General features: G+C 43.8%; 344 protein-coding genes and 1 riboswitch (1 of these 345 only partly in view). Of the genes, 288 read left to right on the forward strand and 56 right to left on the reverse strand.

From position 1 onward, the window contains the following. Positions 1–1,425 carry the 3' portion of a thiol reductant ABC exporter subunit CydC gene (gene cydC / locus A5883_RS14085; protein ID WP_086338872.1) on the forward strand. Its footprint begins 333 nt before the window's first position, so 1,425 of the gene's 1,758 nt are visible here — the last part of the coding sequence; the start codon falls outside the window, past its left edge; its stop codon occupies positions 1,423–1,425. A 55-nt stretch (positions 1,426–1,480) separates the two neighbouring features. Here the strand turns inward: cydC and A5883_RS14090 are convergent, their stop codons facing one another. After that, complete coding sequence (locus A5883_RS14090; protein WP_005226544.1) at positions 1,481–2,461, reverse strand: polyprenyl synthetase family protein; 981 nt, start codon at positions 2,459–2,461, stop codon at positions 1,481–1,483. A 93-nt stretch (positions 2,462–2,554) separates the two neighbouring features. On the opposite strand from A5883_RS14090, the gene A5883_RS14095 reads away from it, so the two are divergent. From A5883_RS14095 to A5883_RS14105, 3 genes are all read left to right on the forward strand, one after another. Then, a complete protein-coding gene (locus A5883_RS14095) occupies positions 2,555–3,457 on the forward strand; it encodes a prenyltransferase (protein ID WP_005226546.1) in 903 nt (300 codons plus the stop codon). A 31-nt stretch (positions 3,458–3,488) separates the two neighbouring features. Continuing rightward, complete coding sequence (locus A5883_RS14100; protein WP_015508719.1) at positions 3,489–4,697, forward strand: NAD(P)/FAD-dependent oxidoreductase; 1,209 nt, start codon at positions 3,489–3,491, stop codon at positions 4,695–4,697. Between the two features lie 136 nt (positions 4,698–4,833). Continuing rightward, positions 4,834–5,775, forward strand: coding sequence for an FAD:protein FMN transferase (locus A5883_RS14105; protein ID WP_086338873.1), 942 nt, complete (start codon positions 4,834–4,836; stop codon positions 5,773–5,775). 62 nt (positions 5,776–5,837) lie between these two features. Here A5883_RS14105 and A5883_RS14110 read toward each other — a convergent pair whose 3' ends face one another. Continuing rightward, positions 5,838–6,752 (reverse strand): LysR family transcriptional regulator, encoded by a 915-nt coding sequence (locus A5883_RS14110; protein ID WP_086338874.1) that lies wholly within the window; start codon positions 6,750–6,752, stop codon positions 5,838–5,840. Positions 6,753–7,015: 263 nt separating this feature from the next. Between A5883_RS14110 and A5883_RS14115 the strand changes: the two genes are divergently transcribed. From A5883_RS14115 to A5883_RS14150, 7 genes are all read left to right on the forward strand, one after another. Then, positions 7,016–7,621, forward strand: a complete 606-nt coding sequence (locus tag A5883_RS14115) for an NADPH-dependent FMN reductase (protein WP_086338875.1) — start codon at positions 7,016–7,018, stop codon at positions 7,619–7,621. An 18-nt stretch (positions 7,622–7,639) separates the two neighbouring features. Next, positions 7,640–10,066, forward strand: a complete 2,427-nt coding sequence (locus tag A5883_RS14120) for a flavocytochrome c (protein WP_086338876.1) — start codon at positions 7,640–7,642, stop codon at positions 10,064–10,066. Between the two features lie 90 nt (positions 10,067–10,156). After that, positions 10,157–11,386 (forward strand): L-lactate MFS transporter, encoded by a 1,230-nt coding sequence (locus tag A5883_RS14125; protein ID WP_005226552.1) that lies wholly within the window; start codon positions 10,157–10,159, stop codon positions 11,384–11,386. A gap of 221 nt (positions 11,387–11,607) precedes the next feature. Further along, positions 11,608–13,710 (forward strand): SH3 domain-containing protein, encoded by a 2,103-nt coding sequence (locus A5883_RS14130; RefSeq protein WP_086338877.1) that lies wholly within the window; start codon positions 11,608–11,610, stop codon positions 13,708–13,710. Positions 13,711–13,951: 241 nt separating this feature from the next. Beyond that, positions 13,952–14,455: a general stress protein gene (locus A5883_RS14135; RefSeq protein ID WP_086338878.1), complete on the forward strand. Its 504-nt coding sequence runs from the start codon at positions 13,952–13,954 to the stop codon at positions 14,453–14,455. A 268-nt stretch (positions 14,456–14,723) separates the two neighbouring features. After that, positions 14,724–15,290, forward strand: coding sequence for a hypothetical protein (locus tag A5883_RS14145; protein ID WP_086338879.1), 567 nt, complete (start codon positions 14,724–14,726; stop codon positions 15,288–15,290). Positions 15,291–15,580: 290 nt separating this feature from the next. Then, on the forward strand, positions 15,581–15,994 hold the full coding sequence (locus tag A5883_RS14150) for a phosphate-starvation-inducible PsiE family protein (RefSeq protein WP_010748527.1): 414 nt from the start codon (positions 15,581–15,583) through the stop codon (positions 15,992–15,994). Positions 15,995–16,027: 33 nt separating this feature from the next. On the opposite strand, the gene A5883_RS14155 is transcribed toward A5883_RS14150, so the two are convergent. From A5883_RS14155 to A5883_RS14165, 3 genes are read right to left on the reverse strand one after another with little or no spacing between them, the layout of a single operon-like run. Continuing rightward, positions 16,028–17,899 (reverse strand): fructose-bisphosphatase class III, encoded by a 1,872-nt coding sequence (locus A5883_RS14155; protein WP_016608987.1) that lies wholly within the window; start codon positions 17,897–17,899, stop codon positions 16,028–16,030. Then, entirely contained in the window at positions 17,889–18,707 is an 819-nt protein-coding gene (locus A5883_RS14160) for a pyruvate, water dikinase regulatory protein (RefSeq protein ID WP_005226564.1), read from the reverse strand. The genes A5883_RS14155 and A5883_RS14160 overlap by 11 nt, the downstream gene beginning before the upstream one ends. Before the next feature lie 12 nt (positions 18,708–18,719). Continuing rightward, a complete protein-coding gene (locus tag A5883_RS14165) occupies positions 18,720–19,355 on the reverse strand; it encodes a helix-turn-helix transcriptional regulator (RefSeq protein WP_005232817.1) in 636 nt (211 codons plus the stop codon). A gap of 190 nt (positions 19,356–19,545) precedes the next feature. Here A5883_RS14165 and ppdK point away from each other — a divergent pair, with 190 nt between their 5' ends. Next, positions 19,546–22,179, forward strand: a complete 2,634-nt coding sequence (gene ppdK, locus A5883_RS14170) for a pyruvate, phosphate dikinase (protein ID WP_015508725.1) — start codon at positions 19,546–19,548, stop codon at positions 22,177–22,179. Positions 22,180–22,261: 82 nt separating this feature from the next. On the opposite strand, the gene A5883_RS14175 is transcribed toward ppdK, so the two are convergent. Next, a complete protein-coding gene (locus tag A5883_RS14175) occupies positions 22,262–22,654 on the reverse strand; it encodes a YbaN family protein (RefSeq protein ID WP_086338880.1) in 393 nt (130 codons plus the stop codon). Between the two features lie 172 nt (positions 22,655–22,826). Here A5883_RS14175 and A5883_RS14180 point away from each other — a divergent pair, with 172 nt between their 5' ends. The 3 genes from A5883_RS14180 to A5883_RS14190 all read left to right on the forward strand — a co-directional run bounded on the left by A5883_RS14180 (position 22,827) and on the right by A5883_RS14190 (position 26,449). Further along, complete coding sequence (locus tag A5883_RS14180) at positions 22,827–23,636, forward strand: aldo/keto reductase family protein (protein ID WP_005226570.1); 810 nt, start codon at positions 22,827–22,829, stop codon at positions 23,634–23,636. Between the two features lie 285 nt (positions 23,637–23,921). Continuing rightward, positions 23,922–25,967 (forward strand): methyl-accepting chemotaxis protein, encoded by a 2,046-nt coding sequence (locus tag A5883_RS14185; RefSeq protein WP_005226571.1) that lies wholly within the window; start codon positions 23,922–23,924, stop codon positions 25,965–25,967. 272 nt (positions 25,968–26,239) lie between these two features. Then, complete coding sequence (locus A5883_RS14190) at positions 26,240–26,449, forward strand: hypothetical protein (RefSeq protein WP_086338881.1); 210 nt, start codon at positions 26,240–26,242, stop codon at positions 26,447–26,449. Positions 26,450–26,482: 33 nt separating this feature from the next. Here the strand turns inward: A5883_RS14190 and A5883_RS14195 are convergent, their stop codons facing one another. Further along, positions 26,483–27,253 carry an OmpA/MotB family protein gene (locus A5883_RS14195; RefSeq protein ID WP_086338882.1) on the reverse strand — a complete coding sequence of 257 codons (771 nt, stop codon included), beginning with the start codon at positions 27,251–27,253 and terminating at the stop codon, positions 26,483–26,485. 13 nt (positions 27,254–27,266) lie between these two features. Continuing rightward, positions 27,267–28,031: a flagellar motor stator protein MotA gene (gene motA, locus A5883_RS14200; protein WP_005232810.1), complete on the reverse strand. Its 765-nt coding sequence runs from the start codon at positions 28,029–28,031 to the stop codon at positions 27,267–27,269. Positions 28,032–28,651: 620 nt separating this feature from the next. Between motA and flgB the strand changes: the two genes are divergently transcribed. From flgB to A5883_RS14455, 50 genes are all read left to right on the forward strand, one after another. Next, positions 28,652–29,011 (forward strand): flagellar basal body rod protein FlgB, encoded by a 360-nt coding sequence (flgB, locus tag A5883_RS14210; protein WP_017144455.1) that lies wholly within the window; start codon positions 28,652–28,654, stop codon positions 29,009–29,011. Positions 29,012–29,032: 21 nt separating this feature from the next. Then, positions 29,033–29,449 (forward strand): flagellar basal body rod protein FlgC, encoded by a 417-nt coding sequence (flgC, locus tag A5883_RS14215; protein ID WP_003129038.1) that lies wholly within the window; start codon positions 29,033–29,035, stop codon positions 29,447–29,449. 7 nt (positions 29,450–29,456) lie between these two features. Further along, the gene (fliE, locus tag A5883_RS14220; protein WP_016608997.1) at positions 29,457–29,780 is read left to right on the forward strand and encodes a flagellar hook-basal body complex protein FliE; all 324 of its coding nucleotides are present in this window, start codon (positions 29,457–29,459) and stop codon (positions 29,778–29,780) included. Between the two features lie 27 nt (positions 29,781–29,807). Further along, positions 29,808–31,430: a flagellar basal-body MS-ring/collar protein FliF gene (gene fliF / locus A5883_RS14225; protein WP_176324010.1), complete on the forward strand. Its 1,623-nt coding sequence runs from the start codon at positions 29,808–29,810 to the stop codon at positions 31,428–31,430. 10 nt (positions 31,431–31,440) lie between these two features. Then, positions 31,441–32,445 carry a flagellar motor switch protein FliG gene (gene fliG, locus A5883_RS14230; protein WP_005226586.1) on the forward strand — a complete coding sequence of 335 codons (1,005 nt, stop codon included), beginning with the start codon at positions 31,441–31,443 and terminating at the stop codon, positions 32,443–32,445. Next, positions 32,429–33,187 carry a hypothetical protein gene (locus A5883_RS14235; protein WP_086338884.1) on the forward strand — a complete coding sequence of 253 codons (759 nt, stop codon included), beginning with the start codon at positions 32,429–32,431 and terminating at the stop codon, positions 33,185–33,187. Before fliG ends, A5883_RS14235 begins: the two co-directional genes overlap by 17 nt. After that, positions 33,184–34,536 (forward strand): flagellar protein export ATPase FliI, encoded by a 1,353-nt coding sequence (fliI, locus tag A5883_RS14240; protein ID WP_081116155.1) that lies wholly within the window; start codon positions 33,184–33,186, stop codon positions 34,534–34,536. Before A5883_RS14235 ends, fliI begins: the two co-directional genes overlap by 4 nt. Before the next feature lie 22 nt (positions 34,537–34,558). After that, positions 34,559–34,978: a flagellar export protein FliJ gene (gene fliJ, locus A5883_RS14245; RefSeq protein ID WP_005226592.1), complete on the forward strand. Its 420-nt coding sequence runs from the start codon at positions 34,559–34,561 to the stop codon at positions 34,976–34,978. Between the two features lie 65 nt (positions 34,979–35,043). After that, entirely contained in the window at positions 35,044–36,417 is a 1,374-nt protein-coding gene (locus tag A5883_RS14250; protein WP_086338885.1) for a flagellar hook-length control protein FliK, read from the forward strand. A 12-nt stretch (positions 36,418–36,429) separates the two neighbouring features. Then, on the forward strand, positions 36,430–36,861 hold the full coding sequence (locus A5883_RS14255; protein ID WP_003129052.1) for a flagellar hook capping FlgD N-terminal domain-containing protein: 432 nt from the start codon (positions 36,430–36,432) through the stop codon (positions 36,859–36,861). After that, complete coding sequence (locus A5883_RS14260; RefSeq protein WP_015508733.1) at positions 36,858–37,220, forward strand: flagellar protein; 363 nt, start codon at positions 36,858–36,860, stop codon at positions 37,218–37,220. Before A5883_RS14255 ends, A5883_RS14260 begins: the two co-directional genes overlap by 4 nt. A 78-nt stretch (positions 37,221–37,298) precedes the next feature. After that, positions 37,299–38,195 (forward strand): flagellar hook-basal body complex protein, encoded by an 897-nt coding sequence (locus tag A5883_RS14265; protein ID WP_010748537.1) that lies wholly within the window; start codon positions 37,299–37,301, stop codon positions 38,193–38,195. Positions 38,196–38,230: 35 nt separating this feature from the next. Beyond that, positions 38,231–38,428 carry a flagellar FlbD family protein gene (locus tag A5883_RS14270; protein ID WP_005226609.1) on the forward strand — a complete coding sequence of 66 codons (198 nt, stop codon included), beginning with the start codon at positions 38,231–38,233 and terminating at the stop codon, positions 38,426–38,428. A gap of 11 nt (positions 38,429–38,439) precedes the next feature. Then, positions 38,440–38,943 carry a flagellar basal body-associated FliL family protein gene (locus tag A5883_RS14275; protein ID WP_005472968.1) on the forward strand — a complete coding sequence of 168 codons (504 nt, stop codon included), beginning with the start codon at positions 38,440–38,442 and terminating at the stop codon, positions 38,941–38,943. 14 nt (positions 38,944–38,957) lie between these two features. Then, positions 38,958–39,323, forward strand: a complete 366-nt coding sequence (locus A5883_RS14280) for a flagellar biosynthetic protein FliO (protein ID WP_015508734.1) — start codon at positions 38,958–38,960, stop codon at positions 39,321–39,323. Further along, positions 39,320–40,084 (forward strand): flagellar type III secretion system pore protein FliP, encoded by a 765-nt coding sequence (fliP, locus tag A5883_RS14285; RefSeq protein ID WP_005232783.1) that lies wholly within the window; start codon positions 39,320–39,322, stop codon positions 40,082–40,084. The genes A5883_RS14280 and fliP overlap by 4 nt, the downstream gene beginning before the upstream one ends. 25 nt (positions 40,085–40,109) lie before the next feature. Further along, complete coding sequence (fliQ, locus tag A5883_RS14290) at positions 40,110–40,373, forward strand: flagellar biosynthesis protein FliQ (protein WP_005226613.1); 264 nt, start codon at positions 40,110–40,112, stop codon at positions 40,371–40,373. A gap of 12 nt (positions 40,374–40,385) precedes the next feature. Next, positions 40,386–41,135 (forward strand): flagellar biosynthetic protein FliR, encoded by a 750-nt coding sequence (gene fliR, locus A5883_RS14295; RefSeq protein WP_005232781.1) that lies wholly within the window; start codon positions 40,386–40,388, stop codon positions 41,133–41,135. Between the two features lie 30 nt (positions 41,136–41,165). After that, on the forward strand, positions 41,166–42,233 hold the full coding sequence (locus A5883_RS14300) for an EscU/YscU/HrcU family type III secretion system export apparatus switch protein (protein WP_016609019.1): 1,068 nt from the start codon (positions 41,166–41,168) through the stop codon (positions 42,231–42,233). A gap of 19 nt (positions 42,234–42,252) precedes the next feature. After that, complete coding sequence (gene flhA / locus A5883_RS14305) at positions 42,253–44,328, forward strand: flagellar biosynthesis protein FlhA (RefSeq protein ID WP_005232779.1); 2,076 nt, start codon at positions 42,253–42,255, stop codon at positions 44,326–44,328. 30 nt (positions 44,329–44,358) lie between these two features. After that, a complete protein-coding gene (locus A5883_RS14310) occupies positions 44,359–45,066 on the forward strand; it encodes a sigma-70 family RNA polymerase sigma factor (protein WP_005226623.1) in 708 nt (235 codons plus the stop codon). After that, positions 45,063–45,764: a flagellar hook-basal body protein gene (locus tag A5883_RS14315; RefSeq protein WP_086338886.1), complete on the forward strand. Its 702-nt coding sequence runs from the start codon at positions 45,063–45,065 to the stop codon at positions 45,762–45,764. Before A5883_RS14310 ends, A5883_RS14315 begins: the two co-directional genes overlap by 4 nt. A gap of 10 nt (positions 45,765–45,774) precedes the next feature. Next, positions 45,775–46,557, forward strand: coding sequence for a flagellar hook-basal body protein (locus A5883_RS14320; protein WP_086338887.1), 783 nt, complete (start codon positions 45,775–45,777; stop codon positions 46,555–46,557). Between the two features lie 12 nt (positions 46,558–46,569). Beyond that, positions 46,570–47,280 carry a cell division ATP-binding protein FtsE gene (locus A5883_RS14325; RefSeq protein WP_005226626.1) on the forward strand — a complete coding sequence of 237 codons (711 nt, stop codon included), beginning with the start codon at positions 46,570–46,572 and terminating at the stop codon, positions 47,278–47,280. Between the two features lie 154 nt (positions 47,281–47,434). After that, positions 47,435–48,730, forward strand: coding sequence for a methyl-accepting chemotaxis protein (locus tag A5883_RS14330; protein ID WP_005226627.1), 1,296 nt, complete (start codon positions 47,435–47,437; stop codon positions 48,728–48,730). Between the two features lie 18 nt (positions 48,731–48,748). Further along, complete coding sequence (locus A5883_RS14335) at positions 48,749–49,252, forward strand: chemotaxis protein CheW (RefSeq protein WP_010748543.1); 504 nt, start codon at positions 48,749–48,751, stop codon at positions 49,250–49,252. After that, complete coding sequence (locus A5883_RS14340; protein ID WP_005226629.1) at positions 49,224–49,733, forward strand: chemotaxis protein CheD; 510 nt, start codon at positions 49,224–49,226, stop codon at positions 49,731–49,733. Before A5883_RS14335 ends, A5883_RS14340 begins: the two co-directional genes overlap by 29 nt. Positions 49,734–49,748: 15 nt before the next feature. Beyond that, the gene (locus tag A5883_RS14345) at positions 49,749–50,759 is read left to right on the forward strand and encodes a protein-glutamate methylesterase/protein-glutamine glutaminase (RefSeq protein WP_086338888.1); all 1,011 of its coding nucleotides are present in this window, start codon (positions 49,749–49,751) and stop codon (positions 50,757–50,759) included. A 5-nt stretch (positions 50,760–50,764) separates the two neighbouring features. After that, the gene (locus tag A5883_RS14350; RefSeq protein WP_005226631.1) at positions 50,765–51,538 is read left to right on the forward strand and encodes a CheR family methyltransferase; all 774 of its coding nucleotides are present in this window, start codon (positions 50,765–50,767) and stop codon (positions 51,536–51,538) included. A gap of 21 nt (positions 51,539–51,559) precedes the next feature. Beyond that, positions 51,560–53,611, forward strand: a complete 2,052-nt coding sequence (locus A5883_RS14355; RefSeq protein WP_086338889.1) for a chemotaxis protein CheA — start codon at positions 51,560–51,562, stop codon at positions 53,609–53,611. After that, positions 53,608–54,195 carry a chemotaxis protein CheC gene (locus tag A5883_RS14360; protein WP_074934305.1) on the forward strand — a complete coding sequence of 196 codons (588 nt, stop codon included), beginning with the start codon at positions 53,608–53,610 and terminating at the stop codon, positions 54,193–54,195. The genes A5883_RS14355 and A5883_RS14360 overlap by 4 nt, the downstream gene beginning before the upstream one ends. Before the next feature lie 14 nt (positions 54,196–54,209). Further along, positions 54,210–54,572: a response regulator gene (locus tag A5883_RS14365; RefSeq protein WP_003129084.1), complete on the forward strand. Its 363-nt coding sequence runs from the start codon at positions 54,210–54,212 to the stop codon at positions 54,570–54,572. 19 nt (positions 54,573–54,591) lie between these two features. Continuing rightward, positions 54,592–54,981: a chemotaxis protein CheW gene (locus A5883_RS14370; protein WP_005226635.1), complete on the forward strand. Its 390-nt coding sequence runs from the start codon at positions 54,592–54,594 to the stop codon at positions 54,979–54,981. A 17-nt stretch (positions 54,982–54,998) separates the two neighbouring features. After that, the gene (gene fliM / locus A5883_RS14375) at positions 54,999–56,009 is read left to right on the forward strand and encodes a flagellar motor switch protein FliM (protein WP_005232756.1); all 1,011 of its coding nucleotides are present in this window, start codon (positions 54,999–55,001) and stop codon (positions 56,007–56,009) included. Beyond that, positions 56,006–57,064: a flagellar motor switch phosphatase FliY gene (gene fliY, locus A5883_RS14380; RefSeq protein ID WP_005226637.1), complete on the forward strand. Its 1,059-nt coding sequence runs from the start codon at positions 56,006–56,008 to the stop codon at positions 57,062–57,064. The genes fliM and fliY overlap by 4 nt, the downstream gene beginning before the upstream one ends. Before the next feature lie 95 nt (positions 57,065–57,159). Next, positions 57,160–57,435, forward strand: a complete 276-nt coding sequence (gene flgM / locus A5883_RS14385) for a flagellar biosynthesis anti-sigma factor FlgM (RefSeq protein WP_005226638.1) — start codon at positions 57,160–57,162, stop codon at positions 57,433–57,435. Next, a complete protein-coding gene (locus A5883_RS14390; RefSeq protein WP_086338890.1) occupies positions 57,436–57,792 on the forward strand; it encodes a hypothetical protein in 357 nt (118 codons plus the stop codon). 11 nt (positions 57,793–57,803) lie between these two features. Further along, a complete protein-coding gene (gene flgK, locus A5883_RS14395) occupies positions 57,804–59,327 on the forward strand; it encodes a flagellar hook-associated protein FlgK (RefSeq protein WP_086338891.1) in 1,524 nt (507 codons plus the stop codon). Positions 59,328–59,330: 3 nt separating this feature from the next. Beyond that, complete coding sequence (gene flgL, locus A5883_RS14400) at positions 59,331–60,251, forward strand: flagellar hook-associated protein FlgL (protein WP_005226641.1); 921 nt, start codon at positions 59,331–59,333, stop codon at positions 60,249–60,251. Between the two features lie 136 nt (positions 60,252–60,387). Beyond that, positions 60,388–61,470 carry a flagellin N-terminal helical domain-containing protein gene (locus A5883_RS14405; RefSeq protein ID WP_005226642.1) on the forward strand — a complete coding sequence of 361 codons (1,083 nt, stop codon included), beginning with the start codon at positions 60,388–60,390 and terminating at the stop codon, positions 61,468–61,470. A 102-nt stretch (positions 61,471–61,572) separates the two neighbouring features. Beyond that, a complete protein-coding gene (locus A5883_RS14410; protein ID WP_005226643.1) occupies positions 61,573–61,986 on the forward strand; it encodes a flagellar protein FlaG in 414 nt (137 codons plus the stop codon). A gap of 4 nt (positions 61,987–61,990) precedes the next feature. Then, on the forward strand, positions 61,991–63,412 hold the full coding sequence (fliD, locus tag A5883_RS14415; protein WP_005226644.1) for a flagellar filament capping protein FliD: 1,422 nt from the start codon (positions 61,991–61,993) through the stop codon (positions 63,410–63,412). Between the two features lie 74 nt (positions 63,413–63,486). Beyond that, entirely contained in the window at positions 63,487–63,816 is a 330-nt protein-coding gene (locus tag A5883_RS14420) for a hypothetical protein (protein ID WP_005232745.1), read from the forward strand. 13 nt (positions 63,817–63,829) lie between these two features. Then, the gene (gene fliS, locus A5883_RS14425; RefSeq protein WP_034859136.1) at positions 63,830–64,198 is read left to right on the forward strand and encodes a flagellar export chaperone FliS; all 369 of its coding nucleotides are present in this window, start codon (positions 63,830–63,832) and stop codon (positions 64,196–64,198) included. Between the two features lie 165 nt (positions 64,199–64,363). Continuing rightward, positions 64,364–66,115, forward strand: coding sequence for a hypothetical protein (locus A5883_RS14430; RefSeq protein ID WP_086338892.1), 1,752 nt, complete (start codon positions 64,364–64,366; stop codon positions 66,113–66,115). 166 nt (positions 66,116–66,281) lie between these two features. Next, positions 66,282–66,722: a MarR family winged helix-turn-helix transcriptional regulator gene (locus A5883_RS14435; RefSeq protein ID WP_086338893.1), complete on the forward strand. Its 441-nt coding sequence runs from the start codon at positions 66,282–66,284 to the stop codon at positions 66,720–66,722. Beyond that, positions 66,719–68,461: an ABC transporter ATP-binding protein gene (locus A5883_RS14440; RefSeq protein ID WP_005226665.1), complete on the forward strand. Its 1,743-nt coding sequence runs from the start codon at positions 66,719–66,721 to the stop codon at positions 68,459–68,461. Before A5883_RS14435 ends, A5883_RS14440 begins: the two co-directional genes overlap by 4 nt. Next, on the forward strand, positions 68,427–70,193 hold the full coding sequence (locus A5883_RS14445) for an ABC transporter ATP-binding protein (protein WP_086338894.1): 1,767 nt from the start codon (positions 68,427–68,429) through the stop codon (positions 70,191–70,193). Before A5883_RS14440 ends, A5883_RS14445 begins: the two co-directional genes overlap by 35 nt. Before the next feature lie 167 nt (positions 70,194–70,360). After that, positions 70,361–71,794, forward strand: coding sequence for a glycoside hydrolase family 1 protein (locus A5883_RS14450; protein ID WP_086338895.1), 1,434 nt, complete (start codon positions 70,361–70,363; stop codon positions 71,792–71,794). 265 nt (positions 71,795–72,059) lie between these two features. Then, positions 72,060–74,522, forward strand: coding sequence for a heavy metal translocating P-type ATPase (locus tag A5883_RS14455; RefSeq protein ID WP_005226668.1), 2,463 nt, complete (start codon positions 72,060–72,062; stop codon positions 74,520–74,522). Between the two features lie 73 nt (positions 74,523–74,595). Here A5883_RS14455 and A5883_RS14460 read toward each other — a convergent pair whose 3' ends face one another. Beyond that, positions 74,596–75,312 (reverse strand): GntR family transcriptional regulator, encoded by a 717-nt coding sequence (locus A5883_RS14460; RefSeq protein WP_005226669.1) that lies wholly within the window; start codon positions 75,310–75,312, stop codon positions 74,596–74,598. A 108-nt stretch (positions 75,313–75,420) separates the two neighbouring features. Continuing rightward, on the reverse strand, positions 75,421–76,692 hold the full coding sequence (gene celB / locus A5883_RS14465; RefSeq protein WP_005226670.1) for a PTS cellobiose transporter subunit IIC: 1,272 nt from the start codon (positions 76,690–76,692) through the stop codon (positions 75,421–75,423). A gap of 159 nt (positions 76,693–76,851) precedes the next feature. Between celB and A5883_RS14470 the strand changes: the two genes are divergently transcribed. From A5883_RS14470 to A5883_RS14485, 3 genes are all read left to right on the forward strand, one after another. Next, complete coding sequence (locus A5883_RS14470) at positions 76,852–78,240, forward strand: glycoside hydrolase family 1 protein (protein WP_420870395.1); 1,389 nt, start codon at positions 76,852–76,854, stop codon at positions 78,238–78,240. Between the two features lie 247 nt (positions 78,241–78,487). Then, positions 78,488–79,768 (forward strand): PTS sugar transporter subunit IIC, encoded by a 1,281-nt coding sequence (locus A5883_RS14480; protein ID WP_086338897.1) that lies wholly within the window; start codon positions 78,488–78,490, stop codon positions 79,766–79,768. Between the two features lie 191 nt (positions 79,769–79,959). After that, on the forward strand, positions 79,960–80,700 hold the full coding sequence (locus tag A5883_RS14485; protein WP_008376546.1) for a GntR family transcriptional regulator: 741 nt from the start codon (positions 79,960–79,962) through the stop codon (positions 80,698–80,700). 74 nt (positions 80,701–80,774) lie between these two features. On the opposite strand, the gene uvrC is transcribed toward A5883_RS14485, so the two are convergent. Together uvrC and A5883_RS14495 are read right to left on the reverse strand one after the other, a co-directional pair. Continuing rightward, positions 80,775–82,565 (reverse strand): excinuclease ABC subunit UvrC, encoded by a 1,791-nt coding sequence (uvrC, locus tag A5883_RS14490; protein ID WP_086338898.1) that lies wholly within the window; start codon positions 82,563–82,565, stop codon positions 80,775–80,777. A gap of 231 nt (positions 82,566–82,796) precedes the next feature. After that, positions 82,797–83,648 (reverse strand): LysR family transcriptional regulator, encoded by an 852-nt coding sequence (locus A5883_RS14495; RefSeq protein WP_086338899.1) that lies wholly within the window; start codon positions 83,646–83,648, stop codon positions 82,797–82,799. Positions 83,649–83,713: 65 nt separating this feature from the next. Between A5883_RS14495 and A5883_RS14500 the strand changes: the two genes are divergently transcribed. Further along, on the forward strand, positions 83,714–84,736 hold the full coding sequence (locus A5883_RS14500; RefSeq protein ID WP_086338900.1) for a YeiH family protein: 1,023 nt from the start codon (positions 83,714–83,716) through the stop codon (positions 84,734–84,736). 165 nt (positions 84,737–84,901) lie between these two features. Here the strand turns inward: A5883_RS14500 and A5883_RS14505 are convergent, their stop codons facing one another. Next, positions 84,902–85,669 carry a DeoR/GlpR family DNA-binding transcription regulator gene (locus A5883_RS14505; protein WP_010748560.1) on the reverse strand — a complete coding sequence of 256 codons (768 nt, stop codon included), beginning with the start codon at positions 85,667–85,669 and terminating at the stop codon, positions 84,902–84,904. 329 nt (positions 85,670–85,998) lie between these two features. Between A5883_RS14505 and ulaG the strand changes: the two genes are divergently transcribed. From ulaG to araD, 7 genes are read left to right on the forward strand one after another with little or no spacing between them, the layout of a single operon-like run. Next, a complete protein-coding gene (ulaG, locus tag A5883_RS14510) occupies positions 85,999–87,063 on the forward strand; it encodes an L-ascorbate 6-phosphate lactonase (protein WP_086338901.1) in 1,065 nt (354 codons plus the stop codon). Positions 87,064–87,110: 47 nt separating this feature from the next. Continuing rightward, entirely contained in the window at positions 87,111–87,584 is a 474-nt protein-coding gene (locus tag A5883_RS14515; protein WP_086339154.1) for a PTS sugar transporter subunit IIA, read from the forward strand. Then, positions 87,585–89,051, forward strand: coding sequence for a PTS ascorbate transporter subunit IIC (locus tag A5883_RS14520; RefSeq protein ID WP_016609056.1), 1,467 nt, complete (start codon positions 87,585–87,587; stop codon positions 89,049–89,051). Between the two features lie 23 nt (positions 89,052–89,074). Further along, positions 89,075–89,368, forward strand: coding sequence for a PTS sugar transporter subunit IIB (locus tag A5883_RS14525; protein WP_008376531.1), 294 nt, complete (start codon positions 89,075–89,077; stop codon positions 89,366–89,368). A gap of 56 nt (positions 89,369–89,424) precedes the next feature. Then, positions 89,425–90,063 carry a 3-keto-L-gulonate-6-phosphate decarboxylase UlaD gene (locus A5883_RS14530; protein WP_010748564.1) on the forward strand — a complete coding sequence of 213 codons (639 nt, stop codon included), beginning with the start codon at positions 89,425–89,427 and terminating at the stop codon, positions 90,061–90,063. Between the two features lie 6 nt (positions 90,064–90,069). After that, positions 90,070–90,969 carry an L-ribulose-5-phosphate 3-epimerase gene (locus A5883_RS14535; protein WP_010748565.1) on the forward strand — a complete coding sequence of 300 codons (900 nt, stop codon included), beginning with the start codon at positions 90,070–90,072 and terminating at the stop codon, positions 90,967–90,969. Beyond that, complete coding sequence (gene araD, locus A5883_RS14540; RefSeq protein WP_086339155.1) at positions 90,941–91,627, forward strand: L-ribulose-5-phosphate 4-epimerase AraD; 687 nt, start codon at positions 90,941–90,943, stop codon at positions 91,625–91,627. Before A5883_RS14535 ends, araD begins: the two co-directional genes overlap by 29 nt. Before the next feature lie 43 nt (positions 91,628–91,670). On the opposite strand, the gene A5883_RS14545 is transcribed toward araD, so the two are convergent. From A5883_RS14545 to A5883_RS14570, 6 genes are all read right to left on the reverse strand, one after another. Continuing rightward, the gene (locus tag A5883_RS14545) at positions 91,671–92,174 is read right to left on the reverse strand and encodes a GNAT family N-acetyltransferase (protein ID WP_034859148.1); all 504 of its coding nucleotides are present in this window, start codon (positions 92,172–92,174) and stop codon (positions 91,671–91,673) included. A gap of 206 nt (positions 92,175–92,380) precedes the next feature. Continuing rightward, complete coding sequence (locus A5883_RS14550) at positions 92,381–93,820, reverse strand: 6-phospho-beta-glucosidase (RefSeq protein WP_086338902.1); 1,440 nt, start codon at positions 93,818–93,820, stop codon at positions 92,381–92,383. Positions 93,821–93,852: 32 nt separating this feature from the next. Then, positions 93,853–95,163 carry a PTS sugar transporter subunit IIC gene (locus tag A5883_RS14555; RefSeq protein ID WP_008376519.1) on the reverse strand — a complete coding sequence of 437 codons (1,311 nt, stop codon included), beginning with the start codon at positions 95,161–95,163 and terminating at the stop codon, positions 93,853–93,855. 159 nt (positions 95,164–95,322) lie between these two features. Further along, positions 95,323–96,081 (reverse strand): MurR/RpiR family transcriptional regulator, encoded by a 759-nt coding sequence (locus tag A5883_RS14560; protein ID WP_086338903.1) that lies wholly within the window; start codon positions 96,079–96,081, stop codon positions 95,323–95,325. A 57-nt stretch (positions 96,082–96,138) separates the two neighbouring features. Continuing rightward, positions 96,139–97,065, reverse strand: a complete 927-nt coding sequence (locus A5883_RS14565; RefSeq protein WP_086338904.1) for an ROK family protein — start codon at positions 97,063–97,065, stop codon at positions 96,139–96,141. A gap of 75 nt (positions 97,066–97,140) precedes the next feature. Beyond that, the gene (locus tag A5883_RS14570; RefSeq protein ID WP_086338905.1) at positions 97,141–97,692 is read right to left on the reverse strand and encodes a GNAT family N-acetyltransferase; all 552 of its coding nucleotides are present in this window, start codon (positions 97,690–97,692) and stop codon (positions 97,141–97,143) included. A gap of 320 nt (positions 97,693–98,012) precedes the next feature. On the opposite strand from A5883_RS14570, the gene A5883_RS14575 reads away from it, so the two are divergent. From A5883_RS14575 to A5883_RS14590, 4 genes are all read left to right on the forward strand, one after another. Next, positions 98,013–98,381 carry a YxeA family protein gene (locus A5883_RS14575; RefSeq protein WP_086338906.1) on the forward strand — a complete coding sequence of 123 codons (369 nt, stop codon included), beginning with the start codon at positions 98,013–98,015 and terminating at the stop codon, positions 98,379–98,381. Positions 98,382–98,676: 295 nt separating this feature from the next. Beyond that, a complete protein-coding gene (locus A5883_RS14580) occupies positions 98,677–100,023 on the forward strand; it encodes an amino acid permease (protein ID WP_086338907.1) in 1,347 nt (448 codons plus the stop codon). A gap of 107 nt (positions 100,024–100,130) precedes the next feature. Beyond that, on the forward strand, positions 100,131–100,559 hold the full coding sequence (locus A5883_RS14585; protein ID WP_005226702.1) for a DUF1761 domain-containing protein: 429 nt from the start codon (positions 100,131–100,133) through the stop codon (positions 100,557–100,559). A 240-nt stretch (positions 100,560–100,799) separates the two neighbouring features. Continuing rightward, positions 100,800–101,300, forward strand: coding sequence for a hypothetical protein (locus A5883_RS14590; protein ID WP_086338908.1), 501 nt, complete (start codon positions 100,800–100,802; stop codon positions 101,298–101,300). Positions 101,301–101,407: 107 nt separating this feature from the next. On the opposite strand, the gene A5883_RS14595 is transcribed toward A5883_RS14590, so the two are convergent. After that, positions 101,408–102,544, reverse strand: a complete 1,137-nt coding sequence (locus A5883_RS14595; protein WP_086338909.1) for a serine protease — start codon at positions 102,542–102,544, stop codon at positions 101,408–101,410. Between the two features lie 426 nt (positions 102,545–102,970). Here A5883_RS14595 and A5883_RS14600 point away from each other — a divergent pair, with 426 nt between their 5' ends. The 3 genes from A5883_RS14600 to A5883_RS14610 are packed head-to-tail and all read left to right on the forward strand — an operon-like array spanning position 102,971 to position 106,484. Further along, positions 102,971–104,275: a hypothetical protein gene (locus tag A5883_RS14600; RefSeq protein WP_086338910.1), complete on the forward strand. Its 1,305-nt coding sequence runs from the start codon at positions 102,971–102,973 to the stop codon at positions 104,273–104,275. A 45-nt stretch (positions 104,276–104,320) separates the two neighbouring features. Beyond that, positions 104,321–105,706, forward strand: coding sequence for a hypothetical protein (locus tag A5883_RS14605; RefSeq protein WP_086338911.1), 1,386 nt, complete (start codon positions 104,321–104,323; stop codon positions 105,704–105,706). 4 nt (positions 105,707–105,710) lie between these two features. Then, positions 105,711–106,484, forward strand: a complete 774-nt coding sequence (locus A5883_RS14610; RefSeq protein ID WP_086338912.1) for a hypothetical protein — start codon at positions 105,711–105,713, stop codon at positions 106,482–106,484. A gap of 97 nt (positions 106,485–106,581) precedes the next feature. On the opposite strand, the gene A5883_RS14615 is transcribed toward A5883_RS14610, so the two are convergent. Further along, positions 106,582–107,511 carry a methyl-accepting chemotaxis protein gene (locus tag A5883_RS14615; RefSeq protein WP_086338913.1) on the reverse strand — a complete coding sequence of 310 codons (930 nt, stop codon included), beginning with the start codon at positions 107,509–107,511 and terminating at the stop codon, positions 106,582–106,584. 218 nt (positions 107,512–107,729) lie between these two features. Between A5883_RS14615 and A5883_RS14620 the strand changes: the two genes are divergently transcribed. From A5883_RS14620 to budA, 3 genes are all read left to right on the forward strand, one after another. After that, positions 107,730–108,689 (forward strand): alpha/beta hydrolase, encoded by a 960-nt coding sequence (locus tag A5883_RS14620; RefSeq protein ID WP_015508776.1) that lies wholly within the window; start codon positions 107,730–107,732, stop codon positions 108,687–108,689. A 254-nt stretch (positions 108,690–108,943) separates the two neighbouring features. After that, a complete protein-coding gene (alsS, locus tag A5883_RS14625) occupies positions 108,944–110,596 on the forward strand; it encodes an acetolactate synthase AlsS (RefSeq protein WP_086338914.1) in 1,653 nt (550 codons plus the stop codon). Positions 110,597–110,614: 18 nt separating this feature from the next. Further along, positions 110,615–111,331, forward strand: coding sequence for an acetolactate decarboxylase (gene budA / locus A5883_RS14630; RefSeq protein WP_010748584.1), 717 nt, complete (start codon positions 110,615–110,617; stop codon positions 111,329–111,331). A 127-nt stretch (positions 111,332–111,458) separates the two neighbouring features. Here the strand turns inward: budA and A5883_RS14635 are convergent, their stop codons facing one another. Beyond that, positions 111,459–112,952, reverse strand: a complete 1,494-nt coding sequence (locus A5883_RS14635; RefSeq protein ID WP_086338915.1) for a helix-turn-helix domain-containing protein — start codon at positions 112,950–112,952, stop codon at positions 111,459–111,461. Between the two features lie 594 nt (positions 112,953–113,546). Between A5883_RS14635 and A5883_RS14645 the strand changes: the two genes are divergently transcribed. The 3 genes from A5883_RS14645 to A5883_RS14655 all read left to right on the forward strand — a co-directional run bounded on the left by A5883_RS14645 (position 113,547) and on the right by A5883_RS14655 (position 117,741). Continuing rightward, positions 113,547–115,067, forward strand: coding sequence for a peptidoglycan DD-metalloendopeptidase family protein (locus A5883_RS14645; protein WP_086338916.1), 1,521 nt, complete (start codon positions 113,547–113,549; stop codon positions 115,065–115,067). A gap of 497 nt (positions 115,068–115,564) precedes the next feature. Further along, positions 115,565–115,969 carry a hypothetical protein gene (locus A5883_RS14650; RefSeq protein WP_005226727.1) on the forward strand — a complete coding sequence of 135 codons (405 nt, stop codon included), beginning with the start codon at positions 115,565–115,567 and terminating at the stop codon, positions 115,967–115,969. A gap of 278 nt (positions 115,970–116,247) precedes the next feature. After that, entirely contained in the window at positions 116,248–117,741 is a 1,494-nt protein-coding gene (locus A5883_RS14655) for a helix-turn-helix domain-containing protein (RefSeq protein ID WP_176324011.1), read from the forward strand. 232 nt (positions 117,742–117,973) lie between these two features. Here the strand turns inward: A5883_RS14655 and A5883_RS14660 are convergent, their stop codons facing one another. Next, positions 117,974–118,351 carry a DUF7006 family protein gene (locus tag A5883_RS14660; RefSeq protein ID WP_086338917.1) on the reverse strand — a complete coding sequence of 126 codons (378 nt, stop codon included), beginning with the start codon at positions 118,349–118,351 and terminating at the stop codon, positions 117,974–117,976. 555 nt (positions 118,352–118,906) lie between these two features. Between A5883_RS14660 and A5883_RS14670 the strand changes: the two genes are divergently transcribed. From A5883_RS14670 to A5883_RS14810, 28 genes are all read left to right on the forward strand, one after another. Further along, positions 118,907–120,394 (forward strand): phytoene desaturase family protein, encoded by a 1,488-nt coding sequence (locus A5883_RS14670; protein WP_086338919.1) that lies wholly within the window; start codon positions 118,907–118,909, stop codon positions 120,392–120,394. Between the two features lie 11 nt (positions 120,395–120,405). After that, a complete protein-coding gene (locus A5883_RS14675) occupies positions 120,406–121,512 on the forward strand; it encodes a glycosyltransferase (protein WP_086338920.1) in 1,107 nt (368 codons plus the stop codon). 12 nt (positions 121,513–121,524) lie between these two features. Beyond that, positions 121,525–122,019, forward strand: a complete 495-nt coding sequence (locus A5883_RS14680; RefSeq protein ID WP_223597674.1) for a glycosyl-4,4'-diaponeurosporenoate acyltransferase — start codon at positions 121,525–121,527, stop codon at positions 122,017–122,019. A gap of 145 nt (positions 122,020–122,164) precedes the next feature. Beyond that, entirely contained in the window at positions 122,165–123,412 is a 1,248-nt protein-coding gene (locus A5883_RS14685; RefSeq protein ID WP_254907875.1) for a PDDEXK-like family protein, read from the forward strand. A 221-nt stretch (positions 123,413–123,633) separates the two neighbouring features. After that, positions 123,634–124,698, forward strand: a complete 1,065-nt coding sequence (locus tag A5883_RS14695; RefSeq protein ID WP_086339157.1) for a bifunctional transcriptional activator/DNA repair enzyme AdaA — start codon at positions 123,634–123,636, stop codon at positions 124,696–124,698. Positions 124,699–124,996: 298 nt separating this feature from the next. Then, positions 124,997–125,425, forward strand: a complete 429-nt coding sequence (locus A5883_RS14700) for a MarR family winged helix-turn-helix transcriptional regulator (RefSeq protein WP_086338922.1) — start codon at positions 124,997–124,999, stop codon at positions 125,423–125,425. Positions 125,426–125,435: 10 nt separating this feature from the next. Continuing rightward, on the forward strand, positions 125,436–126,398 hold the full coding sequence (locus A5883_RS14705) for a ring-cleaving dioxygenase (protein ID WP_074536639.1): 963 nt from the start codon (positions 125,436–125,438) through the stop codon (positions 126,396–126,398). A 13-nt stretch (positions 126,399–126,411) separates the two neighbouring features. Then, entirely contained in the window at positions 126,412–127,305 is an 894-nt protein-coding gene (locus A5883_RS14710; protein ID WP_086338923.1) for a VOC family protein, read from the forward strand. A gap of 17 nt (positions 127,306–127,322) precedes the next feature. Next, positions 127,323–127,931, forward strand: coding sequence for a flavin reductase family protein (locus A5883_RS14715; RefSeq protein WP_086338924.1), 609 nt, complete (start codon positions 127,323–127,325; stop codon positions 127,929–127,931). Positions 127,932–127,944: 13 nt separating this feature from the next. After that, positions 127,945–128,541, forward strand: a complete 597-nt coding sequence (locus A5883_RS14720; RefSeq protein ID WP_086338925.1) for an alpha/beta hydrolase — start codon at positions 127,945–127,947, stop codon at positions 128,539–128,541. A 252-nt stretch (positions 128,542–128,793) separates the two neighbouring features. Further along, the gene (locus A5883_RS14725) at positions 128,794–129,258 is read left to right on the forward strand and encodes a PTS sugar transporter subunit IIA (RefSeq protein ID WP_176324012.1); all 465 of its coding nucleotides are present in this window, start codon (positions 128,794–128,796) and stop codon (positions 129,256–129,258) included. A 13-nt stretch (positions 129,259–129,271) separates the two neighbouring features. Continuing rightward, on the forward strand, positions 129,272–130,105 hold the full coding sequence (rhaD, locus tag A5883_RS14730; protein WP_086339158.1) for a rhamnulose-1-phosphate aldolase: 834 nt from the start codon (positions 129,272–129,274) through the stop codon (positions 130,103–130,105). Positions 130,106–130,121: 16 nt separating this feature from the next. Further along, the gene (locus A5883_RS14735) at positions 130,122–130,421 is read left to right on the forward strand and encodes a PTS sugar transporter subunit IIB (RefSeq protein WP_086338927.1); all 300 of its coding nucleotides are present in this window, start codon (positions 130,122–130,124) and stop codon (positions 130,419–130,421) included. A 32-nt stretch (positions 130,422–130,453) separates the two neighbouring features. Then, entirely contained in the window at positions 130,454–131,875 is a 1,422-nt protein-coding gene (locus tag A5883_RS14740; protein WP_081117715.1) for a PTS galactitol transporter subunit IIC, read from the forward strand. Further along, the gene (locus A5883_RS14745) at positions 131,875–132,921 is read left to right on the forward strand and encodes a 2-hydroxyacid dehydrogenase (protein WP_086338928.1); all 1,047 of its coding nucleotides are present in this window, start codon (positions 131,875–131,877) and stop codon (positions 132,919–132,921) included. The genes A5883_RS14740 and A5883_RS14745 overlap by 1 nt, the downstream gene beginning before the upstream one ends. A gap of 143 nt (positions 132,922–133,064) precedes the next feature. After that, positions 133,065–135,155 carry a BglG family transcription antiterminator gene (locus tag A5883_RS14750; protein WP_176324013.1) on the forward strand — a complete coding sequence of 697 codons (2,091 nt, stop codon included), beginning with the start codon at positions 133,065–133,067 and terminating at the stop codon, positions 135,153–135,155. A gap of 495 nt (positions 135,156–135,650) precedes the next feature. Next, a complete protein-coding gene (locus tag A5883_RS14755) occupies positions 135,651–136,082 on the forward strand; it encodes a PTS sugar transporter subunit IIA (RefSeq protein ID WP_060791613.1) in 432 nt (143 codons plus the stop codon). 2 nt (positions 136,083–136,084) lie between these two features. After that, complete coding sequence (gene yajC / locus A5883_RS14760) at positions 136,085–136,360, forward strand: preprotein translocase subunit YajC (RefSeq protein WP_008376459.1); 276 nt, start codon at positions 136,085–136,087, stop codon at positions 136,358–136,360. A 19-nt stretch (positions 136,361–136,379) separates the two neighbouring features. Then, on the forward strand, positions 136,380–136,862 hold the full coding sequence (agaV, locus tag A5883_RS14765; protein ID WP_086338930.1) for a PTS N-acetylgalactosamine transporter subunit IIB: 483 nt from the start codon (positions 136,380–136,382) through the stop codon (positions 136,860–136,862). A 26-nt stretch (positions 136,863–136,888) separates the two neighbouring features. Continuing rightward, the gene (locus A5883_RS14770; RefSeq protein WP_005226770.1) at positions 136,889–137,695 is read left to right on the forward strand and encodes a PTS mannose/fructose/sorbose/N-acetylgalactosamine transporter subunit IIC; all 807 of its coding nucleotides are present in this window, start codon (positions 136,889–136,891) and stop codon (positions 137,693–137,695) included. Beyond that, complete coding sequence (locus A5883_RS14775) at positions 137,685–138,713, forward strand: PTS system mannose/fructose/sorbose family transporter subunit IID (RefSeq protein WP_005226771.1); 1,029 nt, start codon at positions 137,685–137,687, stop codon at positions 138,711–138,713. Before A5883_RS14770 ends, A5883_RS14775 begins: the two co-directional genes overlap by 11 nt. A 214-nt stretch (positions 138,714–138,927) precedes the next feature. Further along, entirely contained in the window at positions 138,928–139,662 is a 735-nt protein-coding gene (locus A5883_RS14780) for a GntR family transcriptional regulator (protein ID WP_005226773.1), read from the forward strand. Positions 139,663–139,841: 179 nt separating this feature from the next. Then, on the forward strand, positions 139,842–141,017 hold the full coding sequence (locus tag A5883_RS14785; protein WP_086338931.1) for an SIS domain-containing protein: 1,176 nt from the start codon (positions 139,842–139,844) through the stop codon (positions 141,015–141,017). A gap of 179 nt (positions 141,018–141,196) precedes the next feature. Beyond that, the gene (gene lacD / locus A5883_RS14790; RefSeq protein ID WP_254907876.1) at positions 141,197–142,192 is read left to right on the forward strand and encodes a tagatose-bisphosphate aldolase; all 996 of its coding nucleotides are present in this window, start codon (positions 141,197–141,199) and stop codon (positions 142,190–142,192) included. A gap of 414 nt (positions 142,193–142,606) precedes the next feature. Then, positions 142,607–144,373 (forward strand): DUF2264 domain-containing protein, encoded by a 1,767-nt coding sequence (locus A5883_RS14795; RefSeq protein ID WP_086338933.1) that lies wholly within the window; start codon positions 142,607–142,609, stop codon positions 144,371–144,373. Continuing rightward, on the forward strand, positions 144,348–145,175 hold the full coding sequence (locus tag A5883_RS14800) for a DUF7402 domain-containing protein (protein ID WP_086338934.1): 828 nt from the start codon (positions 144,348–144,350) through the stop codon (positions 145,173–145,175). The genes A5883_RS14795 and A5883_RS14800 overlap by 26 nt, the downstream gene beginning before the upstream one ends. 149 nt (positions 145,176–145,324) lie before the next feature. Continuing rightward, complete coding sequence (locus A5883_RS14805) at positions 145,325–146,488, forward strand: glycoside hydrolase family 88 protein (RefSeq protein WP_086338935.1); 1,164 nt, start codon at positions 145,325–145,327, stop codon at positions 146,486–146,488. Positions 146,489–146,501: 13 nt separating this feature from the next. Beyond that, on the forward strand, positions 146,502–148,277 hold the full coding sequence (locus A5883_RS14810; protein ID WP_086338936.1) for a glycoside hydrolase family 35 protein: 1,776 nt from the start codon (positions 146,502–146,504) through the stop codon (positions 148,275–148,277). A 24-nt stretch (positions 148,278–148,301) separates the two neighbouring features. Here A5883_RS14810 and A5883_RS14815 read toward each other — a convergent pair whose 3' ends face one another. Continuing rightward, positions 148,302–149,009, reverse strand: a complete 708-nt coding sequence (locus tag A5883_RS14815; protein ID WP_086338937.1) for a GntR family transcriptional regulator — start codon at positions 149,007–149,009, stop codon at positions 148,302–148,304. 190 nt (positions 149,010–149,199) lie between these two features. On the opposite strand from A5883_RS14815, the gene A5883_RS14820 reads away from it, so the two are divergent. The 4 genes from A5883_RS14820 to A5883_RS14835 all read left to right on the forward strand — a co-directional run bounded on the left by A5883_RS14820 (position 149,200) and on the right by A5883_RS14835 (position 155,105). Next, positions 149,200–150,162 carry a PTS mannose/fructose/sorbose transporter subunit IIAB gene (locus A5883_RS14820; RefSeq protein ID WP_176324014.1) on the forward strand — a complete coding sequence of 321 codons (963 nt, stop codon included), beginning with the start codon at positions 149,200–149,202 and terminating at the stop codon, positions 150,160–150,162. Between the two features lie 140 nt (positions 150,163–150,302). Next, complete coding sequence (locus tag A5883_RS14825) at positions 150,303–151,091, forward strand: PTS mannose/fructose/sorbose/N-acetylgalactosamine transporter subunit IIC (RefSeq protein WP_005226797.1); 789 nt, start codon at positions 150,303–150,305, stop codon at positions 151,089–151,091. Next, positions 151,075–151,884 (forward strand): PTS system mannose/fructose/sorbose family transporter subunit IID, encoded by an 810-nt coding sequence (locus tag A5883_RS14830; protein WP_005226799.1) that lies wholly within the window; start codon positions 151,075–151,077, stop codon positions 151,882–151,884. Before A5883_RS14825 ends, A5883_RS14830 begins: the two co-directional genes overlap by 17 nt. 203 nt (positions 151,885–152,087) lie before the next feature. After that, positions 152,088–155,105, forward strand: a complete 3,018-nt coding sequence (locus A5883_RS14835; RefSeq protein WP_086338939.1) for a polysaccharide lyase 8 family protein — start codon at positions 152,088–152,090, stop codon at positions 155,103–155,105. Positions 155,106–155,700: 595 nt separating this feature from the next. Here A5883_RS14835 and guaA read toward each other — a convergent pair. Beyond that, complete coding sequence (guaA, locus tag A5883_RS14845) at positions 155,701–157,266, reverse strand: glutamine-hydrolyzing GMP synthase (protein ID WP_008376418.1); 1,566 nt, start codon at positions 157,264–157,266, stop codon at positions 155,701–155,703. Between the two features lie 80 nt (positions 157,267–157,346). Further along, positions 157,347–158,270 carry a type I pantothenate kinase gene (coaA, locus tag A5883_RS14850; RefSeq protein ID WP_005226828.1) on the reverse strand — a complete coding sequence of 308 codons (924 nt, stop codon included), beginning with the start codon at positions 158,268–158,270 and terminating at the stop codon, positions 157,347–157,349. Between the two features lie 336 nt (positions 158,271–158,606). Between coaA and A5883_RS14860 the strand changes: the two genes are divergently transcribed. From A5883_RS14860 to A5883_RS14920, 13 genes are all read left to right on the forward strand, one after another. Further along, positions 158,607–159,212 (forward strand): class I SAM-dependent methyltransferase, encoded by a 606-nt coding sequence (locus tag A5883_RS14860; protein ID WP_005226831.1) that lies wholly within the window; start codon positions 158,607–158,609, stop codon positions 159,210–159,212. Between the two features lie 250 nt (positions 159,213–159,462). Beyond that, positions 159,463–160,482 carry a LacI family DNA-binding transcriptional regulator gene (locus A5883_RS14865; protein WP_005226832.1) on the forward strand — a complete coding sequence of 340 codons (1,020 nt, stop codon included), beginning with the start codon at positions 159,463–159,465 and terminating at the stop codon, positions 160,480–160,482. Between the two features lie 123 nt (positions 160,483–160,605). Next, on the forward strand, positions 160,606–161,907 hold the full coding sequence (locus A5883_RS14870; RefSeq protein ID WP_005226834.1) for a pyrimidine-nucleoside phosphorylase: 1,302 nt from the start codon (positions 160,606–160,608) through the stop codon (positions 161,905–161,907). Between the two features lie 13 nt (positions 161,908–161,920). Beyond that, entirely contained in the window at positions 161,921–162,583 is a 663-nt protein-coding gene (deoC, locus tag A5883_RS14875) for a deoxyribose-phosphate aldolase (protein WP_086338940.1), read from the forward strand. A gap of 54 nt (positions 162,584–162,637) precedes the next feature. Next, a complete protein-coding gene (locus tag A5883_RS14880) occupies positions 162,638–163,036 on the forward strand; it encodes a cytidine deaminase (protein WP_005226837.1) in 399 nt (132 codons plus the stop codon). Between the two features lie 63 nt (positions 163,037–163,099). After that, positions 163,100–164,218: a BMP family lipoprotein gene (locus tag A5883_RS14885; RefSeq protein ID WP_015508805.1), complete on the forward strand. Its 1,119-nt coding sequence runs from the start codon at positions 163,100–163,102 to the stop codon at positions 164,216–164,218. 206 nt (positions 164,219–164,424) lie between these two features. After that, complete coding sequence (locus A5883_RS14890; protein WP_369907731.1) at positions 164,425–165,966, forward strand: ABC transporter ATP-binding protein; 1,542 nt, start codon at positions 164,425–164,427, stop codon at positions 165,964–165,966. Continuing rightward, positions 165,959–167,110 carry an ABC transporter permease gene (locus tag A5883_RS14895; RefSeq protein WP_005226844.1) on the forward strand — a complete coding sequence of 384 codons (1,152 nt, stop codon included), beginning with the start codon at positions 165,959–165,961 and terminating at the stop codon, positions 167,108–167,110. Before A5883_RS14890 ends, A5883_RS14895 begins: the two co-directional genes overlap by 8 nt. Continuing rightward, positions 167,110–168,063, forward strand: coding sequence for an ABC transporter permease (locus A5883_RS14900; RefSeq protein ID WP_005232556.1), 954 nt, complete (start codon positions 167,110–167,112; stop codon positions 168,061–168,063). Before A5883_RS14895 ends, A5883_RS14900 begins: the two co-directional genes overlap by 1 nt. Before the next feature lie 193 nt (positions 168,064–168,256). Continuing rightward, on the forward strand, positions 168,257–169,423 hold the full coding sequence (gene deoB, locus A5883_RS14905) for a phosphopentomutase (protein WP_015508806.1): 1,167 nt from the start codon (positions 168,257–168,259) through the stop codon (positions 169,421–169,423). Positions 169,424–169,433: 10 nt separating this feature from the next. Next, positions 169,434–170,252 carry a purine-nucleoside phosphorylase gene (locus A5883_RS14910; RefSeq protein ID WP_086338941.1) on the forward strand — a complete coding sequence of 273 codons (819 nt, stop codon included), beginning with the start codon at positions 169,434–169,436 and terminating at the stop codon, positions 170,250–170,252. Between the two features lie 25 nt (positions 170,253–170,277). Next, positions 170,278–170,982 (forward strand): purine-nucleoside phosphorylase, encoded by a 705-nt coding sequence (gene deoD, locus A5883_RS14915; RefSeq protein ID WP_005226852.1) that lies wholly within the window; start codon positions 170,278–170,280, stop codon positions 170,980–170,982. A 198-nt stretch (positions 170,983–171,180) separates the two neighbouring features. Further along, complete coding sequence (locus tag A5883_RS14920) at positions 171,181–172,368, forward strand: iron-containing alcohol dehydrogenase (protein WP_010748609.1); 1,188 nt, start codon at positions 171,181–171,183, stop codon at positions 172,366–172,368. A gap of 52 nt (positions 172,369–172,420) precedes the next feature. On the opposite strand, the gene A5883_RS14925 is transcribed toward A5883_RS14920, so the two are convergent. The 4 genes from A5883_RS14925 to rpiA all read right to left on the reverse strand — a co-directional run bounded on the left by A5883_RS14925 (position 172,421) and on the right by rpiA (position 175,457). Further along, the gene (locus A5883_RS14925) at positions 172,421–173,068 is read right to left on the reverse strand and encodes an SGNH/GDSL hydrolase family protein (protein WP_086338942.1); all 648 of its coding nucleotides are present in this window, start codon (positions 173,066–173,068) and stop codon (positions 172,421–172,423) included. A gap of 101 nt (positions 173,069–173,169) precedes the next feature. Continuing rightward, positions 173,170–173,856 carry a 2,3-diphosphoglycerate-dependent phosphoglycerate mutase gene (gene gpmA, locus A5883_RS14930; protein ID WP_005226871.1) on the reverse strand — a complete coding sequence of 229 codons (687 nt, stop codon included), beginning with the start codon at positions 173,854–173,856 and terminating at the stop codon, positions 173,170–173,172. A gap of 194 nt (positions 173,857–174,050) precedes the next feature. Continuing rightward, positions 174,051–174,632 (reverse strand): recombinase family protein, encoded by a 582-nt coding sequence (locus A5883_RS14935; RefSeq protein ID WP_005226873.1) that lies wholly within the window; start codon positions 174,630–174,632, stop codon positions 174,051–174,053. Between the two features lie 150 nt (positions 174,633–174,782). Beyond that, a complete protein-coding gene (rpiA, locus tag A5883_RS14940; protein ID WP_005226875.1) occupies positions 174,783–175,457 on the reverse strand; it encodes a ribose-5-phosphate isomerase RpiA in 675 nt (224 codons plus the stop codon). A gap of 304 nt (positions 175,458–175,761) precedes the next feature. On the opposite strand from rpiA, the gene rpsL reads away from it, so the two are divergent. The 4 genes from rpsL to tuf all read left to right on the forward strand — a co-directional run bounded on the left by rpsL (position 175,762) and on the right by tuf (position 180,217). Then, entirely contained in the window at positions 175,762–176,175 is a 414-nt protein-coding gene (rpsL, locus tag A5883_RS14945; protein WP_003127956.1) for a 30S ribosomal protein S12, read from the forward strand. Between the two features lie 70 nt (positions 176,176–176,245). Next, entirely contained in the window at positions 176,246–176,716 is a 471-nt protein-coding gene (gene rpsG, locus A5883_RS14950; RefSeq protein ID WP_003127957.1) for a 30S ribosomal protein S7, read from the forward strand. A gap of 80 nt (positions 176,717–176,796) precedes the next feature. After that, positions 176,797–178,881 (forward strand): elongation factor G, encoded by a 2,085-nt coding sequence (fusA, locus tag A5883_RS14955; RefSeq protein WP_005226900.1) that lies wholly within the window; start codon positions 176,797–176,799, stop codon positions 178,879–178,881. Between the two features lie 148 nt (positions 178,882–179,029). Continuing rightward, a complete protein-coding gene (gene tuf, locus A5883_RS14960) occupies positions 179,030–180,217 on the forward strand; it encodes an elongation factor Tu (RefSeq protein WP_005226902.1) in 1,188 nt (395 codons plus the stop codon). Positions 180,218–180,345: 128 nt separating this feature from the next. Here tuf and A5883_RS14965 read toward each other — a convergent pair whose 3' ends face one another. Further along, a complete protein-coding gene (locus tag A5883_RS14965; RefSeq protein ID WP_086338943.1) occupies positions 180,346–181,071 on the reverse strand; it encodes a nitroreductase family protein in 726 nt (241 codons plus the stop codon). After that, the gene (locus tag A5883_RS14970; protein WP_086338944.1) at positions 181,055–182,500 is read right to left on the reverse strand and encodes an aminotransferase-like domain-containing protein; all 1,446 of its coding nucleotides are present in this window, start codon (positions 182,498–182,500) and stop codon (positions 181,055–181,057) included. Before A5883_RS14970 ends, A5883_RS14965 begins: the two co-directional genes overlap by 17 nt. Positions 182,501–182,607: 107 nt before the next feature. Between A5883_RS14970 and thiD the strand changes: the two genes are divergently transcribed. The 34 genes from thiD to truA all read left to right on the forward strand — a co-directional run bounded on the left by thiD (position 182,608) and on the right by truA (position 201,447). Further along, the gene (gene thiD / locus A5883_RS14975; protein WP_086338945.1) at positions 182,608–183,438 is read left to right on the forward strand and encodes a bifunctional hydroxymethylpyrimidine kinase/phosphomethylpyrimidine kinase; all 831 of its coding nucleotides are present in this window, start codon (positions 182,608–182,610) and stop codon (positions 183,436–183,438) included. Between the two features lie 341 nt (positions 183,439–183,779). Further along, the gene (rpsJ, locus tag A5883_RS14980) at positions 183,780–184,088 is read left to right on the forward strand and encodes a 30S ribosomal protein S10 (protein WP_003127966.1); all 309 of its coding nucleotides are present in this window, start codon (positions 183,780–183,782) and stop codon (positions 184,086–184,088) included. A 22-nt stretch (positions 184,089–184,110) separates the two neighbouring features. After that, positions 184,111–184,740 (forward strand): 50S ribosomal protein L3, encoded by a 630-nt coding sequence (gene rplC, locus A5883_RS14985; RefSeq protein ID WP_003127967.1) that lies wholly within the window; start codon positions 184,111–184,113, stop codon positions 184,738–184,740. Positions 184,741–184,769: 29 nt separating this feature from the next. Then, entirely contained in the window at positions 184,770–185,393 is a 624-nt protein-coding gene (gene rplD, locus A5883_RS14990) for a 50S ribosomal protein L4 (RefSeq protein ID WP_005226910.1), read from the forward strand. Next, the gene (locus A5883_RS14995) at positions 185,393–185,686 is read left to right on the forward strand and encodes a 50S ribosomal protein L23 (protein WP_005226911.1); all 294 of its coding nucleotides are present in this window, start codon (positions 185,393–185,395) and stop codon (positions 185,684–185,686) included. The genes rplD and A5883_RS14995 overlap by 1 nt, the downstream gene beginning before the upstream one ends. A gap of 39 nt (positions 185,687–185,725) precedes the next feature. Next, positions 185,726–186,559, forward strand: coding sequence for a 50S ribosomal protein L2 (gene rplB, locus A5883_RS15000; protein ID WP_005226912.1), 834 nt, complete (start codon positions 185,726–185,728; stop codon positions 186,557–186,559). 42 nt (positions 186,560–186,601) lie between these two features. Further along, a complete protein-coding gene (rpsS, locus tag A5883_RS15005) occupies positions 186,602–186,880 on the forward strand; it encodes a 30S ribosomal protein S19 (RefSeq protein ID WP_005226914.1) in 279 nt (92 codons plus the stop codon). A gap of 23 nt (positions 186,881–186,903) precedes the next feature. Next, positions 186,904–187,251, forward strand: a complete 348-nt coding sequence (gene rplV / locus A5883_RS15010) for a 50S ribosomal protein L22 (protein WP_003127973.1) — start codon at positions 186,904–186,906, stop codon at positions 187,249–187,251. Positions 187,252–187,264: 13 nt separating this feature from the next. Further along, positions 187,265–187,921 (forward strand): 30S ribosomal protein S3, encoded by a 657-nt coding sequence (rpsC, locus tag A5883_RS15015; RefSeq protein ID WP_005226916.1) that lies wholly within the window; start codon positions 187,265–187,267, stop codon positions 187,919–187,921. Between the two features lie 2 nt (positions 187,922–187,923). Continuing rightward, positions 187,924–188,358 (forward strand): 50S ribosomal protein L16, encoded by a 435-nt coding sequence (gene rplP / locus A5883_RS15020; protein WP_005226918.1) that lies wholly within the window; start codon positions 187,924–187,926, stop codon positions 188,356–188,358. Continuing rightward, positions 188,348–188,536: a 50S ribosomal protein L29 gene (rpmC, locus tag A5883_RS15025; RefSeq protein WP_002288664.1), complete on the forward strand. Its 189-nt coding sequence runs from the start codon at positions 188,348–188,350 to the stop codon at positions 188,534–188,536. The genes rplP and rpmC overlap by 11 nt, the downstream gene beginning before the upstream one ends. Before the next feature lie 24 nt (positions 188,537–188,560). Continuing rightward, positions 188,561–188,827, forward strand: a complete 267-nt coding sequence (rpsQ, locus tag A5883_RS15030) for a 30S ribosomal protein S17 (protein WP_003128005.1) — start codon at positions 188,561–188,563, stop codon at positions 188,825–188,827. Between the two features lie 60 nt (positions 188,828–188,887). Then, positions 188,888–189,256: a 50S ribosomal protein L14 gene (rplN, locus tag A5883_RS15035; protein ID WP_003128006.1), complete on the forward strand. Its 369-nt coding sequence runs from the start codon at positions 188,888–188,890 to the stop codon at positions 189,254–189,256. Positions 189,257–189,291: 35 nt separating this feature from the next. Then, complete coding sequence (gene rplX / locus A5883_RS15040) at positions 189,292–189,603, forward strand: 50S ribosomal protein L24 (protein WP_003128007.1); 312 nt, start codon at positions 189,292–189,294, stop codon at positions 189,601–189,603. 27 nt (positions 189,604–189,630) lie between these two features. Further along, positions 189,631–190,170 (forward strand): 50S ribosomal protein L5, encoded by a 540-nt coding sequence (gene rplE, locus A5883_RS15045; RefSeq protein ID WP_005227088.1) that lies wholly within the window; start codon positions 189,631–189,633, stop codon positions 190,168–190,170. Positions 190,171–190,188: 18 nt separating this feature from the next. Beyond that, the gene (locus tag A5883_RS15050) at positions 190,189–190,374 is read left to right on the forward strand and encodes a type Z 30S ribosomal protein S14 (RefSeq protein ID WP_003128010.1); all 186 of its coding nucleotides are present in this window, start codon (positions 190,189–190,191) and stop codon (positions 190,372–190,374) included. Between the two features lie 32 nt (positions 190,375–190,406). Next, positions 190,407–190,805: a 30S ribosomal protein S8 gene (gene rpsH, locus A5883_RS15055; protein WP_005227093.1), complete on the forward strand. Its 399-nt coding sequence runs from the start codon at positions 190,407–190,409 to the stop codon at positions 190,803–190,805. A gap of 31 nt (positions 190,806–190,836) precedes the next feature. Continuing rightward, complete coding sequence (gene rplF, locus A5883_RS15060; RefSeq protein WP_005227095.1) at positions 190,837–191,373, forward strand: 50S ribosomal protein L6; 537 nt, start codon at positions 190,837–190,839, stop codon at positions 191,371–191,373. A 57-nt stretch (positions 191,374–191,430) separates the two neighbouring features. Beyond that, positions 191,431–191,787 (forward strand): 50S ribosomal protein L18, encoded by a 357-nt coding sequence (gene rplR / locus A5883_RS15065; RefSeq protein WP_005227097.1) that lies wholly within the window; start codon positions 191,431–191,433, stop codon positions 191,785–191,787. 20 nt (positions 191,788–191,807) lie between these two features. Beyond that, on the forward strand, positions 191,808–192,308 hold the full coding sequence (rpsE, locus tag A5883_RS15070; protein ID WP_003128014.1) for a 30S ribosomal protein S5: 501 nt from the start codon (positions 191,808–191,810) through the stop codon (positions 192,306–192,308). A 13-nt stretch (positions 192,309–192,321) separates the two neighbouring features. Then, the gene (rpmD, locus tag A5883_RS15075; protein WP_003128015.1) at positions 192,322–192,501 is read left to right on the forward strand and encodes a 50S ribosomal protein L30; all 180 of its coding nucleotides are present in this window, start codon (positions 192,322–192,324) and stop codon (positions 192,499–192,501) included. Positions 192,502–192,541: 40 nt separating this feature from the next. Then, positions 192,542–192,982 carry a 50S ribosomal protein L15 gene (rplO, locus tag A5883_RS15080; protein ID WP_003128016.1) on the forward strand — a complete coding sequence of 147 codons (441 nt, stop codon included), beginning with the start codon at positions 192,542–192,544 and terminating at the stop codon, positions 192,980–192,982. Continuing rightward, positions 192,982–194,277, forward strand: a complete 1,296-nt coding sequence (gene secY, locus A5883_RS15085; protein WP_005227099.1) for a preprotein translocase subunit SecY — start codon at positions 192,982–192,984, stop codon at positions 194,275–194,277. The genes rplO and secY overlap by 1 nt, the downstream gene beginning before the upstream one ends. A gap of 60 nt (positions 194,278–194,337) precedes the next feature. Then, complete coding sequence (locus A5883_RS15090) at positions 194,338–194,982, forward strand: adenylate kinase (protein WP_005227100.1); 645 nt, start codon at positions 194,338–194,340, stop codon at positions 194,980–194,982. Positions 194,983–195,170: 188 nt separating this feature from the next. After that, complete coding sequence (gene infA, locus A5883_RS15095; protein WP_002288695.1) at positions 195,171–195,389, forward strand: translation initiation factor IF-1; 219 nt, start codon at positions 195,171–195,173, stop codon at positions 195,387–195,389. Positions 195,390–195,421: 32 nt separating this feature from the next. Beyond that, on the forward strand, positions 195,422–195,538 hold the full coding sequence (gene rpmJ / locus A5883_RS15100; RefSeq protein ID WP_002288710.1) for a 50S ribosomal protein L36: 117 nt from the start codon (positions 195,422–195,424) through the stop codon (positions 195,536–195,538). A 17-nt stretch (positions 195,539–195,555) separates the two neighbouring features. Then, on the forward strand, positions 195,556–195,921 hold the full coding sequence (gene rpsM, locus A5883_RS15105) for a 30S ribosomal protein S13 (RefSeq protein ID WP_005227102.1): 366 nt from the start codon (positions 195,556–195,558) through the stop codon (positions 195,919–195,921). Positions 195,922–195,948: 27 nt separating this feature from the next. Then, positions 195,949–196,338, forward strand: coding sequence for a 30S ribosomal protein S11 (gene rpsK, locus A5883_RS15110; RefSeq protein ID WP_005227104.1), 390 nt, complete (start codon positions 195,949–195,951; stop codon positions 196,336–196,338). Positions 196,339–196,417: 79 nt separating this feature from the next. Beyond that, positions 196,418–197,356, forward strand: a complete 939-nt coding sequence (locus A5883_RS15115) for a DNA-directed RNA polymerase subunit alpha (protein ID WP_008376367.1) — start codon at positions 196,418–196,420, stop codon at positions 197,354–197,356. A gap of 70 nt (positions 197,357–197,426) precedes the next feature. Then, positions 197,427–197,807: a 50S ribosomal protein L17 gene (gene rplQ / locus A5883_RS15120; protein WP_003128038.1), complete on the forward strand. Its 381-nt coding sequence runs from the start codon at positions 197,427–197,429 to the stop codon at positions 197,805–197,807. A gap of 271 nt (positions 197,808–198,078) precedes the next feature. After that, entirely contained in the window at positions 198,079–198,915 is an 837-nt protein-coding gene (locus A5883_RS15125; protein WP_005227109.1) for an energy-coupling factor ABC transporter ATP-binding protein, read from the forward strand. Beyond that, complete coding sequence (locus A5883_RS15130) at positions 198,891–199,751, forward strand: energy-coupling factor ABC transporter ATP-binding protein (protein ID WP_086338946.1); 861 nt, start codon at positions 198,891–198,893, stop codon at positions 199,749–199,751. Before A5883_RS15125 ends, A5883_RS15130 begins: the two co-directional genes overlap by 25 nt. After that, positions 199,748–200,545, forward strand: coding sequence for an energy-coupling factor transporter transmembrane component T family protein (locus A5883_RS15135; RefSeq protein WP_005227113.1), 798 nt, complete (start codon positions 199,748–199,750; stop codon positions 200,543–200,545). The genes A5883_RS15130 and A5883_RS15135 overlap by 4 nt, the downstream gene beginning before the upstream one ends. A gap of 155 nt (positions 200,546–200,700) precedes the next feature. Continuing rightward, entirely contained in the window at positions 200,701–201,447 is a 747-nt protein-coding gene (gene truA / locus A5883_RS15140; protein ID WP_086338947.1) for a tRNA pseudouridine(38-40) synthase TruA, read from the forward strand. Positions 201,448–201,504: 57 nt separating this feature from the next. Here the strand turns inward: truA and A5883_RS15145 are convergent, their stop codons facing one another. Continuing rightward, the gene (locus tag A5883_RS15145; protein WP_005227117.1) at positions 201,505–202,818 is read right to left on the reverse strand and encodes an MFS transporter; all 1,314 of its coding nucleotides are present in this window, start codon (positions 202,816–202,818) and stop codon (positions 201,505–201,507) included. A gap of 299 nt (positions 202,819–203,117) precedes the next feature. On the opposite strand from A5883_RS15145, the gene A5883_RS15150 reads away from it, so the two are divergent. Continuing rightward, a complete protein-coding gene (locus tag A5883_RS15150; RefSeq protein WP_086338948.1) occupies positions 203,118–204,104 on the forward strand; it encodes an Rgg/GadR/MutR family transcriptional regulator in 987 nt (328 codons plus the stop codon). A 208-nt stretch (positions 204,105–204,312) separates the two neighbouring features. On the opposite strand, the gene A5883_RS15155 is transcribed toward A5883_RS15150, so the two are convergent. Together A5883_RS15155 and rpmB are read right to left on the reverse strand one after the other, a co-directional pair. Continuing rightward, positions 204,313–206,961: a YfhO family protein gene (locus tag A5883_RS15155; RefSeq protein ID WP_086338949.1), complete on the reverse strand. Its 2,649-nt coding sequence runs from the start codon at positions 206,959–206,961 to the stop codon at positions 204,313–204,315. Positions 206,962–207,123: 162 nt separating this feature from the next. Continuing rightward, positions 207,124–207,312, reverse strand: a complete 189-nt coding sequence (rpmB, locus tag A5883_RS15165; protein WP_003128045.1) for a 50S ribosomal protein L28 — start codon at positions 207,310–207,312, stop codon at positions 207,124–207,126. 266 nt (positions 207,313–207,578) lie between these two features. Between rpmB and A5883_RS15175 the strand changes: the two genes are divergently transcribed. The 14 genes from A5883_RS15175 (at position 207,579) to ftsY (ending at position 225,825) form a co-directional block, all read left to right on the forward strand. Then, on the forward strand, positions 207,579–207,941 hold the full coding sequence (locus A5883_RS15175) for an Asp23/Gls24 family envelope stress response protein (protein ID WP_005227125.1): 363 nt from the start codon (positions 207,579–207,581) through the stop codon (positions 207,939–207,941). A 46-nt stretch (positions 207,942–207,987) separates the two neighbouring features. Then, complete coding sequence (locus A5883_RS15180; RefSeq protein WP_005227126.1) at positions 207,988–209,670, forward strand: DAK2 domain-containing protein; 1,683 nt, start codon at positions 207,988–207,990, stop codon at positions 209,668–209,670. Positions 209,671–209,781: 111 nt separating this feature from the next. Then, positions 209,782–211,812, forward strand: coding sequence for an ATP-dependent DNA helicase RecG (recG, locus tag A5883_RS15185; protein ID WP_086338950.1), 2,031 nt, complete (start codon positions 209,782–209,784; stop codon positions 211,810–211,812). 45 nt (positions 211,813–211,857) lie between these two features. Next, positions 211,858–212,877, forward strand: coding sequence for a phosphate acyltransferase PlsX (gene plsX, locus A5883_RS15190; RefSeq protein WP_016609182.1), 1,020 nt, complete (start codon positions 211,858–211,860; stop codon positions 212,875–212,877). 110 nt (positions 212,878–212,987) lie between these two features. Next, positions 212,988–213,230 carry an acyl carrier protein gene (gene acpP, locus A5883_RS15195; RefSeq protein WP_005227129.1) on the forward strand — a complete coding sequence of 81 codons (243 nt, stop codon included), beginning with the start codon at positions 212,988–212,990 and terminating at the stop codon, positions 213,228–213,230. Positions 213,231–213,554: 324 nt separating this feature from the next. After that, a complete protein-coding gene (locus A5883_RS15200; protein ID WP_005227130.1) occupies positions 213,555–214,562 on the forward strand; it encodes an ABC transporter ATP-binding protein in 1,008 nt (335 codons plus the stop codon). After that, complete coding sequence (locus A5883_RS15205; RefSeq protein WP_005227131.1) at positions 214,563–215,507, forward strand: ABC transporter ATP-binding protein; 945 nt, start codon at positions 214,563–214,565, stop codon at positions 215,505–215,507. Then, positions 215,507–216,463, forward strand: coding sequence for an oligopeptide ABC transporter permease (gene opp4B / locus A5883_RS15210; RefSeq protein ID WP_005227132.1), 957 nt, complete (start codon positions 215,507–215,509; stop codon positions 216,461–216,463). The genes A5883_RS15205 and opp4B overlap by 1 nt, the downstream gene beginning before the upstream one ends. A 63-nt stretch (positions 216,464–216,526) precedes the next feature. Beyond that, entirely contained in the window at positions 216,527–217,396 is an 870-nt protein-coding gene (locus A5883_RS15215) for an ABC transporter permease (protein ID WP_153883525.1), read from the forward strand. Between the two features lie 16 nt (positions 217,397–217,412). Continuing rightward, positions 217,413–219,200: an oligopeptide ABC transporter substrate-binding protein gene (locus A5883_RS15220; RefSeq protein WP_086338951.1), complete on the forward strand. Its 1,788-nt coding sequence runs from the start codon at positions 217,413–217,415 to the stop codon at positions 219,198–219,200. A 213-nt stretch (positions 219,201–219,413) separates the two neighbouring features. Next, positions 219,414–220,106 carry a ribonuclease III gene (gene rnc, locus A5883_RS15230; protein ID WP_005227136.1) on the forward strand — a complete coding sequence of 231 codons (693 nt, stop codon included), beginning with the start codon at positions 219,414–219,416 and terminating at the stop codon, positions 220,104–220,106. Positions 220,107–220,121: 15 nt separating this feature from the next. Next, complete coding sequence (gene smc, locus A5883_RS15235) at positions 220,122–223,700, forward strand: chromosome segregation protein SMC (protein ID WP_086338952.1); 3,579 nt, start codon at positions 220,122–220,124, stop codon at positions 223,698–223,700. Between the two features lie 12 nt (positions 223,701–223,712). Further along, positions 223,713–224,531: a Cof-type HAD-IIB family hydrolase gene (locus A5883_RS15240; protein ID WP_005227138.1), complete on the forward strand. Its 819-nt coding sequence runs from the start codon at positions 223,713–223,715 to the stop codon at positions 224,529–224,531. A gap of 1 nt (position 224,532) precedes the next feature. Further along, the gene (gene ftsY / locus A5883_RS15245) at positions 224,533–225,825 is read left to right on the forward strand and encodes a signal recognition particle-docking protein FtsY (protein WP_074934437.1); all 1,293 of its coding nucleotides are present in this window, start codon (positions 224,533–224,535) and stop codon (positions 225,823–225,825) included. A gap of 282 nt (positions 225,826–226,107) precedes the next feature. Here the strand turns inward: ftsY and A5883_RS15250 are convergent, their stop codons facing one another. Further along, the gene (locus A5883_RS15250) at positions 226,108–226,476 is read right to left on the reverse strand and encodes a BlaI/MecI/CopY family transcriptional regulator (protein WP_005227140.1); all 369 of its coding nucleotides are present in this window, start codon (positions 226,474–226,476) and stop codon (positions 226,108–226,110) included. 246 nt (positions 226,477–226,722) lie between these two features. Between A5883_RS15250 and gshAB the strand changes: the two genes are divergently transcribed. Then, positions 226,723–228,987, forward strand: a complete 2,265-nt coding sequence (gene gshAB / locus A5883_RS15260) for a bifunctional glutamate--cysteine ligase GshA/glutathione synthetase GshB (protein WP_086338953.1) — start codon at positions 226,723–226,725, stop codon at positions 228,985–228,987. Between the two features lie 906 nt (positions 228,988–229,893). Continuing rightward, positions 229,894–231,537 carry a LysM peptidoglycan-binding domain-containing protein gene (locus A5883_RS15265; RefSeq protein ID WP_086338954.1) on the forward strand — a complete coding sequence of 548 codons (1,644 nt, stop codon included), beginning with the start codon at positions 229,894–229,896 and terminating at the stop codon, positions 231,535–231,537. Positions 231,538–231,757: 220 nt separating this feature from the next. Here A5883_RS15265 and A5883_RS15270 read toward each other — a convergent pair whose 3' ends face one another. Next, positions 231,758–232,177, reverse strand: coding sequence for a hypothetical protein (locus tag A5883_RS15270; RefSeq protein WP_086338955.1), 420 nt, complete (start codon positions 232,175–232,177; stop codon positions 231,758–231,760). Between the two features lie 14 nt (positions 232,178–232,191). Further along, a complete protein-coding gene (locus tag A5883_RS15275; protein WP_010748630.1) occupies positions 232,192–232,644 on the reverse strand; it encodes a YueI family protein in 453 nt (150 codons plus the stop codon). Positions 232,645–232,751: 107 nt separating this feature from the next. On the opposite strand from A5883_RS15275, the gene A5883_RS15280 reads away from it, so the two are divergent. From A5883_RS15280 to A5883_RS15305, 6 genes are all read left to right on the forward strand, one after another. Further along, positions 232,752–233,321 (forward strand): GNAT family N-acetyltransferase, encoded by a 570-nt coding sequence (locus tag A5883_RS15280; RefSeq protein ID WP_086338956.1) that lies wholly within the window; start codon positions 232,752–232,754, stop codon positions 233,319–233,321. 15 nt (positions 233,322–233,336) lie between these two features. Then, positions 233,337–233,714 (forward strand): iron-sulfur cluster biosynthesis family protein, encoded by a 378-nt coding sequence (locus tag A5883_RS15285; RefSeq protein ID WP_074535383.1) that lies wholly within the window; start codon positions 233,337–233,339, stop codon positions 233,712–233,714. Position 233,715: 1 nt separating this feature from the next. Then, positions 233,716–234,609 carry a metallophosphoesterase gene (locus A5883_RS15290; RefSeq protein WP_074535382.1) on the forward strand — a complete coding sequence of 298 codons (894 nt, stop codon included), beginning with the start codon at positions 233,716–233,718 and terminating at the stop codon, positions 234,607–234,609. Positions 234,610–234,694: 85 nt separating this feature from the next. Then, positions 234,695–234,916, forward strand: a complete 222-nt coding sequence (locus A5883_RS15295) for a DUF2829 domain-containing protein (protein WP_005227147.1) — start codon at positions 234,695–234,697, stop codon at positions 234,914–234,916. Continuing rightward, the gene (locus A5883_RS15300) at positions 234,913–235,662 is read left to right on the forward strand and encodes a 3-oxoacyl-ACP reductase (RefSeq protein ID WP_086338957.1); all 750 of its coding nucleotides are present in this window, start codon (positions 234,913–234,915) and stop codon (positions 235,660–235,662) included. Before A5883_RS15295 ends, A5883_RS15300 begins: the two co-directional genes overlap by 4 nt. Positions 235,663–235,692: 30 nt before the next feature. Then, positions 235,693–236,259: a nucleotidyltransferase family protein gene (locus A5883_RS15305; RefSeq protein WP_086338958.1), complete on the forward strand. Its 567-nt coding sequence runs from the start codon at positions 235,693–235,695 to the stop codon at positions 236,257–236,259. A 91-nt stretch (positions 236,260–236,350) separates the two neighbouring features. On the opposite strand, the gene A5883_RS15310 is transcribed toward A5883_RS15305, so the two are convergent. From A5883_RS15310 to acnA, 4 genes are all read right to left on the reverse strand, one after another. Then, complete coding sequence (locus tag A5883_RS15310) at positions 236,351–236,890, reverse strand: biotin transporter BioY (protein ID WP_086338959.1); 540 nt, start codon at positions 236,888–236,890, stop codon at positions 236,351–236,353. Between the two features lie 105 nt (positions 236,891–236,995). Continuing rightward, a complete protein-coding gene (locus A5883_RS15315) occupies positions 236,996–237,850 on the reverse strand; it encodes a helix-turn-helix domain-containing protein (RefSeq protein WP_086338960.1) in 855 nt (284 codons plus the stop codon). A 104-nt stretch (positions 237,851–237,954) separates the two neighbouring features. Continuing rightward, positions 237,955–239,205: an NADP-dependent isocitrate dehydrogenase gene (gene icd, locus A5883_RS15320; RefSeq protein ID WP_086338961.1), complete on the reverse strand. Its 1,251-nt coding sequence runs from the start codon at positions 239,203–239,205 to the stop codon at positions 237,955–237,957. Continuing rightward, positions 239,198–241,894, reverse strand: coding sequence for an aconitate hydratase AcnA (gene acnA, locus A5883_RS15325; protein ID WP_086338962.1), 2,697 nt, complete (start codon positions 241,892–241,894; stop codon positions 239,198–239,200). The genes icd and acnA overlap by 8 nt, the downstream gene beginning before the upstream one ends. A 235-nt stretch (positions 241,895–242,129) precedes the next feature. Between acnA and A5883_RS15330 the strand changes: the two genes are divergently transcribed. The 10 genes from A5883_RS15330 (at position 242,130) to spx (ending at position 254,366) form a co-directional block, all read left to right on the forward strand. Further along, entirely contained in the window at positions 242,130–243,491 is a 1,362-nt protein-coding gene (locus A5883_RS15330) for a citrate/2-methylcitrate synthase (RefSeq protein ID WP_010748638.1), read from the forward strand. Positions 243,492–243,806: 315 nt separating this feature from the next. Beyond that, the gene (locus A5883_RS15335) at positions 243,807–244,766 is read left to right on the forward strand and encodes an ABC transporter permease (protein WP_086338963.1); all 960 of its coding nucleotides are present in this window, start codon (positions 243,807–243,809) and stop codon (positions 244,764–244,766) included. Positions 244,767–244,775: 9 nt separating this feature from the next. Beyond that, complete coding sequence (locus A5883_RS15340; RefSeq protein ID WP_016609205.1) at positions 244,776–245,663, forward strand: carbohydrate ABC transporter permease; 888 nt, start codon at positions 244,776–244,778, stop codon at positions 245,661–245,663. 11 nt (positions 245,664–245,674) lie between these two features. Continuing rightward, the gene (locus A5883_RS15345; RefSeq protein ID WP_086338964.1) at positions 245,675–247,240 is read left to right on the forward strand and encodes an extracellular solute-binding protein; all 1,566 of its coding nucleotides are present in this window, start codon (positions 245,675–245,677) and stop codon (positions 247,238–247,240) included. 62 nt (positions 247,241–247,302) lie between these two features. Next, positions 247,303–247,950: a DUF624 domain-containing protein gene (locus A5883_RS15350; RefSeq protein WP_086338965.1), complete on the forward strand. Its 648-nt coding sequence runs from the start codon at positions 247,303–247,305 to the stop codon at positions 247,948–247,950. A gap of 219 nt (positions 247,951–248,169) precedes the next feature. Then, positions 248,170–249,183: a LacI family DNA-binding transcriptional regulator gene (locus A5883_RS15355; protein WP_016609209.1), complete on the forward strand. Its 1,014-nt coding sequence runs from the start codon at positions 248,170–248,172 to the stop codon at positions 249,181–249,183. A gap of 13 nt (positions 249,184–249,196) precedes the next feature. After that, complete coding sequence (locus A5883_RS15360; RefSeq protein WP_086338966.1) at positions 249,197–251,491, forward strand: glycoside hydrolase family 65 protein; 2,295 nt, start codon at positions 249,197–249,199, stop codon at positions 251,489–251,491. Positions 251,492–251,714: 223 nt separating this feature from the next. Then, entirely contained in the window at positions 251,715–253,178 is a 1,464-nt protein-coding gene (locus A5883_RS15365) for a peptidoglycan DD-metalloendopeptidase family protein (RefSeq protein ID WP_254907877.1), read from the forward strand. 286 nt (positions 253,179–253,464) lie between these two features. Then, positions 253,465–253,866, forward strand: coding sequence for an Asp23/Gls24 family envelope stress response protein (locus tag A5883_RS15370; protein ID WP_005227156.1), 402 nt, complete (start codon positions 253,465–253,467; stop codon positions 253,864–253,866). 50 nt (positions 253,867–253,916) lie between these two features. Then, on the forward strand, positions 253,917–254,366 hold the full coding sequence (gene spx, locus A5883_RS15375) for a transcriptional regulator Spx (protein WP_086338968.1): 450 nt from the start codon (positions 253,917–253,919) through the stop codon (positions 254,364–254,366). Positions 254,367–254,513: 147 nt separating this feature from the next. On the opposite strand, the gene rpsD is transcribed toward spx, so the two are convergent. Beyond that, positions 254,514–255,125 (reverse strand): 30S ribosomal protein S4, encoded by a 612-nt coding sequence (gene rpsD, locus A5883_RS15380; protein ID WP_005227158.1) that lies wholly within the window; start codon positions 255,123–255,125, stop codon positions 254,514–254,516. A gap of 367 nt (positions 255,126–255,492) precedes the next feature. Between rpsD and A5883_RS15390 the strand changes: the two genes are divergently transcribed. The 23 genes from A5883_RS15390 to A5883_RS15500 all read left to right on the forward strand — a co-directional run bounded on the left by A5883_RS15390 (position 255,493) and on the right by A5883_RS15500 (position 281,880). Then, the gene (locus A5883_RS15390; protein ID WP_086338970.1) at positions 255,493–256,290 is read left to right on the forward strand and encodes a formate/nitrite transporter family protein; all 798 of its coding nucleotides are present in this window, start codon (positions 255,493–255,495) and stop codon (positions 256,288–256,290) included. A 217-nt stretch (positions 256,291–256,507) separates the two neighbouring features. After that, positions 256,508–257,284 (forward strand): Cof-type HAD-IIB family hydrolase, encoded by a 777-nt coding sequence (locus tag A5883_RS15395; protein ID WP_005227160.1) that lies wholly within the window; start codon positions 256,508–256,510, stop codon positions 257,282–257,284. 118 nt (positions 257,285–257,402) lie between these two features. After that, a complete protein-coding gene (locus A5883_RS15400; RefSeq protein WP_008376307.1) occupies positions 257,403–257,825 on the forward strand; it encodes a methylglyoxal synthase in 423 nt (140 codons plus the stop codon). Between the two features lie 37 nt (positions 257,826–257,862). Beyond that, positions 257,863–259,098, forward strand: a complete 1,236-nt coding sequence (gene pepT, locus A5883_RS15405; RefSeq protein ID WP_005227162.1) for a peptidase T — start codon at positions 257,863–257,865, stop codon at positions 259,096–259,098. Positions 259,099–259,248: 150 nt separating this feature from the next. Beyond that, positions 259,249–260,046, forward strand: coding sequence for a TIGR00282 family metallophosphoesterase (locus A5883_RS15410; protein WP_010748642.1), 798 nt, complete (start codon positions 259,249–259,251; stop codon positions 260,044–260,046). Positions 260,047–260,053: 7 nt separating this feature from the next. Continuing rightward, positions 260,054–260,443, forward strand: coding sequence for a YlbF family regulator (locus tag A5883_RS15415; protein WP_086338971.1), 390 nt, complete (start codon positions 260,054–260,056; stop codon positions 260,441–260,443). Continuing rightward, positions 260,427–262,979: a DNA mismatch repair protein MutS gene (gene mutS / locus A5883_RS15420; RefSeq protein ID WP_086338972.1), complete on the forward strand. Its 2,553-nt coding sequence runs from the start codon at positions 260,427–260,429 to the stop codon at positions 262,977–262,979. Before A5883_RS15415 ends, mutS begins: the two co-directional genes overlap by 17 nt. A 15-nt stretch (positions 262,980–262,994) precedes the next feature. Further along, a complete protein-coding gene (mutL, locus tag A5883_RS15425) occupies positions 262,995–265,103 on the forward strand; it encodes a DNA mismatch repair endonuclease MutL (RefSeq protein WP_086338973.1) in 2,109 nt (702 codons plus the stop codon). Beyond that, positions 265,100–265,660 (forward strand): Maf family protein, encoded by a 561-nt coding sequence (locus A5883_RS15430; RefSeq protein WP_086338974.1) that lies wholly within the window; start codon positions 265,100–265,102, stop codon positions 265,658–265,660. The genes mutL and A5883_RS15430 overlap by 4 nt, the downstream gene beginning before the upstream one ends. A 2-nt stretch (positions 265,661–265,662) precedes the next feature. Beyond that, a complete protein-coding gene (locus A5883_RS15435) occupies positions 265,663–266,061 on the forward strand; it encodes a GFA family protein (RefSeq protein ID WP_086338975.1) in 399 nt (132 codons plus the stop codon). Between the two features lie 88 nt (positions 266,062–266,149). Then, positions 266,150–266,581, forward strand: coding sequence for a peptide-methionine (R)-S-oxide reductase MsrB (gene msrB / locus A5883_RS15440; RefSeq protein ID WP_008376288.1), 432 nt, complete (start codon positions 266,150–266,152; stop codon positions 266,579–266,581). A 181-nt stretch (positions 266,582–266,762) separates the two neighbouring features. After that, a complete protein-coding gene (gene ruvA / locus A5883_RS15445; RefSeq protein WP_086338976.1) occupies positions 266,763–267,353 on the forward strand; it encodes a Holliday junction branch migration protein RuvA in 591 nt (196 codons plus the stop codon). A gap of 14 nt (positions 267,354–267,367) precedes the next feature. After that, a complete protein-coding gene (ruvB, locus tag A5883_RS15450; RefSeq protein ID WP_005227171.1) occupies positions 267,368–268,369 on the forward strand; it encodes a Holliday junction branch migration DNA helicase RuvB in 1,002 nt (333 codons plus the stop codon). A gap of 352 nt (positions 268,370–268,721) precedes the next feature. Further along, positions 268,722–269,633 (forward strand): ABC transporter permease, encoded by a 912-nt coding sequence (locus A5883_RS15455; RefSeq protein WP_005232388.1) that lies wholly within the window; start codon positions 268,722–268,724, stop codon positions 269,631–269,633. An 11-nt stretch (positions 269,634–269,644) separates the two neighbouring features. Further along, positions 269,645–270,526, forward strand: coding sequence for a carbohydrate ABC transporter permease (locus A5883_RS15460; protein ID WP_005227173.1), 882 nt, complete (start codon positions 269,645–269,647; stop codon positions 270,524–270,526). A 14-nt stretch (positions 270,527–270,540) separates the two neighbouring features. Next, positions 270,541–272,142, forward strand: coding sequence for a sugar ABC transporter substrate-binding protein (locus tag A5883_RS15465; protein ID WP_005227174.1), 1,602 nt, complete (start codon positions 270,541–270,543; stop codon positions 272,140–272,142). 298 nt (positions 272,143–272,440) lie between these two features. Continuing rightward, positions 272,441–273,043, forward strand: coding sequence for a DUF624 domain-containing protein (locus A5883_RS15470; protein WP_086338977.1), 603 nt, complete (start codon positions 272,441–272,443; stop codon positions 273,041–273,043). After that, positions 273,036–273,956 carry an acetylxylan esterase gene (locus tag A5883_RS15475; protein ID WP_016609538.1) on the forward strand — a complete coding sequence of 307 codons (921 nt, stop codon included), beginning with the start codon at positions 273,036–273,038 and terminating at the stop codon, positions 273,954–273,956. Before A5883_RS15470 ends, A5883_RS15475 begins: the two co-directional genes overlap by 8 nt. Next, the gene (locus tag A5883_RS15480) at positions 273,947–274,726 is read left to right on the forward strand and encodes an endonuclease/exonuclease/phosphatase family protein (RefSeq protein WP_081357390.1); all 780 of its coding nucleotides are present in this window, start codon (positions 273,947–273,949) and stop codon (positions 274,724–274,726) included. The genes A5883_RS15475 and A5883_RS15480 overlap by 10 nt, the downstream gene beginning before the upstream one ends. Positions 274,727–274,732: 6 nt before the next feature. Next, positions 274,733–276,883 (forward strand): glycoside hydrolase family 3 N-terminal domain-containing protein, encoded by a 2,151-nt coding sequence (locus A5883_RS15485; protein ID WP_086338978.1) that lies wholly within the window; start codon positions 274,733–274,735, stop codon positions 276,881–276,883. 15 nt (positions 276,884–276,898) lie between these two features. Next, the gene (locus A5883_RS15490; RefSeq protein WP_086338979.1) at positions 276,899–280,192 is read left to right on the forward strand and encodes a GH36-type glycosyl hydrolase domain-containing protein; all 3,294 of its coding nucleotides are present in this window, start codon (positions 276,899–276,901) and stop codon (positions 280,190–280,192) included. A 13-nt stretch (positions 280,193–280,205) separates the two neighbouring features. Then, on the forward strand, positions 280,206–281,165 hold the full coding sequence (locus A5883_RS15495; protein ID WP_015508838.1) for a LacI family DNA-binding transcriptional regulator: 960 nt from the start codon (positions 280,206–280,208) through the stop codon (positions 281,163–281,165). A 457-nt stretch (positions 281,166–281,622) separates the two neighbouring features. Then, a complete protein-coding gene (locus A5883_RS15500) occupies positions 281,623–281,880 on the forward strand; it encodes a hypothetical protein (protein WP_008376271.1) in 258 nt (85 codons plus the stop codon). A 24-nt stretch (positions 281,881–281,904) separates the two neighbouring features. Here the strand turns inward: A5883_RS15500 and A5883_RS15505 are convergent, their stop codons facing one another. Then, complete coding sequence (locus tag A5883_RS15505) at positions 281,905–282,798, reverse strand: hypothetical protein (RefSeq protein WP_086338980.1); 894 nt, start codon at positions 282,796–282,798, stop codon at positions 281,905–281,907. A gap of 464 nt (positions 282,799–283,262) precedes the next feature. Between A5883_RS15505 and A5883_RS15510 the strand changes: the two genes are divergently transcribed. From A5883_RS15510 to A5883_RS15580, 13 genes are all read left to right on the forward strand, one after another. Next, a complete protein-coding gene (locus tag A5883_RS15510) occupies positions 283,263–283,652 on the forward strand; it encodes a hypothetical protein (protein ID WP_086338981.1) in 390 nt (129 codons plus the stop codon). Between the two features lie 1,026 nt (positions 283,653–284,678). Continuing rightward, positions 284,679–289,559 (forward strand): hypothetical protein, encoded by a 4,881-nt coding sequence (locus tag A5883_RS15520; protein ID WP_254907878.1) that lies wholly within the window; start codon positions 284,679–284,681, stop codon positions 289,557–289,559. A gap of 14 nt (positions 289,560–289,573) precedes the next feature. Continuing rightward, on the forward strand, positions 289,574–289,942 hold the full coding sequence (locus A5883_RS15525; protein ID WP_010748658.1) for an LPXTG cell wall anchor domain-containing protein: 369 nt from the start codon (positions 289,574–289,576) through the stop codon (positions 289,940–289,942). Continuing rightward, a complete protein-coding gene (locus A5883_RS15530) occupies positions 289,875–290,588 on the forward strand; it encodes a WxL domain-containing protein (RefSeq protein ID WP_016609549.1) in 714 nt (237 codons plus the stop codon). Before A5883_RS15525 ends, A5883_RS15530 begins: the two co-directional genes overlap by 68 nt. A gap of 45 nt (positions 290,589–290,633) precedes the next feature. Continuing rightward, complete coding sequence (locus A5883_RS15535) at positions 290,634–291,434, forward strand: WxL domain-containing protein (RefSeq protein WP_086338983.1); 801 nt, start codon at positions 290,634–290,636, stop codon at positions 291,432–291,434. Positions 291,435–291,445: 11 nt separating this feature from the next. After that, a complete protein-coding gene (locus A5883_RS15540) occupies positions 291,446–292,186 on the forward strand; it encodes a WxL domain-containing protein (RefSeq protein ID WP_086338984.1) in 741 nt (246 codons plus the stop codon). 67 nt (positions 292,187–292,253) lie between these two features. After that, positions 292,254–293,336 (forward strand): DUF916 and DUF3324 domain-containing protein, encoded by a 1,083-nt coding sequence (locus tag A5883_RS15545; RefSeq protein ID WP_016609552.1) that lies wholly within the window; start codon positions 292,254–292,256, stop codon positions 293,334–293,336. After that, positions 293,326–294,126 carry a class A sortase gene (locus tag A5883_RS15550; RefSeq protein ID WP_086339160.1) on the forward strand — a complete coding sequence of 267 codons (801 nt, stop codon included), beginning with the start codon at positions 293,326–293,328 and terminating at the stop codon, positions 294,124–294,126. The genes A5883_RS15545 and A5883_RS15550 overlap by 11 nt, the downstream gene beginning before the upstream one ends. Positions 294,127–294,170: 44 nt before the next feature. After that, positions 294,171–294,662 (forward strand): hypothetical protein, encoded by a 492-nt coding sequence (locus A5883_RS15555; RefSeq protein ID WP_015508844.1) that lies wholly within the window; start codon positions 294,171–294,173, stop codon positions 294,660–294,662. Then, positions 294,640–296,100 carry a helix-turn-helix domain-containing protein gene (locus A5883_RS15560; protein ID WP_010748665.1) on the forward strand — a complete coding sequence of 487 codons (1,461 nt, stop codon included), beginning with the start codon at positions 294,640–294,642 and terminating at the stop codon, positions 296,098–296,100. The genes A5883_RS15555 and A5883_RS15560 overlap by 23 nt, the downstream gene beginning before the upstream one ends. Positions 296,101–296,308: 208 nt before the next feature. Further along, positions 296,309–296,878, forward strand: a complete 570-nt coding sequence (locus A5883_RS15570; protein ID WP_005227190.1) for a TetR/AcrR family transcriptional regulator — start codon at positions 296,309–296,311, stop codon at positions 296,876–296,878. A gap of 3 nt (positions 296,879–296,881) precedes the next feature. Further along, positions 296,882–297,340: a low molecular weight protein-tyrosine-phosphatase gene (locus tag A5883_RS15575; protein ID WP_074535364.1), complete on the forward strand. Its 459-nt coding sequence runs from the start codon at positions 296,882–296,884 to the stop codon at positions 297,338–297,340. A gap of 108 nt (positions 297,341–297,448) precedes the next feature. After that, positions 297,449–297,802: a hypothetical protein gene (locus A5883_RS15580; RefSeq protein WP_005227192.1), complete on the forward strand. Its 354-nt coding sequence runs from the start codon at positions 297,449–297,451 to the stop codon at positions 297,800–297,802. Between the two features lie 63 nt (positions 297,803–297,865). Here A5883_RS15580 and A5883_RS15585 read toward each other — a convergent pair whose 3' ends face one another. The 6 genes from A5883_RS15585 to A5883_RS15615 form a co-directional block, all read right to left on the reverse strand. After that, the gene (locus A5883_RS15585) at positions 297,866–298,225 is read right to left on the reverse strand and encodes an iron chaperone (protein ID WP_034868967.1); all 360 of its coding nucleotides are present in this window, start codon (positions 298,223–298,225) and stop codon (positions 297,866–297,868) included. A gap of 360 nt (positions 298,226–298,585) precedes the next feature. Further along, on the reverse strand, positions 298,586–300,091 hold the full coding sequence (locus A5883_RS15590; RefSeq protein WP_005227194.1) for a helix-turn-helix domain-containing protein: 1,506 nt from the start codon (positions 300,089–300,091) through the stop codon (positions 298,586–298,588). Between the two features lie 118 nt (positions 300,092–300,209). Continuing rightward, positions 300,210–301,562, reverse strand: a complete 1,353-nt coding sequence (gene brnQ, locus A5883_RS15595; protein ID WP_086338985.1) for a branched-chain amino acid transport system II carrier protein — start codon at positions 301,560–301,562, stop codon at positions 300,210–300,212. 204 nt (positions 301,563–301,766) lie between these two features. Continuing rightward, a complete protein-coding gene (locus tag A5883_RS15600; RefSeq protein WP_005227196.1) occupies positions 301,767–302,501 on the reverse strand; it encodes an amino acid ABC transporter ATP-binding protein in 735 nt (244 codons plus the stop codon). Between the two features lie 11 nt (positions 302,502–302,512). After that, positions 302,513–304,102: an ABC transporter permease subunit gene (locus A5883_RS15605; protein WP_086338986.1), complete on the reverse strand. Its 1,590-nt coding sequence runs from the start codon at positions 304,100–304,102 to the stop codon at positions 302,513–302,515. Between the two features lie 115 nt (positions 304,103–304,217). Continuing rightward, positions 304,218–304,391: riboswitch (Lysine riboswitch) on the reverse strand. Between the two features lie 147 nt (positions 304,392–304,538). Next, complete coding sequence (locus A5883_RS15615; protein ID WP_005227198.1) at positions 304,539–304,841, reverse strand: hypothetical protein; 303 nt, start codon at positions 304,839–304,841, stop codon at positions 304,539–304,541. Between the two features lie 317 nt (positions 304,842–305,158). Between A5883_RS15615 and A5883_RS15620 the strand changes: the two genes are divergently transcribed. Together A5883_RS15620 and A5883_RS15625 are read left to right on the forward strand one after the other, a co-directional pair. After that, the gene (locus A5883_RS15620) at positions 305,159–306,076 is read left to right on the forward strand and encodes an ABC transporter ATP-binding protein (protein WP_010748672.1); all 918 of its coding nucleotides are present in this window, start codon (positions 305,159–305,161) and stop codon (positions 306,074–306,076) included. A gap of 1 nt (position 306,077) precedes the next feature. Further along, a complete protein-coding gene (locus A5883_RS15625) occupies positions 306,078–306,839 on the forward strand; it encodes an ABC transporter permease (RefSeq protein WP_010748673.1) in 762 nt (253 codons plus the stop codon). 75 nt (positions 306,840–306,914) lie between these two features. Here A5883_RS15625 and A5883_RS15630 read toward each other — a convergent pair whose 3' ends face one another. Together A5883_RS15630 and A5883_RS15635 are read right to left on the reverse strand one after the other, a co-directional pair. Beyond that, positions 306,915–307,820, reverse strand: coding sequence for a sensor histidine kinase (locus tag A5883_RS15630; protein ID WP_005227201.1), 906 nt, complete (start codon positions 307,818–307,820; stop codon positions 306,915–306,917). Positions 307,821–307,834: 14 nt separating this feature from the next. Beyond that, on the reverse strand, positions 307,835–308,503 hold the full coding sequence (locus A5883_RS15635) for a response regulator transcription factor (protein WP_086338988.1): 669 nt from the start codon (positions 308,501–308,503) through the stop codon (positions 307,835–307,837). 157 nt (positions 308,504–308,660) lie between these two features. Between A5883_RS15635 and A5883_RS15640 the strand changes: the two genes are divergently transcribed. The 8 genes from A5883_RS15640 (at position 308,661) to A5883_RS15675 (ending at position 314,791) form a co-directional block, all read left to right on the forward strand. Then, positions 308,661–309,353 carry an NAD-dependent protein deacylase gene (locus A5883_RS15640; RefSeq protein WP_086338989.1) on the forward strand — a complete coding sequence of 231 codons (693 nt, stop codon included), beginning with the start codon at positions 308,661–308,663 and terminating at the stop codon, positions 309,351–309,353. Positions 309,354–309,366: 13 nt separating this feature from the next. Beyond that, positions 309,367–310,215, forward strand: a complete 849-nt coding sequence (locus tag A5883_RS15645) for a chorismate mutase (protein ID WP_005227205.1) — start codon at positions 309,367–309,369, stop codon at positions 310,213–310,215. Further along, the gene (locus A5883_RS15650; RefSeq protein WP_005227206.1) at positions 310,212–310,736 is read left to right on the forward strand and encodes a transcription repressor NadR; all 525 of its coding nucleotides are present in this window, start codon (positions 310,212–310,214) and stop codon (positions 310,734–310,736) included. Before A5883_RS15645 ends, A5883_RS15650 begins: the two co-directional genes overlap by 4 nt. A gap of 502 nt (positions 310,737–311,238) precedes the next feature. Then, on the forward strand, positions 311,239–312,453 hold the full coding sequence (locus A5883_RS15655) for a replication initiator protein A (protein WP_086338990.1): 1,215 nt from the start codon (positions 311,239–311,241) through the stop codon (positions 312,451–312,453). Beyond that, complete coding sequence (locus tag A5883_RS15660) at positions 312,450–312,935, forward strand: hypothetical protein (protein ID WP_086338991.1); 486 nt, start codon at positions 312,450–312,452, stop codon at positions 312,933–312,935. The genes A5883_RS15655 and A5883_RS15660 overlap by 4 nt, the downstream gene beginning before the upstream one ends. Continuing rightward, positions 312,911–313,294, forward strand: coding sequence for a hypothetical protein (locus A5883_RS15665; protein WP_086338992.1), 384 nt, complete (start codon positions 312,911–312,913; stop codon positions 313,292–313,294). The genes A5883_RS15660 and A5883_RS15665 overlap by 25 nt, the downstream gene beginning before the upstream one ends. A 664-nt stretch (positions 313,295–313,958) precedes the next feature. Beyond that, complete coding sequence (locus A5883_RS15670; RefSeq protein WP_254907879.1) at positions 313,959–314,201, forward strand: hypothetical protein; 243 nt, start codon at positions 313,959–313,961, stop codon at positions 314,199–314,201. A 20-nt stretch (positions 314,202–314,221) separates the two neighbouring features. Then, on the forward strand, positions 314,222–314,791 hold the full coding sequence (locus A5883_RS15675; protein ID WP_086338994.1) for a hypothetical protein: 570 nt from the start codon (positions 314,222–314,224) through the stop codon (positions 314,789–314,791). A 140-nt stretch (positions 314,792–314,931) separates the two neighbouring features. On the opposite strand, the gene A5883_RS15680 is transcribed toward A5883_RS15675, so the two are convergent. Further along, positions 314,932–315,126, reverse strand: a complete 195-nt coding sequence (locus tag A5883_RS15680) for a hypothetical protein (RefSeq protein ID WP_086337807.1) — start codon at positions 315,124–315,126, stop codon at positions 314,932–314,934. A gap of 120 nt (positions 315,127–315,246) precedes the next feature. Between A5883_RS15680 and A5883_RS15685 the strand changes: the two genes are divergently transcribed. The 13 genes from A5883_RS15685 to A5883_RS15745 all read left to right on the forward strand — a co-directional run bounded on the left by A5883_RS15685 (position 315,247) and on the right by A5883_RS15745 (position 320,903). Beyond that, positions 315,247–315,630: a hypothetical protein gene (locus tag A5883_RS15685; protein ID WP_086338995.1), complete on the forward strand. Its 384-nt coding sequence runs from the start codon at positions 315,247–315,249 to the stop codon at positions 315,628–315,630. A gap of 153 nt (positions 315,631–315,783) precedes the next feature. Next, entirely contained in the window at positions 315,784–315,966 is a 183-nt protein-coding gene (locus tag A5883_RS19565; RefSeq protein WP_254907880.1) for a hypothetical protein, read from the forward strand. 46 nt (positions 315,967–316,012) lie between these two features. Next, positions 316,013–316,315: a hypothetical protein gene (locus A5883_RS15695; RefSeq protein ID WP_086338996.1), complete on the forward strand. Its 303-nt coding sequence runs from the start codon at positions 316,013–316,015 to the stop codon at positions 316,313–316,315. Between the two features lie 42 nt (positions 316,316–316,357). Further along, positions 316,358–316,564 carry a hypothetical protein gene (locus tag A5883_RS15700; RefSeq protein ID WP_086338997.1) on the forward strand — a complete coding sequence of 69 codons (207 nt, stop codon included), beginning with the start codon at positions 316,358–316,360 and terminating at the stop codon, positions 316,562–316,564. Continuing rightward, a complete protein-coding gene (locus A5883_RS15705) occupies positions 316,561–316,992 on the forward strand; it encodes a DUF7694 domain-containing protein (protein ID WP_254907808.1) in 432 nt (143 codons plus the stop codon). The genes A5883_RS15700 and A5883_RS15705 overlap by 4 nt, the downstream gene beginning before the upstream one ends. After that, entirely contained in the window at positions 316,993–317,568 is a 576-nt protein-coding gene (locus tag A5883_RS15710; protein WP_086338998.1) for a hypothetical protein, read from the forward strand. Further along, a complete protein-coding gene (locus A5883_RS15715) occupies positions 317,561–317,797 on the forward strand; it encodes a hypothetical protein (protein ID WP_441316246.1) in 237 nt (78 codons plus the stop codon). The genes A5883_RS15710 and A5883_RS15715 overlap by 8 nt, the downstream gene beginning before the upstream one ends. Before the next feature lie 5 nt (positions 317,798–317,802). Further along, positions 317,803–317,994, forward strand: a complete 192-nt coding sequence (locus tag A5883_RS15720) for a hypothetical protein (RefSeq protein ID WP_086337810.1) — start codon at positions 317,803–317,805, stop codon at positions 317,992–317,994. A gap of 4 nt (positions 317,995–317,998) precedes the next feature. Beyond that, entirely contained in the window at positions 317,999–318,163 is a 165-nt protein-coding gene (locus A5883_RS19275; protein ID WP_176324015.1) for a hypothetical protein, read from the forward strand. Between the two features lie 300 nt (positions 318,164–318,463). Next, positions 318,464–318,679, forward strand: a complete 216-nt coding sequence (locus A5883_RS15725) for a hypothetical protein (protein WP_086338999.1) — start codon at positions 318,464–318,466, stop codon at positions 318,677–318,679. Beyond that, positions 318,676–319,065, forward strand: a complete 390-nt coding sequence (locus A5883_RS15730; protein ID WP_141108425.1) for a hypothetical protein — start codon at positions 318,676–318,678, stop codon at positions 319,063–319,065. Before A5883_RS15725 ends, A5883_RS15730 begins: the two co-directional genes overlap by 4 nt. Before the next feature lie 110 nt (positions 319,066–319,175). After that, on the forward strand, positions 319,176–319,394 hold the full coding sequence (locus tag A5883_RS15735) for a hypothetical protein (protein ID WP_086339001.1): 219 nt from the start codon (positions 319,176–319,178) through the stop codon (positions 319,392–319,394). 534 nt (positions 319,395–319,928) lie between these two features. After that, positions 319,929–320,903 carry a hypothetical protein gene (locus A5883_RS15745; RefSeq protein ID WP_086339003.1) on the forward strand — a complete coding sequence of 325 codons (975 nt, stop codon included), beginning with the start codon at positions 319,929–319,931 and terminating at the stop codon, positions 320,901–320,903. 651 nt (positions 320,904–321,554) lie between these two features. Here A5883_RS15745 and A5883_RS15755 read toward each other — a convergent pair. After that, complete coding sequence (locus A5883_RS15755) at positions 321,555–321,986, reverse strand: hypothetical protein (protein WP_086339005.1); 432 nt, start codon at positions 321,984–321,986, stop codon at positions 321,555–321,557. A gap of 261 nt (positions 321,987–322,247) precedes the next feature. Here A5883_RS15755 and A5883_RS15760 point away from each other — a divergent pair, with 261 nt between their 5' ends. The 5 genes from A5883_RS15760 to A5883_RS15780 all read left to right on the forward strand — a co-directional run bounded on the left by A5883_RS15760 (position 322,248) and on the right by A5883_RS15780 (position 329,871). Next, complete coding sequence (locus tag A5883_RS15760; protein ID WP_086339006.1) at positions 322,248–322,439, forward strand: hypothetical protein; 192 nt, start codon at positions 322,248–322,250, stop codon at positions 322,437–322,439. Positions 322,440–322,508: 69 nt separating this feature from the next. Then, positions 322,509–323,474 carry a LysM peptidoglycan-binding domain-containing protein gene (locus A5883_RS15765; RefSeq protein WP_086339007.1) on the forward strand — a complete coding sequence of 322 codons (966 nt, stop codon included), beginning with the start codon at positions 322,509–322,511 and terminating at the stop codon, positions 323,472–323,474. Positions 323,475–323,661: 187 nt separating this feature from the next. Next, positions 323,662–328,917 (forward strand): VaFE repeat-containing surface-anchored protein, encoded by a 5,256-nt coding sequence (locus A5883_RS19280; protein WP_086339008.1) that lies wholly within the window; start codon positions 323,662–323,664, stop codon positions 328,915–328,917. A gap of 202 nt (positions 328,918–329,119) precedes the next feature. After that, a complete protein-coding gene (locus A5883_RS15775) occupies positions 329,120–329,428 on the forward strand; it encodes a hypothetical protein (protein ID WP_086339009.1) in 309 nt (102 codons plus the stop codon). Positions 329,429–329,592: 164 nt separating this feature from the next. Continuing rightward, complete coding sequence (locus tag A5883_RS15780) at positions 329,593–329,871, forward strand: hypothetical protein (protein WP_086339010.1); 279 nt, start codon at positions 329,593–329,595, stop codon at positions 329,869–329,871. A gap of 997 nt (positions 329,872–330,868) precedes the next feature. Here A5883_RS15780 and A5883_RS15790 read toward each other — a convergent pair. Continuing rightward, positions 330,869–332,080, reverse strand: coding sequence for an IS110 family transposase (locus A5883_RS15790; protein WP_176324016.1), 1,212 nt, complete (start codon positions 332,078–332,080; stop codon positions 330,869–330,871). Positions 332,081–332,380: 300 nt separating this feature from the next. On the opposite strand from A5883_RS15790, the gene A5883_RS15795 reads away from it, so the two are divergent. The 19 genes from A5883_RS15795 (at position 332,381) to A5883_RS15885 (ending at position 350,473) form a co-directional block, all read left to right on the forward strand. After that, on the forward strand, positions 332,381–332,647 hold the full coding sequence (locus A5883_RS15795; protein ID WP_086339012.1) for a hypothetical protein: 267 nt from the start codon (positions 332,381–332,383) through the stop codon (positions 332,645–332,647). Beyond that, positions 332,644–333,567: a hypothetical protein gene (locus A5883_RS15800; protein WP_086339013.1), complete on the forward strand. Its 924-nt coding sequence runs from the start codon at positions 332,644–332,646 to the stop codon at positions 333,565–333,567. Before A5883_RS15795 ends, A5883_RS15800 begins: the two co-directional genes overlap by 4 nt. A 65-nt stretch (positions 333,568–333,632) precedes the next feature. Further along, positions 333,633–334,556, forward strand: a complete 924-nt coding sequence (locus A5883_RS15805; RefSeq protein WP_086339014.1) for an LPXTG cell wall anchor domain-containing protein — start codon at positions 333,633–333,635, stop codon at positions 334,554–334,556. Between the two features lie 5 nt (positions 334,557–334,561). Next, positions 334,562–336,223, forward strand: coding sequence for an NlpC/P60 family protein (locus A5883_RS15810; RefSeq protein WP_086339015.1), 1,662 nt, complete (start codon positions 334,562–334,564; stop codon positions 336,221–336,223). A gap of 5 nt (positions 336,224–336,228) precedes the next feature. After that, the gene (locus A5883_RS15815; RefSeq protein WP_086339016.1) at positions 336,229–336,831 is read left to right on the forward strand and encodes a hypothetical protein; all 603 of its coding nucleotides are present in this window, start codon (positions 336,229–336,231) and stop codon (positions 336,829–336,831) included. Further along, positions 336,821–337,222, forward strand: a complete 402-nt coding sequence (locus A5883_RS15820; RefSeq protein ID WP_086339017.1) for a thioredoxin domain-containing protein — start codon at positions 336,821–336,823, stop codon at positions 337,220–337,222. Before A5883_RS15815 ends, A5883_RS15820 begins: the two co-directional genes overlap by 11 nt. A 5-nt stretch (positions 337,223–337,227) precedes the next feature. Beyond that, positions 337,228–337,542 carry a hypothetical protein gene (locus A5883_RS15825; RefSeq protein ID WP_086339018.1) on the forward strand — a complete coding sequence of 105 codons (315 nt, stop codon included), beginning with the start codon at positions 337,228–337,230 and terminating at the stop codon, positions 337,540–337,542. Continuing rightward, positions 337,535–338,554 carry a conjugal transfer protein gene (locus A5883_RS15830; protein WP_086339019.1) on the forward strand — a complete coding sequence of 340 codons (1,020 nt, stop codon included), beginning with the start codon at positions 337,535–337,537 and terminating at the stop codon, positions 338,552–338,554. The genes A5883_RS15825 and A5883_RS15830 overlap by 8 nt, the downstream gene beginning before the upstream one ends. A gap of 4 nt (positions 338,555–338,558) precedes the next feature. Then, positions 338,559–338,873 carry a hypothetical protein gene (locus A5883_RS15835; RefSeq protein WP_086339020.1) on the forward strand — a complete coding sequence of 105 codons (315 nt, stop codon included), beginning with the start codon at positions 338,559–338,561 and terminating at the stop codon, positions 338,871–338,873. Next, complete coding sequence (locus A5883_RS15840; RefSeq protein ID WP_086339021.1) at positions 338,819–339,217, forward strand: TcpE family conjugal transfer membrane protein; 399 nt, start codon at positions 338,819–338,821, stop codon at positions 339,215–339,217. Before A5883_RS15835 ends, A5883_RS15840 begins: the two co-directional genes overlap by 55 nt. A 204-nt stretch (positions 339,218–339,421) precedes the next feature. Continuing rightward, complete coding sequence (locus tag A5883_RS15845) at positions 339,422–341,902, forward strand: ATP-binding protein (RefSeq protein WP_441316252.1); 2,481 nt, start codon at positions 339,422–339,424, stop codon at positions 341,900–341,902. Between the two features lie 16 nt (positions 341,903–341,918). Then, a complete protein-coding gene (locus A5883_RS15850) occupies positions 341,919–342,269 on the forward strand; it encodes a hypothetical protein (RefSeq protein WP_086339023.1) in 351 nt (116 codons plus the stop codon). A 343-nt stretch (positions 342,270–342,612) separates the two neighbouring features. Further along, positions 342,613–342,801: a hypothetical protein gene (locus tag A5883_RS15855; RefSeq protein WP_086339024.1), complete on the forward strand. Its 189-nt coding sequence runs from the start codon at positions 342,613–342,615 to the stop codon at positions 342,799–342,801. A 44-nt stretch (positions 342,802–342,845) separates the two neighbouring features. Beyond that, complete coding sequence (locus tag A5883_RS15860; protein ID WP_086339025.1) at positions 342,846–345,212, forward strand: CD3337/EF1877 family mobilome membrane protein; 2,367 nt, start codon at positions 342,846–342,848, stop codon at positions 345,210–345,212. Then, positions 345,199–347,439 carry a TraM recognition domain-containing protein gene (locus A5883_RS15865; protein ID WP_086339026.1) on the forward strand — a complete coding sequence of 747 codons (2,241 nt, stop codon included), beginning with the start codon at positions 345,199–345,201 and terminating at the stop codon, positions 347,437–347,439. Before A5883_RS15860 ends, A5883_RS15865 begins: the two co-directional genes overlap by 14 nt. Positions 347,440–347,499: 60 nt before the next feature. After that, complete coding sequence (locus A5883_RS15870) at positions 347,500–348,282, forward strand: replication-relaxation family protein (protein ID WP_086339027.1); 783 nt, start codon at positions 347,500–347,502, stop codon at positions 348,280–348,282. Positions 348,283–348,379: 97 nt separating this feature from the next. Then, the gene (locus A5883_RS15875) at positions 348,380–348,733 is read left to right on the forward strand and encodes a single-stranded DNA-binding protein (RefSeq protein ID WP_086339028.1); all 354 of its coding nucleotides are present in this window, start codon (positions 348,380–348,382) and stop codon (positions 348,731–348,733) included. A gap of 113 nt (positions 348,734–348,846) precedes the next feature. Further along, the gene (locus A5883_RS15880) at positions 348,847–349,470 is read left to right on the forward strand and encodes a recombinase family protein (RefSeq protein ID WP_086339029.1); all 624 of its coding nucleotides are present in this window, start codon (positions 348,847–348,849) and stop codon (positions 349,468–349,470) included. A 22-nt stretch (positions 349,471–349,492) separates the two neighbouring features. After that, a complete protein-coding gene (locus A5883_RS15885) occupies positions 349,493–350,473 on the forward strand; it encodes a DUF2325 domain-containing protein (protein WP_086339030.1) in 981 nt (326 codons plus the stop codon). Between the two features lie 425 nt (positions 350,474–350,898). Here the strand turns inward: A5883_RS15885 and A5883_RS15890 are convergent. Further along, on the reverse strand, positions 350,899–351,930 hold a 1,032-nt coding region (locus tag A5883_RS15890), incomplete at its 5' end, for an IS110 family transposase (protein WP_086339031.1).

A 351,930-nucleotide genomic window follows, 5' to 3' on the forward strand; every position in this document is an offset into this window, starting at 1 on the left:
GATGCGATCTTCTTTAAGCAAGCGCATCGCACAGGGGATATCTTGGGCTTATTGGCAGAAGATATCAACCATATTCAAAACCTGTATTTGCGGACGATCTTTCCTACCGTGATCGCTTGGATCTTGTATGCGTTCTTGATCATTGGACTCGGCTATTTTTCTTGGTGGTTTGCTTTGGTGATGCTGCTGCTATTAGGGATCATCGTCTTTGTCTTGCCGCTTTGGTCGGTGATCATCAACGGCGCGCGGCAAGAAAAGCAAAAACACATGAAAAACAACTTGTATACGACACTGACGGATAATGTATTAGGGGTTTCTGATTGGGTCTTCTCTCAAAGAGGCAGCGAGTACGTGGCTGCCCATAAGGAACTGGAAACGCAGTTGCGGGCGGTGGATGAACAGATGCTGTCCTTTGATCGCCGGCGTGATTTTCTTTTACAAAGCATCTTTGGAGTGATCGCTGTCGCATTGCTGCTTTGGACCAGCATTCGCTTTCCAGGTAACCACGGAGGAGCAGCCAACTGGATCGCTGCCTTTGTCCTGTGTGTCTTTCCTTTAGTTGATGCATTTGCGCCATTACCGTCTGCTGCTCAAGAAACCAATCGCTACAAAGACTCCATCGATCGCTTCAATGCATTGCCAGAAGAAAATCGCCAAGTCTCCATGGAGCAACCGTCAGTACCTGAAGTGACGGGCCTCGTGTCGATCACAGTCAAGGACTTGCATTTTCAGTATCCTGAAGGCAAAGAAGTGCTTCATGGGTTGGATCTAACGATTCCTGCGCATCAAAAACTAGCGATCCTTGGTCGCAGCGGTTCTGGGAAAAGTACATTTGCCTCCTTGTTGCGAGGCGATCTGCAACCGACGCAAGGGTCGATCACCTTAAACGACGTGCCTGTGACGGTATTGAGTGAGTCGATCAGTGACTTGATCGGTGTCATCAATCAAAGTCCCTATCTTTTCCATACGACCGTCTTGAATAATATTCGGCTAGGCAATGAGTCGGCTTCGGAAGAAGAAGTCTGGCGCGTACTGGAGCAAGTCGGGTTGAAAGAAATGGTGGCAGCTTTGCCTAACGGCTTGGCGACGATGGTGGATGAAGCCGGCTTGCGTTTTTCTGGTGGAGAACGCCATCGTTTGGCATTGGCGCGGATCTTGCTAAAAGATACTCCGATCATCTTATTGGATGAGCCAACCGTCGGCTTAGACCCGATCACGGAGCAAGGCGTGCTCGAAACCTTTTTCCAAGTGCTGGAGAACAAAACGATCATTTGGATCACCCACCACTTGCAAGGAATTTCGATGATGGACCGTGTGCTCTTTATTGAAGATGGTCAGTTGACCATGAGCGGAACACCTGCCGAATTGGCAGCAGAAAACAAACATTTTCAACACTTATTGGCCATTGACCAAGGACGACGATAAAAAAAGAGCGTCCATCAATCAGTGATGGACGCTTTTCTTCTCATTGCTCTATGGCTCAGTAATTGCGCTGCAAGAGCAGTTCAGTTAATGAACGAATTTTGGCTTTGCTAGGTGCTTCGGGCAGCAGATCGATGTCGTCTAAGGCTTTTTGCGTGTAGGTGACCGCGAAAGCGCGCGCTTTTTCAACACCGCCGTAACGGACGACAAGATCCGCAACTTCTTGGGCTTCTGCCAAGGAGAGTGCTGCTTTTTTATTCAAATAAGGAGCGAATGCTGCAGGTGCCTGTTCTTTGGCAAATAGCAGCGGTAAGGTATAGACTCCTTGTGCCAAATCTTCTAGAATCGGTTTTTTCAAAGTGCCGCTATCAGAGGTGTAGTCGAGAATATCGTCGAATACTTGAAAGGCGATCCCGATGTTGCGACCGATCTCACCCGCCCGCTCTTGGTTTTCTGTGTCGAGGCCGCCAAAATGAGCGCCTTCGAGACAAGCGAGCCAAAACAGTTCAGCGGTTTTGCCGTTGATGCTTTGCAGATAGTCGTCAATCGATTCATGGATGTTGTAGCGAGTGTGCATTTGATCAAGTTCACCTAAAAGGAGTCGTTTCATGGCTTGTGCGTTGGTTTTTAAAAACGGGGAGCCATTCATACTTTCGATCAAAAGCTCAAAAAATTGGGTGAACAAAAGATCACCCGTGTAGACCGCGATATCCTTGCCGTATTTGGCTTGAACAGTGACTTGACTGCGCCGCAGCGGCGAATCGTCAATGATGTCGTCGTGGATCAAAGTGGCCATGTGTAAAATTTCTAGAGAAGCAGCAATTTTTGTTAATTGGTCGGTTTTTTTATAATGGGGATCGCCTAAGTCAGCAAACAAAAAAAAGAGCGCTGGCCGCAGCATTTTTCCACCTGAATAAGTAAAGTCGATCAAAACATCTTGTATCTCTTTGTTACGAACAGTAACGTGTTCTTCAATGATGGAACATACGGTTTTCAATCGTTGTTCGATCGTCGGATAATCGATCCAAAAGTCAAACATAGTATAACCCTTTCTAACAGTCATTCAGCCCTTATTCTAGCGTAAAGGGGCGTGATTGACTAGTTTAATGCACTCACTAAAGGAGGTGAAGTTGTGACGCTACCTGTATTTTTAGAACTTGTCGAATTTAAAGCAAAAACCGCCAGTATTTTGCCATTTTTCATTGGTGTCTGCTACAGCTGGTACAATTATCAAACGATTCATCTTGGCTATGTCCTATTGTATTTCATTGCCATGCTGATCTTCAATATGGCGGTGGATATTTTAGATAACTACAACGATTACCATCATGCCACAGAAGGGCATGATTACAAAGAAAAGACCAATATCATTGGTCGGGAACAGTTGTCTGTCAAATTGGTTTTTTGGTTGATGGTCTCCATGATCATCGTTTCCGCCGCCATGGGAATCGCCTTGGCAATGGTGGTTGGTTGGCCGCTCTTTTGGATGGGACTGTATTGTTACCTAGTCGGGATCTTTTATTCCTCTGGTCCACGGCCGCTTTCTAGTTTGCCTTTAGGCGAGTTCTTTTCTGGCTTTACGATGGGCTTTATGATCTCATTGATCTGTGTCTACCTTAATGCCTATCAAACCTTTGAATGGAACATTGCCACGATTGGCAGTATTTTCTTGATCTCATTACCCAACACATTATGGATCGCCAACTTGATGCTGGCAAACAACATTTGTGATCTGGAAGAGGATGAAAAAAATGAGCGCTATACGCTGGTGCATTACCTTGGTAAAGCCCGTGCGTTGAAATTATTTATCACGATGAACGTCTTGGCGTTTGTTGCGATCATTGCCTCAGTTGCCCTCAACATTGCGCCTTGGTCACTGGTTCTGACCTTTTTCGCGGCGCCCTTTGTCTGGCAACAGACAAAACGATTTATGCAAAAACAAATCAAAAGAGAGACCTTCATTTGTGCCGTTCGGATCCTTGCGGTCGGAGCATGCGTACAAGTGCTGAGTTTTGCGATTGGTTTGATTTTATAATTTTTACAGCAAAGAAAGGAAGTAAGGAAACATGAAGGAAGTTGTCATTTTAGGAGCAGGGTATGCTGGATTGCGAGCATTGCACGTACTGCAAGGAGCAAAAGAAGCGTTTCACATCACATTGATCGACAAAAACGATTATCATTATGAGGCAACCGATCTTCATGAAGTTGCGGCCGGTACGCAACCAAGAGACCGCATTTGCTATCCCATCAATGATGTCGTTCGTCCCCAAAAGACGAGCTTTGTTCAAAAGGAAGTGGCGTCGATCGATCGTAACCAGCAAGTGATCGTTTTTAAAGATCAATCCACGTGCACGTATGATTATTTGATCGTGGCATTAGGCTTTGAATCAGAATCATTTGGGATCCCTGGTGTCGAGGAGCATGCGTTGGAAATGGTGGATGTCGACTCCGCAGAAAACATCTATCATCATTTGTTGAAACAAATGAAGGCATACAAAGAAACACAAAATCCTGACTACCTAAAAATCGTTGTCTGCGGTGCTGGTTTCACTGGAATCGAATTGCTAGGTTCATTGGTGGAAAACCGTAAAACCTTCGCGAAAGCAGCAGGTGTCAAACCAGAAGACATCAAACTGTACTGTGTCGAAGCAGTGACTCGTTTATTACCGATGTTTGATGAAAAACTATCGGATTACGGGATCAAAAATCTCGTTAAATGGGGCGTAAACTTCCTGACTGGTAAACCCATCAAAGCAATCAAACCAGGTGTCGTTGTCTATCAAAATGATGCCGATACAGGAGCAACAGCAGAATTATCAGCCAAAACCATCGTTTGGACCACAGGCGTCAGCGGCAGCCATGTGATGGCTGAATCAGACTTTTCTGCTCGTCGTGGTCGCGTGATGGTCAATCAAGACCTAACAGACCCTGATCATAGTAACGTCTATGTTGTCGGTGATGTTTCAGCAGTCATGGACCCAGCGACCAATCGCCCGTATCCAACAACGGCTCAAATCGCTTTGAAGATGGGGCAGCATGCGGGTAAAAACATCTTACGTCAAATGAACGGGGAAAAACCAGCAGATTTCCACTTTGAATCATTAGGTTCAGTGGCATCGATCGGCAATACCCATGCCTTTGGCTTAGTAGGGAAAATGGGCATCAAAGGCTATCCCGCTTCCGTGGTGAAAAAAGCCATTATGGATCGTTCCTTGTACCAAACCGGTGGGGTCAAAGAAGTATTGGCGAAAGGCCGCTTCGACTTTTATCATTGAGCAATAGAAACAGCAGACTGCGAGGGTGACCTCGCAGTTTTTTTTCAAAAAAAGCAGCAGTGGTATCCCCCAGACTACTTTTTTCTCCCAGAAACTGCTATGATAGCCAAAAGAACAGAACAAAGGAGCAAGGACAATGCCAGAAGGCCAACGAGTGTTACAGGGAATGGGAACGGTGATCACGATTTGGGTGCAGCATGAAACCCCAGAAGTGATCTTAGAGGAAGCAGCCCAAAGAGCTGCGGCCTTTGAACAGCGTTTTAGTGCCAATGACCCGACGTCTGAGTTGATGCAGATCAATCAGCAGGCAGGACAAGGAGCGATCGCTGCCACACAGGAATTGTTTGAATTGATCGCACTAGGGAAAGCCCATAGCGTACCCAAAGATAGCTACTTAAATATTGCCATCGGTCCTTTGGTGCAGGAATGGCGGATCGGGTTCCAAGATGCTCATCTACCAACGCCTGAGAAAATCGCGGAGCTGCTGCCAAAGACTGATCCTGCCAAGATCATTTTGGATGAAACGCTGCAGACCGTCGGGTTAGCTGCTGGCATGAAGCTTGATCTAGGGGCTGTGGCAAAAGGATATTTTGCTGATTTGTTGATGACCTATTTCAAACAGGTTGGTGTCACAGCCGCTTTGATCGATCTTGGAGGCAATGTGGTGACTTACGGCGATGCCCCGAGCCATCAAGATGGCTATTGGCGGATCGGGATCCAAAACCCTTTCCTACCAAGAGGGAATTTTGTCGCAGCGTTGAAGGTTCGTAATCAATCAGTCGTTACATCAGGGATCTATGAACGAACCTATCAGGTAGCGGGCAAGACCTATCATCATATTTTTGATCGAGATACGGGCTATCCGTTAGAGTCAGCCATTGCCAGTGTCACGATTCTCTCCGACCAATCGGTTGATGGAGAGATTTGGACGACCCGCTTGTTCGGCAAAGAGCCACAAGCCATCTTGCAGGAGCTGGCGCCGTTAGAAGGAATCACTGGGTTAGTCATTACCAAACATGGAGAGTTGATCTATCCGCAAGAATTAGCCCGTTTGATCGAAACGCCAACAGCAGAATGAAAACAAGCAGCGATCACCTAGGAATATAGGTGGTGGCTGCTTGTTTTTTTGTAAAAAGAAAGCTAGACGTGTTGCAAAAAGGTCTCGATCAAGTCGGCTTCGCTGTTTGACAATGCCCGTTCGGCTTGATGGGCAATAAAATAGGTGAGGGACAAGAGTTCCTCTGGCATCGGATAAAGATTAAAAGGGGTCGCAGTCGCTGCTTGCAGCACGCTTTCGGGTACGATCGCAATCCCGAGGTTGTTTTCTGCCAATGCTGCTGCTGTATAAATATTGCTGCTTTCTATGAGAACGGTCGCCTCTACTTTGTATTTTTGCAGCAATTGATCGATTTGACGCCGAATCGCCGAGCCGCTGGCAGTCAAAATCAACGGACTTTGCAGCAAGTCTTTGACTGCCAATGAATCAGGTGCTAAATACCGCTTCTCTGGTTGATACAGGGGAGAACAAGGCGGAATGATCGCTAGATACCGTTCTTGATTGGTACTGTGGACTGTTAGATTCGGTGCGATCGTCTCAGGATTTTGTCCGATAAAAAAGTCCAGCTGCCCATTCAACAGTCGTTTTTCATTGTGCTTCGGCAGGTCTTCCCGTAAGAAAAAGTGCACGCTGGGATAGTGTTCATAATATGCAGGCAAAAAGAGTGGCAGCAGATAGGAACCAAGGCTGGGCAAGATGCCTAAGCGCAAAGAACGCTTCTCGGTCGCGGTATACCAAGACAGCCGACTTTTCAATTTGGCAGACTCTGTTTCCAAGGTTTCCAGATATTGATAATAGATTTTACCAGCTTCCGTCAGTTGGAAATGACCCGGCTGCCGATTGATGATGGGGGTCCCTAGCTCTTGTTCGGCACGTTTCACGGTTTGTGTCAAGTAAGGCTGTGAGATGTAGAGGTCTTTGGCGGCTTTGGTATAGTTGCTATGCTTTAACAAGGTATCGAGGTATTGCAGCATCAGATGGGAATCTTTAAGTGCCATTGCGTGGTCCTCCTAGTCATTTTTTTCATTATAACAAATTTGTTATCGATAGATAGTTAAATAAATATTTCACAAATAAAGAATTCAGTCGTACACTAAATGGGTACTTGGGGAAGATTTTTTTGTTTAGGAAGAAGCCTTTCATCTCAGTAGGTCTTAAAAACCAACTTGAGAAACGATTGAAAAAAGAAATCAAAGCCAATGGTCAAAAACTTTTTATTTATTGTTAAATGTTAAATTATTCACAATTAGGAGAGATGATAATGAAATTGATTGGAATCGTAGGAACCAACTCGAAGCGTTCGACCAACCGTCGCTTACTGCAATTTATTCAAAGCCATTTTAGTGACCAAGCGGAGATCGAACTTTGCGAAATCAGTGATCTGCCAGCATTTAATGAACCAGAAGATCGGACGGCACCAGCGGCAGTTCAAGCCTTGTCAGAGAAGATCGAAGCAGCAGATGGGGTGATCATCAGTACACCAGAATACGATCACTCGATCCCAGCGGTGCTAAAAAGCATGATTGAATGGCTTTCTTATACGACGCGGCCTTTGATCGATAAACCAGTGATGATCACGGGTGCTTCTCTTGGTGCATTAGGTTCATCGAGAGCCCAAGCCCATTTGCGTCAGATCTTAGATGCACCAGAAGTAAAAGCTCGAATCATGCCGAGTGCGGAATTTTTATTAGGGCACTCCATGCAAGCCTTCGATGAACAAGGAAACTTGCTCGATAGCGAAAAAGTTGCCGAACTAGAAGATTGTTTCAATGAATTTGTCTTGTTTGTCGAAATCACGAACCGTCTGGTCAGTGAATATTCAACGGCTAAAGAACGAGCAAAGAAATTTTCGTGGGAACAAGCATAAGAAAGAGAGGAACCAGTCATGAAATTTGTCGGCCTAATCGGAACGAACGCCAAAAAATCCACCAATCGCCAATTAGTGGCGTTTATGCAGCGAGAATTTGCTGCCCTAGCAGAAATTGAACTACTGGAAATCAAGGATGTTCCAATGTTCAATGAAACACAAGATCAAACCAATAGTGAAGTGATCCAACGGTTAAATAGCAAGATTTTAGCAGCCGATGGGGTGATCATTGCGACACCAGAGCATAACCATTCGATTCCTTCCGCATTGAAAAGCGTCTTGGAATGGCTCTCCTTCAATCTCCATCCCTTTGATGGCAAACCAGTGATGATCGTCGGTGCATCCTACGATGTACAAGGCTCTTCGCGAGCACAGCTTCATTTGCGCCAAATCCTTGATGCACCGGGTGTCAATGCGACAGTCATGCCAGGAAATGAGTTCTTGTTGGGACGTGCGCATCAAGCCTTTGATGAACAAGGCAATTTAAAAGATCAACGAACGGTCGATTTTTTGGAAAGCTGTTTCCGCAAGTTTGTTCGGTTTACGGAAGTCGCTAATTTGTTGAACGTACCAGAAGAAGTCGTTTATGAGCCTGGCGAATACACCGTCACAGCACCAGGACATAACGGGGATCTACCAATGGTCGTCAAATTGAGTGAAGAACGGATCGAAGCTATCGATATCGATACTTCTGGTGAATCCGAAGGGATCGCTGATGTCGTTTTCGTACGGATTCCTCAAGAGATCATTGAAGGGCAAACCTTAAATGTCGATGCGATCTCTGGTGCTTCGGTTACTAGTAACGGTGTCGTTGATGGCGTAGCAAAAGCCGTGAAAATGGCTGGTGCGAACCCAGATGTCTTGCGCAAACGTCCAAAAGCCGCCAGTGCTTTGCAAACAGAAGATGAAACGTATACCACCGATGTCGTTGTAGTAGGTGGCGGCGGCGCGGGTCTGAGTGCGGCTGCCAGTGTGCTGCAAGCCAATAAAGATGTGATCTTAGTAGAAAAATTCCCAGCGATCGGTGGCAATACTGTACGTACTGGCGGACCGATGAATGCCGCGGATCCAAAATGGCAAAACGGCTTTTCCGCATTGCCTGGCGAACGCAGTGCTTTAGAAGAAGTGCTGACGATCGATGAGCAAGAGATCGATGCAGAATACTTACCAGACTTCAAAGCTTTGAAGGCACAAATCACTGCGTATCTTTCAGAAACGACGCCAGAAAAAGAATACTTGTTTGATTCTGCTTTGTGGCATCGAATTCAAACCTATTTAGGCGGAAAACGCAAAGATTTGAATGGTCAACCGATCTATGGGAAATACGAGCTAGTGAAGATCTTGACGGATCAAGCATTGGACTCAGTGAAATGGCTAGAAGAAATCGGCGTAGAATTTGATATGAACAATGTCGATATGCCAGTAGGAGCGAAATGGCGCCGAGGACATAAACCAGTCAAAAACGAAGGGTATGCCTTTGTCTCTGCTTTGCATCAATTCGTGAAAGAACATGGGGGAACGATCTTAACCGATACGCCTGTCAAAGAATTATTGATCGAAGATGGCAAGGTTACTGGAATCATCGGGGAAGGCCGTAACGGTCAAAAAGTCACGATCCATGCCAAAGCAGTGATTTTAGCTTCTGGTGGGTTCGGAGCGAATACGAAAATGTTGAAACAATACAATACCTATTGGACAGAGATCGAAGACGATATCAAAACGTCAAATTCCCCAGCGATCACTGGTGACGGGATCAAACTAGGGGAAAGTGCTGGCGCGGACCTTGTTGGCATGGGCTTTTCGCAAATGATGCCCGTATCTGATCCAAACACAGGGGCTTTGTTCAGTGGCCTGCAAGTGCCACCTGCTAACTTTGTGATGGTCAATCAAAAGGGTGAACGCTTTGTCAATGAATACGAAAGCCGCGATGTATTGACCCAAGCGGCGATCGATAATGGCGGATTGTTCTATTTGATCGCGGATGAAGAGATCAAGAAAACCGCTTATAACACGAGCCAAGAAAAAATCGATAAGCAAGTAGCTGCTGGTACGCTGTTCCGCAGTGAGACCTTAGCTGGCCTGGCAGAGCAGATCAATGTTGATCCAGCCGTCTTAGAGGCGACCGTTGCGAAATACAACAGCTATGTGGATGCTGGGAAGGACCCAGAGTTTGGCAAAGATGTCTTCGACTTGAAAGTGGAAAAAGCACCTTTCTATGCCACACCAAGAAAACCAGCGGTTCACCACACGATGGGGGGATTGAAGATCGATCCGCAAACCCATGTGTTGACGAAGGAAGATCAAATCATTGAAGGGCTGTATGCAGCGGGGGAAGTTGCTGGGGGGATCCATGCTGGCAATCGCTTAGGCGGCAACTCGTTGACAGATATCTTTACTTTTGGCCGAATTGCTGGAAAGACAGCAGTCGCAGAACATCTCGAATAAAAAGCCTTGCGCGTTGTGTCTCGTCACGCGCGCTAGCTTTTGAAAAAACATGTGAATAAAGTAACATGCTTAAAGCAAAGGAGAGAAAAAATGGAAACAAAAATCAATCGTTGGCTGATTCTGATCGCTTCGACCGCGGTATTGCTGTGTACGGGCGCTGTTTACGCCTTTAGTGTTTTTGCAGGACCTCTTAGTCAATTAAAAGGCTGGTCCATGGAAGAGATCATGTTAGCCTTTACCATCAATGCCGCAGTTGGCCCGATTACCATGATTTTGGGTGGTTTGCTGACAGACCGAGGAGCCGCTAGATGGGTCATCGCTGGTGGAGGCGTGTTGTTCGGAGCGGGCTTCTTCCTGACGGGATTGGTCAACTCACCCGCCATGCTGTACCTGACCTATGGAGTCTTTGCTGGTTTAGGGCAAGGCTTTGCCTATTCGGCTTGTTTAAGCAATACGATTCGGCTATTCCCAGATAAACGGGGACTGGCGTCGGGCTTGATCACAGCAGGTATGGGTGGGGCAGCGATTATTGCCGCACCGATTGCAAATCGTTTGATCGAATCACAAGATGTACTAGCAGCGTTTCGGATTTTAGGGATCGCCTATATCGTGATCGTCTTAGTGGCTAGTCTGTTTATTCGCAAGGCACCAGAAGATTATCGCCCAGCAGGTTGGCAACCAGCGGCGCAAGGAAAAAATGGCCCACAAATCAATCTGAATTGGTTGGACATGCTAAAGACCCCAACCTTCTACTTGATTATCGTTATGTTAGGGGCAGGGGCTTTCTCAGGTTTGATGATTGCTTCTAACGCATCGGTGATCGGGCAAAGTATGTTCGGTTTGACGGCAGCCGCCGCTGCCTTTTATGTCAGCTTGTACTCATTGAGCAACTGTTTTGGTCGTGTCCTTTGGGGCACCGTTTCTGATAAAATTGGTCGGACGAATACGTTGATGATCATCTATGGCGTGGTGGCATTGTCCTTATTCCTATTGACACTTGGTCAGACAACCGTGATCTTCACTGTCGGGATCATCGGTTTAGGACTGTGCTTCGGGGGCGTGATGGGGGTTTTCCCATCGATCGTTATGGAAAATTACGGACCGATCAATCAAGGAGTCAACTATGGAATCGTCTTTATTGGTTATTCTACGGCGGCATTCTTTGGGCCTAGAGTGGCAGCAGCAATCGCTGAAAGCAACCAAGGAGATTATACAAAAGCCTTTTATACGGCAATTTTCTTGGCGGTTTTTGGGCTCGTTCTCAACATTGGCTATGCGATGCTGAAAAAAGCCAAAAAGCCTGCACCTGTTATTAAATAACAATTCACCCAAAGCAGTCTTTTTGATAAAGGCTGCTTTTTTGGTGCCAAAACCACTCTTTTTTCTTTTTTTAAAACAGAGGATTGGCGGATGAAGCAAAAGAGAAAACTGTTTCATAGCAAGAAATTATCTCGTTGATTTCACTGTTTTTTCATCTTAACCCCCCATTTTTTAATAAATCGTGTTACAATAAAAAAAGGCTAATACGACGGAGGGATTAAATGACAATTCGTAAAGAACGACGCCGCTTAGAAAAGCGCTTGAAGCGCACACAATATACCCAAAAAAGTATTACGATGGCTACTACTTTAGTAGCGGGATCAACGTTTATCCCGACCTTAGGGCATGCGGCTGAAACGGCAACGACAGAAACTAGCAATGACCTCAAGGTCGTTGAACAAACAACAAACACTACACCAGAAACCGACAGCACACCGGTTGAGGAAACGACAGCATCGACGACAGCACCTGTTGTGACCGAAGAAACTTCGGAAACGACGGAGGAGTCAGGGACTAAAGCAGTCACTGAGGGATCAGAAACAGCGACGACAGAAAGCACAACAGTTGCTAGTGATGAAGTCTTAGAAGCAGATGAAGTACCATCAGCCCTTTCGGATTTGACCAGTCGGGCATTATTTTCACGGGCAACGATCGATCCGGCTGCCTTTATCAGTCAGATTTGCGGCTATGCAACGGAAGTAGCGGCAGCAAACGATCTGTATGCCTCTGTCATGATGGCACAAGCGATTTTGGAATCTGGCTGGGGCGCATCAACTTTGACGACCACGGCCAACAATATGTTTGGGATCAAAGGTAGCTATAATGGCCAATACGTGACAATGGATACGTATGAAGATGATGGTTCAGGCAATTATTATTTGATCAGCGCCAAGTTTCGGAAATACCCATCATTAAAAGAGTCTTTTGAAGACAATGCGTATGTGTTGCGCAACACGAGTTTTTCTAGCGGCAACTACTATTACAGCGGTGCGTGGAAAAGCAATACGACCTCTTACACGCAAGCGACCGCTTGGCTGCAAGGGCGGTATGCAACCGATACTTCTTATGCCAGCAAATTAAACAATTTGATCAGTACGTATAATTTAACGCAATATGACACTGGCAGCTCAAATGCAGGCGGCGGCAATAGCAATGAAACGATCGTCAGTGATGAAACAGCGATCAATCAGCAAATGAAAACCACGTCATCCATGAATATTCGTTCGGATGCCTCAACCAGTGCCTCTATTACTGGTTCGTTAGCAGCCAATACGACGTTTACGGCAACGGCGACCAAAACGGGCACCAGCGTCAACGGCAACACCACGTGGTATAAAATTTCTGGCAAAGGCTGGGTCAGCGGTGCATATTTGACGAAGGTTTCGACCGATTCTTCAAATAACAATAGCGGATCAGGCAACACCGGTTCTGACAATAGCAATTCTGGCACGACGATCAACAAAAAAATGAAGACGACGGAAGCGATGAATATTCGTTCCAGCGCTTCTACTAGCGGATCAGTGGTAGGATCACTTAGCAAAGGCACGACCTTTACAGCCACTTCTATGAAAACCGGCACATCAGTCAACGGCAACAAAAATTGGTACTATGTCTCTGGCAAAGGTTGGGTCAGCGGTGCCTACCTTACTGAAGTGACCAACAATAATGCTTCTGAAGCAGAAAAAGAAGACAACAGTTCAAGCATCAATCAAAAAATGAAGACGACGGCCGCATTGAATGTCCGCTCGGATGCTTCTACCAGCAGCCGTGTCGTGACGACGCTTGGTCAAGGGGTGACCGTTACCGTGACAGCGAAAAAGAACGGCACTTCAGTGGAAGGCAATAAAACGTGGTACTACGTTTCTGGCAAAGGTTGGGTCAGTGGTGCCTACTTGGCAACAACCAGCAGCTCTTCCAATAACAGCGGTTCAACGACGACAAATCAGAAAATGAAAACCACCGAGATTTTAAATGTTCGTTCCGATGCTTCTACCAGCAGCAGTATTACTGGTTCTTTAAGTAAAGGGGCAACCGTCACGGTTACCGCAACAAAAACCGGGACGACCGTCAATGGCACGAACAAATGGTATTATGTTTCTGGCAAAGGCTGGGTCAGCGGTGCCTACTTGACAGCTGCTAGCAGTGGGTCTTCTAATACGAATACCAGCAGTAGTTCAACGAAGACGCACACGGTGAAATCAGGTGACAGCCTATGGTCACTGGCACAAAAATACAATACCAGCATCAGCCAAATCGCATCATGGAACAAGATCAACAGCAGCTATACGATCTATGTCGGGCAAAAGTTGATCGTTTCCAAATAATAAGCAAAAGCAACCGCGTGTATGCCATTGGCTTACGCGGTTTTTTATGCTGGATCAAGCGTTCACTAAGCTGCTAGCGGTTTATCAAGAAACTACTTGTTTTTCGTAAGCGCAATCAAACTATTTGGTCAATCAGGGAACCCTGCGTTAGAATGAAAGAAGCAATAGAAATTGCTAGTTTTAAAAGAATTGCTTCAGAACCAGAACAATCGAAGCGTACACAAAATAAGGAGGATTTCACATGCACAACAGAAACCTAACGATTATTGGCAGTTACGACACTCGAACAGAAGTATTACCGGTTATTGAGCAATTGACAAACGAAGGCTATGGCAAAGACGATATCGTGCTGTATGCGAATCAAACAGTCATCGATCAATTTGGGTTAGAATCCATCGATGATGTGGAAGTGGAGCATGCTGCTAGTGAAGACGAAAATCGTTCGCTTTGGGAAAAAATCAAAGATGCGTTTTCTTTTGGCGATTCAGATCACAGAGACGATGAACATGATCCATTATACGGCTACCGAGATGACATCGAACGAGACAAACTCGTTGTCGGCGTCTACGATTATCAGCCGATGGACAAAATAACGGATCGTGATGCAGATACTGAGCCAATCATCGATCAACCGTTACCAGGTGAAACAGCGATGCCCGATGAGTCCGTTCATCCAACACCGCGCATGGGAGACAGTGATATTGAAGCACCGATCCATGACCCGAATCATCTGCGAAACTTATAAGTAAAAGAATTTCTTAAGTAAAGGAACTATTAAAGCCAGAGGAACGAGCATCCGTCGCACCTGCCAACCCTTAGTGAAGGGATGGGCCCGCAGGTGATCGACCGTCGCCCTCGGGCTTTTTTTGTTGCGCAACGGGCATTCATGTCTTTGTCATCTTTGAAAATAAAACTTAATTTGTTGACGATTGCTTTTTTTTGTATAATATAAGAATGAGATAGATCATTGACGGAAGGTCCAACCATATTTTTGGGAAAGGATGGGGAGTGCGATGAAATTCAAGTTCAATATGCAGTCGGCATTAGTCAGTTGTTTTGTTGCGGTTTTTTTGAGTGTGGCGATCAATCAAGATGCCAATGCCTTTGTTGCCGCGCCCTTTGTTCGAGATTCTTCCAGTAGTTCCTCCGAGCCACCTTACCAGACCGCAAGCAGCAGTATCGAAGAAACCTCTGATTCCAGTCAGATTTTTTATGAAGCCAGTGTTAGTTCGTATACACCGTCTTCAACGACTAGTCGCTCGATCGAAGCGTCGACAAATGAAGGCACGTCTGTTTCTGTAAGCGAAGTAGAGACAGAGCCTAGCGTCAGTACTTCTGCAAGTAGCGAAAGCAGTTCGAGTACCGCGTCGAGTGGCGGCTCAACGACCACCAGCGATACCTCCAGCAGTAGCGCTAGCAGCAGTTCTTCAAGCTCTTCGTCTACGAGTTCGACCAGTACTACAACAAGCAGCTCCAGCAGTGAAACGACTGAACCGTCTTCGGAAACCTCCAATAGCGATGACGAAGCTGCGGAAGATACGAGTGAAAACGTTGATCTAACAGTCGAAGGGGTCAACTGATCCCAGTTTATAAGGAAAACCAGTCCAATCCAAAGGCACCATTTCAGCTAGGCTTTATGCCTAGCTTTTTTATTTGCTTGTGTGAAGGAGTCACGCCCGGCCATTGCCATAAACAGGCTTTTTCGTGGCTGCGTCCCCATAAAGCAGCTATCCCTTTTGACTAGTGAAAAAAGCGACTACCCTCAGTCCTGCGTGTTTATTTCCTTCCTTCCTAAAAAAAGCTGCACTTGCAAGCATATCGTAAAGTGATTTTGAACAGTTTCGCTATAATAAGTGCGAGGAGGGGTGTTATGGGAAAGTATTTTAAGCACTTCGAAAAAATGATTAGTGTGATTGTTGATATTATGTTAGGACTGTTGGTTCTGTTGGTTTTGGTGGTGATGGCGGAAGCGATCTACAAAATCGTTGTCCATGTGATCCCGCTGCATGAAGTCAGTGATCTTTCCTTATTGATCGAAGAGATCGCGACATTGTTTATTTTACTGGAAATTATTTTGATGTTATTGCGTTACGTAAAAGAAGGTCACCATATTCCGGTGCGTTACTTGATTTTGATCAGTATTACAGCAATTTTAAGAGAGCTGCTTTTGGCACAAGGAAAAGGGTTAGAAACGCTCTTTTTGGCCTTAGCGATCTTGGTCTTGATCATTGTGCTGCAGGCGTTGGAAAAACTCAAAGCCTTTCATAGTTCTAAAGGACTGTAAAAAAAATCATCCGATTGGTTGACGAATGACTCGTCAAGGGATCGGATGATTTTTTAATTCTTCAAAAAGCACGCGGCTTTCTTGCTGCAGCCGCTTGCCGATATCTGTTTGCCCTACCGTTGTTCTTTCCGTTTGCCGCACGACGATTTTTTTCTGAGTGACGATGTCACGTCGCTGCTGGATGGCTTGCTGGCGATCTGTAAAGGGTTGATGGGCTGCTAAGGTCATGCCGAAGGAATTTGACAACAGCGTGTAACCGGCAATGCCTGTGACGGATTGATAGGAGCGAGAGAGTCCCCCATCGATCACCAATAAACGACCATTTGCCTTGATGGGCGTCTCGCCTTTACGCACTTTCACAGGGGTATGGCCATTGATGATGTGACCTGTCGGCGGCAGACCGAAGGCAGCTAGGACACGGCAGCAGAAGTCTTCGTTTTCCCTTAAAGAATAATAGGCATTTTTTTGTTCCGTATGGGTGTTGCGATCTGCTATAAAGTAGCGCTCAAAGGTTTTCATGGCTTTTTTGCCGAAGAGGGAAGAGCCTTCGCCGCACCAAAGATACCAGATCATATCGGTGGCAAGGTCTGTTTGCTTTTCTGGTTGGGCAAAGCTTTCCTGCAAACATTGCTGAAAAAAGTCCATCAACGCTTTGCCTGCTAAGGGCTGCTGCTGGAAAGTAAAGGCCAGGAAATCGCCGTTTTCCTGACAAGGCAGGCAGCCGTGATACAGCAGGTTGTCGTTGAAGCGCTGGTACAATGTGCCATGCTCAACTAAAAAGCGCATATGCGCAGCTAAGCGGGGCGAGCGTTGAAATTGGCTCAGCAAATCTTGCAGTACCTCATGTTCTTCTGCTGTCAAACGGTAAGGATCATCGGGAGCTACTAGTTGAAAACAGCCGTTGATCAAAGGATAGGTCTGGTCTAGCTGGATTTGTTGCCGATCTTGAGACAAGCGATGCAACAAGCAGCGCTCTGCCATCGCAAATGCTGGTCGCCGCTGGATCACGGCTGCTTCGACTTTGAATTGGATGATGGCAAACGCCTGTTGCAAAAGCATGGCTGCTTTTTTTTGCTGGCTTGATAAAGGGTCCACTGTTTTTTGCGGATAAAAGCCTTCATTTTCTGTGTAATATTTTTGGCTAAAAGCCAGTGCTTTTGATAGATCGATGCCATAACCATCTTGTAATAATGCCAGATTGCCGTAGCGAGCAGCGATGCGGATCGTATTGGCCAAACAGGGCAGCGAGCCGCAAAAGCTGCCGATCCACAAAATATCATGGTTGCCTAGCTGAATATCCAGTGAGGGCAAAGTCATCAAGCGATCGACGATTTTGTCTGGCGCTGGTCCGCGATCATAAATATCGCCTAAGACGTGGAGATGATCCACTACGAAGCGCTGAATCAAGTACGCCAGTTCTTGGCAAAAAAGCGGGGCTGCCTCTAATTCAATGATCTTATCAAAAATCGCCCGATAGTAAGCTTCTTTATTGAAGTCAGCATCATATTGGTACAACAGTTCTTCTAAGATATAAGCAAAAGAAGACGGCAGTGCTTTGCGTACCTTGGAGCGTGTGTATTTACTGGAAGTAAAGCGGGCAACTTTCACTAGCTGTGCCATCTTTAAGCGCCAATCGGCAGGGGTCCATGCCTGTTCTTGTAATAGCTCCTCTGGATAATAAATGACAAAACAAAGTTCGGTCTGTTCTTCTTTCGTCAAGACGCCAGTAAACAAAATCTCGACTTTTTCTCGGATACTGCCAGAACCATTCCGCAAAATATGGTCAAAGGCATCGTATTCACCATGCAGATCGCTGACAAAGTGCTCGGTGGCTTTCGGCAGCTGCTGGATGGCTTCCAAGTTGATGATCTCGGTCAGGTTTGCCAAGGCGTCTTTATTGAACATGGGCCTGTTCTTTGGCTTGTTCTTCAATCAGCATCGCGCTTTCTTCAATGGAGCGTTTGCTGACATCGATCACCGGAATGTTCAGCTTTTTGAACCATTCATTCGCGTAAGCTAATTCTGCTTCGATTCGTTCACAATTGGTGTAATGGGTCTCTTCTTTTAAGCCCAATGAATGCATTCGGGATCGCCGAATCTCGGTCAGAGATTCTGGATTCGTGGTCAAACCGACCATTTTTCGCGGGTCGACTTGGTGCACTTCGGCTGGCAAAGCAACTTCAGGAATCAAAGGCAGATTTGCCACTTTGTAGCCGCGGTTTGCCATGTATAAACTCAATGGTGTCTTCGAGGTTCGCGAAACCCCTAAGAGGACAAAGTCAGCATCGAGAAATCCCCGTGGGTCTTTGCCGTCGTCGTATTTCACCGCAAATTCCATCGCTGCCACCCGGCTGAAATATGCTTGGTTCAAGCGATGCAAGGCACCAGGCTCTTGGACGGCTTCTACACCGAATGTTTTTTCCAGCATCGTGGTCAAGGGCGACATAAAGTCGACATACTGCAAACCAGTCCGCTTGGCAAAGGCATCAACAAAGGCGACTAACTCTTTATTGACTAAGGTGGTAACGACGATCGATTTGTCTAGCAAGGCATCTTTGAGGATCTCGCCTAAGCTCTCTTCATCATTAGTAAAGGGAAAGAGCTGGATGTCTGAAAGGTCGATCGTGGGAAACTGCGCGGAAACGGCTGCGATCAGCTTTTGTGCCGTTTCGCCTACGGAATCTGAAATCAAATATATTCGAACGTTCTTCATTGTTTTTGCCCCCTAAAAGTGTGTGTTGTCACTGTCATTGCCTGCTTGAATAAAGTAATTCATCAGCCGTGTCTTCGTGATTTTGCCGATGACTTTTTTTGGTTCCTGCGGATCGACCACAGGCAAGGTATCGACTTCATGTCGCCCTAACAACGTACCAGCCGTCAAAATCGTTTCTTCGGGTGTGATGGTCACGATGTTTGGCATGCGAGTCATGATCATCGCTACAGGTGTTTTTTCTGGTGCGGCATTGCTGATCGCAAAGCGCAGTAGGTCTTTGCGGGAGAGGACCCCAATCAGCTCGTCTTGGTCATTTTTGACATAGAGGGAACCGACATCGTACATAAACAAAGTCGTGACCGCTTCATAAACGGAGACCGTTTGTGAGATCAGCAACGGCGGGATCATGACTTCTGCAACTTTGGTATGATAGAGTTTTTCGAAAAGCAAAGGCTCAACGGTTTGTCCTGTATAGAAATAGCCGACTTTCGGTCGGGCGTCTAATAAACCGGTCATGGTCAAAATCGATAAGTCATTCCGCAAGGTTGCGCGGCTCAAGCCCAACTGCTTCGCAATGGTCTCCCCACTGATCGGCTGATGCTCTTTGACGATCTCAATGATTTTCATTTGTCTTTGGCTTAATTCCAATGTGTCACCTTCTTTCTTTTATGTGCTATGCTATTGATTATATGATTTTCCGAATAAAAAGGCAATCCTTCTCTTTTAAAAAGGATAAATCCCTGAAAAGTTTTCTTTTTTCAGCTTGACGATTAAATGTGTCATACTATATACTGCTAATTAATCGAAATAGTATATAACATTTAAAAGGAGGAACATGATGGAAAAAGCAGTCGTATGGTTTTCAGAAGGCACAAAAGAGCAAAAAGCACTATTAGGCGGGAAAGGGGCAAATCTGGCGGAGATGACCAATTTGGGTTTGCCTGTTCCCCAGGGATTTATCGTCCCTGCGACTATTTGCCTGACCTATTTAGAAGAACAGGTTCTTCCTGAGGCGATCATCAAGCAAGTCAAAGCTGCCATCGAAGAATTGGCAGTCCGCAGGAACAAAACATTTGGCGGACTGCAGTCGCCATTGTTGGTTTCTGTCCGCAGTGGGGCTAAGTTTTCCATGCCAGGGATGATGGATACGATCTTAAACCTTGGGTTGAATGATGAAACCGTCCAAGGCTTGGCTCAGCAGACGGGGGACCCCGTTTTTGCTTATGATTGTTACCGCCGCTTGATCCAGATGTATGGGGATGTGGTGAAAGGTGTAGCAAAAGAGCACTTTGAAGCCTACTTGACAGATTATAAGAAACAGCAGAATTATGCGTCAGACCAAATGATGACCGGCAATGATTGGCAAATGATCTGCCGCGTGTTTCAAAGTATTTATATGGAACATACTCAAGAAGCGTTTCCGCAAGACCCGTTTCAGCAATTGTTGGCAGCCATCACGGCGGTTTTTCGCTCATGGAACAACCCACGGGCAAAGACCTACCGATCTCTCCATCGCATCCCTGACGATCTAGGGACTGCCGTAACGATTCAAGAAATGGTTTTTGGTAACAGCGGGATAAATAGCGGGACGGGTGTCGCCTTCACCCGCAATCCAGCAACCGGGGAACCGGGACTTTTCGGCGAATTTTTAGTGTGTGCCCAAGGGGAAGATGTGGTTGCAGGGATTCGTACACCGCAACCGATCCAAGCGTTGGCACAGCAGCATCCCATGATCTATCAGGAATTAAAGCAACTGGCTGAGCGTTTGGAGGATCACTATCAAGACATGCAAGACATTGAGTTTACCATCGATGACGGCCAGCTGTTTGTCTTGCAAACGAGAAACGGCAAACGAACCGCCGCTGCCGCAGCGCAAATCGCAACGGATATGGTCGCAGAAGGTCGGATCACTATCAGGCAAGCACTAGATCGCATCACACCAGAAATGATCGATCAATTGCTGCACCCGTTATTTGCCCCCGAAGCCTTACAGCAAGCCAAAGCCTTTGCGCAGGGCTTGCCGGCTAGTCCAGGAGCAGCTTCAGGACATGTCTATTTCACTGCAGAGGCGGCGGAAAAAGCCAGCCGCGCAGGAGAAAAAGTCCTGCTGCTGCGGCAGGAAACCTCACCTGAAGATATTGAAGGCATGGTGGTGAGTGAAGCGATCATTACCGCTCGTGGGGGGATGACTTCGCATGCGGCGGTGGTCGCCCGTGGTCTGGGGGTCTGCTGTGTGGTAGGGTGCGAGGCATTAAGTGTCGATGTATTTTTGAAGCAGGCTCGCTGCGGCGAGCTGCTGATTGAAGAAGGTGACGTGCTTTCGGTAGACGGCAGCACTGGCAAACTGTATCAAGGGCAGCTGCCTATGACCAGTGTCCAGGAGCGTGTCTTGCTGGATCAGCTTTTGACGTGGGCACAAGCCCAGGCAGATCTAAAGGTTTACGCAAATGCGGAAACGAAAAATGACATTGAGGCTGCGCTGGCCTTTGGGGCAGCGGGCATCGGTCTGGCACGGACGGAGCATATGTTTTTTGGGGAAGAGCGTTTGTGGAAAATGCGGGAAGTCATTTTGGCGGAAACGAAGGCGGAACGATTGAAGGCGTTGGCTGAGATCAAGGCTTATCAAAAAGCCGATTTCCAAGAAATGCTGCAGGCCGCGCAAGGAAAGAAGTGCACGATTCGTTTATTAGATCCACCACTTCATGAATTTTTGCCCCATGAGCATGAACGCCTTGAAATGGCTCGCCGTAGTCAAAAATCATTGGCAGTGATCGAGCGGCGAATTGACGAGCTGCAAGAGGTCAATCCCATGATGGGGCATCGCGGCAGCCGTTTAGGACTGAGCTATCCAGAAATTTATGAAATGCAAACAGCGGCGATTTGTGAAGCGGCTGTGGAATTGCGGCAGCAAGGAGTCGAGGTAGAGGCGGCGATCTTATTGCCCCTGATCAGTTTGCCCGCAGAGCTGCAGGTGTTGAAAGCGACGTTGACACAGGTGATCGCTCAAGCAGAAGCAACCCTGCAGCAACCATTGCACATCGAGATCGGCATGATGATCGAGACACCTAGAGCGTGCTTGATCGCTGGGGAGTGTGCTGAAGATGCTGCGTTCTTTAGTTTTGGTACCAATGACTTGACCCAAATGACGTTTGGCTTTTCGCGGGATGATGCAGGCAGCTTTATTCAAGCCTATTTGCAGTCGGGGATCTTACAAGAAGATCCTTACCAGCACTTAGATCAGGCGGGTGTTGGCACCTTGATGCGCCAAGCGATCACTGGCGTAAGAGATCGTCAGCCAGAGCACTCGATCGGTGTTTGTGGCGAAGTCGGCAGCGATCCCTATTCCATTGCATTTTTGCGAGAGATCGGCATCGACTATGTTTCTTGCTCCCCATACCGAATCCCTGCTGCCTGGTTAGCGATCGCCCAATCCGCCCCCATCATCGAAGAGGCGTCAGTGGGCTCCCGCTAAAATAGGAGAAAAAAATACACCGCAGTCCACTAGCAAGGCTCGCCTGCTTGGTGGATTACGGTGTGTTCGTGCAGCGTCGTTCTTACAGGGGCTGATCCGTTTTTTGAATCGCGGGTTTGCGTCCTTTTAAATACCAAGTGATCCCAATAACATGGGCGAGGTAGATGGCAGCGAGGACGAAACGTACCAGCAGATTAGGGATCAATAGTGCAGGAATTGCAAAGACTACCACCATCATGGCAAACATCCGAACCATTCCCTTGGAGCTCAGCTGTTTTTGTACGAGTGGTTTTTCAATGTATTTTTGATAATTTTCTGATTGAACCAAGCGTTGATAATAGGTATCGGAACTCCGCAGCCAGAAATAAGCCGTCAGCAAGTAAAAGACCGTTGTGGGTAAGAAAGGTAAAAAGATTCCTAAAGTACCTAGACCGAATGTCAGTGATCCACAAAGAAAAAATAGTGTTTTTTTCAAAAGTAACCCTCCTTATTTGGGTGTTTCGTGTCTTACCCTCAGTATAACGGAGGAGGGGCAGCTTGAACATGCGTTTTGTGTTTTTCCCCGTCTTTTAGCGGCAATAAGAGTTTTTCTTCCCCATACTCCTGCTTTTTTGATAGACTAGAAACAACACAAAGGGGGAAGCAGCATGGAAACGATTGAATTGAATACCGGCATTCAGATTCCAGTGATCGGCAGTGGGACGAATACATTTGGGAAAGAAAACCGAGAATACCAAGGTGCGATCAATGATGATACGACAGAGCTGTTGACTGCCATCAAGCTTGGGTATCGGCATTTTGATACGGCGATTTCTTACCGCAACGAAGCCGTGGTAGGCAAAGCCATCAAGGAAAGCGGGATCGACCGCAGCGAATTTTTCCTGACTTCTAAGATTCCTGGCAAACCAGAGCATACGCAAGATGCAGCTGCCGTGAAAGCGTCTGTCGAAGCGAGTTTAGCAGCCTTGCAGACGGAATCGATCGATCTTTATTTGATCCATCATCCGTGGGACAACTTGGCAGAGATCGCCGCTGTCTGGGCGGTTCTTGAGGCTTATGTCGATAAAGGAGTCTTAAAAGCGATCGGGGTGTCCAATTTCCAAGAAGAAGAACTTAGCTATTTATTGGCAAACAGTCGGATCAAACCAGCGGTCAATCAAATCGAATCGCATCCAGGCAAGTGGAACGATGCGATCATCGCCTATTCCTTAGCCAATCAGGTAGTTCCAGAAGCCTGGGGGCCACTTTCACGGATTTCAGAAGCGGCTCGGGAAACCTTGACCCAAATCGGTGAAGCGTATCAAAAAACCTGGAGCCAAGTGGTCTTGCGTTACCAAATCGAGCGTGGGGTGATCGTGATTCCGAAATCCCATTCAGAAAAACATCAAGCCGAAAATTTAGCGCTCTTTGATTTCGCTTTGACTGCGGAAGAAAAAGCCGTCATCAAAGAATTATAGGCAATAAAAAGCAGTCCCATTAAAGGGGCCCCTACAGCCAGTGCGGAAACTTCCGTGCTGGCTATTTTTATGCAGTCGCAACGCTCCTTCATGACTGAGGAGCTTTTCTATTCGTTAGATCAGCAACCGTAAGCCTTAGCAAAAAAGAAAATGCGCTTGCAGCCGTTTCTGCCAATGAACCCTCTTAATCATTCAAAGAAATAACCGATTATCCTTACTAAGGGTCGTCTACGGACGAGTCTTCATTGGATCGTGTGAAATTGGAAATGAAGGAGTGGCACAGTTGTGAAAAAAAGAAAAAAGACGATAGGAATTTATGTGATGATCACCTTGATGCTGGTTGCGGGGATCCCGATCATTGTCATGCTGACAAGTTCCTATTTAACCACCAAGAACTTATTGATTGAACGAAATGATTTGAACAAAGAAAGTGCCGTCAATTTGATCTTGGCGGAAGAAAAGAGTTTGCGCCGATCGACGGAAAGCAAATTGAAATCAATGGCTGAACTGCCAGCGATGAAAACAGAATTCAGCATGGGACGCATCCGTTCAGATCTTTCTTTAGCGATTGCTGGAAGCAACAGCTTCTTAGCGGTGACTTTTGGAACAGAAGATGATGAATATGTAACCTTCAATCCCTTACCAGATGATTATAAGCCTACGATTCGGCCATGGTACAAAGGGGCCGTAAAAGCCGAAGGAGAAGTGTATTGGACAGCACCTTATTTAGATACAGTGTCGAATCAATTTGTGACGTCGGCTTCGATCAGGGTCAAAAATTCCCATAATCAAGTGGGGGTTTTAAGCGTCGATGTTTCCTATGAAAGCATTCAAAACATCTTGTCTTCCTTTACCGTAGGGCGGACTGGGAATGTCACCTTAGTTTCAGAATCTGGGGTCATCGTGACCTCAAAAAATACCAAACAAATCGGTAAGAATATCAAAGAAGAAGAAGTGTTCCAAAAAATCAAAGAAGCTAAAAACCCGACAGGCATGGTTGGCTTAGGCGACTCGAATAAAGTCAACGATGTGTTGTATGACAAGTCTGCTGATTCCAATGTTTGGGCGTACTCCGAAGTCAAAGCTAGTGATCTAGACAAAGAGTTAGGAGCGTTAGTCCGCACCACCATTATCGTTACGATCTTGATGCTGCTCTTTGTAGGACTGGTTTCTTATGCCGCGATCAAAGTAGTCGCAGCGATCATCGATTGCTTCAATCGTTACTTTAGAAAAGTCGGTGAAGGCAAACTAGAGAAGATGAGCAAAACCAAAAGAGCCAAAGGCGAAAAATGGACATGGGATCAATTGGCACGCCGAGTTGTATATCCAGACAAAGCAGGCAATGAGATCCAGCAAATGGCGGACAATTACAATGTGATGATCGAAGGCACGGGTGCATTGATCCAAAAAGTACAAAAAGAAAGCAACAGTGTCGCAGGAATGTCGGATTCTTTATTAGAATTGTCAAAACAAACCAATATTGCGACAGAAGAAGTCTCTCAAACCATTACGGGTATTGCTGAAGTGACCGGTGCGCAAGCCCAAGAAACAGAATACAGCGTGTCCCAAATGCAAAATCTGTCGCAGGTCGTGAAAGAATTACGAGAAAATGTTGGCGGCATGAGCAGCAAGTCACAAGAATCTACGAAGATCAATCAAGAAAACTTAACGATCATGGATCAAGTCGATGACAGCTGGCGACAAGAGTTGGCACAGATGGAGCGTTTGATGTCGAACATGACGGGAATGAATGATAGTATCCAAAACATCAACTCGATCATTGGGGTCATCAACGATATTTCTTACCAAACCAACTTGCTAGCCTTGAATGCATCGATCGAAGCCGCAAGTGCAGGTGAGTCGGGCAAAGGCTTTGCCGTCGTGGCTGCTGAGATCCGTAAATTGGCGGAACAAAGCAAGGCTTCTACCAAAGAGATCGAAGCGATCATTGAAGAAATTCGTGAGCAGTCTAGTCAAATGGTCAAACAAACGTCGGCGTCTGTCAAAGGCGGCGTTCGCCAAACCAACTTGATCAAAGAAGCGATCTCGTCTTCAAAAGAAGTTTTCCAACGCAGCAGCTATATGATCGAAGGCATCCATCATATTGAAGCAGCCAGTGCCCGTATCGAAAACATTCAAAACAGTGTACTGGAAAACTTAGAAAACATTTCCGCATCAACGGAAGAAAATGCCGCTGGTACACAAGAAGTTTCCGCAAATGCAGAAGAAGTCTTGGCAACCATGGATGAATTTACCAACCATGTGGCCGATCTCAGAGACATTGCAGAAGAGTTGAAGCGATTGACCAATCGGTTTGAAGTGGAAAAATAAATGATTGACTAGCGAAAGCTGATCATCCCCCCATTCCCAATAAATTCGTTGGTAATGGGGGTTTTTTGATGTGTATGGTTAAATCAGAATTGTCCAACTGCAAAAAAAGAAGGTCAGTTAGGAAACCGTAGGGTGAGGCATGAAGCATCTGTTATAATGAGAAGAAGCAACCAATGGCTGTCGACTTTTGCCAAGCAGCAACATCAGACAGGTGAACTGTGATTGCTCATTAAGAAAGCGTACACTTTAAGTTGAGAAAAGGAGGGGTACGGTTGCTGAAGATTTTTGGAAAAGAATACCAATTGATTCATCTCGCCTCTTGGCTGATGCTAGTTATGGGTATCATCATTTTAGGCTTAAAAGGGTTGCTTTTTATGGTTTTTGAGATTCCTTTTATTGACCGTTCCACATTGGTGGGCATTGTCATCATTTGTTACGGTTACTACAATTTATTTATAGATAAAAAAAACGATCGCCTTTGAAAGGGGATCGTTTTTTTAATTGGAATAGGTTATTTATTGAGCAGCTGCCGTTTCAGTCCGCTGAATGATCATCTCCACGCGGCGGTTTTCCGAGCGGCCTTGGGGGGTGTTGTTATCGGCCTTCGGTTCGGTATCGGCAAAGGCTTGGATGGCAGCATTTTTTTCTAAAACAGCGCCTTTGCTGATGAAGTACTCCATAACGGTAATGGCCCGAGCGGAACTAAGATCCCAGTTAGATTGGTAGCGGCCATTGCCTTTTTCAGGTACGTTATCGGTATGCCCAGCGATCACGATTTTGTTGGCTTTTAATTTTTTCAGTGAGTCCGATAGCAGATCCAGTGACTGACGAGTGGTGTCCGTGATCTCGGCGCTGCCAGGGGCAAACAAGATACTGCTGGCAAGCGTGATATGCAAGCCATCGGATTCCAAGCGGACTTCTGTCTGCTCTTTTAAGCCAGAAGCTGCCAGCTCTTGTGACAGCTGGTCGCTGATTTTTTCTAGTTGCTGATTTTCCAGTTGGGTCCGAACCGCTGCTTCTTGCGCTTGTGCTTCGGCAGAAGTGGCGGCTTTTTTTCGCGGCGTGGTCTCGCCCATATCGATCACTGACCCAATCACAGATGAATTGCTGTGGTGGCTGGAAAGGATGGTGCCAAATTCGCTTTTGATTTCTTGGAACTTCTCATCATCGACTTTCGCCATGGCAAACATGACGATGAACAAAGCCAGCAGCAAGGTCAACATATCCGAGTAAGGCAAAAGCCACGCTTCGTCTACATGTTCTTCATGTTTCTTTTTTCGCTTCATGTCGCTTCACCCTTTATAATTGTTCTTGCCGTTTTTTCGGATCGATCAAGCTGTATAATTTTTTCTCAATGCTTTTCGGCGATTGCCCGGCTTGGATCGCTAAGACCCCTTCCACGATGATCGACATCATTTGGACCTCTTGCTCCGATTTCAAGGTCAGGCGTGAGCTAAAGGGAATGAACAGGACATAGCCGAAGAAAATACCATAAAGGGTCGCCACGAAGGCCGCCGAGATCATGTGCCCCAGTGCCTCTACATCCTCTAAATTACCTAGCGCCCCAATCAGCCCGATCACGGCTCCTAACACCCCTAAGGTCGGGGAACTCGTGCCGGCGGTTTTAAAAATAGCCGAGCCGATGCGATGCCGTTCTTCGATCCCATAGATCTCATTCTCCATGATTTCTTGGATCTGTTCGGCAGCGATGCCATCAACCACCATTTCCAAGCCCTTTTTTAAAAAAGGATCTTCTAAGTTTTGGATGGCACCTTCAAGAGATAACAAGCCATCGCGCCGGGCTTGGTTGGCTAATTCAACGATGGTATTGATGGTTGTTTTTAAGTCGTATTCTTTATTTTTCAGCAGAACGCCGAAGATCTTCGGGATTTTTTTGATATCACTGCTGGGAAATGAATTGATAACGGCTGCGATCACACCAACGAAAATGATGATCGCGGCTGCCGGATTGATCAAAACGGCCACATTGGCACCTTTTACAATCATCCCAACCACCACAGATATCAATCCTAAAATAATACCGATCAGCAAGAAAAAATCCATTTGTTGCGTCCTCCTAAATTCTATTTCCAGGTTTTAAACCCTCATTTATTTTATCGGTGAATTAAAATCATTCTTAATAGCAAAAAAAAATAATCCTAAAAATAACTAAAATAAATTTTCAGCTTTTTCTTTTTTTGTTGTTTTTTGGGCAAGTGGCGGCAAATTTTTGAAATGGTACAGCTTGCAATTTTTGTGAATATTTATAGATGGTACCGTTTTTTTTCGTGAAGCGTTTCTCAGGGTTTGTCATGTCATTCAGCACAAATGAAAATGTTTTAATCAATTTTTCGAATAATGCTTGTTTTTTTATCAAAAATCATCTTTTGATCAAAAAGCATAGATATGCTTGTAAAACGCTTTATATCGATCGTTTACTTTTTATAACTGGGGACGAAATTGCGATGAAACAGTGTTTAACAAATAACATAACATGGTTGTAACTTAAATGTCATATCCGTAAAGTTGCAAAAATCAAATTGTAAAATAAAAATAATTCTACTATAATGACATCACGTCTTCTTGTTTTTTTAATCTATAACAAAAAAATAAATAAATATATTTGTTTCTGTTCCATCGCTGAAAAAAACGTTTGGTACAGAAGGTGGAAGGAGCAATTATTGTTGGATACCTATGATTTATTAAAAACAGCCATGAACGTTTCTGCCCAACGCGCAGAATTGATTTCGTCTAATATCGCCAATGTCAACACGGATGGGTACAAAGCAAAACGCATCGTGTTTGAAAGCGAATTAAAGCAGGCACTCGCTTCATCAGGGACGGACGCTGCAACCGAAGCGTCAGTTTCTCAAGTAAAACCGAAAATCACTGAAAATGCAACTACCAGCATCAAAGACAACGGCAATAACGTGGATCTTGAAGTGGAGATGTTGGATCAAGCAGCCAATGGGTTATATTACAGTGCATTAACCGCACAAGTCAACGGTCGCTTGCAAATGATGAACCTTGTATTGAGTAATTGATAGAAAGCGCAGGAAAAACAAATGGGTATGTTTAATGGACTAACGATCAACGCCAGCGGCCTAGCATTGGAACGGTTAAAACTAGATACGATCTCCAGCAATATCGCAAATGTAAATACGAATCAAACACAAACAACCGCGGCTTATCAAAAAAAGAGTATTCTTTTTTCAGAAAATTTAAAAAATAGTCGCGAAGGAACACCGGCTACATACGGTGTCAAAGTGACGGGGATCGCTGCCGATGAAACGGAAAAACTGACCTATGATCCTACGAATCCCGCTGCCAACGATGAGGGATATGTCGGTCAATCAAATGTGGATATTGCCGATGAAATGGTGGCAATGTTGCAAGCGGTTCGAACGTACGAAGCCAATGTTTCTGCTTCAGAAATGAATAAAACGATCTTGAAAAAAGCATTAGAAATATCAAAGGGGTAACGAGAAAATGGATGGACTTTTAACGACAGGATTAACGGACTACCAAAACGTTTTGCGGACACTAGGCACGGGGGCTGCTTCAAACGAGACCAGTGTTGCAGGCGCCGAGGAAAATCAGTTTTCTTCTTACTTGACCCATGCGGTCGATCAGTTGAATCAAAAAACGGCGGTCATGGATCAAGATACTGTAAATTTGATTACCGGCGATGAAAGCGATCTAGGGAATGTGATGATTCGCATGACGGAGGCGCAATTGGCGCTACAAACAGCCGTTCAAGTACGAAACAAGTGTTTAGAAGCTTACAATGACGTGAAAAATATGCAGTTTTAGCAGTGGGTGAGGGAATAAGGATAAATGATGGATAAAGTGAAAGAATGGACAGAACAACTCAAAGACCGTTGGCAAATGCAAAGCTCTTTAAAGAAAATGATCGTTGTTCTTTCCGTTATCAGCGTTCTCGGAATCACAGCAGCTGTGTATTATTTAAATACGCGAATTGAATACGGTATCTTGTTTACGGATCTAAGCGATGCCGATGCGGGAACGATCAGCAAGGATTTGGAGGAACAGCAGATCGCCTACAAATTAGCCGACAATGGGACGACTATTTTGATCGATAAAGACCAAGTCGATGAATACCGCATCAATCTTGCCGTGGACAATAAATTACCAAATACCAGTACAGGCTTTGAATTATTTGATGATGCCAACATGATGACAACCGACGAAGACCGCAAGATCATGTATCAGCGGGCAGTAACGGGCGAACTGCAACGAGCGATCGAGTCGATCGATGCGGTCAAATCCGCCAAAGTTTTACTCGTAATGCCAGAAGAAAGTGTCTTTTCTTCTGAGGAAAGTGCGCCAACTGCTTCTATCGTGTTGACCTTGAAAAATCAGCAGATTTCAGACGAGTCCGTGCAAGGGATCGTTACCTTGACTTCAGGGGCAGTGGAAAAGCTGAAGCCAGAAAATGTAAAAGTCGTTGATAGTGCGGGCAATACCTTGACGAGAACCGAAGATGAAGCCAGTCAATTAAGTGGCCTGAACAATAAATACATTGCCATCAAAGATTCCTACGAAAAAACGCTAGAAGAAAAAGTAGCGAAGCTGTTGACACCGATCTATGGCGCAGACAAATTCCAAGTGTCGATCAATTTAGACTTGAATTTTGACTCGATCGAGCGGAAGAAAGTCACTTATGATGACCCAGAGATCAAGAGTGAGACAGTGCAGGCTGCTGGTTCGCAAGGCACCGTCCAAGAAGCCCAAACAGGGACGGTGGATGACAATGTCTCCAATGTGACGGGTACGGATGGAGAGGGAAACAATTCCTATAGCCGTTCGGTGGAAAACGAATTGGATACCGAGACCACCACGACCATTACGGCCCCTGGCATGATCGAACGAATGACCAGCTCGATCGTGATCAATGCGAACCTTTCTCAAGCGGATCAAGCAGAATTGCAGCAGTTGATTGCTAGTGCCGTCGGCTATGACAATGACCGTGGTGATCAAATCGCGATCCAAGGATTTGACTTTGCCCAAGCAGAGGTTGATCCAGCCGTTGATCCGCAAGGGAATGAACCGATTGCAGCTGCCAAAGGTTATCTCAAGTATGCCATCATCGGCGGCATCGTGTTGACCTTGTTCTTAGTGATTTTAATGATCGTTGGCGTGATCCGACGTCGTCGTAAAGAAGACGAGCTGGAAGTCGATGTGACGGAGGAAATGGTCACTTTTGCACAACCGTCAGCAGTTAGCACTGGTACAAGTCCGTCAGTTGCACAAGAAGTCGTTTTTGGCGGTGTCGGCAATCGGTCTGCTGAAACGAAACCAGCGGTGCCAGAAGCATCCACACAAGAAGCCGCAGCAGAACATTCAGGAGAACCAACATTGGATCAAACGGCTAGAAATTATGCCGAAAGCAATCCTGAAGTAGCGGCGGAATTGATCAAAGCTTGGATGAAAGAAAAATAAGGGGGCAGCCATGGATACAATAGACGGGGTAAAAAAAGCAGCGATTCTTCTGATCTCTCTAGGATCAGATACCTCTGCAAAGATCATGAAGCTGCTGCCAGAATCATTTATACAAAAGGTGAGCTATGAGATCGCCAATATCGACTTTGTCAGTCCCGAAGAGCGGGATCAAGTGTTGGAGGAATTTTCTCATACCGCAACGGCTCGCAAATATGTCTTAGACGGCGGGATCGATTATGCCAAAAATTTGCTGAACCAAGCATTAGGCCCTCAAAAAGCCAAAGAAGTCATTGACGTATTGACTCAGATTCAGCTGCGGGAACGGCCCTTTAATATCGCTCGCAAAGCCGATGTTCAACAGTTGACCAATCTGTTGATCGGTGAACATCCGCAAACGGTAGCGTTGATTTTGTGCTACATGCAGCCGGACAAAGCGGCCAGCGTCTTGTCGCAGTTTCCCGATCATTTGCAAGTGGAGATCGCTGAACGGATCGGGACGATCTCCAGTACGTCGCCTTTGGTGATCGAACGGATCGAAAAAGTGATCGAGAACAAATTCTCGAATTACATTGAGAACGATACGGAAAATGTCGGTGGTGTGCATACTCTGGTTGAGATCTTGAACTCAGTCAGCCGCAGCACCGAAAAGAACATTTTGAACGACTTAGAAAAGCGGCAACCAGAACTCTCCAACGAAGTGAAATCCAGCTTGTTTACTTTCGAGGATATCGTGACCCTCGATCGCTTGGATGTTCAAAAAGTCTTACGAGATGTTCAAAACGATGTCTTAGTCTTAGCGCTTAAAGGCACGACCGATGACATCAAGAACTTTATTTTCTCCAACCTCTCATCACGGGCGGTGGAAAATCTGCAAGAAGAAATTCAATTTATGGGTCCTACCCGCTTATCTGCTGTAGAAGAAGCCCAACAAAGTGTGGTGGCTGTGATTCGACGGCTAGATGAAACCGGTGAGATCTACATCGGAAGGGGCGACCAAGATGCAGTGGTCAAATAGCAGTTTATTGAAGCAGCAGGCGGTCAAAACGACCGAAGCTGCGCGCAGTATTTTGACGGATACGACCATCAAAGCGCCGATTGAGAAACCAAGCTTAGACCCAGAACTGCAAGCGGCTAGACGTGCACGCCAGTTGGAGCAGGAACGGCATCTGCAGCAAATGGAAGCCTTGAAGCAGCAGATTTTGACCGATGCACAAGAACAAGCGGCGCAAATTCTAGCAGAAGCGAGAACGGAAGGCTTTCAAGCAGGACAAGCAGACGGCTTTCAACAAGGCTATCAAGAAGGACTCAATGCCAGCAAAGAAGCCGCGCAAGCATTGATGGCCCAAGCCCAAGCCAATGTCGCTGAAGCCGTTTCTGAGATCAACACCTTTCGCTCAGAGAAAAAGCAAGAAATGATCGCTTACGGCACGGCAATCGCTGAAGCCTTGATCAATCAACGTTTTACAGACGAGCAAGCAGGCTTCCTGCCTTTTGTGGAGTCTGTGCTATGGCAATTTGAACAACCCGATCAATTTGTGACTGTTCGCAGCCAAGAGCAGCATCTTGCAGGGTTGCGAGAATTGTTGGAAACCAAAAAGCAGACGATCAGCGGGTTTCGCTATTTACTCATGGCAGATGACAGCTTGGCGGAACACGATTTTTGTATCGAATCTGAAAATGCCTTGGTGGTTTTTGAACTGAGGAAAGAAATCGCTCGCTTTTTGAGCCAATTTCTAGAAAGCAGTGTGAAGGAATGACGTTTGAATTACCAATCACAGCGCTGCGCAAAACGGCGCAAGCACAGCCGTTTTTTACCACCTACGGCAAAGTCAGCGAAGTTGTAGGTCTGCTGATCAAAGTCGAAGGGCTGGCGGTTTTCATAGGGGAAATCTGTGAAGTCGCATTGCAAAACAAGACACATACAGCCTTAGCCGAAGTCGTAGGCTTTGTGAAAAAAACCGTGCTCCTGATGCCCCTTGATCAGCTAGAAGGCGTCGGACCGGGCTGTTTGGTGCGGCCAACTGGCAAATCATTGACGGTAAAAATCGATGATACGTTGCTAGGGCACACCTTAGATGGACTAGGGCGACCGTTAGATATGGCGCTGGAGCTGGAAAGTGCGCCAGAATATCCAGTTAGTCAAGATTCTCCTGACCCCTTTCGCCGTCAAAAAATCGCTGAGATAATGCCGACAGGTGTCCGGGCGATCGATGGTCTTTTGACCGTCGGCCTTGGCCAACGGATCGGCATTTTTGCCGGCAGCGGGGTCGGTAAGAGTACTTTATTGGGGATGTTGGCTCGTTATTGCGAAGCCGATGTCATCGTGATCGGCTTGATCGGCGAGCGGGGACGAGAAGTCAAAGAATTTATTGAAAATGATCTAGGCCCAGAAGGTTACCGCAAGTCGGTCGTTGTCTGTGCTACCTCCGATATGCCGCCTCTCGTACGATTAAAAGGGGCTCATGTGGCAACAGCGATCGCTGAGTATTACCGCGATCAAGGGAAGAAAGTCGTATTGATGATGGATTCGGTGACCCGTTTTGCGATGGCACAGCGGGAGATCGGTCTATCGACAGGCGAGCCGCCGACGACCAAAGGTTATACCCCTTCTGTGTTTACAGCTTTACCGAAGTTGTTAGAACGCAGTGGGATGTCGGACAAAGGCTCGATCACGGCCTTTTATACTGTCTTGGTAGAAGGGGATGACATGAATGAACCGATCGCTGATGCGGTGCGGGGAATTCTTGATGGACATATTCTGTTGTCCCGAAAAATCGCCGCTCAAAATCATTATCCTGCCATCGATATTCAAAACAGCCTCAGCCGCTTGATGAAGACCCTTGTTTCTGAGGAACAGCATAAACATGCGGGGGAACTAAAAGAAAACATGGCCGTTTATGCAGAGGCCAAGGATTTGATCGATATCGGTGCCTACAAAAGCGGCAGCAATGCGTTGACCGACCAAGCGATCGCGTTGCATCACCCCATCCTACGGTTTTTACAGCAAAAAGTGGATGAGCGGATCCCATTTGAACAAACGATTTTTGAACTGGCGCATTTGTTCAGTGAAGAAGCGCTGATCGAGCGCCAGCGTTCGACCATGTAAAACAGATCATAAAGGAGCAGCTATGCAAGCATTTCACTTTTCCTTAGAAAAAGTATTGGATCACCGAAAAACCATTGAGCAAGAAGCCAAACGCGCTTACGCCCAAAAACAACAATTGTTGATTCAGCAAGAACAGCACCTGAATACGCTGACACAGGAAAAAGCCCAGCTTTTTGATGTCAATGAGATGACCATTGGGCGGATGCAAGTGCAGCAACGCTATTTGCTTGCGTTGAATGCCACCATCGATGAGGTTCAGAACAAAATGTTTCACGTGAAGCAAGAATTGGCAGAGTCTTTATCGGTGGTGGTAGAAGCGCAGCAGGAACGCAAGATCGTGGAAAAGCTGCGAGAAAAACAATTCGCTGAATACACCTATGAACAGCAATTGGAAGAGCAAAAACAATTGGATGAGTTCGGCAATCGCGCCTTATTTTCTTAAAGCACTAATGGTTTTAGTGATGAGACGACCTTGGTTTCAAAGCATCAGCTGAGAGGAGGTGAACAATGAAAGAGATCACAACAAGTGCCGCAACTGCTGTACCTGCCGGTAGCAAATCAAAAAAGACGGAGGCGTCACCAGAAGTCTTCAGTTTGCTGATGCAACAGCTGACGGAACAGAGCGCAAGCAACCTGTCAGCATCCTTCGAACCATCAGGTATGTCGGAGCAAACCGCCGCCGCACCAGAAATGGGGGTTGCCAGCAGTATGGAACATCTGCCGCAGGAGCCAGAAATCACTCCAGCAGTCGAACAACCCGCAACGACACAAGCGCCAGGAATGAGCCAGATCAGCCAGGCACCTTTTGCAGGCTTGGTTCAAGAAACGCCACAGGCATCAATGGCAACGACGGAGCAGAACCAAACGAGCGCCACAGCAGCTTCTCCCGACAGTGTTTCAGCAGCTTTTCCAGCACCAATAGACGTAGCCACCACAGTCATCAACCCCTCCGAGCCTGCGCTTGAAGGTCTAGCTTTGATGACAAATGACAGAAGTGAAGCCGCAGCAACAACGCTTGAAACACCTTTGCCAGAAGACTTAGTAGGCGAGGAGCAGACCACGGCAAAAGGAATCGCTCCTTTCAAGGAAATCAAGGAAGTCGATTCAGTAACACAAGCCGCGATTGCGCAAACGACAGAAGCACAGCTGAAACAGTCCACCGAAGGGACCGCGCAATTGGGCCAAACGGGACCATTAAATCAAGTGTCGCCAGTGACCAAACAAGCGACGGATACGACTAGCACCTTGCAACGCACGAATGAAACAGTCGCCAAAAAAGCGGAAGCTGTTTCTGCACAAGCCATTGCTTCTTCAGCAGCAACCGACAATGAAATAGCGGCACCAGCACTGCAGCTGCTTGATGTTTCTCCCCTTTTGACCAAGCAAGGACCAACGCCAACAAAAGCGAATATGGAACAAGCGGTCCTGCCCTTAGCAAAAGCGACTGCCCAACTCGTCCAAACGAGCAGCACGGCAAGCGAGAAAAAAATCACGCTGCAATTCGTTCCCGAAAAATTAGGCACGATCCAGCTTTCCCTAGAAACGAATGCCCAAGGCAGCCGCTTAGAACTGACCGTTCAGCAGCCGCAAGCCAAAGAATTATTGCTGTCCATCAAGCATGAGCTAGAGCAAGTTTTGCAAAAGCAAGAGCAGCCGATCCTAGCGATCAAAGAACCTACGTTAGCTTCTGTCCAGCAGGCTAGTCCGCTGGCAAATCAATCCTTTGCCGGCAGTATGATGGCAAGTGACAGTCAGTTAAGCCAACAGCGGTTTTTACAGGCTCAAAAAGGACAAAGCAAAAAGCCGTTTCATCAAAGCAATACGGCTGAAGAAGAGCCGCAATTAGCACCGATCGATCATGCGATCAGTATTTTAGTGTAAAGGAGGAGACCTATGGCAGATGAAATTACAGCAGCTGCGGCCGGTATTGCCAATACATCGGCATTAACGCAAACAAAAAAATCTTCAGATATCTCCATGGATGATTTTTTGAAGATCTTAGCCGCATCTATGAGCAACCCATCGATGGGAGGCAGCGATTCTTCTGGTGGTGGTAGCACCGACTATATCTCGCAACTGGTTCAATTTACGACCTTAGAGAGCTTGAATGAATTGAGCGAAACATTGACGACCTCGGTGATTTTACAGCAACAGCAGCAAGCTTTTAGCTTGATCAATAAACAAGTCACTCTGATGGACGGCACAGAAACATTGTCAGGAACCATCGAAAAAGTCCGCTTTGCCAATGGCTACGCCACGATCGTCGTAAATGGCAAAGAATACAGTATGAGTGCGATCCAAGAGATTGGCGGCGAAGCAAAATGAGTTTGACGATTCAACAGGGGCTGCAAAAAGTTGCCGGGGAGCCTTATCAACATCCCCGCAAAGGCGTGGACAAACAAGCCTTTTCTGCAATGCTTGAACAAAAACAAAGCGACATCAAAGTCTCGCATCATGCGCAAAAGCGTTTGACCGCAAGAGAATTGACCTTACAAGACGATGATTATCAATCCCTTTCAACGGCGCTTAGTGAGCTCGCGGAAAAAGGCAGCAAAGAATCACTGCTTGTTTACAAAGATATGGGCTTGATCGCCGATGTCCATTCACGAACCATCATTACGGCGATGGGGATGAATGAGCTTCACACCGTCACCAATATTGACAGCGCCACATTTATCAAATAGCAGCTGGACTGAAAAGGGGCTGCAAGTATTTTCTGAATGACAGAGGAAAATACGCCAACCATAAGGAGGAAAACAAGCATGTTACGATCATTATATTCAGGTGTTAGTGGAATGAAAAATCTTCAAACGAAAATGGACGTGGTTTCCAATAATATCGCCAACGTCAATACGGTTGGATTCAAATCAAGTCGAGTACTTTTCCAAGACATGATGAGCCAAACGATGTCTAACGCAACTGCGCCAGGCAACGGCTTAGGCGGGATCAACGCAACGCAGATCGGTTTAGGGGTTCAGACGGGCTCCATCGATACTATCAATACAGTCGGTGCCCCGCAATCGACAGGTCGCAGCATGGATTTTTATATCAGCGGACAGGGCTACTTTATGGTACAAGGACCAGGAGCAAATGGCGAAACCTATTACACACGAGATGGCGCATTCGTGCGCGACAGCAACGGAACCTTGACCAATAGTGATGGGATGCAAGTCTTAGGTCGTTCAGTCAATGGCGGTCAACCAGTTGTCTATGATGACAACTTTGATGAAAACACGGCATTGAGCGGACAAGATGCGGTATCTCCCTTGTCGATCCCAAGCACACTGACCGTCAATGGGGAAACCTTGACCTATAACTCCATGGCGATCGATGCCAATGGCTTAGTGTTGGCAAAATACGGCAATCAAACCTTTGTGATGGGAAAAGTCGGTGTCGCAACCTTCAATAACCCAGAAGGCTTAGAAAAAGTCGGCGGCAACAACTATATCCAAACCAGCAACTCAGGGAATCCGATCGTTGCAGGACCTGGCAACAATGGCGCAGGAACGCTGCAAGCAGGTGCATTGGAAATGTCCAATGTCGATCTTTCGACAGAATTTACCGAAATGATCATTGCGAGCCGTGCCTATCAAGCAAATTCAAGAAGTATTACGACTTCTGATGAAATGCTGCAAGAATTATTGAATCTAAAACGTTAAGAACGTGACGCTTCATCATTGAGAGGAGTTTGACCATGATTCTAGTGACAGCATTGAATGGCAAGCCATTCTATTTAAATCCAACATTGATTTATCGGATCGAAGAAATGCCGGATACATTGATCACACTGACAGACGGCAAAACATTAGTGGTGACGGAAGCTGCGCAAGAAGTTGCGCAGCGGGTGATCGAGTATCATACGGTGATCCATTCGAACCAAGTGAAAACGTAAGGGTGGGAAAGATGGCAAAAGAAGAAAAAGCACCAAAAGCAGAAAAAGAGAAAAAAGGCTTGAGTATGGTTGTTTTACTGCCGATCCTCTTGATCGTGGTAGTCGGCGGCAGTATCGGCGGGACCTTAGTGACGAATCACTTTTTGACGGGGGAAAAAACAGCAGCTGCTGAAACAGCAAAAGACAGCAGCAAAATCTCCTCAGACGAAGCGATCGTGGCATTGGATGAATTTTTAGTCAATCTGGCCAAAGAAGACAACCAAGAGCAGCAATACATGAAGGTCAATTTATCGATTTTAGTGGCGGATGAGGAAAAAAGCGCGGAAGCCACGAAAAATGTGGCCGTCATTCGTGACAGCGTCGTAAATTTATTGCGCCAACAAAAGGCCAGCGGTATTTTGAGCTCCGCCGAAAGTGTACCGAATTTAAAAAAAGCATTGAAAGAAACAATTAATCAGGAATACGGATCAGAAATCGCCAAGGATGTTTATGTGACGGATTTAGTGATCCAATAGAAAGAGGCATGTTGATGGAAACATTTTTATCGCTGGTCAAAATGATTGGGTTTTTGCTGCTTATTCTTTATTTGATCAACATCAGTTTGAAATATTTGAATCGTTACACGAACCAGCACAATCACCAGCTGCGTATTTTGCAAAAAATCGCCGTCAGCAAGTCGTCTTCGATCGGGATCGTCCAAATCATGGACAAATGTTATGTCATGAGCTTTTCTGAACAGCAAAACCAAATCATCAAAGAGTTGACGCCAGAAGAAACGGCCACTTTTTTACAGCAAAGCCTAGAAAGCACCCAAGTGCAAGCTGGTAAAGACTTTTCTGAATGGCTCAACAAAGCCAAGGCGGAAATTGCTGGAAAACGAGGCAAGCAAAAATGAAGATCAAAGGCAGAGATATCAAGATCATGGCTGCGGTCCTTTTCAGCAGTCTGATGCTTCCGCAGACGGCATTTGCGCTAGACACGGAAGACGTCAGTTCCACCATCAACAATTTATTGTCGAATGGGAATGGCTCAAGTGATACGATCAATACTTTCTTGTTGCTGACGCTGCTTTCCCTTTTACCAGTCTTGCTGATCATGATGACTTCTTTTACTCGTATCATCATGGTTTTATCCTTTGTGCGCAGTTCGTTAGGTACACAGCAAAACCCGCCCAATCAAGTGTTGATCGGGTTGGCCTTATTCTTGACATTTTTTATTATGAAACCTGTGTATACCGACGTCTACCAGCAAGCGATTGAACCGTTTGATCGACAAGAGATCAGCCAAGCCGAAGCCTTTGACCGCTCAGAAAAACGGATCAAGGCCTTTATGATGGTACAGACACGGGAAAAAGACATTGCCTTGTTTGCGGAAGCTGATGGGGAGACCGAAAAGTATCATTCTTCTGACGATGTTCCTCTGACCGTTATGGTACCGGCGTTTATTATCAGTGAGTTACGAACGGCTTTCAGTATCGGCTTTTTGATTTTTATCCCCTTTTTGATCATTGATCTGGTCGTCTCCAGTATCTTGATGTCGATGGGGATGATGATGCTGTCGCCGATCATGATCTCACTGCCCTTCAAGATCTTACTATTTGTTTTAGTGGATGGCTGGTATCTGATCGTGGAGTCGCTGATCAAGAGCTTTCAATAGCCGCTAAGAAAGGAGCCAAGAGGAAATGACAGTAGAAATGGTACTTGATGTGCTAAGGGAAGCCTTTCTTCGAATTTTAGCGATATCTGGCCCTGCCTTATTAGTCGGCATGCTCGTTGGATTGGTGATCAGTATTTTTCAAGCCACTACCCAAATCCAAGAACAAACGTTGAGCTTTGTGCCGAAACTATTAGCGATTTTTTTGACCTTGATCTTGGCGGGGAATTTTATGCTGAATCTCTTGTTGAATTTTACCAAAATGATCTTCAAGATGATTGCGGCAATGTAAGGAGGAAACCTGATGGCGCCGATTCAAGCGACGGTGTTGATTTTTTGTCGAATATTGGCGTTTGTCGTCCTTTGTCCGATCTTCTCACAGCAAAATTTTCCGTCACTGGCAAAAATCGTGATCGGCATGGCGTTGACGGTCCTATGTCTGCCGACGGCACCTGCGATTCCCGAGCTTTCCCTCTTTATGCTGACGGTTTTCGTCATCAAGGAAGTACTGTTTGGGATGGCGATGGGCTATTTGAGTCAGCTGGTCTTTACTGGTGTGGAAATTGCGGGTCAACTGATCGACTTTCAAGTAGGCTTTTCGATGGCGCAAGCCTATGATCCGACGTTGCAAATCGCCTCTTCCCAGTATGGCAAAACGTACTATTGGCTGACGATCGCTGTGTTTTTTGGACTTGATCTGCATCATCGACTGATCACAGCATTGCTGTTGTCTTTTCGGATCGTGCCCTTAGGCTCTGTGGTGATCCAAGGAACGACGGTTGAAGGCATCGTCAAACTTTTCAGCCAAATGATGGTGATGGCAGTCAATCTTGCGGCACCAATGATCATTGCGCTGCTGTTGGTGGACCTGGTGCTAGGTGTGATTTCTCGGTCGATTCCCCAGATCAATATTTTGATGATGAGTCTTTCGATGAAAACCGCCATCAGTTTTGTGGTGTTTCTCTTGCTACTACCCAATGTTCTTTCGTACTTAGGCAAACACTTGCCAGATACGGTCCGCTATTTGCAGGAGTTTATCGAGTCCTTTCAATAAAGTAACAGGTAGCCAGCAGGAGGTGAGAAGATGGCAGAAAAAGATGGCAAAACCGAACTACCTAGTGCCAAGCGGCTGCGGGATGCCCGCAAACGCGGGGAGGTCCCTAAGACCCAGGAATTAGCAGCAGCTGTTTCGCTATTGGTCTTCTCGTTTTTGATCCTGTCTTTATGGCAGTTTTTCGCAGCTTCTTTTTTGCCTTATTTTTCCCGAAGTTTGGCGCAGCTGGCTGATTATCAAACCAGTTTGGCGGATCTGCCGAAACTGGGGGTGCAGAGTATCTTGCTGCTGCTTTTGTTGTGTGCGCCCGTCTTTCTGGTCGCGCTCGGAGTCGGGCTTATCACGAATTATGCCCAAGTTGGTCTGTTGTTTTCTGGCAAGGCCGTCAAACCAGACTTTAAAAAGCTGAACCCCATCAGCGGGATCAAGCAGCAATTCAGTTTGCGCTCGTTGATGAATTTAGGCAAAACATTGGCGAAATTCGGCGTGATCGTCTACTTGTGCTACCAACAATTTTTAGCCGCCGTCCCTGTTTTACTGGGTTTGAGTGAAGTGGGGTTGGAAAAAACGATCCTGTTCATGCTGCTGCGGGCCAAAGAATTGTTTTTACAGATCTCGATTTTCTTGATCGTTTTGGCCGTAGTCGACTACGGCTACCAACGCTATAGCCATCGTAAGAACTTGATGATGAGCAAGCAGGAAGTCAAAGAAGAGTTCAAGCAAATGGAAGGTGATCCGCAAGTCAAAGCACAGCGCAAAGCGAAGTACCGTGCGATGACCCAAAATGCCATCGCCAACGTCAAAGAAGCGACGGTTTTGATCACCAATCCGACCCATTTCGCCATTGCGATTCGTTACGATGCCAGTAGTGAAGGGGTGCCGCGGGTCCTGGCCAAAGGGGCAGATCAGCTGGCGCAGCGGATGAAAGCAGAAGCACTGAAAGAAAATATTCCACAGATCGAAAACCGTGAAGTGGCACGAGCCCTTTATCGCCAAGTAGAACCCGGGGATCTGATCCCGGTTGAGATGTATGAAGCCATTGCCGAAATCATCGCTTTGGTCTATCAGTTAGAAGAAAGCCAACGCGGCAAGATTTAAGGAAACAGGAGGAACAAAAATGAATGAGGCTGCCTCAAAACCGAAAAAAGGCATTGGTCTGGCGGATATCTTAATCTCGGTGATCGTCCTAGCTATTATTGGTTTGATTATTATTCCATTACCGAGTGCACTATTAGATATTCTGATCATTATCAATTTGACGATCGCGATCAACATTTTACTGATCACCCTGTTTACCAAATCAGTGTTGGAATTCACTACGTTTCCAACCTTGCTGCTGATCACAACGATGTTTCGTTTAGGTTTGAACCTATCTTCCACGCGGTTGATCTTGACCCAAGGAAATGGCGGACACGTGATCGATGCCTTCGCCAATGTCGTTGCCGGCAGCAATTACATCGTGGGGATCATTTTGTTCGTGATCATCATGGTGGTTCAGCTAGTCGTCGTGACCAATGGTGCAGGGCGTGTCTCAGAAGTGACTGCTCGCTTCACATTAGATGCGATGCCCGGCAAGCAAATGGCGATCGATTCCGACCTAAATGCCGGTTTGATCACGGAAGCGGATGCCCGCAAACGACGAAAAGATCTGCAGCGAGAAGCTGATTTCTTTGGTTCGATGGATGGTGCCAGCAAGTTTGTCAAAGGGGATGCGATCGCAGGGATCTTGATCACTGTCATCAATTTAGTCGGCGGGGCGATCATTTTCTCCATGGGGGGACAAATGACCGTCATGGAAGCCTTCGCCCAATTCGGGAAACTGGCAATCGGGGATGGCTTGGTCAGCTCGATTCCCTCTTTATTGATTTCGATTGCTTCTGGGGTGATCGTGACTCGTTCTGATAACGATAGTTCCTTTGGTTTAGATATTGCGGCAGATGTGATGCGTAATCCCCAACTGTTTCGGATCGTGGGGGCGATTCTCTTCGTCTTAGCCTTAGTTCCTGGGTTTCCTTTTGTTCCTTTTGTGTTGATTGGCTTAGGCCTTTTCGCAGCCAGCTTTCTGGTGACGCAAAAAGAAGAAAAGCAGCGAGTGGAACAAAAACAATGGGAACAAAAATTGGCACTGGAACGCAAAAAAGAAGCACAGGAAGAAGACGATTCCGTGGCTTCCTTCCAAGTGGAACCAATCTCAGTGGAAATCGGGTATGGTCTGATCCCTATCGTGGATAGTTCGATCGACAACAGCTTGATGAACCGCATCGTGGCGATCCGTAAACAGAGTGCTAGAGAATTAGGGATCTTAGTCAGTCCCGTTCGTATTCGCGACAATCTCTATTTGGATGCCAACGATTACGTGATCAAGATCCGCGGCAACGAAGTCGGCCGCGGCGATATTTACCCGAATAAAGTCATGGTGATCAGTCCGAATGAAGAGCCGTTTCCTTTTCAAGGAATCGCAACAAAAGAACCAGCCTTTCATCTGGATGCTATGTGGATCGATGAATCCGATAAGGAGATGGCGGATCTGCAAGGGTTTACGATTATCGAGCCGTTGACCGTGATCGCAACACACTTAAAAGAAATCATCTATGCCCATGCACCAGAGCTGTTAGGTCGCCAAGAAGTCAAGAAATTATTGGAGGGCATCAAAGAGCAGTACAATGTCGTGATCGATGAATTGATCCCCGATATTTTACGGCTCGGCGAGGTCCAAAAAGTTTTACAAAATTTATTGGATGAACAAATTCCCATCAATGACTTAGCAACGATCTTAGAAACCTTAGCCGATTACGGCGTTGTCACGAAAGACGTAGAAGTTTTGACAGAATATGTCCGCCAAGCACTGAAACGGACGATCGCTGCCAAGTATGCCAATGAGAACCACGAGCTGCAAGTGGCGGTGATCCAGCCGAAACTAGAAGAAATCATCGCTCAAAGTATCCAAAAAACCGCAACTGGCTCGTACCCGGTCTTAAAACCAGATACCGTGACCAAGCTGTTGGATTCCATCAGTGGGATCCAACATGCGGCGATCGCTCAAAATATCAATTTCGTCATTTTGGCATCGCCTAAGATCCGGTTAGCATTCAAAAAAATGATCGTTTTTAATTTTCCAGATATCGCCGTTCTTTCTCTAAATGAGATTCCCAATGAAATTGCGATCGAAACGGTGGGCAGTATTGACATTTAAGCAGAATTTTCTTAGGAAGGGGCATCGCCGATGTATGAAGTCGATCGAGAAGCGGAGATCATCAAGTATCTGCCGCTAGTGGAACGGGTGGTTCAGCGCCTGTCTATCAAAACCGCCGATTATGAATCAGGCGATCTCTACAATATTGGGGTGATTGGGTTGATGGATGCCTTGCGGAAATTCGATCCCTCAAAAAAAGTTCCTTTTGAAAGCTATGCAGCGATTCGCATCAAAGGGGCAATTATTGATGAAGTACGCAAGCACGCCAAAATCTCCCGATACAAAATGGCGGCAGTCAATCAGTTTTATCAAGCACGGCAAGAGTTGGAGCAAAGCCTCAAAAGAGAAGCGACCGACACCGAGATCTGCAAACAGCTGGGAATCAACCAAAGTCAACTAGCGGATATTTATGAGAGTCTGCACTACTTAGCCAGCGTCTCTTTGGAAGATACCTTGTTTGCTTACCAAGAAGAAGGCATGACCTTAAAAGATATGGTTCGGGATCCAGCCGAAAATGTCGAAGAGACCTTGGTCGCTGAAGAAAAACGCACCGCCTTGGTGGCGTGCATCAAAAAATTAGGGGAACGGGAACAATTGATTTTAAGTTTGTACTATACCGAAGAACTGACGTTAAAAGAAATCGCTGAAATCTTAGAAGTCTCGATTCCGCGAGTTTCACAAATTCATGGCAAAACGATTGCCAAATTGCGCACATTGATTGAGGAGGAACTGGCATGATTCGAGGATTGGATGTCTTATCACGGAACATTTCATTATTACAAAAGCGACAAGAGACGACGAGCGGCAATATTGCCAATGTCAATACAACAGGGTATCAAGCAAAAACTTTGTTCCAGTCGGCGCTAGATGAAGTGGCGCTGCATAATTACCAAAGCGGGCCCAATGCGGATACTCGCCGTGATATCGGTGGGTTGTCTTTAGGGACCCAATTGGCAGGCAGTACCATCAGTCAAGACCAAGGTGCTGTCAAACAGACGGGACAAGCCAGCGATTTTGCACTGCTTTCCGAAGGCTACTTTGTCGTTCAAAACAATGCGGGGCAGCGGTTGTATACGAGAAATGGCGACTTTACCGTCAATCAGCAGAATCAATACGTGACACAAGAAGGCTATCTTGTCTTGGGTGCCAATGGACAAGCAGTCAGCGCCTTGGGACCAGCGAACTTTCAGATCCAAACATTCCCCCCAGAAGCATTGACTACAGCTGGTCAAAACTATGTGACTAGCAACGCAGCAGGAACCACGGGGAATGCACCCGTGATCCAGCAAGGTGCTTTAGAACAAGCCAACGTAGCGGTTGCCGATGAAATGGTGGCGATGATCCAGACTTCTCGCGAATTTGAAGCCAATCAGAAAGCCTTGAGTTCAACGAACCAGACATTGCAAAAAGCGGTCAACGAATTAGGAAAGATTTGAGGATGAGTCAATGAATATCAGTGGATTATTAGGAATCAGCCGTTCTGGGTTGAATCATTTGCAAACAAACTTAGACACGACAGCCAACAACATCGCCAACGTCAATACCAATGGCTATCAAGCACAAACGACCCATTTTCAAGCATTGATGGAAAATGCCATCGGTGCAGAAGAAACGCTATTTAATGGCAACGCCGCCCAATATGGTGCGTCAATGGGGGCAAAAGCGGCTACGACTACCAGTTTTGCCCAAGGCAATCTGGCGGGCACCACTCAGCCATTAGATCTCGCGATCCAAGGCAACGGCTTTTTCGGGGTCCGGGACCAAACTGGTCAATTGCTGCTGAGTCGAGCAGGCAATTTTCATTTAAGTGAGAACAAGCAATTAGTCAATAGTGAAGGGTACCCTGTGGCAATGACCACAAACGTACCGACCCCTCAGTGGCCAGATGCGCAGCAAATCGCAATAGATGCCAGCGGTCAGCTGACGACGGAAGAAAATGGTCAGACTCGCGTGTTGGGACAGCTGACCCTTTATCAGCCGACGAATACAGAAAACATCACGCCAGTGGGCAACCAACTGTACCGTGCTGGTGATCAAGCGTTGCTTACTTCGCAAACCAATCCAGCAGCCTTTGGCAGCGTCTTGCAAGGACAGTTAGAACAGTCGACGGTGGATCTAGCGACTTCCATGACAGACTTGTTAACGACCCAGCGTGCGTATGGATTGAACACGAAAGCCATGCAGACAGCCGATGAGATGTGGTCCGTGATCAATCGTTTTACAGATTAGAGGAGAAAGAACATGATTCGCTTAACCAAGGTCAGTAAAAAATTCAGCAATGGCACGTTGGCATTGGCCGATATTTCTGTTGCGATCCCTCAAGGAGAATTTATCTATGTGGTGGGTCCCAGCGGTGCGGGCAAATCGACCTTATTCAAATTACTCTTGAAAGAAGAAGAGCTTTCGGCTGGTTCTATCCAAGTCGGCAATGTCTTGTTGGAACAACTCAAAGACCGTCATCTCTATATGGTTCGACGACAAGTCGGTATCGTCGGACAAGAAGACCTTTTGCTTCCTTATCTGACGGTTGCCAAAAACGTCGATTATGCGCTGCAAGTACTAGGCACTCCCCGCAAGCTGCGTCAGGAAAAAACCGCCAAAGCACTGCAACTGGTGGGTATGTTTCCTCAAAAGGATCACTATCCTGAGGAGCTTTCCGTGGGACAGCGCAAAAAAGTAGCGATCGCGCGGGCGATCGTCACAGAGCCAGCAGTCTTGATCGCCGATGAGCCCACCGCCAATCTGGATGCCAAATCAGCCGTTGAAGTCATGAAACTGCTCTTGCGGATCAATCAAGTCGGTGCCACGATCCTCTTGGCGACCCACGACAGTACGATGGTCAATACGGTCCGTAATCGGGTGGTCGAGCTGCAAAACGGTCGCTTGGTTCGTGATGAATATCAAGGCGGCTATACGCGCTTTGCTGATCCAAAAGATACATATGTCTGGTGAAGATGCTTAACTTTTCTAGCAAAAGATCCGATTAAAGAACTAGAAGATTGTTTTCATAATCGGATAAAGAAGGAGTGACCCAACGATTATCAAGTGAAGAGCGAATCTTGATAAACAGCACGACTGATCATTTTGCATAGGAAAGGATACTGTTATGAAGAAGAAGGTACAAGCTATCATCAAAAAAATCCGCTTGGCGGCGTTGATTCCGCTAGGATTTACCCTGATCGTATTATTAGGATGCTATTTCTTCGTGATCCGCACCCACGGAGACGGACAAGCAGCAAAAAGTTTTTTTATTTTTTCAGTAATCGTACTGCTGCTAGAAATCGCAGTGTTAGTAGGAATGACCTATTTGGTAAAAAAAGAGACCCACTCGGGCATGGATACGTTATTGACAGAACTAGAAGCAGTCGGTTCTGGCGATCTGTCGCATATCGATGAGATCGGCAGCAGCGACCAGACTTCTCTTTTTGGGCAAGTTCAAAATCGTTTTCAAGGGGTTTTAAACACCTTCAAAGCGGTGATCGTTGGCATGCACGAAGAAAGCAGCCGAATGGAAAAAATGGTAGGCGGCCTAACGACAACCTCAAAAAATGCCAAAAATTCAATTGAAAATGTGCGTCAGACGATGAATGCCATCGCAGATGCCACTAGTTCACAAGCCTCCGAAGCGGAACAAACCTCCTTTGATATGGACGAGCTAGCCTTAAGTATCGAAGAGATCCACAAAGAGATCGAATTGATGAACGGCTATGTCGGTCAATCCCAAAGCAGCAATGTCCACAATTCAGAAATGATGTTCCATGTGTTTGAAAGCTGGGAGATCGAACGGCAAAACCAAGCAGAATTAGTAGAAAGCATGAACGACATGAACGAAGATGTCCAAAGCATCGGTAAGATCGTTCAGCTGATCAATGACATTTCTGATCAGACCAACTTACTGGCATTGAATGCATCCATCGAAGCAGCTCGAGCTGGAGAAGCGGGCCGAGGGTTTGCCATCGTTGCGGAAGAAGTCCGCAGCTTGGCGGAACAAAGCAGTCAATCAACGAAAAGCATTCGTTCGATCATTGAAACGATCCGCAAAAAATCGGAAAAAGTGGTCTCTGCAGTGACGGATTCCTTTGAAAGCGGCGAAAAACAAACCAACAATATCAACAAAGCGATCGAATCAGCCAATGAGATCTCTGATATTGTTGAAAAATTGGTTTCAAGTATTCAAGCCGTGGAAGCCCATATTACCGGGATCGTTGAGAAAAAAGACATGGTTCAAGTTTCCGTCAGCAACATTTCGGCTGCTGTTTCGGAAACCTCTGCCGGCACCCAAGAAGTAACGGCAAACTTAGAAGACTTCTACTTAGTCATCGAAGACTTTGAACGGAATGTGCAAGAGATCGAAACGATCGCCACTATCCTTAAATTCCAAGTGGATAGTTTCAAATTCTAAAAAGGAGCAGTGACGCCAATGGAACAATACGTTGTATTTAAAAGTCATCAACAACTCTTTGCCTTGCGTATCGACTATGTGGTACGGGTCATTGAGGCTGCTTCTTTTACCCAGCTGCCGGAAGTGGCGGATTTCGTGCTGGGGATCCAGCCTTTTGAAGAGGCAATGGTGCCGATCATTGACATCCGCAAAAAGCTGTTTGATGAATTTACACCGGAAACTGGGCAAAATGTGGTCTTGTTGTGTCACTGGCAAGAGCAGGCGATCGGCCTTTACGTGGAAGAGATCGTCGGCATTTTACCGCTCGTTGAAAGTCCTAGCAATGCGGAACTAAATACATCAGGACTCAAGCAAAACTATATCGAAGCCTTTCTGAAAAAAGACGATGAACTTGTGCTGGCATTGGAGCTGCCGTTTCTCTTCAGCTATGAACAAGCCGCTGAGATGACGGCGGAGTTAGACGCCTATCAGACAGAGGAATTGGCAGCCGCCAATGACCATGACAATGATGACCGTGAATGAGGAATTGCATGTGGGGATCTCGGAGTATAAGATCGCCCAAGCGCCGACGCGTTTGATCACGGTGGGTTTAGGTTCTTGCATCGGCACGATCATTTACGATGAAGCCAGTCATATCGGCGGCTTGAGTCATATTATGCTGCCAGATAGTCAGCCTTTTTTGCACAAGCGGGAAATCAAGCCCGAGAAGTTTGCGGACTTGGCATTGCCAGCGATGGTGGCTGAGCTGGAACAAAAGATCCGTCGGCCTCGCTTTCAAGCGAAAATCGTTGGCGGCGCCAATATGTTTCAGTTCCAGACGCTTAACGCTGCCAGCAATATTGGTCAGCGCAATATTGAAGCCGTCGAGGAAGTCTTGGCTCGGCTAAACATTCCGATCGTAGCCAAACATGTTGGCGGCAGCGCTGGTCGAACGATGATCGTGGATCTTCAGGATTTCAAGACCATGGTTCGGCAAGTCAAACAAGAAATCGTTTATTTGTAAAAGGAGTACAGGGACATGAAAAAAGTAATGATCGTCGATGATTCGGCATTCATGCGGAAAGTAGTGACAGATTTATTGAATCAGCTGCCTGATATCGAGGTGACCGTCGCTGCCCGCAATGGCAAACAAGCATTGGACTATCTGACCAAAGAAGCGATCGATTTGGTAGTAATGGATGTGGAGATGCCAGTGATGAACGGATTAGAGACCTTGCGGAGGATGAAACAGCAATCAGCCATTCCCGTCATCATGCTTAGTTCATTAACCAATCAAGAAACCACGATTGAGGCTTTGGCGCTTGGCGCCCGAGATTTTGTGGAAAAACCCGTCAGTCTATCGATGATCGAAAAAGAATGGATCGCTGAATTTCATCAAAAGATTTTGGCGATGGATCATGAAGTCGGTACGGTTCACCCGCCAGTACCAACGATTGCCCAGCCCACTAAGCTGACACAAAACAGCTTGCCGGTATCACTTGATGCGCTAGTCATTGGTGCTTCAACAGGCGGACCCCGTGCTTTGCTGGGAATTATTCGCCGTCTGCCTGCACGTTTACGTTGCCCGATTTTGATCGTTCAGCATATGCCAGCGGGCTTCACGGCTTCCTTTGCAAAACGCTTAGACACAGAGACAACCGTCCGAGTACAAGAAGCAGTCAACGGCATGCGGATCGAAAATCAAGTGTATCTTTGTCCAGGGGATTACCACATGACGGTCCAACAAGGGCACCTGCAGCTGGACCAGCGAGAAAAACGGCATGGGACGCGGCCAACCGTCGATTATCTTTTTTCCTCAGCAGCTGACTACTATGGCCCGCAACTAGCGGCAGTGGTTTTGACGGGGATGGGAAAAGACGGCACCGCTGGCTTACGACAGATCCAAGCGGCTGGGGGCTATACGATCGTTCAAGACAAAGAAACGTGTACAGTCTTTGGGATGCCGCGGTATGCCATTGAACAAGGAGTCGTGGATGAAGTCCTGCCATTGCAGGGCATTGAAGCAAAAATTGCACAGATGGTCAGGTGAAGAAGATGGAAGAAGAATTTGCCTTATTTAATGCGTGGGTGGATCGCCGATTAGGGATTCCCTTAGCCGCATACAAAGAAAATCAAATGCAGCGCCGCATCCTTACGATCATGGAAAACAGCGGAGCAAAAACGTTGAGAGAATACCAGCAATTGATCGAAGGCGATGACGGGGTGCGGGCGGCTTTTTTAGCCCATATCACCATTAACGTAACGGAATTTTATCGCAACAAAGAACTGTTTGACGCCTTTGAACGCGTCTTGAAAACCATTGTTCTCCCGAAAACCACGCTGCCCAAAATCTGGAGTGCCGCATGTTCGATTGGGGCAGAACCCTATACGATCGCGATGCTGCTAGAAAAAAACCAAATTGCCGCAGCCAATGTCTTGGCTACCGATATCGATACGCAAATTTTGGCAAAAGCCAAGCAAGGACTCTATCGAGACCACGAATTGCGGAATGTCTCAGCGGCAGAACGTACCCGTTTTTTTGATGCAAAAGAAAAGAACCAATTTCAGATCAAACCAGAAATCAAACGGCGGGTTCATTTTAAGCAACACGATCTTTTGAAAGACCCGTACAATGGGCCTTTTGATGTGATCGTTTGCCGCAATGTGACGATTTATTTCAAAAGTGATGCTCGGGATGCCGTCTATCAAAAATTCAGCGATGCATTGGTCCCAGGGGGCATTTTGTTTACGGGAGCGACAGAAACGATCAATTTTGCGGAACAATTCGGTCTCAAGAAAATCGATTCGTTTATCTATCAAAAAGTATAATTTTGTAAAGGAGGGACCCATTTGGATGACAATAGTGTCTATCGTACCCTTTTCTTTGAAGAAACAGACGATCATTTAGCGCAGTTGAATGATCATGTCTTGCAATTGGAAAACGATCCACAAGATAGCGCCTTGCTGAATGATATTTTCCGTTCTGCCCATACCCTTAAAGGGATGGCGGCAACGATGGGCTATGACGTCATGACGCAGCTGACCCATAAAATGGAAAATATTTTTGAGTTATTTAAAACTGGGACCTTGCAAGTGACCCAGCAATCGATCTCATTGATTTTCAAATGTCTGGATCGCCTGTCAGAACTTGTGGAGGACTTGCGGGAAGAACGCGACCTGCAGCCAGCTCAAATTGCCGATTTATTGGCCGAACTTGACCAAACGGAACATTCTGGCGGTATATCAACCGAGACAGAAGCAAGCCAAAAACCCAACGCAGTGGGCGCGTTAACCCCACAGCTTCAACAAATCGATCCTTCTGATCTGTATGTGATCGAGCAAGCGGCTGGAGATGGCTATCAAGCGGTCCAAATTGCTGTTCGCTTAGATGCCCAATCCATGTTAAAAGGTGCTCGTGCCTTCTTGATCATGGAAAAGCTTGGCCAAGCAGGGGATGTTCTTTATACAGAACCAGATGCCCAAACACTCGAAGAAGGCACCTTTGAATCAGATTTTTCACTGCTTTATTTGACGCAGCAAACACTGGCTGATGTCGAGCAAAACATCGCCAGCAATAGTGAGATCGAAGCCTTCGTGGTGGCACCGTTTGATCCTTCAGCTGCTGTGTTGGAGGAGGCAGAAGAGCTGCTTCAACCAGCACCGACCCCAGAGTCAGAGCCTTCTGCTCTTCAGCAAGCGACAACAGAAACGAAAGAAAAATCGCCGGCGCCCGCGCATCATGCGTCCGCCCAAAATCAATCGATCCGAGTCGACTTGAATCGCTTAGATTCATTCTTGGATCTCGTGTCCGAATTGGTGGTCTATCGCAATCAATTAGAAGATGTCAGTGAGCGGGAAAACATCGAAGCAGTCAAAGACCCCTTAGAGCAAGTTTCACGATTGACCTCTGAGCTGCAAGATTTGGTCTTGCGGATCCGCATGCAGCAAGTCAATGTCGTCTTCAGTCGCTTTCCGCGAATGGTTCGGGACTTATCCAATGAACTGCAAAAGGAAATGGAACTTGTCATTTTTGGGGAAGAAACGGAATTGGATAAAACAGTGGTTTCTGAGTTGAGTGAACCTCTGGTCCATCTGTTGCGTAATTCTGTCGATCACGGCATCGAAGCACCCGATGTTCGGGAAAAACTGGGCAAACCGCGCAAGGGCACGATTCGCTTGGCGGCCTACCAAGAAGGCAATCGCGTAATCATTACTTTAGAGGATGATGGCAAAGGCCTTGATCCGCAAGTAATCAAAGCAAGTGCTGAAAAGAAAGGCTTAGCAACGGAAGGTCTTTCCGATGAAGCGTTGCAGCAGTTGATTTTCCATCCTGGTTTTTCAACGGCACAAGAAGTGACTAACATTTCTGGGCGCGGTGTCGGGATGGATGCCGTGCAATCCAAGATCACCCAACTAGGGGGCACGATCGAAATGAAGAGTCAGCCAAATAAAGGCACGCAGTTTGTGATCAAATTGCCATTGACTCTGTCGATCATTCAAGCGTTGATGGTTCGCGTCGGAGCAGAAACCTTTGCGATCCCACTAAATCTCGTCGAACGCGTGGTGATGGTCAAAGAAGAAGAGATCATCCAGACGGTCTCGGATGAGGTCTATCGTTTTCAAGAGGAGTTGATTCCCTTGGTTCGGACCGATCAACTCTTAGCGATCGAAGGCGATCCATCTGAGAAAAAATTCGCCATCATCGTCAACAATGACCAGCAATTTCACGGCATTTTGGCAGATGAGCTGATCGGCCAGCAAGAAATCGTCATCAAGAAAATCGATCCGCTGCTGCAAAAGCTGAATCGCTATCAAGGGGCAACGATTATGGGCAACGGCTCGATCGCACTGATCCTAGACATTCATGCCATCTGTCAGGAAAAAAAGGATGACCGCTTATGAGCTATACAGCGCTGCAGATCGATGGCCTAAAAGAACTGATCAATATCGGCGGTGGTCACGCTGCGACTAGTTTATCAAAGCTCGTCCAACAACCGATCGATATGCGGGTACCGGAAGTCGAGATTCTAACGTATGAGGACCTGTATCAGCAGATCATGGCGGAAGACAAAGAAGTTCATGTGGTGATGAGCCAGATCGAAGGGGCATTTCGAGGGATCTTCTTGTTTGTCTTAACGGATGAATCCGCCGCAAAATTGCGTCAGTTGATGATCCAAGAAAGCGATCCGTCTGAAGAATTGAAGCAATCGGTCATCAACGAGTTGACCAACATTCTTACCAATTCTTTTTTGATCGCGATCGGCCAACTATTGGAAACTCAGCTGAGTGCGTCTTTACCAAGCGCCAGCTATGATTTCTTTGGCGCAGCGATCAGCTCCATCTATTTGGCGATGGCCCAGTATGATGAGCAGGTGATGGTGATCCGTAATGAGTTCGTCTACGCCAAAGAAACATTAGAGGCATCGTTATTTTTGATTCCAGAAATCGGTGTACTAGAAAACATATTTGATTCATTAGGAATTTGAAAGGGGCAAATACAATGTCAAAAAAAGTATTGATCGTGGATGATGCGGTATTTATGCGCATGAAATTAAAGGATATTTTAGAAAAAAACGGCTATGAAGTCGTGGGGGAAGCCCAAAATGGCCAAGAGGCTTTTGAAAAATACCAAGCAACGACACCAGACTTAGTGACCATGGATATCACGATGCCAGAAGTGGATGGCTTAGAGGCATTAAAAATGATCCGCACGTTTGATGCGCAGGCCAAAGTCGTAATGTGCAGTGCCATGGGACAACAAGGAATGGTGATGGATGCGATTCGCGCCGGTGCGGTGGACTTTATCGTGAAGCCCTTTGACACGGACCGCGTAATCACTGCCATCGACAAAGCCTTTGCCTAATGCCTAGGAGGATAGCGACATGCAGATGATTCTTTTCAAAATGGCTCAGCAGTACTATTTGATCTCGGCGGACTCGGTGGACGAGGTCATTGATGCCCCTTCTTTTACGAAGGTGCCCTTAGCACCAGAGTGGGTGGAAGGGCTGATCAATCTGCGGGGGTCTGTCGTAACGGTGATTCGTTTGGCAAAATTGATTCCCATCATGGAACCAGCCTACGAAAAAAACATATTGATCATGAAGAAGCAAGAGGAGACCAAAGGGGTCCTTGTAGAAGAAGTAATTGAAGTTCTTGATATCACCGAAGACGATATCCAACTAAGCAATCAAGAGACAGAACATGCCGTTGGGGTCGTGACGATCGGTGAAAAAGTAGCCAGTGTGATTCAAATCGATCACATGATTTTTTAAAAAAATGGGGGATTAGTGTGGATCAGGTATTGACGCAGCAAGAGATTGATTTATTGTTGAATGCGATGAGCAGCGGAGAGATCGATCAAGAAATTATTGAGATAGAAGACAAACAAGCCAAAGTGAAAGCCTACGATTTTCGCCGACCAACAAAGCTGTCGAAAGAATACGTCAATACCCTGCACATGATCTTCGAGGATTTCTCGAAGATGAGCAGTAGCATGCTTTCTACCCAACTGCGGACCAATGTTTCTTTGCAGTTGGCAGCTATCGAACAAGTCAGTTATGACGAATTTATCCATTCGATACCAAAATTTACTTTGTTGGGGCTCTTTCATTCGCAGCCTTTGAGCGGGATTCAAATGATCGAGATGAACCCACAACTGTGTATGATGTTGGTGGAGTTGTTGTGCGGCGGCTTGGATGTCTATCAAAACAAGCCGATCGAAATGGATTTTAGCGAGAAAAAAAGTTTTACTGATATTGAAACAGCAATCTTGGAAGAAGTGGTGGCACAATTTGTCCGGGTCTACCAAAATGTTTGGAAGGACATCGTTGCCTTGGATTCGGTTTTGGATGGAATCGATACGAATCCGCAATTGATGCAAAACATGTCGCCCAACGAACCCGTCGTGTTAGTGACCTTTACTATCAAAATTTTTGAAGTGAAACATTTTATCAATCTATGTATCCCCTATGTCTTCTTTGAAGGGATCATTGATAAATTAAGTTTCCGCAATTGGTTTGATAGCAATCAGCCAGTCAACCAAGACGATAGCCGCGAGTTGCAAAAAAGTTTGAATGGCGTCGGATTGAATTTAGAAGTCCTGCTGGGCCATGCTCAAATGAGTCTTTCTGAGTTTCTCCACTTAGAAGAAGGCGATGTCATCAAACTAGACAAAAAAATTACTGAACCATTGGAGACTTTCATCGATGGAAAACCTTACTTCCGAGCAAAACCTGGGAAGCAAGAGGACCGTTTAGCCATTGAATTATTAGACAAGTTAGAAGAGGAGCAAGAACTATGAGTGAACGTTTATCCCAAGCAGAAATCGATGCATTGTTGAATCAAAGTGCCCCAGCCCAGCCGCAAGGATTAGAAGAGCAAGTCAAAGTCGACATTATCGGCGAAGTTGGCAATATCTCCATGTCGCAAGCAGCGACGACGTTGTCTTCCATTCTTGATCGTCGGGTCAGCATCACGACTCCCCGGGTGTCTAAAATCAAATTTGGTGAGATCTTAAACGACCTCGTTGCACCAAAAGTAGCGACGACAGTTGAATTTAAAGAAGGCCTTTTAGGCAGTAATTTGATGCTATTAGAAGTCAAAGATGCCATCGTGATCGCCGATTTGATGATGGGTGGAACTGGTGAAACCAGCAACACTCAATTTACGGAATTAGAGCTAAGTGCTGTGGCAGAAGCTATGAACCAAATGATTGGGACTGCCTCGACTTCGATGGCAACGATGATCAGCCGCAAAGTGGATATCTTGCCGCCGATCGTCAAACTATGGGAGACACCAGAAAACATTGAGTATAGCGGGATCGAGGCAGAGGAAGAGATTTACTGTATCTCATTTTCTTTGCGCGTCGAAGGTTTGATCGAAAGCAAAATCATGCAGATCTTTACGGATCCGGTGGTCAACGATATCGCCAGTGCGATGCTCTCAGACGAAGCGACTGTCGTTACTCGGGAAACACCAACACCGCAGCCAACGGCACCCGTTGCTGCACCTACGCCAGAACCAGCGGCTGCATCAAAGCCCGTGGAAGTCAGCAAACCTGCGTTTCAAACATTGGCCTCCAGCGGAGTGAGCGATGGGGATAATTTGGACTTGATTCTTGATGTGCCATTGGATCTAAGTGTCGTGTTAGGCCGCAGCAAAAAAACCATTAAGGACATTTTATCTTTCAATACGGGGTCCGTCATCGAGCTGGAAAAACTGACGGATGAACCGCTAGAGATTTTGTTGAACGGCAAACTGATCGCCACTGGGGAAGTCGTGGTCATCAATGAAAACTTTGGTGTGCGGATCACCAACATTCTTTCGCAAAAACAACGCATCCACAATTTGCATTAATTTGAAGAAATCGCAAAAAGTTAAACATATGGGTTTAACTTTTTTGTGATTTGACCGATAGTAGAGGGTAGAAGAATGAGAACGGAGGAGAACCTATGAAAATCGAAAGAGGTTACGCAGAATACAGCGACAAGGCCATCAAACGTGAAGCGGTCAAACAAGAAAAGCCATCTGCTGCTCAGACAGAAAAAACCGTCGATGTTCAATTGTCCGAAACAGCTCAAGCCATTCAAAAGAGTGCCAATCAAACAGCCAGTCGCAGTGAGCGAGTGGCAGAATTGAAACGAGCGATCAAAGAAGGCACCTACCAAGTATCTGCCGAAACGATCGCAGATAAAATGCTGCAACAAGATGAAAAGCAGGTCGACTAGATGACAGAACGGGAATTTGAGCGTCAGCTTCAGCAGTTCTTGCGGTTGCTGCAAAAAGAAAAGACCTGCTTGATCAAAAATCAAGCAGAAAAATTACCAGAACTCGTCGAGAAAAAAACCGCCTTCGTACCCGTTTTTTCCACGTATGAAGGAACTCTTTCAGTGACGGTCAAAGAACTCATCCGCCAAATCCAAGTGCAGCAAGCCGAAAATCTCCTGCTGACGGAGCAAGCCATTAGTTTCCAAACTGTTTTGATGGATGCAGTCAAAGAAAATATCAAGACACCGGCAAATACGTATTCGAAATACCAAGAAAAACAAGCTGTCTCAACAGCGATCATCGATCAAAAAATGTAAGGAGTACTTCTATGACAGGACTATTTGGTTCATTAGGCACCGCAACCCGGGGCATGACCGCCAATCAAGCAGCGTTGCAAACCAGCAGCCATAACATTGCAAATACCAATACAGACGGCTACTCAAGACAACGAGTCAACTTGCAAGCCGAAGCGTCTTATCATTTAGCGGGTGTCGGCAGCATCGGTATGGGTGTGAAAGTCGGCAGTGTCGAACGGATCGTCGACGATTTTGTCATTGGACAAGTACGCAATGCCAATTCTACCTATACATATTATGAACAAAAAGCAGACATATTAGGACAGCTGGAAAGTTTAATGAATGAGCCTTCTGACAATGGACTGTCCAAACAGCTGGCAACGATGTTTGATTCTTGGACCGCATTAGCCAACAATCCTGAACTGGATACGTCTAAGACCCTTGTGCTGGAAAACAGCAGTACGTTTGCCGATACCATCAACCAAATGGGCAAACAAATGACGCAGCTGCAAAGCGATACGCTGGATACCATCGAAAAATCCGCGCTGGACTTCAATGAGAAGGTCAAACAGCTGCAATCCTTGAATGAACAGATCTATGGGTTGACGACGAGTGGTGAGACACCCAATGATCTTTTAGATCGTCGAGACAGTCTGTTGAAAGATCTCTCGGGTCTAGCAGGGATCGAAACCAAGACCGATCAGTATGGCCGTGGGTTTGTATCCATGAGCGGACAGACGATTTTAAGTGCGGAGGAACGCAATACCCTTAGTGTGGTGGTGGGACAAAGCGACACAGGCGCCTTGGTTTCCAAAGACGGCAACGCCTTGAATCCTGCCGAAGCCATTACAGGGTCTTATCCAGCTGGAACCGTCTTGTTGACGAAAACCACCGACAATGGCGAAACCGCCTATACAGAATTGCCAATCAAAGAAGGCGCGATCGGAGGCCTGCAAGCATCATCTAGTGAAATCGGCAGCCGTTTGACGGAATTGAACAACTTTACGACGACGATCGCGCAAGCCATGAACATGGTCTTTACTGGCGGCGCTTCTCCTACTAGCGGTCTATTTGAGATCGGCCAAGATGATACTGGTACAGCGACGACGATTCGGGTCAGCCAAGCACTGTTAGATAACCCAAGTCTGGTGACCGGCGGAACGAGCAATGCAGCAGGAGATGGTTCAAGAGCTGCTGCAATGGCGAAACTCAGCAGTGCCAAATTGGACTTCCCGTTGTCAGAAAAGACGATCGCTTCTTTTGATTCTGAGACATTGACGTTTGCCAATGCAGCATCGGGCATGAGTGTCAGCAGTTATTTTAACAGCATCGTCACCAAAAACGGGATCTCAAAACAGCAAGCCGACAATACAGTCAGTGCCCAATTGTCGCTGCTGAATCAACTAGAATACAAAAATCAATCGGTGTCTGGGGTTTCATTAAATGAAGAAATGTCAGATGTGATTCGTTTCCAACAAGGATTTCAGGCCAATGCCCGCATATTATCGGTCGTTTCTGAAATGTTAGACACATTGATCAATCGAACAGGAGTGTAGACCATGCGTATTTCCAATTCAATCACCTACAATGATTTTTTACGAAATCTAGGCACCAACGCCTCCAAAGTCCAATCCACGTTGAATCAGCTATCGAGCTTGAAAGAAGTCAGCAAGTCCTCGGATAATCCGCTGCTGGTTTCAAAAATCATGGATCTCAATGTGTCGTTAAATCAAAACAAAACTTACAACAATACGATCAAAGACAGTATTTCTTGGACAAAAGCCCAAGATTCTGCTTTAGAAAGCGTCAGTACTTCGATGCTGCGGATTCGCTCGTTGGTTCAATCTTCTGCCAATGCGACAGCTGGCAGTGAGGAATTAGGGGCAAATCGTTCAGAGATCGAGCAAGAGATCGAAGGCATCGTTGAATCATTAAACACCAACTTTGATGGCCGCTATCTATTTAGCGGAACGAATACGACGACGGCGCCTTTTGAGATCGTCAAAGAAAATGACGCCATCGTCGGTATCAAATACAATGGCACCAGCGAAGACTTGCCGCGAGAAATCGCAAATGGGGTCTCAGTGGATCTGTTAGCCAGCGGTGATCGTCTGATGAACGAGACGGGCACAGCTGCGGATCCCCAAAATTTAAGCACCTATTTCAATGATTTGTTGTCTGCATTGCGCAGTGATGATAAAGATGCCTTAGGGGGCGAGCTTTTAACCGCTCATGACCAGCATGCCACTAATGTGGTGAATGTACGGGCGCAGATCGGCACCCTCTACAATCGCTTGGAGGCGGCAGCTGATCGAAATGAGACGGAAAAGCTGAACTTGACCGAAACACTGTCCAACAAACAAGACGTCGATATTGCGGAAAAGTATATGGAATATCAAAATCAAATGACTGCCTACCGTTCAACATTAGCGATGGGAACAAAGATCATGCAGATGTCCATTCTAGATTATTTAAATTAACCCAAAAACTTTTGTTCTTTGCTGAGAGCAAAAGTTTTTTATTTTTTTTAGAAAAAAGGCTTAACCCTGAACGGTTTCTTCCGATAAATAGTAGCAGAGGGAAACCTTAGCGAATAAAAATTAGGAGGAACTACACATGAGAATCAATACAAACGTTTCAGCATTGAATACTTACTCACGCCTAACGGCAGCAAATGCTTCTAAAAGCAATTCTTTGTCTAAATTATCTTCAGGCTTACGCATCAACAAAGCTGGGGACGACGCAGCTGGCTTAGCAATTTCTGAAAAAATGAAAGGCCAAATCGGCGGTTTGTCACAAGCAAAAAGCAACGCACAAGATGGTATTTCATTGATCCAAACAGCAGAAGGTGCATTAAATGAAACCCACAGCATCTTAGGCCGTATGCGTGATCTTGCGGTTCAAAGTTCAAATGGTACGTTAAGTGATGACGACCGCAGTGCGATCAACAAAGAATACACCGCATTGTCTGATGAAATCGACCGTATCAGCAATACCACTGAATTCAATACAAAAAGCTTGTTAACTGGTGAAGGCGATGATGCGAAATCATTCACTTTCCAAATCGGTGCCAACGCAAACCAAACAATGAGCGTTTCAATCAACAACATGAGCTCATCTGCATTGAAAGTAAAAGGCTTAGATTTAACACAAGCCATTGATACAAGCGATGCTAAAGCTGTTGCTGCAGCAAAAGATAAAGCAGTAGCGACTGCCTTCAAAGCAGATGCTACAACAAAATATGCAGCGGACGGCACAGTTGATGCGGCTGCTGGTAAAACAGTTGCTGAATTACAAACAGCCATCGATACAGCAGCGGATGATACAGCAAAAGCAACAGCTCAAAAAACATACGATGATGCTTTAGCAACATTTACCGCTTCTGATGAAGGCAAAGCAGCAGCGGCAACTGTCAGCGTTGAAAACAACCCAATCACAAAAATCGATGAAGCGATCAAAGCAGTTTCTGCACAACGTGCGGATCTTGGTGCGGCGCAAAACCGTCTAGAACACACAATCAACAACTTAGGTACAACGCAAGAAAACCTATCTGAAGCAAACTCACGTATCCGTGACGTTGATATGGCGCAAGAAATGATGAGCTTTACGAAGAGCAACATCCTTTCTCAAGCAGCAACTTCAATGTTGGCACAAGCAAACTCAATGCCTAACAGCGTATTGAGCTTGTTACAAGGATAATTTTTGATCAAGTGAACCACTGACACAAGGACTGCCTAGGGGAAGCGCAGTTCTTGTGTTTTACATAGCAGCACAAAAACGCTTAGAAATGAGGAAGCTCTGATGGATATTCAGCCAATGTCAGGAATACACCCGATCGAAGCCGTTGCGTCGGTCGCTAAAGCACGTCCGATCGAATCCCTAGATCAAGAGAACGCCAACCTTCAGCCGCAACACCAAGAGGGGAAACTGGCGGAGAAAAAGGAACAGACAGTGGCCACTGAACCGCCGATCCACTATTTTTCAGTAGCCGATCAGCACAAGATCGCAGCCTCCGTGGAGGAAGTGAATCAGCGACTACTTGGCAAAGATATGAAATTGGCTTATGAAGTACATGAGCGCACGGGGCGTACGATGGTGCGTTTAGTGGATATGCAGACCAACGAAGTGATCAAAGAGATCCCGCCCGCCAACATGCTAGACGTGATTGGGAAAATATGGGATGACATGGGCATCGCGGTCGATCGAAAGGGATGAAAACATGGCAAGTGTAACTAGCAGTTCAGGAATCAGTACAACGCTAGGGAGTTATTCTGGCGTGACTTCAGAAGATATTGAAAAATTATTGGCGGCAGATGCGATCAACAAGACCCGCGCTGAGAATAAAATCACGTCGCTAAAAGCACAAAAAACGGCGTGGAGTGATATCAGCACTCGCTTGACTAACTTTTTGTCAAAAGTCGATGCATTACAAAAAGATGATGCTTATCAAACGAAAAAAGCGACGACCACCAATAGCAGCATCGCTTCAATTGCAGGAACAACGGAAGCTCCAGAAGGCACCTATGATCTAAAAGTCAACCAACTAGCAACAGCCACGAAGGTGACGGGGAGTCAAGTAGCTCAAAGTAGCAAAACGGCCCTAAATGTCAGTGGTCAGCTGTCATTGACCAGTTCGGAAGTCGATGAAGATGGCAAACCGATCACCGCTTCGATCGAGATCACGGCCGAAGACAGCTTAAAAGATGTGGCAGCCAAGATCAATAGCCAAAGCAAGACGACCTTCGTCGCGGCGAGCATCGTGGATAACCGTTTGATTTTAACAAATACTAAAATGGGCGACAAAAATTTCTTGATCGACGGCAATGCCGCCGAAGGGTTAGGGATCGGTTCAACTGCGACAACGACGCAAGGCCAACCGGCTATTTTTGAGCTAGACGGCATGAAGATCACTCGCGACAGCAACAGTGTGACGGATGTTATTGATGGTGTCACGCTGACGTTAGCGAAAAAAAGCGAGGAGCATGTGACGCTTTCTTTAGCCAATGATACCTCGAAAGTCGTTGATGCAGTGCAAGGATTAGTGGATCAATACAATAGCTTGATGAGTTTTATCGGCGACAATTTGACCGTGGGAGATCCTAGTAGTGAAAACAACAAGACGGGGACCTTGGTGGGAGACAGTGCGTTGACTCGTCTACAGACCCAATTGCGAAATTTGATCACCATTCCAGCCGTCAGTGGCTCAAAGCTGACCGCCAATAAGCTAGGCATCTCCACCGTTGATAATGATGGTACATTGGGATTGGATACGACAAAGTTAAAAGAAGCCTTAGCGGAAGATCCCGCTGCTGTGAAGTCTTTCTTTTATGCAAGTACGAAAACCAAAGAAGCTGATGGCACTGCGAGCACGAAAGAGACTGGCTATACACTAGCCCTAAAAGAATTAGCCAACAGCTATGTCGTCAATACTTCAGCCAATAAAGGGATCATTGCCACCAAATCTGCGACCTATGACAGTACCATCAAGGATTTAAACAAGCAGATCACACGGTTTGATGATATTTTGGCAATGAAAAAAGAGCGTTACATCACAATGTTTACCAAGTTAGACTCCGTGATGATGGAGGCTGAAAATCAGCTGAGCTACCTAAGCAATCAGTTTGCCAATACGTCAAACTAGGCAGGATAGCCGATTAAAGCAGTCATTTTTTCATTCGCATAAGAAACCCTCGTCAACATGAAAGGAAACAACCTATGGAGCCACACGTATCATTAGATGAACGTTTGAATCAGATTTTAACTGGTTTTGCCCAATGGCGCGGCGACAGCGAAGAAGCCAGTCGTTTGATGGCAGCCAATGCAGCGGTCATAGCAGCCATGCAAGCAGAAGCACAGAGCCATAGTCCACAAACCAGTGCGTTGGCGCAACAAGTGATCCAAGCGTATCAAGCGTTCTTAGACCAGGTCAAAGCCCAGCAGCAAGAGATCAAACAAGAATTGGGGCGTTTGAACCGCAAAAACAATCTTGTCAAAACGTATTTGCAGCAAGAAGACAGTGCCGCCTTCGTCGAATTTGATTTATAGTGAGGAAAAAAAGATGAATTATCAAAAAATGCAAAACAACTATTTGCAGAACCAAGTAATGAGTGCCTCCCCCAACAAACTGATTGAAATGCTGTTGCAAGCAGCGATCAAAAATATCAAATTAGCAGTGATCGCATTGGAAAAAGAAGAGTTGAGCCAAGCTCATCAGCAATTTGTCAAGGCGCAGAATATTTTATTGGAATTACGGGTCTCTTTAGACCGTGAGCAAGGTGGCGCTATTGCAGAAGATCTCGATTCTCTGTATGGCTATATGTACGATCAGCTAGTCAGTGCCAATGTCCAAAAAGAGGCAGCCCCTGCAGAAACGGTCGTCCCGCTTTTAAGCGAACTACTGGAAAGCTGGCAAACGATCACCCAATAAATTTGAGAAAAAGCACAGAAACGACCACCTAAAACCTAGAAAAGTTTAGTAATTGGTTAAATTTTTACCATGTATCCCTTTTCACTAAGCTTTCTTTTTCCCCTCCTCGTCCCTATCTGGTACTCTTTTTATGAGCGTACCGAAAGGGTGCAAGGAGGTTTTTTTTTGAAACAAAAAATAGTACAAAAGCCGCTTTTCTGGCAAGTGGTGATTCTGATTGCAATGAGTGGTGTTTTTTTATTACCGCAGATCTTAGGCCAAGGCATGATTTTGGGCTCTGATGTGGTCTTTCACTTCAATCGTTTTTATGAGACCAGCCAGCAGATCAAAGAGGGCAATTTTCAATATTTTCTTTCTATCTACGGGTTTCAGCAATCTGCTCGTATCGTCAATGCATTATACGGGCCCTTTTTTGCCTATTTCCAAGGATTGCTGGTCTTGCTGAGTCCTTCGTGGTTTTCCTACCAGCTGCTCGCCAACGGGCTGCTCTATTTGTTAGCAGGGTTTTCGATGTTTGGCTTATTAAAGAAATTACGAGTCAATGGTTGGCTGTCAGTGGGGATGAGCGTCCTGTTTATGGCGACCTATTCTGTCCAGTATTGGATTGAGCGACAGGGCTTTTCTGCTTGGGGGGCGGCTGTGCTGCCGCTGTGCCTGATTCCACTGATCGCACTAGGGGAACATAAACGGTTACGGCCTTTTGCGGTAGGGGTTTCCGTGGCGGTCTTATTTCAAATCCATGTGTTTTCAAGCATCTTGTTAGTGTTCTTATACGTGCCCTTTTTCTTACGCGCCTTTTTTGTTGGGACTTCTGGCGAAGAAAAACGACAATTGGTGCTGCGCTTAGCAGGAGCGATCGGGATCTTCTTGCTACTGACCGCCAATATTTGGTTAGGGATGTTGGATCTTTATACGAGTAACACGTTGATCGCGCCTTTTGTGAATCGCAACATGCAGAACAATACCATTACTGGAACCAGCAGCTATTGGTGGACGACTCCGTACCTGCTGCCCATCTTATGTGCTTTGTTCTTTTGTGGTGCGATCCGTGTGTGGCCACGTCTATCTGGCGGCTTCAAATTAATGACGGCAGCTGCAGCAGTCTTTTTCGTTTTATCATCGAACGCTGTTCCTTGGCAATGGCTAGGCAGTCTGGACAATGGTGTGATCAATTTACTGCAATTTCCTTTTCGGTTCTTTGTTCCTGCCACGATTTTGATCTTAGTCGGTTTGTGCCTGCTAGTTCCTTATTATCGGGGCAAGCCATTGGCAAATCCGCGTTGGTTTGTCCTCGTTTTAGTCTTGAGTGTTGGTCAAATCCTGATCCAAAACACGGTCAAAATGCAGGACTGGCACTCCGATGAAGCTGCGGTTTCACTGCGAAACCACACCTATCTGTCGGCGGAATCTGAAGCGCAATTGAAGGAAGCCTATTTTAGTAACGACAAGTCCTTAGCATTAGCGCTGTATCAACGTTCTACGCCAGATTATCTGCCCCTCTATCAAGAAACCAAGAAGAACAAGTACAATTTGTACGGGGAAGAAATCATTGAAAAGAATGATACCGTGGCAAAAACCGTAGAAAACGGGAAGCTTACTTTACGTTGGCAAGGTGATCAAGAGACGTGGAAGGCGTTACCGATCATCAATTACCGATATACTGAATTGACCCTCAATCAGCAGCCACTAACTGAAAAAGATGTCTCTTTGAGTGCCATTGGTGCCGTTTCTGTCCAACAGCAAGCAGGGGAGAATGTCTTAGTCGTTGATTACGACGCGCCTTGGTTTTTCGACGGAGCTTTATGGCTGACGATCGTTTCTTGGCTCGCTTTACTCATCGGCTTTATCAGCTGGAAAACAAGACAGCTGTACCGTCGTCGTAAGGTCGTACAAGCTTTATTGAAAGAATCTGAATAAAATGAATCAGAAAAGAACTTCAGCGAGAGGGCTGAAGTTCTTTTTTTGCTGATCAACAACAGTGTACCTGTTGCTTTTCGTCAGAAACAATAATCGTTGCGCACGCAACGATTATTCCTTATAATAGATTAGACACTTTGAAGAACTAAGAAAGGCAGGAGTGCTCATGGAAGCCATTATCCGCTCAATCAATCATATTGCCCGTCTCGCCACCCTTTATCGGGAAAAAGAACTGAAAAAATTTGGTTTAGGCGGGATGCATCATACCTATATCTTAAACATTTGCCGCCAACCGGGGATCAGTCAAGAAGCCTTAGCCAAGAAGATTTTTGTGAATAAAAGCAATGTTGCCCGTCAACTAGCAATCCTAGAAGAACGAGGATTTGTCACTAGAACCAGCAGTCCCACCGACAAACGACAATTACTGGTTTATCCAACCGAAAAAGCACTCGCCGTCCAACCAGCGATCCAACAGCTGCTTCAAAGCTGGAATGAACAAGTCGTAGCAGGTTTTTCTGCTGTCCAACAGCAGCAGTTGATCGCCGATCTGGAAATCGTCAAAGAAAATTCCCAGCGGCTTTTAGCGAAAGATGAGGCGATGGAATGAATCTTTTGACTCAATATTTAAAACCCTATATCGGCCGCATCTCCCTTGGCGTCAGTATCAAATTCTTCGGCTCCCTGATGGACTTGCTATTGCCTTGGATTTTGGCGTATATCATCGATTCTGTGATTCCCACCAAGCAGGTATCTGCGATTTTTGCTTGGGGTGGGGCGATGGTGGTCTGCTCCATCATCGCAGTCGTCACCAATATCATCGCCAATCGGATGGCCTCCAGTGTTGCTCGCGATACCACCGGCAGTATACGCCATGATTTATTTGAAAAAGTTTCCTATCTGTCGATTCCGCAAGTCGAAGAAGTCGGGATCCCTTCCTTGGTGTCTCGCTTGACGACAGACACTTACAACATCCATCAAACGGTAGGCATGATCCAACGGATGGGGATTCGTGCCCCGATTCTGTTATTAGGGGGGATCATGATCACTGCCACATTAGATCCCGTGTTGACGCTGGTCTTAGTGGGCGTCTTGCCCTTCACTTTAGTGGCGGCAGTCACGATCTCGAAACGGGGGATCCCCTTGTTTGCCTCATTGCAAAAGCAAGTGGATGTGTTGGTGCGAACTGTCCGTGAAAATGTGACTGGGGCTCGGGTGATCAAGGCCTTGTCCAAAGCAGATTACGAGAAAAAGCGCTTTGACCACGTCAATCAAGACGTAGTAGCTGCGGAAACTACCGCTAATCGAACGATGGCTGCAACACCGCCCCTGATGGACCTATTTTTGAATATCGGACTGACGCTAGTGATCGTCGTCAGTGCCTTTCGCGTCAATCAAGGATTGACCCAACCAGGCGTCATCATCGCCTTTTTGACTTATTTTACGATCATTTTGAATGCCATGCTCAGTATCACGCGCATCTTTGTGATCGTGTCGAAGGGGCTGGCTTCTGCCGATCGGATCCAATCCGTCTTGCGCCTGCCGCAAAATATGCAAGTCATTGAGGCGCCTGTCAAAGAAGAGTCTGCGCATATCGTTTTTGAAAAAGTTTCCTTCACCTATCCTAACGGTACCCAGGTGCTGAAAGACATCGATTTTTCCTTGCAGCCGGGAGAAACCTTAGGGATCATCGGTGCGACTGGTAGTGGAAAATCAACGATCGTCAAACTACTGCTGCGGCTCTATGACCCAACGAAGGGCATGATTCGCATCGCTGGTCGCGACATTCGCTCCATCGATCCGACGGAGCTGCATCAGTTATTCGGTGTCGTCTTACAAAAAGACGTGCTTTTTGCGGAAACGATCGAAGAAAATATCGCTTTTGGTCGGCGGTTTTCCAAAGAACAGATCGAAGAAGCGGCGGCTCGCGCCCAAGCCAAGGAGTTTATCAATCAACTACCCAAGCGCTTAGCTCATCCACTGCATGCTAAAGGCAGCAATTTAAGCGGGGGTCAAAAGCAGCGGGTCTTGTTATCGCGGGCCTTGGCGGGGGATCCAGAGATTTTGATTTTGGATGATTCTGCCAGTGCGCTGGATTATCGGACCGACGCTCAGTTGCGCAAGGTCCTGAGACAGCAGTTTCAACAGACGACGACGGTCTTGATCGCGCAGCGGATCAGCTCGATCCAGCATGCCGACAAAATTTTGGTACTGGAAAACGGGCAAATGAACGGCTTTGGCAGTCACCAAGAATTACTAGCAGAAAATGCGATCTACCAAGCCATTTATCAAGGTCAGACAGGAGGTGCCGACGATGCCGAAGAAAAAAACGGAAAAACCGCAGGATAGTAAGAAAACACTACGGCGTTTGTGGGGCTATCTCTACGAGTACAAAGGTCTCCTGCTGGCAGCCGCTGTATTGATGATGGCCAGCAACATTTTCGCCTTGGTGGGACCGTTGCTTTCAGGGTACGCCATTGATGCCATTCAACCGGGTCCCGGCAAGGTCATTTTTGACCGAGTCTTCTTTTATTGTGGGCTGATGCTGCTGTTTTATCTTGCGTCTTCCCTTCTTAGTTATCTGATTTCGCTCATGATGATCCGCTTGAGTCAGCGGGTGGTGGCAGCGATGCGCAAGGCGATTTTTGATAAAATCACCGAACTGCCGGTTGGGTATTTTGACCGAGTCGCCACTGGGGATATCATCAGTCGCATCAGTTATGATGTCGATACCATCAATACGTCATTGGCCAGCGATGCCATTCAAGTCCTCAGCAGTCTTGTGACGATCATTGGTTCGTTTGTGATGATGGTTTTGATTTCGCCGCTGCTGGTGCTGATTTTTGTCGTAACGGTTCCCGCTTCGATCTTTTTGACCCGCTTTTTGATGAGCAAATTTCAACCATTGTTTCGCCGTCGTTCCCGCAAATTAGGCGAATTGAACGGCTTTGTGGAAGAGATTATTTCTGGTCAGCAAACGATCAAGCTGTATAACCAAGAAGAAGCGATCATCAGCCGTTTTGACGAAAAAAACCAAGAAGCGGTGGATGCCTATTACAATGCCGAGTACTACGGCAGTATGACTGGTCCTTCCATCAACTTTATCAACAATCTGTCGTTGTCCTTGATCAGTATGTTTGGCGCCTTGCTGTTTTTGTTCGGTCATCTGACACTAGGGAATGTTTCTTCCTTTGTTCTTTACTCCAGAAAATTCTCAGGACCAATCAATGAGTTAGCCAACATCTTCAGTGATTTGCAATCGGCATTGGCGGCGGCAGAACGGATCTTCCGTTTGCTGGATGAAGAACCTGAAGTTTCTGATGTTCCTGGAGCCTACGAATACCACGAGGTGTCTGGTGATGTCGCCTTTGACCATGTGACCTTCGGCTATCAAGCACAGCAGCCCATCATCAAAGACCTTTCGCTACAAGTACCAGCTGGCAGCTTGGTCGCGATCGTCGGACCGACCGGAGCGGGGAAAACCACCATCGTGAACCTCTTGATGCGGTTTTATGACCCTGACCAAGGAGCGATTCGGTTAGACGGTAAAAATATCCGCCAAGCGACACGCCGCAGCTTACGGCAAAGCTATGCGATGGTGCTGCAAGATACCTGGTTGTTCACGGGAACGGTTTTCGACAATTTGGCCTACGGCAAGGCGAATGCGACGTTGGCAGAAGTCCAAGCTGCTACACAAGCCGCCCATATCCATGACTTTATTATGAGCCTGCCAAAAGGCTATGATACTTTGATCTCAGAAGACGGAACCGGTATCTCACAAGGGCAAAAACAGCTGTTGACGATTGCACGAGCAATGCTGTTGGATGCCGATCTGTTGATTCTTGATGAAGCCACATCGAATGTCGACACGCAAACAGAGCTGCTGATCCAAGCAGCGATGACCAAATTGATGAAAGGCAAAACCTCCTTTGTGATCGCCCATCGCTTGTCCACGATTCGACATGCCGATACGATCCTCGTGGTGGAACAGGGGAATATCGTAGAGCAAGGGACCCACGAAGAATTAGTAGCCAAAGAGGGGCGTTACGCCGCACTCTATCAGGCACAATTTGACGCATGATCCATAGCTAGTCCACATCCTTGCAAGGAGAACGCCACTGCTTGCAAGGATGTTTTTTGCGTGCCATCGGCTTTCTTGGCATAGGTACAAAATCTTCTTATGACAAATCAGGCAATTATCGGTATACTTAAGAAAGGGGTATCATCAAACAGAAAGAAGGGAAACAATTGGATCATAAACAACTAAAAGAATTCCCCAACGATTTTTTATGGGGTTCAGCATCAGCAGCCTATCAAGTAGAAGGCGCATGGCAAGAAGACGGCAAAGGCGCTTCGGTTTGGGACGATTTTGTCCGCATTCCCGGAAAAACCTTTAAAGCAACTAACGGAGATGTCGCAGTCGACCATTACCACCGCTTCAAAGAAGATGTTGCCTTGATGAAAGAACAAGGATTGAAAACCTATCGTTTTTCCATTGCTTGGACACGGATTTTTCCAGAAGGACGAGGAGAAGTCAATCAAGCAGGGTTAGACTTTTATTTAGCATTGATCGATGAACTGATAAAAGCAGGGATCGAACCGATGGTGACCTTGTACCATTGGGATCTGCCACGAGCCTTGCAAGAAGAATACGGTGGCTGGGAATCTCGCAAAATCATTGAAGATTTCACCAACTATGCGGCCGTATTGTTTGAAGCCTTTCGCGGCAAAGTCCACTATTGGGTCAGCTTGAATGAACAAAATATCTTTACTTCTTTAGGTTATCTTTTAGCTGCCCATCCACCAGGAGTGACCGATCCTAAACGGATGTATGAAGTCAATCATATCGCTAACTTGGCGAATGCTTCGGTGATCAACAAGTTCCATGAGATGAAAATCCCAGGGAAAATCGGACCAAGTTTCGCCTACTCACCAAACTACCCAATCAACAGCGACCCGAAAAATATTTTGGCAGCTGAAAACGCGGAAGACTTGATGGCGCATTATTGGTTAGACGTCTATCTATGGGGCGAATACCCGATTGCGGCAATGAATTACTTGAAAGAGCAAGGGATCGCACCAACGATTGAACCAGGAGATATGGACTTGCTGCGTTCAGCAAAACCAGATTTCTTAGGGATCAACTATTACCAAACAGCAACAAATGCCTACAATCCATTAGATGGTGTCGGTGCGGGGAAAATGAACACCACTGGGAAAAAAGGCAGCTCCGAAGAAACCGGGACACCAGGAATGTTCAAAAAAGCCGAAAATCCATTTGTGGAACGGACGAATTGGGATTGGGAGATCGATCCTCAAGGGCTGCGGATCGCTTTACGACGAATCACTAGCCGTTATCGGGTGCCTGTGATCATTACAGAAAACGGACTTGGTGAATACGACAAACTAACCGACGATCATCAAATCCATGACCAATACCGCATCGATTATTTAGCAGGGCATGTCCATGCCATTAAAGAAGCGATCAGCGACGGCGCGGAAGTTCTTGGCTATTGCACCTGGTCCTTCACTGATTTGCTAAGCTGGTTGAACGGCTACCAAAAACGCTATGGCTTTGTCTATGTCGACCAAGATGAAACGCAAGAAGGATCTTTGGCACGCTACAAGAAAGACAGCTTCTACTGGTACCAAGAGCTGATCAAAACCAACGGGCAAGAGTGATAGCCTCCTAAAACCAATACCTGAATAAGCGAAACGATCCCTGCAACGGCAGTGATCGTTTCTTAGAAAAAAGTACGTTCCACCTGTAGCGACCGCCCAAAGGTAGACCAAAAGTCTCGCGTTTTGGGCCGCTTCAAAGGAGAACGTCCTTTTTTTGAGTATTATCGTTGACAAGTGTAAACGATAATTGTAAAGTAGAAGAAGATTACAACTGTAAACATAAAAGGTTAATGGGTTTGCATAGCAAGCAAGGAGGAAGGAAACAATGATCGAAAAGAATTATGGGGTAAAAGGGATGACCTGTGCGTCTTGTTCCCAGACCGTCGAAAAAACAGTCAGCAAGCTGGCGGGGGTCGACCAAGCAGCTGTCAATTTGGCTACTGAAAAATTACATATTCGTTATGATGAGCAGCAGCTCACCGAAGAAACACTCGCTGCGGCCATCAAAGCAGCGGGCTATCAACTGATCGGCTCCCAAAGACAAGAGACCTTTGCCATCTCGGGCATGACCTGTGCGTCTTGTGCCCAAACAGTAGAAAAAGCTGTCCAAAAATTAGCGGGTGTGGAGCAAGCATCCGTCAATCTGGCAACAGAAAAACTGACGGTCAGCTATCAACAAGATCAAGTGACCGCCGCGAAGATCGCAGCTGCCGTGAAAGAGGCGGGCTATGATGCACAGCTGCCGACCGCTTCTGCCGACAAGGTGGATTCAAAACAGGCAGAGATTCGTGCTTTATGGCAACGGTTTTGGCTTTCAGCGCTCTTTACGATCCCCTTGTTCTATTTGACGATGGGGGAAATGATCGGTTTGCCGATCCCTGGCTTTTTAGATCCGATGGCCTATCCAGTCAATTTCGTTACCACTCAATTGCTTTTGGTCTTACCGGTGATGGTCCTCGGTCGCGCCTTTTACATTGCTGGTTTCAAAGCGCTTTGGAAAGGCCATCCCAACATGGATTCCCTTGTTGCATTGGGAACCAGTGCTGCCTTCTTTTATAGTATTTATGGAACCGTGATGGTCTACCTTGGCACGAACCACTATGCGATGCACTTGTACTATGAAACGGCCGCCGTTATTTTGGCATTAGTTACTTTAGGAAAATACCTTGAGTCGGTCTCGAAGGGCAAAACCTCCGAAGCCATCAAGAAGTTGTTGGATCTCGCACCGAAAAAAGCCCGCGTGCTTCGCGGCAGCGGGAATCAAGCCGAAGAAGTCGAAGTGGGTATTGAAGAAGTCGCAGCTGGCGATATCTTAGTCGTACGACCTGGAGAAAAGATTCCTGTGGATGGGATCGTTACCCAAGGCCGGTCTGCCATCGATGAATCAATGATTACTGGAGAAAGCTTACCTATCGAAAAACAAGTCGGTGATCGGGTGATCGGCGCCAGTATCAACAAAAACGGCTCGTTTCAATATGAAGCCACCAATGTGGGAGAAGATTCAACGTTAGCGCAAATCATTCAGTTAGTAGAAAATGCTCAAGGATCCAAAGCGCCGATTGCCCGCATGGCTGACAAAGTTTCGGGTGTGTTTGTCCCGATCGTCATGGTCTTGGCGATTTTTGCAGGACTTGCCTGGTTTTTCTTAGGACAAGAAACCTGGATCTTCTCATTGACCATTACGATCTCTGTATTAGTGATTGCCTGTCCGTGTGCCTTAGGATTAGCGACACCGACCGCCATCATGGTGGGTGCGGGCAAAGGGGCAGAAAATGGCGTCTTGATCAAAAGCGGCGATGCGTTAGAAACAGCTAGAAACGTGACGACCATCGTCTTTGATAAAACCGGCACGATCACAGAAGGCAAACCAGTCGTAACCGATCTCCTGCCTGCAGGTAATCACACGCCGACGGAATTGCTGCAACTGGCGGCTTCTGTTGAAAAAGGCTCAGAACATCCATTAGGCGAAGCGATTGTGATCGAAGCCCGCACGCAAGCCCTCGCCCTACAAGAAGTTGACGGGTTTGAAGCGATCCCAGGTCATGGGATTCAAGGAACGATCGCTGGCAGTCCAGTCCTATTAGGCAACCAGAAATGGTTGGAAAAACAAAACGTTGCCATCGATGGCCTGATCGAGCAAGCCCAACAATTGGCTCACGAAGGGAAAACACCGATGTATGTTGCCAAAGACGGCGAAGCGATCGGGATCATCGCTGTGGCAGATACTATCAAAGAAAGCAGTCGAAAAGCCATTGAACGGTTGCATCAAATGGGCTTGTACGTAGCAATGATCACGGGCGACAATGCCCGAACGGCCCAAGCCATCGCCAAACAAGTCGGTATCGATGAAGTGATCAGTGACGTCTTGCCAGAAGATAAAGCCGCCAAAGTAGCCGGCCTGCAAGCCAAAGGCCAAAAGGTTGCGATGGTAGGTGACGGGATCAATGATGCGCCCGCGTTAGCCCAAGCCGATGTAGGGATCGCGATCGGCTCTGGTACCGATGTCGCCATCGAATCGGCAGACATCGTACTGATGCGCAGCGATCTGATGGACGTCCCATCAGCGATCGAGTTAAGTCGGGCAACCATCAAAAACATCAAAGAAAATCTTTTCTGGGCTTTTGCTTATAACGTCTTAGGCATCCCTGTCGCAATGGGTGTGCTGCATCTTTTCGGTGGCCCCTTGCTCAATCCAATGATCGCTGGGGCGGCCATGAGCTTCAGTTCGGTATCCGTTTTATTAAATGCCTTGCGGCTGAAACGATTCCAACCCTCAGCGAAAAAATAAACGAAGCAACGAATGCACCAACAAAAAGACCTGCCTACGGTTTCTGATGGAAGAAAACCGTGGGCAGGTCTTTTTAGTGCTGGACATCTAAATAAGAGTAGGCCCGCACGTCATAACGGTTGCGACTACGGGAAAATTCGATAGGTGAGCCATTTTTCTGATAGACGATCTGTTCGATCTCTAAGACCGGATCATCGGCTTTACAGTCCAAATACTGTTGATCGTACGCGGTACTTTTATCAGCGGCGATGGTGCGGTAGGCGCCAGCAAACTGGACCCCTAGTTCCTCTTTGACATAACGGTAGATAGAACTTTCTAAATGGCCACGAGTTAAATTGGGCACCAAATGGACGGGCATATAGGTATATTCTAAAATAAACGGTTGGTCTTCAAGAATCCGCAAGCGGACAATACTATAGATCGGCTGTTCTTCCGTTAACATCAACTTTTCTTGGATCGTTTGGTCAGGAAATTCGACTTGAAAATCGATGACCTGACTGACTAGCTTGCGGCCAGCTTTGCCCATTTCTGTTGACAAGCCTTCATAGACCGTTAAAGCAGTGGTGTCTTTTTTTAAGAATGGGTGGTTCAATATTTTTGTTCCAGCGCCCCGCTGAGAATAAACCAGTCCTTCCATGGCTAAAATACCGATGGCTTTTTTGACGGTCATCCGGCTGACTCCGAATTCCTCGACTAAATCAGTTTGATTCGGCAGTAAGCTGTCAGGCGGATACGTTTTGTTTTTGATACGTGTGCGTAAAATATTGGCAATTTCTTGGTATTTTGGCATCTGATCACCTCGCAAGAAGTATAGCTGAAAAAAGCGGTTTCGACAATCAAACCTTGGTTTTTTTATAAAAAGAACGGCTGACTGAAAAAATTCAGCCAGCCGTTGCGCTTAATCGATTGATGGTTCTGCTTGACGATCTAACACACGTAAGAATGGATACCAGATCAAGCCGACGATCACCACGTCAATGACTTGCAACAAACCACCTAACCAAGAGTTGGTTGCTAAGACACCACTGAAGACCACTGGAACGGTCCAAGGAACAGAAACACCAGTTGGTGCAGGAACAAGTCCAGCCGCCATCACTAAGTAGTTGAAGGTCGTTACCACAAGAGGTGCTACGACCCAAGGAATCAGGATCGTCGCATTCAAGACGATCGGCATACCGAAGATGGCTGGTTCGTTAACATTAAAGATCCCTGGTGCTAAAGCCAAACGACCCACATCGCGGTATTGTTTTTTCTTCAATACGAAAGCCATCAAGATAACAACGGCTAACGTCATACCAGAACCGCCTAATCCAACAGTAAAGGTTTCCATAAATGGTTTTGTGACGATATGCGGCAGTGCATCCCCATTTTGATACGCTTCTAAGTTGTCTAACATCAATGTATTCCAAATCGGGTCCATCACAGAGTTGACGATGATTTGACCATGTAGACCGAAGAACCAAAGGAATTGAACAAAGAACAAAGCCAATAGAGTTGCTGGCAAGCTGCTGCCTAGTCCAGTCAATGGTTTTTGGATCAATTCATAAACCAAGTCATGCAAGTTGGCATTGAAGACACCCGTCATGATGGCATTGATCACTAAGAATACCGTTAAGGTGATAATTGCTGGAATCAAAGCGGCAAAAGATTTAGAAACTGCTGGTGGCACCCCATCAGGCATTTTGATCTGCCAGCCGCGTTTTGTGATGCGGCAATAGATTTCAGCTGCCAAAAATGCTGCGATCATCCCGATAAACATCCCTTTTGCGCCAAGACGATCAAGAGACAGCACACCGGAGATCGTTTCGCCAGATTCAGTAGTCATAAAGAAAGGAGTCAAGATCAAAAAGCTGGCAAACGAAACGGCACCACCAAAAATCCCTTCCACATCATATGATTTTGATAAATAATAGCCAATACCGAAAGTAACGAAAACAGTCATGATACTCATTGTTGCATTTTGCCCATTGCCAAACAGTGTTCCTAATGTTCCTTTAGTGGCATCACTGAAGAAGGGCAGGTTGTTTAAAACGACCACGATCGATCCAAACATAGTGATTGGGAACGAAAGCATAAACGCGTCCCGCAAGACGGTCAGGTAGCGATTTTGTCCTAAGGCATTCGCCAAGGGCAAAATCTTTTCAGATAACTTGTCCATAAAACCATTCATTATTAGTTCACTCCTTAAATTTCTTTTTGCAATCGATTACATTGATAATGTATCATGTTTTATTTTAAATGTCTATACATTTATTTTAAAAAAGATTGATTTTTGTAACTGCTTCCTTTATGATTAGGGCAGCAAAGAAAAAATGAGGAGTGAATGAAGATGGATTATCAATTTCCAGCAGGCTTTTGGTGGGGGTCAGCCGCTAGTGGCCCACAAACAGAAGGTGTATTTGAAGGCGATGGCAAAGGGGCAAGCATCTGGGATTACTGGTATCAGCAGGAACCAGAGAAATTTTTCAATGAGGTAGGTCCTGAAAAAACCTCGCAAGTCTATACACGCTATCAAGAAGATATTCAACTAATGAAAGAAACCGGCCATACGACGTTTCGGACATCGATCCAATGGAGTCGTCTCTTCCCGCAAGGCAAAGGAGAAGTCAATCAAAAAGCCGTTGATTTTTACAATGCCTACATTGATGAGTTGATCGCCAACGGGATCGAACCTTTCATGAACCTTTACCACTTCGATATGCCGATGGCGCTGCAAGAAAAAGGCGGCTGGTTGAACCGAGAGACCGTGGATGCCTATGTCGCATTTGCGCAAACCTGCTTTACATTATTTGGTGATCGTGTCAAGAAATGGTTCACTCATAATGAACCGATCGTCCCTGTTGAAGGCGGCTATCTTTACCAATTCCATTATCCGAATGAGATCAACATGAAACATGCAGTCCAAGTTGGGTTCCACGAAACGTTGGCGAGTGCTAAAGCCATCAAAGTCTATCATGAGATGAACCTTGATGGGGAGATCGGCATCATCTTGAACTTGACGCCAAGCTATCCAAGAGATGAGAATGATCCAGAGGATGTCAAAGCAGCGCAAATCGCGGATGCCTTCTTTAATCGTTCTTTCTTAGACCCTGCGGTCAAAGGCACGTTCCCAGAAGAATTAGTGACCATCGTCAAGGAATTGGATATGGTACCAGCGATGGAAGCCGATGATTTACAAACGATTCGCGAAAATACGATCGACTTGTTGGGGATCAATTATTATCAACCTCGTCGTATCATGAAGAAAGAATCACCGATCGATCAAGCGAAAAGTCCAATGCCTGATGATTACTTTGATAACTATGATATGCCGAGCAAGAAAATGAACCCGTATCGTGGATGGGAAATCTATGAAAAAGGGATCTATGATATTTTGACGAACACGCGAGAAAACTATGGCAATATCAAGTGCTACATTTCTGAAAATGGCATGGGTGTCGAAGGAGAAGAACGTTTCGTCAATGCTGATGGCGTGATCGAAGATGATTACCGCATCGAATTTGTCTCTGACCACTTGAAGTACGTCCACCAAGCGATCCAAGAAGGAACCAATTGTGTTGGCTACCATATGTGGACCTGCATGGACAACTGGTCATGGACCAATGCTTACAAGAACCGTTACGGATTTATCTCCGTTGACTTAGCAAATGATGCTAAACGAACGGTGAAAAAATCAGGTCGTTGGTTTAAAGAAGTTTCTGATAATAACGGCTTTTAATAACAATGAAAAAAGCAATGCTGTAGGAATCAGCATTGCTTTTTTTGTGTAAAATCGCGGATTTTTTCTGGCTAATTTCAAAGGGGGGATTCTATTAAAAAACCACCTGTTTTTGCAAATGATAAGCTGGGTTAAATAAAAGCACAGTTTTGATAAAGAAAAGACTAGACATGGAAACGTTCTCGTGGTATTCTTTAGTAGAAATCGGTTTCATTATTTTGTTTAGGGTTTGAAAGGAGAAAAAACAATGGATAAATTTATTGGATTTATGGAGAAGCACTTTATTCCGATCGCTTCTAAAATAGGCTCTCAAAGACATCTAGTGGCCATTCGTGACGGATTTATCGTAACGATGCCGTTGATGATCTTAGGCTCTTTTGGGGTATTGATCAACAACTTACCAATCCCTGCCTATATTGATTTTATGAATGGCATTTTTGGTGAAGGAACATGGCAAGCCTTTGGGAACAACTTGTCAGCAGGTACTTTTTCAATACTTGGTCTGTTAATCGCTTTCACAGTAGCGTATAATTTAGCTAAAAGCTACAATCAAGACGCATTAGGTGCTGGGGCGATCTCAGTTGCAAGTTTCTTCGCATTAGGTGCAATGGCGACAGGCCCAGATGGTTTGTTAACAGCTGCCGGACTTGGTTCTCAAGGATTATTTTTAGCATTAATCGTATCGATCATTTCTACTGAGATCTTCCGTCGTCTAGCTGGCAACCCACGCTTAGTCATCAACATGCCTGATGGCGTACCACCAGCAGTTTCACGTTCATTTGCTGCATTATTCCCAGCAATGATCACCGTATCGATCTTTGCTTTGTTTACAGCAATTTTCCAAGCATTTGGTGTGACAAGTATCGTATTGTCCTTCTATGAATTGGTGCAACAACCATTCATGGGCTTGGCAAACTCTTACCCAGCTGCTTTGCTATTAGGTTTTATCTCTGCATTCTTATGGTTCTTTGGTTTACATGGTGCCAACATCATCGACCCGTTCATGCAAACGATCAATGTGCCTGCGATCGAAGCAAACGCACGAGCATTAGAAGCAGGAACAGATTTGCCTTATATCGTGAACAAACCATTCTTTGATTCTTTCGTGAACATCGGCGGAACAGGTGCGACACTAGGTCTTTTGATTGCGATCTTTTTAGTTGCTCGTCATCATAAAGCGTATATGACTGTCGCAAAACTATCCATTGCACCAGGTGTGTTCATGATCAATGAACCAGTGATGTTTGGGTTGCCAGTTGTCTTAAACCCAATCTTGTTCATCCCATATGTGTTGACCCCACTTGTTTTAGTAACGACTGCTTATTTTGCAACCGCAACTGGCTTAGTTCCTGCAAGTACCGTCATCGCACCATGGACGACGCCACCAATCATCGGCGGTATTTTGTCGACACAAAGTATTGCTGGCGGAATCTTGGCAGCTGTTAACTTGATCTTGTCAATCGTTATCTACTTGCCGTTCGTGAAAATGGCGCAAATTCAAGAAACACGCCGTTTAAAAAATGCGTAATGTCTGATCGAGTCGATTAGAAACAAGCGCCAAACGTAATAGACCTTATCCGGCCGCGATCAGAGTGCAATACCCCTTATCACACTGCTTCATTGGAAGGTGCAGTGGTGTGATGACACTCTTTTCGTTTGGCCGGTTCTTTTCTCGTTTTTCAATCAATACAATACAACACACGTTTTGGAGGTGGCAAAATGCCCAAATATATGGAGATCGCAGATGTTCTGCGTAAAAGAATCAAGGACGGAACTTATCCGAAAGACAGTCTTTTACCTTATCAAACAGAGTTAGTGGAAGAGTTTGGCGTCAGCCGAATGACGATTAAAAATGCGGTGAATATCCTGATTATGGAAGGCTTGCTGCTGACAAAGCGCGGCTTAGGGACCAAAGTTTTGAATCATTCCTTTTGGGGCAAAGATACCTCATCGGTGACAGAATACAAAGGCCTGAGCTATCAGATGAAACAAGAAAAACGGACATTGACTAGCCAAGTCATCACCTTTGAAGTCTGTTTTCCTACAACAAGAATTCAAGAGATGCTTCAGATCACTGCCGAACAACCAATCTATCATGTGATCCGTTTGCGGATCTTAGAAGGCAATCCATACATACTCGAGCATTCCTATATGCCGTTGGATCTGGTCAGCGGTTTGACGAAAGAGATCTTGGAAGAATCCGTCTATGACTATCTACTGCAAGATTTAGGCTACAAATTTGCTGGTGCTTATCGGACTTTTCAGGCTGCCAAAAGCGATGAATACGATCAAACCTATTTAGCGTGCCAAGCAGATGACCCAGTATTGGAATTAGAACAGATCATCTATTTAGAATCGGGACGTCCAGTGGACTATTCCTGCAGCCGCAATCGGTATGATGTTCGTGGCTATTCCATGTTAGACATGAAGCCTGACCTGTTACAGCACCGCAAAAAGTAACGGCTTACAAAATGCTTCTTCAACGAAAAAACGCTTCATAGCTACTGTTGGCTATGGAGCGTTTTTGTTTTGACTTAAGAAGTGGGTTGGTTTTGATCACCTAGTTTGGCTAAGATAGTTTCCGCAACGGCTTTGGGGATGCCAGCTTGCTGGATCTCTTCCACGGAAGCTGCTTGGATGTTTTTTAACGACTTGAAGGTTTTCATCAGCTGTTGCTTGCGTTTTGGTCCTAAGCCAGGAATTTCATCCAGTTTGGAAGAAAAGCTGTTTTTGCTGCGCAGTTGGCGATGGAAGGTGATCGCAAAACGATGGACCTCATCTTGGATCCGTTGCAGCAAAAAGAATTCGACAGAATTGCGTTCCAGCTGGATCGGATCTAAAAATTCCCCGAAAATCAACTCGCTGGTTTTGTGTTTGTTGTTCTTCACTAAACCGGCAACGGGAATATCTAAACCTAGCTGGTTATACAGCACTTCTTGGGCGGCACCGACTTGGGCTTTCCCACCATCGATGATGATCAGATCAGGAAAAGGCAGGTTTTCTTTTAGGACACGAGAGTATCGGCGATAGATGACTTCTTGCATAGAGCCATAATCGTCGCCGCCTTGTGCAGTACGAATCTTATATTTCCGATAATCATCTTTAAACGGCTTCCCGTCGACAAAAACCACCATTGCAGACACTGGGTCGGTCCCCATGATGTGGGAGTTATCGAAGGCTTCGATCCGATAAGGTGTCGCGATCCCCATGGCTTCGGCTAGACGATCCACTGCACCGATCGTCCGTTCTTCAGTACGCTCGATCAACGCAAATTTTTGTGCCAAGGCAATGCGGGCATTTTTATTGGCCAAATCGACCAATTTCTTTTTGTCGCCTCGTTGGGGCTGCAGGACTTTGGTTTCCAGCAGCGCTTCTAATGGGGCAGCATCGACATTTTGCGGAACAAAGACTTCTTTGGGAATGAAGTGCTCATTCTTTTGGTAAAACTGGCCGACGAAGGTCAAGAAATCCTCATCCGCTTCATTGTAGAAAGGAAACAAAGAGACTTCTCGTTCGATCAGCTTTCCTTGACGGATAAAAAAGACTTGGACACACATCCAGCCTTTGTCGACACTGTAGCCAAAGACATCACGGTCCATCAGATCTGTCAGAGTCATTTTTTGTCGCGTCATGACGGTATCGATTGCTTGGATCTGATCCCGCAGCTCAGCCGCTCGTTCAAACTCTAACGTTTCAATGGCTTCGCCCATCTTCTCTTTCAGGTCTTTCAAAATATCGACGTGACCGCCGTGGAAAAAGTGTTTGACTTGATCAACGATCTTCTGATAATCCTTGGGATCTACATTGTTGACATAAGGACAGACGCATTGACCCAAATGATAATAAAGACAAGGCCGCTTTTGAGAAGGACCGCATTTTCGCAATGGAAAGAGGCGATCCAGCACCCGTTTGGTTTCGTTGGCTGCTCGTGCATCAGGATAAGGGCCAAAATATAAAGCCCCGTCTTTTAAAACTTTACGAGTGATGATCAGACGCGGATAGCGCTCTTTGGTCACTTTAATAAAAGGATACGACTTGTCGTCCTTTAGCATGATATTGTATTTCGGTTTGTTTTTTTGAATCAAATTGATTTCCAGCAATAAGGCTTCCGTATTTGATTCGGTAACGACGTACTCAAAATCATTGATTTCTTGAACGAGCCGTTCGGTTTTCGTATCGTGACTGCCGGTAAAGTACGAACGGACACGATTTTTTAAAATTTTGGCTTTCCCAACATAGATGATTTTGTTATTTTTATCTTTCATTAAATAACAACCAGGTTGATCGGGAAGCAGCGCTAATTTGTTCTTGATTTGTTCGTTCATTTCAAGATCCTTTCTTACTGGTTTGCTCACGAACTGCAAAAGTAGTCAAAGGGCGGTCTAAGATCCACCGAAAAGGGGAACATTAGAGCCCATAGCCAGTACTCTTCATTTTAGCACAAATTTCTTAAGAAACAATCAAACGGACCAGATGGGCAGCGAGGAAGCGTAATCGTAAGAAAAGGTTAAGAAATCCCACGAGGCGGTGGTTCCCCCAAAAAAATCAGTTTGTTTTTATACGCTTGCCACCTGTGAGGGATCGTTTTGCGACCACTCCTGAATGAAGGTCCGCAATCCCTCGATGGCTGGTTCTGTGACGGCTTTGCGCTGGATGAGGTAAAATTGCCGCTCAAAATTTTTATCCAGCAGTTGATAGCCAATGCCGTGGGCGGCTCGCTTGGAAAGGATCGAACAGCCGAAGCCTTGTTTCAGTAAAGCGACGATCAATTCATTGCTGGCGATCTCAATGATCGGTCCTTGAATATTTTGTTCCTCTAGATAGCGCTTAGTGTAATAGTAGACACCAGAACTCGCTTCTCGAACGAGCCAAGGACCGACTTGGGGATCACCAGCTAAGACGAGCTGATCTTTCAAAATCGGGAAACGCAAAATACTTGGTGCAGATAAGGGTTTTTCAATGATCCCTAAATCTAATTGATGTTGTTCAAGGGCTGTTAAGACTTCAGCGGAGTTCATCATCGATACCCGAAAACGCACCGTGGGAAAGGCGTTGTATAAAGCAATCATCAAGTCAGGCATCAAGGCCATCGCATAGGTATGAGAGATGCCTAGGGCACAGTGGCTTTGATGCTGCGTGTTGGTATGGATCTCGCTGGTGATCGTCGACCACTCATCCAATAAATTCAGTGCCTTTTCGTAAAGGTACTCTGCTTGGGGCGTGGCGATCACGTTTTTGCGACCATTGCGTAAAAAAAGCGGTGTATCCAGGTCTTGTTCCAACTGCTTGATCTGAGCAGAAACCGTGGGCTGCGAAATAAACAGCAATTCGGCAGCTTTCGAAAAATTTTTCGTTTCATAGACCATCTTGAAGGTCTCCAGTAATTTTAACATTGCAATCCCTTCCATTAGAAAATTCAATCATAACTATTATACCAATAAATCCTACTGATCGGTCAATCTGTGTATAATGGATGTTATATGAAAGGATGAAAGCAATGAAGCAACGACAAACAGCTTTGATACTTCCCGGTTTGTTCCTATCCTTTTCGGTAGCCGTCATCGCCCGAATCATGGCTTTGGCTGTGCCAAAATTAGGGGGAGCAACCCTTGCTATTTTATTAGGAATCATTTTAGGAAATACACTGTTCAAGCAAGAACGCTATCAAGTCGGAACGAAGGTTGCGGAAAGTCGGCTCTTGGAATATTCGGTGGTTTTGCTGGGCTTTACCGTCACTTTCCAGACCATCAGTGAAATGGGCCTTCGGGGCTTTCTCTTTATATTGCTGATGATGAGCTTGGTCATTACCGCTGCTTATTTGATAGGGAAAAAAATGGGCTTTAATCAAAAGATGAGCCTGATGATGGCAGGCGGCAATGCTGTCTGCGGATCCTCTGCGATTGCGGCGATCGCACCGGCCATTGATGCCGATGATGAAGAAAAAGGGCAGATCATCACCTTGGTCAATCTTTTAGGAACAGTGATGATGCTGACGCTGCCGTTTTTAGGCTTGGCCTTATACGGCTATGATCTGTTGCAAAAAAGCGCCTTACTTGGTGGCACGCTGCAATCCGTCGGACAAGTCGTGGCGGGGGCTAGTTTGATTGATGCCGACACCGTCAAATACGCGATGCTCTTTAAAATCGCACGCATCATCATGTTGGCAGTCGTCGTCATTGTTTTTGAACGAATGACGACAAAGACCCCCACCAAAACCAAAGCCAAAGGCAATCGGCGGCTGCCGATCCCTTGGTATGTGTTGGGCTTCTTGACCATCTGTATCTTGAACAGCTTCTTGCCGCTGCCTAGCTGGTTGAATGAGGGCGCTCATTTTATCAGTACGTGGTTTGAAACGACGGCGTTGGCAGCCATTGGTTTGCGCTTGGATTTCCGCAAGTTTTTAAAAGAAGGCCCGCGCTTTTTATTCTATGGTCTTTCCGTTGGTGCTGTCCAAACCGTGGGTGCTGTTGCATTGATTTGGTTGCTGCGGCTCTAATTCACAAGAGGCACGACCCATAAAGCACGTTTGAAGCGCACGATTGTTTAACGGAAAAAGCCACGACGGTTGATCGAAGGGCACGCTTTGCTGTTTCTGTTGGAAGAGGCAGCAAGGCGTGACTTTTCAGATCAACTGTCGGGCTTTTTTTAGCGGCAAAGAAGGTTAGACGGGTACTTGGATGACTTGAACACCTTGTTGCTCAATCAAATCGATGACTTTGGGATCAGAATAATGATCGGTGATCAGCAGATCGATATCTGCAATTGCGCCAATCGTAAAATTGGATTGCTTACCGATTTTGCGATAATCCGCGATAACGATCAACTTGCCAGAATTTTCGATGATTTTCGCATTGACTTTGGCTTCGTGGATTACTGAAGTGGAAATGCCGGTCTGTAAATCTAACCCACTACAGCCAATGATCGTAACATCAGAACGAACGTGAGAAAATGACTCCACGGCGATGTCTCCTGACAATGCCGCTTTAGGGTAACGTATTTCGCCGCCACTTAAAACGATCGTTGATTTTGGATGGTGTTCCATTTGGATCACACTCGTGTTGTTTGTCAGCAAACTGATTCGTTTGTCTGTAAGATGGCGCAACGTTTGAGCCGCACTGGTACTCGTATTGACGAAAAGGGTATCGCCATCTTTTACTTGGCGAGCCGCTTCTTTGGCCAGTCGATCTTTGATGTACTCGATCGAGTCGGTGGGATGTGCTTCATCTTCATATGCTTCACAGTATTCGATTTTTCCGTGGGTTTGTTTGATCTGACCCATCTCACTGAGGACAGTACAGTCTCTGCGGATCGTCATCTCTGATACTCCCAACTGATGACTGAGGGTCCTCACATCAGAAAGACCAGATGCTTTTATCAAATCGATCAATTGTTTTCTTCTTTGCCTCACTTCTTCATTGGAACGTTTCACGATACTTCCTCCTCACATGCGCTTTTTTCTATTATTGTCTTCTATCATCTGTCCAGCTTGCAATTATCCTGTGCAGCAAAATCACGTGTCTCTTTCTCACGAATTCGCGGGATAATCGCACAGCCGTCGTTTAGAAACTGCCATTTTTTTATCGTTTCTTCTTTCGAACTCATTTTAACATATCACAGAAACATTACCATATATATTAAATAATCACATTTATTTCTCGGTAAATTAACATATAATAAGATAAATTAACATAAAACTTGATTGAAAGCGTTTTTCTATATGTTAGAATCAAGGTGTAAATAAGCAAGGGAGGAACAAATATGGTACACGTAAATGATGTTTCGAAAGAGAGTTGGCTGTTAAATACGTTTCCAGAATGGGGAACCTATTTAAACGAGGAGATCGAAAGTGAACTTGTGAAAGAAGGCACAGTTTCCATGTGGTGGCTAGGCTGTACGGGTATTTGGTTAAAGAGTGCGGAAGGAACCAACATTTTATGCGACCTTTGGTGCGGCACTGGCAAACGCAGTCATGGGAATGGGCAAATGAAAAAAGGCCATCAAATGATGCGGATGAGTGGTGTACAGGAAATGCAGCCTAACCTACGGACGCAGCCTTTTGTGATCGATCCATTTGAAATCAAAGGAGTGGATGCGTTAGTGGTGACCCATATTCATTCCGATCATTTAGACATCAATACCGCAGCTGCAGTCCATCAAAATTGTCCAGAAGCAAAATTCGTCGGTCCCCATGAAGTCGTTGCAACTTGGTTGAAATGGGGAATACCAGAAGAAAAAACCATCGTGGTCAAACCAGGGGATGAAGTGACCATTGGGCAGGTGAAAATCGTCGCTTTAGAAGCATTCGATCGAACCGCTCTGATTACTTGTGAAGACCCGGATACCAGCTTGAAAGGAAAAATACCACAGGACATGGATCGTATCGCAGTCAATTACTTGTTTGAGACTTCCGGTGGGGCGATTTATCACGCTGGAGATTCTCATTATTCGAATGTATTTGCCAAGCATGGAAATCAGTACAAGATCGATGTTTGCTTAGGTGCATATGGCGAAAACCCGCGGGGCATCACCGACAAGGTTACTTCAGTCGATATGTTGCGGATGGCAGAATCCCTCAATGCCAAAGTAGTGATACCTGTACACTATGATATCTGGTCCAATTTTATGGCTGATCCAAAGGAGATCACTGAGATTTGGAAGTTTAAAAAAGATCGTTTGCACTATGAGTTTAAACCGTACATTTGGCAAGTTGGCGGCAAATTTACCTACCCAACGAATAAAGATGATCTTGAATTTAATTTCTATCGCGGTTTCAAAGATGTATTTTCGGTCGATAATGATACGCCATTCCCTTCTTTTTTATAAAAGAAGGGGGGATGCTGCAAAAGCCAAATTTGAAAGGAGCAAAGGTAATGCTGCGTTATTTTTATGAAAATGAGTTGGTTGCGATCAATCATGAACAGCCCGAAGATTGGGAAGCCGCTATCTGGGCGAGTGGCGAAGGATTAAAGCAAAAGGCGTTGATCACGGATCAGTATATTGAAGATGTCATTCGGGATGTTCATAAATACGGTCCTTATATTGTGATCATTCCCAAAGTAGCCATGCCCCATTCTTCAGCAGAAAGCAAAGGTGTCTTAGGAACGGGGATCGGATTGACGATTTTTCCAGCCCCCGTTTCATTTCAAGATGATGACCCCGACAAAGAGGCGCAGTTGTTCTTTATGCTCGCTGCCAAAAACGCTGAAGCACATATGAACAATATCGCTAGTTTATCCGAAATGCTGATGGAAGAAGGGCTGGTGGAAGATTTACTAGGTGTAAAAACAATGGCAGATTTTGAAGCGGTGATGGAGAAATATGACCAAAAAGAAAGCAGGGATTAGATGGAAATGGTAGGAGATTTCTTATTGAGATGCTGGGATTACTTTGCTCAGAATATTTTGATGCAGCCAGCTTTTTTGATCGGTTTTATTGTACTGATTGGTTACTTACTATTGAAACGGCCGTTTGTTGAATGTGTTGCAGGTTTCTTAAAGGCCACCGTTGGTTACTTGATTTTGACGATTGGCTCTGGTGGATTGGTCAATAATTTCCGTCCGATCCTGGTGGGGCTTAAGGAGCGTTTTGAATTAGATGCGATGGTCACTGACCCGTATTTTGGTCAAAATGCGATCACCGCCGGCATTGAAGAACGATTTGGACGCACCTTTGGTGACACGATGCTCTTATTATTGATTGCCTTTGTTTTTAATATCTTACTCGTTCGCTTCAAAAAATATACGAAGCTGCGGGCCGTCTTCACTACTGGAAATGTGCAAGTACAGCAAGCCGCAACGGCCTTTTGGCTGCTGCTATTCTGTTTTCCAGACTTGGGTCGAATCGAAGTCTTACTTGTCATGGGCTTGATCTTAGGCTGCTATTGGGCGGTTGGGTCCAATTTGACCGTTGGCATCTGTCAAGATTTGACGGAAGGTGCTGGTTTTGCGATTGCCCATCAACAGATGTTTGGTGTTTACTTCTTTGCACGACTTGCGGAACGCTTCAAAAAGAACAAATCCAACCGCAAATTAGAAGATGTCGAACTACCGGGTTTTTTATCGGTCTTCAATGAAAACATGGTATCGACTTCGATTTTGATGCTCTTTTTCTTCGGTATCATTTTAGTAACGCTTGGACAAGATTATTTAATAACAGCAGGATTTATGGCAGAAGGACAAAGTTTCTTATTTTATATTTTACAAACTTCACTAATGTTTGCCGTCTATTTAGCAATTCTTCAATTAGGTGTCCGCACCTTCGTTTCTGAATTGACCGAGTCATTCCAAGGAATCTCGAATACGATTTTACCAGGTGCTGTTCCAGGGATCGATATCGCCGCAACCTTTGCCTTTGGGTCGCCAAATGCCGTGACGGTGGGCTTTTTATTCGGTGCATTAGGACAATTCTTAATGATTGCTTTACTGATTTTGTTCCGTTCACCAACGATCGTCATTGCTGGGTTTATCCCACTGTTCTTTGATAACGCAGCGATCGCCGTTTTTGCCAACAACCGCGGAGGCATCAAAGCGGCTTGTCTCTTCCCATTCTTATCAGGCATTATTCAGATCGGTGGTTCGGCATTGATCGCTACTTGGGTAGGATTGTCTCAATATGGCGGCTATCTTGGGATGTTCGACTGGGCGACCGTCTGGCCATTCTTTACAGTATTGATGAAATTCTTAGGCATCATTGGTGTGGTTCTTGTAGTGGTGATCTTATTAGTGATTCCACAGTTGCAGTACCGCAGAGATCCAGAAGGGTATTTCTTGATCGTAGATGATTATGATGCGTATGTAGAAAAACAAAAATAATGAATTCTTAGGAGGAAAAGAAGATGAGAGTATTGGTATCTTGTGCAAATGGATCAGGAACAAGTTTGATGATGATGCGGAGTGTCGAAAAAGCTTTGAAGTCAGAAGGGATCACGATCACCTCTATTCATCATTGCGCGATTTCTGAAGGCAAAAGCACCGCCAAGAATTACGATGTGGTCTTTACGCCAATGAACTTTGTCAATATGTTCGATAAAGCCAAAGAAAAGGGCGTAACAGTGATCGGAGTCAGAAATGTGATGTCCCCTAAAGAAATTATTGAGCGGGTCAGAGAAGCGGGTCTTTCGAAGGAGTAGTGCATCAGGACGTGACAAGAACAAAAAGATGATCGAACAAAAGAGAGGGGAATTTCATGAGTATACCAAAACTGCAGATCGCTTGCGATCACTCCGATTTAGCTGGTGCACTGGCTGATATCAAAAAAGTTGGCGATGTGGTGGATATCATTGAAGCAGGAACTATTTTACTGTTGCAAGAAGGAGCACAGGTCTTACGCTGTTTCCGAGCGATGTATCCGGAAAAGTTGATCGTAGCAGACACAAAATGTGCCGATGCCGGTGGGACGGTCGCCAAAAACTGCCAGCAAGCTGGCGCGGATTATATGACCGTGATTTGTGCAGCAACGATCCCAACAATGAAGGCAGCGGCAAAAGAAATTGCTGAGATCCAAGTAGAATTATATGGTGACTGGACCTACCAGCAAGCACAGCAGTGGCTAGATGCCGGCATCTCACAAGCTATCTATCATCAAAGTCGTGACGCACTGTTAGCTGGTGAAACATGGGGAGAAAAAGATTTAACGAAAGTCCGTAAATTGATCGATATGGGGTTTCGAGTGTCAGTCACGGGAGGATTGAGCGTCGAGACGTTGGCTCTGTTTGCTGGCATTGATGTGTATACCTTTATCACAGGACGAGGCATCACTGCAGCTGACGATCCGCAACAAGCAGCAGTTGATTTCAAGCAAGAGATTTTACGGATTTGGGGGTAGTTTTCCATGAGTTTGATCGGTCTATATGAAAAAGCAACACCCAAAACCCTCTCTTGGTCGGAACGATTGCAGTTTGTCAAAGACCGAGGCTTCGATTTCATTGAAATGTCCATTGATGAAACCGATGAACGCTTGGCACGCTTAGAGTGGGACCAAGAGCAACGCAAAGAGATCGTCGAGGCAATCTATGCCTCGGGGATCAAAATCTTGTCTTTATGTCTCAGTGGACATCGGCGGTTTCCCTTTGGTTCGATCGATGAAAAAAAGCGCAAGCACGCGATGCATCTGATGGAAAAAGCCATTGACCTGGCTTCAGATTTGGGTATTCGCTGCATCCAATTAGCCGGATACGATGTGTACTATGAGGAAAAAAGTCTTTGTAGCCGAGAATGGTTCATTGCCAATCTAAAAGAAGCGGTCGCTAGGGCGTCTGAAAAGGGTGTCGTTTTGTCACTAGAGATCATGGATGATCCGTTTCTAAATTCTATCTCAAAGTATTTACGGATCAAGGAGCAGATCCCTTCGCCCTATCTACAAGTCTATCCAGATGTCGGGAACCTATCGGCCTGGCCAGAAAATGATGTCGGTTATGAATTAGAAAAAGGCATTTGCGAGATAACCCAGATTCATTTGAAAGATACATTGGCGGTTTCAGATAAGTTTCGAGGAAAATTTAAAGAAGTACCGTTTGGCACTGGGTGTGTTGATTTTGATGGCTGCTTACGCACGCTGAAGCGGTTGAATTACAACGGTTCTTTTGTCATCGAGATGTGGAGTGAGACGAGCGCTGACCCGATTGCGGAAATCGAACAAGCCAAAGCATTTTTATTACCAAAACTAAAGGAGGTCGGTTACCTTGATCAATCAGCTTCAATTGATGAAAGAGCGAGTCTATCAAGCCAATAAGAGACTGCCTGAGGAAGGACTAGTAAAGCTAACTTGGGGAAATGTCAGTGAGATCGATCGAGATTTAGGGATCATCGTCATTAAACCCAGCGGTGTTGATTATCAGACGATGACGATTGACTCAATGGTGGTTTGCGACTTAGCGGGAATGCCGAAAGAGGCGAAGGCGTTGAAGCCTTCCTCGGATATCAAAACCCATGCGCTATTGTATAAGCACTTCGAAGGCGTCAAGGCGATCGTCCATACGCATTCGACAAATGCGGTAAAATGGGCGCAAGCACAGCGAGACATCCCTGCATATGGAACGACGCATGCGGATACTTTTTATGGTAGTGTCCCTTGTACACGACCGTTACGGGCCTCTGAGGTAACGGCAGACTATGAAAAAGAAACTGGCAAAGTCATTGTCGAGACGTTTGAAAAGCGGGGATTAGATCCACTTGCATGCCCAGCTGTCCTCACAGCGGGACACGGTCCCTTTACTTGGGGGCAATCTGCGGAACAAGCGGTCAGCAATAGTATTGTTTTAGAAGAGGTCGCAGAAATGGCATTAGGTACCGAAGCTTTGACCTTGGATCGAACACCGATCGCTGATTATTTGCTGGATAAACATTATTTCCGCAAGCATGGCGAACATGCTTATTATGGACAAGGATAACGGAAAAGCAGCCATTCCTAGCGATCAAGGAACGGCTGCTTTTCTATTCGTTTTCTTCAGCGAGTGTTTTCACATAAAAGCGATCCATCGTGGTATGCTGTGCTGCCAATAGTGGCTGGCACAATGCGCGATAGCCGGCTTTTTGATAGACATGCAAGGCTGCTTCTAGAGAATGATGGGATTCTAAATAGAGTTGCCGATAACCTAGTTCAACAGCTTTGGCCTCGATCTTCGCCAGCAAGGGATAGCTGAGGCGCTGCCCTTTGGCAGCATCACTGAGATAAAATTTTTGCAGCTCGGCGATTTTCCCTTCTGAATCATAAGCGGCAAGACCACCGCCGCCTAAAAGGGTACCCGATTCATTAGTGACGACAAAATAATGGCGGCTAGCAGGATCTGCTGCATAAAATTCACTTAAGTGGTCTAACTCGGGATCAAAATAGGCAGTCCCTGGAACCGCCAACTGGTGGTCGGTCAAACTTTTGCGAATGATAGCGGCTAAGGGCCCATCATCTTGAGATTGGATCGAACGAAATATCGGCTTCATGCAGCTCCTCCTTAAAGTGAAAGTAAATGAATAGCTATAGTGTACCACAGCATTGAGGGAGTGTTTAGTGATGATAAGAAAAGCCATCCTCGCAATGGCGCCCCTCTTTAATAAGAAAACCGCCCCTCGTTGCCGGGCTCCTAATGTGAAAAGGAGTATGGCGCAACGAGGGGGCGGTTTTTGTGCGTTAGTCATGGAAGCAGTAATTAGAGCGTTTCACCATTGGAGGCGATCACTTGCTGGTACCACGCAAAGGAATCTTTTTTCAAACGATTCAAGGTTCCTTTCCCGGTATTATCTTTGTCGACATAGATCATGCCATAGCGTTTCTCCATTTCGCCGCTGCCGAAGCTGACGATATCAATGATCCCCCAAGGCGTATAGCCTAATAACGGTACACCATCTTCAACTACCGCTTTTTCCATCTGTTCGATGTGCTCTTTCAGGTAAGTGATGCGGTAGTCATCATGGACTTGCTGCTCATCGGTTAATTGATCGTAAGCACCGAAGCTATTTTCCACGATAAATAGTGGCAAGTCATAGCGTTGATAGATCGTATTTAACACATAACGCAACCCGACTGGGTCAATAGGCCAGCCCCAATCAGAAGCACTGATATAAGGATTACTCACGATTTTTGCTCCTGGGATATCCTCAGTTGGTGTGCCAGCCACCTCATCAAGGGTTGAGATCGTTCCTGACATGTAATAGCTGAACCCAATATAATCAACGGTTCCCGCTTTTAATAGCGCTTGTTCCTCGGGCGTGATCTCAATCGTGATGCCTTTTTTCGCCCAATATTTTTGCACATAGGTTGGGATCTTGCCTCGTACGTGGACGTCGCTGTAAAAATAGCGCCGTTCATTGGCTTTGACGGATGCCATCAAATCAGCGGGTGCGCAAGAGTAGGGGTAGACTGGGACATAGGCCATCATACAGCCAATCTGAAAATCTGGATTGATTTTTTTGCCTTCGATCACCGCTGCCGCACTGGCAATCAACTCATTGACGCCCGCTTGAAAGACGAGTGCTTCTTTTTGACTGTCATCCTCGATGATCATGGCAGAATTGGTCCAAACGTGCAGCGGCTCTTGCCCATCTGCTTGATTATTGATCTCATTGAAGGTCATCCAATACGTTACTTTGTCACGATACCGTTGAAAAACAGTCTTGGCGAATTTGACAAAGAGGGGAATCACTTCTTTATTAGCAAACCCACCAAATTCTTCATAGAGGGCATAAGGCATTTCAAAGTGGGACAAAGTGATCACGGGTTCGATGCCGTTTGCCTGCAATTCGTCGAAAAGATCATCGTAGTATTGGAGACCGGCTTCATTTGGTTCTTCTTCTGTTCCAGTTGGATAGATCCGACTCCAAGAAATCGATGTCCGTAGACATTTCAAGCCCAGCTCTTTGAATAACTGGATATCTTCTTTGTACCGGTGATAAAAGTCAATGGCTTCATGGTTCGGGTAATACTCTCCTTCAATGACGCCTTTGGTGATTTTACGGGGAATACCGTTGCCACCGGCCGTCATAACATCAGCGGTACTCATTCCACGGCCAGCAACATTCCAAGCGCCTTCCGCTTGATGGGCAGCGATCGCGCCGCCCCATAAAAAATCTTTTGGCATTTTTGCGGACATAAATTTCATTCCTCCTCGACTCATTCGTTTGCTTATAATTCCACTTTTTGGGAACGGTTAGAGGCGATCACGAATGGCAAATAGATCAAGACCGAAATCGCAAGACAAACGACACCGACAACTGCAGCGATCGCATTTCCTCCAGTTCCTAAAAAGAGATTAATGATTCCGGGGGTCGTCCATGGTACCCCAATCGCTGGGGTCGGCATGATCGGCCAGACAACAGTGACAAAATAACCCACTAAAATATTGACCATTGGCGTCAAAATAAACGGAATGATCATGATTGGGTTCAAGACGATCGGTAGACCGAAGATCATCGGCTCATTGATTTGGAAAATTCCTGGAACTAAGGACATCTTAGCGATCTCACGTTGTTCTGGACGTTTTGAAGCGATGAAGATCGCAATGATCAAGCCCAATGTCATACCAGTTCCGCCCATATTTGCGAACATATCATTTAAAACGCCCCAAGTTTCTTTGTAAGGAACGTCCCACAAGGAGCCGCCTTGGTTGATAAAGTCTAGGTTAGCTAGGTCCTGTTCGGTAAAAATCGCTGAACGAACCGCATTCAAAGTATTTGGTCCATGGATCCCGATCGCAAACAACGTAGTTTGCAAGAACGCCAAGATCAAGACACCGACGACATTGCCCCCCAGATCCCGCAATGGACTTTGGATCCCATTATAAATCAGTTCATTGATGCCTTCTGGTGCGATCATCAAAACTAAGAAATTGATCAAAGCAGTGACTGCCACGATGATCACGATCGGAATCATGCCAGAAAAGGAACGAGAAACTGCTGGTGGTACCATTTCAGGCATTTTGATCTGCAGTCGTTTGACTTTGAAAAGCTTCGGCAAGAATTCACCGACCAAACAAGCCACGATCATAGCTACAAACAACCCTTGGGCGCCTAAATATTGTGTGGAGATCACATTGACATCATCTACTGCAAAGGAGGTCGGGTACAAGATCATAAAGGCAGCGACACTTGTCAAACCAACTAGCGTAGCATCTGCTTGGAAATGCTTGGCTAAAAGCTGAGCAACAAGAAACGCAATAAATAAACTCATAATGTTGATGGTCCCGTTCGCCACGGAAGCTAGGACTTGCTGGGCACTTTCCAGATTTGGGAAAAGTCGATTCAGTTGAAATAATTGCACGATGAAACTCTCATTGGAAAATAAAATATTGTTGACCAAAATAACGAGAGAAGAAGCGATGGTCAGTGGGAAAATCAGCATGAACGCATCTCGAATCGCTGCTACGTGGCGTTGATTGTTCAACTTTGTTGCGATCGGTACCAACGAGCGGTCTAACAGGTCATTGAATTTTTGCATAATAATAACACCTTTCATTAATTGATGCCATCATTATAGCGAATGAAAACGACTAAAAGTAAGCGGATACGGATTCCGTACATATCTCTCAAGAAATGAAAAAAATTCCGCAGCTGGAACACAGTGTTACAAAAAAAGATGGTTCAATAAACTGAACCATCAAGAATGGGTACGATAATCTTGCAAATAGCCGATCAGCGTTTCTAAAATCGCTACTGAAGGCAGTTGACTAGTCAAATCAAGAAAGATGTCTTTGCGTTCCTCTTTGATCGCATACTCGATCGAATAATCGCACAGACGTGCCAACGTACTTTCCCGATTAGGGGTAATGCAGTACTTCTGCACGATCGCCTGATTGTCTAAACCGGTAATGACTTCGATCAGTTCTTTGGTTTCACCAGAGTCACTCAAAAAAACCAAAACATTCTTTTGCTCTTTTCGCAAAAAGCTTTTGATCGGGTAGGTTAGCTCATCAATGCTGATACTAAAGTAACCGAGGCTGGCTAGTTTGCGGGCAACGTATTGCGCAATCGCACCGGATGCCCCCATCCCCATAAATAAGATCAAATCGGCATCCCGCATCGCTTCGGCGAGTTTTCGTATTTGGTATTCCGCATCAGGGTGGAAGATCTGCATATTCAAGCCTTTGATGCGCGCTTCTAAACCTAAGTGTTCCGGATGTGCGTCAAAATGAGCTTTTTCTAAATGATTTTTGATATAGAAGCGAAATTCTGGAAACGACTGAAAGCCGACTTTTTGAATAAAACGAAAGACCGAAGTCGAAGAGACATGGGCATCATCGGCAATGTCGCGCACGCGCATATACGGAATCTTTTCTAAGTGATTGACGATAAAACGGTAGATTTCTTGTTCTACCGCAGAGAGCTTGTTCAAGTTTAATTGTTCAAAAAGCGCCATGCTGGTTCCTCGCTGTCCTAGATAATCAATTTACACCAGTATAGCATATCCGAACTTTTAACGGTGCAGCTGTTGATGGATCTGATAGACTGCGCCGATCAAGCCGGCGTCGTTTTTCAGCTTCGCTGGACGCACAGGTGCGATGGTTTGTCCGCGCAAATAATTGATCGCTTCATGCCGTGTTTCCGTGATCGTCAAGCGAGCCTGCAGGCGTTCCCAGAAATAAGGATTGGCACTGATGCCGCCGCCGATCAATACCAATTCTGGGTCAAAGCAGCTGATCAAATTGATCAGCCCTACAGACAGATCCGTCAGAAATTGGTCCGTCAGCTTCAGCGCCAACGCTTCGCCTTGCTGCGCGCGGTCAAAAATCTCTTTGGCGTCTTGGGTGGGTTCAAAGCCAGGAACTGCTGCCCCCGCTAAATTGTAGAGGCGAATCAAGCCGCCCACGACGGCAGTTTTTTTATTGATGGAACTTTCCTCGATATTGCCTTCTTCTGGCAGCTGATCGATCACCATCCAGCCAAATTCACCAGCCATGCCATGAGCACCTCGGTAGACTTGATTATTGATCACGATCCCACCGCCTACACCAGTGCCTAGGACAAGACACAAATAGTTGGCAGCCTCTTGCGCATTGCCGATCCATTTTTCAGCGATCGCTGCTGCATTGGCATCATTTTCCACCGCCACAGGCAACCCTGTACGCGCTTCCAAGACTGCTTTGAAATTTTCGCCATATAACGATTTGATGGCGCCCGCAGTTAACATAAAGCCGTCTTTTTGAACGATCCCCGGGGCGCTGATCCCAATGCCATCAATCGTGTGGCGGTTCTGGGCATCTTCGATGATCGTGAGTAGATCCTGATAAAACTGGGCTGGCTCATAGCTAGTAGGGATCGCAGATTTTTCAAGGATCGCTCCGGTTTCATCTAAAACACCATATTTAATACTTGTTCCGCCAATATCAAATCCTACGTACATTCTTCTTCCTCACCTTCTAAAACATTGTTGCCTTAAGTGTACCATCTGGCAGGAGGAATTTTTTTCTTTTTTCAGCTATTTTTTGCCTGCCGTTTCCGCTGCATCCAAATAAAACAAAATGTCACTTTTGCCTTCCTGATTGGTTCCTTTGTACACTTCCGTATCCAGACCTCCGATACGAAAGCCTGCTCGCATGTAGAACAGACAGGCAGAAGGATTGTTGTCCTGTGCTTGCGTGTAGATGCCGCGATAACCTTTGGCAAGGGCCGCTTTCAGTGCCTGTTGGATCAGTAGTTGACCGACTCCTTGCTTACGGTAGTCTGTGTTGACCTTTAAGTCATAGAGGTACAGATACTTGAAAAAAGCGTCTTGAACGATCGCTAAGCCGATGCATTTTCCATCATCATAAGCACCGATAAACAGACTGTTTCGGCTCATTTCATCATAGCAATAATTTTCATCTGGGAAACGCATCGTCTGAATGTCTTCGGATGCAAATTTACAGATCGTGTACTGCCAGCTGCCCTCACTATAAGACGGCAGCATTTTCCCCCATAAGGAGAAGGGTTCGTTTTTCAAGCGGATATCAGCTTGGTGTTCTTGATCGATCCGTTTGATTTCTAGCATGGGGCACCTCGATTTTCTATAGATTTCAATCATGAGTATTTAAAAGTAAGTTGTTGCAGTTTAGTTTACTACAAAGAATGAAAAATCACGATACTTATTAAACAGTCTAGTCTTCCTGTGAGAAGGGACGATTTTGTAGGAGAACTTAGTTGTTTGTCTATACATTGAGGTTGGAAAGAGCAGAAATATTCCATTGATACCTTAGTCACAATGACCGACGGAAAAATACGCCTTAAGTTTGATTATATTTATCGCTTGTTTTTTTATACTGAAGGTAGATAGAAAAAACGGAGGACAATCACTTGAAGAAAGCAATTAGTATGATCCTGCTCGTGTTAACGATCGGGACCGTCACACTGGTTACATGGTCTTATTTTACGAAAGATGATTCCAGCGAACTGGTTCAGCTGGTGGATCGTTTCAATCCGTTCGTACCGGAGAAAAAGGTCTATATCAAAACATCCGACGAGTATGGCGTGTTGCAAGAACACGATTCCTACGAATATACACAAGAAGGGGTCAATGAAGATGGGCAAAAGATAAAAATCACGTTTTGGGCACCACAAAAGCTAAAAGAAAATGCCTACCTAGAGCTTGATGCAAAGGGCAAACATGTGGAGTCGTATCAAGAGGTGACCGAACAAGATCTCCCTGACGCCGTCAAAGACGAGTTGGTTACGACTGATTGATCATCAAGCCTGCTTGAAAAAAAGGACAGGAAGTCATTTCCCGCAAGTTGGGAGATGGCTTTTTTCGTGCATTCACTTAGAGAAAAGCTCGCCAAGATTTGATTTAGGTGAAAAAGATTAGAGGATGATAGAATTTTCAGAAAAAATAGATAATTTTTTCAATTCTTAGTTGCAATAGCAGAAGCGTCTGGTATTCTCTATGAGGTAGTTAAAAAAAATCATTCATATAATTAAAAATAGCGACAATGAGAGAATCACCTTGTATGGAGGATCAACGGTTTTCAAGGAGGAACCTATGACAGAAAAAAATCAATTAAAAAAGCAGATGAAAACCAGACATATCACTATGTTGGCACTAGGTGGCGCCATCGGTGCTGGCCTATTCAAGGGCAGCGGTGAAGCGATCCAGTTAGCGGGGCCTGCGGTCTTGCTGGCGTTTATTTTTTGCGGGCTGATCTTATTTGTCGTCATGACAGGACTGGGACAGTTGGTCTTATCTGACCAAAAACAACATGGCCTTTCGGGCTTAGTCCAGCCATATCTTGGCGTGCATACAGCCGATTTCATCGACTGGATCTACTGGTCAATGTGGATGATCAACATCATCGCCGAAGCAGTTGCTGCCGCAAGCTTTTTGCAGTTGTGGTTTCCCAATATTCCAGCTTGGATCTTTGTGTTGATTTTGGCACTGCTCACGACCACCATCAATTTGTTTTCGGTTCGCTTGTTTGCGGAAACGGAATACTGGCTTTCCTGGGCCAAAATCAGTGTGGTGATCGCGTTGATCTTGGTGGGTCTCTATCTGGTTGCCACGCAAGTCTTTGATTTGGGCTTTTTCCCGACGATGAGACAAATGACAGACTATGGTGGTTTTGCCCCCCATGGTCTCAAAGGGTTTATCAATTCTTTACTGGTCGTAATCTATTCGTACGGCGGTTCTGAATTAGTAGCCATTACGATCAGTGAAGCGGAAAATCCCAAAAAAGCGATCCCGCAAGCAATCAAAGGAGTGATGACGCGGATTGCCGCTTTTTACATCATTCCCTTGTTTCTTTTACTGATCATTTATCCGTGGAATCAATTAGCCGATCCAAATGTCAGTCCTTTTGTGATGGTGTTTCAAAAAATCCATGTCCCATTTGCCTCCGACATCGTCAATTTAGTGATTATTTTGGCTTTGTTTTCGTCAATCAATTCTGGAGTCTATGCTTCTTCAAGAACGTTGTTTTTCCGATTAAGCAACAATGGCCAGAAAAAAAGCTGCTTTACGATGCTGAATAAAAACAGCGTGCCCCAACGAGCGATCATGTTTTGCAGCGGTACTTTATATCTTGGGGTCGTTCTTTCTTACTTTTTAGGCGACAAACTCTTCAATTATCTAGCAGGCTCCCTGTCTTATACTGTATTGCTGATTTGGTTGTTGATTAGTGCGGCGGCGTTTGTTTTGGTACGCAAGCAGAAGAAAATGGGCTATACGATTTTCTTGAGTGGGGCGATCCTTGCACTGATTTTGCTGTTTGTCGGTATTTTGATCACTAACCCGTTGGCGGTCACTGGCTTCACCGCATTATTGTATACGATCATTTTTCTTAGTTTTTATTGGAACCATCGAAAAATTGAGAAAACCAGTGAAAAAAGTTGAAGAAACGTCCCTTAAGACATAAACTGATGGGGAAGGAACCCCGCGTTCGGTTGTTTCTTCGGTTCTCAGGAATGTGACGATAAAATAAAGTGTAGGAGAAAACGAAAATGGTTAATTTTTGGACATTGATTTTCGGCACCCTCAGCTGGGTCGTGGTGGAAAGTCTGCTTTACAATCCGATGCATAAGTGGGGCAAGTTTTGGGCGAAAGAATCAGGAATGGCAGAGAAGATGGCTGATCAGCAGATGACGACCGGTGACATGCTCTTTACCTTTGGCGGCACGATCGTTGGTGGGATCCTCTTATCAGCAGCGACCTATCAAGTCGTCTATTGGTTTGCAACATTCGATCATGATGGTTGGCTGATGACCTCCTTGCAAGTCGCTTGCTTATTGTGGCTAGGGGTTTATGGGGTCGCCACCTTCGTGATGGCTGTTTACTCGGGACAGTCCCGCAAATTAGTCGGGCTGCACCTTGTGAACGGGTTTCTAGGAGTGATCGTTTTAGGACTTGTTGTCGGCTTGATTGGACAGTAAGCAACGATCATACCCCAGCGAGAGCGTTCAAAGGTCTCAACGAATCAATCCTAAAGAAAGCCGATCTTGTTTCAACAAGGTTGGTTTTTTTGTGCGTAAAATTAATCTTACTATAAAAAATAGCTATAAAAGCAAATAATTTATGCTATACTAAAAGCACTTTAATCTGTAGGAAACCAAATCCGCGGATTGCGGAAAAATCATCAAAGAAACAAAATTAGGGGCAACGAGGAGGAAAAAATGAAAACGAAAAGCATGTTAGGTAGAGGAATATTTGCTGCCGTTTGTTTAGGGACACTATTTTTCTTGACAAGCTGCAGCAGCTCAGGGGTTGACTCTGCAGCTGCGAATCAAGTATTGACCAATAGCAACAGTCATCAACAAAATGCCTTGTACGTTTTGGAAGATGGAAAGCTCACCGTTAATAAAACGTTGAGTTTTTTGGTCGATCCGAATCAGGAACCTGCGGACTTGGTAAAAGAACAAGAGACGCAATTAGTGCAGATCAACGAAACACTGCAAGCAGAGTTTCCCAAAAGCAAAGCACTGACTGCGGCAGACATCGGCACTATGCACACCTTTGAAGTGACCAATGCCCAAGTGATCATTGATCAAGAGAAAAAGGAAGTGCGCATGACTGGCGATGATTTTGAGAAAGTATTCAAGATGGTGGACAACAATGACAAGCGTCTGATCGATGACGAACAAAACGAGTACAAGTTTTCGTATGAGGAAAACTAGCAAGTGACAAAAAACGGCTGCCTCCGACGAGACAACCGCTTCAGACAGTAGACAAACCTTAGACAAAACTGAGGTTTGTCTTTTTTCGTTGCAAAATTTAGTGGCTATTACGGAAAACATTTTGCGCAAGGAGTAAGTCCGCGACTTTGCGCTTCTGCTAAAGTTGCAGGCGTGTAGGTACCGTTGCCGCATTTTCTCGTATGGTATTTCGAACCTGTTGGTGTCACGAGGACCGACGTTTGGCCTTGATTGCTAGCAGCGGCTGGCTGGCTTTGTTCTGGCACAGCAGCGGCTGCCTGCCGTTCTTCCTCCGCCTTAGCTTGTGCAGCTGCTTGTTCGTTGGCAGTGATCGTTTGCGCCACTGTTTTCGTTCGAGCAGCTAATTCCTCATCGGGGGTCTTGAGACGAGCGACGGCATCCTCTGCCTGAGCGAGTCGGTCTTTTGTCGGTTCCGCCTCTGCTGCTTCCACCGCTTGGACAGCTTCTGCAACGAGGGCTTCTGCTTCTTTCTCAGAAATCTTGGTTTCTACAGTGGATAACCGACTTTCAAACGTTTCCTTGTTCAAAACCGCTTGTGCGACTAATTCTTTTGCCTGATCGAAATCACTGCGTTCAAGAGAAGCTTCAGCGGTATCAAGGGCTTTGCCGATGGCAAGATGGTCTTCAACTACCGCGAGCTGAGTAGCGAAATCTTCGTAGGTTTTACTTAAAGCATGAATCAGCGTCACGGCTTCGTTGTAATTCTTTTGGTTTGGCTGGGTTTCGGCAAGAGCCAGTGCCGTCTCGGCTTTTACCAGTGCTTCTTGTTCTTGTTTTTCAGCTTGCAAACTCGCTAGAAATGCGTGAGAAGGTTTGACGGTGACGACCTCTTCTTTAGTGATTCCACCCATGGAGGTTTGGACAGTAAATTCCTGTTCCTCTTCATCTTCCAGTTGGACAGCATAAGAAAATGTTTCGTCCGCCAGCGAAACCTCCACCCCGTTGATCGTCAGTTGCGCTTCTGGGTTGGTTCGCCCAGTGATCGCCGCTTCGCCTTGCTCATTCGTAAACAGTTCTGCTTCATCTACGTGAAGCTCCGGTGTTGCTGCAGGAGTCAATAGTGCCCCGCCAATCAATAAGAGAAAACCACCCATAAAAATAACGATTTTGTTGCGAAGCGGCTTTTTCTTGATCAATCCAAGAATAAAAAAGATTCCGCTTACAACCATTGTCAAAAAACCAATAACAAAAATAAACATCCCCATAACTCTTTTCAATTCCTTTCTTGTGAATATTTTAATTATAACATTTTTACTAACGTATCCGCCATCAATAACCGACTAGTAAGGGTTGCTGAGCGTACGGAAGAAGCTCAACTAGCAAATTAGCAATTATTTTTATCAATATTAAATAGATTTAAGGTATTTTTTATTATAAAATGATATAGAAAAGAGTTGTTTTTCGTTTGCGGTTGTTTTTTTGGATAAACAGCTCTTGGTACAAATACACTTGTTTGCTTCATCACTGGAAAAAATGTTTCGAACAAACGGATGAGAGCGAGCAACTACCTGCAAACAAGCAGCTTTCCTTCGCTGCTTCCCCCAACTAACACCTTATAAAAGATATTCCCCCTCACTTGCAACCAAGCCACTTCATTGATAAGAAAATCAGTATGTGCAAAAGGAGAAGCAATGAAAATCACACAAATCCAATGTCCCAGCTGCTTGGGTCAGTTAACCGTTGACTGGGAGACAGGAAAAGCAGTCTGCCAGTATTGCTTAACGAAGTCAGTCCTACATTCGCCGCCAAAACAAACGCAAGAAGCTTCGAATGAACAAGCTCCCGTAGTTTTTCAAGAAGTCAAAGAAGGGTTTTATTCGTTTACCTTTAATGAAGACGAGGTAGCAAATGCCTTGAAAAAATGGCTGATCCAACAGGAATCAGTTCCTGAGGACATTGTCGTTCATCTTGAAGTCAGCGAGGTAAAACGATATTTTATTCCGATTTATGAATTTCAGGTGACCTATACGATGCACTGGGAGGGGGTCTTTGGCTACGATACCCATTCCATTGCTTGGGACGGCTCGCATACGACCACGTGGGAAAAGAAGCGCGGCGACCATCCAGATGAGAAGATCAGGCTCTATCAATGCGGCAGTTCGGAGGTGATCGAGCAAGAAATTCCTCAGAGCTTCGAGGTCAATGATGAAATGAAAAGAAAACCGCACTTTAGTACCGATCAAAAGGAATTTCAACAGCTAGTCTCAGCACATGCTATTCATGTTTTTCCCTTTGATATTGAGCAAGAGCAGGCGCTCTTTGGTTCTGAAAAACAAGCGGAACTGAGAGCCCATGCGAATGCCGTGATTCAGAAGAAAGAATCTGCCGATCATCTAAAAGAGCTGCACCTAGATCTTTCCCTGATCAGCTGTGCTACAGAAAAGCTCTACTTTCCCCTGTATATGGGCACCTTCAAGTACCAAGAGCAATCCTTTGAATTTGCGATCGACGGCAAAGATCCTGACCGAATGAAGCTGCCGATTATCCCACAGTGCCAAGAAACCTTACAAACGGTTGCGAATTTTTCAAAAGCTCGCAAGGTTTTTGGCTGGTCCTCCGTACTCTTTTTTACGTTAGGTGTGCTCCTGCTGTTCTTTGCACTATTCATTTCTGAATGGATCCCTCTAGGAAGAGTGTTCAGAGCTGTCATAGGGGGGATTGTCATGAGTTCCCTGCCAACTGCCGTCTATTGGGTAGTATCGGGGATAGTGTTGCACTTTCTAAAAGAACAGTATCTCAAAACAGTCCAAAAATTTAGAGATGAGCTTAAAAGAGAATTATTAGGTAAGAAAACGGCCGGGGCAGCTTTGTTAGCAAACTACGAGAAGCGTGGGAAGCACCTTGCAAGAATCAGGAAACTTTCTGAATGGCTCGATACACTCGCTTATGTGGTCGTGATCGCTACCCTTATTTGGAACATTCGTCGGTTTTTTTGATAAGCCATCTTGTTGAAAAAAATGATTCATAAAAAAGGAGAAAAAATGAAAATCACACAAATCCAATGCCCCAGTTGCTTAGGGCGTCTAGAAGTTGATTGGGACTCAGGAAAAGCAGTCTGTCAGTATTGCTTGAATGAGCTGTTGATCAAACCAGAACAAAAAAACCAGGAACAAACAAACCAAGTCGTCTCGCTGAAAGAGTTGCCACGCATTCAAGGACCCGTCAAAGAAGGATTTTATCCGTTTGCCTATGATGAAAAGGCATGTGAAGCTGCGTTGAAAAATAAACTAGCCTGGCAAGACACCATCTCGGAAAGTATCTTTTTTGAGCTAGAGATGGTTCATCTAAAACGTGTATTTATCCCGATGTATTATTTTCAAATTGCTTATGATGCGCAAGTGAGAGGGAGCTATGTCCACGAGGAACAGCAGAGGGAGAGTGGGCGCATTACTGCCGACATTTCTTTACATAACAGCGGGAACACAACGGTTTTCAATGAATATTTCCCTACGGATACCCAAAAAGAAGCGGATTACAGTATCAATGGCAAGCTGCCGCTGCATCTTCAAAAAGGAGACGCCTATTGCACGGATATGCAGCAGTTTTCGGCACTTAGCCAAGACGTTCAGGTGCTGCCCTTTGATATTTCCAGAGAAGCAGCACTCTCTGATACCCATCTATTGGAAATCTTTGAAGCAAAAGCCAAAGACCATTTGGTGGGAGCAGAGGTTGCCAATGAGGTTCAACTGACTCTTTTTCCGAAACAATGTGATACGGAAAAACTGTATTTTCCTTATTACATTGGCGAATTCAAGTACGGAAACCAAACCTATTCTTTCGTGGCTGATGGCACCGATGCTGAACGTCTTTTTCCAACCCAGCTTCCTGAATGTGAACAGCTCGTGCAAGTGAAAAAAAGTTTTTCCAAAACCAGTAGTGTCCTATGGCAGTTCTGCTATACCTTTTTTTCATTCGGAATAATTTCAGGGACCCTTTTAAATGTTCTTTTTGGTGGCTTTTTAATGCCTGCTGTTGCCTTTAGTCTGCTCGCTTCAGCGGTTATCTTGCTGATTGCTTGTCTTGCGACTTGGTATTTCTTGCTCGTACCAGAGGTCAAGTTTTTCTCAGAGTACGGCAGATTCAAAGCAGAACTTTCTCAGGCGTTGAGTCAGTCGGATGGATCAACGGCTGCTGTGAAGAAAGCTTTTGAAGCCCGTAGGAAGAAACTCGTCCGAAAGACAGTATTTTACAGCGGTCTGGAAAACATGGCGTATGAATTTGCCTTGATTCTTTTTTTAGCAATCCTGACTTGGTATTTTGATTTTTATGGCTTATCGCTGCTAGTGCTGCTGGTGTTTGTCAGCTGGAATACGATCCGTATCTTTACAACGGATAGCTCCGATACCTGTATCGAAACGAAAGGATAATTCAATGGATATTATTCCGATTCAATGCCCCCACTGCCTAGGAGAACTAGAAGTCAACTGGGACGCTGGCACGGCGATTTGTCTGTATTGTCGTGGGAAAATGGTCATAAAACAATCTTTCGATCATACCAAAAGCCCGCATGCCAATCCTATGACAGAAAAACAGCTTGCGCTGACGCACCTTGCTGCTTTGTTGAAGAAAATCAGTCAGTCAGCTGATGCCAACCAAACGATGGATCCTCTTCCCCTGGGAAACTCGCCAACGGCTGGGGGTTCAAGTGATCACAAGCAGTCAGAGCAATCGGCAACGAATCAGACGTCTTTGATTCAATGGGCGCCACTCGATCCGGACAACGAGCGACAAACTCGTTTGAATGCTTTTTTGCAAGAGCAATATTTTTTGTTCTATTTCTTTGGAGAAAAACAAGTGTTGCCGCAGCAATTGCAAAGACAAGTCCTTACCAGTTTTCAAGTGCCTGAAACGGAGACGCCTCTGGCACTGCTAACGGCACAGATGACTGGCAAGAAAGCGGATGCGGGTCTACTTTTTGGTGTCGAACGAGTGTATTTGTGCACGTATAAAAGGAAAGAAAAACGAACAGCCAGTTTTTCCTGGAGTACTTGGAAAAATCTTTCCTTTGAGATTCGACATAAAATCTTTGGTAGTATTTTGGTGATTCAAAAGGAATACCGTATTCCTATTCAAACATTGGGCTATGCAACCAAACCTTTTTTACAAGAGTTGCAGAAATTGCTACAAGAGTGGGGGGCTGACTAGTGCTGAGGCGGAGGATCAATGGGCAGTCAAATCAGGAATCAACTGTTTAGTTAGAAAACCAAAAAGAGCGTCGCAAACAGCGGCGCTCTTTTTCACTTCATGTGGTTTCCAACTCAGCGTCGTTGGTTTCTGATAAATACTCGGCTTCATCGTTTAAAAGACTGGCCGTCGTTCGCAGCGTGTCGTAAGAATGCAAAACGGCAGCGAGGCTTTTTTGCGAATCACTGATTTTCATGGTCGTCGAATCGGCACTATCTAACACGACTAAGGCTTGTTGGTTGATGGCTTGCATGGTTGCGGCAATGGTTTGGGTCAACTGCTTGGTCTGTTCAGCTAATTTTTGCATTTCATCCGCAACTACCCGAAAGCCAGCTGCCTGTTCGCCGATCCGTGCCGTTTCGATGGAAGCATTGAAGGAAAGCAATTTGGTTTGTTGTGCAATGCGGTCGATGTCATGCAGCACTGCTGTCACTTGTTGGCTATCCATTTCTAAGGCATGGGTCGTTGCTTGATTTTGATCAGACAGCTGTTTGACTTGTGCCAAGTTCTCTGACAAATGATCGACTTGCTGGTGTCCGTTGGCAGAAAGTCGTGTCAGGGAAGCAGCACTTTCTTGCACTTTTTTGATAGTGACCGCTAAGGCTTGTTCTCTTTGGGTAATGTCAAAAGCGATTTTGACGACGTTGACGACTTCTTGCTGCTCATCGAGGACAGGGAAGTAGATCCCTTCTAAAATCAGTTTTTCTCCTTGTTTGTTTTTCCGAATGATTTTGTCTTGAAACCGTTGCTTTGAGTAAAGCAGTTGATTCCAGAAAGCTTGGTAATCCGTACTGGCAGCATAATGGTCAAAACAAAAGGTCCGATGCGGCAAGCCAATGATTTCTTCTTGGCTATAACCTAGGATATCCGTCATGTTGGCATTGGCGAAAACAACTTCTTTTTGCGGATCAAAGACTATGACAGCGAGTTCTTGAAAAATAGCAGCGAGCAGACGGTTATTTTGTGTTTCATCTAATGTGAATTTCATACGTACTTACCTACGCCTTTCAGTTTTTTGGGAAGTTTACACAGCGAGTGTCTTACAGTTATCGGTGATGAAGGCAAGGCAGTTAAGAGTGCAAAAACCACCTTTTTTGTCGAGCGAAATGCTTGGAAGCAGAAGGAAGCAAGATTCTTTGCATCAGAATGACTTGGTGGTACCCTTAAGGTCAACACGAACGATTTCAAACAAAAGGAGAGAATCGTATGACAGATAGAATTTCGTTGGAAAAAGCAGCCGTTGAATTTAGTGAGGCAAATGCACCGCACCCACGGATCTATGAATTACCGCCAGAAGAAGGGCGCGCACTATTGGAACAAGTCCAAGAGTCACCCGTCAATAAATTGGCGGTTGAGATAGAAGATCAGACCGTAGATACAGGCGAATGGGGGACCATCAATGTTCGTTTTGTTCGTCCTGAAGGAAATCATGCGATTCTCCCTGTCATTTATTATCTCCATGGCGCGGGCTGGGTCTTCGGTAGTGCCGCGACTCATGATAAATTGATCCGTGAATTGGCGGTACGAACCAACTCGATCGTCATTTTTCCTGAATATAGTCGTTCACCAGAAGCAAAATACCCAACGGCGATCGAACAAAATTATGCGGTCTTGCAGCAATTACCGGGATTTGTCGATGTCAAAGGCTTAGACCTTAGCCGTTTGACCGTGGCTGGCGATTCCGTAGGTGGGAATATGGCGACCGTTATGACCTTGTTAACGAAAGCCCGTGGCGGCATTCCGATCGCACAGCAATTATTGTTCTATCCTGTGACAGATGCCCGCTTTGATACGCCTTCGTATGAAGCATTCGGTGAAAATTATTTTCTGACCAAAGAAGGCATGCAATGGTTCTGGGATCAATACACGACGGATGAAACACAGCGGGATCAAATGACCGCTTCTCCACTACGCGCGACCAAAGAGGAGTTAGCCGATCTGCCGCCAGCGTTGATCATTACAGGCGAAGCAGATGTCTTGCGGGATGAAGGGGAAGCCTATGCGCAGCATTTACGAGCAGCTGGCGTGGAAGTCACCCAAGCACGGATGCAAGGGATCATCCATGATTTTGTGATGGTCAATGCGATGGATCAGACCCAAGCCGCACGAGCGGCCATGACACTGGCTGTCGGTTGGCTGACGGAAAAAAATGTCCCTGCAGAATAAGAAACCGACGAAAGCAGATTCTTTTTAAGCGGTGTTCTGATACAGAAAAGGATGTATGGAGTGGAGCGATCCACTCCTTTTTTTGTCGGAAAAATTGAAAGACGTACACCTGCAGTCTGAAGCAGATGCAAACGCTCTCTAAAAAAACTCGCTTTTATAATACAGATTATAATAAGTGTTTTTCGTTGATAAATAAATAAAAAGTGCTATTATATGTATTGTGATTAATACAGTTTTTGAAAAGAGGTAATACAGTGAGTGCAAAAGGATCAGAAATCATTGTTGAAAGTTTAGAAAACCATCGGGTGCCTTATATCTTTGGGATTCCCGGTGCAAAAATCGATGGCGTGTTTGATGTGTTGAGTGATCGAGGACCAGAGTTGATCTTGGCACGACATGAACAAAACGCGGCCTTTATGGCACAAGCAATCGGTCGCCTGACAGGAGAGCCAGGAGTCGTCATTGCAACAAGCGGACCAGGAGCCAGTAATTTAGCAACTGGGTTGGTCACGGCAACTGCCGAAGGTGATCCCGTCTTGGCACTAGCAGGCCAAGTGAAGCGTTCTGACCTTTCAAAATTGACCCACCAAAGCATGAATAACGCGGCGTTGTTTGCGCCGATCACGAAATTCAGCAGTGAAGTCCAAGATCCTGAAACCCTTTCTGAAAGTATTGCCAACGCCTTTCGCATCGCAAAAACAGCGAAAAAAGGGGCGAGCTTTTTATCCATTCCTCAAGATGTGACAGATGGAACCGTTCAAGGGGTAGCGATCAAACCACTATCTTCGCCTAAATTAGGCAGTGCCGATGCAGAAGATATCCAGGCACTCGTCGATCGGATCAAAGAAGCCAAACTGCCTGTCTTACTCTTAGGGATGCGGGCTTCAGGCGTGAAAGAAACACAAGCGATTCGTCAGTTAGTTGCAAAAACTGGGTTGCCCGTCGTAGAGACCTTCCAAGGCGCTGGGATCATTTCTCGTGAATTAGAAGAGCATTTCTTTGGCCGCGTCGGCTTATTCCGCAATCAGCCGGGTGATATGCTGTTGAAACGCAGCGACTTAGTGATTGCTGTAGGGTACGACCCGATCGAATACGAAGCTCGCAACTGGAATGCGGAAAAAGATGCCCGCGTGATCGTCATCGATGAAGTACCGATGGAGATCGATCCATTTATGCAGCCAGAAGTTGAACTGATGGGCAGTATCGCGAAAATTATTGAACAACTATCAAAAGCCATCGATCAGTATCACTTGACCGAAGACGCTCAAAACTATTTAACGACGCTGCAAACCAAACTCAATGAAAAACTAGCGGATGTCGAAGGCAGCAACAATACCTTGCATCCCCTGGAAATCATTGATGCTTTGCAACAAGAAGTGACCGACGATATGACGGTAACGGTGGATGTCGGCAGCCACTACATTTGGATGGCCCGTCATTTCCGTAGTTATGAGCCACGGCATCTGCTCTTTAGTAATGGCATGCAGACCTTAGGGGTCGCTTTGCCATGGGCGATTGCTGCAGCGCTCGTGCGACCAAATACTCAAGTGATCTCTGTATCTGGCGATGGCGGTTTCTTGTTTTCTGCCCAAGAGTTAGAAACAGCTGTCCGTTTGAAACAAAACATCATTCACTTGATTTGGAATGACGGTACCTACAATATGGTGAAATTCCAAGAAGAAATGAAATATGATCGTGCTTCTGGGGTTGATTTTGGACCCGTTGATTTCGTAAAATATGCCGAAGCATTTGGTGCCAAAGGTTTACGGGCAACCACTAAACAAGAATTGATGGCAGCCATCGAAGAAGGCTTTGCAACGAATGGTCCAGTGATCATTGATATCCCTGTGGATTATTCAGATAATGCCGATCTGGGCAAAACGATCCTACCTGATCAATTTTATTAAGACCAAAGGAGCAGCAAGATGAAAGTGAAAAACAAAAGTTATTTATATCAGCATGGCACCCTAGGTGGGTTGATGCAGGATTTAATGGATGGCACGGAGCAAATCGGCAAAATGCTTGAATATGGCGATTTTGGGATCGGTACATTGGCTGGCTCCAATGGTGAAGTGATTATTTTAGATGGTGAAATCTACCATGTAGACGAGTCGGGCAAGGTGCGAGTGCTCCAAGGCAATGAAGGAACCCCCTATGCGGCAGTCGTTGATTTTTCTGCGGCGAAGCACCTGCAGGTTAGCCAAGAAATGACCGATGAAGAAGTGAAAAACCACGTCCTGACCGAAGTCAGCCCGAATTTGTTTTCCGCTGTCAAAATCCATGGGGTATTTACCAAGATGCACGTCCGCGTTGCCCCAAAGCAAGAAAAACCATATCCAAAATTCATTGAGATCATCCAGCATCAGCCCGAATTTCAGACAGAAAATATCAGCGGAACGATCGTCGGATTCTTTACCCCGCTGTTGTTCCACGGCGCTGCGGCTGCTGGTTTCCACCTGCATTTTATTAGTGATGATCGGACATTTGCTGGCCATGTCTTAGACTTTGAAGTGGCAGCTGGTGAAGTCGAATTGATGGAACTAGCCGAATTTCGTCAGCATTTTCCTATCGACAATCAAGACTACTTGCAGCGGGAGATCGATGTCGCAAAAATCGCCAAAGATATTGAAGCTGCCGAATAAGCAGCAGGCAGCAAAAATAATTGATCGCCAGTAGAGTGGTCTTGAATCGAATGGAACGCAAAAAAGCAGTGAAGCCAACGCTTCGCTGCTTTTTTTGTGCTTCTTTCTATTCGGATGGTTGGTATCGTCATGTATTATCAAGTACAACTAATCGCAAAATCCTTGGATTGATCCGATTCAAGAGATGATTCCAATCGGCAGCATCAGGTATCGATTTTAATAAGACGCTTTCGACATCCAGCAAATACTCCGTCGCATATTCAGGGTAGTTGGTGATCAGCAAGTTGATATTTTTTTCCTTTAAGTACTCATGGGAAAGTTCGTTTGAATCAGGGTAGTACATTTCATGATAAAACCCTAGATATTTTCGGATAATGCTTTCGGCATGCTCGCAAACATATTCATTGCCTTCAAAAATAACGGCAATGATTCGCGGCTTGCCCCAATTTTCTTCAATAATTGCTTCCATATGGAACGTGAGGCTTGTACAAAAATCATCCAAATGATCGAGAGAATAGAGATTTTTTACAAGCGGGTGGGAAAGGAGAAACTGACGATTTTTCGCAAATTCTGCGGCAAACTTTTCTTGGACAAAGTCATTGAGGTCGTCAATATTGATATTCATCGTTGGCGATAACAATTCACGGAGTTTGACAACGATGAAAAAAGATTCTAGCCAAAGCAAGTCTTTTTGTTCATCCAAACTATGCCCACGATTTTGTGCGTAAAAATCTGCAGTGATCTGTTTGATCTCTGGCCATTGGTTGTAATTGGGGCAAAACGCTTCGCTGGCTGCTAGGTCGGTGTTGATTTTGCGGCGACAAATGATACACGTCAAAAGGTAGACGGCTTCTTCTTGAGGGAATTCATAATGAAAATAACGCCGAATAATGGTTTTTAGCGCCTCATAATCAAACAGCAGATCATTTTTTTTGATCAGCTCCTTGAGTTGAGGGGAGGGGGCAGCAAGTAAACCACGTTTGCTGCGCTCTACGCTAATATAAAGGATATAAGCAAAATAAGAAAACGAAGAGCTCTGTAAGGCCTTCGTTTCCAAAAGATCAGTGATTTCCATCACCGCATCTTGGACATGGATCGAAGGGAATAGCGTGTGGACATTAATGTCAGATTCGTAGTAAAAAAGACAGAAAAATTTCCGGATATCGATCTCAGAACCTGCCAAAGAGACGGGGTCAGTTTTGATTTTTAAACCGAAAGGGGATAAAAAAGGCTGTATTTTTCGGAAATAGCTGATCAGTGCTTGTTCAGAAATATTAAGCGTTAAGCTCCAATCAAGGAGTGACTGCTGCTCATTATAAAAAATACTCTCTAAAATTTGGAAAATCGGTTCATCATTTACTAACTCTTGCTTTTGCTTTCGATACCTATCCTGATCGATTACTTCAAAAAGGTACCCGATTTTTGCTGTATGGATCGCAATCGCCCCTTTAAAGTGCTCTCGCAGGCTAGCGATGTCAGTAATCAACGTACGGGTACTGCTTTCGGTCACTTCAGCAAGTTCTCCCAATGTACGGGTGGGACTTTTCTCAAATTCATTTAACAATTGCAGCCAGCGAATCAACGTGCGGTTTCGCATGAATTTTAATTGAAATGTTTTCATGTCAGCCTCCAACAAAATAAGTTTCAATAATTATAGCATAATCATTTGCACAGATAATGAAACCTTCAACTGTTCGGCGTTTTTAGTCATAGTCCCTTGAAGACTCTGACTGCCAGCAGAAAATTTCTAAGAATATCAATTCTTCAGAGTAAGTATAGCAAGGACCTGAGAAACCAATTGCCAAAAATCATACATAAACTTGAGAAAAATGAAGCATGAATAGAAAGGGTCCCAACGCTCGATAAAAAGCCAATGGAGCAAGAAGAGACAATTGAAACACTGTTGTTCAACGGGCAGCCGCCTATTTGAACAACAGTGTTTTTTTCTGATGACGCCAGAGGATCTTAGGCAACAGAAAAAAACTGCTGAAGCCGAGGATCGACAATGCGTTGGATGCAAAACCTGATCTTTTACCAGTAGACCCATTCTCCAAAAGCTCGTTCTCTTTTGCTAGGGCGGGAGTCATTTGCTTGAGTCGAAAAAACGAAGCGTAGTATAATAAAAGAGAATTGATATTTATTTACTAATTGGATGGCAAGATGTTTTTTCAATAGAGGTTGTTAAGAGGAAAAAGAAAGAGAAAGGATTTCGCCTATGAAGCATTCGCAAAAAGGGGTAGCGCTTCTTTTGGTTTGCGGACAACTTTTAGCTGGTGTGCCAGTTTCAGCTGCGGTTGTTGCATCAGAAAGTACGACCGTTACCCAAACATCAGAAACAGCTGCACAAGCAAGTGACAGCAGCACAGCAGGGACGATCGAAGAAACCGCTCCAGCAGTGGAAGGACAAGTGCCCGATTCTGAGCAAGGATCGGTACCTGTAGAAAGTGTACCAGAAGGATCTGAGACAGCGCCGGAGGGAACAGAGCAAACCGAAGAACCAACCCCAGTTCCCCAACCGACCCCAGAGCCCGAACCAGAACCAGAGCCAGAGCCAGAACCAGAGCTACCGAGTAAGCCAGAGCCTTCTCAGCCAGAAGAACCAACGCCAGCACCGAAACCAGAAAAACCAACACAGCCTGAAGCACCCAAACCTGAGACGCAGCCAGAGAAGCCCCAACCGTCAAAACCTGTAGAAACGAAGCCGACACCAGAAGCAAACAGTGATGCAAGTCAAGAAACACCTGCGGCTGTGTCACCGATCATGCCACCAAGTACCCAAGCACCGAGCGCGCCAAGTCAATCCGATCCGACACCGCAGCAAGGTAGCGAAACGACCTTGACGGTCACACCAGTAAAAGAAGTGTGGGATTTTATCCAAGAAATTGGTGAAGATGCCCGAGAAATCGGCTTGAAAAATGATTTGTACGCTTCTGTCATGATTGCACAGGCTATTTTAGAGTCAGGTGGCGGGCAAAGCAGACTGAGTCAGGCGCCGTACTTCAATCTCTTTGGTATCAAAGGAACCTATCAAGGACAGGGTGTCGCTTTTCGGACACAAGAAGATGATGGTACGGGAAATCACTATACGATCACGGCAACGTTCCGCCAATATACTGGCTACAAAGAGTCATTGCTGGACTATGCACACTTGTTGAAAGAGGGGGTCGGGCAGCAGTCTGATTTTTATAAAGGCGTATGGAAATCAGAAGCGGCTTCTTATCAAGAGGCTGCCCGTTATTTGACTGGTCGGTATGCCACAGATACGACGTATGATCAAAAGCTGACAGCTTTGATCGAAGCCTATGCGTTGACCCGTTATGATCAGAAAAAACCTGATGTGGCCGCAAGTGAGACGTATCTTTTTCCTGTTGAAAAAGCCGTTGTCACTTCTACTTTTGGCCCACGTTGGGGAAGCTTTCATCGGGGCGTTGACTTTGCTGCAGCGTTTGGGACCCCAATCCTGGCGAGTCAATCTGGAACGGTCATCCGTTCAGAGGTTCATCCTTCTTGGGGGAATTATGTAGCGATTCTCCATGAGGACGGGATGACGACACTCTATGCCCACAATCAACAGAACCTTGTGAAGGTTGGTCAACAAGTGGAACAAGGAGAAACGATTGCCCTCATGGGTAGTACGGGCAATAGCACAGGCGCACACCTGCACTTTGAAGTCAGTGCATCACCTAGCTTGAGCCAAGCGCAATTGGTCGATCCAATCGCTTTTTTAACAAAATAAGAATAGTCAAAAAAGAGAGTATCAGAGATGCTTTCTTTTTTTTGTTTCTTTCTAGTCATTTTTTTCGAGAGCAACGATTTTAATTTTTTTTTCATGAAAACCGAAAAAATGTTTAAAAAAATCGTGCATAGATTCTTTATAATTTTCACATAACCGCAACTGTTGCTAATCCATAAACTGGCGTGAGCAGATCGGTCAGCAAGCAGCACAAATGGTCGATTCGCATGCTCTTGGTGACGAGCGGAGAAGCAAAATCGTTACAGTTGTTACACCTACGAATAAAAATTTGCTAACGAAGTAGGGGAGCGAATAATCAGGAAGTGCATCAATTATAAGTCTAATCCTTTTTTCTATCAGTGTTGATCGTTGAAAAGAACTAACAAGAAATGATTAACCATAAAAAAGTAGAAGAGATAAATGAGCTGCTCTTTTTTCTGACAAACGAAAAGAACGTCGTAAACAGTGATGCATAAAATAGAAAAAGAGGGGAACATTTTATGAGAATAAATAAAACGGATTTTGAGACAGTGATGGCTAATAGTGAATTTTTAGACTATTACTGTCAATTATTTGAACGAAATGATGAACGATCCGTCACGGATACGCAATTAGAAAAATTGTACTATTTGATTCAAAAACAGGTGGCACTAACGATTCAACAGACTGCACGCTATTCTTTTTTTACTCAAACATACAAGCTGCCGCAAACACTCGCAAAGGATTACCAACTGCTAGCGGAGTGTACTGAGCGGCTTTCAAAAATAGAAATGGATCAGTTGATACCCAAACAATTTATTGAACAGGACTTTAACGTGCAGGTGAAAAAAACAAGTCAAGAATCTCAATATGAGCAGCTTTTAAACATCATGTCAGACACATTTAGACAAATAAAGAAAACATAGTCGATTTTTCACGCAGCAGCTTTTTCAAGCATGAAGCAAGATGCGTATCAGCCCTAGGTGGTCTCTGAGGAAAGCAAAAGCGAAATCCTTGCACTATTTTCAATAGCCGATAAAATAATTGTTATACAACAGTAGTCTGGAAACAACGCTTTTTTTCATCAGGCTATGAAAAAACCGATTTTTTATGTAGGATGAAAACCGATATAATGAGACTGCTTAGGCGCCTTTCATGCGTAATTTAGCCGCAAAAAAGAAATTTTTTAGTAAGGAGCTTATGTTTGAAAAATTTTCAATTGAGTTTTGTCACAAGCAAATCGACCGTCCGATGGCTGCAGATTCTAAGTGAATTTGAAAAAAATGAAATTTGCAGTGCCAGTCAATTGGCTGAAGTAACAACTAGTACCACCAGGACGATTGGCAAAGACATCAGTCAGATCAACGAGTATTTCTGTGGGCTGATCCTGATCACTTCCACCAATCAAGGCTATTCGTTTGAACTATTTGATTATTCACAGTATGAAAAGAAAAAAGCCTCGCTTTTAGCGAATGAACCGCTCTTTATTTTATTGGAAAATATTTTTATTGGAGAGTTAAAGACGATCGATGAGTGGGCGGACTGCTTGTTTTTATCTAAGAGTACCTTATCGAAGTACTTGCAGCGCATTCATGAACAACTGGCACGTTTTGATCTCCAGCTAGCATTAGATCCTGTGAATATCGTTGGGGAAGAAGCAGATATCCGCAATTTCTTCTGTACCTTTTTTTATGAAACGGACAGCACCCCCCACACTGTATTTCCGCCAGCTGCGGTCCAGCAGGCAGTAACGGAAATCGGCAGGATGTTTGACAAAAATAGTTACCACACCGTTTCGTTTTCACAATACACGTATCTGCTCTATATTTCGCTTGAGCGATTTATGCAAGGTAAGACTGTGCAAATCAACGCCGAATTGTACCACACCTTGCGACACAGTATTCAGCTGATGCATTTTCAACGAATCAATGAGGTCATTGAAAAGTACTTTCAATGTCGATTGACGAACGATGAACTTATCTTCTTGTTTGTTAGTATTATCACAAAGAAAAAACTGCAAAATGTGATCGTCGAACAAAAGTTTTGTCTTTCGTATAATCATTGGACAGAGATCCGCACGTTGACCAACGATTTTTATCAGATGTTGAATGTATCGTCGAAAAAGCCCAAAGAGGATGAGATTCTGATTGAATCCTTTTTTACCTCTGCCAAATTGAAGGAGTGCCTATCCACGTCTGCCAATCGCAATATCTATGATGTGAATGCGTTTATTAAGAAAACCTTTCCTAAGGAGTTTGCTGCTTACCGAGAGTTTTTAGAAAATAGTCGCGAGTACCACAACCTTTATTCTGAAGAGTATCTGACGGATTTTTGTGCAAACTTAGTGATTTATATCGAGTCTGTTCGAGAACGTCATTGGTTTCCCCGAAAAAATATCGCCTTTATCTTCGAAGGAAATAACAATATCGTTCAGTACATTGAAGGCTGGTCTAACCGCTATTTTAGCCGATCTCATCAAGTCTTTTATCCTGACTCAGGGGAAGTCAATGCTCAGTATTTGGAACAAAACACCATCGATCTGCTAGTGACGAACTATGCCGAGCATGCGACCGAATTTCGAGATATCGTAGAATGCATCGTCTTCAAAACGATCCCTTCTTCTTCTGACTGGAATCGATTGCTTGAACGGATCAATCCTAACGTCACCCGCCAATTTGCCTTAAAAGACCTCTTCTAGTTTCCCATTATGTTTTGACCTAAAGAGCTGCTAGAAAGGGCCTTTTACATGAAAAGAAAGCATTTTTCCTTCACCGCTTAAACAGTGAAAAGGAAAGATGCTTTCTTTTTTAATGGCTTGACTCTCCGCAGCTGTGCAGGAGTGTGGGGAGGGGAAGTGGGGAGTGCATCAGGTACGGATGCAAGCCTTTGGAACCAGCGGTTTTCAATTCAATCGGTCGATGTGGGCGAACTCATTGAGCTTCACTTAAGTAAATCAAACTCCAAGGCGCCTTTTGGTTTAGCTGAAGACCGGTCAATTCCCGATAGAAACAGGTTTTGTCTTTGACCGTCAGCTGAATGATCTCTTCTTCCGCATACTCGTTTAAAGAAGAAATTTTTAAAACATAAAGTTCTTTTAGTATTTGCAGCTGTGCGTCGATATCTAATAGCAACGACATTTTTTCGAAAAAAGTACCCTCGTCTTGTTCATAGACCGCCAAAAATCGTTGGCGCAAAGAGAGATAAAAATTAAAGATTTTCGGATGGGTATAAGAACAGGGCGAGTGGATAAATTCTTCGTCAAAAAAGTTTAAATATTCTTCGGCTGATTGGATCGTTTTTAAGTTCATATCAATACTCCTTATAAGTGTTAGGAAAAAGCGACAATACGTGTCATTATCAAAAACAGTCACTGTTAAGCAATGTCTTACTGAGAAGGTCCGTTTGTTTTTTTAAAAGGATTGGGGGAAGGACTTTCGCTATATTCAATGTACAGGATATTCCAAATTGGCTCAAACGCGTTTTTTCGTAACCATACGAAGAATTGTTTTTCGCTGGTATTAACGTCAAAAATGTTCAAATATTCTGATAATTTTTGTTATAAAAAGAATATTTCCGAATTGGGCGAAATTGCTGGGTTTCCATTTTTTGCCAGCAGGTTGTTTTTTCATTTGCTGAAATCATGGTCGCAGACAAAGCTGCATCAGTTGACCAATAGGCTCATCCCCGTCATTTTTTCAAAGGTGTGATACTATAGAATTATCTAGAAAAACGATCCTTTGATTCAAGCTGCCAATGCCAAAACAGTGCCAAGACACGCAGTTGCAGTGAGACGCAACCGTCTGTTTTGACGAGAAGGTTTGGCTAAATAGGGTCGTTCATTAAAGCAAACGAGGAGCAATTCAATGAAAGAGAAAAAAACAGTTGTAGTGATCGGCGGCGGACTTGGTGGTCTATCAGCGGCGGTCTCATTAGCCCAAAATGGCTTTGATGTATCATTATATGAAAAAAATCACCACTTAGGCGGCAAGTTGAACCGACTGGAAACAAACGGCTTCGGCTTTGACTTAGGTCCTTCGATTTTGACGATGCCGCAGATTTTCGAAAAATTATTTACTGGCAGCAATCGCGATATGGCGGATTATGTTGCGATTCGCCGATTGCCATTGGAATGGCGCTCCTTTTTTCCTGACGGCACCAAGATCGATCTCTATGGCGATCTTGCACGTATGGCAAAGGAAAACCCGCACTTGTCGGAAAAAGACATGGCCGAGTACCAAGACTTTTTGGACTATGCGCAAAAGATTTATGCAATCACAGAAAAAGGCTATTTTGAGAAAGGCTTAGATACCACGAAAGAAATCTTGAAGTATCATGGCGTTATCAAAGCGCTGAAAGGCTTTGATTATTTCTCTTCGATGCATGATGCCATTCAAAAACGTGTCAGCAATCCGCAGCTGCAAGACATGCTGAGCTATTTTATCAAGTATGTCGGCTCATCTCCTTATGACGCTCCAGCCGTCTTGAACATGATGATCTATATGCAGCATGCCCAAGGTGTCTGGTACGTGCCAGGCGGGATGCACCGTTTAGCCGAAGGCATCGTTCGCTTAGCAAAAGAGATCGGTGTGACCTTCTACACGGGACACAAAGTGGAAAAATTGATCGTTGAACAGGAACAGATCCGTGCCGCTCGTTTGGATGATGGCACGTTGATCGAAGCCGACTATTTTGTTTCCAACATGGAAGTGATCCCGGCCTATGAAGAGCTGTTAGAAGAAGCGCCGACCTTTACTCAAAGACTGGAAGAAAAATTTGAACCAGCAAGTTCGGGTTTTGTCTTGCACTTAGGGGTCAAAACCTCCTATCCGCAATTGGCGCATCATAACTTTTTCTTTTCAAATGCCTCAAAAGAAAACTTTGATCAAAATTTCCATCAGCATCAGCTGCCAGAAGATCCAACAATCTATTTGGTCAATGCCAACAAAACCGATCCTTCGCAAACAGTGGCAGGGCATGAGAACATCAAAATCTTGCCTCATATCCCTTATTTGCAGGATAAGCCCTTTACGGAAGCGGAATACGATGCCTTTCGTGAACGGATCTTGATCAAGCTGGAAAACATGGGCTTAACGGATCTACGTAAGCACATCGTGTATGAAGACCGCTGGACACCCGAAGACATCCAAAAGAATTATTTGTCACATCGTGGCGCCATCTACGGCACGGTCTCTAACCGCAAGAAAAATCATGGCTTTAAACACCCGAAACACAGCGAACGCTACGACAATCTATACTTCGTTGGCGGTACGGTCAATCCAGGTGCCGGCATGCCGATGGTGACCCTCAGTGGCCAGCAAGTCAGTGAGATGATCACCAAAAGAGAACACTAAGACAAGAAAGGATGATGACTGTGTACCTGCTGCTCGCTGGTATTTGCGTTGCTTGGCTGGCAGGCTGGCTGATTTTTTTCCGCCTGCCGACGATACCCACCCGCAAGGAGACAGCCGCATCCAAAGACTTGACGGAGAGGGGAGAACTGTCGATCATCATCCCCGCCCGCAATGAAGCAGAAAATTTGCCGCAATTGTTGGCGTCCTTGCAGCAGCAAACCCTTCATCCTGTGGAGATTTTGGTGGTTGATGACGGATCGGAAGACGAGACGATCGCCTGTGCCAAGGGCTTCGGTGCGACGGTCTTGCAAACCGCTGCTGATTCTGCTGGAAAAGCGGCGGCTTGTTGGTTAGGCGCCTCACAAGCGGTGGGCAAGTATCTATTATTTTTGGATGCCGATACCTTCTTTCTAGCAGAAGATGGCTTAGAGCGTCTTTTCGCTGCGTATGAGGAGCGATCGGGACAAGGACTGCTCTCGGTGCAGCCCTATCATCAAACGAAGCGCCTGTATGAACAACTGTCTGCCGTCTTTAATGTCGTCTTACCTGTCGGGTTGAACCGCTTTTCCATCGTAGGCGAAAAACTCTCAGCTGGCGGCGCCTTTGGTCCGTGTATTTTGTGCAGCAAAACTGCGTACCTTCAAGCCAATGGACATCAGGACATGCCGCAAGGAATCTTAGATGATCTAGCATTAGCGAGACGCTTTAAGAAAAAACGCTTGCCGATCGCCTTGTATGGTGGAAAAGACCTGTTGGCCTTTCGGATGTATCCAGCGGGTGTTCGTCAACTTGTTCAAGGCTGGACGAAGGACTTTGCCACTGCTTCGCAATCCACTCACCCTTTGATTATGGCGGGCGTCATCTTGTGGATCAGCGGCGGCATTGGGGTACTGGCGGCACCATTTCTGATGGAACCGCTTTGGCTCGGCCTGCTTTTTTATGCTGCTTATTTTGGACAAACCCTGTGCTTTGCCCGCCGTGTCGGCAACTTCAACCGAATTCTGCTGCTTTTTTTCCCATGTTACTTTCTTTTTTTCCTAGGCTTATTTAGTTGGTCGTGGATCCAAACCCATTTGTTGAAATCCGTGACCTGGAAAGGACGCAAAATCAATTTATAGGAGGCGATGCACATGCCGCTGATCACCTTATCTCCACTGCTCTTGCTCATTACAGATAGCTTGGCTTGGCTGCTGTTTCATCTAGGCATCTCCTTTGGCTTGCGCAAAGTCAGCGATGCCTTTTTTGAACGTCATGCCAATTGGTTCCGTTCTTTTGCCTTTGAAAAAGGCGGTAGGATCTGGTCGGAGGTGTTTCGTATTCGTCAGTGGAAAGACAAATTGCCCGACGGCACTGTGATTGCCAAAAAAGGCTTTGACAAATCCCGCTTGGCTCAACAGCAAAAGGACTATCTGGAAAAATTCGTCATTGAGACACGCCGAGCAGAGCTGACCCATTGGCTGCTGATGGTTCCAGCACCGTTCTTTTTCCTCTGGAATCCTGCGTGGGCGGGCTGGGTGATGATCGTCTATGCGTTATTGGCCAACTGCCCATTCATCATGATCCAACGCTACAATCGCCCCCGTTTGGAGCGAGTCTTGCGGAAAAAAGAAAAACTTTTTGGTTAGAAGATATTTGAATTAAAGCTTAGACGGATTTGTCGCTCTAAGCTTTTTTGTATATAACTACTACTGTTTGTAAACCAAATACTCATTGTATTTTTAGTCTGACAGTGGTTGAATAAACTTTGTGGAAAAAAATTGTGGGAAGAAAGTGAACGATGTGAAGAATACCGATAAAGAAAAACTTTATTATCTGTTGAAAGATTTTGACATGATAAGTGATCAACTAGCTCCCTGGTTAAAAGAAGAAAACATTTTTCAGATATTAAAGTTATCTCGAACAGAAATTCGACATAGTAACTTTTTAGCTTACTTGTTTAATCCAAAAGAAGGTCATGGAATGAAGGACTATTTTCTGAAATCATTTTTAAAAATATGTTTAAAAATGGACCAGTATGATTTTATTGGATTAGATTATTTTGATATTGTGTTAGCGGATTATGAAGATATAGAGATATTTCGTGAGCATAAGGATATCGATCTTCTTTTGATATCACAAAAGAATAAGATGGTATTGTGTATAGAAAATAAAACGATATCACTCGAATCAAAACATCAATTAAATAAATATAAGAGCTATGTAGAAGAAAACTATAAAGAATATAATCGGATTTTTGTTTTTTTAACTCCAGAAGGAATAGAGCCTTCTGACGAAGAATGGTGTATAGTTTCTTACTATGATATCGCACTTATTTTGGAGCGATTATTAAAGCTGAATCAGCTAGAATCAAAAATAAGCTACATAATAAATGATTATTTAAACGTATTAAGGAGTGATCTTTTAGTGGATGAAAAACTTAGAGAGATATGTCGGAAAATATATGCAGAACATCAAGATGCATTAGATTTAATTTTTGAAAACCGCCCTGATAATTTAAGTTTGATGAGTGAATTATATGTTGAGGCCTTGGCGGAATTAGCTAACGAAAAGAATGAGGAAATAAAGATTATTTCTACTAGCAAAACAATGATTCGATTCCAAACAAAGAGGCTGAATCAATTGTTTCCAGACTTGCCAGAAAATTTCCCCGGTGGATGGAATAACCACAAACCTTACGGTATTGAATTGTACAATAAATCTGAATCTATTTCTGGAAGAATTAAGATAGCATTTACAGGCAAAATTGATCCTGATGGACGTCAAAGATTAGAGCGTATTCTTACAGAAGTAGATGGTGGTAGAAAAAGAAAAGATACTTGGGAGTGGTGGGGAACAGGGAATTGGAAAATTGCTGGTATCAATAACAAGTTTGTAGAAGATATTTTTATAATTGTTGCTGAAGAGGGTAGAGAAAAGATAGTAAGTAAAATTAAGAATAACTTAGAAAAAACGCTTATTCAAATTGATCAGTTCGTAGATAGGATAGAGGGTATCGCAGAAAATACACGTCTTAAATGATGTGTTTCATTTCCTGAAAAATTGGTGTTAATTTTTATGGGATGAGCCAAGTCCTTTTTTTGTACACTAAGGTCATTCAGAGGAAAGGGTGATCGTATGTCATCAGAAGGATGTGGGCAAATTTTCGAACTGCCATTGCAGACTGCTGCATTGGTTGATCGTGTGTTTGGACAGGCACGAAGTATTTTTGTAAGTGTAGAAAAGAGGGAGGGATGCGCAAGATGATTGAAGATAGCCGACAACGGGACCACTATTACGACATGCTGATTGAAAAAAATTCCCAATATGAAGGGATTTTTTACGTTGGGGTAAAAACCACCGGCGTCTTTTGCCGTCCCACCTGCCCAGCGAAAAAACCGCTCAAAAAAAATTGCGAGTTTTTTCAGACGGCACAAGAAGCGCTGCTGGCGGCGTATCGTCCCTGCAAACGATGTCGCCCGCTCAGCTCGCCTAGCCACTTATCCCCTGACGTGAAAAGCCTGGTGGAAGCCGTGGAGAGTAACCCAGAGAAAAAGTGGACCGACAAAGATTTTGAAGCACTAGCGATCCATCCCAATACCGCACGACGACAATTCAAAAAATATTTTGGCATGACCTTTATCGAATACTCCCGTGCACGCCGCTTAGGATTAGCGTTTAAGCAGATTCGTGAAGGAGAACCGCTGATCCAAGCGCAATTAGAAGCCGGTTTCGATTCTGGCAACGGCTTTCGAGATGCGTTTTCTCGGATTATGGGGGAGTTGCCTTCCAACAGCCGCGAAAAAACGATTCTTTCTTCTGCTTGGCTTGAGACCAAGTTGGGGTCGATGTTGGCGATCAGCGACCAGCAGCAGCTTTACTTGTTAGAATTCGTGGATCGCAGAGGGCTAGAAACGGAGATTGCTGTTTTGAGAAGCCGTTTGAATGCAGTGATCATTCCTCAGCAAACAGCAATCATTCAGCAACTCAAGCAAGAACTGACGGAATATTTTGCAGGGAATCGAACTGCCTTCACGGTACCCATCGCATTGATCGGCTCTGATTTTCAAAAAGCCGTCTGGCAGCAGCTGTTGGAAATGAAGATTGGAGAAACATACTCGTACAAACAATTGGCACAGCGAATCGGCAATGAAAAAGCTACCCGAGCTGTTGCCAATGCCAACGGAAAAAACCAATTGGCGTTGATCGTTCCATGCCACCGCGTCATCAATAGCGATGGCAGCATCGGCGGCTATGGCGGCGGTGTCGAACGCAAAAAGTGGCTGCTGGCTTTGGAAAAGCAGGTGCAGCCGACCACAATGATCTAAAAAGGACAAGTATGCGTCGGAATCAGCGCTTCATTGATCGGTACATGGAATGGGTCGAATCCTCTTCAGTAAAATATATATTTAGCGGAACTTATGGAACCTTTCATAAGTTCCGCTTTTTTTCTTAGATGTGGCGGGTTCATAGAAAAAAGGCGGGACCTTCGTTAGTGTCTAAGTGTTCTTTATCTCTAAAAAATAAGCATTGAATGATTTTCTTAAATAACCAAAGCATATCCTTTTACAACTTACAAAAAGTAAGTTATGATTATCTCGAATTCGAAATAAAGAGGTGAGGAAAATGGTGCATCAAGAAGAAGCGCTCAAAGCATACATCGGTTTGCTGCGTACGGCGAGTCGTTTGGAACAAGTGGCAAAAAAAGATGTCCGTTGTTATGGCTTAAATATCACAGAGTTTTCCGTACTGGAATTGCTTTACCATAAAGGCACCCATACGACGCAGGCCATCAAGGAAAAAATCTTGATCGCCAGCAGCTCCACAACCTACGTGGTCGATCAATTAGTCAAAAAAGGCTGCGTGCAACGGGAACCTAGCCAAGAAGATCAACGGGTAACATACGTCAGTATTACGGAAGCAGGCAGGGCGTTGATGGAGAAAATTTTTCCCAGTCATGCACAAAAGATTGCGGCGAGTTTTTCCGAACTCAGCAGTGAAGAATTGCAACAATTAAAAACAATTTTACGAAAAATAACTTACGATCAGAAATGAGGAAAAGAAAATGAGAAAACAAGACCAATTATTAGGGGTACACCATGTGACGGCTATGACAAGTGATGTGGAACGGAATTACCATTTCTTTACAGATGTGTTAGGGATGCGTTTAGTGAAAAAAACCGTCAATCAAGATGACATCTATACGTACCATACTTACTTTGCGGATGATTTAGGGACACCGGGAACGACCATGACGTTCTTTGATTTTCCCAATACCGCTCGTGGTAGCAAAGGAACCAACTCGATCACCCGTACCAGTTTCCGAGTGCCCAGTGACGCAGCCCTTGATTATTATGCCGCACGCTTTGATGAATTTGAGGTAAAACACGAGGCAATCACTACCGAATTTGGGAAAAAAGTGTTGCGCTTTTGGGATTTTGATACGCAAGCCTATCAACTGATCTCTGATGAACACAATACTGGCGTGAAAGCTGGTATCCCTTGGAAAAAAGGACCCGTTCCTACTGAATTTGCGATTTACGGCTTAGGTCCTGTTGAAATGTCTGTTTCTTATTTGGCAGATTTCAAAGGACTACTGGAATCCGTCTTTGATTTCAAAACCATTGATCAAGTAGACAATCGCTATTTGCTAGAAGTCGGTGAAGGCGGCAATGGCGCCCAAATCGTTTTAGTGGAAGATACCACGAGCCCACAAGCACAACAAGGGGACGGCGAAGTGCATCATGTGGCTTTTCGCTTAGCCCACCATGACTCATTAGCAGTCTGGCAAGAAGTCTTTGATAACTTGGGATTGGCCAACTCTGGCTATGTCGATCGCTACTATTTTGAATCGTTGTATGTGCGCATCGGCCATATTCTTTTTGAACTAGCGACAGATGAACCAGGGTTTATGGGGGATGAGCCGTATGAAACATTGGGTGAATCCTTATCATTGGCACCATTTTTAGAAAATCGCCGTGAATACATCGAAGGAGTCATCAAACCCTTCAATACAAAACGCGCCTAAGGAGGCACATAGTATGCAACCCATTCAACAGATCCACCATATTTCAGCCATCGTAGGCGATCCGCAAACGAACGTTGCCTTTTACCGTGACGTGTTGGGGTTGCGCCTCGTCAAACAAACCGTCAATTTTGATGATCCTTACACGTATCATCTTTATTACAGCAATCAAGCGTTAGAAAATGGGACCATCATCACTTTCTTCCCTTGGGCAAATGCCCATCCTGGACGAGTAGGAAGCGGACAAGTCGGCACGATCGCGTTTCGTATTCCTAAAGGCAGCAGTGCCTATTGGCAAGAACATTTGGCGAAACATCAAGTAACTGTCCAAGAAAGTACATTGTTTGACCGGCCAACTTTAGAACTTCATGATCAGCATGACCTGTCTTTGGCGTTAGTCGAAGCCGAAGAGTCGGCAGAAACACCAGCGATTTTAGGCTTTCATGGGGCCGTCTTGCTTTCGGCACAACCAGAAGCGACCATTCAAACGTTGGCAGATGATCTAGGACTAAACATTTTTAACAAAACAGAGAAAAGCACCCATCTTCATACCGCAGGCACCCTCGCTCATGAGATCGTCGTGCCTCATGAAGCACTGCCAGCAGGACGCTGGGGTGTTGGCACCGTCCATCACATCGCGTGGTCTGTGCCAACGGAAGCAGTGCAAAAAGAGTGGCAAGAGTACTTGTACGATCAAAGATACGGAGTCACTGAAATCAAAGACCGCAACTATTTCAAAGCCGTCTATTTCCAAGAAAGGGGCAACATCGTCTTTGAGATCGCAACAGAAACCCCAGGCTTTTTAGTTGATGAACCATTAGAAACGTTAGGACAGCAGTTGATGCTGCCAGCCCAATTTGAAAGCCGCCGTGTAGAGATCAAGGATCGCTTGCCAGACTTATCGGTTTAGAAAAAAGGAGACGCTGTATGCACTATTTAGATCCCAAGGATTTGACCCAACGAGAAAATTATAAGCTACTGATTGGCTCCATCATTCCACGACCAGTGGCAGTGGTCAATACGCAATCAGCCGATGGTATCGTCAACATCGCCCCATTCAGTTTTTTTAACATCGTCAGCTCAGAACCCGTGATCCTCTCGTTGGCTATCCAGCGCAAAGAGGGGGAACTGAAAGACACCGCCCGCAATCTGTTGGCGACGAAAGAAGCCGTCGTGCATATTTTGGATCAAACAAATGTCCAAGAGGCCAATAAAACCGCGGCATTATTGCCCGCAGACCAAAGCGAGTTGACGGTTTCTGGGTTTACCACAACGACATCGAAAACGATTGCCGTTCCTGGCTTGAAAGAAGCCAGTGTACGCTTAGAAACGATTCTGCATCAGCACGTACCCATCAAAAAAGACCAGCAGACCACTGCCGATCTCTTATTGTTGGAAGTCGTCGGCTACCAGATTGCAGAGCATGTCTATCAAGACGGCAAGATCGATCCCCATGCCTTACAAGCAGTCAGCCGGCTAGCGGGAAATTCTTACGCAACGATTGGGGAGATTTTCGATATCAAACGACCAAGTTAAAGGAGGAACTTCGATGAAAGCAATCTACCAACAAGGAGCAGCCGACGCACCAGTTTTGGTGCTGCTCCACGGCACTGGTGGCGACGAACAGTCGTTGCTGGAAGTAGGCAAAGCCCTTGATCCCCAAGCATCACTATTAGGTATTCGCGGGAACGTTTTAGAAAACGGCATGCCTCGTTACTTCAAACGTCTAGCTGAAGGGGTGTATGATGAAGTCGACTTAGCACTTCGCGGCGACGAATTAGCCGATTTCATTCGGCAAGCCGCCAAAGAATACAACTTTTCATTAGCCCAAGTGGTACTGGTGGGTTATTCCAACGGCGCCAACATTGCCATTCGCTTATTACTAAATGATAGCGACCACTTCAAAAAAGCGATCCTCTACCACGCCATGTATCCAGTCGAGAATTTACCGACGAATTCCTTGCCTGACACTCATGTGTTTCTGAGTTTTGGCAGAAACGACCCGATCGTTTCCCTAGCCGACAGTGCTTACGTCCAAGAGATCTTCACCTCCCGGGGTGCAGTCCTTTCAACCGTTTGGACCCCAAGTCATCAGTTAACGTATGAAGAAGTCGAACGCTCGCGCACGTGGTTGACCGAACAATAAAGCAGTGCCTCTTTCCTAATCAAACAGCGATCCTGCTGGTTGGTTAGGTTTTTTTGTTTCACGTGAAAACAGGAAACAGATTTGCTTTAATCACATCGAGTCAAGAGTATTTGCTGAAACATTGAATTATCTCTAGTAACCCAATTTTTTTTCATATAAAAATAAAAATTGTGATGAAAGCGATAACAAAAAGTTTGTGAAATACCTTAAACTATAAATACAGTCGCAATGGAAAGGAGGAATATGAGAGTTATGGAAGAATTCTTTGACACAAAATTGACAGATGTGATTGAAACCAATGGGAATCAAGAAGAATACTTTACCTGCATCTTTCAAAAGCTAAAAGAACAAGGATATGTTCAAGATAGTTTCTTGTTGGCGATCACCAATAGAGAAAAAGATTACCCAACGGGATTAAAGACCCAATTTATGGGAATTGCAATACCTCATACGGAACCACAACATATCAAAAAACCGTTTATTTATTTAACAAAGCTAAAAACACCCATTGAGTTTGGACAGATGGGCTCGTGTGATGAATATGTACAAGTTCGTTATATTTTTGTTTTAGGATTTGATAAAGGTGATCAGCAATTAGTTTTGTTAAAGAATTTAATGGCGATGTTCACTGATGAGAGCACTATGAACAAGCTGTCTCAAGATATCACTGCAGATGAAATGTATCAATTAGTTACACAATATTTTAAAAATAGATAGGAGAGAAGTAATGATGAAAATCCACAATATTTATGAAGCACCGTTTATCAAGGAAATGTGTGAAGCAACAAGGAACTTGTGGAACAACGGGTGGGCAGAAAGAAATGGCGGGAACATCAGTTATCGTATAGATGAAGAGGAAGTTCAGTTTTACCTTGATACGAATCGAGTGGTTTATGAAGCGGCATTGGGTTTTGAAATTCCTGAACTGGCAGGTATGATCTTTTTAGTCTCAGGATCAGGTAAATATTTTAAAAATGTTTGGCAAAATCCAGCAGATAATTTGGTCATTTTAAAAATCGATAAAGAAGGGAAGCACTATCAAGTTTTGTGGGGACTTGAAACGGGCGGGATTCCTACGAGTGAACTTGCTTCTCATCTTAAGTGTCACGCAGTGCGTCTTCGTCAAGATTCGGAACATCGAGTGATTCTACACACCCATTCAATTGCTATTTCGGCGATGACTTTTGTTCATGATTTAGATGAAAATCGCTTTACTAAGACATTGTGGGAAATGATCACAGAATGTTTAGTCGTTTTTCCAGATGGAGTTGCTGTCTTACCGTGGATGGTCGCAGGGACAGTTGCGCTTGGGGAAGCTTCTGCAGAGAAAATGGCATACTCACGAATCGTGGTTTGGCCGCACCACGGTATTATGGGTGCCGGACAATCCATGGACGATGCCTTTGGATTGGTTGAAACTGCTGAAAAAGCAGCTGATATCTATATGCGAGCAATCGCTGCACCAACAGGAATCGTTCAAAAGATTACGGATCAACAACTTTGGGATCTAGCCGATCGCTTTGGTGTAACGCCTAAAGCTGGCATCTTAAACGAAAGAAAATAAAAAGGAGGAACGAATTATGAAGAAGGTCAATGTCATTTCAGTATGTGGTTCGGGAACTGTTACAAGTTCGATGGTTGCGGGCAAAGTTAAAGACTTTTTAGAAGAAAATGGTTATAAGGCAAAAACGGTAGAAGTCAATCCAGGGGGAGTTGATGGGGAATTGGCTTCAGGTCAATGGGATGTGATTGTCCATACAAGTCCTTTGAAAGGAAAATATGAGATTCCAACGATCAATTCTGTAGGATTGTTGACAGGTATGGGGGAAGAAGAATTCTATGAGGAGCTGCTAAAAACAGTTGCAGCGATTGCTGGGTAATTCGAGAGAACTAAGAAGAGGAGGGGGAACCTTTGTTAGAGATTTTATCGAATATTATGGATTCGTTTGGGGCTGCAATCGTCGTTCCAGTGATTATTTTCTTTATTGCTTTAGTGATGAAAGTAAAACCCAAAAAAGCGTTTAACGCAGCACTGAATGCAGGGATCGGCTTAACCGGATTCAATATGATTATCGGCGCATATTCGCCGATCGTTACGCCAGTCGTACAAAGAATGGTAGCAGAAACAGGGGTAAACTTAAGGATTTTAGATACTGGTTGGCAGGCTACGAGTGTTGTTGCCTATTCTACACAAGTTGGGATGATTTTCTTAGGTTTGGGATTGCTTATGCAGCTCATTTTATTCGTTTTGAAATTTACCAATATTTTCATGCCTTCTGATTTATGGAATAATTATTCCTTTATGCTTTGGGGCTCGATGCTTTACATCGCAACGGGAAATTTATGGCTCTCAATTGGTTTGATGGTCCTTTCAAATCTGTATTGCTTTGTTTTTTCCGAGATCGTCGCCAAAAGATGGTCGACGTATTATGGTTATCCAAGCTGCACGATCACCGCACCACACCATATTTGCTCAGTTCCTTTAGCAATTGGCATCGATTGGATATTAACGAAGTTGGGAGCTAATAAGGTACAATGGAATCCAGAAAAAATCCAAGAAAAACTAGGATTTTTAGGTGAACCGACTTCATTAGGACTCGTACTTGGTTCTCTGTTGGGATTAGCAGGAAACTTTATGCGGTTGAATACACTTGAAGGTTGGGGAGAAATTGCCACTGTCGGTATCGCAACGGCTGCTATCATGGCGATCTTTCCAAAAATTGCGGGTATATTTGCTTCAGCGTTTACGACCATCACGGACGCTTCGAAAAAAACTGCAAAAAGTGGAGGCAAAAATCGTGTTTGGTTTCTTGCAATCAATGATGCCGCTGGTTATGGTGAAACGTCTACTTTGTTAACAGGAATGCTGCTTATGCCGATCGTCTTGATTTTAGCAATCATTTTACCAGGAAACGAAACGTTACCGATGGTCGATCTGATTGCGATCCCTTATATGATCGAGTTGATTATTTGTATTTCAAATGGCAATATTTTTAAATCGTTGATTTCTGGAACAATTTGGTGTATCGGCGGTTTGTATATGATTACAGCTGTTGCGCCTATTTTTACTGAAGTTGCCATGGAAGTCGGTGTAAACCTTCCTGAAGGTGCGTTATTGATCTGTAGTTTTGCAGTAATGACAAACCATATTATGGGTGGTCTTTTCTTGATTTTTTTAACTCAGAATCCATTTTTGATCGGCTTGTCAGTGATAGTTTATATCGGCATGTACTTCTTTGTAAGAACGAAGAGAGAGGTTATCCATAATTATTTAGAGAAGCAAGCAGAGTTAGAATCAAATGTACAAATAACGTTAAATGAGGGGGCAACTTGATGACGAAAGTGATTGTGGTTGGTGATCGGTTGGTAGCAAGTAAGACATTAGAAGAAGCGGCCTATCAAATGAATTTAGGAGATTCTATCCAAGTTGAGCGGTTTGAATGGTACTCGGATTTAACAAAAGAACAATTTCAGGAAAAGATTTTACTGATTGAAAAAGGTGGACCTGAGGCTGTAGAGATTCCTGAAGGACTGGTTGAGTCAATGAGGGATGCAGACTATCTATTTGTTCATATCGCTCCGATCTCGAAAGAAATGCTTGATCATGCGTCTTGCTTAAAATTAATCGGTACCTGTCGGGGCGGATTAGAACATGTCGCACTGGAGGAGATTAAAAGCAGAAATATTCCTTTACTTCACGTGATAAGAAATGCTGAGCCTGTAGCAGATTTTACCGTAGGGTTGATTTACGCGGAAACCCGCAACATTGCCAGAGGCCATCGAGATGTCATGAATGGCAAGTGGTCGAAATCATTTCCCAACGACCCATATAAAACCACATTGAATCATTTGACAGTGGGCCTGATTGGATTAGGCTATATTGGCAAACTTGTTGCCAAACGTCTGAATCACTTAGGTATTTCAGTAATTGCGTACGATCCGTTTATTGATCAAGAGAAAATCAGACAAGAGGGATTAGCAATTGAATTCAGAGGACTTGAGGAGACATTCTCAGAAGCGGATGTTGTATCGTTGCATTTACGGGCAAGTCCTGAAACAAAAAACTTAGTGAATGAGCAGTTGATCTCGTTGATGAAACCAAGTGCTTACTTAATCAACACGGCAAGAGCGGCAGTATTAGAAAAAGACGCATTGATCAAAGCACTTCAAGAAAAGAAAATTGCAGGTGCGGCATTAGATGTCATCTGGGAAGAACCAATTCAAAAAGATGATCCTCTTTTACAGCTAGAAAATGTGACTCTCACCCCACATATAGCTGGCGACACAATCGATGCAATACCTAAATCTCCATATCTTTTAAGAGATGTGATCAATGCGTATTTAGAAACTGGCATAAGTGATATGCTAATTAAATTATAAACAAGTTGTGTAACAAAAGAAAGTCAAACTGGGCTATAAGATGAACTCTTATAGCCCTTGACTTCTAATAGTACACAGAAAGTACTTAGGGAGAATCGGCAAAAGTTGTTTGAATGGATCTAGGTGAAAAGGGGCGGGGACAAATGGACTCGATGATGCATCGGATATTGCTATTTATTTTGAACAATCAAAGTATCTCTGCACATGTTTTGATGGAAGAATTCTATTTGAGTAAAAATCAGTTAGACTATCGAATCGGAAAAGTAAACGAATTTTTACAAGAAAAAGGATTTCCGGTAATTATCAAGAGCGGTTCTTACTATGTGTTAGACATAAAAAAGAAATATAGACAAGAAATTTTAGCCTTAGAAAAAGCACCAGTCTATTATACTGCTGAGGAAAGACAAATATATATTTTGCTTTTGATCACGTTATACGAGAAGTTCACTTTAAGCGGGTTAGCCCAAAAATTCAGAGTAAGTAAAAATACGATTTTAACAGATATCAAAAATTTGAAAATACTAGCTAACAGAAACGGCGTAGGTATTCGATCGGCGCGTCAAACAGGATATTATTTGCATGGGAAAGAAATAGAGATCCGAAAGCTATGGACGAACCTATTGAAAAAAGAACAAGAAAAAGATCCTACACTTCTACAGTCTAAATCAGTTCTTATGATAGAGCACGACCTTATAAATGAAGTTTCCCTAAGAGTTGAGCAATTAGAAAAAAAGATGAATGTATCTTTTTCTGAAATTAAAGTATCTTTTTTAAGTATGATCATTTATCTATCTATTCAGCGGGCAAAACAAAAAAAGTCGATTGAAGAGTCGACGATTCGTACGGTTAATAGATTATTGGATAAGAAAACTCATGAAACAGCAGAAAAATGTTTTAAAGACTTATACAAAGACAGCCCCAAAACACTCGTTACGAAAGAAATCTACTACATCACCATGCATATACTCAGCATGAACGTTATAAAAAGAATGATGTTTCGATACAATCAAGAATTAGATACAGCAATCATGAAAAGTATCCAACGATTTGAAGAGTGTAGTATTACCGTGATTGAAAATAAGGAAGAATTGAAAGATGTGTTGTATCAGCATATTGTACCAGCGAGTTATCGAATTCGATTTGGGGTGCCAGATGAAAATACACTATCGGAAAAAATAGAAAATGAATATAAAGCATTTGAACTGATAGTAAAAGAATCGATCAAATTTATTGAGATCGAGCTAAATATTAACTTCACAGGAATGGAGCTTTCGTACATAGTGATTCTATTTATGAGCTTCTTACATGAAGCGAAAAAAAGAAATGATCAAAAGAAGACCGCAGTTGTCGTGTGTATGCACGGCATTTCTGTGTCACACCTTTTATTGAAAAGCTTGCGAGAACTGTTTCCTCAAATAAATTTTATTCGCTTTATGTCGTTAAGAGAATACTATGATGTTGGCCCCCAGGTAGACCTTATTTTCTCTACTGTTGAAATTGACACAGACCAACCATTCTATTTAATTAAGCACTTTTTAACAGACTCGGAGAAGAAGTTATTACGAGAAAAAGTAGAAATAGACGCTTTCGAGAACCGTAACTTGATCAGAACTAGCAGTGAGCATGAAATAGATGAGCTTATTTCTTTGATCGGAAAATATGCAACGATCCATTCAAAACAACAGTTGAGAAAAGAACTGCAAAAACATATTTTTCACAAAACCTCATCAAAGCAAGTTCCATATAATTACCAAAAAGAAAGTCAATTGTTAGAGCTGTTGCCGTGCGCCCATATCCAGACTTACGATACAGGCGAGCTGTCCTTTGAAGAAGCGATTAGACAATGCGGAAAGCCGTTACTAAAACGAGGATTCGTTTCAGAAGCATACATCGAGACAATCATCAAAAATTATAATAGTGAGTATCCATATTTTGTTATTGCACCGAGTGTTGCTATTCCTCATGCTGCACCGGAAGACGGAGTGTACGAGTTAGGGATGTCTCTACTTCGTGTAAAAAAACCAGTGAAATTTTCTAAGCAGTTAGGTGTTCAACTATTGATTATGATTGCGCCGAAGGACAAGAAGAGCCACTTAAACGCAGTAACGACCCTACATGCTTTGGTGAGTGACACTACCTTTAGACAAAAACTCCTTTCGGCAACCTATGAGAAAGATATTTATCAACTACTGAAGGAAAGATTAGAAAATAGCGAAATCAGGGATAGGGAATGATTCACATGAACTAGAAAAAAATGACCGTTTCACATCGAGATGATTTGCGTTTTTCATTATTTATTTCCCGAGTGATTTACCATATTTATCATGCGGCAGTTCAAAATATCTTCGAGCGAAAATAAAGAACCAGTCACGGAGTTACCCTGACTGGTTTTTTATTTTATTCAGCATGGTATTCTTAGGATCGCTTATTTCAAGGGGAAATAGAGGTTTTCATCGGAAAAAAATGAGCGTATGGTTCTTTTAATACCAGTATCTGAAAGCAGATGCTAAAATTTGTGAAAAATAACAATCGCATATATGTCTAGTTTGCTTATCATTAAAAATAATAGATTATTATGTTTTATAAACACAATATTTACGCTCTTTTTCGTACTTAAAGATAACAAAGTCATTTTTATATAAAAACAAAAATTTTGTTGACAGACAAAATGAAAGTGTTTATATTGGATATGTGGTTACTACCAGTTGAGAATATGGGGAGGACATAAGATGCTTGGTTTGGTTTTAACAGGTCATGGAGGATTTGCGCAAGGGATGGAAAATGCGCTTGCGATGATTGCAGGGCCGCAAGAACAGTTTCTAGCAGTGCCGTTTTTAGAGGAAAATCCGTTAGCTGACTTTGAAAAAGAGTTGCAAGGAGCAATCGATCAATTAAAGGAAACCTGTGATGGGGTCGTGATTTGTGCAGACCTTGTGGGCGGGACCCCTTTTAATGTTGCGATGACCGCTGCCAATGAGGACCCGCAAGTCGAGGTCATCGGCGGCAGCAATCTGCTGATGCTAGTGGAAGGTTCGTTGACTAGATATACAGCAGCTGATCCAGAGCGCTTTTGCCAAGAACTGGCAGAGATTGGCAAGACCGGTATTTTTCACGGAAAGATCAAAGGCCATGAGGAAATCAATGAGGAAGAAGGAATTTAAACATGTGGGAAATGATCTTAGCAGCCTCAATCGTGGTGCTTGTTTTTCTCTTTCTCTTTTTGGCGGTCTCATCTTTCTTGAATGGGAAACATCTGAAAAAGCAAAAAGGTTATTTCGCTGAATTGCAGCAGTCCTTGAAAAAGGGGCAGAAAATCAAATTATACGGCGGCATTATTGGGGAGATTCAAGCACTTGGGAAAGAGACAGTGGATCTAAGGGTGAAATCGGGAACGGTGATCGAAGTAGAACGTAGTGCGGTTGCAGAAATCATGCAGTAAATAGAAGGAGGACATATTTATGGGAGAACCAAATATTTTATTGACGCGAATCGACAATCGGTTGATTCATGGGCAAGTTGCCACACAATGGAACGGTACGTTGGGGGCAAATCTAATTTTAGTGGCAAATGATAAGGTCGCCAAAGACAAAGTCAGACAAGGGTTGATGGATATGGCGGCGCCAGCTGGCGTCCAAACGAGGTATTTCTCGCTTCAAAAAACCATCGAGATCATTCATAAAGCATCGCCAAAACAAAAGATTTTCATGGTGGTTGAAAATCCGCAAGATGCGTTGAAATTAGCTGAAGGTGGGGTGCCGATCAAGAAACTGAACATTGGGAATATGCATATGTCAGAAGGGAAAAGACAGGTTGCTACGACAGTTGCCGTCGATGAAGTAGATGTCGATGCCTTTAAAAAACTGAAGGAAATGGGGGTGCAATTAGTGATCCAGCGGGTTCCAACGACACCTGTTGAAGATGAAAAGAAATTGTTTCAGTAATGCAGAGGTAAGGAAGGAGAAAGAAAATGGATTACACGATTTTTCAAATCATTCTAGTCTTCATAGTCACATTCATTGCCGCGATCGATCAATTTAGTTTTTTAGAATCATTGTACCAACCCATTGTTACTGGGATGGTTATCGGACTTATTCTTGGAGATCTTCAAACCGGCTTGATCGTTGGCGGAACGTATCAGTTAATGACGATCGGCAATATGCCAGTGGGCGGCGCGCAACCGCCAAATGCGGTGATTGGCGGAATTATGGCAGCAATCTTAGCAATCACGCTGCAACTAGAACCAACAGTAGCGGTTGCTACGGCGATTCCGTTTTCTTTGCTGGGGCAATATGGGGTGACGATTATCTTCTCACTAATGTCGCCAGTGATGTCAAAAGCTGACAGCTACGCCCATGATGCCAATACGAAGGGCATTGATCGAATCAATTATTTAGCGATGGCGGGTCTTGGAACGATCTTCGGCTTGATCGTGGTCTTATTCTTTATCGGCGGTGCTGCCTTCGGGAATCAGGCGGTCGCAGCGATCCCTCAATGGTTGATGGGTGGGCTCGGCGCAGCTGGGGGCATGATGCGGTATGTCGGTTTTGCGATTTTACTAAAAGTGATGGTTTCCAAAGAAATGTGGGGCTTCTTCTTTATGGGGTTTGGTTTAGCCACGATCGTAATGGCGGCACCTTCTTTGCAAGGACCAGCCTTGATCATTCTAGCCTTTATCGGTTTTGCATTAGCTTTTTGGGATTATCAAATCCAGTCCAAGTTTAAAGTAGCAGCAGCCAATACCTATGATTTCGGAGGCGATGAAGATGGCATATAATATTCCCGATTCTTATAGCGAACAAGCGCCCGCAGAACAACTGGATAAAAAGACCTTGAACAATATGGTCTGGCGTTCCTTATTTCTACAAGCCTCTTTCAACTATGAGCGAATGCAGGCAGGAGGCTGGTTATTCAGTATTTTACCGGGATTGAAAAAGATCCATAAAAATGAAAAGGACTTGGCTGCTTCAATGAGCCATAACTTAGAGTTTTTCAATACCCATCCATTTTTGGTGAACTTTGTGATGGGGATCATTTTATCGATGGAACAAAACAAAGCCGATATTCCCATGATTCGGGCAGTGCGAGTCGCCGCGATGGGACCGTTAGGCGGGATCGGTGATGCGTTGTTCTGGTTTACCTTGGTACCAATCACGGCGGGTATCACAGCCAATATGGCGATCAGCGGCAATATCGCTGCACCGTTTATATTCTTACTGGTATTCAATGCGGCCCAATTTGGTTTGCGGTACTTCTTGATGCACTGGTCCTATCGTTTAGGGACAGATGCAATTGGCATCTTAACGGAAAATGCCAAAGAGTTTACCCGAGCAGCGAGTATTTTAGGGATTTTTGTTGTTGGCTCCTTGACCTGCGTGTATGGAGCGACGTCTTTGGATATTCAGATCCCTAACGGCACTACCAATGAAGTGACGCAAGCGACGACGATCGTGGATGATCAAGCAGCCATTGCCGCTTACGAAGACATGTTGTATACCACGGATGAGAATGGTCAATTGACCGACACACTGCAAGAAAATGCGGCGGTCAACGAACTGGCTAACGGCAAATATGAATTGACGTTTAACAAAGTCAATGAAGTGCCCGTGACGATCGATATTCAAAAAATCCTCGATGGGATCTTGCCGCAAGTGATTCCATTGACCATCACATTGATGCTGTATTTCTTCTTATCAAAACGCGGCTGGACGCCGTTGAAATGTATCGCTTTGCTGCTAGTGATCGGCTTGATCGGTTCTGGCTTTGGCCTGTATCCATCCATTTGGCCGCAATAAGCAAGCTAGCAGAAGAAACGGCGCAACACGTAGGAGGAGTTTTGCTAAGCAAGCAACAGCTGACTTTTCAGCTTAGCTCGTGCTGGCAATTGGTTCATTTTCCTGCGTGAAAAGACACAAATTCAGGAAACAGAGCCCCTGTAGACGATTGTTTGACACGCCTATCGGGAAATAGTACACTCGTTATGTGGTAGTAACCAGTTTGGAGGGGCTTATGAATATCAATAAAAATCGACAACCATTATACGATCAATTGTTAAATTTACTGATTGAAAAAATCGAAAATGAAATGGAAGCAGACACAATGCTTCCCTCAGAAAGAGAGCTGTCAAAGCGCTACGGATTAAGTCGGACCACCGTTCGCTTGGCTCTACAGGAGTTAGAAAAATTAGGCTATATTTATCGCCAACATGGCAAAGGCACCTTTGTCTCGGATATCCGCAAGCAGGCAACCAATTTATCAGGTTCGTATAGTTTTACCGAACAGATGAAAGCACTAGGAAAACAACCAGAAACTAGAGTATTGGCATTCAAAAAAATGGAAGCGACAAAATATTTTGCCACTCAGTTGCAAGTTTCCATCGGCGAGCCGATCTACAAGTTAAAACGATTGCGTCTTGCTGATGGCCAACCGATGATGATCGAGCGTTCTTATCTGCCGGTCAAACGTTTCATGCATTTAACGAGTGAGATGATCGAGCAAAAACCATTGTACGATATATTTCATGAAGACTTTCATCAAGTGATCCGCCTCGCGGACGAAGAATTTTTTGCCAGCATTGCCAGTGCGAAAGATGCGGCATTGCTGAAAATCCACGAAGGTGCGCCAGTGTTGAACCTGGTACGCAGCACGTTCAATATTGAAAATGAAGTGATCGAATACACCTTGAGTGTTGCTCGAGCAGACCAATTTAGATACAAAGTCCGCCACTTGCGTAACGACGAGTAGCGCATTTCCTAGACAGTCTGAAATGATCCACTCGAGCAAAGAAAAGGCGTGTATTCAAAACCAGTGAGGTCGGGGAAGTTTGCCCTTTGGGTGATCGCTAAGCATTCATCCAAGACAAGCGCTCCTCGCACCGTCACTGGGAATACATACTGGAAAAACAGTAGCTAGGAGGAAGAAAGATGTTTCAACTGTCAACAAAGGAATTAGCAGAATTAGGCGCGGAGATTACAACAAGAGAAATCAAACAACAGCCAGAACTTTGGCAAGAAACCTTGACGATCTATCAAGAAAAGCAAGAGGCGATCGCGACTTTCTTACGTACCATCAAGCAAAAGACGGACAAACGAATCCGGGTGGTCTTCACGGGAGCGGGGACGTCGCAATATGTCGGAGATACGATCGTTCCTTACTTGAATAAGACCGGCGCAACTGCGGATTATGTTTTTGAAAGTATTGCTACGACGGATATTGTCGCAGCTCCAGAACAAGTTTTATTTGCGGATGAACCAACACTGCTCGTTTCTTTTGCTAGAAGCGGCAATTCACCAGAAAGTTTAGCAGCGGTCAAAATCGTCGATCAATTCGTTGCCGACAGTTATCATTTGACGATCACTTGTGCAGCCGACGGATCTTTGGCACAACAAGCTGCCGCTGATGAAACGAGCTATCTGTTATTGATGCCTGAGAGGTCAAATGATGCTGGCTTTGCAATGACGGGAAGTTTTTCTTGCATGGCTCTTTCCGCACTGCTGATTTTTGACCAGACGCCTCTGACAGAAAAGAGGCATTATGTTGAAACCCTTAGCCGATTGGGGCAAGAAGTGATCGACAGAGAAACAGAACTCCAAGTACTGACGGACCGTTCCTTTAAGCGGATCGTTTACCTTGGGTCAGGCACGTTGTCGGGGTTGACCAGGGAAGCACAGCTAAAAGTATTGGAACTGACTGCGGGAAAAATCGCCACCGTGTTCGATTCTTCGATGGGCTTCCGTCATGGACCGAAATCATTCGTAGATGATCAAACCCTCGTCTTTGTCTTTGTCAGCAATACGTCCTACACGCGGCAGTATGATCTTGATATGTTGGAAGAATTAAAGAGCGACGGCATCGCCGCCGCAGTGACTGCTATCGGACAGCCGACAGCTGTGAATTTCTCAGGAACAAACTTTTTCTTTCCAGATGACACATCATTGCCAGACGGTTATCTTGCCTTAGCAGACATTGTCTTTGCACAAACGATCGCACTGCTAGCATCGATCAAAGTCGGGAATACACCCGACACACCTTCGCCAACGCGTACCGTCAATCGGGTGGTCAAAGGCGTGACGATTCATCCGTATAACAACGAACGATGACTGAGAAAGCCCACCACGAGCACGTATCTTTTCGTGTACGAAGTCGATACGTGCGGTGGTCAATCAGTCGAACGGCTTCATCAATAGACATTTTTATACGTGCTGACAACCGTTTCGCCAACGCTGAAAAAAGTGAAAGCGGTTGATTCTTTGGCATGGACAAAAAAGGAGGAATTTTAATGAAAGCAACCGTAACGAAAGCCAAAAAAGCAGCGATGGATCGCCTGTCAACGAAAGAAGGAGTGATCGCAGCTTTAGCGATCGACCAACGAGGAGCCTTGAAAAAAATGATGGCAGCACTTGGCGTTGAGGCTGACGCAGAGAAAATCAGCCAGTTTAAAACGCTAGTCTCACAAGAATTGACCCCTTACGCGTCTTCTATTTTATTAGATCCAGAATATGGGTTGGCAGCTGCGCAAAGCCGTGATCCAGAGGCGGGGCTTTTGCTGGCGTATGAAAAAACCGGCTATGATGCGACTACGCCGGGACGTTTGCCTGATTTATTAGGGGAATGGTCGGTTGAGCGATTAAAAGCAGCTGGCGCAGATGCCATCAAATTTTTGCTTTACTATGATGTAGATGAAGATGCCCATATCAATCAGTTGAAACATGTCTTTGTGGAACGACTCGGCAGTGAATGCCAAGCGGCTGATCTGCCCTTCTTTTTAGAAGTCCTTTCCTATGATGCTAAATTGCCTGAAGTCGACTCAAAAGCATATGCGCAACGCAAACCAGAAAAAGTCATCGGATTGATGAAGGAATTTTCAAAACCGCAATACAAAGTTGATGTGTTAAAGGTGGAAGTACCAGTCGACATGAATTATGTGGCAGGTTTTGCCAAGGGAGAAGCCGTGCATACCAAGGAAGAAGCTGCCGCGTATTTCAAAGCGCAAAGCGACGCGACGCATCTGCCGTTTATTTTTCTCAGTGCAGGCGTATCAGCCAGCTTATTCCAAGAAACGCTGGTTTTTGCCAAAGAAGCTGGCTCCACCTTCAATGGCGTCTTGTGCGGCCGGGCAACGTGGAAAGATGGTGTTGAACCCTTTGTAAAACAAGGAACAGAAGCAGCCAAAGAATGGCTAGCAAGTACTGGAAAACAGCACATCGAAGACTTGAATGAAGTGATCCAAAAGACCGCCACTTCTTGGTGGGACAAAGTCGCAGTCAAGGAATAGTTTTTTCACTGTTTGACAAGAGAAATGGCCAATAATCAGACATCTTAAGGGCTTTTGAGAAGAAGTGGCAGGCTTCTGACTTAAGGCTCTAGGGTGTCTTTTTCTAGTGAAAAAAGGTTGATAGTATAACGGACGCTGCCCTCATCTAGACAAAAAAGGAGCAAAAAATTATGAAAAAAAGTCAGAGCACTATGGATGATTTATCATAATTTTTTCATATAGACTAAGTTAACTTTGCTAGTTAAAAGAAAAAGAAGGGAAGAAAATCAATCCTAAAAGATTTGTTAACAGGTTAAGTCAAAAATCCCTCGAAATCTTTTCTCATTTTTCAGCAGTATTGCCAGTAGAAGATCGCTTGATAAAAAAGCCGTGGCTTGCTATTCTGTTCTGTAAATTGACAGAAGGAGATGGCGTATGAAGCAAATGGCAATCAAAGAGAATCCATTTTTGACGCGTCTGGATTATCAGCGGGCATTGGAAGACATGATCGCTCCTTTGCGAGAAGCGATCTTGGCAGATGACTATCCAGGATTGAATCTAGGTAGCAGTGGGGCCGTGTATGACCGAACACGGGCTGAGATGGAAGCGCTTGTGCGTCCTTTGTGGGGGCTGGCGCCTTATTGGAGGGTTTGCCCAGATGATCCGTTACGAGCAGCTTACGTAGAAAAAGTGATAGCAGGGACAGATCCTGAACACGCGTTTTACTGGGGAAGGATCACGGATTATGATCAATACATCGTGGAAGCAGCCGCATTGTCATTGACCCTATTGTTGCAAAAGGACGCTTTTTGGACAGCGTTGCCGCAGAAGAACCAGCGAAAGCTAGTGGCTTGGCTTTCCCAAGCACTTGAGTGCAAGATTCCTAAGAACAACTGGACATTCTTCAAAGTGTTGATACGCGTTGCCTTGTTTCACTGTGGGGAACCGTTGGCAAAAGAAGAATTGTCCCAAGAGTTGGCATTGATCGATTCCATGTACGTTGGCGATGGTTGGTACGTAGACGGGAAAACGACGCAGCGAGATTACTACATTCCTTTTGCGTTTCATTATTACGGCTTGATTTACGCTACATTTATGCAAGACGAAGATCCAGAATGGGCGCAGCGTTTTAAAGAGCGAGCCACGCTATTTGCGCAAGACTTCGTCTATTATTTTGATGAAGATGGCGAAGCCTTGCCCTATGGCCGCAGCCTGACTTATCGGTTTGCGCAAGGGGCGTTTTTCTCGGCACTGGTTTTCGCAGACGTCGAAGCGATCCCATGGGGACAGGTGCGAGGACTACTGGCGAAGCACTTGCGCAATTGGATGGCACAAGAAATTTTCACTTTCGATGGTCGCTTGTCCATCGGCTACCACTATGAAAATCATGTAATGGCAGAAGGGTATAATGCACCAGGCTCGCCTTATTGGGGGCTGAAGACCTTTTTGCTTTTAGCGGTCGCAGAAACGCATCCTTTTTGGCGGGCTGAACCTGAGCCAATCAAAAGAGAGCCGCAAAAACGGATTGAAAAAGGCAATATGTTGCTGGTGCACAATGAAAAAAGCCATCATCTGTTGGGGTATCCTGCAGGCTTGATGCTTGAACAGCAAGCCCATGCTCAAGCAAAATACAGCAAATTCGTCTATTCGAGCAAACTTGGTTTCAGTGTGCCGAAAGCTGGCGTCACGTATGCCGAAGGCGCCTTCGATAGCACATTAGCTATTGCTCGAGATGGCAGCTATTTTCGCACGAAGGGCGCAGTCAGGGATTATCGGGTGACGGAAAAAGGGGTCTTTTACCAATGGGCACCCTTTGAGGAGGTAGTGATTGAAACTGAGATTTATCCCTTTGGTCAGTGGCATGTGCGCGTGCACGAGTTGACGACGACGATTTCGTTGGACCTCCGTGAGGGCGGGTTTAGTGTACCGCTAATCGGACGGTTGCCTCAGGCCCAAACAGGACCGACATGGAGTCGAGTCAGTGAAGAAGGCTTTTGTTCTCAAATCATCAACATCGAAGGCTATCAACAAGCCAGTATTGTTCAGCCAGAAGCTAATACCTCCGTCTTTTTTCCAAGAACTAGTTTTCCATACTTAGCACAACATATTCCACCAGGGAAGCACCGTTTGATTTGTTTAGTCGGTGGTATCGTAGAAAAAGAAAGGAGCGATCCAAATGATTACGCTAGCAATAAAAAATAAGCAGGACCAGGTGATCGTCGGTCGCATCGACCATGAAAAAGAACCCGCGCCGTTTCAAGTTTCTGGTGATAATTTGGCCGTATTAGCCATTAAAAACTATCCCTATGAGGAAGGGGATAAGATCGTCGTTGAGGTGACGGGGAAAAATCCGTATTATGTCCTTCAGCTTGATGAAACCTTAGCACCATCACTGATCTATCTTTCCCAATCCACTTGGGAATATCAGATCCCTTGGACGGAATCTCATCGAAAGTCCTCGGTGGAAACGGCCTTTGCCTCGCAGCGCCATCACCTGATGGTGCGTAAAGCCCATGCGTTTGAGATCACGAATTATCAAAATTTATCTTTCAATGCCCATGATCAAAAGTCAGCGACAGGGGCGTATCCTCATGCTTCAGCGAATGTGGAGACGCGAGATGATTCCGTCTTTTTTGCCAAGAATGCGATCGATGGAAAATATGGCAACCGATCCCACGGTTCGTATCCGTTTGCTTCTTGGGGCATCAATCAGCAAGCCGACGCTGCATTGACCATTGATTTTGGTCGTCCTGTCTTGATCGATCGGGTTCGTTTTCTATTACGGGCAGATTATCCCCATGATAGCTATTGGACCAAAGGGACCTTGGTCTTTGCTGATGGAGAAGAGCTGGTGGTGGAAACGACAAATACGGCGTCTTTTCAAGAAGTTCGTTTTCCGAAAAAAGAAACGACTAAGCTGACCTATAAAGAGCTGCAAAAAGCAGAGGATGATTCCCCGTTTCCAGCTCTTACACAAATCGAAGTATTTGGTTGGAACTGTTAAAAAAAGAGGACAAGAGCATGACAGGTCTGCATTTGTGGGCAGCTGTCATGCTCTTTTTATAGGAATCAACGAAGGAAGGTCGCTTTTTTAGTGCGTTTACGTTATAATGATTTCAGTTAATATGTTAACAAGTTAAGGAGAGGATAAACATGCGTCTGCAAGAGAACAAACAACGCTTGATCCTGTTAGGAGAAAACGTGACCGATGTGTGGTTAGCGGATAAAATCACCGCGTGCATCCAACAGATCGAAAAAAATAGTCAGCGCTTTGGCACACAGTTTCCTTCAGCCTGTGCCACCAATGGCAAATATCGGCTGAAAGGCAACGATGATTGGACCAATGGCTTTTGGACGGGGATGTTGTGGCTCGCCTATGAGTGGACCAAAGAGAAGAACTTTTTGACTCGAGCAATGGAGAATATCGACAGTTTTCAAACGCGCTTAGACGACCATTTTGTATTAGATCATCATGATATTGGATTTTTATATAGCTTATCTGCCGGTGCGGGCTACAAGATCACTGGCGATGAACACTGCAAGCAAGAAGTCATTCAAGCAGCAGATGTTTTGTTGGCACGTTTTCAAGAAAAGGGGGAATTTATTCAAGCTTGGGGCACTTATGGCGACCCACAAGAATACCGCTTGATTATTGATTCGCTACTGAACTTGCCGCTTTTATTTGCAGCAACCCAATTGTCGGGAGAGACTCGTTACGCAGAGGCCGCGAGTAAGCATTATCAGACAGTGCGAAAGACTGTCATCAAAAATGACGCCACCACCTTTCATACGTATTATTTCGATCCTGAAACGGGGCAGCCAAGTCACGGGGCGACGCATCAAGGAAACAGCGACCAATCGATTTGGGCACGAGGGCAAAGCTGGGCGATTTTAGGGCTTCCTTTGAATGAAAGCTACTTGCATAGCCAGCCTTTTCCAGAAAATTATCCGCAGATCGTGGAGGTGTTTTTGGCTCATTTACCCGCAGATCTCGTGCCGTATTGGGACTTTGATTTTAACGACCAACATCCTGCTGAAAAAGACAGCTCAGCTTTAGCGATCGCAGCTTGTGGCTTGTTGGAAGCAGAGAAAATGGGTGCGTATCCTGATGCTAAAAAAATCGCTAAGGGGATGCTTTACCAATTAGGCGAGCAATATGCAGCGAGCCAAGTGCCAGAAAATGAAGGCTTATTGCTGCATGGTGTGTATGCTCATGCGGAAGGCAAAGGCATCGATGAACCCAATCTTTGGGGAGACTATTTCTATTTAGAAGGATTGATCCGATTGGCATTGCCTAATTGGCGAAGATACTGGTAAAGGGGAAGACGACATGCGAACGTTTGAGATAAAAGAAGATTTTTTGTTAGATGGAAAACCAATCAAATTGATCAGCGGAGCGATCCATTATTTCCGCATGACACCGGCGCAATGGACAGATAGCCTCTACAATCTAAAAGCACTGGGAGCCAACACAGTTGAGACCTACATTCCTTGGAATCTCCACGAACCTCGTGAAGGAGTCTACGACTTTGAAGGAATGAAAGACATCTGTGCTTTTGTAAAGCAAGCCCAAGCGCTAGGCTTGATGGTCATTTTGCGGCCTTCCGTCTACATTTGTGCTGAATGGGAATTTGGCGGGTTGCCAGCTTGGCTGTTAAACGAACCGATGCGGTTGCGCTCAACCGACCCACGCTTCATGGCAAAGGTGCGTAACTATTTCCAGGTCTTGCTCCCAAAGCTTGTGCCGTTGCAGATCACCCATGGGGGTCCAGTGATCATGATGCAGGTGGAGAATGAGTACGGCTCTTATGGAATGGAAAAAACGTATTTGCGCCAGACCAAAGAGTTGATGGAAGAATGCGGCATCGATGTACCCTTGTTTACTTCAGATGGGGCATGGGAAGAAGTCTTGGACGCTGGGACATTGATTGAAGACGACGTCTTTGTCACAGGCAATTTCGGCAGCCGTTCCAAGGAAAATGCGGCTGTGATGAAAGAGTTTATGGCAAAACATGGCAAAAACTGGCCCATCATGTGCATGGAATATTGGGATGGCTGGTTCAACCGCTGGGGCGAGCCGATCATCAAGCGAGACGGTCAAGACTTAGCCAATGAAGTCAAAGAGATGTTAGCAGTCGGCTCCTTGAATCTCTACATGTTCCATGGAGGCACGAACTTTGGCTTTTACAACGGCTGTTCCGCTCGGGGAGCGCTGGATCTACCACAAGTGTCCAGCTATGATTACGATGCTTTACTGACAGAAGCAGGAGAACCTACCGACAAATACTATCAGGTACAAAAAGCCATAAAAGAAGCCTGTCCCGAAGTGTGGCAAGCCAACCCACGGACCAAGCAATTAGCGGCATTAGGAACCTTTCCCATCGAAAACAGTGTTTCGTTATTGGCCATCAAAGATCAGCTGATGGCACCGCAAGAAAACATGTATCCACTAACAATGGAAGCTGCCAGTACAGGCTACGGCTATTTGCTCTATTCGGTTCAGTTAAAAAACTATCATCGAGAAAACAAATTAAAAGTGGTAGAAGCTAGCGATCGGTTGCATATTTTTACCGACGGCCAATTACAGGCGATCCAATACCAAGAAACGCTAGGTGAGGAGCTGTTGATCCAAGGGACACCAGATAAAGAAACCATCGAGCTAGATGTCTTAGTAGAAAACTTAGGGCGCGTGAACTACGGCTTTAAATTGAATGGGCCTACACAAGCCAAAGGCATCCGTGGGGGCATCATGCAAGATATTCATTTCCATCAAGGCTATCGTCATTACCCATTGACGCTTTCCGCAGAGCAGCTACAAGCCATCGATTATCAAGCAGGAAAAAATCCGACACACCCCTCCTTTTATCAAACGACCTTCACGCTGACAGAGGTAGGAGATACGTTCATCGATTGCCGTGGGTATGGCAAAGGCGTCGTTATCGTCAACGGCACCAATATTGGTCGCTATTGGCAACGTGGCCCCGTGCATTCCTTATACTGTCCGAAAGAATTTTTGAAAAAAGGCAGCAACGAAGTCGTGGTATTTGAAACCGATGGCGTGGAGATCAAGGAACTCGTTTTCTGTGATCAACCTGTCGTGGAATAAAAAAATAGAAGTAGAGACCCAAATTTACGCGGGCTCTACTTCTATTTTTGTTTTGAAATATTTCCAATGCTTGTAGCTGACGATGTATTCAGCGACACTTCCATCTGCCAAATAGGAGTGCTTGACTTGTTTGACCGCAGGCTCTCGGAAGCTCAGTTGCAATAAGTTCAACAATTCAGTGTCATCAGGAAAGACGATTTCGTTGGTTTCAACAGAAGCCAATGAGAAAAGGTCGATCGCAAAGTCTTTTCGGACCCGCTCATAAACACTGGCATATCGGGTGAGGTTTTTGGCTATCGGTTCTTTCATCAGCTTCTTCGGCAGATGAGTGATGTGAACCAAGAAAGGAACATCGCCAAAATAGCGGACCCGTTTGATTCGGTAGTAGGAAGCACTGGCAGCCAAGCCTAATTCTTTCAAAATCTCGGGGTCATTTCCTTCTTCCACCGCAAGAACCTTGACCTTTTCTTGGTCCAGTGAATGCAGCTCGATGTCGGAAAACTTCACACTCTGAGATACTTTTGCTTTTGAAACAAAGGTCCCTTTGCCTTGGATGCGATACAGATAGCCAGCACTCGTCAATTCATTCAACGCTTTGACTGCCGTGATCGAACTAACAGAATACATCCGCTTGATATCCGCCTCTGAATAAAACTTATCGCCGGGAATGAATTTATGGTCTTTGATTTCTTGTAAAAGATCTTGCTTGATCTGCTCATACTTTGGCAACACAGTGGTTTCCCTCCATTCCATATGAATACATCAAGCATAACATGTTAAATCCTTTCCTGCCACTTAATTATTGTAGAAAATATGTTGTTTTCCAGTCTGTACAGGCCTAAAAAATAAAATTCAATATGTTAAGATATTAGGTTTACGGATGGCTTGCCATGTGGTATAGTATGCTTACAAGAAACATAACATGTTAAGTAGGGCGACCTACGGAGTAGGAGGGAAATTAGTGGAAAACATTGTATTGATCAGTCATGGCGGCATGGCGGAAGGGGTCAAAAGCAGTCTGGAGATGATCGTAGGCCAGCAAGCAAACGTTCACACCGTTTCATTACGACCAGATAGTGACAATCTGCAGTTTGAAAAAGAATTGAACGAGAAAATGAAAGCCCTTAACGGTTCAACATTGATTATTGCGGATCTATTAGGAGGGACCCCGTGCAACGTTGCAGTCAAGAATTATTTAGAGGATGACGAAGTGGCGATTTTCGCTGGAATGACATTGTCTGTAGTGATCGAGGCAGTCGTCAATCAACGAGCGACGATCAACGAGCTGCTTTGCTTAGCCAAAGAAAACATCGTTGATGTCAAAGCAGGAATGAACCAGGCAGAACAAGAAATGTTAGAAGAAAAGCAAGAGGAATTAGGGGATTACAGTGCGTATGCTGGGCAAGAAAATATCGTCAATAGTCGGATCGATGAGCGCTTGATCCACGGACAAGTCGCCGGTATCTGGTCCACCAGTTTAAACACGCAACGGATCATCGTGGCCAATGATGAAGCCGCCGCAGACCCATTACAAAAATCTTCTTTACGAATGGCAGCGCCAACTTCGATGCGACTTTCCGTCCTTCCAGTGGCAACTGCAGCCAAGAATATTCGCGCTGGTCGTTACGGCAAGCAACGGTTGTTTTTACTTTTCAAAAATCCCCAAGATGTTTTGCGTTATATTGAAGCAGATGGACCGATCAAAGCGATCAACGTCGGCAACATGAGCTACAAAGAAGGCGCACGGGAAGTGACCAAAAGCATTCAAGTGCTGCCAGAAGAAGAGCCGATCTTTGAAGCGATCGCCGCAAAAGGCATCACCGTCACGGCACAGCTTGTACCCAATGAACCATCGATCGACTTTATGAAGAAATTACGAGGATAAATCAGGCAGCGCTTCGATCGAGGAGAATATGTAGCTAAGGATTTGTCAAAAAACGAGTGTTTTTCACGATTTATCTGAGGCGACACAACGATCGATAACCAGCCAGTTAAGACTCGTTCATACAATTAGGAGGAAAATTCATGCATTTAGCAGCGTATCAAATCATTCTTATTACTGTTTATGCTTTTATTGCTATTAATGATTCACTTATTTCCAATACGTTGACCCAACCAGCGATCGCCGGAATGATTTCTGGAATGATCATGGGGGACTTGAAGACCGGTTTGATGGTCGGCGGTACCTTGCAGTTGATGCGTTTAGGGATCGCCGCATTTGGTGGTGCATCCGTCCCAGATTATTTTACCGGCGCAGTACTGGGAACGGCGTTTGCCGTGATCTCAGGAAACGGCGCGGAATACGGCATCGGCTTAGCAGTTCCAGTGTCCTTACTGATGCTGCAACTGGACGTCGTGGCTCGTTTTTGTAACGTATTTCTACTACACCGGATCGATAGAGCCATCGACAACATGCAAGTCAAACGAATCCCACGGTTAGTTTTATCGGGTTCTTTCTTATGGGGATTGTCACGGGCGATTCCGATTTTATTGATGCTTTTAGCTGGAGATGCAGTCGTTACGACGATTACCGATAACACGCCAGAATGGCTGATGACTGGACTAAAAACCGCTGGTGGCGTCTTGCCAGTCGTCGGGGTAGCGATCTTGTTGCGCTACTTGCCAACAAAGCACTACATTCCTTATTTGTTATTAGGCTTCTTTTTAGCTGCGTATCTGCAAGTCCCAATGCTCGGCGTTTCCATCATCGGACTTGTAGCAGCAATGTTAGTCTTTAAACGAGATAGCGAAAAAGGCACCGTTGCAACGGCAGCTGCTGGAGATTTTGAAGGAGGATATGATGGCGATGAGTGATCAAAAACTGACAAAAAAAGAGTTGAATACCATTAGCTGGCGCTATATTTTGGCAAGCCAATTAAACTGGAACTATGAGCGAATGATGAGTTCAGGTTACCTTTACGGCATCCTGCCCGTCTTGAAAAAATTCTATGGCCATGATGAAACCCAGCTGCAAGATATGCTGCGGACCCACAATCAATTTTTCAATACCAATGCGATCTTTGGGAACTTGATCATGGGGATCGATGTCGCGATTGAAGAACAAGACGGACACAAAGCCAAAGAAACGATCATCGCCTTGAAAACGGCCTTGATGGGTTCCTTAGCCGGTGTCGGTGACTCCTTGTTCCACGTGATTTGGGGTACGATCTTTGGCTCTGTTGCTGGCACATTGGCGCAAAATGGTTCCGTCGTTGGTTGTGTCATCTGGATCATCGCCAATATCGCGTTACTTTTTGGTCGGGCAGCGTTGCTACCCCTAGGTTACAAACAAGGGGTCAAATTAGTGACGACCTTGAAAGACAAATTATCTGCCTTCACCAATGCCGCAACCGTTTTAGGGGTCACAGTGATTGGTGCCTTGATTCCCTCGGTGGTCAAAGCAACTGTTCCTTTTGTCTATAAAAAAGACGGTGTCGAATTAGTGATCCAAGACACGTTAGATGCCATCTTGCCATCCCTTGTACCTATCTTGCTCGTCTTGCTGACCTACTGGATGTTAGGCCAAAAGAAACTAAATTCCACTCGAGTGATTTGGATCATCTTGATCTTGTCGATCGTTTTGAGTGCGTTTGGTATTTTGGGTTAAGAAAGAATCATGGTGTAAAAGGAAATGGGCAGCTGCTGTTATTGTTTTGCAAATCGCATAAGCAGTTAGGGTATTCAACCTGTTTTCTTTTAAGAATAGCTGAAATAAATGGAAAAGAGTGCGGAAATGAATTTCTTCACTCTTTTCCCATTCCACAAAATGATAGCGCTATCTTTTGCGCGGGAAAATAGGAGGAGTAAAGGATGGAAAAAGGGAAAAAATATCTGCTGATCATGGGGTGTTTCTTGTTGCTGTATTCGGTAGTTAGCGCCACTCGTCTTTCTGGAAATGCCGAGGAACAAATACCCGAATTGCCGGAAGCAGAATCGATCTATCACTCGGATTTTTCTAATCAGAAAGGGTCTTGGCAAGATTTAGTCGGGAAAGCCGAAGTAGCACAAAATTCTACTGGTTTAATGATCAGTAATACGAAACAAGGCACCAATCTGGAATCAGTAACGCTCAACAAAGATGCTCCCAAGCGGTCTTCAGGGGATTTTGAAACTACTTTTTTATATGAAGACCAAGCGAACATTGGGGTGGTCTTTCGCGCAGATGAACAAAAGACAGATCAGTGGCAATCGTTTGCTTATAATCGTGATGGGCAGTGGCAACTTGGTCAACCAGGTGGAAAATGGCTGACAGCTATTTCTGGACCTACTTTGATTGCGGGACAAAAATATAAACTCTTGCTTCAGTATGAGGGCTCGAGTTTTCGTGCCTTTTTAAATGATCAGCTATTTTATGAGAATCAAAAGGTAAACTATCCCAATGGTAAGGCAATTGATGGGGACTGGTCCGGGTATGTGGGTATCCGTTTGTTTGGCAATTTATCTAAGCTGAAGGTATTATCGATGCGCAGCGGTCCTACCGACAGCTTGCCCGTGGAAGATCATACAGCAGAATTTATGCAGCTGCAAGAAAAATGGCAAAATCAACTGGTTTCCGATAACTATGATCCAAATAATTCGACTATGGCTGATTACGTGCAGATGGTCACCTCAGAAGCTGAGGCGTTGTATCAAACAATAAATAAAGCATCTGATCGAACGAGCCTATGGCCCCTCGAACAAGGGAATACTGCTTCAGCGGATGTAACGACTCAATTTACAAAATTACAGAAAATGGCTTTAGCCTATGGCACGAAAGGTAGTTCTTTGTATCAAGATAATGCAGTGGCGACGACGATTATTGATGGGATAGATTTCATGGTCACTCGAAAAGGGTACGATGGGAAAAAGTACCATGGAAACTGGTGGGATTGGCAAATCGGTGTTCCGCAAAAACTGATCAGTACTTTAATGATTTTAGGCGCTGAGTTACCGTCCGAGAAATTACAGCAATACACTGCCATTATCAGCAGTTATGTACCAGATCCCTTCAAGCAATTGTATACGAAGACACAAGGCAGTTTTACTGAGCTTGCTTTTATTCCAAATTTTGTGACTTCTGGTGCTAATCGTATAGATCTCGCGCTTACTGTTTTAGGCTTGGGCATTTTGCAAAGGGACGCTGGGGAAATCACACAAGCTTCAGCAAGTATCGAAGAAGTATTTCAGCTAGTCACAAAAGGCGATGGTTTTTATAAAGATGGCTCCTTTATTCAGCATAACACGATCCCTTATACTGGTTCTTATGGAAATGTACTGATCAAGGGTGTGGGACAAATTCTAGCTATCACGCAAGGGTCAAGTTTTGAGATGGACGCTGATCTCGTACAAACGTTTGTCAAAAATGTTGATCAAGCATTCTTGCCGTTGATCTATCAAGGAGAAATGCTGCCGTTGGTCAATGGTCGTTCGATTTCAAGAGCTCCAGCCAAAAACAAAGTCGGTTATGGCTCATCAACAGTTTATAATTTGCTGATCGTATCCCAATTCGCACCAACTCAATACCAGCAAAGATTCCGTGAAGCTGCCAAATATTGGCTCAAAGAAAATCCAGACTATTATTTGACGAATGCAAGAGACTTCAATGATTTACAAATGACGATGAATCTCTTGACAGACCCATCGATTACAGGGGATGCATTACCTTTTACGGGAACAAAACTGTACGCTTCAATGGATCGCTTTGTTCAACGAACAACTGATTATATGGTGGGTTTAGGACTATATTCCAGTCGTATTTCTTCCTTTGAAGCTGGCAACAAGGAAAACAAGCGTGGGTGGCATACAGCAGACGGGATGCTCTACCTCTATAATGATGATCAAGTTCAATTCAATTCTAGTTATTGGCCGACCGTCGATCCATATCGCTTGCCAGGAACAACCGTGGATACCATACAATTAGCGGATGAAAATTCAGCTTTTACAACGGTAACGTCTCCAGAAAAGTGGGTAGGCGGTGTGGCTTATGATGGTGCAGCTGCGGTGGGAATGGCATTAAACAAAACGGGTACAAAAAATAACGGGAATGTTTTACCTATGAACGTGCGGGCAAAAAAATCGTGGTTTATCATTGATGGGCAGATTGTCGCTTTAGGTGCGGGAATCACTGGTGATACGACAGCTTCTATTGAGACGGTCGTGGATAATCGCTTACTAAATGATGAGTATACTTATCAAATCCTTTCTGATCAAGGAAGCATTAATCAGTCAAATGAGACAAGCAGCAAGCAGTGGTTGTTGTTAGACTCCAATCATTCTCAGGCCAATATCGGTTACTATTTTCCAGAAGAAACGACAGGAAACGTGGTAAGTGAAACACGAACAGGCAGCTATACAGAAATCAATGAGGCATTTCCAAGTAACGCGGTTTATACCGGAGAATATCGGAAATTCTTGATCAATCATGGCAAAAATCCCGTGGAGGATCATTATGCGTATGTCATGTTGCCAGGCATCAATGAAACAGAACTGACTGCTTATGCCCAAGAAAAACCGCTGGAGATTTTAGCCAATACCTCGGAAGTTCAAGCCGTAAAACTTGATCAAACTGACTATTTAGGTATCAATTTTTGGCAGAATGATGGAGGTAGTGTCGCCGATATTACTACTAACAAGCCTCTTTCATTGATTAGAACAAGTAGAGAAGGCAAAACCATCTATGCCTTTTCTGATCCAACTCAAACAACGACGACCATGACCTTAAAATTGCCAAAAGACTACCAAAAAATCGTCTCTCAAAGTGATGGAATCAGTTATGATGCTTCGACGGATCTATTTACGGTGAACTTTGCGGAGAAAGACGGTGGAAATAAAGTGATTGTGGTGGAGTAAGGTCGTTCAATACTATCTATCTCATCATCAGCAGCTAGGGATCAATCTCTAGCTGTTTTTTGTCATCTAGAAAATGAAACGATGAAAGGCTAAACATAGATTTTTTCTTTGACTATTAATTCCTTTAACTTTTAACTACTTTTCAAGTGCCGAGGTTTTGTCAAAAAAATCCTCACAGAAAATGCTGAAAACTTGCGCATTGGAATGAAATGTTTGCTAATTTTCTTATTACTTAAAAGACGTATGTTTGCCACTAAAGAATGTATCTAAGATTGCAAGCACACTTTTCCAAGATTGTAATTGTTCCAACATCTCCTTCATTTTGTAGACATTTTGCTGCGTGATCGACTTAATTAACTAATGAAATATAAGAATATTCGTTCCATAAGAGAAGACAATGACGTCACACAGCACCAAATAGCAGAACTATTAAGCGTTTCTCACGCAATATGAAACCGAGGAAATTGAATGAACAAGCAGTACATTAATTAAAATAGCCGATTATTTTGATATGTGTATTGAATATCTGTTGGAAAGAATCAAAATAAAAAAAGACAGAAACCCTTGATACAGAGGGTTTCTGTCTTTTTGAAGATTATTCCCACTCCACAGTAGCAGGTGGTTTGCTCGTAATATCGTACACGATCCGATTGACGTGTGCGACTTCGTTGACGATGCGGACGCTGATTTTTTGTAGGACTTCCCATGGGATGCGGGCAAAGTCAGCGGTCATGCCATCGATTGAAGTGACTGCACGGATGCCGACGGTATAATCGTAGGTCCGGCCATCACCCATGACACCGACGGAGCGGATGCCTGGTAAGACGGTGAAGTACTGCCAAATGTCGCGGTCTAAGCCGGCATTTGCGATTTCTTCCCGCAAGATTGCATCCGAGTCGCGGACGATCGTTAGTTTTTCTTCTGTTAATTCGCCAAGGACACGAATGCCTAGACCTGGTCCAGGGAATGGTTGGCGCCATACGATGCTGTCTGGCATACCAAGTTGAGTCCCTAATTCACGGACTTCGTCTTTGAACAAGGTGTTCAATGGTTCGATCAATTTGAATTGCATGTCTTCAGGTAAACCACCTACATTGTGGTGTGATTTGATGGTTTGAGCAGTCTCGGTTCCTGATTCGATGACGTCGGTATAAAGGGTTCCTTGGGCAAGGAAAGAAACGCCTTCTTCGCCAGCTAGTTTGGTTGCTTCATCATCGAAGACGTACACGAATTCATTTCCGATGATCTTGCGTTTTTCTTCAGGATCAGAAACCCCAGCAAGTTTTGATAGGAAACGTTCTTTGGCATCAACTTTGATGATGTTCAAGCCGAATTTGCCGCCTAGGCTTTCCATTACTTGCTCGGCTTCGCCTTTACGCAAGAGGCCGTGGTCAACAAAAATACAAGTCAGCTGATCGCCGATCGCTTTTTGTAAAAGAACACCAACGACAGAAGAATCGACCCCGCCGGAAAGACCAAGCAAGACTTTTTTGTCGCCCACTTGTTCGCGGATTTTTGCGATTTCCATATCGATGAAGTTGTCCATTGTCCAATCACCTGTACATTGACAAACGTCAATGGCAAAGTGACGCAATAAGTCGTTGCCGTATTCTGAATGGCGAACTTCTGCGTGGAATTGGATACCGTACATTTTGCGCTCGGCATCTTGGATAGAAGCAATCGGGCAATCTTTGCTCGTTGCCACGACATCAAAGCCTGCAGGTGCTTGAGTGACCAAGTCCCCGTGGCTCATCCACACGGTTTGGGTTGCGGGCGTGTTTTGGAAAAGGGCCGCTGCATCAGAAGTGACTTCCAATTCTGCTTTGCCGTATTCACGGTTTTTGGCAGGTTCAACTTTTCCGCCTAATTTATAAGTAATCAACTGCATGCCGTAACAGATCCCTAAAACTGGGATGCCTAACTCAAAAATTTTCTCGTCGATGCCGAAAGAGTTCTCGTCGTAGACGCTGTTTGGTCCGCCAGATAAGATGATCCCTTTTGGGTTCATCGCTTTTACTTCTTCAGCGGTAATGCGGTGGCTCAATAATTCTGAGAAAACACCGAACTCACGAATACGGCGTGTAATCAGCTGGTTGTACTGACTACCGTAATCAAGTACGATAATTTTTTCGACGTTTGGCAAAGTGTCAACGTTTGTCACAATAAATTACCTCAATTCTTTTAGTTTTTATTGAAAAAAGGCTGGGCCTTTTCAACAGCATAATCATAAAAATGAAGCGGTCAATACTTGCGCAAGAACACTTCATCGATCAAATGGTGCTTTGTTTTATGAAGAATTATATCGGCTCTGCTGCGTGTAGGCAAGATATACTCGTGTAAATTCTTTAAATTCACATTTTTCCATACTTCTTTTGCCATTTTAATCGCTTCCTTGCGATCCCCGATCGCATATTGGTAATAATAATTGCTGGGATCTTGAAAGGCCGTGTCTAGTAATGATTCAAATCGTTCCAAATACCATTTTTCGATCAGTGCTGGTTGGGCATCCACGAAAATTGAAAAATCAAAAAAGTCACTGATATAGATTTGTTGGTTGGCAGGCAGTTGTAGGGTATTGATGCCTTCCACGATCAAGATATCTGGTTGACTGATCGTTTCATACGTATCAGGAATAATATTGTAGACTTCATGGGAGTAGACAGGGATCTGAATGTCTGGTTCTCCTGATTTGACCGCATTCAAAAAGTTGATCAAGGCTTCCATGTCATAACTTTCTGGAAATCCTTTGCGATTCAAGCTGCCGCGTTCCTCCAAGACTTCGTTCGGGTACAAAAAGCCGTCAGTGGTGATCAGTTGGACGGTTCTACGGGGAAACAAACGGGCCAACAAATTTTGGACGAGCCGTGCGGTGGTGCTTTTGCCGACGGCGACACTTCCAGCGATGCCGATGATAAAAGGCGGCATTTTGACGTAGCGGTGTAAAAAGAGTCCCTTGCTGAGGGTCAATGATTCAAACTCTTTCATATAAAGATGGATCAGATGGCACAAAGGCACGTAAACATCTTCCACATCTTGGACCGAGATCCGGTCGTTCAAACTTTTGATATTATCCAATTCTTCTTGAGTGAAAGGCATCATGCCGTTCGTATAAAACCCTTGCCATTGCTCACGAGGAATTTGATAAAAATTCATGGTTTCTTGCATAGTAGGCTCCTTTTTTGCGGCATCATCGGTTTCTGTTAGAAGCGACGGGCCACTGTTCGAAAGTATTTTACCATAGAAACTTGCGGAACTTGGAAAAAAGACATGATTTCCTTTGCAGAAACAACAAAAAACTGTTTTTTCGTTGTTTTTTTTGCTGGGCGTTTACTTCTGACTGTTTTTCGGTATGATTAGAAAGAAGCAGCAGACAAATCTTGCAGGGCTTTTTTACTGGTGATTTCACTACGTACACTCGTTCGAATAGAAGAAACAAGGAAAAACTAGTAGAAACCAGTAGAAAAAACAAGCGAAGAGGAGATAGAAGAAAGGAGCATAACCATGAGTAATCATTACTATACAGAAAATCCTGATACGGCCCATGATTTTGAACAGTGGTCGTTTGAATTAAGAGGAAAGAACTTTCATTTTGTGACAGATAGCGGGGTGTTTTCCCGTGACACGGTGGACTATGGCTCGCGGGTGTTGATCGATGCGTTTGAGTGGGGGGAGCTACCAGAAGGAAGTCTGCTGGACGTTGGGTGCGGCTATGGACCTGTTGGCTTAGCGTTAGCTTATGCGAGTCAACGACCTGTCGAGATGATCGATATCAATCAGCGGGCAGTGGATTTGGCAAAAGGCAATGCCCAGCGTAACGGCATTGAACAGGTAGATATCCATCAATCCAATATCTATGCCCAATTAAATCAACCTGCTTATGCGGCGATCCTCAGCAATCCGCCGATTCGGGCAGGAAAAGAAGTCGTTCATGAGATTTTGACGGGGGCGTTTCCTTTGCTTAAAGCAGGCGGGACTTTAACGATCGTGATCCAAAAGAAACAAGGGGCGCCGAGTGCTCAAAAGAAAATGCAAGAGACCTTTGGCAATGCCGAAATCATCAAAAAAGACAAAGGCTATTACATCATTCAAAGCGTAAAAGAAGCGTAGCTGCTCCTTGATTCTCAACAGATCAAAGGCATCGCTAAGACAAGCACTGGTTAGCGGCAACTGGACCAGTTGGTTTCTCAAAAAGCCTGTTGTCATCAGCCTTTGGGGCAATCGCAGCTCCGCTAAAAGAGCTGTCTGTATCATCGGGCCATTTTTGATCAACGAAAGAGAAAGTCGCACACTTGTTGAAAGTGTGCTATTTTTTTTGAGAAAAATTTGCTACACTTTAGGCAAGAGAGGAGAGAAGCAGATGAAATTGACGATTAAACAGATTGCTGAAATGGCTGGCGTCTCTGTCACGACCGTGTCGCAGATCCTAAACAATAAAGGCAGCCGTTTTAGTGAAGAAACCCGAAAGCGGGTCTTAGATATCGTAAATAAATATCACTATAAGCCGGATTTTTTTGCTTCGAATCTTATCAACCGCCATTCAAAAACGATCGGAATGATCGTGCCTGATGTGACGGATTTCTTTTTCTCTAAAGTCATTGAAGGGGCGGAAAGTTATTTCAATCCACTAGGTTACATGCTAGTGTTATGCAATTCGCGCCACAGCCAAGAAAAAGAGGTTCAATATTTGAATGAACTGTCTCATCGTTCGGTAGATGGCATCTTATTAGCGACGCCGCATTTGCTGCCAGAGGATTATTCCTTGAAGAGCGGGTTCTTTGATGACCGACCAATTATTTTAGTCGATCGTGGGATCAATCAGCGGGACAATGGTCGTTTGATCGTGAAAGAATACGAAGGCGCCTACCAAGCCGTCAGCTATTTGATCAAAAATGGTCACCGCAACATTGCGATGCTCAAAGAAATCACCGGCTACTATCAATTAGAGGAACGGTTCAATGGCTATCGCCATGCCTTAAAGGATCATCAGATCCCTTTTAAAGGCCGATATGTGGAAAATGCTGAATTAACGGTTACTGGCGGGTACGAAGCAACGAAGGAATTATTGAAGTACAAAGAGATCACAGCGTTCTTCTGTGGCAACGATGCTATGGCGATCGGCTGTTATCAAGCGATTTATGAGGCGGGCAAAAAAGTACCAGAAGACTACTCGGTGATCGGCTTTGATGCCTTGAAATTATCGGAATACATCACACCACCGCTTACCACGGTCATGCAGCCGACTTTTGAGATCGGGTTTACCGCAGCGAAGTTTTTAGTGGACGCCATTGAGTTTCCGACACGGCGAATTCCAAATAAGATTTTTGATACAAAATTAATTATTCGTGAGAGCGTGAAGACATTGACAAGCGAGAAATAATGCGGTATATTTCTTCTTGTAAGTGTTTTCATAGTTTTGCGATATTTAGTAAACTGTTTTACTAAAGTGGTTTACCCTACGAAAAATTATTGTATAATGTTAAAGGAAGCGAGGGTCATTTCGATGCGAATGGTGGATTTAATTGAAAAGAAACGTGACGGCAAGTCATTGACGAAGGAAGAAATTGACTACATTGTAACTGCGTATACTGAAGGAAGTATTCCAGATTATCAAATGAGTGCCTTGTTGATGGCTATTTTTTATGTAGATATGACAGATGAAGAAATCACGAACTTAACGCTAGCAATGGCAAATTCTGGTGAAGTGATCGACCTATCCTCAATTGAAGGAATCAAAGTCGATAAGCATTCGACTGGCGGTGTTGGTGATACGACCACATTGATCTTAGCGCCCTTAGTGGCTAGTGTTGGCGTACCAGTTGCGAAAATGTCTGGGCGCGGCTTAGGCTATACTGGTGGGACGTTAGACAAGCTTGAAGCGATCCCTGGATTTAAAATCGAGCTTTCTGAAGCCGACTTTATCCGATTAGTCAATGAAAGCAAAGTGGCCGTGATCGGTCAATCAGGAGATTTAGCTCCTGCAGACAAAAAACTGTATGCCTTACGAGATGTGACGGCAACGGTTAGTTCGATCCCATTGATCGCCAGCTCGATCATGAGTAAAAAAATCGCGGCAGGTGCCGATGCGATCGTGTTAGACGTAACCACAGGCGATGGCGCCTTTATGAAAAACTTGGAGGATGCCAAACGCTTAGCCCAAACGATGGTCCGCATCGGAAAATTGGCAAATCGCCAAACGATGGCAGTCATTTCTGATATGTCACAGCCTTTAGGGGAAGCGATCGGCAACAGTTTGGAAGTGGTGGAAGCCATTGAGACGCTGCAAGGAAAAGGACCGAAAGACTTGGAAGAAATGTGCTATGCACTGGGCAGCCAAATGGTCGTTTTAGCGAAAAAAGCTGATTCATTGGAAGAAGCACGCCAACTGTTGGAAGAAGCCCTGCATTCAGGCAAAGCGTTAGAAAAATTCAGACAGATGATCACAGACCAAGGCGGAGACGCTACAGTGATCGATGACCCGAGCAAGATTTTGACAGCGAAATATGAAGTGGAAGTCCCAGCGAAAACTAGCGGCGTGGTGACGAAATTAGTTGCCAATGAGCTAGGGATCGCGGCGATGATGTTAGGGGCAGGTCGTAAGACCAAAGACGAAGACATCGACCATGCCGTGGGCATCAAATTGCATAAGAAAGTTGGCGAATCCGTAAGCAAAGGGGAATCGCTATTGACGATCTATAGCAATACCGAAGCAATCGAGGATGTCAAAGCATTGATCGACCAAAATATTGAAATTGGGGAAGATGGCGCAGAACCGCCATTGATCCATGACATTATTACAGAATAAGGAGCGAATAAAAATGGAATTGAATCGCATGATCGACCACACGATTTTGAAAGCAGACGCAACGGAGGAAGATGTTTTACGAATCATCGAAGAGGCAAAAACCTATCACTTCTATTCTGTCTGCATCAATCCAACGTGGGTTTCATTAGCAGCAGAAAAATTACAAGGCGAACCAACGGCTGTTTGTACCGTGATCGGTTTTCCTTTAGGGGCAAACACATCTGAGGTCAAAGCTTATGAAACAACAGATGCGATCAAAAACGGCGCAGATGAAGTCGATATGGTAATCAACGTAGGTGCCTTGAAATCAAAACAATACAAAAAAGTTCAAGCAGACATCGAAGCAGTCGTTGAAGCAGCCAAAGACAAAGCGCTTGTCAAAGTAATCATTGAAACAGCGTTATTAAACAACGAAGAAATCGTCAAAGCCTGTGAATTAGCCAAAGCAGCTGGTGCAGATTTCGTGAAAACCTCAACTGGCTTTTCAACTGGTGGGGCAGTCGTTGAAGATGTTCGCTTGATGCGTGAAACAGTAGGACCAGAAATGGGTGTCAAAGCTTCTGGTGGTATCCACAACGAAGCAGAAGCAGCAGCTATGGTCGAAGCGGGCGCAAACCGCTTAGGAACAAGCGCAAGTGTTGCTATCGTGACTGGCTCAACAGGTGCTGGCTACTAAGCTTAGCATTATTAAGTAAAATAGCAAAAAATAAAAATAAGAGCGGGGAAGACAATGACAATAGCGAAAAAAGAGTGGATCGACACCGCCGTTTCCGCCTTAGATAAAGCGTATGTGCCGTACTCTAAGTTTCCGGTCGGTGCTTGTCTCGTTGCCAAAAATGGTACGATATATCAAGGGATCAACATTGAAAATGCCTCATATGGCTTAACAAATTGCGCAGAACGAACCGCTTTTTTCAAAGCCGTTTCTGAAGGCGAAAAAGAGTTTCAACATTTGGTTGTGGCGGGTCATACGCCAGAACCGATCTCTCCTTGCGGTGCTTGCCGCCAGGTCATGGTGGAATTTTGTGCGCCAGATATGCCGGTGACCTTAGTCGGCGATGATGGTGTCATCAAAGAAACCACGGTAGAAGGCCTATTGCCTTATTACTTCACGAACAAAGATTTATAAACCATGTTCATTCAGTCGATGCGGCTGTTGAAAAAAACTATATTTTTAGGGGGCTTTACAGCAATGAAAAAAGCAAAATTATTTAGTTTAGGTATTGTTGCAGTAGCTGGGTTGACTTTACTTGGTGCTTGTGGCGGAGGAAATTCAGGTTCAACTGATTCAACTGGCGGAGGTTCTGCAGACGGTACGACTGATGCAGCGCATAGTGTCGCAATCGTTACCGATATCGGTGGGGTGGATGACCGTTCATTCAACCAATCAGCGTGGGAAGGCTTAGAAGCATGGGGTGAGGAACACGGGATCGCTCGCGGTGCTGGTGGTTATGACTACGTGCAATCAAATGAAGCTTCAGAATACACAACCAACGTAAATGGTGCCGTTCAAAATGGTTTCAAAACAGTTTTCGGTGTAGGTTACTTATTGAAAGATTCAATCGCAGCAGCAGCTGACCAAAACCCTGATACACAATTCGGGATCATCGATGATGTGATCGAAGGCAAAGACAACGTTGTTTCAGCAACATTTAAAGATAACGAAGCAGCTTACTTAGCTGGTTTTGCCGCAGCGTATACAACCAAAACAAACAAAGTCGGCTTCATCGGTGGTGAAGAAGGCGTCGTTATCGACCGTTTCGAAGCTGGTTTCATGAAGGGCGTTCAAGACGCAGCTGAAAAATTAGGCAAAGAAATCACGGTTGATCCTCAATATGCAGCATCATTTGGTGATCCTGCTAAAGGGAAAGCATTGGCAGCTTCAATGTACCAAAGTGGCGTTGACGTAATCTTCCACGCATCTGGTGGTACTGGTGCAGGTGTCTTCCAAGAAGCAAAAGCAATCAATGAACAATTGAACGAAGCAGACCTAGAAGACAAAAAAGTTTGGGTCATCGGTGTGGATAGCGATCAACAAGACGAAGGAAAATACACAACTGCTGACGGCAAAGAAGATAACTTCACATTGGCTTCAACATTGAAAGGTGTTGGCGCAGCGGTACAAGATATCTCAACTCGTGCGTTAGAAGACAACTTCCCTGGCGGCGAACACATTGTTTACGGCTTGAAAGATGGCGGTGTAGACATTACTGAAGGGTTCCTTTCAGATGATGCCAAAGCAGCGATCGAAACAGCGAAACAAGACGTGATCGACGGCAAAGTAGAAGTACCAGAAACACCTGAAAAATAAAGTTGTTCTTTTCGGTTATCTTGCCCTAGTTTAGGGCAAGATGATCGTTGTTGGATTACTATGTTGATGAAAGCTACGGGTTTTCATGAGGATAGTAATCATCCTAAGCAATAGCAATTATTTTTTTGACATGACGAATGGTTTGTATAAGCGAATTAGAAAGTAAGGATGTGAGTAATTTGGCTGAGGAAAAATATGTTGTAGAAATGCGTCATATCACCAAAGAGTTTGGAACGTTCAAAGCCAATGACGATGTCAACTTGCAAGTAAGGCCAGGAGAAATCCACGCATTGCTTGGTGAAAATGGAGCGGGCAAGTCGACCTTGATGAATATGCTGTCAGGATTATTGGAACCAACATCTGGTGAAATCTGGATGAATGGTGAAAAAGTGAATATCACGAGTCCGACCGCAGCAAACAAATTGGGGATCGGGATGGTGCATCAGCATTTCATGCTGGTAGACGCCTTTACTGTAACAGAAAATATCATTTTGGGGAGCGAACCCCATCATCTCGGTGTGTTAGATCGCAAGAAAGCCCGCAAAGAAATCAAAAAAGTTTCTGAACAATATGGTTTATCGGTTGATCCAGATGCTTATGTGCGTGACATCTCTGTCGGGATGGAACAACGGGTAGAGATCTTGAAGACTCTTTACCGCGGCGCAGATGTATTGATTTTTGATGAACCAACGGCAGTTTTGACACCGCAAGAAATCGAAGAGCTTATCGAGATCATGCGCGGATTGGTGCGTGAAGGCAAATCAATCATCTTGATCACCCACAAACTGGATGAGATCAAAGCGGTGGCAGACCGTTGTACAGTTATCCGTCGGGGACAAGGGATCGGCACTGTCAATGTCAAAGACGTCAGCTCACAACAGTTGGCCGATATGATGGTTGGTCGTTCTGTGTCCTTCAAGACACCGAAGAAAGAAGCGTCACCAAAAGAAGTCGTGCTTTCTGTTGAAAACTTAGTTGTAAAAGAAAACCGTGGCTTAGAAGCAGTAAAAAACTTAAGCTTAGAAGTACGTGCAGGTGAAGTATTGGGGATTGCTGGGATCGATGGCAATGGGCAATCAGAGCTGTTACAAGCCATCACTGGTTTACGGAAAGTCGAAAGCGGCAAGGTCTTGCTGAATGGTGATGACATCACTAACTTCAAGCCTCGGAAAGTCACCGAAGCCGGCGTTGGTCATGTGCCAGAAGACCGCCATAAATACGGGCTTGTCTTGGATATGATGTTATCAGAAAACATCGCCTTGCAAACCTACTACAAAAAACCTTTGAGTAATGCAGGTGTCTTGGATTACGGAGAGATCAACGAGTTTGCTCGTGACTTGATTCAAGAATTTGACGTACGAACAGTCAACGAGATCGTACCAGCACGGGCATTGTCCGGCGGGAATCAACAAAAAGCGATCATCGCACGAGAAATCAGCCGCGATCCTGATCTATTGATCGTTGCCAATCCGACCCGTGGGTTGGATGTTGGAGCGATCGAATTTATCCACAAACGCTTGATTGAACAGCGGGATAAATTCAAAGCGGTGTTGTTAGTCAGCTTTGAATTAGATGAAATTTTGAATGTATCAGACCGCATTGCTGTTATTCATGCTGGTGAGATCGTTGGGGTCGTTGATCCGAAAGAAACATCAGAGAAAGAGCTTGGCTTGTTGATGGCAGGGTACTCCTTGGAGGAAGCAAGACGAGAGCTGCAAATGGAGGAAGTAGGTGGTTCGGTTGAATAACCGCAAAGAAAAGATCCGCAATATATTAGTGCCGATCATCGCTGTCTTGTTGGGATTCGTCCTTGGCGGGATCATCATGGCGGCCTTCGGCTACAGCCCAATCACAGGGTATACACAAATGTTTCGGACCGTTTTTATCAACGGACAAACAGGTGGGTTAAATGCCCGCAACATTGGTGAGATTTTTGTTACAGCAGGACCATTGATCTTTACCGCTCTGGGGTTTGCCGTTGCAAACTCAGCCGGATTCTTCAATATCGGTCTTTCTGGTCAAGCGCTAGCAGGTTGGGTTGCCAGTATCTGGGTCGCACTAGCGATGCCAGATGCGCCTCGGTTGGTGGTCTTGCCATTAGCCGTGATCGTAGGGGCTTTATGCGGGGCGATCGCAGCTGCGATTCCTGGTTTCCTACGGGCATTCTTTGGAACAAGTGAAGTCATCGTGACGATCATGATGAACTATATCTTGCTTTATACGGGGAACCATTTAGTCAATAATGTGATGAGCGAATCCATGATCACGACAAAAGGGGTCACAAAAATGGTGGGGGAAAATGCCTCCATGCAGACGCCGTTTCTAGCAAGCATCACGAGCAACTCTCGCTTGAACTTAGGGATCTTCTTAGCCTTGATCTTCTTAGTTTTGGTTTGGTTCTTGATGAAAAAAACCACTCTTGGTTATGAAATCCGTGCGGTGGGCTTGAACCCAAGCGCTTCTGAATATGCGGGGATGAGCAGCAAACGGACGATCATTATCTCCATGATCATCTCTGGAACGCTTGCTGGATTAGGTGGAGTCGTTCAAGGACTAGGAACGTTTGAAAACTTCTTCGTTCAAGGGTCATCATTGAGCATCGGGTTTGACGGTATGGCTGTATCCTTGTTAGGAAGCGGCTCATCGATCGGAATCTTGCTTTCAGCCCTCTTGTTCAGTATTTTGAAATTAGGTGGACAAGGCATGCAGTTTGCAGGTATTCCATCTGAATTAGTCGATGTCAATATCGCAATTATTATTTTCTTCGTAGCGATCAGCTTTGTGATTCGTTTCTTGTTGGCAAAAATCTTTGACGGCAAAAAAGAAGCGCTGGTCGTACAGGAGATTGAAGCCCAACCAAACGATCAAGATCAGGAAGGAGGAACCATCTAATGGATATTAGTTTAATTTCTTCGATCGTCACTCAAACATTGATTTATGCGTCTCCTCTGATTTTGACGGCGCTAGGTGGCGTGTTCTCAGAGCGCAGCGGGATCGTTAACGTGGGTCTTGAAGGAATCATGGTTATGGGTGCTTTTAGCTCGATTGTTTTCAATATTGAATTTGCGTCACAATTTGGTGCGTGGACACCGTGGTTAGGGATGCTCGTCGGCGGACTGGTCGGTGTGGTTTTCTCCTTGCTGCATGCGGTGGCAACCATCAACTTCCGTGCCGACCATATCATCAGTGGTACGGTGATGAACTTGATGGCACCAGCTTTGGCCGTGTTCTTAGTCAAAGCGATCTACAACAAAGGGCAAACGGATAACATCCAACGGACATTGGGGTATTTCAATTTCCCGATTCTTAAAGATATTCCTATCATTGGCCCGATTTTCTTTAATCAAACATTCTTACCGGCGTACTTCGCTATTTTGATCTCAGTGATCGCGTGGTTCGTGATTTTCAAAACACGCTTTGGGTTGCGTCTTCGTTCTGTCGGTGAGCATCCACAAGCAGCGGATACCTTAGGGATCAATGTTTACGTGATGCGCTACTCAGGTGTCTTGATCTCTGGTTTCCTTGGCGGGATGGGCGGTGCCTTGTTTGCTCAATCGATCGCGGGTCGCTTTGCCGTGACAACGATCGCCGGTCAAGGGTTTATCTCGATGGCTGCGATGATCTTTGGTAAATGGAATCCACTTGGTGCGATGGGAGCTGCGATTTTCTTCGGTTTTGCGCAAAACATCAGTATCGTAGGTGGCCAACTGCCAATCATCTCTTCCATTCCAGCGGTTTACTTACAGGCTGCGCCTTATGCCTTGACGATCATCGTGCTCGTTCTTTTCCTTGGAAAAGCCGCTGGTCCGAAAGCTAACGGGAAGAACTACATTAAATCTAAATAATTTTTCAGTATGAAAGGGTGGGGCTATGGGACATGAATGTGTTGCTGTGTCCTGCCCTTTTTCTATCCTCTGGGTGAAAGGAACGCATCAGGAAATTTCCAAAGCAACCCAGCGCAATTTTTGCTTAAGTTTAGTATGATAGAGGTAGTAGATCCGCTTGTAAAAGCATAAAATAAAGAAAGTAGGGAATAGAATGTTTAAACGTGTACACTTGATCGTGATGGATTCAGTCGGAATTGGTGAAGCACCTGATGCGGCAGCTTTTGGTGATGTCGGTTCAGATACGTTAGGCCATATTGCAAAAGAAGCAGGCTTGACGATCCCTCACTTGGAACAATTAGGCCTAGGGACGATCCGTCCTTTAGAAGGCGTGAAGGCGGTAGCTGACCATGATGGGTATGCAACCAAATTGGAAGAAGTTTCCGTTGGGAAAGATACGATGACGGGGCACTGGGAGATCATGGGCTTGAATATCCAAAAACCTTTCCGCGTATTTCCCGATGGGTTTCCCGATGAATTGTTGCAACAGATCGAAGCGTTCTCTGGACGTAAAATCGTCTGCAATGCGCCGTACTCAGGGACAGCAGTCATTGATGACTTCGGCGAACATCAAATGAAGACAGGCGATTTGATCGTTTACACCTCGGCTGACCCAGTGTTGCAGATCGCTGCGCATGAGGAAATCATTCCATTAGAAGAATTGTATCGTATTTGTCAGTACGTTCGGGACATCACGAAAGATGAGCCATATATGATCGGCCGCATCATCGCGCGTCCGTATGTCGGTGAGCCTGGAAACTTTACTCGTACGAGCAATCGTCATGACTACGCACTCGATCCATTTGGCCATACAGTATTAGATTCCTTGAAAGAAGCTGGAAAAGACGTGATCGCCGTTGGGAAGATCAATGATATCTTCAACGGACAAGGAATCACCGATTCTGTACGGACGAAGAGCAATATGGACGGTGTGGATCAGTTACTGAAGGTGATGAAACAAGACTTTACAGGTCTAAGCTTTACGAACTTGGTCGACTTCGATGCGCTTTATGGTCACCGTCGCGATGTCGTAGGGTATGCCCATGCCATTGAAGATTTTGATTTGCGTATTCCAGAGCTTTTAGAAGCAATGGGAGACGAGGATCTGTTGTTGATCACAGCTGACCACGGCAATGACCCAACCTTTACGGGAACGGATCACACGAGAGAATATGTGCCATTATTAGCGTACAGCAAGAAATTCCAAGGCCAAGGCAAATTGCCACAAGGCTACTATGCGGATATTTCCGCAACGATCGCTGAAAACTTTGGTGTTTCAGCTACAGAAAACGGAACAAGCTTTTTACAACATTTAAACTAGAGGTGATGAAATGACAACGTTACATGAGAAATTACAAGAAACAACGGCATTTATCCAAGAAAGCGGCGTCGGTGAAGTGGAATTTGGGTTGATTTTAGGATCTGGCTTAGGTGAATTAGCCGATGAGATCGAAAACCCAATCGTGTTGCCTTACAACGATATCCCGCATTTTCCTGTTTCGACAGTGGTTGGTCATGCAGGACAATTGGTCTATGGAACATTAGCTGGGAAAAAAGTCTTAGCGATGCAAGGACGATTCCATTATTATGAAGGCCATTCGATGCAGACGGTTACTTACCCCGTCCGTGTGATGGCGGCATTGAAAGCTCACTCTTTAGTCGTGACCAATGCCTGTGGCGGCGTAAACGAAAGCTTCCAGCCGGGAGACTTGATGTTGATCACCGATCAAATCAACTTTATGGGGGACAACCCACTGATTGGTGAAAACGAAGAAGAAATGGGTCCGCGTTTCCCAGATATGAGCCAAGCCTACCATTCGCCTTATCGGGAAGCGGCACAAAAAGTTGGTGCATCAAAAGGATTGCACTTAAAAGAAGGCGTCTATATGGGCTTCTCAGGTCCTACGTATGAAACGCCAGCAGAGATCCGCTTTGCTCGGACGATCGGTGCCGATGCTGTCGGTATGTCGACTGTCCCAGAAGTGATCGTTGCTGTTCACAGTGGCTTGAAAGTCTTGGGTGTTTCTTGTATCACAAACTTGGCTGCTGGTATGCAAGCGAGCTTGAATCATGAAGAAGTCGTGGAAACGACGGAACGGGTCAAGGCAGAATTTAAAGCGTTGATCAAAGAAACGTTAGCAGTACTATAAAAAGCAGACCAAAGGAGAAAAACGAATGAGCGTTCATATCGAAGCAAAAGCAGGCGAGATCGCAGACAAAATCTTGTTACCAGGTGATCCACTGCGGGCAAAATATATTGCTGAAACATTTTTAGAAGACCCGATCTGTTACAACAACGTTCGGGGAATGTTGGGCTATACAGGCGTTTATAAGGGCGAGCGGGTCTCTGTCCAAGGAACCGGCATGGGCATGCCTTCAGCGAGCATCTATGCCCATGAATTGATCAACTCTTACGGCGTGAAGAAATTGATTCGGGTCGGTACGTGTGGTGCCATCTCAAAAGATGTCCACGTGCGTGATCTTGTGATTGCTCAAGCGGCAGCCACAAGTTCATCGATGGTGGCAAAAAACTTTCAAAGTTTCCATTTCCCACCAATCGCTGACTTTGCACTGTTGCGTAAAGCCTATGATACAGCGATTGAATCAGGATTTACGACTCACGTCGGTAACATCTTATCTGAAGATACCTTCTACAAAGATGACATGACGGAAACGTTACAGTTGGCAGACCTTGGGGTGATGGGTGTTGAGATGGAAGCCGCAGCCTTATACTATTTAGGGGCGAAATTCCACGTTCAAACTTTAGCGATCTGCACCGTCAGCGACCACATCATCACTGGAGAAGAAACAACGCCAGAAGAAAGACAAACGACATTTAACGACATGATCAAAGTTGGCTTAGAAACAGCGATCGCGTAAAAAAGATACCGCAGGATCGGTGCATGAACGATGCGAAGGCTGCTTGCTTTTGATAGAGCAAGCAGCCAAATCGTATTGGTTTGCATGCAACCGAGAATGTGTTATCTTTTTTTGTTGGCAAAAAGCCACGAAGAAGCGTTGCACTTTTGCCAGAAAATGGTTTAATGAAAAGAAAAGGTGTAAAAAGGAGACGAGACAATGAATAATTTTACGTTTCATGTAACGACGGACATTCGTTTTGGGAAAGACCGTCTGAACGAGCTGCCAGAAGTACTGAATACATTTGGAAAAAACGTCTTGCTAGTCTATGGTGGCGGCAGTATCAAGAAAAACGGTTTGTACGATGCAGTCATGGCGCAATTGACTGCCAACGGCAATCAAGTCACTGAATTGACTGGTGTCGATCCAAATCCACGAATCGAAACCGTTCGTCAAGGAGCCGCTCTTTGTCGTTCAGAAAAGATCGACGTCATTTTAGCTGTTGGCGGCGGTTCTGTAATTGATTGCAGCAAAGTGATCGCTGGGGCGGCTTGCAGTGAGCAAGAGCCTTGGGACTTAGTTCTTTCCAGAAGCTATCAAGGACCAGCGATTCCATTAGTAACGATCTTGACCCTTGCGGCTACTGGCAGTGAAATGAATCGCGGCGCGGTGATCTCTAATCTAGAAACGAAACAAAAACTTGGTGTTCACGGACCCGAATTTTTACCGAAAGTATCTTTTTTAGATCCAACAACGACCTTTAGTGTCAGTCGCTATCAAACGGCTGCCGGTTCAGCGGATATCATGAGCCATCTGATTGAAAATTATTTCAGTAAAACAGAAGGAACAGATGTCCAAGACGGTGTAGCAGAAGGATTGCTAAAAGCAGTCATTAAAAATCTGCCCATCGCATTAAATGACCCCACAGACTATGATGCACGGGCGAATTTGATGTGGGCGAGCACCTTAGCCTTAAATGGTTTGACTGGAAGTGGCAAGGGTGGTGCTTGGTCTTGTCATGCGATGGAGCATGAGTTGAGTGCGTTTTATGACATTACCCATGGCATCGGCTTAGCGATCCTGACCCCACGCTGGATGCTTCATGTATTGAATGAAGAAACGGCGCCGAAATTTGCGCGGTTTGCTAGAGAAGTCTTTGGTGTCCAAGAAGCAGTGCCAGAATTAGCTGCCCGAATGGGGATTCAAAAACTGTATGACTTTTTTGCTTCTTGCGATATTCCGATGACTTTGCCAGAAGTAGGGATCGCCGATGACACCCATTTTGCTGAAATGGCGGCTCAAGCAGTTCAATTCAGCTCTATTGCAACAAATGCGTATGTACCGCTGCAAGAAGAAGACGTGATCGCAATCTACCAAGATTCCTTGACTCCTTCAACCTATCTTTAATCATAAAAAAGACCGTTCCTGCGACTTGGTTGTCGCGGAGCGGTCTGTTTATTTACCCTTCAGAAGAAAAAGCCAAACGGGCCATTAGCTGATCTGCAATCAAGGCGTGTCCAGCAGGAGTGGGGTGCACACCGTCATCGCCTGTCAGTGCCTGCGGGGAGCTAGCAACGGCAGCTTCGGCAAACAAGCCATCCAGCGGCAGCAGCTGACAATGAAAGGCGGCAGCTAAGTGACGAACGATTTGGATTTTCGGATCAAGATCGATCCGCCAAGTTTGGCGATCCTCAGGATATGGCAAAACAAAAGGTTCCAGCAAGAAAATACGCGTGATCCCCTGTTGGGTCACTTGTTCCAGAATTTGACGGTAGGTTTCCTCAAAGGACGTTGCGGCCTCTTCTGAACCAAAATCGGGACCACCGGCATTGTGCCACGTGTCGTTGATCCCAATCATAAAGATCAAGACGTCAGGTGCTAATTGAAGGCAATCTTCTTGGAGACGGGCTAAGACGTCGGCAGCTTTGTTGCCGCCGATCCCCCGATTATAAAAGGTAAATCCTGCAGTGGGGAATGTTTCTGCCAGCTGATCGGCAACGAGACGGGCAAACCCATGTCCTAAATCGTGGGGATCTTGGCGATCACGATCGCAATCTGTGATGCTGTCACCTAAAAATAAAACGGTATCATTTTTGACTAGTTTCATAATAAGCTCCTTTCGAGTACGCCCTCAATTATAAAAGAGGGGGGAGGAATTGCCAATAAAAAAACTGCCCTTTTTTAAAAAAGGGCAGCGATAAGCGAGGCTTATAAGTAGTATTTTTTCGCAACAGTCAAATCATCGTTCAATTCATAAACAAGTGGTTGACCAGTTGGGATCTCAAGATCCATGATATCTTCGTCAGAAATACCTTCGATATGTTTTGCTAATGCACGTAGAGAGTTTCCGTGAGCCGCAACTAAGACAGTTTTGTCGTCTTTTAATGCTGGGGCGATTTCATCTTGCCAGAAAGGCAATGCACGTTCTAAAGTAACTTTTAAGTTTTCTCCACCAGGTACGTCGCGAGGGTCAAGCATTGCATAACGACGGTCGTTTGCAGCAGAACCTTCATCTGAAGCTTCCATCAATGGAGGTAAAACATCGTAAGAACGACGCCAGATGTGTACTTGTTCGTCACCGTATTTTTCAGCAGTTTCTTTTTTATTTAAACCTTGTAATTTACCGTAATGACGTTCGTTTAAGCGCCATGATTTGATCGTTGGTACCCAAAGTTGATCAGAATATTCTAAAATGTAATTACAAGTTTTGATGGCACGAGTTAAAACAGATGTGTAAGCAACGTCAAATTCGATGCCTGCTTCTTTGATTTTACGTCCGCCTTCGATTGCTTCTTCGACACCTTCTGGCGCTAGATCAACATCAGCCCAACCGGTAAACTGGTTTAATTTGTTCCATTCGCTTAGTCCATGACGAGAAAATACTAATTTTGGCATGTAAAACTCTCCTTTAGATATTCGATATTTTTCTGAAATTTTCAATTCCGTATTTATTGTACACTCTTTCTCAAAGAATTTCCATGGTTTTGGAGGAAAAGCTGGGGGAAAACGCCATTCTTAAGGAAAAACAAAAGGGGATCATTAAAAAGAGGACCGCTTTTGTTTCATGCTGTTCTAGGGGGAGTCGACAACTATGAACGTAACTTGTTCCATTCTTCTTCGGATAATTTTATGTATTTATAGCATGTACCTACAGAAACACCGCATTTTTCAGAAATATATTGAATCGTTTCTTTTTTCTCGTAGTACAATTGACGGATTTTTTTGATCGTTTTCGGATCGATTTTTGGACGACCGCCAATTTTGCCTTTTTTGCGGGCTTTATTTAAGCCGACCAGCGTGCGCTCTTTGATGAGTGAGCGTTCCATGATCGCAAGTCCTTCCATTAAATTGAAGTAAACCTGTCCCATCGGACCGCGGGTATCGATTTGTTCTGCCAGTGAAACCAGATGAAGCTCTCGCTGTTTTAATAGATCAGTGAGATCGGTCAGTTGTCTGGTGGTTTTCCCTAAACGATGCAGTTCCGTAACGACTAAGGTGTCGCCGGGCTGCATTTGTGCCACCACTGACTCCAATGAATGATTTTCTTCACTTTCTTCCACGCTAAATGTCTCATGGAAAAATTCATGACACCCAAATTCTTCGAGCTTGTTTAATTGTTCACTTGTTGAGTTGTCGGTGATCGTTGAACGAGCATAGCCTATGATTTTCATAAACCCTCCTACCTTTCCCTTTTTATTGAATGTATCATAATTATTTCTTAAATGATAGGGTAATTTGCACAAAAAATAATAAAAATTAAGTCGATTGAAGAAAAATAACGAAAAAAAGAGAAGCATTATTGCTCCTCTTTTTTGTTTCCTTTATCTAACGTGCTTGGTACTCGGGCCTTCAGGCAATCCAACAATGATCGTATGGACCATATCCAAAAACAGACCGTGTTCAACCACGCCCACTGTAGCATCTAATTCCTGTGCCAACTCAGTAGGGGCGGTGATCGTTTCTAGATGAAGATCGATGATGTAATTGCTGCAATCGGTTTTTAACGGTTCGCCTTCTTCATTCAGACGCAGTTTTGGATGGTAGTTTTTCTTCTCGAACAGACGCAGCAGCTGTTGGCTGCCATAAGGGATCACTTCCACTGGCAACGGGAAGGCACCAAGTGTTTCGACCATTTTCGATTCATCAACGATCCACAAGACTTTTTTTGAGTTAGACGCCACGATTTTTTCGAATAAAAGGGCTGCACCGCCGCCTTTGATGCCATGATAATCCTTGCTGATCTCATCTGCACCGTCGATCGTTAGATCCACAGCGTCCACTTCATCGATGGTGCGAATCGGGATACCTAATCCTTCTGCTTGTTTTTTCGATGCCCAAGAAGTTGGGACACCCGTGATCGATAGACCTTCTTCTTTTACACGTCGACCCAGTTCTTCAATCATGTAGTAGGCTGTTGAGCCAGTGCCCAAGCCAACGACCATGCCATCTTTTACATAACTAGCCGCTTCAATGCCGACCATTTCTTTTAGGTTCATTTTCTTCCCGCCTTTTTTAAATAAATGCTTTGTCTCTATTATATAGGAAGAAGCGCAAAATTTGCGGATTTTTTCGTAACAGATTTCTTTTGAAAAAAGCTTAGGAGGATACTTGACAGGTAAGAATAAGCATGATATTCTATCAAAGGTGCTTTATCTACAGGTCTCTCGTTGGAGACGTGCTGACTGTCTATCAAAGCATAGTTGATATGAATGCAGAGAATGCATTATTTTTTATCGCAAAAAAAGAACCACCTGGATGTGTGGGACTATAAAGCGAATCAAGGAAGGAGGACAACTAGGGATGCCTACAATTAATCAATTAGTACGTAAACCTCGTAAATCCAAGGTTGAAAAATCAAATTCACCAGCATTGAACAAAGGATATAACAGTTTCAAGAAAGCTCAAACGAATGTTAACTCACCTCAAAAGCGTGGGGTAGCTACTCGTGTGGGAACTATGACACCGAAAAAACCGAACTCAGCTCTACGTAAATATGCGCGTGTTCGTTTGTCAAACTTGATTGAAGTGACAGCTTATATTCCAGGTATCGGACACAACTTACAAGAACACAGCGTGGTCTTGTTACGTGGTGGACGTGTAAAAGACTTACCAGGGGTACGTTACCATATCGTTCGTGGTGCATTGGATACTGCCGGTGTTAACGATCGTAAACAATCTCGTTCTAAATATGGTACAAAACGTCCTAAAGCTTAATCTTTAAGACAAACAGATCAAATGAATCTTATTTAAATCAGAACTGATATCTCGGAAGGAGGAGTTACGGATGCCTCGTAAAGGTCCTGTTGCAAAACGTGATGTTTTACCAGATCCTATTTATAACTCAAAATTAGTAACTCGTTTGATCAACCGTGTAATGGTTGATGGTAAACGCGGTGTTGCTGCAAATATTATCTACAATGCTTTTGGCATTATCAAAGAATCTACAGGAAATGATCCATTGGAAGTTTTCGAACAAGCAATGAAAAACATTATGCCTGTATTGGAAGTTAAAGCTCGCCGTGTCGGTGGTTCTAACTACCAAGTACCAGTAGAAGTACGTCCTGAACGTCGTACAACTCTAGGTCTTCGTTGGGTGGTAAACTACGCTCGTTTGCGTGGCGAACACACAATGGAAGAACGTCTTGCAAAAGAAATCATGGATGCAGCGAACAACACTGGTGCTTCTGTGAAAAAACGCGAAGACACACACAAAATGGCGGAAGCCAACCGCGCATTTGCTCACTATCGTTGGTAAGATCCTCACTGCTTTTTATTGGAAGGTACTGAGACAACCTTAGCTTAAGTTAAGTAAGAATGAGAGGGGAACAACCTAGAATGGCAAGAGAATTTTCGCTAGAAAAAACTCGTAATATCGGGATCATGGCCCACGTTGACGCTGGTAAAACAACGACAACTGAACGTATCCTTTATTACACAGGTAAAATCCATAAAATTGGTGAAACACATGAAGGTGCTTCTCAAATGGACTGGATGGAACAAGAACAAGAACGTGGGATCACAATCACTTCTGCTGCGACAACTGCGCAATGGAAAGAAAACCGCGTAAATATCATCGACACACCAGGACACGTGGACTTCACAATCGAAGTGCAACGTTCATTGCGTGTACTTGATGGTGCTGTAACTGTGTTGGACTCACAATCAGGTGTAGAACCTCAAACAGAAACAGTTTGGCGTCAAGCGACAGATTACCGCGTACCGCGTGTTGTATTCTGTAACAAAATGGACAAAATTGGTGCAGACTTCTTATACTCTGTATCAACTTTACATGATCGTTTACAAGCAAATGCTCACCCAATCCAATTACCAATTGGTGCGGAAGATGACTTTACTGGTATTATCGACTTAGTAAAAATGAAAGCTGAAATCTACACAAATGACTTAGGAACTGAAATCCAAGAGACTGAAATTCCTGAAGAATACGTAGAATTAGCTGAAGAATGGCGCGAAAAATTAATCGAAGCTGTTGCTGATACTGATGAAGAACTAATGATGAAATTCTTGGAAGGTGAAGAAATCACTGAAGAAGAATTGAAAGCTGGTATTCGTCAAGCAACATTGACTGTTGACTTTTTCCCTGTTCTTTGCGGATCTGCCTTTAAAAACAAAGGGGTTCAATTGATGTTGGATGCAGTCATCGACTACTTGCCTTCACCACTTGATGTTCCTGCGATTAAAGGGATCAATCCTAAAACAGACGAAGAAACTGATCGTCCGGCTGACGATGAAGCACCATTTGCTTCATTAGCATTTAAAGTAATGACTGACCCATTCGTAGGTCGTTTGACATTCTTCCGTGTGTATTCAGGTATCTTGAACTCTGGATCATACGTATTGAATGCTTCAAAAGGCAAACGCGAACGTATCGGTCGTATCCTACAAATGCACGCCAACACTCGTGCTGAAATCCAAACAGTATACTCAGGCGATATCGCCGCTGCTGTTGGTTTGAAAGACACAACAACTGGGGATACACTATGTGATGAAAAATCACCAGTAATCCTTGAATCAATCGAATTCCCAGAACCAGTTATCGAAGTCGCTGTTGAGCCTAAATCAAAAGCTGACCAAGATAAAATGGGGGTTGCTTTACAAAAACTTGCTGAAGAAGATCCATCATTCCGTGTGGAAACAAACGCTGAAACAGGCGAAACTGTTATCGCTGGTATGGGAGAACTTCACTTGGACGTCTTAGTTGACCGTATGCGTCGCGAATTTAAAGTTGAAGCAAACGTAGGTGCGCCTCAAGTTTCTTATCGTGAAACATTCCGTGCAGCAACACAAGCGGAAGGTAAATTTGTACGTCAGTCTGGTGGTAAAGGTCAATACGGTCACGTATGGGTCGAATTTACACCAAACGAAGAAGGTAAAGGCTTCGAATTCGAAAACGCGATTGTCGGTGGTGTGGTTCCTCGTGAATACATCCCAGCAGTTGAAAAAGGACTTGAAGACTCAATGGCGAACGGTGTCTTAGCCGGTTACCCATTAGTAGACATCAAAGCAAAACTTTATGATGGTTCATACCATGATGTCGATTCAAGTGAAACTGCCTTCCGTGTTGCAGCTTCTATGGCTTTACGTGCTGCAGCGAAGAAAGCAAACCCAGTAATTCTTGAACCAATGATGAAAGTAGTTATCACTGTACCAGAAGATTACTTAGGCGATGTTATGGGTCACGTAACTGCTCGTCGTGGACGCGTAGAAGGAATGGAAGCACACGGTAACTCACAAATCGTGAACGCAATCGTGCCATTAGCTGAAATGTTCGGTTACGCAACAACACTTCGTTCATCAACACAAGGTCGCGGTACGTTCATGATGACATTTGATCACTATGAAGATGTACCTAAATCTGTTCAAGAAGAAATCATCAAGAAAAACGGCGGCAAAGCTGAATAATTGATGGAAGTATAGGAAATTAAGTAAAAAGCTATATTTTTTTCTGAGTTTCGTGTACAATATTATCGATGATAAGGGATGGGGAGCTGCGGCTCCCTACCTATCAAATATAAAAAATAAACTGCATTTTTAGGAGGAACATTTTAAAATGGCAAAAGAAAAATTTGACCGTTCTAAACCCCACGTAAACATTGGTACGATCGGACACGTTGACCATGGTAAAACTACACTTACAGCTGCTATCACAACTGTATTATCTAAAAAAGGTTTGGCTCAAGCTTCAGCTTACGACCAAATCGATGGCGCTCCAGAAGAACGCGAACGCGGAATCACTATCTCAACTGCTCACGTTGAGTACGAAACTGAAGCACGTCACTATGCTCACGTTGACTGCCCAGGACACGCGGACTACGTTAAAAACATGATCACTGGTGCTGCTCAAATGGACGGCGCGATCTTAGTAGTATCTGCTGCTGATGGTCCTATGCCTCAAACACGTGAACACATCTTGTTATCACGTAACGTTGGTGTACCATACATCGTTGTTTTCTTAAACAAAATGGATATGGTTGATGACGAAGAATTACTAGAATTAGTTGAAATGGAAGTTCGTGACTTATTGTCAGAATATGACTTCCCAGGCGACGATGTTCCTGTAATCGCTGGTTCTGCTTTGAAAGCTCTTGAAGGCGATGCTTCATACGAAGAAAAAATCATGGAATTAATGGCTGCAGTTGACGAATACGTTCCAACTCCAGAACGTGACACTGACAAACCATTCATGATGCCAGTCGAAGACGTATTCTCAATCACTGGACGTGGTACTGTTGCTACAGGCCGTGTTGAACGTGGACAAGTTCGCGTTGGTGACGAAGTTGAAATCGTTGGTATTGCTGAAGAAACTGCTAAAACAACTGTAACTGGTGTTGAAATGTTCCGTAAATTGTTAGACTATGCTGAAGCAGGGGATAACATTGGTGCATTGCTACGTGGTGTTGCTCGTGAAGACATCCAACGTGGACAAGTATTGGCTAAAGCTGGTACAATCACACCTCATACAAAATTTAAAGCTGAAGTTTACGTTTTAACAAAAGAAGAAGGTGGACGTCATACACCATTCTTCACTAACTACCGTCCTCAGTTCTACTTCCGTACAACTGACGTAACTGGTGTTGTTGAATTACCAGAAGGAACTGAAATGGTTATGCCTGGTGATAACGTAACAATCGACGTTGAATTGATCCACCCAATCGCTATCGAAGACGGAACTCGTTTCTCAATTCGTGAAGGCGGACGTACTGTTGGTTCAGGCGTTGTAACTTCAATCCAAGCTTAATTTGATTGATCGAAGAGCAAAAGCGTACGCGCTTTTGCTCTTTTTTTGACTCTTGTAGAAAAAAAGCCGCTCTCTCTAGCGTGGATGAATCCGTTACGGTTCATCGAAGCTAAAGAGAGCGGTGCTTTTTATTTTATTAGATTTTGCTTCTTCAAGAAGGCGTCAAATCCTTGGTCAGGACGATTGCTGTAAAAGCCAGCGAATTTTTCTGACCATGGTTTGGTCTCGCGGGCTTCTCCAAAAGCAGTCATCGTTTGATCGTACGCTTCGATCGCCTCATAAGAATAGTTCTGGTAGTGATTGTAATGAATGACCGCTTCTTCTGGCAAGCGAGGTTTGACCTTCATTTCTACGATTGGTTTACCAATGCTCAAGCCAGCCACAGGATAGACATATTCTGGTAAGTGCAACAATTCAGCGATTTTGGCGCTGTCTTTGCGGACGCTGCCAGAAATGACGGTGCCTAAGCCCAGTGATTCAGCAGCGATCGCACCAGATTGCAAAGCGATGCTGGCATCAGTGGTGGCGATCAATAGTGGCTGATAGCCCTCATCGATTGGATAGGGGGTCTGTTTTTCGTCAGCAACTTTTTTGGTTCGATTTAAATCAGCTAAAAATAGCAGAAAGAGTGAACTTGCTGCGATATGAGGATTGCCAGGATTCCATTCGACCATTTGTTGGCGAATCTGCGGGTCGTCGATCACTAAGATCGAATAGGCTTGCCCGTTCATCCAGCTAGGTGCTTGACGAGCCGCAGTCAAAATCGCGGTTACTTCCTCTTGGCTCAAGCGGTAGTCAGGGTCAAATTGTCGGTAAGTGCGGTGATTGTGCAAAAGCTCAATGGTTTCGTTCATAGGTTTGCTCCTTTAACTGTTGGGTGATTTTTGTGAATCGTTCTTGAAATAGCGGTAAATCATCTTTGGCTAAGCGGGTATAGTTCAAACGCAAGCCATTCGTATCGTTACTGAAAAGAAACGCAGGTGCTACTAAGCAATCGTTCGCCAAAAAGAGTGACCAATCTTTGCGAGTCAATGTGCGGTGACGCCAAGTCAACCACAGGTAAAGACCACCTTTCGTCGACTGCCATTGCCAATCCTCCTGAAATGCCTGCAAGAGTTGGAGTAAGTCTTGCTGGCGCTGGGCCATTTCTGCAAGCAGTGTCCGCTGCTGCTGGTGGTAATCAGAGGAGCGTAAGGCGATGTTGGCAAGGACTTGCGGGAAGATCGTGGTATCGATCGCCATCCGTTTTTTCGCTTGGGCAAATTGGTCGGCTAACGCTTCTGGCACCAAAAGCCAGCCGATTTTGATGGATGATCCTAGTAATTTTGAAAGCGAGCCTAAATAAATGACGGTTTCGGGAGCCATGGATTTTAGCTTGGGTGGTACTTTCTCAAAAGCCAACTCGCTAAAAACATCGTCTTCTATGATCGGTACTTGGTAGGTCTGGCAAAGGCGGATGATCGCTTGGCGCCGATGGTCACTCATAGTATGTCCCGTTGGATTTTGGAAGGTAGGATTCAGATAGACGAATTTGATCTTCTTTTCCTTCAACACTTTTTCCAATGTCGCAGGCCGCATTCCTTCGCTATCTTGCTTGATCCCGATCAACTGGACATTCATCGTGGAAAACAAGGGGAGAGAGAACAAGAAAGAAGGGTCCTCTGTCGCGATACAATCCCCCGCATGCAATAAGACTTGCATTAGCAAGGTGATTCCTTGTGTCGATCCAGCAGTGATCACTAGTTTTTGTCCGTTGGTGGGCAAATTGAAGGAATCAGCAAGGTGCTGCAATAAGATTTCTTGCAAAGGTTCATAACCCGTCGGTAATACTTTGGTGCTTTCTTTGCGAATCTCTTCCCAGGTAAAGGCAGGAAACGTGAAATCGGGGATCAGATCGGCAGGTAGATCACCTGTGTACAGATCCAGCACATCCTTCTCAGTGCGCAAATGCTGAATCTGTTGAACGTAAGGGTCTTGCTGCAGATAAGGGCTGCTTAAAGACGAGCGCAAATAAGAAAGTGGCGTTTGGCGGTTCCCCCAACGACCTTCCAATACACGAGAGCCGCTGCCTTGTTTTCGTTCGATCCATCCTAAGCTTTTCAATTCATCTAACGCTTTGACGACGGTGGAACGATTGACGCCAAAAGTCTGGGCGAGGCTGCGCTCTGGTGGCAAACGATCCCCAGGTCCATAGATTCCCGCTTGGATCTCTTCGATAAAATGAGTCACGATCTGCTGGTAAATCGGTTGTTTCTTCTGTTTGTCGATACTTGATGAAGCCATCCTGCACCACCTTTTTCAATTGGATGGTTTAAAAATAAGCCAAATGGCTCTTTTCGTCAAGGGGAAGATTGACTATACTTAGCAAAAAGCACAAGGAGATGAGGAAGATGGAAAAAGTCCTATCAATTGCTGGGTCGGATTCAACCGGAGGTGCCGGTATCGAAGCAGATTTAAAAACATTTCAGGAATATGGTGTCTTTGGTTTTGCCACGATCGCTTCGATCGTCACGATGGACCCACAAGCAGGTTGGAGCCATGAAGTAACGGCGATGGAAACAGCGCTTGTCGAAAAACAAATGATCTCTGCTTTTGCAGGTGATCCGATGGATGCTCTAAAAACGGGCATGTTAGGCAATGAAGACAATATTGTCCAAGCTGCGCAGATGATCCAACAGCAGCAAGTCAAAAATGTGGTGATCGATCCTGTCATTGCTTGCAAAGGGACTGCAGAAATCTTACAGCCAAAAAGCGTCGATGCCATCATCACGCATTTGTTGCCGTTAGCAGATGTTGTCACCCCCAATTTAGTAGAAGCGGGGATTCTTTCAGGTTTGGGTGATTTGACGAGTGTGGAGGCCATGAAGCAAGCTGCTGAAAAAAACCATGAATTAGGTGCTAAATACGTCGTGATCAAAGGGGGGCATCGCTTGCCAGGAGCAAAAGCCATTGACCTCGTTTATGATGGGCAATCCTTCCTCTTGTTAGAAAGTGAAAAAATCGCTACCGATTTCAATCACGGGGCAGGCTGCACCTTTTCAGCAGCGATCGCTGCGGGTCTTGCAAAAGGCAAACCCGTCGTGGAAAGCGTTCGGTTAGCGAAAGCCTTTGTCACAGCGGCAATCAAAGAAGGAGTGGTGATCAATCCTTATGTGGGTCATGTGTGGCATGGTGCCTATACTCACGCCCAAGACCGTATGCAGGAGGAAGCGCCGCAATAGCAGGTTTTCTTCTATAATAAATGGGAAATGAAGAAGTGCTTGAAAGAAGCGGTCAACGCTTCTTTTTTTGTGTTACGAAACCAAAAGAAAATTTTCTGAAAGAAATGCAAAAGAATCCCGGTTTTTCCATAAAAAAAGCTTGCAATCAATGTTTATCCGTAATATAATCATAAAGGTGCTGTTTACGTAAATACGTAAGTCACACTGGCAGCAAAGAAATTTTCTGCCGGCTACGAAACGAGAGGTTGCGACACGCCCGGACGCTTTGCCATGGACGAGCGTGACGGAAAATTTTCGTGGAGCTATGTCTACTTTTCAAAATAGGCGAAGGAGGGAAAACAATGGCAAAACAAAAAATTCGTATCCGTTTAAAAGCGTATGAACATCGTATTTTAGATCAATCAGCGGATAAAATCGTAGAAACTGCAAAGAGAACTGGAGCTGGCGTATCTGGTCCAATTCCATTACCAACTGAACGCAGCTTGTACACGATCATCCGTGCGACGCACAAATACAAAGATTCACGCGAACAATTCGAAATGCGTACACACAAACGTCTAATCGACATTGTGAATCCAACACCAAAAACTGTTGATGCTTTAATGAAGCTAGACTTGCCAAGCGGTGTTAATATCGAAATCAAACTATAATAATTAAGATGGAGGTGTAATCATGACCAAAGGAATCTTAGGGAAAAAAGTGGGAATGACTCAAATCTTCACTGAATCTGGCGAATTGATTCCAGTAACTGTAGTAGAAGCTACACCAAACGTAGTGCTACAAGTGAAAACAATCGAAAATGACGGCTACGAAGCAATTCAAGTCGGCTACCAAGATATGCGTGAAGTTTTGTCTAACAAACCTGCGAAAGGTCATGTTGCAAAAGCAAACACGGCTCCTAAGCGCTTCATTCGCGAATTCAAGAATGTAGAGCTAGAGGGCTTAGAAGTAGGATCAGAAATCAAAGTTGATATTTTTGAAGCAGGAGACATCATCGATGTAACCGGCACTTCGAAAGGTAAAGGATTCCAAGGCGTTATCAAACGTCACGGACAAAGCCGCGGACCAATGGCTCACGGTTCTCGTTACCACCGTCGTCCTGGATCAATGGGTCCAGTTGCACCTAACCGTGTATTCAAAAACAAACGTCTTGCTGGACGTATGGGCGGAAATCGCATCACGATCCAAAACTTGGAAATCGTACGCGTAGACGCAGAACGCAACGTTATCTTGATCAAAGGTAATGTACCTGGCGCGAAAAAATCATTGATTACAATCAAATCAGCTGTGAAAGCTAAATAAGTAGATAGGAAGAAAGGAGGAACTAAGGAATGCCGAATGTAGCATTATTCAAACAAGATGGAAGCCAAAATGGCGAAATTACATTGAACGAAGAAATCTTCGGAATCGAACCAAATGAATCAGTTGTCTATGATGCAATCATCATGCAACGCGCTTCATTAAGACAAGGAACACACGCTGTGAAAAACCGCAGTGCCGTTCGTGGCGGTGGCCGTAAACCATGGCGCCAAAAAGGAACTGGACGTGCCCGTCAAGGTTCAATCCGTTCACCACAATGGCGTGGAGGTGGCGTAGTCTTCGGACCAACACCACGTTCATACAGCTACAAACTTCCTAAAAAAGTTCGTCGCTTAGCAATGAAATCTGTATTGTCAGAAAAAGTTGCTTCAAATAACTTGGTAGCAGTAGAAGGATTAAGCTTTGATGCTCCAAAAACAAAAGAATTCAAACAAGTTTTAGCTAACTTGACAATTGACTCTAAAGTATTGGTAGTTTTAGAATCTGAAAACGACTTTGCCGCTTTATCTGCGCGCAACTTGCCAAAAGTTTCTGTAGTTACTGCTGATAACATTAGTGTTTTAGACATCGTTTCTAACGACAAAATGTTAGTGACACAAACTGCTCTTACTCAGATCGAGGAGGTGCTTGCATAATGAACTTACTAGACGTTATTAAACGCCCAGTGATCACTGAAAAATCAATGCTTGCCATGGATGACAAGAAATACACTTTTGAAGTGGACACAAAAGCTAACAAAACTTTAGTAAAACAAGCTGTAGAAGCTGCCTTTGACGGAGTGAAAGTGGCAAACGTGAACATCATCAACGTTCGTCCGAAATTCAAACGCATGGGTAAATATGCAGGATATACAAAAAAACGTCGCAAAGCTGTTGTGACTTTAACTGAAGATTCTAAAGAAATCCAAATTTTCGAAGCTGCTGAATAAGCAACTCACGCATAAACTTTACATGGGAGGGAAAAAGACGTGGCGATTAAAAAGTACAAACCTACCACGAACGGCCGTCGTAATATGACAAGTTCTGATTTCGCTGAAATCACAACTTCAACACCAGAAAAAACATTGTTAGCTCCTTTGAAAAACAATGCTGGTCGTAACAACAACGGACGTATCACGGTTCGTCATCAAGGTGGCGGTCACAAACGTCAATACCGTTTGATCGATTTCAAACGTAACAAAGACAACGTCGTTGCTACGGTTAAAACGATTGAATATGATCCAAACCGTTCTGCTAACATTGCGTTAGTACATTACGAGGATGGAGTAAAAGCATACATCTTAGCACCTAAAGGATTAGAAGTTGGCATGACTGTCGTTTCTGGTCCAGATGCAGATATTAAAGTAGGGAATGCATTACCACTAGAAAACATTCCAGTCGGTACTGTTATCCACAACATCGAAATGAAACCTGGTAAAGGTGGACAATTGATTCGTTCAGCTGGAACAAGTGCTCAAGTACTTGGTAAAGAAGGCAAATACGTATTGATCCGCTTGAACTCTGGTGAAGTACGGATGATCTTAGCATCATGTCGTGCAACAATCGGTTCTGTTGGTAATGAACAACACGAATTGATCAACATCGGTAAAGCCGGTCGTTCTCGTTGGATGCGCAAACGCCCAACTGTACGTGGTAGCGTAATGAACCCTAATGATCACCCACACGGTGGTGGTGAAGGTAAAGCACCAATCGGACGTAAAGCACCAGTTTCTCCTTGGGGACAACCTGCACTTGGTTACAAAACACGTAACAAAAAAGCAAAATCAGACAAACTTATCGTTCGTCGTCGTAAAACTAAGTAATATACTTGACCGTGTGTCGCACATTTTGAGAGGAGGTACACCATGGGTCGTAGTTTGAAAAAAGGACCTTTTGTCGATGACCATTTGATGAAAAAGGTCGAAGCACAAGAAGGCGCTGAAAAGAAAAAAGTGATCAAAACTTGGTCACGTCGTTCTACAATTTTCCCTAATTTTATCGGATTTACAATTGCTGTGTATGATGGACGGAAACATGTACCAGTTTACATCCAAGAAGACATGGTAGGACACAAATTAGGTGAATTTGCACCAACAAGAACTTATCGCGGACATGCTGCCGATGATAAGAAAACAAGACGCTAATTTTGAGGGGAGGATATCCAAAAATGGCAGAACAAATCACATCAGCGAAAGCAACTGCTAAAACAGTCCGCGTTTCTCCTCGTAAATCTCGTCTAGTTATTGACTTAATCAGAGGGAAAAGCGTTGCTGAAGCAATCGCGATCTTAAAGTTCACACCAAACAAAGCAGCTGGAATCATCGAGAAAGTCTTGATGTCAGCTATTGCCAATGCAGAAAATAATTTTGACTTAGATGTTGAAAACTTGATTGTTTCTGAAGCATTCGTAAACGAAGGACCAACGATGAAACGTTTCCGTCCACGTGCGAAAGGTTCAGCTTCACCGATCAACAAACGTACAAGTCATATTACTGTAGTCGTATCAGAAAAATAAGGAGGGACAATCAGTGGGTCAAAAAGTACATCCAATTGGAATGCGTGTAGGCATCATCCGTGACTGGGATGCTAAATGGTATGCTGAAAAAGAGTATGCTGAATTTCTACATGAAGATTTGAAAATCCGTAAATTTATCGCATCTAAACTTGCTGATGCCGCTGTGTCTACAGTTGAGATCGAGCGTGCAGCAAACCGCGTGAATATTTCAATCCACACAGCTAAACCAGGTATGGTTATCGGTAAAGGCGGATCTGAAGTCGAAAACCTAAGAAAAGAATTAAATAGCCTAACTGGCAAACGAGTTCACATCAACATCGTTGAAATCAAAAAACCAGATTTAGATGCTAAATTAGTAGGCGAAGGAATCGCACGTCAATTAGAGAACCGTGTTGCTTTCCGTCGTGCTCAAAAACAAGCGATCCAACGCACAATGCGTTCTGGCGCTAAAGGAATCAAAACACAAGTTTCTGGCCGTCTAAATGGTGCGGATATCGCTCGTTCAGAAGGTTACTCAGAAGGAACCGTTCCACTTCATACATTACGTGCGGACATTGATTACGCATGGGAAGAAGCAGATACAACATACGGAAAACTAGGAGTTAAAGTGTGGATTTATCGTGGAGAAGTTCTTCCAACTAAAAAGAACACTGAGAAAGGAGGGAAATAAACATGTTAGTACCTAAACGTGTAAAACACCGTCGTGAGTTCCGCGGAAAAATGCGTGGCGAAGCGAAAGGCGGAAAAGAAGTAGCATTCGGTGAATACGGCTTACAAGCTGTTGAATCACACTGGATCACAAACCGTCAAATCGAAGCTGCCCGTATCGCAATGACTCGTTATATGAAACGTGGCGGGAAAGTATGGATCAAAATTTTCCCTCACAAATCTTATACTGCCAAAGCTATCGGGGTACGTATGGGTTCTGGTAAAGGGGCTCCTGAAGGATGGGTATCACCAGTTAAACGTGGTAAAATCATGTTTGAAATTGCCGGTGTACCTGAAGAAGTTGCGCGCGAAGCGTTACGTCTTGCTTCTCACAAATTACCAGTGAAAACGAAGATCGTAAAACGTGAGGAAATGGGTGGTGAATCGAATGAAGGTTAAAGAAATCAGAGAATTAACCACTGCCGAAATGCTAGATCAAGAAAAACAATTGAAAGAAGAATTGTTCAATCTTAGATTCCAATTAGCAACAGGTCAATTAGAAAACACTGCACGTATCAAAGAAGTACGTAAATCGATTGCACGCATTAAAACAGTATTGCGTGAACAAGCTAAGTAATAGTGGAAGGAGGCCATTTAGCGTATGACTGAAGAAAGAAATCAACGCAAAGTTTACCAAGGTCGCGTGGTATCAGACAAAATGGATAAAACTATCACTGTTGTCGTTGAAACAAAGAAAAACCACCCTATCTACGGCAAACGTCTGAACTATTCTAAGAAATACAAAGCACACGATGAAAACAACGAAGCAAAAGTTGGCGATATCGTGAAAATTATGGAAACTCGTCCATTATCAGCTACGAAACGTTTCCGTCTAGTAGAGATTGTTGAAAAGGCAGTGATTATCTAATCACACGAGATTTTCCTATATAGATTGTGAATTGCAAAATCTGAAAGGAGGATACACATCGTGATCCAAGCAGAAAGCCGATTAAGAGTGGCGGACAACTCAGGTGCCCGTGAAATTCTAACGATCAAAGTCCTTGGCGGATCTGGTCGTAAAACTGCCAATATTGGTGACGTGATTGTTGCTACGGTTAAACAAGCAACGCCAGGTGGGGTTGTCAAAAAAGGTGACGTCGTTAAAGCCGTTATCGTTCGTACTAAATCAGGAGCTCGTCGTACAGACGGTTCATACATCAAATTCGATGAAAATGCTGCGGTTATTATCCGTGACGATAAGAGCCCTCGTGGAACTCGTATCTTTGGCCCAGTTGCCCGCGAATTGCGTGAAGGCAACTTTATGAAGATCGTTTCCCTAGCACCAGAAGTATTGTAATAGTGATTCTTATCTAAAGGAGGTGCGAAACAAACATGTTTGTTAAAAAAGGCGATAAAGTTAAAGTTATCACTGGTAAAGACAAAAACAAAGAAGGCGTTGTGCTAGCAGCGTTTCCTAAAAAAGACAAAGTCGTTGTTGAAGGTGTCAATGTTGTCAAAAAACACCAAAAACCTTCTCAAACTGCTCCTCAAGGCGGAATCGTTGAAATGGAAGCACCAATTCATGTTTCTAACGTGATGGTGGTTGATCCATCGAACGGTGAAGCTACGCGTGTCGGTTACAAAGAAGTTGACGGCAAAAAAGTCCGCGTTTCTAAGAAAACCGGAGAAGTTCTTGATAAATAATCTGATGAAGGAAGGAGGGGCTAACAGATGAACCGCCTTAAAGAAAAATATTCAAAAGAAGTTGTCCCATCATTAATGGACAAATTTAACTACAGCTCAATCATGGAAGCACCAAAAGTTGATAAAATCGTTATCAACATGGGTGTCGGTGACGCTGTTTCTAATGCTAAAAACTTAGACAAAGCTGTTGAAGAATTACAATTGATCTCAGGTCAAAAACCATTGATCACAAAAGCGAAAAAATCTATCGCAGGATTCCGTTTACGTGAAGGAATGCCAATCGGTGCGAAAGTAACACTACGCGGCGAAAGAATGTATGAATTCTTAGATAAACTAGTAAGTGTGTCATTGCCACGTGTCCGTGACTTCCACGGTGTGAGCAAAAAAGCGTTCGACGGACGCGGAAACTACACTTTAGGTATCAAAGAACAATTGATTTTCCCTGAAGTAGATTATGATTTGATCGACAAAGTACGTGGTATGGATATCGTGATTGTAACAACAGCAAACACAGATGAAGAATCTCGTGAATTGTTGACACAATTAGGCATGCCATTCCAAAAATAAAAAAAGGAGGCGAACTACGTGGCTAAAAAATCAATGATTGCTAAAAACAAACGCCCTGCTAAATTCTCAACGCAAGAATACACTCGTTGTGAACGTTGCGGACGTCCACATTCAGTTTATCGTAAATTTCATCTTTGCCGTATTTGCTTCCGCGAACTTGCCTATAAAGGACAAATTCCCGGCGTGAAGAAAGCTAGCTGGTAAACTATACTCGCATAAAGGAGGTAAATTATCCCATGGTCATGACAGATCCAATTGCAGATTTTCTAACGCGCGTGCGTAACGCAAACATGGTTAAACACGAAAGCCTAGAAGTACCTGCTTCAAAAATCAAACGTGATATCGCTGAAATCTTGAAACGTGAAGGTTTCGTCCGCGATGTTGAATACATTGAAGATGACAAACAAGGCGTGATCCGCGTATTTCTTAAATACGGTAAAAACGGTGAACGTGTTATCACAAACTTAAAACGTATCTCTAAACCAGGCTTGCGTGCTTATGTCAAAGCTGACGAAGTACCAAAAGTATTGAATGGTCTAGGAATCGCGATTATCTCAACTTCTGACGGTGTAATCACTGACAAAGAAGCTAGAGCAAAAAATGTTGGCGGCGAAGTAGTCGCTTATGTATGGTAATTTAAAATATTCCACAAGGAGGTGCCTCTAAGTGAGTCGTATCGGTAATAAGATCGTCGTTCTTCCTGCTGGTGTTGAAATCAAGCAAAACGGAAACGACATTACAGTTAAAGGACCTAAAGGTGAATTAACACGTACTTTCTCTTCTGATATCACAATGAATATCGAAGGAAACGAAGTAACATTCACTCGTCCAAATGATAGTAAAGAAATGAAAACTATCCACGGAACTACCCGTGCAAACTTCAACAACATGGTTGTTGGTGTTTCTGAAGGTTTCCAAAAAGCGTTAGAATTAATCGGGGTTGGGTACCGTGCTCAATTACAAGGGAAAAAACTTGTATTGAACGTTGGTTACTCTCATCCAGTTGAAATCGAAGCGCCAGCTGGAATCGAAATCGAAGTTCCTTCAAACACTTCTGTGATCGTTAAAGGATCAGATAAAGAAGTCGTTGGCGAATTGGCTGCCAATATCCGTGGCGTTCGTCCTCCAGAACCTTATAAAGGCAAAGGAATTCGTTATGTTGGCGAATTTGTACGCCGTAAAGAAGGTAAAACTGGTAAATAGTCGTAATTCTTTACGACTAGCAGCTTAGGCTAGCAAAATTAAAAGAGGTGACAAATTGTGATTACAAAACCAGATAAAAACAAGACACGTCAGAAAAGACATCGTCGTGTACGTAACAAAATCTCTGGTACTGCTGAGTGCCCACGCTTAAACGTGTTCCGTTCGAACAAAAACATCTACGCACAAGTAATTGATGACGTAGCGGGTGTGACGCTAGCAAGTGCCTCTGCCTTAGACAAAGAAGTTTCAGGTGCAACAAAAACTGAACAAGCACAAGCTGTCGGTAAATTAGTCGCAGAACGTGCAGCAGCAAAAGGTATTAAAGTAGTAGTCTTTGACCGTGGTGGATACCTTTACCATGGCCGTGTAGCAGCTTTAGCTGAAGCAGCTCGCGAAAATGGACTGGAATTTTAAGAGAAGGAGGAACACCATTCATGGTTTATATTGATCCAAAACATTTGGAATTAGAAGACCGCGTTGTTGCGATCAACCGTGTAACTAAAGTTGTTAAAGGTGGACGTCGTCTACGTTTTGCTGCATTAGTTGTTGTCGGTGACAAAAACGGACACGTAGGTTTCGGTACTGGTAAAGCACAAGAAGTACCAGAAGCAATCCGTAAAGCAATCGAAGACGCGAAGAAAAACTTGGTGGAAGTACCAATGGTTGGTTCTACAATCCCTCACGAAGTTATCGGTGTATTCGGCGGCGGACGCATCCTTATGAAACCTGCTGTAGAAGGTTCTGGGGTAGCTGCTGGTGGACCAGTTCGTGCCGTATTGGAATTAGCTGGGGTAGCTGATATCACATCTAAATCTTTAGGTTCTAACACACCAATCAACGTTGTTCGCGCAACAGTTGAAGGTTTAAAACAATTAAAACGCGCTGAAGAAGTGGCAGCACTTCGCGGCAAATCAGTAGAAGAATTAATCGGTTAAGGAGGACACTATAATGGCTGAATTGAAAATTACTTTAAAACGCAGTATTATCGGACGTCCCCAAAACCAACGTGATACTGTAAAAGCGTTAGGTCTTACAAAGTTGAATTCAACAGTTGTAAAACCTGCTAATGATGCAATCAAAGGCATGGTTAACACTGTTTCTCACTTAGTGGACGTTGAAGAGGTCTAAGGATCAGCAGATCTAGTTTGATTAAGGAGGTGCCAAACCTATGAAACTTCATGAATTAAAACCATCAGAAGGCTCACGCCAAGTACGTAACCGTGTCGGTCGAGGAACTTCATCTGGTAACGGTAAAACAGCTGGACGTGGACAAAAAGGTCAAAAAGCTCGTTCAGGCGGCGGAGTACGTCTAGGATTCGAAGGTGGACAAACACCATTGTTCCGTCGTTTACCAAAACGTGGCTTTACAAATGTGAACCGCAAAGAATATGCAGTCATCAATCTTGATGTCTTGAACCGCTTTGAAGACGGTGCTGAAGTAACACCTGTTGCTTTACACGAAGCTGGAATCGTTAAAGACGAAAAAGCTGGAATCAAAGTATTAGCTAACGGAGAATTAACGAAGAAATTGACTGTGAAAGCAGCTAAATTCTCAAAAGCAGCTGAAGAAGCAATCGTTGCTGCTGGTGGATCAATCGAGGTGATCTAATGATCAGACTATTGAAGGATGCCTTTAAGGTTAAGGATATTAGATCCAGAATATTGTTCACCGTCTTAATCTTGTTTGTCTTTCGTCTGGGAACACATATTACTGTGCCAGGCGTAGACGCAAGTCGCCTAAATACCATCGCGGATCTACCATTTTTAAACATGTTAAACTTGGTAAGTGGTGGCGCCATGCAACAATTTTCGATTTTCTCGATGGGGGTTTCGCCTTACATTACTGCCTCAATTGTTATTCAGTTGTTGCAGATGGATATCGTCCCTAAATTTGTTGAATGGTCGAAACAAGGTGAAGTGGGTCGTAAGAAACTAAATCAGGCAACACGTTACTTGACGTTGGTATTGGGCTTTGTCCAATCCATGACATTAACGGCTGGATTTAACTATTACACTCAACTCGGGTTTGTAAACAATCCTAATATGGCAACCTATATCGTGATCGGTCTGATTTTAACAGCCGGAACGATGTTAGTCACTTGGTTAGGAGAGCAGATCACCGAGCGTGGTATCGGAAACGGTGTGTCAATGATCATCTTTGCAGGGATCATTTCACGCTTACCAGCAAGCATCAAAGAATTGATTGAAGATTACTTCATTAACGTGGATCAATCGGATATCTGGCTAAATGCTATCTTTATGGCGCTGCTTGTGATCGCTGTGTTGATCGTCATTACTTTAGTAACGTATGTTCAACAAGCAGAACGCAAGATTCCGATCCAATATACAAAACGGGTAGCAGGAGCGCCTACCAGCAGTTACCTTCCTTTGAAAGTAAATGCTGCCGGGGTTATCCCAGTTATCTTTGCCAGTTCTTTTATTACAACACCAAATGCGATCATTCAAGCATTAGGTAGTTCATATAGAGGAGAAACTTGGTACGAAGTGGTGCAAACGATCTTTAGTTACAACACTGTACCGGGTGCGATCATCTATACTGTCTTGATCGTTGCGTTTACTTTCTTCTACGCATTTGTTCAAGTAAACCCTGAGAAATTAGCGGAAAACTTGCAAAAACAAGGAAGTTACATTCCGAGTGTGCGTCCTGGTAAAGGAACCGAAGAATATGTATCACGTTTGTTGATGCGATTAAGCACGGTTGGATCGATCTTTTTAGGATTGGTTGCTTTACTTCCAATCATCGCTCAGATGGCTTGGAATCTACCGCAATCGATCGGTCTAGGTGGAACGAGTCTATTGATCATTATCGGTGTGGCACTTGATACTGCCAAGCAGTTAGAAGGGCTTATGCTGAAACGGAAATATACTGGTTTCATCAATTAAAGTTATTGAAGTGTTGAGGATTTCCTCAACACTATTCAAAAACTTACAGGAGGAATTAGAATGAACTTCATTTTAATGGGATTACCTGGTGCTGGAAAAGGTACTCAGGCAGAACGTATCGTTGCTGAATACGGTCTTCCTCATATTTCAACAGGCGATATGTTTCGGGCTGCGATGGCGAACGAAACAGAACTAGGCCTTAAAGCAAAATCATACATGGATCAAGGCGCATTAGTTCCTGATGAGGTTACAAATGGGATCGTTAAAGAACGTTTAGCTGAACCTGATACCGAGAAAGGTTTCTTATTAGATGGTTTTCCTCGTACATTGGATCAAGCAAAAGCGTTAGATGAGATGCTAGCTGACCTTAACAAAAAACTTGATGCCGTTATTGATATTCATGTTCCTGAAGAAGTTCTTGTAGAACGTTTAGCCGGCCGCTTCATGTGCCGCAATTGTGGGGCAACTTATCATAAATTGTTCAATCCTCCAAAAGAGGAAGGAACATGTGATCGTTGTGGAAGTCATGACTTCTACCAACGTGAAGATGATAAGCCTGAGACGGTCAAAAATCGTCTAGCTGTCAATATCAAAAGCAGTGAACCAATTTTGACTTATTACAAAGACAAAGGGTTATTGCAATCGATTGATGGGGATCGCGACATCGACGCTGTATTCGAAGATGTTCAAAAGATCATTGACTAATCATAGATTGCCCGAGTCCAACTTGCAGCTTAAAACTTTCTCTTGAAATCTTTGACAGGATATGATAGAATATGTCAGTCCGACTTCTACTTTTTATTAAGTAGGAGCATAGTTTGAGAATATCAGGTGGGAACCGAGTTTCCGCCATTTTATCGTGTGAAAATCACAAGTACAAGGAGGTACTGTGCGTGGCAAAAGAAGATATGATTGAAGTCGAAGGTACAGTCGTCGAAACTTTGCCGAATGCAATGTTTAAAGTAGAATTGGAAAACGGACACCAAGTTCTAGCGACCGTTTCTGGTAAGATCCGGATGCACTACATTCGTATTTTACCTGGAGACAAAGTGACGGTGGAATTATCCCCGTATGATCTGAACCGTGGCCGCATTACTTATCGCTTTAAATAATTGTACTCCGTAAAACCACAGGAGGTATTATCATGAAAGTAAGACCATCAGTAAAACCAATGTGCGAACATTGTAAAGTAATTCGTCGTAAAGGACGCGTTATGGTGATTTGCCCAGCAAATCCAAAACATAAACAACGTCAAGGATAATCGGAGGTGTAACAAATATGGCTCGTATTGCAGGAGTAGATATTCCTCGTGATAAACGTGTGGTCGTTTCACTTACTTATATCTATGGTATTGGTAACACGACTGCAAAACAAATTTTAGCTGACGCTGGCGTGTCTGAAGAAGTTCGCGTTCGTGATTTAACGAATGAACAAACAGATGCTATCCGTGCGGAAGTTGATAAATTAAAAGTTGAAGGTGACCTTCGTCGTGAAGTGAACTTAAACATCAAACGATTGATGGAAATCGGTTCTTACCGTGGAATCCGTCATCGCCGTGGATTGCCAGTTCGTGGACAAAACACGAAAAACAATGCACGTACTCGTAAAGGCCCGTCTAAAACAGTCGCAGGCAAGAAAAAATAATTCCTAAGTGAAGGAGGTTAAAACTTCATGGCAGCAAAAAAAGTGAGTCGTAAACGCCGTGTGAAAAAGAATATTGAAGCGGGTATTGCACATATTCACTCAACATTCAATAATACAATCGTAATGATCACTGATACTCATGGTAATGCATTAGCATGGTCATCAGCTGGTTCATTAGGTTTCAAAGGAAGCAAAAAATCTACTCCTTTTGCCGCTCAAATGGCAGCAGAAACAGCTACCAAAGCAGCAATGGAACACGGATTAAGAACTGTTGAAGTAACAGTTAAAGGACCTGGTTCTGGACGTGAAGCAGCAATTCGTTCATTACAAGCAGCAGGTTTGGAAGTGAGTGCGATCCGTGACGTGACTCCAGTCCCTCATAATGGATGCCGCCCTCCAAAACGCCGTCGTGTTTAATGAGTGCTGCTCATTTTGAGTGTAACAAATACGTCATTGAACAAGACACTTTTCGTTTTGAAAGGGGTAATAGATAAGAATGATTGAATTCGAAAAACCAAGAATCGCAAAGATTGATGAAGACAAAGATTATGGCAAGTTCATCGTGGAACCTCTTGAAAGAGGCTACGGAACTACACTAGGAAATTCCCTACGTCGTATTTTATTATCTTCTTTACCTGGTGCGGCAATCACCAATATTCAAATCGATGGAGTTTTACACGAATTCTCAACTGTTAAGGGTGTTCGGGAAGACGTTGCTCAAATCATCTTGAATATTAAAGGTCTTGCATTGAAAATGTACGGGGATGAAGAAAAGACCCTTGAAATTGATATTTCAGGACCTGCTACAGTAACTGCTGGCGATATCATCGTTGATAGTGATGTAGAAATCCTTAACAAAGATATGTATATCTGTACCGTTTCTGAAGGTGCTACGTTCCATGCTCGCTTAACAGTGAAACCTGGCCGCGGCTACGTTCAAGCGGACGAAAACAAAAAAGAAGACATGCCGATCGGCGTTCTTCCAGTCGATTCAATCTATACACCAGTACGTCGTGTCAACTACCAAGTAGAAAACACACGTGTCGGTCGTCGGGATGATTTCGACAAATTAACGATGGAAATATGGACTGATGGCTCAATCGAACCATTGGAAGCAATGAGTTTGTCTGCGAAGATCATGACTGAACATTTAGACATCTTTGTTAACCTAACGGATGAAGCGAAAAACGCTGAAATCATGGTTGAGAAAGAAGAAACACAAAAAGAAAAAATGTTGGAAATGACGATCGAAGAATTAGACTTATCTGTTCGTTCATACAACTGTCTAAAACGTGCAGGAATCAATACTGTACAAGAATTGACAAACAAATCTGAACCAGAAATGATCAAAGTAAGAAACTTAGGCCGTAAATCTCTTGAAGAGGTCAAAGTGAAATTACATGATTTAGGTTTAGGACTACGTAAAGACGATTAAACCGTTTTCGATTACGTTAGTTCGGTTCGTCTGACCGATACAACATTCGAAAGTGAAGGAGGGAAACCACGTGAGTTATCGTAAACTAGGACGCACATCTAGCCAACGTAAAGCGATGTTGCGTGATTTGACAACTGATTTATTCATTAACGAACGTATCGTTACGACTGAAGCTCGTGCGAAAGAAGTTCGTTCAACTGCAGAAAAAATGATCACTTTAGGTAAACGTGGTGATTTGCATGCACGTCGTCAAGCAGCAGCATTCGTTCGTAATGAAGTTGCAAGTGTACGTGAAGAAAACGAAGAAGTAGTTATTGAATCAGCATTACAAAAATTATTCAATGATATCGCTCCTCGTTACACAGATCGCCAAGGTGGATATACTCGTATCTTGAAAACAGAACCAAGACGCGGAGATGCTGCACCAATGGTTATCCTAGAACTTGTTTAAAATCACACTTATCATCACTTTATAGATGTTTACTAAGAGTGTTATGATGTTGGAAGAAACTTTCCGAGTCTAGCTCAGCGCCTACACCTCGATGTATTTCGAGGTGTACGCACTCATCATAAAGTGCTTTTTTTTTACTTTCGATTACCTGTCAAGACAGGTAATGGCAAGTGAAAAAAAGATCTGGAGACAAATCGTGCGTGAATCATTGAAAAACGTGCACTTTTTTGGTAGTGTTAGAAAGAATTAATCGCAAATGAAGGAGTCTATCATGAAGCCAATCATTGAATTGAATGCTATTACTGTGCGTTATAGCGAAGAAGAGCGTGCCGCGTTAAATAACGTATCCTTTTCCATCAACAAAGGGGAGTGGGTGGCGTTGATCGGCCATAACGGCTCTGGTAAATCAACTTTAGCAAAAACCATCAATGGCTTGATCTTGCCGCAAGAAGGCAGTGTTTCTGTCGGCGAATTGCCTTTGAATGAAGAAAATATCTGGAATATTCGAAAAATGGTCGGTATGGTCTTTCAAAACCCTGACAATCAATTCGTTGGTTCGACGGTGGAAGATGATGTGGCTTTCGGTTTAGAAAATCAAGGAATCCCGCGAGAAGAAATGCTGGTTCGTGTCAAAGACGCTCTGGAACAAGTACGGATGAGCGAGTTTGCGACCCGGGAACCCGCGCGTCTTTCTGGTGGTCAAAAACAGCGGGTAGCCATTGCTGGCGTCGTTGCATTGCGCCCAGATATCATCATTCTTGATGAAGCCACTAGTATGCTAGATCCAGAAGGTCGTGAAGAAGTGATCGCAACGATCAAAAAAATCAAAGAAAAAAACAATTTGACCGTGTTATCGATCACCCATGATATCGATGAAGCAGCCAACGCCAATCGGGTGCTGGTGATGCGTCAAGGAGAGCTCGTCCGCGAAGGGACACCCGCAGAGATTTTTTCTGCAGGTCCAGAACTGATTGAGCTAGGCTTAGATCTGCCATTTCCTGAAAAATTAAAGGCAGCGCTAAAGCAGCGGGGCGTCACGGTACCGCAAGCGTACTTAACTGAAGAAGGGATGGTGGATTGGCTATGGACATCCGTTTTGAACAAGTAGGATTCACCTACCAACCGCATTCTCCGTTTGAACAACGGGTTTTGTTCGATATTGATTTAGAGATCAAAGAAGGCTCTTATACCGCCTTAGTCGGTCATACAGGGAGCGGAAAATCTACGTTGTTGCAGCACTTGAATGCATTATTAAAACCAACGACTGGCACGGTCACGATCGGTGAGCGAGTCATCAAACCCGAGACAGACAACAAAAATCTAAAACCGTTACGTAAAAAAGTCGGGATCGTTTTTCAATTTCCTGAATCCCAATTATTTGAAGAAACCGTTGCGAGAGATATCGCTTTTGGACCGAAAAACTTTGGGGTCTCCGAAGAAGCAGCCAAAGGTTTAGCCCAAGAATACATTCAATTGGTAGGTTTAGATGAAAGTTTTCTGGAACGTTCACCATTTGACCTTTCAGGGGGCCAAATGCGCCGTGTAGCGATTGCTGGGGTCTTGGCTATGGAACCAGAAGTTTTGGTCTTAGACGAGCCGACAGCTGGCTTAGATCCACAAGGACGCAAAGAGATGATGGAAATGTTTGATCGCCTGCATCGGGAAAAGAACATGACGATCATTTTGGTGACCCACTTGATGGATGATGTGGCAAACTATGCTGATTATGTCTATGTGTTAGAAAAAGGCCGTCTCGTCAAAGCAGGCACGCCGTCTGTTGTGTTTCAAGACACTGCCTGGCTGCAAGAAAAGCAGTTGGGGGTACCGACAGCAACCGCATTTGCGGAGCAACTACAAGCCAGAGGATTGGCATTTGAGCAGTTGCCGCTAACAGCTGATGAGCTGGCGGATGTTTTAGTAGCAAAGGGGGGCGACTGCCCATGATGAATAAACTGATTTTCGGTCGTTTTATTCCCGGAGACTCCTTGATCCACCGTTTAGATCCACGAGTCAAATTGATTGCTAGTTTTTATTTTATCGCGATTATCTTTTTGGCGAATAATTGGCAAAGCTATTTATTAGCGGGTGCTTTTACGCTCTTTTGTATCTCCTTTTCAAAAATCGATTTTGGCTTCTTTATTCGAGGCGTGCGACCTTTGATTTGGCTGATTTTATTTACTGTGGCGTTACAGATTTTATTTACTACCGGCGGCGACGTCTACTGGTCTTGGTGGATCTTTAACATCACAGAATTTGGTGTCCAAAACGGGATTTTTATTTTTTGCCGTTTTGTTTTGATCATTTTCATGTCGACCTTGTTGACGTTAACGACGCCTCCATTAGAGCTTTCAGATGCGATCGAATACATTTTGCGTCCTTTAAAAGCGATCCGTTTCCCTGTCCATGAAATCTCACTGATGCTGTCGATCGCGTTGCGCTTTGTGCCAACCTTGATGGATGAAACAGAAAAAATTATGAATGCTCAGCGTGCCCGCGGGGTCGATTTCGGCGAAGGGGGACTGTTGCAGAAGATGAAGGCGATCGTTCCTTTATTGATTCCTTTATTTGTCAGCAGCTTTAACCGTGCGGAAGATCTAGCTACCGCTATGGAAGCCAGAGGCTATCAAGGCGGCGAAGGGCGTACGAAGTATCGTATTTTGCACTGGCATCAACGGGACACATTGGTTGTCATCGTTTTTGCGCTCTTTACAGTCGCGTTAGTGTTCTTACGAGGATAATCGAAGACCTATGATTGAAGTCAACCCGCGAAAGGTTCTTAACGAAGCAACGAGGCTGCTGGCGATCCCAGCGGCTGGTTCGAAAAGGCCTGTCGATCGATCAGACTTTTCTCATAGGCTTTTTTGTGAAAAAATAGAAAGAAACAGGTGATTCAATGGTCCGCTATAAAGCGACGATCGCTTATGATGGCACGAATTTTCAAGGATTTCAGCGTCAACCCAATGGACGAACGGTTCAAGAAGAGATTGAAAAGACATTAACGAAGATGAACAATGGGCAGCCGATTCAGATTCATGGTTCTGGCCGCACTGATGCGGGGGTCCATGCGCATGGGCAAGTGATCCACTTCGATTTCCCTCAAAAGCGCCCACTGGAAAAAATGCGCTTTGGTTTAGATACCCAAACGCCAGAAGATGTTGCGGTAAAATCGGTGGAGATCGTTGATGATACCTTCCATGCCCGCTACTTAGTCGTTGAAAAAACCTACCAGTTTCGAGTGGACATTGGGAAACCCCGCAGTCCTTTCCGCCGTCATTATGCCAGCTATTATCCGTATCCGCTAGATTTGGAAAAAATCCAACGAGCGTTGCCAGATTTTTTAGGCACCCATGACTTTACCAGTTTTTGCGCGACGGGCAGTTCCGTCGATGACAAAACACGGACGATCCATGAGGCGTCCATGGCGGTCAATGACGCTGCAGATGAGTTGATTTTCACCTTTCGCGGCGATGGATTTTTGTACAAGATGATCCGAATCATGGTGGGCACATTGTTGAAAATCGGCAATGGACGACTCGCACCTGACAGTATTCCTGCAATCATTGCGCAAAAAGACCGAAATGCGGCAGGACCCACAGCTCATCCAGAAGGATTGTATTTGGTTCACGTTGCCTATGAATAAGGAAAAACACAAGCTTCGCTGCTCTTGTCCAAAAAGAGAAAACGAAAGCTTGTGTTTTTATTTTTTTTCAGGCAAAACAGGGGTGGTTTCTTGCCAATTCTCAGTTCTTTCCGCAGCGGTTTTAGACGCAGCAGTGGGGGGTGTTTTTTCTAAGGTACTGGCAGCGACTAAAGCGGCGATGGCTACCAAAAATGCGAAAAGCAAGTAAAGCAGCCAGCTCCAAGCCACGTGATAGCGATTGCCGATGCCTAAAAAGACCATTTGTCCGACGGGCCCCCCTAGCATCACAATGGTGGAAAAGATCCCGCTGCTGATGGCGAGATGTTCTTCATCGATCTCACGAATCAGATGTGCCGAAAAGCGGGGATTGATTTTTCCAATCAGATAGCCTTCAGCAAAGAGCAGCACAATCATAAGCCAACGATTATGCAGGAAGAGAAAATTCAAGGTCAATAGACATAAAACGAAAGAGGTATACGCAATCAAGCGAACCAGACCAGTATTCTTGAACCAGTCGGCAGCAAACAAGGCGCCAGCGACCATGCCGATGGAAGTGGCGATGCCTGCCATCGCAACGGTGTTGCCATAAGTGGCAAACCAAAGCGCAAGGTCATCCAACAGCTGGAGATTTAGTAGACCGCTCGTGCTAGCAGCTAAGGTATTGATCAGTAAGGCAAAGAGGATCATCTTTTTAAGAAAAGCTGTACCAGTCAATAATTTAAAGGTTTCCGAGAAATTCTGAAAGAGTGGTGTTGGTGCTTGATTGATTTTCCCTGGCACCGCATAAAAGAGCGAGCGGTTCCAGAAGATCACGATGGCGGCTAAGAAAAACGTCACGGCATTGATCAAACCAAAAGCGGCAAAATTATTATTCAGTAAAATGATCCCCCAAGCACCGATCCCTTGAAAGACGATTTGAACGGTGGTTTGACACGCCATTTGAAAGCCCATGGCACTGTCTAAGGCGTCAGCAGGCACAAGACGGCGAACATAGGGCAGCTGCAACCCAGAACAATAAGCGCCCAAACAATCAGATACAATGTTGATGCCTAGCAAAAGGAAGAAAGACCATAAACTAGGCGGCAGTTGGATCAAAAAAGCGAGTGCCACAAAAAGGACCCCTTGTAATAGTCGACTGCTGATCATCCATTGCACTTTGTTTTTGGTACGATCGGCTAGATAGCCAGTCAGGATCCGTAAGAGATCAGGGACTAACAGTGCCATGGAGGCTAAGGAAACAGCAAGGGCATTAAAGGGTAATGTACTGGCATAAACTACAAAGACGATATTAAATAAACTCATGCCGATGCCGCTGAGTAAGGCGGCGTTGACTAAGGCACGATAGCCTTTGTTTTGTTGATATTCTTTCATCGAAATCATCCTTTCACGTTCTACGTTGTAAAATCAGTATAGGATGCTTTATACTAAGAGAAGAAAATAATCCACTATAGTGGAATTTAAATGTACCAGGAGCGTACCAGAGGTTACTGTCACGAGTGGCTAACAGCTAAAAGAGTGGCATGTAAATAGGGTACCGTAGATTTTGTTCCTCAACATTTTATAAGGTTGAATCTAAATTTGAATCTAAAATAGTAGCATTTAATGGCAGAGCTTCATTCGTAAAGCAAGTTTGGTTTGGCGTTTGCAGACTGATCGCTAGGAGGATGGTTATGGAAGAAGGAAAACTGTACCGACAATTGCGCAAAGAGCGCGGCTATACGATCGCTCAAGTGGCGGATGAACAAAACAGTCGCTCGTTTATCAGTAAATTTGAGCAAGGTGCTTCAAGTATCAGTATTCATCGATTGGAACGCTTATTAGAAAATATCCATGTCACGGTGGAGGAGTTTTATTATTTACGTGCGCAGCAAAAAGGCATAAAAAGTCACGACAACCTGATGAGCTTCCCCAGCTATATGACGAGCGAATTTATGGATTTACTGGATCGAATTTTAGGGATCAACAAAGAAGCTTTCTTGAGTAATGCCCACGCCCAGCGAAGCAAAGAAGGACTGGAGGAAATGCGCAGCGAACTGATCGCCGCTTCCAAACAGCATTCTTTTGTTTTTCTGTACCTTGAGATCACAAAGGAGATACATGAAATCAATCTCTCAGGTCCTAAACCCAATCACTCTTCTGGTGACTATATGGAAAAGCTGCGCACCAAAACTCGCCCCGTCATTTCCTACCTTACGAAAGTAGACAACTGGGGCGTTTATGAGATTTTACTGTTTCGGTATTTTCAATTCTTGTTTCCTGTCGAAACCTCCTATCACTTACTGCAGATCGCTATTTCCCGCACAAAAAAAGAACAAGGCTTGTCCTTGATGCGAGAAATTCAAATGGATTTGATTTTTAGTTGTTTTACGACGTTTGTCAATTTTCGCCGCCTGGAGTGGGCAAAAGAGGTGTTGACCATTGCAGAGGAATTATTGGCAGAGCGCGGAGACATGCTAAACAGCACGCATCTTCTTTGCTATCAAGGGTGGTACTGGTATATTTATGGCGATCAAGAAAAAGGACTGTTGAAAATCGACCAAGGGCTTTCGATCTTTCGCGTCTTGAAACAAACCAAAATGGTTAACTTATGGGAGCGATCGTTGCACTCCATCAAGAAAAATGCGGAAGAACCTAACAGTTATCTTATGTTTCGCTAAACGCTCTAAGGGCTAACGGGCTAGGCATTGCCCCCGCATCGAAGGGGATCTAGTCGGCAGTGGAGGCTAAGACCACTAGAGCGAACAACTGCGGAACGCCAGCACAAAAAAAGAACCAAACTCACCGATCATTGAGCGACACCCATAAGTCAGCGATTGCTCTAACTTATGGGGAGCGCCTCAAAAAGACGAGTTGGTTCTTTTTCGATTAGGTTTCTGGTGGTTGATCCATGAGTTGACGTTGGTCGTCTAAGACTTGCTTTTTGGCTACTTGTTTCTGGTAAAACCAAGCAAACAGGATAAACAATGCGATGCAGCCGAAGAACAAGCAAACACCGATAACAAAGCCTTGCGGCAAGAAGGACAGTTCCAAGTGATGGGTGCCACTTGGGATCGTCACACTGATAAAGCCGTCTTGAAAGGCGGTGATTGGAACTTCTTTGCCGTCAAGCGTAGCAGTCCAGCCCTTGTCATAAGGGATGGTCGTTACAAGCTGCTGCTCTTTTTCAGTCGTGATATCGGCTTTGGCACTGCGCTTGCCGACCGTCATAGCGACCCCTCGATCTTGGATCGCATCAATTGCTTGTTGGTAGGCGTTGGTATCCAAGGTCACGACTTGCGGGTTTTGGAAGGAGATTTCAGGCGTTCCGTAGAAGCTGACGGTGAATTGAACCGTCGTATCGGTCTCATAGTGCCCTAAGTCGTAGTATTGACCGTTGATACTGATTTGCGTTTCTCGCTGCTGACCGTTGACTGTCACGGTGGCAGATGAGCTTTCCAATTCCCCAAAGTTGGCAGGGAAAAGACTCAAGTATGCTTGCGAGTTCGCTGGAACCTCCACTTGCCAAGTCACTTCTTTTGCGACATTGCTTTCTTGCTCGGTAAATTTCATATACATGCCGTCATTGGTGATATCTGTATTTTTACTATGGATCACCTTGATTGGCTGAAAGGCAAAATACTCTAAATTTAAATCCGCCAAGCCATTGAAAAGATTTTTCTGGCTCGTCAAGTTGTCATTTTGCGGCTGATCAATCGATTCAATGGTTGGTTCAGCCAAGAAACCTAGCGGTAACGCATTTTGATTCTCATAAAGCTTGTATTCACCAGATTCCCCCACACGTTGAAAGCCGTATTTGGTGAGATTTGGCTTGGAGATATTGTATTTGATCCCTGTAAAAGCATCCATCAGCAAGGTATTATTCGGATAGCGGATATTTAAATTGGTGCCGCGGGACCGAAAGCCCAGCTTATCCAGGTAGCTTGAGGAATTGCGGTTACGGATCGAAGAAAACATGCTGACACCGCTGTAGCCATAATTGATACTGTCGTTGGAAGAAACAGGATCAAGGTTTTCTAATCGGAAAAAGGTATCATTGTCTTCGTTGGCTTGAGTGACTAGTTTTTTGATGTCCGGATAAGGTTCTGTATACAAACTGCGAGAAGCATAGTTCCAATCATTCAAAATTCCGCGAACCATACCGCTCGTATTGACGGCCATTTCTCCGCAGACGAAGATCAGCATCAAGATCGTCACTCGTTTTTGTGTTAAAAGACCTAATTGCCCGAACCCAATACATAACAAGTAAAGAACAAAGAATACGATCGTTAGAGCAAAAGAAGTAGCGGAAACATATTCATAGGTTCCAGGTCCTTTCAATGCGTAGGAGAGAGCAAACACCACGATCGTAGAAAGACCAATAATGAGAAACAATCCGCGATCTTTTTGCTGCAGCTGCTCCCACCCGTATCCCGCCAGCATGATCACTAAGAAGGAGAACAAATAGGCATAACGGAAAAGGAACATATTTGGGGCATGCATCCCGTGCCAAAAAAGATTCATCGGCACGATATAAAAACTGGCGATCAAAACAGCAAACATGCCAGCGTATAAGAATTTATCCTTCAAGCGGATTTTCTTCGAAACAAAATATAAAATACACAACAGCAGCGGCAATAAACCGATATAGATGAAGGGAATGGAGCCGTATTTTGTCGTATCGTAAACACCGATCATGTTTTTCATCACGAGGTCAAAGACATCGGTGGCTTCGGTTTTAAAGGAAGAAATCGTTGTTAATTCTTCCCCGTTTGAGCGCAAATCCAATAAGGCAGGTAAGATGATCACCATTGAGGCGCCGCCAGCTAACAAGGAGGTGATGCCGTAAGGAATGATCGCCCCCCGAGCTTGCTTCCAGTTGCGCCCCAACTGAACCAAGAAATACATTACGGAAAAGAGACCGATCATAAAGCCCATGTAAAAACTGGATAAAAATAACAGCAGATAACTGATAAATAACACGACTGGTTTTTTCTTTTTCACTAAACGGTCAATACCTAAAATCACTAGCGGTAGATAGATCATGGCATCAAGCCACATGATCAGTTCCGAATGGGCGGTGATGAAGGACATCAAGGCATAACAGACGGCTAAGGTCACATGCTGCCAACGTTGGATCTTAAAGGTTTGGCTGGCATAAAACCAAAACGCCAAGCCCGCACTGCCGATCTTGATCAAGGTCAAGAAGTACAACGCATCTGGCATCAGCTGATTTGGGAAAAACAAGACCAGAGGAGTGAAGATCCCACCTAAGTAATAGGAGATCAGTGCCAGATAATTCAAGCCTAAAGAGGCATTCCATGTATAAAAGATACTTTGCTTGCCTAAGAGCATATTGCGAAAGCTGGCATGAAAGTTTGAGAATTGCGAAAAGGCATCACTGGCTAAGACACTGCGGCTGCTGCCAGGGTAGATGCCGATGGTCAAATAGATCACTGCCATGATAAGAAACGGCAAGAAGAAACTAGCAAGCATATAAGGCCAATGTTGTTTGGCAAATGTTTTTATTTTCGTCACAAGAAGTCACCTGTTCTTTATCAATTTTTTCTTAGTTTACCACAGGTGAATCGATTAAAAAAACAAAGACCTGTTTTCTTTAATGAAAACCTAAGTGAAAGCGCACCAAAGAAAAAAGGGTACAAAAAAAGCCGTTCAAAACGAACGGCCGAAAAGGTCTAATTATACGCGCTCAACTTTTCCAGATTTCAAAGCACGAGTTGACACCCAAACTTTTTTAGGTTTTCCGTCAATCATAACGCGAACTTTTTGCAAGTTAGGTTTCACAGTACGTTTTGTCGCATTCATTGCGTGAGAACGATTGTTTCCACTTGTAGTTTTACGTCCAGTAAAGTAACAAACTTTAGCCATGTGGTTATTTCCTCCTTTGCCTTGATGTTGGAGCGCTATTTCAGCTCATACCATCTGAATTTATCACAGAAAGGTGAAAAAAGCAAGAGTAATTTTCAAGAAACATTGACTTTTCCCGGTAAACATTGTAAATTAAACAAGGTCGAAATGCAAGACGTTTGGTCAGAAAGCCCCTTTTCATATGTCTCATCCTTTTATTTGCGGTACAGCTATGATAAAATATGTAAGAAGAAAGATGGGTCATGCCCATTGAAGGAGGCTATAAAATGGCTGTAAAAATTCAAACCTCATCAGGTATTATTGAAATCAGCAATGAAGTCATTGCAACAGTGGTCGGAGGCGCAGCAACAGATGTGTTCGGCATTGTTGGTATGGCTAGCAAGAAACAAATCAAAGATAACATCAATGAAATTTTACGAAAAGAAAATTATTCTCGCGGTGTCGTTGTCCGCCAAGAAGAAAACGGCATTGCAGTGGATGTATACACGATCGTCAGCTATGGAACAAAGATTTCCGAAGTTTCCCGCAACGTGCAGGAAAAAGTGAAATACAACTTAGAAACGATGCTAGGTGTATCTGCGAACTCGGTAAATGTATTTGTTCAAGGCGTACGTGTACTGCCAGATTAGGCAAGGGATCCGTTCATGGCGGATGATTTTAAGGAGGACTATCTAAGTGAAGGTAACGAATATCAGCGCAAGTCAGTTTCAAGAAATGGTGCAGGCAGGCGCGGCTCGTCTACAAGTTAATGCAGAGTTTGTCAACTCATTGAATGTGTTTCCTGTTCCAGATGGAGACACTGGGACAAACATGAATCTATCCATGACCAGTGGAGCAAAAGCGGTCGCAGATGCGACTTCAGAAAACGTCGGCGATCTTGCCGCTACACTTTCAAAAGGACTATTGATGGGCGCACGTGGGAATTCTGGCGTCATTTTATCTCAATTATTCCGCGGTTTTTCTAAAGCTATCCCGACCGCAGAAACACTCACTGCACCAGAATTGGCTCAAGCCTTTACTCATGGAGTAGAAACCGCCTATAAAGCAGTCATGAAACCTGTGGAAGGAACCATCTTGACTGTGGCACGCATCGCAGCTGAATATGGCGAGAAAAAAGCACAAACTACCGATGATTGTATCGAAGTGATGAAAGCCGTGGTTCACGGTGCAAAACGTTCATTGGCGAAAACCCCAGATCTATTGCCCGTCTTAAAAGAAGTCGGCGTGGTAGATAGCGGCGGTCAAGGATTGTTGTTCATTTATGAAGGCTTCTTAAATGCGTTGACGGGTGAATACCCAGCCGATGAAATCTTCGAACCTTCCCCAGCGGCTATGGATGAAATGGTCAATGCCGAACATCATCGCAGCGTTCAAGGACACTTAGCGACAGAAGATATCACCTTTGGTTACTGTACAGAAATCATGGTGAAGATCGGTGAAGGTCCGACTGTAGATAGTGAATTTGATTATGAAACATTCCGTAATTACTTAAATGAGTTAGGGGATTCCTTATTAGTGGTCAACGACGATGAGATCATCAAAGTCCATGTCCATACGGAACATCCTGGCGAAGTCATGAATTATGGTCAAAAATTCGGCTCATTGGTGAAAATCAAAGTTGACAACATGCGTCTTCAGCATGAAACGATTTTGGAACACGACCAGCAAGGTGCAAAACCTGCACCAGTGAAACGTCCACGGACACCATTTGCGATCATCGCGATCGCGGCTGGCGAAGGCTTGAAAGAGTTGTTCACTAGCCTGGGTGCTTCATATGTCATCAGTGGCGGCCAAACGATGAACCCAAGTACGGAAGACATTTTGTTGGCGATCAATGAAGTTAATGCCGACCAAGTGATCGTTCTACCAAATAACAAAAACATCTTTATGGCTGCACAGCAAGCAGCGGAAGTTTCCGAAATTCCAGTAGCGGTTGTTGAAACACGGACGATCTCACAAGGGATGACAGCGATGCTGGCATTCCACGAGCAATCCACACTAGCTGAAAATCAGCAAGCTATGACCGATGTCTTAGCAAGTGTTGTCAGCGGATCAGTGACTCATGCGATCCGTAATACATCAATTGATGGCATCGAAATTACAGAAGGCGACTTCTTAGGAATGGTCGACGGCAAAATCGTTGTTTCTGTTCCGGATCGTTTCTCTGCTTCCATGACTACCTTAGAAAAAATGATCACAGAAGATACTGAGATCGTCACCATCATTATCGGTGAAGAAGGCAAAGCCAAAGAAGCAGCGAAAATTGAAGAAGCGATCGTTGAGCTGCATCCTGAGATCGAAGTAGAGATCCATCAAGGCGATCAGCCAGTTTATCCGTATCTTTTCTCAGCAGAATAAACAAATTAGGCGGCGGGGGCAAAAATCGTAGATGATTTTTGGCTCCGTCTTTTTCTATGAATGCAGGAATCTCTGCAATAAACAAAATTACTTTGGAAAAGGAGGGTACCTATGCTGAATCAGCCACTTACGGTATTAAAGGGTGTCGGAGAAAAACGCGCCCAAGACTTGGCGAGTTTAGGGATCGAAACCATTGAAGACCTGCTGAAGTATTATCCGTTTCGTTATGAAGACATTCAAGAACGGCAATTAGCGGAGATTCAAGACCAAGAAAAAGTAACGATCAAGGGGATCGTCGTTTCCCCGCCGGTCGTCAATCGCTTTGGCTATAAGAAAAGTCGGTTGCAATTTCGCATGATGCAAGACCACGATGTCTTTAATGTCTCCTTTTTCAATCAGCCTTATTTGAAGGATAAAGTAGAGGTCTCAGAAGAGATCGCCGTCTATGGCAAATGGGACGCCAAACGCAAAGGACTGACGGGAATGAAAATTCTCGGCAGCAAGAGCGCAGAAGACTTTGCCCCCATTTATCATGTCAATAAAGCCGTGCGTCAAAGTGTGTTGATCGAACTGATCAAACAGGCATTCCTTGATTTTGGTGATCAGATCACAGAGATCTTGCCTTTGTCATTGATTGAAAAATATCGCTTGTTGGATCGGAAATCCGCGATGTTTGCGATGCACTTTCCTAAAGATCCCCAAGAGAGTCATCAAGCGAAGCGTCGGGTGATTTTTGAAGAGTTCTTTTTGTTCCAAATGCAGATCCAAGGACTGAAGAAAAGCGAAAAAGCCGAGAAAAACGGCTTAGCGATCGATTATGATGTGCAACGCTTGAAAGAATTTACTCGTAAACTGCCCTTTGAATTGACGAATGCGCAAAAGCGCGTGACCAATGAAATCTGCCATGACCTGAAAAGTCCGCAGCACATGCAGCGACTCTTGCAAGGAGATGTAGGAAGCGGGAAAACAGTCGTGGCGGCGATCGCCCTTTATGCCACGATGACGGCTGGCTTTCAGGGCGCACTGATGGTGCCGACTGAGATTTTGGCCCAGCAGCACCTAGAAAGCTTGAATCAGCTCTTTGACCCCTTAGAAGTGACCACCGCTCTTTTGACAGGCTCGACCAAACCAAAAGAACGGCGAGTCATCTTAGAACAATTAGCAGCCGGGGAGATCGACATCATCGTTGGGACCCATGCGCTGATTCAAGAAGGCGTGGATTTTGCACATCTTGGCTTAGTCATCACCGATGAACAACACCGTTTTGGCGTCAATCAGCGAAAAGTCTTACGGGAAAAAGGCTATCTGCCTGATGTGCTCTTTATGACCGCCACACCGATCCCTCGTACGTTAGCGATCACGGCTTATGGCGAAATGGATGTTTCGGTGATCGATGAAATGCCAGCAGGACGGATTCCTGTAGAGACTCGCTGGGTCCGTCCGCCGCAGTTTGAATCGATCTTAGAGTGGGCGCAAAAAGAATTGGCACAAGGGCATCAGATGTATGTCATCTGTCCTTTGATCGAAGAATCCGAAATGCTGGATGTCAAGAATGCCACGGAGATTTATGAGCAGCTGCAAAGTTACTTTTCTCCTACTTATCAAGTGGGGATGCTGCATGGGAAAATGAAGAATCAAGAAAAAGACACTATTATGGAAGCATTCAAAGAAAATCAACTGCAGATCTTGGTTTCCACGACGGTCATCGAAGTAGGGGTCAATGTTCCCAATGCGACAGTGATGCTGATCATCGATGCTGATCGTTTCGGATTAGCCCAGCTCCACCAATTACGTGGACGGGTAGGGCGCGGCGCCGATGCTTCTTACTGTATATTGATCGCAAACCCGAAGAATGAAACAGGGGTCGAGCGAATGAAGATCATGACAGAAACCACCAACGGCTTTGTAGTCAGCGAAAAAGATTTGCAGTTGCGAGGACCAGGAGAAGTCTTCGGCAATCGACAATCGGGCTTGCCAGAGTTTGCGGCTGCCGATTTGGTCGCAGATGCCCATATTCTAGAAGTGGCACAAGTCGAAGCTGCCCAGCTTTGGCAAAAAAATGGCTGGCAGCTGTTGCCAGAATTTTCGGCATTGGCGAACTATTTAGCAGCAAAAAAAGCAGACAAACAATTTTTTGATTAAAGAATATGCTATACTGATTGGGAAAATGAAGGGAGTGGCAGCGAGATGCGGATTGCTGTTGATGCAATGGGCGGAGACAACGCCCCAAAAGCGATCGTAGAAGGAGTCATGCTGGCAAAAAAAGACTTTCCAGAGATTGAATTCCTCCTTTACGGAAAAGAAAATGAAATCAAAAAATACATGACGGATGATAAAAATGTCACCATTATCCACACGGATGAAAAAATCAATAGTGATGATGAACCTGTCAAAGCGATCAGACGAAAAAAAACCGCCTCAATGGTCTTGGCAGCACAAGCGGTCAAAAATGGTGAGGCAGATGCGATTTTTTCAGCTGGAAATACTGGGGCCTTATTAGCGGCTGGTTTGTTTATCGTCGGTCGGATCAAAGGGATCGACCGTCCCGGATTGATGTCCACGATGCCAGTGATCGGCAAAGATGCTGGCTTTGACATGCTGGATCTAGGTGCCAATGCCGACAATAAACCAGAACATTTGGCAAACTATGCCGTCTTAGGGTCCTTTTATGCCCAAAAAGTTCGCGGGATCAATCGACCACGGGTCGGCTTGTTAAATAACGGAACGGAAGAAACCAAAGGCAGTGAATTAACGAAAAAAGCCTTTGAACTGCTTTCGCAAGACCCGACGATCCACTTTATCGGCAATGTCGAGGCTCGGGAATTATTGGATGGTGCAGCTGACGTCGTCGTGACAGATGGCTTTACTGGAAATGCTGTTTTGAAATCGATCGAAGGAACCGCCTTGAATTTGATGGCGCTGTTGAAACAATCGATTCTCGATTCCGGTGCCAAAGGGAAATTAGGCGCATTATTATTAAAAGATGCGTTGCGGAAAGTGAAAAATGAAATGGATTATGCGAAACACGGCGGTGCCGTATTGTTTGGGTTGAAAGCCCCAGTCATCAAAACCCATGGTGCGACAGGACCAGAAGCGGTGGCGTACACCATCAAGCAGATCCATACGATGTTAGCGACAGATGTCGTGGCACAATTGGTCGCCCATTTTGAAGAAATGCCGACTGACAAAGACGAAACGCAATCATAATGCAATGATTGTAATGAAATTGCAAAAATATCTAGACAAAAAGCATAGAAAGCAGTACAATGTTTGTTAGCCATTCTATGTTTTGTGCAAACGCGTGGAGGTGAAGCCAGTTGACACGAGATGAAGTATTCAAGAAAGTTGCGGTCGTGATCGCCAATCATTTTGAAATTGACGCAGAGAACGTAACGGATACGATGAGCATTAAAGACGACTTGAACGCTGATTCGATCAGTGTGATGGAATTCGTCCTTGAACTAGAAGATGAATTTGGTACCGAGATTTCTGATGAAGATGCCGAGCAGATCGAAACAGTCGGTGGAGCGGTTGATTATATTTCAAGCCATCTTGCTTAAGACAGACATAAGAGCTAAGTCCTAGATGACTTAGCTCTTTCTTTCTCATAATTGATCCGCAGTGATTTTGAGCGGCTTTTCTTTGGTAGCGGAATCTAAAAAACGGTCGTTAAACCTGACATGACGGCGTTGAAAGCATAATGTAAATTTTCTGAAAATTCAGTGTATTAACTTTTCTGGGACTTGCATTATTGGTGGCATTTCTATATAATTATTAAGAATATATTATACAATGTTAAGAAAGCTTTTGGAAATGAAATGCATGTTCCTTCTTTTTTTACATTAAATTGCAAGACATCTTAGAAAGTAGAGAGGGGTATTCGATTGTCCAGAGATAATCAATTACTAGATGTTCAAAACCTTCACACAGGTTTTCGTATTAAAGACGATTACTATGACGCAGTAGATGGTATTTCTTTTACACTGGATCGCAATGAGATCTTAGCGATCGTAGGAGAATCTGGTTGCGGCAAGAGTACGTTAGCTACAACGATCATGGGGCTGCATGACCCAAACAACACGAAAATCACCGGAGAAATCTTATATAAAGATTTAAACTTGTCAAACTTAAACGAAACGCTGTACAACAAAATTCGCGGAAATGATATTGGGATGATTTTCCAAGATCCATTGTCTGCACTGAATCCTTTGATGCGGATCGAAGATCAAATCAAAGAAGGGTTATCTTACCATACGGATATGACCGCCGAACAGCGTCAAGCACGAGCATTAGAATTATTAGAACAAGTGGGGATTCCCAATCCACCGCGAGTAGGACGTCAATACCCTCATGAATTGTCAGGTGGGATGCGTCAGCGGGTCATCATTGCGATCGCGATTGCTTGTAAACCACCAATCATTATTGCCGATGAACCAACGACCGCGTTGGACGTGACGATCCAAGCACAGATCCTTGATCTACTAAAAGATTTGCAAGAAGAAACGCAAACGGGGATCATTTTGATCACCCACGATTTAGGTGTCGTAGCAGAGATGGCCGACCGAGTAGCCGTAATGTACGGGGGACAGTTTGTGGAAGTCGCAACAGCCGAAGAGTTGTTTGCCAATCCGAAACATCCATACACCCGCTCATTGCTTAACTCGATCCCTCAAGAAAATTCACAAGACAGTGAACTGCACGTGATCGAAGGCGTAGTTCCTTCATTGAAAAATATGCCACGGACGGGTTGTCGGTTTGCCGCACGGATTCCTTGGATTCCTGAAAGCGACCACGAAGCAAACCCAGTCTTGCATGAAGTAGCACCTGATCATTTGGTCCGTTGCACATGCTACAAGCATTTTCATTTTAGAGACGAAGAAGGAGAAGTGTAGATGACAGAATTAATTACAATTAAAGATCTGAAAGTCCACTATCCTATTCGCAGCGGATTTTTCAACCGCGTCACGGACCATGTGTATGCCGTTGACGGTGTGGACTTCATCATAGAAAAAGGAAAAACCTACGGATTGGTTGGTGAGTCTGGTTCTGGTAAATCCACGACGGGGAAAGCCATCGTTGGGCTAGAAAAAATCACCAGTGGCGAAATCATTTATGACGGGCAAGACGTGACCAAACGTTCCGTCCGCAAAAAAATGAACTACAACAAAGATGTCCAAATGATTTTCCAAGATTCAATGTCCAGCTTGAATCCTAAAAAACGCGTGGTCGACATTATCGCCGAACCATTACGCAACTTTGAACGCTTAAGCGATCAAGAAGAGAAAAAACGAGTGAAAAGCCTTCTGGATATCGTTGGGATGCCAGAAGATGCCCTATACAAATATCCTCACGAGTTCTCTGGTGGCCAACGTCAGCGGTTAGGGGTTGCCCGCGCGGTAGCATCCAATCCAAAACTGATCGTCGCCGATGAGCCGGTTTCAGCCCTTGACTTATCCGTTCAAGCGCAGGTACTGAACTTTATGAAACGGATCCAGCAAGAATTTGGCTTAAGTTTCTTATTTATCTCTCATGACTTAGGGGTCGTAAAACACATGTGTGACAATATCGCCATCATGTACAAAGGCCGCTTCGTTGAGATCGGGACACGGGAAGACATCTATCAAGACCCGCGTCACATCTATACAAAACGTTTATTATCAGCGATTCCTCAAATCGACGTAAAAAATCGCGATGCTCACAAAGAAAACCGCCGCAAGGTCGAGTTGGAATATGTGACCCATCAAAAAGATTACTACGACGAAACTGGCAGAGTGTATGACTTGCGTAAAATCACCGAGTCGCACCAAGTCGCATTGAAAAACGGGGGTGCTGAATAATGTGGAAAACAATTCTACGTCGTTTGTTGTTGATGATCCCGCAAGTCATTATTTTGAGTATCTTGATTTTCTTGATCGCACAAGCAATGCCTGGGGATCCATTTACCGGTTTGATCAATCCAAACCAAGATCCAGCTGTTATTGAGCGGATGCGTGAAGCCGCTGGTTTGAATGACCCATGGTATACCCAGTATTTCCGTTGGATCGGAAATGCCTTAAAAGGGGACTTTGGTCAAAGTTTCATCTTTAAATTACCTGTTTCAACGTTATTAGCAGGACGTATCAGCAATACATTGTGGTTATCTTTATTGACGGTCATTTTGACTTACGTGATTGCCATTCCTTTAGGGATGTGGGCAGGACGTTACCAAAATTCATTGCTTGATAAAGTCGTCGTTGTTTACAACTTCTTCAGTTTCGCCGTACCGTTGTTTATCTTTGCGTTGATCGCATTGTTCATCTTCGGTTACCGATTGGCTTGGTTCCCAACGGGTGGTTCCGTTGCACCGGGGGTCAGCGGCATGGCTGAGTTTTGGAGTCGCTTGTATCACCTACTATTACCGGCGATCACTTCTGCATTATTAGGAACAGCAGTGACGATCCAATACTTGCGAAGTGAAGTCATTGATTCGAAATCATTGGATTTCGTTCGTACCGCTCGTTCAAAAGGGGTACCAACGAATAAAGTCTTCTCACGTCACGTTTTCCGTAATGCGTCGTTGCCGATCGCATCACAAATGGGCTACGAGATCACTTCATTGATCGCAGGTTCTGTGGTCATTGAGAAAATCTTCGCTTACCCAGGTGTCGGAAAACTGTTTATCGATAGTATCGTCCAACGGGACTATGCCGTGATCACTTCACTGACATTGATCTTAGGACTAGCGACCTTGATCGGTACGCTGCTATCAGATATCATCATGAGTATTGTCGATCCAAGAATCAGAATCCAGTAATAGGAGGGGATAAATGTGTCTGAAAAGAAAGAAAAAGTACTAAAACAAGAGAGCATCCCGCCTATGGGATTAAAAATGATTTTTCGCGAATTCTTAAAAGATAAAATGGCTATCTTTTCATTAGTGTTGTTAGTCGCAGTTTTATTGTTCGTGTTTATCGGCTCAGCAGTTATCGACCAATCACAAGTGATGCGTGTCAGCATCCTTGATAAATACGCTGTACCCGGCGCGATTTCGCCAAACGGCGGCACCTACCTTTTAGGGGCGGATGAAGGTGGCCGTGATGTTTGGGGACAATTGATCATCGGTGCGCGTAACTCAATCTTGATTGGTTTTTCAATCACGATCATTACGTCGATCGTTGGGGTCGGACTAGGGATCATCTCAGGTTACTATGGTGGCATCATTGATAACATTTTGATGCGTATCGTTGACTTCGTTATGATTTTGCCGATCATGTTGATCATTATCGTTATCGTATCGATCGTACCTCGTTATAACGTTTGGACCTTTATATGGGTCATGAGTGCCTTTTACTGGGTCGGAAAAGCAAGGCTCTTCCGAAGTAAGACCCTTTCAGAAGGCCGTCGCGACTATGTTAGTGCATCGAAAACCCTCGGAACCAATGACTTCGTCATCATGTTCCGCGAAATCATGCCGAACCTTAGCTCATTGATCATCACCAACTTAACAATGAACTTTGCAGCGAATATCGGTATTGAAACGACACTAACATTCTTAGGTTTTGGTCTGCCGACCAATGTTCCAAGTTTGGGAACACTGATCGGATATGCCAGCAGCGGTGATGTGCTGGTCAACAGACAGTGGATCTGGTTACCCGCATCAATTCTAATTTTAGTCTTGATGTTGAGTATCAATTACGTTGGTCAAGCATTTAAGCGTTCAGCGGATGCGCGTCAACGACTAGGATAAACAAGGAGGATACAGGATGAAGAAAAATATTTTTGGTATGGTCACTCTTTTGTCAGTGTTAGCATTGGCAGCTTGTGGCAGCAACGGCGGCGGAACCGATTCTTCTGGTGGCGGCAGCAATGCAGCAAACGATACGGAAGATGTAAGCAACTTCCCAATCGAAGTTAGCAATGATGCAGAGGCAATCGAAGGTGGTACTTTGGATGTTGCAGTAGTGATGGATACGCAATTCCAAGGGTTGTTCCAAACAGAATTTTATCAAGATAACTATGATGCACAATTTATGTTGCCAAGTAATGAAAGTTTATTCGTCAATGACGCTGATTTCAAAATTGTTGACGGCGGGGCTGCAAACCTTGAGCTAGATGAAGACAACAACGCAGCAACAATTACTTTACGCGAAAACCTGAAATGGTCTGATGGCGAAGATGTTACGGCAGATGATATCATCTTCACTTACGAAGTAATTGGTAACAAAGATTATACTGGTATTCGTTATGATAGTAACTTTACTAACATTGTTGGTATGGAAGATTACCATGATGGCAAAGCTGATACTATTTCTGGTATCACCAAAGAAAGTGACAAAGTCGTTAAAATTCAATACAAAGAAGTTCACCCTGGTATGATGCAAGCAGGTGGTGGTATTTGGGCTTCAGCATTACCAAAACACGCCTTTGAAGGAATCGAAGTCAAAGATATGGAATCAAGCGATCAAGTTCGTAAAAATCCAATCGTCTTCGGACCTTATGTAATGTCAAATATCGTAGCTGGTGAATCCGTAGAGTACGTTCCAAACGAATACTATTATGGAGATAAGCCAAAACTAGATAAATTATCATTTAAAGCAGTTCCAACTTCATCTATTGTTGAAGCGATGAACGCAAAACAATATGATATGGCTTTATCAATGCCGACAGATACGTATCCTACTTATAAAGATACTGACGGTTATCAAATCTTAGGCCGAACAGATACTGCTTACACTTATTTAGGTTTCAAATTAGGTAAATGGAATGCCGATGAAGGAAAAGTTGAATACAATCCTGATTCAAAAATGGCTGACAAGTCATTGCGTCAAGCAATGGGTTATGCATTAGATAATGATGCTGTCGGAAGCCGTTTCTACAATGGCTTGCGTACAAATGCAACGACATTGATCCCACCAGTATTTGGCTCATTACACAATACAGATGTTGAAGGTTATACTTTAAACATCGACAAAGCAAATCAATTACTTGATGATGCTGGCTACAAAGATGTCGATGGCGACGGTATGCGTGAAGACAAAAATGGTGAGAAATTAACCATTAACTTTGCTTCAATGTCAGGTGGCGAAACAGCACAACCATTAGCAGATTACTACATCCAACAATGGAATGAAATCGGACTTGATGTACAATACACAACAGGTCGCTTGATCGACTTCCAAGCATTCTATGACAAATTGGAAAATGATGATCCTGAGATTGATGTTTACCAAGGTGCATGGAATACTGGTTATGACCCATCACCAATGGGCTTGTATGGACCTAACTCTGCGTTCAACTACACTCGTTTTGAATCAGAAGAAAATACGAAATTGCTAGAAGCAATCGATTCAAAAGATTCGTTTGACGAAGCAAAACGTAAAGAAGCATTTGATGCATGGCAAGAATATGCTGCTGATGAAGCGTTTGTTATCCCAACACTTTACCGTAGTGCGGTGTTACCTGTATCAAATCGCGTCAAAGACTTCACATGGGCTTATGATGTGAATTACAATCCTTGGGCAACAATTTCAGTTACAGCTGAATCTCGTTAATCAATGATCGATGAAAAGACGTCCTTTCCAGGACGTCTTTTTTTTCTGTTTTTTTGCGGGTATCTGAGGAAAACAGGCTTTTTTATACAGGAGAAGATTAAGTAAATAAAATTTTATTACAGTCTTTCCAAGAATTTGGAGGAAACATTTCATAATTCGGCAAAAACCAGTATAATAGGGAAGTGTCGATAAACTAATGAAGGAATGTGACAAATGAATACACAATTAACGAAAGAACTAAAAGAAAAGTTTGATATTGTGTTCCATGATGTAGATCTGCTTGAACAAGCGTTTACGCATTCATCTTATGTGAATGAGCACCGCAACTTGCACTTGTCAGATAACGAACGTTTAGAGTTTTTGGGCGATGCTGTCTTAGAGTTGATCGTTTCACGGTATTTGTATCGTGAATTGCCAGATCTGCCCGAAGGTAAGCTGACGAAGCTACGGGCGGCAATCGTTCGCGAAGACAGTTTATCCATGTTTGCCAAAGATTGCCGATTCGATGAATACATTCGTCTAGGCAAAGGGGAAGAAAACTCTGGCGGTCGTAAACGACCTTCTTTGCTTTGTGATCTATTTGAAGCCTTTTTAGGTGCGTTATACTTGGACCAAGGACTGGAAAGTGTCAGCGGCTTTTTGACGAAAGTTGTCTTTCCAAAAGTAAAAGCAGGTGCTTTTTCCCATGAGATGGATCACAAGACCCGCTTGCAAGAAGTCTTGCAGCGTGGCGGCGATGTTTCCATCAATTATCGTTTGATCAAAGAAGCAGGCCCCGCCCATGAACGGATTTTTTGGACGGAAGTCTATTGCGATGACACCTTGATCGGAAAAGGACAAGGAAAATCGAAGAAATTATCAGAACAGGACGCCGCTGCGAATGCCTTGGCGGATCTTGAACAGTAAGAGAGGACTGGCGGAGTGTATTTAAAACGAATAGAGATTGCCGGCTTTAAATCCTTTGCCGACCGCACAGTCATTGATTTCGAACATCGAGTGACTGCAGTCGTCGGACCAAATGGCAGCGGCAAGAGCAATATTACCGAAGCGATTCGTTGGGTTTTAGGAGAACAATCTGCCAAAAATCTACGTGGTGGCAAAATGCCTGATGTTATTTTTGCAGGTTCTGACACCCGCAGAGCGCTAAATATAGCGGAAGTGACGATCGTTTTAGACAATAGCGATCATTACTTGCCGATGGATTACAGTGAGATCAGCGTGACTCGCCGCTTGAGAAGAACCGGCGAAAGCGACTTTTTCTTAAATAAACAAGCTTGCCGCTTAAAGGATATCCAAGAGTTGTTTATGGACTCTGGGTTGGGGAAAGAATCATTTTCGATCATTTCCCAAGGCAAGGTAGAAGCAATTTTCAGCAGCAAACCAGAAGACCGTCGTGGGATTTTTGAAGAAGCGGCGGGGGTATTGAAATACAAACAGCGGAAAAAGAAAGCCGAGCAAAAATTGTTTGAAACGGAAGACAATTTAAGCCGTCTACAAGATATTATTTATGAACTAGAAGATCAGTTGGTGCCTCTGGCAGCCCAAAGTGAAGCAGCCAACCGCTTTTTAGCGTTAAAAGAAAAATTGACGACGGTCGATGTGGCCTATGCGGTCTTAGAGATCACGAAAGCAAAAGAAGCGTGGGAGACAGCCAAAGCTCAACTGAGTACCTTTAACCAAGAACTGGCGCAGATTTCCGAAAAGATCAACCAAGGGGAACTGTCGCTACATTCTTTGCGGCAACAACGTACTGCTTTTGATGAAACGTTGGAGCGTTTGAATCAGCAGCTTTTAGAGGTCACCGAAGGACTGAAGCAAGCCGAAGGGCAAAAAGAAGTCTTAGATGAACGTTCAAAGCATACGCAAAAAAGCTCTGCCGAATACCAAGAAACTTTAGAGGAAGTCACAGAGCGGGTCACACTTTTAAATGAAGAAAAAACGGAACTGATCGGCTTGCTTTCACAAAAGAATCGTAGTGTGCAGGAAGTTGAAGCAGCGATGCTGGCGTGTCAGCAAGAGCAGGAAAAGTACCAACGTTCAGCAAAAGAAATCATTGAAGAGTTGCGCAGCCAATATGTCGAAGCCATGCAGGAGCAGGCAACGATCGGAAACGAATTGAAATACTTGGAGCGTCAATACCAACAAGAAGCCGCGAAAAATCAAACGGCGCTAAGCAAGCAGACGCAAATGAATACGTCGTTGAAAGAAAAGACGACGGAAGCGCAAATCGTGGAAGAGCAGCTGACGCAGGCTAAGGCGATTTTAGAAGAACAACGCAAGCAATACATCCATCTTCAAGAAAAAGCTCAGACCAACAAAAAACGCTTTGATGAAGAACAAAAGAAAATGTATCAGTTAATGAGTCAAGTGCAGCAGGTACGAGCGAAACAGCGCAGTCTGCAAGACATTCAAGAAAATTATAGCGGCTTTTATCAAGGCGTTCGCTTGATTTTGAAAAACAAACAGCAGATCAGCGGTATCGTTGGCGCAGTAGCGGAGTTGATCGATGTGCCGCAAGACTATACCGTGGCGATCGAGACCGCATTAGGCGCCGCTGCACAGCATGTCGTCGTTGAAAATGAGCGGGATGCGCGAGCAGCCATCACGTATTTGAAAGAAAATCGAGGGGGGCGTGCAACCTTCCTACCGCTGACGACCATCAAAGCCCGTCATTTGCCAGATTATGCCCGCAATCAAGCCAAGCAAGTGTCTGGATTTATCGGCGTTGCCAGCGAATTGGTCCAGTCGCCCGAACACGTCCAAACGATTACGGATAACTTGTTAGGCAGTATCTTGATTGCCGAAGACTTGCAAAGTGCCAATGCGTTAGCACGGGCATTGAACTATAGCTATCGGGTCGTTTCCTTAGAAGGGGATGTCATGAATGCTGGCGGTTCCATGACGGGTGGCGCAACGAAGAAAAATGCCGGTAGTTTGTTTAGCCAAAGCAACGAGCTGCAACAATTGACGGCACAAGCGGCGCAACTGGATGAGCGGCTTTTAAAAACGGAAAAGCAAGTCCAGCATTTTGAAGCAGCGACCAAAGAAGCACAAGCAGCATTAGAAGAATTGCGGACGCAAGGAGAACAGGCTCGCATGACGGAGCATGAGCTGCAAAGCCGCTTACAAAATCTTGAGAATGACCTGAGCCGCTTGAAGCAAGAGCAGCAAGTGTTTGATTTTGAACATCGCGAAGTGCAAGCCTTCTTTGAGGAATATGATGAGAAGAAGACGAGCTTGGAAGAACAGCAAAAGAATATTGCAGCGCAATTGGCGAAAATCGACCAAGATATTCATCAAATGAATGCCGAAGAAGACTTGATCGAGGAAAAACGCCAAACCTTAGCACAAGAAAGTGCGCGCTTGCAGGCAGCTTTCGCAGTTCAAAAAGAACAAGTGGCGCATTTGCAGCAAAAAATTGCCGCTACGAATCAAGCATTAGAAGAAAACGAAGCGCGTCAACTCTCCTTAGAACGGCAGTTAGCTGCCTTGACAAGCAACGTCAGCGATCATGAGTTTTCAGAAGAAAGCATTCTTCAGCGAATTGAAGCCTTCACAAAAACCAAGCAGCAGGTAACAGCGGAATTGACGGTGATTCGTGAACAACGTCAAGTCGTTCAACAAGAAATCGGCGCATTAGACGAAGCCCTGAGTGCTGAAAACTTAACGCAAAAAGAAAAGCTGTCAGAAAAAACCGAAGTTGAGATCGAAAAAAATCGCGCAGAATTGGTGATGGATAATCGTTTGTTGTATTTACAAGAAGAATACAATCTCACCTTTGAAAAGGCAGCGCAAGATTTCCCTGAAATTGAGGATGCAGAACAAGCCAAAGTCGACATTCTGGAACTAAAACAAGCGATCGAGCAAATTGGTCCAGTCAATTTAAATGCGATCGAACAATATGAGCAAGTCAATCAACGGCATTTGTTCTTGACGAGTCAGCGAGACGATCTGCTGTCGGCTAAAGCACAGCTGTTTGATACGATGTCTGAAATGGATGAAGAAGTCAAAACCCGTTTCGGCGAAGTCTTCGATGCGATCCGTTTGCAATTCAAACAAGTATTTCCTAATATGTTTGGCGGCGGTCATGCGGAATTAGTCTTAACAGATCCGAAAGATTTATTGAACACTGGGATCGAGATCGAAGCCCAACCACCGGGCAAGAAATTGCAAAACCTCAGCTTGCTATCAGGGGGCGAACGGGCACTGACTGCGATTGCGTTATTGTTTTCCATTATTCAAGTTCGTCCAGTACCGTTTTGTGTGCTTGACGAAGTGGAAGCAGCATTGGATGAAGCCAATGTCTCTCGTTTCGGTCATTACTTGAGTGCTTTCCAAAATGATACACAGTTTATCGTCGTAACTCACCGTAAAGGAACGATGGAGGCAGCAGATGTGTTGTATGGTGTGACCATGCAAGAATCTGGAGTGTCGAAGACCGTGTCCGTGCGCTTAGAAGAAGTGCGTGAAGGCGGTAGTTTTGCAGCAGATCAAGCATAGAGGAGGAATGATATGATTAAACTGATTGCGATCGATTTAGACGGAACGTTATTGAATGACAAAAAAGAAGTGACTCCTCGCAACAAAGAGGTACTTGCTCGTGCCAAAGCACAAGGCGTAAAAATCGTCATTTGTACGGGACGTCCATTACGGGCGATCCGTCCGTACTTAGAAGAATTATCGCTGAAAGAACCCGGCGACTATAGCATCACCTTTAACGGCGGTTTGGTTCAAAAAAATGAGACTGGCGAGATTATTGAAAAAGCAGCGATGCAGCTGGCAGATATCCATGAATTGGTTTCAGTAGCGGAAGACTTGAATTTGCCTCTAGACGTGGTATCCGAAGAGATCGTCTTGAGTTTACCCACTTCAGCAGCGCATCCATCGATTTATGGCTCGTTAAATCCTTTATTGGATTGTCGTCCTTTTGCCGTAGCTGATCTTGATGAATCGATGCTCTATAATAAAGCGGTGATCGCCTACCATCAGGAAGTCTTGGATCCTAAGATCCCTGAGATTTCCTCAGAGATCCGCGAGAAATATGAAATCATCAAAAGCCGGAATAACCTGTTGGAATTTATGCCTAAAGGAATCACCAAAGCCTATGGTATCAGCCTATTGGCGCAAGATTTAGGGATCAAGCAAGAAGAAGTGATGGCGATCGGTGATGAAGAAAATGACTTGCCGATGATTCGCTATGCTGGGATTGGCGTAGCGATGGCCAATGCCGTGCCAATCATTAAAGAGGCGGCTGACGTTGTCACCGTTTCAAACCAAGAAGACGGTGTGGCAGCAGTGATTGAAGAATATGTCTTAAAAGGAGGTGCGTAAGATGGGATTTTTTGACAAAATCAAAAAAGCGCTGATTGGAGAAACCAAAGAAGCAGAGCAAGAAACCGACAAACCGTTAGTCGATGCTGACTCACCAGAGGCACAGCGTTCAGAAGAAAGCCAGCCAGCACAAACTCCTGCTGAACAAGGCGCTTCAGAACCAGTGGTACCTGCAGAAACCGCCGACTCCAGTGATTTGGAGGCAGAGCAAGAAACTGCTGAAGTGTCCCCGCAGCAAGAAGCAACGACAGCGAATAAAGGAGAAGAAGCACCAAGTATTCCAGAAGAAGTGGCTAAGGATACACCATCAAAGCAAACCCCAGCGGCTACACCAATCCTTCAACCAGCGCCAGAAACGGAAAGTGTGCAGGATAAATACACCAAAGGATTGACGAAATCACGGAAAACCTTTGGGCAACGGATGAACGAATTGTTTGCCAACTTCCGTACGGTGGACGAAGACTTCTTCGAAGAAGTGGAAGAAACGCTGATCGGCGCAGACGTCGGCTTCGATGCGGCGATGAAGATCGCGGATGCATTGAGGCAAGAAGTCAAACTACGTAATGTGAAGAAAACGGCAGATGTCCAAAATGTCATCATCGAAAAATTGGTTGACCTATATGGTGAAGCGGGTGTCGGTGAAGTCAACGAGTTGAATATGCAGTCAGGGTTGACCGTCATTTTATTTGTTGGCGTGAACGGTGTTGGAAAAACCACCAGTATCGGGAAATTAGCCCACCAATTCAAAGCCGAAGGCAAGAAAGTCTTATTGGCTGCAGCGGATACTTTCCGTGCCGGTGCCATCGATCAATTAGTGGTCTGGGGTGAACGAGCTGGTGTTGAAGTCGTTCGTGGCAATGCAGGAGGCGATCCAGCAGCAGTCGTGTTTGATGCGATGGAGCGCGCAAAACGAGAAAATGCTGACGTTTTATTAGTAGATACCGCGGGTCGTTTGCAAAACAAAGTCAATTTGATGAACGAACTAGAAAAAATCAAACGGATCATTCAACGAGTGGACCCAACGGCCCCTCATGAAGTCCTGCTCGTGTTGGATGCAACAACAGGTCAAAACGCGATGAATCAAGCAAAACAATTTAAAGAAACGACGGATGTTTCTGGTCTCGTCTTAACCAAACTTGATGGAACAGCCAAAGGGGGGATCGTCTTGGCGATCCGTAACGAGCTGCGGCTGCCCGTCAAATTAGTGGGACTCGGAGAAGGCATCAATGATTTAGAACCATTTGATCCAAATGAATTTGTCGTTGGCTTATTCAAAGGCTTGATCAAAGAATAAAAAAACAGAGCCCTGTGTTAGGTGATACACCTACACATGGCTCTCCTTTATTGTTGCTTTTGTGAGATCAAAGGGAAGAGAAAACGGGTCGTCGTCTCTTTCCACGAGCTTGACTTGTGACGTAAAGCTGAGAACACTTGGCGTGGCAAATGTGGGTACAGCGATGCACGACTTTGCCAAAAAATCAGGAAAAGCAGTTTGAAGGCTTCGTTTTCTTCTGCACTGTCTAAAAACTTTGGGAAGTATCAGGCAGAATACAACGAGTTGAACGATGGGGAAAGATTATTTCTTAAGTTCCCCTTGGCGCTCAGTGATCATTTTTTCCAAGTTGTTCAATGTATCGATATCTTTATTGGTTTCGATAAAGTTCGTAATCAAATTCAATAAAGATTGATCAGACAATTCTGCTGCTAAGAAGTCTTCTTGGGTCACATTCGGAGAATACAACCGAGTCAAAACAGTACCGCTGTAGCCGATATCCGCTACTTTCAATAAGTCGTGGTTTTTTAGTTTACGTACGACTGCTTGAATGGTATTCTTGCTTAGATCTTGCTGTTGGACAGCAATGTCATTTGCAGAAAGAGGTTTGTCTGAATTCCAAAAGATATTCATGATTTGACGTTCGCGTTTGGTAAGATTAAGTGGCTTCATTCACTATTCTTCCTTTCAAAAAAGAGTAATATGGACATAATAATTTACTGTTCTATAAGCAGTATACTTTATTTTGAAGGTAAATATCAAATTTATTCAAGTATTTTATAAATTCTTGGTAATTTTAGTAAGAGATATTACAAGTGAAGAGCAAATTTCTGCATTTTTCACCAGTTTTCACTATAATAGATGGAAAGAAATAGCATTTGAGAAAAAATTTAGTAGAAGAACATAGAGGGCAGTCGAATGAAAATAAAAACATTGTTATCACATAAAGAGCTTTTTCCCTATTTATTGAAAGGACGCTACGGGATTGAGCGTGAAGCGCAGCGGGTGCGGCTCGATGGGACGTTTGCAGGTACCGATCATCCTAAAACGTTAGGCAATCGACGCTTCCATCCGTATATCCAAACGGATTTTTCCGAAAACCAACTGGAACTGATTACGCCCGTTGCTGATTCCGTGGATGAATTGTTCCGTTTTTTAGGGGCTATTCATGATGTGGCGTATCGTTCGATGTCAGCAGAAGAAATGCTCTGGCCATTGAGTATGCCACCAGCTTTACCAGAAAAAGAAGAAGACATCGTCATTGCTAAATTAGACCAATTTGAAGATGTGCTCTACCGCCGCTATTTAGCCAAAACATATGGTCGCCGCAAGCAAATGGTCAGTGGGATTCATTTCAATTTCGAATTTGCGGAAGACTTTTTGCAGCAGCTGTATGCTTTGTCTGAAACGAAGGAAAGCTTCCAGACGTTTAAAACGGCACTTTATTTGAAAGTAACTCGCAATTATTTGCACTATCGCTGGTTTTTGACGTATTTCTTTGGGGCGACTCCTGCATCAGAAGCCAATTATTTTACGACAGAAAACGGACCGCAAGAACCAGTCCGTAGTATTCGCAATAGCCGCTATGGGTACACGAATCACGAAGACGTCAAGGTATCTTACGCTTCGTTAGAGACCTATCTTGCAGATATTGCCAAATTAGTGGAGACGGGAAAGCTTTCAGAAGAAAAAGAATTTTATGCGCCAGTGCGTCTACGTGGGGGAAAACGGGTCGCAGATTTAGCCTCAGCGGGTATCCGTTATATTGAGTTAAGAAATATTGACATCGATCCCTTTGCCCGCTATGGGATTTCCAAAGAGCAAGTCGCATTCTTGCATTTCTTCTTATTGTTTTTAAGTACAAAAGAAGAAGGCAGCGATGCGGATGCGTGGATCGAAGAGGGCAATCAGAAAAATGATCAGGTCGCATTAGAACATCCGCTTGCACCTTTGACTTATCAGCAAGAAGCGCAAGCGCTGATTACTGAAATGATGGACTTTGCCCAAGCCCTTGAGCTGCCGCATCCACCATTTTTGGATCAGCTCTCAGAAATGCTGGCTGAACCAGAAAGAACCTTCGCGGGACGTCTTTTCTCAGCAAGTCAAGCAACCAGTCAAGCGCAGACAGCAACATTGCTGGGACAAAAGTATCATCAAGCTGCTTGGGAAAAACCGTATCAATTAGCTGGCTTTCGAGCAATGGAATTGTCGACCCAGATTCTCTTGTTCGATGCGATCCAAAAAGGAATCGAAGTGACGGTACTGGATGAAACGGATCAATTCTTGAAATTAGCCGTGAAAGACCACATCGAATATGTTAAAAATGCCAATATGACCAGTAAGGATCAGTACATCGTCCCATTGATCATGGCGAATAAAACGGTCACTAAAAAAATCTTAGCCGAAAATGGCTTTCATGTACCAAGTGGCGCTGAGTTCGCTTCGGCAGAAGAAGCGATCGCGTTTTATCCTCAGATTGCCCACAGCGGGTTTGTGGTAAAACCGAAAACCACCAACTATGGGATCGGTATCTCGATTTTCAAAGAAGGTGCCTCTTTAGCGGATTATCAAGCGGCGGTCGCCATTGCCTTTGCGGAAGATGATTCGATCCTCGTTGAGACTTTTTTGTCAGGGACGGAATATCGGTTCTTCGTGATCGATGGGCGAGTCGATGCGATTTTACTACGTATCCCTGCCAATGTCGTGGGTGACGGCAAGCGCACGATCACGGAACTCGTCGCAGAGAAAAATCTTGATCCATTGCGCGGCACCCATCATCGGACCCCATTAGAACTGATCCAATTAGGGGAACTGGAACAACTGATGTTAAAAGAGCAAGGGTATCAAGTGGATTCAGTACCCGAAGAGGGGCAGATCGTTTATTTGCGAGAAAACTCGAATATCAGTACTGGCGGTGATTCTATCGATGTGACGGATGACTTCAACGATGATTACAAACAAGTAGCAGTCGATGCGGTAGCCGCATTACAAGCATCTATCAGCGGAATCGATCTGATTATTCCAGATAAAACCAAGCAAGCCAATGAACCGGGGGCTTATGGAATCATTGAAGCCAATTTCAACCCAGCGATGCATATGCACGTTTATCCATACAGCGGGAAAGGCCGACGCTTAACTATGTCTGTTTTACGCCTGTTGTTCCCTGAAGTCTTCGAGAGCTGATGGAAGTACAAAAAGCAAAGAACTGCACACTTTGGAAGGAGAGTTCCTTTCAAAGTGTGCAGTTTTTTTTATATCGTTGTTTGATTCCTGATCTGACAGTTAGCACAATAGTTAATTCCCTCGCTTTTTTGTCTTTATTTATCAAAAAATATTTATTTTAATAGGAATACTGGAAAAATAATTGTATTTTTGGTAATCTAAAGAAAGGAAGTTCTAGTTTTTTTTATACACGATTAAATAACTATCGTTTTTTGAAGAGCCGCTAAATTAGGTCAGCATGTATAAAAAAGATATGAACATAGATATTGTCTTTCAACTATGCTTTTACATATAACAAAATGGTTGGCATCAAAAAAGCGGCAAAGGCAGACGGGTTCTCTTATCTTTGTTATTGACAAAAGAAGTGCAAAGATTGTTTTCAATTGAATCAAAAATGAAAGTTCATCATCGGAAACGGAGTTGAATCGATACTCAATGTTCAAGTTATTAGGAAGTAAGGCAGGTTTTATAGCCGAAACTGATTGTGGTTCGATGAGTGACTCCTAAACATAGGCGCATTGCTTTAAGAATTTGCGGAACGGTCCTTTGGCAGCACCTTATAGGTACACAAAGGATATGGATGATTTTTTCCGATCCCTGCGAATGTTTGACAGTGCTTTGTCGGTTCTTCATTCAGTGTGCAGGCTTTTTTCGTAGGCTTAAATCAATGGTTTTAGTGCTTCCAACCGAGGAATCACTTTTTCTTTAGCCGCTCTTTTCTGTCTTTCAACGGGCTATGATTCACACGAGCCCTTCTGCGTAGATAAGTATACTAAATTTATTATACTGATCCATCCTGAAATTTTAATCAGGTTATGGTGTGTAATAAGTTGAATATAATAGCATTACAAAAAAGGAGAGTACGGAATGAAAAAATTTAATGGTAAGATTGTTAAAACGTTGGCATTACTAGCAACAATTTTTACGGCTGGTGCGTTATCAAATCAAGTTTCAGCATCAGAAGAAACAGCATCCCCTATTTCCGCAAGCGTATGGGTTGCCAGAACACCCGAACAAATCAAAGCTGATATTACTGGGAATGAATATACGATTGTTTGGGGTGATACACTTAGCGCCATCAGTAAAGCGACAAATATTACGATCGAACGTCTAGCACAATGGAATAATATTTACAATATTGATTTGATTTATGCTGGCAACAAATTAGTGTTTGATGGAAATGTGGTTTCTCTAAAGGATGCAGAGGGTAATACGATTAGTCAAGCAGTGATTCAAGATACTGACAAAATTGATCCGACCAAACCAATTGGGGGAGGAAGCAATACAAATCCTGGAAACAGTAATAATGGATCAAATGTCTCTACAAAACCGACACCTCCAGCAACAGATAACGGATCAGGAGACGGATCAACAAAACCAACGCCGCCTGCAACAGATAATGGATCAGGAGATGGCTCCACAAAGCCAACACCACCAGCAACGGATAATGGTTCAGGTGGAGATAATGGTTCCACTAATCCACCAGCTGATCGAGAGTTTGAAGTGACAGTCGTTGCAGAAAATGAAGAAATTACACGCCTCCGTGTCGGACCATTCTTAACTACCGATGAAGTGGCGGCATGGCTGCTTGAAAACTATGTTGGCTTAGTTTCAGACCTACAAATCTATCTAGAAGGAAACTATATCTATATTGAGTTCAATATTCCGACACCTGATAATGGAGGCGCGACTGACCGTGAAATTGTAGTTGAAGTTGTCTATGAGAATTCATATTATACTCGTCTACGTGTCGGACCATTCCTAAGTAACGAGGAAGCTACTGCTTGGAAGCATGAAAATTATCCAGAAGTAGTTAAGGGGCATGAAGTTCATTTTGTAGGTGATTATATCTATATTGAATTTGGTGTTGGTAATAAAGATAACGGTGGAGCAATTGATCGTGAAATTACGATTACCGTTGTCTATGAAAATTCATATTATACACAACTGCGGGTCGGTCCATTCTTAAACACAACAGAAGCCTCCGCATGGCTGCGTGAGAATTACCCTGATGTAGTCAAGGGCTACGCTGTTTATCCAGAAGGTGATTACATTTACATTGAGTTTGGTACATCAAGCCATGGAACTGGCGGCGGCGATATCGGAACCGACGGTGGCGGTACAGACGTAGACGGCGGCGATAACGGAACCGACGGTGGCGGTACAGACGTAGACGGCGGCGATAACGGAACCGACGGTGGCGGTACAGACGTAGACGGCGGCGATAACGGAACCGATGGTGGTGGTACAGATGTAGACGGTGGCGATAACGGAACCGATGGTGGCGGTACGGATGTAGATGGCGGAGAAGATGGCTCTGGCGAAACAGATGTGAATACTCCAGTCAATCTGGGTAATAGCGGCATTTTTGCAGCTACTAGTGCAGAAGCGAGTGCAAGTGCATATTCTTTATGGGCTGAAGGGAAGTTTTTAGAGTTTACAGGCTTTGTTATTCGGCCAGCGCTAAATGCAAATGGAGATCCAATTGGTTTTACAGTTGATTTTTACTAAATAAAAAAAGTTAAGTTGATTCTTTGATGTTTCATATAAATTAAGAAGAATACAACTTAAAACTAATAAAAACCAGTCAGAAACTGCCTCTGACTGGTTTTTATTTGAAGAAATCATGAGAGATACGTTATCGTCCTGCTTTATGGTTCGCTTCATTAGCAATCTATTATATCCAGTACTTTCTATCTGCAGGAAGTATCGTGAGCCTTTCTTTATCTTCTTATCCTTCAAAAGCAGCGATCTCAATCGTTTGTTTCGTTTCTTCCACCTTGAGACCCGTTCGGGCTTCCCACCATTGTTTCATTTCTTTTTCATACGTGGTAGGAAAACGTTGGATCAAGGTTAATAACGGTACGCCTTGAATCGAGGCGTAGGGAAAGTTTAAAACCAGATTGTACTTCAGTTCCGACAGGAGGCTATAATATTGAAACATCATAAAGTTCATTTCATTCTTATCCTCCAGCAGGAGTACTTTCGGAGCGCGATCCAGCATAAAACCCAAGCTGCGCATCATGAACAATACGCCATCTAGATGGCTGGATTCGATCGTGGGTGCCGTTTTAAACAAATCGATATGCAGATCCAAAGCATCAAGCAGTTCTTTCTTTAATGAAAGGTAGGGCGGTGTTGATTGTTCCATGATAGTTCCTCCTTTTAATGGAAAAGACGTTTCCAAAATGACGTTTTCTCTGGTTGTTCCTGCTCTTTATCCGATGGAGCGGCAGCTGCAGGGAATTTTTTTTCGATATCGATGACGTCTTCATTGACGGCTTCTTTCCCAGCAATCAGCAAGCCGATACTGTCTGGACCGGCATCTTGGGCATCGGAGACGATCCGAAATTCCATCTGTTGCTTGGTCAGTAAAGTGATGTAATCGGTCTGGATCGATTCTGGCAATTTTCCATTAAGCAGCACGAGCGCTCCTTGATAATCTGGTAAGGCGTTCAAGAGCGTTTTCTGGTTGTCCTTCTTCTTCATTTCTGTTACTGTCATACTAAGATAACACCGTTCACGAAACGTGCCTAAATACTTGCGCTGTTCATCTGGGTTGACGCGAGGCGTCCCATACATTCCTGTATCAAGGCGTTTTTCTAATTCGTCTGACATTGAAGTATCCTCCTCAAAGCGTTTACTTATGCTTATTATAGCATATCCAACAAATAGCAAAAGAGGGGTGCGATCGTGAGAGAGTTCTGATAGAAAGTAGGGATCCTATGACAACAAAAGAACGACATTTGCTATTGTTAGCAGAAAATCAACGGTTGGAGACACCGAGGCTGCTCTTGCGTCCTGTTTCCTTGGCAGATGCAGCGGACATGTTTGCCTATGCAAATGATGAAGAAACGACGACCTTCGTCTTTGCTAGACATGGGTCGGTTGAAGAAACAAAACTACGCATCGCCGAGTATTTTGTTGCTGCACCCTTAGGAAAATTTGCGATCGAAGAAAAAGACTCAGGAAAAATGATCGGGACCATCGATTTGCGGGTAGAATCAGAAAAAGAGATCGCTGAGCTCGGTTATACATTGAGTCGCGATTATTGGGGGCAAGGGATTATGCCAGAAGCGGCAATGGCACTGCTGCATTTCGGTTTTGAAACACTCGAATTGATTCGAATTTTTGCTCGACATGATGACCGAAATCCCAAGTCTGGACGGGTCATGGAGAAAATTGGGATGAAATTGGAAGCAACGATCCCAGCTGCCCGCAAATCGGGTGAAGAAATCATCGATGAAGTCACGCGTGGCATCACCCTGGAGGAATGGAAAAAACGTATCATGTAAAGGAGGGCTCTCGTCATGGAACTGAACATTGAGCCAGCAGCAATTGAAAAAATAACCCCTTATGTGCAGCCAGGTGATCGTCTCTACTTGGATTTTGAAGACGGCGTTGGTCCGTTTCCTGCAACGGAGATCACCTGCCGTTTGGACATCCATTTTCGCCTGATCATCGTGCCGCAAAGCTATCCAGAAGAAGGATTGGCGATCTACGACACCCCTTTAACGACACCCTTAGGCACGATTTGGTTGAAGCAAGGGGCTCAGGTGTATTTAGAAGAACAGACTCGGATGCAGGTGGAACCGACCTATCAACGGTTGCAATTGGTGGGAAATAGCGGGATCTTAGCTAACGATGTCCAATTGTTACGGATCGAAAAGCAGACGGCGGGCCGCTGAGATGGGCACGCTGGCGGTTATTAGCGACTTGCACGTCGATATCAACCAATTATTTGATCCCCATCTGCAGCTGATCGCTGATTATTTGCAGCAAAATCAGGTGACCCATCTGCATCTGGCAGGAGATGTGGCGAATAAAAAACAACGGCTATTAGACGTGGTCGCATTTTTTCAAAGTCGACAGGTGCCAACGACCTTTCACTGGGGCAATCATGAAATGGTGGACTTGACGGAACAAGAGATCGAGGCTTTCGATGATCCCGCCTTTCTTAATTTTCAGACGTATCGCTTATCAGAAAAAACACTGCTGTTGGGAATCAATGGCTGGTATGACTACCAATATTCTGATCTGACCAGTGAAGCTGAGATCTTGCGGCTGAAAAATTTGTTTTGGTATGACCGCATGATTCAACGAAAGGGATCGGATAAGGAGATCAGCCAAGCCATCAATGAGCGTTTAGCGGAAACATTGGCCCATTTGCCGCAAGACCAAGAAATTCTTCTTTCTACGCATTTTGTGCCCCAAGAAGCGTTTATTGTGCGGCAGACCGGCAAGTACGCCCGCTGGAACCACCTAAATGCGTTTTTGGGGACGCCTGATTTTGGCGCAGTGATCGATCAGTACGCCAATGTGCGGGCAGTCGTCTTTGGGCATACCCATCGACGCTTTGAGAAAAAAGAACTTGCGGGAACCAGCTACTATTGCCGTCCCTTCGGCTACTATTATGAATGGCAGTTGACCCGACGCTTCGTTTTGGAAAATCACTTAGCAGAAGCATATTCTCCAACGAAAGTTCGGACGCTGCTGCGAAACCATCATGAGGCATTTGAGGACTATAAAACGGCGCATCTTGTAGAGGAATTGGCGCAAGCGATCACGCTGCTGCCGTATTAGCGCAGCAAACGAGTCCTGCTTGTTTTCGTGATTGAATTTCCAAGCAATTTAAACCATTAGAAGAAACACGCAAAGGAGAAAAATCATGACATTTGAAGAAATCTTACCAGAATTAAAAGCCGGCAAAAAAATCATTCGTGAAGGTTGGGGCGGCTTTGAACTTTATGTGACATTCGTTGAAGGCGAAGTGTACGACAATGCCCCAGTCACCCCTTACTTTTTGATCAAAACAGCAGATGAGGGATTCTCGAGTTTCGCACCGACTGTTTGCGACATTCTTGCGGAAGATTGGAAAATCGTGGAATGACGGCAGCGTGGATCGATGACAAAACGATTGTGTTTGTCACAGGGGCTGCTTCAGGCATCGGTAAAGCGCAAGCAGAGGCGTTTCTTGCAGAAGGCGCTCAAGTATTTGGTGTTGACTGCCAATCGTTTCCTGATTCGCTTTTAGCCCAGCCCCGCTTTTTCGGCACATGTTGTGACTTAGCGGTGAAAGAAAATTGTCTTGCAGCGGTCCAAGCTTGTGTGACGCACTTTGGCGGTATCACAGTCTTGTTAAATACAGCAGGAAAGCTTGACGGCTATCATACGATCGCTGAGACGACGTCAATGGAGTGGGAGGAGATATTTCAAACCAATGTCTCCAGCATGTTTTATTTAACGAAAGAAATTTTGCCGCTGATGCAAGCCAATTGCGGCGGAACGATCATCAATATGGCGTCGATCGCTGGAATGGTCGCAGGTGGGGGCGGGATCGCCTATACAACCGCAAAACACGCGATCGTCGGGTTTACCAAACAGTTGGCGTTGGATGTTGCAGATCAAGGGATCTCGGTGAAGGGCATCGCGCCCGGTGCGATTCAAACGCCGATGAATGCGGCTGATTTTGCCGGTGACGGGAAAATGGCGCAATGGGTGGCAGAAGAGACGCCAGTCAAGCGTTGGGCGCAACCAGAAGAAGTTGCAGCGCTGACCCTTTTTCTTGCCAGTCCGCAAGCTAGTTACTTGCAGGGGGCGATCGTGCCCATCGACGGTGGTTGGACCTTGAAATAACTAGCCTGAACCCATTAGAGGAGGACGCCAATGAAGGAACAAGCGATCCAGAACTTGTTTGCAAAAAATCGTGAATGTCGACAACTGCTTACGATCATTGAAGCGTTGCAGCTGTCGGATTGCTGGCTGTGTGCTGGGTACCTGCGGAATTATTTATGGGGGTGTCTCAGTGGGAAAATAGCGGAGGTGCCAATAACCGATATTGATGTCGTGTTTTATGATCCGACTGTAAGCATAGAAGAAACAGCAGCGATCGAAGCGCAACTGCGCCGTTCGTTTCCCGAATTTCCTTGGGAGGTTCGTAACCAAGCGTTGATGCACCAACATAATTTTGCCGAGGAGCCGCCTTATACAAGTACCTTCGATGCATTAACGAAGTTTCCAGAGCGTTGTACAGCGGTAGCGGCACGAATGAATCAAGGCAAGCTTGAATTGATGGCGCCTTTTGGCTGGCAGGATATTTGCAGTTTTCGGGTGCGTCCAACACCGCATTTTGCCCAAAATGAACAGTATCTTGCGGTTTATCGACAACGCCAAGCGATGAAGCAGTGGCAGAAAATTTGGCCGCAGCTCTCGATTGAAGAAGGGAAGAAATAAAAAAGAACACTCGCGTGATGCGGCGATTTTCAAAAGTTAGACGAAAAAGCTAACTGATGGGAATCGCTGCATATGACGCGAGTGTTTTTTATTAACGTAAAGCCAATGGTTGCGCCAAGCGGTTTCTTAAAAAGATACCTAGATAAGCTGCGGCAACGGCTTTGATGATCCCAGGGATAATAAACAGAACAAAGCCACCGTTAAAGGCAGCCGGCCATGCCATGCCCGTGCTCCATTTCAGCCATAATGTACCAAACAACAAAGTTGCCAGCGCACCGACAATATTGCCGATCACTGCTCCTGTGTAGTGAAACGCTGTTTTTTCTACGATCAATCCAGTAAGCAATCCATTAAAGAGGAAGCCAACTAAATAGCCACCAGTTGGTCCTAACAAAACACCGACACCGCTGGAAAAACCAGCGAAAACGGGCAAACCGATCAATCCTAACAGCAAGTAGATGACGATCGCCATCGTTCCAGTTCGCGTGCCGAGGAAAGTCACCGCTAGCCCGATCGCAAAGGTTTGTCCTGTCAATGGGATCAAACCTAATGGAATCGTCAGTTGGGAAAGACCAGCAATAATGATCGCAAATAAAGCGGCATGGATTTGTTCACGTAATGATAATTTCATCGAATCCTTCTCTCTAATAATAATTTCGTTAACCTGAAATTAGTTTATTTGGTTAACGAAATTATAAACGGTGGTTTACCAAAAGTAAAGAAGAATCTTGTTTTTTTAGTGTCCTTTTTTAAAAAGGACAATCAAGTTCTTTGAGGAGAGGAAAGGGGCGATCTCTTCCAGCTCATCTGTTGAGAAGGGCAGTGCTTGAACGAGCCGGCAGATCGTTGCTTCTGTCAGAAACGGCAGCAGTTCTTCGATTTCATCATAAGCCAAGCGTTCTGATGCGGAAACGTTTGGCTGTTCCAAGGCGGTCAGCAGGAGTTCATCCAGATAAGGCGCAGGTAAAAAGGGTAGCAGTTCTTCAATCTCAGAAAAGCGGAAGTCAGGATTTTCAAGCCAGCCTTTGATTTCTCCCGCCAAAAAGTTGGGGGGTAAAAAGGGCGCCGCCTCTTCCCAAAAAGCCATGGAATAGTGCTTGCCTTTCAAGAGCTCTTCTACTTGGGGCTTTTTCAAAAACGGCAGGAGTTCTTCCAGTACCTCTTCTGGGATATTCTCGGCGCCATTTAACAGGTGTTGTAAGTCGGCGCTGGTCAAATGAGGTGCTAGCCTAGGCAATAAGTCTAGGTCTAAAGAAGTTTCTTGAAACGGTTCTTCTTGAATCAATGCTGACAATTCTTGCGGTTTGATCAGTGGAGCTAGTTCGGCGATTTCTTCTGGTTGTGCGGTTCCTGCTTGATAATGTTGCACCGCAGCTGCTGGCTTTCCTAACAGCTCATCGATGGATAAGTCTAAAATCGCTGCTAGCTGCGGCAATTTTTCAATGTCCGGCAGTGAGTTGCCCCGCTCCCAATTACTGACAGCCTGATAGCTGACAAGTAACTGGTCTGCCAAGTTGCTTTGGGTCAGATTTTTTTCTTTGCGTTTGGCAGCGATCTGCTGACCGATTTTTCTCATGTTGAATTCACTCATAAATGAATTCCCCCTTTCATGCTCTAAGTATAGTTTCTCAAAAGGTGGAAACGCAATCAAGCTGTGGTTGAGCAGGCAAATGCCGACTCAATCACAGCTTGAGTTTACGAATGGATGAGCTGAAGGAGGTGTTCACCAAACGCTTGTGTCGTTAAACAGACCGCTTCTGGCATCAACTGCGCGAAGTCGGCAGTGACGTGTTGACTTTGCAAGGCTTGTTCAATGGCTTGTGTTAGGATTTGAGCTGCTTCTGGCCAGTTCAAATGTTCTAATAGCATGCACGCTGACAGCAGCAGCGAACAGGGATTGGCTTTGCCAAGTCCTGCGATATCCGGTGCTGTTCCGTGGGTAGCTTCAAAGATGGCTGCCCCAGTAGCGTAGTTGATATTGGCACCGGGGGCGATCCCGATGCCGCCGACTTGTGCTGCAAGTGCATCAGAAATGTAGTCGCCGTTCAAATTACAAGTGGCAATGACGTCGAATTTTTCTGGATACAAAAGGATCTGTTGTAAAAAGTTGTCTGCGATCACGTCGTTAACAACGATTTTCCCAGCCGCTTTTGCCGAGGCAAGGGCGGCTTCGGCTGCCTTTGAGCCGTTTTCTGCTTTGATTTTGTTGTATTGATTCATTGTAAAACACTGGTCGGCGTATGTGGTCTCTGCAAGCTGATAGCCCCAGTTTTTAAAGCCGCCTTCTGTAAATTTCATGATATTGCCTTTATGCACCAGTGTCACCGTGGGCCGCTTTTGAGCGATCGCATACTCAATGGCAGCAGCGATCAAGCGCTGACTGCCTTCTAAAGAGATCGGCTTGATGCCGATAGCGGCAGTTTTAGGAAAACGAATCGCCTTGACAGCAAAGTCTGCTTGCAGTGTCTGGATCAGACGCTGCGTTGCGTCGTCGTCTTTGGCAAATTCGATGCCAGCATAAACATCTTCAGTATTTTCTCGAAAGATCACCATATCGGTTTTTTCTGGTTGTTTTAAAGGCGAAGGGACCCCTGTAAAATAGCGAACAGGTCTGACACAGGCATAAAGATCCAGCGTTTGCCGCAAGGTGACATTCAAGGAGCGAAAGCCCTCGCCAATTGGGGTAGTCAACGGTCCTTTTAAGGCGTATTGTTGAGCCTTGATCGTATCGATGGTTGCTTGCGGCAGCCATTCCCCCGTCTGTTCAAAGGCGGCTTCTCCAGCTAAAACTTCCAGCCATTCGATGCGGCGTTGATTGTCATAGGCTTTATTTACAGCGGCATCAATCACAGGTTGCGCAGCCTGCCAAATCTCGGCACCGATGCCGTCTCCTGCAATGTAAGGAATGGTGATCGTCGTTGCTTCATGGGTTGTTTGGTCAGGCATGGGCAGTTCCTCCTAATTCAGCTTTTTTTCGAATGACCATCGGTAAAATTCCTTGATGCTTCCAATAGCGAATATCTGCAGGGGCATCAAAGCGCAGGCGGGTCATAAAGGAGACAGTCCCGCCGTCGATCCGTTGCGCAGTGACTTCGATCAGCTGCTTGACCACTGGCTCTTCTGGCAAAGCGATCGAGAATGTTTCGCTGCCGTCCAAATCAAACGATGCGGCACTTTCACCAGCAAGATATTCAAGCGGAATGATCCCCATCATGACCAAGTTGCTGCGATGGATTCGTTCGAAGCTTTCTGCTAAGACGACTTTAACGCCTAACAATTGTGTTCCTTTGGCGGCCCAGTCGCGAGAAGAACCCATGCCATAATCTTTACCAGCTAAAATGATACAGCTTTGACCAGCTTTTTGGTAATTCATAGCTGCGTCAAATATCGACAGGGTTTCCCCTGTTGGAAAATAATGCGTGACACTGCCAGTACTGCCAGGCACTAGCTGGTTTTGCAGACGGATGTTGCCGAAAGTCCCCCGCATCATAATCTGATGATTGCCGCGTCGCGAACCAAAGGAGTTGAATTCACGATACGGAACTTCTTTTTCTTGTAAAAATTTTCCAGCTGCAGAATCCATACTGATGCTGCCAGCAGGAGAAATATGGTCAGTGGTGACGGAATCACCCAATTTTGCCAAGACTTTCAGATCAGCTAAGACATCTGGTTTAGGCAACTCTTTGGTCAATGTTTCAAAGTAGGGCGGATGAGCGATGTAAGTGGATTGCTCCTCCCATTCATAACATGCGCTCGTGGTGGTTTCGATCGCATTCCAGCGTTCATTGGCATCAAAAAGATGCTCATAGGCAGCGCGAAATGCTTCTGGTCCGACGTACTCTTGAACGTAAGCATTGACTTCTTCATTGCTAGGCCAAATATCAGACAAATACACCGGCTCGTCATTGACGATAGCTAACGGTTCTTTTGTGAGATCTTTGCGAATGCTGCCAGCGATGGCATAGGCAACAACTAATGGCGGTGAAGCCAAATAATTGGCTTTGATCTGTGGATGGATTCTTCCTTCAAAATTTCGATTGCCTGACAGAACCGATGCCACCAGTAGATTTTCTGCCTCAATTGCTTCAGCGACCTGCGCTTCTAAAGGACCTGAATTTCCGATACAGGTGGTACAACCGTAGCCCACCAAATAAAAGCCGAGTTGCTCTAAATACGGCAGCAAACCACTGTTTTGCAAATAGGTGGTCACGATCTGGGAGCCCGGTGCAAGGGAGGTTTTGACCGTACGAGAGACGGTCAGACCTTTTTCAATGGCTTTTTTAGCCAATAAGCCTGCCGAGAGCATGACGAAGGGATTGCTCGTATTCGTACAGCTAGTGATCGCCGCCAAGACGATATCGCCGGTCACTAATTTGTCAGGTGCAGCATCTGGCCAGGTAACGCTGGCTTCTTTTTGCCATTCGTCCTCTGAAAGACCAAAGCCCTTGGGACCGACGGCAGCCGTGACCGATTGTTCAAAATCCTGACGGACTGCTGGAAGCAAAATCCGATCTTGCGGGCGCTTAGGGCCTGCTAATGCTGGCTGAACTTCTGCTAGATCGATGGTGATCGTCTTAGTATAGGTTGGCACGATCGCTTCATCATAAAAGAAATGGTTGGCTTTGGCGTAAGCGGCAACGAGTTCGATCAGCTCGCTGGAGCGACCGGTCGTTGCTAAGTAGTTCAAGGTCTCTTGATCAATCGGACAAAAACCGCAAGTCGCACCATATTCGGGAGCCATGTTTGCTAACGTTGCTCGATCAGCTAAACTTAAATGACGATAGCCAGGACCGAAGTATTCGACAAATTTTCCGACCACTTTTTCGATCCGCAGCACTTCAGTTACTTTTAGTGCTAAATCGGTGGCGGTGGTACCTGCAGGCATCTCGTTGATAAATTTCACCCCGATGACTTCAGGCGTAGGGAAGAAAGAAGGTTCGCCAAGAATCGCAGCTTCCGCTTCAATACCGCCAACCCCCCAACCGAGAACCCCCAAGCCGTTGATCATCGTGGTGTGAGAATCGGTTCCTTGCAATGTATCAGGAAACAGCAGTCGTTGATCTTCGTGTGCTTTTTGCAAGATCACATCAGACAACGATTCGATGTTGACTTGATGAATGATCCCTGTTTCAGGCGGTACGACTTCGAAATTGTCGAAAGAACCTTGCGCCCATTTCAAGAATTGATAGCGTTCTGCATTGCGTTCAAATTCCCGCTCCGTATTAAAAGCGATCGCCCCAGGAGTACCGGCTTGATCGACTTGCACAGAGTGGTCGACGACGAGTGTGACGGGAATCTCAGGATTGATGTCTTCTGCGGCACCGCCTAAAGCGACCATCGCATCCCGCATGGCAGCCAAATCAACGACTGCGGGTACCCCAGTAAAGTCTTGCAAAACGACCCGCTCTGGTTTGAATGGCACGACACCAGTAGGGGTTTCTGCCTGCCAGTTCGCTAAAAATGGTAAATAATCCTCTGTAATTTCCTCGTCTTGATGACGAGCAACACTTTCCAATAAAACTCGAATGGAGTAGGGCAAGCGAGATAAATCAGCCCCTAAGTCTTGGGTGATTTTCGCTAAGTCAATATACGTGTATTGCGTATCATTGACGGTGAGTTGAGATTGCCACTTCATAAGAATCCTCCTTTTTACGAAGATAAACGTACTTATTAGGAATAATTATACGTTGATAATTTAAAAAATCAATTAAATTTATGAAAAATATTTCATTTTCTAAACATCGTGCTATAATGTGTGAAAGTTTGTTAAAAAGCAACGATTTTATAGGATGACTATTTTAACGATGTTTGTATACGGTTAAATAACATTGTAGTCGATAGTTTGTAGAAAGATTGGAGGTAACATCACCGTGGAAAGATTAGAAAAGAAAGAGAAGATGTCCTATCTTGCATCGCAATGTCAGAAATACAATTTGATAGATGTGAATCTTTATTCAGAATATGATGTGAAACGTGGACTGAGGGATTTAAATGGCACGGGGGTCTTAGCAGGGCTTACGACGATCTCCACCATTTATCCAGAAAAAATCATTGCTGGCAAGCCAATTGAAGCTTGTGGCGAGCTGCGTTATCGCGGAATTGACATCAACGAGTTAGTTGCAGGGTTCGTCAATGAAAAACGCTTTGGCTTTGAAGAGGTTGCATATTTATTACTTTTCGGCGAACTGCCAAACAAAACAGAACTTGCAGCCTTTCATTGCCTATTAGCAGAAAAACGTACATTGCCGACCAATTTTGTTCGTGACGTCATTATGAAAGCACCTTCTTCTGATATCATGAATAGCTTATCTCGCAGTATCTTGACACTGGCAAGTTACGATCCACAAGCAGATGACATCAGCATTGAAAATGTATTGGAACAAAGTCTGATGCTGATCAGTGTCTTTCCGCTCTTGGCAATCTACGGCTATCATGCCTACAATCATTACAATCAAGGGGAGAGTATGTATATCCACCGTCCGACCGAAGAGTTGAGTACAGCTGAAACGATTTTGACTATGCTACGTCCAACGAAAGAATATAGCTTCCAAGAAGCCCAAACATTGGATATGGCACTGGTTTTGCATATGGAACATGGCGGCGGGAATAATTCGACCTTTACGACACGAGTCGTTACCTCCAGTGGGACGGATACCTATTCAACGATTGCTGCAGCGCTAGGTTCTTTGAAAGGGCCTAAACATGGTGGTGCTAATATCAAAGTGACGGAAATGATGGGAGATTTGAAGCGCAACGTTGCTGACCTTACCGATGAACAGGCGATCCGCAGCTATTTGGAAGCAGTCTTAGATAAAGAAGCATTTGATCGTAAAGGATTGATTTATGGCATGGGCCACGCGGTATACAGCGACAACGATCCCCGTGCGGCGATTTTTAAAAATTATGTGGCAAAACTGGCCCAAGAAAAAGGATCAGAAGCTTGGCAAGAATATCAATTGTATACGATGGTCGAACGTATTGCTCCTCAAGTCATCAATGAAAAGCGCAAAATCTACAAAGGAGTCAGTGCCAATATCGACTTTTTCAGCGGGTTTGTTTATAACATGTTGGATCTGCCAGAAGAACTGTATACACCAATGTTTGCTATCGCGCGGATCGTCGGCTGGTCCGCCCATCGGATCGAAGAGCTGGTCAACGCACAAAAAATCATGCGCCCCGCCTACAAAGAAGTGTCAAATGATCGCGAATATATCGATATAGAGTCAAGATAGATCAAAACAGCAGGGAGGAAGCTCGCTGCTGTTTTTGTTTTGTTCAAAATCCTAGTGCTTATACGACCATCCAATTACTCAGAAGAGGTTTGTTGTTTTTTATTAATGAAAGCGTTGACAACGAATAAGTTTAACGTTAAACTTTGTCTTATAGTTTAACGTTAAACCTTCAAGAGACAGACTAAAAAATTGATTCACTTCTAAGTAAAAAACAATCAGGATACGTGGCCAATGATTGTTTTACATTCGTTCTATAGTAGACGAAAGGCTATTTGGAGGAGTAGTTACTTTTTTCCTATCTCTACCGTAAAAAATATGAAAAGAATGATTTTCTTTGTAGGAGGGTTACATGTGCAAAAAAAAAGCAACGCAAATTTTCACAAGAATAAAATGAAAAATAGTCTTTCTTTGTACGTCTTATTAGCGCCAGCTTTGATTTTATTAGTCATATTCACTTATATTCCAATGTATGGTTTAGTAATTGCATTTAAAGATTACACCCCATCACTGGGTATTTTGGGAAGTCCGTGGGTTGGTTTTAAGCATTTTTCTCAATTTTTTAATTCGTTCCAATTTGGAGTAACCCTTAGAAATACGCTAACTATTTCCCTCTACAGTATGATTGTCGGCTTTCCATTGCCAATTGCATTAGCAATTCTTTGCAATCAAATTCGTGTAGAAAAATTCAAGAAGTTTTTCCAAGTCACCACCTATTTACCTCACTTCATTTCTACAATGGTTATGTGCGGGATGTTGATCTTGTTTCTATCACCTACCAATGGTTTGATTGTCAACCTCATGCGGCTTGTTGGCATAGAATTGCCTTCCTTGCTTTCTCAGCCAGGAAGTTTTGCAAGCGTATACGTTTGGAGTGATGTCTGGCAACATGTTGGGTGGGACAGCATTATTTATCTAGCGGCTTTATCAGCGATCGATCCCACTTACTACGAAGCTGCGACTATGGATGGTGCCACAAGACTACAAAAAATCAAGCACATTGATTTACCACTGATTCTTCCCACCGCAATGATCTTGCTTATATTAAGAGCAGGCAGTTTATTGAGTGTTGGGTTTGAAAAAGTGTTGCTGTTACAAAATGCCTTGAATTTAGCAGGAAGTGAAATTATCTCCACATATGTTTATAAAGTAGGGTTAATAAACTTTCAATATAGTTATTCAACTGCTATCGGCTTATTTAATACAGTGATCAATATAATTATATTGATCTTAGTGAATGCATTGTCGAGGCGCTTGACGAAAACTGGGCTGTTTTAGGAGGAGATTATGAAAAAAAGTAAAAAAACTGGTTCTGAAAGGATATTCGATTTCTTTGTTTATGGGGTAGCCATTTTGTTGATCCTTCTAATCATTTATCCGCTTTGGTTTGTGATCATTGCTTCCTTTAGTGATCCAGCGGATGTCGGGAATGGAAATGTTTGGTTGTGGCCAAATGAATGGCGATTAGATGGGTATATCCGCTTGTTTGAGCAGAGCTTATTCTGGCGAGGCTACTTGAATACCATTTTATATACCATCGTAGGAACCGCTGTCGCATTATTCGTTAATATCCCCGCTGGTTATGCCTTATCTAGAAAAGATTTGCACGGTAGGAAATGGCTGGCTTTATTGTTTATTATTCCCATGTTCGTTTCGGGCGGCTTGATCCCGATTTACTTAACGATCAAGAATGTCGGTCTCTTAGATACGTTTTGGGTAATGGTCATTCCTTTTGCAGTATCTAGTTACAATATCATCGTAGCTAGAACATTCTTCAACAATAGTATTCCTGCTGGTTTATGGGAAGCAGCTCAAATTGATGGTTGTGGAACGATCCGTTATTTCTTTAGCATGGTGTTACCACTTTCAAAAGCGATATTGGCTGTTATCGGTTTATGGACAGCAGTTGGTATTTGGAACTCGTGGTTCAATGCATTGATTTATTTGACCAATGACAATCTACAACCACTGCAATTGATACTTAGACGATTACTAATAAGTAATCAATTACTACAAACACAAGCAACCGGAGAACTTGCATCTGAGCTAAGAGCAACGGCAGACATGATGAAATATGCAGCAATTGTCGTATCAACAGCACCAATTATGATGTTATACCCGTTTTTACAAAAGTATTTTAATCAAGGTGTCATGATCGGCGCGTTGAAAGAATAAAAAATGGAGGAATGATGATGAAACAGTTTAAATGGAGGTATTTGTTTTGTTCTTTAGGAATTTTAGGGATGATGACTGGCTGTGGAAATGAAGGAGCCGTAGAGGAGCAAGGAAGTGACACGAATCAATTTAAAATCACCACTGTTCGCTGGTCAGACTGGGGAGATGATTTTACAAAAGGCTTTTTAGAAGAAGCAGAAGAAAATGCAGGGATTCAAATCGAATGGGATATTCATCTTTCAGCAGATTGGGGTGAGAGAAAGTCTGTTTTGATGGCTGGAGGCGATTTGCCTGATGCCTTTTTAGGGTCAATCACCTTTAATGATGCCGAAATAGCCCAAAATCAAGATGTGTTTATCCCTTTAGAAGACTTGATTGCAGAAAACATGCCTAATCTTACTCGCATTATGTCGGAAGATCCGAAAATTAAAGCAATGATCACCTCTCCAGACGGGCATATCTATAGCTTACCGAAAAAACTACCGATGCGTCCGCTCATTGCGAACCAACTATTTATCAATCAAACATGGCTTGATAATCTTGGCTTGGAGATGCCTGATACGTATGAAGATTTTATTGATGTCTTAACAGCTTTTAAAGAAGAGGACGCCAATGGAAATGGAGATGCAACGGATGAGATCCCGTATGGTGTCGGAAACTTTAGTGAAACCTTCTCATTCATTTTACCGTTTAACAATCGGCTTGGAGCTGACAATACGTACGAAATGTCAATGAAGGATGGAAAACCAATCTATTTACGCATGGAAGAAACCTATCGTGATGGCATTGCTTGGATGAGTGAGGCGTATCAAGCAGGATTGATTGATCCAGAATTGTTTACCCAAGATACATCCATGAGTGATGCGAAACGAATGAATAAAGATACCGCTCTTGTAGGGGTGGCTGCTGGATGGACGGCGGATGCAACGTTTGGCTTACATGCTGAGGAGTATGTTGCACTACCACCATTGAAAGGACCAGATGGACAACGCTATGTCATATCCGATCCAGATCATTATAACTACGGTCGGAATGAGTTTATGATAACAACGAGTTGTGAAAACCCTGCTGCGCTCTTAAAGTGGGCTGATCAATTCTATACAGATGATGCAAGCATTCAAACCTTTTATGGCTCATTTGGTGTTGGTGTTGAGAAAAACGGGGACCAGTATACAGTTTTACCACCACAGGATGGGAAATCAGCGGATGAATGGGCTTGGATCAATTCATTGCGCGATTTTGGACCAAAATATGTGGATGATCAATTTAATGAGCGTGTGACGATTGATGAAACACAAGGGGATGGATTGAAATTGATTCTTGATAGTGAAATCAATCAATACGTCCAACCTGCATTTCCGAATGTGATTTACTCGCAAGAAGAATTGGCTCGGTTGTCAGCACTTTATGTAGATATTAGTTCTTATGCTTCGCAAATGGCTGCCAAATGGGTAGTAGAAGGCGGAATTGAAGAAGAATGGGAGGGCTATCTGGAACAATTGAACGCAATGGGGATCGAAGAGTTTATGGGGATCCAAAATGATGCCTTTGATCGATACTCAGCAATTATAAATTAGATCGTGCGGGCTGAAGTAGAAATACTGCTTCAGCCTTCCTATTCTAGGTGAAAGGAGTATACATGAAAACTTTGTTTCGATTTGATACGCCATTGATGAAAGGATTAACAAGGATTACCGATATATGCTTGCTTAATGGCTTATTTCTTCTTACTAGTCTGCCGATCCTTACAATCGGCGTCTCTTTGACAGCCATGAACACTTGTTGGCAAAAAATACTGGCGGGGCATGAAGAAGGGCTCGTGCGACACTACTTTTCTACGATAAAAAGGGATTTTTTTGAAGCAACAATTATTTGGGTAGGTATTCTTTTTTTTACAACGATCTTTTCACTCAATTTCTATTTGTTTACCCTTCAAGATATAGTCTTTAGGGTGATTGGCTTAGCCATTTTATTCCCTTTCATCGTCTGTCTCTTATTATTGTTTGTCATGCTATTTTCTTATATTGGTAGATATGAAGATGGTGTGTGGCGTAGTATCAAGAACTGTTTGCTGATAGCGATTCAAAATGGGAAGCAAGCGGGTTTGCTGTTGCTCTTTAATAGTATGATGATGTATTTTAGCTTGAGTAGTCCCGAAAGATTGTTGACTGCTATTTACGTTTATACGTTTGGTGGGTTCGCCATGACTTCATTGATCAATAATCTACTCTTAAAAAAAATGTATCAAAAGACTGAGCGAACCATCGCTGAACCCCAAGAAATTTGATGAGTTCGTAGTTAGCTAGAGACCTTGATCCATGTGCTGTGCCCCTTTGTCCTACAAAATAGAGAGCGTAAGAAGAACTAAAGGAGGAAAGAGTCCACTTTCTTAAATTGTCATTGTTCTAATAAAGGGTACCCATTCTTGTTGGCTATCCTTTGATTGATGCTTCTCGACAATGCGGTATAATAAGGAAAAACAAGTACTATCGAAAGGACAAAGCGCATGAGGATTACAATTAAAAAAATTGCAGAAGAAGCAGGGGTCAGTGTGACGACAGTCTCGAATGTTATAAATAAAAAAGCGCACCGTGTGTCCCAAGATAAGATAGAAATGATCGAAGGGATCATAAAAAAATATAATTATTCACCAAATATGAATGCACGAGCGTTAGTCAAATCTTCTTCTCGCTTAATTGGGGTACTGTATTTTTCAGATCAAAAAAATTTGGACTTTGCGGACCCTTTTGTGACAGAAGTTCTAGATGGTATACAGCGAGTGACGAAAGAGCACAGCTTTTTTACACTCGTCCATAGCGTGACCAAAACAGATGATATTGGAGAATTACAGAAAAATTGGAAATTTGATGGGTTTATTGCAGTAGGATTTAGTCAAGAATTATTTGAAGAAGTCAATCGGATTGTCCAGGTCCCAATCGTTTTCATTGATACGCATCTAGAGGATGAAGTGTTCAATCGAATCACGGACTATCCGAATAGTTTTTTTATCAATACGAATGATCAAAAAGCGGCATATGAAGCGACTGCCTTTTTACTTGAAAAGGGTCTGACTAAGATCGGCTTTTTGTCCTATGAATTTGATCAATCAAAGACATCGGTTATTCAACAAAGGTATCTAGGCTATCATCAGGCTTTGCAGGATTTTGGTATAAAGCCTGATGAGGGATTAGAGTATACAGAAGAACAACAAGCAACAATGATCAGCAGCATAGACAAGTTTCAAGCAGTGCTCGTTACAGCAGACTACTTAGCGATCAAGTTTATTCATAAATTAAAACAAGAAGCTATTTTTTATGAAAAGAAACTGTCGATCATCAGTTTTGATGATATCCGTTATGCAGCTTTAAATGATCCTCCGTTAACTACGATCAGATTAGATCAGATTAAAAAAGGGGAAGCAGCCATGACTACCTTGGTCAATATCATTGATAACCATTCGAATGAACCGCAAATCACATTACTCAATGGGAAATTGATTGTAAGAAAAACAACATACTAGAAAGGAACGTGTTATGGGGAAGATTGCAGATAGATACTATACGGTTGATCCGTGGAGTGTTTCAGAAGAAGGGTTTGATAAAGAACGAAGTGAAGTGTCCGAATCGATCTTTTCTTTGGCAAATGAATATATGGGCATCCGTGGTTATTTTGAAGAAGGATATTCGGGAGAACGATTGCTAGGTAGCTACTTCAATGGAATCTACGAAAATAGCCCTAAGGAAAACCGCGTAAAGTATAAGGGGATCATTTCGAGGAGTCATTTTATGGTCAATGCGGTCGATTGGCTATATACCAGAATTTGGTGTGGTGAGGTGTTACTAGATTTAGCTTATTCAGATATCGAATCTTTTCAACGACGACTTGATCTTAGAACAGGTATCTTGACTCGTAGTTTTTATTGGAAACCTGAGAAGGATATCAAATTAAAAGTGACTTTTGTACGTTCACTAGATAGAGAAACGGTATCATTAGGGTATCAGCAGATCTCGTTAAAAGTCATTGAAGGTAGTCCATCCATCTCAATTTTGATGGGGATTGACTTTGCCACGAGCCATCTATCTGAAGGTCAAAATTTTTGGGTGGAACGAGAAAAAGAATCTTCAAACAGGCATGCGTTTTTAGCAGCAGAAACAAGAAGCACCAAGCAAACCATTTATGCTGGCTTTTCTTTATCCGCCACTGAGTCCCTCGACACGCAACTTGTGGAAAGGGATAAATTTATCGGCCGCAAGTTTAACGTTAAACTAGAAGAAGGGATGAACTTTCAAGTAAACCGAAATGCGGTAAATATTGCCGATAAAACCGGACTTGATTTAAATCAACTAAAACACCATTGTCTCACCGATCTGGAAAAAAGTCTTTCCTTTGATGAGATGGAACGAAAGAGTCGCACCTATTGGCAAAATGTTTGGGCTAAGGAAGACATCCAAATCGATGGTGATCCAAGTAATCAACAAGGGATTCGCTACTGCATCTTTCAGCTACATCAAACATACCATGGTCAAGATCCTAGTCATAATATTGGTGCGAAAGGGCTCACTGGTGAAGCATACGGTGGCCATGCTTTTTGGGATACGGAAACTTCCTGCCTTCCTTTTTACTTATTGACAAATCTTGATGCTGCAAAAAATTTATTAGAATTTCGCTATCATACTTTGGCGGAAGCAAAAAAACGAGCACGCCAGCTTGATTGCCAAGGAGCGTGTTATCCCATCGCTACATTGAATGGGAACGAAGCCAGCGATCTTTGGCAGCATGCCAGCCTTCAGTTTCAGCCAAGCACTGCTGTTGCTTATGGTATCTGGCACTACATGCAGGTAGCAAAAGATACTGAATTTTTGTATGGACACGGAATCGAAATGCTGATTGAAATTTCACGCTTTTTGGCTTCTAGAGGTGATTGGTCTCCAGAAGGTGAATTTGGCTTTTTTGGGGTGATGGGACCAGATGAATTTCAGATGATGGTAAATCACAACACGTATACAAATTATATGGCGAAAAGAACATTCGATTATACTGTAGAGGTATTGAAAAAATTGAAAACGAGTGATGAAACTAGATATAGTACCCTTCTATCAGCGCATGGTTTGAGTGAAAAGGAGATTGGCTACTGGCAAATTTGTAGCAAAGAAATGCTTATTTTAAAAACGGAGTATGGTTTGTTTGAACAACATGATGGTTTTTTCAAATTACCTCATGTGGATATCCGGTCGATTCCCATCGAAGAGTTCCCGCTTTATGATCATTGGTCCTACGATCGAATCTATCGTAACAATATGATCAAACAACCAGATGTCTTAATGTTTCTTTTCTTGTATAACCAATCTTTTCCGAAAGCGGAAAAGCAAGTCAACTATGATTACTATGAACCAAGGACGATTCACGAATCCTCGCTGTCACCTTCAATTCATTCTATTTTGGCGGCAGAATTGGGCATGGAAAATGAAGCTTATCATTTTTTTGAATTTGCCACTAGAATGGATCTAGATAATTTCAATCGTAATACTCGTGAAGGATTGCATATGACTTCGATTGCTGCAGCTTGGATGAATATCGTCTATGGATTTGGTGGCGTGAGAACTGATGGAGAAGGAATAAAAATAGCCCCCACAATTCCAGCAGACTGGAAAAAATATACATTCAAAATTACGTATAACCAATGTTTGATTGACGTGTCAGTCAACCATCAGTCAATCAAAATTTCGCTAATAGAGGGTAGTGCTATTCAACTACAAGTCTATCAAAAGAAAGTGACGCTTACTCAAAACCCCATCGTCATTGAGCGAGCAACGAAAAGAATCGTCTGAATTTCTTGGCGCTCATTCGCATAAAAAACAACGGTGAAGAACAGCACCGTTGTTTTTTGTTTTTTTGCAAGCAAGAGGAACTTCTTGTGCGTAATTAAAGATAGGGAAGAGTAGCGAAAAATCAAGTTTTTCTCGTTTTTCATATAGGAATGCAAAAATTGATTACAAAGTTTCTTGCATTTTTTGTATGATAGAGGGAGGAATAAAGGAGGAAAGTTCACGAATGAAAATAAAAAAATGGATGGCGATTGCCATTATTACCAGTCAATTTTCAACAATGCTGCCAGTATCGGCTGCCGCATCTGTTTTGACGAACGAGTCTACTGCAGGTCAAAATACAGCTGAGTCAACGGTTCCGGGAGTGAACGGGCCAACCATGGGCTTGGTCCCTGAAGATGCCGCAACGGTACCAGGAGAAAACGGCGAAGGAGTTCCAGGAGAGTCAACACCTGCTCCTGAACAGCCAACACCAGAACCTTTGCCAGAACCAACCCCGACACCAGAACCAACACCGGAACCAGAAGAGCCGACACCAAATCCTGATCCTGAGCCGAATCCAGAACCAGAACCAACACCTGAGCCGGCGCCAGAACCAGAAGAACCAGAACCAAATCCAGCACCAAATCCAGAACCGGAACCAGAACCGGAACCAGAACCGGAACCAGAGACAACACCAAATCCAGAGCCAGAATCAACACCAAGCCAGCCTTCGCCTGACATCAAAGAAGTACCGAATGTACCAGAGTTGACAGTAACGCCGCCACAAGAAGATGAGCCAGCAAAATTTGAAGTCACGCCAGTCAAAGAAACGTGGGACTTTATTATGGAGATTGGAGAAGATGCTCGTAAAGTTGGACAAGAAGAAGATCTTTACGCATCGGTCATGATTGCCCAAGCGATTTTAGAGTCTGGCAGCGGAAGAAGCCGTCTGAGCCAGGAGCCTTTTTATAACCTATTTGGTATTAAGGGACTTTATGAAGGGAATGGGATTTCCTTCCAAACGCAAGAAGACGATGGTTCTGGTAATTTATACACAGTTCATGCCACTTTTCGCCAATATGACAGCATCGAATCTTCTTTGAAAGATTATGCGAAATTGTTGAAAGAAGGATTGGACCACAATCCGAATTTTTATAAAGGTGTTTGGAAATCAGAAACGGAATCTTATGAAGACGCCACGGAATATCTGACCGGACGTTATGCATCAGATACACAATACAATGAGAAGCTGAATGCGCTGATCGAAGCGTATGCCCTGACGAGTTATGACAAAGAGAAACCAGAATTACCGACAGGCAGCGAAAAGATGATCTATCCTGTCAGCAATCCAGTTGTCTCCTCTGTCTTTGGTCCACGAGGCAATGGGTTTCATCGTGGAGTGGACTTCGCCGCACCGCAAGGAACGCCAATCATGGCTAGTCTTTCAGGAACGGTGATCCGCTCAGAATATCATTCTTCATGGGGAAATTATGTTGCCATCGAGCACAAAGATGGGTTGACGACATTGTATGCCCACAATCATCGCAATTTAGTGGAAGTCGGTCAAACGGTCGAACAAGGCGAGGTGATTGCTTCCATGGGAAGTACGGGGAACAGTACAGGCCCGCACTTGCATTTTGAAGTCAGTCTTTCACCAAGTTTAGCGCGGCACCAACTGATTGATCCGTTGGAAGTTTTGTCAAAATAACACGAAAAAAAGAGAGCGTTGTAGATGCTTTCTTTTTTTTTGTCAAGAAAAACGAATCATTTCAGGAAAATTATGCTTTGAGATTTTTTTAGCGCATTCATTTTATCTTGCACGATAAATTTATTCCGAAAACAAGTGTTTTTCTTTGTAAAAAAAACAAAAAGAATTTATGCTAGAAAGGTAGGGAAAAAAATTCCCAAGAGGAATGTCCACTTTAGACAAGGTCGTGTATGCGACTTTGCGATGTCTCTAGTATCCTTTCTTATTTAACCAAGGAGTGTGAAAAATGACTGACGATCAGCAAACAACGAATGTGTCTAATGAAGCAGCGCAAGCAAGTCCACTGTCCTTTGAAGAGAAAGTCATTGAAACAATTGTTGGTGTCGCTTTGCAGTCAATTGATGGCTTGATTAGTGTAAATGGCAGATTTCTTTCAGATATGACCGAAAACCTTGAAGAACAGCCGCAAGTCGCTTCTGGCATTGATGTGGAAGTTGGCAAAGAAGAGGTTGCAGTTGATTTGGAAGTAATCGTGGCTTACGGCAAAGATATCCCCAAACTCTTTGCGCAAGTCCAAGAAGTGGTCTTAGAAGAAATTAGCCGCTTGACTTCTTTGAAAGTCAAAGAGATCAATATTCGAATCGCCGATATCGTCAAACAGGAAACGATCGATCAAATCGAAGGTTGAGCACCAAACAAAAAATCGAAGTACATCAAAGAGAAAGGAAGAATGAACAAATGATATCACTATATACAACACCCAGCTGTACGTCATGTCGTAAAGCCCGTGCATGGTTGACCGAAAATGAACTACCATTTAAAGAGAGAAACATTTTTAGCAATCCATTAAATAGTGATGAACTAATGGAGATTCTTTCTTTAACGAAAAATGGAACGGAAGACATTATATCTACTCGTTCGAAAGTGTACCAAAAGCTAGACATTGATTTAGAAGAGTTGAAGCTAGAAGAGTTACTTTCATTGATCGAAAAATACCCGAACTTATTGAAACGACCAATTATCTTAGATGAGAACAAGCTCCAAGTGGGATACAATGAAGAAGACATTCGTAAATTCGTGCCACGAAACTTACGAAAGATCATTTTCAAACGACGCCAAACAGAGCTGCTCATGTTTAATTATCGCCAAAAGCAAGAAGAAGGCGAATCTGTTGCGAACTTTATCTAAAATAGGAACAAAACCGGCAAATGAATACAGCGATGTATCATTGTCGGTTTTTTTGGTATTTTTCAAAGGTCTTCTTAAAGGGATCCGTAAATCCGCTGAGTCCACAAAAAAACACGATTCCCAAAAGGAATCGTGTCGGTTGAAATCTTAAAGTTTTTGGTTGTAGAATTCAACGACTAGTGCTTCGTCAACTTCTGCAGACAATTCATCACGCTCAGGTAAACGAGTTAATGAACCTTCTAATTTTTCGCTGTCAAAGCTTACAAATGACGCGCGGCCAGCTGTTGCTTCAACTGCTTCTTTGATTGTTGAGATGTTTTGTGATTTTTCACGAACGCTGATGACTTGTCCAACTTCAACGTGGTATGAAGGGATATCAACGCGTTTGCCATCAACTAAAACGTGACCGTGGTTTACTAATTGACGTGCTTGACGACGAGTAGTTGCTAAACCTAGACGGTAAACAACGTTATCTAAGCGTTGTTCTAGCAAGATCATGAAGTTAACACCGTGTTTACCTTCTTTGATTTTGCTTGCTTTGATAAACAATGTACGGAATTGACGTTCGTTCATGCCATACATATGACGCAATTTTTGTTTTTCAGTTAATTGCATGCCGTATTCTGATTTTTTGCCACGGCTGTTTGGTCCGTGTTGACCTGGAGCGTAAGGGCGACGTGCCAATTCTTTTCCAGTTTCTGATAAAGAAATTCCTAAACGACGAGAAATTTTCCATGATGGTCCTGTATAACGAGACATAATTTAGTTCCTCCAATAAAATAGTTTGGAGTAAAATAATCCGTTGAAAAACTCACATTCGTGCAGTTCGTTCTTCAATCTTCACCTTTGCAGCCGCGGTTACGCAATTGCACCCGAGGGGCAACGAACTGGTGACGAGCTGTTATTTTCCTGCTGCATTATTTTACACAAGGAATAGTATACGACAAACTAGGGGCAAAAGTCAAGATGGAGCTGGCTTTGGATTTGATGAAAACAAAGCTGGAAATTTTTCATTAATTACTTATATTTTCAAATATCTCTTTACAAATCAGCATTTCGTCATTAGAATATGGAAGTATTGTGCAAATTATAACGAAGTAAAATTTTTCATAAAAGGAGTAGAAAAATGAATCCAGTATCCCCATTATTTGAGAAGATCGATTCATCCATAGAAAAGAAAATCGATTTGATCAAGAGTAGTTATTTGCGTTACGCTGTACGTGCGATGATGGCTTGTTTATTCTTAACCCTCGGAACAGCTATTGCTTTTGCGATCGCTATGAAAGGTGAATCAATGGTTCACGGGTTAGGAAAAATTTTGTATGCATTTATGTTTAGCTGGTCTTTAGTCATGATTCTTTATATGAACGCAGAATTAGGAACATCGAATATGTTGTATATGACTGTTGGGGTTTACCGTAAACGTCTAAGTATTCCTTTGGCATTGAAAATTTTGCTTACGTGTGTCTTATTCAACTTGATCGGCGGGGTGGTCTTCGGCTCGATCGTTGCGCTAACGGGACCTTTTCAAGGGCTGACCGCAGACAACTTTATGCTGACCTCGATCACTGCAAAATTAGAAAAATCCACTATCCAAATTTTAGTGGAAGCGATGTTCGCTAATATCGTGGTAAACACAGCCGTGTTGGTCAGCATGCGGATGAAAGACGATGCTGGAAAAGTCGCAGCAATCATTTTCATCATCTTCATCTTTGCTTTCTTAGGCTTCGAACACGTCATCGCTAACTTCCCAGCGTTTACCTTAGCTTTCTGGGCTTCAGGTGGACACTTGGCAGGCATGACTGTCGGCAGTGTGATCCATAATTTAGTTTTTGCCTTTATCGGTAACTATATCGGCGGTGGCTTGGTCATGGGACTGGGTTACGCGTGGTTGAACAACTCAAAATCGACCTATGTCGACTAATCAGAACCTACAAAAAGAAGCAGCGATGCTTCTTTTTTTCTTTTCTCTAACATTTCTCCAGGAAGAAGCTATCATCCCTTAACGGAGCGTTGAAATCAGCGGTCATTTGTGTTAAGAATAAGTATGTACGGTTTTTCTTGCTGTTTTTTGTAAAAATGACCGCAACCAAGACCAAAATCTTAGTTACTTCTTAATAGAAAGCGAGCCTTAACCTTTTATGAATCGGAAATTCTTTGCCTTTGATATTGATGGAACCTTGCTTGACTCGAACAAACAGCCACTAGATAGTACGCTAAAAGCCCTTGACCTTCTGCGAGATGCTGGCCATTTCGTGACCGTTGCCACTGGGCGCAGTCGTTTTCACGCCCAAGACATTATTCGTTCATTGTCCTTTGATAATTACATTCTATGTAATGGGGCAGCCGCCTTTCTTTCGCATCAGCAGGTGTATAAAAATTTGCTCGATGAAACGCAATTGGCTGCTTTCGTGGCAGAAGCCCAAGAGCTTGGGATCGATACGGCCTTTGTCGGGATGGATACAGCGAAACGAGCGTCTTCGTTGGATATTGCTAAAATGGAAGCAGCGATGCATTCCTTTGGTGCCCAACTTCCTGAGTTGGACATGGACTTTCCTGAAGAAAAAGAAGTCTATCAAGCATTGGCTTTTTACGGAAAAGAGTATGAGCATTTCTTTGACGAGAAATACAGCAAACTGCGTTTTGTACGTTGGCATGAAAACAGTGTGGATGTCGTTCCAAAAGAAGGCTCCAAAGCAGCAACGATCCTGTGCGTCGCGGAACAATTAGGGATAGCACAAGAAGATGTGATCTGTTTTGGTGATGGCCAAAACGATCGTGAGATGCTGACTGCCGCAGGTGTCGGTGTGGCAATGGGCAATGCGGTCCCTGAGATCCAACAAGTCGCAGATATGGTGACTGCTAGCAATGATGAAGATGGCATCTGGTTAGCCTTGAAAGAATTACAACTGATTTAAAAAGGAATCCTTTAGACATAGCACAGTCGATTTGCGGCATCTGTGCTATGTTTTTTTGTTTTTTCTCGGTCGCAAAGAAAATAAATTGGTACAATAGAAAAAAGGGGGAATGCAGCAAATGAAAATCGCATTGATTGCTCATGATCGAAAAAAGGATGTAATGGTAAAATTAGTGACTGCCTATCGAGAAATTTTAGCGCAGCATGAACTTTTCGCAACAGGAACTACGGGGAAGAGGATCGAAGAAGCAACCCAGTTGCCTGTCCACCGCTACAAATCAGGGCCGCTGGGAGGAGACCAGCAAATTGGCGCCATGATTTCGCAAGATGACTTGGACATGGTGATCTTTTTGCGCGATCCTTTAGCCGCACAACCCCATGAACCAGATGTAACGGCATTGATTCGCTTGTCAGACGTGTACGAGATTCCTTTAGCCACCAATATGGGAACGGCAGAGATCTTGCTGCGCGGGTTAGCAGCTGGCTTTGCTGATTTTCGACAAGTGATCCACGAAACGGACAATCGTCCCCTGTCGTTATAAAGATAGTAGAAGAATTGAAGAAAAAGGACGTGCAGAATTGAAAGCAATCTTAAAGGATTTTTTGACCTATGCAAAAATGAATACTCGCTCGGATGCCACGAGTCAGACCATCCCAACGACGCAGGGACAAGTTGAGTTGGCTCTTTTATTGAAAGATCAGTTGATCGAGATGGGGTTAGCGGATGTTGCTTACTATGAAAAGAATAGTTTTGTGATCGGACGTCTACCTGGCAATCCTGAAAAAACGGCGATTGGCTTTATTGCCCATGTAGATACGGCAGATTTCGAAGCTGAAAATATTCAACCGCAGATCCATGAAAATTACGATGGCAAGGATGTTTGTTTAAATAAAGAAAAAGCCATTTATATGACAACTGCTGAATTTCCTAATCTCAAAGACTATGTCGGCGAAACGTTGATCACAACGGATGGAACGACCCTGCTGGGTGCAGATGATAAAGCTGGTATCGCAGAGATCATTGATGCGCTGCGGATCTTACAAACGATGGATGCGCATAAGCGTGGCGATGTCTGGGTCGCTTTTGGCCCTGACGAAGAGATCGGGACTGGCGCTGATCGCTTTGATGCGGCGGATTTTCCAGTGGCATTTGCTTACACGATGGACAGTGGTCGCGTGGGGCATATGGAATATGAAACCTTTAATGCGGCTCGTATCGATATAACGATCGACGGTACGAGTGTGCATCCTGGGACTGCCTATGGTCGTTTGGTCAACGCCTTGAAAATCGCGCACCAAATCGACGATGCCCTTCCAGCAGAGGAAGTTCCTGAACGCACCCGCGGGTATGAAGGCTTCTACCTGCTGCACAATTTGACGGGACATATTGGTCGAGCAGAAGTTTCTTATATCATTCGTGATCACGATCATACGCTTTTTGAACAGCGAAAAGCCAACATCGTAGGGATCATTGATGAACTGAACACAGCCTATGGGCAAGAACGTATCACCTATACGCTGTATGATCAATATTACAATATGGGGGATTTGATCAAGAAAGATCCCCGCAGTATCGAAGCTGCCCGAGCAGGGATGCAAGCGATTGGCGTGACGCCGATCGAAGCACCGTTTCGTGGCGGGACCGATGGCTCGAAAATCACCTATAAAGGGATCCCAACACCGAACTTATTTGTCGGCGGTGAAAACTTCCATGGCCAGTATGAATTTATTACCGTGGAAGCGATGGAAAAAGCCCGTGATTTGATCGTGGCGATCGTAGAACATGTAGGACAAGAGGACACCACTGTTTCCTAAGAGAATTGAGCGAAACGCTAGACTGATGCGAAAGAGTCTAGCGTGTTTTTTTGTCCTGCTGCAGGGAAGAACCGCAAGTGAAAGAACCTTTTTTTTCTGGACCAAAACCCTTATAATAGAAAAGAAGCTAAAAGAGAAGAGGAAAAATGTGTGCGGGTATTATTCATTGGAGATGTAGTTGGTTCATTAGGAAGAGAAACGATCACGGAGTACCTTCCAAAATTAAAAAAGGCGTATCGGCCACAGGTGACGATCGCAAACGGCGAGAATGCGGCGGCGGGTCGTGGGATCACTGGTAAAATCTATAAGAAATTTTTGCAAGATGGTGTCGATGTCGTGACATTAGGCAATCATACATGGGACAACCGTGACATTTTTGAATTTATTGGCGATGCGAAGAAAATGATTCGTCCAGCCAATTTTCCAGAGGGAACACCGGGCGTCGGCATGGTATTTGTGAAAGTCAACACCATTGAATTAGCGGTGATCAACATGCAAGCTCGCTCGTTCATGGTAGACCTTGATGATCCGTTTCGCAAAATGGATGAACTGGTTGCGATTGCCCGCAAACGTACACCGTTTATCTTTGTGGATTTTCATGGGGAGACCACCAGCGAAAAACAAGCGATGGGCTGGTATTTGGATGGCCGTGTTTCGGCAGTCGTCGGCACGCATACCCATGTCCAGACCAATGATGCGCGGATTTTGCCCCAAGGAACAGCTTATTTGTCAGATGTCGGCATGACTGGTCCTTATGATGGGATCTTGGGGATGAAACGCGAACCAGTCATTGAAAAATTTTTGACGGCGTTGCCGCAACGGTTTGAAGTGATTGAAAAAGGCCGCAGTATTTTGTCGGCTTGCTTGCTTGAGATTGATGAAGCCACTGGTAAAGCAAAATCGATCCGTCCGATCCAAATCAGTGAAGATCGCCCGTTTACAGAATAGGAGAAGCATGGAAGAGCAATTAGCCAAGGAACCACACGTTGCCCAAGAGCTGGCTGCTTTGCAAAGGCTCTTGTCTGATCATCCGATCGTTCAAGAATTTCAAGAAATTCAAGCACGAGCTTTGCAAAACCAAGGGCTATTGGAGCTGGAAGCAGCGCTGAAGCAAGCGCAAAAAGAGATCGTTCAATTTGAGCATTATGAGAAAACCGAAGCAAAAAAAGCTGCCGAGCAGCGTTATGCGTCATTGACAAACGAATACGAGCAGCATCCTTTAGTGGTTGCTTATCGCCAAGCGTTACTGCAAGCAGATGAATTGCTGCAATATGTCACGACGGAGATCCAAAAGAAAATGAATAAAGCCATCGAGGAGGATGAAACCAATGCCTCAAAAAACTAAAAATACCCCGATGATGGAACAGTATTTAAGCATCAAGGCTCAGTACCAAGATGCTTTTTTATTCTATCGTTTAGGGGATTTCTATGAATTATTTAATGAGGATGCTGTCAAGGCAGCACAAATTTTAGAACTGACGTTAACCAGCCGCAACAAAAATGCGGAGGAACCGATCCCTATGTGTGGGGTGCCTTACCACGCTGCCAGCAATTACATCGACACCTTGATCGAGCAAGGCTACAAAGTAGCGATTTGTGAGCAAGTGGAAGATCCAAAAACCACCAAAGGAATGGTCAAACGCGAAGTCGTTCAACTGATCACGCCGGGAACGGTGATGGACAGCAAAGGCCTATCCGCCAAAGAAAACAACTTTTTGACAGCTGTTTTGCAGCAAGGGGAGCGTTTTGGCTTTGCCTATGTCGATCTAAGTACCGGTGAATTAAAAGCAGCGCAATTGGAAGATGAAGAAGCTGTCGTCAATGAGGCCGCCGCTCTGCAAACGAAAGAAGTCGTTTTGTGCAGCGAGATCCCTGAGTCATTGCAAACAACACTGACCAATCGCTTGAATGTCGTGTTTTCTAAGCAAGAAACGTTGGAAGAAAATGCCGAATTTCAATTTTTAACAGAACCTCTCTCCCAAGAGTTAGAAAAAGTAGTCACAGGGAAGTTGCTAAGTTATTTGGCGATCACCCAAAAACGCAGTTTAGCGCATATTCAACAAGCCGTGGAATATCAGCCCGATCATGCCTTGAAAATGGATCATTATTCCAAATTCAACTTAGAATTGACGCAGTCGATTCGAACCGGCAAAAAACAAGGGACTCTTTTGTGGTTGCTGGACGAGACAAAAACCGCAATGGGTGGCCGTTTGTTAAAGCAATGGTTAGACCGTCCCTTGATCCAGCCAAAGAAAATCACTGCCCGCCAAGAAATGGTCCAATCGTTACTGGACAGTTTCTTTGAGCGAGCAGATCTGCAAGAAGCGCTGACGAAAGTCTATGACATGGAACGCTTAGTCGGACGGGTCGCCTTCGGAAATGTCAATGGCCGCGATTTGCTGCAGTTAAAATCTTCTTTGAAGCAAGTGCCTTTGATCGCGCAATTGTTGCAAGGCATCAACCGTGGCGAGTGGAATGACTTGCTGCTGGAATTAACGCCCCTAGATGATTTGGTTGCACTGATCGAAGCGGCGATCGATGAAGATGCCCCGTTGCAGATCACAGAAGGCAACATCATCAAAGACGGGTTCCATCAACAATTAGATGAATACCGTACAGCGATGCGTAACGGCAAGCAATGGCTGGCGGAATTAGAAGCCAACGAACGCCAAGCGACGGGAGTCAAAAACCTGAAAGTTGGGTTCAACCGCGTCTTTGGCTATTACATTGAGATCACGAAAGCCAATCTAGTGAATTTAGATACCTCTCGCTACGAGCGCAAGCAAACGTTAGCCAATGCGGAACGGTTTATTTCACCCGAGTTGAAAAAACTGGAGACTTTGATTTTAGAAGCCGAAGAGAAATCGGTGGATTTGGAATACCGCCTGTTTCTTGACGTCCGTGAAGAAGTGAAAAAGAGTATCACCCGTCTACAAAAGCTAGCCAAAGCCGTCAGTGCGGTCGATGTCTTACAAAGTTTCGCCACAGTTTCGGAACGCTACCAATACGTGCGGCCAACAGTAGCGAAAAAACGAGCGGTATCGATCATCGACGGCCGTCATCCTGTAGTGGAAAAAGTCCTTGGTCACCAAGAGTACATTCCGAATAGTATCGTGATGGATGAAGAAACAGAGATCTTGTTGATCACAGGCCCAAATATGTCTGGGAAAAGTACGTACATGCGGCAGTTTGCCTTGCTAGTCATTATGGCGCAGATCGGCTGTTTCGTACCCGCACAATCTGCAGAGATGCCGATTTTTGATCGGATCTTTACTCGCATCGGTGCCAGCGATGACCTGATCGCCGGTCAAAGCACGTTTATGGTGGAGATGATGGAAGCCAACCAAGCGCTGCGTCATGCAACGCCTAACAGCTTGATTTTGTTTGATGAGTTAGGGCGTGGGACTGCGACCTATGATGGGATGGCATTGGCACAAGCCATCATTGAATATATCCACAAAGAAGTTCATGCCAAAACACTTTTCTCCACCCATTATCATGAGCTGACGGTTTTAGATGAGGAATTGGCGCACTTGCGCAATGTCCATGTTGGTGCCGTTGAAAAAGAAGGCGAAGTCGTCTTCTTGCATAAGATGATGGAAGGTCCCGCAGATAAAAGCTATGGGATCCATGTAGCCAAAATCGCTGGACTGCCAAGTGCACTCTTACAGCGCGCAGCCACGATCTTAAAAGCGCTGGAAGAACATGAACCGACGGTACAACCAAAACCCGTCGTCGAAGAAAGTCAGCAGTTGTCGTTGTTTAGTGAAGTATCTACGGAAGAAATCGGCGTCATCGATCAATTGAAGAAATTGAATCTGTTGGAAATGACCCCGATGGATGCTCTGAATACATTGTACGAGCTGCAAAAACGAATTTAGAAAGAAGGTCAGCAGATGGGAAAGATCCAAGAGTTATCCGAACGTCTGGCGAACCAAATCGCGGCAGGAGAAGTCGTTGAGCGACCGGCTTCTGTCGTCAAAGAATTAGTTGAAAACGCCGTGGATGCCGGCAGTACCCAAATCGATATTTTTATTGAAGAAGCGGGCTTGCGTAAAATCCAAGTCATCGATAATGGCGAAGGAATTGCAGAAGAAGATGTCTTGACTGCCTTTAAACGCCACGCCACCAGTAAAATCCACAATCGGGATGACTTGTTTCGAATACGTACCCTCGGGTTTCGCGGGGAAGCTTTGCCTAGTATCGCTTCGGTTTCGATCCTCTCGATTGAAACGGCAGTCAAAGGCGCCCAACAAGGCTCCTTTGTGCGCTTAAAAGGCGGCGCTGTTGAAGAGCATCTGCCTGCCAACTTGCGGCAAGGAACCAAGATCACTGTGGAAAACCTCTTTTACAATACACCGGCACGTTTGAAATATGTCAAGACGCTGCAAACGGAACTAGCGAACATCGGCGATATCGTCAATCGGATCGCCCTGAGCCATCCAGAAGTGGCTTTTCGTCTCGTTCATGAAGGCAATAAGATGTTGAGCACCACTGGAAGTGGGCAGTTAAAACAAACCATCGCAGGGATCTACGGGGTGGAAACCGCCAAAAAAATGATCGCGATCGATACTGAGGACCTCGACTTTAAAGTCACTGGCTTTGTGTCACTGCCAGAAGTCACCCGAGCCAGCCGCAACTATTTATCCACGATCATCAATGGTCGTTATATTCGCAATTTCGCTTTGAATAAAGCGATCGTTGCTGGTTACGGATCAAAATTGATGGTCGGTCGTTTTCCATTAGCTGTCCTTGAAATCAAAATGGACCCCTTATTAGTCGATGTCAACGTTCATCCGACTAAGCAAGAAGTTCGTTTGTCAAAAGAAGAAGAATTGACCAAGCTAATCAGTAAAGCCATCAATGAGGCGCTGCGGGAAATCAATTTGATTCCTAACGCGGCTGACAATCTGCGTTTCAAGAAAAAAGTGGCCGATCAGCCAAAAGCCCAGCAGCTTGGCTTGGAACTGGAGTCAGCAGGAAATTCGACTTCTGGGTTGTCTTATAATCGCGAAACAGGGAAATTTGAGGTGCAGGGCAACACTTATCAACAGACTGTGGATAACTCTGTGGAAAAACCTGTGGAGGAAGGTGGAAAACTTCCAGAAATGCCACAGGAATCTAGCGAAAACCTGTTGGAAGAAACCGAGGAAACCTTTCGCAGTTTGGAAGAGACGCTGCCAAATAAGCCTGTCCGAAAACCATTTGTGGAAGGCCAGACGGAAACAAAAGCGTCGCTGCCAGAAGCGCCAGTCTTTCTCCCAGATGAGACGCCAGAGCTTACGGCGCAAGATCTGCAAAGTCAAGCGACTCTGCACCCTGAAATGCATGGGGATGACCGCAACTACCTGAAAACGGTCGAACGGTTGCTGGAAGAAGAACCAGCGAAGGAGCGTTTTCCCCAACTGGATTATTTTGGGCAGATGCATGGGACTTATTTGTTTGCCCAAAGCGAGGCGGGTCTATATATCGTCGACCAGCATGCGGCACAAGAACGAATCAAATATGAGTACTACCGCGAAAAAATCGGCGAAGTGACCAATGACCTGCAAGAATTGTTAGTGCCGATCGTTTTGGATTATCCCAACAGCGATGCGCTGCAATTGCAGGACCAAAGTGAAAAGCTGGCAGAAGTCGGGATCCATCTGGAATCTTTTGGGACCAATAGTTTCATCGTCCGGGCGCACCCGACGTGGTACCCTAGCGGTGAAGAAGAAGCCATCATCCGCGAAATGATCGATATGTTATTGACCACAGGAAGTGTCAGTGTCAAAAAGTTTCGTGAAGCAACAGCGATCATGATGAGCTGCAAACGATCCATCAAAGCCAATCACTATTTGAATGAAGCACAAGCCCGGATCTTGTTGCAAGATTTAGCGAAATGCGAGAATCCCTTCAACTGTCCCCATGGTCGCCCGGTGCTGATCCATTTCACCAACAGCGACATGGAGCGGATGTTCAAACGGATTCAAGATCCTCATCGAGCAAGGAGTGGCATGGAATGATTATTTTGGCTTCACAGTCGCCGCGGCGCAAAGAATTATTAGCGGAGTTAGTCTCGGAATTTGCGGTCATACCAGCGGATATCGACGAGTCGGTCCGACCAAACGAAGCGGCGATCCCTTATGTCCAACGGATGGCAGCCGAAAAAGCGGCGGCTATTGCGCAAACCTATCCTGAAGATCTGGTGATCGCGAGCGATACGACGGTCGTGGTGGGTGAAGAGATCTTAGGAAAGCCAGTCGACCGTAAAGATGCTCGGTCGATGTTGCGAAAAATGAGCGGACGGACCCATTGGGTGCATACCGCCGTCGTTTTGCAAAAAGGCAAACAGCAACGCGAAGCAGTGGTTTCGACGGAAGTTGTGTTTCGTCCTTTGACGGATCAAGAGATCGACAAGTATCTTGCCTTAGATGAGTACCAAGACAAAGCGGGCGCCTATGGGATCCAAGGGGGAGCCAAAATATTTGTCTCATCGATAAACGGCGATTTTTATACGATCGTAGGATTTCCTGTCGCTACGGTCTATCAGTTGTTGCAAGAGTTTACGGAGGAGGAATAAGGATGGATGTTTCTGGTAGTTGTCTTTGCGGCAAAGTCACGATCAACTTGACGGGAGTTGCGAAAGAAATCACGGTTTGTCATTGTAGTCTCTGCCAGAAATTTCACGGCGGACCAATGTTTGCTCTTGCGCCATGCGCTGAGGACCAGATGGCTCTTCAAGGAGCGAAGTGGCTGCGACGTTACGATTCTTCTGAGTGGGCACAGCGAGGATTCTGCAGTCAATGCGGCTCGAGCCTGTTCTTTTACCTCAAAGAAGCACACACCTATTTTTTTGCGGCTGGGTTGTTTGGCAACTTGCCAGAAGCTGTCTTAACCGAAGAAATCTATACAAAAGACCAACCGCATTTTTACCACTTTGCGGAACCAACGACTCGTTGGCAAAAGCTGCAAAACCCTTAAGCAATTTGAGCAAGTCATTTTACATTCGCTAAGAAAAAAGGCATGATAGAGCATACAGGATGAGTCTAGAGGAAAAGCAGGTGAAAAAATGACAGATAAAAAAGAATTAAAAGAAAAATTGTCGCCGATCGAATATGCGGTGACCCAAGAAAATGCAACCGAACGCCCCTTTACTGGCGAGTATGATGATTTTTATGAAAAAGGGATCTATGTTGATATCGTCAACGGAGAACCATTGTTTGCTTCTACTGATAAATATGACGCAGGTTGTGGCTGGCCGTCCTTTTCGAAACCGATCAGTCGCCAAGATATTCAAGAAAAAGCCGATTTTTCTCACGGCATGCATCGGGTAGAAGTCCGCAGCAAAGAAGCTGACTCTCATTTAGGACATGTTTTTTCAGACGGTCCTCAGGACAAAGGCGGTTTGCGCTATTGTATCAACTCGGCAGCATTGAAGTTCATCCCTTTAGCAGAAATGGATGAAAAAGGCTATGGCGAATTCAAATCACTCGTTGAGTAAGTATTAGGAACTGTGTGCGAAAAAAAGACGCAGCAGCATGTCTCGTTTGAAAAAATGCGACTGAAACAACGGTTTTTCCTCCGTTTGTTTCCTGCTAAGCCTTTTCCTTCGTTCACAGTCCTTTTTTTGCCCTCTCGTCTGTGCTACAATAAAGGGAACATATGTACAGAAAGGAAAGCACATGTACGAATATATCATAGGAAAAGTAACGGATATCTTACCGGCGTATATCGTCGTTGAGACACATGGCATCGGCTATCAGATCGCTTTTGGCAATCCGTATTCATTTAGCGGCAAGTTGAACCAAGAAGTAAAAATCTATCTGCACCAAGTGATTCGTGAAGATGCTCATAGTCTCTACGGCTTTGCCACGATCGAAGGCAAGCAGTTGTTTTTAAAATTGATCAGTGTCTCAGGTATTGGACCAAAGAGTGCGTTAGCAATCATGGCCAATGAAGACCATACAGGGTTGATCACGGCAGTCGAAAATGGGGACGTCAATTATTTGACTAAGTTCCCAGGTGTCGGTAAAAAGACGGCGCAGCAAATGATCCTAGACTTGAAAGGCAAAGTGGCTGAACTGGTTGGAGAAGAAGCGATCGTTCCTCTAAGCGTAGCAACGACTGCTTTAGATGAAGCGATGGAAGCCTTGAAAGCATTGGGTTATAGCGAAAAAGAAGTCAAGAAAGCCGAAAAACAATTAGCGGCGAATACCACAAAATCGACGGATGAGTACTTGCGGGAAGCTCTCCGATTGATGATGAAAAAGTAAGGAGCAAGTAAACGATGGATGAACGAATTGTTTCGCCAGAAAGCACAGAACAAGAAGAGATCATCGAAAAATCCTTGCGTCCGCAAACCCTTGCCCAATATATCGGACAAGACAAAGTCAAGCAGGAGCTTTCGATTTATATCCAAGCGGCGAAAAATCGAGAAGAAGCGTTGGATCATGTCCTCTTATATGGTCCGCCAGGCTTAGGGAAAACAACGATGGCAATGGTGATCGCCAACGAGATGCAGGTCCAAATCAAGACGACCAGCGGTCCTGCGATCGAAAAACCAGGGGATTTGATTGCAATCTTGAATGAGCTGCAGCCGGGGGATGTTCTGTTTATCGATGAGATCCATCGCTTGCCTCGTGTCGCCGAAGAAATGCTTTATTCGGCAATGGAAGATTTTTATGTGGATATCATGGTGGGGCAAGGGACAACGGCTCACCCAGTTCATTTTCCGCTCCCGCCGTTTACCTTAGTCGGCGCAACGACGCGGGCGGGGATGCTCTCGGCGCCACTACGGGATCGTTTCGGGATCATTTCTCATATGCAATATTATGAAGACCATGATTTAAAAGAGATCGTGCAGCGGACTGCGTCGATCTTTGAAACGGATATCGTGGAAGAAGGGGCGATCGAAATCGCCCGCCGATCCCGAGGCACTCCACGGATCGCCAACCGGTTGCTTAAACGAGTTCGCGATTATGCGCAAGTGCAAGCGGATGGGTTGATCGATCGCACCGTTGCTGACCAGGCATTGGCGCTTTTGGCAGTCGATCATGCTGGCTTGGATTATATCGATCAGAAATTGATCCGCACGATGATCGAATTGTATCAAGGCGGCCCGGTGGGATTAAGTACGATCGCTGTCAATATCGGGGAAGAAACCGAAACAGTGGAAGATATGTACGAACCGTTTTTGATCCAAAAAGGATTTTTGAAACGCACCTCGCGTGGGCGGATCGCAACGCCGTTAGCCTATGACCATTTTGGCTATCCCCAAAGAAGTGAATAGAACGAAGCAGCAATCAGCGATGGTTGCTGCTTTTTTGTGTTCTTGGTGAAACGTTTCTTTTTATTTTTTAATGATTTCTGAGAATTAATCGATGTTGAAAAAATACAATATTTGTGAAATTTGATTAAACGGAAATGTTTGTAAAAATTATTTCTTTTGAAAAAGCTGATATGAAAGCTTTTTTATTTGTGAGGAACCCAACAAAATTTGTGAAAAAAGAAAAGCTGAAAAAAATAATTGGAAAGGCTTGCATTTTCGATTGGCAGCGGATATAATCTTTTTGTAGAAACGTTTCACCAAAATGTGGAGATATAGGTAGTGTTGCGAGGATAGAAAGAAGGAGATTTTGTGTATGAGTAAACTGCAAAAGTTTTATAGTCAACGGCAGCTTCACTGGATGGTTTTTCCCGGCGTGGCATTTATGATCGTATTTAATTATATTCCGATCTACGGAATTATAATCGCTTTCAAAAACTATACGGTGATTGACACGATTTCATCAGCACCATGGGTCGGGTTAGAGAATTTCCGTATCATTATGAATGACAGTTTTTTCTGGGAAGCGGTTAGAAATACGTTAGCCATCAGCTTATTGAAATTAGGTTTAGGTTTTGCGATCCCGATTGTGTTAGCCATTATGATTTTTGAAATGCAAGATGGCCGCTTGAAGAAATTTATTCAAACGGTTTCATACATTCCCCATTTTTTCTCATGGATCGTGCTAGGTGGGATGATGATTTCTTGGCTGTCAACGAACGGCTTTATCAACCAAGTGCTGATGTCTGTAGGATTGATGGACAAAGGGGTCAATCATCTATTGGATCCAAGCAAATATTGGTGGATCGCGGTCCTTTCTGATCTATGGAAAGAAGTCGGCTGGGGAACGATCCTTTACTTGGCAGGTATGTCGCGGATCGATCCAACGTTTTATGAAGCCGCACGAATCGATGGTGCCAGCAAGCTAAGACAGATTCGTTCAATCACATTGCCATTACTGACACCGATCATCTCCTTAAACTTGATTCTGAATGTGAGCGGTATCTTAGGGTCAAACCTAGATCAAACATTAGTTTTAATGAATTCACAGAACCAAAACCGTTCAGAAGTCATCAACTCCTTCGTTTATAAAATGGGGTTGACGCAAGGTGATTTCTCTTATGCAACTGCTGTCGGCTTGGGGATCGCGGTCATTTCTGTCATCTTATTGGTGATCACGGATCGAGTGACCCGCAAGTTGAACAACGGCAATTCAGTTATCTTATAGGAGGAAAAAACATGATCAAAAGAAAAGCAAAAGAAAACACGTGGTTTTACTTCTTCAATACCGTGATCTTGATTTTATTCTCATTGATGATCATCGTACCGATTTGGAATATCTTGGTTTCCTCCGTGTCTTCTAGTTCTGGATTAGCGGGCAACGGCCTCGTGTTATGGCCCAAAGGCTTTACCTGGGAAAACTATCGGAAAGTTTTTTCTGACGCAAGTATCCCCCGTGCCTTCTTGATCTCAGTGTTAAAAACGGTTCTTGGGGCTGCGACCCATACCTTGTTTTGTGCGATCGTGGCTTACGGATTGAGTAAATCACGCTTGGTCGGCCGCAACATCTATACAACGATGGGGGTCATCACCATGTACTTCAGTGGTGGGATGATTCCAACATACTTGCTGATTCGCTCGCTAGGATTACTGGATTCTTTCTGGGTCTACATTATTCCAGCCTTGTTCAGCTACTATGATGTCGTGATTTTAATGAACTTTTTCCGTGAGATTCCGCCTTCACTCGAAGAATCTGCGAAGATCGACGGTGCAAGTGAATTCCAAATCTTCTATAAAATCTTCTTACCATTAACGAAACCGGCCTTGGCAACCATCATCTTGTTCAACGGGGTTGGCCAATGGAACGATTTTATGACGACAAAACTGTATATCACAAAAGAGTATCTCTATCCGCTGCAAATGAAGATTTATGAAATCATCGTCCAATCCAACTTGAGTACGATGACTGAAAGCGGTAGTACCGACTTTATCGTCCAAGCAACGACCCGTGGGGTTCAGTTGGCTACGATCGTCATCACGACAGTGCCAATTTTAATTATATATCCATTGCTTCAAAAACACTTTATCGGCGGTATGATGGCCGGTGCAGTAAAAGAATAGAAAGAGGGATAGACATGAAAAAAGTAGTAGGCGGTTTATTGGCAGCATCAGCATTACTCAGCTTAGCAGCATGTGGCGGCAGCTCAGACAATGCCAGCAGTTCGGATTTTTCTATCAAAGATCGGTATGAGTTAGATGAAAAGACACCAGCATGGAAACTCGATACCAAAGAAGAACCAACCAAGATCACATGGTACATCAATTCAGACTGGACAGCTTTGCCATTTGGTGAAGATGTGACGACAGCCCAAATCAAAAAAGATTTGAACATTGATATTGAATTTATTTCAGGGGATGATTCGAAATTAAATGCTTTGATTTCAAGTGGTGATATGCCTGATATCGTGACGTTGATGGATAAAACCAGCCAAGCAGCCACAAAAGCTGATAGTTGGGCATACTCATTGAACGATTTAGCGGAACAATACGATCCGTATTTGATGAATGTCGTGACCGAAGATACCTTCAAATGGTTTGCTTTAGATGATGGCAAAACTTATGGCTATCCAAACTATTCCAACACAGCAGCAGACTACGAAAGCGGCAATATTCCCGTCAACGACAACTTTGTGATCCGTGAAGATGTCTATGAAGCATTAGGCAAACCAGATGTTTCGACTCCAGAAAACTATGTGAAAGTCATGAAAGAAATCAGCGAGAAATTCCCTGATTTAACACCAATGGGCTTCACAACGATCGGCGAAACAGCAGGACCATTCTTAGATAAATTGCAAGATTTCTTAGGTGTTCCATTAGAAGATGAAGATGGTGCGTTCTACGACCGTAATTTAGATGAAGAATATATCTCATGGTTGAAAACCTTCAATCAAGTGTATCGTGACGGCAACATCAGTGATGACAGCTTTACCGATGACGGTCCAACCTATGATGAAAAAGTAAAACAAGGGGACTATGCAACGATCTTAGTCGCAGGAACGAGCGGACAAGGTGGGAACTTCACTGAATTCATGAAAAACTCTGACACACGCTACATCGCAATCGATGGCCCTGCCAGCACGTCTGGTCGTGAAGCAACCTTGAACCAAACAGGAATCTCTGGCTGGTTGATCAACTACATCACAAAAGATGCGGCGGATCCAGCAAAAGTAACCCAACTCTTCACGTACTTGATCGATGAACCAGGACAAATTTTGACAAAATTCGGTGTTGAAGGCGTGACGTATGAATACAACGATGAAGGCAAAATCGATTACTTGCCAGAAATCAAAGAAATGGAACAAACCGACAACGAAGGCTACAACAAAAAATATGGTATCAGCCGTTTCAACTACTTTAACAATGACCGTGTCAATGCACTGAAAGTCAAAACCGAAAATGCGTTGACTCAAATGCAAGAGTGGGGCGAAGGCAAATTGTATCCACACTTTGTGATCGAAAATACGGATCCAGATGCTGGAACTGCTGAAGCACGTTCAAACACAGCCATCAAAACCAAAATCAACAGCACGATCATCTCATTGATCCGTTCAAAAGATGAAGGAACATTTGACAGCACACTAACCGACTTTGAAAGCTTCTTAGATTCAAACAACTGGGATGCAATCAAAGACATTAAAACTGAAAAAATGGCCGAAAACCGCGAACGACTAAAATAACCCCCATAGGAGAGGAAAGGAAGCCAAAAAAAAGACCTTTCCTCTCCTTTGCTTTGAAACACAGGTTTTGCGCGTACTTTGCGCAAAATCTGATGTTTCAAAGTACTAGGCGACCGCAGGGAGCGTAGTGACCGTACAAAGAATCACTGCGATTGGCTCACGTAGTGAGACATGCAAGCTGCAAGCTGCAACCCAGAAAACTGTACGTTGAGAAACGACCCAAATTCACAAGAAGGCAAGAAACAAGTTTACGTAGCACCCGCAGCACAAATCAGCAAGTTTTGATTGGAGGATCATAATGAATCGACTATTTTCTTATGAAGGATGGTACTATCGGGTCTTTGCTTTTTTAGCAGATATGATCATTGTTAGTTTTCTCTTTATGATTCCAGCGATGACGCTGATTCTCGCAGGACCAGCATTGATCGCGCTGTATCAGACGATCGATCAATTGTACAAGGAACGGGATGTCCCGATTTGGCAGCGATACAAGCAAGCATTCTTAAGCAACCTCAAACGTGGGCTCTTCTTAGAAGGTCTTATTATTGCGTATGTCGCAGTCTTTGCTGGGTTGATCTATTCCTTGATGATGATTACACCTTACTTTGGCGTTTTAGCCGTGATCCTCGTCAGCTTGGCTGCGCTGTATCTCGTCGTGTTCGTTCTCTTGTACAGCTTGTTTGCCCAATCATTGCAAGAAACAGCAAAAGAAACGGCCTATGCGGTTCTTAGCAGTACGGCGAATGCGATCATTTTATTGGTGATCCCCATTCTTGTCTTTGTATTGTGCAGCAAAGTGAACCTATTCTTATTTATTTGTTTAGGGATCTCAGGCTCAGCCTTTGTCCAAGTGTTGTTTTTCAATAAAGTATTAGCGAAGGGGGAAGAGACAAATGACTGAATCCACAGCGACGGATCGATCCTATTTTTGGGCTTCGGTCCAACAAGAACTTGACACCCTTCCGCTAGCCTTTGAAAGAACCAAACAAGCGCCTTTGCTGAAAGGGATTGATTGTTTTACGATTTCTTTTCAAAGTCTTGGTAATGAAACGATCTATGGGCATCTGCTGCTGCCAGAACAAGCGGCAGATTGTCCAATCGTGATTGATTTTTTAGGCTATATGAATCATGTGCAAGAACCGTTCCAATTTGCTCATTGGTTATTGATCGGCTGCGGCTGTCTTGTCATCGACAATCGCGGACAAGGGGGACGCACGCAAGATCAGGTTCCCTATGAAACCACGCAGCATGAAGCACCTTTTGGACGCGGCATCTTGAAAAAAGAAGATTTTTATATGAAGCGATTGGTCGCAGATAGTTTGCGCACACTAGAAGTCCTTCAACAGATACCGGAAATCGATCCGCAGCGCATTATTTTAAGAGGCGGCTCACAAGGAGGCGGCATCGCCTTATTGGTCAACGCATTAACGAACGTCCCGATTTTTGCGACGTTTGCCGATGTGCCAAGCCACTCCAATCTTGTCCATCGGATCGAACAAAAAACAGGAAGTTACCAGGTGATTCAAGAGTATATCGAACAATTTCCAGAAACGCGGGAAACGATCTATCAAGTCATGAGTTATTTTGATTTGAAGTATTTTGCTCATCAGATAACTGGTCCTGTTTATACATCGGTCGGCAGTGCTGATCCCATCTGTCCCATGGAAGATTTCTTCGTTTCCTATAAAAAGATTCCTGGACCGAAAGAATTACGTATTTACTTAAATAAAGGGCATGGCGGCGGCGAAGCGAAACAAATCCGACGTGAGATGCAGCAAATCACAAAATTACTCAAAGGAAATGAATGCAGATGAAAGCAGCAACCTATAATCTACGAGTCGATACCGACTATGACCAAGAATGGCAATGGCACTATCGATCGGAGGCGGTCTGCTCCTTGATCGATTACTACGACTGGGATGTTCTGGCGATCCAAGAAGCTCGTCCCAGCCAATTTGCAGATTTAGCAAAGTTAGCGCAGTATGCTTCCGTCACGGCTGAACGTGACGGTGATGGCTTAGGCGAAGGCATCGGACTGTATTATCAAAAAGAGGCTTTCGAGTTATTAGCTTCAGGTTCGTTTTGGTTGTCATTGACACCGACTGAACCAAGTATTCATCCAGAAGCTGCGTATTCACGCTTATGTGTTTGGGCAGTCTTGCAGGAAAAAAAGAATCCGCCGTTTCTTGCTATCACGACTCATTTAGATAATATTTCAGAAATGGCTCGTTTTGAAGGGATGAAAGTGATCCTTGAGCAGCTGGCAGATCAGATCGAACGCTATCCTGTATTGCTGATGGGCGACTTGAATGCGGAGCCAACGGAGCGGGTGCATCGGTACTTAGAGCAGCATTTTCAAAATGCCAAAGAACATGGACAAAAGCCCCATCATGGGCCAAAAGGCTCCTATCAAAATTTTATTTATACGTTACCATGGCAAGAACTAGAAGAAATTGATTATATCTATACGAAAGGCTTCACGGTGGTCAAAACCGCCTGTCTAACGGATTCTTATGATCGTCGTTTTCCCTCCGATCATTTCCCTTTAGAAGCAGAAGTCCAATTTGAAGAAAGCAAAGGATGAATAAAAATGGAACAGCAGAAATTAACCGAACTACTTTCAGAAATGACCTTAGATGAAAAAATCGATCAGTTGCTGCAACTGGCAGCGGCTTTTTATTCAGATAAAGCAGAAGAGAAAACAGGTCCGATGGGCGACTTAGGACTGACACAAGAAAACATCAACAACGCGGGAACAACGCTAGGTGTTTCTGGTGCAAAAGAAGCGATCCGCGTCCAAAAAGAGTATATCGCCAATAACCGCTTGAATATCCCGACGATATTGATGGCGGACATCATTCACGGCTTTCGGACGATTTTCCCGATTCCATTAGGATTAGGTAGTTCATGGGGTTTGGCAGCAGCGGAGAAAATGGCGGAAGTATCTGCCAAAGAAGCAGCTGTTTCTGGCTTGCATGTGACCTTTTCACCGATGGTGGACTTAGTAAGAGACCCACGCTGGGGCCGTGTCATGGAATCGACGGGGGAAGATCCTTACTTGAACAGTCGTTTCGCTGAAGCCTTTGTCAAAGGCTATCAAGGGGATGATCTGCGAACGGATTTCAACCGCGTGGCTGCTTGTGTCAAACATTTTGCGGCTTACGGTGCGGCTATCGGTGGTCGCGATTACAACACGGTCAATATGTCAGAACGCCAACTGCGAGAAAGTTATTTGCCAGGCTATAAAGCAGCCCTTGATGCTGGTGCCAAGCTGGTGATGACCTCCTTTAATACGGTAGACGGCATTCCAGCAACGGCCAATCGCTGGCTTTTCCGCGATGTTTTGCGAGAAGAATTCGGGTTTGAAGGCGTTGTGATCTCTGACTGGGCAGCAATCAAAGAAGTGATCGCTCATGGCGCAGCGGAGGATGAAAAACATGCCGCTGAACTAGCCATCAAAGCTGGGGTCGATATCGAGATGATGACGACTTGCTACACCGATAACTTGAAAGAGTTGATCGCAGAAGGCACCGTTGAGGAAGCCTTAGTCGATGAAGCGGTGCTAAGAATCTTGACCTTAAAAAATGAGCTAGGGCTATTTGAAAATCCATACCGCGGCGCTGATGAAGCCGCTGAAGCAGCCACTGTTTTGTCTCAAGAACACCGAGAGATCGCCAGCGATATCGCAAAGAAATCAATGGTGTTGTTGAAAAATGAAGGTGTCCTGCCGTTGCAGAAAACCGAAAAAGTCGCGATCGTGGGCCCAGGCGCTCACTCCCGTGATCTATTAGGTGCTTGGTCTTGGCAAGGGAAACAAGAAGAAGTAGTGACTTTAGTGGAGGGTGCCCAAGCCTTGGGTGCGGATCTGTTGATCGGTCAAGAGCCCTTTGATTATTTTGCACCGTCTGAAACGGCGATCCAAGAAGCAATCGAATTAGTGAAGGCAGCCGATAAAGTGGTCTTAGCACTAGGAGAGCAGGAATGGATGAGCGGCGAAGCTGCCAGCCGCAGCGACATTCGTTTGCCGCAAGCCCAATTGTCCTTGGTTGAAACCTTAAAAGAATACAACGAGCAATTGATCGTAACTCTTTATAACGGTCGTCCTCTTGATTTGCAAGGTGTAGATGCAGCCAAAGCGATCGTCGAGGCTTGGTTCCCTGGAACCGAAGGCGGAAACGCACTTGCTCAGATCCTGTGGGGAGAATACAATCCAAGCGGTCGCTTGAGCATGTCATTCCCAGAAACCGTTGGACAAGTTCCTGTGTATTACAACGTTGACAATACCGGTCGTCCTTATGAAAGTGCACCGGATGAAAAATATGTCTCGAAATATTTGGATGTCTCCAATTATGCCAAATATCCATTTGGGTTTGGCTTGAGTTATAGCCCAGTTGCGTATTCTGCGGTGACGTTGGATCAGCCGACTATGACCAAAGATCAAACGGTCACGGCTTCCATCACTGTTACGAACCAAGGAACAGCAGCGGTCTGGGAAACGGTCCAATGCTACATTCGCGATTTAGTCGGTGAAGTGGTTCGCCCAGTGAAAGAACTGAAAGGCTTTAAGAAAATTTGGCTAGAGGCTGGCGAATCAGCAACCGTTCAATTTGAGATCACGGAAGAACTGCTGCGCTATGTCCACAGCAACCAACAATTAAGCAGTGATCCAGGGAAATTCCACATCATGATTGGTGGGAACAGCCGAGACACCCAACAAACAACCCTGCAATTAGTTAGGTAAGATAGGAAGGTTTCTATGACGAAAAAAATAGTGATGAATAACGCAAATACGACCGTGACGTTTTTACCAAACGGTGATTTATATGAGATCCAAAGTCACGGTGTGATGATCAATCAGTTGAACGGAAATGCGCTAGATGGTAGTTTGAATCAAATCTATCTACGTCTGCGTGAGGCGGGGGAGTTGTCCTTTATTCCCTTGATCGGTTCAAATGCTAACAGTGCCTTTGCCTACTCAGAAAAACAGCTGACTTGGACTGGGACGTACCAGTCCATCGATTACCAAGTTGATTTCCAATTGGCACAAGATTGCTGGTTCTGGCGGGTTCAATTGAGTGGTTCTGGGGAAGCGGAACTAGTTTACGGACAAGACCTTGGCAATGCCACCAAAGGTGCTGTTCAATCCAATGAAGCCTATGTTTCGCAATATATCGATCATCATGTTAGCCATGATAAGGATCGCATCGTGCTTTCTTCGCGCCAAAATCAACCACAAAATGGTCAATTTCCATTGGTGGAACAGGGCAGCTTCCAAGCCTTAAAAGGTTTCTCGACGGATGGCTATCAATTTTTCGGTCGCAGCTACAAAGAAACGAATCAACCAGCTGCACTTAGCCAAGAAACGTTAGCCAATGAAGTGTATCAATACGAATTTGCCTATACGGCACTGCAAACGCAATGGTTGACGGTAAGTGAGACGCCTACGGAAATCGTTTTTTACGCAGCGGTCAAAGCCAATCAAGCGACGGCAGTCAATGAACCGCAGTTTGCACTTGAAACGCTAAAAGAAACGTATCAAGCCTTGTCCTTTGACTCGTTGCAAGCAACGGCGCAGCAACGAAAAAACTTCGGTCGACCGCTCACAGGGCTGACATTTTCCACAGAAGAAATCAACGAGCGGTTCCCGCAGCAAGAAGCAGTGGAAATCGTTGACCAACAGCTTTATTCCTTTTTTACCCCTGACTATCACCATGTCGTATTGAAGGAAAAAGAAGCACAGATGGAACGCTCCCATGGGCATATTTTGATGAGCGGACAAGAGTTGATCGTCGATCAACCCATTTTGAGCACGACTGTTTACATGACGGGGATGTTTAACTCCCAAATCGTATTAGGCAATACGAACATGAATAAATTGTTGAGTAATAGCCGCAACTCATTGAATCTGTTCAAACGTTCTGGTCAGCGGATCTATCTGAAAGACGGCGATCAATGGCGGATTTTAACGATGCCATCTGCTTTTGAAATGGGCTTGAATTCGGCGACGTGGTACTACAAAACAGCGGATGATGTCATTCAAGTAACGACCTTCACGAAAGCAAACGGACGCACGATCGCAACCACCATCACCAGTGAAGCAGGACGTGCCTACACCTGGGCCATCACTAATCAATTTGTGATGGGGATCGATGAAGCCGCACCGACTGCTGCTGTTACGCAAGACCAACAATTGCTCACCATCAAAGGAACAGCGGATTCACCGATTGCGGAAACTTATCCAGAATTGACGTATTATCTCCATGCAGCTCAGCCTTTTGAACTGACCGATGAAGCAATATTCAATGTGGCCGCTGCTGATAGCACGACCGTATTGACCTTTGCAGAACAGGCGACGGTTTCCTTCGTGATCCAAGGCACACTGACTGGTGAACCCTTTGTTTCCGAAACGTTAGATCGCCAGCAAGAAGACACTGCCTATACGGCCTTTGTCGATGATTTGTTGAATCAGTTTGAATTGAAACATTCGCAGGCGGACGTTACATCCTTCAATCACTTGGCACGCTGGTACACCCACAATATGCTTGTTCATTACTTGTCTCCTCATGGTCTTGAACAGTACGGTGGTGCTGCTTGGGGGACTCGAGACGTTTCCCAAGGACCGACTGAGTATTTCTTAGCACTTAATCGTCCTGAAATGGTGGCGTCCATCATCGAGCATTTGTTTGAAAATCAATTTGCAGATGACGGCAACTGGCCACAATGGTTTATGTTTGATCGCTATGAGAAACAAAAAGCCGATGAGAGCCACGGAGATGTGATCGTCTGGCCAATGAAAGTCGTTAGTGACTATCTCGAAAAAACCAAAGATTTCACGATTTTGGAAAAAGAACTGCCTTATACGGATCGCGCAACCTTCCTGAAAACCAAGACCAAAGCTTCGTTGTTTGATCATTTGAAAAAAGAAGTGGCGTATATCGAAGCGAACTTCTTGGAAGGAACGTACCTGTCTTGTTATGGCGATGGCGATTGGGATGACACCTTGCAGCCAAATAACAGTAAGTTGAAGAAACAAATGGCCAGCAGCTGGACCGTTGCCTTGACCTATGAAGTATTGAAAAAATTAGCCAGCCAGTTGCAGGCATTTGACCCAGAGTATGCCAAACATTTAACAGAACTGTCTAAGGGCATCAAACACGACTTTGAAAAATACATGTTAGCTGCTGATGGCACTTTGCCAGGATTTGTCTATATGGAAGATAGCGAGCACGTGGAACTGATGGTCCATCCGACTGACAAGAAAACTGGTATCCAATACCGCTTGCTGCCGATGCAACAAAGCATGATCGGTGAGCTGTTATCTCCCGAACAAGCCGATCATCATGTGGCGATCATCAAGGAGCATTTGCAATTTCCAGATGGGGTGCGCTTGATGAATCGTCCAGCGACTTATGCGGGTGGTGTCAGCACCAATTTCAAGCGAGCAGAACAAGCAGCCAACTTTGGACGAGAAATCGGTTTGCAGTACGTTCACGCCCACATCCGCTTTACCGAAGCGATGGCGAAATTAGGTCGAGAAGAAGAGACTTGGCAAGCGCTTGGGGTCATCAATCCGATCCAGATCGCTCAACGGGTCGAAAACGCGGAGATCCGTCAAGCAAACGCGTATTTCAGCAGTTCTGATGGCGATTTCAAAACAAGGGTTGAAGCCCAAGAAAATTTTGGTAAACTTAAGGAGGCAGCAGTCGGCGTCAAAGGCGGCTGGCGCATCTATTCTAGTGGTCCAGGGATCTATATGAATCAGTTGATCAGCAATGTGTTAGGCATACGTACTTTTGTTGATCACGTTGAACTTGATCCCGTCTTGCCAGCGGAGCTAGCAGGGTTGACACTGACGTATCGACTCTTTGATCGGCCGGTCGAAATCGTCTATCATTCGGCAAGTACGCCGAAAGTATTGATCAACGGGGAAGAAATGTCCACTGAGTTTGCGGAAAATCGCTACCGTCAAGGTGCGCTTGTCCTGAAGAAAGCAGCACTTTGCGCCAAATTAAACGAAAACCAAACCAATACGATCGATATTTATCGTTAAGAAAGGAGAAGCCATGGTAGGAATCAAAGATATTGCCCAAAAAGCGGGTGTCTCCATATCCACCGTTTCGTATGCATTGAATGGCAGTCCAAAAGTGACCGAGGAAACCCGCGCGCGGATTCAAGCGATCGCAAACGAATTGAACTATGTTCCGAACATGGCTGCTCGCACACTGAAACGCAGACAAACCAACATCATCGGTGTTTATCTCGCCGATTACGCCGGAAGTTTTTATGGGGAATTGCTAGATGGCATCAAGAAAGGGCTGGAACTTTTCGGCTATGAAATGATCGTCTGCAGCGGCAAGAAATCACACTTGTTTATTCCTGAGCGGATGGTGGACGGTGCCATTATTTTGGATTGGACGTTTCCAGCAAAGGAAATCGAGCAATACGCCCAACGAGGGCATCAAATCGTCGTGTTAGACCGTGTCTTGTCTCATGAAAACATCCATCAAGTCTTGTTAGACAATAAAGGAGGGGCTGCGCTGGCGATCGATCGCTTGATCGCTGGACAAAGCCAAAAAGTCTTCCTCTTAGCAGGGCCAGAAAAAGGCTACGACAGTCGGGAGCGCTTGGAAGCCAGTACGAAAGAATTGACGCGCTTTGGTATTCCTTATGAAGTCATTCCTGGTGACTTCACGGAACCTTCTGGTTATCGAGCGGCAAAACAGCTCTTAGCAAATGATCCCCAGTTTCCCATTGATATCTTTGCCTTCAATGATGAAATGGCGATCGGTGTCTACAAATATGTCCGCGAGACCGACTATCGCATCGGAAAAGAGATCCGCATCATCGGGTTTGATAACACGGAATTAGGCGCTTTTGTGCAGCCGCGCTTAGCGACGATCTCCTATTCGAAACATCGATGGGGCATGGTGGCAGCTGAGAAAATCGTACAATCGATCCAAGGGGATCCAGTGGCGGACGAGCATATTTATACCACTTTTGTGGATGGCGGATCATTTATTTAATTGATCCATTAAAGAAAAAATAGTTGAAAAAGGAATGGTGAAATGGGAAGGATTTTATCTTACAGAACATACCAAAGCAATTGATGGAGAAAGAACTATTGAAAGAAGTAAACCAATTCAAAAGTTCCAGATGGATGTTAATGAGATCGCCGAAACTTTAAATCAGGCAACACTCAAGAACAAATCAGTAGCTATCTAAATTGAAGCGCATGATCGAGATGGGAATTACTTTCCTGATATAGTTGGCCATACTTAGGGGGCATGATGAACTAGAAATATATGTTGGTGGTAATAAGGTTGGCTATGATAAAATTAGGAATATTAAAATAGCCAACATAACCAAGTGGTCGGACAAAAGTAACCTCTTATAAAAAGTACTCACAAATTATTAAATTATATTAGCGATAATTATTTAAAGCTAGCTTTCTGATATAATAGTTTGTAAAGGAGTGCTAAGATGATTAACTTTTTAAAAGGTTTAAAAATAAGAATCCTATATATATATTCAATGATTTCGCTACTTATAGGTGTCTATTTAAGTGTAAATTGGATTCCTGTAAGCGTTGAAGGACTAAGCAAATCCCAAAAACAGGAGCTTTTAAGAGAAGGATCAATCAACTGGGAACTTGGTGTAGTTTTTAAGGTATTAGCCCTGATACTTTTCTTGGGTGCACTAGTAAAATCCATTATATATATCTTAAACAAAAAGAGATAAGCGTAAAGCTCATCTCTTTTTATACTATCTAGAAACTTCGTGGATCACTTCGATTTTATAAGGAATGATAAAGCCTGCTCTTTGCATTGCATAACAATAATTGTTTCCGAATCCCACCTCGAAGTTGCCATCATAACCATTTAGCTCCCATTTGAAATCAAATATATCCGTAACCTTTACTTGAGTCCAATAATTTCCATTGGCTTGTTTCTTATAAGTTACTGTGTAACTAACTCCACGTAACGCTGTGTGAAGTTGGCCGCTTAGAAATGTATAACTTCCTGAGAAAGAACCAGATTTTTTACCTGTAGAAAATGCTTCTTTTTTAAGTCTAGAATAATAAGCGGTCATTAACTCCTCGCCGTCTACAGTCTTTGCCCAGCTATCGTTTTTATTAACATATGTCGAAGGTTTCCATGTTGGATTCCAATAGTAATTCTCAGCAGAAATAATGGCGTGCTTCATATAAGCAGCAGTCTGATTGTGACCTTTTTTCTTAACCATTGATATACCTTTATTGTATGCAGCAATTGCAGCCGCATAAACTGGATTTGCAGGAGTTACCGATGATCTAGCACCTATCTTAGACTTTGGTTCAACATAAAAAGGATCAACTGATTCGGCAACGTCCGCTTTATACTCTTCCAACAATGCATCTTGTTCGGCATCATAGGAATTTAAAACTGTTAAACTCTCATTTAAAGATGCGTTGAACTCTTCAGCACTATCAGAATCTTCAAACATTCTAATTACACCATCAATATACTCTCTATTGGACTCTTCATTGGATATTGCCTCATTAATTAATGATTGATTAGTTTCATCTATCTCAAAACCATTCTCATCTGCATAACCATTTATTTGACCAAAACTTAAAACTGATATACCAAACACTACACTAATTAAAAACTTCTTCATTGTTTTAATCTCCTTTTTCATTAATAATTTACTAACAAAATTAATATAACATACTATAATATATAAAAAGTGTTTTAAGTTATATTTATATCCTAACAATTTTGTAATATGTAGGAAAGGATGTAAAATTGAACAAAGTTGAATACAATAATATGCAAGTAAACCTTCGTTCTTTGCGGCACAAACTTGATTTTCAATGCATAATATTCGTTATACTGTATTATTAAAAAACGAACATAATAGGGTATTTATGAAAAAAGTATAAAAATATTAGGGTTTACTTGTTGGTTATAATTGGATTTGTAGGAGGCTATTTTCTATCTGTAGATCCAGCTAAAGACTTCTATGGTGATTGGTATGGTGTTGCTAACGAGGGGAAGGAGAGTTTTATTTTAGAATAGATAAAGAAAAAAATAATCGATTATGGAAATGATGATTATAATTCACCTGGTTTTCCTTACACAGTGAAAAAGTCTGGAAATGGATTTTATATTGAAGTGTCTGATGATGAGCTAAAAAATATTTTTCCCGAATTAATAAACTTTAAGTATAAAAACAATATGACATTTTTACTGAATGATGATGAAGAATCAATTGAGTACTTTGTGGCTATAGATGGTTTTTTGAATAATGTAAAACTACATAAAACATCCTTTGAAGATTCGTATAACAAAACCGAAGAGTCAACCTCACAAAGTCTAATAGCAAGTGAAACAGAAACTTCTTACAGTTCTTTGCTTAATGAAACTCATTCATCAGAAACGACATCATCAATTGATTCTCCAAAAGTATCAGATCTAAGTGAAAAAATTGATTCATTTATTGCGAATTATACGTCAATTCCACCAGATTAGATTATGGAAAAGGAACTTGATGGAATTACAATAAGAGCAACAAACTTTGCTGCAACAAATGAAGCCGAGGCATCATCTATTCAGTATCATTTGCTAATGGAGAGGCAACATCTTGCAACGATGTATACGCACAAGTCATTGGAGAATAATAGCTATTTTCAATAGAGGCTAATATGCAAAAAGATAAATCTGAGCAGGATGAAACTCATTCTAGCTCAGATTTTTTTGAATATTATTTTCCTTGTTTTGTATTCATATTTGTAGAATCATTCATACCACTTATCGTCCTCTTAGTTTGTTTATTTTGTCGTGATTTAATCATATTAGAGAACGATATTTTTTTTAATACCGAAAATGAAAATGAGGCTGAAGAATCAATTTTGACTCATCAGTCCCATAAATTATAGAGCCTTTCTTGCGGCTTTCTTTTATGGGCTTTTGTCACAGTCTCTTTTTTGCGTTATTTCAAAAATAACTTTACTTATTTTATCAAAATCAGTGATTTATAAAAAAAATAATAATTTTTATTTTGTTATTTTATATGCAATGGAATTTTTAAATAACGTTTTTTATTCATTTTTGATTATAACATTATCATTATCTACAGTCAGAAGATAGGAAGCGTTCTTTTAACTTATTATTTTAGGTCGTTAGAAAAGAGTTTTGTGCCGCTGAATTTTGTCAAATATTATAACTTTTTATTTATTTTTCTCATCTTAATTTAATTATGAGTGTTGATTTATCCCTCGTTTTTTGTATGATTTATGAAAGAGAAAAGCAGTTTTTTTGAAAAGAATCGATGATTCATCCTGATAATTTGCGCTTTTTTTCAATCGATGAGTCACAGATAGCTCTAAGATGTGGAAGTTACAAAAATCAGAATTATGAAAAATAAATTATAATCATAATTTTGAATGGAAGAAAAAAAGAATTATAATTCTCTTTCGCCAACTCGCTAAACTAAGAGTTGTAACACAGGGCGTGCACTGCGCGATACGTTTATTTTTTTAAGATAGGAGGGATAAAGTGAAACGGTTTTTAACAACTTTACTTGTTTTTCTACTAACATCAGGTCCGTGTTTTTCATATGCAATGGTAGTGGCACAAGCCGAAAGTGTTACAAAAACAAGTGAAGAACAAAGTATGTCTTCTTCTGACCCTGTCGTTTCATCGATCGACAGTCTGGAAGAGACGAACGAAACTGAAGTGCAAGCATCTAGTGAACCTGCTTCGACAGATTCGTCTACAGGAGCCACTGACACAGCTTCATCTGAAACAGAAGCTTCATCGGAAGCTGTAGAAGAAGTACAGGTGACCTTTCTGACAGACACGGAGCATCTATTTGCTACCGGGGAAACCCGCACTCAGATCAGCAAAAACAAAGGGGAAGCACTAAAAGAAAGTGAGTTGCCAGTTTTTGAAGATGATACTGCTTTTGAAGGCTGGTCGTTAGATGGCACGGTCTATACAAGTCAAGCGTTGACCGAATTGATTCTCACGGAGAACCAAACCTTAACTGCTGTTTTTAAACCGACGGTTAAGGCAAGAGCGGCGGACATCTCGTTGGCAGAGCAATCGATCAAAGAGATCATTGCAGAAGCCGATAAAACGAAAGTGATCGCTGTACCAAGCCCAGCTGGAGATGGATCAGCATATGCGGAATACACCAATAGTGCTGAAGGCATTCGTCAAGCGTTGTTTGATATGTATCAAAACGGCAATGGCCAAGAATTTGCTTTGTATGTTGGCTCGGGTGGATCGCTATCACTGCCAACGAATCTGACTTCAAAGACGATTCCAGCCACAGTCGATAATACGAACATGACTTTTTATGCGCTACAAGGAAAAGTCAGCCGCTTGATCATCACAGGGCATAGTGATGATCCCATCACAGATGCAACAACGTTGACCACTGGGAGTCGCACGGTTGCACTTGGCACGGACATTTACTTCGGTTCTGATGTAGTGATTCGAAACCTCAACTATAGTGGTACGAGGATGTACATGAATGGGTATAGCCTTTCATTGAACGGTGGGTCCACCGGGAATGGTCTTGCGATTTATGGGGGAAGCAACAATGGCGACCTTTCGGGAAACCCAACAATCACATTGAATGCGACAGGTTCAGGAACTTGGAACATTTATGGGGGGAATCAAAACGGTGGTACGTTGACCGGGAATACAGCGATTGTCGTAAATAATACAGTAGGTAATATCAGTACGATCGCTGGAGGTGCCAATATCGGTACGATTGATGGGAATACCAGTGTCACGATCAATCGTTTGAATGGGACCTTAAGTAATTATTATGGGGGCGGTGTCGGAACCACTACTTCAAATACAGCCAATGTTACTGGTAATGTCGCAACAGTCTTTCAAACAACGAACACCAATTTCCGTTTAGGAACCTACTATGGCGGTGTTCAATACGGCAACATTGGTGGAACAGTCAACAATACTCTCACAGGAGTGGGTGGTTGGACCGGCACAGGATTGAATTATTATGGTGGTTCCAGAGAAGGAAATATTGGACTGACACGAGAGCAAACGGCCATTACGAACCAAGTAGACACTAGCGCCTATTCTACAGGAGCGGCCTATTTTATTGGCGCCAATCGAACCAATGGAACGATTACTGGGAGTATTGAAAATACGATTAAAGCAGGAGACTACAATCAAGGGTCTTTCAATCGTGTCGATGGTGGAGCAGGAATGGACGTGAGTGTTACCAGTCTACAAACTGGATCCGATAGTGTGTATGACGCGATGACACCTGATGATCGTCGGGCTTACGCTGAAACCACAGCTCGCTTTAAGGTATACGGAGATATTACGACGAAAATCCTAGAAGGCTGTGTCAGTTATGGAGGAGACAACTTATCCTATACGCGGGCAGCTGGGTACGGCGGTTTTATTGATGGCAACACAACTGTTGAAGTAGGGGTATTAAATGATTCCCGAACGGTTGGTGGTCCTGGATTTGTCTATAGTTATGGAGGACGGTCCTATAAAAATGGTGTGGCCTATTCAAACAGCTTGAATTCACGTGCGAATGGTGTCGGAACGTTTGATATCGTAGGCGGAGGCGGTACCAATGGTGTACAAGCAACCAATCTTTATATTTATGGGGATACAAAAACAGTCTTAAACAATGTAGTTGCTCGTTGGACCTATGGCGGTGGCTTTTCAGGGATCATCGAAGGAAACACGTCAAACATCTTGAATGGTGGGATCGTTGATACGTTAGAAGGTGCAGGATATACCGGGAAACGTGTATTCGGTGATTCACATGCTGAAGTAAATTACGGTCAAGTTGACTGGTTTCTCAGTGGTGGTGGTTGGGGTGATGCCAAAATTACAGGGGACGTTTCAGTCACTGTTCATGATGGTATCATCAATGCCTCAATGGGTGCCTCGTATGGGTATTTTTCAGGACACACGATCAATGGTAATTCTGATAATCGAATTTACGGCGGAGATTTTTCTGGAACACCTCGGACAGGTCCAAGTGCTTTTTCCGGGGGAATCACGAATGCAGGATCGCTGCTAGGGGATGCACAATTAACAATCGATTTAAGAAACTATGATGGAGAATTCAAGCTTCCTTCTGGAACGAACATCTCAGGCGGTAATCCGTTTAACAGTACAAATATCGTTGGGACCGACAGCTCCAATACGATTACATTGAACATTTACACAAAGCCGGGGTCAGATGCGCTGAATGGGGCAACGATCTATGGTGATGGCGGACGGACTGCTAGCAATACGAGAAGCGGCAAAATTTATATGAATATCCAGGCGGAAGGATCAAGTATCGGGAATTTATACACCACGTATTATTCCAATATTTCTTCCAATCAAATTTTAAGAGATGTCGAGATGCGACTTCAAGGAGCCAAAAGTATCAATGGGATCTCAGGCGGAAACGCGTCAGATAACTTTACGAACACGATCGTAGCCAACAGCAGTAATCAAGTGAAGATGAACTTTGGTGAAAATGTCGATGGGACAGCTTCTTATCAAACTGATCCAATCGCTGTGACGGGTCTGGGGATCGTCAACTTTACCGAATTGAATGTGACAAACGGCATCAAGCTGATGGCCAATGGGGGAGACATCAAAAATGGCCGTTCAGCGACTGCTGCCAATCACGCAACGACCTATCATCAGTTCGGTAACATCCATCTTTCCAAGGATGCTGGTATCGGGATTTCTTCCGCAACGAATTTGATTTCAGGAGCGAAGTTAACGGTAGAAGACAAAGGGACGATCGAGTCGCCGCCGGGAACGGGGCGAATCAATCTCTCGGATTTCGCCACACCAGATACGGATAAAGATCATTTAACGTGGCTGAAAACGACGACCAATGATGCAGGTTCTCGAGTCAACAGTCAAGGAACGTGGTTTGGTGCGGTTAGTGCCTATCAAGTACTGACCATAAATCCAACTGCTGCTAATGCTGCAGCGATCACGCCAATCAATTTCAGCGGGATCGAAAAAGCGACTGGGAAAACCTTCATCGGGGACAACGATGTGACCAATGCAGCCAACGGGTACGGTATTGCGATACCAGGTTCGATCATTAACTACGAAGTCGAAACACCCGGAGTCGCGAATGGGATCGGTGCCATTAGTCACAATGTAACGGCAGTCAAAGAGAACAATACGCCGTTGACTTTGCAAGCATGGGGAACTGAGCAGGCGGGGACACAGGTGCAAAAAGGGCGTTTATTGATTCCCTACACGGTAACGGAATTGCCAACATTGACGTTCACACCAGAAACCCAAACGTCCGGTTCATGGGTCTATGGGGGTCAAATCAAATCCAGCAAGCTGGATAGCACGGATCAGCAGTTGACGGAACAACCAGATTCAGAGCCAGTTGATTGGACGAGTCCTGATGGGGAGTATAGTTACGATATCAGTGTCCGCTACTCAAATAAGGCGGAAGTCCAAGCCCGCAATGTGATTCTTACAGAACAAGAGGCACAATCGCTGACCAAAGAACAAGCTGTGACTTATCTCGAAGCTAGTGGGCGTCCTTTCTTTAAGGATACGCTGACAGATGAGGTCTTAGATTCGATTCAAGAACCGTTAGAAACAGCGGTCTATCGCAAACAAGCGATCACTTTCTCAGTAGGGGAAAACGATCAGAATCAGGCAGAAACTACCGTGAATCTGGTGGTGGTCAAAAATGAAAGTGTCATTTCTGCTGATCGGCAATTTGCCGTCTATGCAAAAGATGTCCGTTTGACCTTACCAGAAGCAACGGCGCTGAGAGATGAAGCCGCTTTGGCAGACTATACCCAAGCAACCACGATTTTTGCAGATAATCGGGCAAATGTACCACCGACTGTCGATCCGCAAGCTTTTGCCGCGATCCAGCAAGCAACGGAAGCTGAGCTGTTGAAAAATGTGTCAACGGCTTACCATTATGAAGCAGGCAGTCAACGGGCAGAAAAAGTCGTCAATGTCGCAGTTGCCGGCGAGCTTATTTTAAGCAGTGTGCCAACAGACTTTGATTTTGGGCAGCAGAAAGTTGCCACAGAAACACAAGATTATTGGCCAACGATCACAGGCGAGCTAGCAGTGAAAGATACGAGAGGGTCCGAACGGAGTCCATGGCGCTTGACGGTCAAAGAGCAACAGCCATTAACGGATGGGACAGATCAATTAACCGATGTCTTCCGCTTTGTGACAAACGGTCAAGAACAGATGATAACCAGTGGGGAAATGATCATCGAGGAAACGGAATTGACAGAAAATGGCACATACGTCGTGAATCAGCACTGGGGCGAAAGTCAGAATGAAGGAATCAAGCTTACCGTTCCAGTCGAACAGCAAAAAGTCGGGGACTATCAAGGAACCTTGAGCTGGCAGCTAGTTTCGGCACCTGGCAACCCATAAAGGCAGGAAAATAAATGAAAAAAATCATGATCGGTATTATTGCTGGCTGTCTATTAATGTTTCCTCAGCTCGTTTCAGCAGCCGAAGCAGGTGCCTATGACAGCAATGGCATTACTTCCTTTTTCGGTGTCTATGAAGAACCAGTTGAGGAGCCAGAAGAGCCCGTAAAAGAACAGCCAGGGAATAAACAAGTAAATCAAAAAGGCAACAACATTCTGCCGGCAACAGGGTCGGATCACTTTAATAGCTATCAAAGCAGTGGTCTTGTCGTTTTGTTGGCAGCAGGAATCATTTTAATCAAAAGGAGAACAAAAAATGAAAAAACTTTTCTTGACGGCAGGCATTCTATTGATGAGCACTGCTCTGTTACCAACAACCGTTAATGCCGCTGAATACACCTCAAATGGAGCAATCACTTTTGAAGCGGACCCGAATCCAACCAATCCAGTTGATCCGACCGATCCAGAAAAACCAGTGGATCCCGTCGATCCAACCGATCCAGATGGACCAAACCCTGGAACAGCTGGACCATTATCGATCGATTTTGCTTCAAGCTTTCAATTTGGCAACCAACTGATCACTTCCGAAACAAAAGATTATTACGCACAGCTGCAAGAGTTCACAGCTGGCGCTGCTGGACCAAACTATGTGCAAGTAACAGATAAACGAGGAACACAAGAAGGCTGGTCATTGAGCGTTGTGCAAAACGGACAATTCAAAACGGCTGATGACGAAGAACTAGTCGGGGCTTCATTATCGATCGCCTCAGGTGCAGCAACTTCGGTCACCGATATGCAGTATGCACCAACGGTTACGGCAAGTCATACCTTTGTACCCGATAGTGAAATCACATTGGTCAACGCACCTGTCGGAAAAGGAATGGGCACTTGGATCTACAAGTTTGGGAACGATGCAACGGAAGGGTCAACGGCAGTAAAATTAAATGTACCAGGCAGTTCCGTAAAATTAGCCAAAGAGTATCGGACGACATTGACTTGGAATTTAAAGAATGTCCCTGAAAGCAATTAAAATCACTGATTTTCAGTAAAACAGATAAAGGAGTGTCAAATAGAAATGAAAAAAACAGCATGGGTCTTTTTAAGTCTTGCCGTATTGGCAGCAGCGAGTGCAGCAACTGAGGTTTCAGCAGCTGAAGCGGCTTCTTACACCTCAAATGGGGCGGTTGATTTTATTCCAAATACCGATCCGACGAACCCAGTCAATCCAGAAAATCCAGATCCAGAAAACCCAGTCAATCCTGTGGATCCAACCGATCCAGATGGACCAAACCCTGGAACGAATGGACCATTATCGATCGATTATGCCTCTAGCTTAGATTTTGGCGTCAATAAAATCTCCAATAAAAACGAAGTCTATTATGCACGAGCACAAGGGTATTTGAATGACGATGACACAGTTTCTACATTAAAAACTGCCAATTATGTCCAAGTAACGGATAATCGCGGTAGTAATGCCGGTTGGCGGTTGTCTGTGAAACAAAATGGGCAGTTCAAAAATGAGTCAACGTTGAATCAAGAATTGACAGGTTCTGTCATCACCTTAACAAATCCTGAGGTTAATTCTAATGCAATTGGCGTTACTAAACCAGTGGCAGAAGCAACGATCACATTGGATGCAGCAGGTGCTGAATCAGTGGTGATGACTGCAGCAAATCAAACGGGGGCTGGAACATGGGTCAATGCTTGGGGAAGCGTTGAGACGGTCACTGAAATAGATAAGGATGGCCAAGAGGTACAAGCAGATGTTACCAAAGCTGTCGCACTTTCTGTACCCGGCAGCACACCAAAAGATGCCGTTAGCTACACGACTACACTAACTTGGGTATTATCAGATACACCAGGAACGGAAGGATAAGGAGTATAGACATGAAAAAAACACTAGCATTTCTCTCAGTATTAGGGCTAAGCTTCGCTGCTCCTGTGCTGGCACAAGCAGCGGACAGCGCAGAATACAATTCAAACGGACAGATCACTTTTGAACCAAATACAGACCCAACCAATCCAATCAGTCCAACAGACCCAGATCCAGAAAATCCGATCAAACCAGTTGACCCAACGGACCCAGATGGACCAAATCCAGGAACCAACGGACCGTTATCGATTGATTTTGCTTCAAGCCTTTACTTTGGTACACAAAAAATCACCTCGAAAACAGAGGTCTATCATGCGGAAACCCAAAAATACGTGGATTCAGCAAATGTGAATCAAGAAGGACCAAATTTTGTCCAAGTGACAGACAATCGGGGAACAGAGAGCGGTTGGACATTGAATGTTCGCCAAAATGGCCAGTTCAAAACAGCGGAAGACCAAGAATTGACTGCTGCGCAAATTCGTTTGACAAAGGGAACTGTGGTAACACCTTCCTTGTCACCAAAACCATCAAATGTGAGCGCAACGATCACATTGAATCCGAATGGTGCCCAATCCTTAGTGATGAGTGCCCAAGATGGTGAAGGAGCAGGAACCTATCTAATGAGTTGGGGCGATAGTTTAGCTGCAGCTATGGATAGCATTGAGTTGGAAGTTCCAGGCTCAACGACAAAATATGCCAGCCAATACAACACCACGTTTACTTGGTTACTGACAGACACACCAACAAACCCATAAGTACCAGCTTTCTCCTTGAACCCTTTCGAGGTTTAAGGAGAATACATAGAAAGAAGGGACATCCATCATGAAAAAAATCAACCAGCTTTTGGCGCTCCTATTCGCAAGTATTTTCTTTTTTGTACCAACGATAGGAACCGCTTCTGAATTTAACTTTGCCGTCAATCCCGTAATTCCAGAAAATCAAATCGATAAAGAAAAAACTTATTTTGATTTGAAAATGGCGCCAGGTACGGTACAAACCGTTGAAGTCCAATTGCGTAATGACACCGATCAAGAGGTCGTCATCGCGCCAGTGATCGCTTCAGCTACCACAAACTTAAACGGAGTCGTGGAATATGGCGAAAACGACATCGAAGCGGACGAAACCTTGCCTTATGATATGGCTGATTTGATTGAAGTGGATGAAGAGATCACGATCCCCAAACAATCCCAAATCACCTTGCCCTTAAAGATCACCATGCCTTCAGAATCCTTTGAAGGGGTCATCGCAGGCGGATTGACCTTAAAAGAGACGACAGAGGAAGCCGATACTGCTGACAGTGAAGAAGAGCAAGGGTTAGCTATCAAGAATGAGTATGCCTATGTCGTTGCGATTTTACTGCGACAAAACACAACAGAAGTTTCACCGGATCTAAAACTGCTAGATGTTGGACCAGGTCAAGTCAACGCCCGAAATACTATCAATGTCACCCTTCAAAATCCTGAAGCAGCTTACTTGAATTCATTACGCCTGATCAATGAAGTGAAGAAAAAAGGTGATAGCGACGTCTTGTATTCTTCGGATACCTCACGAATGCAAATGGCACCTAATTCCAACTTCTCGTACCCAATCTCTTTAGAAGGACAACGTTTAGAAGCAGGGACCTACGTGTTGACTTCCGTTGCCTATGGTGGAAAAAGCGATGAAGGGCAATACAAAATTGAAAATGAAGAAGGCGAAGAAGAAAGCTATCTCTATAAATGGACCTTCGAAAAAGAATTTACAGTGACGGGAGAGGTCGCACGTGATCTTAATAAGAAGGATGTGACGATCGAAACAGATTACACATGGCTTTACTTCTTGATCGGCGGACTGTTGCTACTACTCGCCTTGCTGCTGCTTTTATGGTACCGACGAAAGAAAAAAAATGAAACGGATGAAGCGTGAGCGCCTTGAGAAATGCTTGATCGATGGGTTGATCATCTTAGGTATTCTTTTGCTGGCACTGCCTTTTCTAAAAGAAAGCATCGTCAGTTGGCAATTACGCACCACGCAATTGACGATAGCCACCCAGCTGCCGGCAACGATCCCAGAAGAAGAAACGATCCGAATGCCGGCTCTGTCAGATGTAATGGCGCCTCAGCCGACAACGATCACTGGGTACGGCTTTGTCGCAATCGAGGCGATCGATTTCCAGCAGCCGCTGTTGGTGGGACTAACGAATCAACAGCTGCTGAGAGGCGGCGTCGTGATGTTTCCCGAACGTTCGTTGAAAAATAGCAATTTTGTCGTTTTAGGGCATCATCTTGGCAGACAAAGTTTGTTATTTGGTCAATTGCTAGAAGCACAGGTGGGGATGGAAGTATCAGTGACCTATCTCGAGGAGAGTCAACAGTATATCATCACGGATAAAAAAATCGTAGACGAATCGGACTTGGCGGTGCTAGAGGAAGAACAGACACCAAAATTGACCTTGATCACTTGCCCTACGCCTACTCGAACAGAAGAACGGTACGTGCTGACAGCGATTCCTGTTGAGCAGGCAACTGCCGATCATCCACAAAAACCAGCGGCGACAATCAGCACGACGAAAGCAGCAAAAGTGATGGTTGAAAAACAAGAAACGGTATGGAAACAACAATCAATGAAAAATTGGTTTCTTTTATTTGTTATTTTATTTATAATTAGTGGATGTCTGCTGGGCGCCCATAAGTTGTTGGACCGTTCAGCGTCGTAGAAACATCATCAGAAGATGCGCTGATGATAAGGAGGGTGAATAAAATGAAACGCAGATTTGGCTTTGTCATTGGTGCGTGCATGATTATCGGAATGATCGATCTTGTTACAGAACAAGTCGTTTTTGCGACCATTTATAATCCGCTGGACCCCTCAGAAGAAATCGTCCCGACGGACCCACCAGAAGAAATACCAGAAAAAGTGGAGGAACCGCCAACTGAAATGGAAGAATCCAAAGAACAACCCGCGCCTGAACCAGAAACCGTTCCGAAAAAAGAGCCGGAGCGATCCTCACTGTCAGAAAGCAGTTTTTTGGAGAAGCAAAAACATTTTGCCCAACGAGTCATGCTGGAGGATGTCTTTGCGCCGGATCGTTTGAACGTCGATCTAGCACTGCCAGGAAATAATACAGATGGTGATGGCGATGATAAGCCTTCTTATCTTGCCAGCTTGTGCTACTTATTTTCAGGAAACGTCCTTTATGGCCAAAAAAACAATGGAGGCTTGAAAACGCATGTTTGTGACATTTTTGAATAAGGCGGACAAACGAAAATTGGTGATGCTGCAATATTTGGAAAACGCAGTCGCTCTTTCGGAAACGAAGGAAACATTGATGGATCAATTGACCATGTCGGAATTTTTGATCAACAAAACCGTTCAAGAATTGAATCTTGATTTTTATGAACTCGGATTGAATGAGGAATTTGAGATCGTGACCGATGGGACGGTCATTAAACTGAATGCCTCGGGGCTGGCAACTTCCGATACACTGCTGACCTATTATTTGGATCAAGCGTTGAAATTTTCCATGTTGAAAGAATGTTTTTTTGAGCAATTGTCTTCTTTATACGAATTTGCTACCAATCACTATTTAAGCCATAATCCCGTCTATAAAGAATTTAAACAGTTCAAACTGATCTTGAAAGAATATGATATTGAAGTGACGAAAGAATTTCAGCTGGTTGGGGAGGAAAGTGAGATCAGGGAATTTATTTTTCTCTTTTTTATGAAGGAATACTATCTGAATCATTCGCCTTTTCCAAAAGAAATCCTAGAAAAAGAAAAGACCTTTGATCGTTTTAATGAAAGCACCTGGCTTAAACCAGAACAGTCTGCTCGCATGCGGATTCGCAAGAAACATTATCTAGGAATCGTTTTGGCACGGATGACGAATGGTCATTACCTGCAAAACAGCGTGGAAAATGATTTAGTCTTGCCCAAGCATCTCGTGATCATTGAGGAATTGAAACGCTGGCTGCAGGAGATTTTGACGATCACCGATCAAGAAGTGCTAGAGCGTGAAGCTCGAGATATTTTGCGCTTTTTGATCGTTGAGGGCTGGCTGATCGACAACAATAGCTACATCGATCAAGAACAAACCTATATCCAACAATTAAACGAGCATTTTATTCAAGCCGTCCAACAGCAGTTTTCCTTAACCGCGGACACGTTGGCACTTCTTCATGCTGAAACGACAACGATCCATTATCAGCTCTTGTCGTTTTCCTTTAGTTCTCGCTATGAATACCAATATATGGATGTGACGTATTTTCTTGAAACCTATCCAGAATATGCTGCCTTTTGCCGTAACTATCTGGAAGAAAGCCGCAACCGGCCGATCTTATGGAACAATAAAGAGTTTTTGTTTTTCAGGTACCTGATTCTGTTGATTTCCACGATTCCGCTAAAAGAGATTTTGGTTCCCTTGTATGTCTGCGTGGACTTTTCATTTGGCGATTCCTACAATCAGATGATCCAAAAGAATATCGAAAAAATCCTCGATTTAAATGTCCAATTCCAAAGTTACCCAGATGATCATACGCATCTGATTCTTTCAAACTTACCCTTTTATGGTGCATTGGGGATCGACCATATCTTATGGCTGGCACCACCTAGACCCATCGACTGGGCCAATTTCACTGAAAAAGTCAGTGTGATTCGAAGAGAACAGTTTCAAACCAAAATGGCACAATGAGCAACCTGCCGTTTAACTATCGAAAGCAACGTCTGCCTCAAATGGAGGCAGGCGTTTTTTGTAGAAACCTGTCCTATTTAAAAAGCGCCCAGGAATCTATTGCTCTGATGAAGGTTTCGGGGAAGGTCTGTGAAAAAGGACCATTTGATAGGATTTTTTTTTGCAGGAAAATTTGGTATGATAGAAAGAGAAGAAAAAGAGGTGCCCTATGATGGATGGGAAACAAACGAAGGCTGTGATTGGCCAGACATTGATCACCCTTTGTGAGACCAAAGAAGTGAATAAAATCAGCGTACAGGAGATCGCCGAAAAGGCGCAAGTCAATCGGCAGACGTTTTACTACCATTTTCCTGATAAAAAAGCTTTGATCCAATGGATCTATCGGCAAGATGCCCTGATTTTTTTGACGACAGAAGATGTCTCCCTTGATAACTGGGAAGAAGCCGCCTTGCGCATGCTGAAAGCAATGAAACAAGCGCCGGCCTTTTACCGCAAATCACTGGCTTATGACCGCGAAATCTTAATGAACGGATTTCTACAGATCACAGAACCGCTTTTTCAGCGCTTGTTCTTGGAGGTCGATCAAGAGCAACAATTGACGAAACAAGACATTCTATTTTATAGCCGGTTCTTTTCCTACGGCTGCGGAGGCATTTTGGAAAATTGGATTCACAACGACTTTCCAGAGACCCCTTTAGAGATTGCAACGCAATTGTTTCGTTTGGCGAAGGATGTGGAATTTTTTGGCCACCAAATCTATGAAAAAGAGGAGCAGTGAGCGATGACGAAAGTTTTATTTGTTTGTTTAGGTAATATTTGCCGTTCCCCCATGGCAGAAGCTATTTATAAAGCAGAAATAGCAAAACGCAAATTGGATTGGCAGATCGATTCGGCAGCGACCAGCTCATGGGAAGTCGGACATTCTGCTCATCCCGGAACCAAAAAAAGATTGCGTCAAGCAGGCTTATCCAGCGAGGGACTCATTTCACGGCAGATCACAGAAGCAGACTTTGCCAAATTTGACTGGATCATCGGTATGGATCAAAGCAATGTTGAAACACTTCAAGCGCTGGCACCTGCCGATACCACCGCAAAGATTCGTTCGTATTTGAGTGTTGTTCCTGGCAAAGAAACCGCGGAAGTACCAGATCCTTATTATACAGGAGATTTCGAAGAGACCTATCAACTGCTACAAGAAGGAATTCCTTTTTGGCTAGAGGTTATTTCTTCTGAAAAATAAGGCGTGTTCGCTTGTATTTTACCAAAAATTTGCTAAAATAGAACCATGGAAATGCGAACGTATGTGTGGTTTTTATAAACTGCTGCAACGCGCAGAAAGGAATGTCCAATGGAAAAGAAACCATCGCCCATCAAACAATTGGGCAAACTCATTGTGATGACATCCACAACGTTGCTGGATACCTTTTTCAGTGATGATGCTGACAAGAAGAATCAGTCTGAAAAAGTCAAAGAAATCCAGCGAACGCTGCAAGAGGCAGCCGCTGCCAAGCACCTGGTCGTGCTGCAAGTAAAAACAGAGAAATTGGGTGGTTTTGAAACCGTTACCGGTTGGATCGTCGGCAAAACGGTAGCAAAAGAACAAGTTGTCTTGAAATTACAAAGCGACCGTCAGCAGCTGCGGATTATTCCCCTGCATCATGTGCTGAAAGTTAGCACCTTGAATACAAAACCTGGCTTGTAGACAAGCCTGTGCATAGCAAAAAAACCGCTGCGTCATTAGACACAGCGGTTTTTTTATTGCTGGTTAAGCGTGCTTGTTTTTGACTTCTGCGAGTCGCCAAGCGGTCATCACAGCGATCAGTTCGTAAGGGATCGGCTGTGCAAAAGGAAACTGAACCGCCCCTTTACTGGTTTTGTAGGGTTGTAGGTCTTCTTGGAAGGCCGTGATCGCAGAAGGCGTGGGATAAAAGCCAAGATGCTGTTTGGCGCAGGCAAAATGCACGATAGTTTCTCCCTGATGATAGGTAGGCATTTGATAACTGATTTTTTCAACCGCTTCAGGTAAAACGGCTTTGATGGTTTGACGGACCTTTCTTAAAATCGCTTGTCGTTCTGCTGGAGCTGTTGCAATGTATTGGTCAACTGTCGTAATGGCTTTTGTCATAGGACACCTCCTGGCTTTAGTATACGGCAAACCCCGTAAGAAAAAAAGGAGCCTGTCAGTGGGTAGCTGACAGGCAAGGAGTAAAAATGAAAAGTGTTAGTTAGGGTTGTTTGTTGGGTTATGTATACTATACTGTCCAAATATGAATTTTTTGTGGAGAAAAGATTGGAAAGTGTTTAAGTTTGCTGGCTGCGAAAAGAAGCAAAAAAAGACCCGTCGGTGGGTGGCCGACGGGAAGGAGTTAAAAATGAAAAAGTGTTAGTTAGGGTTGTTTGTTGGTATACATAGAGTATACGAGATAAATATGAATATTTTGTGACAAATCTTTTCGGAAGTTCTTAAGAAACCGTAACGGTTTGATTACAGAGAAAGGTTCTTTTCATCAAAACGGTTTTTCAAGGTACGATACAAATCAATGTATTGCCGATCATCTGCCGCATAATCCCAAATATAACTCATTTTTTCTGGTTTGAGTTTTTTCATCAACTGATTGGAACTAACGATGACATCATAGTTTTCTTGCTGGTTTAGATCATAAGGTTCTGCTGCTACGAAGGTCAAGTCATGTAAGAATTGATTCAATCCTTGAACGACTAAGAAATTGTCTTCTAACGCAACCCCTACCCGTAAACGATTCGAATAACGGATTTGATCATAAAACGGCAGCAGGGCGTGGGTATACATCGTTGCCATCTGCTCTTGGTTTTCATCGTTGATATAGTCCACCGCGGATTCTTCGCGATAACTCGTTAAGAATTCATCGATTTTTTGCTGCAGCTGCTCTTCAGCAGACCCGCGATTGATCGATGGCGTCAGCAAGCGATAGATATTTGGAAACGGCTGACGGAAAACGTAGTTGCCGAAAGTCACATTGATTAAATTACCCACGACCAATGGCTCATCTAACAGGCCAGGTTGTGAAGCAAAGAAGGTTGCTTTCATCTCTGCTAACAAGTCTGCGACTAATGGATAAACTGGGTTTTGTTTGCTTGAAAAGAATTGCAAGGTTTGTTGCAACGCTTCTTCTTCAGGACTCAAATAGAATGGGAAGATTTGCGCCATCAAGTAAATAAACCCTGATTCGCCTTTTAATTGTTTGTCTGTCATTGAAACTTCAGGATCAACGACTTGTGTCAAACGCTCAAAATCGAAATATGGATTATTTTTCATTAGGAAATTATACCGCTTGTCGTATTTGGCAAAATTTCCTTTTTTGATTCGTAAAAGAATCAAGGCGGCGAAATACTTCAACTCTAATCGGCCAAGATAAGAATGAGTCATTGGGAAGTACTCCGTGAATCGATCCACCATTTTTTCTGTCTCACTCTCAGCGATCGCAAATGGCCATTCTATTCCACGAGTACCTAACCAAATGATATTGAATAGGGAGAGCCGCACAAGACGCTCATCGCCCACCAAGTTTGATTCAGTGTACGTAAAGCGAAGCTGAAATTGCTTCAAATGTTTTTTTAGATGTTCAAATTTGCGAGACACCGTTGAACGACTGACATCGTATTTTGCACAAAAATCCGTGATCGTAGGATGGTCTTCATTCAGCATGTAAAGAACATATAAGAACGGAACGCTTTTATTCAATAAATAGAAGCGGTATTCATCGATCGTTACCGCGATATTCTGAGGCTGTAATTTACCGCCACGACCGAGTATCGACATATGATCCGGAGTTAACTCAGTTAGATCTTGGTCGATCTCAGTCAACTCTATAAAAGCTTGTTGGTAGCTTAACTCCATTTCCTTTGCCAATTGTGCGATTGGGTGGCTAGGGTTTTGCAGAGTCAGCATACGCCGGAATATTTTAAATTTAATTAATGTTTGCGGGTCCATCATAAGTTCTTCATAAAACATAGGTATCCTCCTTTGTGGCTCTATTGTATCTTTTTTTTACGAAACTGTCAGTCTTTTTAATCAAAAAAATAGCCTACCCTTTAAAAAAAGGTAGGTTATTTTCATCTTTTTAACTAATTTAGGCTGAAACAGGGTCTTTTTTGAACCACGACCATAGCAAACCGATCAAAAATCCGATCGCAGCCGGTACGACCCACCCCATCCCGATTTGGAAGAAGGGCAGATATTCTGACGCAAAAGACAAGATTCCTTGCACGAAAGCGTTGTTGGTAATCAGTGCAGGACTTGCATTTAAACCGTCGATGATTGCAGCGATCAATGTGAAGTATGTCGTCATTCGATAGACACTGGCACGATGATGAAACAAGGGACTGATGATCGCCAACAAAATCAACGTGATCGCCAGTGGATAGATAAACATCAAGACTGGAATAGAAAACTCGATGATATTGGTCAAGCCGACATTGGCGAAGATCGCTGGCAAGATACTTGTCAAAGCGATAAAGAACCCGTAGCTTTGCTTGGGAAACAATCCAGCAAAGGTTTCGGAAAAAGCCGTGATCAAACCAATGGCAGTTTTTAAACAAGCGGAGATAACGATCAAAGCCAACAGCAGACTGCCGACAGTGCCAAGGTAATGGTTGGCGATTTGTGCTAAAGCGATCCCCCCGTTTTCGCTGATAGGAAATTGCCCTAGACTTTTGGTTCCCATATAAGAAAGTAAGGTATAGATGATCCCCATCAACACGATGCTGACAGAACCAGAAAGGATCGTGTCTTTTGCGACCGTCGTAGGTTTTTCAACCCCCATATTGCGAATCGTCGAGACGATGATGATCCCGAAGGCTAAAGATGCCAGCGCATCAAGGGTATTGTAACCGTTGGTGAAACCAGTAAAGAAAGCATCGCTTTGATAGCTAGGATAGATCGGCGCATCGCTGATGGTTCCTAGAGGTTGCCAAAAAGCAAAAAACAGCAAAACGCCTAGTAAGACCAGAAATAATGGATTCAAAAATTTCCCTACATAATCTAAGATTTTGCTTGGTTTACGAGAAAACCACCAGGCAGCGCCAAAGAAGAGGGCAGAAAACAACGCCAATAACCAAGTTTGCATGTCAGATGAAACATGGGGAGCGATCCCGATCTCATAAGAAGTGGTAGCCAACCGGGGCAAAGCAAAGAACGGCCCGATCACTAAATAAAGCAAAATCGTAAAAATAAGTGCGTAGCGTCGATTGATTCGAGAAGCTAATTCAAAAACACCGCTGCTCTGGGAAACCCCAATGGCGATCACCCCTAAAAACGGTAAGCCGATCCCTGTTACTAAAAAGCCAAGATTGGCCAAGCCGACATTCGCACCGGCTTCTTGTCCCATGTGGACTGGGAAAATCAGATTTCCCGCACCAAAGAAAAGACCAAAAAGCATTGATCCAACATACATATAATCCTTAAACTGTAACTTTTTTTCCATAAATGAAAGCTCCTATAATTCCTTAGTTTTAAAAAAAATAACAAAGTTTCTAACAAATAGCAATGGTTTTTTGTGATTTTTTGATAAATTCTGACAATTGTCGTTTAGAGAATAAAAAAACACTTAGCATTGAATTCTTCCAAGCGTACTTAAAAAGGACGAAAAAGCTCGGAAGAAGACCGCTAAGTGTTTCAAGACAGAAAATTAATTCAACACACGGGAAAGGAATTCTTTGGTGCGCTGTTCTTTTGGATGAATAAAGATATCTTCAGGAGTCCCTTGTTCGGCAATGACACCTTGATCCATAAAGATGACCCGATCAGACACTTCTTTGGCAAAGCCCATTTCGTGGGTAACGATCACCATCGTCAAGCCAGTATGAGCTAACGTATTCATGGTCTTCAACACTTCACCGACCATTTCTGGATCCAGTGCAGAAGTCGGCTCATCAAACAACATGACATCTGGATTCATCGATAAGGCACGGGCAATGGCTACCCGTTGTTTTTGTCCGCCTGAAAGCTGGGAAGGCTTGGCGTTGGCATATTGAGCCATACCGACTTGCTCTAGATTTTCTTTGGCAGTCGCTTCTGCTTCTTTGCGATCACGTTTCAAAACAGTGACTTGTCCCGTCACGCAGTTTTCTAATACATTCATATTGTTGAATAGGTTAAAGGATTGGAAAACCATTCCTAGATGCGTACGGTATTTCGGCAAGTCGTAGCCTTTTTCCAGCACATTTTCACCTAAGTAGATGATTTGCCCACTGGTTGGTTTTTCTAACAAGTTGATGCAGCGAAGAAGTGTGGATTTTCCTGAACCAGAAGAACCGATGATCGTGACAACTTCTCCTTTATTAACAGACAAACTGATGTCTTTTAAGACTTCGTTGTCGCCAAAACTCTTTTTTAAATGGTCAATTTCAATGATTGCTGACATGTTCTTCCTCCTTATTCGTTCGGGTTGATGTCTTCTAATTTGACATACGCACTGGGACCGTCCATTTTGCGTTCAACAAAGCGCAAGATCTGGGTGGCACTGATGGTCAAGACTAAGTAGATCACACCGATGATCGCAAATGTTTGGAAGTATTGGAAGTTCGTTCCAGCAGCTGATGTACCTTGGAAGAAGAGGTCCGCAACACTGATGACACTTAAGACGGCAGTATCTTTGATATTGATAATGATCTCATTTCCGGTAGCCGGTAAAATATTGCGCATTACTTGCGGCAACACGACTTTGATCATGGTTTGCCAATGGGTCATTCCGATGGCTTGAGCTGCTTCAAATTGACCGTCATCTACAGCAAAAATCCCTCCACGAACGATTTCAGACATGTAGGCACCCGTATTGATAGAAACGATCAGCACGGCTGCCAGCGTGCGATTCATGGAGACACCAAAGGCTAGAGCCGTTCCGTAGAAAATAACCATTGCCTGAACCATCATTGGGGTACCGCGGAAAACTTCGATATAGATGGTCAGCAGGCCGTTGACGATTCGTTGGAAGAAACGTCCTACTGGATTTTCTGAAAGCGGCAATGTCCGAAAGATACCGACTAAAAGACCGATGATCAATCCGATGATCGTTGAAAGGATCGCGATGAATAAGGTCAAGCCAGCGCCTCGTAAAAAGAGCATGCCGTAATCATCAATGATTTTTTTGAAATCAGCGATCAGGCCTTGATCCGCCGTTTCTCCGCTGGCATCTGCAGGCTGATCTAAGACTGCTTGATCCATCAGGGAAACCCGATCTTCTTCAGAGATTCCTGCAAGGATCTCATTGACTTTTTCAACATCGGGATCGCCTTTGCGCATCCCGACTGCTACTTGGACGTCTTCTGGATTGGTTTCAAAACCGGCCCCTTCATCGAACTCGACCATCTTCAGATCAGGATTTGCCCCGACGGCAGTGACGCCTTCTGGACGTTCGCTGACGTAACCGTCAATGATGCCCGAAGCTAAAGCAACGCGCATGGAGGAGAAGTCCCGCATGGCTTGTTCTTTTTGGACCTCAGGGATTTGATCAATGACCGTATAATGGAAGGTATTCAGCTGAGCAGTGATTTTTGCCCCCGAAAGATCGGCGAGGCTTTTGGCATCGGCGAATGCCCCATCTTTACGTACTACGACCACCAAGTCGGATTCATAGTAAGGATCGGTAAAATCAATTTGCTCGCGGCGTTCGGCCGTTGGTGACATACCAGCGATGACGGCATCGATAGTCCCCGCCTGTAAAGCTGGCGGCAGACCGTCCCATTGGGTTTTAACGATCACTAATTCCTTGCCTAAACCTTCAGCGATTCGTTTGGCGATCTGGACATCGTAACCGCCGGCAAACGCCGAGCCTTCTTCCCCAGAAATCGGCACGGCACCATTGGCGTCCGTCGTTTGCGTCCAGTTGAAGGGGGCATAGCCTGCCTCCATACCGACACGGAATTGTTCCGCAGGCGTTTGGTCATCCGCTTGCACGGTTAGGGGCAGCTGAATGAGGGTTAGACAGAGGGCGAAGACCGCCCAGATCCAATTATTTTTTTTCATTTTATCTCTTTCCTTTCACGAGTTGGACAAGCAGGTAAGGATGAAAAAGCAAAAAAACAGCCGTACTCCATGATTGGAAAACGGCTGTTGACAGGTCATCGTCGACAAACCTTTCACAAAACATAGCGCAACTTAGACAAGCTAAGACAGTCCGCAAATTGTTCATTTGCGGCCCAACAAAATCGATGCAAGCAAAACCGATCTTGTTTCGGCGATATTCCCTAGCTCTGCTGTAAACGTGTTGCTTCACTCAGCAGGATTAATGAACCTCGCGACCTCTACCTAAATGTTAAAGGGTACTCGTATTTAATTTGATTCTTCTCAGAGTTTAGAAGAAAAGCACCCAAATGTCAATTCTTTTTAACAAAAAAACGACCATTTCCCTATTTTTATCAAAGAGAAAGCGGATCGTTTTTACGAGTGTCTATTGGAACCCTTAAGCGACTTTTGCTTTTGGTTCACGGCCTAAAACAGCTTGGATGACTGTCAAGCCAAGCAATAAGCCAAGTGCTAGATAGATGAGGCTTGAGTATTGTGTAACGCCCCAATCTTGTCCTAAGGTACGGTAAACCACAAGGACGATGGCTTGAATGATTGCTGTGATGACATTTAAAAAGCCGAATGCCCATAAATTGCCATTTTCTTTACGTGCTAAATAGAAGATAGAGAAATATAAGCTGACTGCCAACCAACCGAAACTGATAATGATCATTGCCCAATAAATAATAGCTGCTACCAATGTATTTCACCTCACTTTGATTCGTGACTAGTTTACCACGTTTTTTGTTCCTTGTCATGAAGGAATCTCTTTCTTTGTGAGGCAAAAAACAAAGCGCAAAAGCAGTAATGAAAAGATCGTCTGCTACATTTGCTATTGGTGGGTTTGCTGAAAAAGGGATGATTTTTCTCACTAGGGCTATTTTCAGCTGTGTATAATAGAAATAAGTTGTTTTTTTGCAAAAAACTACGAGTTAAGAATCAATTAATAATTAGTTAATAGCTGATTTAGATCTGCTTGCTAGAATGATCACAGAAGCAAGCAAGGAGGAAGTAGAAATGGAAAATGTTCTTAAAATCAAAGGATTAAACAAGCGTTACGGCAAACAGCTGGCGCTGCATGATGTCGATCTAACGATCGCCAAAGGAGATATTTATGGATTGGTAGGGAGAAATGGTGCTGGGAAGACGACCTTACTAAAAGCGATCGTGCAGTTGATCCAACCCACCAGTGGCAGTCTGCAATTGTTTGGTGTTGAAGGCGGCAAAGCGTACATCCAGATGCTGAAACGGGTCGGTAATGTGATTGAGACTCCAGTCGCTTACGACCAATTGACGGCTGAACAAAATTTGAACTATTATTGCAAAATCAGCGGGGTGGTGGAACCTGATGCCGTTAGTAAGGCACTGGCGTTTGTTGGTTTGACCAATGTCGGCAACAAGAAATACCGTGATTTTTCTTTAGGGATGAAACAAAAACTGGGCTTAGCGATTGCTTTATTGAATCAGCCAGATTTTCTAATTTTAGATGAACCGATCAATGGCTTGGATCCTGTCGCGATCGTTGAATTTCGAGAGTTGCTTTTACGATTGAATCAAGAACGCGGCATGACGATTTTGATCTCCAGCCATATTTTAGAAGAGTTGTACTTAGTGGCTACACGCTTTGGGGTCATTAGTGAGGGGCGTCTGATCAAAGAGATGACCAAACACGAATTCGATCTGATGGCGAAACGGTTTATTCAATTAGAAGTCGATGATGTAGCCACAGCTAGCCGCTTACTGGACAGTCAGCTGATTTCTGAATATAAAGTTGTCAGTGACCACAAGATCCACATCTACCAAGAAAATGTATTGATTCGTGATCTAATCCGTCAATTGGTTTATGAAGGGATCGCTATCGACCAGATTTCTTTTGAAGGGGAAAACCTAGAGTCGTATTTCAAAGAGTTAGTGACAAGTGAAGGGGGAAATTAAGATGTTGAATTTTATTCGGGCAGATTTGTATCGTTTATCTAAAAGTAAAAGTTTTTGGATCACAGAAGGAATTATTTTATTGTTGGTGATTTTAGCGGTTGTTTCAAATGGTGACGTGGGAGTCACCCTGGGAGATAGTACGCAAACCACAGGCAGCCTTGCCGAAATGACGGGCTTTCTTGCGATCCAGACCAGCCTGTCTTCCATGCTATTGTATTATTCACTGCCGTTAGTGATGCAAGTTTTAGGGAGTGAGTACACGAAAGGGACGATGAAGAATATCATTACCGTCGGTGTTTCTAAACCCGCCTATCTCTTTGGAAAATTCTTGGTGTATGCGTTGGTACTTGTCTTGCAAATTTTGGCTATTTGCTTAGTGAGCTTTGTTGCGGGAACGATCATTGGCGGTACCGGCTTTGAAGACATCTCTCAGCTAGAAAACTTAGTGTATTATTTCGCTGGCTTTGTATTGATCTTACTGGCTACCTCATCCTTTGCCTTGTTGGTGTTGTATTTGACCAAAAATACAGCAGTCAGCGTGTTGGCGACGATCTTCATTCCGATGGGCTTTGCGATTGCACGTTTTTCTTTGCCAACCTGGAAATTCTTAGAATACTTGGATTTCCAAGGCGGATTAGAGATGGTGACTATGACCACTTTCAAAACGTGGGAAATGGTTCAACCAATTTTTGTCGGGAGTCTGATCAGTTTGTTGCTTTGTCTTTTGGCTGCACATCTGGTGTTTAAGAGACAAGAATTATAAAGAAAAGAAAAACGTCCAACAGGACCGACCGAAAAAGGTCAGACTGTTGGACGTTTTTGTCCGTGTAGCTAGTGTTTAATGGGACTTAGCAGACTGCTGCCAAGACAAAGTCAAACGAAACGTCTCTTCGGTTGTATCCAGTTGAATCTTCCCCTCTAATGCATGAGTCAATGCCGCAATGATATACAGACCAAGTCCAGCTTGCTGTTTGTGCCGTGAAAGGTCTTCCGTATAAAAGCGGTGAGTCAATTTTTCTGGGTGCTGGATCGGTGTCCTCAGCTGATTTTCCTGTTGGAAAACGATGCGATCTCCTTGTTGTTTCAAGCGGATCGTTCCCGTTTCATTGCCATGTTCCAGCAGATTACCAAGGACATTTTGAAAAATACGCTGCCAACTTTTTTTATCTGAAATGATCATGATATTGGGTTGGATCGCAACCGTCAGTGATAAATGGTTTTCCTCAAAAGAAGGATAGAGCTGGAGCAGTTCCTCCTCCAGCAAACGAGAAAGATCGAATTCTTCTAAGGTCAAAGCCAGTTGATTGTCTTTGAGGCGCTGATAGGTCAATAACTGTTCCAGATGATTTTCGACTTTTTCTAGGTTACTGCTGACTTTTTCCAACAACTGCAGCTGTTGGTTGTTGAGGGTCGTATCGGCTTGCAGCAGTTGTGTGTAGCCGCTGGCGACCGTTAAAGGTGTGCGCAAGTCGTGAGAGATATTTTGAATGGCTTGTTCCAACTGCTGATTTTCTTGCAGCATTTGATAGTGTTGCTGCTTATTTTTTCTAAGTATCTGATTGTTTAACAAGGCGATCGCTTTTAAAGCGGGTACGCGGGTCTGTAAATGGATCTCTTGATTTGTTTCGATTTCGCTGATTCTTGCTAATTGTTGGTGGTACTTTTTCAGATCATACAGTAAGAATAGCCAGTAACCGATCAATAAAGCAACGATCAAGGCAGCGAAAAACTGAAGTATATGCACGGGGTTCCTCCTTTTTAAGCTAACTTGATGCCGATGCCCCAGACAGTATCGATATACGCTTCCTCTGGATCGAGTGTTTTGATTTTGCTGCGTAAATGGCTGATATGGACATTGATCGTGTTTTCTTCACCGTAATAGGGTTCTTGCCAAACAGCTTCATAGAGCATTTCTTTCGTATAAACTTTTTTGGGGTTGGCTAAGAGCAGGGAAAAAATCTCAAACTCCTTTTTCTTCAACTGAACCGTTGCTTCTCCTCGTTGCAGCTGAAACGAGTCAGGCAACAGTTGAATGTTTTTATACGAGAGGCTGCTGGCAACAGGAGAGGCTTGTTTATTTGTGCGCAACTGAACAATGATACGGGCTTTTAATTCTTCGACATTGAAGGGTTTCGTTAAGTAATCATTGGCACCCGCCAGCAAAAGGGTGGAAACATCGGCTGGTTCATCTAAGGCAGTCAAGATAATGACGGGGACCGTGGAGGTTTGGCGAATCTCTTGCAAGACTTGTGTCCCATCTTTACCAGGGAGCATTCGATCTAGCAAAATCAAGTCGAAAGCATCTTGCTGAAAAAGTAGCAGACCTTCCGTGCCTGAATAGGCTTGCTGGACAGTATAGTCAGCTGCTAAAATAGTAGCCAACATTTCGCTGATCTCATTGTTGTCTTCGATAATCAAAATTTTCATCTGGTTTTCCCATTCTCCTTGCATTTGTTGCATCTATTATAAGCAATTCCGCACGAAAAAGCATTAGTTGCTTTTAAAAAAGAAAATGGCTGATTTTTCGCAAAAACGGTTCTTTTTCGGTTAGAATAAGAGAAAAGCCATAAAGGAAGTTAGAACGATGAAGGTATCTATTGAGCAAGCAATCGCAGCGGTCACCGCCGCATCATCCGTGACCTTTTTGACGGGGGCTGGTGTTTCGACCCCATCGGGTATTCCTGATTACCGTTCCTTAAAAGGGGTCTATCAAGGAGTGGCACAGCCAGAGTATTTGTTAAGCCATGACTGTTTAGAAGACGAACCGGAAACATTTTATCAGTTCGTCAAGCACCTCTACCATCCTCAAGCACAGCCTAATATCATTCATCAAAAAATGGCTGAGCTGCAAGCGAAGAAAACCGTCTGGGTCGTTTCGCAAAACATCGATGGCTTGCATGAAAAAGCAGGCAGTCACCAAAGAATCGATTTTCACGGCTCCTTGTACAACTGTTATTGCCGAAAATGCGGCAATCAGGTACCTTGGCAAGCGTATTTACAAGATTGGCACCATGCAGGGTGCGGTGGTCAGATTCGGCCAGCGATCGTGCTTTACGGGGAAGGATTTACTGATGAAACCATTGAAGGAGCCATTCAAGCCGTTGCTCAAGCCGACCTGACGGTGGTCGTGGGGACTTCGCTGCAAGTCTATCCTTTTGCAGGGCTAGTCGATTACAGCCAGCAGGTGTTGGTCATCAATAAGGAACCATTGGCGATCCCGAATGAATATGGCATGTTGACCGCAGCAGCCGAAACGTTTTTCCAGAAAATTGAATGAAGGAGTTTATGATATGACACAACGTACCGAAAAAGAGAAAATGATTGCTGGCGAATTGTACTTTTCCCCAGATCCAGAATTGGTGGCAGATCGAAAATATGCCCGTGAACAAATGAACCTGATCAACCAAGAAACTGATACAAAAATCAAAGAGCAGTTACTAAAAGAAACTTTCGGCTCTGTGACTGGTCGAATCTATATCGAACCGAATGTCCGCTTTGATTATGGCTACAATATTTCTGTCGGCAAAAACTTCTATGCTAACTACGACTGTGTGCTATTAGATGTTTGTCCAATTACCTTTGGTGACAACTGTATGCTGGCACCCAATGTTCGGTTGTTTACGGCGACTCATCCATTGCATCCGGTCAAACGAAATAGCGGCTTAGAATTAGGGGCACCGATCGTGATTGGCGATAACGCGTGGATCGGTGGTGCGGCCACGATTTTGCCAGGGGTCCGCTTAGGCAACAATGTCGTGGTAGGCGCTGGCAGTGTCGTTACCAAATCATTCCCCGACAATGTCGTGCTGGCGGGAAATCCAGCACGGGTCATCAAGACGATCGATTTAGAAGAAGAAAACAACCAGCAAGATCCCTTGGCTGTTCAGCGGGCAGCGATCGATGACATTGATTGGCAACTCACGCATCTTTTGGAAAAACGTATGAGCACGGTCAACGAAATCGTACAATTGAAGAAAAGCAGTCAATTGCCAGTATTAGATGAAAATCGTGAAGAGAAAGTGCTGGAAAACATTCGGCAGGCGATTTCTAATCAAGCCTATGAAGAAACGATTTTGGCTATGTTTCAATCAATTATGAACCACTCAAAAACCTATCAAGAGAATCAATTGGAGGAATGAGTATGGATGGAGGAACACGTCGAGAAAACATTTTAGCGGCATTGAAGCAAGCGGACAAAGCGATCAGTGCCAGCAAACTGGCAGAATCCCTCGGAGTCAGCCGTCAAATCATCGTTGGGGACATTGCCTTATTGCGAGCAGCTGGTGAAGCGATTGTGGCTACGGCTCGCGGCTATCGTCTGCAAGCGCTGTTGGATGAGGCAGGGCATGTAAGTAAGCTAGCGGTGCAGCATCGACCTGAACAAACGGAAGAAGAATTGCGCATCTTTGTCGCTTGTGGTGTGGAAGTGGTCGATGTCATCGTTGAGCATGAGATCTATGGAGAGATCACTGGCAATTTGCAGATTCAAACAGACCAAGACGTGACTGATTTCATCAATAAAACCAAACATGCAGAAGCCCGCTTGCTCTCAGATTTAACCAATGGGGTACACTTGCATACGTTGCGCTACACCGATCCTGCGGCTCTGGAAAAAGCCAAACAACAGTTAGCAGAAAAAGGCATGCTCTATCAAAATTGAGGCGTAAACCATTTTGGCAAGGACGCTTTGCGGAAGTCTTGGCAAATCCTCAGATGAAAAAATTGTGAGTAAGTGTATAATATTTACCCAGTAAATGAGAATTCGATGAGACGGATGAATCACTTCTTTTTAGCTAAAAAAATTAAATAACAAATTTTAGAAAGCTTCTAGTGTGGATGAACTAGGAGCTTTTTTGTTTGTTTAGGCGGAAAGAGGAGAAACCATGAAACAACTATTCGAAATGGTCGGTTTGAAGGTTCGATTCCTTGTAGTTGTATAGGAGCTAGAAATAGCTCCCAAGGTTAATTGATTGGTCCTCTTTCTAGATGATCAGTATAGTTTCCGCCAGATCATTATTGATGACTATACTGAGGCGCAGGCATTCAGATGTTTTGACATTGGCGAGTACGGGTTCGACTCCCGTTGCCTGCTTACAAAATTTTATGAGGTTTTTCTATTTCTCTTGGCAAAGAAGTAGAAAAATCTGGAAGGAGGCCATGACATGGCAGATATTACAGTGAACCAATTAACCACACAAACGTTTTATCAAATTCCGCAAATCTTTATGACACGGACAGAGCGAATCAAAAATAGTATGGGAAAAGTGATTAAAAAGATTCGTTATACGAGCGATTACGCACAATTATCCAATGATGCCAAATTGGCGTATGGGGCATTGTATAATCGCTGTCAGTTATCGATTCGTTCGTATGAATCTGGGAAACGAGAGTTTGTCGATGAACATGGTTCTGTGTTTTTGATTTTTACGGTAGAAGAATTGATGGAGTTTCTAGATAAATCGAATAAGACGATTACAAAAATCAAAACAGAATTAAAACAGAAAAAACTATTACGCGAAGAAAGACAAGGTCTAAATAAGCCCAATCGTTTGTATCTTCAATTAGTGGAAGCGGATCATCAAATTATTGAAGAATATGATTCAGAAAATCGATTGATCAAGCGGTTGGATTATCTTGGAAATGCCCTTCCTCTTCCAGAGGATAAAAAAAGTGATAATTCAGAAAAAACGGCTGAATCCCTTGGGGGACAAGGACGTGTAAATTTTACACGTGTAGAAAATACACGTCTGGAAGTGAAAAATTTACACACAAGTAATACTGAATTAAGTAATACTGAGAGTATTAACGATACAAATCGATACGAGAAACCAACAGAAATATCTCTTTCAGAAATTCCAGAAGCAGAGCTGCTCAAAATGGGGGATTATCCATTTTTGACGAAGCGAACCATTGAGCTGCTTTCTCATTTTGGGACAGATGCACAAAGATTGATTGATAAAATCTATACCGCAAAACGCAAAATAGAAAAAGAGTATGCGGATATTCTAGCGATCCATTATCGTGTCTTGCCTCGATTAAACGGAGAGCTTTGGGCACAAGATTTGGAACACGAAGTAGAGAAATTCATTTTTAAATATCGTACGAGTTGTCATGAAGGAAAACCGATTCAAGAACCATTTGCTTATTTTTATCGGATGATGACCCATTTCTGGAAATTGGTGTTGTTGGCAGAAAGCATTGTTTCTTTTTCTGAGATCGAACGTTTAAGACAAGAATGGTTATCAGGTGAACGGGCAGAACCAAGCGTGCTTCAAGCGATTTTCCCTGATAAATATACGTTGACGCAATTGGATAACGAATTGCTTTGTTTGCGCGAAACAGCAGTAAAACGTGGGGACAAGGAGGAAACCCGATGATGTATCAATCAACCAATCGGGCTTGTTACAATAGCTATTATGTGCCGTTTGAGACACTGGCCTATGCCAGCTGGCCGCCAACCTATGTGACGTGTGATTGCGGCAATTTTGAAGAAACCAAGCGCCTTCATTTCTCAGATGGCTCCATTGAGAAAATTCCTGTTGTTCGATTCTTTGAATGGCACAAACACCAAGGCAAATTTCGTGAATACTTAGTGATTCCTGAACCACCCACTCGAAAAAAGCGATACAACACGCAACGGTTTTACTTAGAGTGCTATGGGTTTGAGGAATTGTTGCCGAAGATCGCAACCATCTATGATTTGAATGGGTTCTTGATTGCCCAACGCAATCATCCGTATCAACCCTTTCATTGGGTCTGTCGAAGGACATTTTATCGGACAGACACCCAAGAATACTTGACCACCTATCAGCTGAAAAGGAGGCGAAAGAACCGATGGAAAAACAATCGAACATCCTAAAGAAACCAACGCCGCGAGTGAAAGAACAAGGGATTTTTCGTATGACGGATATTCAACGGCTGGGGGCAGAATGCCAGGGATTCCCCACGCTTGAGACAGTTCATTTGCCAGAAGGAAAAACCCGGATCGTTCGGCGAATGCGCACCTTTCGTATTGATGGCCGAAACGTCGTGGAATTTGCGGAATATCATGAGGGCACGGAGCGCAAGCGCTATGAGAAACAGACCCTACCGTTAAAAGCGATCTATCCAGAAATCAAGCGCGTAACGGATGCTTCTGGGAAAACAATCGCTCGCCGATTGAAACCGGATCGGCCGTTGCGTTGGGTGCTTCCGGCAGGACGTCAGAACGAACACTAAAAACTGAATACACCAATCAAACACATCCTGTTCTCTTTTTCGATGTACCTTAACATCTGATCGAAAGCCATTGGAGACTTGGAAAGTCCATGGAGAACTTAGCGAATCCAGTAGCACTTAGGGAATCTGCGGGTAAAGTTAGGGCATACGTGCTAGACCTTTTTTGAAACCAACGTCGGTTCTCTTTTACGCAGGCATAACAACAAATCGGTGCTTGTGAGTCCATGCTGGCAGGAGCTGGGGACGGAAATGAACGGAAACGTGAGGGTTTTCGGTAAACCATGGATGGCACAGGTGAGAAGATGGTCGGAACGATCAGCGATAGCGCCTTATCTAATCAGAACCGCTACTAAGGGGATAAGGTTACGTACATTTATGAAATAGGAAATCAGATCTTCAGTAATGAGGAGATCACTTAGAAAAAAGTTTTTTAACAGACTTTTTTCTAAGCGTATGCGGGGAGTACATGTAGGCACTTGCCAGGACCCGATTGTTTCAATCGGCGAGCATTTACCGTTGTCTGCTAGGGTTCTGGATCCGGACGCCATAATCCAGTCGAATGCCCGTTAGGGTAGATCGAAGAAGAGAACACCCACGAATGGTGGACATAGGAACGAACAACTGACTGCGAAAAAAATGAGCTTGTAAGGGAGACAAGAAGTAGATGGAAAACAGAACAACGGAGAGACAGAAAGCCTTTCGACCAAAGAGACCCGTAAAACGAATGCCAAACCAGCGAGAGCTTTTGGAACGAAAGAAAGGACAGCTAGTCAAAGTCGCCTTTCTAGATGGGAAAATGGTGACGGGTACCTTGCTTGAAATTGGTAAATATGAATGCTTGTTGGCAGTGAAAGAAAAAGAACAGCCTGTGATCGTGTATAAGCATGCGATTAAGTACCTTTACTAAGAAATGAGGAGGCGAGAAGCATGGAACAACCAAAAAGCGAGCGCCAGCCAAAATATCGGTTGACAGAAGAAACCAAGCGCTACCAACACCGGACACTTTATCGCATTCAAGCCTGTCGAGCGTTTGGCACCGTGAAAGCAGGCGAATACGGCGGTTGGATAGAGAAACAGGAAAATCTCTCACACGAGGGCACTTGTTGGGTTTCTGACGAAGCGATTGTTTGTGATGATGCCTGGGTTCATGGCAATGCCCAGATTCAAAAATGGGCAAAGGTTCGCGACAAAGCGGAAGTGTATGGCGAGAGTATCGTGACGGATTTTGCGTTGATTAGCGAACAGGCCCGATTGACCCAACATGCGGAAGTCTTCGATCATGGGAAAGTCAAAGGCTGTGCGGTGATCAGTGATTTTGCGCGAATTCAAGACTATGCGGAAATCTCTGACCAAGCGTGGGTCTATCAATATGCGACCGTTGGTGGCTGGGAACAAATCGGTGGTCGGGAACGGATTATTAGTAATAGTCGAAATAAGGAACACTTTCAACGCAAACTGCAGTTTTGGACAGAAAGCCAAGGTTTTTTTGATCACTAAACACGTGTTTGGTTCATTGTCTTTCGATCTGTTGCCCCGTGCGAGTGTCGGGCTCCTCCTCCAGTGTTTTTCACTTTCTTTTTTCGCTGGGGTTCAATTAGACACCATCCGACACTCGTAGGAGCCAACAGATCAGGAGGTTAGAAAAAATAGTTGAAGGGATTGAAGATCTCTAAAAATAATTCGATAAACCAATCTTTCACGTTTTCCCGGAACGATTCTTTTTTTACAACAAAACGATATACACTGATCAGGCTTGCGACGATCAGGCAAAGAAGGGGATACAAGATAAGAAATACAGGAATGATCAATAGGATTTCTTTTATCTTTTCCATAACTAAGCTCCTTTATCTAGTAATCATGTAAAGTATAGCAGGGAAAGCGGATAATCGCATGACATTCTTGTAAGAAGAATAAATCGTTGAAAGAAGTAATAAACGAAGGAGCGAAAGGACATGACTGTTGTAGAAAAAAGCTCGGATACGATTGCCAAAATAATCAGAGAAAACGCGGATACGATCAGTGAAAAAGAAATGCTTTTAGCAGAACTAATAAATGATGAATTGTTGAGAGAAGACATACCCTTTAATCAAAAGTTACAAATTATCAAACGAGTGATGGAATTGGTTGAAATCCAAGAGCCTCTTACAAAAGAAGAACGATTCAAAATTGTTTGGGAGTATAAAAACTTGTTTTCAATCCAGACAATTAACTTAGATACAGGTAAATCGGAAATCGCTTGGAAAAAAGAGGAATTAGAGCGTTACTGCAACATGCACGAAGTAACGATGGAAGAATTTATTCACTGGAAACTCGGAAGAGCATTCGTTAATGAATAATAGAAAGTGTCGAATGAAGGAGGAATCGCACAGTTGGAATCGTTTAAAATCAATTTAGTAAGGCGTGACACGGTAAAAGTGGCGTTTGATCCAGAATAGTTCAATGAAGAATGATTTGAGGAGTTTCGGCAGTTCTTTTATGATTTCTTCACGTTGGAAGATTGTGCGGAACACATTGCATACAATGTCGTACACAATAACGCCACCTTCATTGAGGGATTTGGGATTCCCCTACGGAATGGCGAACGTCCTTATTGGATCAAAGACGAGGAAGAAGTCAATGAACATCTCAATGTGATCTACAACTCCTATGAGACTGATGTAGATTTTGAGTAATTCCACCATTCATAAAAAATAGTCGGCAAATGAGGAGGGGGACTTAATGAGTCTGAAAGAATTGGAAAACATTGAAGCGTTTAAACATGGCGACATTGTTCGGGTTGTCTCTCATGAAGAAAACTGTGGGATAGACAAAGGGAATTTCAAAGCAATCGTGGTCGATTCGAAAGAGGATGGCTTGATACTTGTACCTGAAAAATTTGAAGCACATGTGTTTAGTGCAGTCGAAAAAGGTGCTTATTGGGAAATAGGTGTCGAGTGGTTGCTTGAAAATGATGTAGAGGTGTATTTGCTTTATCGCTTTGACCAATTGGTGGAGGAACGTTGGGGAAGCTCTACAAAATAAAGTGAAACACGAAAGACAGAAAGCGTCGAAGGAGGAAAGTCGATGGGGTATGTCGTAAAAGCCATGTGTTATTTAGATCCCGAGGGCAATGGCTGCGCCAGTCAAGCAGAGGCTTTTCAGTATGAATCAAAAGCACTGGCGGACTTAGCCGCAGAGGTCTGTGAGGGTCAGGTGATCGAAGTGCGAACACCTACCAGTAAGCAACAAAAAAGAAAAGCCAATCAAGCGTGGATGAGGGAACCGTCATGAATAAAAAAGAGCGAAAACAATTTGATCGAACAAAAGGCATGCGTTGTCCCTTGCCAAAGCACTGGCGTCAAGGACCAAGTCCGAAATCAACGAACAGCTGTCACGGTTGGGTCGCGGAAATGGATCGAGGGCTTACGGATGGTCAGTATGCCGTATTGGTTCGAACGGTTGAAACGGAACCCTATGGACCTGTTTTGCATGCGGCAATTAGAAATCGAGAAAATACAGAGATTTCCTGGTGTGAAAAGCAGCGGATCAAAAATGAACTTTTTGGGGAAGAACGAGAAGCCATTGAATGTTTCCCAAAAGAAAGCGAGCTGATCGATGAGGCGAATATGTATCATTTATGGGTTTTCCCACCGGGGATAGGACTTCCTTTTGGATTGATTGAGAAAAACGTAATGGCGGAAAAGAGGGGAGGGACGTAAATGAAACGACAAGAAATTATTGCGTTTTATGTCGATAATGACTATGACTTTGTATTGACACAAAATGAAACGAGAATGCCTGCTTTTCGCCTACAAATTCTATTGGCGAAAGCAGGGGTGCTGAAAATTCAAGATAAAATCAATTATGGGACAAAAGCGCAAAAACTTGGTGGATTAGCAGAACAACGGTTTCATGAACTTGTTCCGAAAGCGATCGATGCCAATAAATTATTCAAGAAAAATTATCCAGGCTATGATTTTGTCGTGGGCAATTTGACGATTGATGTGAAATTTAGTTCGATTTATAGCAGAAAAAATACTGAATACGAATACTGGGGAGTTAAAACAAGTGGCTGTCAGGATTGTCTCGTTGTTTTTCTTGAACGAAATGCTGGTGATGAAATGAATGATCCATACATTTTATTTATCCCGATGTCGTTTATTGATGAGGGACAAAGGAATATTCATATTAGCCGAAATGGCGTATGGCTTAAGGAATTTGCGGTTTATCCCGATGAGTTAGCTAGAATCATTGATGACTATGCGGAATTGAAAGGAAGTGGGGATATTGCCTAGAAATACATTAGCAGATTTGAATAACCACTTGTTTGAACAATTGGAACGCTTGAATGATGAGGAATTGCAAGGTGAAGAACTAGAAAGAGAGATCAAACGCTCTCAGAGCATTTCGGCGATCAGCGATAAAATTATAGACAATGCCAATCTTCAATTAAAGGCAGTGAAAGTAGCACAAGAATATGGTGTTGCATTGAAAGAACTTCCTGAAAATATAGGGTTAGAATAAGAATCATGGCTGGAGGAATCATTTTTTTAGATGGTAATTGGAAAAACCGTTCACCAGAAAATTTATTCTATGTGACAACGGAAGAACTTCGGTTGTTTTATCGGCAACGGCAAGAAAAATTATCGATAGATTATACGAAAGCTGTTATCTTGCGAAATCGATTGAACAACGAAATCAAGAAGAAACAGGGGAGATAGAACCATGAGCCAAGTGGTCTATGGATTGGTGTTAGGTGGTACGTGTTTGTTGGTGTGGGGATTGTTTCGTTTGTTGGATTTGTTGATTCATTGGCTGGTGTCAACGGTTTGGTTGATACTAGAGAAACGCCAGAAGAGGGTGGATGTCAATAAAAAAAGACTGTCGTGAAAGGATAAACGACAGTCCCTGAGCTAGATTGTTTAGGGTTAGTGGGTATCCATGAAACTGATGATATGAAAAACTAGCTCATAGGTAGTATACAACAGAAAATAACGAAAAAGAAAGAGAAAACAAATGGTTGGTTGACTGGTGCGAGTGTTTCAAAACTCCTTGTAGAAACAATGGATCAAAGACTTTTAGAAAACTTTTCGCTAAAAACTTCCAACATAAATTCTTGACAAAAAATCGACGTGCAGTGAACACTCGTACCGGTCAGTCAATCAAAAAAGAAAGAAGGTAGAAAAGAAGATGAATAAAGAAGTGAATGGTTGTGTGGTGTTTGAAAAACAGGGGAATGATTTGTCGGTAAGTGGGAATTTAAGCGTAGCTGATGCCTTAACGCTATCGATTGTTTGTATTGTTTCTCTGGCCAAGACTTCTGGGATTTCACTGGCATGTATTCACCAAACGGTAGATCAGATTGATCAGCACTTGGAGCTAGAGGAGTGTGAACAGGAGTGGTGAGTGAAGAAATCTTAGCTACAAAGAAAAACCACCAGCTAAAGAAGCTGGCAAGAAAAGCATTATTTGAATTAACCGACGAAGAATATCATCCGAATTGGTTCAATGATCCGCAAGCAATCAAACGCCGGGATCGATTACTGGTGATTTTAGGTACGCCGATCGATCCGGTTCGAAAACCGGGAGAAACAAAAGAAGCGTTTCAACAACGAGCATGTCAATATTTCTTTGATGTGCGCCCAGGATTAGAAAAGCAAGTCGTTTTTGACTTGCTTGCAGGACAGACACTCAAGCAGGTATCTGAAGCCTATCAAGTCCCTTTATCGAGACTGAGGTATCTACGAAAAAAGTATCATTTGTTTCCTAAGCAGGCAACGAATACCAGTTAGAAAAAAATAAGCAAAAAAGCATATCACGTTGAAACTCACTTTGGCTTCTGTTGCTGTGAATGTTTCGATTGTCCGTATTAGAGCGTATGAAAATGAAATGAGGTGGAAAAATGTCTGATTTTGCGATACATTGGACGATGCGTCTGTTTATTGTCATGGTGATTGTGATTTGTCTACATGATGGTCTTCGCACGTTCTACTTAACCAGAGGGCGAACCCTTTTCGTTGGAATGATTGGCGCAGCGTTGATTTGTTGTTTTTTAGATTTCCCATATCTTTTGGCAGAAGTAAGGGAAATGATTAGCGAAATGACTGGTTTTTCTTACTAAAAGAGTTGATAAACAAACGAAGAACCTTAAACAAACGAAGGTTCTTGGAAACAAGGAGACTGATTATTTTTGATTATTAGTTTTGTTGTTTGGTTATTATTCGCATTTATGGCAGTTGTTGGCTTGATTGAATTGCTTGCTTTAGAAAATGATGAGGAATTGATACGGATCGTTTTTTTATCTTTTGTTACGGCTATTTCTTTGTTTTCTTTTTTGTATATATGTGGCTGACGTTACTAAATCTTATATTAGTAGGAGGAAAAGTGATGACAATGATCAAAAAAATAGAAACAGGAGCAATACTGATAATCCTTATGTTTTGTCATTTTCTTTGTTATGGGTACTTTTTGATTAGTATAGATAGACACGAATTCGTTTGTTCAAGTATTTTCTTGTTATCTATCCTATTCATCTATTTCGTAATGTATCGGCTTATAAAATGTATGTCCAATAAAGAGTAAATGGGATGTTCTTCAGTGAGAAAAAGTTTTTCCATTGAAAAGATCATTGACAAAAGACGAGGGAGGGAGAATTGTGGCATTTTCAACAACGCATTATTATGTGAAACCGATCGTTCCACCAATCAAAACAGGGATTTGTTTTAGGGGGAGTATTTTAAGAACATTTGATGCGAGAAATGCGTTGCTTCTTTCTGAGCCTTTTCTGTCTAGCAGTCGATTCTATTATCAAAACGATCCAAATTTCGCCAAAAAGTTAATGGTCTATCATGGACAACTTAAGGCTACAAGAAAAGCACTTTTGAGCCAAACCTTTGGTGTGAGTCGGCATAGCCATCATCTTTCCAATCATTTTGAGGCAGAAGCCGAAAGCATTGAGACAATCGTAAACAAACTAGCGAATTGGGTGTTTTCCCCTTGTGCGCTTTCTTTTGCTTATTCATTATCAGAAGAAGAGCGGCTATCCGTGAAAGAAGGACGTTTTTGGCTCAGAAAAATGTTCCGGCAGAGGAAGCGAGCGATTCAATGTCTTTATCCGAAAAAAGAGTATCGTACATTTCATCTGTTTTTACATGCGTGCAATGAGTTCTTATACTCGTTAGGGGAACAATCACTTCAACTTACAGATTCGCTAGATCTATTTTTTGACATTGGCTCAAACGTTGATTGGTTCTTGTTGAGTATCACAGAATGTGACTATCACCAATCAATAGCCTTTAAAAGGCTATTCAGTTCGACGATTCGAGTGATGAATGATTTAGTGAGTATAGCGGGAGTATTCACCATTTTCTATCAGCCAAATGCTTTAGAATTGTATTTAGCACAGGAAAAAACATTCCTAGAAAAAATAAAGAAATACAAAGAACTCTTTCGAGAATTAGTGAGGAGTGGCAATCGAATCATTGAGCTACAAACGTTAATGAATAAAGGAAAAAAAGAATTAGAAATCATTCTTAAAGAAACAAAAAAACGAAACGAGCGAGAAGAAGCATTGCAGGAAATTCAATCGATGCATACTATTGCAGTAGATCGAAGAAAGAATATGTACTAAATAAGGCTCAGTATTGCTAGCATAATATCTTATCAATTAACGTATTTAAGAGAAAAAGATAAAGCATAAATATGGAGCTTTTCCAAAGGCAACCTAATTCTAAAGACAGTATCCATTGGCCAATATTCCAAAATAATTGAAGATAAGTAAGAGCAAAAAGCATAATGAAAGTGACTAAAGCGAAAGATAGTAAGAATAAGAAAGGTGAAAGATGTTGCAATTGCAGTATTTGATCCAAATGAAAATCTGTTAGTTTGTTGCAAATTAAGAATAGAAGAAAAAAGCTCGAATTAAAAAAATGCAGGGAATCTATACTTTCAATAATAATTTCTTTATATCCCAAAAGAGCTTTATCAAGTATTTCCCAAACGACAAATAAAAATTGGAGAAGAACGAGTAGAAGCCATAAATCAAAAAGATTTGGCAATAATAATTGGAATTTGGTAGTGAGAGTAGATATTGTATCTTTTCCAAATAAAATAATCATTATTTTAAAGAGAGACTGTAAAATAGAAAGTACATTTTTAGTAAAGAAAGTTGATAAAAAGAGCATGCTCATCAATATTTTAGGGATAGTATCTACGAATTGTTTGAAATGAGTAAGTAATGTATTTATAAATGGCAGAATAATGTTCACCTTCTTATTTTTAGTTAATGATTAGGAATATACATGAAATAGTGGTTATTTTTTTGAGCCAACCCCACTTGTTGGGCAATGACAAGATTCGTTGGTGCGTAGTTGATTGTAGGAAGTGTGATTTCATTTTGGTCCTGATTGGTAACCTCAATAGGAAAGCTCAATTCTTTTCCATTTGTTGTGGTGAGGATGGCTTGGGTATTGCCTTTAAAAATGATGGTTTCGATTTGCCAAATGCCGAGATCTTTCAGATCGTCGCCTTCTTTTTCTTGGAGTTGGGCAAAGTCAAATATTTGTGTTTCTTTCGTTGGTTCGGTTGAAACGGTTGATTCTATTACTGGTTGGTTTTCTTTTGGTTTTTCGTTTAAGTGCTCAAAAGCTAGAAAAGCGAACAGGCCTACGAGTATTAAGAGAGCACCGAATAAGTATTTAAATGGTTTTGTCACAAAGCATCGATCCTTTCGTAGTTTGTAGATTTAGTATAAACCGAGGATTTTTCCTTTGTCTAGATAGGAAAAGGAATCAAATAAAAAGCGATTGGTAATTGCAGAAATAAAGGATAGAATCCTAGGTTAACAAAGTGATTCATAGCAAACAATCGTAGTTCGGTACCAAAAAAAAAAAAAAACGGTAAAACCTATTGACATTTACTTTCTATCAAGATAAACTTGATTTATAAAGAAAGAACGAAAGAAGGTGGGAACAAAATGGCCGAAACAAGTGCAGCAATCAGCCCGGAAACACGCGAAAAATTAAATGCGATCAAAAAAGTATGGGATGCACGCCCAAAAGAATTTCAGGTTCGAATTTCCAATCGAATCGTGATTGATACACTTGTCGAACGTGAATATCAAGCAATTCAAGAAGAACTGAAGGCATTAGAACAAGCAGGTGAGTAGTTTTCTCATTCGAAACAAGAATCAAAAGAAAAAGAAAAAAGAAAAAATAAAAAAGTGAGGAGAATTCAAATGAGTAAAAAAGCAGTGGTTAGTTTGATTGTTGGCGCAGCGGCAGGCGTGGTATTTTTCACGAGTGGGAATGAAGCCCAGGCGTCAGAAGTAGATGGTGTGTGGACCCCACGTACGGTGGAACAAATCAAAGCAGACATAAACAAAGCCAAAGACAACAAGTATACGATTGTCTGGGGCGATACCCTAAGCGGCATTAGCCAAGCAACGAATATCACGGTACAGAAACTAGCGGATATAAACAAGATTGCGAATGTCGATTTGATTTACGCAGGCAATACGCTCGTCTTTGATGGTAATGTAGTTACTGCGAAAAACGATAAGGGAGAAACCGTGGCACAAACAACGGTTCAACCAAAAGACAAGAATGATGCCAATAAACCGGTAGGCAAACAAGCGCCTGCAAAACAAGCAACAGAAGAAGCAAAACCAGCGGCACCTGCACAAAATAATCAAGGAACAACAAAATCAAGTACACCAGCGGAACCAAGCAATTCTGGGACAAGCACTTCGAATGACGGGACAAACAGCAGTAAAACCGGGACAAGTAGTTCTACTGGCGGGACAACGGCTTCTACGGGTAAGGTAGAAACACCTGCTCAACCAGCCCAATCAATAACACCAAGTCAACCGGCAGAAAGCAAACCAGCTGATAGTAAGCCAACGCAACCAAGCAAACCGTCTCAACCGACAACACCAACACAACCAAGTACCGGTGGAGAACAAGGCGGATCGACAACAGTTCCTGTCACTGATCCTTTGACAGTAACAGACCAAGAACCAATGCCGGGAACTCTTGGTAATAGCGGGAAAATATTTAACTCTGAGGTTGAGGCTGAAGCATACGGTGAAGCAGAAGCAACAAATCCAGATAGCAAATGGTATGGATACGAATGGCAATGGTTTGATTTAGTAAATAAAAATTATGAACCTATTGGTAAATGGACGGTAAACTTTAATCAATAACAAGTATATGGCAAAAGGTATCAGTATTTTTACTGATATCTTTTTTGTTTGGAGGAAACCACCATGAAAAACTATCCACGGGCACGTTCCCCGGATCGAATCAAATAGAAACTACCTATTCACGTCGTTATCCATTCCGATAACGGCGTTTTATTATACAAAATTTTTCAGAAAGGAAGGAATTTTTGTGCAACAAAGAATAAGAAAGAATTGGTTCAAGGCCGCAGCTCTCGTGGCATTTTCGCAGTTTTGCTTTTTGACCGGGACGTTTCAAGCACAAGCGGAAGAAACAGCTGTTGGACAACCAACGGTAGAAACGACAACACCAGCTCCCGCTGAAGCAGTCGAAGTTCAACCGATAGAAGAAGCCGTACCAGCTATAGAAACACCAGCTGAGCCTGTGCCAGAGACCGATGCGCCGACAACGAATTCAAAAGCAGCTCTTGATCAAACGATCGGGGAAACACAAAATCCGGGTGACAGTCCAGCTGTTGCTCAACCAGTAGAAGTAGAAACAGTCATTTCACCGGAATCATCAGAAGAAAGTACGTCGAATACGACACCATCTTCTGAACTAGCCGAAACAACAGAACCAACAGAGGAAACAACTCCAGAAACTGAATCAACACCAGCTTCGACAGAATCTTCTGTAGAAAAAGCGACAGAAACACCCGCTACGGATACAGAAAAATCCGTTGAAGAAGCTATAGAAAAGAAGGATACGGCAGAGAAAGTAGAAACGGAAAAAGCAGAAACATTGGTTGAGGCTTTGGAAACAAAAGAAACTACGGTTTCCGAGAAAGAAGTAAAAGAAACACTTGTGGTTACTCAACCACGAGCAGCTCGTGTTCGTCGTGCTGCAGTTTCTACTCGTGCCGCAAATACGGCAAATGTAAAAATGACAGAAGTTGCTCCGCAACCGACAGAAGGTATTTTTTGGGCAGAAATGCGTTTGCCAAATGGAACGCCATTTGCATATGATAAAATTGATCTTTTTGAAGTTAATGGGAAAGTTGCCTTTTGTATTGAACCTGGGGTAGAAGGTGCTTCAGGGACATTTACAGAATCAGCCTTGAATACGTATTTGACAAATGCAAACGTTCGTAAAAAAATTGAATTAATTGCTTATTTTGGTTGGGAAGATAGTAAAGATAAATCACTTCATCGTCGAATCGCAACACAATTATTTATTCATGAACAGTTGAACTCAACTCCGTTGATGGTTAATAAGGTGTTGAATTACGATGCATTTAAAAATGAGATCAACCAAAAAATAGCGGCGTTTGACAAAAAAGTATCTTTTGCTGGAAAAACCGAAACTGTTAAAGTTGGCGAAACAATCACTGTAACAGATACGAATAACTCTTTAGGGAATATCAAAAAGATAACTCCTTCTAAAGGGATTACCGCAAAAATTCAAGGCAATCAATTAGTGATTACCGCAACGAAAGATGCGTCGGAAAAAGCAACTATTACTCTTCATAAAACAAAATTGAATAGAACTTCTCTAGTCTATAAACAACCTGGAAAACAAACGATTTCTGTATTAGGAGATCCTACTGGTGGGCGAGTTACACTTAATCTAAACGTCCTTAAACAAGGCAACCTTGAAATTTTAAAGATTGATGCAGATACTAAGAAGCCTTTAGCGAATGCAGAAATCAAAGTGACGATCAATGGGAAAGATCAAACTGTCAAAACGAATGAGAAAGGGATTGCGACGGTTAAGAATTTGACCCATGGCACCAAAGGAACCGTTGTTGAAATCAAAGCCCCAAGTGGTTACGTTTTGAACAAAACAAGCAAAGATTTTACGATTGAAGCCAACAAAACCATCAAAGTGACCATTGAAAACAAGGCCCAAAAAGGAACCATTACCATTGATAAGTCAGGGGTAGAATTTGGTAAAACCATGCCAAATGATCGCTATGCATTGGCAGGAAATGTATTTGAGGTATTCGCAGGATCAAAAGCGGAAGGTACGCCAGTAGATACAGTCACAACAGATGCGAAAGGAAAAGCCAAAACCAAGGCGTTACCATTAGGGACGTACGCAGTCAAAGAAAAAACTGCTTCCGCAGGTTACGTGTTAAATCCAACCGTGTATGTTGTGAAGCTTTCGTATGCTGGTCAAAACGTTGCGATCACAAATGCGGATCAAAAAATTAAAAACAAAGAACAAAAAGGGATTGCGCGAATCTTCAAAGAAGATGCCGAAACGGGTAATAAAGCCCAAGGCGCTGCGACCTTAGAAGGCGCAGTCTATGGACTTTATCAAGCAGACGGCACAAAAATCAAATCCGTTACGCTAAAAAATATCAATGGAAAAGTCCAAGCAGAAATCAAAGACTTGAAACTCGGAGCTTATTACTTCTTAGAAGAAAAAGCGCCAGTCGGATACAATCTCAATACGAATAAGATCCACTTTGAGTTAGTCTATGGTGGACAAGACAAAGAAACTGTCACAAAAGAAGTTATCGCAAAAGACCAAGTAATCAAAGGAACGATTGAAGGGGTCAAGGTCGGCAATAAAGACTTTGTGGATACAAAAGATCCTGACAAGAAGCCAAAACTTGCAGGCATTGAAATTTCTTTAACCTCAAAAACAACCGGGAAAGTCGTTAAAGCAGTTTTGACTGACAAAGACGGGTACTTTACCTTCGGTAAAAACGCGGTGGTTTTTGATACCTATATTGTTTCTGAAACGAAAGGCAAGGAAGGCTACAAATTGTTTGAACCGTTCGAAGTAACGATTTCCGAACAAGGTCAAACCTTCCGTTATGTGTTAGAAGACCAAATCATTGAGCAACAAGTCAAAATTGTGAAAGTGGATCAAGAAACAGGCAAAGTGATTCCACTTGCTAATACGGAGTTCAAGATCTTTGATACCTTAGCGAATGAGTATGTTACGTTTGCCATTCCAAATGATACGGAAGTCACCGATATTTTCCGGACAAATGACAAAGGCTATCTCGTTACAAACGGTACGTTTACCTATGGAAACAATCGGTACCGTATCGAAGAAATCAATGCACCGAAGAATTATGTCTTAAACAAAACACCGTTGGTGTTCTCGATTACCGATGACACAGAACCAATCAAAGTGATCAATTTTGCGAACCGCCAAGCACGGAAAAATGTGAAATTGTTCAAGTATGAAGAATGGAACAAGAAGAAAACACCACTTTCTGGTGTGACGTTTACGCTGTATAACCAAACAGGCAAAGCCTTAGGAGAATACACCACCGATAAAAACGGGGAACTCCTGGTCAAAGGGTTAGTTGCCGGGGCTTACTACTTTAAAGAAAATGCGCCATTAGAAAGCTTCCAACCAAATACAGACAAACAAGCCTTCACGGTTGCTTTCAAACAAAATGCGCCCGATGATGGGGAAACGTTGTTGGTTTCTGTACGCAATTACTTGATTCCACCAACCTTGGAAACACAAGCGTCGAATAAAGAAGATGGCGAAAAAGTCGTTGATCCATTAGAAACAATCGTGATCAAAGACAGTGTTTCCTATACGAATTTGTTTGTCGGCAAAGAATACACCATTTCCGGTGTGTTGATGAATAAAGCAACGAACGCGCCGATCCTGCAAGATGGCAAAGAAATCAGAAAAACGTTGACTTTTATCGCAGACAAAGCCAACGGCACAAAAGACTTGGAGTTTGTGGTCAATGCCAGCGTCTTAAAAGGGCAAACCATCGTTGTCTTTGAAAAACTCTTCCGTGACGGCATTGAAGTTGCGGCACATGAAGACATTACTGATGAAGCCCAAAGTGTGAAAGTAAACAATCCAACCGTTCATACGACAGCTGTCTTTGAAGATGGCTTAACCGTCGCAGACCCAACGGGGCTGTTTACCTTAAACGATACTGTTGAAATTACCGAAATTCTTCCAGGAAAAGCGTATTTGGTCAAAGGAATCTTAATGGACAAAGCAACCGGTGAAGCATTACTTGTGCATGGCAACACGGTAGAAACCAGTGTAGGCTTTATTGCCAAAGCAGAAAATGAAACGGTGATCGTGCCATTTACCTTTGATTTAACCGGCTTAAATGGTCGTGAAATTGTCGTGTTTGAAAGTCTCTTTAGAAATGACGAAGAACTGGCAAACCACAAAGACCTCAATGACAAAGGCCAAACCGTACGTATCACCAATCCAGCAATCGGCACCAAAGCAACAGACAAAGAAACCGGCTTACAAGTGATTGATCCATTGACGGTTGTCACGATTACGGATGCTGTTTCTTATCATGATCTGATTGTAGGAAAGACGTATACCGTTAACGGCATCTTAATGGATAAAGAAACAGAAGAGCCAGTCCTGGTAGATGACAAAGAAATCACCAGTACGTTAACCTTTGTGGCAGAAAGTACCGACGGTACAGTCAACTTAGACTTTATCCTAGATGCCCGTGCGTTGCGAGGCAAAGAAGTCGTGGTCTTTGAAGATCTCTTTAGAGATGGCGTATTACTAGCAACGCATGCGGATATTACGGATGAAGGCCAAACGGTACGGGTAACGAATCCAAAAGTTCGTACCAAAGCAACCCACAAGCCAACCGGTTTGAAAGTGGTCAATCCATTAACGAAAGTCACCATTACAGACGCAGTGAGCTATCACGATTTGATCGTTGGTAGAACCTATACGGTTAATGGGGTATTAATGGACAAAGCAACAGAAAAACCAGTGCTAGTAGACGGCAAAGAAGTCACCAGTACGTTAACCTTTGTGGCAGAAAGTACCGATGGTACAGTACACTTAGACTTTATCCTAGATGCCCGTGCATTGCGAGGCAAAGAAGTCGTGGTCTTTGAAGATCTGTTTAGAGAAGGCGTATTATTAGCCTCTCACGCAGACATTACCGACAAAGACCAAACCATTACAATCGTCAATCCAACGATTACCACCAAAGCGACCAACGCCGAAGGTGGAAAAGAGATTTTGGCGTTGCCAAATCAGAAAGTGATTGAATGGGTTCAAGTCAACGGTCTAGCGATCGGTCAGTTGTACAAACTGATTGTTCAAGGTTACTTAACACCAGACGGCACGCCATTTGAAGGCACCCATGCGGAAAAAGTCTTTACGGCAGACAAAGAAACCATGGAATTCTTGTTTGAATTCTTGGTAGACGGTCGGAACCTTGCCGGAAAAGGCTTAAGCTTTGCGGAATGGCTCCAAGCCAAAACGGAAGACGAGAAAGAACCGTTTGAAGAAGTCGCAAAACATAACGTGGATCTCACGAATAAAGATCAAACCGTTCAATTTGTGGAAGCACCAAAACCACCAACTCCACAACCGCCAAAACAAGCGGCCGTGGTGCCAATGTTGCCAAAAACAGGTTCAGAAGATAATAGTATCTGGCTCATTATTGGCCTAATCTTTGTCCTTGCGGCAAGCTTGATCGGGTATGATTTGTACAAAGTCAAAGACTAAACAAGACGAACAAGCGGTTAGACAACTAGCCGCTTGTTTGATTTTTGTTTGTGGGTCGATTATTTTCCTAGTATATTCATTAATCCGGAATAAACTGTATTTTGAAATTTCGACCATTTTAATTGATCGATGAAGGATCGGAAATGTTTTGAAAACTTCGGAGAATTCCATTTTCGATGTCTTTTTTGATTGGAGGGATAATGTGAGATTATATATTGTTCAAAAATTCTATAAGGATGAACATCTTGAAAATCCTATTTTCTTTTACAACGAAGATTTGATGATTCAGTATTTAAGAGAGATCAATCAATCCAGTTTCTTTAATTATAAAGGAATTGTTGTTGAACCATTTTATAAAGACATTAATAGAGATTTTTTTGTGCTTGATAAAAGTATTTCAGAACTTTTTGATGAATTTAGGAAAAATATTAAGCCGGAATATCAATTTTTAGCACAAGAATTGTTTTATAGATTCTGTCCTTTCTGTACCAGAAAAACAACGAGTGTGTAACCAACAACGAATCAAAGAACAAGAAGAACAGTGCAAGAAGGAACGACGAGTGGATATACTAGAAACGATTTTTTCTATCCTTGTCATTCTTTTCTTTCTTGTAGTGGGTTATCTTTTGTGTATTTAGAACAATAAAATTGATTTTTAGAAAGAAGGGAAAGAAGATGAACAGAAAAAAAGGCTATTTTTGTTTTTTTGTGATTGTCTCAACGGCTCTTCTCGTTTATTCAGTTGTTGATCGGTACGATAAAGAATTACCCAAAGAGTTAGCGGAATTTTCTTGGCAACTGTCTGTGCTTTTGGATTATCCATTTTTTCTTTTGTTCTTTTTCTTGTTACTCACGGTTTTTGTTGTGATAGAAAAAGATTTTGGGAAGGAAGAAGAAGGGAAAATCCATTCTCGGCGCAAATATCGAAAAAGTATATTTTGGGATAATGAGTGATACGTGTTCTTTGGTCTCTTTTTTGTTTTTCGTAGGATCCTATTTCTTCTATGCCGTTTTGCATATTTTAAGTGTGTGGCAGAACGTTTTTTTGGTTGAAAAGAATGGAAAAAATGATACCCAAAATGAAGAATATGAAAGTTCATTGCCAAAATTCCGAAAATAAAGCTTTGTGTTGTCCATGAGTCAATAGTAGTGATTACTTGTTGAGAATATGCATCTTCTATATTTTCTATAGTAGTGAGCTCAGTAATTAGAGAGAATAAGGTACAAAATAAGGTAATGATTGTTGAAAGAGCTTTTGTCCATTCTAAAAAATGACTGATAGAGTGGTTTGTTTTTGTTTTAAGTATGTTTAAGGAACAATGATTGATAAAAATGCTTATTGCTAATATAACGCAAAGGAATTTAGGAAGTAAGTTTATGGTTAGTGGTTTATATAAACTGAATACTATTATAGAAACAAAGACTGAAGTAAAAACAATTATGTAACAATATAGATAAGTAATGGCAAAAAATAGGAGAGGATGGATAGTTCTATGTTTTTTCGAGTGAAAAGATGGCTTCATAAGGTACCTCTTTCTTTTTGGTATATATTGTTTGCTTCACTTTTTACGGTCTTTTCTGATAGTTGTGCGAGTAAAAAAATCGTTTTTTCTTGGGATCAAGTGATTTATATTGGTTTTGTGTTTATTTTACACTTTGGTTTTTGTTATTGTCTATGGATCGCTTATTTTTCTGATTGAATGATCATAAATACGTTTATTTTGCGATTTGAGACGTTTTAATTGATCGATGAAGAATCAGTCGAAAAAGTTTTTAAAACCTCGGAGAAAGCGATTCTCGAGGTCGTTTTTTTGTAAAACGGGATTTTTTAATTAAGCCTGCAAATAAAAAGTCAAGCAAAAAATTGGAAAAAGAGCTATCTGGATTGAAGGCATGACAAATAGAACCACCGATAATCGCTGGTTTCAACTTATGCTCTCAAAAACAAAAATCATTCCTCTTCTGAAAGTGAAGCCAGATACTCTTTTACTCGACCGTAATATATACGCAAAAACTTATTCGCACCAGCAGTCATGTAAACATAGTACGGTTTTCCCTCTGCTCGTTTCTTAGAAAGAAATGCGTAAACTGGATCATTTTCGGGTGATGTTTTCACTAAAACGTCCATTACTTGAAACAGTGATTTACGCAGTTGAGAAGATCCACGTTTAGAAGTTCGTACACTTTTCTGATTATAGGTGCTGGATTGATTGACACCTGGATCAACCCCTGCAAAAGCAGTCAAGGCGCCTCGACGTGAAAAGCGGCGAACATCGCCAATCTCTGCCATGATCTGTGGACCTAAAGAAGGACCTACACCTTTCATAGCCATAACTACAGGATATTCTGGTAATTGTGCAGCTGTTTGATCCATCTGTAGGCGTAACTGCTCAATAGTCCTAGAAAGAGTGTTTAACTGTTCAATTGCTTGCATAATTAAGTTTTTGGTCATTTTGTCTTTAGGTAAAAGAGCAATCAACTCTTTAGAGGCTTCGAAAATTTGCGCTGGTTTATCTGGATGGAAGTCGTAACCTTTACGCACACAGAACTTCCGATAACGTTCAGTGAACACACTCAAAGAGACCTTGCGAACACAATCGACGTGCCAAAAAGAGGCGACAAAATCAACCCATTTCTGGCTGCCATCTTTTCGAACAGGACTGGTGAAAAAAGTATTCGCTCCAGGAAAGGTTTGATCCAAAAGAGCAATGAGATTATTTTTAAGAGCGGTCTTATGTTTCATGTAAAAATCAAACTGTCGGTTCATGGTTTTTAGTTGATCTCTTGTCTTGTCCATAAAGCAATACTGTCGTAGGTCATTCCAGTTGTCAAGAGCGTAACGAGCAATTTTGAGTGCATCTTTTTTGTCAGATTTCACTTTACGAAGAGAATTGTTTCCAAAATCTTTAATGAGTTTTGGATTGACCACACTGACATAAAAATCCGCATCCGAGAGCCAACGAGCAATGGGTTCGTGATAGCGTCCAGTGTATTCCAAGACGATTCTAACTTCTCCTTCTAGGTTTGAAAGAGAATGAATGAAGTCGTCGATGGCACTAGAAGTATGACAGAGTTCAAAGGGACTAGAGATCACTTCACCGAAAGGTCGGAGAATCGAAACAACACTTTTACCTTTAGCAACATCAATACCTACTGCGTTCAAGACAATCAGCTCCTTCAGTTTTGTCGCAATGGAAAGCCAGCGTAAACACATTGCCGATTCAATCTACTGGGGTGTGATACGAACGTACTGGTAAACAGCAGTTCAACCTGCATAAAACGAACGCTGTGAATGAGCAGCTGGTTGGCAGACTTAATCACGGACGCAAAGTCCAAGGAGGAATATGCCCGACCATTGCCCTCTCATTTTAACAGCTTAAGCAACATGATAGATAAAAGGGATTACTAATGGGATTAGTAGTACCTTATAACCTATAAATATATTGTAGTAGGAGGGAAACAAATGGTTGTTTTATCAGGATTATTTTTATTTGGCATCGGATTATTCGGTGGGTATCAGTTGGCTCATTTGCCTAAATGGATCGAGCTTCAAAAAGAACGGGCGATTCGAGATTATTTTAAGGTCAAATCAAATGACTATACGTATGTGGAAGAAGAACTCGATAGTTATATTCTTTCGTTAGACAATCAAGAATATCGAATCAAGTTTTCAAAAAATCATCCTATTCAAGTGGTTTATGCAGAAGCGCTCGGAGTGGAGGCGGAGTGAAAGAAAAAATAACTATTTTTATGGCATTTGAAACAGAGGAAGATTCTCTCTGTTTGGATGTGCCGGTTCATTGTTTGGTCTCTGTAAACCAAGGGGTTATGTTTCTGGAAAAAGCGAATCGAGAATTGTTAGCTGCTGGAAAAGCAGAAGAACTCACCTATTTTTTGTATGAAGATGAAAAACAGGAATTGCCGACATGGGAAGCTTCCATTCAGCTACCGATCACCGAAGGAACCATTTCCGATGCCTTACGAGCCTCATTTTCCGATCTTACGAACGAATCTAGTGACGTCCAAGAAGAGGCACAGGCTTTTTTTCGAGTCTTTACACGCAACTTACCAGACAAAAACAAAGAGAAAGCAACATCGAAAAAGAAACCGAAGGGCGCATTTTCAGAAAGAGCCAGCCCCCCTGAAAAAGAGTTTCCGCATGTCAAACGGAAGCGTCGAGGGCTATGGTTACTTCTATTATCACTCACTGGGCTTTGTCTGTTTGTAGGAGGAGTGTGGATCGGAATCACTGTTTTTTCGCCGCCAGTTTCTACAGATGAACAACATGCGTTCGTGTCTTTAGAACATCAAGTCCAATCGCAAGGGAAGTTGGAGACCTTTAGTCGTTATTTTTTGACCAATTATTATACAGGAACCACGGAAAAAGAACAGGTTCAAGAAAAAGTTCGACGATTTGTCTCAGAAGAGTTACTTGATCAGATTTCTGGGCAAGAAGCACAACTGAAAAGTGCGTTTCCTTGGGAAAGGAAGGCGCAAAAAGGTTCTTGGAAAGTCAGCTATATTGTAGTATTACAAACGGATAAAGATCCTTTAACCACGAAAAAAGTGACTTTTCAATTGAAAGAAGAACAAGAAAAACTTTTTGTGACGACAATTCCAAAAGAAGAACCTTTTGAGATGAATCAATAAGTGTCAACACTTTCAATAGGAGTGTCGACACTTTTTATATTCAAATAAGAATGGAGGAATAGATGATGAAAAAAATCCTTTTTTTAAGCTTATTTAGTACAACTATTTTACTTGGAACAGTTGGTGTGTCCGCTTCGGCAGAAGAGACGACAACTGACAGTGGGGCAGCTGTGACAGTTCCTAGTGAGCCTGTCGTTCCTTCGGAACCCACACCGACAACACCTAGTGTAGAAACCCCAACAGATCCTGTCGTTCCACCTACTAGTGGTGAAGAGAGCCAACCAACAGTTCCGGTAGATCCTGGGACAAGTGGAACAGAGGTACCGGATACGCCAGACGTTCCTGTGACACCACCAGATGGAGGCGGTGAAACACCCGGAACAACGCCAACAGATCCTGGAACAAGTACGACGGAAACACCAGGGACAACAGAAGCGCCAGGTAGTACAACAGATTCTTCTACAACGGAACAACCAACAACGTCTTCTACGAGTGAAGAAGTACCAGAAACACCAAAAGAAGAACCAAATCAACCGGCAGAAGAACCAAAAGAAGACAAAGAAACTGAACCGAAGGAAAATAAACCAGCGGCTCCGGCAAAAGAAGTCACAGTGTCAGTAGATGCTTCTGGAAACATTACAACAGGTGCTGCTCAAGGAACAAGTGTACCGATTGTCACCAGTGATGTAAAAGAATTAACCCATATTCCAACACCGACTACGCCATTAAAAGCAGCAAGTGGTCAAACGATTGTTGGGGTGAAAGACGGGGTACCACTGGTTCAAGACAGTCAAGGCAATTTGATAGAAGATGTTTCGATTCCAGTAAAGAAACTGCCTAGCGGAAATATTGAAGTCAAAACAGCGGATGGAAAGACCAAAGTCTTACCAAAAACCGGGGAAGAAATTCATGCGGCACTTTCTATTCTAGGGGTGATTATGACAAGTATTGCTGGGTTCTTTGGCTATAAAAAGCACTGTAAAGGATAAAATCCGTGAAGAAAAAACTACTTGTCGGTCTTGCGGGCTTCTTTTCTCCGTTGTTCTTGTTATTGATTTTTTCTTTATTTGTGACATTATTTGTGACGAGTTGGGATGTCAAAGAATCTGAATGTTTGATGCCAGCAGACTATACGTCAGAAGAATCTACGACTGTCCCACGTTCTATTGATGAATTTGTCAAGACGCATAAAGATGCCTATATCCTCTCGTGGAAAGCGGGGGGCTTTTTGCCGTCGGCCAGTATCGCCCAAACCATGGTGGAAAATGGGTTTAACTTTACGAATCCTTTGGGAACCAGTTTTTGGAAAGCCCACAACATGGGAGGCGTCAAGACATCAAAACTCAGTGATTTTCCTCTTACGTTAGCTACGTTTGGCAAAGATGCGGTAGATATTACCGGCACAAAACCTGGGACAACTGTTGGGGATAATACAGGTGGCGCGTATACGTGGTTCAAAAGCTATAGTGCCGGGATTGTCGGGAAAGCGGAATTTATGGCGCATCAAAGCCTTTATAAAGGCGCGATCAATAATACAGATGGATTAGCTGCACTACGTGCGATTGCGCAAGGCGGTTGGGCAACTGATCCAACCTATCTCGTAAAACTAACAACCACCTACAATAATTTAGGTAGAAAGTTCCAATGGTTAGATCAAGAAGCAATCGAAAAGTATGGAACAACCCCTTACCAAGCAAAGGCAGATATTCACGATGGATGGATTGATTTACCAGAAAAACAAAGTCAAGCGACAATCCATGCATCTAAACGAAATAAGATCGTTGAATTGGCGAAAAGTCGGATTGGTGTGCCTTATGTTTGGGGTGGACGTGATTGGACGAGTGGAATGGATTGTAGCGGTTTGACGATGTTGGTGTATCAAAAAATTGGAATTAATTTACCGCCAACTGCGGAAACACAATCCAACGCAGTAAAAAGAATCGAACAAGACCAGGCCAAGCCAGGAGATTTAGTCTTTTGGGGACCTGCAGGACAATCCCATCATGTAGCGATTTACATTGGGGATGGGAAGATTATTGAAGAACCGCAACCAGGCGAAACCTGCAAAGAAAATGTGTTGTATGGGGACTATTGGTTTGGTTCGGTGGATGGCTTAACCAACGATTTAGATAGTGGTACCGATGAAGAAGGTTGTCTGTTACCAAGCGCAACCGAAACTGCCGCCGGACAAGTTGTCGGCCAAAATTCTGCGCCGACATTAGAAGTACCAGCGGAATACAAAGGCAAACTAACGTTACCCACTCCTGATAATAAAAACTATGCCGGTAACAATTATCCCTTTGGACAATGTACTTGGGGAGCGTATAATCGCATGGCACAACTTGGCACACCAATTGAATGGTTTTCAGGCGACGGTGGCAATGGCGGCTCCTGGGGCGCTTCTGCACGTGCAAGAGGCTATACCGTGGTGAAAGGCAAGCCACAAGTTGGTTGGGCAGCAAGTTTCTATGGTGGTTTAGCTGGGTCTACGCCCCCTTATGGACATATTGCCGTCGTGGAATATGTCAATCCAGACGGTAGTATGTTGGTTAGTGAAACTAATGTCGTAAGTAGTGGTTCTGGGACACGTTCTTGGCGTGTGATTGATAAAGCGACTGTGGATCAAGTGGAATTTATACAAGGAAAAGGAGGCTAGTGTCTATGGACAATTATGATTTTATTAGCAAAATTGGCTGTCCCGTATTGTTGATCCTACTTGTTTTAGGTGGTTTTTGGTTTGTGTCTGAAAGAAAAGAACAAGGAAGGGAAATTCAACGGTACCAACAGGCGTTAGCGAAGCAAAAAGAAACGCTTGTTGAGACTGAACAACGCTTAGAAAAATTTTCTAAGCAAACAGAAACCAAACCCAAAGAAACAAGCAACGAAGGGCTAGTGACTGCCACCAGCCAGCTGTTTTCTGCTGTATTTGACTATCATTCAGACCGTGAAAAAGAAAGCGTCAAAGCAAGAAAGGAACAAGCGAGCGCATTTGCGAACCAGCAAGCATTAAATGGGCTTTTTCCAAAAGACGCAGATACAATCACCCCTTCTGTCATAACGGTTTCCCGTTTAGAAAGAGAGCCAGAAATCTATGTAATGGCGTCTGAAAAGCAGGAAATCAAAGCGTTAGTCCTAGTGGAATATTCCGTAACGATTGCTGGGAGCAATGCTCAAAAAGGCACCTTTATGTATAAAGTATCGTTTGACCCTATAGCCAAACAATTTACTGCTGTTAAGAATTTAGGTGACATCCATGTCCCATAAAGGTAGAAGGGTTGATCTCCTTTTAGGAATAGGCACTTGTTTTCTGCTAGGAATTTTTTGGCTTACGGTTTCTACCATACAGACAAATCAAATCATTCAGCAACAATTCCTTGACCGGAGCGTTGTAACGATTGCCACAAATGAAGACCGAGCGCTGGTATTTTACAAAGATGATTGTTCTGATTGCCAAGAGATTTTTCCAGAATTGTACAAGGAAAATTTAGCCAACGATCATTTACTGTTTATTAATCTAAATCAGCCTCGAAATAAAGACTATATTGCGAAGTATCAGTTAAAAACTGTTCCAACGATTGTAACACCAAAAGGCAAATATGCAGGGACAGATACAAAGAAAATACATCAATTGCTAGAAGATCAGAAAAAGGAGTGAGTCTATTGTATGAAGAGTTAAACGATTCAGAACAAAAAGAAGAACTACCAAATGTAACGATCGCAACGACGTATGAATACCAACGTCCCGCGATTCAAGCGGCACTCTTTGTTTTGTGGCGGATTCATAACAAAGGGTATCAAGTCGGGACACGTTTGTTTTACGAAGAGATTCATCAACACATTCACGCGACTAAAGGGGCATATAAAGAAGCTTTGGCGTTTTTAGAAGGGGCAGGTGTTGTGGTCAATGAAGTGGTGGTAGAAAATAAAGTCCCAGCGGTATTGATTCAACGATACGGAATTCTTGAACATGACTAAACGAAAACCTGTATTTAATCCGCATGCAGCAAGCAGTAAAAAAACGGCGATAAAGAAGAAAAGACTACGCGGAACCCGTATTTTTTTCTCTAAGAGACAAAAGAAACAAGCGCCCAATACAAGAACGATTCGTTTTGCGCCACGAAGTGCGCAAAGTGTCGTTTCGTTCTTATTTTTTGGGTTCTTTTTGATTATGTGTGTGGTTGTTTTAATGACTTTTGGCCGGGTAGACACCTTATCTAGAATTGCGATGAGTAAGCAAGTAAATAAAGAGGAATTAGTAACAAATGTCAATAATGCCTTAAAAGACACCGAACAATTGCGCTATGAGGGCATGAAATTAGTCGATCGGTTATTTACCATTTCTCACAAAGACGAAGGAAAGAAGGTTTGGGAAGAGCAACTATCCCCTTTTTTAGCAACTGGATTAACTCCTAGTGATCTAGGCTTTCAGACAACAAGCGTAGACCGTATTGCACGAACGGTTCGTTTTATTAAGATGGACACCATCGATGAAAAAGAGTCGCTCTATCGTTTGTATTATGATGTTCAGTTTACAGAAGGGGAGACGTGGCAACAAGTACAACTCATTCTTCCAGTCAGTTACGAGGGACAAGTAATCAAATTGATAGATGTTCCCTCTTTTGTGAATCTTACACCAACTTCCGAAAAAAATACGAGTACCTACCAAGAAAATCGTTTTACGCCAAAAGGGACAGACGTCACAGACGAAGAAAAAGAGAAAATGATCGAGTTTGTCCAGCGATTCTTTGAGTTGTATGTGTCTAATGATGAAAAGTTAGCGTTGATTACGAATGTTCAAGGACTAGGAAGGGCGGAATTAGTGAATGTCGAACCAAAACAAGTGCTAAAAATAGACAATGGCAATTACTACGTTCAAGGCGTTTACACGTTTGCTTTTGATGAGAGTAACCCATTAACGTCTAAATTTACGTTAGAAATTAAACCCACCAAAGAAAGTTATTATGTAACGAAAATGAATGGAGAGTGAAACGATGTTTGATTTTAAACCCATTTGGGAGAATTTATCCGGACAAGTGATTATTTTATTGTCGATTGTTGCCTTATTTTTGATTGTGGTAGGCTTGTGTACACAAGGATTTGCCCGTACGATTTGTACCGTTTTAGGTGTGTTATTGTTAATTGCGTTGATTTTAATATTATCTGATGCAGAAAAAATAGGAATTTGGATTAAGGATAAGATATTTAACCCTGATGCAGGGGTTATTTTACCGCCGAAAGGATGGATTGATGGATGGAGTACAACTATACAAGAGAATTTAAACAGCCTATCAAAATTTATGCCATAAAGGGCCATGCGATTCCGTTAGCTCCTAATGGCATACGGTTGGAGCATATCGTTGTTGGTGGCGTGTTTCTCTTTTTAGCTTTATTGATTTGGTTATTAGGGTTTATTGCCAATGTGTCCTTTATCCAATCTCTGTTTACGAATTATTGGTTGATCATCATAGCAGGAGTTGGTGTTCTTGTTTGGACTCTCTTTTCATTGAAATGGGATAACAAGAACTTTATTGATTATATTCTAGGACGAGGAAGCTACGTTCTACAGAAAAAGAAACGGTACGAGCATGAACTATTCGTACCGTTTTTCCATGAAAAAGTCACGTATCAAGTGAAAAATTCAACGAGGTGAATAGAGTGTTTCATATAGACAGTGTTTCTAAAGATAAAAAATTAAAGTTTTTGGTACCGAATACTTATCGAAAAGAATTAGTGAAATCAAAGTCCAACGTCTTAATATACGAACATCTAAGCAAATCGTCATCAGACAAAGAGTAATTTCTCTTTAGGTTAGCTGATATGAAATAAGAAATGGGGTAATGGAGTGGCAGTGACAATGAAAGAACCTCGCTTAGCGTTTCCAATAGAAGCAATGACCCAAAATTTTGTTTTTACAAACACACAAGATGTTTGGGCAGGATACAAAATCGCTCACCAAGTGTTTCCTTTAAATGATTTGGATTTTTTTAAGGAATACATTGAAGATGGAGAGGGAGTATTCGAACATGATAACTATGAATATCATTTTATGAATATTCCAGAATATTTTGATCTGGATGAACATATTGAAGAAACGATTGATAAACTGGTACGTGGCAGTTTTTCTGATCTTGGAGAAACGTATTTTCGTCAAGCAGGAGAAATCTTACAAGACGAAGTCCAAATGAATCAGTATTGCACGTATTTATTTGTACGATTTACTACTCCGATTCAAGTAGCCAACCCTTTAGAATACGTGGAATTGTTTAAAGACATGTGTGTACGATTGATTCATCGGTTGACAGGACAACGTGTACCAAGAAGTGTTTTATTATCCACGTTTCGTAAAGCAGAAAAGCAGCTATACAATGATTTGTCCAATTACAAACCGATTGAGCGTTTAGACACGAAAACGGTGGGACGATTGTTTTATTATTTCTTCCACCGAGCCAATACACGCTTGCCTCAACGGGACTTGCTTGTAGAAGAAATGACCGAAGGTGTGATTGAAAATCATCGTGGGTACCTCACGATCGAACAGATAGGAAAGACCCATTATTTATCTTTTTTAACATTAACGGACGTTCCAACCAGTATGTTTGGCAGTGCATTTGTTCAAAACCTTCAAGACAGCTTGTCCTCGCCGATTGAAACGCATACCCGTGTGACATTTGACCATGTAGACAAAGACCGACGACATGTGCATAAGATGCGGAAACGAATTTTTGAACAAGATAAAGATCAAGAAACTGTTGACGGTATTTTAGATGATGATGAGGTGGTGCTATTCGGGGAAGAACGACTACGAGATCTGAATGAGCGATTAAAAACAAAAGAGCGTCGCTTATGCCGGATGACCATCACGTTTGTTTTAGCGGCAGAAAGTAAAAAGGAGTTGGAAGAACGGATCAAAGAAGTTGATTTTGTCCTTGATGGAACAGCGTATAAGTTGTATCGTCCGATTGTCGATCAGCTGACGCTGTTCCATCAGTGTTTAATTGGTAGTTCACAGACATTCAAAAGCTATGAACAAGTAGTAACCACAGGCTATGTGGCGGATCTAGGAATGGATCTGGAAAAAGAGGTAGGGAATCGGTATGGGTTGCCTTTAGGACGTGTGATCACGTCCAAAAAGATTAAATCTGTCCAACAGGCCCTTTCATTATCTAGTAAAATTGTTTGGTTTTTCCCGAACTTAACCAAGCGTGCCATTGAGGGAGCGCAACACACCAACGGAAATACGCTGATTATTGGGCCGCCAGGGCAAGGAAAGTCCGTGTTGGTCAAATATATTTTCTTGTGGTTAACCTTTTTAGGACAAAAAATTTTGTACGTCGATCCAAAAAATGAAACAGAGATTTTCTTCCGAAAAGCGTTGGAAAAATTTGGGTATATCCCAGAATTTAAAGCATTGTATGAGCGGATCAATTTTATTTCTCTATCGAATGAAGAACGATATCGAGGAATGCTTGATCCGCTTTTATTTTTGCCACGAGAACAAGCGATTCAAACGGCTCGTAATGTGCTAGAAAATTTTGGAGAAGTCAATACAGACAGCCATACAGCAAGTGACAAAAAAACGTTAATTTTAGAAGCAGTAGAAAGGGTGATGAATGGCAAAGGGAAAAAGCATTTGACGAAGGTGATTGAAGTCATTCGAGAAAAAGATCCCCAGTTAGCGAAATTGATTTCGGGCCATCATATGGGATTAGGGAAAATCCTTTTAGGAAATGATTATAGCGAACCGATTCGTTTTGAAAATCAAATCAATGTTTTAGGTACGCAAGGCTTGATGATTCCAACACAAGCAGAAATAGATAGCGGACGATTGAATAATGAACAAATTGCTGGAATGTCTATTATGGAAGTCATTATGAAGATGACGTATATTTTCTCTACAGATAAAAATGAAGATGCAGCGATTATTTTTGACGAAGCCAAAGGGTTTGAAGATACCGCTCAGGGACAATTCCTTATCGAAGATAGTTTACGTAAAGGGCGGGCAAATGTGACAGATATTTATCTGGTAACGCAAGCATTTATGGATTATGACAGAGAAGATAAGAAGGAATTGTTGTCGTATAAATTTGCTTTTCGTCCGAATCAAAAAGAAGCGCAAGAAAAAGTGTTACATTTCTTCGGAATGGAATCGAACAGTGCCAATCTACAATTAATCAACGAACTCAAATCAGGTACTTGTTTGTTCCAAGACCACAGAGGACGGAATCAACCGATTGCCATTGATGTTTTATTTGATAGCTGGTTATTGGCGATTTCCTCTACGAATAAAGAAGATGAAGCCACGCAACAAGCGCTTAAGCTAGAACAAGGGGGATAAGAGGGAGGTGTATTTGATGAAGAAATTCTTTATTGGCAGTTTTCTTTTCGTGGGTTTATTTTTGTTTACTGCTTGTGGACATTCGATGATCCAAACATTAACAGATCAAGGTGGCACGTGGGAAGCAGATGGATTTGGGGTAGAGACGGAACTTTATTTTGTCGATGAGCATCAAGTGATTGTGACAGAAGAGGGGAGAAGTTATCCAGGTGAGTATCATTATGAAGAGGATACGCAACGTCTAACGATTTCTCTTCCTGGAATTTCCGCGACTATTTTAACGGATGTCGTTGAAGAAGATGACATGATTCAAGCAAAAAATAATCAAAAATCGGTCTCTTTCACACGAATAGAACAAGGAGAGTGAGTAGATGGATCCGTTGCTTTTATTCAATTGGTTTGTCTTTTTTTTATTGTTATTGTGTTCTGTTGTGGCGTTCCTAACACCAAGCACCGTTGGCTAAAGGTGCTTTTTGATTTGGTAGGGTTAGCTTTGATTGCGATAGATATTTTTTACATTTTAAAAAATTAAATTTTGTTGTGGAGGATTGCCTGTATTAATTGTTTGAGAAAGAAAAGGAATTCTTTTGTTTTCTTTAGATTTAGGCGCCCTTTTTGTTTTTTGGATCTAATAATAGAGAGGATAATTGAATGATTTCTATTATATGCATAACGGATCTCCATAAATAAAAAAAGGATGATGAATACGTATGGGTGAATATTTTGCACGTTTTCTTCTTGTTTTGCTTTATGGATCAATGATTAGTCTTTTCGCAATGAGAGAAGCAAAACAAGAGAAAGGACAATTAAGAACGATTGACCAAGTATTTATTTGTATCAAAGCATTTTTTGCGGTTGTTTGGTTTGATGTTTGTGTTGGATTTTTGAATGTATTATAAACAAAAATAAAATTCATGAAAAGAGAAAACAAAGGAGTGAGTGCATGAAAAAAATGAGTTGCCTCTGCCTTTTATTTTTTAGCTGTCTCTTGCTTCTATCTGTTTCTACGCCAGTGTTTGCCTCTCCAGAAGGAGATAGAAATGGTGTGGTTGTGCAAGAAACGACAACGGATGTCGATCGGATTTATGAACGTTATAAAGACAATTCGTTTGAATTAATGACAAAAGAAATGCCTAAGGAATCTCTAACGGGATTTAAAGAAACGTTGACAAATGCGACAGGAACCATGAAAAATATGGTTTGGGGAATGGTGAAAGGAATCGGGCAATTTAACGCAGAGATGGTGAAGTTTCTTTTCACATTGGACGTCATTACACCCATTAAAGACCCGGTTCAAAAACTGACTGCTAGTATTGCTGGGAATATGTTAAGTATTGCCGGAAGTATTGGCATCGGGTTTGTCACATTGATCATGGGGATCAAATTTATTGGGGAGCAACGCTTTCGAAAAGCATTTCGTGTATTTGGAATGACGATTTTGATTTTTACAGGACTTTCTGTTTGTAAGGATGCCACTACGTCTGATTCATTGTTTAATCAAATGTTTGAAGCAGATAAACAAATCGAAGCCGAATTTGTCAAAGTGAATCCTGTATTAAATGGCGAAAGTGTTCCAGAAAGTAAAGATGGGAACGTCAATGCCCGCATGAAAAGTGCCGGTGAATTGATGGCTTCACGTATTTTTTATACAAACGTGTACGAGCCGTATTTATTGATGAATTATGGTTCGTCTGTTCCTGAGTATATTCGAAAGAAATCGGTCGAATACAAAGGGAAATCCTATGATCGAATTCAAATTCTTTTAGATAATGACGTCAATCAGGACAAAAATATTGAATTGCATGAAGAAGTGACGAAGTATGAGGCAGAAGAACTGAACAATCGAACCGTCCAATATTTTAAAAATTTAGACAATATGTTTTATGGTTGTTTTTACTTGATCGTTAATCTCATTCAAACGGTGGTTTATTTTCTTTTCTGCTTTATCCGACTAATTATTGCGGTGATGCAAGTATTTTTACTGCCTTTATTACCCATTCTTTTGTTAGTAGGACTGTTTATGACAGAGATGAATGTATTTGCGAATTATTTTAAGGCATTTGGCATAACGATCTTTATGAAAGGGATGATGGGCTTTGCCTGTGTCTTTTTTGCGACATTTTTGTCTTTAGGCTTTCAGTTGAGTAATAAAGTAAGCAATCCATGGCAGAAGATTCTAACAATGTTGGTGTATTTATTTATGCCATTTGGGTTATATATCTTCCGGCGATTCTTAGGCAGTTTGTTTACGGGCAGGGTCTCTTTAGCAGATGGCCTAGCGTTTGTGACACATCCATTTAGTACCGAAAAGAAACTGCGTACAGCGGCAAAAGAACGGGAAAAAGAACATAAACTTCGTCGAAAAATGGCACAAGAAGAACGAAAAGATGCACTGAGAAAACGACAAGAAAAAGCACAAAAGCAAGGGAAAACCGAGCTTGGATTAAAACAACAACCCGTGAAAGAACGAGAAGCCAAGCGCAGTGTCTTGCGACAGGAATTAAACGCAAAAAAAGCACAGCACAATGCACCAAATCACGTAGAAAAAGCACAACAGAGCCTACAAAATCTACACGTAAAAGGCCGCCAACAGGAATTGAAGGAACAACAACAGCTTGCCCGGCAACGGCAGCGTAAAGCCTACGACAAGGAGAACCTACAAACAGCCGCCGCACTAGTGGCCGCCAATCAACACTTGAGAAATGGAACACCGTTAACAGATAGTAAATCGGACCCAAGAGAGAACCCGCAAGGGACACAAATCCGTCAATCCAACCGACGGATCGGACAATCCAGGAAAGGAAGAGTAGACGGTCAACGTTCAACGGTACGCCGGCAAGGGCAAAAACAAGCGCTAGCTAAGACAGAAGGTGCACAGACGGGAATCAAGCAGCGCCAAGCGACACACCATCGATCCATCGCCCGTAGCCAACACCGAACGAGTGGTCAAAAACCGGTTAAACCGACCATTACACCAAACACCAACAGCCAACTAAGAGGGCGTTCTTTAAATGGCGCAGGAGGCAGTCCGCTGCGACAAAAAGCACCTGTTCGTCAAAAGATGCAAGCGGTTCAACAAGTAATTGAGCAACAGTCACCGAAGGGACAAAGGAGCCAAACAAAAGAAAACCGTCCAATGCCAACGGCTGCACCACCAATTACACGTATGGCAAAACGAAATGCACCACCTGTAAACGTAAAAAAAGCAAAGAACGGGCCAGCTGTTCGGCGAACCATTAAAGCCAAGACAGCCCGACCTTCTGTAACAAATCCAACGAAGGGAATGAGACAACCTCGTGCAAGAAAATAATTTTTTTAATGGACTGTTTCAGCCCAAAAAACAAAAAGGGACCAACCTCCCCCCACAACGGACAAGATACCAGCAACTACTCCTTGTTTTTTGTTTTATAGGTGTGTTGCTCTATCCGTTTTCATTTGCGGGCGTGATTCCTCTGTTAGTGGTACAAATGATTGATAGGAAGGATAAAGCAGCCCATGTGTATGATAGGGAATATGAGAGCTTCTTACTACGGAGAAGCTCTCTTTTTTTGATTGTTGCTTTTTTCTTTTTTGTTCTGAATCTTCTTTGTTTTATTTTCTGGATTCCTCGGGGTTATTTTTCTGCGTATCTCTTTTTTCCATTGAATTTGTTGGAAACCAGGTTAACATTTAACTGGCAGACAGTGATTGCCTTAGTTCTTGGTGGGTGTGGCATGGGCAGTATTTTTCTTTCGTTTTCCGCATTTCTTGTGAAACGAAAAGTGGTATCGAAAGAAGAAAAAGAGAAACAACTCATGGCATCGAAAGCCTATAAAATGCGAAAAAAGGAGAAGTTCAAAGAATCACAACGATACACGGAAGAGAATGAAGCCGCCTATCAAGCCGCCATTCATGAGGCGGATGATGTGTTATTTGAGCAATTAAAACAACAGTTTTTATTAGGGACAAGTGAATTTGGGTTACCTTATATCATTCCTTTTGAAGAGTTTAACCAACATACGCTCATTCCAGCGACAACGGGTTCTGGGAAGACGACGTTATTACAATTACTGGTTCAACATGCGGCTAAATTTCATATTCCGTTGATTTTAATTGATGGAAAAGGCGCACGAGAAACCTATGAAGCAATGAAAAAAGTCGCAGGGAAATATGGGCGGAAGGTTCGTTCTTTTACCGATGATGGAGAGATGCGATATAACCCAGTTGCCCATGGGAATGCGATTTCTGTACGGGATAAATTGGTCACATTGGCAGAAACGGAGAGTGTATTCTATTCTGGTGCCGCAAAATCATTGCTTCAAGCAACGGTCCAATTGATTGATGCGTTTCAAGGGACATCGATCAATTGGGAGCAGGGCAAAGAAGGCAAGAAAATCATTGAACGAAGCTTGCCATTTATTCAGTATTATTTACTTCCTAGAAACGTATTGGATTTGTTTGCGGATCAAATACTTGCGCATTATCCTAAACTATTTGAAGTAGAAGTTGAGAAAACAATTTCTAAAAAAAATGAACAAAGCAAAAAAAAGGCCATTCAACAAAGTGAGATGGAAGAAGTTTTTAATGATGATTTGCAAGAAAATATGGAACAAACTGACATTAAAACAGATGAAATGGAAGAGCAAGCTTCTCCAGTGGTTGAAACAGAAATCGTTCACTTGGATCGAAAAACATTGGATCTCGTGTCTTATTATGCATTAATCAAACGTCATTTGATGTATCTTTTGAATGAGGAAAACGAAGTTGATCAAGTGAAGCAAGAGTTATTCGAACGATTATTTGTACGCTACGAGCATAAAAAATCTCCCTTTTATTTGTATGCGACTTCCGAAGCGTTACAGAACAATATTAATATGTTATTGGACAGTGAGTTGGGGAGCTTGTTTGACACATCGAATCATCAAAACCTCTTAGACATTCAACAAATTGTGCGACGAAAAGACATCGTATATGTTTCGTTGAATGGGTTAATTTATAAAGAATACATTCGAACGTTGGCGCAAATGCTTGTGGGAGACATCAACTATTATGCCTCAGAAATGTATCGAAAGCATCGAAAAATCGAGCTCGTGGTGCTTTTTGATGAACCTAGTTCGTATCTCAATGAAACCTTTATTGATCTAGTGAATAAAGGTCGGGGAGCTGGGATCTATGGCTTTTTTTCTCCACAAACAATGGCTGATATTGCGAAACTTGGTGACAAATTACAAGAACAATTGGTGGGCAATGTGAATACATTGATCATCGGAAAGACGAATGAGCCAGGCGAAGCGGAGTATTGGAGTAACACGATTGGAACATATGAAGACATCGAATTGACAACGATGATTGAACAAGAAGAAGGCTATTCAGATGTTGGAAGAGCGGATTGGACGGGGCAACGAGGAACCAAACGAAATGTCAATAAATTCAAAATCAGTCCCGATCGAATCAAAGGATTACGCACTGGGGAATTCATTGTGTATCGAACAGCGAAAGAAAGTGACGTTCCCCCGCAATTGGTTTATGTGCGAAATGTATTAGGTAGGGACGACTGATCAAACTTTTTGGATACGAAAATAGTTCTTTTTTGTATCCTTAAAAAAGAGGTGAGAAAATTGGATCCAATCCTTTATAATTATTATATTGATTTCATTTCAAAAAAGAAAAATACTTATCGGCTTTTGTGTTTGCTTCATGAAATGAGAATTGTTTCAAAAAATCAACTAGTACGATTTTTTGAACTTGGGAATTTATGTAACAAACATACTGTAAAGCAAATGTTAGCTAGTTTAAAGAAGAAACAACTTATAGATAATATCAGAAATTCTGAAGGGGCATATTATTTTTTGACACAAGAGGGGTACAATTACGTTGGCGGATACTATTCTTTGCCGAAAGTCCCGGAATATAATTTGAATCATCATCTACAAGTGAATGATTATTTGATCAAGATGTTGGAGATGACAGGAACGCATCCTCATTTGAAATTTGTTCTCTCTGAGCGTAGACAAGTATATGAAACAAAAGATTTTGCGGATCGACGTAATCGAAAAAAATATTTTGTGGCAGATTTTATATTTCGTTTTCGAACAAAGCAAGACTATGAAGTGAATTGGTCATTTGAAATTGAATTAACCATGAAAACGAGAAGACGTTATCGAGAAGGAATTTTTCCTAAATATTTGGCAGAACTAAAGAAACGAGAATATGCTCGCCTAATTTATGTGACACCTAGTCCGGTTATTAAAGAAGAATTAGATCGCTTTAAAGGTTATTTCTTGAAAAAAGTAGGAGAAGAGAACGAACAATTATTTAATCGCCTTCATGTTTTTTCGTCAAATGAATTCGAAAACGAAATGAAACGTTTGATTAAAGAAGATCGATTTATTAATTGGTGAAAAACGGTGAATCGTTTTTCAGTTCCTAGCACTACGGTTCTTACGAACCTAGAATAGTCAATAATGAAAAAGAAAAAATAGGAAAGAGGGAAAAGAAATGATTACTGTACAAGCGACAGGGAGATTAACCAAGGAGCCGCAATTGCGGTATACAAATGAAAATGGAGTCGCAGTCGCAAATTTTACACTTGCGTGCAAAAGAAATCGTCCCAATAAAAAAGGAGAAACAGAGACGACTTTTTTACAATGCGTACTCTGGGGAAATCCAGCCGAGGTTTTAGCTAAATATGTTCATAAAGGAAATTTGATTGCGGTGCATGGGGAATTACAAAATCGGAATTTTGATGACCGTCAAGGAGTTACTCGTTATGTGACATCGTTGCTTGTTGAAAATTTTGAGTTTTTAGAAAAGAAAAAAGAGAATCAGGAAAAAGATGACCTAGATGAGTAGTTGGTCGATGGATGGGGGATCATTCTTGCAGATGTTAAGGGTCAAAAACTTTTAAGTTTTTGACCACAAGAAACACTCTTGATATGTCGGGCTTTATTAGGTGTCAGAAACTTATGTCCAGAAAGTGTGGTGAAAAAATGACTATTTTGGGTTATTCTAGGGTTAGTACTAGTCATCAAGAGTACAAAACCCAAATTCAAAAATTAGAAGCTGCTGGGGCAGAAAAAATTTTCAGTGAAACCTATACTGGGACAAAAAAAGAAGGTAGAAAAGCATTAGAAGAATTGCTTTTGACTGTGGAAAATGGGGATCACGTTTTCGTAACAAAGATTGATCGTTTAGCAAGAAGTATCGTTGATTTAAATATGATCATCTCTACTTTAAACGAATCCGGCGTGACAGTTACTTTTTTAGACAATGCCTTGACGTTTGAACCGAACAAAAAAGATTCGATGCAAACGCTGATGATGAATATGCTTGGTAGCTTTGCGCAGTTTGAGAGAGACTTAATCGTGACCAGGACGCAAGAAGGAAAGCAGTGGCAGAGAGCCAATAAAAAGAATTACAAAGAAGGTCGCCCTAAGCGAGTGTTGAACGATCGATACAAGCATGCGTTGGATCTAATGGAAATGAACAGCATGAGAGAAGTGGAAAAGAAAACAAAGATTTCATTATCCACGTTAAAACGAATTAAGAAACAAGCAATCGAAGAACAGAGAATCAATAAACGAGAATAAAAGCAGGAGAGGAGGACATTCGTTGGATTATTTTATTCATTTAAAAAATCAACTGATTCATGAGTTAGAGGGAGTTACGATCGATTCAAGTGAAGAGAAAGAAGCAACTATCCGCCAATTGGTGGACGGTTTATTTGTGTATCAAGCACTTTGGAAAAAATATCCTATGAAAAAAGAGTCAGAAGTCGCTCCGGAAAAAGAAAGTGATCGTTTACTTCGTAAACTACGTGGGGGATGGTTAGAAAAATATCAAGTGTTTGTCCCGGAGCGAGAGATTCGGGAAAATCAATGGGAACACGGAGATTGGTTAAAACCGGTAGCATCTGTTAGTAAGAAACAATCATTTGAGTTAATGAAAAAAGATCCTTTACCAATTGATCGGGAAGAGGCCACGTTTCTTCCTGTGGAACAGGCCGAAGAGGGGTTCTTATACGTCGTGATAAAGGATCAACAATTGGAAGTGCCGATAAAAGTGGGAATCAGTGAAAAAGATCAGCGGTATTTTTCACTTGAGGCAGGCGATATGGTGGACTATGCGTATCCAACAGATGATGTGTTGAGAGGAAAAGTCATTTGGAAATATCCGCATATAGATCAGGTACGAGTGAAAGAAGAGTTGCGAAAATTAAAAGCAACAGAACCGAAAAAGAAAGATAATTCTCCGTCAAAGGCACGTCGACGTGTTAAACAAGACCTAATAAATATTACGGTTTTAATGGTTGGAGGAGATCATAAGAAATTACAGCGAAATAACCAAGAAGCAATCGAAGCACGTGGGGGAAAATTTCTTTATTTGACTGGGGATGAGACGACTAAAACGATTCAAACGACTGTAGTAAAAGCGAATTTAGTGATTGTCTATACCCAGAGTATTGGACATAAGGGGATGCACGCGGTAAAAGCTTTTTGTAAGGAATACTGCATTCCGATTTCTTTTACAAAAAATATAGGCACTACAGGTTTTGTTCGTCGCGTGAAGGAACGATTAAAACGAAGAATCTGAAGACTTTGACAATTTAGAGAAAAACGAGACCCAGGTGGAGTAGACGTCACCTGGGTTATCTCTGTCTTTATCTACAAGTTTAAATAACAAATACAATTAAATGATTTTCTGTTAAAATAAAATAGATATTACAATAAAATTAATTATACATGAAAAAGACAAGAAAAAACAGACTGTTTTTTCAACGGATTTTATGACAATCTATTCTTGTGAAGGTTGTTACAAGGCAGAAAGGAGTAAAACAAAAAGCGGGAAAAGTTCGCTTTGGAAACGACAAAAAGAAAGTAAAAATAACTACCAGCCAAATAAAAAAGCCTGCAAATAAAAAGTCAAGAGGAAAATGAATAAAGATTTATCTGAATTGAAGGCATGACAAATAGAACCACCGATTATCGCTGGTTTCGACTTATGCTTAAAAACTAAGATCAATCCTCACCTGGAAGTGATGCAAGGTACTCTTTTACTCGTCCGTAGTAGATGCGTAGAAACTTGTTCGCACCCGCAGTCATGTAAACGTAGTACGGTTTTCCCTCTGCTCGCTTCTTAGAAATAAATGCGTAAACCGGATCCGTTTCAGGCGAAGTTTTCACTAAAACGTCCATTACCTGAAACAGTGATTTACGTAGTTGAGCAGATCCGCGTTTGGAAGTTCGGACACTTTTCTGATTATAGCTGCTGGATTGATTCACACCAGGATCTACTCCTGCAAAAGCAGTCAAAGCACCTCGATGAGAAAACCGTCGAATATCGCCAATCTCCGCCATCAGTTGTGGTCCTAATGATGGGCCCACGCCTTTCATAGCCATGACTATCGGATATTCTGGCAATTGCGCAGCTGTATGATCCATCTGTAGGCGCAACTGCTCAACAGTCCTAGAAAGAGTATTTAACTGCTCAATCGCTTGCATAATCAGACCTTTTGTCCGTTTATCTTTCGGTAAAAGAGCAATCAACTTTTTAGAGGCTTCAAAGATTTGTACTGGTTTCTCTGGGTGAAAGTCGTAGCCTTTACGCGTACAGAACTTCTGATAACGTTCAGTGAAAGCAGCCAGAGAGCCTTTCCGAACACAGTCGACATGCCAAAAAGAGGTGACAAAATCAACCCATTTTTGACTGCCGTCTTTTCGAACAGGGCTGGTAAAAAAAGTATTCGCCCCAGGAAACGTTTGATCTAAAAGAGAAATGAGATTATTTTTGAGAGCTGTTTTATGTTTCATGTAAAAATCAAACTGTCGGTTCATGATTTTTAGTTGGTCTCTTGTCTTATCCATAAGGTTATACTGTCGCAGGTCATTCCAGTTGTCAAGCGCATAACGAGCGATTTTGACGGCATCCTTTTTGTCAGATTTCACTTTACGAAGGGAATTGTTTCCAAAATCTTTAATGAGTTTTGGATTGACCAAACTGACATAAAAACCCGCATCGGTAAGCCAATGAGCGACAGGCTCGTGATAGCG

Origin of the sequence: Enterococcus sp. 5B3_DIV0040 (genome assembly GCF_002140755.1) — a bacterium.
In the GTDB taxonomy this organism is placed as follows: domain Bacteria; phylum Bacillota; class Bacilli; order Lactobacillales; family Enterococcaceae; genus Enterococcus_D; species Enterococcus_D casseliflavus.

Bases quoted from the DNA above. Each gene is read 5' to 3' on its own strand.
- A5883_RS15605 (WP_086338986.1), bottom strand. From the start codon at position 304,102: ATGAAAAAAAATAATTGGATCTGGGCGGTCTTCGCCCTCTGTCTAACC.
- A5883_RS14830 (WP_005226799.1), top strand. From the start codon at position 151,075: ATGATGGCGATGAGTGATCAAAAACTGACAAAAAAAGAGTTGAATACC.
- mutS (WP_086338972.1), top strand. From the start codon at position 260,427: ATGCCTCAAAAAACTAAAAATACCCCGATGATGGAACAGTATTTAAGC.
- A5883_RS15765 (WP_086339007.1), top strand. From the start codon at position 322,509: ATGAGTAAAAAAGCAGTGGTTAGTTTGATTGTTGGCGCAGCGGCAGGC.
- A5883_RS15805 (WP_086339014.1), top strand. From the start codon at position 333,633: ATGAAAAAAATCCTTTTTTTAAGCTTATTTAGTACAACTATTTTACTT.
- A5883_RS15880 (WP_086339029.1), top strand. From the start codon at position 348,847: ATGTCCAGAAAGTGTGGTGAAAAAATGACTATTTTGGGTTATTCTAGG.
- A5883_RS14120 (WP_086338876.1), top strand. From the start codon at position 7,640: ATGAAATTTGTCGGCCTAATCGGAACGAACGCCAAAAAATCCACCAAT.
- fliF (WP_176324010.1), top strand. From the start codon at position 29,808: ATGGATAAAGTGAAAGAATGGACAGAACAACTCAAAGACCGTTGGCAA.
- A5883_RS14715 (WP_086338924.1), top strand. From the start codon at position 127,323: ATGCACTATTTAGATCCCAAGGATTTGACCCAACGAGAAAATTATAAG.
- A5883_RS14130 (WP_086338877.1), top strand. From the start codon at position 11,608: ATGACAATTCGTAAAGAACGACGCCGCTTAGAAAAGCGCTTGAAGCGC.
- A5883_RS15820 (WP_086339017.1), top strand. From the start codon at position 336,821: ATGTCCCATAAAGGTAGAAGGGTTGATCTCCTTTTAGGAATAGGCACT.
- A5883_RS15115 (WP_008376367.1), top strand. From the start codon at position 196,418: ATGATTGAATTCGAAAAACCAAGAATCGCAAAGATTGATGAAGACAAA.
- araD (WP_086339155.1), top strand. From the start codon at position 90,941: ATGAAAGAGCGAGTCTATCAAGCCAATAAGAGACTGCCTGAGGAAGGA.
- A5883_RS15350 (WP_086338965.1), top strand. From the start codon at position 247,303: ATGAAAACTTTGTTTCGATTTGATACGCCATTGATGAAAGGATTAACA.
- A5883_RS15525 (WP_010748658.1), top strand. From the start codon at position 289,574: ATGAAAAAAATCATGATCGGTATTATTGCTGGCTGTCTATTAATGTTT.
- A5883_RS15415 (WP_086338971.1), top strand. From the start codon at position 260,054: ATGGAAGAGCAATTAGCCAAGGAACCACACGTTGCCCAAGAGCTGGCT.
- A5883_RS14565 (WP_086338904.1), bottom strand. From the start codon at position 97,065: ATGTACGTAGGATTTGATATTGGCGGAACAAGTATTAAATATGGTGTT.
- A5883_RS14650 (WP_005226727.1), top strand. From the start codon at position 115,565: ATGAGAATAAATAAAACGGATTTTGAGACAGTGATGGCTAATAGTGAA.
- A5883_RS14600 (WP_086338910.1), top strand. From the start codon at position 102,971: ATGAAAATCACACAAATCCAATGTCCCAGCTGCTTGGGTCAGTTAACC.
- rplE (WP_005227088.1), top strand. From the start codon at position 189,631: ATGAACCGCCTTAAAGAAAAATATTCAAAAGAAGTTGTCCCATCATTA.
- A5883_RS14590 (WP_086338908.1), top strand. From the start codon at position 100,800: ATGAAAACGAAAAGCATGTTAGGTAGAGGAATATTTGCTGCCGTTTGT.
- ulaG (WP_086338901.1), top strand. From the start codon at position 85,999: ATGGTACACGTAAATGATGTTTCGAAAGAGAGTTGGCTGTTAAATACG.
- A5883_RS15640 (WP_086338989.1), top strand. From the start codon at position 308,661: ATGAAGGTATCTATTGAGCAAGCAATCGCAGCGGTCACCGCCGCATCA.
- A5883_RS15650 (WP_005227206.1), top strand. From the start codon at position 310,212: ATGAGTATGGATGGAGGAACACGTCGAGAAAACATTTTAGCGGCATTG.
- A5883_RS14365 (WP_003129084.1), top strand. From the start codon at position 54,210: ATGTCAAAAAAAGTATTGATCGTGGATGATGCGGTATTTATGCGCATG.
- A5883_RS14890 (WP_369907731.1), top strand. From the start codon at position 164,425: ATGCGTCATATCACCAAAGAGTTTGGAACGTTCAAAGCCAATGACGAT.
- A5883_RS15685 (WP_086338995.1), top strand. From the start codon at position 315,247: ATGACTGTTGTAGAAAAAAGCTCGGATACGATTGCCAAAATAATCAGA.
- fliE (WP_016608997.1), top strand. From the start codon at position 29,457: ATGGATGGACTTTTAACGACAGGATTAACGGACTACCAAAACGTTTTG.
- A5883_RS14155 (WP_016608987.1), bottom strand. From the start codon at position 17,899: ATGTTCAATAAAGACGCCTTGGCAAACCTGACCGAGATCATCAACTTG.
- A5883_RS15665 (WP_086338992.1), top strand. From the start codon at position 312,911: ATGGAAAAACAATCGAACATCCTAAAGAAACCAACGCCGCGAGTGAAA.
- A5883_RS14435 (WP_086338893.1), top strand. From the start codon at position 66,282: ATGGAAGCCATTATCCGCTCAATCAATCATATTGCCCGTCTCGCCACC.
- rpmD (WP_003128015.1), top strand. From the start codon at position 192,322: ATGGCTGAATTGAAAATTACTTTAAAACGCAGTATTATCGGACGTCCC.
- A5883_RS15590 (WP_005227194.1), bottom strand. From the start codon at position 300,091: ATGTTTTATGAAGAACTTATGATGGACCCGCAAACATTAATTAAATTT.
- A5883_RS14345 (WP_086338888.1), top strand. From the start codon at position 49,749: ATGAAAAAAGTAATGATCGTCGATGATTCGGCATTCATGCGGAAAGTA.
- A5883_RS15850 (WP_086339023.1), top strand. From the start codon at position 341,919: ATGAAGAAATTCTTTATTGGCAGTTTTCTTTTCGTGGGTTTATTTTTG.
- mutL (WP_086338973.1), top strand. From the start codon at position 262,995: ATGGGAAAGATCCAAGAGTTATCCGAACGTCTGGCGAACCAAATCGCG.
- A5883_RS14545 (WP_034859148.1), bottom strand. From the start codon at position 92,174: ATGAAGCCGATATTTCGTTCGATCCAATCTCAAGATGATGGGCCCTTA.
- A5883_RS14470 (WP_420870395.1), top strand. From the start codon at position 76,852: ATGGATTATCAATTTCCAGCAGGCTTTTGGTGGGGGTCAGCCGCTAGT.
- A5883_RS15855 (WP_086339024.1), top strand. From the start codon at position 342,613: ATGGGTGAATATTTTGCACGTTTTCTTCTTGTTTTGCTTTATGGATCA.
- A5883_RS15285 (WP_074535383.1), top strand. From the start codon at position 233,337: ATGGAACTGAACATTGAGCCAGCAGCAATTGAAAAAATAACCCCTTAT.
- A5883_RS14920 (WP_010748609.1), top strand. From the start codon at position 171,181: ATGAATAATTTTACGTTTCATGTAACGACGGACATTCGTTTTGGGAAA.
- A5883_RS19275 (WP_176324015.1), top strand. From the start codon at position 317,999: ATGAGCCAAGTGGTCTATGGATTGGTGTTAGGTGGTACGTGTTTGTTG.
- A5883_RS14965 (WP_086338943.1), bottom strand. From the start codon at position 181,071: ATGAACGAAACCATTGAGCTTTTGCACAATCACCGCACTTACCGACAA.
- rpsG (WP_003127957.1), top strand. From the start codon at position 176,246: ATGCCTCGTAAAGGTCCTGTTGCAAAACGTGATGTTTTACCAGATCCT.
- A5883_RS14125 (WP_005226552.1), top strand. From the start codon at position 10,157: ATGGAAACAAAAATCAATCGTTGGCTGATTCTGATCGCTTCGACCGCG.
- A5883_RS14195 (WP_086338882.1), bottom strand. From the start codon at position 27,253: ATGAAGCGAAAAAAGAAACATGAAGAACATGTAGACGAAGCGTGGCTT.
- A5883_RS15725 (WP_086338999.1), top strand. From the start codon at position 318,464: ATGAATAAAGAAGTGAATGGTTGTGTGGTGTTTGAAAAACAGGGGAAT.
- A5883_RS14670 (WP_086338919.1), top strand. From the start codon at position 118,907: ATGAAAGAGAAAAAAACAGTTGTAGTGATCGGCGGCGGACTTGGTGGT.
- A5883_RS15295 (WP_005227147.1), top strand. From the start codon at position 234,695: ATGACATTTGAAGAAATCTTACCAGAATTAAAAGCCGGCAAAAAAATC.
- rpsQ (WP_003128005.1), top strand. From the start codon at position 188,561: ATGACTGAAGAAAGAAATCAACGCAAAGTTTACCAAGGTCGCGTGGTA.
- A5883_RS14500 (WP_086338900.1), top strand. From the start codon at position 83,714: ATGTTATATGAAAGGATGAAAGCAATGAAGCAACGACAAACAGCTTTG.
- A5883_RS14405 (WP_005226642.1), top strand. From the start codon at position 60,388: ATGAGAATCAATACAAACGTTTCAGCATTGAATACTTACTCACGCCTA.
- thiD (WP_086338945.1), top strand. From the start codon at position 182,608: ATGGAAAAAGTCCTATCAATTGCTGGGTCGGATTCAACCGGAGGTGCC.
- A5883_RS15540 (WP_086338984.1), top strand. From the start codon at position 291,446: ATGAAAAAAACACTAGCATTTCTCTCAGTATTAGGGCTAAGCTTCGCT.
- A5883_RS15635 (WP_086338988.1), bottom strand. From the start codon at position 308,503: ATGAAAATTTTGATTATCGAAGACAACAATGAGATCAGCGAAATGTTG.
- A5883_RS14820 (WP_176324014.1), top strand. From the start codon at position 149,200: ATGTTAAGTAGGGCGACCTACGGAGTAGGAGGGAAATTAGTGGAAAAC.
- rpsH (WP_005227093.1), top strand. From the start codon at position 190,407: ATGGTCATGACAGATCCAATTGCAGATTTTCTAACGCGCGTGCGTAAC.
- A5883_RS14870 (WP_005226834.1), top strand. From the start codon at position 160,606: ATGCGAATGGTGGATTTAATTGAAAAGAAACGTGACGGCAAGTCATTG.
- A5883_RS15240 (WP_005227138.1), top strand. From the start codon at position 223,713: ATGATTAAACTGATTGCGATCGATTTAGACGGAACGTTATTGAATGAC.
- A5883_RS15815 (WP_086339016.1), top strand. From the start codon at position 336,229: ATGGACAATTATGATTTTATTAGCAAAATTGGCTGTCCCGTATTGTTG.
- tuf (WP_005226902.1), top strand. From the start codon at position 179,030: ATGGCAAAAGAAAAATTTGACCGTTCTAAACCCCACGTAAACATTGGT.
- A5883_RS15860 (WP_086339025.1), top strand. From the start codon at position 342,846: ATGAAAAAAATGAGTTGCCTCTGCCTTTTATTTTTTAGCTGTCTCTTG.
- A5883_RS14440 (WP_005226665.1), top strand. From the start codon at position 66,719: ATGAATCTTTTGACTCAATATTTAAAACCCTATATCGGCCGCATCTCC.
- A5883_RS14265 (WP_010748537.1), top strand. From the start codon at position 37,299: ATGTTACGATCATTATATTCAGGTGTTAGTGGAATGAAAAATCTTCAA.
- motA (WP_005232810.1), bottom strand. From the start codon at position 28,031: ATGGATTTTTTCTTGCTGATCGGTATTATTTTAGGATTGATATCTGTG.
- A5883_RS14645 (WP_086338916.1), top strand. From the start codon at position 113,547: ATGAAGCATTCGCAAAAAGGGGTAGCGCTTCTTTTGGTTTGCGGACAA.
- A5883_RS14145 (WP_086338879.1), top strand. From the start codon at position 14,724: ATGAAATTCAAGTTCAATATGCAGTCGGCATTAGTCAGTTGTTTTGTT.
- A5883_RS14775 (WP_005226771.1), top strand. From the start codon at position 137,685: ATGGCATATAATATTCCCGATTCTTATAGCGAACAAGCGCCCGCAGAA.
- A5883_RS14360 (WP_074934305.1), top strand. From the start codon at position 53,608: ATGAGCTATACAGCGCTGCAGATCGATGGCCTAAAAGAACTGATCAAT.
- A5883_RS15620 (WP_010748672.1), top strand. From the start codon at position 305,159: ATGGAAAATGTTCTTAAAATCAAAGGATTAAACAAGCGTTACGGCAAA.
- fliD (WP_005226644.1), top strand. From the start codon at position 61,991: ATGGCAAGTGTAACTAGCAGTTCAGGAATCAGTACAACGCTAGGGAGT.
- rpmJ (WP_002288710.1), top strand. From the start codon at position 195,422: ATGAAAGTAAGACCATCAGTAAAACCAATGTGCGAACATTGTAAAGTA.
- A5883_RS15480 (WP_081357390.1), top strand. From the start codon at position 273,947: ATGCAGATGAAAGCAGCAACCTATAATCTACGAGTCGATACCGACTAT.
- A5883_RS15430 (WP_086338974.1), top strand. From the start codon at position 265,100: ATGATTATTTTGGCTTCACAGTCGCCGCGGCGCAAAGAATTATTAGCG.
- A5883_RS15845 (WP_441316252.1), top strand. From the start codon at position 339,422: ATGAAAGAACCTCGCTTAGCGTTTCCAATAGAAGCAATGACCCAAAAT.
- A5883_RS15315 (WP_086338960.1), bottom strand. From the start codon at position 237,850: ATGAGTGAATTCAACATGAGAAAAATCGGTCAGCAGATCGCTGCCAAA.
- A5883_RS15355 (WP_016609209.1), top strand. From the start codon at position 248,170: ATGAGGATTACAATTAAAAAAATTGCAGAAGAAGCAGGGGTCAGTGTG.
- A5883_RS15580 (WP_005227192.1), top strand. From the start codon at position 297,449: ATGGAAAAGAAACCATCGCCCATCAAACAATTGGGCAAACTCATTGTG.
- A5883_RS14480 (WP_086338897.1), top strand. From the start codon at position 78,488: ATGGATAAATTTATTGGATTTATGGAGAAGCACTTTATTCCGATCGCT.
- A5883_RS14105 (WP_086338873.1), top strand. From the start codon at position 4,834: ATGCCAGAAGGCCAACGAGTGTTACAGGGAATGGGAACGGTGATCACG.
- A5883_RS15270 (WP_086338955.1), bottom strand. From the start codon at position 232,177: ATGGAACAATCAACACCGCCCTACCTTTCATTAAAGAAAGAACTGCTT.
- A5883_RS14785 (WP_086338931.1), top strand. From the start codon at position 139,842: ATGTTTCAACTGTCAACAAAGGAATTAGCAGAATTAGGCGCGGAGATT.
- A5883_RS14805 (WP_086338935.1), top strand. From the start codon at position 145,325: ATGCGTCTGCAAGAGAACAAACAACGCTTGATCCTGTTAGGAGAAAAC.
- A5883_RS14605 (WP_086338911.1), top strand. From the start codon at position 104,321: ATGAAAATCACACAAATCCAATGCCCCAGTTGCTTAGGGCGTCTAGAA.
- flgC (WP_003129038.1), top strand. From the start codon at position 29,033: ATGGGTATGTTTAATGGACTAACGATCAACGCCAGCGGCCTAGCATTG.
- A5883_RS14810 (WP_086338936.1), top strand. From the start codon at position 146,502: ATGCGAACGTTTGAGATAAAAGAAGATTTTTTGTTAGATGGAAAACCA.
- fliQ (WP_005226613.1), top strand. From the start codon at position 40,110: ATGACAGTAGAAATGGTACTTGATGTGCTAAGGGAAGCCTTTCTTCGA.
- A5883_RS15555 (WP_015508844.1), top strand. From the start codon at position 294,171: ATGAAACGCAGATTTGGCTTTGTCATTGGTGCGTGCATGATTATCGGA.
- A5883_RS14560 (WP_086338903.1), bottom strand. From the start codon at position 96,081: ATGGCGCTTTTTGAACAATTAAACTTGAACAAGCTCTCTGCGGTAGAA.
- A5883_RS14885 (WP_015508805.1), top strand. From the start codon at position 163,100: ATGAAAAAAGCAAAATTATTTAGTTTAGGTATTGTTGCAGTAGCTGGG.
- acnA (WP_086338962.1), bottom strand. From the start codon at position 241,894: ATGAAGTGGCAATCTCAACTCACCGTCAATGATACGCAATACACGTAT.
- A5883_RS15680 (WP_086337807.1), bottom strand. From the start codon at position 315,126: ATGGAAAAGATAAAAGAAATCCTATTGATCATTCCTGTATTTCTTATC.
- icd (WP_086338961.1), bottom strand. From the start codon at position 239,205: ATGCCTGACCAAACAACCCATGAAGCAACGACGATCACCATTCCTTAC.
- A5883_RS15475 (WP_016609538.1), top strand. From the start codon at position 273,036: ATGACTGAATCCACAGCGACGGATCGATCCTATTTTTGGGCTTCGGTC.
- rplC (WP_003127967.1), top strand. From the start codon at position 184,111: ATGACCAAAGGAATCTTAGGGAAAAAAGTGGGAATGACTCAAATCTTC.
- flgK (WP_086338891.1), top strand. From the start codon at position 57,804: ATGACAGGACTATTTGGTTCATTAGGCACCGCAACCCGGGGCATGACC.
- rpsS (WP_005226914.1), top strand. From the start codon at position 186,602: ATGGGTCGTAGTTTGAAAAAAGGACCTTTTGTCGATGACCATTTGATG.
- A5883_RS15395 (WP_005227160.1), top strand. From the start codon at position 256,508: ATGAATCGGAAATTCTTTGCCTTTGATATTGATGGAACCTTGCTTGAC.
- A5883_RS14735 (WP_086338927.1), top strand. From the start codon at position 130,122: ATGAAGAAGGTCAATGTCATTTCAGTATGTGGTTCGGGAACTGTTACA.
- A5883_RS14455 (WP_005226668.1), top strand. From the start codon at position 72,060: ATGATCGAAAAGAATTATGGGGTAAAAGGGATGACCTGTGCGTCTTGT.
- fliP (WP_005232783.1), top strand. From the start codon at position 39,320: ATGAAGATCAAAGGCAGAGATATCAAGATCATGGCTGCGGTCCTTTTC.
- A5883_RS14585 (WP_005226702.1), top strand. From the start codon at position 100,131: ATGGTTAATTTTTGGACATTGATTTTCGGCACCCTCAGCTGGGTCGTG.
- rpsD (WP_005227158.1), bottom strand. From the start codon at position 255,125: ATGTCTCGTTATACAGGACCATCATGGAAAATTTCTCGTCGTTTAGGA.
- fliS (WP_034859136.1), top strand. From the start codon at position 63,830: ATGAATTATCAAAAAATGCAAAACAACTATTTGCAGAACCAAGTAATG.
- A5883_RS15265 (WP_086338954.1), top strand. From the start codon at position 229,894: ATGAAAAAATTTAATGGTAAGATTGTTAAAACGTTGGCATTACTAGCA.
- A5883_RS15135 (WP_005227113.1), top strand. From the start codon at position 199,748: ATGATGAATAAACTGATTTTCGGTCGTTTTATTCCCGGAGACTCCTTG.
- A5883_RS14835 (WP_086338939.1), top strand. From the start codon at position 152,088: ATGGAAAAAGGGAAAAAATATCTGCTGATCATGGGGTGTTTCTTGTTG.
- A5883_RS15335 (WP_086338963.1), top strand. From the start codon at position 243,807: ATGAAAAGAATGATTTTCTTTGTAGGAGGGTTACATGTGCAAAAAAAA.
- A5883_RS14280 (WP_015508734.1), top strand. From the start codon at position 38,958: ATGGAAACATTTTTATCGCTGGTCAAAATGATTGGGTTTTTGCTGCTT.
- A5883_RS15305 (WP_086338958.1), top strand. From the start codon at position 235,693: ATGAAGGAACAAGCGATCCAGAACTTGTTTGCAAAAAATCGTGAATGT.
- A5883_RS14530 (WP_010748564.1), top strand. From the start codon at position 89,425: ATGAGTATACCAAAACTGCAGATCGCTTGCGATCACTCCGATTTAGCT.
- A5883_RS15175 (WP_005227125.1), top strand. From the start codon at position 207,579: ATGGCTGTAAAAATTCAAACCTCATCAGGTATTATTGAAATCAGCAAT.
- A5883_RS15360 (WP_086338966.1), top strand. From the start codon at position 249,197: ATGGGGAAGATTGCAGATAGATACTATACGGTTGATCCGTGGAGTGTT.
- rplD (WP_005226910.1), top strand. From the start codon at position 184,770: ATGCCGAATGTAGCATTATTCAAACAAGATGGAAGCCAAAATGGCGAA.
- msrB (WP_008376288.1), top strand. From the start codon at position 266,150: ATGACAGATAAAAAAGAATTAAAAGAAAAATTGTCGCCGATCGAATAT.
- A5883_RS14325 (WP_005226626.1), top strand. From the start codon at position 46,570: ATGATTCGCTTAACCAAGGTCAGTAAAAAATTCAGCAATGGCACGTTG.
- A5883_RS15215 (WP_153883525.1), top strand. From the start codon at position 216,527: ATGGGATTAAAAATGATTTTTCGCGAATTCTTAAAAGATAAAATGGCT.
- A5883_RS15300 (WP_086338957.1), top strand. From the start codon at position 234,913: ATGACGGCAGCGTGGATCGATGACAAAACGATTGTGTTTGTCACAGGG.
- A5883_RS14860 (WP_005226831.1), top strand. From the start codon at position 158,607: ATGAGTAATCATTACTATACAGAAAATCCTGATACGGCCCATGATTTT.
- A5883_RS15700 (WP_086338997.1), top strand. From the start codon at position 316,358: ATGGGGTATGTCGTAAAAGCCATGTGTTATTTAGATCCCGAGGGCAAT.
- A5883_RS15455 (WP_005232388.1), top strand. From the start codon at position 268,722: ATGAGTAAACTGCAAAAGTTTTATAGTCAACGGCAGCTTCACTGGATG.
- A5883_RS14865 (WP_005226832.1), top strand. From the start codon at position 159,463: ATGAAATTGACGATTAAACAGATTGCTGAAATGGCTGGCGTCTCTGTC.
- A5883_RS15205 (WP_005227131.1), top strand. From the start codon at position 214,563: ATGACAGAATTAATTACAATTAAAGATCTGAAAGTCCACTATCCTATT.
- rplP (WP_005226918.1), top strand. From the start codon at position 187,924: ATGTTAGTACCTAAACGTGTAAAACACCGTCGTGAGTTCCGCGGAAAA.
- A5883_RS15550 (WP_086339160.1), top strand. From the start codon at position 293,326: ATGAAGCGTGAGCGCCTTGAGAAATGCTTGATCGATGGGTTGATCATC.
- A5883_RS14880 (WP_005226837.1), top strand. From the start codon at position 162,638: ATGACAATAGCGAAAAAAGAGTGGATCGACACCGCCGTTTCCGCCTTA.
- A5883_RS15655 (WP_086338990.1), top strand. From the start codon at position 311,239: ATGGCAGATATTACAGTGAACCAATTAACCACACAAACGTTTTATCAA.
- A5883_RS14900 (WP_005232556.1), top strand. From the start codon at position 167,110: ATGGATATTAGTTTAATTTCTTCGATCGTCACTCAAACATTGATTTAT.
- A5883_RS14675 (WP_086338920.1), top strand. From the start codon at position 120,406: ATGATGACTGTGTACCTGCTGCTCGCTGGTATTTGCGTTGCTTGGCTG.
- coaA (WP_005226828.1), bottom strand. From the start codon at position 158,270: ATGCAAGAAACCATGAATTTTTATCAAATTCCTCGTGAGCAATGGCAA.
- rhaD (WP_086339158.1), top strand. From the start codon at position 129,272: ATGAAAATCCACAATATTTATGAAGCACCGTTTATCAAGGAAATGTGT.
- ruvA (WP_086338976.1), top strand. From the start codon at position 266,763: ATGTACGAATATATCATAGGAAAAGTAACGGATATCTTACCGGCGTAT.
- A5883_RS14910 (WP_086338941.1), top strand. From the start codon at position 169,434: ATGACAACGTTACATGAGAAATTACAAGAAACAACGGCATTTATCCAA.
- deoB (WP_015508806.1), top strand. From the start codon at position 168,257: ATGTTTAAACGTGTACACTTGATCGTGATGGATTCAGTCGGAATTGGT.
- A5883_RS14250 (WP_086338885.1), top strand. From the start codon at position 35,044: ATGAAAGAGATCACAACAAGTGCCGCAACTGCTGTACCTGCCGGTAGC.
- A5883_RS15460 (WP_005227173.1), top strand. From the start codon at position 269,645: ATGATCAAAAGAAAAGCAAAAGAAAACACGTGGTTTTACTTCTTCAAT.
- rpmB (WP_003128045.1), bottom strand. From the start codon at position 207,312: ATGGCTAAAGTTTGTTACTTTACTGGACGTAAAACTACAAGTGGAAAC.
- uvrC (WP_086338898.1), bottom strand. From the start codon at position 82,565: ATGAACGAACAAATCAAGAACAAATTAGCGCTGCTTCCCGATCAACCT.
- A5883_RS15150 (WP_086338948.1), top strand. From the start codon at position 203,118: ATGGAAGAAGGAAAACTGTACCGACAATTGCGCAAAGAGCGCGGCTAT.
- A5883_RS15660 (WP_086338991.1), top strand. From the start codon at position 312,450: ATGATGTATCAATCAACCAATCGGGCTTGTTACAATAGCTATTATGTG.
- A5883_RS15575 (WP_074535364.1), top strand. From the start codon at position 296,882: ATGACGAAAGTTTTATTTGTTTGTTTAGGTAATATTTGCCGTTCCCCC.
- fliG (WP_005226586.1), top strand. From the start codon at position 31,441: ATGGATACAATAGACGGGGTAAAAAAAGCAGCGATTCTTCTGATCTCT.
- rplO (WP_003128016.1), top strand. From the start codon at position 192,542: ATGAAACTTCATGAATTAAAACCATCAGAAGGCTCACGCCAAGTACGT.
- truA (WP_086338947.1), top strand. From the start codon at position 200,701: ATGGTCCGCTATAAAGCGACGATCGCTTATGATGGCACGAATTTTCAA.
- A5883_RS15875 (WP_086339028.1), top strand. From the start codon at position 348,380: ATGATTACTGTACAAGCGACAGGGAGATTAACCAAGGAGCCGCAATTG.
- A5883_RS15365 (WP_254907877.1), top strand. From the start codon at position 251,715: ATGAAAATAAAAAAATGGATGGCGATTGCCATTATTACCAGTCAATTT.
- A5883_RS14370 (WP_005226635.1), top strand. From the start codon at position 54,592: ATGCAGATGATTCTTTTCAAAATGGCTCAGCAGTACTATTTGATCTCG.
- A5883_RS14090 (WP_005226544.1), bottom strand. From the start codon at position 2,461: ATGTTTGACTTTTGGATCGATTATCCGACGATCGAACAACGATTGAAA.
- A5883_RS14995 (WP_005226911.1), top strand. From the start codon at position 185,393: ATGAACTTACTAGACGTTATTAAACGCCCAGTGATCACTGAAAAATCA.
- A5883_RS15370 (WP_005227156.1), top strand. From the start codon at position 253,465: ATGACTGACGATCAGCAAACAACGAATGTGTCTAATGAAGCAGCGCAA.
- A5883_RS14330 (WP_005226627.1), top strand. From the start codon at position 47,435: ATGAAGAAGAAGGTACAAGCTATCATCAAAAAAATCCGCTTGGCGGCG.
- plsX (WP_016609182.1), top strand. From the start codon at position 211,858: ATGCGGATTGCTGTTGATGCAATGGGCGGAGACAACGCCCCAAAAGCG.
- rpsE (WP_003128014.1), top strand. From the start codon at position 191,808: ATGGTTTATATTGATCCAAAACATTTGGAATTAGAAGACCGCGTTGTT.
- rplX (WP_003128007.1), top strand. From the start codon at position 189,292: ATGTTTGTTAAAAAAGGCGATAAAGTTAAAGTTATCACTGGTAAAGAC.
- A5883_RS15720 (WP_086337810.1), top strand. From the start codon at position 317,803: ATGGCTGGAGGAATCATTTTTTTAGATGGTAATTGGAAAAACCGTTCA.
- rpsK (WP_005227104.1), top strand. From the start codon at position 195,949: ATGGCAGCAAAAAAAGTGAGTCGTAAACGCCGTGTGAAAAAGAATATT.
- fliR (WP_005232781.1), top strand. From the start codon at position 40,386: ATGGCGCCGATTCAAGCGACGGTGTTGATTTTTTGTCGAATATTGGCG.
- rpiA (WP_005226875.1), bottom strand. From the start codon at position 175,457: ATGAACCTAAAAGAAATGGTCGGCATTGAAGCGGCTAGTTATGTAAAA.
- A5883_RS14695 (WP_086339157.1), top strand. From the start codon at position 123,634: ATGATTGAAGATAGCCGACAACGGGACCACTATTACGACATGCTGATT.
- budA (WP_010748584.1), top strand. From the start codon at position 110,615: ATGAAAGTGAAAAACAAAAGTTATTTATATCAGCATGGCACCCTAGGT.
- flgL (WP_005226641.1), top strand. From the start codon at position 59,331: ATGCGTATTTCCAATTCAATCACCTACAATGATTTTTTACGAAATCTA.
- A5883_RS14420 (WP_005232745.1), top strand. From the start codon at position 63,487: ATGGAGCCACACGTATCATTAGATGAACGTTTGAATCAGATTTTAACT.
- rplV (WP_003127973.1), top strand. From the start codon at position 186,904: ATGGCAGAACAAATCACATCAGCGAAAGCAACTGCTAAAACAGTCCGC.
- A5883_RS14340 (WP_005226629.1), top strand. From the start codon at position 49,224: ATGACCATGACAATGATGACCGTGAATGAGGAATTGCATGTGGGGATC.
- A5883_RS15220 (WP_086338951.1), top strand. From the start codon at position 217,413: ATGAAGAAAAATATTTTTGGTATGGTCACTCTTTTGTCAGTGTTAGCA.
- A5883_RS15290 (WP_074535382.1), top strand. From the start codon at position 233,716: ATGGGCACGCTGGCGGTTATTAGCGACTTGCACGTCGATATCAACCAA.
- celB (WP_005226670.1), bottom strand. From the start codon at position 76,692: ATGAATGGTTTTATGGACAAGTTATCTGAAAAGATTTTGCCCTTGGCG.
- A5883_RS14580 (WP_086338907.1), top strand. From the start codon at position 98,677: ATGACAGAAAAAAATCAATTAAAAAAGCAGATGAAAACCAGACATATC.
- A5883_RS14520 (WP_016609056.1), top strand. From the start codon at position 87,585: ATGGAAATGGTAGGAGATTTCTTATTGAGATGCTGGGATTACTTTGCT.
- A5883_RS15345 (WP_086338964.1), top strand. From the start codon at position 245,675: ATGATGATGAAACAGTTTAAATGGAGGTATTTGTTTTGTTCTTTAGGA.
- rpsL (WP_003127956.1), top strand. From the start codon at position 175,762: ATGCCTACAATTAATCAATTAGTACGTAAACCTCGTAAATCCAAGGTT.
- A5883_RS15840 (WP_086339021.1), top strand. From the start codon at position 338,819: ATGGAGTACAACTATACAAGAGAATTTAAACAGCCTATCAAAATTTAT.
- A5883_RS14800 (WP_086338934.1), top strand. From the start codon at position 144,348: ATGATTACGCTAGCAATAAAAAATAAGCAGGACCAGGTGATCGTCGGT.
- A5883_RS14750 (WP_176324013.1), top strand. From the start codon at position 133,065: ATGGACTCGATGATGCATCGGATATTGCTATTTATTTTGAACAATCAA.
- A5883_RS15780 (WP_086339010.1), top strand. From the start codon at position 329,593: ATGAACAGAAAAAAAGGCTATTTTTGTTTTTTTGTGATTGTCTCAACG.
- A5883_RS15705 (WP_254907808.1), top strand. From the start codon at position 316,561: ATGAATAAAAAAGAGCGAAAACAATTTGATCGAACAAAAGGCATGCGT.
- A5883_RS14525 (WP_008376531.1), top strand. From the start codon at position 89,075: ATGAGAGTATTGGTATCTTGTGCAAATGGATCAGGAACAAGTTTGATG.
- A5883_RS14745 (WP_086338928.1), top strand. From the start codon at position 131,875: ATGACGAAAGTGATTGTGGTTGGTGATCGGTTGGTAGCAAGTAAGACA.
- fusA (WP_005226900.1), top strand. From the start codon at position 176,797: ATGGCAAGAGAATTTTCGCTAGAAAAAACTCGTAATATCGGGATCATG.
- ppdK (WP_015508725.1), top strand. From the start codon at position 19,546: ATGGAAAAAGCAGTCGTATGGTTTTCAGAAGGCACAAAAGAGCAAAAA.
- A5883_RS15545 (WP_016609552.1), top strand. From the start codon at position 292,254: ATGAAAAAAATCAACCAGCTTTTGGCGCTCCTATTCGCAAGTATTTTC.
- A5883_RS14350 (WP_005226631.1), top strand. From the start codon at position 50,765: ATGGAAGAAGAATTTGCCTTATTTAATGCGTGGGTGGATCGCCGATTA.
- A5883_RS15735 (WP_086339001.1), top strand. From the start codon at position 319,176: ATGTCTGATTTTGCGATACATTGGACGATGCGTCTGTTTATTGTCATG.
- A5883_RS15670 (WP_254907879.1), top strand. From the start codon at position 313,959: ATGGAAAACAGAACAACGGAGAGACAGAAAGCCTTTCGACCAAAGAGA.
- A5883_RS14575 (WP_086338906.1), top strand. From the start codon at position 98,013: ATGATCCTGCTCGTGTTAACGATCGGGACCGTCACACTGGTTACATGG.
- rpsJ (WP_003127966.1), top strand. From the start codon at position 183,780: ATGGCAAAACAAAAAATTCGTATCCGTTTAAAAGCGTATGAACATCGT.
- A5883_RS14110 (WP_086338874.1), bottom strand. From the start codon at position 6,752: ATGGCACTTAAAGATTCCCATCTGATGCTGCAATACCTCGATACCTTG.
- yajC (WP_008376459.1), top strand. From the start codon at position 136,085: ATGTGGGAAATGATCTTAGCAGCCTCAATCGTGGTGCTTGTTTTTCTC.
- A5883_RS14115 (WP_086338875.1), top strand. From the start codon at position 7,016: ATGAAATTGATTGGAATCGTAGGAACCAACTCGAAGCGTTCGACCAAC.
- A5883_RS15760 (WP_086339006.1), top strand. From the start codon at position 322,248: ATGGCCGAAACAAGTGCAGCAATCAGCCCGGAAACACGCGAAAAATTA.
- spx (WP_086338968.1), top strand. From the start codon at position 253,917: ATGATATCACTATATACAACACCCAGCTGTACGTCATGTCGTAAAGCC.
- A5883_RS14515 (WP_086339154.1), top strand. From the start codon at position 87,111: ATGCTGCGTTATTTTTATGAAAATGAGTTGGTTGCGATCAATCATGAA.
- A5883_RS15250 (WP_005227140.1), bottom strand. From the start codon at position 226,476: ATGAAGCCACTTAATCTTACCAAACGCGAACGTCAAATCATGAATATC.
- A5883_RS14550 (WP_086338902.1), bottom strand. From the start codon at position 93,820: ATGTCCGCAAAAATGCCAAAAGATTTTTTATGGGGCGGCGCGATCGCT.
- secY (WP_005227099.1), top strand. From the start codon at position 192,982: ATGATCAGACTATTGAAGGATGCCTTTAAGGTTAAGGATATTAGATCC.
- A5883_RS14725 (WP_176324012.1), top strand. From the start codon at position 128,794: ATGGAAGAATTCTTTGACACAAAATTGACAGATGTGATTGAAACCAAT.
- fliJ (WP_005226592.1), top strand. From the start codon at position 34,559: ATGCAAGCATTTCACTTTTCCTTAGAAAAAGTATTGGATCACCGAAAA.
- A5883_RS14255 (WP_003129052.1), top strand. From the start codon at position 36,430: ATGGCAGATGAAATTACAGCAGCTGCGGCCGGTATTGCCAATACATCG.
- brnQ (WP_086338985.1), bottom strand. From the start codon at position 301,562: ATGGAAAAAAAGTTACAGTTTAAGGATTATATGTATGTTGGATCAATG.
- flgM (WP_005226638.1), top strand. From the start codon at position 57,160: ATGAAAATCGAAAGAGGTTACGCAGAATACAGCGACAAGGCCATCAAA.
- A5883_RS14925 (WP_086338942.1), bottom strand. From the start codon at position 173,068: ATGAAACTAGTCAAAAATGATACCGTTTTATTTTTAGGTGACAGCATC.
- A5883_RS14310 (WP_005226623.1), top strand. From the start codon at position 44,359: ATGTATGAAGTCGATCGAGAAGCGGAGATCATCAAGTATCTGCCGCTA.
- A5883_RS14610 (WP_086338912.1), top strand. From the start codon at position 105,711: ATGGATATTATTCCGATTCAATGCCCCCACTGCCTAGGAGAACTAGAA.
- A5883_RS15435 (WP_086338975.1), top strand. From the start codon at position 265,663: ATGGATGTTTCTGGTAGTTGTCTTTGCGGCAAAGTCACGATCAACTTG.
- A5883_RS15835 (WP_086339020.1), top strand. From the start codon at position 338,559: ATGTTTGATTTTAAACCCATTTGGGAGAATTTATCCGGACAAGTGATT.
- A5883_RS14160 (WP_005226564.1), bottom strand. From the start codon at position 18,707: ATGAAGAACGTTCGAATATATTTGATTTCAGATTCCGTAGGCGAAACG.
- A5883_RS15695 (WP_086338996.1), top strand. From the start codon at position 316,013: ATGAGTCTGAAAGAATTGGAAAACATTGAAGCGTTTAAACATGGCGAC.
- A5883_RS15495 (WP_015508838.1), top strand. From the start codon at position 280,206: ATGGTAGGAATCAAAGATATTGCCCAAAAAGCGGGTGTCTCCATATCC.
- A5883_RS15280 (WP_086338956.1), top strand. From the start codon at position 232,752: ATGACAACAAAAGAACGACATTTGCTATTGTTAGCAGAAAATCAACGG.
- A5883_RS15505 (WP_086338980.1), bottom strand. From the start codon at position 282,798: ATGAAGAAGTTTTTAATTAGTGTAGTGTTTGGTATATCAGTTTTAAGT.
- A5883_RS15710 (WP_086338998.1), top strand. From the start codon at position 316,993: ATGAAACGACAAGAAATTATTGCGTTTTATGTCGATAATGACTATGAC.
- A5883_RS15530 (WP_016609549.1), top strand. From the start codon at position 289,875: ATGAAAAAACTTTTCTTGACGGCAGGCATTCTATTGATGAGCACTGCT.
- A5883_RS15310 (WP_086338959.1), bottom strand. From the start codon at position 236,890: ATGAAATTATCATTACGTGAACAAATCCATGCCGCTTTATTTGCGATC.
- ruvB (WP_005227171.1), top strand. From the start codon at position 267,368: ATGGATGAACGAATTGTTTCGCCAGAAAGCACAGAACAAGAAGAGATC.
- A5883_RS15125 (WP_005227109.1), top strand. From the start codon at position 198,079: ATGAAGCCAATCATTGAATTGAATGCTATTACTGTGCGTTATAGCGAA.
- A5883_RS14755 (WP_060791613.1), top strand. From the start codon at position 135,651: ATGCTTGGTTTGGTTTTAACAGGTCATGGAGGATTTGCGCAAGGGATG.
- agaV (WP_086338930.1), top strand. From the start codon at position 136,380: ATGGGAGAACCAAATATTTTATTGACGCGAATCGACAATCGGTTGATT.
- A5883_RS14135 (WP_086338878.1), top strand. From the start codon at position 13,952: ATGCACAACAGAAACCTAACGATTATTGGCAGTTACGACACTCGAACA.
- recG (WP_086338950.1), top strand. From the start codon at position 209,782: ATGCTGAATCAGCCACTTACGGTATTAAAGGGTGTCGGAGAAAAACGC.
- A5883_RS15535 (WP_086338983.1), top strand. From the start codon at position 290,634: ATGAAAAAAACAGCATGGGTCTTTTTAAGTCTTGCCGTATTGGCAGCA.
- A5883_RS15465 (WP_005227174.1), top strand. From the start codon at position 270,541: ATGAAAAAAGTAGTAGGCGGTTTATTGGCAGCATCAGCATTACTCAGC.
- A5883_RS14100 (WP_015508719.1), top strand. From the start codon at position 3,489: ATGAAGGAAGTTGTCATTTTAGGAGCAGGGTATGCTGGATTGCGAGCA.
- fliY (WP_005226637.1), top strand. From the start codon at position 56,006: ATGAGTGAACGTTTATCCCAAGCAGAAATCGATGCATTGTTGAATCAA.
- A5883_RS14445 (WP_086338894.1), top strand. From the start codon at position 68,427: ATGCCGAAGAAAAAAACGGAAAAACCGCAGGATAGTAAGAAAACACTA.
- A5883_RS15600 (WP_005227196.1), bottom strand. From the start codon at position 302,501: ATGTCAGCAATCATTGAAATTGACCATTTAAAAAAGAGTTTTGGCGAC.
- lacD (WP_254907876.1), top strand. From the start codon at position 141,197: ATGAAAGCAACCGTAACGAAAGCCAAAAAAGCAGCGATGGATCGCCTG.
- A5883_RS14320 (WP_086338887.1), top strand. From the start codon at position 45,775: ATGAATATCAGTGGATTATTAGGAATCAGCCGTTCTGGGTTGAATCAT.
- A5883_RS15795 (WP_086339012.1), top strand. From the start codon at position 332,381: ATGGTTGTTTTATCAGGATTATTTTTATTTGGCATCGGATTATTCGGT.
- rpmC (WP_002288664.1), top strand. From the start codon at position 188,348: ATGAAGGTTAAAGAAATCAGAGAATTAACCACTGCCGAAATGCTAGAT.
- rnc (WP_005227136.1), top strand. From the start codon at position 219,414: ATGAATACACAATTAACGAAAGAACTAAAAGAAAAGTTTGATATTGTG.
- A5883_RS14660 (WP_086338917.1), bottom strand. From the start codon at position 118,351: ATGAACTTAAAAACGATCCAATCAGCCGAAGAATATTTAAACTTTTTT.
- A5883_RS14635 (WP_086338915.1), bottom strand. From the start codon at position 112,952: ATGAAAACATTTCAATTAAAATTCATGCGAAACCGCACGTTGATTCGC.
- A5883_RS15490 (WP_086338979.1), top strand. From the start codon at position 276,899: ATGACGAAAAAAATAGTGATGAATAACGCAAATACGACCGTGACGTTT.
- A5883_RS15485 (WP_086338978.1), top strand. From the start codon at position 274,733: ATGGAACAGCAGAAATTAACCGAACTACTTTCAGAAATGACCTTAGAT.
- A5883_RS14315 (WP_086338886.1), top strand. From the start codon at position 45,063: ATGATTCGAGGATTGGATGTCTTATCACGGAACATTTCATTATTACAA.
- fliI (WP_081116155.1), top strand. From the start codon at position 33,184: ATGACGTTTGAATTACCAATCACAGCGCTGCGCAAAACGGCGCAAGCA.
- A5883_RS14935 (WP_005226873.1), bottom strand. From the start codon at position 174,632: ATGAAAATCATAGGCTATGCTCGTTCAACGATCACCGACAACTCAACA.
- A5883_RS15145 (WP_005227117.1), bottom strand. From the start codon at position 202,818: ATGAAAGAATATCAACAAAACAAAGGCTATCGTGCCTTAGTCAACGCC.
- A5883_RS14720 (WP_086338925.1), top strand. From the start codon at position 127,945: ATGAAAGCAATCTACCAACAAGGAGCAGCCGACGCACCAGTTTTGGTG.
- opp4B (WP_005227132.1), top strand. From the start codon at position 215,507: ATGTGGAAAACAATTCTACGTCGTTTGTTGTTGATGATCCCGCAAGTC.
- A5883_RS14180 (WP_005226570.1), top strand. From the start codon at position 22,827: ATGGAAACGATTGAATTGAATACCGGCATTCAGATTCCAGTGATCGGC.
- A5883_RS14150 (WP_010748527.1), top strand. From the start codon at position 15,581: ATGGGAAAGTATTTTAAGCACTTCGAAAAAATGATTAGTGTGATTGTT.
- A5883_RS14700 (WP_086338922.1), top strand. From the start codon at position 124,997: ATGGTGCATCAAGAAGAAGCGCTCAAAGCATACATCGGTTTGCTGCGT.
- A5883_RS15625 (WP_010748673.1), top strand. From the start codon at position 306,078: ATGTTGAATTTTATTCGGGCAGATTTGTATCGTTTATCTAAAAGTAAA.
- A5883_RS14390 (WP_086338890.1), top strand. From the start codon at position 57,436: ATGACAGAACGGGAATTTGAGCGTCAGCTTCAGCAGTTCTTGCGGTTG.
- A5883_RS14620 (WP_015508776.1), top strand. From the start codon at position 107,730: ATGACAGATAGAATTTCGTTGGAAAAAGCAGCCGTTGAATTTAGTGAG.
- A5883_RS14780 (WP_005226773.1), top strand. From the start codon at position 138,928: ATGAATATCAATAAAAATCGACAACCATTATACGATCAATTGTTAAAT.
- ftsY (WP_074934437.1), top strand. From the start codon at position 224,533: ATGGGATTTTTTGACAAAATCAAAAAAGCGCTGATTGGAGAAACCAAA.
- A5883_RS14235 (WP_086338884.1), top strand. From the start codon at position 32,429: ATGCAGTGGTCAAATAGCAGTTTATTGAAGCAGCAGGCGGTCAAAACG.
- A5883_RS15275 (WP_010748630.1), bottom strand. From the start codon at position 232,644: ATGTCAGACGAATTAGAAAAACGCCTTGATACAGGAATGTATGGGACG.
- gpmA (WP_005226871.1), bottom strand. From the start codon at position 173,856: ATGCCAAAATTAGTATTTTCTCGTCATGGACTAAGCGAATGGAACAAA.
- A5883_RS15585 (WP_034868967.1), bottom strand. From the start codon at position 298,225: ATGACAAAAGCCATTACGACAGTTGACCAATACATTGCAACAGCTCCA.
- A5883_RS14485 (WP_008376546.1), top strand. From the start codon at position 79,960: ATGCCCAAATATATGGAGATCGCAGATGTTCTGCGTAAAAGAATCAAG.
- A5883_RS14970 (WP_086338944.1), bottom strand. From the start codon at position 182,500: ATGGCTTCATCAAGTATCGACAAACAGAAGAAACAACCGATTTACCAG.
- deoC (WP_086338940.1), top strand. From the start codon at position 161,921: ATGGAATTGAATCGCATGATCGACCACACGATTTTGAAAGCAGACGCA.
- A5883_RS15830 (WP_086339019.1), top strand. From the start codon at position 337,535: ATGACTAAACGAAAACCTGTATTTAATCCGCATGCAGCAAGCAGTAAA.
- A5883_RS14615 (WP_086338913.1), bottom strand. From the start codon at position 107,511: ATGAAATTCACATTAGATGAAACACAAAATAACCGTCTGCTCGCTGCT.
- A5883_RS15675 (WP_086338994.1), top strand. From the start codon at position 314,222: ATGGAACAACCAAAAAGCGAGCGCCAGCCAAAATATCGGTTGACAGAA.
- A5883_RS14460 (WP_005226669.1), bottom strand. From the start codon at position 75,312: ATGCCAAAATACCAAGAAATTGCCAATATTTTACGCACACGTATCAAA.
- A5883_RS15500 (WP_008376271.1), top strand. From the start codon at position 281,623: ATGATTAACTTTTTAAAAGGTTTAAAAATAAGAATCCTATATATATAT.
- A5883_RS15645 (WP_005227205.1), top strand. From the start codon at position 309,367: ATGACACAACGTACCGAAAAAGAGAAAATGATTGCTGGCGAATTGTAC.
- A5883_RS15400 (WP_008376307.1), top strand. From the start codon at position 257,403: ATGAAAATCGCATTGATTGCTCATGATCGAAAAAAGGATGTAATGGTA.
- A5883_RS14260 (WP_015508733.1), top strand. From the start codon at position 36,858: ATGAGTTTGACGATTCAACAGGGGCTGCAAAAAGTTGCCGGGGAGCCT.
- A5883_RS15560 (WP_010748665.1), top strand. From the start codon at position 294,640: ATGTTTGTGACATTTTTGAATAAGGCGGACAAACGAAAATTGGTGATG.
- A5883_RS14270 (WP_005226609.1), top strand. From the start codon at position 38,231: ATGATTCTAGTGACAGCATTGAATGGCAAGCCATTCTATTTAAATCCA.
- A5883_RS15340 (WP_016609205.1), top strand. From the start codon at position 244,776: ATGAAAAAAAGTAAAAAAACTGGTTCTGAAAGGATATTCGATTTCTTT.
- A5883_RS15090 (WP_005227100.1), top strand. From the start codon at position 194,338: ATGAACTTCATTTTAATGGGATTACCTGGTGCTGGAAAAGGTACTCAG.
- A5883_RS14335 (WP_010748543.1), top strand. From the start codon at position 48,749: ATGGAACAATACGTTGTATTTAAAAGTCATCAACAACTCTTTGCCTTG.
- A5883_RS15570 (WP_005227190.1), top strand. From the start codon at position 296,309: ATGATGGATGGGAAACAAACGAAGGCTGTGATTGGCCAGACATTGATC.
- rpsM (WP_005227102.1), top strand. From the start codon at position 195,556: ATGGCTCGTATTGCAGGAGTAGATATTCCTCGTGATAAACGTGTGGTC.
- A5883_RS14825 (WP_005226797.1), top strand. From the start codon at position 150,303: ATGCATTTAGCAGCGTATCAAATCATTCTTATTACTGTTTATGCTTTT.
- A5883_RS14535 (WP_010748565.1), top strand. From the start codon at position 90,070: ATGAGTTTGATCGGTCTATATGAAAAAGCAACACCCAAAACCCTCTCT.
- A5883_RS14710 (WP_086338923.1), top strand. From the start codon at position 126,412: ATGCAACCCATTCAACAGATCCACCATATTTCAGCCATCGTAGGCGAT.
- A5883_RS14275 (WP_005472968.1), top strand. From the start codon at position 38,440: ATGGCAAAAGAAGAAAAAGCACCAAAAGCAGAAAAAGAGAAAAAAGGC.
- A5883_RS15130 (WP_086338946.1), top strand. From the start codon at position 198,891: ATGGACATCCGTTTTGAACAAGTAGGATTCACCTACCAACCGCATTCT.
- A5883_RS14570 (WP_086338905.1), bottom strand. From the start codon at position 97,692: ATGCTAGAAATCAAACGGATCGATCAAGAACACCAAGCTGATATCCGC.
- A5883_RS14300 (WP_016609019.1), top strand. From the start codon at position 41,166: ATGGCAGAAAAAGATGGCAAAACCGAACTACCTAGTGCCAAGCGGCTG.
- A5883_RS14705 (WP_074536639.1), top strand. From the start codon at position 125,436: ATGAGAAAACAAGACCAATTATTAGGGGTACACCATGTGACGGCTATG.
- A5883_RS14770 (WP_005226770.1), top strand. From the start codon at position 136,889: ATGGATTACACGATTTTTCAAATCATTCTAGTCTTCATAGTCACATTC.
- A5883_RS14495 (WP_086338899.1), bottom strand. From the start codon at position 83,648: ATGGAAGGGATTGCAATGTTAAAATTACTGGAGACCTTCAAGATGGTC.
- A5883_RS15470 (WP_086338977.1), top strand. From the start codon at position 272,441: ATGAATCGACTATTTTCTTATGAAGGATGGTACTATCGGGTCTTTGCT.
- A5883_RS14680 (WP_223597674.1), top strand. From the start codon at position 121,525: ATGCCGCTGATCACCTTATCTCCACTGCTCTTGCTCATTACAGATAGC.
- A5883_RS14595 (WP_086338909.1), bottom strand. From the start codon at position 102,544: ATGGGGATGTTTATTTTTGTTATTGGTTTTTTGACAATGGTTGTAAGC.
- A5883_RS14555 (WP_008376519.1), bottom strand. From the start codon at position 95,163: ATGCAAAAATTCAATGACCTGTTAGACCGCTCGTTGGTACCGATCGCA.
- flhA (WP_005232779.1), top strand. From the start codon at position 42,253: ATGAATGAGGCTGCCTCAAAACCGAAAAAAGGCATTGGTCTGGCGGAT.
- gshAB (WP_086338953.1), top strand. From the start codon at position 226,723: ATGAAAATAAAAACATTGTTATCACATAAAGAGCTTTTTCCCTATTTA.
- A5883_RS14795 (WP_086338933.1), top strand. From the start codon at position 142,607: ATGAAGCAAATGGCAATCAAAGAGAATCCATTTTTGACGCGTCTGGAT.
- A5883_RS14410 (WP_005226643.1), top strand. From the start codon at position 61,573: ATGGATATTCAGCCAATGTCAGGAATACACCCGATCGAAGCCGTTGCG.
- A5883_RS15390 (WP_086338970.1), top strand. From the start codon at position 255,493: ATGAATCCAGTATCCCCATTATTTGAGAAGATCGATTCATCCATAGAA.
- deoD (WP_005226852.1), top strand. From the start codon at position 170,278: ATGAGCGTTCATATCGAAGCAAAAGCAGGCGAGATCGCAGACAAAATC.